The sequence below is a fragment of the Kaistia adipata DSM 17808 genome (assembly GCF_000423225.1).
GTDB lineage: Bacteria > Pseudomonadota > Alphaproteobacteria > Rhizobiales > Kaistiaceae > Kaistia > Kaistia adipata.
Genome location: NZ_AUHO01000006.1, coordinates 450794 through 901970, shown reverse-complemented (window position 1 = coordinate 901970; position 451177 = coordinate 450794). Strand labels below are relative to the sequence as shown.

Genomic DNA, 451177 nt, shown 5'->3' with positions numbered 1-451177 from the left:
GCATGGCGCCGCCGGCTGCGGCGAGCCGTCCGGCCAGCAGCTTGGCGAAGGTCGACTTGCCGTTGCCGTTGGCGCCGAGCAGGCCGATGCGGTCCTCGACATCGATGCGGATATCGAGCTTGCACAGGATCGGCTTGCCTTCCTCGTAGCCGACCGAGGCGTTGTCGAGCGCGATGATCGGCGGCGCCAGGATCTTGGCCGGTGGCGGGAAGGAGAACGGCGTGACGTGCTCGTCGACGATGCCGGCGATCGGTTGCATCTTCTCCAGCGCCTTCATGCGCGACTGCGCCTGGCGGGCCTTGGTGGCCTTGGCCCGGAAGCGGTCGACGAAGGCCTGCAGGTGCTTGCGTTGGTCGTCCTGCTTCTTCTTTAGCTTCAGCTGCAGCGCCTGCTTCTCGCGGCGCTGGCGGTCGAAGCTGTCATAGCCGCCGCGATAGGCGGTGAGCTTGCCTTGGTCGAGATGCACGATCATGTCGACGGCGCGATTGAGCAGGTCGCGGTCGTGGCTGATCAGGAACACGGTGTGCGGATAGCGCGCCACGTAGTTCTCGAGCCACATCGTGCCTTCGAGGTCGAGATAGTTGGTCGGCTCGTCGAGGAGCAGCAGGTCCGGCTCGGCGAACAGGACGGCGGCGAGCGCAACGCGCATGCGCCAGCCGCCGGAGAAGGCGGAGCAGGGGCGAAGCTGCGCCTCGGCGTCGAAGCCGAGGCCGGCGAGGATGGTGCCGGCCCGCGCCTCGGCGGCATGCGCGCCGATGTCGGTCAGGCGGATCTGGATCTCGGCGATGCGGTGCGGGTCGGTTGCGTGCTCGGCCTCGCTGAGCAGGGCGGCGCGCTCCTTGTCGGCAGCCAGCACGAATTCGATCAACGACTGTTCGGTGCCGGGCGCTTCCTGGGCCACCTGGCCGATGCGGACGCCGCGCGGCAGGCCGATCGAGCCGCTCTCCGGCGCGATCTCGCCGGTGACCAGCTTGAAGAGGGTGGTCTTGCCGGTACCGTTGCGGCCGACGAAGCCGGCCTTGACCCCGTCGGGCAGGGCAATGGTCGCCCCTTCGAGGAGCGTGCGACCGGCGATGCGATAGGTGACTTCGTTGACGTGCAGCATGACGGGCTATGTGCCGTGCCGCGCCGCCAGACGCAAGCGCGGCGCTGCCACAGTCGCTCAGCGACCGGCGATGTCGCGCAAAATCAGCTCGGCGTGGTAGCTCGCGAGCTCGTAGCAGAAGACCAGTTCGTTCTTCGCCGCGTCATAGTTGGAGGTCGCGGATCCGCAGCTCATCGCGCGGATGGTCGGCGCCGGCGACAGGGCAAAGTCGTTGGCGAGGCGGGCCGCGACCTCTTCCAGCACGCGGTTGTCGTGCAGGATCGTCACTTCCGCGATCTCGCCGCCCGTCGGCTCGTCATAGCTGACGGCAATCGTGGTGGCAGGCGTTCCCGGCGCACGGGCGAGCGGCTTCAGCGCTTCGGTCCAGAGCGCCCGCTTCTGCTGGTAGCTCGTGGCGCAGGCCGTGCGAGCCGCCGGGGTCAGCGACGCCGCCTCGGCGACATCCGCGAAATCCTTGCTGTTCGCGCCGACCATATCGCAGACGATGTTGTTGGTGCGTTCGGCGTCGAGGGCGTGCCGGTCGGAGAGGCCGATCGCCTCCGGCTGTGCCGAGGCGGTCAGATGATTCGAGAGCATCCAGCTGTCGATGGCGTCGACCAGGGTCTGGTCACCGGCGCCGGTGCGCGGCTCGAGCAGCGTCAGCACGGCGAAATCGTCCGCCGCCTGCTCGCCGCCGTCCATGCGCACGCCGTAGCGCTGCATCATCATGTGTCCGGCTTGGTGGTAGAGCGCGTAGACGGCATTGCCGACGACGAAGTCGACCACCTCGGCGAGATGCGCATCCGAGATGTCCTGCGGCGGCTCAGCCTCGATCGTCGGGGTTGCTGCGTGCGCGACCGAGGTGGAGAGCGCAAGAGAGACAAGAAGGGGACGCAGCAACATGGAGACTCGCAGAAACTGAAACCATTCGTGCCGAAACGTGCGCCTCCGGTCCGGTTGAATCAAGCGACGGCAATCACACATCGCCGATATATTTATGTGACCGGTTGCGATGCCCGGCCCGGCGCGTTCCTGGCGTGCGCTAGCTAAGCCCCAGGCCGCTTTCGCGCTGGAACAGGATCAGGTCGAGGCTGGGGCAGGCGTCGCGTCCGGCGAGGCCGGTGAGGATCGCGGAGGCCTGGCCGCGATGATGGGTCTGGTGGTTGAAGAGATGGGCGAGGGCGGCCGCGCGCGGCTGGGTGATGTCGCGCGGATTGGTGATCGGCCGATAGATGAAATTGCCGGCGATCGCCGCCTCGTCGAGGCCGTCGACGAAGGCGACCAGGCGATCGTCCTGTTCGCCGCGCAATGTCGCGAGCGCCTGCAGATCTTCCGCGACGATCTCGTTCAGCTCGGTGTGAACCGGTCCGTCGCCGGCGAGGCGGCGCAGCCAGATGCGGTCGGTGACGAGGAGATGGTTGAGCGTGCCGCAGAGCGAGCCGAAGAAGGCGCCGCGATCGGCGCGAAACTGCTCCGGAGGCAGGGCGCCGGCTGCGGCGTAGAGGCGCGCATTGGCCCAGCGATTATAGGCGGCGAACATCGCGAAATGCTGCTTCATGGCGCGGCTCCCTGATCCGTCGCGGAACTGTCGTGATCGTCGGGTCAGTATAGCTGACATTTTTGGACGAGAGCAGGCTCGCCGAAGGGCCGGCGCCCTTGCCCGTCCGGGGCAGCGAGGCTATACAGCGCCACCCAATTATCCAAACCGAAACGACAGAACAGGACCGAGAAATGGCGATTGAACGCACCTTTTCGATGATCAAGCCCGACGCCACCAAGCGCAACCTGACCGGCAAGATCACCGCCAAGCTGGAAGACGCCGGCCTGCGCGTCGTCGCCTCGAAGCGCGTCTGGATGTCCCGCGCCCAGGCCGAGGGCTTCTACGCCGTCCACAAGGAGCGTCCCTTCTTCGGCGAGCTGGTCGAGACGATGACGGCTGGCCCGACCATCGTGCAGGTCCTGGAAGGCGAGAACGCCATCCTGAAGAACCGCGAAGTCATGGGCGCCACCAACCCGGCCAACGCCGATGCCGGCACCATCCGCAAGGAATTCGCGCTGTCGATCGGCGAGAACTCGGTGCACGGTTCGGATGCCCCGGAGACCGCCGCCCAGGAGATCGCGTACTGGTTCTCGGGCGTCGAGATCGTCGGCTAATCGGCTGAACGATTTGAATTTCGAAATGGCCGGGCTCGTCCCGGCCATTTTTGTTTTGGCTCGCCTCTGCCCTTGGACGAGCAGGACATCGTCCTCAACATGCTGAGGGGCCCGAAGGGCCGTCTCGAAGCACGCACCGCGCCCAGTCTATCGATGTCTCGACGCGTGCATCTCCGCCCTGCGTCGTTCGAGACGGCTTGCTACGCAAGCCCCTCAGGATGATGGAAGCCTCAGCGCTGCATGACGGTCAGTTGGATGCGAAGCTCTCCTCGAGGCGAGGGGGAGTGCAGCCTCAGCTCAGCGGCGTGGCAACGACCTTGGCATAGGCGGGCCGGGCCTTGAGCCGCTCATACCAGGCGGCGAGATGGGGCAGGTCGGGCCGCTCGATCGGCATCGCGAACCAGGAATGGGCGAAGCAGCCGAGCGGGATGTCGCCCATGCCGAACGCGTCGCCGGAGAGATAGGGGCGCTCGGCCAGCGCCCGGTCGACCGTTGCGAGAAGCGCGCCGCATTTCTCGCGGCCGGCCTCGATCGCCGCCATGTCGCGCGCCTCGGGTGCCGTCCGCACCATGCCCCAGAACACCTCGCGGAAGGGCGCGGCGAAGCTCGACGTCGTCCAGTCCATCCAGCGGTCGGCGCTGGCGCGCTCCGCGACGTCGGGCGACCACAGCGTGCCCTCCGTATAGCGCGCGGCGAGATAGCGGACGATGGCGTTCGATTCCCAGAGCACGAAGTCGCCGTCGCGGATCGTTGGCACCAGGCCGTTCGGGTTCATGGCGCGATAGGCGGGATCGCCGGTGACGCCGAAGGCGCCGCCGGCCGGGATCGACTCGTAGGCGAGGCCGATCTCCTCGGCGCACCAGAGCACCTTCTTCACGTTGTTCGAGTTGTGGCGGCCCCAGATGGTCAGCATCGCAGTCTCCTTGCGCGCGCCGGTTCCGCCGTCGCGCCGGTGTCAGATCTCGTCGAGGAATTCGTCGTAGAAGCGGCGCAGGCGCTGCTGTCGCGTCGCGGCCAGGCGGGCGCCGGTTGCGGTCTGGAATCCGTCGGCGAGCTTGAACAGCTTGTTGTCGAAATGGTCGAGCGCGAAGCGCGCATCGGCCAGCGGTCGCGCCTCCGCCGCAGGATCGGCGGGGTCGTAGAGCGCACTGCCGAGCCGGCCGGCGACGTAGAAGCAGCGCGCGACGCCGATCATGCCGATCGCGTCGAGCCGGTCGGCATCCTGCAGGATGCGCGCCTCCAGCGTCTCGGGCGCTATACCGGCGGAAAAACTGTGCGCCTCGATCGCATGGGCGACGGCGGCGATCCGGTCGGCCGGCCAGTCGAGAACCGCGAGCACGTCCGACGCCTTGCGGGCGGCGAGGCGCGACGCCTGCGGCCGGAGCGGATCGTTCTTCTCGACCGTCACGCAGTCATGCAGCAGCACGGAAGCGGCGAGGATCGCGCTGTCGCCGCCTTCGCTAGCCTGGATCGCTGCGGCGTTGTTCCAGACGCGCTGCAGGTGGGCGATGTCGTGCGAGCCGTCATCCCCTTCCGTCGCATGTGGAAGGAGCTCAGCGGCCAGCGCTTCGTGCGGCGCGAAGGCCGGGCGGTCGGTCGTCATGTCGGGTCGGTCAATCGGCGTTGTTCCAGCGCTCTTCGGCCTCATCGTCGGAGGCCTTGGCGCCGACCCAGGCCACCGCGCCGGCGGCCGTGTGCTCCTTCTTCCAGAAGGGCGCATGGGTCTTCAGGAAATCCATGATGAACTCGGCGGATTCGAACGCGGCGTGGCGATGCTTCGAGGCGGTAACGACCAGCACGATGGTTTCGCCCGGCTTCACCTTGCCGTGCCGGTGCAGCACGGTGACGTCGGAGATTTCCCAGCGCTTGGCCGCCTGTTCGGCGATGCGCCTGACCTCGGTCTCGGCCATGCCGGGGTAGTGCTCGAGTTCCAGCGCCTCGAGCCGGCCGTCCTCGTCGCGGCAGAGACCCGTGAAGGTGACCACGGCGCCGATATCGCCCCGGCCCGCCGTCACCCGCTCGATCTCGGCCGTGATGTCGAGCGGCTCGGAAACGATGGCAACGCGGATCTGGGGCATGGCGACCTAGCCTCCGGTCATGGGGGGAAACAGGGCGACTTCGCGGACGCCGGCGATCGGCGTGTCGTGGTCGGCGTGGTCGTGGTCGAGCGCGACACGGATCGCGGCGGGCTCGGACAAGGCGTGATCATAGGCCTCGCCGCGCGTCCGCAGCCAGCCGAGCAGGTCGGTCACCGTGTCGACACCCCTAGGCGGCTCGACGACTTCCTCGGCCGTGCCGATCCGCTCGCGCACCCAGGCGAAATAGACGAGCTTCACGGCTCTTCCTCCAGGATGTGGCTGAGCCCGGCGCGGAAGTAGTCATAGCCCGTATAGAGCGTGACGAGCGCCGAGGCCCAGAGCAGGACGAGGCCAATCAGGGTCGTGTAGGGGAAGTAGACGTCGCCGGCGGGGCCGGCCAGCAGGAAGCTGATCGCCACCATCTGCAGCGCCGTCTTCCACTTGGCGAGGCGCGACACCGGCACGCTGACGCGCAGCTCCGCCAGGTATTCGCGCAGGCCCGAGACGAGGATCTCGCGCGACAGGATGATCAGCGCCGCCCAGAGCGACAGCCCGTCGATGGTGCGCTCGAAAACGAGTGCCAGCAGGCAGGCGGAAACGAGCAGCTTGTCGGCGATCGGGTCGAGCATTCGACCCAGCGAGGATTGCTGCTTCCAGATCCGCGCCAGATAGCCGTCGAGATAGTCGGTGATGCTGGCGACGATGAACAGCGCCAGCGCGATCCATCGCCAGGTGTCCTTGCCGCCGACGACGCAAAAGACGACGAGCGGGACGGCGAGAATGCGCCCGTAAGTCAGGATGTTCGGGAGCGACAGCAAAAGCGCCCGCTGTGGCCGTCTGACGCCGAAGGTGCGAAGTTCGCTCATATCAGTCCTAGAACCCTCACCCCTCATATTGCATTCAGGTCCGTTCCTGCCAAGGCATGGCGAGGCGTGCGACCATACTCGCTTGAGAAAATGACAAGACGTTGCGAGGCCGGGCCGGCATCGCGGGAATCGACGGCATGATAGCCATTCTAAACGGGGTTGCGCCATGGTATGCGGCCGGTTGCGCCAAGGTCATGCGCTTGGGGGGGAAGATGCGGGGTTGGATCGAACATTTCATCGGCGCCTGCCGTTGGTCGGCCTCGGGCGTCGCGATCCTGTTCAAGGGCGAGATGGCGGCCCGGATGGAGCTCGCCGCCGGTCTCGTCGCCCTCGCCTGGATTCTCTTTCTCGGCCGTTCGCTGGCCGAGATCGGCGTTTTCCTCATGCTCGCCTTCGCGACGCTGTCGGTCGAGGCGCTGAACACGGCGGTCGAGGAGATCGTCAATCGGGTTTCGCCGGAGCGGTCGGAGTTCGGGCGCCGGGCCAAGGACCTCGGCTCGGCCGCCGTGATGTTCATGCTGATCGCGACGGGGCTCTATGTGCTGATGCTGACGGTGGCGAGCCTGCTCGGCTCGTGACCGGCACGGGCGCCGCTTGGCAGGATGGGATCGTCCCGCTATGTGTGCCGGCGAATGCACCCGATCTGAAGGTTCGACCCATGACCGACACGCTGCCCGATCGCCTTTCCAACGACCCGAAGAGCCCTTTCCATGACGAGGCCCTGCTGGAGCGCGGCATCGGCATCCGCTTCAACGGCATCGAGAAGACGAATGTCGAGGAATATTGCGTCAGCGAGGGCTGGGTCCGCGTCGCGGCCGGCAAGGCGCGCGACCGCTTCGGCAATCCGCTGACGATCAAGCTGAAGGGCGTCGTCGAGCCCTATCTGCACGACGTCAAGGACGCCGAGTAGTCGCAAGGCGGCGCGGCCTCAGGCCGCGTCGTCCTCCGATCGCTTCGTCGTCTTGGCCCGTTCCTCGAGACCGTGGCCGAGCGCGACGCGCTCGTCGAAGACGAAGCATTCGCCCTGCCACAGGCTTTCCTCGGGCGGGATCGTCTCGAGATATTTGAGAATGCCGCCCTTCAGGTGGAATACCTCGGCGAAGCCCTGCGACAGCAGGTAGGAACTCGCCTTTTCGCAGCGTATGCCGCCGGTGCAGAACATGGCGACCTTCTTGTTGGTCGCGGGATCGAGCGAGCGGCTGACGAAATCGGGGAACTGCGAGAATTTCCGCGTCTCGGGATCGAGCGCGCCCTCGAACGTCCCCATTTTCACCTCGAAGCGGTTGCGCGTGTCCACGACGATGACGTCGGGATCGCGGATCAGCGCGTTCCAGTCTTCCGCCGCGACATAGGTGCCGACCTGCCGGGTCGGGTCGACCTGAGGCTGGGCGAGGGTGACGATCTCCTTCTTCGGCCGCACCTTGAGCCGTTTGAACGGCATTTCGACGGCGGTGGAGAACTTGAGTTCGAGATCACCGAGCCGGCCGTCGAAGAGCGGGCCGGTGGTGAGCGCCTCGATCAGCGCGTCGATCGCCTCGTCGGTTCCGGCGACGGTGCCGTTGATGCCTTCCGGCGCGAGCAGCAGCGTGCCGCGGATCCCCAGCGCTTCGCAGATCTCGAAGAGCGGAGCGCGCAGGGCCTCGTAATCGGGCAGGGCGGCGAACTGGTAGAGGGCGGCAACCTTGTATGTCATGCGGCGAGCCAATAGCACGGCGGATCGCCGCCGCAAATCTTCGAGAAAATGCGGCGGGCCCCCTCCAAATTCCTCGGAACGATTCCTATATCGGCCAGACGCGGGTCGTAGGGACCCGATTCATGCAGGGAGACGGACGGACTATGGCACTCGGCAAGCGCACACCGGCATTCTTGGCGATCCTGGGAATCGCCACGGCGATGAGCTTCGCTGTGATCGACGATGCCGATGCCCGGCGCGGTGGCAGCTTCGGCAGCCGCGGCAGCCGGACGTTCCAGTCCGCTCCGACCACACCGACGGCGCCGTCCGCGGCGCAGCCCATGCAGCGCTCGATGACGCAGCCGGGCCAGGCGACCAATGCCGCGGCCCCGGCCGCCGCGCAGGCCAAGCGTCCGGGCTTCCTCGGTGGCTTCGGCGGCGCGATGCTTGGAGGCCTGATGATGGGCGGCTTGATCGGCATGCTCATGGGCAACGGCCTCGGCGGCATGGCCGGCGCGCTCGGCTTCATCCTGCAGATCGCGCTGCTGGCGATCGCGGCGATGTTCCTCTTCCGGTTCTTCGCCAACCGCAATCGGCCGCAGACGGCTGGCGCCGGTCCGGCCGGCATGCCGCGCGGCATGACCCCGGATGCGCCGTCCCAGGCTCCGCCGCAGGCGGCACCGCGCAGTGGTCTCGGCAATCTGGGCGGCTTGGGCGCTGGCCTCGGCGGCTTCGGTGGCGGCGCCGCGAAGGCGCGCCCCGCCAATGCGATGAACGCCAATGACGAGGTCGGCATCACCGGGGACGATCTCGACAGCTTCCAGCGTCTGCTCACCGAGGTTCAGGGCGCCTTCGGCCGCGAAGATTATTCGGCGCTGCGCGAGCGCACGACGCCGGAGATCATGTCGTATCTCTCCGAGGAACTGAGCCAGAACGCCACCCAGGGCCAGCGCAACGACGTCACCGACGTGACGCTGCTGCAGGGCGATCTCGCCGAGGCCTGGAACGAGGGCGACACGGACTATGCTACCGTCGCCATGCGCTATGAGAGCCGCGACGTGATGCGCGACCGGGCGAGCGGCGCGGTTCTCTCGGGCGATGCCGATGCGCTGACCGAGACGACAGAACTGTGGACCTTCGCCCGCAAGGATGGCGGTCTCTGGAAGCTCTCCGCGATCCAGGAGATCTGATCGAATCCTGATCGCTCTTGCGATCGCGTGGAAATGTGTGGCGGGTCCGGTTAGTCTCCGGGCCCGCCATTTTCTTTTGACGGGTTGCCAATGGGTCGATCCATGTCGTTTTTGAGCTCAAACCTCACCGCCATCGGCTTCGACGCCGACGATACGCTCTGGCAGAACGAGCAGTTCTATCGGCTGACCGAGCAGCGTTTCATCGACCTCCTGGCGGAGCACGCCGATCGCGCGCTGATCGCCAGCCGGCTGAACGAGGCCGAGCGACGGAACCTCAAGCTCTACGGCTTCGGCATCAAGGGCTTCACCCTGTCGATGGTCGAGACGGCGATCGAGCTGACCGAGGGGCGCATCCCGTCCTCCGCCATCAACGAGATCCTCGCCGCCGGCCGCGATATGCTGGTGCATCCGGTCGAGACACTGCCGCATGTGCGCGAGACGCTGGAGCAGCTTGCCGGCAATTTCCGCCTGATCATGATCACCAAGGGCGATCTCTTCGACCAGGAACGCAAGCTCGCGGCCTCCGGGCTCGGTGATCTCTTCGACGCGGTCGAGATCGTCAGCGACAAGAATGCCGCCACCTACCAGCGGATCTTCAGCCGTCACGCCGACGGACCGGCCCACAGCATGATGGTCGGCAACTCGCTGAAGTCGGACATCGTGCCGGCGATCGAAGCCGGCAGTTGGGCCGTCTACGTGCCGCACGACCTGACTTGGTCGTTCGAGCATGCCGAGGCGCCGGTCGGGGCCCCGCGCTTTCGCGAGCTGCCGCATCTCGGCGAATTGCTGCCGCTGCTCGGCAAGCTCGGATAGGGCAGCAGGGAGGCGCCCCGGAAGGCGCGCCTCCGTGCCAAGCCTGGCTATTGCGGCAGCGTCGCCGGCATTTCCGCGCGGGTGACGGCGGGCGGGCCCCAGCGGCCCGTCAGGGCGGCGCTCTGCGGCGCGTAGAGGCGCATGGTCAGGTTGAACGGTCCCTTGGGGGCCGGCAGCCAGTTCGCCTCCTTGTCGGCGCCGGGGCTCGCGTTCTGGAAATAGAGGTCCAGCGAGCCATCGGCGTTCTTGGCGAAGGGCATCCAGCTCGACACCGCGAAGCGGTTGAGCGGGTTGGCGACCTGGAAGCCCTGCGGATCGTACAGCGTGATCGACCAGAAGGCGTCGACCGGTGGCAGCTGGTTGGCGTCGAAATGCAGGACATAGTCATTGGCTCCGTCGAGCGGACGTCCTTCCGAATCGCCCAGATTGAGCGGGTAGATGGCGTCCTCCGGCAGGTTGGCGCCGAGACCGAGCTGGGCGACCATGGCGCGCTTCAGATAATAGTTGCCGTAGACCCCCATCGTGCTGGTGTTCATCGACCAGCCATTCACGACGTCGGCCAGCGTTTTCACCTTCCAGGCCATCAGCTTCTGCGCGTCGACGGCGGCGTCCTTCAGTCCCGCCCGAACCTCCGGCGGCTGCTTGGCGAAGTCGAAGTCGCGGCCGGGAACGATGCCGATCTTGGCGAGGTCGGCGATCATCGGCTGGTCGGTGATGTGCGGCGGATGCAGCTTCAGCAGTTCGGCCGCCTTGGCGAAATAGGTGTCCGCCGGCATGGTGTCGACGATTGTCTTGGGTGGCGTCTTCATGTCGATCGACGGATCGATCTTCGCGGCCGGCGGCTTGGCGTTCTTGCCCCATTCGGAGAGCGGGACGATCTTGTAGCCGGCTTGCACCTTGTGCACGGCGTCATAGTCGGTGGGGCCGTCGGTCTTGGTGCGGCCAATGATCCAGACATAGGGAGTCGGCGCCTCGATCCGGCTTGTGCCCTCGGGCAGCTTGAACGCCTCGCGCCAGCGATCCCGGAGGTCCGGGCGCCAGCCGGGCGGCGTGATCAGGTAGTGGGCCGCCGCCGTCCCGGTCGTGCGCCAGCCCGGCGAGGCGAACACGTCTGTCCACATGTCGAGCATGGGCAGCAGGAAATAGCGCCCCTTCGTGTCGGGGCTGGAGACGACCACCGGTTCCTTGGTCATGTCGAGCCAGCCGCTCGAATAGAGCGTGTCGAAGTTCGGCCGGACCACGCCCTTGAAGTCGGCTGGCGGGAATTCCGGAATGTTGATGAACATGTTCGTCGGGCCGCGGCCGAGTTCCTTGCCAGCCTCGATATTCGTGCTCTGCTGCCGGGTCACGTCCATGGTCAGCAGGGGATAGAAATAGAGATAGGCGCTGACGCCGATGGCGTGCGCCTGCTCCTTCGTCAGGGGCGTTTCTGCTTGGGACGGGAGCGAAGCCGCGGCTGCCAGCGCAACCCCCAAACTCGCAGCGATCCAATGAGTACGCATCAGCCTGGCCTGCTTTCTCCGCCATCGGCGGCCCATGGGTGAGGTTTTCTGCAGGTTGTAACTATGTCGTTCGGCAACATGCCGTCGAGTAAATTAGGTTTGAACGCGATCTTGTCTTTCGCCTGTTCATGGGGAAATCGCTAGAGATAAGGAGAAAATATGTTACTGGATCCGTATTAGTTCGACGTTTGGAGGTATATGGCAGGAGAGAGCCGTTGCGATTTCGATCGGGCCGGAGGAACGAGCCGGAGGCGAACGAATTGTTCCTGGATGCTCTCCAGCAGCTGAGAGGAGCTTCATGCCATGGTGCGCGTCGTCGGGATCGACCATCTCGTTATTCGTGTCGGCGATCTGCAGCGGTCGAAGGCCTTCTATGATCGGCTCTTCACCTTCCTCGGTTTCGAGGTTCTGGGTGACTATGGCGACGCGATCGGCTGGACCAACGGAAAGACGCGCTTCTGGATCGGCGAGGCCGACGCGGAGGGGAAGAAGCACAAATACCGCATCGGCGACATCGGCTTTCATCACTATGCCTTCGAGCTGCGAAGCCGGAAGGATGTCGATGATCTGGAGGCGTTCCTGAAGCGGGAGGGCGTCGAGATCGTCGATCCCGCCGACGAGTATTACGACGACTACTATGCGGTGTTCTTCCTGGATCCGGACGGGCTGAAGCTCGAAGGCATGAAGTATGGCGAAAAGACTGCCCGCGCCGTCGAGGCGGAGGGCGGCACGGGGCAGGGGATCTGAATGGGAAACACGCTGCGGGCACCGGCAGGGCCGGGAGGTGGCCCATGAGCGCCGACGATTCCGCGCTGGTCCGGTTCCATTCCGGGGTGGCGACCGACAGCGACGGCCGCCGGATCGGCGACATCCTTGGTTGGGACGACGCCGATCTCGAGCGGGTGCACGACTATATCCAGTGGCTGTTCCCGCTCCCGGAGCGCAGCGCCTTCAATCCCGATGCGCCGGTCCTGACGCCAGCGGACATCGCGGCCTTCCGGCAGCGCGCCGAGCTCCATGCCTCGCTGCATGCCGCCTTCACGCGGTTGCTGGCCTTCTATGGCTTCGCCGAGCGGAGGAACGAGGGGCGCCTGGAGATCGTCCGCACGGCTGAGTTCTCACAGAAAGCACGGAACTGGCTCCGGCCCGGCAATCACAACCTGCTGCGCATCAGCCGCATCCTGCGCGCCCTGACGCTCCTCGGTCTGAAGGACGAGGCCCACGCCTTTCTGGCGGCGCTCGAGGCGCTGCATGCCGAAGCCGGCGATCGCTTCGGCCCCGTGGCGTTGTCCTATTGGCGCCGCGCGGTTCGGTAGTTTGCTCCGCCACACCCGTCAAGGCCGGCCGCTCGCCTCAGTCGCCGATCTCATGGAAGAAATCGTAGATCGTGCGCGCTGTCTGCTCGGAGATGCCGGGCACGCCCATCAAGTCCGGCACGCTCGCCCGGCCGACCGCCTTGGCCGTGCCGAAATGGGCGAGCAGGGCGCGCTTGCGCGTCGGGCCGATGCCGTCGATCTCGTCGAGCGGGCTCTTGGTCAGCGCCGCCTTGCGCTTGGCGCGGTGGGTGCCGATGGCGAAGCGGTGCGCCTCGTCGCGCAGGCGCTGGACGAAATAGAGCACCGGGTCGCGCGGCTGCAGCATGAAGCCCTCGCGGCCGGGAATGAAGAACTTCTCGCGGCCGGCGTCGCGGTCGGGCCCCTTGGCGATGCCGACCAGCGGCACCTGGTCGGTCAGCCCCAGCCCGTCGATGATCTCGCGTGCTGCCGAGAGCTGGCCCTGGCCGCCGTCGATGAAGACGAGGTCCGGCCAGGGGCCGAAGCCCTCCTCGTCGCGCGGCGCTTCGGCGCGCGAGCCGTGTTCCTTGACCAGCCGCGAGAAGCGCCGCGTCAGCACTTCCTTCATCATGCCGAAATCGTCGCCCGGCGTGATCTCTTCCGAACGGATGTTGAACTTGCGGTACTGGTTCTTCACGAAGCCGTTCGGCCCGGCGACGATCATGCCGCCGACGGCGTTGGTGCCCATGATGTGGCTGTTGTCGTAGACCTCGATCCGGCGCGGCGGCCCCTCGAGCCCGAAGGTCTCGCCGACGCCGTCGAGCAGGCGCGCCTGGCTCGCGGTCTCGGCGAGGTTGCGGCCGAGCGCCTCGCGCGCGTTGAGCAGCGCGTGGTCGACCAGGTCCTTCTTCTCGCCGCGCTTCGGCACGGCGATCTCGACCCTGTGTCCGGCATGCTCTGTGAGCGCCTCGGCGATCAGATCCATCTCCTCCACCTCGTGGCTGAGCAGGATCAGGCGCGGGCAGGGCTTGTCCTCGTAGAACTGCGCCAGGAAGGCGCCCAGCACCTCGGCGGCGTCGAGGCTCTTGTCGGCGCGCGGATAGAAGGCGTGGTTGCCCCAGTTCTGGCCGGTGCGGAAGAAGAACACCTGCACGCAGCTCTGGCCGCCCTCCTGGTGGACGGCGAGCACGTCGGCCTCGTCGACGGATTGCGGATTGATGCCCTGGTGCGACTGGACATGCGAGAGCGCGGCGATGCGATCGCGATAGATGGCGGCGCGCTCGAAATCGAGATCCGCGCTGGCCGCCTCCATGGCGCGTGCGAGGTCCTTCTTGATCGCTGACGACTTGCCGGTCAGGAAGCCCTTTGCCTCGCGCACGAGCTCGGCATAGTCGTCGAGCGCGATCTCGCCGGTGCAGGGGGCGGCGCAGCGCTTGATCTGGAACAAGAGGCAGGGCCGCGTGCGGCTCTCATAGACGCTGTCGGTGCAGGTGCGGATCAGAAAGGCGCGCTGCATCGCGTTCATCGTGCTGCCGACGGCGCCGGCCGAGGCGAAGGGGCCATAATAGTCGCCCTTGCGGCTACGCGCGCCCCGATGCTTCACCAGCTGCGGCGCCTCGTGGTCGGTGATCAGGATGTAGGGGAACGACTTGTCGTCCCGAAGCAGCACATTGAAGCGCGGTCGCAAGCGCTTGATCAGATTCGCTTCCAGCAGCAGCGCTTCCGTCTCGGTCCGCGTCGTGACGAACTCCATCGTCGCCGTCTGCTGGATCATCCGGATGATGCGGTTCGACTGCAGGCCGATGCGCGTATAGCTGGTGACGCGCTTCTTCAGGTTCCGCGCCTTGCCGACATAGAGCACGTTGCCGTTGCGGTCGAACATGCGGTAGACGCCCGGCGCGTTCGGCAGGCGCTTGACGAAATCGGCAATGACCTGGGCGCCCTGGCCGCGCGGCACGAGCTCGCCACCGGCCTCGAAGGCGGTTTCGGCCTCGGCCACGATCTCGTCCGCTGCTTCGCCGGCCGCAGTCGTCTCGGGCGTGCCGTTGTCGGAAATTGGGGTGGTGCTCACTCGTTGATGCCTACGACGTCGGGCGTTTCCCACGCAAGATGCTGACCGCCATCGAGCGCGATCATCTGGCCGGTGATCGAGCGCGTCTCATGGAGATAGCGGATCGTACGGCCGAACTCGCCGAGCTCCGGTCCATGCTTCAGGAGGACCGCTTCCGCCTGCTTCTGGAACTCCGCCGGATCCTGGCGCGGCGAGGGGAGCGTCGGGCCGGGTCCGATCGCATTGACCCGGATGCGTGGCGCAAGCGCTTGGGCAAGCGTCCGGGTCGCCGTCAGCAGGCCCGACTTCGACAATTGGTAAGATAGGAAATGCGGCGTGGTTTTCCAGGCGCGCTGGTCAACCATGTTGACGATCAGGCCCTCGCGGTCGGGCGGAAGCTGCGCGGCAAAGGCGTCGGCCAGGATGACGGGCGCGGCGAGGTTGACGGCCAGTTGCCGCTGGAAGCGTTCCGCGTCGAGGTCGCCAATCCCATCGGCCTCGAAGATCGAGGCGTTGTTGACGAGGAGCGTCAGCGGGCCGAGCGCGGCAGCCGCCATGCCGGGCAGGGCGCGGGCGGCGTCGAGGTCAGCGAGATCGGCGGTGACGACCGAGGCGCGGCCGCCCTGCGCATTGATGTGGGCGGCGAGTTCGTCGGCGTCGCCCACCGAATGGCGACAATGGATGGCGACCGCGAAGCCATGCGCGGCGAGATCCTCGACGATCGCGCGTCCGATTCGCCGCGCGCCGCCAGTCACCAGCGCAACGCCCATTTCTCCTGTCATCACACCGCCATTCCCGTCGATTCCATGTCGCCGCGAAGATAGGCCGACGCGGCGATTTCGGTAAGCCTTCGTTAGGCTTGGTTAAATGTGGTCAACACCTGCGTTTGCAATATGACGCGAGAACCGGAACCGCTTCGCGTCGATCGATAAAATTTGAATAAATTCAATTTCTTAGAGAGGGGTTGTGGGCTTTTTGCAACGCAACGTGAATGCCGCGAACATGCCTTATTTCCTGTCCGGTTCCGCCGCATTCGAGGGCTTAATTCAGACCATCGGATCGGGGCAGCGTTCAGGGCTCCGGATCAAGTTTTTGAGTTTCAGTTTAGTACGCATGGAGACCACGATGCTGCGTATCCGCACCCTCTCCCTGAGCGCCATGGCGCTCGCCCTGTCGGCCGCTCCGGTTCTGGCTGCGGACCTCACCTACGAGCCGGCCCCGGCTCCGGTCGAGACCTCGGTCCAGGGCTTCAGCTGGACCGGCCCGTATGTCGGCGCCATGGTCGGCTACGGCTGGTCGTCGAACGACGCGTCGAACTCGCTGGCCTTCGGCAGCATCAACGGCGACGGCTTCAAGGGCGGCCTCTACGCCGGTTACAATTTCGACCTGGGCAACCAGTGGGTGATCGGCGCGGAAATCGACGCCAACCTCGATGACGTCAGCGGCTCGAACGCCCGCGGCACTGTTCGCCAGCGTTGGGACTCGACGGCCCGCGCCCGCGTCGGCTACGCCTTCGACCGCTACCTCGCCTACGGCACGGGTGGTGCGGCCATCTCCGGCGCCAGCGCCAATAGCTACTGGGGCGGCACGGAGTCCAAGACTCACATGGGCTGGACCATCGGCGCCGGCGTCGAGGCCCAGGTCTGGAACAACGTGACGGCCCGTCTCGAGTACCAGTATGCCGACTACGGCAAGGAGCACTACAACATTGCTCCGAACGGCGGCACGGACGTCGACTTCAGCACCAACACGATCCGCGCCGGCGTCGGCGTCAAGTTCTGATCCAGCCATCCGGCTGAATTGAGAAACGCCGGTGGGGCAACCCGCCGGCGTTTTTCGTTGATCGACCGCGCAGCAATGAAACGCGTGCGACGCCCGTCAGCGGCGCGCGTATTCGGTGCCGGCGAAGAGGGCGGCGTGCAGCGCCTGCCAGCTATCGGCGTCCGGCGCGAGCAGAATCCCCCCGTCGCGATGCGCCGCCAGATAGGGGCTGCCGTCGAAGCGGGCCGAATGGCCGCCGGCCTCCTGATGGATCAGCCAGCCGGCGACATGGTCCCAGGCCGTCAGCTTGGCATAGAGCGCGAAATGGCTGTGGCCGCCGGCCAGCATCCGGTATTCGTGCGCGGCGCAGCGATAGCTCGCGGCCGACCGCGTCGCCGGCAGGTTGGCGCAGAGCTGCGAGCGCAGAGGCTCCGGCAGCAGCGCCCAGGAAGCCGTGCCCGACATCTCGTCGACCGGCTTCGCCTTCGCGACCCTGAGGTCGTTGCGATAACCGTCCGCGTTCTCCGTCCAGGCGCCTTCGCCGCGCACGGCGATCGTCCAGTCGCCGCCGATCGGGTCGAGGATGACGCCGCCGACCGTCTCGCCGCGCACCACCACGCCGGCCATGACGCCGAACAGGGTCAGCCCGGAGGCGAAATTCTTGGTGCCGTCGACGGGATCGACGACAAAGGCGAGATCGGCGCCGTCGAGGCGATCGAGCAGGGCCTCGTCGGCGGAGACGGCTTCCTCGCCGATCACCACGGCGCCCGGAAAGGCCTGCACGAGCTTGGCCGCGATCACCTTTTCCGCCGCTTCGTCGGCATCGGTGACCAAATCGTCCGCCGATGTCTTCTGGCGCACGGCACCGGATGTGAGACGGCGGAAGCGCGGCAGGATCTCCTGATCGGCGGCCTCGCGCAAGATCGCCGCGACGGTGCGGGCATCGGCGGTGGTAAAGCTCATTTCGGTCTCCAGGCAGGCGTCAGGCGGTGACGCGGGTCTTTTCGAACGAAGGGACGCGGGCGGCGAAATCGTCGAGGAAGGCGACGAGCCGGGCGTTTGTGGCGCGCCACTCGCCGGCGAAACGCAGGTCGAGATAGCCGAGCGCGCAGGCGAGCGCGATATGGCCGATATGGATGGGGCCGTCGAGGTCGATGGCCCGCGCGGCCGCGAGGCCGCGATCGACCTTGCCCTGCTGATGCGCCTCCCATTTCGCGCTTCGCAACTCCGGCGTACGCCAGCGCCCCTCATAAACCCGGAGCAGGGCGGCGTCCGCGATGCCGTCGGCGAGCGCCTGCATGACAAGGGCGGGATAGCGTTTCGCGGGATCCGCCGGGATGACGCCACCCCCGCCGGCACGATGGTCAAGATAATCGACGATGACGCGGGAATCGTAGATCACGAACCCGTCCTCGAGGATCAGCGCCGGGATCTTGCCGAGCGGATTTTGCTCGCGAAGCACCTCGGTCGGGTCGGTCGTGTCGGCGGTGACGTCCTCGATCTCGTTCGTGAGATCAAGTATTTCGGCGACGATCTTGACCTTTCGCCCGAACGGCGAGGCGGGGGAACTGCGCAGGACGAGCAAGACGGGATCCTTGGCGGGAGTTATCGGACCGGAGGCATGGTCAGCCGGTTGGTGCGGCAGGCCTTGCGATCGACCTCCGCGCAGGCGCGGAAGCGGAGGTCGCGCGTCATGCAGATGCGGACTTCCTTCACGCGGCGGGAATCGCAGCTGACGGCGATACCATCGCGCCGCAGGCCGGGATTGGCGGCGATGAAGGCTGCCTCGACCTCGCTCGGCGACACCGTCAGATAGTCCGGCACGTCGATGAACCGATCGGGGATGCGCACGGTGTCGTTCGCGGCCCGGGTCAGCGCGAAGAAGTCGGCGGCATCGAGCCCGGAGCAGGAACCGTGCGCCCGCCATTGATGCCGCACGAGGGATGGGCTCGGCATGATGTCGAGCATGCCGTCGACCAGCTTGCGAGGCAGGCCGCTGCGTGGTCCGGCATCGCAGTTGCGCGGCGAACCGCGCTCATATTGCGGCCAGAGACCATGCACGACGAAGGCGAAGGGACGGGGGCCGCCGCACTGGATGCGGTCGGAACGGCCGCGATCCTGGCAATAGGTCGGCGACCAGGATAGCGACAGCACGTAGAAGTCGAAGTCGCCGGGCGTATCGGCGATGGCCGGAGCGGTGGGCAGCGGGAGCCCGGCAAGCAAGCCGGCAGCGACGACCAAGCCCCGAAGGACTGCCCTGAGCGTCACCATCCGTACCGGTTGGGACGGACCGTCCGGCAATGGCCGTCATGGACGCGCCAGGGATCCTGGCCCGATACGCAGAAATCGACGTACCAGCCGATCGACGCGAAGCCCATGCGCTCCTCGATCAGGTAGTAGACGGCGGTCGGGCGGATGTTGTCGGCGATGAAGACGTCGGCCTTGCAAAAGCGACGATCGATCAGGCCGGGATCGCCCGGAATGAACTGGGATTCGCTGACGGCCGCGACTTCGCGGAAGGCGAGGTTGTTGCCCCAGGTATGGGTGTTGGCCCAGTGGTAGCGCTCCGCCATGTTGGAGAGGACGGCCGGTGCGTCGCAGGGCGGCACGGTACCGCGGTCCCAGCCCCGGCGCATCTCGGGCTCATAGCCGTAGCTGCCCGAATAGTCGGCGGCCTGAGCGGCAGTGCCGGCGAGCGTCGCGAGGGCGACGGCGGCGAGGAGGGAGCGGATCATGACAGCGATTCCCCAGAGCTAGCTTTCGACGACGATGCGTCCAGCCGCCGCGACGGTCAAGCGTCGCGGGGGAGCGAACGGGTGTTGCGGTGAACAGTTCGTCGCCGTGTGGGCGGCTGGCAACAGCTCTAGATCGGGCCAATATGCCGTTCAGCAAAGAATTGGAGCACGGACATGGGACTTCTCGTCGACGGCGTCTGGCAGGATCAGTGGTACGACACGCGCAATACGGGCGGTCGTTTCCAGCGCAGCACGGCCGGCTTCCGCAATTGGATCACGCCCGACGGCAGCCCCGGACCGACCGGCGAGGGCGGCTTCAAGGCCGAGCCCGGCCGCTATCATCTTTACATCGCCCGGGCCTGTCCCTGGGCGCATCGGGTCATGATCTTCCGTGCCTTGAAGGGCCTCGAGGACATGATCGACTATTCGGTTGTCAACTGGCTGATGGCCGAGAACGGCTGGACCTTCGCGCCCGGCCCGGGCGTGACGGAAGACAAGGTCAATGGTTTCGAGTTCCTGCACCAAGTCTATACCAAGGCCGATCCGAACTATTCGGGGCGCGTCACGGTGCCGGTACTCTGGGACAAGCAGACCGGGACGATCGTCAGCAATGAATCATCCGAGATCATCCGGATGTTCAATTCCGCCTTCGACGGCGTCGGCGCCAAGGCCGGGGACTATTATCCGGAGCCCCTGCGCACCGAGATCGACGCGCTCAACACGCGCATCTACGACACGATCAACAACGGCGTCTACAAGGCCGGCTTCGCGACGTCGCAGGCCGCCTATGAGGAGGCACTCCACCCGCTCTTCGCCAGCCTCGACTGGCTGGAGGGCCTGCTGTCGGAGCAGCGCTACCTGACCGGAGATCGCCTGACCGAGGCCGACTGGCGGCTCTTCACGACGCTGTTGCGCTTCGATCCGGTCTATGTCGGCCACTTCAAGTGCAATCTGCGTCGCCTGGTCGACTATCCGGCGCTGTGGTCCTACACGCGCGAGCTCTACCAGACGGCAGGCATCCGCGAGACGGTCGATTTCGACCACATCAAGCGGCACTATTACGAGAGCCACAAGACGATCAATCCGACCGGCGTCGTGCCGCTCGGGCCGATCATCGACTTTGACGCGCGTCCGGATCGCGCCTTCGCGGCCTGAAGGCCGCGGGGTGCGCGGCCAGATCAGGTCTCGCCGCGGATCCACCAGACGCGCCGGCCGGCCTTCTCCGTCTCGCCGAGGATCGGCGCCAGACCCGTCAGCAGACCGTCCAGCGTGCGGTCGATCTGCCAGGGCGGGTTGCAGATGACGAGGCCGGTGCCGTTGAAGGTGTCGGGCGTCGCCCGTTCGCGCACCCAGAGTTCGGCGCCGAGCAACTTGGTGATGCCGCTTTCCGCCAGGCGCTTGTGGAAGTTGGTCACCGCGCCGATGTCCTTGATCGGATACCAGAGCGCGTAGACGCCCGTCGGCCAGCGCTGATAGGCCTTCTCGAAGCGGTCGAACAGGGTCTTGAACTCATCCGGCTGCTCGTAGGGCGGGTCGATCAGGACGAGGCCGCGCCGCTCCTTGGGTGGCACGAAGGAGCCGAGCGCCAGCCAGCCGTCGAGCTCGATCGCCTTGACCTGGAAGTCGCCGGCGAACAGCCCGGCCAGCGTCGCATGATCTTCCGGGTGCAGCTCCACCGCCGTCATCCGGTCGGTCTTGCGCAGCAGATGGCGGATCAGCCAGGGCGAGCCGGGATAGTGCTTCAGCCCACCTTCGGGATTGGCGGCCGCGACGGCGGCGAGATAGGGCGCGAGCGCTTCCGACAGCTTGCGCGTCAGGCCCGCAGCCGGCTTGCCAGCCTCGTCGAGCAACTTGCCGATGCCGCCCTGCCACTCATTGGTCTTGCCCGCCTCGACGGCCGTCAGGTCGTAGAGGCCGATGCCGGCATGGGTGTCGATGACCCGGAACGGCTTGTCCTTGAGCTTCAGATGCTCGATGAGGATCGCGAGGATGGCGTGCTTGACGACATCCGCGAAATTTCCGGCGTGATAGGCGTGACGATAGTTCATGTCGCGGTGGTCGCATCGAAGCGCGGCCGGCGCAAGGGGCTTCGTGCCGACACGCCCACCATGTCGCGTGTGGCCTTGAATATTTCAACTTTTGAAATTTTTCAGACTAGGCATGGCGCGCCATTTGATGCATTGACTGCCAGAAGATCTGCCGTCATTCCCTTGCGTCATCTTGGCTTTGGCGTCCAGGGCCGATGGCCCCACGACGAGTCCTGCAGTTCCGGATCCATCCCCCCATGGTTCTCGACTTCCTCACCCTCTACATCGTGATCCTGCTGAACGCCCTCACGATGGCGATCATCTGGTCGCTCATCTGGTGGTCCTATCGCGGTTTCGGCGCGGCGCGGACCTGGATGGCTGCCTGCCTGGTCACGGCCTTGGGCGGGTTAGTGCTGTCGATGGAGGGGGTTGCCCACGTTGCGACCAACGTCGCCGGCAATGGCTTCGTCTTCTTCGGCTTCTGCCTCTATTGGGTCGGCGTGCGGGAGTTCTACGGCGAACCCAAGCCCTGGCGCGCCAGCTTTGCCATCACTGGCGGCGCGATGCTCGTCCTGCTGCTGTTCGCGACGATCTACCCGAGCAGCGCGGCGCGCAACGTCGTCTATGCCGCGGGCCAGTCCGTGCCGTTGTTGCTCGCGGTCTACGATCTGACGCGCAAGGGGCGGCGCTCGCCGGGCAGTCTGCTGGCGGCCTCGGCCATGGGCATAGCGGTGCTCGTGCACGCCGTTGAGACGACTGCGAACCTGGCCCGGAGCGTCGCCGTTCTGGCGCCGCTTCACTACGACATGGTCGAGACGATCGTTCTGCTTCTGGTCATCTTCAGCGGCGTGGTGTGGAACTTCGGCATGATCGTCATGGCGATCGACCATCTGCGTGGCGAGCTCGCCGTGTTGACCTATCGCGACGAACTTACCGGCGCCGCGAACCGGCGGCTGATGCAGGCGCGCCTGGCGGCGGTCGAGAAGCGCGCCGGCCGAGAGGGCAAGCCGTTCTCCCTGCTCCTGATCGACCTCGACAACTTCAAGGCGATCAACGACCGGCATGGGCACGCGGCCGGCGATGAATGCCTGCGCCATGTCGTGGCTACGGCAAAGTCATGCCTGCGCCAGCGTGACCTTCTGGCCAGGCTGGGCGGGGATGAGTTCGGCGCGCTATTGCCGGATACCGATGCGCCGACAGCCGAGCGCATCGCGGCGGCTCTGGTCGCGGCGTTCCGCGCCCATTCGCTCGTTCATGGTGATGTTCGGATTCCGCTCACGGTGAGCATCGGCGTCGCTGCCAGCACGCCCGATCGGCGTCTTCCGATTGATGAGCTGAGAGAGGCGGCCGACCAGGCGCTCTATGTGGTGAAGCGCGCCGGGCGCGACGGTCACGCGCTCGCCGGCGCGGCGTCGCCTGGCAGTGTCGCCCGCTGGCAGCCCGTGACCGAGGGCCTCCTGTCCGGTCGCCCGGCGGCGAGAACCGTCGCCATGGGGGCGCCGTCGGATCTGGAGCTGGCGGATGTCGACGCGCTACCCGACAGGTAGCGGCCCTCGTCAGGCCGCCAGCAGCCGCTCGATCTGGTCGACCGGGGAACCCGTCAGGGTCTTTGGCAGTTCGCCCGCGACGCGGTCGGCGACGAGCTTGTGCAGGTTCTGGCGCAGGATGCCGAGAATCTTGGGAGGCGCCACGATCACCAATTCGCGGAAGCTGTCCTCGAGGGCGGCGCGATAGAGCGCCTCGGCGATGGTCGTGGCGAACTTCTGCTCCTCGAGCATGTGCCAGTCCGTCTGCTCGACGGCGCTGCGCGCGAAGCCGACGCTCTGCACAGTGCGCCCCGGCCGGTCCGTTCCCTGTTCGCGCGTCGGCGGGTTGGCGCCGCCATCGAGGATGTCCTCGACGGCGAGGTCGAGCGTCTGCGGCGTGCCGCGATTGCGAAGGAAGAGCGCCTTCTGGCCGTCGCCGACAAGGATCAGGGCATTGTGGCGGATTTGAAAGTCGGGCATGGGGCTCTCCTGCCAAGGGCGTTGTGCCACGGCTGTCGGGCGCGGCATACCCGCTCTACGCGCCGCAGGGCGCGAAGTTCCCCCATTATGGATCGCGCGGCTGCGCGCCGGAAACAAAATCGCCGCGTCCTGATCAGCTTTGCGTGTGGTCCGGAGGCAAGCCCGCACCAAGGACGGATCAGTCGCGAACCGGGCTTTCGTCCCACGTCGCGGCGTAGGCCTGGATCATCGCGGGATAGGCGTCCTCGGGCGGCAGGGCCGCGAAGCTGCGGGCGGCGGGCGTGGTCGCCCAGGGGAGCTTCTCGCTCGTCCACGTCTCCATGTAGGGCACGAACCAGTCCGCATCGTCGAGCATGGTCGGGCGGAGATTGACGAAGAAGTCGATGCCGTCGGGCCGGGTGAACATCCACGTCATGCAGTGGCCGCAGAAATAGTGCTTCGACGCGCCATGCAGGCCGCCGACGACCGGCTCGCCCCGGGTGATCTCGAAGGCATCGCTCGGGATCGCGGCCGAAAGCGAATAGGCGCTGGACGACATATTCTGGCAGCCCGTGCAGTGGCAGGCCATGGTCAGGAGCGGTCGCGCCCGGATCCGGAGACGGACCGCCCCGCAGCGGCATCCTCCCTCGCGGACGAAGGCGGTGGCGATGTCTTCGGCGATCATGATCGTGCCTCGGCTCTCTGACTGCCCGGATCATGCGCGCTCGGCCACCACGGTGTCAAAGCCCTGTGGCGGATACGTCGCGCATGCCGCGGCCGCGCGCTGCGGCTAAGATGGGAGGCCGATTCCTGGCAGGAGGCCTGAGTGAGCGAGTTCGAGCCCTATTACCGATTGGCCCTGGCCGTTGCGATCGGCCTTCTGGTCGGCGTCGAGCGTCATTGGCGCGAGCGTGAGGCCGCGCCGGGACTGCGAACGGCGGGGATCCGGACATTCGCGCTGATCGGCATGCTGGGCGGCTGCACCGGCCTGATCGAAAAGGCGCTGCCGGCCGGCAGCCAGGTCGGGATCCTGACCGGTATCATCTTCCTGGCGTTCTCGGCGGTCTTTGCCTGGTACAAGCTGCGCGAGGCCGTCGTCGAGGGCGACTTCAGCGTCACGACCGTGGTCGCGGCTATGGCGACGTTTCTGTTCGGCGTGCTCGCCGTGCTCAGCGATCTGCGGCTCGCCGCGGCGGGAGGCGTCGCGCTGACCGCGATCCTGGCAAGCCGGGGGCCGCTGCATCAGTTCATCGAGCGGTTGAGCTGGGTCGAGCTGCGTTCGGCCATCATCCTGCTGGCGATGACCTTCGTGATCCTGCCGCTTCTGCCGAACACGCCCTATGGGCCCTTCGGCGGAATCTCGCTGCGCGCCGTCTGGACGCTCGCCATCCTGCTGGCCGCCATATCCTTCGTTGGCTACGTCGCCGTTCGCCTGCTCGGTTCCGGGCGCGGTGAGATGGCGGCTGGTGCGGCGGGTGGATTGGTCTCGTCGACGGCCGTGACGCTCGAGAATGCACGCCGCGCCGCGGCTGGAGGCGACGCCGACGGGCTTGCGGCGGGCGCCGCGGTCGCGGGCAGTTCGTCCTATCTGCGGACCGGGGCGCTGGTGCTCGGACTGGCGCCGTCACTCGGCTGGCTCCTGCTGCCGTCGTTCATCGTCGGCGCGCTCGTCATGGCGGCCGGCGCCGCCTGGCTGGTGCGGGGGAGGGACGGCGCGACGCATGAGGCCGGAACCATGGGCAATCCGTTCGACCTCGCCGGCGTGATCAAGATGGCGTTGTTTTTGGGCGCCGTCGGCTTCGTGGTCCGTGCGGCCTCTGCCGCCTTCGGATCTGCCGGCATCGTGCTGGCATCGGCGTTGGCGGGCATCGGCGACGTCGACGCCGTCACGGTGACGGTGGCGGGTCTGCCGAAGCTGGAGGTCGGAATCGGGGCATCGGCGATCGCGGCGGCCGTTGGAACCAACACCGTCGCCAAGGCGATCTACGCCGTCGGGGCGGGCAGCCGCCGGTATGGCTGGCGCTTCGCTTTGGTCTCCGCCGCCACGCTCCTGGTCGGAACGCTCGTGTTCTGGCTGAGCTGGACCCTGGTGGGCTGACGCATCGCGCGGCAGGGGCGCTTGTCGCCCCTATCCGCGCTGTGCCGTGCCGCTTGTGTCGGGAGCTATTGCCCGAAGGCGGGCGCCGTCAGCATGCCGCCAAGGTCCGCCGGCATGTCGGCGCGAAGCTTCAGCCGCTCATTCTCGACGGTCGCGATGCCGCTGGCGACGAGCGCGAGCGCCAGTGGATAGAGCTCGTGCTCGGCCGTCAGCACGCGCTTCGCCAGCGTTTCCGGCGTGTCGTCGAGCGCGACGGGAACCGCCGCTTGGCCGATGATCGGGCCGGAATCCATCTCGGCGCGGACGAAATGCACGGTGCAGCCCGCCAGCCGCATGCCGGCATCGATGGCGCGGGCATGGGTGTCAAGGCCGGGGAAGAGCGGCAGCAGCGACGGATGGATGTTGATCATCCGGTCGCGCCAGGCTTCGACGAAGCCGGCGGTCAGCAGCCGCATGAAGCCGGCGAGGCAGACGAGATCGATCTTCTCGGCGCGCAGTCGTTCGTCCATCGCCGCGTCGAAGGCGGCGCGATCGGGGAACTGCTTGTGCGGGATCACCGCCGTGGCGATGCCGGCTTCGGCCGCGCGCGCGAGGCCGCCCGCGTCGGCGCGGTTCGACAGGACGAGCGCGATCTCGGCCGGGAAGTCCGGATCGGCGGCGGCCTCGATCAGGGCCGTCATGTTCGAGCCGCGGCCCGAGATCAGGATCGCGACGCGTTTTCTCGCCATGATCAGAGCGCCAGGGCGCCGGAGAATTCAACGCCTTCGCCGTCGCGCGGCACCAGCGTGCCGAGGCGCATCACCGTCTCGCCCTCCGCGGCAAGCGCTGCCGTGACTGCATCCGCCGCCTCGGGAGCGACGACGACGATCATGCCGACGCCGCAGTTGAAGGTGCGCAGCATCTCGCGCTCGGCGACCCCGCCGGTGCGGGCGAGCCAGCCGAAGACCGGCGGCACGGCGACGGCGTCGAGGTCGACGGAGGCGGCGAGCGCATCCGGCAGGACGCGCGGAATGTTGTCGACGAAACCGCCGCCGGTGATGTGGGCCATCGCCTTGATCCCGCCGGTCGCGCGGATCGCTGCGAGCAGTGGCTTCACATAGATCCGCGTCGGTGCCAGCAACGCGCGGCCGAGCGTGAATTCTGGCGCGAACGGCGCCGGCGCATCGAAGCCGAGACCGGACAGCTCGACGATCTTGCGGACGAGCGAGAAGCCGTTCGAGTGCACGCCGGAGGAGGCGAGGCCGAGCAGCACGTCGCCGTCGGCGACATCCGGACGCGGCAGCAGGCCGGTGCGCTCGACGGCGCCCACCGCGAAGCCGGCGAGGTCGTAGTCGCCGGCCTTGTAGAGACCCGGCATCTCGGCCGTCTCGCCGCCGATCAGCGCGGCGCCGGCGATGCGGCAGCCCTCGGCGATGCCGGCGACGACCGTCGCGGCCTCGTTCGGATCCAGTTTTCCGGTGGCGAAGTAGTCGAGGAAGAACAGCGGCTCGGCGCCCTGGACGACTAGGTCGTTGACGCACATGGCGACAAGGTCGATGCCGACCGTGTCGTGGATGCCGGTGTCGATCGCGACCTTCAGCTTCGTGCCGACGCCGTCATTGGCGGCGACCAGCAGCGGATCGGTGTAGCCGGCCGCCTTCGGGTCGAAGATTCCCCCAAAACCGCCGATATCGGCATCCGCGCCGGGGCGGCGGGTCGCCTTCACGAACGGCTTGATCATGTCGACGAGACGGTTGCCGGCGTCGATATCGACACCAGCGTCGGCATAGCTGAGGGCGTTTTTGACGCTGGACTTTTCGGTCATCGAAGGATCCCGGTTGCTTTGGGCAGGGAGGACCACATCCACGCCGTCGTCGTCAACCCGTATTCCGGGTCGATGGCGGATCGGGGCGCATTTCACGCACGCTTCGGCGCGCCAGCCATTCCTCCTTGAGCAGGCCGAACATCACCAGGTCGACGCGTTCGTTGGAACGCGGCAGCAGCCGCTGCTGCCGCATCGTGCCCTCGTGGCGGAAGCCGAGGCGTTGGTAGTTGTACATCGAGGCGGCGTTGCGTCCGTGCACCTGGCCATAGGCGCGATGACCGCCGGCCTTGTCGAAGACGAAGTCCAGCAGCGCGGCGCGGACCTCCTGCACGACGCCCTTGCCCCACCATTCGAGATCGCCGATGGCGACGTAGAGCAGGGCGCTTCCGGGTTCGGTGAAGAAGACACCATGCGAGCCGATCAGATGGTCGCTGCCGCGCGGAAAAATGGCGAAATGGAAGACCTTGCGATTGTCCGAGCGGGTGAAGCGGCGTGTCCATTTGCGCCGCGTATAGGGCCCTGGCGGCCAGCCAAGGCCATCCAGGAACGCTTCGTTCTCGGCCCAGCGGAAGCTGTGGCGGCCGAGCCATTCGCGCGACACGCCGCGCAGGGTGAAGCGCTCGGTCTCGATCACGACCCGGGGAAGAGGCTTCAGGCGTCTCAGCAGCGACTTGAACATGGCATCACCGGGGAGCGGGCGGGCTGGGCTCAGTCTAGCAAGGCGGCGACGGACGGGACGTCGATCGCGCCGAGCATCGCGTCGGGCGGCAGCGGGCGCCCGATCGCCGCTTCGACGGCTAGGACGATCCGGACATGGCCGATGCTGTCCCATTCGGGCAGGGTTTCCATGGATCCGTCCATAGGCGCGAGATCCGTGGGCAGAGCCAGCGCTTCGGCGATGATGCGGCGGGCCTGGTCGAGCGCGTTCATTCCGCCGGCATGCTCCGTCTCGTCTGGAAGAGTTCCGCCGTGCGGCGCCGGTCGAGCTTGCCCCGCTCGTTACGCGGCAGCGCCTCGACGACGCGGATGTATTCGGGCACGGCCTCGGCGCGGATCTGGGTACGGCACCATTGCCGGAGCGCGGCCTCGTCCGCGCTCGCTTCGGCGCGGAGCACGACCGCGACGGCGATCGTCTCGCCGCTGATCGGGTCGGGATGGGCGAAGGCGCATGCCTCGACGACGTCGGGGTGGCGCTCGAGCAGGAGGTCGATCTCCTCGGCCGGGATCTTGATGCCGCCCCGGTTGATCTCGTGCTTCAGGCGCCCGACGATGCTGAGCCGCCCATCGGCGTCGATCTCGCCGGTGTCGCCGGTCAGGAACCAGCCGCCCCTTATCGCCACATCCGTGAGCGTCGGCTGGTCGAGATAGCCCTGCATCAGCCCTGGCGTCGCCACGACGACCTCGCCACGACCGCGATCGCGCAGCGCGCCGTCCTCGCCGATGACGCGGATCGCGCCGCCCCAGGCCCGTCCCACCAGGCCATCGGCCGGCGGGGCCTCGGCAGCGTCGTGGCCTCCGATCCAGTTCGCGGTCTCGGTGATGCCGTACATGTTGACGACGTGCTCCGTGCCCGCCCAGTCCATGATGGCGCGCCAGAGCTCGACGGAGAGCGGGGCCGAGCCGACATGCACGCGCTGCAGCGATCCGCGCTCCGGTTTCGGGCTTGTCTTCATGGCGACGCGCCAGAGCGACGGCACCGAGCTTAGGAAAGATATGCCCTGCGCGTCGATCAGCGGACCCAGGCGCGCCAGTCCGATCGGGCCGGGATCGGGCATCAGGTGCAGGCGCGTGCCGGCGAGGAGCGGCGTCAGGCAATTGCCGATCAGGCCATGCCCGAAATGCATCGGCAGCAGCGACAGCGTCTCCGCCAGCGCGTCTGGCGGGATATGGGCGATGTTGAGCGCGATCCGCGCGGCGAGCGAGCGGCGGCTGTGCACGACGCCCTTCGGCGTCGCCGTCGTGCCCGACGTCATCAGGATCAGCGCCGGCGCGTCCAGCGTCGCGTCGTCGAGCTCGTCGGCGGCGCTGGCGAGGCTGGCTCCGGAAGCGGGCTCCGCCGGCGGCAGATGGGGGAGGTGGCCGTCTTCCACGGGGCCGACCCAGAGCGCGGGGCGCACCGTCGCGATCACGTTGGCCCGTTCGCTGGCGGTGATGTTCTTGGAAAGCAGTACCGCCGCGGCGCCGATGCGCCAGATCGCGAACAGGTCGATAAGCATGCCGGCCGGCGATCCGTGCGCCACGGCAACGCGGTCGCCCCTGGTCGCGCCGCCGCCGCGCAGCGCCACGGCACGATCATGAATCGCGGCGGCGAGGGCGGCGCGGTCGAAGGTCTCTCCGGTGCGCGCGTCGACGACGCGGGCCGAGGCTGGAACATGCGCGAACATGGGCCGACACTGCCACAGGGCACCGCGCTTGTCTGTGGTGTCTGACACAACCGCGCCGCGCTATCCTTGACCCTGAATTGATGCAGGCCCTATCTGGAGCCTGTCGGGTCGTGCCAGGTGGTCCGACTGATCGAGGAAGAGGGGGCGGCACCGCCGTGAATCTGCAGCGTCAGATCTTGTTCTGGCTGGGCCTGTTCCTGGTCTTTGTCGCCTTCCTGGTCGTCTTCAGCAATGTGCTGCTGCCCTTCGTGGCGGGCATGGCCGTGGCCTATGGGCTCGATCCGATCGCCGACTGGCTTGAGCGGCGCGGCCTGAGCCGGTTGTCGGCCTCCCTGGTGATCCTGGTCGGTTTCGTCGTCCTGCTCGTGCTGCTTGTGCTGCTGCTGGTGCCGCTGCTGGCGAACCAACTCGCCGGATTCATCGAGAAGATCCCGATCTACGCGCAGCAATTGCAGGCGCTGATCGAGGCGATGCTGCGGACGCGAGCCGGCCAGATGCTGCAGATCGACGCCGATCAGCTGAAGAGCTCCATGGGCACGCTGATGAGCGAGGCGGCCGGCTGGCTTTCGACTCTGCTCAAGTCGATCTGGAGCGGCGGCGCGGCGCTGATGGATATCGCCGCCCTGTTCGTGGTCACGCCGGTGGTCGCCTTCTACATGCTGATCGACTGGGACCGCATGGTCGCCCGCATCGACAGCTGGGTGCCGCGCGACTATGTCGAGACGGTCCGTGGCATCGCCCGCGACATCGACCATGCCATTGCCGGTTTCGTTCGGGGGCAGGGGCTGGTCTGCATCCTGCTCGGCTGCATCTATGCCTTCGGCCTGATGCTGGTCGGCGTGAATTTCGGCCTGCTGATCGGCATCGGCGCGGGCATCCTCTCCTTCATTCCCTATGTCGGCACGACCGTCGGTTTCGTCGTCGGCGTCGGCGTCGCCATCGTGCAGTTCTGGCCGGAATGGCAGTGGATCGGCGCGACGGTCCTGGTCTTCGCCGTGGGCCAGTTCGTCGAGGGCAACATCCTGCAGCCGCGCCTGGTCGGCGGCGCCGTCGGCCTGCATCCGGTCTGGCTGATGTTCGCGTTGTTCGCCTTCGGCGCCCTGTTCGGTTTCGTGGGATTGCTGATCGCGGTGCCGGCTGCCGCGGCGGTCGCGGTCTTGATGCGCTTCGCGCTGTCGCGCTATCTGACCAGCCCGATCTATCGCGGGCGGACCGGTGGGGACGAGCCATCCGCGCGTTCCTGATCGGCCATCGTTCGAGCGTTGAGTATCATGAGTGATCCGCTGCGGCAGCTGCCGCTCTCCCTGCCGCACAGCGCCGCCATGACTCGGGCGGACTTCGTCGTCGGCAGGGCCAATGATTCGGCGGTCGCGCTGGTCGACCGTCATCCGGACTGGCCCAATCCCGTCGCCGTCCTCGTCGGGCCCGTCGGTTCGGGCAAGACGCATCTCGGCCAGATCTGGAAGGTCGCCGCTGGCGCCGGCGAGATCGCGGCGCGCGACCTCGCCACGGCGTCGCTCGACGGCGTCGTCGGCGACCGCCCCGTCCTGGTCGAGGACCTGCATGAGGATGGCGTTTCGCAGCCGGCGCTGTTTCATCTGCTCAACCTGATCCGGGAGCGCCGTGTCTCGGCGCTCCTGACCAGCCGCGTTCCCGTCTCGGCGCTCCAGTTCGACTTGCCGGACCTGGCCTCGCGCCTGCGCGCCGCCGTGCCGGCGGAATTGAGCGAGCCGGAGGATGATCTGCTCGCCCGCGTCATCTTCAAGCTGTTCGCCGACCGCCAGCTCGCCGTCGATCCGGCGGTGGTTGACTTCATCAGTCAGCGCATGGAGCGCTCGCTCGGCGCGGCCAACCGGCTGGTCGAGCTGCTCGATCGCGAGGCCCTGGCCGCCGGGCGGCCGATTTCCCGCCATCTGGCGGCGACGGTCCTGGCGCGCGAGGCCGGCGACGAGCCGGAGCTACCCTTCGACGACTAAAGATCGGGACGGGCGTCATCCATGACGCAATTGTCACAATTCGCGTGTATCCTCGGGCGGAACGCGAGTGGATTAGAGTCATGGACCAGAAGAACCCCGATGCGAAGGCGGCGCTGGCCGCGATCAAGATCGACGCCGAGGCCGTGGATCGCCTGCGCCACAGTCCGGAGCGCTTCATCAATCGCGAGCTGTCCTGGCTGGAGTTCAATCGCCGGGTGCTCGAGGAGGCCGGCAACGCCCATCACCCGCTGCTCGAGCGGCTGCGCTTCCTGTCGATTTCGGCCAATAATCTCGACGAGTTCTTCATGGTGCGCGTCGCCGGCCTGAGGGGCCAGCAGCGCGAAGGCGTCAGCATGACGAGCGATGACGGCCTGACGCCGAGCGAGCAGCTCGCCAAGATCGCCGAGGCCGTCTCGACGCTCGCCTCCGACCAGCAGACCCGCTGGGCCGAGCTGCGCAGCGAACTGGCCATCGCCGGCATCATCCTCACCGATCCGACCGAACTGAAGGAGGGCGAGCGGTCCTGGCTCGAGGGCTATTTCATGGATTCGGTCTTTCCGGTCCTGACGCCGCTCGCCATCGATCCCGCGCATCCGTTCCCGTTCATCCCCAATCTCGGCTTCTCGCTGGTCATGCAACTGGTCCGTCCGGCGACGGGCAGCCGGATGACGGCGCTGCTGCGCGTGCCGATGACACTCGATCGCTTCATCAAGCTGCCGTCCACCGAGCCCGGCGTCGACCGCTACATCAGCCTCGAGAACGCGGTGTCGCTGTTCACGCAGCGCCTGTTCCCGAGCTACGCGATCGAGGGCGTCGGCGCCTTCCGCATCATCCGTGACTCCGACATCGAGGTCGAGGAAGAGGCCGAGGATCTCGTTCGCTTCTTCGAATCAGCGCTGAAGCGCCGGCGACGCGGTTCGGTGATCCGCCTGGAGATCGAGTCGGCGACGCCCGACGCGCTGCGCAACTTCGTCGCCGGCGCGCTTGCCGTGCTGCCGGACGAGATATTCCTGGTCGACGGCATGCTGGCGCTGAACGACCTGTCGCAGCTCGTCGGCATCGATCGCCCGAACCTGAAGTTCCCGCCCTACCAGGCACGGTTCCCGGAGCGGATCCGCGAGAATGGCGGCGACTGCTTCGCCGCGATCCGGGCCAAGGACCTCATCGTCCATCACCCCTACGAGTCGTTCGACGTCGTGGTGCAGTATCTGCGCCAGGCGGCGCTCGATCCGGATGTCGTCGCCATCAAACAGACCCTCTACCGTACCTCGAAGGACAGCCCGATCGTCAAGGCGCTGACCGAGGCCGCCGAGGCCGGCAAGTCCGTGACCGCGCTGGTCGAGCTGAAGGCGCGCTTCGACGAGGAGGCGAACATCAAGTGGGCGCGCGATCTCGAGCGCGCCGGCGTGCAGGTGGTCTACGGCTTCATCGAGCTGAAGACCCACGCCAAGCTGTCGCTGGTCGTGCGCCGCGAGAATGGCCAGCTCGTCAGCTACGTCCATATCGGGACGGGCAACTATCATCCGATCACGGCGCGCGTTTACACGGACCTGTCCTATTTCTCGGACGATCCGGCGATCGCCCGCGACGTCGCCCGCATCTTCAACTACATCACCGGCTACACGGAGCCGGTCGAGATCGAGCGCCTGTCGACCTCGCCGCATTTCCTGCGCAAGCGCATCCTCGACCTGATCTACGCCGAGATCGACCATGTGAAGGCCGGCAAGCCGGGCGCGATCTGGATGAAGATGAACTCGCTCGTCGATCCACAGATCATCGACGCGCTCTACGACGCCAGCCGTGCTGGCGTCGATGTCGAGCTGGTGATCCGCGGCATCTGCTGCCTGCGGCCGGGCGTGCCGGGTCTTTCGGACCGCATCCGCGCCCGGTCGATCGTCGGCCGCTTCCTGGAGCATGCCCGGATTCTCTGCTTCGGCAATGGCCACGGGTTGCCCTCGCCGGAAGCGATCGTTTATATCGGGTCAGCCGACATGATGCCTCGTAACCTCGATCGTCGCGTGGAAGCGATGATCCCGATGCTGAATCCGACCGTGCACGAGCAGGTGCTCGATCAGATCATGGTTGCCAACCTGAAGGACAACCAGCAGAGCTGGGAGATCCAGCCGGATGGATCGTCGCAAAGGATCGTGCCGCGGAAGGGCGAAGAGATCTTCAACGCCCAGTCCTATTTCATGACAAACCCGAGTCTCTCTGGCCGTGGAAAATCGCTCAAGAACAGCTCGCCCCGATCGATCGGGAATCGACCTGCCAAGCATTGAGGCCGAAGCATGCCTTGCGGAGGATGGAGAGACGCATGAGTATGCGCCGGGACGGCTGAGCGGCGTCGGTCCCGTCGCGATCATCGACATCGGCTCCAACTCGGTGCGCCTCGTGGTCTATGAGCGCCTGAGCCGGTCGCCGATGGCGCTGTTCAACGAGAAGGAGCTGGCCGGGCTCGGGCGCGGCATCGCCGGAACCGGGCGGCTCAACGAACAGGCCGTGGAGGCGTCCCTCGCCGCGATCCGCCGCTTCATGGGGCTCTGCCAGCAGATGCAGGTCCGCTCCGTGCACGTGCTGGCTACCGCCGCGGCGCGTGAAGCCTCGAACGGGGCCGACTTCCTGTCCGAGGTCGAGGAGATCACCGGCGTCGAGGTTTCGCTTCTGAGCGGTCCGGAAGAGGCGCGCCTGTCCGCCATGGGCGTGATCTCGGGCATCCATGAGCCGGACGGCATTTCCGGCGACCTGGGCGGCGGCAGCCTCGAGGTCGTCGATATCCGGGGCCGCGAGATCGGCACCGGCGAAACGTTTCCGCTCGGCGGCCTGCGTCTCGAGGAAACCTCGGACAAGACGCTGAAGAAGGCCGAGAAGATCGCCGCCGACGCGCTTTCCCGGTCGGCGGTTCTCGCCAAGGGGCAGGGCAAACCCTTCTACGCCATCGGCGGCACCTGGCGGTCCCTGGCGCGCCTGCACATGCGCCAGAAGGGCTATCCGCTCCACATCATGCATGAATATGCGATACCGGCGGACGAAGCGCTCGACTTCTGCCGCATGGTGGCGCGGCGCGACGCGGAATCGCTCGATTCGATCGAGGCGGTGTCGAAGAGCCGGCGTCTCCTGCTCCCCTATGGCGCCATCGTGTTGGAGCAGGTCATCCGCGCCATGAAGCCGTCTGTGATCATCCTCTCGGCGCTCGGCGTGCGCGAGGGCTTGCTCTACGACCTGCTCGATCCCGAGACCCAGGCGCTCGATCCGCTGATCGCCGCCGCCGACGAACTGGCGGTGCTGCGCTCGCGCTCGCCGGGCCATGTGCGCGAGCTCGGACCCTGGACCGGGCAGGCGCTGGCCGCGATCGGCATCGACGAGACGCCGGAAGAGGCCCGCCTGCGCACGGCCGCCTGCCTGCTGGCCGATGTCGGCTGGCGCGCGCATCCGGACTATCGCGGCGAGCAGAGCCTCAACCTGATTGCGCATGGCTCCTTCGTCGGCATCGATCATCCCGGCCGCGCCTATCTCGCGCTCGCCAACTACTATCGCCACGAGGGACTGGTCGACGAGCATTTGTCGTCGCGCATTCGCGAGTTGGTGACGACCCGTCTGATCGAGCGCTCCCGCGCTCTGGGGGCGGCGCTGCGGGTCGCCTATCTCGTCTCCGGATCCATGGCTGGGGTCATTCCGCGCACGCGGATCGAGGCGCGCGGCGACCAGCTGACGCTGGTCCTGCCGCCGGATCGCGGCATGCTGGCCGGCAGCCGCCTGCAGCGGCGCGTCGCGCAGCTCGCCAAGCTCGGCGGGTTCAGGCCGGCGATCGTCGTCGAAGACATCGACTGAGGCACAAAAAAAGCGCCGGCCTCAGGCCGGCGCCTCGACTTCCAATCCGATCGCGAACCGATCAGGCCGCTTCGATGGCTGGCTTCGGTGCGTTGTCGACGATCGTGACGCGCCGGCCGTCGAGCCGCAGCGAGATGTCGCCGCTCTTCAGCTTCAGTGCCTGCTCGCCGAACAGGTCGCGCCGCCAGCCATGCAGCGGCGGGACGTCGGCATTGCTGTCGCCTGCGATCGCCTCGAGGTCGTCGACCGTCGCGATCACGCGGGCGGCGACGCCATGCTCCTCGCTGGTCATCTTCAGCAGGACCTTGAGCAGGTCGACGGCGGCGCCGTTGCCATCGGAGGCGGGCTTCACCTTCGGCACCTTGGGCAGCTTGTCCTTCGGCAGGTCGACCGCGCGCTTGACGGCGGCGAGGATGTCCTCGGCCGTGCGCGAGCGCTCGAAACCGCGCGGAATGGTACGCAGCCGGGCGAGCGCCTCGGCGGTCGTGGGATGCTGTTCGGCGATCTCGTAGATCGCGTCATCCTTCAGGATGCGGCCGCGCGGCACGTCGCGGGCCTGCGCCTCGCGCTCGCGCCAGGCGGCGATTTCCATCAGGACGGCGAGCTGCAGCGGCTTCTTGATCCGCATCTTGAGCCGCTTCCAGACATTCGCCGGATCGATCTGGTAGGTATCGACCGAGGTGAGCACGCTCATCTCCTCGGCGACCCACTCATGCCGATTGCCCTTGTCGAGCTTCTGCTTCAGCGCCTTGTAGACGTCACGCAGATGCGTGACGTCGGCGATCGCATAGTCGACCTGCTGCGGCGTCAGCGGCCGGCGGCTCCAGTCGGTGAAGCGCGACGACTTGTCGATCGAGTGGCCGGTGATGCGTCCCACCAGCTGGTCATAGCTGATCGATTCGCCGAAGCCGCAGACCATGGCCGCGACCTGGGTATCGAAGATCGGATGGGGGATGATGCCACCGAGATGCCAGACGATCTCGATGTCCTGGCGGGCTGCGTGGAAGACCTTCACGACCTTCTCGTTCGCCATCAGCGCGAAGAAGGGAGCGAGATCGAGCCCGGGGACCTCGGCGTCGATGATCACCGCTTCGTCCGTGCTCGCGACCTGGATGATGCAGAGCTTCGGCCAATAGGTGGTTTCGCGCATGAACTCGGTGTCGACAGTGACGAATTCGAACCGGGAGAGGCGATCGCAGGCGGCGGCGAGGTCTTCAGTTGTCGTAATGATATCGGTCATGAAGCTTCTAATAGCGCAGGCGGCGCGGCTTGTCGCGGGGGAGTGCGGCGGCGCTGGCCCGGCAAAATAAAGGAAGCCCAGGCTCCGGCGACGCCGGGCGCCAGGAGAATAGCGCCTCATGTGTCGACTGCGGGCCTGGGCAATCCGATGGTCCCGCCAGTGGTGCGCGACGACTAGTCAGTCGCCCACCATCCGAACGGGCCGGAGTACATCCGTCCTGACCCGATCGTTCGAACCGCTGCGCCTTTCGGCGCGCCGTCCGTATGGAATGGCTGGGATGAACCCTAGATAGGGACCAATCTTGCCATTTCAAGGCCTCGCCATTCGGCCTCGTCCTTGACAAAGATGGACCCCCATGCGCTCTTCCGCGCGCGTAGATCATGTCCTTGCCCGTGCGGGGACCTGTTCGTTCGTCCAGTTGACGCCAGACCTAATCCGGATCCAGCACCATGCATCGCTATCGCACCCATACCTGCGGACAGCTCCGCGAGACCCATGCGGGCGAGACAGTCCGTCTCTCGGGCTGGGTCAATCGCGTGCGAGATCATGGCGGCGTCCTGTTCATCGACCTGCGTGACCATTACGGCCTGACCCAGGTCGTGGCCGATCCCGATTCGCCCGCCTTCAAGACCGCCGAGACCGTGCGTTCGGAGTGGTGCATCAAGATCGACGGCTTCGTGAAGAAGCGCACCCCCGAGACGGTCAACCCGAACCTGCCGACCGGCGCGGTCGAGGTGTTCGTGGAGGGCATCGAGGTTCTGGGCGCGGCCAAGGAACTGCCGCTGCCGGTGTTCGGCGAGCCGGACTATCCGGAAGACACGCGCCTCAAGTACCGCTTCCTCGACCTGCGCCGCGAGACGCTGCACGCCAACATCGTGAAGCGCACCAAGATCATCGCCTCCATGCGCCAGCGCATGACCGAGATCGGTTTCAACGAGTATACGACGCCGATCCTGACGGCTTCGTCGCCCGAGGGCGCGCGCGACTTCCTCGTGCCGTCGCGCATTCATCCCGGCAAGTTCTACGCGCTGCCGCAGGCGCCGCAGCAGTTCAAGCAGCTCCTGATGATGGCCGGCTTTGACCGCTACTTCCAGATCGCGCCCTGCTTCCGCGACGAGGATCCGCGCGCCGACCGCCTGCCGGGCGAGTTCTACCAGCTCGACCTGGAGATGAGCTTCGTTACCCAGGAAGAGATCTGGGACACGATGGAGCCGGTGCTGCGCGGCATTTTCGAAGAGTTCGCCGATGGCAAGCCGGTGACGCAGAAGTTCCGCCGCATCCCCTATGATACGGCGATCCGCACCTATGGCTCCGACAAGCCGGACCTGCGTAACCCGATCGAGATCCAGGCCGTCACTGAGCATTTCGCCGGCTCCGGCTTCAAGGTGTTCGCGCGCATGATCGAGGCCGATCCGAAGGCCGAGGTCTGGGCGATCCCGGCCAGGACCGGTGGTAGCCGTGCCTTCTGCGACCGCATGAACTCCTGGGCCCAGCAGCAGGGCCAGCCTGGCCTCGGCTACATCTTCTGGCGCACCGAGAACGATGTGCTCGAGGGGGCCGGCCCGGTCGCCAAGAACATCGGCCCGGAGCGTACCGAGGCGATCCGCGTCCAGCTCGGCCTGGAAGATGGCGACGCCGTCTTCTTCGTCGCCGGCGAGCCGTCGAAGTTCTACAAGTTCGCCGGCGAGGCGCGCACGCGCGTCGGCACCGACCTGAACCTCATCGACAAGGACCGCTTCGAGCTCTGCTGGATCGTCGACTTCCCGTTCTACGAATGGGACGACGAGACGAAGACGCTCGACTTCGCGCACAACCCCTTCTCGATGCCGCAGGGCGGCATCCATGCGCTCAGCCATCAGGATCCGCTGACGATCAAGGCGTATCAGTATGACGCCGTCTGCAACGGCTTCGAGATCGCGTCCGGTTCGATCCGCAACCAGCTGCCGGAGACCATGGTCAAGGCGTTCGAGCTGGTCGGCCGGTCGAAGGAGGACGTCGAGCGCGATTTCGGCGGTCTCTATCGCGCCTTCCAGTATGGCGCGCCGCCGCATGGCGGCATGGCGGCCGGCATCGACCGCGTCGTCATGCTGCTCTGCGGGGCGCAGAACCTGCGCGAGATCACGCTGTTCCCGATGAACCAGCAGGCGGAAGACCTGCTGATGGGCGCGCCGAGTGATCCGACGCCGAAGGCGCTGCGCGAACTGCACATCCGCCTCAACCTGCCGAACTGAGGCGTGCGTCCGGTCCCGGCCGATGGCTGTGGACGACGGGCGGAAAGTGCTTAGCCGGGCTTCTCATCGCGAGGGGTACCGTCTATATCACCACTGCGCGACGTCGACAGGCGACGCGCTTGACGCGGGGTGGAGCAGCCCGGTAGCTCGTCAGGCTCATAACCTGAAGGTCATCAGTTCAAATCTGGTCCCCGCAACCAGCATGGAAAAAGCCCCGGATCGCAAGATCCGGGGCTTTTTCTTTGTCGTGGCGCCGCAGGGCCCCGCCAGCGGCTGGCCGCCGGCGGGGAGGGCGGGCGTCCGCGCACCGACACGCGCGCGCGGCGGTGAAGGAGTGGAACTTCCCCGACCCCGACGTGCTGCTCTGGCGCTTCGGCGCGCGGACGACCGCCGAAGAGGCGCGCTCCCTGTTCGAGCTGCGCCGGGCGATCGAGCCGGCGCCCGCGAGGCTGGCGCGATCGCGCGGCGCTACTTCGATGCCGGCGACAGCATCCGCGCCATGGAGAAGGGCACGCACGATCTGGTCACGCAGGCCGATCTCGAAATCGACCGCTTCCTCGTCGAGCGGTTGCGACAAGCCTTTCCGGACGACGGCATCCTGACCGAAGAGTCCGGCGGCGATGGCGCGGACAGTCTCTGGGTGATCGATCCGATCGACGGGACGACGAACTTCGCGCGCCGGATCCCGCATTTCGCCATCTCGATCGCTTTCCACGCCAAGGGGCGCACCGAAAGCGGCGTCGTCTACAATCCGGTTCGCGACGAGATGTTCGCCGCCCGGCGCGGTTTCGGCGCCACCTGCAATGGGCAACCGATCCGGGTGCGGCCGACCCGAGGCGCGACCGACGCGGTCGTCGACGCCGGCTATTCGTTGAAGCGCCCGGTCGCCGACTATGTCGCATTGGTCGGCCGGCTGCTCGACAGCGATTTCGCCTTCGTTCAGAACGGCTCTGCCGCGATCGGGCTCGCCCATGTCGCCTGCGGCCGGATCGACGGCTATTGCGAGCTCTTCCTGCACAGCTGGGATGTGCTCGCCGGCCTGCTGCTGGTCGAGGAGGCGGGGGGATGGGTGAGCGACTTCGCCGCCGGAGGCGGCATCCTCAGCGGCAATGCGGTCCTCGCCGGCACGCCGGCCATTCGCGCGGCGCTCGAGCGCATCCTGCCGCTTGGAACCGCCATCTAGGCGCGGCAGGCGTGCCGGATCGGGTGGTTTTCAGTCGCGGCGCAGGCGACGCGGCTGCGGCAGGGCGAAGAAGCGGCCGAGCAGGCCCTGCGGGAACAGGACGACGACGGCGATGAAGGCGATGCCCGTCACCAGCAGCCAGTAATTGCCGATCGTCTCCGACAGGTAGCTTTCCATGTACTTGACGATGATGGCGCCGACGAAGGCCGCCAGCAGCACGGCCTTGCCGCCCACCGCCGCCCAGATCAGGATCTCGGTCGAGAGCGCCAGGCCGATCACGGCCGGCGAGACGAAGCTGAATTGGGTCGCGAACAGGCCGCCGGCGAGACCGGCGACGCCGCCCGAGATGGCGAGCGCCAGCACTTTCCAGAGCGGGACGAAGAAGCCGAGGCTCATGATGCGGCGTTCGTCGCAGCGGATCCCGCGCAGCACGGTGCCGTAGGGCGACCGCTCCACGGCGAGCAGGAACAGGAAGGCGAGGAGCGCGAAGCCGAGCACCAGCAGGTAGCCGGCGAAAGGATCGGCGCTGTCGAGGCCGCCGGGCAGCGGCAGCGGCGGCACGTCGAGAAGGCCGTTGAAGCCGCCGATATAGCGCCAGTTGGTCGTCACGCGTTCGGCGATGACGGCGGCGGCGATGGTGATGATGCCGAAATAGGCGGTGCGCAGTCCCTTGCCGAAGAACAGCGCCGCGCCGATGAGCCCGCCGAACACGGCGCCGGCGACGACCGCGAGCAGCAGGCCGAGCCAGGGCGAATCCGGGATGCCCGGCAGCATGCCTTTGGAGGTCAGCGACATCGCATAGGCGCCGGCACCGAAGAACAGCGCCTGGCCGAAGCTGACGAGGCCGCCCTGGCCCCAGATGAAAGCCAGGCTCATCGCGGCGATGCCGTAGATCAGCAGCTGGCCGAACATGGCCAGTTCCCACGGGCCGAGCAGCATCGGCAGGACGGCGAGAACGGCCCAGACCGCCAGGGTCGGAAGAAGACGAAGGGTCATTTGCTGCGCAGTCCCGACAGGCCGGAAGGAAGGAAGCGGATGGTCACGATCGCTAGCAGGAACACGACGATCTGCGCGATCACGGGCGTCCACCAGGCGGAGACCAGCGTGGTCGAGCTGCCGATGACGACGGAGCCCCAGATGGCGCCGGCCGGGCTGCCGACGCCGCCGACCAGGATCGACAGGAAGGCGGGCAGGACGAAGCCCATGCCCATCTGCGGATCGACGCTCATCAGCGGCGCCATCACCGCGCCGGAGAGGCCGGCGAGGCCGGCGCCGACGCTGAAGGTGGAGCGGTCGAGCCGGCGCATGTTGATGCCGAGGCACTGCGCCATCTGGCGGTTGGCCATCGCGGCGCGGGCCGCAAGGCCGATGGAGGTGCGGTAGAGCACCAGGAAGACCGCGAGCGCCACCAGGATGGCGATCAGGATCACGACCAGGCGATAGGACGAATAGGCGACGCCAAACAGCTGCACCGGCTCCGTCAACGGCGCGGCGACCTGCTGCGACTGCGGGCCGAAGACGATGACGATCGCCTGCCGGATGGCGAGCGACAGGCCCCAGGTGGCGAGGATCGTGTCGACCGGCCTGTCATAGATGAAGCGCAGGATCGCCGCGTCGCAGAGGAGGCCGACCAGGCCGACCGTGACGAAGGCGAGCGGCACGCAGAGCCAGAACGGCACGCCGACACCCTGCGCAACCAGTACCGTATAGGCGCCGAGCAGGAAGAACTCGCCATGGGCGAGGTTGATGACCTGCATCAGGCCGAAGATGACGACCAGTCCCACGCATACCAGCAGCAGGACGGAGGTGTAGTTCAGGGCATCCAGGGCCAGTCCGAAGAAGGACACCATCGCCTCAAAGTCCCATGTTCTGCGTGATGAGCTCGGGCTCGGCGATCAGCCGTGCCGTCGGGCTCTCGCCGGTGATCAGGCCGTTCTCGAGGAAGGCCACGCGCTCGGCGAGGATCTCGACCATTTCGAAGTTCTGCTCGATGACGATCACGGTCAGCCCCTCGGTGGCGCTGATCGCGGCGAGTTTCTCGGCGATCTCGTGCACGATGTTGGGCTGGATGCCCTCGGACGGCTCGTCGAGCAGCAAGAGCTTCGGCCGGCCGATCAGGGCGCGCGCGATGGCGAGCTGCTGCATCTGGCCGCCCGACAGTGTGCCGGCGCGTTGGGCGTGGCGTTCGCGCAGGATCGGGAACCAGTCGTAGATCTGGTCGAGACGCTCCATCCCGAGCCCCGGCTTGCCGATCACGCCCATGCGCAGGTTCTCGAGGATGGTGAAATCACCGAAGATCTCGCGTCCCTGCGGGACATAGGCGACGCCCAGATTGCTGATCCGGTGCGCGGGCAGGCCGCCGATCGGCTTGCCTTCCAGCCGGATCTCGCCGGCGGAGGGCTTGATAAGGCCGATCAGGGTCTTCGCCAGCAGGGTCTTGCCCATGCCGTTGCGGCCCATGATCGCGAGGCGTTCGCCGGCCGAAACCTTGAGGTCGATGCCTTTGAGCACGTCGGCGCCGCGGGCATAGCCGGACCGGAGCGCTTTGATCTCAAGCATGGCGGTCTCCGAGATAGGCGGCCCGGACCTGCGGGTCGGCGCGCACTTCGTCGTAGCTTCCCTCGCGCAGCACTTCGCCGCGCATCATCACGATCAGCGGGCAGGCGAGGTCGCGGACGAAGGTCATGTCGTGTTCGATCACGAGGATGGCCGTGTCGGTCGTCTCGTTGATCCGGCGGATCAGCTCGATGGTGGCCTGCGTCTCGGTCGCGGTCATGCCGGCCGTCGGCTCGTCGAGCAGCAGCAGCTTCATGCCGCGCGCGACCAGCATCAGGATCTCGAGGCGCTGCTTGATGCCGTGTGGCAGCTGCGAGGCGACCTTGTCGCCATATTCGGCGAGACCGGCCTCCTCAAGCATGCGGATCGCTTCGGCGCGATTGCCGCGCCAGAGCAACGTCTTCAGGACCTTGCCGCCCGTGGCGCGGGCGGCAAGGGCGATCTCCATGTGCTCCATGACCGTGAGGTCCGAGAGCACGCCGGGCACCTGGAACTTGCGCCCGACGCCCATGCGGCTGACCTTGTGGGCGGCGAGCCCGGAGATCCGGCGTCCTGCCAGAGTCGCCGTGCCGGCGCTCGGGGGCAGGACGCCCGTGAGGATGTTGAACAGGGTGCTCTTTCCGCAACCGTTCGGCCCGACGATGCACTTGATCCCGGCGGCATCGAGCGAAAAGCTCACCCCTCGCAGGGCATGGATGCCGCCAAAGCTCTTGCGTATATCGTCAATTTTCAGGAAGTCGGCGGTCACGGACGAAACCATCAGAGGCTGCACTGATCCGGTGCGTTGACCTTGCCGATGTACTCTTCCATGGCGAGCTGGCCACCCTTGACCGAAGCGATCAGGATGTTCAGGTCGACGTGACGATCGGACGGGCGGAGCGTGACTTCTCCGTTTCCGGACAGGATCGACTGGTTGGGCAGGGCGGCCATGATGGCGGCCTTGTCGTCCGTGTCGGCCTTGCGGACCGCGTTGATATAGAACTTAGTCAGCCCGTAGTGGGAGTCGGCGTAGTAGGTCACGACGGCGTCGTCGCCGAACATCTTGCGCTGGCGCGCGACGAAGTCCTTGGCCTCGGGCCGGTCGAGCGACTGCATGAACGGCAGGGGGGCGATGATGCCTTCGGCCTCTTCGCCGCTGAAGCCCGGCAGGTAGTTCTCGTTGAAGCCGAGGAACGAGATGCCGACCTTGCCCTTGAGGCCGGAGGCGGCGAACTGCTTGACGAAGGTGACACCGTCGGCGCCCGGCAGCGTCAGGATGACGAAGTCGGCGCCGGATTCCTCGATCTTGCGCAGCGTCGGCGCGAAGTCCTTCATGCCGAACGGCGTGTATTCCTCGCCGGCGATCTTGGCGCCGCTAGCCTCGGCCTTGGCGCGGATGGCGGCATTCATCTTCTGCGGCCAGGTGTAGTCGGCGCCGAACAGGTAGAAGCTCTTGGCGCCGCGGCCTGCGAGGAACGGGATCAGCGGCTCGACGAAATGCGCCGGAACCGGGCTGTAGCAGGCCATCCACGGGCTGCAGACGCCGCCTTCATAGTCGGTGGCGTAGAGCAGCGGGGTCTTGCCGCGCTCGATAGTCGACTTGATCGCATCGCGGTTGGCGCTGGTGACGGGACCGACGATCGCGTTGACGGCATCGCGGCGGATCAGCTGGGTCGCGCGTTCCACGGCGGTGCGCGGATCGGTCTTGTCGTCGGCCTGGACGATCTCGATCTGGCGACCGAGCACGCCGCCGGCGGCATTGGCCTCGTCGACGGCCATCTTCACGCCCTGGATGCCCTGCTGGGCGAAGAGCTCGAGGCCGCCCGAGAAGGGCAGCAGCACGCCAAGCTTGAACGGCTCGGCCTGGGCACGCGCCAGGCTCGGCATTCCCAGCGGCAGCGTCAGCGCCGCGGAGCCAGCCAGGAAGCTACGACGGCTCAGGCGGCCGCCGAGGATTTTGTTGTTGTCGCGTTTCGTCATGTTCCCCTCACTTTTTATACGCCTTGGCCAATTTGGACCCGGCAAAGCTGAGCGGATAATTTCATATGTCTACAAACAGTCAATACATTTTGAGAACAGTGTGCCGTGGATTGTGCCTAACCAACAGTCAGGCTGACTAAAATTAGGAGTCCGAAGGGAAAAATCAGCCGGATGACACAAGCGGAGTGTCGTCAGGTGGCGCCGAAATATCGTTGCTCATCATATGACTTTTCCGCTCCGCTTGACGTACTGGGTCGGCCCAGTCCGCATCGGGAGGTCGGTCTGCGGTCAATCCGGCTGCTGTTAAAAGAGGCTGCATTGGGTGGGCGTGATTCGTCCGGCGCTGGACGGGCGGCGCCTCGGATTTGCCTCCCGCAGGGGCTTAGAGGGGGGCGGGGCGCGAGCGGCGGCCAAGGGTTCTGCGCCAAGCCGCTACAGGTCTCGCCGTGTGCGCGGTTCAGGCGCCGGATCGCGACTGCCGTTGCTTCCATTCGGAATAGAGGCCCGGTCCGGTCGTGGCGAGCCGGACGTGCCGGATCGGCATCGACTGTTCCGCCAGCGGCTTTGCCAGCTCCGCATAGAGTGCGGCCGTGGAGAGGCCGTAGGGTTCCCCATCCTCGTTGGACTGGGCGTAGAACACCTGGCTGACGCCGGCGAGCCGCATCGCGGCCAGGCACATGGGGCAGGGGTGGCCGCTCGCATAGACGACGCAGCCGGCGAGATTGGGAGAGGCGAGCTTCTGGCTCGCGACACGAAGCGCCGTGAGCTCGGCATGGGCCGTCGGGTCGTTGCTGGCGAGGATCTCGTTGACGCCCGTGGCGATCACGGTGCCGTCCTTGACGACGACGGCGCCGAAGGGGCGGCCGCCCTGTTCCATATTGGCGCGGGCGAGGGCAACGGCCTCGCCGAGGTAGCGCTCGGTATCGTCCATGGTCTGCCTCCTACTTCGCGCCGGCTCGCGTCAGGATCGTCTCGATCTCCGTGTAGCCGCGCTTGCGTGCATGCTGGAGCGGCGTGACGCCGTCGCGATCGGCCAGGTCTGTGTCCGCCCCGGCGTCGACGAGGATCTGGACAATGCGCTGGTGCCGCTCGCCACCGTCACCGAGGATGACGGCCTCGATCAGCGCGGTCCAGCCGAGATCATTGACATGGTCGACGTCGACGCCGGCCGCGATCAGCGTCTTGACCGTCTCGACATGGCCCCGCTCGGCGGCCGGAATGAGCGCCGTGCCGCCGAAGCGGTTGGTGCTCTTCAGATCGGCGCCATGCGCCAGCGTCATCTTCAGGATCTCGAGATGGCCGCGCGCGCCGGCATAGAGATAGGGGCTGTCGTTGATCCGGTCCTTGGCGTTGACATCCGCGCCAGCCTCGATCAGGGCGCGCGCGGCCGCGACATGGTCGGCATGGGTCGCGACCAGCAGCGCCGTTTGCCCCTTCGCGTCACGGGCGTCGATCGGGGCGCCCTCGGCGAGGAGAGCCTTGATGGCGGCGGCGTCGCCCTTGGCGGCTGCCTGATGCAGGGGAGTGTCGGTCATGGTCTGTCCGAATGCGGTCGGCGGGAATAGCAGCGTCGTCGCCAGCATAAGCAGGGCGAGCAGGGTGAAAGGTCTGGTCATGAGGCTCCCTGATGCAATGGCGTTCTCGTCGATCCTAGCACGGGGGTGGCGGGAGGGGGCTGCGCGCTGCGCGTGGTGGGATGCGGCCGCGGAGTCTTCGGCGAGGGCGGTGCATAACCCGCATTTAATTCGCCGGGTGGGGTTCCAAACGGCGGAGAGACCTCCTATATGACCACTGCGCGACGGCGATGGCCATCGCGCTTGACGCGGGGTGGAGCAGCCCGGTAGCTCGTCAGGCTCATAACCTGAAGGTCATCAGTTCAAATCTGGTCCCCGCAACCAATCGACGAAGAGCCCGCTTTCGAGCGGGCTCTTTTCGTTTGGGTCTTCCGATCCCGACAGTGAGAACGCGATCGAGGTCAAGCGCCGCCTGCCGGTTTGGAGGATGTGCTGGCCCGTTGATCCGTCCGCGCGGCGCGTCGAGCCGCGGCGCGCATCACCCGTTCGGGTGATGTGGCGTGTCGCTGCATGGGTAAGTTCTGGCTCCAGGTTTGGGCGAGCCTAGGTGTGGACGTGTAGCCGCGCCTGTGCTGCCACGTCTGTTCCATCGGCCCGCCAATCCGGAACGAGCCCATGAAAGCCAGCTATTTCGCAGCGGATTCCATAGACAGAAGCAGCCTCGACGGCATCACGGCCGATTTCGTCGAAGGTGGTCCGGACCTTCTCGCGCGGTGGGGGCAACACTACGGCTGGACTGAGCGTCGCCTCGCGAACAATGTCGAATCCTATGGGCGAGCGACCGTCGGACGGATCAGTCCGGATGCCAGAACGCTTCTTCGCAACGGAGCTAGCTACTCCGGCGTCAACTTCGCCTCACAGGACTACCTCAATCTGTCGGCGCATCCCTCGGTGCATGCCGCCGCCAAGGAGGCGATCGACGCCTATGGGGTGCATAGCGCCGGCTCAGTGGCGCTGATGGGCAGCACGGAGCTTTCGATTGCGCTCGAAGGCCGCCTCGCGACATTTCTGGGCTATCGCGACTGCACGGTTTTCCCGACTGGCTGGGGCGCCGGCTACGGCGTGGTCAAGACGCTGGTGCGTCGCGGCGATCATGTCGTGATCGACGTGCTGGCCCATGCCTGCCTGCAGGAAGGGGCGCGCAATGCGACGCTCAACGTGCACAGTGTCCCGCACTGTTCCAACATCGCGGTGGAGCGTCGGTTGGAGCGCATTCGCGCCGGCGACGCCCGCTGCGGCATCCTCGTCGTCACCGAGGGCGTCTTCTCGATGGATAGCGACGTGCCCGATCTCGCCGAGCTGCAGGCGATCTGCCGGCGTCACGATGCGACGCTGATGGTCGATGTTGCGCATGATCTCGGCGCGCTGGGGGCGACGGGGCGGGGCGTGCTCGAGTTGCAGGACATGGCCGGCAAGGTCGACCTCGTCATGGGGAGCTTCTCCAAGGCCTTCGCGTCGAATGGGGGATTCGTGGCGACCAACGAGCCCGCTCTCAAGCCGGCATTGCGTTACAATTGCGGGCCGTTGACCTTCACCAATGCCCTTTCGCCCGTACAGGCGGCGATCGTGCTGGCGGCGCTGGACATCGTGGATGGCGAGGAAGGGGCCGCGCTCCGAGCCCGATTGATGAACAACGTTCTGCGGCTGCGGGCCGGGCTCGATGCGAATGGCTTCCAGGTGCTCGGGCAGCCGAGCGCGATCGTGCCGGTGGTGCTCGGCGGCAGCCCCGTCTCCCGCCTCGCCACCCGCTACGCACTCGAAAACGGCGCCATCGTGAACCTGGTCGAGTATCCCGCCGTCTCGCGGAACAGCTGCCGCTGGCGGCTGCAGGTGATGGCTCAGCACACGGCGAGCCACATCGACACACTCGTCGAAATCGCCATGGCGGCGCAGGTGGCGGCTCGTCGATATGAGAGCGATTCGGAGGTGGCAGAGGCGCTCGTGGCGCTCTGAGGCCAAGGCCGACGGCACGCCACTCCGTCTGTGCTAGGGGAGCGAGGGGGCGCGGGCGAACAGGGCGAGCAGATCGGCCTGTCGTGACAGGCCCGTCTTGGCGAAGACCGCCTTGATCTGGGCGCGCACCGTCTCCGGGCTCAGTCCCAGCCGCGTGGCGACTCCCGCGATGGTCGCGCCGGCGGCGAGGGCGCGGGCAATCCGCGCTTCGGCGGGAGACAGGTCGAAACAGTCCGGCGATCAGCCCGGCCGACGGGCCCCCTCGCTCGCTTCTTCTCGACCGAGAAAACGAGATTGTCGCCGCTTGGCGCCAGGATCGCGGTCGCCGCGCCAAATCCATAGCCGCAGGGCTGCATCAGCTCCGTATAGATCGGGAGGCTGTTGTATTCCTCGTCGCTGAACTCCTCGGCCTCGTCCTGGAAGCCATGGTGCTGCGTAGCCAGCAGGCGCGCAGCCCGTGGATTGCGACTGGTCCAGTCTTCCGCGACGATGCGGTCGATCAGATCCATGATACCGTCCGATGCCAGCCAGCGCGTGGAGGCGGCCCTCGAATTGAAGAGCACGGTGCCTTCGGCGCCGATGTCCCGGGCCATCGGGTCGAGGACCTTGCTCCAGTTCTCCGGAACGAACGCCGCCTCATAGATCAGATCGATGCTGCCAGAATGATCTTGCACCACCCGAGCCCCCAGCCACGCGGCTGGATGTCGACCGAAACGGGCAGGGGCGGAGTGGGAGCTCCGGCGCGTCCAATTCACGATCTGCGTCTGCCGCGACAATCCTAGGGGCAGGCTCGTTCGGTTGTCCATGCCGGAGTGGCAACTCTGGGGCGAAAGCGGTTTCCCGTCTTCGAGCGGGCGATCGTCGGCGCGTTGGGGGCCTCTCGCGCCGTGGGCCGGGTCCTGCCGCTAGTCGAGTTCCTGAACGCCGCCGCCGGACACGGTCAGGATCTGGCCGCTGACCCAGGCGGCTGCCGGCGAGCAGAGAAACAGCGCGGCGTTGGCAATGTCCTGGACTTCGCCCAGACGGCCGAGCGGGGTGTGCTTCAGCATGGTCTTCTCGATATCGGGCGTCAGGACCTTCATCAGGGCGTCGGTCTTGGTGGCTCCCGGCGCGATGGCATTGACGCGAATGCCCATCGGACCGAGGTCGAAGGCGATGTTGCGGGTGAGGTGATTGACCGCCGCCTTCGACGAGCCATAGGACGCCATGCGGACATTCTTGTTCTCGCCGGCCATCGACGAGATGTTCAGAACGGCGCCGCCGCCGGCGTCCCGCATGTGCGGCGCGGCGAGCTGCGTCAGGCGGAACAGGGCGAAAACGTTGAGGTCGAAGGCCCATTCGAAGTCGCGCATCGGCATGTCGAAGGGCTTGGGTCCGCCGCCGCCGGCATTGTTGACCAGGATGGTGATCCTGCCGAACGACTTGAGCGCCGCGTCGATCACCGCCTCGCGGTGCTTCTCATCCGTGACATTGCACTCGAGCCCGATCGCCTTGCCGCCGGAGGCCGCGATGCCACGCGCGACTTCGTCGGCGCCGGCCTGCTTCAGATCGGTGACGACGACCGAGGCGCCCGCTTTGGCGAAAGTCTCGGCGATGCCGCGGCCGATGCCGGCGGCGGCGCCTGTCACGATGGCGACATCGCCATCGAGGCGGAAGGGGTTCGCTGTCGGCATGGAGCCTCTCTGACGATCGGGCTGGCGATGCGAAAAGGCAAGTCGTGATCCCCACTAGGTAGTGGGCGGCCCCTTGCTGTCAACTTTGACGTTCGGACGCAGGATGATTGGGTGGCTGCGTTTCATGGCGCTGGATCGGAACCATCAGCGGGTTCGCCAGTTGATCCGTGCGAGTTCAACAGGAAGGAAAATACGATGAGCAGCACGACCGACAAGATCAAGGGTGTCGCCAACGAGGCCATCGGCAACGTCAAGCAGGGCATCGGCAAGGCGACGGACAATGATCGCCTTCGTGCCGAAGGAAAGGCCCAGGAAATCAAGGGCGAAGCGCAGCAGGCGGTCGGCAAGGCCAAGGATGCCGTGAAGAATATCGTCGACAAGGCCTAGCTTCATCTGGCCCTGATGCAAAACAGCCCCGGCAATGCCGGGGCTGTTTCTGTTTGCACGGAGATGGGGTTCAAGCCGGAACGGCGTTGCGCTCGGCCACCTGCCGCGGCGCAAGGCCGACGAGTTTCTCGTAAAGCGCCGGATCGGTCGCACCCTCGGTGTTGATGAGGAACACGCGCGCGTCGGGCCCGAGAGCGATCTTGGCGCGGACATCCGGGTCGGACGCAGCGCTGATCAGGCCCGCGAGGCCGGCGCCGCCGCTCTCGCCCGCGACGATGGCGGGATCGTCGCCGGCCGGTCTCGCGAGGCGGTTCATGACGGATATGGCTTCGTCTTCCGAAACGGTCATGAAGGCATCGCCGAGGCGCGACAGGATGCGCCAGGCGACCATGGACGGCTCGTAGCACTCCAGCATCGCCATCACGGTCGGCTCATCATGCGCGACCTTGACGATGTGGCCGGCGCGCGCGCTTTCGAACAGGCAGGCGGCGCGGGCAGGGTCAACTACCGTGATGAACGGGCGTTCCGCGCCGAGCTCCGCCGCGAAATAGCCGGCGATCGCAGCCGCGATGCCGCCGACTCCGGCCTGGATGAAGACGTGGGTTGGCGGCTCCGGCAGTTCCCGCAGCGCCTCGCGGAACAGCGCGGTATAGCCCTGCATGACGAGGCCGGGGATGCGCTCGTAGCCTGGCCACGACGTGTCGGAGACGACGGTCCAGCCGTTCCGCTCCGCCGTGCGGGTCGCCTCGGCGACCGAGTCGTCGTAATTGCCGTCGACCCGGATCATCTCGGCGCCGAAACGCGCGATGGCCGCGATGCGCTCGTCGCTCACCCCGGCATGCACGAAGATCGCCGCCTTGGCGCCGACCAGCTGCGCGCCCTGGGCAACGGAGCGGCCGTGATTGCCATCCGTGGCGCAGGCGACCGTCATGGTCGCGGTAACCGCGCGAACCTCGGGGCTCTGCAGTTCGGCGACATCGACGGTCCGGCCCAGGCGGCGCGACGCTTCCTCCAGCACGAGCCGGATCACGGCATAGGAGCCGCCGAGGGCCTTGAAGCTGCCGAGGCCGAGCCGGTGCCCCTCATCCTTGATGTGGATGGCGCCGACCCCGAGTTCGCGCGCCAGGGCCGGCAGGCCCACCAGCGGCGTCGGCCGATGGCCATCGCGGAAGGAGAGGTAGCGCTCGACTTCCCGGGCTGCGGGGACGCCCAGCGTCTCCGCGTCGACGGGATCGAGCGGCTTCTTGTAGTCGGGATGCGCGTTCAGAATGAGCAAGGGTTACTCCCGAAGCTGAAGGCATGATGAAATCTCAAGCTCGAGATTGAGAATATCTTATTGGGGCCGAGTTAATTCCGCGATCTTGCGCCTGTCGATGCAATTTTGTTTCATCTGGTCAGGTGTGGATGCAACGATTCCTTGTTGCGACCCAGTCGGGGCGCGGGGTGGCATCGGTGCTGAAGATCTGTTTCGGCGGGCGCTCTCCATGCCGGTCGGGCCTGCTCCCTCGGAAAGGCGGACGAGCGCTTTCGGCTTGAAAAAGCTCGGCGTTTCGGGGCCGGGCGTCATCGAGGCCGTTGTGGTCGAGCTGGCAGGCGAGCGGGGCGGGGGCAAGCCTTCGTCGGGCCTATTCGTTGCCTGATTGCGGCGATGGGCGAGCGTGGCGGCGCAGCATCCGCTGTCGAAACGGCCGCTAGACTGAGGCCAGCCTCAATGTCATACTAATAATGAGATGATAGGAAGAGTTGCCGATCGCAGGGAGAGCGTGGGGCTTCCTTCCAATCTCAAGATGTCGCCGGGAAGCGTTGGGGAACGGCTTCAGGGCGTCGTCCAGGTGTGCTGCCAGGCAGCAGTGGAGGGCGATGGTAATGGCTGACTTTACGTAGGGCGATGGCGCCGAGACGGCGCGGCTAGATCGTCATTTCAACCCGGTGCGCGATGCGCGGGCCGGGAACCCGTTGTGTTGTCTTGTCGATCCTCCTGGCGAGGGCGCCGGCGGGCCCGCATCGGAAGCCATGATCTGATTGCCATTAGGGTGAGGACCAGTCTTGGATCAGCTATTTCAGCATCTCGTCAATGCGCTCATCATGGGTGGCACCTATGCCTTGTTGGGCATAGGGCTGACCCTGATCTTCGGCATCATGCGGATCGTCAATTTCACGCATGGCGAGTTGTATGCGCTTGGCGCGTACATGATGTATTTCTTCGCGACCGTGCTCGGGTTGAACTTCTTCGTCGCGATCGCCTTCGCGATCGTGGCCGGCATGGCCATGGGCTCGGTGATCGAATTCACCCTGCTCAGGCCGAAGCGCGGCGCCGACATCGACACGACCATGCTGCTGATGATCGGCGCCTGGATCGTGATGCAGAATGCCGAGCACCTGATCTGGGGCGGCATCGCCAAATCCATTCCCTCGCCGCTGCCGGAGGCGCCGCTCGTCATCGGGCCGGTCTCGATCTCCTGGCTGCGCGTGATGGTGCTCGTCGTCTCCGTCGTGCTGATCGCCGCTACCTACTTCCTCATCAACCGCACCAAGCTCGGCAAGGCGATGCGGGCGACCTTCCAGGACGGCGGCACCGCCGCGCTGATGGGCGTCAACGTCAACGCCATCTACACCACCACCTTCGCGCTCGGTTCCGGCCTCGGCGCCGCGGCCGGCGCACTGCTCGGACCGGTGTTCGTCGTCACGCCGACGATGGGCGATCTCGCCTCGCTGAAGGCCTTCGCGATCGTCATCCTCGGCGGTCTCGGCAACATCACGGGCGCGGCGATCGGTGGCTTCATGCTCGCCGTCGCGGAGGAGATCGGTGCTGGCTACATCTCGTCGGGCTACCGCGACGCCATGGGCTTCCTGATCATCATCATCGTTCTTCTCTTCAAGCCCACGGGCCTGTTCGCACGTTCGGAGCGCATCGGATGAAACGACTGCTTCCCTACATCGCCGTTGCGTTCTTTGCCTCGGTGCCGCTTTGGCTGCAGGACCAGTATTTCCTGCACACCCTGGTCGTGACCGGCATCTTCGTGATCGCCGCCATGAGCCTCAACCTGCTGCTCGGCTATACCGGGCAGCTCAGCCTCGGCCATGTCGCCTTCTTCGGCATCGGCGCCTATGTCAGCGCGCTGACCTCGCTTGGCTTCAGCGTCGAGATCTTCGGTCTCCAGATCACGCATGAGCCCTGGCCGGCGGTGATCGGCGTCCTGTTCGGAACGATCGTGGCCGGCCTCTGTGGCTATGTGATCGGCAAGCTCGCCTTCCGCGTCCGCGGCGCCTATTTCGTGATCGTCACGATCTCGTTCGCCGAGGTGGTGCGTCTCGTCTCGCTGAACTGGGTCGAGCTCACCAACGGCCCGCTGGCTCTGCCCGGCATCCCGCCGCTGACGCTCGGCTTCGAGTGGACCGGCTATGCCACCCTCTGGGGCAAGGCGCAGAACTACTATGTCGTGCTGGCGACGATCGTGCTCGCCTACATCCTGATCAAGCGGCTGGTCAATTCGCCCTATGGCCGGGCGATGATCGCGCTGCGCGAGAACGAGACGCTCGCCGTCTCGGTCGGCATCAGCGTGACCAAGTATCTGGTGCTGGCCGCCGTTCTGTCGGGCGCCATGGCAGGTGTCGCGGGCGGCCTCTATGCCCACTACATCCAGATCATCGACCCGATGATCTTCATGTTCCTGAACACCGTCACGATGGTGATCATGGTCATCACCGGCGGCAAGGGCACGCTCGCCGGACCGCTGGTCGGCGGCCTGATCTTCGGCATCGCGCCGGTGGTCCTGCGCTCCTATGTCGGTCCCGAGGTGCAGTGGATCCTCTACGGCCTCCTGATGATCCTGATCGTCTTCGTCCTGCCGCAGGGCATCGTTCCGGCGATCGAGCGCTGGTTCACCCGCAAGGGCGGCAGCGCCTCGGCCAGCAAGCCGGCCGGCCTCGTCCTCGAATCGAGCAAGGGAGCGCGTTCATGACCGTCGCTGCAACGGGGGCGCCGCGGCCGATCCTCGCCATCGAGCACGTCGCGGTGCATTTCGGCGGCCTGATCGCCATCTCCGACATGAACTTCGTCGTCAACGAGGGCGAGCTGGTCAGCCTCATCGGGCCGAACGGCGCCGGCAAGACCACGGCGTTCAACGTCATCACCGGCTTCCTGAAGCCGACAAAGGGGCAGGTGACCTTCAAGGGGCAGTCGCTGAATGGGCTGAAGCCGCACGAGGTCACCTCGCTCGGCCTGGTCCGCACCTTCCAGCGCACCAGCGTGTTCGAGAAGATCTCGGTCTTCGACAACGTGCTGATCGGCCTGCATCGGCGCACCAGCGCCAGCCTCTTCGGTACGATCTTCGGCCTGCCGCGCGAGCGCAGGCAGGAGAAGGCGCTGCGCGAGGAGGCCTGGGAAATCCTGCGCCTCGTCGGCATCGAGCACCAGGCCGACGAGCTCGGCGGCAGCCTGCCCTATGGTGACCAGCGCCTGCTCGGCGTGGCGCTGGCGCTTGCCGCCAATCCATCGGCTCTGCTCCTGGACGAGCCGGTTTCGGGCATGAACGCGTCCGAGACGGGGCGCTTCGTCGCCCTGCTCAACAAGCTGCGGGCCAACGGCAAGACGATCCTGCTCGTCGAGCACGACATGCCGATGGTGATGGGCATCTCCGATCGCATCGTGGTGCTGAACTACGGCCGCATCATCGCCAACGGCACGCCGAAGGAGATCCAGAACGATCCGGACGTCATCCAGGCTTATCTGGGGCAGGGAGTGAAGCATGCTTGAGATCTCGAACCTGGTCTGCCGATACGGCAAGGTCACCGCGCTCAAGGGCATTTCGCTGAAGGTTCCGGCCAAGCAGTTGGTGGTGCTGGTCGGTGCGAACGGCGCCGGCAAGAGCACGACCCTGCGCGCGATCTCCGGCCTCGTGCCGGCGGCGAGCGGCAAGATCACCTTCGACGGCGAGGACATCACTGGCATGTCGGCGGGGCGCATCCTCTCGCTTGGCATCGCCCACTGTCCCGAGGGGCGGCGCGTCTTCAGCCAGATGACCGTGCTCGAAAACCTCGAGATGGGCTGCTACCTGCGCTCCGACAGCAAGGGGATCGCCTCCGACCTCGACCACATCTTCAGCCTGTTTCCACGTCTGGCGGAGCGGCGCCGGCAGGTCGCGGGCACGCTGTCGGGCGGCGAGCAGCAGATGCTGGCCATTGGCCGTGCCATGATGTCGAGGCCGAAGCTGATCATGTTCGACGAACCGTCGCTCGGCCTCGCGCCGAACATCGTCGCGCAGACCTTCGACATCATCCAGGGCATCCGCGAATCCGGCACCACCGTGCTGATGGTGGAGCAGAACGCCTATGCCGCGCTCGACATGTGCAACTACGCCTATCTGCTCGAGGCCGGCACGATGGCGCTGGAAGGGCCGGGCGAGAAGCTGATCAACGATCCGCATGTGCGCGAGGCCTATCTCGGCGCGGGCCTTGCTCACGCCTGACGCGCGGCCGCTTGCCGTTTTGCTTAATCCCGAAGCCGGTCGCGCCTAGCGCGGCCGGCTTCGTCGTTTTCGGCTTCGGCTGGCACTTTTGCCCGGCTGCGGGCGCGCGCGAATGATATTGTCTTATCTTTCTATTGATAGTATGACTCTCTCATGGTGAAAGCCAAACGGGGGTGGGTGAGGGGCTCGTGAGCGAGCCGGTCAGACTCCGCAGGCAGCCTCAACACGAGCAATTCAGGCAGGGATCACATGTCCGATACGTCGAAGCCGGTCATTGGCATCATCGGGGGAACCGGCGACCTCGGTTCGGGGCTGGCCAAGTGCTGGGCCACCGCCGGCTATCGGGTGCTGATCGGTTCGCGCTCGCGCGACAAGGCCGTGGCGATGGCGCCCGAACTCGGCGCCGGCGTCGAGGGCCAGGACAATGTCGGCGCCGCGCGCGAGGCCGATATCGTCATCCTCGCCGTGCCGTTCGCCAGCCATGACGCCACGCTGAACGAGATCCGCGACGTCGTGCAGGGCAAGATCGTCGTCGACGCCGCCGTGCCGCTGGTGCCGCCCAAGGTGTCGACCGTGCAGCTGCCGGCCGAAGGTTCGGCTGCCCAGATCGCGCAGAAGATCCTCGGCGAGAACGTCCGCGTCGTCTCTGCCTTCCACAATGTCGGCGCCACCAAGCTGCATGCCGGCGGCAAGATCGACTGCGACGTGCTGGTGTTCAGCGACGACAAGGAAGCCCGCAACGCCGTGATCGAGCTGGCCGGCGCGGTCGCCAATCGTGGTGTCGGCGGCGGCGTGCTCGCGAATTCCGCGGCGGCCGAGGCGCTGACCTCGGTGCTCATCTTCATCAACCGCACCTACAAGGTGCCGGGCGCCGGCATCGCCATCACCGGTCTCGAAGACGCCGTCCGGGCCTGATCCCCATGTGCGCGGCGTCCGTTTCCCTTCATCCGCTCGCGGGCGTTCCGCTCGTCGAGCCGGGCGACGATCTGGCGGAGATCCTGATCGGGGTGCTCCGCGACAACGGCCTCGAGCTGGTCGACGGCGACATCCTCGTCGTCGCCCAGAAGATCGTCTCGAAGGCGGACGGCCTCTATGTCGATCTCGACAGCGTCGAGCCCTCGGACGAGGCGCGGGCGCTGGCGGAAAAGGTCGGCAAGGACCCGCGTCATGTCGAAGTGGTGCTCCGGGAATCGGACGAGATCGTCAAGGTCGGTCCGCATGTGATCGTCACCGCGCATCGCCTCGGCTTTGTCATGGCCAATTCGGGCATCGACGAGTCGAACATCAGCCATGACAGGGGCAGCCGCGTGCTGCTCCTGCCGCGCGATCCCGACGGTTCGGCGGCGCTCTTGAAGCAGCGCCTCGACACGGCCTTCGGCGCGAAGGTCGGCGTCGTCATCAACGACAGCTTCGGCCGACCCTGGCGCAACGGCGTCGTCGGCGTCGCGATCGGCGCGGCCGGTGTCTCATCGCTGGTCGATCGCGTCGGCGGCTCCGATCTGTTCGGCCGCAAGCTGAAGGTCACCGAGATCGCCATGGCCGACGAACTGGCCTCCGCCGCCTCACTGCTGATGGGGCAGGGCGACGAAGGCATCCCCGCCGTGCTCGTCCGCGGCGTCCGTTCGCCGGCGCCGGAAACGCCGGCCAAGTCTCTGATCCGCAGTCGCGAGAGGGATATGTTCCGATGAGTGGCCAGTCTTCAGGATCGGGCAGCGGCCGTGTCGTCGCGCTCTGCGGCGGTGTCGGCGGCGCCAAGCTGGCGCTGGGCCTTGCCCGTCAGGTCGGTTCCGACCTGACGCTCGTCGTGAATACGGGCGACGATTTCGAGCATCTCGGCCTCGCCATCTCGCCGGATCTCGATACCGTCCTCTATACGCTCGGCGGCATCGCCAACAAGGAGCTTGGCTGGGGGCGCGCCGACGAGAGCTGGAACTTCATGCAGGCGCTCGGCCATCTCGGCGGCGAGGCCTGGTTCCAGCTCGGTGACCGGGACCTCGCTCTGCATGTCGAGCGCACGCACCAGCTTCGCGCCGGCCAGTCCCTGACGGATTTCATGGCCAAGGCGGCGCGGTCGCACGGCATCGAGGCAACGCTCCTGCCGATGTCGGACGATCCGATCCGCACGACGCTCGCCACCTCCGAGGGCCAGCTGCCGTTCCAGCGCTATTTCGTCGAGCGCCGCTGCGCGCCTGAGGTATTCGGCATCGCCTTCGAGGGCGCCGCCAGCGCGCGTCCGTCGGGGCCGGTTGCCGCCGCGCTCTCCGATCCGGACCTGCGCGCCATCGTCATCTGCCCCTCCAATCCTTTCCTCAGCATCGATCCGATCCTCGCGGCGCCGGGTATCCGCACGCTTCTGGAGCAGGCCAAGGCGCCGGTTGTCGCAGTGTCGCCGATCATCGGCGGGAAAGCGGTGAAGGGGCCGACGGCGAAGATCATGGCCGAGCTCGGCGTTCCCGCCACGTCGCGCGCCATCGCGCAGCATTATGACGGCCTGCTCGACGGCCTCGTCATCGACACGGTCGACGCCGGCGAGCGCGACGAGATCGGCCTGCCGGTCCATGTCACCCCGACGCTGATGAAGAGCGACGCCGACCGCGAGCATCTCGCCGCCGCGGTGCTCGCCTTCGCTGACACGCTCGCGCGCACAATCGCTGCTCCAGCCCGGGTGGCAGCGCGATGACACCGATCCTGGCTGGTCCGGATATCTGGGCGCTGGTTCCCGTCAAGCGGCTCGATCGTGCCAAGTCGCGCCTGGCCGATGTTCTCGATCCGGCCGATCGCCAGCAGCTGGCCAAGGCTATGCTGTCCGACGTGCTCGGGACATTGTCCCGTGTCGAAGGCCTCGGGGGTATCCTCGTCGTCACCAGCGACGTCGAGGTCGCCGCGCTCGCGACCGAGTTCGAGGCCGCTGTGCTGGCCGACCCGCCGGAGACCGGCTTCAACGAAGCCGTGCTGCACGGCATGCATTGGCTCGACGACCGCTATCATGCGGGCGCCGTCGTGGTCCCCGGCGACATTCCCTTCGTCACCGTGCCGGAATTCGAGGCCGTGCTCGACGCGACCCGCCGCAGCCCGATCGTCGTGGTCCCCGCGACGCGCGACGGCGGCACCAACATGCTGGCGGTCGCGCCGCCGCTGCTGATGCCGCCGGCCTTCGGGCCCGACAGCTTCGCGCGCCACGTCGCCGCCGCGCATGCGCTCGGCATCACGCCGCAGATCCTGCGGCTCGAGGGCGCCGGCCACGACATCGACGTTGCGGCCGATCTGTTCATCGATGCCGGAAGCAACGCCGCGCCATGCACGCGCGCGCTCATCCGTCAGCTTCGCGGCTCCCCCGTTCCCGCCGTCGCCGGTTCCTTCAAGGAGGCAGTTTCACCATGAGCATCCAGACGCTTCTCGCCGACTTTGCCCATGACCGCCGGCTGACGCGCGCCGAGGCCCTCGGCCTCGTCGATATGGACGACCTGTCGCCGCTGCTTGGCGCCGCCTCGGCGCGGCGCGACTTCGCGCATGGCGACCAGGTCTCGTATTCGCGAAAAGTCTTCATTCCGCTGACGCAGCTCTGCCGCGACGTCTGCCACTACTGCACCTTCGCCCATCCGCCCCGGAAGGGGGAGCGCGCCTTCCTGACGCGCGAGGAGGTTCTGGCGATCGCCGAGGCCGGCAAGAAGGCGGGCTGCAAGGAGGCGCTGTTCACCCTCGGCGACAAGCCGGAGCTTCGCTACAAGGCGGCCCGCGATGAACTGGCGGCGCTCGGCCACGAGACGACGATTTCCTATCTTGTCGAAATGGCGGCAATGGTGCTGAAGGAGACCGGCCTGCTGCCGCACGCCAATCCCGGCCTGCTGACCGACGCCGATCTCGACGCCCTGCGTGGGGTCTCGATCTCGCAGGGCATCATGGTCGAGAGCACGTCGGAGCGGCTCTGCGCCAAGGGCGGCGCGCATTACGGTTCGCCGGACAAGCTGCCGGCGGCCCGCCTCGACACCATCCGCCGCGCCGGCGAGCGTGCCGTGCCGTTTACGTCGGGCATCCTGATCGGCATCGGCGAGACGCGCGAGGAACGGATCGACTCGCTGCTGGCGCTGCGCGAGCTGAACGATGCGCACGGCCATATCCAGGAGATCATCGTCCAGAACTTCCGGCCGAAGCCCGGCACCAAGATGGCGGATATCGAGGCGCCGTCTGAGGAAGACCATCTCTGGACCATCGCCATCGCCCGGCTGCTGTTCGAGCCGGAGATGAACATCCAGGCGCCGCCCAATCTGAGCCCCGGCGCGCTGACACAGCTGGTCGCCGCCGGCATCAACGACTGGGGCGGCGTGTCGCCGGTGACGCCGGATCACGTCAATCCCGAGGCACCCTGGCCGCATGTGCGCGAGCTCGCCGCTGCAACCGCCGAAGCCGGCAAGGAGCTGACCGAGCGCCTCGCCATCTATCCGGCGCACGCCCGCAATCCCTATCGCTGGGTCGATCCGGCGCTCCGCACCGCGCTGTTCAATCTGGTCGATGGCGACGGCTGGCCGCGTGCCGACAGCTGGTGCCCCGGTCGCGCCGATCCGCTGCCGGCTCGCGACGTTTCTCTGCTCACCGCGGGCGCTCCGGCGCGGATCGATGTCGGCCTCGAGATCATCCTCGACAAGGCGATGGCCGCGCAGAGACTGTCGGAAAGCGAGATCGTGCGGCTGTTCCGGGCGCGGGGCGACGCCTTCACGGCGGTCTGCCAGGCGGCCGACGATCTCCGCCGTCGCGTCAACGGCGACATCGTCAGCTATGTCGTCACGCGCAACATCAACTACACCAATGTCTGCTACTACAAGTGCCAGTTCTGCGCCTTCTCGAAGGGGAAGATGAGCGAGAACCTGCGCGGACGCCCCTATGATCTGGAGATGGCGGAAGTGGCGCAGCGGGTGCGTGAGGCGGCCGAACGCGGCGCCTCCGAGGTCTGCATGCAGGGCGGCATCCACCCGTCCTATACGGGCCAGAAATATCTCGATCTCTGCGCCACCGTGAAATCAGCCGTGCCGAACATGCACATGCACGCCTTCTCGCCGCTCGAGGTTTCGCAGGGCGCCAAGACGCTCGGCGTCCCGGTCGGCGAGTTCCTGCAGCGGCTGAAGGAGGCGGGTCTCAACACGCTGCCGGGCACGGCCGCCGAGATCCTCGACGACGAGGTGCGGGCGCTGCTCTGCGCCGACAAGGTCAAGACCGACGAGTGGCTCGACGTCATGCGCACCGCGCACGGCCTCGGCTTCCGCTCGACCGCGACGATCATGTTCGGCCACATCGAGCGCTACGAGCATTGGGCCCGCCACCTAATCCGCGTCCGCGACCTGCAGGCCGAGACCGGTGGTTTCACCGAGTTCGTGCCGCTGCCCTTCGTCCACATGGAGGCGCCGATCTACCTGAAGGGCAAGTCCCGGCCGGGACCGACCTTCCGCGAGACCGTGCTGATGCACGCCGTCGCCCGGCTCGCGCTGCATCCCCACATCACCAACATCCAGACCTCCTGGGTGAAGCTGGGTCCGGAGGGGGCGCGCCATGTCCTCAACGCCGGCGTCAACGACCTCGGCGGCACGCTGATGGACGAGAGCATCTCGCGCTCGGCCGGCGCCAGCCATGGCCAGGAGATGACGCCGCAGCGGATGGAAGAGATCATCCGCGCCGCCGGGCGCCTGCCGCGCCAGCGCACGACCCTCTACGGCAACGCGCCGGCGACATTGCTGGAACGCTCTTTCGCCGCCTGCCAGCCGGCCCAGGACGCTCCGCAGCCCGCCTACGCCGGCTGAAACGCCGCCATTCCACCGCGCTTCCCGCGCGGTGGAATATTCACGTCATGGGATAGTAGTACTAACATTAGTATGATAGCCTCTTTTAACCGTCGGGCATGACGGTGAAACGGGGACGGGAGCTTTCGGAAATGGCGGATGTCGTGACGGGTCTCGTCGCCAGGCCAGAAATCGCGGATGGGGAAGGGCGCCGCGCCGCCATCGAGCGGGCGCGCAGCCGGGGCATCGTGCTGCCGACCTTCGCCCAGCTCTCCGGTCAGGAACCGATTCCCGCCCATATCGAGGCGCGCCTCGCCGAGATCGATCCCGACGCGCCCGAGGCCGAAAATCTCTGGCGCGTGCACTGGTACAACGCGGCCGACCGTCGTGGCCGCGTCGAGGTGCCGGCCCATGTCGTTCTGCCGCCGGCGCTGACCGGCGTCGCGGCGCCGATTGTCGTGCTGCTCGGCTCGCGCTTCCCGATGATCGGCGCGCACAAGGTGCTGCCGGCCTATGCCGGGCTGGTGACGCGCCTCGTGACGGGCCAGTTCGATCCCGACCGCAACCGCGCCGTCTGGCCCTCGACCGGCAATTATTGCCGCGGCGGCGTCGCCGTCTCGCGCATCCTCGGCTGCGACGGCATCGCCGTGCTGCCGGAGGGTATGAGCCGCGAGCGCTATGACTGGCTGGAGCGCTGGGTCGCCGATCCCACGCACATCATCCGCACACCCGGCACCGAGAGCAACGTCAAGGAAATCTATGACAAGTGCCACGAACTGGCGGCGAAGGATGAGAACGTCATCCTCAACCAGTTCTCGGCCTTCTCGAACTACATGGCGCACTACGCCTGCACCGGCATCGCCTGCGAGCGCGTCTTCGCCGACGTGCAGGCGAAGCGCGGCGACGCGCGGCTTGCGGCCTTCGTTTCGGCGACCGGCTCGGCCGGCACCATCGCGGCCGGCGACCATCTGAAGGAAGTCTTCGGCACCCGGATCGCCGCCGTCGAGGCGCTCGAATGCCCGACCATGCTCGAGAACGGCTATGGCGAGCACAACATCCAGGGCATCGGCGACAAGCACATCCCGCTGATCCACAACGTGATGAACTCGGATTTCGTCATCGCCGTCTCCGACCGGGTCAGCGACAAGCTCAACCTGCTGTTCAACACCGAGGCGGGCCAGGCCTATCTGGCGTCGCGGCCGGACCTCGACGGCGATCTCGTCGCCGCCTTCGCCGAGATCGGCATCTCCGGCCTCGCCAACATCGCCGCCTCGATCAAGCTGGCGCGCTACATGGATTACGGCCCCGACGACGTCGTCATGACGATCGCGACCGACAGCGCGCGGCTCTACGGCACCGAACTCGGCGGCGCCGAGCGCAAGTTCTACCCCGCCGGCTTTTCGACGGCGGATGCGGGCGGGATCTTCGCATCCTGCCTCACCGAACTCTCGGATGAGAACGTCCTTGAGCTCGGCCAGCCGGGGCGGCGGCGCGTTTTCAACCTCGGCTACTACACCTGGGTCGAGCAGCAGGGCGTCTCGGTCGAGGATTTCGACAGCCGCCGGAGCCAGTCCTTCTGGAAGGACATCGCCGCGTCCGTGCCCGCCTGGGACCGGCTCATCACCGAATTCAACGCCGAAGTCGGCCTGAACTAGCAGAAGCGGCGTTTGCCGCCAGCCTAAGGAGGAGCGTGTGCTGAACGCCCAGGTAGAGCCCTATCAGAGGCTCAGGGAGAATCTGTCCCAGCGCGACCGCAGTCTGCGCGAGAAGGTCATGACCTTGGAGGAGGCCGCCTCCTTCGTGCAGGACGGCATGAAGGTCGGCATCGGCGGCTCCACCATGTCGCGCACGCCGATGGCGATGATCTGGGAGCTGGTGCGCCAGCGCCGCAAGAACCTGTCCTGCTCGCGGGCCATCACCTCGACGGATGGCGACATCCTGTTCGGATCCGGCGTCTCCGACCACATCATCACCAGCTGGTTCGCGCAGGGGATCCTCTGGGGCCTGTCGAAGGTCATGCGCCGCCACGTCGAGCAGGGCCTCGCCCGCTACGAGGAATGGAGCCACATGGCGGTCGGCATGCGCTTCCGCGCCGGTGGCATGGGCGTACCGTTCCTGCCGATCCGCTCGATGCTCGGCTCTGACGTCATGGACCAGCGGCCGGAGGCCAAGCAGATCGATTGCCCGTTCACGGGCGAGAAGCTGCTGCTGGTGCCGGCCCTGAACCCCGACGTTGCGCTGATCCACGTCCAGCGCTGCGATGCCTATGGCAACGCCCAGATCGACGGCCTGCAGTTCATGGACATCGACCTGGCGCTCGCCGCCAACCGCGTGATCCTGACGACGGAGCGGATCGTCTCCAACGACCAGATCCGCCGCGCGCCCGACCAGACCAAGATCCCGTTCTTCTGTGTCGATGCGGTCGTCGAGGTTCCCTACGGCTCCGCGCCGCATGAGTGCTTCGGCATCTACGAGCCGATGCTGAACCACATGGAAGCCTATGTCGCCAAGGTCAATTCGGACCCGGTCGAGGGCATGCGCGAATATCTCGAGCGCTACTTCTACGAGCCGAAATCCTGGAACGAATACCTCGCCCTGATCGGCATGGAGGAAGTTCTGGACGCGAGCCAGAAGGGGCGGAGCATCTACAATGACTGACACGACGCGCTACACCGCCGCCGAGATCCTGGCGATCCTCAGTGCCCGGCAGCTGAAGGACGGGCAGGTCGTCTTCGCCGGCGTCGGCACGCCGCTGCTCGCCGCGACGCTGGCCCAGCGCCTGCGCTGCCCGGGTCTCACCATCCTGTTCGAGGGCGGCGTCGTCGGCGCCTTCGTCGAGCCGGGCAAGCTGCCGCCCTCGACCAACGACCAGCGCTGCACCAAGCGCGCCAACATGGTGCTCGGCAGCGCCGACGTGCTGCTGCTCCTGCAGCGCGGCTATGTCGACATCGGCTTCATGGGCGGCGCCCAGATCGACCAGTTCGGCAACCTGAACTCGTCCTTCATCGGCGATCCGGCCGCGCCGAAGACGCGCCTCCCGGGAACCGGCGGCGGCAACGACATCTCGAGCCTCACCAACATGATCGTGGCGATGAAGCACGAGAAGCGCCGCTTCGTCGAGAAGGTCGACTTCATCACCAGCCCGGGCTTCATCCGGGGCGGCACCAGCCGCGCCGAGAGCGGCCTGCCGGCCGGCGGCATGTTCCGGGTCATCACCGAGCTTGCCATCTTCGGCTTCGACGAGAAGACCCGCCGCATGAAGGTGCTGGCGCTCAATCCCGGCGTCAGCCGCGAGAACGTGCAGGACAATACCGGCTTCGACCTCGTCTTCGACGAGCAGATCGCGATCACCGAGCCGCCGACCGAGCATGAACTGGAAACGCTCCGGTCCATCGACCCTGAGCGGATGTTCATCTGATTTTTCATTGGGAGGAATTCTATGACTATGCTGTCCAAGACGTTCGGCATCGCCGCGCGCAACTTCGTCGCGTATCCGAATATGCCCGATGCCCGCGCTCTGGTTGACTATGGCGTCCGCGTCGAGGAGCTCGGCTACGACTCGGTGTGGGTCTGGGACCACATGCTGCTCGGCGTCGACCCGAACTTCCCGATCATCGACTCGCTGACCGCGCTGACCGGCATCGCCGCCCGCACGACCCGCATCAAGATGGGCACCGGCATCCTGGTGCTGCCGCTGCGCAACCCGGTGGCGCTCGCCAAGCAGCTCTCGTCGATGGACCAGCTGTCGAACGGCCGCATGGTCATGGGCATGGCCGCCGGCTGGTACAAGCGCGAGTTCGACGCCATGAGCCTGCCGTTCACCAAGCGCGGCAAGATCATGGATCAGAACCTCGAGATCATGCGCCGCCTGTGGACCGAGGATCTCGTCACCGGCGACTACAAGATCGACGACGAGGCCACCGGCGTGCAGCTGAACTACAAGCTGTCGAAGGCGGTGATGTATCCGAAGCCGGCGCAGCCGCAGCTTCCGATCCTGATCGGCGGCTATGCCGACGCGGCGCTGAAGCGCGCCGGCACCACCGGCGATGGCTGGCTGACCTATTTCTACCGCGCCGAGGACTTCAAGAAGTCGTGGGACAAGGTGCTCGGTTTCGCCAAGGAAGCCGGCAAGGACCCGTCGAAGGTCATGAACGCCTCGCAGCTGCCGATCATGGTCGGCCCGTCCAAGGACGCGGTGCGCGACGACATGATGGACTGGCTCAACAAGGAATGGGACTTCCCGGAGCATAGCGACTGCACCCGCGAAAGCGCCATCATGGGCTCGGTCGACGAGTGCGTCGAGCAGCTGCGCGAGCACATCGACGCCGGCGTCCAGAAGATCATCTTCGTTCCCTACAAGTACCAGACGGATCAGATCGAGACGATCGCTCGCGAGATCATCCCCCGTCTGAAGGCGCTCTGAGCCACTGAGCCTGGGCCGCGCCGTCTCCCGGAGGGGGAGGCGGCGCGGCCTCTCGCCGCCAAAACACCATCCAGAAGCAATCCGGAACGTCTCATGACCGATCCCAACCGCCAGAAAATCATCGATGCGATCGACGCCAACCGCGACCAGGCGATCCGCTTCCTGCAGGACATGGTCGCCATTCCGAGCGTCACCGGCGACGAGGCCGCGATCCAGGAATTCGTTTCCGGCTACATGACCGGCATCGGCCTGGACGTCGACATGTGGGAGACGGACTGGGAGGAGCTGAAGAAGCATCCGGGCTATCGTCCCGTCGATCGCGGCTATGAGGGCCGGCCGAACATCGTCGCCACCCGCAAGGGTTCCGGCGGCGGCCGTTCGCTGCTCCTGAATGGTCACACGGACGTCATCCCGGTCGGTAATGGCGAGGGCTGGAGCGACAATCCGTGGTCGGCGGCGATCAAGGACGGCCGCATCTATGGCCGCGGCTCCTGCGACATGAAGAGCGGCGTCGCCAGCCACATCCTTGCGGTGCAGTACCTCAAGGAAGCCGGCATCGACCTGAAGGGCGACGTCTACATCAACGTCGTCATCGACGAGGAGGTCTCCGGCCACGGCACGCTCGACACGGTGATCCGCGGCTACACCGCCGACGCCGGCATCTCGGGCGAGACCAGCGATCTCGCCGTGCAGCCGGCCTGCATCGGCCGCATCTGGTTCCAGATCGACGTGCAGGGGAAGCCGGCCGGCATCCAGCAGCGCTACATGGGCATCAGCGCCATCGAGCTCGGCAACAAGGTCGTCAAGGCCGTGCAGGAGCTGGAGGACCACCGCGTCGCGACGGTCAAGCATCCGCTCTATCCGAACGCGCTCGACTCGCTCCCCTGCATCATCGGCTCCTTCCAGGCCGGCAATTATCCGAGCGCCTTCCCGGCGAGCGCCGTTCTGAAGGGCAGCATCGGCACCGTGCCGGGCGAGGACCACGAGGGCGTCAAGCAGAGCCTGGTCGACAAGATCGCCGAGATGGCGAAGAACGACCCCTGGATGAAGGATCATCCGCCGGTCGTGCGCTTCGTCGGCTACGACGCGCAGGCGTCCGAGATCCCGCGCGACCACGGCATCGTCGAGACGGTGTGCCGGACCTATACCGAGATTACGGGCAAGACGCCGGTGATCAGCGGCCGCCAGGGCGCGGCGGACACGCGCTTCCTGAACGAATACGGCCATACCCCGACCGTGATCTTCGGACCGGGCTCGACCGCCGTCATGCACGCCAATGACGAGTATGTCTCGATCGACGACTACATGACCTCGATCAAGGTGATGGCGCTCAGCATCTACGACTGGTGCAACGCCGAGCCGATCGCCAAGAGCTAGGCCCGGTCGACAGAAACATCCGGCCGTGGCCGCAAGCGGCCGGACGGAGGGGAGGGAGGCATCGCCCGCGATGCCTCCCTTTTTTCATGTCTGCTTTTCGCGAGGCTGCGCCAGACCCGGTTTTCCGCAGAAATCGGCGATTTAATTCACCCTCAATAGTTTCTATCTTACTATAAATAGGTTGATTTAGCGACGCCTTGGGCGCAATGTGAACGCGACGTCAGGGCGGGCGACCACAGGGGGGAGCCACTGGCCTTGCGGTCCATCGCTTTCAGGAGATGTGGTCATGCATATTGCGGTTCTGTCCGACACGATGACCGACACGCGGGTGGCAGCCACCCCGGAGACGGTCAAGAAATACGAGACTCTGGGCGGAAAGGTCCTGGTCCAGGGCGGCGCCGGGGACGGCGCCGGCTTCTCCGACCAGGAGTTTGAGCGCGCTGGCGCCCGCGTCGCGCCCGACGCCGCCACGACGGTCCGTCACGCCGACATCGTGCTGTCGGTCAACCGGCCTTCGGCCGAGGTGATCCGCGCCTGCAAGCCGGGCGCCATCGTCATCGCCACCATGGATCCGCATCGTCCGGCCGATTCGCTCGACATCATGGCGAGCGCCGGCGTCTCCGCCTTCGCCATGGAGCTGATGCCGCGCATCACCCGCGCGCAGAGCATGGATGTGCTGTCGAGCCAGGCCAATCTCGCCGGCTACCGCGCCGTGATCGACGCCTCGGCCGCCTATACGCGATCGCTGCCGATGATGATGACGGCGGCGGGCACCGTCCCGGCCGCGCAGATCTTCGTCATGGGCGCCGGCGTCGCCGGTCTTCAGGCGATCGCGACGGCGCGCCGTCTCGGCGCCGTGGTCACGGCGACCGACGTCCGTCCGGCCGCGCGCGAGCAGGTCGAGTCGCTCGGCGCCAAGTTCATCGCCGTCGAGGACGAGGAGTTCAAGAAGGCGGAGGCCGCGGGCGGCTACGCCAAGGAGATGTCGAAGGCCTACCAGGCCAAGCAGGCGGAGCTCGTCAGCGAGCATCTGCGTCGCCAGGACATCGTCATCACCACGGCGCTGATCCCCGGCCGCACCGCGCCGATCCTGATCACCTCGGCGATGATCGAGCCCATGCGCGCCGGATCGGTGATCGTCGATCTCGCCGTCGAGCGCGGCGGCAATGTCGAGGGCGCCAGGGCGGGCGAGGTCGTCACCACGGCGAACGGCGTCAAGATCCTCGGCAATTCCAGCGTCCTGAAGGTCGCGGCCACCGCGTCCAACCTCTATGCGCGAAACCTCTATTCGTTCGTCTCGACGCTGGTTGACCAGCGTACCGCCGATCTCGCGGTCAACTGGGAAGACGACCTGATCAAGAGCACCAACCTGACGCGGGGAGGGCAGATCGTTCATCCGGCCTTCGCCAACGCGCTGGCGAGCTGACGCGCCGCGCGGCGCTGTCATCTAGCCGATCTTTCTTCATCCCGCTCCGGGCGTCATCGCCCGGCGCAACCCTCGCGGTTCGCCGCGGGGGAATGCCTGCCCTTGCGCCGCTGTCGCCGACGGCGAGCCGTCTCTCCGGAGGATCATCATGACGTCCACGGCCGTCATCCAGCTTTTCGTTTTCGTCCTGGCCGGCTTTGTCGGCTTCCAGGCCATCACCCGCGTGCCGCCGCTGCTGCACACGCCGCTGATGGCCGCGACCAATGCCATTTCCGGCATCTCGCTCGTCGCCTCGATCGTGCTCGCCGGCGCCAACCAGAGCGTGCTCAGCACGGTGCTCGGCACCATCGCTGTCGGCTGCGCCATGGCCAACGTCGTCGGCGGCTTCCTGATCACCGATCGCATGCTCGCCATGTTCGACAAGGCCAAGGCCGCCAAGCAGGAGGAGCGCGCGAGCGCTAAGGTCCATTGATCGACATCTTCATCCAGCTGGCCTATCTGCTGGCCTCGGTCCTCTTCATCTTCGCGCTGCGCTCGCTGAGCCGTCCCGATACGGCGCGGCGCGGCATGCAGCTTGCCGCCTTCGGCATGTTGATCGCCGTCGCGGCGACCCTGCTCCACACCCGCATCGTCACCTATGAGTGGATCCTGATCGGTGCCGCCGTCGGCGCGCTGATCGGCTATCCGCTCGGCATGTGGGTGCCGATGACCGCGATGCCGCAGCGCATCGCCTTCAGTCATGCCTTCGGCGCTCTGGCCGCGACCCTCGTCGGCATCGGCGAATACGCGCATCTCTACCACGAGCAGAGCCTGACCCGCGGCGTCATGACGGCGCTCGGCTTCGAGGTGCTGCTCGGCGCGCTGACCGTGACGGGAAGTCTGATGGCCTTCGGCAAGCTGCAGGAGCTGCTGCCCGGCCGGCCGATCACCTTCCCCTTCCAGAATTTCTTCAACCTGGCTCTGTTCGGGCTCGGCGTTGCCGGTCTCATCTGGGTCGTGCTCTTCCCCTATGACGTCTGGGTCTTCGGCCTCATCTGCGTCATCGGTCTTCTCGTCGGCATCCTGATCGTCATGCCGATCGGCGGCGCCGACATGCCGGTGGTGGTGTCGCTGCTCAACGCCTATGCCGGCCTCGCCGCCGTGGCGACGGGCTTCGCCCTCGACAACAACGTGCTGATCGTCGTCGGCGCGCTGGACGGCGCCAGCGGCTTCATCCTCTCGGTCGCCATGAGCAAGGCGATGAACCGCTCCTTCGCCAACGTGCTGTTCGGCGCCTTTGGTTCGGCAGGCGGCGCCGACGAGGCGGCGGCTTCCGGAGCCTCTGGCGAGATGACGGCGATCCAGGTCGATGACGCGGCGCTGCGCCTCGCCTTCGCCAACCGCGTCATCATCGTGCCGGGCTACGGCCTCGCCGTCGCGCAGGCCCAGCATCAGGCGCGCGAGCTGGTGGATCTCCTGGAGAAGCGCGGCGTCGATGTCCGCTTCGCCATCCACCCGGTCGCCGGCCGCATGCCGGGGCACATGAACGTGCTGCTGGCCGAGGCGGGCATTTCCTACGACAAGCTGATCGACATGGAGGACATCAACGAGCGCTTCGCCGGCACCGATGTCGCGCTCGTCGTCGGCGCCAACGACGTCGTCAATCCGGCGGCGCGCACCAACAAGAGCTCGCCGATCTACGGCATGCCGATCCTGAACGTCTCCGAGGCGACCAGCGTCATTGTGCTGAAGCGCGGCAAGGGCGCCGGCTTCTCCGGCGTCGAGAATGATCTCTTCGTTGCGCCGAAGACGTCTATGCTGTTCGGTGATGCGAAGCAGTCGCTGATGCAGCTCGGGGCCGAGGTCAAGCTCGCCTGATGCGTCGCCCCGGCGCGGCCCGACCGCGCCGGGGCTTCCCATGCCTGGGTTGCCGGGGATGCCGGTCGACCGGTGTGGGCACAATATTCTTGCTATCATTCCAAAAATAAGATGATCTAGCGATTGCAGAAGGCTGCAGGGAGGCGTTTCGGCGGAAGAGGGAACCGCCGGTGCCGAAAGTCCCTGCATCGGGAGGATCGAGATGAAGAATCAGGGTGTCGGCGCGTCCATGCTCCGCAAGGAGGACGACCGTTTCCTCCGCGGGCGCGGCCAGTATGTCGCCGACCTTCGGCTGCCGGGAATGAAGGACGTCGCCTTCGTCCGCTCGCCGCTCGCTCATGCCCGTATCGCGGGCGTCCGCATCCCGGACGAGATGCGCGACCGGGTCTATGTCGCGGGCGACCTCAAGGGCGTGAAGCCGATCGTCGCCGTGTCAGGCCTCGCCGGTTTCAAGGTTTCCGAGCAGCCCGTCCTCGCCTTCGAGAAGGTGCGCCAGGTCGGCGAGCTGATCGCCGTCTGTGTCGGCACCAGCCGGGCCGAGGCGGAGGATATTGCCGCGACCGTCGAACTCGACCTCGACGAACTGCCGGCCCTGCACGACATGATCGAGGCCCGGAAGCCGGGCGCCGCGCTGGTGCATGAGCACTGGGGCGACAACGTCTTTCTCGAGACCTTCGTCGACGTCAACATGGAGGCGGCCTACGACGCCCCGATCAAGGTGACGCGCGAGATCTCGACCGCTCGCCAGTCGATGGCGCCGATGGAAGGGCGCGGCACCGTCGCCTATTGGGACAAGCGGCTTGAGCAGCTGGTGCTCCATACCGGCAGCCAGATGCCGCACATCGTCCGCACCGGCCTCGCCGAATGCCTCGGCCTTGGCCAGGAGCAGGTCCGCATCGTCTCGCCGGATGTCGGCGGCGGCTTCGGCTACAAGGGCATCCTGCTGCCCGAGGACATTTGCCTCGCCTTCCTCGCCATGAAGCTCGACCATCCCGTGCGCTGGATCGAGGATCGCCGCGAGCATCTGACGGCCGGCGCGAACTGCCGCGAGCACCACTACATCATCACCGGCTATGCCGATCGCGACGGCAAGCTGCGCGGCATCGAGTGCGAGGCGACCGTCGATTCCGGCGCCTACTCCTCCTATCCGTTCTCGGCGTGCCTGGAGGCGGCGCAGATCGCCAGCATCCTGCCGGGGCCCTATGATTTCCCGTCCTATCGCTGCCGGACCTGGTCGGTCTCGACCAACAAATGCCCGATCCTGCCCTATCGCGGCGTGGCGCGGACGGGCGTCTGCTACGCGCTCGAACTGGTGCTCGACGCCATTGCCCGCGAGGCGGGGATAGAGCCGCACGAGGTGCGGCTGAAGAACCTCGTCCAGCCCGAGCAGATGCCGTTCGACAACATCACCCGCAAGCATTTCGACTCCGGCGACTATCCCGAGGCGCTGCATCGCGCCATGGCGGCGATCGACCTCGCCGGCATCCGCGCGCGCCAGCAGCAGGGTGAGCCGGACGGTCGCCTGATCGGCATCGGCCACTCGATCTATTGCGAGCAGGGCGCGCACGGAACCTCGGTCTATGCCGGCTGGGGCATCCCCATGGTGCCGGGCCACGAGCAGGCGACGGCGCGGATGACGCCGGACGGCGGCCTCGAGATCCGCGTCGGCGTGCATTCGCACGGCCAGAGCATGGAGACGACGCTGCCGCAGGTCGCGAACGAGATCCTCGGCATTGACACCGCCAAGATCAAGCTCGTGCATGGCGACACCGAATACACGCCGTACTCGACGGGAAGCTGGGGCTCGCGTTGCGCGGTGATGGCCGGCGGCGCGGTCGCGACCGCCGCCCGCGAGGTCGCCGGCCTCGCCAAGGGCATCGGCGCGCATCTGTTGCAGGCCGACGTCGCCGACGTGAAGCTGGTCGACGGCCACGTCGTCGGTCCCCATGGCAGCGTCAGCCTCGAGACGGTGGCCTTCACCTGGTATCGCCGTCCGCAGGATCTTCCGGCCTCGGTCGATCCCCGCGGGCTCGAATCGACCATCGGCTACAAGCCGGTGCGCGATTCCGGCACGTTCAGCTATGCCGCGCATGCCGTGGTCGTCGCCGTCGATCCCGAGATGGGCGACATCGAGATCCTCGACTACGTCATCGTCGAGGACGGCGGCAAGCTGATCAACCCGATGGTCGTCGACGGCCAGATCTATGGCGGCTTGGCGCAGGGCATCGGCACGGCGCTCTACGAGGAGATGAATTTCGACGCCTCCGGCCAGCCGCTCGCCTCGACCTTCGCCGACTATCTGTTGCCGGGGCCGACCGAGGTGCCGGCGCCGCGGGTCGATCACATGGAGACGCTCGCGCCCTATACCGAGTTCGGCGTCAAGGGCATCGGCGAGGGCGGCGCGATCGCGCCGCCGGCCGCGATCGGCAACGCCGTCAATGACGCGCTCCGCCGGTTCGGTGCCGAACTGCTGCATTCGCCGATGACGCCGCGCCGCGTGCTCGAGGCGATCCAGGCGGCGAAGACGGCCAGTGCGGCGAGCCAGGTCAAGCAGGGGGAATTCGCGTGAAGCCGGTCAATTTCGACTATGCGCGGCCGGCCGATGTCGGCGCGGTGCTCGCGCTTCTGGCCGAGGACGGGCCGAGCGTGAAGCTGATGGCGGGCGGCCAGTCGCTCGGCCCGATGCTCAACATGCGGCTGGTGCAGCCGGACCTCCTCGTCGACATCGCGGCGATCGACGAATTGAAGCAGGTCACCGACAAGGGCGACGCGATCGTCTTCGGCGCCTGCATCACGCACGCCGATATCGAGGACAGGCGCGTGCCCGACGTGACGCACGGCGCGCTGCCCCGCGTCGCCAACGGCATCGCCTATCGTGCCGTGCGCAATCGCGGCACGGTCGGCGGCAGCCTGACCCATGCGGATCCTTCCGCCGACTGGATCTCGATGCTCTCGGCGGTCGGCGCCCGCGTCACGCTGCGCGGCCCGTCCGGCGAGCGCACCATCGCCGTCGAGGACTACATGCTCGGCGCGTTGGAGGCCGACCTCCGGCCCGGCGAGATGCTGGTCTCGGCGACGGTCCCGAAGCTCGGGCGCTCGGCGCGCTGGGGCTACTACAAGAGCTGCCGCAAGACGGGAGAGTTCGCCCATGCGATCGGCGCCTTCCTGGCCGATCCCGACCGGGGCGTCTGTCGTGTCGTCATCGGCGCCACGGAAAGCCGGCCCATCGTCGTGGCCGACGCAAGCCGGCTTCTCGGCGACGGCACCGCCGCCAGGCTCGAACAGGTCTTTGACAGCGCCGCCGCCGACGAAATCGTCGCCGCCGCCGGCATGGAAGACCCGCTCGACCGCCAGACCCATGTCGTCGCGCTCCGTCGCGCCATCGAACGAGCCCACTCAGCATGAATACGGTCACGCTCACGGTAAACGGCAAGCCGGCGCGCGCCGACATCGAGCCGCGCACGCATCTCGCGGACTTCCTGCGCGATACCCAGAACCTCACCGGCACGCATATCGGCTGCGAGCACGGCGTCTGCGGCGCCTGCACCATTCTCGTGGACGGCGTGCCGACGCGCTCCTGCATCACCTTCGCGGTCGCCTGCGAGCAGGCCGACGTCACCACCGTCGAAGGGCTCGACAACGACGAAGTCGCGACGGAGCTCCGCGCCGCCTTCACCAGCGAGCACGGGCTGCAATGCGGCTATTGCACGCCGGGCATGATCGTCTCGGCGCGCGACGTCGTGCTGCGCATGGACGACCCGTCCGAGCATGAGATCCGCGTCGCGATGAGCGGCAATCTCTGCCGCTGCACCGGCTATGTCGGCATCGTCCGCGCCATCCAGGGCGTCATCGCGGCCCGCCGCGCCCGCGGCATCGCGGCGATTCCGGGCGGCGAGCACCGCACCGCGCTGGGGCCGGCGGGTTCCGGCCATGCCGTCGCGGCGACGCAGTTTGGCACCGCCTCGTCGGGCGCCAGGAAGCCGACCCTGACGGTCGCGAAATCCGACTCAAGGCCGGACGCGAAGGCGGCCGCGCCGGCGCGGCAGGATGCCGACTGGAAGCCGCAGACCACCTTCACCGAAAGCTTCACGGTCGGCCATCCGGTCGATGAAGTCTGGGCGTTCTTCGACCGCATCGGCGAGGTCGCGTCCTGCTTGCCCGGTGCCTCGCTCGCCGGCGAACCCGTCGACGGCCATGTCGAGGGCCAGATCCGCATCAAGGTCGGCCCGATCTCGGCCGAGTTCCAGGGCGTCGCCGACGTCAGCCGTGACGACGCGACCAAGACCGGCACCATCAACGGGGCCGGCAAGGACAAACGCAGCAACTCCGCGACACGCGGCCTGATCGGCTATGCCGTGAAGCCGGGCGACAAGCCGGGCGAGACGCGAGTTGACGTCAGCATCGGCTATACGCTGACCGGCGTTCTCGCGCAGTTCGGCCGCTCGGGCCTGGTGCAGGATGTCGCCGGGCGCTTGATCGCGGCCTTCGTCCAGAATCTGGAAGCGAAGCTGGCGCACCAGGCCGGCGGGGGGGAGCCGGGAGCCTCGGCGCCGCCGGTGGTTACGGAACTCGATGCCGGGTCGCTGGTTTCCTCCGTAGTGTTCGGGCGTATCAAGCGCTTCTTTGCGGCATTGTTCGGCCGCCGCTAGGCGGCTGGAAGCCCGTCGGACCGCTGGTCGGGCGGGTTGCCGCAGCGGTGGGCTTGCTGCAGCGAGTTGCAGATGCGCCCCGGTTCGCGTCAAAGTGCGAACCGGCAGTTCCTCGGTGCGGACGTCGTCCGTTCCGGGGGGCAGGCGCGCATGCTGGTAAATTGGGCTCATCTGCTGTATGTTGGTATTATGAATAAACTGACATCCATCTACGACCGCAGCCGTGTTCCGCTCTACATCCAGGTGGCCTCCGTCATGCGCCAGCGCATCGATTCGGGCCATTGGGTCGAAGGCGACAAGATCTCGACGCTGGAGGAACTGGAGCAGGAGTTCGCCGTCGCCCGCGTGACCATTCGCCAGGCGATCGAGCTTCTGCGCGAGGAAGGGCTTCTCAACGCACAGCAGGGTCGCGGCACCTTCGTGTCCGGCAAGCCCAAGCACAATCGCTGGCTGAACCTCGCCAACGACTTCGATGCGATGGTCTCCTCGATCAAGGACAACGTGCTAAAGCGCGTCCACATCGAGGAAGACGCGCCGAGCCCGGATCTTAGCGAAGGCGAGGGCAGTCCGGCCGAGGGCTACGTGTTCCTGCGCAGCGTGCAGTACAATGGCGGCGAGCCGTTCTCCGTCGTCAACCTGCACCTGGCCCGGCACATCTTCGACAAGGGCGGCAAGAAGTTCATGCATGCGGCGGCCCTGCCCAGGATCGTCGAGATGCCGGACGTGACCATCAATCACGCGCATCAGACGCTGACGATCGGCGTCGCCAGCCCGGAGACCGCCGATCTGCTCGGAATCGGCCTCGGCGAACCGACGGCGGATTGCCGGCTCGTGCTGGTCGACGACAAGGACGTCGCGATCTACGTGGCCGACATCCACTACCACAAGAGCTGTTTCGCGCTCCGGATCGACCTCCTCGAGCGCAGCGGCCCGCACCGGGGTGGCGGCGCCTAGGCGTCGTTCCATCGTCGACGGGCCGGCGCGGCGCCTCGCGGTACATCTCGTGGCGCCGCCTCGCGAAAGTTTCTGCAGCGCGAGCCGATTGTGCGGGGCCATTCGCCTGCCCTGACGCAATATCGTTGCAGATGCGGCGGGTTCTGCGATCTAATCTCACCATTGCCTGAAAGAATCCCGGGGGAGTTGGACCTTGTACGAAGAGTCCACCGACGGCCATTCCGGCCTCGACCGCTTCGACCGCGCCATCCTCGAGATCCTGCAGAAGGACAACACGACGCCGCAGCGACTGATCGGCGAGCAGGTGCACCTCTCCGCCGCGGCCGTGCATCGCCGCATTCGCCGCATGGAGGCCGATGGCGTCATCGCGGCCAACATCGCCAGCGTCGACCCGGCGCGGGTCGGCCGGCCGATCACGATCGTGGTGGAGGTGCATGTCGAGAGCGAGCGCATGGGGCTGCTCGACGACGCGAAGAAGGCCTTCGCGGAGGCGCCCGAGGTGCAGCAGTGCTACTACGTCACCGGCGACGCGGATTTCGTCCTGATCATCACGGTCGCGAGCATGGGCGAGTATGAGGCGCTGACCCGCCGCCTGTTCTTCCAGAACCACAATGTGAAGCGGTTCCGCACGCTGGTCGTCATGGACCGGATCAAGGCAGGCCTAGCGGTTCCGACCGGGACCGGGCGCCCGGCATGAGAAAAGCCCCGGAGCTTGTCCGGGGCTTTCCATCTTCCGATCCGATCGGTCAGTGCGCCAGCGTGACCTTGCCGTCGACGATCTTGATCAGCGTGCCGTTGGCCATGTATTGGCCGCTCTCGCGGCCTTCCGGGCCGTCCTTGACGAAGGTGACGGTGCCGTTCAGCGTCGGCACGGAAATCTGCCAGAACGCGTCGCGGATCGCCTTCGGCTCGGCGACGCCGGCCTTCTCGATCGCTGCCTTGATGACGTAGATGCCGTCATAGCCGCGATAGCTCTCCGTCAGGCCGGCGCTGCCATGGCCTTCCTTCGCCCAGGCGTCGATGAAGGCCTTGGCCTGGTCCGGATGCGGCGTCTTTTCCGGTTCCCACGGCGCGAAGAACACCATGTGCATGGTGTTGTTGGCGGCGGAGCCGGCCTGCTCGATCAGCTGGTCCGGATTCTGCGAGCCGCCCGTCGTGATGATGCGCTTGTTGATGCCGAGGGCCGCCGCCTGCTTCAGCACCAGCGTCAGCTGCTCGACGGCGGTGGTGACGATGATCGTGTCGGAATCGGACGCCTTGATCTTGGCGAGCTGGGCGCTCATGTCCTGCGCCGCCTGGTCCATGATCTCCGACAGTCCGACCTCGACGCCGTTCTCCTTGAACATGGCGGTGAAGTCGGTGATCGTGCCACGGCCCCAGTCGTTGTTGATCGCCAGGAAGTCGACCTTCTTGATGCCGAGATCCGGCAGCAGCGTCTTGAACAGCGCTGCCTCGACGAAGGAGGGCGGCGAGATGCGGAAGATGTAGGGGTTGCCCTGCTTGGTGATCTTGCTCGACGAGGAGGTCTCGACCAGCATCGGCACCTCGTACTGCATCAGCTTCGGCATCGCGGCGAGCGTCAGGCTCGAGCCCCAGGCGCCCATCATCACCGGCACCTTGTCGCGCTCGATCAGCTTTTCGGCGACGGCAGCGGCTTCGGTCGGATTGCTCTTGTTGTCCTCGATCACCAGCTCGATCTGGTTGCCGAGCACGCCGCCGGCGGCGTTGATCTGCTCGGCCGCGATCTTGGCGCCGTCGACGATATAGGTGCCCGAAGCGGCGAACGGGCCCGTCAGGGGCTGGTTCACGCCGATCTTGATCGTGTCGGCGGTCGAAAGGCCGGTGGTCGCCATGAGTAGCGCCACGGCCAGCGTCGGGATCGAAATCTTGCTCATCGGCATCGTTCTCCTCTGGTCTGGATGGGCCGCAAGTATCTGCGTGCCCACGACGACGCCGTGCGACCGGAGGCGGTCGTGGATGGCGCTCTTCATCGTCGTTGGAACAGGACGCGCTTCGTCTTCGCTCAGTTCGCGGCCTGACGCATTGATACTATGGTGCTATTTTTAGGATGTTCTAGCAAGGGAAATATAGCGAGGATCTTCAGCGCCTTGGAGCGCGGAAGCAGGCGCGTTGCATCGTGTCGATCCAGCATGAAGAGACGTACAATATCAACGGCTTGTAGAATGTATCTACAGTCGAGGATGCGGTCTTGGCGTCGGAGCCGAGGGGAGCATCAAGGCAGTGCGACCCAGGACGCAGCCGGTCGAGTCCGGCTGCGTCCTGGCCTGAATGTCGCCTTGCCAGCGCCGTCAGGCGACGTCGAACTTGACGCCCTGGGCCAGCGGCAGGGTCTTGCCGTAATTGATGGTGTTGGTCGCGCGGCGCATATAGGCCTTCCAGGAGTCGGAGCCGGATTCCCGGCCGCCGCCGGTTTCCTTCTCGCCGCCGAACGCGCCGCCGATCTCGGCGCCGGACGGGCCGATATTGACGTTGGCGATGCCGCAATCCGAGCCGCGCGCCGACAGGAAAGTTTCCGCCTCGCGCAGGTCGTTGGTGAAGATCGAGGAGGAAAGCCCCTGCGGCACGGCGTTGTGCAGGCGGATGGCCTCGTCGAAATCGCTGTAGCGCATGATGTAGAGGATCGGCGCGAAGGTTTCCTGCTCGACCGGGCCGTTCTGCTCCGGCATCTCGACGATGGCCGGGCGGACGTAGTAGGCGGCGCTCGCGGCCGTCTCGACGCGCTCGCCGCCCGTCACCGTGCCGCCGGCCGCCTTGGCGCTGGCGAGCGCCTTCTGCATGCCGTCATAGGCGCGGGCGTCGATCAGCGGCCCGACCAGCGTGCCGCTCTCGAGCGGATTGCCGATCGTCACCGAGCCATAGGCCTGCTTCAGGCGGGGCACCAGGGTGTCGTAGACGCTGTCATGCACGAACAGGCGGCGCAGCGAGGTGCAGCGCTGGCCGGCCGTGCCCATGGCGGCGAAGGCGACGCCCCGGAGCGTCAGGTCGAGATCGGCCGAGGGACATACGATCGCGGCGTTGTTGCCGCCGAGCTCCAGGATCGCCCGGGCGAAGCGGCCGGCGAGGCGAGGGCCGACGGCTCGACCCATGGCGGTCGAGCCGGTCGCCGAGACCAGCGGCACGCGCGGATGGTCGACGAGCACCTCGCCGATGGCGCGGCCGCCGATCAGCACGGTGGCGAGATGGGCCGGCAGCGCACCGCCGGCGGCGGCGAAGCGCGCAGCGGCGCGGTCGAACAGGGCCGCGGTCGCCAGGGCTGTCAGCGGCGTCTTCTCCGACGGTTTCCACACCACGCTGTTGCCGCAGACGAGCGCCAGAGCGGCGTTCCACGACCACACCGCGACGGGGAAGTTGAAAGCCGAGATCACGCCGGTGACGCCGAGCGGGTGCCAGCTCTCCATCATGCGGTGATCGCCGCGCTCGGTGGCGATGGTCAGGCCATAGAGCTGGCGCGACAGGCCGACGGCGAAGTCGCAGATGTCGATCATCTCCTGCACCTCGCCGAGGCCCTCGGAGACGATCTTGCCCGCCTCGATCGAGACGAGGCGGCCCAGCGCATTCTTGTTGGCGCGCAATTCCTCGCCGAGCAGCCGGATCAGCTCGCCTCGCTTCGGCGCCGGCACGTTGCGCCAGGCGAGAAACGCCTCATGCGCGGCTTCGACCGTGCGTTTGGCACCGGCTTCGTCCGCCTCGACGAGACGCGCCAGTTCCTCGCCGGTGATCGGCGAATGGACGGCGAGCGTGCCGCCGGTCCGGGCCGCCGCGGGCACGCCCATTCCGGCGAGAAGGGTGTCGACCTCGGCGGCGAGGCTGCTCTTGATGGCGATCGTCATGACATCTGTCCTCAATGAACCCGGCTTGGCTGCGGCCCGTCAGAGCCGCGCATCGGCGAAGTGGGCGAACTGCGCGCCCCATTCGTAATAGGCCTCCTTGAGCCGGCGCAAGCGGGCCTCGACCGGCGGCGTCAGCGGCAACGGCAGGTCGGCCTCTCGGATCCTTCCGGCGACATGCGCCGCGAGCTGGCGGCCGAACACGGTGCCCGGCGCGATGCCGCGCCCATTGTAGCCGGAGAAGGCGATGACGTTCGGCGCCAGCTTGTGGAAGCGCGGCAGGCTGTCGTCGGTCATGCCGATTTGGCCATACCATTCGGCCTCGAAGGCGACGTCGCCGATCTCCGGGAAGATCCGCGCCAGCGCCCGGCGCGCCCAGGCGCGATGGATCGGCGCGCCGGTGCCGCGCAGCGCGCCGACGCTGCCGAAGACGAGCCGCCCGGCCCGGTCGAAGCGGAACGAACTCAGGATCTCGCGCGTGTCCCAGGCACCCTGGCGCTCCGGCAGGATGGAGCGCCGGAGGTCGTCGCCGAGCGGCGCGGTGGCGAAATTGAAGTAGGGCAGGTGAACCTGCTCCGCCCGGATCTCCGGCCAGGGCGTGCTGCCATAGGCGTCGGTCGAGACCACGACCCAGTCGGCGGTCACGGCGCCGCCCGCCGTCGCGACGCGCCAGCCGGCGCCGGCTCGTTCGGTCGCCAGAGCAGGGCTCCGCGTGTGGATGCGGGCGCCGTGGCGGAGCGCGGCCTGTGCGAGGCCGCGGACATAGGCGAGCGGCTGGATGGTGCCGGCGCGGCGGTCGAGCAGGGCGCCGGCATAGGCGCGGCTTCCGACCTTCGCGGCGGTCTCCTCGGCGTCGAGCAGGTGGACATCGGCGCCGCGCGCCTGCCACTGCGCCGCCCGCCGCGCGATCTCGTCGAGGCCGGCCGCGCCGACCGCGCAATGCAGCGTGCCCTGGGTCTCCGGCTCGCAGGCGATCGCGTGTTCCCGGACGAGCTCGAACACCGCGCGCGGCGCCTCGCCGAGGAGCGCTAGCAATCGCTCGCCATAATCGGCGCCGAGCGCCGCGGGCACGGCGTCTGGCATGACCCACATGCCGGCATTGACCAGCCCGACATTGCGGCCCGAGCCGCCGAAGCCGATCTCGACGCCCTCGAGCACGGCGACGTTCATGCCGTCGCGGGCTGCGTGCAGCGCGGTCGAGAGTCCGGTGAAGCCGCCGCCGATCACGACGACGTCGGCCTTGATGTCGCCGGCCAAGGGTTGCGTCGGCGGCGCGGACGGCGCCGTCCGCTCCCAGAGCCCGTGCGATCGCGGGTCGTTCTGCATGTCCTGTCCACCTCTGCCCCGCGTGCCGGATCTTGTGTCCGGTCATGTCGAGGGCGGCTGCGATCATGGCCGGGAAGGGCGTTTCCGACAATGGATTTCGTCGTCCGCGGAGGCTCGTCGCTGCGGTGTCATCGTTCTGTCATGTGCTGTGTCGCAAGTGATCGGGCCGCGTGCCGGCATGTGGAAGGTCGTCTCGACCGGCAGCTGATGGGGATCGATCCGGCCATGCAGTCTGAATGGGGGCCGCCGGCGAGGCCGGCCTCGGGCCTGATCTGGGCCTATCGCTTCGGGGATGGCAGCCGACCCGAGGCCATCGCGCTCGACGCGCCGCTCGTTCCCAACCCGCCCGGCGCCGGCTTCGTCTGGGTGCATATCGACTTCGTCGATCGCCTCGCGCGCGACTGGGTGGCCGGCCTGCCATGGCTTTGCGGCGAGGCGCGCCGCCTTCTTCTCTCCGCCGACGACTACCCGACGCTCGATTTCGACGCCACGGCGGTCTGGGGCCGTTTTTCCGACACGCTGCAGGATCATCCCGGCGAGGATACCGACCGGATGGTGCCGATGCGCTTCGCCTTCGGTCCCGGCTATCTCGTCTCGGGCCGCCGCCATCCCGTCCGCGCCGCCGCGCTGGTGCGCAGCCGCATCGAGGCGGGGCAGGGCGTCGGAACTCCGGTCGCGCTGTTCGAACTGATGATCGAGCAGGTGTTGCGGGCGATCGCCGAGACGCTGCGGGCGCTCCGGACGGAGGCGGATTCGATCGAGGACCGCGTGCTCGACGAAAGGCTCAGCGACGAGGCGCGGCGGCTCGGCCCGCTGCGGCGCACGGCGGTGAAGCTGCACCGCCAGCTGGCCGGCTTTCGCAGCATCCTGCGTGAGTTCCCGGAGGATGACGACGACGCGGCCGACAGCGCCCATGCGGCGTCCTGCGCCGCTGCCGAGCGGCTGCTGCGCCGCATCGAGACGCTCGACCAGGAGGTTCAGGAAGTGCAGGACCGGGCGCGCTTCCTGCAGGACGAGATCGCCGCCAAGCTCGCCAACATCAGCAACCGCCATCTCTATGTGCTGTCGATCATGACGGCGCTGCTGATGCCGCCGACGCTGGTCACCGGCTTCTTCGGCATGAACACGGGCGGCCTGCCCTTTCTCGAGGGCGTGCATGGCTGGATCGGCGCCACCGTGATCGGCGGGGCCGCGTCCGGCGCGACCCTGCTCCTGCTGCGCCGACTCGGCTTCTTCGACTGACGGTCGCCCAAAATGAAACGACCGCCCGGACGGATTCGTCGGGCGGTCGTTCTGGTCTTGGCGCCGGGGCGCGGTGCCGGGATCAGCGATCCTTGGCGGGGGTGATCCCCGTCCGGCCCTTCAGCCGGTCGTCACGCAGCTCGTACCACATGGCGTTGAGGATGCCGAAGGCGCAGGCGAGGCTGAGGCCGAGGATCCAGGAGAAATACCACATCGCGAGTTCCTCCGCTCAATAGGCGTTCGGGTTCTTGTCCATGCTCACCGTCGTCACCTTGCCGCGCATCACGCGGTAGATGAACGCCGTGTAGGCCAGGACGATGGGCAGGAAGAAGCAGGTCGCCAGCAGCATCACCCACAGCGTCAGCTTCGACGAGGACGCGTCCCAGAGCGTCAGGCCGGTTCCCGGATTGATCGAGGACGGCAGCAGGAACGGGAACAGCGACACGCCGGCGGTGGAGATGATGCCGAAGATGGCCACCGCCGAGGCGAGGAAGGTGAAGGCCGGCCGGCGGATGACGAAGCCGACCAGCGCCAGCAGCGCGCCCGCGAAGCCGAGGATCGGGGCCGCCATCATCCAGGGGTAGGTCTGGTAGTTGTTGAGCCAGGCGCCGGTGGCGAGCGTCACCGTCTTGCCGAGCGGGTTGGACGGACCGGTCGTGTTGACCGCGCTGGTCAGCACGTGGCCCTCGATGCCGTAGGCGGTCCAGGCGCCGGCGACGGCGAACAGGACGAGGGTGGCGATCGCGGCCTGTCGTCCGAAGCCACGGGCACGCTCGGCGATGACGCCGTCGGTCTTCCACATCAGGACGGCGGCGCCGTGCATGACCAGCATGGCGAGGCTGACCAGGCCGGCCAGCAGCGCATAGGGCGTCAGCAGCTGGAAGAAGTTGCCGCGGTAGAACGTCCGGAGCGTGTCGTCGAGCTCGAACGGCAGGCCGAGCAGCACGTTGCCGACGGCGACGCCGAGGATCAGGGCCGGCACCAGGCCGGCGATGCAGAGCACGATGTCCCAGGTGGAGCGCCAGCCGGGATCGCCGATCTTCGAGCGGTACTTGAAGCCGACAGGGCGCAGGATCAGGGCGATGAGGATCACCATCATCGCCAGATAGAGCCCGGAGAACGACACGGCGTAGAGCATCGGGAAGGCGGCGAAGATGGCGCCGCCGCCGAGGATCAGCCAGACCTGGTTTCCTTCCCAGACCGGGCCGACGACGTTGATCACGACGCGGCGTTCCTCATCCGTCTTGGCGACGAAGGGCAGGAGCGCGCCGATGCCGAGATCGAAGCCGTCCATGATGGCGAAGCCGATAAGCAGCACGCCGAGAAGCAGCCACCAGATCAGGCGGAGCGTTTCGTAGTCGACTGGTACAATGTCACCCATTTGAACCCCCGCGGATCAGAGCTTGGGACCGGCGGCCGCCGTGGCCGGCAGCACAGCGGAGCCTGCTTCGGCCTGCTGGAGCGGATCGTGCTCCGGCGGACCCTTCTTGATCGTCTTGACCATCAGGATCACCTCGATCACCGCCAGCACGCTGTAGATCACGAGGAAGATCGTCAGGCTGATGATGAGGTCGACGAAGGTCAGTCCCGACGCCGCATAGAAGGTCGGCAGCACGCCTTCGATGGCCCAGGGCTGGCGGCCATACTCGGCCAGAAGCCATCCTGCCTCGATCGCGACCCAGGGCAGCGGCAGGCTGAACAGCGCCAGCCACAGCGTCCAGCGCTGCTCGCCGAGCTTGTGCCGCGAGGCGACCCAGAAGGCGGCGGCGAAGAAGCCGATGAAGTAGAAGCCGAGGCCGACCATCAGTCGGAAGCTCCAGAAGATCACCGGTACGTTCGGAATGGTCGATTTCGCGGCCTGGGTGATCTCGGCCTCGGTCGCGTTCTGGATGTCGGGACGGATCTGCTTGACCAGCAGGCCGTAGCCGAGATTGGGCCACTTCTCGCTGAACACTTCGCGAGCCGCCGTGTCGCCGGGATTGGCCCGGACGACCTGCAGCGCCTTGTAGGCCTCGATGCCGTCACGGACGCGGGTCTCGGCGGACTGGACCAGGTTGACGATGCCGGGCAGTTCGGTGGTCAGCGACCGCGTGCCGATGATGCCGAGCAGGTAGGGGACGCTGATGGCGAAGCTGTTCTCCTGCTTCTCCATGTTCGGGAAGGCGATGACGTTGAGCGCGGCCGGAGCGGGCTCCGTGTGCCACATCGCTTCCATCGCGGCGACCTTCATCTTCTGGTTCTCGGTCGTCACATAGCCGCTTTCGTCACCCAGCACGACGACGGACAGCGCGGCGGCGAGGCCGAAGCTCGCCGCGACCGCCATGGAGCGCTTGGCGAACTCGGTGTGGCGGCCCCGGAGCAGGTACCAGGCGCTGACCGACATCACGAACATCGCGCCCGTGACGTAGCCGGCGCTGACCGTGTGCACGAACTTCGCCTGCGCGACCGGGTTGAACACCACCGACATGAAGTCGGTGATCTCCATGCGCATCGTGTCGGGATTGAAGACGGCGCCGACAGGATGCTGCATCCAGCCATTCGCGACCAGGATCCAGAGCGCCGAGAAGTTGGCGCCGAAGGCGACCAGCCAGGTGACGCAGAGATGCCCGACCTTGGACATGCGGTCCCAGCCGAAGAAGAACAGGCCGATGAAAGAGGCTTCGAGGAAGAACGCCATCAGGCCTTCGATGGCCAGCGGCGCGCCGAAGATGTCGCCGACGTAATGGCTGTAATACGACCAGTTCATGCCGAACTGGAACTCCATGACCACGCCGGTGGCCACGCCCATGGCAAAATTGATGCCGAAGCAGGTGCCCCAGAAGAGCGTCATGCGGCGCCAGATCTCGCGCCCGGTCATAACATAGACGCTCTCCATGATCGCCATCAGGAAGGAGAGCCCGAGCGTCAGGGGGACGAAGAGGAAATGATACATAGCCGTGGCTGCGAATTGCAGCCTCGACAGCGTAACGACATCGATATCAATCATGGCCTATACCTTCTGAGTCGCCAGGCTTTCACAGCTAGGGTGGCAGTAGGCTCTCATCATTGAGCGAAATCAATGCATCGAGATTACACGTGCGGTTGATTGGCACAGGAGGCCCTCAAATTGCTTCCGACACGGTAAATTCCACCTCATGAGCATCATCGATTCCACGCCGGCGGCGCCCAAGGCTGCGCCGTCACGCGAGATCAAGTGGCTGAGGCGTCAGGGGCGCGTCGGGCGCGGCGCGCTTGGGCTGGCCGTGATGGTCCCGCTCGTCAGCGCCTGTCTGACCGTCACGCAGGCCTATTGGCTGGCGATGATCCTGCACCGGGCGATCGTCGATCAGGTGCCGGCCGCGAGCCAGGTCCCCGCCATCACCGCGCTCGGCGGCATGATTCTCGCGCGCGCCGTCCTGGCCTGGATCGGCGAGGCGGCGGGAATCCGGGCGGCCGAGGATGTCAAGCAGGCGGTGCGGCGCCAGCTCTTCGCCGACCTGATGCGCCGAGGGCCGGACTGGATGCGCCAGCGCGCCTCCGGCGAGCTCGCGAGCCAGATCCTGGACCAGGTCGAGGCGCTGGACGGCTATTTCGCGCGTTTCGTGCCGGCGATGATCGCCGCCGGGCTGGTGCCGGTCGCCTTCGCCGTCGTGCTGATGCCGGTCGATCTGGTGGTCGGCCTGCTGCTGCTTCTCACCGCGCCGCTCATTCCCGTCTTCATGGCGCTGGCTGGGTGGGGCGCCGAGGCGGCGAGCCGCCAGCACCTGACGGCGCTGGCGCGGCTGTCCGGCCTGTTCGCGGACCGGATTCGCGGCCTCGTCGTCCTGAAACTGTTCGGCCGGGCCGAGGACGAGATCGCCCGCGTGCGCGGCGCCAGCGACGAGTTCGCCGTCCGCACCCTGGCCGTGCTGCGCATCGCCTTCCTCTCGTCGGCGGTGCTGGAGTTCTTCGCCGCCCTCGGCGTCGCCGGCGTCGCGCTCTATGTCGGTCTCACCTATCTCGACATGATCGATCTCCGGGGCAGCGCGCTCGGCTTGCAGGCGGGCCTGTTCTGCCTGCTGATGGCGCCCGAGGTTTATCTGCCGCTGCGGACGCTCGCCGCCCACTATCACGACCGCGCCAACGCCAAGGCGGCCGTCGCCAACATCGAGGCCGCCTTCGGCGCGCTGCCAGAGGCCGCGCCGTCCCCCGCGACCTCCGCGCCAGTCGGCGCGCGGCTGGCGGGCCGTCGCGCACTCGCCGTGGCGGCGGTCGATCTGACGGTCGAGACGCCGGAACGCGGCACGATTCTCTCCAGCGCGACCTTCGAGATCGGCGCCGGCGAGACCGTCGCGCTGCTCGGGCCGAGCGGCATTGGCAAATCGACGCTGATCGAGGTTCTGGCCCGACTGCGCGGCCATTCCGGCCGGGTCGAGATCGACGGCATCGCGCTCGATGCGATCGAGGAGGGCGCGCTGCGCCGCAAGGTCGCCGTCCTCGGCCAGCGACCGCGCCTGTTCCACGGCACGATCGCGAGCAACATCCGGCTCGGCCGCCCGCATGCGAGCGACCGGGAAGTGCGCGAGGCGGCGGAGCGCGCCTGCGTGCTCGATTTCGCCGACCGCCTGCCGGAGGGACTGGACACGCCCGTCGGCGAGCGGGGCAGTGGCCTATCGGGCGGCGAGGCCCAGCGCGTCGCGCTCGCCCGCATCTTCCTGCGGGATCCCGGCCTGATCCTGCTCGACGAGCCGACGGCCCATCTCGATGCCGAAACCGAGGCGCGTGTCGTGCAGGCGATCCTTGCCTTCGCCTGGGGCCGCTCGCTGCTGGTGGCGACTCATTCCATGGCCGTGGCCGAGCAGATGGGACGGATCTGCGTCATCGATGGTGCAGGCCAGATCGTGCCCTTTGAGGCGGCCGCCGCGCTCGAACTCGACGGAGCAGCGTGATGCGTCTGCTGTTCAGCCTTTACCGCGCCCGCGCCGCCGGCCTCCTGCTGGCGCTGGCGCTCTCCTGCCTCACGCTCGTCGCCGGCGTCGCGCTGTTCGGCGTCTCGGGCTGGTTCCTGACCGGCGCGGCGCTGGCCGTCTCGGCCATGAGCTTCGACCTGTTCGCGCCCTCGGCGATGGTGCGCGGCTTCTCGTTCCTGCGCATCGCCTCGCGCTATGGCGAGCGCCTCGCCGGCCACGCCACGACGTTCAAGATCCTGTCGGATATCCGCGTCCGGGTCTTCTCGCGGCTGATCCCGCTCGTGCCGTTCAAGGCGGCGGCCCACCGCACCGGCGATTTCGTCGCCCGCCTGACCGCGGATGTCGAGGCGCTGGACATGATGTTCCTGCAGCTGGTGGCGCCGGTCGCGACCGCGATCCTCGGCGCGGTCGGCCTCGGCCTGTTCCTCGGCTTCGTGCTGCCGGACGCGCTCGTGGCGGCGCTGGTCGGCTTCGCGCTGACCGCGTTGCTGCTGCCGATTCTCATCGTGCTTGCGGGCCGTCGCAGCGGCGCGGAGACCGTGCGGACGGCGGCGGAGTTGCGCGTCGCCGTCCTGGACGGCATCGACGGCCACGCGGATCTCGTCACGCTCGGCGCGACGCGGGAGGCCATCGAGGCGATCGATCGCGCCACGGCTTCGGTGCGCACGGCGCGGCTGCGCCAGTCCTGGCGCATCGCCTGCGGCCCGGCCTTCGTCGTGCTCGGCGCCGGAGCGACCCTGATCGCGACCCTCTGGGCCGGGCTCGGCACGCTGGAAGCCGGCGGTGTCAGCGGGCCGCTGCTGGTGGCGGCGCTGCTGGCCGTGACCGCGATCTTCGAGGTGGCGGGATCGATCCTGCGCGGCGCCGGCCGGCTCGGCGCGACGAGCGCGGCGGCGCGGCGCGTGCAGGCGCTGGTCGACACCGAGCCGACGATCCGGGACCGCGCCGATCCCGTGGCGCTGCCGGCGACGGGGCCGGTCCGCTTCGAGAATATCGGCTTCTCCTATGGGCGCGATCGCTCGATCCTCGCGGGCCTCGATCTCGACATCGGCTTTGGCGAGCGCATCGCCATCATCGGCGAGAGCGGCAGCGGCAAGTCGACCCTGCTCGCCCTGCTGCTGCGGCTCGCGGATGCCGACCAGGGCCGGATCCGGATCGGCGGCGTCGACATCCGCGATGTCCGCCAGGCCGATCTGCACGCCCATGTCGCGCTGCTGTCGCAGGACGCGCCGGTCTTCATCGGCACGATCCGGGACAATCTCAGGATCGCCGATCCGGCCGCCGACGATGCGGCGCTGTTTCAGGCGCTCGAGCGGGCCCGTCTGGCGGAGTTCGTGCGCGGGTTGCCGCAGGGGCTCGGCACGTGGCTCGGGGAATCGGGACAGACGCTTTCCGCTGGCCAGGCGCGCCGCCTCTGCCTGGCGCGGACGCTGCTCTCGCCGGCGAAAGTGGTGCTGCTCGACGAGCCGACCGCCGGTCTCGACCGGCCGACCGAGGCGGCCTTCCTCGCCGATCTGCTGGCGGTGACGGCCGGGCGTACGGTCGTCCTCGCGACCCACGCCGCCCTGCCGGAAGGGGCTGTCGACACGGTCTACCGGCTCGAGAACGGGGCGTTGCGCCGGAACGGCTGATCAGCGCCGGTGCGAGGCGATGATGCCGGCGGCGAGCGTAGCCAGCGCGGCGCCGGGGTGGTCGTCGCCGACCGTCTGCCAGGTGGCGCGGGAGCCTTCGACGAGCAGGAAGAGCTGATCGGCGAGTTGCTCGGGCTCCGCGAGGCCGGAGGCGCGGCAGAGCTGGATCAGCTTGTCGCGATGCTGGCGCGTATGCGCCTCGATCACCTTGCGGCCGGGATGGGCGGGATCGGTGATCTGCATCGAGGCGCTGGCGAGCGCGCAGCCGCTTTCGTTGCCATGCTCGGCATGGTGGGCGATGCGGCAGAGCCAGGCGTTGATCTGGGCCAGCGGATCATCGGGATGCGCCGTCTCGAGCTCGCACCAGATCGCCGAGGTCTCGACGGTCAGGCCGCGCAGATATTCCGCGACCAGCAGGTCTTTCGATTCGAAATGGCGGTAGAGCGTCATCTTGTTGGTGCCGGCCGCTTCGGCGATCGCGTCGACGCCGATGCCATGCACGCCATGGCGGGCGAACAGGGCGCGGGCGGCCAGCAGGATGCGCTCGCGCGGCGGCAGGCCGCGCTCGCTTGCGTTCCGGTGAACAGACTGTTCAGCGCTTTTCGCATCCATCCCGTTTGACTCGATGTTACCCAGTAGTAACATTTAATAATGTTACTCTACGGTATCGACGCATTCCTCCCGGATTTGGGCCGGTTTCCGTAACATAGTGAAGGGAAGACCGATGACCAACATCCTTTTCGTGACCTCCAGCCCGCGCGGTGGCGCGTCGCATTCGAGCAAGGTGGCCGAGCGCGTGCTGGCCGATCTCGTCGCCAGCCATCAGGACGCCACCGTGGTGCGCCGCGATCTGGCCGCCAACCCGCTGCCGCATGTCGACGAGGCCTATCTCGGTGCGATGTTCACGCCGCCGGAAGCGCGCACCGACGCGCAGAAGGCCATGGTGGCGCTGTCCGACACGCTGGTCGATGAGCTGGTGGCCGCCGACATCATCGTCGTCGCCTCGGCGATGATCAACTTCACCATCACCTCGACGCTGAAGTCCTGGCTCGATTATGTCGCGCGGGCAGGACGGACCTTCGCCTATGTCGATGGCAAGCCGGTGGGCCTGCTGACCGGCAAGCGGGTCGTGCTGGTCGAGTCGAAGGGCGGCATTTACTCGGAAGGGCCGATGAAGCCGAGCGACTTCCAGCTGCCCTATCTGCGCTACATGCTGGCCTTCCTCGGCCTGACCGATGTCGAGGTGGTCACGGTCGAGGGCGTGAACATCGGGCCGGAGCAGGCGGCGAAGGCGCTGGCCTCGGCCGAGCAGCAGGCGGCCGAGGCGGTGCGCGCCGTCGTGTCCGAGGCGGTCGCCGCCTGATCTCGGGCCCACGCCGGATAGAGGCACGGCCGGATCTCGCGATCCGGCCGTTTCCGTTTTCAGGGGGTGGTCGTCTTGACCTCGACCTGCAGCAGGTCGGGCAGCTTCTGCGGCGCCGTCTCCGCCGTGTCGATCAGCTCCAGCACCGGCACCGGCGTCGCCGGGGCGGCGGTGATGGTCATCGTGCCCGGCGCCTTGATGAAGGCCTGCAGGGCCGGGGCCAGCTTCGCCTGGAAGCCCGGGTTCTTCAGCGCCATCAGGAACAGCGGCAGCGCGCCGGCGATCTGCTGGCGGAACTTGTCCGGCTCGACCTTCATCTTCTTCGCCTGCATGCCGACGGCGCGCTCGACGATGGACTTGTCCTCGATCGCGATCTGGCCCGCGGTGAAGCGCAGCGCGGCGAGCGCCGATTCCAGCTGCTCCGGCGCCTCGATCGCCTGGCGCGTCAGCCCGACCAGCGTCGCGTCCATGGTCAGCGTGGCGAGGTCCTTCACCGCCAGGCGGAAGCCGTCGACCTTCACGCTCTCGTCCGCTTCCCGCCAGGTGACCGCAAAGCCGTAATCCGCTGCCAGCCGATCATAGCCGAGCTCCTTCAGCATCTCGCGCGCGCGGCGGTCGCTCACCTGCGACAGGTCGAGATCCAGGCCGCGGATGTCGGTGGCGATCTTGGTCGGCACCGGGCCGATATAGGCGCCGAGGTCGAGCCGAGCGCGATCGACGGCGCCGAGCCTCTTGCCGGCCTGGACGACGTCGAGATTGACCGCCTCGGCGAAGCCCAGGGTCGGCATCAGAGGCAGCGGATCGAAATCGGTGTCGGTCTCGCTCGCCTGCATCGCCCTGGCCAGATGCTCGAGATCCCCGAAGCGGATGTCGCCGATCGCCAGTCGCTCGGCGCCCAGCGACGACTTGTCCTGCGCGGCGGCGTCGAGGTCGTTGACGCCGATCTCGCCGATGCCGTCGCTCGACAGGTCGTTGATGTGGAAGTCGCCCAGATGGAAGCGCTCGATCTCGGGCGCCGTGACGTCGAGATCATTCAGGCGCATGGCGCCGACGCCGGCGAAACCGAACAGGCCGGCGAGATTGTCGCCGACGAGCCGCGCCATTTCCTCTTCCGGCATGTCCGGCCTGGCGATGAGCGTGTCGAGGAAGTCGCTGACATTGCGCTTCGGCTGGCGCATGCGCAGGTTCTCGACCTCGAACGAGCCGATCCGGACCACGGCGCCGGGCATGTTGATCGTGAAGTTCTTGTAGACCTCGAGCGCCAGCACGTCGCGCCACTTGCCGTCGCCGACGCCGCCGACATAGCGGTCCGGGTCGAACACGGCGATCACCGCGTCGAGGTCGTATTTGCGCGCCTCGATCCGGTCGATGCCGAAGGTCAGCAGCCCGTCGGGCGAGGGCATCTCCTGCTTGACGGGGCCAACCGCGATCTGGTCGATCCTGCCATCCGCCATGCCCTTCAGTTCGTAGCTGCCATAGTCGGCCCGCGACGTTTGGCCCTCGGCGGTCTGGGTCGACTGGATGTTGCCGATGCGGATGCCGTCGATCGAGGTCTTGGCGGCGATCGCCAGCGCCTTCACGCCGGAGGTGAAGGCGCGGTTCGGGTCGAATATGAAATTGGCGAAGCTCGGCACGGCGAGATTGTCGACGCGGATGTCGCGCATCGTCACGTCGCCAAGGTCGCCGATGACGAATTTGCCGTCGTCGGCGCTGAGTTCGAGCGCCTTGAAGCCGCCATTGGCGGTCTCGGCGTAGCCAATGACGCCGAGCGTGCCGAAGCTGATCTCGACCTTGGTCGAAAGCGTCTCGCTGCGGATGGTCAGGTTGCGGAGGGTCGCGGCGCGACGACTCTCGTCATAGCTGAGCTCGGCGAAGCCGGCGACCCAGTTCGGCGAGGCGTCGAGAGCGGCGACCCAGCCACGGATCGCCGTCTCGACCGGCTCCTCGGCATGGGCGGGCAGCGCGGCAGCCATGGCGAGGGCGCTGGTGCCGGCGGCGAGAAGTCGGAGGCGTAGCGAGGGGCGGCTCATCGATGGCTCCATGACAGTCGGGCAAACGGTGCGGTCGGCCCTGGAAATTGCGCCGCGCGGGAGGCATTCGTCCCACGCGGGAAAGAAAAACCGGGCGGTCTGCACCGCCCGGATCCATATCGTTGCGCTTCGGGCGCAGGCGCGAGGCGTGACGCCTCGGATCAGTTGTTCGCCTGGATGTCGACGGCGAGCACGTCCGGCAGCGTCTGCGGCGCGGTCGAGGCGGCGCCGAAGATCTGCATGACCGGGACCGGGTTGCCCGGCGCGGCGGTGATCGTCAGCGACTTCGGGTCCTTCAGGAAGGCGGTCGCGGCGGTGGCGATGCGATCCTGGAAGCCCTGGTTGCCGACCACCGAGAGCAGCAGCGGCAGCGCGCCGGAGATCTGCTCGACGAACTGGTCCGGCGTCGCGCCCATGGCCTTGGCCTGCATGTCGATGATGCGCTGGACGATGCCGGCATTGTCGAAGCGGATGGTGGCGGCGTCGACGGTGGCGGTGGCGGCGAGCTCCGAGAGCTTGTCCGGATCCTGCAGCTTCTCGCGCGGCAGGCCGCCGAAGGTGCCGGTGATCGCCAGCTTGCCGACGTCCTGGCCGTCGAAGCTGATCGAGCGGAAGGTGAAGGTCTTGTTGGCGCCGTCATAGCCGCCGTCGACCGCGACGTCGAAGTTCAGCTTGTCGTAGCCGAGCTGCTCGACCCAGTCCTTGGTCTGCTCGTCCGACTTCAGCACTTCGCCGGGCACGTTGATGCCCTTGATGTTGAGCTGGCCGTCGTTCGGCGCGCCCTCGATGACGTTGCCGAGCGCGACGGTGAAGCTGTCGATGGCGATCGGCGCGGGCGTCTCGGTCGCGGTGACGCTGATCGTCGACACTTCGAGGTTGGAGAACGGCGTGATCTTGGCCTGGGAGTTGATCTCCTTCGGCGCCGGAACGACGGCGTCCTTCACCAGGCCCTTGGCCCAGGTGATGGTCGTCTCTTCGTCGGCGATCTTGCCCGAATCGAAGCTGATGCTCGCCGCGGTGAAGCCGCCGGCGGTGCGCTCCAGCGGGCTCTCGATGACGACCAGCGGGATCGTCACGTCGCCACCGTCCTTCGCCTTGATCAGCACGTTCGACAACGTGACGTTGTCGCCGTCGGCCTTGGCGGCCTCGAACGTGACCTTGGCCTCGTCGCGGGTCTGCGCCGCGGCGACGAAGGCGTCGGCGATCTTCTGGGCATCGGGGGCGGCGAAGGCCGCCGTCGACAGCATCAGCGCCGAGGTAAGCGTGAGGCTGCGCACCGCGAAGCCGGAAACCGACAGGTTCATTATGTCCTCCAAGGAACGAATCGAATGTGCCCGGCAGCTCAGCCAGGCTATGACCGGGAATTATTCTGGACGGAGTTCATGGCGAGAGCAAGAACGCCAACGGCCTCTGTGACCGTGTTCACGCGCGGCGAATAGGCCGATTGCAGGCGTGCGAATCCGGCGCGCCCGTCCGGCCGCTGACAGCGGCGAGGCCAACCCAAGGTGGTTTCAGCGCCGGCTGCTGGAGCAGGCGTTGATGTCCTTCGTGCCGCCCGGGCCGCAGGCGTTGACCGGCTCCATCGCGCGGATGGCCGGCGAGTTCGGATCGCTCGTGCAGCCGGCGGGGGCAAGCACACTGCCGAGCAAGAGGAGGACTGCCAGATAGCGCATGATGATCCGATCGCTTGTTGTCCGACATCAGATAGCGCGCAAGCTCCGCACGGCCAGCCTGGCCGTCCGTATCGGCGGATCTCCCGGATCCGTGTCGTGGCGCGCGGTTCTGTTTGGCAGGGCCCCGATCCGGATCGATGCCCTCGACCGCCTCGTCGTGTCAGCGACGGCTGCTCGGGCAGTCTTCGGCGTCGGAGCTGCCGCCCGGTCCGCAGGCGTTGACCGGTTCCATCGCCTGGATGCCGGGAGCATTCGGGTTGCTCGTGCAGCCGGCGAGGCCGGCGAGCGAGGTACTGATCGCAAGAATGGCCAGGAAAGCGCGCATGGATCTTCTCCTCCGGCGAGGACGCCGATGTCGCCAATATAGCGCACGCGGCTGCCGTGAGGGTAGCGCTTCGAGCAATCGGCGGTGCCCCCCGGTACGAGTGCTACATCACGATCAGGCCGATGCCCTTCAGGAGCTCCGTCGCCTGCGATTTCGAGATGATCGCCTTGCGGAAAAGGCTGGCATCGGCAAGCGTGATCGCCCCGAGGTCGCAGCCGCGCAGGTCGGCGCTTTCGAACTTCGTTGCCCGCAGATTGGCGGAGCGGATCGACGAATCGACGAAGATCGCATGGCGGAAATCCGACCCCGCGAGATCCGCGTCGGCAAAATCCACGCCGTCGATCGTTTCCTTGCGGAAGGAGACGTTGCGCAGCATCGCACCGTTGAGGCGCGAGCGCCGAAACGAAATGCCGATTAGCGCCGCGCCCTGGAAATCGCCTCCAGTCAGCTTGCAGTCCTCGAAGGCGGTGTTGGTCAGGCGCGCCCGCGAAAACTCGGCATTGCTGAAATTGCAGTGGGTGAAGCGCGCCTCCGACAGTTCGGCCCCGGACAGATTGGCCTTCAGGCCGCGGGTGTTGGACCACCGGGAATTGCTGGCGTCGGTGCCGCGGAAGTCGCTGCCGCCGAGGTCGCAATGCTCGAACACGGCCTCCGAGAGATTGAGGCCGGCGAGGTCGCAATCGATCAGGCGGCAATTGACGAAGCGCGCGCCGGCAAGTTGCGTCGCGCCGTCCAGAAGTTTCGTCAGCCGACTGTCGGTGGCGACCAGGTTCTCGATCAGGCGCGGGGATTTGGGCATGGAATCGGACCTCGCTGGCTGGAACATCATTTTACCGTCGCGGTCGGTCTTCCGCCATGCGGGTCGCTTTTCCAATCGGCCCGGCGGCGCGGGAATATCCTTTCGCGGCGGGGAAATGCGGTCGCCAAGCGCGCCGTTTTCCCCTAAGCGGGAGGCGGTCGGCGGTTAGCGAGCGAGAGTTTTCTCCAAGCCGATCAGGATGTTCTGGCCTGTTCTGCCACCGATCGTGCAGCGGGCCGGCGGAACGCGCAGGATGGAGCCACCGATGATCGTCGACGAGCGGACCTACGCCATTCACCCGGCGCATGTGCGGGAATATCTCGATCTCTATGTGCGGGAAGGCATGGAGCTGCAGGTCAGCCATCTCGGCAACCTGATCGGCTGGTTCACCACCGATGTCGGCACGGTGAACGAGGTCGTGCACATGTGGGGTTATGAGGGGCTTGGCGATCGCGAGCGCCGTCGCGCGGCGATGGAGGCCGATCCCGAATGGCAGAAGTTCCGCGCCAAGACCTCGGGCTTCGTCCAGAGCATGCGCAGCCGCATCCTGCGGCCGACCGCCTTCTCGCCGCTGCGCTAGGGATACGCGCCTTGCCGCAGAGCGAAGCCCTCCCGGAACGGGCGCCCGCTTTCGGGCCGGCCGTGGCCGCGCGCCTGTTGCGCCGGCTCGAGACGGTTCTCGGCGCGCTCTGCGTCCTGCTGCTCGTCGCCCTGCTCGGCGTGGTGAGCGTCTCGGTCGTTCTCCGCTACGGCCTGGGCGGCGGCTTCCTCGGCTCGGATGAGCTGGCGGTCTGGCTGAACGTGGCGCTGGTCGCGGCCGGCGCGCCGCTCGCCGTCAACAGCGCGCTGGCGATGCGGCTCGACGTCTTCACGCGGCGGCTGCCGGTCTGGGGGCAGGGCGTCGCGGCGATGCTGGCGGACGCTTTCGTGCTGGTCGCCGGCCTGGTCCTCGTGCTCGGCGGCGTCGAGATCGGCGCGCGGCTCGGCGGCGTCTCGCCGATGCTCGGCCTGCCGGAGTGGATCCGCTTCGCCCTTCTCGGCGCCGGCGGCGGACTGACGCTCGTCACGCTCGGGCTGCAGCGGCTCGCGGAGCGGCGCGGCCCGGGGCTCGTCGTCTCGCTCGCTGTCGCGGTCCTCGTCCATGCCGTGGCGGCGGAACTGCAATTCGCCTCGGCGCTGCCGCCGAGCCTCGTCCTCGGCCTGATCGCGTTTCTCGGCCTCGTCGTGGCGGCGCCGTTGCCGCATGCCTTCCTGGCGGCCGCCTATCTCGCCATTCCCTTCGGCAGCTCGATGCCGGAGCCGGCCATGGTCGCCTCCGTCGTTTCGGGCATGTCGAAATACCTGCTTCTCGCCATTCCCTTTTTCCTTCTCGCCGGAAGCCTGCTGACCACGTCCGGCGTCGCCGGGCGCTTCGTCCGCTTCGCCGCCGCGATGGTCGGCCACCGGCGTGGCGGGCTGGCACAGACGACATTGCTCACCAGCGTGCTGTTCTCCGGCGCGTCGGGCTCCTCGGTCGCTAATGCCGCCTTCGGCGCCACCACCTTCCAGCCCGAACTCGCCAAACGCGGCTATCCGCCGGCCCAGGCCAGTGCGATCGTCGCCGCCACATCGGTGCTCGACAATGTCATTCCGCCCTCGATCGCCTTCCTGATCCTGGCGGCGGCGACCAATCTGTCGGTCGGCAAGCTTCTGGTCGGCGGTTTCGTCGCCGGCGCCGTCATGGCCGTGGCGCTCGCGGTCGCGATCCACCTGACGGCGCGAGCCGAGGGACTTGCGGCGCCCGCGACCGCGCGCGAACGCTGGCGCGCCGCCGCCGGCGCCATCCCGGCCTTCGGCCTGGGCGTCATCGTTGTCGTCGGCATCCGCTTCGGCATCGTCACGACCACCGAGGCCGCCGCGCTGGCGGCGCTCTACACCCTGGGGCTGGGCCTGTTCGGCCGACTTGGCGCGGCAAGCCTCTACGAGGCCTTCCGCCAGGCCGGCACCGAGGCGGCGGCGATCGGCCTGCTGATCGGCACGGCCGCCCCCTTCGCCTTCCTGCTCGCCGTCGACGACATTTCCGGCCTGGTGGCGAACCTCGCCGCGGCTTTCGGCAACGGCCCGCTCGCCGTCCTGCTCTTCGCCAATCTGCTCCTGATCGTCGCGGGGCTGGTGCTCGACATCGGTGCCGCCATCCTGCTTTTCGGGCCGCTCCTGATGCCGATCGCCGTCGCCGCCGGCATCGACCCGATCCATTTCGGCGTCATCCTCGTCGTCAACCTGATGATCGGCGGCCTGACGCCGCCGGTCGGCATGCTGATCTATGTCGTCAGCGGCGTCACGCGGCTGCCCGCCACCGCGCTGTTCCGCGCCGTCCTGCCCTATCTCGCCGCGCTCCTGGTCGCGCTCGCCGTGCTTTCCGCCGGCGCGATCGCCAGCACGCTCCTCGCCCCCCACTAGGAGATTCCGCCATGTTCCGTCTCGGCCGCCGCCAGTTCCTCCGCTCCGCGACCGCGCTCGGCGCCGTGGCGCTTGCAGCGCCGGCGCTGATCGGCCGCGCCGAGGCGGCGCGCACGCTCACCGTCGCCTCGCTGCTCGGCCCCGACAAGCCGGAGACGCTGATCTGGCAGAACATCCGCGATCGCGTCGAGCAGGCGTTGCCGGGCCGGTTCCGCTTCAACATCGTCCAGAACGCGGCGCTGGGCGGCGAGAAGGAGGTGGCCGAGGGGCTGCGGCTCGGCTCGATCCAGGCGTCGCTCTCGACCGTCTCGGCGCTGTCCGGCTGGGTGCCGGAGGCGCAGATCCTGGACCTGCCCTTCGTGTTCCGCGACGGCGCGCATCTGCGCAAGGTGCTCGACGGCGATCTCGGCGCCGAGCTGAAGCGGAAATTCGCCGCCGAGCAGTTCATCGTCGCCGACTACATCAACTACGGCGCCCGCCATCTCCTCGCCAAGGAGGAGATCACCACGCCGGACGAGCTCGCCGGCAAGCGCATCCGCGTCATCCAGAGCCCGCTGCACACCAAGCTGTGGTCCGCCTTCGGCGCCAATCCGACGGCGATCCCGATCCCCGAGACCTACAATGCGCTCTCGACCGGCGTCGTCGACGCGATGGACCTGACCAAGTCGGCCTATGCCGGCTTCAAGCTCTACGAGGTGGTGCCCTGGCTGACCGAGACGGGACATATCTGGGCCTCGGGTGTGGTGATGTTCGCGGCGCCGTTCTGGAATCCGCTTAGCGACGATGAAAAGTCCGTGTTCCAGGCTGCGGCAGCGGCGGGAGCCGCCTATTTCGACGCGCTGATCATCGCCGACGAGGCCGCCTCGATGGAGATCGCGGCGGAGAATGGCGGCCATGTCGTGCAGCCGGAAGACCGCGACGCCTGGGTAGCGGGCGCGCGCGGCGTCTGGCAGGAGGTCGCCGATACAGTCGGCGGCATGGACAGGATCGAGGCGATCCGCGCCGTCACCTGACGACTCCGGTCGGCGGTCCCCGCGGCGAACGAAGTCCTCTTGCTGATCAAAGACTTGGTGTTCTTCTCTGGATCAGGTCGAGAGGCTGAGTTCTGCCTGTCCCGGTGGAAACAGACGTCAACCGGGGCGCACGGCGGGCAACGAGGAGCGCCTCCCGCGAGGCGGGAGGGGCGTTGGTGCATGTCGATCCGGCGCGAGTGTGAACTAACGGCAACCACATGCCGCCGGTCTGCCATTTCGGGCTGGCCGATATTCGTTCGTCCAACTCCGCGGGCTGCAGGTCATGAAGCATGCCTGGGAGGGCGATGAGTTGCGAAACGCCCAACGCACTTCGACCAGGGAACCATCGTTCGAATCTGATCCGCGCGATCCGCCGCGGCGACTCACGCCCAGGCAGTCACATTCGGAGCCGCGACCTGGATTGGTCCGCCAGTTCCCGTCCCATTTCCCACCCGCGCCGCCGCAAACCTTTGGGCAGACGTTCTGGGCTTGCTGGTTGGCAAAGATGTTTCCGGCTGGAACAGACGTTACCCCCTCCGCGAGGCTCGGCGCCGTTGACGACAACAGGCCGAGAACGAAGACGGCAATTAACCAGATTGTCCGTGACATGGTTCAGCCTCCCCATTTGCAAATGCGCCTCTACCGCTCGAACAGAAAATGGTCTGCCCAGCTGTCGGTATTCTTGTCATTGCAGGCGAGATCGAAGTTGTTAGCCCACTATCGCTAACGCGCCGATAGAAGTGCAGATTGCTCTCTTCTGTCAACCGACGGGTCGATGGCGGCGTTCAGTGATCGCCGGCTTGCCAGAGCCGCTCGTCGAAGCGGAACGGCCGCGTACTGGCGATGGCGAGCGTCGCCGCGTCGGGATGAGCCGGGTTCAGCAGCAGGTTGCGGCTTTCCGGCACGATGATGGACGGCACGCTCAGGATCGGCGTGCGCGCCGCGGCGAGCCAGTCATCGCCCAGGGCCTGCGGGTCGTCGGGCAGGGCGGCGAGCGTCTCGATGGCGAGGTCGCCGCATTCGATCGCCGAAAGCACGTAGTCGTCCGGCAGCAGGTCCGGCGTCAGGTCGAGATGCACGCGCACCTCGAGCACGGCGAGCGCCGCCGTCTCGGCCGCGTAGACCATCGCCCGGCCGGGTGAATTCCAGCGACCGCCATAGAGGCGGGCGCCCGTGCCGGAGAGGTCGGCGAAAGGGGCGCGGCTGATCCGCCAGGCGATCATGCCGGGGCCGCTCAGGCGGCGATGCCGTGGCCGATGCGGCCGAGCAGCGTCTCGACCTGCAGCGCGCCTTCCGACGTGTCGAGCAGCGACAAGGGCGTCTCGCCGTCGAGCGCGGCAGTCGGCCGGCGCAGCCAGGTAGCCGCCTTCTGCTGGCTGCCGAAGGTCTCCTCCGCCGCCGCGATGACGCGGGCGGCGCGCATCAACCGGTCGGATTGCTCTGATGTCAGCGTGCCGATCTTCTTCCGGTGCGACAGCGTCTTGCGCGGCAGCACGACCAGGTCGATCTCCGAGAGCGTCATCCGACCCGTGGCGATCACGTGCTCGACCGCCTTCACCGGCAGCCCGCCGCGCACGGCGGCGATCAGGTCCCGGCCGCTGCGCATCGGGATCCCGAGCGCCGCGCCGCCGACGATGTCGAGTGCATGGGTATGGCTCATCACGACCTCCGTCGCTCTCTGGCGATATGCCCGTAAGATAGGTGCATGTGGCCAGGGTGGCAAGGGTGGGATCTAGAACTGGAGCGGGAGCTGTATAGGTTGAGCAAGCGACGGTTTGCCTCTTCCATCTATGATTTTCATGACTTCTTCTCGAGAAGAGGCCAATCGGAACAGTCGATATGAGGCAGTTCTAGGATTAGCTGAAACAAATTGCTGCACTACCGACATAGCTTCCGGAACCAGGCCAATCGCTGATGCGGTGTCTGTCAGTGACGCTCCTCGTCTCCTTAGTAGTTCTCCCACAGCGAAAAGTACGTGAAAGTGGCCCTCAATTATCCACGTCTCCTCAAAGGAGTTCTTCGCCACTGAGCTCTGCCATGCCAGTGCAATTTGCCGCCTCTGTTCAATCTGCTCGTAGCATTTGAACGCTGAAATAATCAGTTCGGCAGTGACTGCATGAGGATTGAATGCATCCGTGTATAAGTTTCCAAATATCTCATTCGACTCTGTCTTGCTTTTTGTCGGCTCTCCACACCAGTAGGAGAGTAGAAGTTGCCCGGCTCTCGCTGAATCAATAATACCTTTCGAAGAAGGAGGCTCGGCTTCGCCCCTTTTTCGTCGATAGAAGTATCCGATTGCTTGAATGCTCTGAGCTAGTCGCAGCTGTATCGGATCGTTAGCGCGTAGGTCTCGCGCAAAGATCCGGCTCTGAGTGTTGCTGGCAAGCGCTATCCGCTCGATAAATTGGTTGTCGGTTGTTTCAATAATCTTGACGGAGAGAGAGCCATCAAGATTAGTAAGTAAGGCGTTTTTGTTTACGTCATGCAAGACGGATGCTGTCTGGCAACCGTTGACAATTTGAGGGTTTACCAACGTTATCGGGTGATGGCCGTTTTGGATAGTGATGATCTGATCGCAAACAATAGTCAGGCCAGAATTCAGGAACCAGAAATCCCCGGCTGATTCTGACAAGAGAGTCGCTTTGATCTCTCTGTTTACGTCATTGTCCAGGCCCAGGAATAGGCGGACATTCTGCCATACAAGGCGCTCGTCAAACTGCTCAGTCTCAGGTGCGGTCAGGAAGGTAGTTATGTCCTTCAAATTTGCGCGTATCAACAGGCCGTGATGGCCATTCTCGTCGATAGAAAGTGCGCCCGCGATAGGCAAAAGCTTTTTGCGAAATCGCGGCTTGGCGGCCCTAACAACCCCGTGTGCCAATTCATATAGCCCATGCTCCATCAAATCGATATTGTGGCGGGCTAAGCTATCTCTCAACCTCTCTCGTTCAGCTTTAGAAAGTGTTGCCTGATTTGAGAATAGGTGAACCTGAATACGGAATATTTCCTCTGAGAGAATTTCCCAGATCTGACGTATCTTTGCGGACAGCCGCCCATTTACGTCTCTGAAAATCTCCTCTCGATGGTACATGAGATCATCGACAAACGAGATGATCTTGTCGATCTCTTCCCCGGGAAATGATTTTCGAGAATTCTTATAGGACTGAACCGTTTTGCATGATCCGAGATGGATAATTCTATTATCAATGTCGATGAAGACGATATCAATCCCACGGTCAGCACCGCCGTCGACGATATGATCAGAAACTTCTGAGGCGGTGATTTGAAACACCGTCTCTGTTACAAGGCGTACAAAGGCCAATCCGCGAGATACATAGTCGCCTTCTCGCTCGCGAATGCCGCTTTCAATCAGTCCGAAGTCGAGAATACTCGACTTCGGCTCATGAACAGCTAGCGAAGCTCCCAATCGTTACCCCTTAGCTACACCCGCTCGTATTTCCACACGTGTCGCACTTCAGGCAGGTGCCGTTGCGCACCATCGTGAAGTTACCGCATTCGGTGCAGCTTTCGCCCTCATAGCCCTTCATCCGCGCGATCGCGACCTGCTCGGCCGCCTTCGGCTTCGGCTGGGCGGCGGCCGGCGTCGCGACCGGCTCGGCCTGGCCGACGGAAAGCTCCGTCTCGCTCGCCACGTCGCGCTTGAAGGCGGTGGCGGCCGCGCCGCCGATCGAGGTGGTGCGCAGCGTCGTCACGGTCGAGCCGGTGGTCGCCGGGGCCGTTGCGGCGCCCTTCGATTCCCCCATGCGGTCGACGAGCTTGAAGCGCTCGGTCTTGCCGCGGACGAGGCCATGGCTGACCGGGGCCGGCTTCGACGTCGGCTGGTCGCCGCCGCCGAGCGTCGTCGCATTGTTGTCCTCGGGCAGAACGTGGGCGAGGTCGTTGCGGCCGAGATAGGACACGGCGAGCTCGCGGAACACGTAGTCGAGGATCGAGGTGGCGTTCTTGATCGCCTCGTTGCCGGTGACCATGCCGGCCGGCTCGAAGCGGGTGAACACGAAGGCCTCGACATACTCTTCCAGCGGCACGCCGTATTGCAGGCCGAGCGAGATGGCGATGGCGAAGTTGTTCATCATCGCGCGGAAGGCGGCGCCTTCCTTGTGCATGTCGATGAAGATCTCGCCGAGGCGACCGTCGCGATATTCGCCGGTATGGATATAGACCTTGTGGCCGCCGACATTCGCCTTCTGGGTGTAGCCGGTGCGACGGTCGGGCATGCGCTCGCGCTTGCGGACCTCGCGCTCGATGATCCGCTCGACGATGCGCTCGGCGATCTGTTCGGCGCGCGCCGCGGCGGGCTTCGCCACCAGAGCCTCGACCGCGTCCTCGGCGTCGTCCTCGTCATCGGCGAGGAGCTGCGAATTGAGCGGCTGCGACAGCTTCGAGCCGTCGCGATAGAGCGCGTTCGCCTTCAGCGCCAGCTTCCACGACAGCATGTAGGCGTTCTTCGCGTCCTCGACGGTCGCGTCGTTCGGCATGTTGATCGTCTTGGAGATGGCGCCCGAGATGAAGGGCTGCGCCGCCGCCATCATGCGGATGTGGCTCTCGACCGAGAGATAGCGCTTGCCGAGCTTGCCGCAGGGGTTGGCGCAATCGAACACGGCGTAGTGCTCGGTCTTCAGGTGCGGAGCGCCCTCGAGGGTCATCGCGCCGCAGACATGGATGTTGGCGGCCTCGATGTCCTTCTTGGCGAAGCCGAGCGCCGGCAGCAGCTCGAAGGCCGGGTCGTTCAGCTGTGCGTCGGTGAAGCCGAGCCCCTTCAGGAAGTCCTCGCCGAGCGACCACTTGTTGAAGACGAACTTGATGTCGAAGGCCGAGGCGAGCGAGCCTTCGAGCTTCTCCAGAACCTCGTCGGTGAAGCCCTTGGCCTTGAGCGAGGTGTGGTTGACGCCCGGCGCCTGGCGGAGCGACGCGTGGCCGACCGCATAGGCCTCGATCTCGGCGATCTGGTGCTCGGCATAGCCGAGCGTCTGGAGCGCTTCCGGCACGGCGCGGTTGATGATCTTGAAGTAGCCGCCGCCGGCGAGCTTCTTGAACTTCACCAGCGCGAAGTCCGGCTCGATGCCCGTCGTGTCGCAATCCATGACGAGGCCGATCGTGCCGGTCGGCGCGATCACGGTCGCCTGCGCATTGCGGTAGCCGTGCTGCTCGCCGAGCGCCAGCGCCTTGTCCCAGGCCGCCTTGGCGTGCTCGCCGAGGCGGGCATCCTTCAACGAGGCGTGGTCGAGCGGCACTGGCAGGACCGACAGGCCCTCATAGCCCGTGGCCTCGGCATACGCCGCGCGGCGATGGTTGCGGATGACGCGGAGCATCGGCTCGCGGTTCTTGGCGAAGCCGGGGAAGGGGCCGAGCTCCTTGGCCATCTCGGCCGAGGTGGCGTAGGCGGTGCCGGTCATGATCGCGGTCAGCGCGCCGCAGATGGCGCGGCCCTCGGCCGAGTCATACGGAATGCCGGCGGTCATCAGCAGGCCGCCGATATTGGCGTAGCCGAGGCCGAGCGTGCGGAACTCGTAGGAGAGTTCGGCGATCTCCTTGGACGGGAACTGCGCCATCAGCACGGAGATCTCGAGCACCACCGTCCAGAGCCGGCAGGCATGCTCGTAGCGGTCGACGTCGAAGCTCTTGTCCTCGTTGCGGAACTGCAGAAGGTTCAGCGAGGCGAGGTTGCAGGCGGTGTCATCGAGGAACATGTACTCCGAGCACGGATTGGACGCGTTGATGCGACCGGATGCCGGGCTGGTGTGCCACTCGTTCATCGTGGTGTTGAAGTGCAGGCCCGGATCGGCGGAAGCCCAGGCGGCGTGGCCGATCTGCTCCCAGAGGTCGCGCGCCTTCAGCGTCTTGGCGATCTTGCCGTCGGTGCGGCGGATCAGCTTCCAGTCGCCGTCATTCTCGACCGCGCGGAGGAAGTCGTCCGAGATCGAGACGGAGTTGTTCGAGTTCTGGCCGGAGACGGTCAGGTAGGCTTCCGAATCCCAGTCGGTGTTGTAGGTCGGGAACTCGATGTCGGTGTAGCCCTGCTTGGCGAACTGGATGACGCGCAGGACGTAGTTCTGCGGCACCAGCGCCTTCTTGGCGGCGCGGATCTCGCGCTTCAGCGCCGGATTCTTGGCCGGGTCGTAGCAATCGTCGCCCGAGCCCTCGCAGTTCACGCAGGCCTTCATGATGGCCTTGAGGTGCTGCGCGTTGATCTTCGAGCCGGTGACGAGGGCGGCGACCTTCTGCTCCTCGTGCACCTTCCAGTTGATGTACTTCTCGATGTCGGGATGGTCGGCGTCGACGACGACCATCTTGGCGGCGCGGCGCGTCGTGCCGCCCGACTTGATGGCGCCCGCCGCGCGGTCGCCGATCTTCAGGAAGCTCATCAGGCCGGACGACTTGCCGCCGCCGGAAAGCTTTTCGCCCTCGCCGCGCAGGGCGGAGAAGTTGGAGCCGGTGCCGGAACCGTACTTGAACAGGCGCGCCTCGCGGACCCAGAGGTCCATGATGCCGCCCTCGTTCACCAGGTCGTCGGAGACGGACTGGATGAAGCAGGCATGTGGCTGCGGATGCTCATAGGCGGTCTTCGACTTGACCAGCTTGCCGGTCTTGAAGTCGACGTAGAAATGGCCCTGGCTCGGACCGTCGATGCCATAGGCCCAGTGCAGGCCGGTGTTGAACCACTGCGGGGAGTTCGGCGCCACCTTCTGGGTCGCCAGCATGTAGCGGTGCTCGTCGAAGAAGGCCTGGGCGTCCTCCTCCGTGTCGAAATAGCCGCCCTTCCAGCCCCAATAGGTCCAGGTGCCGGCGAGACGATCGAACACCTGGCGCGAATCGGTCTCGCCGCTGAAGCGTTCCTTCTCGGGCAGCGCCGCGAGCGCCTTCTCGTCGGCGACCGAGCGCCAGATGAAGGACGGGACGTCGTTCTCCTCGACGCGTTTCAGGCGCGCCGGCACACCGGCCTTGCGGAAATATTTCTGGGCGATGATGTCGCTCGCGACCTGGCTCCAGGTGGCCGGCACGGCGATGTTCTCGAGGCTGAAGACGATCGAGCCGTCGGGATTGCGGATCTCGCTCTTGGTGGTTCGGAACTCGATCCCGGCATAGGCAGACTGGCCCGCTGTCGTGTAGCGCCGTTCGATCCGCATCGTCTCAAGCCCCTTGTGTGCAAGCGGCGCACCCAGTCGCGCCGCCGGCCGGACCTCAAGCCCGGCTCTGTCCCTTGTTCAACGCATTCCACGCGGATGGAGGTTCTAGCCGTCCATCATCTTGTGCTCAAGATACGCTGAAGCTCTAAATATAGTGTCTACACACGGAATGTCACGTCGCCGCGAACGCCCGATCCGCAACACAATAGGGCGCCGGCACGGCGAAGGGAGTCTACCCGTCCGCCGTTTGCCGAAGCCGCTATCGATGTTTCTGGAAATCCGGGCCGAGCGGCCCAGGGCGCATTCCAACTCTAGGCGGAAATTAGTCCGAGTCCGACAAAAGCGTCAAGGAATAGTGGCGGTGGATAGTTTGCTGGCTAGATCTGGACATCGCGCCGCCGATCGGCATCGCCGGGGCCCCGTCGTCGGCGCTGGAGCGGGAGTTGCAGGATTAACAAAGCCTTACTCGATGGGTGTGGCCGCTCGACCACCCCGAGGGGCCGCCTGGGCGCCCCGCGCCTTATCCTCAATCTCCACAGACCGAGCGAATCGCGTCGACTGTGGCCGGCGCGATCTTGAAAATCGGAAACCGCAGGAACCGGCCAAGATGGCGCGGAAGAGGGGCGGGAACGGGTCGCGGCGGGCGGAGCGCCGCGCCGCGAATCGCCGCGCCGGGATGTCCCTGTGGCCTGAAAAGCAGAAAGCCCTCCGCGGGGAGGGCTCTCGAAAACGTGATGCTGCGCCGGTTGGCGGGGCGGGCGCGCTATTGCGGCGTCCAGGCCTCGTAGTCGCCGGTCGAGCGCGGACGCTGGTCGGCGCCGACGATCGATCCCTTGGGGCGGTAGGCGGCGGCCGAGCCGGTCAGGTTGGCGACATGCGGCTTCTGCCAGGCGCGGGGCGTGTAGCTGGTCTTGGTCGGCGGGTTCTCGACGCGGTGATGCATCCAGCCGTGCCAGCCGGGGGGGATCGCCGACGCCTCGGCATAGCCGTGGTAGACGACCCAGCGCCGCTCGGGGAAACCGCCGGCGGTGCAGGCCTTGTCCGGCGTGCGGTAATAGGTGTTGCCGAGTTCGTCCGTGCCGACCTTCTCGCCCTTGCGGCGGGTGAACCAGCGCGTGCCCATGGTCTGGCCGTTCCACCAGGTGAACAGCTCGGTCAGGAACCAGCCCATTTGTGACCCTCATCTCGACAATTCGTTGCCCTGCTTATGCAGCCGCGGCGCCGGCAAGTCAAAGGCTACGGCGGATTTCGCGGGGGCTTCGCACCCTTCTTGCGCGCATCCGTCGCGGCTGCGCCGAGGCCTCCGGCGGCGAAACGGCGGCTGGGGCGCCAACGGAAAAGGCCCGGCAGGTGCCGGGCCTCTTCTTGTCTCGTGATCGCCGTGCGCGTTCTCAGAAGAACGAGCGGCGCTGCCACCAGCCGCCACGCTTCGGGCGGTCGTCCTCGGGCTGGGACTCGACGACCGGAGCGGGCGCCGGCGCCGCCTCGACGGGTTCCGCCGTCGCGGCCTCTTCGGCCACGCCGGTGTCCTCGGCGGCGATCGCCTCTTCCGAGACGACCGTCAGGTCGGGCCGCTCGTCGGCCGGGGCGTCGTCCTCGTTGTCGCCGAGCTCCGGCATGTCGAGCGCCGGCTCGTCGCCGATCTCGTCCAGGAAAGGCTGGCTCATGTCGCCGATGTCGGCGACCGGGATGTCGGCGGCGATCAGGCGCTCGCCGGCATCTTCCGGCTCGACATCGCGAATGCCGTGCTCCTCGACCTCGACGAAGCCCTCGGAGATGACCTCGCCGGTTTCGTCGAGCTCCAGCGCATGGCCTTCGGCCGCGCCTTCACCCTCGCCCTCGGCGCTCTCGCCTTCACCCTCGGCACCACGACGACCGCGACGACCACCGCGGCGGCCGCGACGACGGCGACGGCGGGGCTCGCCGTTCTCGTCGTGATCCTGGCCTTCACCGTCGCCATCGGCTTCGGCGCCTTCGTCGGAAGCTTCGTGAGCGGATTCGTCACCGGCGGTGTCCGCCGACTCGCCATCCTCATCCTCGTCGCCCGCTTCGCCGGCCGAGGCATCCTGGCTCGAGCCAGCCTCGCCGCCGCGACGGCGGCGACGGCGACGGCGCTTGCGGCGACCGCCTTCATCGGCGCGCGCGGCCTCTTCCTCACCAGCTGCCTCGACCTCGGTCTCGTCGGCGGCGATCTCCTCGATCTCTTCCTCGACCGGATGGACCGTGTCGGGATGGACGATCGGCGAGGGCAGGGCAGCCGGCGCGCTATCGCGCGGCGCGACGGCCTCGCCCCGCTCGAGCACATAGTGCTGGGCGGAGTTGACGTTCTCGTCGGCGAGCACGGTGATGGCGATGCCGAAGCGCGCCTCGATCTCGGCCAGGTGGTTGCGCTTCTGGTTCAGGATGTAGAGCGCGACGACGGTCTTGGTGCGGATCGTCAGGTTGTGCGTGGCGCTCTTGAGGAGGTTGTCCTCGAGCGAACGCAGCACATGCAGCGCCACCGAAGCCGGCGCGCGGACATAGCCGGTGCCGTGGCAGTGCGGGCAGGTCTCGACCGAGCTCTCGACGACGCCGGTGCGCAGGCGCTGGCGCGACATCTCGAGCAGGCCGAAATGCGAGATCCGGCCGACCTGGATGCGGGCGCGGTCGTTCTTCAGCGCGTCCTTGAGCTTGCGCTCGACCGCCCGGTTGTTGCGCTTCTCCTCCATGTCGATGAAGTCGACGACGATCAGGCCGGCGAGGTCGCGCAGGCGGAGCTGGCGCGCCACCTCCTCGGCGGCCTCCAGGTTCGTCTGGTAGGCGGTGTCCTCGATGTTGTGCTCGCGCGTCGAGCGGCCCGAGTTGACGTCGATCGCGACGAGCGCCTCGGTCTGGTTGATGACGATGTAGCCGCCGGACTTCAGCGTCACCTGCGGCGAGAACATCGCGTCGAGCTGCGCCTCGATGCCGGTGCGGGCAAAGATCGGCTGGCTCTCGCGGTAGGGCTGGACGTTCTTGGCATGGCTCGGCATGAGCATGCGCATGAAGTCCTTGGCCTCGCGATAGCCTTCGTCGCCGGCGACGAGAACCTCGTCGATGTCCTTGTTGTAGAGATCGCGGATCGACCGCTTGATCAGGCTGCCTTCCTCGTAGACGAGCGTCGGTGCGGCCGAGCGCAGGGTCAGCTCGCGGACGTTCTCCCAGAGGCGCAGCAGATATTCGAAGTCGCGCTTCACCTCGGCCTTGGTGCGGCTGGCGCCGGCGGTGCGGAGGATGACGCCCATGCCTTCCGGCACCTCGAGGTCGGCGGCTACCTCCTTCAGGCGCTTGCGGTCGGCGGTGTTGGTGATCTTGCGCGAGATGCCGCCGCCCCGCGCCGTGTTCGGCATCAGGACCGAGTAGCGGCCGGCGAGCGACAGATAGGTGGTGAGCGCGGCGCCCTTGTTGCCACGCTCTTCCTTGACGACCTGGACGAGCAGCACCTGGCGGCGCTTGATCACTTCCTGGATCTTGTACTGGCGGGCGCGGGCACGGCGCCGTTCCGGCAGCTCCTCGAGCGCGTCCTCGGCGCCGACCGTGTCGACGGCGTCCTCGTCATGCTCTTCGTCGCCGCCGATCTCCTCGACGCTGTGGTCGGAAGCGGGCGCGTCCAGCTCGGAGTGGTGGTCGTCGTGATGCTCGTCCGACACGGCCTCGGCGTCCGAAGCGGAAGCCTCGGCCGGGGCGTTGTCCTCGCCATGCGCGGCGTCGTCGTGCGACGCCTCGACGGCATGGTCGTCGTGGTGATCGTCGCCATGCGAGCCGGCATCCTGCGCCTCGACGTCATGGTGATCGTCGTGATGCGCTTCGCCGTCGTCGTGATGCTCGCCGTCGTGCGCCTCTGCGGTCTCGCCGTCGGCCTGGACCTCGCCCGAGCGCATCTCGTCGGCCGCCTTGGCGGCGGCGGAGCGGCTGCGCCGGCGTCCGTTCTTCGCCTTGGCGGCGGCGCGCTCCTCGGCCTCGCGCTCTTCCTGCTCCTCGGCCTCGATCAGCGCCTGACGGTCGGCGACCGGAATCTGGTAGTAATCGGGGTGGATTTCGGAGAAGGCGAGGAAGCCGTGGCGGTTGCCACCATATTCGACGAAGGCCGCCTGCAGCGAAGGTTCGACGCGGGTGACCTTGGCGAGGTAGATGTTACCGCGCAGCTGCTTGCGGCTGGCGGACTCGAAGTCGAACTCCTCGACCCGGCTGCCGCGCACCACCACGACCCGGGTCTCCTCCGGGTGGGTGGCATCGATGAGCATCTTGTTGGCCATATTGGAAAGTCTCCATGGCCCGCCCGCGCAAGACTCCGGCCGGCGCAAGGCGCCGATGCCGTGATGATCGCGAGCGAACCGTAATGGGGGAAAATGAACCTGCGCGTGCCAGCGCCAGCACCGTCGACACCACGCGGCCGGCGAGGGCCGGTCCTGGTTTGGCGTGACGGTCGGGGGTCGGCAGAAACATGGGTACGCGCTTTGAGCCTCTTGAAGAACTGACCGCCGGGGCGAACCCCGACGGGAACTCGGCCGCGAACGCTTCCGCGCCACCGCCGCCGGACCGCAGGCTCCTGCATCGTGCGCTCTGATGAAGAGAAGAGCTGCACGAACCGGATCCCTGTCCCCATCCCCTGGCCGTGCACCAAAGTGACCAGAACACCCTCGATCGGCGCGGCCAGATAACGTGGCCGGTCAACTCCGCGTGCTCCTCGGTACGTGCCGATCACGCAACGTAAGGCGGCAAACCGGCCGGAGGATGAATTCCGTAGTCTCCTTTTATGGAAGGCGGCGATTCTTGGCAAGGATATTGGGCGGGCCCCGCCCTCGGCCGGCCATGTCGCGGCGAGGCCGGGGTGGCCTCGCATTGTGGACGAGCGGCATTCGATCCGTTCTGGTTATCGCCCCTTAACCATTGCATCCTAATCGTCTAGAGAACCGGATATCGGGGCGAGGTGGGGCTGGCACCGGACGACACGAGCAGATGCAGGCAGCAAGAAGCGTAGCCGTCGATCGCAGGATCAGGCGTGGGATGGGGCTGGGAGCCGGCAGGCTGCTCGCCACGGGAATTGTCTTGCTGTCTATCGCCTGGCCGGCGTCGGCGCAGTCGCCGTCGCCGCGGCTCGCCCTGAACGAGGATGTCGCCGAGGTCGGCGTCGCCGCCGCCGAGGGCTCGGCGCTTTCCGGCGATGTCTCGCTTAAGGAGGGCATCGCGCCTGAGGCGGGGGAGGGCGCCCCGGCCGTCGCCGGCCCGATCGTCGCCCGCGAGGCGCGGGTCGTCGGCGACGGCGCGCGCACCCGCTTCATCATGGACCTTTCGGGGCCGGCCGCCGTCTCTGTCTTCATGCTCGACGAGCCCTATCGCGTCGTCGTCGACCTGCCGGAAATGCACTTCGAGCTGCCGGCCGAGACCGGCAAGAGCGGCAAGGGGCTCGTCTCCGCCTTTCGCTACGGCCTGATCTCCGCCGGCAAGTCGCGCATCGTGCTCGATGCCACGGGGCCGGTCGCGGTCGACAAGGCGTTCGTGCTGCCGGCCGAGAAGGGCCAGCCGGCGCGGGTCGTCGTCGACCTGGTGCGCAGCACGCGCACCGCCTTCCTCGAGACGCTGCGCGTGTCGCGCGACCGGATGAACGAGGCGCAGAAGGCGGAGGCCCTGCCGGGCCCGGCGCCGAATGACGGCAAGCTGCGCATCGTGCTCGACCCCGGCCATGGCGGCATCGATTCCGGCGCCATCGCCAAGTCCGGCACGCTCGAGAAGCACATCGTTCTCGCCTTCGCCAACCAGCTGAAGGAGAAGCTCGCCGCCAATCCGCGCTATGAAGTGACCATGACGCGGACGGACGACAGCTTCATGCCGCTGCGCGGCCGGGTACAATTCGCGCGTCAGAAGCACGCCGACCTGTTCGTCTCGATCCACGCCGATTCGTTCTCCGGCGCCGATATTCGCGGCGCCACGGTCTACACGCTGTCGGAGCGCGCCTCCGACCGGATGGCGGCATCGATCGCCGAATCCGAGAACAAGTCCGACATCCTCGCCGGCGTCGACGTGCCGGAGGATACCGACGAGGTCTCCGACATCCTGATCGACCTGGCGCGGCGCGAGACCAAGAATTTCGCCGTCGTCTTCGCCCGCAACGTGATCAAGGAACTGAAGCCCGACGTGCGCCTGTTCAAGCGGCCGCACCAGCAGGCCGGCTTCATGGTGCTGAAGGCGCCGGACGTGCCGTCCGCCCTCGTCGAGCTCGGCTATCTGTCGAATCCGGACGATGAGAAGCTGCTGACCTCGGCCGAATGGCGCGACAAGACGGCGGTGGCGATCAGTCGGGCCATCGACGAATTTTTTCGGTCCAGGGTTGCAGACATGGCCGCTTCGGGGCCGGTGACGCCCCAGGTCGGAGAGCCGTGATGCGACTGTTGCCCGAAGAGCACGGGGCGGTCCGGCGGTGCGCAAACGGTGAGAGCGCCCAAGTTTCTCCACAAATCGACTGGAAGAAACGACTTGTTGGGTCTATCGAAGCCAGACGAACCGGCATTTCGCCCAGGGTCAACGGTCGGTTGTGTCCGGAGCCCGTCGTCGGCCGCGCGAGAAGCGCGAGCGGCGTGGTGCGACATTCGGGGCCCGCGAGGCGACGGATGTCGGACGGGTCAACCAATTTCGAACCGGGGTTCGTCTCGTCGGCCTGAGCTTGTCGCCGGCAAGGCGATCCATCGGGGAACGCGAGCGATATGTTTCTGCGACTGATCGGCTATTTATTCGGGATTGGCGCCGTGTTTTTCTTGGCTGTTGCTGCGGGTGTGGCTTGGTACGTCTCCGGCTTGACGGGCGGTCTGCCGTCGGTCGAGGTGCTGGCGAAGTACGAGCCGCCGGTGATGACGCGCATCCATGCGTCGGACGGCCAGCTGGTCGGCGAATATGCCCGCGAGCGTCGCCTCTACCTGCCGATCCAGGCGATTCCGGACCGGGTGAAGGCCGCCTTCATCTCGGCCGAGGACAAGAATTTCTACCAGCATTCCGGCATCGACTATTACGGCATCGCCCGCGCCGCGCTGCAGAACGTCTCGGCGCTGTCGTCCGACCGCCGCCTGATCGGCGCGTCGACGATCACCCAGCAGGTCGCCAAGAACTTCCTTCTGACCAACGAGCGCTCGCTCGACCGCAAGATCAAGGAAGCGATCCTGTCGCTCCGCATCGAGCAGGCGAACTCCAAGGACAAGATCCTCGAGCTCTACCTGAACGAGATCTTCCTCGGCCTCGGCTCCTATGGCGTCGCCGCCGCCTCGCTCGCCTATTTCGACAAGTCGGTGCACGAGCTGACGCTCGCCGAGGCGGCCTATCTGGCGGCGCTGCCCAAGGGCCCGAACAACTACAACCCGTTCCGCTATGCCGACCGGGCCATCGAGCGCCGCAACTGGGTGCTCGAGCGCATGGTCGACAATGGCTTCGCCACCGCCGACGAGGCCGAGGCCGCCAAGGCGCAGCCGCTCGGCGTCAAGACGCGCGTCACCAGCCCGCACATCTTCGCCGCCGACTACTATGTCGAGGAAGTGCGCCGGCAGCTGATGCAGATGTATGGCGAGAAGGCGCTCTATGACGGCGGCCTCTCGGTCCGCACCTCGCTCGATCCCGGCCTCCAGGTCATGGCGCGCCAGGCGCTGATGAACGGCCTCGTCGCCTTCGACGAGCAGCGCGGCTGGCGCGGCCCGGTGAAGAACGTCGCGATCGAGGGCGACTGGGGCGTCGCGGTGGGCGCGGTTCCAGCTCTGAGCGACATCATCGAATGGCGCCTCGCGATCGTCACCGCCGTCGACAAGGACGAGGCACAGATCGGCCTGCAGCCCGGCCGCGACGGCTCGGGCAAGCTGCTCGCCGACCGCGAGACCGGCGTCATCCCGTTCGCCGAGATGAAGTGGGCCAAGCCCGCCGGCAAGAAGCTGACCGGCGCGAGCGACGCGCTCGCCGTTGGCGACGTGGTCTATGTCGAGCCCGCCGACGGCAAGCCCAACGCCTACCGGCTGCGCCAGGTGCCGGCGATCGGCGGCGCCATGGTCGTGATGGATCCGCATACCGGCCGCGTGCTGGCGCTCGACGGCGGCTTCTCCTATGCGGAGAGCCAGTTCAACCGCGCCACCCAGGCCCAGCGCCAGCCGGGCTCCTCGTTCAAGCCCTTCGTCTATGCGGCGGCGCTCGACAATGGCTACACGCCGTCCTCGGTCGTGCTCGACGCGCCGATCGAGATCGATCCGGGCTATGGTCAGCCGATCTGGCGGCCGGAAAACTACGCCCAGAAGTTCTATGGCCCGTCGACGCTGCGGGTCGGCATCGAGCAGTCGCGTAACGTCATGACCGTGCGTCTGGCGCAGGACATGGGCATGCCGCTCGTGGCCGAGTATGCCAAGCGCTTCGGCGTCTATGACAAGCTCGGCCCGTATCTGCCGAACTCGCTCGGCGCCGCCGAGACGACGGTCCTGAGGATGGTCTCGGGCTATGCCGTGTTCGCCAATGGCGGACGCCAGGTGAAGCCGACGCTGATCGACCGCATCCAGGACCGCTTCGGCAAGACGATCTTCAAGCATGAGGAACGCGTCTGCGAGACCTGCGCCGCCGACCAGTGGACCCACCAGGACGAGCCGGTCATCGAGGATAATCGTGAGCAGGTGCTCGACCCGATGACCGCCTACCAGGTCACCTCGATGCTCGAGGGCGTGGTGCAGCGCGGCACGGCGACCGTCCTGAAGCAGGTCGGCAAGCCGCTCGCCGGCAAGACCGGCACCTCGAACGACTACAAGGACGCCTGGTTCATCGGCTATTCGCCCGATCTCGTCGTCGGCGTCTTCATCGGCTACGACAACCCGCGCCCGATGGGCCGCGGCATGACGGGCGGCGAGATGGCCGCGCCGATCGCCGGCGATTTCTTCAAGCTGGCGCTCGCCGACAAGGCCGCCGTGCCGTTCCGCGTTCCGGAAGGGCTGACGCTGATCCCGATCGACCGCAAGACGGGCATGCGCGCCAATGCCGGCGCGCCGGGCACGATCCTCGAGGCCTTCAAGCCGGGCACCGGTCCGCCGGACACCTATTCGATCATCGGCCAGAGCGACTCCTATGGCGATCCGGCCCCGCCCGACGCCGGAGCGGCGATGTCCGGCACAGGCGGATTGTACTGATCAAAACGGGCCGCGGCTTCCCTCCGCGGCCCGCTCTCTTTTGCAGTGAGTGTTGAGTGAGATGACGAGTGGCTGGCGGCCGATGCGGCCGGACGATCTGGCGGCGGTCGAGGCGATCGCGGACCGCGTGCACGAGGCCTATCCCGAGGATCCGGCGGTGTTCGCCGAACGACTCCGCCTCTGGCCCGAGGGCTGCCTGATCTACGAGCGCGACGGCGTTCCGATCGCCTATGTGCTGAGCCATCCCGGCCGCGCCTTCGCGCCGCCGGCGCTGAACGCTCAGCTCGGCGCGCTGCCGCAGCCGCCGACGACCTACTACATCCACGATCTCGCCCTGCTGCCCGAGACGCGCGGGCAGGGCGCCGGTTCGGCCGTCGTCGGACGCCTGCTCGACATCGCGCGTCGGGCCGGCTGTCCCGAGATCTCGCTCGTCGCCGTCAACGACTCGGTCGGGTTCTGGGGCCGGCACGGCTTCCGGCCCGTCGACGTGCCGACCCTGGCCGAGAAGCTGCGCAGCTATGACGAGAACGCGCGCTACATGGTGCGGCCACTCGGCTAGCCAGACCGGCTGCTTCGTTGTCGCCGCTCCCTTGGCGTCCAAAATCCGTGAATGGCGTCGCCCCGGCGGAGGCCGGGGCCCATAAGCACCGGCCCGTCAGGCGGTGGCTCAGCCATCTGGTCGCGGGCTGGAGTGTCTGGATCCCGGCCTCCGCCGGGATGACGGCGGAGGCAGCTGGATCGCGCCCAGGTCTCTCGCGGGAGAGGGGACGCGGCTGGTATGTCGGCCTAGCGGTCGATGCGCGCGGCCTGCGCCGGCGAATAGCGCTCGCCCTGGATGTCGATCGGCGCGATGGCCGCCTCGATCGCCTGCAAATCTGCCTCGCTTAGTTCGATGGCCGCCGCGCCGAGGTTCTCGTCGAGACGGTGCAGCTTGGTGGTGCCGGGGATCGGCACGATCCAGGGCTTCCGCGCCAGTAGCCAGGCGAGCGCGATCTGGGCCGGCGTCGCCTTCCTGGCCGTAGCGATGCGGACGAGTTCGTCGACGATTGCCTGATTGGCCTTGCGCGCCTCGGTCGAGAAGCGCGGCACGGTGTTGCGGAAGTCCGTGCCGACGAAGGTGGTGCTGGCGTCGATGGCGCCGGTGAGAAAGCCCTTGCCGAGCGGGCTGAACGGCACGAAGCCGATGCCGAGCTCCTCGAGCGTCGGCAAGATCGCCTCTTCCGGCTCCCGCCACCATAGCGAATATTCGCTCTGCAGCGCGGCGACCGGCTGCACCGCATGGGCGCGGCGGATGTTCTTCACCCCGGCCTCCGACAGGCCGAAATGTTTCACCTTGCCCTCGCGGATCAGTTCCTTGACCGTGCCTGCGACGTCTTCCATCGGCACGTTCGGATCGACCCGGTGCTGGTAGAACAGGTCGATCCGGTCGGTCCGGAGCCGCTTCAGCGAGGCCTCGGCGACGGCGCGGATATGTTCCGGCCGGCTGTCCATGCCGCTCGTGCCACTGCCGTCGATGTCGATGCCGAACTTGGTGGCGATGACGACCTGGTCGCGGATCGGCGCCAGCGCCTCGCCGACGACCTCCTCGTTCTTATACGGGCCATAGACTTCGGCGGTATCGAAGAAGGTGACGCCATGGTCGAAGGCGGCGCGGATCAGGCGGACGCCGTCGGCGGTGGGAAGCGGCTCGCCGTAGGACATGCTGATGCCCATGCAGCCGAGGCCGATGGCGGAGACCTCGAGGCCGCCACCTCCGAGCTTGCGCTTCTGCATTGTTGGCTTCCTTTCGGGATGTGCCCGCGCCGCGTCGGCGGCGGGCGTGGGGATTCAGTCGGGATAGTCCTCGTCGCGGACCTGTTCGAGCCAGTCGACGGACTTGCCGTCGAGCGCCTCGGCGATCGCGATATGCGTCATCGCGGTGGACGCGGTGGCGCCGTGCCAGTGCTTCTCGCCGGGCGGGAACCAGACGATGTCGCCCGGCGCGATCGCCTCGACGGGACCGCCCTCGCGCTGCGCCCAGCCCCGGCCGGAGACGACGATCAGCGTCTGGCCGAGCGGGTGGGTGTGCCAGGCCGTGCGGGCGCCGGGATCGAAGGTCACGGTGGCGCCACCGACGCGGGCGGGCGCGGTCGTGCTGAACGGTGCATCGATGCGCACCGTCCCGGTGAAATAGTCCGCGGACCCCCGGGCGGAGGGCTGCGAGCCGTTTCGCTTGATGTCCATGCGATGTCCCTTCCTGTCGATGCGGCCGGACAGGCACGCTAGCGCCTTCATGCCGGCGCGATAAGTTGGCATAATGAGCATGTCCCTATGAGGAAGGTTCATGAATGCTGCGTGAGAACGCCAATGACCTCGTCGCCTTTCTCGAAGTGGCGCGCGAACGCAGCTTCACCAGGGCCGCGGCCAGGCTCGGCGTGTCGCAATCGGCGCTCAGCCACGCGATGCGAGGGCTGGAGACCCGGCTTGGCATGCGCCTGCTCGCCCGCACGACGCGGAGCGTCGGGCTGACCGAGGCGGGAGAGCGGCTGCTGCGCGCCGACGCGCCGGCCTTCGAGGACATCGACGCCGAGCTGCTGGCGCTCGGCGCGCTCCGCGACAGGCCGGCCGGCAGCTTCCGCATCACCGCCGGCCAGCACGCCGTCGACACCATCCTCTGGCCGGTGCTCGAGCGATTGCTACCCGACTATCCCGACATCAAGGTCGAGCTCTCCATCGACGCCGCGCTGACCGACATCGTCAGTGAGCGCTTCGATGCCGGCGTGCGGCTCGGTGAGTCGCTCGAGAAGGACATGATCGCCGTGCGCATCAGCCCCGACATGCGCATGGTGCTGCTCGCTGCGCCGTCCTATCTGGCGAAGCACAGGCCGCCCGAGGCGCCGCGCGACGTGACGGCGCACAATTGCATCAATCTCCGCCTGCCGACCTATGGCGGCCTCTATGCCTGGGAGTTCGAGAAGGACGGGCAGGAGCTGCGCGTCCGCGTCGAGGGGCAGCTGACCTTCAACACGCCGTCCAACGTGCTCAAGGCGGCGGCGGCCGGCATGGGGCTCGCCTTCATGCTCGAGGATGCGGCGCGGGACTATCTCGCCGACGGCCGCCTCGTCCGCCTGCTCGAGGACTGGTGCCCGCCATTCCCCGGCTACCACCTCTATTATCCGAGCCGCCGGCAGCCTTCTCCGGCCTTCACGCTGCTGGTCGAGGCGCTGCGCTATCGCGGCTGAGCGTGGCCGCCGCGCGCCGTTGCGCCCCGGACCGGGTTCTGCGACGGTCCTGTCAGGGCGGGCGGCGAAAGGCGCGGTGAGGACCATGTTGGCAAGCTGGCAATTCTGGGCGGTGCTCTCGGCCGTCTTCGCGGCGCTGACCGCGATCTTCGCCAAGATCGGCATCACAGGCGTCGGTTCGGACTTCGCCACCTTCATCCGCACCATCGTCATCCTGGTCACCATCGCCTTCATCCTGACGGTGACGGGCCAGTGGCAGCCCTTCGGCTCGGTGTCGTCGAAGAGCTATGCCTTCCTCGTCCTCTCGGGGCTCGCGACGGGCGCTTCCTGGCTCTGCTATTTCCGCGCCCTGCATCTCGGCGACGCCGCCCGCGTCGCCCCGGTCGACAAGCTCAGCGTCGTCCTGGTCGCCCTTTTCGGCGTCGCCTTCCTCGGCGAGACTCTCTCCTGGCGCAACTGGTTCGGCGTGCTTCTGATCGCCTCCGGGGCGGTTCTGGTGGCCATGCGCGCCTGACGCTGGATGGGTGGCGGATCTCTTTCGTCGGCTTCCTGAGGTCATTCTCGCCGGATGGAGGGCATCCGGCCCTCCGATCGCGGCCTTTTTCGGCGTGCGGCATGAAACTTCATCGATTGGGGGTTGACGCAGCGCCGGCATTGGCGCACCTGACAAGCGTCAAGCCGGCGTCCGCATGCGGACCGGCCCCCACTTGGAACCCCCGCTTCATGTCGAGCGACAGTAGCAGTCGAATAAAGGCGCCGCCCAGGGCCACGATGAACTGATCGCTCGATCGGCTCACTCGGTCTGCCGGCGGCCGATCGGAGTAGAGCCATGGAAGATATCGTCCGCCAGGACGAGGCGACCCTGCGCGCCGAGGCATCGCGCCTCGATCACGAGCACGTCGCCGACGTCGTCGAACGCCTCAACCAGCATGATCCCGAGACCAACGCGGCGCTTCTCGCCGGGCTGTCGGACGAGCGCGTGGTCGAGATCCTCGACCTGCCCGAGTTCGAGGATTCGGGCGAGGTCATCGCCAACCTGCCGCGGGAACGCGTCGCGCGCATCATCGCCGGCATGTCGGCCGACCGGGCGACCGACCTTCTCGCCGAGATCGACGAGCCGCTGCGCTCGCAGCTGATCGCCCGCCTCGACCCGGAGACCCGCAGCGCCGTCTCGCGCCTCGCCGCTTATCCCGAGGGCAGCGCCGGCAGCATCATGACGACCGAGTTCGTCAGCGTGCCGTCCGACTGGACGGTGGCGCAGACGCTTCGGCACATCCGTGCCGTCGAGAAAAGCCGCGAGACGATCTACACGATCTGCGTGCTCGATCCGGCGACGCATGCGCTCGTGCAGGCGGTATCGCTGCGCCGGCTGATCGCCGCCGAGCTCGACGCCAACGTGCTGTCGGCGGGACGCCATCGCCGGCCGATCACCGTCGAGCCGCGCACCGACCGGGAGGAGGTGGCGCAGCTCTTCTCGAAATACGACCTTCTGGCCGTCCCGGTGGTGGATGAGCGTTTCCATGTCGTCGGGATCGTCACGGTTGACGACGTCATCGATACGATCTTCGCGGAAAGCACGGAGGACGTGCAGAAATTCGGCGGCATGGAGGCGCTCGACGAGCCCTACATGGACATCAGCTTCACGAAGATGATGCGGAAGCGGGCCGGCTGGCTCTGCGCGCTGTTCATCGGCGAGATGCTGACGGCGACCGCCATGCAGCATTTCGAGCATGAGCTGGAGCGCGCCATCGTGCTCACCCTGTTCATTCCGCTGATCATGAGCTCCGGCGGCAATTCCGGCTCGCAGGCGACCTCGCTGATCATCCGCGCGCTGGCGCTCGGCCAGATCAAGCTCCGGGACTGGTGGCGCGTCGCGCTGCGCGAGATGCCGAGCGGCCTGACGCTTGGCGCGATCCTTGGCACGCTCGGCATCATCCGCATCAGCGTCTGGCAGCTGCTCGGCTTCTATGACTATGGCGAGCACTGGATGCTGGTGGCGGCGACGGTCGGCGCCGGCCTGCTCGGCATCGTCACCTTCGGCTCGATGGCGGGCTCGATGCTGCCCTTCATCCTGCAGCGGCTGAAGTTCGATCCGGCCAGCGCCTCGGCGCCCTTCGTCGCCACGCTCGTCGACGTGACGGGCCTAGTGATCTATTTCAGCGTCGCCCTGGTCATCCTGAGCGGCACGCTGCTGTAGTCCGCCTGACCGCTAGACCGGGCGCGCGACCGGACGTGGCTTGCCACGGCCGAGGCGCCCGGTCATGCGGAGGCCGCCGCGCATGTTGAGGCCGAGCAGCGCGAGGTTGACCACGCCCGCTGCGATTTCGGCGACCTGCACGGCCCAGAAGGTTGGATCGAACGCGCCGTGCTGGGCCTTCCAGTTCAGGAACAGCGCCGCCGGAACGAGGATCAGAAGGCCGTTGGCCGCGACGATCTTCATGCGACCGAGCTTCGTCACGGCCAGCCCCTTGGGACGCGGTCCCGAGAGCTTGATGCCGCTCCCACCCGTCGCCGCGAGGGCAGGGACCAGAACCAGGAGACCGGTAGCGATCGCGAATTTCACGCTGGCGATCAGGGTGTGGTCGCCGAGGAGCTCGCTGGTGATCGTAGCCGTCTGGAACAGAAGGATGGTGAGAAGGGCGATCGATCCGGCGACCGCGTGCAGGGTACGAAAGGCGATTCTGCGTTTCATGGCGTCATTCCCGCTTGCAGTGGGGAGGCTGTCGCGAGATAGATAGCATACGATGTATTTGGATAGCAAGCTATGCAAGTGACGCTGCAGCGCAGCCGGTCGGCCGGCTACATGACCAATTGGGCAGCGCGCCTCTTCGCCCGTGCCATCGATCGCCGCCTGAAGCCGCTCGGCATTTCGTCTGGGCAGCTGCCAGTATTCTTTGCCCTTGGCGGTGGCGCGGCGCTGTCGCAGAAGGCGCTGGCGGAGCTGGCGGCGATCGAGCAGCCGACGATGGCGGCGACCCTGTCCCGCATGGAGCGCGACGGCCTGATCGAGAAGAGCCCGGATCCGGATGACCGGCGCAGCTCGCTGATTTCGCTGACGCCTGTCGCGTTGGAGAAGGCGCAGGAGGTGCGTGAAGTGATCGCAAGCGTCAATGCGGCCGCCCTTTCCGCGCTCAGTCCCGGCGAGCAGGAGGCCTATCTCGGATCGCTCGCAAAGATCACAGCGGCGCTGGACAGCCTCGAGGACTGAGGCGTCGAAAGGCTCTGGCTCGATCCCGCTGGATCCCGATTGGCGGCGGGACGAGGCGATCGGCGTGCCTACGCCTTGTCCACCCAGACCATGGGGATGATGATGCACACTAGGATCTGCAGGAGCAGATAACCGAAGAAGGCCCCGATGCCGCCGAAGATGCCGGCGACCACGGCGGTCGGCAGCGTGAAGAGGGCGCCGGTCCCGACGCGGAACAGGGTCAGCCATCCGGAGCCGCCGGTCGTCTTCCCGCCGGCCTCGCTCAGCCCGATGAAGATCGTGAAGGCGATGGAGAGGGCGACCATGATGCGGGCGGGGTTGATCAGCAGCCAGTCCAGTATGTCGTGCATGTCGTGATTTCGTCTGAGCCGGCGCAGCGTCGTGCGCGTTCTGGATGCGTCGTCGCCGGACAGGGCGCCTCTGGCGCCCGGCGACCCGGCCTCACTTCCGCTCCAGCTCTATCACGTCGAACTTCGATTCGAAGCGCGGCAGCGGGAGTTCCAGCCGGTAGCTCCTCGGGCCGGTCTTGAAGAAGTAGCCGACCTGGTCGCGATCCGCGTCATAGCCGTAGGAAACCGGCCGTTCGCTGATCGTGTGCGTGGCGCCGTAATAGATCAGCCGCGTCTCGCTCTCGTCGATGAAATGGCCGGTGAAGCGCTGCGAGCCCGTGGTCTTGACCAGGCGGTAGCCCCGCTCGTCGAGGTCGATCTTGCAGGAGAACCAGCCATAGACGGTGAGCGGCAGGCTGCCGCCCATCTTGATGGTGCGGCAGCGATAGAGCCCGAGCAGGTCGTCGCCGAGGATCCTGCGCGGCGCGCCGGCGAGCGCCCGATTCGCCTCGCGGAGGTCGCCGGCGGCGCCATGGTCGCGGGCGGCGAGAATCGCCGCCTTCGAAACGGAGTCATATTGCGCGAGGCGGGCGCGGTCGGCCCGGGTCAGCGTGCGCGCCGCCAGCGTGCCGCTGGCCAGGGCGGTCGCGTCGGAAAGGGAGAGGACGGCGGTCGCGAGCAGCGCGACGACGGTCAGTTTCCGCTTCATGAGGGTATCCAGCATGGTCCCTGTTCGGTTTACAGAGGGGGAGGGCGACACTATGGTGCGCCACCCTGACGGCTTCGGCCGTCGCGCCTGATTTGACGGACACCTAGCATATGAGAGCCGAGATCCAGACGGTCGTCGACGAAATCAAGCAGGGCATCACCCTGCTGAGGAGGCATCTTTGACTGGGATCGTGCCCAGAGACGCCTGCTTGAACTGAACGCCCTCTCCGAGACGCAGAACTTCTGGGACGATCCCCAGAAGGCGCAGAAGCTGATGCGCGAGCGCCAGGGTCTCGAGGACGGCATCAACGCCGTTCTGACCAGCGAGCGCGAGCTTGCCGACAATATCGAGCTGATCGAACTCGGCGAGATGGAGGGCGATGCCTCGATCATCGCCGACGCCGAGGCCGCGATCTTCGCGCTGAAGGGCGACGTCCGCAAGCGCCAGGTCAATTCGATGCTGTCCGGCGAGGCCGACGGCAACGACACCTATGTCGAAATCCATGCCGGCGCCGGCGGCACGGAGAGCCAGGACTGGGCCAACATCCTGCTGCGCATGTACACGCGCTGGTCGGAGAAGAGCGGCCGCAAGGTCGAGGTGATGGAAGTCCATGACGGCGAAGAGGCGGGCATCAAGTCGGCCACGATCCTCGTCAAGGGCGAGCAGTCCTATGGCTGGCTGAAGACCGAATCGGGCGTGCACCGCCTCGTGCGCATCTCGCCCTATGACAGCGCCGCGCGCCGCCATACGAGCTTCGCGTCGGTCTGGGTCTATCCGGTCGTCGACGATTCGATCGAGATCGAGATCAACGAGAGCGACTGCCGCATCGACACCTACCGCGCCCAGGGCGCCGGCGGCCAGCACATCAACACGACCGACTCGGCCGTGCGCATCACGCACATCCCGTCGGGCATCGTCGTGCAGTGCCAGAGCGAACGCTCGCAGCACAAGAACCGGGCCGCCGCCTGGGACATGCTGCGTTCGCGCCTCTACGAGGCCGAGCTGGAGCGCCGCGAGGCCGCCGCCAACGCCACCGAGGCCAGCAAGACGGACATCGGCTGGGGGCACCAGATCCGCTCCTACGTCATGCAGCCGTACCAGCTGGTGAAGGACCTGCGCACGGGTGTCGAGAGCACCAGCCCGCAGGACGTGCTGAACGGCGACCTGAACGAGTTCATGGAAGCGGCGCTGGCGCAGCGCCTCGGCGGCCCGTCCGTCGACGTCCAGGACATCGACTGACGCGACAGGCGCCCGCTTGGCGACAAGCGTCCGCGTCCGACGAAAGGGCGGAGCCCGGCTCCGCCCTTTTCCGATTTATGGGCCCGGCCGCCGCGGGCCTCCGATCGCGCCCGTCGCCCCGGTGCGATCCTGTCGGCGGTGGTGGCCTGAAGGCGCAACTCGTCGTATGAGGCCAGTGGAGGAAGAGGGCGCGCAACCCGCCATTCGCAATCCCCGTTGAGAGGAAGCTCGCCGCGATGGAAATCAACCCGAACAAGGTCAGCCGGCAGGGGCTCCCGTCCCAGGTCGCCGCCTTTGTGCGCTTCGAGATCCTGCGCGGGACCCTCAAGCCCGGCGACAAGCTGCCGACCGAGCAGGAATTCGCGACGCAGCACGGTGTCAGCCGCGCGGTGATCCGCGAGGCGATCGCCAAGCTTCGGCACGAGGGGCTGGTCGTGTCGCGCCAGGGCATCGGCGCCTTCGTCGCCTCGCCCGAGGCGGCGAACTCGCTGATGCTGGAGCCGAACAGCCTCGCCGTGCCGGAGGACTACCGGCATCTCTACGAGCTGCGGCTGATGCTGGAGACCGGGGCGGCCGAGCTGGCGGCCCTCAACCGGACCGAGGACGACCTCGCCGAGATGGTCCGCTGCATGGACAACATGGCGGCGGTGCGGGACCTGCACAGCCCCTATGTCGAGACCGACATCAGCTTCCACCGCGCGGTCGCCGGCGCGACCAAGAACCCGTTCGTGTCGATGTTCATCGCCTTCGTCGACGTGAAGCTGCAGGAGAGCATCCTGGTCGCTCTGCGCTCGCTCGATTTCGCCAGCGCGCAGGCGAAGGCGCATGGCGAGCACCAGAAGATCTACGCGGCGATCCGCGCTCAGGACCCGGCAGCCGCCGCCGCCGCGATGCGCGAGCATCTCTCGAACTCGGCCCGCCGCCTCGGTCTCTAGCGCGTCTTCGGGCGAAGTATCAGGCCGTCTTCGGACGCGCCATGACCGCGCGGCCGCTGGTGAGGTCGGCGACCAGCGCCTCGACCGCGTCGACCTCCGTCCTGTGGATCGCGACCACGATGTCGCTGCCGGTTTCGCCATAGCGCTGGGCGAGGATCTGCGTCGAGGGCAGCGTCGCGAGGCGGGCCTGGACGAGCGCCAGATCGCCGAACGGGACGGTGATGGTCGCCTCCTCGGTCGCGATCAGCGGTAGGGCTTCCGCCGCGCGCAGGCAGGCGGCCGCCGTCCCGCCATAGGCGCGCACCAGCCCGCCGCTGCCGAGCAGGATGCCGCCGAACCAGCGGGTGACGACGACGGCGACGCCGTCCAGCTGTTGTCCGTCGATCGCCTGCAGGATCGGCTTGCCGGCGGTGCCGCTCGGTTCGCCATCGTCCTGGAAGCGATAGTGCTGGCCGATGCGCCAGGCCCAGCAATTGTGGTTCGCCGCCGGGTCGGAATGGGCGGCGATGAAGGCCTTCGCGGCCGCCTCGTCCGACACCGGTCCGGCAACGGCCTGGAACCGGCTCTTCTTGATCTCCTGCGCGTGGCTCTCGATTCCCTTGAGGGTGAACATCAGCGTCCCTGTCGCACCGTCCTGAATGGCACCGATCCCGGGTTGTCGCCCGCATGCCGCCGGCGGGCCCGTCCGAATCCCGACAGGAGTGATGCCCCATTTCGCGGGGCGAGCGCCAGTCGGTCCGCGCGGGCGCGGCTGGCGCTGCCGGGATCAGCCGGTAGGCTCCGCCAGGCCGCTGTCGACGATCCCGAGCGCTGTCTCGATCGCCAGCACTTCGGCATTCGTCCGCGCGCCGGTGCGTTCGAGCTCGATGAACATCTGCTCGAAGCCACCGGGCGTGACGATGGCGAGCATCCGGCCGGGCGCGTCGCTGATGTTCTGCCAGCGATGCGGCACATGCGGCGGCAGGGTGATCGTGGCGCCGGGGCCGGCCTCCAGCACCGCGTCGCCACACCAGAACCGGTAGCGACCGGCGATCACGCGAAAAGCTTCCGTCTCCCGCGTGTGGGTGTGCCAGTGCGGGCCGGTGCCCGGGGCGGAGAACGTTTCCCACATGCCGAGCGCGCCGGCTGTCTCGGCGGCGGTGGCGTGGATGAAGACCTGCCCGCCATGCGAATTCCGGACGATGCGCTCCTGCCCGGGCAATGAGGCGAGCGGCCTGTCGAAGACGGGCATTCCGAACCTCCGAGCGTCGGTGACATTGCGTCGCCACTCTACAGGAGGTTCGGGCCGGGACCGGTATCAATTCGGCGGGGAGAATGGCGGTAGGCGCCACCTTCCCCCTTCGTCAGAGCCAGGCGCTGATTTCCTGGCCGGCGCGCAGATAGTTCATCGGGTCGATGGCCTTGCCGTTGATGCGGATCTCGTAGTGGAGATGCGGGCCGGTCGAGCGTCCGGTCGAGCCGACATTGCCGACGCGGCGGCCGGCGACGACCTTCTCGCCGACCTTGACGGCGATCTTGCTGAGATGGCCATAGCGCGTCACCACGCCGTTGCCGTGGTCGACGTCGACCATGTTGCCGTAGCCGCCATTGTAGCCGGCGGCGATCACCGTGCCGTCGGCGACCGACTTGGCGGGCAGGCCGGTCGGGGCGCGGAAGTCGATGCCGGTATGCATGGCGGCGCGGCCGAGGAACGGGTCCTTGCGGGCGCCGAAGCGGCTCGAGATGTCCGCGTTGCCGATCGGGCGCTTCAGCGGCAGGCCCTGCGCGATCGAGCGCAGCTTGGCGAATCGGTCGAATTCCTGAGTCAGCGAGGCGACCTCGCTCTTGAAGTCGAGATCCTCGGCCGTCGCCGGCACGAAGGGGCCGCCGACATCCTGGTTGCGACCCTTCGGCACGCGCTGGCCGAGGCCCTTCAGCACGGTTTCGATCTTGCGCGACCGGGTCGTGATCTTGCCGGACATCGCCATTACCACGGCGTCCTGGTCCGCCTTCATCGTCGCGATCTGCTTCTCGATCGGCGCGAGGCGCGGATCGGGCGGCATCGGGACGATCTCGGCGGCCTGGCCCTTGCCGCGGGCGCGAAGCCCCATGTCGGCGAAGCGCGCGACCGGCTTGGCGACGGTCGGGCTGATCGAGCCGGTGACGGTCGAATCGAGGTCGAGCTTGGAGGAGCGGTTCTTGCCGTTGCGGGCCTTGGTCGATCCCGGCGCGGGCACGTCGATGCCGGCGCGGCGGGCTGCCTCGGTCAGCTTGTTGAGCGCCTTCTGCCGGGCCTCGAGCTCCTTCTGGCGATCGAGCAGGTTGCGGACCTTCTGGTCGGTGGTCGACTGCTCCTGCGTGCGCGCGTGGTTGAGCTCGTCGATCTCGCTGGTCAGGCTGCCGATCTTGTCCTTCAGCGCGGCGATCTGGCCTTCATAGATGGCGCTGGCCTCGAGCTCGCGGGCCTCGCGGACATTCTGGGTGTCGAGGATCGCCTGCTGCTGCGCCGCCGCCGCGCTCAGCAGGTCGTCGCGATAGACGAGATAGGCGGTCGCGCCGAAATAGGCGGTCGAGAGCAGGAACAGGCCGACGCCACCCAGGAGGATGGTGCGGGGCCGCAGATGGATGGTCTTGTGGGGCGCGTGCGGAGCGGCCGCGGCGACGGAGCGCGCGGTCTTATCCGCCTTCGCCTGCTTCCGGCGCGACTGCCGAACCGGGGCGGGTTCGGGCAGCGGCGGCTCGGGCAGCAGGTGGACGAGGTCCACGCGAAGAGGGTGATGGGATTCCGGGTAAGCACTCGGCATTGACGTTCCAACCATGGCGACGGTTGTCTGATGGCCGAGGACACGACCGCTTCGCCACGATTAAAATCGGTTAGGGTTAAGGCTTGGTTGACGGTGCGGCGTCAGGCGTCCGCGCGTGGTGCAAGCGGGCGGTAGAAGCCCGGCGTCATGCCGGCCTCGGCGCGGGCGGAATCGTTGAAAGGCGGCTTCAGCGGGCCGCGGAAATGCTTGATTACCAGCTGGCGGAAGGTCGGTTCGGGCGCCAGACGGTGGCGGTCGCACATGAAGCGGAACCACTTGGCGCCGAAGGCGACATGGCGCTTTTCGTCGCGGTAGATGATCGACAGGATGTTGGCGCTGGCGGCGTCGCCGACCTCGTTCATCTTGTCGATCAGAGGCGGCGTCACGTCGAGGCCGCGCGCCTCGAGCACCAGCGGCAGGATGGCGAGCCGGGCGGTCAGGTCGTGGCCGGTCTCCTGCGTCGCCTGCCACAGCCCGTCATGCGCCGGCAGGTCGCCATAGGCGGCGCCGAGATCCTTGAGCCGGTCGGCGAGGAGGGCGTAGTGCTTGGCCTCTTCCAGGCCCACCTGCACCCAGTTGTCGAAGAAGGAGCGCGGCAGCGGCACGCGCACGAAGCGACCGACCAGGTCCCAGGTCAAGTCGACCGCGTTCAGCTCGATATGGGCGAGCGAGTGGATCATGGCGATGCGGCCCGTCGGCGAGACGACCGAGCGCTTCGGCAGGTCGCGCGGCGGCACCAGGACGAGGTTGGCGGGACGCCCGGGCCGGTCCGGCATGGGGCCGTCGAGCGCGCCGGCGGAGAGCGACAGGCGCCGGCCGAACCAGGCCTTGGCGGTGGCGAAGGCGAGTTCCACCTTCTCGTCGAGGTCGGCGGTCGCGACGATGCGGGCCGCGGCGGCGGCGAGGCTGCGAGGTTCCATCGACATCGGCGCGCTCAGAGGTCCCGCGCGGCGGCGAGGACTTCCTCGACATGGCCCGGCACCTTTACCTTCTCCCAGACCCGCGCGGCCTTGCCGGCCGTGTCGATCAGGTAGGTGGTGCGGACGATGCCCATGAAGCTGCGGCCATACATCTGCTTCTCGGCCCAGACGCCATAGGCCTCCAGCATGGTCTTGTCCTCGTCCGAGGCGAGGCGGATCGCGAGATCGTGCTTCTTCTTGAAGCGGTCATGCGACTTCACCGAATCCGCCGAAACGCCGATCACGGTCGCGCCGGCGGCCTCGAAGGCCGCGGCCTGGGCCGAGAAGTCGATCGCTTCCAATGTACATCCAGCCGTATTGTCCTTCGGGTAGAAATAGAGGACGAGCTTGCGGCCCCGGAGATCGGCGAGGCTGATTCTGCCGCCACCATCGGTCGGCAGGTCGAAATCGGGGGCGGGGGAGCCTGGGGTCAGGGCGGGCATATGCCTTCCTTTCGTCGCACTTCTCTGGCGTGACAAGCAGAATTGACGGGGATTTTGCAAGAGGGGCTTGGCTCTGTTCGCAAATCCGGTTGTGATCCCCGTCGGATGCCCGGCCGACGCGATGGTGCCGATCGGCGGGCTGGACGACGCTTCCGGATCGGCGGCGAATGACAAGGGGTTGGACGGCTGACACTTCGCCTCGACGAGTTTCCATCGGCACGTGCGCATCGGCCCCGTCGTCAACGTCCGCCCAGGCGGCGAGGCGGCTGGCCGCGGCTGCTGCTGCGGCTGCTCGGGGCCTTCCTGCTCGCCGTCATGATCATCGTCGGCATGCTCGCGGCCATCATCGTGGTCGGGCCGCTCGAGCTCGACATGGTGCGCGACCGCGTCATCGCCACGCTGTCGCAGCGGCTCGGGCCCGACTACGGCGTCAAGGTCGGCCGCGCGACGGTCGATGTCGATCCGGTGCTCGGCCTGGTGGTGGCGATCGACGAGATCACGGTGCGCGACCGCGACGAGGCCGTCGTCGCCCAGGTTCCCTCGACCCGGCTGGCGCTCGATCCGCTGTCGCTGCTGCGCCTGCGCATGGATGTCCGCACCGTCGAGGTCTCGGATGCCGACGTCTCCGTCGTGCGTAGCCAATCCGGCCGGGTCTATCTCGGCACCTCCAACACGCTCCACCGGGCGGAGCCCGTGAACCCGGCCATGGGCCAGCCGGAAGCGCCGCCATCCACGCCGCCGGCCAGCCAGGTCGAGCCGGCCGGCGAGATCGACGGCGGCTTCCCCGACATCCTGACGGCGCTCCGCACCGTGAACAGCGCGCTCGATCCGTCGATCGAGTTCGCGCTCGACCGCGGCTTCGAGCGCCTGTCGATCGACGCCTCCACCATCCAGGTCTGGGATGCGCGCCGCCTGCAGCAGCGCACCTTCGGCCACACCGACATCGCCCTCACCGTCGATTCCGACACCGGCACGGTGAAGGCCAACTTCGATACCTCCGGCTATGCCGGGCGCTGGGGCATCATCGCCGAGCGCTCGGTCGAGGCGGAGTCGGGCGACCGCGTGCTGTCGCTGATCTTCTCCCAGCTCGCGCTGGCCGATCTCAATCCGGATCTCGGCCGGCCGGAAAGCCTGCTGCAATCCGACGTGCCGCTGTTCGGCCGCGCCACGGTGCGCCTCAACGGCAAGGGCGAGGTCGAGGCCGCCAGTGTCCGCCTCGATCTCGGCGCCGGCACCATCGTCTCCGGCCTCGGCAAGGACCAGATCCAGCTCGACGAGGCGACGGTGCGGCTGCGCTGGGACGTGCCCCGCCGCACCATCGTCGTCGAGCCGTCCTCGTTCTTCTTCGGCGACACGCGCGCCGTCGTCGCCGGCGAGGTCAAGCCGCTCTCCGACACGGCGGATGGCCGCTACGGCTTCCAGCTCGAGAGCCGCAACGCGATGCTGTATTCGCCGGACGCCAACGCGCCGCCGATCGTCGCCGACCGGATGGCTGTCGTCGGCACCGTCGACGTTCCGGCCAAGCGGGTCGATTTCACCGACGCCGTCATCACCACGTCGGGCGGCTCGATCGCCGCCGCCGGCTCGCTCGGCTTTGACGGGCCGACGCCCTCGCTCGCCATGGCGGCCTCCTTCACCCCGATGGCGATCTCGACGTTGAAGCAGATGTGGCCGCCGGTGCTCGCCGGCGCGGCGCGGCGCTGGGTGTTCCAGCACATCCGCGGCGGCACGCTGGAGGCGGGTCGGTTCGAGGCGTCGGTGCCCGCCGGCATGCTGTGGACCGGCGAGCGCGTGGTCCTGCCCGAGGACGCCATGCGTCTCGACATGCGGCTCGAGGACGTCACCTTCACCACCTTCGGCGACGTTCCGGCGATCTCCGGCGCCAGCGGCAATGCCGTCCTGGCCGGCTCGACCTTCGGCGTCGACATGGAGAAGGGCCGCATCAGCACGCCGTCCGGCAAGACGGTCGACGTGACGGCGGGCGCCTTCGCCATCTCCAACACGGCGCAACGCTTCCCCGACGGCCAGGTCGAGGTGCAGATCGAGGGCGATGTCGGCGCCCTGGCCGAGATCGCGGACAGCGAGCCGATCCGCGCCATGCAGCGCCGCAACATCAATCCCGCCAGCCTGTCGGGCGAGGGCCGGGCCACGCTCTCCATCAAGCTGCCGCTGAAGCCGGGCCTGACGCCGAGCGAGGTGGACTGGCGCGTCGGGCTGAAGACGACCGGCTTCGCCAGCGCCGATCCGATCGACGGGCGCAGCATCAAGGATGGCGCGCTGACCATGACGGTGACGCCGGCCGAGGTCTCGATCCACGGCAAGGCGGCGATCAACGGCGTGACGGCGGCGATCGACCTGGCGCAGCCGCTCGGCGACGCGGATGGCGACGGCGACACGGAGGAAGGCCGGCGCAAGATCACGCTCAGCCTCGACGAGAAGGCGCGCAAGAAGCTCGGCATCGGCCTCGACAACGTCATCGGCGGCACGGTCGGTGCCACCGTCTCCGATCTCGGCGACGGCTCCAAGGGCCAGCACTACGAGCTCGACCTGAAGCAGGCGCGCCTCGTTCTGCAGGCGGTCGGCTGGTCGAAGGGCATCGGCGTCCCGGCCAAGCTCAGCTTCGACCTGCGGCCCGGCAAGAACGGCTTCAACGTCGACAACATGGTCGCGACGGGCGACGGCTTCGGCTTCCGCGGCCGCGCCGTGCTCGATTCGAAGTTCGGCCTCGTCTCCGCCGATCTCGACAATCTGGCGCTGCGCAAGGGCGACCAGATCTCCGTCGATCTCCGCCGCAAGGGCAATGGCTATTCGATTGTCGCGCGCGGCAGTTCCTTCGATGTGCGCGGCCTGATCGCGCAGTACAAGTCGTCCGCCACCGGCCCCAGCGAGGACGCGGCCGACCTGACCGTCGACGCCAAGGTGAAGACGCTGATCGGCTTCAACCAGGCGACGCTTTCCGACGCGTCGGTCGGCGTGCAGTCGCGCGGCGGCACGATCGGCAAGGCGACGCTGGAAGGCGTGCTCGACACCGGCGGCATCTCGCTCTCCTACGCCGATGGTGGCGAGCAGGCGGAACTGCGGATCAATTCCGGCGACGCCGGCAGCGTCTTCCGCTTCGTCGATCTCTACAACCGCATCGCCGGCGGCCGCCTGACCGTGACGGGCCGGCGCGCCGGCGCCAGGGCGCCGTTCTCCGGCATCTTCGACGTGCTGGACTTCCGCATCGTCGGCGAGCCGTCCATGGCGCGCCTGGTCTCGGCGACGACGGGCACCGGCCCGCAGGCGACCCGCACCGGCGTCGACCCCGGCAACGTCCCGTTCGACCGCATGCGGCTCGACTACACCAAGCGCGGTTCGGTGGTGGTCATCGACGACGCCATCCTGCGCGGCGCCTCCGTCGGCGCCACCTTCAACGGCACGCTCGACCTCGCCAAGCAGACGATCTCGCTGGCCGGCACCTATCTGCCGGCCTATGCCTTCAACAATCTGTTCGGCAAGCTTCCCATCATCGGCCTGGCGCTCGGCGGCGGCAGCAAGGGCGGCCTGATCGGCGTCACCTTCAAGGTCGACGGCCCGATGAGCGGCCCGAGCCTGATGATCAATCCGCTCTCGGCCATCACCCCCGGAATCTTCCGCAAGATCTTCGAGTTTCCGATCAACTGACGCGGGAACGAGGACGAGTGTCGTCGTGCCTCGAAGGACGGCCCTGCCTCCGCGTAGGCCTGCTCCGCTGGCGCCTCCTTCGAGGCTTCGCCGCGCGAAGCGCATCCGGATCAGGACGGAGGAGCAGGCCCGCCCCTCATCCAGAGTTGCCCGGCGAAGCCGGGCCTCGAGGGAGGGGCCTGGGGATCCCCGAGGCGGCGTCGTCCCGTGGCGTCTCGGCGACCTGAATCCAGATACGAAAAAAGCGGCGCAGGTGCCTGCGCCGCTTCGTTGATTCCGACGATGCCGGCCGGATCAGACCGGGCGCACCAGGATGTGCTTCTTGCGGCCGAGCGAGAGCTTGACCACGCCCTCCGCCGTCAGCGCGTCGGGGCCGACCAGCACCTTCTCGTCGGTGATGGCCTGGTCGTTGACGCGCAGGCCGCCGCCCTTGATCTGGCGGCGCGCCTCGCCGTTGGAGGCGACGAGGCCGGCCTGGACGAACAGCGACAGCACGCCGAGACCGGCGGCGAAGTCGGAGGCGCCGACCTCGATCGTCGGCAGATTCTCGGCCAGCGCGCCTTCCTCGAAGGTGCGGCGCGCCGTCTCGGCCGCCCGCTCGGCCTGGGCGCGGCCATGCGCCAGCGCCGTCACCTCGGTGGCGAGGATCTTCTTGGCCTCGTTGATCTCCGAGCCGGCGAGCGCGGCGATGCGGCGGACCTCGTCGAGCGGCAGCACGGTGAACAGCTTCAGGAAGCGCTCGACGTCGCCATCCTCGGTGTTGCGCCAGAACTGCCAGAACTCGTAGGGGCTCAGGAGGTCGGCGTTGAGCCAGACCGCGCCGCTCGCCGTCTTGCCCATCTTGGCGCCGGAGGAAGTCGTCAGCAGCGGCGTCGTCAGCGCGTAGAATTGCTTGTCGAGCATGCGGTGGCCGAGCTCGATGCCGTTGACGATGTTGCCCCACTGGTCGGAGCCGCCCATCTGCAGGGTGACGCCGTGGCGCTGGTTGAGCTCCACGAAGTCGTAGGCCTGCAGGATCATGTAGTTGAATTCGAGGAAGGACAGCGACTGCTCGCGGTCGAGGCGCAGCTTGACCGAGTCGAAGGACAGCATGCGGTTGACCGAGAAATGGCGGCCGACGTCGCGCAGGAAGTCGATGTAGTGCAGGCCGTTCAGCCAGTCGGCGTTGTTGGCCATGATCGCCGGCTTCTCGGCGCGGTCGAAGTCCAAGTATTTCTCGAACGTGCCGCGGATGCCGGCGAGGTTCTCGGCGATGATCTCGTCGGTCAGGAGCTTGCGCGCCTCGTCCTTGAACGAGGGGTCGCCGATGCGCGTCGTGCCGCCGCCCATCAGCGCGACGGGGCGATGGCCGGTCTTCTGCATCCAGTGCAGCATCATGATCGAGACGAGATGGCCGACATGCAGGCTGGAGGCCGTGGCGTCGAAGCCGATATAGCCGGTGACGGGTCCCGCCGCGAAGTGGCTGTCGAGCCCCTCGCTATCCGAGCATTGGTGGACGAAGCCACGCTCGGTCAGGATCTGCATCAACTCGGACTTGAAGGCGCTCATGACGGCCGGACCTTTGGACTTTGTTTCAGGAGTTGGGCCGCTTTCTAGCAGCCGGGGCGGGAAATTTCACCGTTGGCGGCGAAATTTCCCGATGCTCGCGCGTTTTCGCGCGAAGCGGGTTGTTGTCGGGATCGGGAACGCTTCGCCGTCTCCGCGGAAACGGCGAAGCGAGCGCGGGCTCAGGCGGCGCGGCGGTTGGCCGTGCGGCGGGTTTCGACGGCGGCGGCGAGGCGCTCCAGCACGTCGACGGTGGTGTCCCAGTCGATGCAGCCATCGGTGATGCTCTGGCCGTAGACGAGGGGCTGACCTTCGACCAGGTCCTGCCGGCCGGCGACGAGGTTGCTCTCCACCATCACGCCCATGATGCGGTTGTCGCCATGCTCGAGCTGGCGGGCGATGTCCTCGACGACGAGCGGCTGGTTCTCCGGCTTCTTCGACGAGTTGGCGTGGCTGGCGTCGATCATGATGCGCGGCGTGATGCCGGCCTTCTCCGAGGCCTTGGCGGCGTCGTCGACGCTGGCCGCGTCATAGTTCGTCGTCTTGCCGCCGCGCAGGATGATGTGGCAGTCCTCGTTGCCCGCCGTGGTGGCGATCGCCGAGCGGCCGGTCTTGGTGACGGCCAGGAAATGATGCGGCTGCGAGGCGGACAGCACCGCGTCGAGCGCGATCTTGACGTTGCCGTCGGTGCCGTTCTTGAAGCCGACCGCGCAGGAGAGGCCGGAGGCGAGTTCGCGATGCACCTGGCTCTCGGTCGTGCGCGCGCCGATCGCGCCCCAGCTGACCAGGTCGGCGAAGTACTGCGGCGTCGTCATGTCGAGGAATTCGGAGCCGGCGGCCAGGCCGAGGTCGTTGATGTCGACCAGCAGGTTGCGGGCGATGCGCAGGCCCTTGTCGATCTCGAAGCTGCCGTCGAGGTCGGGATCGTTGATCAGGCCCTTCCAGCCGACCGTGGTGCGCGGCTTCTCGAAGTAGACGCGCATGATGATCTCGAGCCGGTCCGCGAGGTAGGGCCGGATCTCCGCCAGGCGCTTGGCGTAGTCCATGGCGGCGACCGGGTCATGGATCGAGCAGGGGCCGATCACGACGACCAGGCGGTCGTCCTCGCCCTTCAGGATGTTGTGCACGGCGCGGCGCGCGGCGGTCACGGTCTCGGACGCCGTCTCGGTGCGCGGGAACTCCCGCATCACCTGCTCGGGCGTGCTCAGCTCTTTCAGGTCGCGAATACGGAGGTCGTCGGTCATCAGCACGGTGTGGCTCCTTGGGATTGGAAGCACCCGGCGGCGGCATAAAAAAAGCCGCCAGGTGTCTGGCGGCTTCGGGACATTCTGCGGTTTTTAGACCGCGCGCACCCCTACCTCCGCCATGGCGAGCGGATAGCTAAAGTACCAAGCATAGGTGGTGGCGGCGAAAGTCATGACAGCCCCTATAGATCAGCCAATTCGATTTGTCACGTGGCCGGCCGCATGTTTGTGCGAAAGGATCCGACTGTTGCCGATCTGCTCTTTGCCTCTGTCCTTTCCGGGGGTATCCCGGATTCTGGAACCATTCCGGGGGGAACCCATGCGCAGAACCGTCGTTGTCGGCCTCATGAGCGGTACATCCATGGACGGCGTCGACGCGGCCCTGATCGCAACGGACGGCGAGGAGGTCGAGGCGTTCGGCCCCACCCATTTCCGGCCCTATTCGCCGGACGAGCGCGCCGTTCTGCGCGCGGCGCTTGCGGCCGCCACGCGGCTGGACCGGCGTGACGCGCGCCCCGGCGTGCTGGCCGAGGCCGAGCGCATCGTCACCGAGGCGCATGCCGAGGCGGTCGAGGCGCTGCTTGCGCGCGACGACGTCGACGCGCCCCGCGTCACCCTCGTCGGCTTCCACGGCCAGACCGTGTTTCACGCGCCGGACCGGCGGCTGACGGTCCAGATCGGCGACGGCGCCGCGCTGTCGCGCCGGCTCGGCCTGCCGGTCGTCTATGATTTCCGCGCCGCCGACGTGGCGGCGGGCGGGCAGGGGGCGCCGCTGGTACCGGTCTTCCACGCCGCGCTGGTGCGCGCCGCCAGGCTTTCGGGCGATGTCGCGGTGGTGAATATCGGCGGCGTCGGCAACGTCACCCGTATCGGCGCCGACGACTCGATCGTCGCCTTCGACACCGGCCCCGGCAATGCGCTGATCGACGATCTGGTGCGTGAGCGCACCGGCGCGTCCATGGATGCCGGCGGCGTGCTGTCGTCGGCCGGCACGGTGCAGCTGCAATCGCTGGCCGAGCTGATGGACGATCCCTGGTTCGACCTGCCGCCGCCGAAATCGCTCGACCGCGACGCGTTTTCGCGGGCGCCTGTGGCGCGGCTTTCGACCGCCGACGCCGCGGCGACGCTCGCCGCCTTCACGGCCGAGACGATTGCCCGCGCCGTGTCGCTCGCCGGCGGCGCCGGGCAGATCATCGTCTGCGGCGGCGGCGCGCATAACCCGGCCATCCTCAAGCTTCTCGCCGAGGCCAGCGGCGCGCGCGTGCGGACCGCCGACGCGCTCGGCTGGTCCGGCGATTTCCTCGAGGCGCAGGCCTTCGCCTATCTCGCGGCGCGCAGCGTCGCCGGATTGCCGCTGAGCCTGCCGGAGACGACGGGGGTGCCGTACCCGATGCCGGGTGGCATCCTGGCCGAGCCGGCGGCGCCGGTGGCCTGAACTGCGAACGGGCGGCTCTGGCCGCCGGATTGGACGAATCGTGTCGCCTGCGGCAAGCAAGGCGGCCGCCTGATGACTGGGGAGATGCGCATGCCGAGCCGCCTGAAGAAGTTCTGTTTCATGCTGATGGTCGGCGCCCTCCTGGCCGCGCCGCTCGCCTCCGCCACTGTGGCGGCGCCGGCCCAGTCGCCGCCGGCGCAGTCGGACCCGGCCAAGCCGGAGCCCGCCAAGCCGGCGCGGGTGGCGAAGAAAGCCAAGCCCGCCAAGGCGGCGCGCGATCCGCAGGTCTACCTGTTCCGTGGCCTCGCCAACGTGTTCTCCCTCGGCATGGACGACATGTCGAAGGAGCTGGCCTCGCGCGGCATTCCCAACAAGGTTCTCAACCACGCCAACTGGCCGCGGGTCGCCGCCGACATCACGGCGAAGTACAAGGCCAATCCGAAGCAGACCCGGCCGGTCGTCCTCGTCGGCCATTCGCTCGGCGCCAATGCCGTCCTGGTCATGAGCCAGCAGCTGGTGCGCAACGGCGTTCCCGTCGATCTCGTCGTCACCTTCGATCCGACGACTTCCGGTCCGGTCGGCCCCGGCGTGCGGCGCTACCTGAACCTCTATCAGTCGAACAATGGCTGGAGCTCGGCGCTCGAAGTGCCGCCCGGCGCCGGCAAGCGCGTCGTCAATTCCGACGTGCGCAAGCGCGACGACATCAAGGCGCAGCTGTCCCATTTCGACATCGAAAAGAACCGCGTCCTGCATCAGCAGGTCGTGACGGACATCGCCCGCCTCGTCGGCGCCAGGCCGAAGCCGCAGGGCAAGGGCGGCAAGCCGGACGCCTGAGGCGGGCTGTCGCGTTCCGCGGCTCCGCCCACGCCGCGGCTTCCCTTCCTGAGGCGGGCGGCTGGGCGGTCATGACTGCGCCCGGCTGCGGTCCCGCCAGCGGCGCCCCTAGCCCTCCCGACGGGCTGGCGCTGCTACCGGCATCCTCGAACGGCTCCGCCTGGCGGGGCCGTTTTCGTTTGTACAGCCGGCTTGGCGCGCAGCTGATTCGCGTCCGGTGTGGCGGCCAGCAGCCCGAAACTGGGCCGCGCGTTCCGGTGGCTGCGTCGATCGTGCCCGTCCGTCGTCATTCCGGCGCTGGAATGGATCGCGGCGCGCCCTGGCTCGATCCGAGCCGAATTGCTTCGATTTTAGAACTACAATCGGAAATATTGCCAATGGCATCAATAGGTTGTGCTCGCGCCGGGCGGGGTGCTTCCCGGTATATACTGAAAGAGTCCGGAAACCCTACGTCAATTGCGCATGGCTGGTGCATTTTGGCAACAGCGCTCCGTGTGTCGATTCGCTAGCTTCCAGCAATCAGAGCGATCTTGGGTTGTAATGGATCGCCCGGAGTATCTTTGACCGATGGGGCTGAGCATGAAGGCAATCCTGCGTGGAATGACGATGGTTTCGGTTCTTGCCCTGGGTGCCGCGGGCGCCCAGGCGGCGGACTTGGTCGAGGCGCCCGTCGTGGTGGCGCCGGAAATGTTCAACTGGACCGGCTTCTATGTCGGCGTCCATGGCGGTCTGGCCGCCGGCAAGAACGACTACTCGCTGAGTGGATTTTAGGACCGGTGGGCTGGCAACGGCTGGCAGTACACGGACTTCGCTAGCAGCAGTGACGAGAACGCCAATGGCGGTTTTGGCGGCGTGCAGGTTGGCTACAACTACCAGTTTGGCCCGAACTTCCTGGTCGGCGTAGAGGCGGACATCGCAGCGGCGAGCATCAAGAGCGATTCATCCTCGCATTTCGATCTTCCGAGTTGGGGCAATAGTACTCGACCGCTCGACATCGGCGTCGAGACCAAAGTGGATTGGTTCGGCACCATCCGTGGTCGCCTCGGCTTCACGGCGGACAACTTGCTGTTCTACGGCACGGGTGGCGCGGCCTACGGCAACGTGAAGACATCGTATAATATCAACTACGACGATGGGAGCAATGTGCTCAGCGGCTCAAGCTCTGACACTCGCTGGGGCTGGGCGGCGGGTGCCGGTTTTGAGTATGGCATCACCAAGAATATCACGCTGAAGGCCGAGTACCTCTATGTCGATCTCGGTAGCTCCGACGTCGCGGGCGAAACGGTGATTCGTGACACCGGTTGGCGCTATATCGAGGCGAGTTCCGCCGACGTCGATACCAACTTCCACACGATCAAGGCCGGCCTGAACTACAAGTTCTGATCGTCGGAGCGTGGGGCGAGCCCGGCTCGTCTCCTCGCCTGTCCTTGGCCGGTTCTCCCATCCGGGGCGCGGAAAACGCGCCCCGGATGTTTTGTTTTCGGCGGTCGGCGATCCGTTCGCTTCGCGCGGAGGCGGATCTTTCCGTTCCCGGCCGGGCTCGGCGGCCCGTCTGGGTGGGATGATTCGGTCGAGCGACGGCTGACGGATGTCCCAGGGGAAGGGGCGCCTTCGGAAGGGCGTGATCCCGAGGCTTGGCGCAAGAATTGTCGCGGGATGTCGCGAGCGGGGGCGCGCCAGCCGCAGGGGTGAGACTACCTGCAATTGCGGGTCGGATTTCGATCCATCTCAAGGGCTTGACCGGAAATCCATAAGGTTAGTCATTGATATGCCTTATGAATTTACTGATTCCGCTGCGTCAACTCGCGGCTGTGTGTAACATTTTCGTCACAGACAATCCGTTGAAACGCTGGCTATCCTTGCAATCTAGGCGGGTGACGTGCCGTTTCGGCAAGCTGGAATTCGTCGCCCGGTCCGTTCAACTGGATGCAAAGGGCCCCCTCATGAACCATCTGCTTCGCACTGCAACCATGGCGTCTGTCATCGCGCTCGGCGCCGCGACGGCCCAGGCTGCCGACCTGACCTACGAACCGGTTCCCGCCGCGCCGGAGGTCTTCAACTGGACCGGCTTCTATGTCGGCGTCCATGCTGGCATCGGCGGCGGCAACTTCGATACGAGCTTCCGTGAATACGAATATGAAGAGGGCCCCGCTGATTTCGCGTTCTCCGGATATGGCTACGACTTCAGTGACAATGCCTTTGGCGCCTTCGGCGGCGCGCAGATTGGCTATAACTATCAGTTCGCGACCAATTGGGTGGTCGGTGCCGAGGCGGACATCGCGGCGTCCGGCATCAAGGCCGAGCACAATGAGACCTATTCCGATGGTTGGTTCGAGAACAACGAGGCGAAGATCGATTGGTTCGGAACCCTGCGTGGACGCCTCGGCTATGCGTGGGACAACGTCCTGTTCTACGGCACCGGCGGTGCGGCCTATGGCAAGGTCAAGCTGTCGGGATCGTATGGTTACAATGACGACGACACTTGGGGCAGCTTCTCTGAGTCCGATACCAAATGGGGTTGGACGATTGGCGCCGGTGTCGAATACGGCATCACCAAGAACATCACGCTGAAGACCGAATATCTCTACGTCGATCTGGGAAGTGTGACGGCGAACAACGCCGATTTCAACTGGGACTACGACAACGGCGATGTGAGTGTCGACACCGCCTTCCATACGCTCAAGGTCGGCCTGAATTACAAGTTCTGATCGCATTTGGCGCGGCGCTCGGTCGGTCCGGGCGCCGCGTCGCCTTTTAGCTTTTCCTCTCCCCTGGAAACGGGCGAGGGCGAAACCGGGATGTTTGAATCATCCCGCAAGATTCCGGTGGCCCTGCGGCGGATTGCCTACTCCTGGGTGTGAGTGCGGCGGTCGGTGCATCCGAGGATTGGTGTGCTGCGTGGCGGAATCCGGTGTCGATATGTGGCGATGCAAAATAATCGCCCGCCGAAATTTGGGGGGCGCTGGCGCCGTTTCTGTCGGATCAGCGCCGAATCCATGTTTCTGGAGAAGTGTTTGGCTGGGAATTGATAGGCGAGGTCATTCTTCGTACTTACGAAGCGTTTCCTTCCCCAGCGTCATCTTTGGTTTTCGTGGTGCGATTCGGCAACACTCAATTCCGCTCCGCCGCGCTATCGTGATGCCCTGAGGCGCCCGATCCCCCGGATCTCCCCATCGGGTGCCCGATCATCCGCGAAGGGGCATATGATGGCGTTCATTCTCCGTACTGCGACAATGGCTTCCGTCCTGGCGCTTGGTGTCGCCGGCGCGCAGGCCGCTGACTTGACCTATGAGCCCGCCCCCGTGGCGGCGCCCGTCGCCTTCAACTGGACCGGCTTCTATGTCGGCGTCCATGGCGGCATCGGCGGTGGCGAATTCGATACGACCTTCACCGAAGAGTTCGACGACTACAGCGTCGACTACAACGACAATGCCTTCGGCGCCTTCGGTGGTGCCCAGATCGGCTATAACTGGCAGTTCTCGCCCAACTGGGTCGCCGGCGTCGAGGCCGACATCGCCTATTCCGGCATCGAGTCGAACTTCGACTGGAACTATGCGGGCGGCTCTTCCTACAACATCAGCACGAATGTCGACTGGTTCGGCACATTGCGCGGCCGTATCGGCTATGCATGGGACAATCTGCTCGTCTACGGCACGGGTGGCGCGGCCTATGGCGACGTGGAAGTCTCGACCAACTATTCCGATCCCAACGAATCCTATGGCTCTTCCTTCTCTGATACGCGCTGGGGCTGGACGATCGGCGCCGGTGTCGAATATGGCATCACGCAGAACATCACGCTCAAGACCGAATATCTCTATGTCGACCTCGGCAGCATTCACCAGAATGCCTACAACGCCGCCGAGGATGACTATGGTCAGTTCGACACGGATGTCGCCTTCCATACCCTCAAGGTCGGCCTGAACTACAAGTTCTGATCCCGAACGGGAGAGGGGCTTCGCGGCGCGAAGCCCCTTTTCACATGCGGATTTGCCGGCGGGGACGCGGACTTCCCACCACGACCTGCGAGCTTCGCGTGCCGAGGTGTCTCGCGCATTCCGGTCTCCGTCGACCGGCTGGCGTGATCCGTTGTCCGCGATTGCATCTGGCCTACCCCTGTCCCTGAGAGGCTCCCATGACCCGATCGATGCTGCGCGGTGCGACGATGGCTTCCGTCCTGGTGCTCGGCGTGGGGGGCGCGCGGGCCGCCGACCTCACCTACGAGCCGGCGCCCGTGGTGGAGGCTCCTGCGGCGTTCAACTGGACCGGCTTCTATGTCGGCGTCCATGGCGGCATCGGCGGTGGCGATTTCGACACCAGCTTCGTCAATGATGCCGGCGACTACGCGGTCGACTGGAGTGACAATGCCTTTGGCGGCTTCGGTGGCGCGCAGGTCGGCTACAACTGGCAGTTCGCGCCGAACTGGGTGGTCGGCGCCGAGGCCGACCTCGCGGCCTCCGGCATCAAGGCGAGCTTCGAGGAGCGCCAGGGCGACTTCAGCTATGGCCTCGAGGCCAAGATCGACTGGTTCGGAACGCTGCGCGGCCGCCTCGGCTATGCCTTCGACAATCTGCTTGTCTATGGCACCGGCGGCGCGGCCTATGGCGACGTCAAGGCGAGCGTCTACAAATCCGGTGAGCCCGACAATGGCCACTCGATCTCGGATACGCGCTGGGGGCTGGACGGCCGGCGCTGGTGTTGAATATGGCGTGACAAAGAACATCACGCTGAAGGCCGAGTATCTCTATGTCGATCTCGGTAGTCTCGAGCATGATGGCTACAATGTCCTGCCCGAGCAGAATGGGCATACCGGCGTCGATGCGGCCTTCCACACCCTCAAGGCGGGCCTGAACTACAAGTTCTGATCGTCGCCGCGGATCGGGCAATCGTCCGAGGCGTCCGCTTGCGGCCTCTCTTGTCGGGAAGGGTGGCTCCCGATGTGGTGGGGCCGTCCGCCGCGCGCAGGCCGTCGCGAGGGCTGCGGCCTCATCTGCATGAGACGATATATAATATGATCACCTTAGAAATTTGATCTGGTCGGAGTTGTGGCTTCCGCTTGGAGATCTATGTCTTTTTGCTTTCTGTGCGATGAGTCTGCAACAGTTTGTTTGGATCTATGCTGATACAGTACCAGCGATGGATGGGAATTCGCATTCTCAAGTGCACCGTCGTGACGAGGGGCCGATGATGAAATACGCATTCGCGACCATGACCGCCGCTTCCGTGCTGGCCCTGGGCCTCGGTGCGGCGAATGCCGCCGACCTGGCGCCCGTGCCGGTGATCGAGGCACCGCCACCCTTCAGCTGGACCGGCTTCTATGCCGGTGTCCATGCCGGCTACGCCTGGGGCAATCAGGACGACAACCAGAGCAATCTGTTCGATTGCGAAGGTAGCTTCGAGTGTACGCCGGGCGACAGCTTCAACATGGACGGCTTCATCGGCGGCGTACATGGCGGCTACAACTGGCAGATGGACCAGTTCGTCTTCGGCATCGAGGGCGACATCGACTACACCAACATCTCCGGCAGCGAAGGCTAAGCTGGTTACGTGCCGGGCCTGGACGACTACCTCGTGGGCTCTCTGGAGCTCGAAAGCAACTGGCAGGCGTCGCTGCGGCTGCGCGCCGGCTATGCCGTCGACAACTTCCTGATGTACGCCACCGGCGGTGTCGCCTTTGCCGACGCCAAGATGACGTCGAGCGGTGTCGGTGATTGGGAAGGATCCTACAGCTCCGACGACAGTAACACGCATGTCGGCTGGACGATCGGCATCGGCGCCGAATACGCCTTCACGCCGAACTGGATCGCCCGCGCCGAGATCCGCTACACCGATTTCGGCAGCAAGACCTATGAGCTCTGGGAAGGTCCGGTGGATTCGAGCTGGGACCAGACCGCCGTCACGGTCGGTCTGAGCTACAAGTTCTGACGACGGGGCGCGGGGCGCGCCTTCGACGCGGCTGCCGGGTCGCGCCGCGCGGGGCTGAATGGAGACGGGGGAAAGGGCTCCGCTTCGGCGGGGCCCTTTTTTGTCTGCGTGTCTTGTCTTCGTGCCTGCTTGCCGGGTGGCGCAGGTCCGCCGGCGCGGGTGCCCTCCGCTGCGCGGGTCGGCCGGCGTTGGGGTGCGTCCGCGGCATGGCGGCGGGGAGCTTCCAGGTCGGTTGGAAAAGGAAACGGCCCGGGCGCGAGCGCGACCGGGCCGTCTTTCGTTCGGTCGGCCGGGCTCGATGCGGCGCTATCGGGCGTCGCGGTCGAGCGCCGGCATCAGCCGGCCTGGATCGCCGCCAGGCGCTTGTCGACGTAATTGCCGCAGATATCGATCAGCGGCTCGACCTGGCCCTCGAAGAAGTGGTTCGCGCCCGGCATGATCTGCTGCTCGACGACGATGCCCTTCTGGGTCTTGAGCTTGTCGACCAGCGTCTGCACGTCCTTCGGCGGCGCCACCTTGTCCTGGTCGCCATGCACGATCAGGCCGGAGGAGGGGCAGGGCGCCAGGAACGAGAAATCGTAGAGGTTCGCCTGCGGCGCGATCGAGATGAAGCCCTCGATCTCCGGGCGGCGCATCAGGAGCTGCATGCCGATCCAGGCGCCGAACGAGAAGCCGGCGACCCAGCAGGCGCGCGCGTCGGGATGGATGGTCTGCACCCAGTCGAGCGCCGACGCGGCATCCGACAGTTCGCCCTCGCCATGGTCGAAATCGCCCTGGCTGCGGCCGACGCCGCGGAAATTGAAGCGCAGCACCGCGAAGCCGCGCTTCGCGAACATGTAGAACAGCTGGTAGGTGATCGCGTTGTTCATCGTGCCGCCGAACTGCGGGTGCGGGTGCAGGATGATGGCGATCGGGCCGTTCTTTTCCTTCGACGGCTGGAAACGGCCTTCGATGCGGCCTGCGGGGCCGGTGAAAATAACCTCGGGCATTTTGGCCTCGGACCTTTCGATCTGTTCAGAACCCCACGAGCGACCTATATCAGAGCCAAATGCTAACTTGACTCTGAGGCTCAGGGTTTCTAGAACACATTAGAATTCTTCGAAATTGGCGCTGGATGTCGATCCTGCCTTGTAGCGGGCCTTGTAGCATGAGGCAGGGTCCGGATTTCAAGCATAATGCGACATCCGGGGTGTGAAGGGAGACTGCCAGCCGTGGCCGCGCCGCGCCTCTACCTCGATTACAACGCCGGAGCCCCGCTTCGTGCCGAGGTGCGCGTGGCGATGATCGAGGCGCTCGGCGCGACCGGCAATGCCTCGTCCGTGCATGGCGAGGGCCGCGCGGCCCGCGCCCGCATCGAGCGGGCACGGCGTCAGGTGGCGGCGCTGGTCGGCGCGGATCCGACGCGGGTGATCTTCACCTCGGGCGGCACGGAGGCGAACGTCACGGCGCTCTCGCCGCTGATGCGGGTCGGCGCGGCCGAGATTGCGATCGATGCGCTGCTGGTCGGCGCGACGGAACATCCTTCCGTGCTCGCCGGTGGCCGCTTCGGCGCCGATCGCGTGCAGAAGGTCGCCGTCGACGGCGCCGGCCGGCTCGACCTCATCGACCTCGAGGCGAAGCTCGCGGCGCTGGCCGGTGAGGGCAAGCGCGCGCTGGTCTCCGTCATGCTGGCGAACAACGAGACCGGTACGATCCAGCCGGTGGCGGCGGTCGCGGCGCTGGCGCGGCGCTTCGGCGCGCTGGTCCATACCGACGCGATCCAGGCGGCGGGCCGCATCCCGGTCGATGTCGCGGCGCTCGGCGTCGATCTCCTGACGCTGTCGGCGCACAAGCTGGGCGGGCCGCAGGGCGCCGGCGCGCTGGTGCTGGGTGGCGACCTTGTGTCGCCCCGGCCGCTGGTCGTCGGCGGCGGACAGGAAAAATACAGCCGCGCCGGCACGGAGAACGTGGCGGCGATCACCGGCTTCGGCGTGGCGGCGGAACTCGCCCGCGCCGATCTCGGCCGGCGGCAGGAATGGGCGGGCTGGCGTGACCAGATCGCCGAAGCGGCCGGTCCGGCCGTGCTCTTGAGCGGGGAGGCCGAGCGGCTCCCCCAGACGCTGTCGCTCAGCGTCGACGGTCTCGCTGCGGAAACGCTGGTGATCGCGCTCGATCTCGAAGGTGTCGCGGTTTCGGCCGGTTCGGCGTGTTCTTCGGGAAAAGTCGGTGTTTCGCATGTGATGCGGGCCATGAACGTGCCCGAATCGCAGGCGAAGGCCGCGATCCGCGTCAGTTTCGGATGGGAAACCACCGAAGCCGACATACGTAGATTTACGGAGGTCTGGGGACGTGTCATGAGACGGCTCGCGCCGGGCGTGACACGCGCCGCATGACAACGCACTCAACCCGCGGTCCTTGAAACCGCTGTGGATGGAGTAGGGAATGGTTGCAGTTCAGGAGACCGTCGATCAGGTCCGCCAGATCGACGTCGATCAGTACAAGTACGGCTTCGTCACCGATATCGAGACCGAGCTCGCCCCCAAGGGCCTGTCGGAGGATATCGTCCGCTTCATTTCGGCCAAGAAGAACGAGCCGGAATGGATGCTCGAATGGCGGCTCGACGCCTATCGGCGCTGGCTGACCATGACGGAGCCGACCTGGTCGCGCGTCCACTACCCGAAGATCGATTTCGAGGACCTGCATTATTACGCGGCGCCGAAGAGCACCGCCGGTCCGAAGTCGCTCGACGAAGTCGATCCCGAGCTGCTCGCCACCTATGAGAAGCTGGGCATCCCGCTGCGCGAGCGCGAGATCCTGGCCGGCGTCGAGGGCGCGGGTTCGCGCGTCGCCGTCGACGCGGTGTTCGACTCCGTCTCGGTCGTCACGACCTTCAAGGACGAGCTGAAGAAGGCCGGCGTCATCTTCTGTTCGATCTCCGAGGCGATCCGCGAATATCCGGAGATCGTGAAGAAGTATCTCGGCTCCGTCGTGCCGGTGACCGACAATTTCTACGCGACGCTGAATTCGGCCGTCTTCTCGGACGGATCGTTCGTCTACGTGCCGGAGGGCGTCCGCTGCCCGATGGAGCTGTCGACCTATTTCCGCATCAACGAGCGGAATACGGGCCAGTTCGAGCGTACGCTGATCATCGCCGAGAAGGGGGCCTACGTCTCCTATCTCGAGGGCTGCACGGCGCCGATGCGCGACGAGAACCAGCTGCATGCGGCGGTGGTCGAGCTGATCGCGCTGGACGATGCCGAGATCAAGTACTCCACCGTCCAGAACTGGTATCCGGGCGACAAGGAAGGCAAGGGCGGCATCTACAACTTCGTGACCAAGCGCGGCGATTGCCGTGGCGACCGCTCGAAGATCTCGTGGACGCAGGTCGAGACCGGCTCGGCGATCACCTGGAAGTATCCGTCCTGCATCCTGCGCGGCGACGACAGCCAGGGCGAGTTCTATTCGATCGCGGTTTCGAACGGCTACCAGCAGGTCGACAGCGGCACCAAGATGCTGCATCTCGGCAAGAACACGAAGAGCCGGATCATCTCGAAGGGCATCGCCGCCGGCCGCTCCGACAACACCTATCGCGGCCTCGTCTCGGCGCACCGCAAGGCGTCGGGCGCGCGCAATTTCACCAATTGCGACAGCTTGCTGATCGGCGACCAGTGCGGCGCGCACACCGTGCCCTACATCGAGTCGAAGAACGCCAGCGCGGTGTTCGAGCATGAGGCGACGACGTCGAAGATCGCCGACGACCAGCTGTTCTATTGCCTCCAGCGCGGACTTTCGTCCGAGGAGGCCGTGGCGCTGATCGTCAACGGCTTCGTCAAGGACGTCATCCAGCAGCTGCCGATGGAATTCGCGGTCGAGGCCCAGAAGCTGATCTCGATCAGCCTCGAAGGGTCGGTCGGCTAACGCCCCAGTCTTGTCGAACCCTCCCCGGGAGCGGGGAGGGTCGGGATGCCACAGGCGTTTCCGGCCGGTCGCGGCCCGTCCGCTGCTTGGACCATCACCCGGAAATGCGCGCGTCCCGATCGCCCTGGCGGCGGTTCGGAAACACGAATTGAACGGAACAAAACTATGCTCGAGATCAAGAACCTGCACGCTTCCATCGACGGCAAGGAGATCCTGCGCGGCGTCGATCTGGTCGTCCCGACCGGCGAGGTCCACGCGATCATGGGGCCGAACGGCTCCGGCAAGTCGACGCTTTCCTACGTGCTGGCCGGCCGCGATGGCTATGACGTCACCGACGGCGAGATCATCTTCGACGGCGAGAACATCGTCGAGACGGCGCCGGAAGAGCGCGCCTCGGCGGGCGTCTTCCTCGCCTTCCAGTATCCGCTGGAGATCCCCGGCGTCGCCACCATGACCTTCCTGAAGGCCGCTCTCAACGCGCAGCGCAAGGCGCGCGGCGAGGACGAGCTGACGACGCCGGACTTCATGCGCCGCGTGAAGGCCGCCTCGGAAAAGCTGAACGTGACTCAGGAAATGCTCCGTCGTCCGCTCAATGTCGGCTTCTCCGGCGGCGAGAAGAAGCGGAACGAGATCCTGCAGATGGCGCTGCTCGAGCCGAAGCTGGCGATCCTCGACGAAACCGATTCCGGCCTCGACATCGACGCGCTGCGCGTCGTCTCCGAGGGCGTCAACGCGCTCCGTTCGCCGGATCGCTCGATGCTGGTCATCACCCATTATCAGCGCCTGCTCGACCACATCGTGCCCGACAAGGTGCATGTGATGTCGGCCGGCCGCATCGTCCGCACCGGTGGTCCGGAGCTGGCGCTCGAACTGGAAGCCAAGGGTTACGCCGACTACGCCGGCGAGCCGGCCTGAGCGGGGAGGGTTATTCATGAACGCCGAACCGCGCATCCTGCGCACCCAGGCTGAAGACACGCTGGCGCTCGAATTCGCCGCGGCCCGGACCCGCCTGCCGGGCTCGCCGTCGGTCGCCGCCGCGCGCGAGGTCGCCTTCGCCGATTTCCAGAAGGCCGGCCTGCCGCATCGCCGCACCGAGCCCTGGCGCTACACCGACCTGCGCGCCCTGCTTCGGACCGTGCCGCCGCTCGTCAGCGAGCGCGCCGAGCTGCCCGCCATCGTCGATCCGCTGGCCGGCCTCGACCGCGCCCGCCTCGTCGTCGTCGACGGCGCCTACCGGCCGGAGCTTTCGGACCTTTCGGGCATCGACGGCGTGACGGTCCGGCCGCTCGCCGAGCTGCTGCGCGAGGGCGACGAACGGATCGGCCGAGAGATCGCCACGCTCGACGACGCCGTGGTGTCGCTCAACGCGGCGCTGATGACCGGTGGCGTCGCGATCGATGTTCCGGCGGGCGCGAAGATCGCGCGCGCCATCGAGATCGCGCATGTCACCACCGGCCTGCTGCAGACCCACACCCGCAACCTCGTGACGATCGGCGCCGATGCCTCGGCGCGTATCCTCGAGACGCATGTCGGCCCGGCCGACAGCGCCTACCAGGCGAACATCGTCACCGAGGCGACCGTCGGCGACCGCGCCAAGGTGATCTGGGCCAAGCTGCAGCTCGAGGGCGCCGCCGCCGTGCATCTCGGCACCTTCTCGGTGTCGATCGGCGAGGAGACCGAGTTCGATCATCTGACGCTGATGACCGGTGCCTCGATCTCGCGTTCGCAGACCTTCCTGGCGTTTGCCGGCGAGAATGCGCGCGCGGGGCTCTTCGGCGCCACCATGGTGCGCGGTAAGCAGCACGCCGACATCGCGCTCACCGTCGACCACGCCGTGCCGAACTGCGCCAGCCGCGAGCTGTTCAAGGCGGTCATGGACGAGCGTTCGGAAGGCGTCTTCCAGGGTCGCATCAACGTGCGTCCCGCCGCGCAGAAGACCGATGGCCGGATGATGACGCAGGGCCTCCTGCTGTCGGAGGACGCCTCGTTCTTCGTCAAGCCGGAGCTCGAGATCTTCGCCGACGACGTCCAGTGCGCGCATGGCGCCACCAGCGGCGAGATCGACGAGGACATCCTGTTCTACCTGCTGTCGCGCGGCATCTCGCGACCCGAGGCCGAGACGCTGCTCGTGACGGCGTTCCTGGCCGAGGCGATCGAGGGGCTGGGCGACGAGGCCATCGGCGACGCCTTCGAGGCGATCGCCCGTGATTGGCTCGCGAACCGTGGGCAAGAGGCAAAATGAGCGAACTGGGTGCCTATGACGTTCAGGCGATACGGCGCGATTTTCCGATCCTTTCGAGGACGGTCTATGGCAAGCCGCTCGTCTATCTCGACAATGGCGCCTCCGCGCAGAAGCCGCAGGCGATGCTGGACGCGGTGACCAAGGCGTATTCGGAAGACTACGCCAACGTCCATCGTGGCCTGCATTACCTGTCCAATGTCGCGACCGACGCCTATGAGGCGTCGCGCGAAACCGTGCGCCGCTTCCTGAACGCGGGCTCGGTGGACGAGATCCTCTTCACGCGCTCGTCGACGGAGGCGATCAACCTGGTCGCCTCCTCGTTCGGCGCGATGGAGATCGGCGAGGGTGACGAGATCATCCTCTCCATTCTCGAGCACCACTCCAACATCGTGCCCTGGCACTTCCTCCGCGAGCGCAAGGGCGCGGTGATCAAGTGGGCGCCGATCGCCGACGACGGCACCTTCCTGCTCGACGAGTTCGAGAAGCTGATCACGCCGAGGACCAAGATCGTCGCGATCACCCACATGTCGAACGTCACCGGGACGATCGTCCCGATCAAGGATGTGATCCGCATCGCCCACGCCCACGGCGTCAAGGTGCTGGTCGACGGCAGCCAGGGCGCCGTGCACCTGCCGGTCGACGTCCGCGATCTCGACGTCGATTTCTACTGCGTCACCGGCCACAAGCTCTACGGCCCGACCGGCATCGGCGTGCTCTATGGCAAGAAGGCGCTGCTCGAGGTGATGCCGCCCTTCCTCGGCGGCGGCGAGATGATCCGCGACGTCACCGAGGACAATGTTACCTATGGCGTGCCGCCGCATCGCTTCGAGGCGGGCACGCCGCCGATCGTCCAGGCGATCGGCCTCGGCGCGTCGCTCGACTACATGGAGCGGATCGGTCGCGATCGCATCCTCGCCCATGAGGAGCGGCTGCGCGACTATGCGCATGAGCGGCTCTCGGCGATCAACAGCCTGAAGATCTTCGGCACCACGAAGGACAAGGGCGCGATCGTCTCGTTCGAGATGGCGGGCGCGCACGCGCATGACGTCTCGACCATCATCGACCGCGAGGGCGTCGCCGTCCGCGCCGGAACCCACTGCGCCCAGCCGCTCTTGCAGCGCTTCGGCGTCACCTCCACATGTCGGGCGTCCTTCGGTCTCTACAACACCACCGAAGAGGTCGACCGCCTTGCCGATGCGCTGATCAAGGCGCATGCTTTCTTCGCATGAGGACCTGAAATGGACGACGCCACGCTGATCAGCGAAGAGAAGACCGAGGCGGTCGCGGAGAGCGCGGCCGCGCCGGCGTCCGCCATTCCGGCCGACGAGCTGGAGCGCCTTTCCGGCGACATCGTCGCGGCGCTGAAGACGGTCTACGACCCGGAGATCCCGGCCGACATCTACGAGCTCGGCCTTATCTACAAGATCGACATCGACGACGACCGCAATGTCGCGATCGAGATGACGCTGACCGCGCCGGGCTGCCCGGTGGCGGGCGAGATGCCGGGCTGGGTCGAGAACGCCGTCGGCGCCGTCCCCGGCGTCGGCCGCGTCGACGTCACCATGACCTTCGATCCGCCGTGGTCGCAGGACCGCATGTCGGACGAGGCGCGCGTCGCGCTCGACTGGTACTGAGGCCTCGCCATGGGCAAGGCGCCGCCGATCACCGGGGTGCTGGAGACGGCGATCTATGTCGACGACATCGCGCGCGCCGCGGCCTTCTACCGCGACATCCTCGGCCTGCGCGCCCTGATCGAGGACGACCGGCTGGTCGCCTTCGACGCGGGGCCGGCGAGCGTGCTGCTCCTGTTCCGGCGCGGCGCCACGCTGAAGGACGTCGTCCTGCCCGGCGGCACGATACCCGCGCATGACGGCTCGGGGCCGTATCACTTCGCGCTCCGCATTCCGAAGGCGGCTCTCGCGCCCTGGCGCGAGCACCTGAAGGCGAAGGGCGTCGCCATCACCGCCGAGATGGCGTGGCCGGCCGGCGGCGAGAGCCTCTATTTCAACGATCCCGACGGCCATGTGGTCGAGCTCGCCACGCCGGGCATATGGTCGAACGATTCCGAACTGCCGGCCGGCGCCTTGCAGAACGGGATCTAAGGGCCGATCTTAAGGGCCGGAAGAGGCGCTTCGCGCCGCGAACTGGAGAATTGCCATGGGCGTCCGTTCACGCTTCGCCGTGATGACCCTGACCGAAGCCGCCGCCGAGCGGATCCGCGAGATCGTCGAGGATTCCGACGAGCCCGTGCAGGGCCTGCGCATCGGCGTCAAGAAGGGTGGCTGCGCCGGCATGGAATACACCATGAAGGCGGTCGCGGATCCCGACCCCAAGGACGAGCGCATCGAGGCGCATGGCGCGACCGTGTTCGTCGATCCGGCCGCTGTGCTCTACCTGCTCGGCAGCGTCATGGATTTCGAGACGACCAAGCTCCGCTCCGGCTTCGTGTTCAAGAACCCGAACGAGGTCTCGGCCTGCGGTTGCGGCGAGTCCGTCATGCTGAAGCCAGCCGATCCCGCCGACGCGTCGGCCACGGCCGGCTGAGCGCTACCATTCCGCTACCGGAACGCTAACAGGCGGTGCGCTGTTAACCGCCCGATTCCGGTCGCGCCGATTTTCCCCGCGTCCAATATGGAGATTGGTTTGTCGAGCCTCTTCGAGCGTCTGAAGTCCGATGCCGCCGCCGATTGGCAGGCCTATGTCCGCCATCCCTTCGTCCTCGGCCTCGGCGACGGCACGCTGCCGAAGGCGAGCTTTCAGCACTATCTGGTGCAGGACTATCTGTTCCTGATCGAGTTTGCCCGCGCCTATGCGATCGGCGTTTACAAGGCGCCGAACCCGCAAGAGATGCGCAAGGCCTCGGAAGGGATGCACTCCATCCTGAACGAGACCAATCTGCATCTGAAGCTCTGCGCCGAGTGGGGCCTTTCGCGCGAAGCCGTTGAAAAGACGAAGGAAGCGCGCGCCACTGTGGCCTATACGCGCTTCGTCCAGGAGGCGGGGCTGCGCGGCGACATGCTCGATCTCGTGGTTGCGCTGTCGCCCTGTGTCGTCGGCTATGCCGAGATCGGCACGGCGCTGGCCGCCTCCGGCACGGGGCTCGATGGCGAGAATCCCTACACCGCCTGGATCCGCGAATATGAAGGCGAGGGCTTTCAATCGGTCGCCCGCGCGAGCCTTGAACAGATCGATCGTCTCGCGGCATTGTCGCTGACCGAGGCCCGCTATCCGCGCCTGCTCGAAATCTTCCGCCAGGCCACGCGGCTGGAGGCCGATTTCTGGCAGATGGGGCTCACCATCGCCGACTGAGGACGCCCATGACGGCCGATCTCGACTATCTCTCCGAGTTGTTCGAGCCGGTCGGCCGGGTATCCATCCGGCGGATGTTCGGCGGTCTCGGCTTCTTTCGGGACGGGCTGATGTTCGGCATCTGGCAGGATGGGACGATCTACCTGAAGGCGGATGACGCGACGCGTCCCGCCTTCGAGACGGAGGGCTGCACGCCCTTCGTCTACGGTTCGAAGAACGGTCGCGAGACGTCGCTCGGCTACTATCGTCTGCCCGAGCGCCTGCTCGACGACACCGACGAACTGCGCGATTGGGCGCTGGCGGCGATCGAGGTCGCCGTCCGTGCCAACGCCGCCAAGCCCTTGAAAAAGAGGAAATAAGGCTCTCTCCGGCGCGGGCGGGAGAGGGCCTTGCCGTTGGTTCGCCGCCTCCAGGCCGGATCGGCCGCTAGTCGCCGACGCCCGCCCGGATCCCGCTCGCCGCCTGCGCAGGCGCGGCCGGGGCAGCGGGTCTCGCCTGCAGCGCCAACTGCGTCACGGCCGCGTTGTCGACCTTGCCGGAGCCGAGCAGCGGCAGCTTCTCGACGAAGAGCACGGCCCGCGGCAGCATGATCTCCGACAGGCCCCGGCCCCGGATGAAGCGCTGGAACTCAGCCAGGTTGGCGTCGGGACGTTCCGTCACCAGAACGATCTCCTCGCCCTTGCGCTCATGCGGAACGGCGGCCGCCGCCGTCGCGTGATGCGGCCAGAATTCGCCGGCCAGAGCCTCGATCGACGCGAGCGAGACCATCTCGCCGCCGACCTTGGCGAAGCGCTTGGCGCGGCCGGATATCGTGATGAAACCATCGTCGATGGTGACGATGTCGCCCGTGTCGTACCAGCCGTCGACCGGCGGTTCCAGCACGCCGGGCGCCTCGGCGCGATAGTAGCCGCGCATGACATTGGCGCCGCGCACCAGCAGCCTGCCGCCTTCCTCGATGCCGGCGACCGGCTCCAGCTTCGTCTCGATGCCGGGCAGCGCCCGCCCGACCGAACCGGGGCGGTTCGCCATCGGCGTGTTGATCGCGATAACCGGCGCGGTCTCCGTCGTGCCGTAGCCTTCGAGCAGGCGGATGCCGAACTTCTCCGACCAGACGCGGCGGGTCTCCGGCTTCACCCGCTCGGCGCCGGCGAAGACATAGCGGATCGAATAGAAGTCATAAGGGTGAGCCATGCGGGCATAGCCGGCGAGGAAGGTGTCGGTGCCGAACAGGATCGTGGCGTTCACGTCATAGGCCATCTCCGGAACGATCCGGTAATGCAGCGGCGAGGGGTAGAGCATCTGCCGGACGCCGGAGAAGAGTGGCAGCAGGCAGCCCGCCGTCAGGCCGAAGGCATGGAACAGCGGCAGCGCGTTCAGGACGATGTCCTCGCCGGAAAAGTCGATCACGCTCGCAATCTGCTGGCGATTCGCCTGAATGGCGCGGTGGCTGAGCGAGACCCCCTTCGGCGTGCCCTCGGAGCCCGAGGTGAAGAGCACGACGGCTTCCGCTTCCGGATCCGTCGGGCGCTGGAAGGCGACGCGGCTCAGGAAGCGCGGCGCGACACCGCCGACCATCGCAAACAGCTTGCGGCCGAGACCGATCTCGTCGCGGAGATCCTCCAGGTAGACGATGCGGGCGCGCGCGCCGAGCGCGTCGACGAGCGGCTGCAGGCGACCCTTCTCGATGAACTGGCGCGAGGTCAGCACGAGTTTCACTTCCGCCGTGCGGCAGGCTGCCTCGACCGAGGCCGGCCCGGCGGAGAAGTTGAGCATGGCCGGGATGCGGCCGATGACCTGCAGCGCGAAGAAGGTGACGACGGCGGCGGTCGTGTTCGGGAGCAGCACGCCGACCCGCTCGCCGGGCACGCTCATCGCGGCGAAGGTTTTGCCGAGCGCGAAGGCGCCGCGGAGGATGTCGGTGTAGCCTACGGGGTTCCGCGTGACGTCCTCGATCAGCGCCCGCTGGCCGTTGATGTGGCGGGCGCGCAGCAGTCCGTCGAAAAGCGTCTCGGCGGCGGGGCTGGTCTCGTAGACCATGTCGGTCATGATCGCCTGCAGGTGGTGGCCGGCCTCGTGCCGGCGCTTGCGGCCGACCAGGCCCGGCGTCAGCTCGATCCGGCGCGGCGGCAGCACCGTCATCGCGATTTCGGGGAACAGGCGTCGCCGCACCTTGCCCTTCAGTCGCGAGAAGATCGTGTACTGGGCGCCGTCGATGCGGACGGGGATGATCGGTACGTCGGAAAGGGCGGCGATCATCGCCGGGCCGTCATAGACCTTCATCAGCGCGCCGGTGACGGTGATGCGGCCCTCCGGGAAGATCACCAGCCGGCGACCTTCCTTCACCAGGTTCACCATCTTGCGGACGGTGAAGGGGCTGGTCGGATCGACCGGCACGAGGTCGAAGAACAGGAAGGCCGGTTTCACCCACCAGCGGGTGGCGATGTATTTGTTGATCGCGAAGACGGGCTTGCCCGGCAGCATGCAGCCGATCAGCACCGCGTCGATGAACGAGGTGTGGTTGACGACTACGACGGCCGCGTCGCGGCCCTCGCCATAGTGCTCCAGCCCCTTCACGCGGGCGCGGAACAGGATCTGCATCAGGCGGAGGCCGATCGCCTTGATCAGTTCGTCCGGCACGAACTTGAGGCAGATGCCGGCGGCCACGACATTGGCGAGGCCGAGCCAGAACAGGAGCTGCAGCGTGGTGACGCCGGCCGCGAGCAGGCCGGCGGCGAGGCCGGTGCCGATCACCATCAGCGCCGCGTTCATGATGTTGTTGCCGGCGATCGCGGCCGAACGTTCGCGCTCGTCCGCGCGCGACTGCAGCAGCGCGTAGAGCGGAACGGTGAAGAGGCCGCCGCCAAAGGCGACGCCGACGAGATCGACCAGAACCCGGATGCCGGGCCAGGAAGTGATGAAGGCGCCGAGATCGAGCGCGCCGCCGGCGCCGACCGCGCCGAGCGCCGTCGCGGCATGGGAAAGGTCGACCATGAAGGCGGCCATGATCAGGGCGCCGATCGGCGTATGCCGGGCCGAAATGCGGCCGGCGAGCAGTTTTGACGTCGCGGCCGAGCCGAGCGCGATGCCGACGACGAAGGCGGCGACCAGGAGGTTGGCGACGATCTCGTCGACCTTCAGCGTCGACTTCGCGAAATCGGGGAAGACCGACATCACGATCAGGCCGATCATCCAGAACCACGAGATGCCGGAGACGGCCAGGAAGAGGGTGCGCTTGCGGCGGATGGCGGCGAAGGAGGCGCGGCTCGCCCCGATCAGCGAGAAGCGGAAGCGCCCGGCATCCGGCGCCGGCGGCGCGGACGGCACGAAGAAGGCGGCGACCGCGCCGACGAGCGCGACGGAGACGAGGCCGACGATCGCGATCCACTTTCCGCCGAGGCCGACGGTCAATCCGCCGAACAGCGTGCCGAGCAGGATGGCGACGAAGGTCGAGCCCTCGAACAGCGCGTTGGCCGCGACGAGGCGCTCGCGACTGACGAGCTGTGGCAGCATCGAGTATTTGGCCGGTCCGAAGATCGTCGACTGCACGGCGTAGAAGAACATGCCGAGCAGGGCGAGCGGCGCCGAATGGATCATGATGGCGTAGGCGGAGAGGAGGGCGAGCCCGACCTCGGCCAGCCGCGTCCAGCGCACGACCAGATTCTTGTCGACCGTGTCGGAGAGCCGGCCGGAGACGCCCGAGAACAGGAAGAAGGGCAGCATGAACACCGCGCCGCCCAGCGTGACCGCCACCTGCGGCGACAGACCGAACAGATCGGCGCCGCCATAGGCGACCATGAAGCCGAACGCGCTCTTCAGCGCGTTGTCGGCGAAGGCACCAAACCACTGCACGACGAAGAGCGGCAGGAAGCCGGGCGTTTTCAGGAGCGGCGGCGCGCCGGTTCCTGGCGCGTCGGCGGCCGTGACAGGCGCGGTTGAAGTCTGGGGAGATGCATCCATGGCGTCAAACCTCAGCCTGTTCGCGGCGTCTCGCAAGCCGCTTTAATTGAACGTTGTTCAATTTGATATCAGCGTTTTGAACGATGTTCAATACATGCTAGGAGCTAGTCTGCATGGCAGGCGGCAACGAGGAATGGAATGGCACGGCGCAGCGATCACGCCCCGGAGGAATTGAAGCGCCTGGCGCTCGACGCCGCGCGCGCGATCGCGGCGGAAGAGGGGCTGCGCGGGATCACGGTGCGCCGCGTCGCCGAGCGGATCGGCTATGCCCCCGGCACGATCTACAATCTGTTCGCCAATCTCGACGACCTGATCGTCCATCTCAACGGCATGACCCTGGACGCGCTGGCGGATGCCTTGCGGGCAGCGGCGGACGCTCCGGTCGAGACGCGCGCTGCGCAACTAGTCGATGCCTATTTCGATTTCGTCGAGCGCTGGCCGATGCTCTGGAGCCTGCTCTTCGAGCATCGCCTGCCCGAGGGAGTCGACCTGCCGGATTGGTACCGCCCGAAGCTCGCGGCGCTGATCGCGCTGGTCGCCGAGGCGCTGGCGCCGCTGATGCCGGACCTCGCCAGTGACGAGCGGCGGGCGACGACGGCGACCATGTGGGCGGGGCTGCACGGCATCTCGACGCTGGCCGTCTCGAGCAAGCTGGCGCTGGTCGTCGAGGCGGAGCCGCGCCGCCTCGGTCATCTTCTCGTGGCGCGGATGCTGGGAGGCTGAGTCGCCTCAGGCCTCGATGGTGGACGCGGCGCTAACGATGCCGAGCGCCTCATCGAAGGCGGCTGCGATCCTATGGGGATCGCTGCCGGCATCGAGCTGGAAGGTCGGGGTGGTCGAGACCAGCGTCGTCAGCAGGCGGAACAGTTCCCGCTGCGCCCGCGGCACGCCGTCGGAGAAGACGCCGATATTGTCGGTCAGGATGACGGAAAGCGCTTCGGCCTTGCTGATCGGGCGCACGCGGGCAGGGCCCTCGGAGCGCGGGCCGACGACCACGATGGCCGCCGTCTGGTAGCTCTTTGCCGGATCGGGCAGGGGCATCATCGCGGCAAGCGCGTCCCGCGTCAGCGGCGCCTCGTCCTCGTCGCCGCCGAACGCGCCGAGATGCGGCAGGATCTCGGGAAACATCGCGGCCGTGCGGCGCTGCACCTTCAGCGTGCGCGGCATGCCCCAGGCGAGGATGCCCTCCGCTTCCTTGCGCAGTACCACCATGTCGTCGCCGAGATGGGCATAGCCGGAGAGCGCCAGGGCCAGCGAGGTCGTCGTCTTGCCAAAGCCGCTCGGCGCGAAGAGCAGCACGAGGTCGTCGCGCCCCGGCGGCATCAGAGAGCCGGCATGGATGGTCAACAGGCCATGGTCGCGGATCACCGTGTCCAGCAGGACGGCTGCCGCCATGCCGCGGAACGGTCTATCCGTACCGGCCGCCACTTCGACCCACGTCACGGGCTCGCCACGCGTCTCGACGATCGAGATCTGGCCGGGGATGCGGAACTGCTGGTGGTCGCCGTCGCGGCTGACCTCGGCGTAGGTGCCGTCGATCAGCGCACCGCTCCATATGAGGGAACCGATCGTCGCCGCGTCGTCGCCGGGCGCGGTCGTCACGAGGATCTCGTGGTCGACCGGATGTGTCTCGTCGCCCTCGAACTGCGCGAGTTGCGGCAGCGCCGTCTCCCCATGCGTGCCCGGCTCGGCGGTGAGGCGAAAGGCAAGGCCCGGAATGACGTATCGCTTGCGCAGCATCAGGCGGTTCCGACGCGGTTCTTCTCGGTGAAGATGGTCACCATGGTGGGCTCGGGCGGGTTGAGGACCGGCATGTCGTCGGCCGAGACCCAGCAATGGGCGGCGAGCTTCGCCTTGCCGATGCTGGTGCGGTCGACGCCGAAATGGATCGTCGCCGGTACGCCGGCGAGCGTGAGGAAGCGATAGGCGAGGATGCCCTCGCGCAGGCAGCGGCGGTCGCGCATCACCCAGGGTCGGCGGCCCGCCTTCTTGGCGCGCCTGGCGACATAGGCGGCCGCGAGACCGGCATAGCGGCGGCTCGCGCCGGCATCGGCGATGTGCAGGATGTCGGCGAAGTCCCGCGACTTCCGGCAGCGGAGCGGCAGGGTCTTGGCCCAGAACCACATCTCGGCCCGGAATTTAAGCCGCAGGAGCAGGTCCGGCGTCACGGCTCGACGCGAATGATCAGGCCTTCGGCGGCCAGTTGGCTCGCAAGCTCGGTCATGTCGTCCCGGAGGATCGACGCCTCGACGTCGAACACCTTCTCGAGCTCGCCGAGGATGCCGGCGAAGTCGCGCGCGCCGTCGACCGCCGAGAGGAAGGCCGCCGTCGTGTCGTTGCAGGTGAAGAGCTGGCCGGAATTGGTGTCCAGCAACACGCCGCCCTCGCCATCGCCGAGCGGCTGAAAGCTGGTGTTCTCATGCAGGGCCCAGATGGTGCCCGTTTCGATGCTCGGCATATCATGTTCCCCCACGGGCAATCCGCCTTCGATAGCGGAACGCGGCGTCAGGCGGAAGGGGCCATCGACGCGGACTGTGACGCGGTTCACTTGCCAGTCCGCGCGGGGCGCCCGCCGGCGACCGGAGGCGTTGACCCGGGGGGCGGATTCGGTTGTATTCCGCTGGGGCAGGTGAATGTCATCCTGTTGATTTGTGAGCTGACAATGAAGAAGACTTACGAGCAGCCCGCGCTTCTGAAGCGCGAGCGTGTGGCCATGATCGTCGCGTCGATGTCGGGCGGGCCGTATCTGCCGCGCTGATCCCTGCCTTTGGCATAGGCCGGTTTGTTGGCGGAGCTGCAGCGATGCGGCTCCGCTTCTTGCATTTGAGCCTCATGACAGGGCGCCCGACTCGGTGAACATTGTGCGTCGCTTCACCCAGCATCGAGACTTCCAGCCAGAGTAGCCCCATGTCCGCCAGCGAGACCGACGGCACGATCCCTTCAGCCTCCGAGACGCCGCGTCGGCTTTCGGGCGCCGATTCGCGCCTGCTCATCGCGCTCGCCGACCCCGAGGGCAGCATGGCGCCGCCGCCGCTTGCCGCCGCGCGCGCGCAGCGGCTGCTGTCGCAGGCCGAGCGGCACGGCGTGCTCCCGGCCGTCCTCAGGAAGGTGCGGCCCGGGCTGTCCACGCCGGACCTGGTGCCGATTCGCGATCATTTCGCCATGCGCTACCAGGCTGGCGTCGCCTTCAACATGCAGCTTCGGGCGCAGGCGAAGCAGCTCCAGGCGGCGCTCGTAGCGGCCGGCGCGCCGGCCCTGCTGATCAAGGGGCAGGATTTCGCCGAGAACCTTTATCCCGATCCCGTGCTCCGGCCGACCAGTGACATCGACATCATCGTCCCCCTCGATCGGCTGGACGAGGTCGAGGCTGTCGCGGCGCGGTCGGATTTCGCGCTGCATCCGAGCCAACGCGATGACGAGCAGCTAGAACGCAAGTGGATCCATGTCCGCCATCCCATGCTGATGCTGGAAATCCAGGGCAATCTGGTGCATGCGCCCGGCTTGCGGTCGGTCCTGTCGCTCGGCTTCGACGAACTCTGCCCGGATGGCGATCCCGCCTCAGCGGCACGTCCGTCGGCGCGCCTCGCCATCGCCGGCGTCCATGCCGCCAGTTCTCATCATTTCGAGCTGCTGCGTCTGGTCGTCGACGTCCTGCAGGCGGCGCGGCGGCTCGACGGCGCCGCCGAGGAGCAGGCGCTCGACGATCTGGTCAACCGTTCTGGCATCCGCCTCGCGCTGGTCGCGGCGCTCGACCTGGCGGACAGGCTCTATGACGACGCGCGATGCCGCAGCATCGCCGACGCGCTTTCGCCCGTCCGTTTCCGGCGCGCCGCGCGGCTCCTGATCGACGGCCGCGTCGTGATGGCGATGGAGACGGAGGAGCGGGCGCTGCAATCCTGGCGCCGGTCGGTGTTCCGCGAGCTCCTGAAGCGCGGCGGGCAAGCCCCTCGCTCGTCATGAAGCCATTTGAATGCTATCGGTTGCAGGGCGCAGGGACAGCGCGTGGCCGACGGAGGGCAGGGTGCAGATCTCGGAAATCGTGACCTGGCTCGGTCGCACGAGCTTTTTTAACGGCCTGGACAATGACGACATCACGCGACTGGCGCAGATCGCCCGCGTGTCGACCGTCCCGGCCGAAACGCTGCTGTTCTCGCAGGGCGACGAGTCGGACGGGCTCTACTCGGTCGTCGACGGCATCGTCCGCATCTTCCTGACGGCCGACGACAGCCGTGAGCTCACCATCCAGCTCTTCGAGGAAGGCGAGGTCATCGGCGAGATCGCGCTGATCGACGGCCTGCCGCGCAGCGCCGGCGCCGCGACGCTGACGGACGCCCGCCTGATCTTCATTCCGCGCCAGTCGTTCCTGACCCTGCTCGACAATTCGAGCCGGCTGCAGCGTCAGATCATCCTCAGTCTCTGCGAACGGCTGCGGCACACCAATGAACAGGTCAATCGCGCCGTCTTCTCCGACCTGCGTCATCGTCTGCTGGTGCTGTTGCGTCAGCTCGCCCTCATCCATGGCCGCATCGAGCGCGATGTCGCCGTGGTCGAGCTCGACCTGACGCAGGGCACGCTGGCGCAGATGCTGGGTGCCAGCCGCGAGGCCGTGAACAAGCAGATCCGCGCTCTGGTGAAGGAGCGCCGCCTGTCCGTGGATGGCCACCGGATCGTGGTGCATCGGTCGGCGCGGGAAACCTGAGGCAGGCCGCACCGGTTCTCCCGGGTATCGAGCCGGCGCGGGGCCGGCTCTTCATTGCGTGTTACTTCAGCTGCGCGGCTGCCTTGATCAGGCCCGCGGTCGACGAGTCGCGGCTGTCGGCGGAGGCCTTGCCTTCCACCATCGGCATCAGCTGCAGCGCGAGCTGCTTGCCGAGCTCGACGCCCCACTGGTCGTAGGAATCGATACCCCAGATCGCGCCTTGGACGAAGACCTGGTGCTCGTAGAGCGCGATCAGGCGGCCGAGTGTGTAGGGATCCAGCGTCTTGTAGAGGAGGGTGTTCGACGGACGGTTGCCTGGGAAGGTCTTGTGCGGCGCCAGCCGCTCGACCTCGGTCGGCACCTTGCCCTCGGATGCCAGCTCGGCACGGGCCTCGTCGGTGGTGCGGCCGCGCATCAGCGCCTCGGTCTGCGCGAAGCAGTTGGCGAGCAGCAGCGCATGGTGGACGCCATCGGTCTCGTGCGCCTTCGCCGCGATCAGGAAATCGCAGGGGATGACGTCCGTGCCCTGGTGGATCAGCTGGTAGAAGGCGTGCTGGCCGTTGGTGCCCGGCTCGCCCCAGACGAGCGGCCCGGTCGCGAGCGTAACCGGAGCGCCCTCGAGGGTGACGCGCTTGCCGTTCGATTCCATGTCGAGCTGCTGCAGATAGGCGGCGAAGCGCTCAAGGCGCTGGTCATAGGGCAGCACCGCCTTGGCCGGGAAGCCGAGCACGTTGCGGTTCCAGATGCCCACCAGCGCCAGGATGACCGGCAGGTTGCGGTCGAGCGGCGCGGTCCGGAAATGCTGGTCCATCGCATGGGCGCCGGCCAGGAAGTCGCGGAAATTCTTCGAGCCGATGGCGATCATCACCGGCAGGCCGATCGCCGACCAGACGGAATAGCGACCGCCGACCCAGTCCCAGAAGCCGAAGGCGCGGGCCGTGTCGATGCCGAAGGCGTTGACCTTGTCGAGCGCCGTCGACATGGCGGCGAAATGCGCGCCGACGGCCGCTTCGCCGAGCGCCTCGACGATCCAACGGCGGGCGGTGCCGGCGTTGGTCATGGTCTCGATCGTGGTGAAGGTCTTCGACGCGACTAGGAACAGCGTCGTCGCCGGGTTGAGGCCGGTCAGCGTGTCGTGGATGTGGGCGCCGTCGACGTTGGAGACGAAGTGCAGGCGCGGGCCGTCATGATAGGGGCTGAGCGCGCGCGTCACCATGGCGGGGCCGAGGTCCGAGCCGCCGATTCCGATATTGACGACGTCGGTGAAGCGACCGCCGACACCGGCGATCGAGCCGTTGCGCACGCCCTCGGCGAAGGCCGTCATGGCGTCGAGCACGGCGTGGACATCCTCGACGACGTTCTTGCCGTCGACCAGATAGGTCTCGCCGGCCTCGGCGCGCAGCGCGACATGCAGCACGGCGCGGTTCTCGGTGACGTTGATCTTCTCGCCGGCGAACATCGCGTCGCGACGCTCCTGGACACCGGCGATGCGCGCCAGGTCGAGCAGGCCGACGATCGCGGCCGCGTCCAGGCGGTTCTTCGAATAGTCGAGCAGCAGGCCGTCGACGGAGAGCGAAAGGCGGCTGAATCGCGCCGGATCGGCCGCGAACATCTCGCGCATCGTCTGGGCCTCGACCCGGTCGCGGTGACCGCGAAGCGTCGAGAATGCGCTGGTGATGGCAGCCGCCGTAGCGGCGGTTCGGGCGACGGTCATGGATGGACGTCCTTCGAAGCGATGAGCCTACGGGGCCGTGAGGACATACGATGCCGTCGCCGTCGCGGCAAGGCCGGTCGCGGGGCGTCGATGGTGGTAACGAAAACATGGCCCCGCCACCTTTCGGTACTATACTAGATTTGACCGGTCGTCCCGCCGTCGAATAGTCCTTGGAAATCAATTATCGATACCGCATCCTGCGGCGCGGAGAGGGAATCGTGCAGAGCAAAGCCGACACAGAACTCGTGCGTCGCCAGAATCGCGGCCTCGTTCTCAGTGCCGTACGGCGCGCCGGGCCGTTGGCCAGAGTCGAACTCGGTCGAGAGACGGGACTGAGTCCGGCGACGATTTCAGCGATCACGGGAGACCTGCTCGCCGAGCATATCCTGGTGACGGCCAATATCGACGAGCGCAGCGAACGGCCGCTCGGACGGGGCCGCCCGCGCGTCGCGCTGACGCTGAACGCCGAGGCCGCCTTCGTCCTGGGCGTCAAGATCTCGCTCAACACGGTGACGTTGCTGCTTAGCGACTATGCCGGGCACCTGCGCGACCGCAGTCGCTACGCGATCGCCACCATGGGGCGGGATTCCGCAGCCTTCGTACCGCAGCTGATCGAGATCATCCGTGGCTATTTCGCCGATCGTGGCATCGAGACGTCGCGGGTTTCCGAGATTTCGATCGCGATCCCCGGCACCACGGACGAGACGACCGGCACGCTGCTCTGGAGCCCGACCGTTTCCGTCGATGTCGGCCCGATCCCGGGGCCCGTCGGCGACGCGCTCGGCATCCGCACCTCGATGACCAACGACGTGAACATGATGGCGCAGGCGCTGAATTCGCGCGATCCGGTTCGCTTCGGCGGCACCTTCGCCGCGATCTTCATGGCCTATGGCGTCGGCATGGGGCTCTACATCAACGGCAAGCTGTTCACCGGCGCCTTCGGTTCCGGCGCCGAGTTCGGCCACGCCAATCACATGCCCGGCGGCGCGCTCTGCCGCTGTGGCCGGCGTGGCTGCGTCGAGGCCTATGTCGCCGACTACGCCATCTATCGCGCCGTAGAGAACCTGCCGCCGGACGAACCGCCGACCGAGATCGATCCGGACGCCGAGACGATGCACGCGCTCGAGGAGCGGGGCAGGGCCGGCGAGGATCGCGTGCGCATGGCCTATCACCAGGCCGGGCTGGCGCTCGGCTTCGGCCTGTCGCGCCTGATCGCGCTGATCAATCCGCAGCGTGTCGCCATCACCGGGCGCGGCGTCGCGGCCTTCGACCTGATGGAAGCCGGCTTCAGGGCCGGCCTCGAAGAGGGCCTGGTGAGCGAACTGGCCCGCATGACCGAGATCGAGGTGTTCTCGGCCGAGGACGACCTCGTCGACGTCGGCATCCTGGCCGGTGCCATGCAGCGTCTCGATCGCGAGATCTTCGCAAGCTCCGACCACGAGCCGGTGATGCTGCCGAAGCCGGTCGCCAAGGTCGAGCCGCGGCTCGGCGTCAAGGCCTGACGCCGGCTCAGCCGAGCCAGCGCTGCATGCGCTCCGCCGCTTCCGCCATCTCTCCGGTCGCGCCGGCGAAGGAGAAGCGGATATGGCTGTGGCCGTGGATGCGGTCGAAGTCCGCGCCCGGCGTCGCCGAGATGCCGGCCTCGGCGAGCATCTTCTGCGCGAACTCGGCCGAATCGTTCGAGAAGCGGCGCACCGAGGCGTAGATGTAGAAGGCGCCGTCGACCGGGAAATAGTCGTCGAAGCCGATCTTCGGCAGCGTATCGAGCAGCAGCCGGCGATTCGCCGCATAGCCGGCCTTGATGATCTCCAGCGCCTCGGTCGCGTCGAAGGCGGCGATCGCGGCGCGCTGCGACAGGTCGGGCGCGGAGATGTAGAGGCTCTGCGCAATCCGTTCGACCGGACGCACGAGGATCTCCGGCAGCACCATCCAGCCGATGCGCCAGCCGGTCATGCAGTAATATTTCGAGAACGAGTTGATGACGATGGCGCGGTCGCTGGTCTTCAGGGCCGTCTCCGCCACGCCCTCATAGACGAGGCCGTGATAGATCTCGTCCGAGATGAAGCGGATGCCGAGATCGTCGGCGGCGCGGACGAGCGCGGCGAGCGCTTCCGGCGTCATCATCGTGCCGGTCGGATTGCCGGGGCTCGCGATCAGGATGCCGGCGAGCGGCTTTTCGGCGTGGACCTTCTCGAGCATCGCCGGCGTGATGGCGTGGCGGGTGTCGGCGCTGGTCTCGATCTCGACGACTTCCAGACCGAGCGCGCCGAGGATGTTGCGATAGGCCGGGTAGCCGGGCGAGGCGATGGCGACCCGCTCGCCGGGGTCGAACGCCGCCAGGAAGGCGAGGTTGAAGCCGGCCGACGAGCCCGTGGTGATCGCGATCCGCGACGGCGGGACGTCGACGCCGTGCGTATCGGCATAGTATTGCGCGATGCGCTGCCGGAGCGCCCGCGAGCCGAGTGCCTCCGTGTAGCCGATCCGGCCCTCGTCGAGCGCGGCGCGGGCGGCGTCGAGCACCGCCTTCGGCGCCGTGGCGCCCGGCTCGCCGATTTCCATGCGGATGATCCGCTCGCCCTTGGCGATCCGGTCGAAGGCGGCCGACATGACGTCCATGGCGATGAACGGCGCGACAGCGCTGCGGCGCGACGGCGGACGATCTTGGGCTGTCATGGCGAGGGGTTCCATCCTGGCGGGAAAAGTCTTGCTATCGCCCCAATTTCTGCGCATCCGTCCAAGGAGGGGGCGGTTGGCGACACGGCGAGCGGCTTCATACAATTCGTCGGCCGCGAGCGAAAGGCCAGAGCAGGAGGGGACGGGTGTTCATTTCAGCGCAGCGGGTGATGCGTGGTCTTCTCGGCGGCGTCGTGGCGGCCGCGCTCTTGGCGAGCTCAGGCGGCGCGCCGGCCGTCGCGCAGTCGCGCCCGTCGCTGGTCCGCGATGCCGAGACCGAGGCGCTGATCCAGGATTATCTGCGCCCGATCTTCAAGGCGGCGGGCCTGCGCGCTTCCTCGGTGGAGCTCTATCTGGTCAACAGCCCGGACTTCAACGCCTTCGTCGCCTCGGGCGAGAAGATCTTCGTCAACACCGGCGCGATCATCGATTCGAAGACGCCGAACGAGCTGATCGGCGTGCTGGCGCATGAGACGGGGCATCTCGCCGGCAATCACCAGATCCAGCTGCGCCAGCAGCTCGAGACCGCGCGCACCATGGCCATGATCGGTAGCGTCGTCGGCATGGGCGCCGCGATCGCCGGCGCCGCCAGCGGATCGGGCGACGCGGCGCGCGCCGGTGGCGGCATCGCCATGGGCTCGGGCGAACTCGTCCGTCGCGGCCTGCTCGCCTACCAGCGGTCCGAGGAGATGGCGGCCGACCGCTCGGCGCTGACCTATCTGGACAAGACGGGCCAGTCGGCGAAGGGCATGATCACCACCTTCGAGCGCTTCGCGGACAACACGCTGTTCTCCAGCCGCGGCTCCAATCCCTATCTCCGCAGCCACCCGCTTCCTACCGAGCGCATCGATCTGATCCAGCGCGACGCGAGGAAGAGCAAGTTCTACAACGCCAAGGATTCGGCGGAGCTGCAGGCGCGGCACGACATGGTGCGCGCCAAGCTCTCGGCCTTCTCCGAGGATCCCATGCTGGTGATGCGGCGCTATCCGCCGAGCGATACGTCGATGCCGGCTCGCTATGCGCGCGCCATCCTCGCCTACCGGACGGGCAACTCCCGCAATGCGCTCGACCAGACCGCGGCGTTGGTTCGCTCGCGCCCGAACTATCCCTATTTCCATGAGCTCCAGGGGCAGGTGCTGCTCGAGAGCGGCCGCGCCAAGGAGGCCGTCGCGCCGCTGCGCAAGGCCGTCGCGGCCGCGCCGAAATCGGGCCTGCTTCGCATCATGCTGGGCCAGGCGCTGGTCGAGGTCGGCGACAAGAAGTCGATCGACGAGGCGGTCAAGAACCTGACGATCGGCCTGCAGTCCGACCCGGACATGCCGATCGGCTACCGCAGCCTGGCGCGCGCCTATGCGCTGCGCGGCGACGTCGCGATGGCCGATCTCGCCACCGCGCAGGGCGAGTTCGCCGAGGGCAAGTTCGCCTCGGCCAAGTCGCGCGCCAAGCGCGCGCAGAGCCAGTTCAAGACGGGGTCGCCGGCATGGCTTCGCGCCGACGACATCGTATCCTATACACCGCCACCGAAGAGCCGATGAGCGACTCGCCAAGTTGCTGTTCGTGCGAACCGTCAAAGGGTCCAGACAGGTGATTGCAATGCCGAGATTTTTCCACGCTGCGGGGATTGCCGCCCTGGCTTTGATGACGACGGCGCCCGCCCAGGCGGCCGAGTTTTCCGACAGCCAGCGCTCCGAAATCGGAGCGGTCGTGAAGGAATATCTGATGCAGCATCCGGAGGTGATCCGCGATGCGATGCAGGAGCTCCAGCGTAAGCAGGAGGTCGCGGAAGCGGAGGCGCGCCGTGACGGCGTCGCCAAATACGCCGACCAGCTGTTCAATTCGAAGCGCCACGTCGTGCTCGGCAATCCCGAGGGCGACGTCACGCTGGTCGAGTTCTTCGACTACAATTGCGGCTACTGCAAGCGCGCCCATGCCGACATGGAGCGCCTGCTCGAGGAGGACAAGGGGCTGCGGGTCATCCTCAAGGAGTTCCCGGTTCTCGGCCAGGGCTCGGAAGAGGCGGCCCAGGTCGCCGTCGTCGTCAGCAAGATCGCGCCGGACAAGTTCCGCGCCTTCTTCGACGAGCTGCTGATGAGCCGCGGGGCCGTCGATGGCGCCCGCGCGCTGGCGGTCGCGGCCGGTCTCGGTCTCGACAAGGCCGCAATCCAGGCGCAGCTGAAGGACCCGGAGGTGGGCGCGACCATCAATGAGTCGTACGCGCTCGCCCAGGCGCTCGGCATCAACGGCACGCCGTCCTATGTTCTGCAGAACGACGTCGTCGTCGGGGCCGTCGGCTACGACACGCTGAAGGAAAAGATCAAGTCCGTGCGCGAATGCGGCTCGACGAGCTGCTGATCGCGCGGAGGAGATTCATGCGGCACTACCCCCGGAGCGAGGGCCCCGGGGCTTTTCCTTTATTCCGCGACCCCCTATAACCGGCCAACCTCGCCGCAAGGGCCAGTCCTTGCGCCGCCATTGGTAGAAAATCATCGATGACAGTCTCAATCCTGGTTCTCAACGGCCCCAACCTCAACATGCTCGGCAAGCGCGAGCCTGGTGTCTACGGGGCGAAGACCCTGGGCGAGATCGAGGCTGAGACGAAGGCCGCGGGCGAGCGTCTCGGCATGGCCGTGGACTTCCGGCAGTCGAATCACGAGGGCACCCTCGTCGACTGGATCCATGAGGCGCTCGGGCGCTTCCGGGGCATCGTGATCAATCCCGGCGCCTATACGCATACTTCGATCGCCCTGCACGACGCCATCCGCGCGGTCGGCCTCCCCACGATCGAGCTGCATCTTTCCAATGTCTTCGCGCGTGAAGACTTCCGGCATCATTCCTATGTCTCTCCCGTCGCCGCCGGCGTGATCTGTGGTTTTGGAGCCGCCGGCTATGGCCTGGCGCTTCAGGCGCTGCAGCCGCTGGTCGAGTAGGCGCGTGAGAGCGGGCTCAACGAAAGAACAAGAAGGCATGACGAGCAAAAATTCGACGATCGACCAGGATCTGATCCGCCAGCTGGCGCTGCTCCTGACCGAGACCGACCTCTCCGAGATCGAGGTCGAGCACGAGGATCTGCGGATCCGCGTGGCGCGCAACGTGACGGTCGCCCCCGCCGCCTATCAGGTGGCAGCGCCCGTGGCGGCCGCCGCTCCGGCCCCCGTGGCCGCCGCCGCCGCGCCGGCCGAAGCCAATCTGGCCAGCCATCCGGGCGTCGTGCCGTCGCCGATGGTCGGCACCGCCTACCGTTCGCCGGAGCCGGGCGCCAAGTCGTTCGTCGAGATCGGCGATTCGGTCCGCGAGGGCCAGACGCTCCTCATCGTCGAGGCCATGAAGACGATGAACCAGATTCCCGCCCCGCGCGCCGGCGTGGTGAAGGCGATCATGGTCGATGACGGTCAGCCTGTTGAGTATGGCGAACCGTTGCTGATCATCGAATGAGCGGCGTGGCGCCGATGTTCAACAAGATCCTGATCGCCAATCGCGGCGAAATCGCCCTCCGGATTCTCCGGGCCTGCAAGGAACTGGGGATTCAGACGGTCGCCGCGCATTCGACGGCCGACGCGGATGCGATGCATGTCCGGCTCGCCGACGAGAGTGTCTGCATCGGCCCGCCGCCCGCCCGCGACAGCTACCTCAACATCCCGTCGCTGCTCGCCGCCTGCGAGATCACCGGCGCCGACGCGATCCATCCCGGCTACGGCTTCCTGTCGGAAAATGCCCGCTTCGCCGAGATCCTCGAGGCGCACAACCTCACCTTCATCGGTCCGAAGTCCGAGCACATTCGTGTGATGGGCGACAAGATCGAGGCGAAGCGCACGGCGAAGCGCCTTGGCATTCCGGTCGTTCCCGGCTCCGAGGGCGCGCTCAAGGACGAGGCGGACGCCATCCGCACCGGCCATGAGATCGGCTATCCGGTCCTGATCAAGGCTTCGGCCGGCGGCGGTGGTCGCGGCATGAAGGTCGCGCGCTCGGCCGACGAGGTCGCCATTGCGTTCGCGACGGCCCGTTCCGAGGCGAAGGCGGCCTTCGGCGACGACGCCGTCTACATGGAAAAGTACCTCGAGAAGCCGCGTCACATCGAGATCCAGATCCTCGGCGACGGCAAGGGCTATGCCGTGCATCTCGGCGAGCGTGACTGCTCGCTGCAGCGCCGCCACCAGAAGGTCTGGGAAGAGGCGGGTTCGCCGGCGCTGAACGCCGACGAGCGCGACAAGATCGGCGCCATCTGCGCCAAGGCCGTGGCCGATCTCGGCTATTCGGGCGCCGGCACGATCGAGTTCCTGTACGAGAACGGCGAGTTCTACTTCATCGAGATGAATACCCGCCTGCAGGTGGAGCATCCCGTGACGGAGGCGGTCACCGGCATCGATCTGGTGAACGAACAGATCCGCATCGCCGCCGGCAGCGGCCTGTCCTTCCGCCAGGAGGACGTGACCTTCGAGGGCCATGCCATCGAATGCCGCATCAATGCCGAGGACCCGCGCACCTTCGCGCCGTCGCCCGGCAAGATCACCTACTACCACCCGCCGGGCGGCCTCGGCGTGCGCGTCGATTCCGGCGTCTATCAGGGCTACAAGATCCCGCCCTACTACGACAGCCTGATCGGCAAGCTCATCGTGCACGGCCGCAACCGCGTCGAATGCATGATGCGCCTGCGCCGCGCGCTCGACGAGTTCGTCGTCGACGGTGTCTCCACGACGATCCCGCTGTTCCGTCAGCTGGTCGACGACCATGACATCGCCGACGGCAACTACGACATCCACTGGCTGGAAAAGAAGCTGGCTGTGGAACGCTGAGGCGTCGGCCCGATCCGTCTTCCGGGAGCCACGGGAACATGACAATGTTCTCGTGCGCTTCGGGGGAGGGGTGCACAATGCACGGGATTCGATTAGTCATTGCCGTCGGGGACCATTTCGGTCCGGCTCGCTTGGCTTTCGGTCTCTGTGTCGCGTGATCCCATGGCCCGCCAGTCTGATCACATGCCGGAAATAACGCCTCAGGTTCTCCTCAAGGCGTATGCCTGCGGCATCTTTCCGATGTCCGATTCGGCCGAGGATCCCGGCCTCTACTGGATCGAGCCCGAAAGCCGGGGCATCTTCCCGCTCGACGCTTTCCATGTGCCGCGCCGCCTGGCCCGCACGATGCGGCACCAGCCCTATGAGATCCGGATCGATTCGGACTTCGACGGCGTGATCGCCGGCTGCGCCGGCAACGCGACTTCCGCTTATCGCGACAAGACCTGGATCAATGCGAGGATCCGGTCGCTCTACCATGAGCTTTTCACGCTCGGGCATTGCCACACCGTCGAGGCGTGGCAGGACGGCAAGCTCGTGGGCGGGCTTTACGGGGTTCGGCTGCGCGGGGCGTTTTTCGGCGAGAGCATGTTCAGCCATGCCCGCGACGCCTCGAAAATCGCGCTCGTCTATCTGGTCGCGCGATTGAAGGCCGGCGGCTTCAGCCTGCTCGACGCGCAATTCACCACCGAGCACCTGTCGCAGTTCGGCGCGATCGAGGTCGACCGCGACGAGTATCATGCGCGCCTGGAGATCGCCCTCCAGGGCGAAGGCGACTTCTACGGCTTGGACGGCTGCGCCACCGTGGACGAGGTCTTGCAGTTGGCGAGCCAGACGTCATAGACGGCGTGGTCGACGGCGTGCAGGCCCGGGCTGTCGGCGAACATCCAGCCCGAGAAGATGCGCCGCACCTTGCGGTTGAGCGTGATCTCGTCGACCTCGACGAAGGCGTCGGTCTGCGGCTGCTCCGTGGCCGGGCGCGAATAGCAGGCGCGCGGCGTCACCTGAAGGGCGCCGAACTGCACCGTCTCGTCCATGTAGACGTCGAAGGTGATGATCCGGCCGGTGATCTTGTCCAGCCCGGCGAATTCGGCGACCGGATTGGTGATCCGTTCCGCGTGGGCCGACGTGCCGGCGAGGAGAGAGGCGAGGGCTGCTGCGACGAGTGCGGGGCCGCGGCGCCGGGAGATGAAACGTGTCATGGGTTTCCGATGATGACTCTGCACCTTCAACCGGCTGCTTAACATGCGATTCCGGCGGGGAAAAGGCGTCCGGCGCTGGACGGCTGGCCGGCTTGCCGCCGATCGGCGCACCGGATGGTGATGGCGGCCCGATTTGGCGCTTGCGGGCGGCGTTAGCGGTTGCGCCGCGCGATGGCGGGGTCCTATGATCCATGGAACCACGGCCCGATGGCCGGGTCCGTGTGGGCCGCCCGTCAGGGCGGCGGCATCTTCTGGCGATGATCGATCGAGGAGGCGGCCCGGCAAGGGTCGGATCGGCATGAACGAAGCGTCCCCCGTTGGCGATGCGGCGCCCCGCAAGTTCGGCATGGGTGCGGCCGTCAGGCGCAAGGAAGATCCGGCTCTGATCGTCGGACGCGGGCGCTATACCGACGACTACACGCCGGAAGGGACGCTGCGCGCCTTTGTGTTGCGTTCGGCGATGGCGCATGCCCGCATCGTGCTGAACGGGCTGGATGCGGCGCGCGAGGCGCCGGGCGTCCATCTTGTCCTGACGGGCGCCGACGTCGCCCAGTTCAGCGGACCGCCGGCCAAGGAATTTCCGGCCATCGTCGCCGGGACGGAGAGGCATTTTCCACGCCGGCCGCTGCTCGCGGCGGATGTGGTCCGGCATGTCGGCGATCCCGTCGCCTTCGTCGTGGCCGACACGATCGAGGCGGCGCAGGCCGCCGCCGAACTGATCGACATCGACTATGACCCGCTGCCCACCGTGACGGACGCCCGCGCCGCGCTCGCCGCCGATGCGGCGCTCGTCTATCCGGAATTCGGCACCAACGTCGCCTATACGCATCATCGCGGCAGCAAGAGCGCCACCGACGCGGCCTTCGCCAGGGCTGCGCGCGTCGTCAAGATCGACGTCGTCAACCAGCGCCTCGTCGCCAACTACATGGAGGCGCGCGGCGTCGTCGCGGAATATGACGGCGGCGCGGATCGCTTTACGCTGACGCTCGGCACCCAGGGCGGCCACAAGCTGCGCGATATCATCGCCCGCGACATCCTCGGCATCGACCCGAAGAAGATCCGGGTCATCACCCCGGATGTCGGCGGTGGCTTCGGCACGAAGTCGTTCGTCTATCACGAATACCCGCTGGCGGCGCTGGCATCGAAGGCGACAGGCCGGCCGGTGAAGTGGATCCAGGATCGGGGCGACCACTTCCAGATCGACGCCCACGGCCGCGACAACCTCACGACGGCGGAAATCGCGCTCGACGCCGATGGCCGCTTCCTGGCGCTGCGCGTCGACCTGCTCTCCAATCTCGGCGCCTATGTCTCGCAGTACGGCGCAGACATCGCCTGCGGCGGCATCACCATGTCGACCGGGCTCTACGATATTCCGGCCATGGACGTGACCGTGCGCGGCATCCTCACCACGACGACGCCGACGGATGCCTATCGTGGCGCCGGCCGTCCCGAGGCCGCCTATCTGATCGAGCGGCTCGTCGACCTCTGCGGCCGCGAGACCGGCCTCGGCCCGATCGAGATCCGCAAGCGCAACTTCATCCGCCCCGACCAGCTTCCCTATTTGACCCAGGGCGGCCGCAAATACGACACCGGCGATTTCACCGGCCACCTCGACCGCAACCTCGCGATCATGGACTTTGCCGGCTTCGAGGCGCGCGCCGCGGCCTCGAAGCGAAACGGCAAGCTGCGCGGCTTCGGCATCGCCACCTATGTCGAGGCCTGCGCCTTCCCGGGCTCCGAGCCGGCGACGGTGACGCTGAACGCCGACGGCACGCTGACGCTGCTGATCGGCACCCAGACCAATGGGCAGGGCCACGCGACCGCCTATTCGCAGTTCATCGCGCAGCATCTCGGCGTCGGGCTCGACAAGATCGAGGTGATCCAGGGCGATACGGACAAGGTGCCGACCGGCGAGGGCACGGGCGGCTCGCGCTCGATCCCGCTTGGCGCCGTCTCCGTCGATCGTGCCTCCGTCACGCTGGTGAAGCAGCTGAAGGAGATCGCCTCGGACGAGCTCGAGGCCGGCGTCGAGGATCTCGAGCTGGCGGATGGCACCGTCCGCGTCGCCGGCACGGACCAGGCGATCGCCCTTGCCGACCTCGCCAAGCGCGCGAAAAATCCGGCGCTGCTGACGGCGGTCGGCGAGTTCGTGCAGGACGAGTGCACCTATCCGAACGGCACCCACATCGCCGAGGTCGAGATCGACCCGGAGACCGGCGTCACCCAGGTCGTCGATTTCTCGATCTGCGACGATTTCGGCGTCACGGTGAATCCGATCCTGCTGGCCGGCCAGGTGCATGGCGGCGTCGTGCAGGGCATCGGCCAGGCTCTTTACGAGCGCACGGTCTATGACGAGGACGGCCAACTCCTCACCGCCAGCCTGCTCGACTACTGCCTGCCCAAGGCCGACCACTTGCCGAGCCTGCGTTTCGCCACGCACAACGTGCCGTCCACGACCAATGCGATGGGCATCAAGGGCGCGGGTGAGGCGGGAACGATCGGCGCGACCCCGGCCGTGATGAACGCCGTGGTCGATGCCCTCGCGCGGGCCAAGGGCATCACTCATATCGACATGCCGGCGACGCCCGCGCGGGTCTGGGAGGCGCTGCATGCGAGCTAGCCGGGCGGCACCGCGACGACGGCCGGCTTTCGAGGACTGAGCCAGAAACGAAGCCGGGTCGCGTCCTCCGCGACCCATGAAGAAACGGACCGCCCCCCGGTCCGACGGGATCATGGAAACGCCTGAGAAGGGGCAGCCGCTGCTCGGCGTGCTGCTCAAGGTCATCTCGACTATCGCCTTCACGGCGATGGCGACGCTGATCAAGTATATTTCGGACAGCTACCCGCCCGGCGAGGTCGCCTTCTTCCGGTCGGCCTTCGCCCTCGTCCCGGTGCTGATCTGGGTGGCGTGGAATGGCGGCCTGCCGACCGTCTTCATCACGCCACGCATCGGTGGTCACGTCCTGCGCTCGGTCGCCGGAGCGACGTCGATGTTCTTCGGCTTCTCGGCGCTGGCCCGCCTGCCGCTTCAGGACGCCACCGCCATCGGCTATGCCTCGCCGCTGCTGACGGTGGTGCTCGCCGCCGTGCTGCTCAAGGAGGTGATCCGCGTCTATCGCTGGACGGCGGTGGTGATCGGCCTGATCGGCGTGCTGGTGATCCTCTCCGACTATGTCGGCCCGGACAAAGGCCCCGACCGCAGCGCGCTCGGCGCCATGTTCTCCATCCTCGCTGCCTTCTTCGGTGCGCTCGCGGCGACGCAGACCCGCCGCCTCACCTGGTTCGAGACGCCCGGAACCATCGTCGTCTATTTCTCGCTGTTCACGGCGCTGTTCATGCTGCTGACCGCGCCGTTCGGCTGGGCGATGCCGCGGCTGGAGCATCTTCCCTATCTGATCGGCTGCGGCATCTTCGGCGGCATCGGTCAGGTGTTGCTGACGCAGAGCTACCGCTATGGCGAGGCGTCGCTGATCGCGCCGTTCGAATATATCTCGATGCTGTGGGCGATCATCGTCGGCTACCTGCTGTTCAATTCGACCCCGAGCACCACCATGCTGGTCGGATCCGCCATCGTCGTTGCATCTGGCCTGTTCGTGATCTATCGCGAGCATCGACTGGGCCTCAAGCGAAGCCGCGAACGCGCGGCGAAGACTCCGGCGGGGCCGGGGACGTGACCATAAAGGACTGTTGGGTATGACCGCGATCGCAGTGACCATTGCCGGCTCGGATTCGGGCGGCGGCGCCGGGATCCAGGCCGATCTGAAGACGTTCTCCGCCCTCGGAGTCTATGGCGCCTCGGTGATCGCGGCGCTGACGGCGCAGAACACGCTGGGCGTCACGGCGATTCACGACGTGCCCGCCGATTTCGTGACCGCGCAGATCGATGCCGTCTTCTCAGACCTCAAGGTCGACGCGGTGAAGATCGGCATGCTGTCGCAGCCTTCCGTCATCCGCGCCGTGGCGGCGGGCCTCGACCGGTACCGGCAGTCCCATGTCGTGCTGGATCCCGTCATGGTGGCGACGAGCGGCGACATGCTGCTGCGCGACGAGGCCGTCGCGGTCCTCATCGAGGATCTCCTGCCGCGCGCGGCGCTGATCACGCCGAACCTGCGCGAGGCGGCGCGCCTGATCGGTACGGATGTCGCAACCGGGCGGGCCGAGATGGAGGCGCAGGCAGAGGCGCTGCTGCGACTCGGCGCGCGCGCCGTCCTGCTGAAGGGCGGCCACGGCACCGGGCCGGAGAGCGACGATCTCCTCCTGTCGCCGTCGGAGCGACGCTGGTTCACCGCGCCGCGCATCGCCACCGAGAACACGCATGGCACGGGCTGCACGCTTTCCTCGGCCATTGCCGCCGGTCTCGCCAAGGGGCTCGGCATGGACGCCGCGATCGACGCGGCCAAGCGCTACATCACCGAGGCGATCGGTCATGCCGACACGCTCGAGATCGGGCGCGGCCACGGGCCTGTGCATCATTTCTGCGCCTGGTGGTAAGCGCAGCTAGTTGCTGAGGAAGATCGACCGGACCAGGTCCCGGTAGAGCAGGATCTGCCGGGGCAGGATCGTGCCGTCGTGCAGCGCGCGGCCGAGGATCAGGCCGCCTTCCACCAGCGTCGAGATCATGTCGGCCAATGCCTCGACGTCGACTTCATGGCGAGGCGGGTAGCGGGTCGCGATCAGGCGCAGCCGCTCTTCGAACCGGCTGCGCCAGGCCAGCATGCCGGCTGCGTTCAACTCGCGGATTTCCCGGTCGAACAGCTGGTCCTGGTAACAGTAGGACGCCGCGATGCAGCCCGGATGCTGCTCCGGCAGGTCGGCCAGCATCTCAGCGAACAACTTCAGGCCGACGAGGAAGCCGTGCAGCGGGTCGTCGTGAAGCTCGTCGCCGCGCCGGAAGATATCCTCCAGCACGGCGCGATCCTGCTCGAGGTAGCGGAGCAGCAGCGCGCGGGCGAGCTCGTTCTTGTCGCGGAAATGATAGAAGAAGCCGCTCTTGGTGATGCCGACGCCGGCGATCAGCTCGTCGATCGAGGTCGCCGAGAAGCCCTTGGCCAGCACACGCTGTTCCGCGAGGCTCAGTAGCCTTTCGCGCGTGTCGGTCCGAGGGTGAGGCGCGGCGTTCGACATGCCTTACTTTACCATAGGTCAAGTCCGGCTTCCTCTCCTCCATCGCCCGATTGAATCGAGTTCGAAAGTCTTCTTCCTATCCATCTGACAAATATAGTCTTTGCGCATTCCGGGCGGACTGGACCACGCGCTTTCTAGCCGTGGGACGGGGGAGGGATAGAGTCCGTCGCCATCCGAAACCCCAAGGAGGGATGGACGAGATGGCCCGCTACCGAAATGCCCTGCCGCAGCTGACGGATGATCGACTGTTCACCACAGATGGTGGCCTGGAGACGACCCTGATCTTTCACCAGGGGATCGAGCTGCCCGCCTTCGCCGCTTTCGACCTTTTCTGGCGGCCGGACGGGCTCGCCCGCCTGCGGGCCTACTACGACCGCTATGCCGCGCTCGCCCATGCCCGCCGGCTCGGCTTCATCTTGGAGAGCCCGACATGGCGGGCCAACCGCGATTGGGGCGCGCAGATCGGCTATGACGCGGCCGCCCTCGCGTCCAGCAACCGCGCTGCGATCGAGCTGATGTGCGAATTCCGCGATCGCTACGACGGCCCCGAAACGCCGATGGTGATCAGCGGCGACATTGGCCCGCGCGGCGACGGCTACCAGATCGGCCAGAAGATGAGCGCGGACGAGGCGGCCGACTATCACGGCGAGCAGATCCGCACCTTCGCCGCCACCGAAGCGGATTTCGTCAGCGCGATGACGATCAACTATGTCGAGGAGGCGATCGGGCTCGTCCGCGCCGCCGCGGACGCCGAGATGCCGATCGTCATCTCCTTCACGGTCGAGACAGACGGGCGGTTGCCGAGCGGGCAGGAGCTCCGCGATGCGATCGAGACGGTCGAGGGGACGGCAAGCGTCGCACCGGTCTACTTCATGATCAACTGCGCGCACCCGACCCATTTCGAGCGCCTGTTCGGGACGGGCGAGGCCTGGACCAAGCGGATCAAGGGGATCCGGGCCAACGCCTCGAAGCGCAGTCATGCCGAACTCGACAATGCGCCGGATCTCGACGATGGCGACCCGGCCGAGCTCGGCCGCCAGTTCGCGGCGCTTCGGCGGGCATGCCCGGGCCTGAATGTGCTCGGCGGCTGCTGCGGCACCGACTTCCGGCATGTGCAGGCGATCTGCTTCGCCTGCCAGGCGGCTGACCTGGCGGCGTAGCCATGAGCGCGGCGGTCGGTAGATCCCTCGCGGATTGGCCGCTCGCCGTGGCGCGTCAGGCGTCGGCGGTCGCCAAGGGGCGGGGGCTCCGCCGGAGGGGGGGTGCGAGCGACTTCAGGTCCTGTCCGCTTGGATTCTGGAACACGCGCAGGTCGAACTCCGGCAGGATGGCATAGAGGTGATCGAAGATATCCGACTGGATGCCTTCGTAGCGTGCCCAGACGATCGTGTTGGTGAAGGCGTAGATCTCGATCGGCAGGCCGTCCGGACCGGGCGGCATCTGGCGCACGAGGATCGTCATGTCCTGGCGCAGGTCTGGATGGTTCCTGAGGTAGCTTTCCACATAGGCGCGGAAGGTGCCGATATTGGTGGAGCGCCGCCGGTTGGCGGCGAACTTCGCCCGCTCGCCGAGCTTGCCGTTCCAATCCTCCAGTTCGGTCCGCTTTTTGGCCAGATAGGCTTCCAGATGTCCGAACTGCGCCAGCCGGCCGAAATCCTCATCGGTCAGGAAGCGGATGCTGGTCTGGTCGAGATAGAGCGAGCGCTTGATCCGTCGCCCGCCGCTCTCCTGCATGCCGCGCCAGTTCTTGAACGGCTCGGTGACGAGCTTGCGGATCGGCACGGTGGTGATCGTCTTGTCCCAGTTCTGCACCTTCACCGTATGCAGCGCGATCTCGATGACGTCGCCATCGGCGTTCTGGCCGGGCATCTCGATCCAGTCGCCGACGCGGACCATGTCGGTCGAAGAGATCTGGATGCCGGCGACCAGCGACAGCAGCGTGTCCTGGAAGACGAGGATCAGCACGGCGGCCATGGCGCCGAGACCGGAGAGCAAGATGACGGGCGAGCGGTCGATCAGTGTCGCGATGATCAAGAGCGCCGCGATCACATAGACGGCGATCTTCACCACCTGCACATAGCCCTTGATCGGCTTGAGCCGCGCCGACGGCCTGCGATGGTAGAGCGTGTCGACGATGTTGAGCGCGGCGCTGATCGACATCGCCAACGACAGGATGATGAAGGCGTTGGCGACGTTCTTGATGACCGTGACCAGCACCGGCGGCAGCTCCGGCACCAGGTCGATGCCCGCGGAGATTACCAGAGCCGGCATGATGTTGGCGAACCGCTCGATGGCGGCGTGGCGCCTGAGCTCCTCGTCGCGACCGAAGCTCGTCCAGCCGAGCGCCCGGTTGAGCAGCTTCAGGAGCAGCGCCTTGACGACGTAGTTCGCGAAGAGCGCGGCGACGGCAAGAGCGGCCAGCGTCAGCAGGATGTTCAGCCAGTGATGCTGCGTCAGGTACTGTTCGATGCTGCTCAACGGAACTCCTCGCGGGGTGGAGAGGCGGCCAGGGCGCCAGGGTGTCGGTCCCGGTCGGGACGGGAAGCCCGCGCCGTCAGGCGCCCGGCGGGGGCAGGGCGAGGTCGCGGCCCGGAGCGGATGGCTGGACGCCACGAAGCCGCATGTCGCGGCGCGCCGAAAGTGACGAAGGCGATCGCGCCCGTCAACACCGGATGGCCATGCGCAAACGAAAACGGCCGGCGCTGGGCGCCGGCCGTTCGTATTCTCAGCAGCTTCGATCAGCCCTTGTAGGCGACGAATTCCTGCTCCTGGTCGCCCAGGCCCTGGATGCCGAGGCGGACCTTGTCGCCGGCCTTCAGGAAGCGCGGCGGCTTCATGCCCATGCCGACGCCCGGCGGGGTACCCGTCGTGATGACGTCGCCGGGATCGAGTTGCAGGAACTGACTGATGTAGCTGACCAGATGCGCAACGCCGAAGATCATCGTCTTGGTGTTGCCGGTCTGCACGCGCTCGCCATTGAGGTCGAGATACATGTCGAGGTTCTGGATGTCGGCGACCTCGTCCGGCGTGACCAGGTAGGGGCCGAGCGGACCGAAGGTCGGCGAACCCTTGCCCTTCATCCACTGGCCGCCGCGCTCGGTCTGGAACGCGCGCTCCGAGACGTCGTGGCAGACGGCGTAGCCGGCGACGTAGTTGATCGCGTCGGCTTCCGACACATAGCTCGCGGTCTTGCCGATGACGATCGCCAGCTCGACTTCCCAGTCGGTCTTTTCCGAACCCTTGGGGATCGTGACGTTGTCGTTCGGGCCGACGATGCAGTTCGGGGCCTTGTTGAACAGGATCGGCTCGGCCGGGATCGGCATGTTGGTTTCATGCGCGTGGTCGACATAGTTCAGGCCGACGGCGATGAAGTTGCGCGTTCCGTTGACAACCGGGCCAAGGCGCGTGCCGGCCGGCACGACCGGCAGCGAAGCCGGGTCGACCTTGGCGATCTCGGCGATGGCGCCGTTCTTGAGCGTCTCGGGGGTGATGTCGGAGATGACGCCCGACAGGTCGCGAATCGTGCCGTCCTTGGCGAGGAGGCCGGGCTTCTCCGCGCCAGCGGCACCGAAGCGAAGGAGTTTCATTGGTAATTTCTCCGTGTTGGCGGGCCGGATCATGGTCGAGGGGACGCTGGCATGCAAGCCCAGATGTCTGATGACTGGAGCAATGCAGTTTGGCCCACAGGGAACAGCTGCGACGTCGGCCGGGCCGGGCTATAAACGTCAGCAATATTGACCTATTAGACCCGGTGTGCCACGAGTGGGACACGCGGGGGAAACATCGTGGATCAGGTTCTGGCAATTCTGGGTTTTGCCCTGGTGACGGCGTTCACGCCGGGGCCGAACAACACCATGCTGATGATTTCCGGCGCCAACTGGGGCATGGTCCCCAGCGTTCCGCACATGCTCGGGATCACCTTCGGCTTTCCCGTCATGGTATTCGCCGTCGGCATGGGCCTCGGTGGCGTATTCGAGGCCTATCCGCTCCTCCACGACATCCTGAAATACGGCTCCTTCCTCTATCTCGTCTATCTCGCCTGGAAGCTGGCGCGGGCCGGTCGGCACGATGCGAGCGGCGCGCGGCAGGGGCGTCCAATGAGCTTTCTCGCCGCCGCCCTGTTCCAGTGGATCAATCCGAAGGCCTGGATCATGGCGATCAGCGCCATGGCCCTGTTCGTGCCGGCGGGCAGCGCCATGCTGCCGGCCGTGTTGCTGCTCGCGGCCATCTTCGCGCTGACGTCGCTGCCCTCGGCCGCGACCTGGTGCCTGTTCGGGACGGCGATCGCCCGTTTCCTCGACAATGACCGGCGTGTCGCGATCTTCAACGGCGCGATGGCCATTCTGCTCGTCTTGTCGATGGTGCCGACGCTCTTCTGACCGCTGTCACAAATCTGTGGTTCGTGTCGGCTAAGCAATCGGCAACGGTTTCTTGGACGAGGACGAATCAAGACCATGCCGAGCCGTGCCGCGCCCCGCCACATGCGCACGCTTTTCCTGTCCGATATCCATCTCGGAACTCGGGGAAGCCAGGCTGATCTATTGCTCGACTTCCTGAAATGGCATGACGCCGAGACGATCTATCTCGTCGGCGACATCATCGACGGCTGGAGACTGAAGAAGGGCTGGTACTGGCCGCAGCCCCACAATGACGTCGTCCAGAAGTTGCTGCGCAAGGCGCGCAAGGGCGCGCGGCTGGTCTACATCCCTGGCAATCACGACGAGTTCCTGCGCGACTATCTCGGCACGCATCTCGGCGGCGTCGAGCTCGTTGACCGCGCCATCCACGAGACGGCGGACGGCAAGCGCCTGCTGGTGATCCACGGCGACCAGTTCGACGTCGTGGTGCGGCATGCCAAATGGCTCGCCTTCCTCGGCGACCATGCCTACAACCTCGCCCTGGCGCTCAACACCGTGGTCGGCAAGGTCCGGCGCAAGCTCGGCTTCGAATACTGGTCGCTCTCCGCCTGGGCCAAGCTCAAGGTCAAGAATGCCGTCAGCTTCATCGGCGCCTTCGAGCAGGCGCTCTTGACCGAGGCGCGGCGCGTCGGCGCCGATGGCGTCGTCTGCGGCCACATCCATCACGCCGCCATCCGCGATGATCGCGACATCCGCTACATCAACACGGGCGACTGGGTCGAGAGCTGCACGGCGATCGTCGAGCACCATGACGGCCGGATCGAGATGGTGCGCTGGGCCGACCTTGCGCCGCTCTATGCCGGCGCGCGGCAGGATGAACCGGAGATCGACAAGGTCGCCGCATGAGCCGCATCCTGATCGCGAGCGACGCCTGGCATCCGCAGATCAACGGTGTCGTGCGGACGCTGGAGCGATTGGCCCGGCAGCTGCCGGAATTCGGCGCGACGCCGATCCTCCTGACGCCCGAGGGCTACCGGACGGTTCCGTGCCCGACCTATCCGGAGATCCGCCTCACCATCGCCCCGCCGGGTGCGATCGGCCGGCGTCTCGATGCGATCGCGCCCGACCACGTCCATATCGCTACCGAGGGGCCGATCGGCCATGCCGTCCGTCGCTGGTGCCTGAAGCGCCGGCGCATCTTCACGACCAGCTACCACACCCGCTTTCCGGAATATCTGGCCGCAAGGCTGCCAGTGCCGGTCGACTGGACCTATGCGGTCCTGCGACGCTTCCATAATGCCGGCGCCGGCTGCATGGTCGCGACCGCCTCGCTCGAGGCCGAACTCGCGAGCCGAGGCTTCCGGCACCTGATGCGCTGGTCGCGCGGAGTCGACGCGGATCTCTTCCGGCCGGATCGCCACTCGGCCGAAATCGCGGACCTGCCGCGCCCGATCCATCTCTATGTCGGCCGGGTCGCCGTGGAGAAGAATATCGGCGCCTTCCTCGACCTGAAGCTTCCGGGCAGCAAGGTCGTCGTCGGCGATGGTCCGGCGCTCGAGGCGCTTCGGCGCGCGCATCCCGAGGTGACGTTTCTCGGCGCCCGGGTCGGCGAGGCGCTGGCCGATATCTATGCGACCTCCGATTGCTTCGTGTTTCCGAGCCGCACCGACACGTTCGGCGTCGTCATGCTGGAGGCGATGGCCTCGGGCGTGCCCGTTGCGGCCTATCCGGTCGCGGGACCGCGCGATGTCGTCGGCGATACCGGCGCCGGGGTGCTGGACGAGGATCTCGGTCGCGCCGTCGAGGCCGCGCTCGCGATTTCGCGCGAGCACTGTCGGGCGGTCGCGCTGCGCCATTCCTGGCAGGCGGCGACGCGGCAGTTTCTCGACAATGTCGTCGCCGCGCAAAAGGGCTGCGCGACGCCCGTCTTGGTGTAAGCTCGGGCCCTCGCGCAGGCTGACCCGGACAGGCTGATGACCCCCGACATCGAAGACATTCGCATCGCGGCCCGGCGTATCGCGGCTGAGGCCGTTCGCACGCCACTGCTTTCCAACGCCGCCCTCGACCAGCTGGTGGGCGGCCGCGTCTACCTGAAGTGCGAAAATCTGCAGCGCACCGGGTCGTTCAAGTTCCGCGGCGCCTACAACGCGATCGCCTCGCTCGGCGACGACGTGCGCGCCCGGGGCATCGTCGCTTCCTCGTCCGGCAATCACGCGCAGGGCATCGCCGAGGCCGCGCGGCTGTTCGGCGCCTCCGCTACCATCGTCATGCCGGCCGATGCGCCGGCCTCGAAGCGCGAAGGCACGGCGCGGCGCGGTGCGACGATCGTCGCCTACGACCGCGCCAGAGACGACCGGGATGCCATCACGGCAGGGATTGTGGCGGAGCGGGGCGCCGAACTGATCCACGCCTACAATGATCGCCGCGTCATCGCGGGGCAGGGGACGATCGGCCTGGAGATATCCGACGAACTCGCGGCGCGCGGCGAGCGGGCCGACGTCGTCATCGTTCCGTGCGGCGGTGGCGGCTTGTCTGCCGGCGTGGGGGTCGCCCTCGCGGCGACGAGCCCGGGCACGCAGGTCTATCTCGCCGAGCCGGAAGGGTTCGATGACTATGGCCGCTCGCTGGCGTCCGGGGCGATCGAGCGCAATGCCCGCACCGGCGGCTCCGTCTGCGATGCGTTGCTCGCGCCGCAGCCCGGCGCGCTCGGCTTCGCCGTCAATCGCGAGACTGGTGCGCGAGGCGTGACCGTGTCGGATGCCGAGGCGCTCGCAGCTGTGGCCTTCGCCTTCCGGACGCTGAAGCTGGTCGTCGAGCCGGGTGGGGCCGTCGCTTTGGCGAGCCTGCTCAGCCGGCGCGTCGACGCCAGGGACCGCACCACCGTCATCGTTCTGTCCGGCGGCAATATGGATCCGGATATCCTGGGACGCGCGCTCGCCGCCTGAATTTCGAGCCTCCCGTTTGCGTGCGCGTCCGGCTATCTTGCAGGTCACGCCGCGCGGCTCCGATCGAAAAGCGCGGTGCCCCCCTTCCGCCGCGGATCCGCGCCGGCATTTTCAGATCGGCAGGATTTCCATGGTCGCCGCGCCGCGCCACTTCGGCCCTCGCATTTCGCTCTTCTATATCGGCTTCTTCGTCGTCGGCGGGCTGATGACGCCGTTCTTCCCGGCCTGGCTCAAGCTGCGCGGGCTGACGCCGGAGCAGATCGGCGTCTGCCTCGCCTTTCCGCTGGCGCTCCGGCTTTTGATCATGCCGGCCGCGAGCGCCTTCGTCGACCGCGCCCCCAACCGGCGCTTCGCCATCGTGCTGTTCACCATCCTGGCGCTGCTGAGCTTCGTTCCGGCAACGCTCGTCGAGGGATACTGGCCGATCCTGCTGCTGACGGGTGTCGCCACCGCCATTTTCGGCCTGGCCATGCCGGCGATCGACGCGCTGGCGCTGACCGGGGTGCGCCGCTTCGCGCTCGACTACGGCAAGATGCGCGTCTGGGGCTCGATCAGCTTCATCGTCGTCAGCCTGGGGGGCGGGCTCGTCTTTGGCCAGTTCGGCGGATCGGCGCTGTCGTTGATGCTGATCGGCGGCTATGCGATCGCGGTCGCGTCGGCCTTCCTGCTGCCGGTCACGCCGCCAGACATCCGCGCCGCTGATGACGCGGCGAAGCCTCCCGAGGAATCGGCCCGCGCGATCCTGACCCGCCGCCCGTTCCTGATCGTCGTCGGTGCCACGTCGCTCATCAATGCGAGCCACGCGGTCCTCTATTCCTTCGGGACGATCTACTGGGAGGAGCTGGGGTTCAGCGGCAGCGAGATCGGCCTGCTATGGGCCATCGGCGTCGTGGCCGAGATCGGTATGTTCGCGCTGTCGGGACGGGCTTTGCGCCGCATGTCGGCCGAGCGTCTGATCCTGATCGGCGCGATCGCCTCGATCGTCCGCTGGCTGCTGTTTCCGTTCGCTACCGGGCTCGCGACGTCGCTGGCCCTGCAGCTGCTGCATGCGCTGACCTTCGCGGCCGCCTATGCCGGCATGCAGCTCGCCATCGCGCGCGACGTGCCGGAGCGGATGATGGCTTCGGCCCAGGGCATTTCCCAGACGGCGGCGGGCGTGGTCCTCGCCCTGACGACCATCCTGTCGGGGCCGCTCTATGGCCATCTTGGCGCGATGGCTTTCCCGACCATGGCGGTCGGCGGCGTTCTCGCCGTGATCGTCCTGCTGTTGCCGCGCGGCGGTATCAGCCCCACAGCGCCGGAGGCGGAGGGCTGACAAGGCTGCCCTCATAGGCGAGGCCGGGCTCGCGGTCGCGCGCCAGCAGCAGCGGGCCGTCGAGATCGACGAAATCGGCCTGCTGCGCCAGCAGCACGGCGGGCGCCATGGCGAGCGAGGTGCCGACCATGCAGCCGACCATGATGGCGAAGTCCCGTGCGCGCGCCGCCTCGGCGAGCCGGAGCGCCTCGGTGAGGCCGCCGGTCTTGTCCAGCTTGATGTTGACCGCGTCATAGCGCCCGGCCAGATGGCCGAGGTCGCCGGAGACATGCAGGCTCTCGTCGGCGCAAACCGGCACGAGGCGTTCGACGTCCGCCAGCAACGCGTCGTTGTCGGCGGGCAGGGGCTGTTCGATCAGCTCGACGGCCGCTTCCACGCAGGCCCGCATGTTGGCGTCGAAATCCGCTGCCGACCAGGCCTCGTTGGCATCGACGATGAGGCGGCTCTGCGGTGCGCCCCGTCGCACCGCCGCGATGCGATCGGCGTCACCCGCGCCGCCGAGCTTGACCTTGAGCAATGACCGGTGCGCCGCATTGCGTGCGGCTTCCTCCATGCGCTCCGGCGTTCCGAGGCTCAGCGTATAGGCGGTCAGCAGCGCGTGCGGTGCTTCGAGGCCGAGGCGCTGCGCGACCGGCCGGCCGCTCGCCTTCGCTTCGAGGTCCCAGAGCGCGCAGTCGATCGCGTTGCGCGCCGCTCCGGGCAGCATGGCCGATTGCAGGTTGGCGCGATCGGGCACGCCGCCCGGCCGGACGCCGACGGCGTCGATCGCCGCCACGACGCCTTCGACGGTCTCGCCATAGCGGGCGTAGGGCACGCATTCACCACGCCCGACGAACCGGCCATCCGTCACCGCCACGGTGACGACGGTCGCCTCGGTGCGGGACCCGCGCGAGATGACGAAGCTGCCGGCGATCGGCCAGCGTTCGACGGCGACGGTAAGCGAAAGGGTCATGGAGCGGGGAATTCCTGCAGGATGCGGTCGACGATCGGCCCGACTCCGGTGCGGATCGGATCGACGGCCGGAATATCATGCGCGGTCGTCGTTTCGTCCAGCAGCCGAAGCGCGTCGTCCTCGTCCAGCGCCTGCGTGTTGATGGCGATGCCGACGCAGCGGATCGCCGGGTTGGTGAGGCTGCCGCAGATGCGCGTCAGATCGATCACCTGGCGGATCGTCGGCAGCGCATGACGGACGCCGCGCATGGTCCTGCGGGTTGGCTCGTGACAGACGACGAAGGCGTCGGGCTGCGCGCCATGCAGAAGTCCGAGCGACACGCCGGCGAAGGAGGGATGGTAGAGCGAGCCCTGTCCCTCGATCAGGTCCCAGTGGCTGGGCTCGGCGTCGGGCGAGAGCCATTCGACCGCGCCTGAAATGAAGTCGGCGACCACCGCGTCGATGGCGACGCCGCGTCCCGATATGAACACGCCGGTTTGCCCCGTCGCCCGGAAGTCGGCGTCGAGGCCCGCCGCGCGCATGCCGCGCTCCAGCGCCAGCGCCGTGTATTTCTTGCCCACCGAGCAATCCGTCCCGACGGTCAGCAGGCGCAGGCCTGACCGCTTCGTGCCCTTGCCGGTGTCGAAACGCTGGGTGGCGTGCCGGACGTCGTAGAGGCGCCGGCCCCAGCGGGCGGCGGCGGCGCGGATGGCCGGATGGTCGCCGAGCCGCGAATGCAGGCCCGAGGCGACGTCATAGCCGGCATCGAGCGCCGCGACGATCGTGTCGACCCAGTGGCCGGGCAGGACGCCGCCGGCATTGACGGCGCCGACGATCAGTGTTTTCGCCCCGGCCGCCCTGCCTTCCTGCAGCGTCATGTCGGGAAGGCCGGCATCGGCGCCGCAGCCTTCGAATCGCAACTGCCCGACGCACCATTCCGGTCGCCAGTCGACGATCCCCAGCGCGGTCTTGGCCGCCAGCGGGTCCGGAACGTCACCCAAAAACAACAGGTATGGTGTTGCGATCTCCATCCCGACTTCCTTTCCCGCCAAGGGCTTGCCCGGACTTCCGTGCTCGTGCGATCACCAACAGGACGTGGAAGCTTAGGAGGCGCTCCTCGGCGTCACAAGGGCCACGAGCCCCCGTGGCCGCCCGGATCGAGGCGTCGAACGCGGAGCAGACGTGGCGACGGCGACAACAACAGCACCGCAACTCGAACGCTCGGAACAGGCCGGGCAGGTTCGCCTGCGTGCCGTCGGTCCCTGGACGGTTCGGAGCGCCGGCGGGCTGGAGCCGGAAATCGATGCCGCCGTCGCTTCGATCACCGGCGCGACGCAGCTCGATCTCTCCGGCATCGAGCAGATCGATACCGCGGGCGCCTGGCTGATCACGCGGCTGGAGCGGGGCCTGCGGGCGAAGCATGCGGACATCACCGTCGAGGGCGCCTCGAGCAACACCCAGCGCCTGCTCGACGCGCTGGATCCCGCCGAACGCGAGATTCCTCCGTCTCCCGTCCAGATCGGCGTGGCGCAGGAGCTGATCGAGAGCATCGGCCGGGCTATCTATCTGTCGTGGAAGGATCTTCGTTCCGGTCTCACCATCCTCGGCGGCGTGACGCGCGGCTTCGTCAAGGCGATCCGCCACCCGGCACGCTTTCGCGTGACCTCGATCGTTGCGCATGTCGACCGCATGGGCCTGCGCGCCGTGCCGATCATCGCGCTGATGTCGCTCCTGATCGGCGCGATCATCGCGCAGCAGGGAGCCTTCCAGCTGCGGGCCTTCGGCGCCTCCATTTTCGTCGTCGACCTGGTCGGCATTCTGGTGCTGCGCGAGATCGGCGTGCTGCTGACCGCGATCATGATCGCCGGCCGATCCGGAAGCGCGATCACGGCCGAGATCGGCGCGATGAAGATGCGCGAGGAGGTCGACGCCCTGAGCGTCATCGGCCTCGACCCTGTCGAAGTGCTGATCCTGCCCCGGATCCTGGGGCTGATCATCGCCCTGCCGATGCTCGCCTTCATCGCCGACATCATGGCGCTGGTCGGAGCGGGTCTCGTGAGCTGGGTCTATATCGGCCTGCCGCCCGAGGCGTTCATCGACCGGCTGCGCGACGCCGTTGCGCTCAACACGCTGTTTGTCGGGCTGATCAAGGCGCCCTTCATGGCGCTGATCATCGGCATCGTCGCAGCGTCGGAAGGCCTGAACACGCGCGGCAGCGCCGCCTCGCTCGGCCAGCAGACCACGGCCGCCGTCGTCAAGGCGATCTTCATGGTCATCGTCGTCGACGGCCTCTTCGCGATGTATTTCGCCGCGGTGAACTATTGATGGCTCAGCAATCCGATCCGCATGGCAACGAGAAGGAGGTGGTGATCCGCGGCACGGGGATCACGGTCGGATTCGGCGAACGCCTGATCCTCGAGAACCTCGACATCGACGTCTATCGCGGCGAGATCCTCGGCGTCGTCGGCGCGTCCGGCACGGGCAAGTCCGTGCTGCTGCGGACGATCCTGGGGTTGCAGGCGAAGCGGGCCGGATCGGTCGAGATCTTCGGAACGCCCTATGACGACGCCGATCCGGAAACGCGCTCCGCCATCGACCGCCGGCTTGGCGTCCTGTTCCAGCAGGGCGCGCTGTTCTCGTCCTTGACCGTGCTGCAGAACATCCAGTTTCCCATGCGGGAGCATCTCGATCTCTCGCCGCGCCTGATGGACGAACTGGCGCGCCTCAAGATCGAGCTGGTGGGGCTGGCGCCCGAGGCGGCCGACCGGATGCCGTCGGAGCTGTCGGGGGGCATGATCAAGCGCGCGAGCCTCGCGCGCGCCCTGGCGCTCGATCCCGACATCGTCTTTCTCGACGAGCCGACCTCCGGGCTCGATCCGATCGGCGCGGCCGAGTTCGACGAGCTGATCGCGACCCTGCGCGATACTTTGGGGCTGACGGTGTTCATGGTAACGCATGACCTCGACAGCCTGTACACGGTCTGCGACCGAATCGCGGTATTGGGTGACCGCCATGTTCTGATCGAGGGGACGATTCACGAGCTTCTCGCTTTCGATCATCCCTGGGTCCAGAGATATTTCCGCGGCGCGCGCGCGCGTCGCCTGGAGAGTTCAGTTTAATGGAAACACGCGCCAATTATGCGACCATCGGCCTGTTCACGATTGGCGTGATCGTCGCGTGTTTCGTGTTTGTCTACTGGCTTGCCCGCTATGACGAGAGCGGCATCCGCAAACCGATGCGCATCCTCATTCCGGGTTCCGTCACCGGGCTCGCGCCGGGCAGTCAGGTCCTGTTCAACGGCATTCGTGTCGGCGAAGTCCGCACGCTCCGGATCAATCCGGCCGATCCGAACGAGGTCGAGGCCATGGTCGGCGTGGATCCGAACCAGCCGATCAAGGCCGATACCAGGGCGACCCTCGGCATTCAGGGCCTGACCGGCATCGCCTTCATCGAACTGAAGGGCGGCTCCGGCAAGCTGCCGAACCTGCTCGACCAGCCCGGCATCCCGACGCTCGAGGCCCAGGGCTCCGGCCTGCAGGACCTGATCGCCAGCGCCCAGGAGCTGGTCACCAAGGTCAACACGGCCGTCGACCGGGTCAACGGCTTCATCGACACCGCCGAACCGTCGCTGACGACCTCGATCAAGAACGTCCAGACCTTCACCGACGCGTTGGCCGAGAATTCGGCGGGCGTGAAGGAGTTCATGAGCAATTTCGGCGACCTCTCGACCAAGCTCGGGTCGCTTTCCGAGAGTCTGGGCGGGGCCGTCGCCAAGGCCGACAAGATCATCTCCGCCGTCGATCCGTCCAAGGTCGCCGAGACGATCGACAATGTCGGCAAGGTCACGAAGCGGCTGTCCGACTCGTCCGACGCCTTCCCGGAAATCATCGCCAATGTGAAGCAGATTTCCGAGCAGCTGGAGACGGCGCTCCAGGGCGCCCAGCAGATCATCACCGCCATCCAGGTCGAGAAGGTGAAGAGCACGATCAACGACATCGCCACGATCGCGCGCCGGGTTCAGGATGCCACGGTCGATGTCAACAAGATCGTCTCCGACGCCGGCAAGACAGTTGCCGACGCGAAGGATTTCGTCGCCAACGTGAAGAACAAGCAGGCGGACATCAACCTGATCGTCGATAACACCCGCGACATGGTCCAGAAGCTGAACGCCGCCTCGACCCGTATCGACGGCATTCTCGGCAAAGTTCAAGACCTCGTGACTGATCCGAACGGCAAGAACTTCTTCGCCGAGGCGACGGCCGCCGCCGCGTCGATCCGCAAGGTGGCGGAGGCGTTCCAGGGCCGGGCCAGCCAGATCGCCGATAACCTCGCGAACTTCACCGGCCAGGGCCTGCGCAACGTCGACGGCTTGGTTGATCAGCTGCGGCGCACGACGACGCAGTTCGATCGGACGCTGAACTCCATCCAGAGCAATCCACAGCGCCTGATCTTTGGAAATCCCACGGTACAGGACTACAACCGGAAATGACGCAGACCGGGGCACGGCCAACCATGCATTTCCTGAACCGAGCGAAGTCCGTCGGGGTGCTTTCGACCGCGCTCTGCGCGGTGCTGCTTTCCGGCTGCGTCAGCAAGCTGCTGACCAGTCCGCCGCCGGCGACCTACGATCTCACCGGCGTGCAGTCGGCGCCGGCCGTGAAGGGGCGGGCGTCGTCGCAGGTTCTCGTCCCGGAGCCGTTTGCCCTGCAGACGCTGGCGAGCCAGCGCATCGTCGTCACGCGTGGCGCGCTCGTCGCCTATTACCCGAACGCGCAATATCCCGACACGCTGCCCCGCGTGGTTCAGAGCCGGATCATCCAGGCCTTCGAGAAGTCGAAGGGCGTGCGCGCGATCGGTCGGCCGGGCGAGGGGTTGTCGATCGACTACCAGCTCCTGACCAACATCCGCAGCTTCGCCTTCAACGTCACGCCCTCGGGGCGCTTCGCCGAGATCGAGATCTTCGCGCAGATCATGAACGACCGGAACGGCAAGGTGGTGGAGGCGAAGCTCTTCCAGGCATCCGTACCGGTTGCCGAGGATACGGCGCCGGCGGCCGTCAACGGCCTCAACGCGGCGCTGGACGAGGTGCTGCAGCAGCTCGTGACCTGGGCGGTCCCGCGGCTCTAGGCGCCTTCAAGGCCACGCGGACAGCGATCCGGGCGAGAATGCGGTGTGGGCGCGCCGGAGGGCGGCGCGCTCCCTGATCGCTGAGCAAGCGCCAAATAGGCACGGACGCACACATGCCCCCGGGGGCTGCAACGTCTGGCCGATTGTCTTCGAAATTTGAGCGATTGAGCGACTTGGGCCAGCCGTCCGGTGCGTTGGCCGATGTCCATAAAAAACCAATCCCGCGCGAGGCGGGACAGGCAGGACATCGTCGATATCGGCAGTTCGGGACGCCGCAGGCGCGGCACCCCGTCAGGTCACGAGGAAGGCGGGCGAACCGGGCGCAGCAGGAACTGCGGCACGTGATCGCCGAGGCCGATCACCTTCTCGTCGTTGTCGCCATTGCGGTCGCGACGGTCCGAGCGGGCAGGGCGCTCGCGATGCTGGTCGCGATCACGGCGCGGAGCCTCCTGCGGGCGCGGCGCGGGCTCGGCCTTGCGCGGCTGCGGGGCTGTCTCCGCCGCCTTCGGAGCATCGATGACCTCGGCCGGCACTTCTACCTTCGCCTTCTCGGTGCTGCGCGACGACGAACGGCCGGAACGCGGCTTGCGCTCGCGCTCGCCACGCTCGTCGCTTTTGCGACCACGACCGCGGCTGGAGGACGCGCCCTCGTCGGACGAGACGACGTCCTTCACGTCATTCGTCCAGGTGACGTTGTCACCTGTCAGCTTCTCGATCGCGGCCAGGTACTTCTGGTCGGCCGGCGCGACGAGCGTGACGGCCGTGCCGGAGCGACCGGCGCGGCCGGTGCGGCCGATGCGATGGACATAGTCGTCCGCATGGGTCGGGATGTCGAAGTTGAAGACGTGGCTGACATCCGGGATGTCGAGGCCGCGCGCGGCGACATCGCTCGCGACGAGCAGCGTCAGGCGATTGTTCTTGAACGCGTCGAGTGTCGCCATGCGGGCGCGCTGATCCATGTCGCCATGCAGGGCGCCGACCGAGAAGCCGTGCTTCTCCAGCGAGCGGGCAAGGATGGCGACGTCACGCTTGCGGTTGCAGAAGATGATCGCGTTCTTCAGGTCCGTCGCGCCGCGGATCAGCTCGCGCAGGGACTCGCGCTTGTCGAAGGCCTCCCGGCCGGTATGGACGAAGAGCTGCGTCACCGTCTTCGCGGTGGTGGCGGGCTTCGCGACCTCGATGCGGACGGGATTCGACAGGAAGGTGTCGGCGAGGCGCTGGATCTCGGCCGGCATGGTGGCCGAGAAGAAGAGCGTCTGGCGGGTGAACGGAATGAGCTTGGCGATGCGCTCGATATCGGGGATGAAGCCCATGTCGAGCATGCGGTCGGCCTCGTCGATGACGAGGATCTCGACGCCGGTCATCAGTAGTTTGCCGCGTTCGCAATGGTCGAGCAGGCGGCCCGGCGTGGCGATCAGGACGTCGACGCCACGATCCAGCTTCTTCTCCTGGTCGGCGAAGGAGACGCCGCCGATCAGCAGGGCAACGTTGAGCTTGTGGTTCTGGCCGTATTTCTGGAAGTTCTCCTCGACCTGAGCCGCCAGTTCGCGGGTCGGCTCCAGGATCAGCGTGCGCGGCATGCGCGCGCGGGCGCGGCCCTGCTCGAGCAGCGTGATCATCGGAAGAGTGAACGAGGCGGTCTTGCCCGTGCCGGTCTGGGCGATGCCAAGGACATCGCGCCGCGAGAGCACATGCGGAATGGCCTCGGCCTGAATCGGCGTCGGCGTCGTATATCCGCTTGCCTCGACGGCAGACAACACTTTGGGGCTCAGTCCGAGCGTGGAGAAGGTCATGTTTTGAAAAGGGGCCCAAAGCCCGATGGGACGGCAAACCTCACGTCGCCATCGATGAAAGATGCACGCAAATACGAGGTTTTGCGTCGCCTTGTCAAATGTTTCGGTGAATCGCGGCGATTTGCGTAGCCGCCGGCGGGGTGCGGCTAGTTGCTGGCCGGGCCGAAACGATAGGCCTCGTCGTCACCAATGAACAGCTCGTAGCTATCCTTGGCGCCATCGGTGGCCGGATCGATCACTTCGAAAAACAGGCTGAGCCCGTCTTCGTCCGTCTCGATCACGACGTCGCCGATATTGCGCTTGAGCTCGACCATTTCCTTGATGTCGACCGTGCGGTCGATGGTGATCGTGCCATCCTCGGCGACGGCCAGCCACTGGATGAACAGCCGCGCGGTCGGCTCGGGGCCGCTGCGCACGATGACGACGCGATAGAGGCCCTTCTTGTCGTCCTTCTCCCAGGTGCCGACGGTGCGGACATCCTGCACCGTGCCGGAAAGCGCCGCGACGCCGTCCGAAATGGCATCGGCGCGCAGGGGAGCGACCGTGGCGACGGTCAGGAGGCAAGCCGTCAAGGCTGCGCGAACGATCATTTCATATCCTCCTGGAGCTCGGACGACGAAGCGCCCGCATCGCGGAAGCGCGAACCGCCCGAGGCCCGGCCAAATGGGCAGTCCGTGCCGCTTGTGCGACGATCAGATGTCGAGCGCGCCGACGAATTCGGCCCGATCCTGAATGAAGCGGAAACGCTCCTCGGGCTTGTTGCCCATCAACTGCTCGACGACATCCTGAGTGAGCGATACCTCGCCGTCAACGATGCCGATGCGCAGCAGCGTGCGCTTGTCGGGATCCATCGTCGTTTCCTTCAGCTGTCCTGGCAGCATCTCGCCAAGGCCCTTGAAGCGACCGATCTCGACCTTCGCCTTGCCCTTGAACTCCGTCGAAAGCAGCTCTTCCTTGTGCGCGTCGTCGCGCGCGTAGAGCGTCTTGCCGCCCTGGCTGAGGCGGTAGAGCGGCGGCACGGCCAGGTAGAGATGCCCCTTGTCGATGAGCATAGGCATCTCGCGATAGAAGAAGGTGATCAGCAACGACGCGATATGCGCGCCGTCGACGTCGGCGTCGGTCATGATGATGACCTTGTCGTAGCGCAGATCGTCCTCGCGATAATGGCTGCGCGCACCGACGCCCAGCGCCTGCATCAGGTCGGCGAGCTGCTGGTTCTGCGCCATCTTCTCGCGGCCGGCATTGGCGACGTTGAGGATCTTGCCGCGCAGCGGCAGCACGGCCTGGTTGGCGCGGTTGCGGGCCTGCTTGGCGGAGCCGCCTGCCGAATCGCCCTCGACGATGAAGATCTCGCTCCCCTGCGCCGCGCTCTGGCTGCAATCCGCCAGCTTGCCCGGCAGGCGCAGCTTGCGCACGGCTGTCTTGCGGTTGACTTCCTTCTCCTGGCGCCGGCGAAGGCGCTCCTCGGCACGCTCGATCACCCAGTCGAGCAGGCGGGAAGCCTCCTGCGGGGCGGCGGCGAGCCAGTGATCGAAGGGATCGCCGATCGCCTTCTCGACGATGCGGGTCGCCTCGGTCGTGGAGAGCTTGTCCTTGGTCTGGCCGACGAACTCCGGCTCGCGCACGAAGACCGAAAGCATCGCGGCGCAGGACGTCATCACGTCCTCGGCGGTGATCGCCGAGGCGCGCTTGTTGCCGGAGAGCTCGGCATAGGACTTGAGGCCACGCAGCAGCGCCATGCGCAGGCCCTGTTCGTGCGTGCCGCCCTCGGCCGTCGGGATGGTGTTGCAGTAGGAGCGGACGAAGCCGTCGCCGGGATACCAGGCGATGGCCCATTCGGCCGCGCCGTGGCCGCTCGCCTTTTCGGTGCGTCCCGCGAAGATCTGCGACGTGACCAGCTTCTCGTTGTCGAGCTCGGCCGCGAGGAAGTCCTTGAGGCCGGACGGAAAATGGAACACGGCCGAAGGCGGCGTCGCCGCATCGGGCTCGAGCAGTTCCGGCGCGCAGTTCCAGCGAATCTCGACGCCGCCGAACAGATACGCCTTCGAGCGCGTCATGGCGAAGAGGCGCGCCGGCTTGAAATGGGCACCGACACCGAAGATCTGCGGGTCGGGCCGGAACTTCGTCCGCGTGCCGCGCCGATTGTGGACCTCGCCGACGGTTTCGAGCGTCGAGGTCGGCAGGCCGCGCGAGAAGGTCTGGCGATAGAGGCGCTTGCCGCGCGCCACCTCGACCTCCAGCAGCTCCGACAGCGCGTTGACGACCGAGACGCCGACGCCGTGCAGGCCGCCCGAGGTCTCGTAAACCTTCGAGTCGAACTTACCGCCCGAGTGTAGCGTCGTCATGATGACTTCGAGGGCCGACTTGTCCTGGAAGCGGGGATGCGGATCGACCGGAATGCCGCGGCCATTGTCGGTGACGGTCACGCAGCCATCGGCCGAGAGCTCGACATCGATGAAGGTGGCGTGGCCGGCGACGGCCTCGTCCATCGAGTTGTCGATCACCTCCGCGAAGAGGTGGTGCAGCGCCTTCTCGTCGGTGCCGCCGATATACATGCCGGGCCGACGGCGCACCGGCTCGAGTCCCTCGAGGACTTCGATGTCGGCGGCCGAGTAGCTTCCCTCGGCCGAAGCGGCGGCGGTTGGCCGCCGGGCCGTGTCCTCGCGGGGGGGCTCCGCCGGCTTGACTGCACGCGCGGTTCCACCGGCTCCGAATAGATCGTCGATCTCTGCCATGGTCATCCGTTTTTGTGTGGTCTGTGCAATGGCGTGGCTGATGCGGCGAATCAAGACGGAATTTTGCCACGCCTGCGGGACTGGCGCGAGTGTGTTCCATTTTTGTTCCGGTTTGTCGACGCCGCCCGTCCATCGTCGCGCGAACCGGCGTCGAAGGGGTTGCTTGAATGCCGAAGGGGAGGCGCTACGATTCCATGTTGCGGTGGGGCAACACTACAATTGCAACTCGCCGGCAGGCTCCAGGGGCGGCCTCATTTGCCGCCTTTCAGCCATAAAGTGGAACGACCGTCGCTTTCATCCGGGGGCGGATAGGACAAACCTTGCGTATTGTCGGCAGAAAATTTCGTTGGTCTTCAAGGGTACACGGAGCTGTGATGGCGCGCGTAGTAGTTCGCGCCTGCAACCGCCTCGGATTCGCCCGAAACGAAGGCCATCTTCTGAACAACCCTGAATTCCGCGCTTTCGCGGACCTGTTAGAGATCCCCGCAACGGCGACCCTGAAGGCCATCCGGCCGACGGCGGGCGCGAGCGGCAAGAATGGTATGGCGTGCAATGCGATTCTGTAACGCGTTCGGCGGCGTCGCCCTTTATGGCATCACCGTTCTGGCCAGCCTCGGCGCATGGTCGGGCCCGGTCCTGGCGCTCGACGCCCGAACGCTGGACCGCAACGCCACACCGGGCGAGGCTTTCCGGTTCGGCTTCAACGCCTACAAGCAGGGTGACAAGTCCACAGCGGTGGAGGCGCTGACCTACGCGGCCGACAAGGGGCACGCGGTGGCGCAGTGGAAGCTCGGCCGCATGTATGCCGAAGGCGACGGCCTCACCAAGGACGACATGAAGGCGTTCGAGCTGTTCAGCGAGATCGCCGACGCCCATGCCGACGACAATCCGGACGCGCCTTCCGCCCGCTTCGTTTCCAATGCCTTCGTCGCGCTCGGCTCCTATTATCGCGACGGGATTCCGAACAGCAACATCCGTCCCGACTTCAGTCGCGCCCGGCAGATGTTCTCCTATGCCGCCTCCTATTTCGGCGACTCGGACGCGCAGCTCAGCCTGGCCCGCATGTATTATGATGGCGAGGGCGGCGATCGCGATCCGCGCCAGGCGGCGCGCTGGGCCAAGCTCTCCGCCGACAAGGGCAATGTCGGCGCCCAGGCCCTGCTCGGGCACATGCTGTTCGAGGGCGACGGCGTCACTCGCCAGCCCGTCGTCGGACTGATGTTCCTGACCATCGCGCGGGACCGCGCCCGGGCCGAGGACGCCTGGATCCAGAAGCTGCAGGAGCAGGCCTTCTCGGTCGCCACCGAGACGGAACGGCGCACGGCGCTCGCCATGGCCGACGACTGGATCGGCAAGAATCCGCAAAGCGTCCAATAGGCGCGCGTCGCGCCTGACATTCGCGCAACACCTTTCGATTGCATGATGTTCCGGGCAAGCTTGCCGGGGATGACGGCCTGCGCGCGCTTGCGGCGCTTCGACCAATTCGGCGAGGATTGCCCCTGTCACTCGTCTGCCGGACTCGGAGCCCTTTGGGCCGTTCCGTTCCGGAGATCGGGAGGGAGGCGATATGAAGAGCTGCTCGATTCAACGGGCCGTACAGGGCTGGTTGTCGAGGCTGCGTCATGCCGGTGAGTGCCTGCCACCCGGAGCCGTGCCGCGATGAACGCATGGCGTCGCTGTCTTGTCCCCGGACTCGTCGTCATCACGCTCCTGACGGTCGTCGCGCTTGGCATGACGTCGGGTCGGATCGGGCGTGACATCGGCGAACGGGTCGACGCGCAACTCGCGATCGATGGTCAGCCCTGGGCTACGGCCAATGTCAGCGGCCGCTCGGTGACCGTGATGGGAACGTCGCCGACCCTTCTCGCGCAGCGGCTGGCGGTCGAATCGGCCGAGCGGGTCTGGGGCGTTTCGCGCGTCGTCGACGGCAGCGGCGTGATCCCCCTCCAGTCTCCCTATCGATGGTCCGCCAAGCGGGACGGCGACGGCATCGTCATCGAGGGCTATGCGCCCTCGGACGAAGCGCGGCTCGCGATACTGGCTTCCGCCAAGCGGAATTGGCCGACGGCCCCGATCACCGAGACGCTGGAACTGGCGCGGGGGCAGCCGATCGGCTTCCTCGTGCTGACCGATTTTGCGATGCAGCGGCTGGCGGAGCTCGCCGAGGGCAGCGTGTCGCTGGTGGGGGCGGCGCTCTCGGTCGACGGCACCGCGCTCGACGAGACGCGCTTCACCGAGGCGGCGCAGGCCTTGTCGACGGGCCCCCCCGGGGGCGGGCAGCTGCGGAACGTGCGCGTCCTGCCGCCGCGCAGCGAACAGTTCGCCTGGCGTCTCGCCTATGACGGCAAGACCATCAGCATGTCGGGCTTCGTTCCGTCCGTCGCCGTCCGCCGCGACATCATTGACGCGCTGGCGACGTCGCTTCCCGGCACGCCGGTGGAGGACACGACCCAGCTTGCCTCCGGCGTGCCGGACGGATTCGCCTTCGCGTCGGTCTTCGCCGCCTACCAGATGGCGCGCCTCAGCACTGGCGAGATCCGCATCGATGGCGCGTCGCTCTCGGTCGAGGGCAAGGCGAAGACGGTTGCTGATTATGAAATGGCGCTCGCCGAGATCGAGGCGCGCAAGAGCAAGCGCGTCGCCGGCGTCGGCGTCGGCACCATCGACCTGCTGCCCGCCGCCGTCGATCCCTATGTCTGGCGCGCCGACCATGCCGGCGACTCCGTCGTCCTCACGGGCTATGTGCCGTCGATCGTCGCGCATGACGAGGTCGTGGCGACGGCGCGGCGCCTGTTCCCTGAGCATTCGATCAGCGACCATGTCCGCGTCGCGGATGGCGATCCGAAGATGGACTGGATCGGCGCGCTCAAATACGCCCTCGATCAACTGGTGCTGCTGGAGAAGGGCTCGGTTTCGCTCACCGGGCGCAAATACGACATCGTCGGCGAGGCCGCGTCCTCGGCCGCCTATTCGAGCCTGACCGAGGCGTTGAAGAAGACGCTTCCCGCCAGCATGGAGCTGCGCCGGTCGGCGGTGTCGCCAGGCGCGGTGTCGCCCTTCGTCTTCGCGGCGGCGAGAAGTCCCGATGCGCTGACGCTGAGCGGCTATGTGCCGACCGACGAGGTCGTGCAGAAGATCGTCGCCTCGGCGCGACCGAAGTTCGGTTCCGACCGCATCGAACTGCGGCTTCTCCTCGCCGGCGGGGTTCCCGATGGATTCGTCGATGCCGTCGACGTCGCCCTCCAGGCCGTCAGCCGGCTGCATGGCGGACGCTTTGATCTCGTTGATACGCGGTTGTCGCTGTCCGGCGTCGCGGTTTCCGAGGGCGCGCGGCAGGCGATCGAGGCCGCGTTGAAGGCCGATCTGCCGGAGAATTTCGAGCTGACGGCGTCCCTGATGGTCGCGGTCGGAGGCGATCCGCTGACCGGTCCGCAGTGCCAGCTTGCCCTGCGGAACGAGACCGAGCGCGAGAAGGTGCAGTTCGACGGCTCGACCGCGCGCATCCTGCCGGCGAGCTTCGGCCTGCTTGATCGGGTCGCCGCCATCGTCCAGCGCTGCCCGATCGCGACGGTTGAAATCGGCAGCCATACGGATTCGCAGGGCGGCACGCGCAAGAACCAGGCCCTCAGCGTCGATCGCGCCAATGCCGTCGTCGATCATCTCGTCGCCGATGGCTTGCGTCGCGAGCGCCTCAAGCCGGTGGGCTACGGCAGCAGCCGGCCGATAGCGTCGAATTCCAAGGCCGCCGGACGGGCGCAGAACCGGCGCATCGAGTTCGGGATCGTGGGGCAGTAGGGGGCGGCATGGCCTATGTGATCGTGAACTACTGGCCGTTCCTGGCTGTCGCGGCGGGCCTGGGTGTCCTCGTCGGATGGTGGGCGACGGGATCGCGTCGCGGTCTGCCTGCGGCCGATGCGGCGGGGGAGGATGCGGGCCGATGATCTGGCATGCGGCGGAAGTCTGGGCTGCGCTGGCGGTCTGCTTCATCTTCGGGGCCCTGGTCGGGTCCCTGTTTCATCGGACCGTGGCCCTGACGGGGGCTCGGCGGGCACAAGCGAACGTCATCCAGGCCCTCGATGGCGTCGTACGATCGCTCGAGCGCATTCTGATGCCCTGGCGCGGCTCGGTGCCGGCGACCCTGCCGCAGACCGTTCCCATCCCGCCGCCGGACTTTCGGCCTGTCGCGGACATTCCGGAGGTCATCCCGCCGGTGGAGCCGGCACGACATTGGGACGCGTTGCCGACCGTCGTTGCGGATTCAGCCGAAACCGCACAGGCTTCGCCTGCCGCAGCGGGGAGCGTCCCGCCTGCACACAGCGATGGGGCGGGGGGCGCGGATCCCGCGCTTGGCTTCCAGCCGCTGCCGTTGCCGGCACCGCGTAACGGCAGCGCGGATCCCCTGCATCTCATCCATGGTCTGACGAAGCGGCATGCGGGCCGGCTCGCCAGGGTCGGCATCTTCCACTTCAGCCAGATCGCATCCTGGACCCCGCAGGAGGTGGCGTGGGTCGCGGTCTATCTCAAGGCCGGAGACGCCATTGTCGACAAGGACTGGGTCGGGCAGGCGATGCATTTCGCCAGTTCCGACGAGCCAGTCCTGGAGCCGGAACCCAAGCCCAAACCAGGGCCCAAGTCAGGGCCCAAGTCGACGCCAAAGTCGAAACCCAAGGCGAAGCCGAAGCGCGTGGCGACGGCAGGGAAGGCTGGAAAAGAAGCCCCGGCAAAGGCCGCGTCGGTCAGCGGCGCGGTCGAGGCGGAGGGGAGCGCTTCGGCAGATTCCGTGGAGGCGAAGCCGGCCAAGCGAAAGCGGTCGGCCGTCTCGAAAGGTTCGGCTCCGAAGCGGGCGGCAACTGCCCGGCAGGCAAAGCCGTCGGGCATGGACGTAGGGAGCGACACGTCTGTCGCCGCCGGAGCGCCGTCCGGGCCAGGCCCTGTCGGTCAGCCCACGACGCCTGCCGAGGACTGAAGCGCATCATCGCGACGGCACGCCGTCGTGAGGTCGCAACGCCGGCGGCGGCGCGATGATCCGCATCGCGGGAGCGGGATGGGGCCCCGCCCTGTGGAACGACGCGCGTACTAGCTGCGGCCGCCGCGGTTGAGGTCGCGGTTGATGACCAGGGCCGGCTCGCCGAGGCGCGCGCGATAGACCTGCAGGTTTTCCATGCAGCGCATCACGTAGTTGCGCGTCTCGCTGAACGGGATCCGCTCGATCCAGTCGATGGCGTCGACGTTCGGATCCCGCGGGTCGCCATACTGCTCCACCCAGCTCATCACGCGGCTGCGGCCAGCGTTGTAGGCGGCGAACGACATGATGTACGAGCCGTTGAAGCCGTCGACGAGCTTGGCCAGGTGCGCCGCGCCGAGCGTGGCGTTGTAGCTGGCGTCGCTGGTCAACCGGTCGAGCGAATAGGGCAGGCCGGCCGACTTGGCGACTACCTTTGCCGTCGCCGGCATCAGCTGCAACAGGCCGCGCGCGCCGGCATGGCTGACGGCGCCGGGATTGAAGGCGCTTTCCTGCCGCGCGATCGCGTAGACGATCGACTTCTCGATGGCCGTGGTCTTGACCGAGCGCGGGATGGCCGCCGTCGGGAAGGCGAGCGTCTCGACCGGCAGGCCGCGCGTATAGGCCTTCTTGCCGATCTGCAGCGCGAGCTGGTGCTGGCCGCGCTTCTCCGCCAGCTGGGCGAGCAGCGCCATCTCGGCCGGGTTGGTCAGCGTCTCCGAAAGGCGGATATAGAACGCACGGGAGCGATCATTGTAGCCGGCGGCGGCGAAGCGCTGCGCGGCCTGAACCATCGGGCGGCTGTTGAAGCGCTTCTGCACGGCGCTGTCGGCCGCCGGCGGCGCGGACAGCTTCAATTGCTTGACGCCCAGCTTGCCGGCCGCGAGCTGGCCGTAGAACGTCGTCGGATAGGCGGCGGCCAGGCGGTACTGTGCCGTCGCCTCGGCCTTGTCGCCCATCGCCTCGGCCGCGCGGCCGAGCCAGTACTCGGCGCGCGACTGGCTGAGCGGCATGCTGGAGACGGACTGGATCGCCTGGAAATGGCGCCGTGCGGTCGCCGGATCTTTCAGGAAGCGAAGCGCGTACCAGCCGGCGTGGAACTCGGCGTCCGCCTGGTTCGAGCTCGATTCCGCCGCATGCTCGGCGACCAGCTTGTAGGCGAGCTTCGGGTGGCCGAGGTCGAGCAGTTCGCGCGACAGCACGCGGCGCTCGATCCACCAGGCGTCCGGGTCGACCAGGGCGGCGCCGTCGCGCGGTGCCGTCAGCATCAGCGCGGCGGCGTCGCGATAGTTCTCGCCACGACGCAGGAACTGGACTTTCGAATAGATGTAGCCGGGATCCTTGCGCAGTCGCGCCGGGACCTTGTTGAGCAGGGCGCCGGCATTCTTGTCCTTGCGGATGACGGCGGCGCGCGCCGCGGCCAGGTGCACATAGTCGCCACCGAGCAGCTTGCTCATGGCGACGCCTTCGGCCGCGTCATTGTCGTAGAAGAACCGGTCCATCCGCGCCTTGTGATCGGCGGTGGTCAACAGCGATCCGAACTCCTTGAGGATCGCCGCTTCCGTGGCCTGCGAGAACGAGTCCTTGCGCCACTTCGGCCGCAGCAGCGCGGCCGCGTCCTTCGTCCGGCCCGCGCTGGCATAGGCGCGCAGCAGCAGCAGTGTGCCCTCGTCGGAGCCCGGCGCCGTGCCGCCAAAGGCGTTGATGACGGTCGCCGGATCGGCCTTCATGCGGGTCAGGGCCTGCTCGGCGCGCCGGCGCAGCAGCGCCTGGTTGGGCCAGTCCGGCAGTTCCTGGGTGACCTGGGTGATCTGCTGAACGCTGACGTCCGGGCTGCCGCTCTGGGCGACCAGCCAGGCGATGATGTCGCGATTGGTCTTGTCGGGCATCATGCGGCCAAGCGCCTGGGCCTTGCCGACCTGGCCGCTCTCGATGAGCTTCAGCGCCGCATCCAGCCCGAGCTGGCTCGGTGACAGGCGCTCGACCAGATCGTTGGCCTGCGAGGCGGCGTCGGCGCGGGCGGGCCGCGCCGGTTTCGCGACGGGCGTGATGCCGGACGTGACGATCTCGCCGGAGTCACGACTCGGATTGGCGCGGGGGCGCGGCGCGTCGGACGCGACGGCTTCGCCAAGAACAGCCAGGCTGATCAGCGCGCAACCCGCCGCCTGCGTCAGCATCCACCCGCGCCGCCGCCCGTTGCGATCCGCTTTCACGACCATGACATCCCCTCTCCGTTCCTCGCCGCCTCCGTCGCGCAGGGCGACACGGAAACCTTCCGTGCGCGGTGCGCGCGGCGCAGTACTCGATCAACTCGTACCAGTCGTCCCAATCCTAAGCCGCCATGGTGAACAAAGGCTTGACGGAGGCGGTCTTCCAATGCGGAGGTGTTGCCCTGCCAAGGGGCAGCGACTATGTTCGCCGCCCAAGATTGGGCACAAAAATTCAGCATGTTGGACCGATCCGCCTTCGGTCAAGATCCGGGCGGAATTCGGCCAATTCACGGCAAAAGGTGGAAGCGCGCGATGTTCAAGGGTTCGATCACGGCCATGGTCACCCCGATGCGAGAGGATTCGGTCGACGAAGACGCGCTGCGTTCCTTCATCGACTGGCAGATCGCCGAGGGTACCCACGGCCTCGTCCCCGTCGGCACGACCGGCGAGAGCCCGACCCTGTCGCATGCCGAGCACAAGCGCGTCGTCGAGATCACGATCGAGGTCGCGGGCGGCCGCGTGCCGGTGATCGCCGGCGCCGGCTCGAACAACACCGCCGAGGCGATCGATCTCGCGCGCCATGCCGAGAAGGCCGGCGCCGATGCCGTTCTGGTGGTGACGCCCTACTACAACAAGCCCAACCAGGAAGGGCTCTACCAGCACTATAAGGCGATCAACGACGCCATCGGCATTCCGATCATCATCTATAACATCCCGCCGCGCTCGATCATCGACATGTCGGTGGAGACGATGGCGCGGCTCTTCGAGCTGAACAACATCATCGGCGTCAAGGATGCGACGGCGAAGCTCGATCGCGTCAGCCTGCAGCGTCACGCCATGGGACCGGAGTTCCTGCAGCTTTCGGGCGAGGATGGCACGGCGCTCGGCTTCATGGCGCATGGCGGTCATGGCTGCATCTCGGTCGCGTCGAATGTCGCGCCGCGTCTCTGCGCCGAGTTCCAGGAAGCCTGCATGGCCGGCGATTTCGCCCACGCGCTGACCTATCAGGATCGGCTGATGCCGCTGCATCACGCGATCTTCATCGAGCCGAACCCGACGGGCGTGAAGTACGCGCTGTCGCTGCTCGGCCGGATGGAGGATCGCGTCCGCCTGCCGCTGGTCGGCATCACCGACACCACCAAGACGGCCATCCGCGGCGCCCTCGCGCATGCCGGCCTGATCAACTGAAGGCGATACACTCATGAGCAGCGGCACCGGCGATCCGCGTTATCGGCTTGCCGCCGACAACCGTCGCGCCCGCTTTGACTACGAGATCGGCCAGACCTACGAGGCCGGCATCATGCTGACCGGCACGGAGATCAAGTCGCTCCGTGGCGGGCGCAGCACGATCGGAGATTCCTACGCCGCCGAGAAGGGCGGCGAGGTCTGGCTGTTCAACGCCTATATCCCGGAATATCTCGAGGCGAACCGCTTCAACCACGAGACGCGCCGGCCGCGAAAGCTGCTGCTGCACAAGAAGGAGATTGCCCGCCTGTCCCAGGCGGTGCAGCGCGAGGGTATGACCATCGTGCCGCTGAAAATCTACTTCAACGACCGCGGCCGGGCGAAGGTCGAGATCGCGCTGGCGCGCGGCAAGAAGTTGCATGACAAGCGCCAGACCGAGAAGGCGCGTGACTGGAACCGCGAGAAGGGTCGGCTGCTGCGCGACAAGGGCTGAGGCTCCCGCGCTGACCTATGTAAAGCTGAAAGGTCCGGATGCTCGCTGCATCCGGGCCTTTTTTGCGTGTCTGCCAGGTGGACGGGAGAGACTTGAGGCGGTGGGGCCCAAAAGCAAAACACCCCGCCGGAAACCGGCGGGGTGCTCTGTACCAAGCATCCGGTGAAGCGACCCACCGGATGCGATATCGCCGAGGCGACCTGGATTACCAGGAGCGCTTCAGGAAGAGGTTGGCGGTCCAGGAGTCGCTGGAACCGGTGGCCAGGACGTCATTGAACGGGGAGTCCTTGACGTCGAGGTCGGTGTAGAAGACGTCCGCGACGAGCTCGAGGCCGTTGACCGGAGCATAGGCGGTGTTGAAGCCAACGCGCCAGGCGTCGATCTTCATGCCGTCCAGGCTGTCCGAGCCGTCGAAGCTGGCATAGCCACCCGAGAGCGACGACCAGATCTGCGGGGTCCAGACGTGCTTGTACGAAGCGAGCGCGCTCCAGCTCGAGCCCGACGCAGCCGAGAACAGCTGATCGTCGATGCCGAGCGCGCCGACGACCGACGTGCCGCCCGAGATGCCGGTGAACGAGTTGGCGTTGTCGCCATAGGCAGCCGACACGAAGAAGCGGTCGCCGGCCGAGAAGTTGTCGAGAGCGATCTCGAGGCCGCCACCGATGGCCCAGCCGTCCTTGCCCTCGTACGTGTCGTAGTCGACGGCCGAGTTGGTGTAGGCGGCGGCGACCTTCGCAGCGAAGATGCCCGACGAGTAGGTGACGGCGCCGATGATGTCCGGAACGTTATCATTGCCGCGGACGTCGTCGATGTAGCCGAACGAACCGCGATCGCGCTGGTCTTCGATCGACAGGGCGAGACCGAAGCCGTTGACGGCGTAGGTCAGCTGGATGTGATCGGTGGTCGAATCCGAGCCGAACATGCCGGTGTCGTCATAGCCGCGGCCGAAGTCGAACAGCGAGGTGAAGTAACCGGCCTTGAGCGGGCCGAGCTCGAGGTAGGCGCTGTCGACGTAGGCGGAGTTGGTCGACTCGTTGATGTAGTCGGCCAGATCGCTGCCGGTGCCGGCCTTGTTGCCGGTCTTGGCGCGCATGTCGATGAAGCCGGTCAGGTTACCATACTCGGTGACCGACGAAGCCGTCAGCTGGATCGAAACTTCCGTGTAGAAGTTGCCCCAGTTGTTGTTCGAGCTGTTCAGGCCGCCGAAGTCGCCGCCGCCGAACGAGGTGCCGAACTCGACGTAGCCGCCGACCTTGATGCAGGTGTCGGTGCCGGGGGAGTAGAAGAATCCGGCGCCGAAGGCGTCGCAGACCTTCACGTAGTCAACCGGCTCGGCGACCGTGAGATCGGCAGCCTGGGCGCCGCCTGCGAGCACGATTGCTGCGGCCGAGCCGAGCAGAAGAGTCTTAAAGTTCATAACCTGACCTCTGGTTGTCAGGGGATCAGAAAGCTGCCCCGGTGCCAGTCGCTTTCCGCGCAAGAGCGCGGTTCGCAACGGCGGCCTCGGACACGTCCCCCAGCCAATGAGCTGTCCGAAACCCCCCATGGGCCCCGGACAGGACTTTCTCCAAATCACTCGTCGAAAGTCAGGTGAACTTAGCCGGGAAGGTGATTCACGTAACTCAAAAACAGCTTGGCTTCCGATATGTATGGGTGATTGTAAGCTTTAGTTGCTAATTTGCAGCACCGCCCGATTTGGAGTGCGCCCCGGGGCGCGGATCGGGCGCGAATGCGGCGGCGTGGCTGGATTTGCGCGGGTTTGCGGGTCCGGCGGCGGTCCGGCGAGGCGCGCGTGGTGCGACGGAACTCGGCCGGAATGGCGCTCTGCTGCATATGGTGGATGCGGACGCGGCGTTCGCCGTTCCGTGTGGGGCGCGCCTGGTGGGGCGTCGCTCAGCCGGACGATGCGTCGAGATGGGCGCGGACGCTCGCGAACACGGTGCGGAACATTTCCGGCGTCAGGACGCCGGTATTCGTGTTGTAGCGAGAGCAGTGGTAGCTGTCGAAGACGGTAAGTGCGCCGATCTTATGCTGCGCACCATGGCCGAATTTGTGACGCGCCATCTTTTCTCCGAGCGCGACAATGACGCTGTCATGGGCGATCTTGCCGAGCGCGATGACGGCGGCAAGCCGCGGCATGCCGGCGAGCGTGGCGGCGAGGAAGGGGCGGCAGGTCCGGATCTCGTCGGTGGTCGGCTTGTTCTCCGGCGGCACGCAGCGCACCGCATTGGTGACGGCCGTGTCGATCGGCGTCAGGCTGTCGTCGGGCCTCGCCTCGAACACGCCGCGGGCGAACCCGAAATCGATCATCGACTGGTAGAGCAGGTCGCCGGCATAGTCGCCGGTGAACGGGCGTCCGGTCCGGTTGGCGCCGCGCAGTCCCGGCGCGAGCCCGACGATCAGCAGGCGACCGTCATCCGCGCCGAAGGAGGGGACGGGCGCGTTGCTCCAGTCCGGCTGCTTGCCGCGCCATTCCTCGCGGAAGGCGACGAGCCGGGGGCAGAGCGGGCAGTCGCGGCCCGGATCCGAGGAGGACAAGGTCACCGGCGCTCGGTCTCAGATCTCTTCGTCGAAATCGTCTTCGAAGCTGGTGGCCGCGTGCTGGCGCTCGGCGCTGCGGTGAAGGCGCTCGGACGGGTCGCGGCCGATGCGGCCCTGCAGGCTGGTCAGGTCGATGAAGTGGTCGGCCTGGCGGCGAAGCTCGTCGGCGATCATCGGCGGCTGGGTCGCGAGCGTTGAGACGACGGAGACTTTGCGGCCCTTGCGCTGCACGGCCTCGACCAGCGAGCGGAAGTCACCATCGCCGGAGAACAGCACGACATGGTCGACATACTCGGCCACTTCCATGACGTGGACGGCGAGCTCGATGTCCATGTTGCCCTTCACCTTGCGGCGTCCGGCGGCGTCGAAGAATTCCTTCGTCGGCTTGGTCACGACCGTGTAGCCGTTGTAGTCGAGCCAGTCGATCAGCGGTCGGATCGACGAGTATTCCTGGTCCTCGGACAGCGCCGTGTAATAATACGCGCGCATCAGGTAGCCCTTGGACTGGAATTCGGCCAAAAGCTTCTTGTAGTCGATATCGAAGGCGAGGGCCTTGGCGGCCGCGTAGAGGTTGGCGCCGTCGATAAAGAGGGCGATCTTCTCGCGTGAATCGAACATGTCGGGACCCAGGAACCGGAACTATGAATAGGGCAGTATGAATTGCAGGAGCCGGCGAGGGGCTCCTCCGACTCGAATAATCAATGCTCCATCAATATAGCGTGCGGACGATCCCGGCAAACGGCGTGTGCGCCCGATTTGTGGGTAGATCCGGCTGGCTGGCGTCGCTGCGACACGGTGGCCGCAGCCGATAAACTCTTGCAATTCAACGGCCGCGCACTTATTCATGCGCGCTTGAACCCCGGATTTTCCCGAACAGGAGACCTGACATGGCGCGCGTCACCGTGGAAGATTGCGTCGACAAGGTCGAGAACCGCTTCGAGCTGGTGCTCCTTGCCGGCCACCGTGCCCGCATGATCGCGAGCGGTTCGCCGCTGACGATCGATCGCGACAACGACAAGAACCCCGTCGTCGCCCTGCGCGAGATCGCCGACGAGACCGTCCATCCGGACGATCTCAAGGAGGATCTGATCCATTCGCTGCAGAAATATGTCGAGGTCGACGAGCCGGAGCAGGATCTGCCGCTGCTGGCGGACGATTCGGCCGACGAGGACAACGGCGTCGCCTTCGATCGCATGTCCGAGGAGGACCTGCTGCGCGGCCTCGAGAACATGGTCCCGCCGGACAAGCAGGACGATTTCTGAGGCGTCTCGACGCTTTAGGGCCGAGCGGCTTGTCGTTTGGCCACATTCGCTATCCTATATGAAAGGATAGCCTTTTGGCCGGGTCTTGCCCGGCCTATTCGTGTGTCTTCGGAAATTGCGCCATGATGCGCCAGTACGAACTCCTCGAGCGTGTCCAGCGGTACAATCCGCAGGCCGATGAGGGGCTTTTGAACAAGGCCTATGTGTATGCCATGCAGAAGCATGGTGCGCAGCGGCGCGCCAACGGCGATCCGTATTTCTCGCATCCGCTCGAAGTCGCGGGCATCCTCACCGACCTGAAGCTCGACGACGCCACCATCGCGGTGGCTTTGCTGCATGACACCATCGAGGACACGGACGCGACGCGTTCGGAAATCGACGGCATGTTCGGCGAGGATATCGGCCGCCTGGTCGAGGGTCTGACCAAGATCAAGCGCCTCGACCTGGTGACGAAGAAGGCCGCGCAGGCGGAGAATTTCCGCAAGCTCCTGCTCGCCATCTCCGAGGATGTGCGCGTGCTCTTGGTGAAGCTGGCCGACCGGCTTCACAACATGCGCACGCTGCATTTCATGCCGGAGGAAAAGCGCGGCCGCATCGCCGAGGAGACGCTGGAGATCTATGCGCCGCTGGCCGGCCGCATGGGCATGCACGACATGCGCGAGGAGCTCGAAGAGCTGGCCTTCGCGGTCGTCAATCCCGAGGCGCATCTCGCGGTCACCAACCGTCTGGCCGAAGTGCGCAGCCGCAACGAGACTCTGATCGAGGAAATCGAGAAGGACCTGCGCGAGAAGCTCGAAAAGCACGGCATGCAGGCCAAGGTCTTCGGCCGGACCAAGCGGCCCTATTCGATCTTCCGCAAGATGGAGCGGAAGGCCGTCTCGTTCGAGCAGCTCTCCGACATCATCGGTTTCCGCGTCATCGTCGGTTCGACGGCCGAGTGCTATGCCGCGCTCGGCATCGTGCATACGACCTGGCCGACCGTGCCGGGCCGCTTCAAGGACTATATCTCGACGCCGAAGCAGAACGACTACCGCTCGATCCACACCACCGTGGTCGGCCCCGGCCGGCAGCGCGTCGAGCTGCAGATCCGCACCCGCGAGATGAACGACGTCGCCGAATACGGCATCGCCGCGCACGCCCTCTACAAGGACAAGGGCAACGGCAATCTCTCCGACGAGAGTCGCGCCTATACCTGGCTGCGGCGTACGGTCGAGATGCTGGCCGAGGGCGACACGCCGGAAGAGTTCCTCGAAAATACCAAGCTCGAGCTGTTCCACGACCAGGTGTTCTGCTTCACGCCGAAGGGCCGTCTGATCGCGCTGCCGCGCGGCGCGACGCCGATCGATTTCGCCTATGCGGTGCACACCGACATCGGCGACACCTGCGTCGGCTGCAAGATCAACGGCCGGATGATGCCGCTGACCACCGAGCTGCACAATGGTGACGAGGTCGAGATCATCTGCTCCAAGGCGCAGGTGCCGCCGCCGGCCTGGGAATCGATCGCCATCACCGGCAAGGCGCGCGCCTCGATCCGCCGCGCCGCCCGTACGGCGATCCGCAAGCAATATGCCGGCCTCGGCCGCAAGATCATCGAGCGCGCGTTCGAGCGGGCCGGTCGCGACTTCTCGGACGATCGCCTCAAGGCAGCGCTGCCGCGCCTGGCGCAGCAGAACATCGAGGACATGCTGGCCTCGGTCGGACGCGGCGAGATCCCGTCGGTGAATGTCCTGAAGGCTGTCTACCCGGATCACAAGGAAGAGCGCGCGGCCGTGCCGAAGGGCGGCAACGGCACGGGCGGCGAGCCCGGCTGGTTCGGGCTCAAGAAGGGCTCGGGCATGGTGTTCCGGGTTCCGAACGGCGAGACGCAGGCGGAGTTGCCGTCGATCCCGATCCGCGGCCTGCATGGAGACATGCCCGTCCGCTTCGCGCCCGAGGCGGGTGCGGTGCCGGGCGACCGCATCGTCGGTATCATGACCCCGGGCGAGGGGATCACGATCTACCCGATCCAGTCGCCGGCGCTGAAGGAATTCGACGACGAGCCGGATCGCTGGCTCGACGTGCGCTGGGACATCGACGCCGCCAACCGCGAGCGGTTCCCCGCCCGCATCGAGGTGACTGCGATCAACGAGCCCGGCACTTTGGCGCAGATCGCCCAGATCATCGCCGACAATGACGGCAACATCTCCAATCTCCGGATCGTCAAGAGCGCGCCCGATTTCTCGGAGCTGCTGATCGATCTCGAGGTCTGGGACCTGAAGCACCTCAACCGCCTTCTGAGCGACCTGCGCGAACGCCACGTCGTCAGCGCCGCCAACCGCGTCAACGCCTGAGGGCCGCGACGGCAAGATCTGGACAGGACAGAGAATGAACCAAGCCGAAATCCTCGACGTCTTCCGCGCGTCCGGCGCTCTTCTCGAGGGGCATTTCATCCTGAGTTCCGGCCTGCGCAGCCCGATCTTCCTGCAGAAGGCGCGCGTCTTCATGTATCCGGAGCGGACCGAGCGGCTGTGCAAGGCGCTCGCCGAGCGCATCCGTGCCGAGGGCATCGAGTTCGACCTGATCGTGTCGCCGGCTCTGGGCGGCCTGATCCCCGGCTACGAGACGGCCCGCCATCTCGGCGTTCCCGCCATGTGGGTCGAGCGCGAGCAGGGTGAGTTCCGCCTGCGCCGCTTCGAGCTGCCGCAGAACGCCCGCATCATCGTCGTCGAGGACATCGTCAGCACGGGCCTGTCGATCCGCGAGACGATCAGCGCGATCCGCGGCATCGGCGGCAATGTCGTGGCCGCCGCCTGCCTGATCGACCGCTCCGACGGCGAGGCCGAGGTCGGCGTTCCGCTGATCTCGCTCACGCGCTACAAGGTGCCGGCCTATCCGGCCGACCAGCTGCCGCCCGAGCTGGCCGCCATTCCCCCCGTCAAGCCGGGCAGCCGCAGCCTCTGAGGGAACCGCGCCCCGAGCGCCGTCGCAAGCGGACATGCTTTTTCGTCGCCGCCGTCCCCTGAAGCCGCACCAGAAGCTGGTCCAGTTGGTCTGGCCAAGGGGAGGGTGGGCGCGAACGTCGCGCTACTACCAGAAGCGGCTGATGCGGCTTTCGGGCTCGCCGCACTCGATCGCGGCGGGCTTCTCGGCGGGCGTCGCGCTGGCGATGACGCCGTTCCTCGGTTTCCACTACCTGCTCTGCTTCGTCGTCGCATTCCTCGTGCGCGGCAACGTGCTGGCGGCCGTGCTCGGCACCTCTCTGGGCAACCCGCTCACCTTCCCGTTCATCTGGCTGGGCACGTTCGAAACCGGGAGCCTCATTCTCGGCTGGTTCGGGCGACGTCCCGATCCGATCGATCTCGATCACCTCGCGCACAAGCTGCTGACCGAGTCCTGGCGCGAGATCTGGCCGATCCTCGAGCCAATGCTGGTCGGCGCCGTTCCGATCGCCCTGCTGCTGGGTGCGATCTCCTATGTTCTGGTCTATATCGCGGCGCAGGGTTTCCAGACGTCGCGGCGGCAGCGATTCGCCTCGCGCCGCGGCGCGCTGCACGATCGCAGCCAGAATTGAGGGAAAGGATCACGTCGTGATTGTCCGCAACGAACTCCGTCTCGGTGTCAATGTCGACCACGTCGCGACCGTGCGGAATGCGCGCGGCGGCTTCCACCCGGATCCGGTCCGCGCCGCTCACCTCGCGGCTGTCGCCGGCGCCGACGGGATCACGGCGCATCTGCGCGAGGATCGCCGCCACATCATCGACAGCGACATCGAGCGCCTGCGCGCCGAGATCGCGCTGCCGCTCAATTTCGAGATGGCCGCGACGCGCGAGATGGTGGAGATCGCGCTCCGGCATCGGCCGCATGCGGCCTGCATCGTGCCGGAGCGGCGCGAGGAGCGCACCACGGAGGGCGGCCTCGACGCCGCCGGACAGATGGAGCACCTCCGTCCGATGGTGGCGGAGCTGGGTGCGGCGGGCATCCGCGTCTCGCTGTTCATTGCCGCCGACCGGGCCCAGCTCGACGCGGCCGCCGCGCTCGGCGCGCCTGTGGTCGAGCTGCACACCGGCACCTATTGCGAGGCGATCGACGAGGGGCCGGAGGCGTTCGAGCGCGAGCGTGCCCGCATCGAGGATGCCGCTCGCTATGGCGCGGGCCTGGGGCTCGAGATCCATGCCGGCCACGGCCTCACCTTCGATACCGTGAAGCCGATCGCGGCGCTGCCGCAGATCCGCGAGCTCAACATCGGCCATTTCCTCGTCGGCGAGGCGATCTTCGTCGGGCTCGAGCAATCGATCCGCACCATGCGCCGGTTGATGGACGAGGCGCGGGCGGCGACGGAAGCGCTGGCATGATCCTCGGCCTCGGCAGCGACCTGATCGATATCCGCCGCGTCGAGAAGACGCTGGAGCGCTTCGGCAGCCGCTTCACCGAGCGCGTGTTCACCGAGATCGAGCAGAAGAAGTCCGACCGCCGCGCTGAGCGCGCCGCCTCCTATGCCAAGCGCTTCGCCGCCAAGGAGGCCTGTGCCAAGGCGCTTGGCACGGGCCTCAATCATGGCGTGTTCTGGCGGGACATGGGCGTGGTCAACCTGCCGAGCGGCAAACCGACCATGGCGCTGACCGGCGGGGCGGCGGATTGGCTTGCGAAGATGCTGCCGCCGAACCATCATGCTGCCATCCATTTGACGATCACAGACGACTATCCGCTGGCGCAGGCCTTCGTGATCATCGAGGCGTTGCCGGATCCGGCCTGATCGGATGTTCCGCCGCCATCGTCGCCTGGCTGTGTCGGCGGTCACGGCTGTTTCCAGTGTAGACCGGCCGGCGTTGCGCGGGACCCGGCGAGTCGATATGAACCAACCTTCGCCGTATGGCGGGGCCCATGAAGGACGGATCGGAAGGACGCATGAGCGTGGCGGGCGAGAAATACAAGGCCGAGCGCGGCGGCATGGGCGAGACCGTCAAGATCGTCATCAATGCGCTCATTCTGGCGCTGATCGTCCGGACCTTCCTGTTCCAGCCCTTCAACATTCCGTCCGGGTCGATGAAGTCGACCCTCTTGGTCGGCGACTATCTGTTCGTCTCGAAATACGCCTACGGCTACAGCAAATATTCGATCCCCTTCGCACCGGACCTGTTCTCGGGCCGCATCTGGGCGACGCCGCCCGAGCGCGGCGACGTCGCCGTGTTCAAGCTGCCGCGCGACCCGTCGGTCGACTACATCAAGCGGGTGATCGGGCTGCCGGGCGACAAGATCCAGATGATCGGCGGCGTGCTGCACATCAACGGCACGGCCGTGCCGAAGGAAAAGATCGACGACTACGTTACGACCGACGAGTTCGGCACCCAGACGCATGTGCCGCGTTATCGCGAGACGCTGCCGAACGGCGTCAGCTATACGGTGCTCGATCTCGATCCGCGCAGCTTCTCCGACGACACGCCGGTCTACGAGGTGCCCGCCGATCACTATTTTATGATGGGCGACAACCGGGACAATTCCACCGATAGCCGCGTTCTCGGTGCGGTGGGCTATGTGCCCTTCGAGAATTTCGTTGGCCGCGCCGGCATGGTGTTCTTCTCGATCGAGGAGGGCGCGAAGGCCTGGCAGTTCTGGACATGGCCGTGGACCGTTCGCTTCGACCGACTTTTCAAGGTGATATGAGCTTGGCTTCCGAGGAACCTCTGCAGCGTCTCGAGGAGAGGATCGGACATCGGTTTTCGAGTCGCGGTCATCTGGTGCGTGCGCTCACCCATGCGAGCGCCGTGGCCGAGAGCCATATGGCGCAGGGCGAGAGCTATCAGCGCCTGGAGTTTCTCGGCGACCGTGTGCTGGCGCTCGTCATCGCCGACATGCTGCTCGAGGCCTTCCCGAAGGCCGACGAGGGCGAACTGGCGCGTCGATTGACCGGCCTCGTTCGCAACGAGAGCTGCGCCGAGGTCGCGACCGACATCGATCTCGGTAGCTGGATCCGTCTCGGCGGCGGCGAGGTGCAGTCCGGCGGACGCCGCAAGGCGGCGATCCTCGGCGACGTCTGCGAGGCGGTGATCGGCGCCATTTTCGTCGATGGCGGCCTGGACGCCGCGCGCGCCTTCATCGACCGTAACTGGCGCAAGCGCATGCTGAACTGGACCGGCCCGCTGCGCGATGCCAAGACGACGCTGCAGGAATGGGTCCAGGGCAGGGGTCTCGCTACCCCGAAATACGAGATTGCCGAGCGGAGCGGGCCTGACCACGCGCCGCATTTTACCGTTGAAGTGAAGATCGAGGGCATGCCCGCAGTCCTCGGTACGGGCCGTTCGCGGCGCGAGGCGGAGCAGAAGGCGGCGACTGCCGTGCTGCGCGCCCAGGGCGTATGGAGAGAAGAAACGAATGTCGTCTGAGTTGCCGCCCGAGTCGCCGTCCGACATCGAGCCCGCCGTGGAGGGGCCCACCCGCTGCGGTTTCGTGGCGCTGATCGGCGCGCCGAATGCCGGCAAGTCGACGCTGCTCAACCAGCTCGTCGGGACGAAGATCTCGATCGTCACGCACAAGGTGCAGACGACGCGCGCCATCATGCGCGGCATCGCGCTCGAAGGGTCGTCGCAGATCATTTTCGTCGACACGCCGGGCATCTTCCAGCCGAAGCGCCGGTTGGACCGCGCGATGGTCGAGACGGCCTGGGGCGGCGCCAAGGATGCCGATCTCGTTTGCGTCCTGATCGACGCCGAGCGCTTCCAGAAGAGCGAGACGGCGCAGATCCTCGACAAGGTGGCGGCCGTCGGTCAGCCGAAGATCCTTGTTATCAACAAGATCGACACGGTGCCGCACACGGCGCTGCTGGAAATGGCGGCCAAGGCCAACCAGACCGTTAAGTTCGAGCAGACTTTCATGATCTCGGCGCTCCGGGGTCATGGCTGCGCCGATCTGATGTCCTATCTGGCGAAGCGCATTCCGGAAGGGCCGTGGCTCTATCCCGAGGACCAGATCTCGGATCTGCCGATGCGCAACCTCGCCGCCGAGATCACGCGCGAGAAGATGTTCCTGCGCCTGCACGACGAACTGCCCTACCAGTCGACGGTCGAGACCGAGCTCTGGAAGGATCTGCCGGACGGGTCGACCCGCATCGAGCAGACCATCTATGTCGAGCGCGAGGGGCAGAAGAAGATCGTCATCGGCCATCGCGGCGAGACCATCAAGGCGATCTCGATGGCGGCGCGTACCGAGATCCAGGAGATGGCCGAGCGGCCGGTGCACCTGTTCCTGTTCGTCAAGGTTCGCGAGAACTGGGGCGACGATCCCGAACGCTACCGCGAGATGGGGATCGAGTTCCCGCGCTAGTACCACCTTCGGCCGTCAGCGCAGCGCGCAGGCGGCCCTTGACCGTCGCGTCCACGGCCCGCATCGGGATGCCTTGCAGCGCGGCATGGAGGCACCAGAGCGCGTTGAGGCTGATGCTGCGCGGATCGCGGTGCTTGAGCCGCCAATAGGCATCGACCGCCCCGAGTTCGCGGAGCGTGCCCTCCCGCCGGATGTCGACCGCCTCGAGCCAGTCGGCCATCTTCGGGCCGATGCCGGGCAATTGCCGGATCGGGCGATCGGTCATGGCGCGGGCCGCTGAGCGGCGCGCTCCTCCCGGAGACGCCGCATGTAGTCGGCCAGTGTCCGGCCCTTTTCCGGCCGGAAGATCTCGTCCAGAAGTGCCGCCCCGATCACGCGATCGAGCCGGAACATGCGGAAGTCCTCCCGGAGTTCGCACCAGGCCGTCGCCGTCCAGGCGTGGCCCCAGGCTTCGATGGCCAGCGGCCGGATTGTTCGCTCCGTCTCGGCCTCGGCGGCGCTGCGATAGCTGAGCCGCATCTTGCGGCGCTGGCGGATCGCCTTTCGGAACAGCGCGAGCTGCGCGTTCGCCGCGGCGATCAGCCTGGGCGAATTAACCTGGACCGAGTCGCGCCAGATTTCGCCGCGATGCGCATCGGGCAGGACGGCGTCGATCTTGACCAGCGCCTCGCGCGCCGCCGCCGCCAGCTCCGGATCGGCCCACGCCTCGACGAAGCGCGCGCCGAGCGCCAGCCCCTCGAGCTCCGCCTGCGAGAAGGCGAGCGGCGGCAGCAACAGGGTGCCGCGCAGCACATAGCCGACGCCGCGTTCGCCCTCGATCGGCACGCCGGTCGCCACCAGCGCGTCGATATCGCGATAGACCGTCCGGACGGAGACCTCCAGCCGATCGGCGATCTCCTGCGCCGTCCTGAGGCGGGCGCCACGCAGGATCTGGACGATGTCGAACAGGCGGTCGGCGCGCCGCATCTTCTAGCCGGAATAGGCGACGGGATAATAGTCCCGCCGCAGCGACGGCGGGTCGATCAGCGCGGAGAAGGCGGCCGCGTCCGGGCTTGCTGCCAGCCGCGCCTTGGCGGTCTGGGCCGATGCCCGGTCTAGCCAGTGTACGATTTCCGTGAAGCGGCCGTCCTCGGCCTTGGCGATGCTGCGGGCCAGGAAGCCGCGCTGCCGGCGCATGGCGCCCATGGCTTCGTCGGCGGCCCTGACGAAGGCGCGCTCATCGATGCCGGGGACGAGCTGATAGGAGCTGATTTCGAGCACGTTGCCGTTCATGACGCGACCCTCGCGAACAGATTTCATGCTGACAATCTAGTCCTAGCCTACTGACAGCGTTGTGTCAGTTGGATGCAGGATCCTGACAGAATTGTTCTTGATATGTTCGGTTCGCCTCAGCCGATCGTCCAGTCAACGAAGCGGCCATGGAAATCGGCGCGGCCGATCTCGCGTTCGTCGCCGCCCGGCCACGTCGTGAGGCGGACGCTGGCGCTGCCGCGCTGGCCGTCGGCTTCCATGCGCAGCCACGCGGAGGGCGCGTCTGGCGTCGCCTGTTTCGCGGCACAGTCGATGTTGGCGCGGATGGCGCCACGCGTCGGCTCGGGCAGATACTGCCACATCACGGAATGGGCGAGGACGCGGGTTCGGCCGGTTTGCGGTGGCGCCGTCAGGTGCAGCGCGGTCCAGGCGGCGGCATCCGCCCGCTCCACCCGCCAGGTCGCGGCCGCCGCCATGTCGAGGGCCGCCTCGGCCCGGGCGAGGCGCTCGCTTTGATCGGCCCAGATATAGGCGAGCAGGCGTTCCCGGTCGTCCCGCGAGCCCGGATCGAGCGGGGTGATGTCGCATCCGGCGCGGCGGTCGACCTGGACCGGCGCGGCGAGGTTCGGGCCTTTGCCGTGCCATTCCGAGCGGATCGGGACGCTGGAGTTCGGATCGCCCCAGCGGCCGGCGCCGAGATCGTAGCGATAGCGATCGAAGCCGAGATTGAGGCCCATGCTGGCGCCGATCTCGTGCCAGTCCAAGGGTAGCCCGAACTGCTCGCCGAGCCGCAGCGCGCCGCCGAGCATCACCGACGAGCGGGCGACCTCATTCGTCTGGGGCGGGCTGTCGAGCCAGTCGTGCAGGAAATCATCTTCGGCCGCGATGGCTGCTGCGATGGCGTCGCCGAGCGCGTCGGTGTCGTTCGAGACGGGCGGATAGACGGCGAGCAGGGCCGGCACGCGGCCGGCGCGTTTCAGGGCGTGGAACCCGGAGGCGGCGCGAAGCGCCAGCGCGTCGGCGAAGGGATCGCCCGGCCAGTCGAGAATGCGACGGCCGAAGCGGCTCGTGCCGTCGAGCCGTTCGGCGAGGATCGCGCAGACTTCGGCCGTGAACGGCGAGCCGAGTTCGCGGCACGCGGTGGCCTGGAACCGGAACGCATTCAGAAGCGTGGCGCTCATCCCGGTCATGCCGCGATCCTCAGCCGGTCGGTTCGTCCAGATGCGAGGGCAGCGTGGCGTCGAAGCCCTTGCTCGCGGCACGGCGACTGCCGACCCAGATGTTGTGCTGGACGGCAAAGCGGTCGGGCTCGTCGAGCGAGGCCAGCGTCACGTCGATCTTCTGCGGCTCGTCCGTGGTCGTCATCATCAGTGGTGTGCCGCAATCGGCGCAGAAGTGCCGCCGGCCGGTCGCCGAGGATTCGTGGATCGTCGGCGTGCCCGCGGTCAGGGTGAACGCGGCCGCGTCGAAGGTCGCCCATGTCAGGAACAGCGCGCCGCTCGCCAGCTGGCATAGCCGGCAATGGCAGTGGCAGACGATCTGCGGCGGCCGGTCGATCGTGTAGTGGATGCGGCCGCACAGGCATCCGCCCGTGATCGGCGCCGCGCTCATCACCTGGCTCAAATCGAAAGCTCCACATGGACCGGCACGTGATCCGAAGGCTTGTCCCAGCCCCGGACATGCTTGTCGATGCCGGCGGAGACGAGCCGGTCGGCCGCCTGCGGCGACAGCAGCAGGTGGTCGATGCGGATGCCGTTGTTCTTCTGGAAGGCGCCGGCCTGATAATCCCAGAAGGTGTAGAGGTCGTCGTCGTCGCTGCTGGCCCGCACCGCGTCGGTCAGGCCGAGCGTTTCGATGGCGCGGAAGGCGCGGCGCGTCTCCGGCTGGAACAGCGCGTCCTCCACCCAGAGCGACGGGTTCCTGGCGTCGCGCGGCTCGGCGATGACGTTGTAGTCGCCGGCGAGCACGAGCGGCTCTTCATAGGTCAGCCGTTCGGAAGCCCAGTTCCGAAGCCGCTCCATCCAGGCCAGCTTGTAGGAGAATTTCTCCGTGCCGATCGGGTTGCCGTTCGGCAGGTAGAGCGACACCACGCGCAGCACGCCGCTCGGCACCGAGAACACGCCCTCGATGAAGCGGGCGTGGGCGTCGTTGTCGTCGCCGGGCAGGCCGCGATTGACCTCGTCGAACGGCAGCTTGGAGAGCAGGGCGACGCCGTTGAAGCCCTTCTGTCCATGGGTGGCGACGTTGTAGCCGAGATCCTCGAAGGCCGAGGTCGGGAAGCCCTCGTCGACCGACTTGATCTCCTGCAGGCAGGCGATGTCGGGCGAGGCTTCCTTGAGCCAGGCGAGGGCGGTGTCGATGCGGGCTTTGACGCCGTTGATGTTCCAGGTCGCGATCTTCATGCGGAGCAGACTAGCCGATCCGCATCGCGTTGCCAGCGCCAAGGCTCGGCGCGCGAGCGTCTTGCACATCTGGTGCGCGACTTCGGTCACACGGCGCGTGCGGCGCCCGCTGCCCCTTGGAGATCGACCCTGCGCGGCCTAACTCTAGGGTCTCCGGCGCCGCCGGAGCATCAACCCTTACAAGGAGGCTCGAATGCCGGTCAGGACATCGGACGCGAAGTGGGAAGGGGATCTCAAGAGCGGCAAGGGAACCCTTCACGTCGGCAACGGAGTCTGGGAAGGGCAATACAATTTCTCGTCGCGCTTCGAGGAGGGCAAGGGCACCAATCCGGAGGAGCTGATCGCCGCGGCGCACGCCGCCTGCTACTCCATGGCGCTGTCCGGAAGTCTCTCTGGCGCCGGCTTCACGGTCGAATCCGTCTCGACCACCGCCAAGGTCAAGGTCGAGCCCGTCGAGGGTGGTTTCGGGATCACGAAGATCGATCTCATTACCGAGGCGAAGGTGCCCGGCATCGACAAAGCGACCTTCGACAAGATCGCCGCCGCCACCAAGGAAGGCTGCCCCGTCTCCAAGGCGCTGAAGGCCGTTCCGATCGCGCTCGAGGCCAAGCTCGTCTGATCGCACCGAGACCGCTTCGCAATCGGCCGGCGCACGGCTTGACCGCATGCGCCGGCTGGTCGACAGTCGCGCCCGAAAGTGGGGTGCCATGCCGATCGATGCCGTTCCGTTCGACCTCCCGAAGCCCATTGCCAGCGAGACGTTCACCGATCCCGATCTGGCGATCGCGCGGCTCGAGGAGATCTATGACCTCCACACGGCGCATCTGCGCGAACGCTTCGACGCGCTCCTGAAGGGCCATCCGCCCGTCGGCCGCGTCCGCGCCACCTATCCCGAGATCCGCTTCACCACCACGAGCTACGCGAAGATCGATTCGCGCCTGGCCTATGGTCATGTATCGGGCCCCGGCGTCTACGCGACGACGGTGACGCAGCCGGGCCTGTTCCGGAATTATCTGAAGGAACAGATCAAGCTGCTCGTTCGCAATCACGGCCTGCCGGTCACGGTGGGGCCGTCGAACCTGCCGATCCCGCTGCATTTCGCCTTTCCGAACGGCGTCCATGTCGAGGGGCAGCTGGCCGAGCGGATCGAGCGGCCGCTGCGCGACATGTTCGACGTGCCGGACCTGGCTGTCACCGACGACGCGATCGTCAACGGCACCTACGAGCCGCAGCCCGACGTGCCGCTGCCGCTGGCGCCCTTCACGGCGCCGCGCATCGATTATTCGCTGTTCCGCCTGGCGCATTACACGGCGACGCATGCCGAGCACTTCCAGAATTTCGTGCTGTTCACCAACTACCAATTCTACATCGACGAGTTCTGCGTCCGCGCCCGCAAGCTGATGGCCGAGGGCGGCGGTGGCTACGAGGCGTTCGTCGAGCCCGGCAATGTCATCACTCCGGCGGGCGCCACCGAGCCGGTCGCGGGCACAGCGCCGCCGCGCCTGCCGCAGATGCCGGCCTATCACCTGAAATTCGCCGGCAATGCCGGCCTGACGATGGTCAATATCGGCGTCGGCCCGTCCAACGCCAAGACGATCACCGACCACATCGCCGTGCTGCGGCCGCATGCCTGGCTGATGCTCGGCCACTGCGCCGGCCTGCGCAACACGCAGGCGCTCGGCGACTATGTGCTGGCGCATGGCTATGTCCGCGAGGACCACGTGCTCGACGCCGACCTGCCGAGCTGGATCCCGATCCCGCCGCTCGCCGAGGTGCAGGTGGCGCTCGAGGACGCCGTCGAGGCCGTCACCGGCCTCGAAGGCTATGACCTGAAGCGGATCATGCGCACGGGCACGGTGGCGACGATCGACAACCGCAACTGGGAGCTGCGCGACCACCGCGAGCCGGTGCAGCGCTTCTCGCAGTCGCGTGCCATCGCGCTCGACATGGAATCGGCGACGATCGCCGCCAACGGCTTCCGCTTCCGCGTGCCCTATGGAACGCTGCTCTGCGTCTCCGACAAGCCGCTGCACGGCGAACTGAAGCTGCCTGGCATGGCCTCGGACTTCTACCGCCGCCAGGTTGGCCAGCATCTCGAGATCGGCATCCGCGCGATGGAGATGCTGCGCGACATGGCGCCCGAGCGCCTGCATTCCCGCAAGCTCAGGAGCTTCACGGAAACCGCGTTCCAGTAAAGGCGGATCGGTTGGCGCAGGCGGCTTCCGTGTGGAAGCCGCGTCGGCTACATCGCGAAGCTGGTGCCGCAGCCGCAGGACGCGGTGGCGTGCGGGTTCCGGATCTGGAACGACTGGCCGATCAGGTCGTCGACGAAGTCGATCTCGGAACCGTCCATGTAGGGCAGGGAGATCTGGTCGATCAGCACGAGCGCCCCGTCCTTCTGGATCACGAGGTCGTCCTCGGCGCGGGTCGCATCGAGATCGAAGCCGTACTGGAAGCCCGAGCAGCCGCCGCCCGAAACGCTGACGCGCAGCGCCGTGCCGCTCGGCTCCTTGGACAGGATGCGGGCGATGCGCTTGGCGGCGCGGTCGGACAGGGTTACTTGGAGGGTCTCGGTGGTCATGGGCAGCTTTCGGTAAGAAGGGCGCCTTGCGGACGGCCGCTACCGATAGTTAGGAATGCGATCGGCGGTGTCAATCGCCGCGGCGAGGCGGGTGAGTGGGGGAGCGGCGCATGAAGGGCGAGATCGGGTTCGGAATCGGGCCGCATGCCGTCTTCGCGGTCGATCCTGCGACGAGCCGCGGACGGCTCTATCCAGAGCCGGAAAGCCCGACCCGCACGCCCTATCAGCGAGACCGCGACCGCATCGTCCATTCGACGGCTTTTCGCAGGCTGAAGGACAAGACGCAGGTCTTCCTGTTCGACGAGGGCGACCACTACCGCACCCGCCTGACCCACACGATCGAGGTGGCGCAGATCGCCCGCGCCCTGGCGCGCGCCCTCCGTCTCGACGAGGACCTCGCCGAAGCGATCGCGCTCTCGCACGATCTCGGCCACACGCCCTTCGGCCATGCCGGCGAGAGGGCGCTCGACCGTGTCATGCGCGACCATGGCGGTTTCGACCACAACGCGCAGAGCCTGCGGGTCGTTACCAAGCTCGAGCGGCGCTATCCGCAGTTCGATGGTCTCAATCTCTCCTGGGAAGCGCTGGAAGGTCTGGTCAAGCACAATGGACCGCTGCTCAACGACGAGGGCAGGGGCGTCGGTTCCTATGCGGGCAAGACATTGCCGGCTGCGATCCTCGACTATGTCGCGGAGCAGGACCTGCAACTCGCGACATACGCCTCGGCCGAGGCCCAGGCGGCCGCGATTGCCGACGATATCGCCTATGACGCGCACGACATCGACGACGGCCTGCGGGCCGGGCTGCTGCATGTCGACGGCCTGCGCGAGGTTGATTTCCTGAAGGAGATCATCGACGAGATCGACGCGCGCCATCCGGGCCTGGAAAAGCCGCGCCTCGTCAACGAGGTGGTCCGGCGCGTGATCACGCGGATGATCGAGGACGTCATCGGCGAGGCTCTGAGGCGGCTCGACGCCGCGCGGCCCGCTTCGGCCGACGCGCTCCGTCATGCCGGCGAGCCGATGATCGCCTTTTCCGAGGAACTCGCCGTCGCCGACAAGGCGATCAAGACGCATCTCTGGTACAACGTCTACAGGCATCCCCGCGTGATGCAGGTGATGACGGCGGCCGAGGGTGTGGTGGAGCGCCTGTTCGAACGATACTGGCGGGATCCCGACGCGCTGCCTACGGAATGGCGGCGTGGGCTCGATTTCTCCGATTCCCACCGCCGGGCCCGTCGCATCGCCGATTTTCTGGCGGGGATGACGGACCGCTATGCACTGCGCGAGCACCGCCGCCTGTTTGACGCTTCGCCCGATTTGGGTTAGGCGCGCACAAGAGTTTTCTAATCAGCCCGAAGGGCGCCATCCCGTCATGAATATTTTCCGCGACTTCACCGCACGCGTCACATCCGCCGTCGAGGTCATCCTGGCCGCGCGCGAGAGCGCCCCGGTCGATCTCTCGCGCATCGTCGTCGAGCCCCCGCGCGACGCCACCCACGGCGATCTCGCCACCAACGCCGCCATGGTCCTCGCCAAGCCGCTCGGCCTGAAGCCGCGCGATCTCGCCGAGGCGATTGCCGGCCGGCTGCGCGACGACGAGGACGTCGCCTCGGTGGACGTCGCCGGTCCCGGCTTCATCAATCTCACGCTCGCCGCGCCCTATCGCGCCCACGCGCTGAAGGCGCTGGTGGAAGCGGGCCAGGATTATGGCCGCAGCCGGCACGGCGGCGGCCGCAAGGTCAATGTCGAGTATGTTTCGGCCAATCCGACCGGCCCGATGCATGTCGGCCATTGCCGTGGCGCCGTGGTCGGCGACGCGCTCGCCAACCTGCTCGACTGGGCCGGCTATTCCGTCACCAAGGAATACTACATCAACGATGCCGGCGGTCAGGTCGACGTCCTCGCCCGTTCCGCCTTCCTGCGCTATCGCGAGGCGCTCGGGGAGACGATCGGCGCGATCCCGGAAGGGCTCTATCCCGGCGACTACTTGATGCCGGTCGGCGCCGCGCTGGCCGACGTGCATGGTCGCAAGCTTCTCGACATGCCGGAGTCGGAGTGGCTGCCGATCGTCCGCGACGCCGCGATCAGCGCCATGATGGTGATGATCCGCGACGACCTGGCGCTGCTCAACGTGCATCACGACGTCTTCTTCTCCGAGCGCTCGCTGAACGGGCCGGATGGCGACAAGATCGCCGCGACGATCGCCGACATGGAAAGGAAGGGCTTCGTCTATCGCGGCACGCTGCCGCCGCCGAAGGGCCAGCTTCCCGAGGATTGGGAAGATCGCGAGCAGCTGCTGTTCCGCGCCACCGATGTCGGCGACGACATCGATCGGCCGCTGATGAAGTCGGATGGCAGCTACACCTACTTCGCCGGCGACGTCGCCTACTTCAAGGACAAGTTCGACCGCGGCTTCCAGCAGATGATCTACGTGCTGGGCGCGGACCATGGTGGCTATGTGAAGCGCCTCCAGGCGGTCGGTCGCGCGATCTCGGGCGGCACGGCTTCGGTCGATGTCCTGCTCTGCCAGCTGGTGAAGCTGTTCCGCGCCGGCGAGCCGGTCCGCATGTCGAAGCGCTCTGGTGACTTCATCACCCTGCGCGAAGTGGTCGAGGAAGTCGGTCGCGACGCCGTCCGCTTCATGATGCTCTATCGCAAGAGCGATGCGCCGCTCGACTTCGATTTCCAGAAGGTGACGGAGCAGTCGAAGGACAACCCGGTCTTCTACGTCCAGTACGGCCACGCCCGCGCGGCTTCGATCCTGCGCAATGCCGCGCAGGAGCTGCCCGCGCTCGATCTGTCGGCCTCGGCGCTGGCCGCCGCGGACCTGACGCTGCTCGAGGATCAGGGTGAATTGGGCCTGCAGCGGCGCCTGGCGGAGTTCCCGCGAATCATCGAATCGGCGGCGGATGCGCACGAACCGCATCGCATCGCCTTCTACCTCCATGAACTTGCAGCAGAGTTCCATCAACAGTGGAACCGGGGTAAGGATCTGCCGCAATTACGCTTTATTAACTCTGAAGAACCACAGTTGACTGCGGCTCGGCTTGCCCTTGTTCACGCCACAAAGCTGGTGCTGTCATCCGGTTTGCTGGTTCTCGGCGTGAATGCGCCCGAAGAGATGCGGTGACGGCTCTCTCGGAGCTTGGCATCCGAAAGACGAACCGCATCGGGTAAGACGGAAAGTGGAGCGCGATGGCAGATCGCTACGATAACTCGTTCTCGAGTCGGGCCCCCGCCGACGGGAATACGGGGCGACGCAACGAGCAGTCGTCCGCCGCGGAAGACGACCCCCTGGTCGAGTTGGCGCGGATCGTGTCGGGCAAGTCGAGTTTTGATGACATCGTCGGCAGCCGCGCCCCCATGGCCGCGCCGACCGTGCGGCCGAGCCAGGCCGGCCATGCCGGCGATATGTCGTTCGATCTCGAGTCCGAGTTGATGAACGACCTGCAGTCGTCGTTTGATCCGTCGGTCCGGGCGTCGTCCGGGCGGCCGGCCCAGGTCGAGCCGCAGCCGCCGCGCGCCGTGCCGCCGCGGGATTCCGGCTTCGATCATATCGGGCTGCGTCCCGGCGGTCCCGTCACGCCGCCGCAATGGCAGCCGGTGCAGCCGCCACGGCAGGCGGAGCCCCGATATCAGTCCGAGCCGCGCCAGCCGGCGGCGGCCCGCCCGCAGCAGGCAGCCTTCGCTCAGCCTGCCTATGAGGACGAGGATCCCTATGCCGGAACCGCCTATGCGGCCGCGCCGGACCAGGGACGCGGGGGGCAGCAGCCCCAATATGCCGACAGCTACTATTCCGGGCAGGAAAACGGCGCCGACGATCGTTCGACCGGATATGGCGACGCGTATGGCGACGATCCGAACGTCGGCTACGACGATGACGGCTATGACGACCAGCAGGTCTATGGCCGCGGCGGCGACTATGACGAGCCGCGCCGCTCCCGCAAGGGACTGGTGATCGCGGCAGGCGCCCTGGCGGTCATCCTCGCCGGAGGCCTTGGCGCCCTGGCGTTGAAGGGCGGCGGCGACACTACCGACAGCGGCGCGCCGCGCGTGATCGCGGCCGAGGAGGGCCCGACCAAGGTCCAGCCGGCGGCCCAGCCGGCCGAGACCGAGGTGGCGCAGAACAAGCTCATCTATGACCGCGCCAGCCCGGAGCTTGCCGGCGACGAACAGCTCGTGCTGCCCGACGATGGTCCGATCGACGAGCGCCCCGCGAGCAGCGAATCCGAAGCGAGCCGCGAGATCTCGCGCATCATTCTCCCCGGCGCGCCGGGCGAGGGCGGCACGCCGCAGTCGATCGACGATCTCGCCGGTTCGGCTCCGGCCGCGCCGGCCACCGATCTCGATTCGGGTCCGCGCAAGGTCCGCACCGTGGTGGTGAAGCCGGACGGGACGATCATTTCCAGCGAGGCGCAGCCGCGCGGTGGCGCGGCGTCCGCCGACAACGCGCCGTCGCAGCCGGCCGCTCCCGCCGCCAGCGCACCGGCCCAGCCGGACCCCGTCGCCGCAGCGCCGGAGCCGGAGGCCCCGCCGGTCGCTCGCGCCCCGGAACCTGCCCCGGCGCCTGCCAAGCCGCGTCCGCAGCAGACCGCATCGGCTCCCGAGCCCGCCGCGGCGGCGCCGCGCGCCAGCGCGCCGGCATCCGATGGTTTCGTCGTCCAGGTGTCGTCGCAGCGCTCGGAAGAGCAGGCCGTGGCCGCCTATCGCGCCATGCAGCGCAAGTTCCCCGGCATCCTCGGTGGCCAGGAGCCCAACATCGTGCGCGCCGATCTCGGCGCCAAGGGCGTCTACTACCGAACTCGCGTGGGGCCGATGGCGACGCGCGACCAAGCCGTGTCGCTCTGCGAAAGCCTGCGTGCCGCCGGCGGTGACTGCATCGTCCAGAAGAACTGACCGCGACGGAACGCAGGCGGCGGGATCGCCGCCGCTTGCGGTCCTGACGGCAAGCGGCTAAGGCCGAAGAATGACCGCCAAAGCATTCATTTCGGGCTGCGCCGGTCGCAGCCTCACCGACGACGAGATCGCGTTCTTCCGCGACGAGCGGCCCTGGGCGCTGATCCTGTTCAAGCGCAACATCGGCTCGCCGGAAGAAGTCTGCGACCTCGTCGCGACCTTCCGCGATGTCCTCGGCGATCCGGACCGCCCGGTTCTGATCGACCAGGAGGGGGGGCGCGTCCAGCGCATCGCGCCGCCACATTGGCGCAATCGCCCGGCGGCCCGCTTCGCCGGCGATCTCTATGCCGAGGATCAGGCCGCCGGTCGCCGGATGGCCTGGCTGCATGGCCGGCTGATCGCCTCCGACCTGATCGATCTCGGCATCACCGTCGATTGCCTTCCCGTGCTCGACGTCGGCACGCCGCAGACGCATGCGGCGATCGGCAATCGCGCCTATGCGGAGGCTGCGGACGTGGTTTCAGTCCTCGGTCGGGCGACCACGGAAGGCCTCGCCGCTGGTGGCGTGCTGCCGGTGATGAAGCACATGCCCGGCCATGGCAGGGCCACCGTCGACAGCCATTTGAGCCTGCCGGTCGTGGACGCCAGCCTGTCTACGCTGAAGGCGTCGGATTTCGTGCCGTTCCGGGCGCTCAACGATCTGCCAATGGCGATGACGGCGCATATCGTCTTCACCGCCGTCGATCCGGACCGGCCGGCGACGACCTCGCCCGTCGTCGTCGAGGAGGTCATTCGCGGCGCGATCGGTTTCGACGGTCTCCTGATGAGCGACGATCTGTCGATGAACGCGCTGGGCGGCGATTTCGCCAGCCGCGCCGCCGCGGTGCTCGGGGCCGGTTGCGACATGGTCCTGCACTGCAACGGCGTGATGGACGAGATGCGGGACGTTGCCCGCGCCGTGCCCGAACTGTCCGGCAGAGCGGCGGAGCGAGCGGAGGCGGCCCGCGCCGCGCGCAAGCCGCCGCACACGCTCGACCGCGAGGCGGCGGAGGCCGAATATGCCACCCTCGCCGAGCGTGCCGGCTGGCCGCCGGCGGTAGCCTGAGCGGACGTGACGGGAATGGCCGGGACCAGTGACCAGAACGGCCAGAGCGATCTCTGGGAGATGGAGGGGCGCGGCGACCGCGCCGAGGCCGGGGCGGCGCTTGTCGTCGATGTCGACGGCTTCGAAGGCCCGCTCGACCTGCTGCTGGCCCTCGCGCGCACCCAGAAGGTCGATCTCGCCAAGGTCTCGATCCTGGCGCTGGCCGAGCAGTATCTCGCCTATATCGAGCATCTGCGGCAGCTGCGGCTGGAGCTCGCGGCGGACTATCTCGTCATGGCGGCGTGGCTCGCCTATCTGAAATCGCGCCTGCTGCTGCCGGCGCCGGCCCCGGACGAGGAGCCGAGCGGCGAGGAGATGGCCGCTGCGCTGGCCTTCCGGCTGCGGCGCCTCGAGGCGATGCGTGACGCGTCGGCCAAGCTCGTCAATCGCGACAGGCTGGGCCGCGAGGTGTTCGCCCGCGGCATGCCGGAACCGATCGAGGTCATCGACCACAGCGTCTATGGCGCCACGCTCTACGACCTGCTGAGCGCCTATGCCGGCCAGCGGCAGCGCCAGATGGTCTCGGTCGTACATGTGCGCCGCCGGCAGGTGTGGTCGCTGGCGGAGGCGCGCGAGGTGCTGACGCGGATGATCGGCAGCATCGCGGACTGGACGCCGGTCGACGTCTTCCTGTCGCCCTATGTGCTGACGCCGGAAATGCGGGCGACGGTGCTGGCGAGTTCGTTCAGCGCCAGCCTCGAGCTGGTGCGCGAGGGCAGGGTGGAGCTGCGCCAGACGGCGCCGTTCGCCTCGCTCTACATGCGCGATCGCGATGGCGGCCGCGCGGAGACCGATCATGACTGACCGATTGAACACCGAGGCCGGAAACCTGACGCTGCTCGCGTCGGCCGAGCAGCGCATGGCGCTGCGCATGGTCGAGGCCATGCTGTTCGCCAGTGCCCAGCCCCTGTCGAAGGCGGAGCTTGCGGCACGTCTGCCGGAGGGTAGCGACGTCGACGCGTTGCTGCGCGAGATCGAGCACGCCTATTCGGGGCGCGGCGTGAACCTCGTGAAGGTGGCCGGCAAGTACATGTTCCGCACGGCGAGCGATCTCGCCTTCCTGCTGCAGCGCGACGCGCACGAGCAGAAGAAGCTGTCGCGCGCGGCGCTGGAGACGCTGGCGATCATCGCCTATCACCAGCCGGTCACGCGTGCCGAGATCGAGGAGATCCGCGGCGTTTCCATCTCCAAGGGCACGATCGACGTGCTGATGGAGGCGGGTTGGATCCGTATGCGCGGCCGCCGGCGCTCGCCGGGCCGCCCGGTCACCTATGGCACCACGGAGGCCTTCCTCGTGCATTTCGGCCTCGAGGCGATCGGCGACCTGCCGGGCCTCGACGAGCTCAAGGGGGCAGGGCTGCTCGACGGGCGTATCCCGCCCGGGTTCACCGTGCCGGAGCCGCGCGACGGCGACGCCCTGACCGACGACGAGGACCCGCTCGATCCGGCCGATCTTCTGGCCGCCGGCCTGACCGATCACGACTAGGCTCTGCCGCCTCCACGACGCGGCATGGCCCCCCGGCGCGATGACAAACTCGACGGCGGCGCGTTCACCCGCTAAACCGCAGGCATGAGCGCAAGCACCCAATGGATTGAACGCACCGCCTGGGGACGTCGCGGCACCGCCGGTGTCGCCATCGCCGCCAAGCTCGGCTTTGACGGCGTCACGCATCACTACGGCGACGCGCCGTCGTTGCGCGGCATCAAGCTGGACATCGAGCCGGGCGAGGTGATCTGCCTGCTCGGCCGGTCGGGCTGCGGCAAGACGACCCTGTTGCGCGTCACCGCCGGGCTCGAGCGCCCGTCGGGCGGGCGCATCACGGTGAACGGTCGAGAGATGGCCGGACCCACGACCTTCGTGCCGCCGGAAAAGCGTGGCGTCGGCCTGATGTTCCAGGACTACGCGCTGTTTCCGCACATGACGATCCTGAAGAACGTCACCTACGGCCTCGACGACTTGCCGCGCGCCGAGGCTGAGCGACAGGGGCGCCTGGTGCTCCAGCGCGTCGGCCTCGACGGCTATGCCGCGGCGCATCCGCATGCGCTTTCGGGCGGCGAGCAGCAGCGCGTGGCGCTGGCGCGCGCCATAGCGCCGCGTCCCTCCATGCTGCTGATGGACGAGCCCTTCTCGGGTCTCGACAAACGCCTGCGCGATCATGTGCGGGAAGAGACCATGGCGATCATCCGCGAGACGCGCGCCACCTGCATCATCGTCACCCATGATCCGGAGGAGGCGATGCGGATGGGCGACCGCATCGCGCTGATGCGGCATGGAAGGCTGCTTCAGGTCGGCACGGCGCGGCAGCTCTACGAAAAGCCTGTCGATCTCTACGCGGCGCGCTTCTTCTCCGAGCTCAACGAGTTCGAGGCGACGGTGAAGAACGGTCGCGCCGAGACCGCGATGGGCACGTTCAGCGCGCATGGCCATGCCGACGGCGCCGCCGTCGTGGTGGGCGTCCGTCCGCAGGGCGTCGGCTTCGCCATCGCCGGCGACGGCGTGCCCGGCCGGATCGTCGGCCACCAATTCCTCGGTGAGGTCGATCTCCTCAGCGTGGCGATTGACGGCACCGACCGGCCGGTCCGGATCCGGACGCGGGAAAACATCATGCCGTTCACGGTTGGCAGCACGGTATGGCTGACCGCGGATCCGCGTGACGTTCTCGTGTTTGCCAAAGAGTCGGAATAACCCTACATGCGGGTCAAGAGGTTGGTTGCGGCCGCTGGGTCCGTCTGCGATAGTCGCGCACCATACGCGCGCTGCGTTCTTTTTGTGGAGATGAGTTGATGGGTTCTTTCAGCATCTGGCACTGGCTGATCGTGCTGGTGATCGTTCTCCTGCTGTTCGGCAAGGGGAAGATTTCGGATGTGATGGGTGACATGGCGAAGGGCGTCAAGAGCTTCAAGAAGGGGCTCGCCGATGACGACGACAGCGCCGAGAAGCCGACGATCGACCATAAGCCCGCCGACGTCGTCTCGCCGAAGTCCGACGAGAAGACCCGCGCCAGCTAAGGCCTGAAGAAGGGCCGCGACGCTCGTCCGGATCCGCGCTCTGTGCGGGTCCAGGTAGGCCGGTCGGTGTGAGACTATGCTGGATATCGGCTGGAGCGAACTGCTCGTCATCGCTGTCGTTGCGATCGTCGTGGTGGGTCCGAAGGATCTGCCACCAATGATGCGTGCGCTGGGGCGCACGCTCTCGAAGATGCGTAAGATGGCGGGTGAGTTTCAGGGGCAGTTCAACGAGGCGCTCAAGGAGGCGGAGCTCGACGACGTCAAGAAGTCGTTCGACGAGTTGCGTGGCCTGAACCCCATCAACGACATCAAGGACAGCCTGAACCCGCTTTCGGGCCCTGTCGCGAAGCCGGCTCCGGCCCCGGTGCCGCCGCCGATCGACCAGCCACTACAACCCGCGACGGCCGCCGATATCGAGCCGTCTGCGGCGGCACCGAGTCCCGCCGCAGTGGCAGCAGCGCCGGTCGCGGCCGCTCCGGAACCGGCCGATAAGCCGGCGTCGAAGCCACGGGCGCCGCCGCGCACGTCGGCGGCAACGGATGGCGACGCACCGGCCAAGCCGCGGGCACCGCGCACCAAGGCCGCCGAAGGCGAGGCCGCGCCGGCCCGCAAGCCGCGCAAGTCGACGAAGTCCGCTGAGGCAGACGCCTCGCCGGCCGTGGCGCCTGCGCAGTCGGTCGCCGTGCCCGCGACCGAAGAGTCCAAGACATGAGCGACAAACCGACGACCGAAGAAGACGAGATTGAAGCGAGCCGCATGCCGCTGATGGAGCATCTGATCGAGCTGCGCTCGCGGCTGATCAAGACGCTGGTGGCGGTGCTGCTCGCCTTTCTGGTCTGCTTCTATTTCGCCGGCACGATCTACAACATCCTCGTGCTTCCCTATGAGTGGGCGGTGGGGCCGGCGCAGGACGTCAAGCTGATCTACACGGCGCCGCAGGAGTATTTCCTGACGCAGATGAAGCTGGCGCTGTACGGGGCGGTGTTCATCGCCTTCCCGGTGATCGCCATGCAGATCTACAAGTTCGCGGCGCCCGGCCTCTACAAGCATGAGAAGCAGGCCTTCGTGCCCTATCTCATCGCGACGCCGGTGCTGTTCATCATCGGCGCGGCGCTCGTCTATTTCCTCGTCCTGCCGATGGCGCTGCACTTCTTCCTGTCGTTCCAGCAGACCGGCGGCGAGCATAAGGCGCAGATCGAGGCGCTGTTCAAGGTCAACGAGTATCTCGGCCTAATCATGACGCTGACGCTGGCCTTCGGCATCGTGTTCCAGCTGCCGGTGGTGCTGACGCTGCTGGGTAGGGCCGGCGTCGTCTCGAGCCAGATGCTCCGGGACAAGCGCCGCTACGCGATCGTCATCGCCTTCGTCGTCGCCGCGGTCCTGACGCCGCCGGACATCATCAGCCAGATCTCGCTGGCGATCCCCGCCATGCTGCTCTACGAGGCGTCGATCTTCTCCGTGCGCATGGTCGAGCGGAAGCGTTCCGAGGCCGCGTCGGAGGACACGGACGAGGAAAGCGCCGGCGCCTGAGCCGTCGCCTGACTGGACCCATCTCGAAGCCGCGTCGCCCCGGGCGGCGCGGCTTTTTGCTGCGCGGCGTGTGGCGGCGGCGCTTTCTGGCTCCCGCGCCTCGCTCCCGGGTTGATCCGCCGCGCCACTCACACTATCCGTCATGCGGCGATATCTTCGCTCTTCTGCGGCCGGGATGACGGCCGCCTTCTGCTCGAGGCTTGATCATGCTCGATATCAAATGGATCCGCGAAAACCCCGAGGCGCTGGACCGCGCGCTTGCCAGTCGTGGGGCCGAGCCGATCTCGTCGACGCTGATCGCCCTGGATGAGGCGCGCCGCGCCCACATCGTCAAGGTCCAGGCCGCGCAGGAGCGCCGCAACGCTGCCTCCAAGGAGATCGGCAAGGCGAAGGGCGCCAAGGACGAAGAGACGGCCCAGCGGCTGATGGCCGAGGTGGCGACGCTGAAGGAATTCCTGGCCCATGCCGAGGACGAGGAGCGACGCCTCAACAAGGAGCTCGACGACGCGCTGGCGGTGATCCCGAACGCGCCGCTCGAGGATGTGCCTCTCGGCAAGGACGAGGCCGACAACGTCCCGTATTTCGGTCGCAACCTGACCGAAGAGCAGGCCGCCGCCGCTCGCCCGAAGAAGCGCGTGCACAGCTTTGAATCGAAAGAGCATTTCGATATCGGCGAGGCGCTCGGCCAGATGGATTTCGAGGCCGCGGCGCGAATCTCGGGCAGTCGCTTCGTCGTGCTGAAGGGCCAACTGGCCCGGCTGGAGCGCGCCATCGGCCAGTTCATGCTCGATCTGCACACGACCGAGCACGGCTATACCGAGGTGCAGCCGCCGCTGCTGGTCAAGGATGACGCGCTTTATGGCACGGCCCAGCTGCCGAAATTCGCCGAGGACCTGTTCAAGGCCGGCGAGCAGCATTGGCTGATCCCGACCGCCGAGGTGCCGCTGACCAACCTGGTGCGCGAGAGCATTCTCGACGAGAAGGAGCTGCCGCTCCGCTTCACGGCGCTGACGCCCTGCTTCCGCTCGGAGGCGGGTTCCGCCGGCCGCGATACGCGCGGCATGCTGCGCCAGCATCAGTTCAACAAGGTCGAGCTGGTCTCGATCACCACGCCCGAGACGTCGATCGACGAGCACGAGCGCATGCTCGCCTGCGCCGAGGCCGTGCTGAAGAAGCTCGACCTGCACTATCGCGTCGTGACGCTCTGCACCGGCGATATGGGCTTCGGCTCGCGCAAGACCTACGACATCGAGGTCTGGCTTCCAGGGCAGAACACCTATCGCGAGATCTCGTCCGTGTCGGTCTGCGACGATTTCCAGGCGCGCCGGATGAATGCTCGCTATCGCCAGGGCGGCGAGAAGGGCACGCGCTTCGTGCACACGCTGAACGGCTCGGGCACGGCCGTCGGCCGCGCGCTGATCGCCGTGATGGAGACCTATCAGAACGAGGACGGCAGCGTCACGGTCCCGTCAGCGCTCAAGCCCTATATGGGCGGGCTGGAGACTCTCGCCGCGTCCTGACGGTTCCGGCCCAGCGACCATTCCACATATCGACCCGACGAAAAGCGAAAGCGGATCCGACATGCGCATCCTGATCACCAATGACGACGGCATCCATGCTCCCGGCCTTGCGGTCCTGGAGCGCATCGCGCGGACGCTGTCGGACGATGTCTGGGTGGTCGCGCCGGAAACCGACCAGTCGGGCCTGGCGCATTCGCTGACGCTGAACGATCCGTTGCGCCTGCGTCAGGTCTCCGAGCAGACCTACGCGGTGCGCGGCACGCCGACGGACTGCGTGATCATGGCCGTGCGCAAGGTCATGGACCGCGCGCCCGACCTCGTCCTCTCCGGCGTCAATTCCGGGCAGAATGCCGCCGACGACGTGACCTATTCGGGCACGGTCGCCGGCGCCATCGAGGGCACGCTGCTCGGCATTCCGTCGATCGCGCTCAGTCAGGCCTACGATTTCGCCGATGGGCGTCGGGTGATTCCGTGGGAGACCGTCGAGGCGCATGCGCCGCGCATCCTGAAGAAGCTGATCGCGCATGGCTGCCCGCGCGGCGTGCTCTACAACCTGAACTTCCCCAACCGCGCGCCGGGCCTGATCGCCGGCGTCGAGGTAACTTCGCAGGGCGTCGTCTCGCACGGCCTCACAGTCGACGAGCGCAATGACGGCCGCGGCAATCCGTATTTCTGGCTGAAGCATCGCCGCATCGACGAGGAGCATGCCGCCGGCACCGACGTCGACGCGCTCCGGCGCGGCGTCATTTCCGTCACGCCGCTCCGGCTCGACATGACGGCCTATGACCAGGCGCACGAGCTGAACGCCCTGTTCGACTGAACGCGCGAAATCGACGATCGCTCGAGCTGCAATAAGACGGCGTTTACCACCTCTGCCGCATGACTAGCGTCAAGTAGGCGAGGGCGCGTAGCGTATGGCACTCGGGGCGGTTCAGTTCCATGCTGTGGACGAGGAAGCGGTCGACGACGGGTTCGTCCCGATCGCGGCCTTTCTTTTGCGCATGCGGCAGTTCGGCATCATGGATCGCCGAATGGTCGACGCGTTCGAGTCGGTCCCGCGCGAGCAGTTCATGTCGTCCGATGGCAGGCGAGCGCCGCTCTTCGCCGAGCGACCGCAGCCGATCGATTGCGGCCAGCTCAACACCCCGCCCATTGTCGCCGCCCGCATGATCGAGGCGCTGGCGCCGACGACGCGTTGCCGCGTGTTCGAGATCGGGACGGGAACCGGCTACCTGACGGCGGTGCTCTCGCGCCTGTCGCGCCGGGTCTACACGATCGACCGTTTCCGCACCCTGGTGGCGGCGGCGCAGAACCGGTTCGAGATGCTCCGGATCGGCAATATCAGCTCCAGCTTCGGCGATGGCCTGATCGGCTGGCCGGACAAGGGGCCGTTCGACCGGATCATCTGCTCGGCCTCGGCGCCAGCGGTGCCGCAGGCCTTCATCGAATCGCTGACGACCAGCGGCACACTGGTGATGCCGATCGGCCCCGACGACGGCATCCAGACCATGACCCGCTTCATGCGGGTCGATCGCCAGCTGGTGGCGACGCCGATCTGCCCGGTGCGCATGGTGCCGCTGATCCGGGGCAGGGCGGCTGCCCTCTGATCATCCCCCAGCCTGTCGAAGGTGGCGTGATTCGGCGTCGGGTCGCGTCGGTCTCTCATGGCCGGCCGTGAGAGGGCCTGCCTTAACCGTATCGGCGCGCGTTCCGTCGTGGCGATTTCCTGAAAACGGCCGGAATTGCGGCGACGCGGCACGGGTTGCGTCGCCGGCGGATCAAATTCGGTTTCGTGTTTAAGCCTTTATAAACGTTACCGGCGTTTAGTGGCGTCATGTGTGGTGTGGCGTTGCGAGTAGGCTCGATGTGCAGAAATGTCTCCTCTTTTCGGTCTCGGACTCTCTCCCAGGTTGCGTTCGTCGCGCTGCTCGCTGGCCTGACGGCGGCCTGTAGCTCAGACGGCTCGCGCTACGGTTCGATCTTCACCGGCAGCACGGCCAACCAGAAGCAGATCATCGGCGGCAATCAGCCGATGCCCGCGCCGGTCGACTACAGCTACAGCAACGACGTCGTCACGGCGCCGGCACCGTCGCGCTCGGTGGCGCGTTCCGATCTGCCGCCGATGCTCCCGGGCGTGCAGCAGGCGCCCGTCGCCGCCGCGCCGTCCTATGGCGCGCCGCAGACCTACGGCCAGCCGGGCGCCTATACGCCGCCGGCCCAGTCCGTCGCGCCCACCCAGGTCGCCTCCGCCGCCCAGCCGCCGCGCAGCAGCGCCGGCTGGTCGACGGAAAACGCTACCGTGGTGACGCTCGGCCCCGGCGAGACGATGTCGTCGGTGTCGCGCCGCTATGGCGTTCCGATCAAGGAACTCGCCCGCGTCAACAACATCGCCAATCCCTCGCAGGTCGGGGCGGGCACGCGCCTGACCATTCCGACTTACGGCTTGGCGGGTGGCGCCGCTCCGGCGCCGGCAGCGCAGAACGCCCAGCTCGTCGCCAGCGCCCCGGCGGCCGAGCGCAAGCCCGCCGTCTCGCCCGAGAGCGGCTCGCTCAATGGCCTGCACACGGTTTCGCCGGGCCAGACGCTGTCCTCGATCGCGCGGCTCTACGGCATCAGCGCCAAGGATATCGCGAGCGCCAACAACCTGACCTCGACCAACCAGCTCAGGTCGGGCCAGACGCTCCGCATTCCGGGCAAGGGCGAGAATCCGCAGGCGGTGGCGCTGCGTTCCGATCCGGCCCGTCGCGAGGAGAAGCCGCGCGGCGACGATCCGAACGCCAAGCCGGTTGCCGCCAACGCGCCGCAGAAGGCGGTCGATCCGGCGACGACGGCCGCTGTCGCCAAGCCCGACTCGGGTCTCGCCGAGGCGGCCTCGATCACCAAGCCGGCCGCGAACGCGCCGGTCGCCTATGCGCCGCCGTCGTCCGACAAGGCCGACGCCACCAATGCGAGCCTGGATCCGGGCTCGGCCAATGGCACGACCTTCCGCTGGCCGGTGCGCGGGCGGATCATCACGGGCTTCGGTGCCTCGGCGACGGGCGAGAAGAACGACGGCATCAATCTCGCCGTGCCGGAAGGAACGTCGGTCAAGGCGGCCGAGGCCGGCACCGTGATCTATGCCGGCAGCGAACTGGAAGGCTACGGCAACCTGGTGCTGGTGCGCCATGCCGACGGCTGGGTCTCCGCCTACGCCCACAACAGCAAGATCCTGGTCAAGCGCGGCGATACCGTGCGTCGCGGCCAGATCATCTCGCAGGCCGGCTCGTCGGGCTCGGTCAATGCGCCGCAGCTGCATTTCGAGCTTCGCCGCGGCTCGAAGCCGGTCAACCCGCTGGATTACCTCCAGAGCTGACCGACTGATCCTTGGCCGACCGACCTCGTCTCGTGAGGGTCGGTCGGTCACTAAGCTGGTGGGGCGGCTTCAGCCCTTCAGAGCGACCCCAAGTCGCCCCGCCAGATCCTGCACATACTGCCAGGCCACGCGACCGGAACGCGCCCCGCGCGTCGTCGCCCACTCCAGCGCCTCGGCGCGCAGGACCTCCGGCTCCACCTTCAGCCCGTAGTGCTCGGCATAGCCGTTGACCATGGCGAGATAGTCGTCCTGGCTGCACTTGTGGAAGCCGAGCCACAGGCCGAACCGATCCGACAGCGACACCTTCTCCTCGACCGCCTCGCCGGGATTGATCGCCGTCGAGCGCTCATTCTCCATCATGTCGCGCGGCAGCAGGTGGCGGCGGTTCGACGTCGCGTAGAACACGACGTTCTCAGGGCGACCCTCGACGCCGCCGTCCAGCGCCGCCTTGAGCGACTTGTAGGACGTGTCGTCATTGTCGAAGGAAAGGTCGTCGCAGAACAGGATGAAACGGCGATCGAGGCCGCGCACCAGCGTCATCAGCTCGGGCAGGCTGTCGATATCCTCGCGATGGATCTCGATCAGCTTCATCGGGTGGCCGCCGGGCAGCTTGGCGAGGTCGCTGTTGATCGTGGCGTGGGCCGCCTTGACCAGCGAGCTCTTGCCCATGCCGCGGGCGCCCCAGAGCAGGACGTTGTTGGCCGGCAGGCCGCGCGCGAAGCGGTCGGTGTTGTCGACCAGGATGTCGCGAACGCGGTCGACGCCCTTCAGCAGCACCATCTCGACGCGGTTGACCCTCGGCACCGGCTGCAGCGTGCCGGTCGAGGCCTGCCAGACGAAGGCGTCGGCGGTGTCGGGATCGAATTTCGGGCGTGCCGGCGGCACGGCCCGCTCGATCAGCGCGATGAGCCGGTCGAGACGATCGGCGACGGACTTCAAGGGATCTTCTGTCACAGTGCATTTCCTCGCGCCGCACCTTACCTCACGCGGGTCGCGAGGCCTGCGGGCGGCGCCGGCAGCTTGGGGTGGAAGCGTACGAACGATGGCAAGGGCCCCGTTCGGCCGTCCGGATGATCGCTTCCTGCCCTCGGGCGGAGGCTTCGGGCGACATTCGCCACTATCATGCGGGCGCGGCCATTTGCAAAGGCTTGCCGCGTCGTTATATTCCGCGCCGTTTCGCGAACCGCTGTCCCTCCCTAAGTGATGGTCGGAGCAAACGACGCATCCAGACCTGACGGGCCATCAGCGGACCCGCCAAAGCCCAAAGGGAGAATCCTTTTTCATGTTCATCACCCCCGCCTTCGCCCAGGCAGCCGGTGCCGCGCCCGGTGGCGCCGATCTGCTGATCCAGTTCGTCCCGTTCATCTTCGTCTTCGCGATCATGTGGTTCCTGATGATTCGCCCGCAGCGGCAGAAGCAGAAGGCGCACCAGGAGATGATCAAGAACGCGCGCCGGGGCGATACCGTCGTTCTGTCGGGCGGTCTGATCGGCAAGATCAACAAGGTGGTGGATGACTCCGAAATCCTGCTGGAGATCGCCGAGGGCGTCCGCGTCCGCGTTTCGCGCGCCGCGATCGCCGACGTGCGCGCCAAGGGCGAGCCGGCCAAGGACGGCGAGTAAGCCTTCCGCGCTCCCCTGATGTAACGGCTCGCCTGAGGGCCGCACTCGACTGGAACGGTTTCCATGCTGCATTTCACACGCTGGAAGATGATTTCGATCCTGACGGTAGTCATCGTCGGGTTCCTGATCGCTCTTCCCAATCTGTTCTCCAAGGAAACCGTCGAATCCTGGCCGAGCTGGGTGCCGAAGCGGCAGCTGGTGCTCGGCCTCGACCTTCAGGGGGGCGCCTATCTGCTCTACCAGGTCGACAAGCAGGACTATGTGCAGAAGCGCCTGCGCACGCTTGTCGGCGATATCCGCAAGGCGATGCTCGACGAGCCGCGCATCGGCTATTCGGGTCTCGGCGTGCAGGGTCAGGGCGTGCAGTTCCGCGTCCGCGACCTGTCGCAGCTGCCGGAGGTCCGGAAGCGGCTTGAACCGCTCCAGAATCCGCTCGGCACCTCGGCGCTGGGCGGCCCGGGCGTCAACGAATTCAACCTCGACGTCGGCAGCGACGGCGTGGTGCGGATGAGCTATTCCGAGGCCGGCCTCGACCAGCGCGTGCGCCAGATCGTCGACCAGTCGATCGAGGTCATCGGCCGTCGTATCGACCAGCTCGGCACGGTCGAGCCGTCGATCCAGCGCCAGGGCTCCGACCGCATCCTCGTCGAGGCCCCGGGCCTCGGCGATCCCGAGCGGCTGAAGTCCCTGGTCGGCCAGACCGCCCAGCTGACCTTCCACCTCGTCGACACGGGCGCCTCGCCCGAAGGCGCCCGCAAGCCCGGCACCGTCGTGCTCAATTCGACCGACACGCCGCCGGTCCCCTATGTGCTCGAGGAAGCGCCGCTTCTGACGGGCGAGGACCTGGCCGACGCGCAGGCGACCTTCGACTCGCGTACCAACGAGCCCGTCGTCTCGTTCCGCCTGTCGAGCACCGGCGCCCGCATCTTCGGCGAGGTCACGCAGAAGAACGTCAACCGGCCCTTCGCCATCGTCCTCGACGACAAGGTGATCTCCGCGCCGGTCATCCGCGAGCCCATTCTCGGCGGTTCCGGCCAGATCAGCGGCAATTTCTCGATCCAGTCCGCCAACGACCTTGCGATCCTGCTGCGCGCCGGCTCGCTGCCGGCGAAGCTGACCATCGTCGAGGAGCGCAATATCGGTCCCGGCCTCGGCGCCGACTCGATCGCCGCCGGCAAGCTCGCCTCGATCATCGCCACCGTCGCCGTCTGCGCCTTCATGGTGCTGACCTATGGCTTCCTGGGATGGATCGCCAACATCGCGGTGATCGTGAACATCGTCCTGATCTTCGCGGTCATGACGCTGCTCGGGGCGACCCTGTCTCTGCCCGGCATCGCGGGCGTCATCATCACGGTGGGCACGGCGGTGGACGCCAACGTGCTGATCTACGAGCGCATACGCGAGGAGTTCAAGGCGGGGAGATCGGCGATCGCGTCGATCGATGCCGGCTTCCAGAAGGCGCTCGGCACCATTCTTGACGCGAACGTGACGACCCTGATCGCGGCACTTGTGCTGTTCTATCTCGGCTCCGGCCCGATCCGCGGCTTCGCCGTTACCCACGCCATCGGCGTCGCGACGACCATCTTCACGGCGTTCACCTTCACGCGCCTGATGGTTGCGCTGTGGGTGCGCTGGCAGCGTCCGACCAAGATCACGCTCTGAGGACGAATCCCATGGCACATTTTCGTATCGTCCCGGACCAGACCAACATCCCGTTCATGCGGATGCGGAAGTGGACGTTCCCGCTCGCCGCGTTCCTGTCGATCATGTCGGTGGTGCTGTTCTTCGCGGTCGGCCCGAACTACGGCATCGACTTCCTCGGTGGCACCGTCATCGAGATCCAGACCAAGGAAGAGCATCCCGACATGGGGGCCCTGCGCTCGAAGCTGAACGGCCTCGGCCTTGGCGACGTGCAGGTGCAGACCATCGGCGCCGAAGACTCGATCCTCATCCGCATCGGCCAGCAGGACGGTGGCGAAGAGGCGCAGCAGGCGGCGATCGGCAAGATCCGCACGGCGCTCGCCGACGAGGCCGAGTTCCGGCGCACCGAGATCGTCGGCCCGCGCGTCTCGGGCGAGCTCGCCTTCAACGGCTCCATGGCGCTGCTCGCGACATTCGCGGCGATCGCCGTCTATGTGTGGTTCCGCTTCGAGTGGCAGTTCGCCGTCGGATCGTTCATCTCGGCCGCGAACGTCGTGGTGATGACCTTCGGCTTCTACGTGGTCACGCAGCACGAGTTCAACCTGACCTCGCTCGCCGCGGTGCTGACCACCATCGGCTACTCTCTGAACGACACGGTCGTGGTCTATGACCGTATTCGAGAGACGCTCCGCAAGTACAAGAAGATCGCGATCGGCGACCTGATCGACCGCGCCATCAACGACATGCTCGGCCGTACTGTGATCACCACGGTGACGACCCTGATCGCGCTGTTCTCGCTCTACTTCTTCGGCGGCGAGGTCATCCAGTCGTTCACGGCGGCCATGATCTTCGGCGTGCTGGCGGCGATCTTCTCATCGGTCTGCGTCGCGGCGCCGATCCTGATCTATTTCGGCCTGCGTCCGGACAGCCTGACCAAGAAGCCGCAAACGGAGGCGGCCGGAAAGGCCTGAGCGGCATGGCGCTTTTCACGCGGCCCTCGAAGTCGCTGCGGCCGCAGCACTTTCCCGGCCAGGCCCCGATCGACGTCTATGGCGACGGGGTCTTCCGCTTCGCGGAGATGTCGCATGATGGCTCGCTGCTCTGCGTGCCGAGCGGCGTCTATGGCTGGCCTGTGACCCAGGTCTCGGAGATCACCGAGGATCTGCTCGCCGAGGTCTTCGCCGAGGCGGCCGACATCGACATCCTGGTGCTCGGTTGCGGCCGCGATATCGCGGCCGTGCCGAAGGGGCTGCGCGAGCGTCTCCGCGAGGTCGGCATCGCGCTCGAGGTGATGGCGACCGGACCGGCGGTCCGGACCTACAATATCCTTCTGTCCGAGGGCCGCCCGGTGGCGGCGGCGCTCATCGTTCTCTGATCGGCTCTGTCATGGATGTGTTCGCCCTTTGCGCCGATGAAGTGCGCGCGCATGACCGCGATCGCTTTCTGGCCGATCTCTTCGCGCCGGAGGCCAAGCGGCGCTATCTGTTCGCGCTGCACGCCTTCAACATCGAGATCGCGCGGGTGCGCGAGGCGATCAGCGGACCCATGCCGGGCGAGATCCGCCTGCAGTGGTGGCGCGACGTGCTCTCGGGCGAGGCGCGGGGCGAGGTGGCGGGCCACCCGGTCGCCGCGGCGCTGCTCGAGACCATCGGCCTGCACGACCTGCCGCGCGCCGCCTTCGACAATCTCATCGCCGCGCGCATCTTCGACCTCTACAACGATCCGATGCCGAGCCTGACCGACCTCGAAGGCTATGCCGGCGAGACGGCTTCGGCGTTGCTGCAACTCGCGGCGCTCATCCTTTCGGAAGGAAAGGATCCCGGCACGGCCGATGCGGCCGGCCATGCCGGCGTCGCGCAGGCCCTGACCGGGCTCATGCGCGCACTGCCGCAGCATGCCAGCCGCCAGCAGCTCTTCATGCCGGCCGACCTGATGGAGCGCCACGGCGTCCGCGCCGAGGACATCTTCGCCGGCCGCACGACGCCCGAACTGCTGCGCATGCTGGCGGATCTTCGCGCCACCGCGCGCCGCCATCTCGGGGCCGCTCGCGCGGCGCTCGCGGGCGCCGATCGCGCCGTCCTGCCGGCGTTCCTGCCGGTCGCGCTCGTCGAGCCGGTGCTGGCCCTCATGGACCGTCCCGACTACGACCCCTTCAAGACCCCGGTCGACCCGCCACAATGGAAGCGGCAATGGTGGCTGTGGCGCGCCGCGCGAAAGGGCGCGTTTTAGGCTCCGCGCGCAGCTCCGCGGCTACCACACCCTCCGCCGTCATCCCTGCGAAAGCAGGGATCCATGCCTCCGCGCCTCAGGAGCCGGGCGTCCGTTGCTGCGTGCCAATTCCGCGTCCATCGGTGCTCGACACCGCGTCAGCTCACGACCGTCCCGCGCTGCGGATGGGTGGATCCCGGATCTCCGCTTCGCTGCGTCCGGGATGACGGCGAGCGGATGGCGAGGAGGCAGTGCCTCATGAGGTGGCCCACCGGATCCTCCCGGAGCGAAAAGTGAATAGGGCGCTTGTCGAGGCTCAATAGGCTGCCACAGCCACCGCCGTCATCCCTGCGGAAGCAGGGATCCATGCCTCCGGCGGCGAGCGGGTGGCGAGAGCGCCGACCTCACGCCGTGCCGTGCGTCAGCACGTCGATGTGCTGGGCGTGGCGGACGGCGCCGCGCGCCGCTTCGCTCTGGTTGAAGATCTCCAGCGTCTCCGTCTCGTCGCCGGCTACCGGCATCAGCGCCGCGTCCATATACGCCTTCCTGGCCGGGTCCTTCTCGATGCGGCGGCGCTGCCACTCAAGCTTGCCGAGCAGCCAGAGCAGCTTCGCGCTCTTCGCCACCGTCTCGGCGGCGTGGCGGGGATAGAAGCGCCAGGCCGGCTCGATCGGCAGCCCCGGGCGGCGGTCGAGGCGATCCTTGAAGCGGATGACGCCGCCCTGCAGCGGGTGCACGTGCTCGACGTCGACGGAAGTCGAGAACCACATCAGGAGCTTCATGATGCTGGTGGTCTTCACGCCGGTGGCCGCCGCGCGGCGCAGGATCGTCACCATGTGCTCGGGCGAATAGAACAGCCGCCACGCTTCGCGATAGATGCCTTCCCACTCGGCCTGGCTCATGCGCGAGTGCGCGGTGACGGCGTGTTCCAGGTCGTACTTGTTGAGGTCGCCATCCATCGCGATGCCCTTGCGATGCAGGGTCTGGTGGTCCTCGGAGCCCGGCAGCGGCGTCAGGAAGAAGAATTCGAGGATGTCGAGCGGCAGCTCGCGTTGGATGATGCCGATGTCGCGGCGGATGCTCTCCGGCGTGTCGTTCGGGAAGCCGAGGATGTAGCCGGCATAGGTGATGATGCCCTCGTGCTTCCAGTCGAGCAGCATCTTGCGGTACTCGGTGATCTTGTTCTGCCGCTTCTTCGCGGCCATCAGGTTGTCGGGATTGATGTTCTCAAGCCCGATGAAAACGCGGCTGACGCCGGCCCGCTTGCACTTCGCAATGAAGTTCGGGATCTTGTGGCAGAGCGTGTCGACCTGGATCATCAGGCCGATCTTCAAGCCTTCGCGTTCCCGCAATGCGATGATCCGGTCGAGGATGACCTCCCAGTCCTTGTTGCGAGCGAAATTGTCGTCGGTGATGAAGTAGTTGTGGATCCCCTGCGCCAGGTTTTCGCGGATCAGCTTCTCGACATCGTCCGGCGAGCGGCGGCGCGACTTGCGGCCCTGCACGTTGATGATGGTGCAGAACGAGCACTGGAAGGGACAGCCGCGGCCAGCGTCGAAAGAGGTGTTGCCGCCGAGCGTGCGGGCGACGTAGCCGGCCGGCAGGAAGGGCGGCGGCGTGCCTTCGACGCTCGGTAGTTCGTTCATGTAGTTGTAGAGCGGCTGCAGCGTTCCGGCGGCGGCGTCCTGCAAGACGCGGTCGAGTCGCTCCTCCGCCTCGCCGGCGAATAGGCTGATGCCGAGATCGAGCGCCAGCTGCAGGTCGACCTGCAGGTCGGGCAGCATGGCGAGGCAGCCGGAGACGTGGAAGCCGCCCATCGCGACGGGGACGCCTGCGGCGCGCAGCGGCCGGGCGAGGTCGAGGGCGCGGGGATACTGGTTCGACTGTACACCGACCAGTCCGACCAGCCCGAACTGGCCGTTCTGCCGGAATTCCTCGATGATCTCGCCGACGCGGACGCGCGTATTGGTCTCGTCGATGGCGCGGATGTCGAGGGTGACGTCGGCGCCGAGCACATTGCGCGCGTCGCAATCCGCCGCCAGGCCGTAGAGGCTGGCGAGCGAGTTGGACGGGATCATGGATCGGCGCCAGCGGATCACATAGCCGTCGTCGTCATAGTGGGACGGCTTGATCAGGACGAGAAGGAAGCGCCGCGTCATGGGCGGCGCTCCGGATGCTCTGCGGACGGCATGGCGGCTTCCCCCTGCGGGCATGGCACATGCGAAACCCCGAATGCGGGATGTGCCTTACCTTACGGAGTGGCGGCGCGTTCGGCAATGCCGTGCGCCGCCTGCCGGTTGAGGGCCTATTCGGCCGCTACCGAGGCCGGGCCGTTCAGCCAGGCGGCAGCGTCGGCGCGGGCGCGGGCGGTGAGCGCCTTCTTCTTGGCGATCGCCTTGTCGTTGCCGCGCAGCTTGACGCCCGGCTCCTTCGGGATCTCGACCGGCGGGAACAGGCCGAAATTGACGTTCATTGGCTGGAACGAACGGCTGCCGGCTTCCTCGTCGACGAGATGGCCGCCGGTGATGTGGCCGAGCAGGGCGCCGAAGGCGGTCGTGGCCGGCGGCGGCACCGGCACCTCGCCGAGGCGCTCGGCGGCGGCGAAGCGGCCGGCGAGCAAGCCGATCGAGGCCGACTCGACATAGCCCTCGCAGCCGGTGATCTGGCCGGCGAAGCGCAGGCGCGACTCCGCCTTCAGGCGGAGCAGCGGGTCGAGCAGCTTCGGTGAATTGAGGAAGGTGTTGCGGTGCAGGCCGCCGAGGCGGGCGAACTGGGCGTTCTCCAGGCCCGGAATCATGCGGAGCACGTCGGTCTGGGCGCCGTATTTCAGCTTCGTCTGGAAGCCGACCATGTTGTAGAGCGTGCCGAGCGCATTGTCCTGGCGGAGCTGGACGATGGCGTGCGGCTTGACGGTCGGATTGCGCGGATTGGTCAGGCCGACGGGCTTCATCGGGCCGAAGCGCAGCGTCTCGCGGCCGCGCTCGGCCATGATCTCGATCGGCAGGCAGCCGTCGAAATAGGGCGTCGAGGCTTCCCAGTCCTTGAAATCGGTCTTGTCGCCGGCGATCAGCGCGTCGAGGAAGGCGTTGTACTGCGCCTCGTCCATCGGGCAGTTGATGTAGTCGGCGCCGTTGCCGCCGGGGCCGACCTTGTCGTAGCGCGACTGGAACCAGGCGACGTCCATGTTGATAGAGTCGAAATAGATGATCGGCGCAATGGCGTCGAAGAAGGCGAGCGAATCGGCGCCGGTCAGGCCGCGGATCGCCTCGGAAAGGCCGGGCGAGGTGAGGGGGCCGGTTGCGATGATGACGTTGTCCCACTCGGCCGGCGGCAGGCCGTCGATCTCGCGACGGTCGATGGTGACGAGCGGGTGATCCTCGAGCGCCTTGGTGACGGCCTGCGAGAAGCCCTCGCGGTCGACGGCGAGCGCGCCGCCGGCGGGCACCTGGTTGCTGTCGCCCATGCGCATGATCAGCGAATTCGCCATGCGCAGTTCGGCGTGCAGCAGGCCGACGGCATTGGTCTCGGCATCGTCCGAACGGAACGAGTTGGAGCAGACGAGCTCGGCCAGGCCGTCCGTCTTGTGCGCGTCCGTGCCGCGGACGGGGCGCATCTCGTGCAGGACGACGGGAATGCCGCGATTGACGATCTGCCAGGCGGCTTCGGATCCGGCGAGACCGCCGCCGATGATGTGAATGGGGTCTGTTTTCATGGCGCGGAGATTATTGCGCCGCAGCCGTTCCGACAACCGCGCAAAAGGCGAAGCCGAGCGGACAAAAGAAAAACGCCCGTCGGGGAGGAGGTCGACGGGCGTTCTCTTTGGGTGGCGCTTCGCGAGGGAGGAGGTTCGCTGGCGCCGTATCGCGGGGACGAGGGAGGAGGTTCGTCCCGTGCGAATTCCGTTCTGGATCAGTAACCGGCGGTCTGCTTGGCGATCTGCGAGATGTCGGCGCGGTTGATGCCGAGATCATTCAGCTCGCGATTGGTCAAGCGCATCAACTCACCGTAGGTCTCGCGATACTTGCGCCAGGTCTTGTAGGAGGCGAGGACGTTCATGGCCATTTTTCTTTTCCCTTCGGACAATCGGACTACTGCGTCATCGACGGCGATCTGTTTGGGTGGCGCCGTCCTTGTTGATCCGAATATAGGGGAAGCCGCCGAAAACGAGCACTGCGAGAAAGCGCATGGCTGGCTTGCATATGATGCAGAGCAGCAATCGATTCTGCATAATTGTTGCACTGCAATATTGCCCAATCGGGCAGCATGCCGTCAGGATGCAGAGGCGATCGGGCCTTCGCGGTCAGGTTGATCCGCAACGATCCGCACGGGGAAATCGGAATGCTGAAGAAGCACAGGCTCGGCGGTCTCGCCGCCACCGGGCTGCTCCTGGCGTCGGCCGGGCTCGACGCCGCGATGGCGCTGTCGCCGGTCAAGATCCGCTACTGCCATGGCTATGGCTGCCGCATGAAGTCGCCGGTGACCTTCTCCGTCGGCGACCTGATGGCGCTGAAGCGGATCATGGATGGCGGACGTGCCAGCCCCGCCGCGGAGCGCGCCGCCATCTCGCGCGCCAGCCAGTGGTACGAGCGCAAGGCCGGCGCGCAGACGGGAACCACGGGCGACGGCGCCAAAGGGGAGTTCGGGATCTACACGCCGCTGTCGCAGCTCGACTGCATCGACGAGATGACCAACACGACGACGCTATTGAAGCTGATCGCGCGCGAGGGCTGGCTGAGCCACCACACGGTCGGCCCCTCGGCCAGCCGCGGCATCCTTCTCGACGGCCGCTATCCGCACAACACCGCCACCATCATCGAGAAGGCGGGCGGCAAGCGCTGGGTGGTCGACAGCTGGGTGCGCGCCAATGCCCAGCCGCCCGATATCAAGCCGCTCGATGTCTGGAAGCGCGAAGGCGGCCGGCGCGGGTAGCGCGCCGGTCCGCCCTGGATTGTCGGGCCGCGTCCGAAGAAGCCGCTAGACGACGACCTTGCGGTACAGATGCCAGGTCGCGTGGCCGAGCACCGGCAGGACGACGGCGAGGCCGAAGAACAACGGGATCGTGCCGAGCACCAGGCTGACGGCGACGATCAGGCCCCAGAGCGCCATCGGTCCGGGATTGGCCAGCACGGCGCGGATCGAGGTCAGGATCGCGGGGGCGAGGCCGACATCGCGGTCGAGCAGCAGCGGGAACGATACGACGCTGATCGTCAGCACCAGCAGGGCGAACAGGAAGCCGACGCCGTTGCCGACGAGGATCAGCGCCCATCCGGCCGGGGTGGTCAGCACCTTGCCGAGGAAGTCGGGGATCGAGGCCGCCGGCGCGTAGCCGAAATTGGCGACATAGATCGCCTGCGCGATGGCGATCCAGACGAAGAAGATCACCATCAGCCCGATGCCGAGCATCAGGATCGCGCCCATCGAGGGCGAATGCCGCGCCTCGAGGATCTTGGGCAGCGACACGTCGAGCCCCTGTTCGCGCCGCCGCGACAATTCGTAGAGGCCGAGCGCCGCGAACGGGCCGAGCAGGGCGAAGCCCGCCATCAGCGGGAAGAGCAGCGGCAGGATGTCGGAGCCGAGCACTGCCCGGCCGATCAGCAAGCCGACGATCGGATAGATCACGACGAGGAAGATCGCGTGGGTCGGGAAGGCGGAGAAATCGTCCCAGCCTTCGCGCAGCGCGTCCTTGATGTCGGCAACCGTTATCTTTCGCACCACCGGCATGGTGTCTGGCGAGACCGACCCGGTGATCAGGTGCGAATGGGTGAAAGACTCACTCATATGCGCGGCCATGAGCGTGCTCTCCTGATGTGCCCCCCAGTTGAGCGAACTTCGGTGCAGGCCCGGACGCGCCGATGGGCCGGCCGTGCCGTATCCCCGATATGCGACAGATTAGCGCGGATGCGGCCGGGATGCGATCACGATTTTCGGCGCCGACCCGAGCCGGCCCGGCCGGCGCTTCGGCGTGACGTGAAAGTGGAAGGATCCGCCGTCACCACCCATATGATGTGCAGGAGTTCCGAGCGTGAAACCCGTGCGAGTCGCCTTGCTCGCGGCGCTCATCGCCGCCTTCCTGGTCCCGCTTCTGGCTGGATGGTCGCCGGATGCGGGCGCGGCGGCTCGCACCGCGTTGCGGATCGACATCGACGGCGCCATCGGCCCGGCGGCCGCGCGGGCGGTCAAGGAAGGGCTGGCGACGGCGGCGGCGCGGCGGGACGAGGTGGTGATCCTCCGCCTCGATACGCCCGGCGGACTCGAGTCCAGCATGCGCGAGATCCTTGCCGACCTGATGGCGTCGCCGGTTCCCGTCATCGGCTATGTCGCGCCATCGGGGGCGCATGCCGCCAGCGCCGGCACCTATATCCTCTACGGCACCCATGTCGCGGCGATGGCGCCCGGCACCAATATCGGCGCCGCGACGCCGGTCGAGCTCGGCGCGCCGGTTCCGGGCCTGCCGGGCGACGGAGCGGGGGACGGGCAGAAGCAGGCCGGCGCGAAGACCGAGGCCGATGTCCACGCGGCCAAGGCGACGAACGACGCCGTCGCGCTCATCCGCAGCCTGGCGGAGCTGCGCGGGCGCAACGCCGACTGGGGCGAGAAGGCCGTGCGCGAGGCGGCCAGCCTCTCCGCCAATGCCGCGCTCGCCGCGGGCGCGATCGATCTCGTGGCGCGGGACGAGGCGGAGCTGCTGGCCCGGATTGACGGCCGGACGGTCGAGGTCGCCGGCGGGGGACATCGCACGCTCGCGACCCGAGACGTCGCGGTCGAAGCCTATGATCCCGGCTGGCTGATCCGTCTGCTTTCCATCATCACCGATCCCAACATCGCGATCCTGCTCATGCTGGCCGGCGTCTACGGCCTGCTCTTCGAGCTGATGAGCCCCGGCGTGCTGGCGCCGGGCGTCGTCGGCGCGACCTGCCTTCTGCTCGGCTTCTACGGGCTCAACCTGCTGCCGATCGACTATGCCGGCCTCGCCCTGATGCTGCTCGGCCTGCTGTTCCTCGCCATCGAGGTCTTCAACCCGACCGTCGTGCTGGGGCTCGGCGGGCTGATCGCCTTCCTGCTCGGGACGGCGATGCTGCTCCGCGTCGACGCGCCGGGCTTCACCCTGTCGCGCCCGATCCTCGCCGTCGTCGCCATCCTCGTCTTCGGCCTGTCGTTCCTGATCGCCCGCGTGCTCTGGCGCATCCGCGCCCGCCCGGCGCTGGTCGGTGGCGAGGCGATGCCGGGCACGACGGCGGAGGTGATCGACTGGCGCGGGGCGGAAGGACATGTTTTCGCCCAGGGCGAGCGCTGGCGCGCGCAGGGAGCGGACGCGCTCGCTCCCGGCGAGCTGGTCGAGGTGGTGGCGGTCGACGGCCTGGGCCTGTCGGTCCGGCGCAGGGCCGGACTCCGGGCCGAACGCGATGGAGAACGACCATGACGCTGATCTTCGTCCCTTATCTCTTCGTCCTGGTGCTGCTGGTCATCGTCCTGCTGGCGGCCATCCGGATCCTGCGGGAATACGAGCGTGGCGTCGTCTTCACGCTCGGCCGATTCACCGGTGTGAAGGGGCCGGGGCTGATCCTGCTCATCCCGTTCGCGCAGCAGATGGTGCGCGTCGATCTCCGCGTCATCGTCCACAACGTGCCGCCGCAGGACGTCATCTCGCGCGACAACGTGCCGGTCCGGGTCAATGCGGTGCTCTATTTCCGCGTCGTCGACGCCGAGCGCGCGATCATCCGCGTCGAGGACTTCATGGCCGCCACCAGCCAGCTGGCGCAGACGACGCTGCGCTCCGTGCTGGGCAAGCATGAGCTCGACGAGATGCTGGTCGAGCGCGACCGGCTCAACGCGGACATCCAGTCGATCCTCGACCGGCAGACCGACACCTGGGGCATCAAGGTCGCCAATATCGAGATCAAGGACATCGACCTGAACGACAACATGGTGCGCGCCATCGCCAAGCAGGCGGAGGCGGAGCGCCTGCGCCGCGCCAAGGTGATCAACGCCGAGGGCGAGCACCAGGCGGCGGAGAAGCTGGTCGAGGCGGGGCGAATCCTGGCGCTGGAACCGCAGGCGATGCAGCTTCGTTACTTCGCCGCGCTGCATGACATTGCCGGCGAACGCAGCTCCACCATCGTCTTTCCGCTGCCGACCGATCTGCTGTCGCATCTCCAGCGTGCGACCCCCGTGCCTGAAACGTCGGGTTGATCTAGATTGCCGGTCATCGTGGGAGGGAGTGCAGCATGATCGCGATCGACCATCTGGATCATCTGGTTCTGACCGTCGCCAGCATCGAGAGGACCTGCGACTTCTACTCGCGGGCCCTTGGCATGAGCGTCGAGGCCTTCGCCGAGGACAGGGTGGCGCTGCGTTTCGGCCGACAGAAGATCAACCTGCACAAGGTCGGGCAGGAGTTCGAGCCGAGGGCGCGGTTCGCCGTCGCGGGTTCCGCCGATTTCTGCTTCGTCACGGCGACGCCCGTCGAGGCCGTTGCGGCCCATCTCGCCGCGCAGGGCGTCCCCGTCGAGCTCGGCCCGGTGCCGCGCATCGGCGCCGAGGGGCCGCTGCTCTCGGTCTATCTCCGGGATCCCGACGGCAATCTCGTGGAGATCGCCAATGCCGGCCGCGGCGAGGGCGCGACCGGCTGAGGCGGGCGGGTCGGCCGTTCAGGCCCTGGGCCCGACCAGCGCGAACATGGCGCCCTGCGGATCCTGGCCCTGCACGATCCAGGCGCCGCCCGGCACCTCCATCGGCCCGTTCAGCACCTTGCCGCCGCCGGCCTCGACCCGCCGCACCGCGGCGTCGATGTCGTCGACGTTGAAATAGTAGAGCCAGAAGGTGACGGGTACCTCGGCCGGACGGTTGAACATGCCGCCGATCGGATCGCCGCCGCCGGCGGTGGAGAACAGCTGGTAGGTGCCCATCTCGCCCATGTCGATCGCGTCGGCCTTCTGCCAGCCGAACATCGCGCCATAGAAGGCGAGGGCCTTCTCCCAGTCGTCGGCATAGAGTTCGTGCCAGCCGATATGGCCCGGCGTGCCCATCGGCGGCCGGTCCGGCTGCACGCCCTGCATCGGCAGCGGCTTGAACAGGATGAACGCCGCCTTCTGCGGATCCGAGACGACGGCGAAGCGGCCGACATCGGGAATGTCGGTCGGCGGGACATGCGTGGCGCCACCGAGGCTTGCCACCTTGGCCGTCGCGGCGTCGACGTCCGGCACCGACACATAGCCGATCCAGCTCGGCGGCGCGCCCATCTGCCGGGCCTGCTCCGGCAGGTCCATCAGCCCGGCGACCGGAACGTCGCCGACGGTGAACAGCGTATAGGCCATTCCCGGCTGGGAGGCGTCGCGCGTGCCCCAGCCGACGACCGAGCCGTAGAACTGGCGGGCGGCGTCGGTGCTGGTGGTCATGAGCTCGTACCAGACGAAACGGCTTGCATCCTCGGTCATTCCGGCCTCCTTCCGCTAGGGAATATCTTCATACACGAGATGGCGCGGCGGTGGTATCGCGAGAGTAGAACGATCGAAGGACGACCGGTGGCCTTGCGGCTGTTGCATCCTGCCGCTTGGTAAGTCTATGGAAGCTTATTCGACAGGACCCGGTGCGAATCCGGGTGGCTCTTCCGGCCGCCGATCCGCCGGACCACGCAGATGACAGCGATGGAACTCCGCACCGCCGCAAAGGCCGTGTCGACATGTCCCGTCTGCTGCTCAGTCAGAAATCCCATGAACAGGCTTGCCACCGTCCAGCGCGACTGGTTTTCCAACATGCGCCGCGATTTCCTCGCCGGCCTCGTCGTCGCCCTCGCGCTCATCCCCGAGGCGATCGGCTTCTCGGTCATCGCCGGCGTCGATCCCAAGATCGGCCTCTATGCCTCGGTGGTGATCGCCATCGTCATCGCCTTCACCGGTGGCCGTCCGGCGATGATCTCGGCCGCCACCGCCGCGACCGCCGTGCTGATGAGCGGTCTCGTCCGCGACCACGGCATCCAGTATCTCTTCGCCGCGACCATCCTGATGGGCGTGTTCCAGATCGTCGCGGCGCTGCTGAAACTCGGGCGGCTGATGCGCTTCGTCTCGCAGTCGGTGATGACCGGCTTCGTCAATGCGCTGGCCATCCTGATCTTCATGGCGCAACTGCCGGAACTGGTGAACGTGCCGCCGGCCACCTACGGGCTGATCGCGCTCGGCCTCGCCATTATCTACGGCCTGCCGCGCTTCACCCGTGCCGTGCCGTCGCCGCTGGTGGCGATCATCGTCGTCACGATCGTCGCCGTCTCGCTCGGCCTCGACGTCCGCACTGTCGCCCATCTCGGCGAACTTCCCTCGGCGCTGCCGAGCTTCGCGCTGCCGGACGTGCCGTTCAATCTCGACACGCTGCGCATCATCGCGCCGGTCGCGCTGACGCTCGCCGCCGTCGGCCTGCTCGAGTCGCTCCTGACCGCGCAGATCCTCGACGACATGACCGACACGCCGAGCAACAAGAACCGCGAATGCGCGGGGCAGGGCGCCGCCAACATCGCCTCGGCGCTGTTCGGTGGCATGGGCGGCTGCGCCATGATTGGTCAGTCGGTGATCAACGTCTCCTCCGGCGCGCGTGGGCGGCTCTCGACGCTGACCGCCGGCGTCTTCCTGCTGGTGCTGCTGGTGGCGTTGCAGGATCTGCTGGCGGTGGTGCCCGTCGCCGCCCTGACGGCGGTGATGGTCATGGTCTCGATCAACACCTTCCAGTGGCGCTCGATCGCGCGGCTCCGCAGCAACCCGGTGCCCAGCTCCATCGTCATGCTGGCGACGGTCGGCACGGTGGTCGCGACGCACGACCTCGCCAAGGGCGTTCTGGTCGGTGTCCTCCTCTCGGGCGTGTTCTTTGCCGGCAAGGTGGCGCGCCTGAGCCGCGTGACCTCGGTGCTGTCGGCGGACGGCAAGACCCGGACCTATCGCGTCGAGGGCCAGGTCTTCTTCGCCTCCGCCGGAACGCTGTCGGAGTCCGTCGACCTGCAGGAGCCGGTCGAGCGCGTCGTCTTCGACGTCGGCGCGGCGCATTTCTGGGACATTTCGGCGATCGCCGCGCTCGACAAGGTGGTGCTGAAGGCGCGGGCCCGCGGCCTGACGGTGGAGGTGGTCGGCCTCAACGCGGCGAGCGCCACCATGGTCGAGCGCTTCGGCACGCACGACAAGGACGGAACGGCCGCGGCGCCAAGTCATTGAGGCAGCGGGGGAACCCGGAAGGGCCGCGCCAATCGGTCGCAAACCCGTCACAACTCTGTTACGCTATTGCGTCCGTGTATCCGTCGCGTCCGGTGCGTGCCCCCGAACGAAACGTCTTGAACAGAGAAATCTCCCCGATGAATCATTTGAACTCCGCAGTGGTCGCAGTGCTCGCTGCCATCACCTTGGCTGGCTGCGTTTCGTCGCGCCCGGCTCCGGTTGCGCCGTCCAATGTCGCGCCGGTTTCCGAGGCCCTCACCTGGGTACGCAAGGACGGCCAGAGCGGCCGCGCCAATCCGGCCCTCGCCGACCAGTTCGCGGCCGACCGCGCCACCTGCGTCCAGGCGCCGGGCGACAACGCCGCGCTGCGCGCCGCCGAGGCCTGCATGGGCCAGCGCGGCTACGCGCTGGTGCCGGCGTCGCAGGCGGCCGCCCGCGCGGCCGAATATCGCCGCATGGCCGGCTACTGATCCAGCCCCTCGGGAAGACATGAACGTCGACGCGCCTAGCGCGCGTCGACGAAATGGATGTCGCGTGCTGGCGCGTCCGGCTCGTGGAAGGCGAGGAGGGCCTCCGCTTCCTCCGCCAGCGCCTCGCGCTCGCGCCGCTGAAGCGCGACCAGCGGCGTGATCGCGAGCCGCGCGCCGCTCTTGTCGCGATCGAGCAGCCAGCAGCCTGCGACCCTGCCGTCGACCAGGAAGGCCGGCAGCAGGCCATTCACCTTCTTGAAATGCAGCCGGTGTGCGTCGTCGATGACGCGGCGGCGATCATCATGTCCGAGCAGCGCGTTGTCGTAGTCCGGCAGGAAGCGTGGCGGCGCCGCGGTCTCCGCGTCGGGCCGCGGCGCATCCGGTAGGTCGTAGAGCACGTGGCCGTCCTCGTCGCGGAACTCGACCAGCTGCGGCCGCAGGCGAGCGACGGCGCCGGCGAGCCGCGTCAGCCCCGACCAGGCCTGCATGTCGGCGACCGAGGCGGGGCCGAACGCCGCGAGATAGCGCAGCAGCGTCGCGTCCGGCGTGTCGTTTTCCGCGAGCCCTACGCCGGTCCAGCTTTCCAGCGTGGTCGAGATGGCGAGGCCGCCGCGTCGCCAGAGCCCGCGCGGCGTGACCTGGACGAGCGGCAGCGCGGCGCGCACCGCCTGCGACAGCGCATGGCCGTCGCGATCCGGAAACATGGGTTCAAGGATCGCTTCCAACGCCTTGTTGGATCGCGGTTTTTCTTCAATCGCCTGTCGTCCGGCGCGTATCAGCGCCTCCATGTCGATGTCGGTCAGTGCCTTCCCGTAGACGCTGCCCGCCGTCATGTTGCGCTCGAACACCTTCTGCATCACGGGGCGCAGCGCTACCGCGTCCCGCACGCTGACGAGATGCAGCGTGCCGCGCATCAGCGCGATCCGGACGAGCTTTCTCTGTTCGGTCAGGGCCGAAAGCGCGTGCGGGTCGAAGCCGTCCAGCCGCGACCAGAGCGCGACATAGGGATTGTCGGGGATCTGCGACTGAAGCCCGAGCAGGTGCTCGACGGCCTGCTCGGCATCCAGCGATGTCCGCCGAAGCAGCATCTGGCGCGCCAGCAGGGCCCGGTTCAGGGCGCGCCGGGTGAGGGTTTCCGGCGCCCTTGTCATCCGCGTGCTTCGAGGATGAGGCGGATGCCGAGCGCGCCGATCACGGCGCCCGCCGTGCGGTCGAGCCAGGTCTTGGCGCCGAGATAGAGCGCGCGGGGACGCGTCGCCGAGAAGGCGAGCGCCACCAGCGCGTACCAGGCCGTCTCCTGCACGAAGATCAGCGCCGGCAGCGACAGGTCGAGCCAGAGCGGGCGCGAGGCCGGCAGCAGGGCGGCGAAGACGGCGCCGAACACGGCGATGATCTTGGGATTGCTCATCTGGGTGGCGAGCGCCATCCCGAAGGCGCGGCCGAGGCTGGACACGCCGGTCGCGCCGCCCTGCGCGACCGAGATCGGCTCCCTGGCGCCGCGCCAGATCCGGATCGCGAGATAGACCAGGTAGAGCCCGCCGACGATCTTCAGGACCATGTAGAGGCCGGCGGCCTCGGTCATCAGCGTGCGCAGGCCGAGCAGAGCGAGCAGGCCGAAGATCATGGCGCCGACGCCCATGCCGAACGCCGAGGCGATGCCCTCGGCGCGCGATTGCGCCACGGCGGTGCGGACGACGAAGACGAAGCTGGGGCCGGGGCTGATCGCGCCGATCAGCAGCGCTCCCAGGATGGCGAGGAGCGCGGCGAAGGGCGTGATCGTTGATATCATCAGGGGCCTCGGGCGGCGCGGACGGCGGTTTCAAGAAGCTAGCCGCGGCGCGAGGCTGCGGCTAGCGGCGGCGGTCAGGCGTCGCCGGCCTGCTCGCCCTCGTGCAGGCCGATGCCGGCCGCCGAGAGCTTTTGCCAGACTTCCTCCGCCGTCTCGGCGAAGTCGAACAGCTCGAGATCCTTCCGGGCGATCATGCCTTCCTCGACCAGGGCGTCGAAATTGACGACCTTGGTCCAGTAGGCGCGATCGAACAGCACGATCGGGATCGCCGGCGCCTTGCCGGTCTGGCGCAGCGTCAGCAGCTCGAACAGCTCGTCGAACGTGCCGAAGCCGCCGGGAAACACGACCAGCGCGTTGGCGCGCATGGCGAGATGCATCTTGCGCATCGCGAAATAGTGGAAGCGGAAGGTGAGCTCCGGCGTCGAGAAGGAGTTCGGCGCCTGCTCGTGCGGCAGCGTGATGTTGAAGCCGATCGAAGGCGCGCCGGCGTCGGCCGCGCCGCGATTGGCGGCCGCCATGATGCCCGGGCCGCCGCCCGTGGCGATGACGTTGTCGCGGAACGTGCCGTTCGAGACGAGCGCGCCGCCGCGTTCCGAGACGATGCGGCCGACGGCGCGCGCCTCCTCGTACCAGCGGGCGTGCTGGCCGACGCCGTCCTCGTGGATGCGGGCGCTGCCGAACACGACGATGGTCGAGCGCACGCCCCAGCGGCGCAGGATCTCCTCGGCCTTGGCGTATTCGAGCAGGAAGCGCACGCCGCGCATCGAGTCGCCGAGCAGGAAGTCGGCGTCGAGCGCCGGCAGGCGGTAGGATGGCGAATCCATCTGGGGTGTATTGGGTTTGTTTTCAGTCATCTCATTTTCGCATCATGAATCGTTCTTGGAGTATGCCGCGCCGGTTCCGCGCGAGATAGCGCGGGAGGCGCCGATGCAGCCCGGGAGCCAGGAAAGGGACCGCATGCCGCAGGTCGGTCAGCCATTCGAACCCTATCTGCGACGCTGGCGGCTCGTGCCTGACGGCGCGCCGATTGACACCTATGGAGTCGCCTGTTGCCGGTGCGGCGCGACGGCGAGGCCATGATGCTGAAGCTCTCCCATGCCGAGGAGGAGCGCTTCGGCGGCCTGCTGCTCGTCTGGTGGGATGGCGACGGCGCCGTGCGGGTCATCGACCATGATGGCGACGCGCTGCTGATGGAGCGCGCCGAAGGGCCGCGCTCGCTGGCCGGGATGGCGCGGAGCGGCGCGGACGATACGGCAAGCCGCATCCTCTGCGAGGTCGCGGCCCGGCTGCATGCGCCGCGCGCCACGCCGCCGCCCGAGCTCATCCCGCTGGAGCGCCGGTTCCGATCGCTCATCGTCGCGGCGGGGCAGGGCGGCCATTTCGCCGATGCCGCCGCGCTGGCGAGAATCCTGCTCGACGATCCACGCGACGTGCGCGTGCTGCATGGCGATCTGCACCACGGCAACGTTCTCGACGCCGGCCCGCGCGGGTTCCTGGCGATCGATCCGAAGCGGCTCCATGGCGAGCGCGGTTTCGACTTCGCCAACCTCTTCTGCAACCCCGATGCCGGCGTGGCGCTGGCGCCCGGCCGCCTCGCCCGCCAGCTCCGCGTCGTGAGCGAAGCGGCCAACCTCGAGCCGCGCCGATTGCTGCAATGGATCGTGGCCTATGCCGGCCTGTCGGCTGCCTGGCACGTCGAGGATGGCGGCGATCCGGCGCTCACGCTTGCCGTCGGCGCGCTGGCGCAGGCGGAGCTGGACCGATGAACGCACAGAACGGTTGCGCGGTTCAGGGATGCCCGTATCGCGCCATGCAATGCCAGACCCATTTCGCCGTCTGGTAGTCGAGCCGGCGATCGCGGGCGCGCCATAGGATCTCCGGCGTCACGATCTCGTTCTCTGCGATCCGCGCGATGGCGCTGGCGGCGTCCGGTCCCCGAAACTGTTCGCAGTCATCGACCCGCTCGAGCGGCAGGCGGAAGCCGTCATGCCATTCCACCCGGCAGCCGAGCGAACTCGCGACGTCCTCGATCATCGTTCCGCGAAACGAGGGATCGAGGACGAGAGCGTCGACATCCTCGCCGATATGCAGGGGGCCGTGGACGTGGGCCTCGATGTAGTTGTCGAGCCACGGGTCGAGGTCTCTGCTATTCGCCTTGGCCATGGCGATGAGCGGGCCGGCATCGCCGACGGCGAAATCGCTCGGCTGCCAATGGCTGTCCGGATAGCAGAACGACGCGCGGGAACGGACGTGTGACGCGAGGCGAAAGTGGGAAGAGCCGAAGCGGCGTGATCCGCCGACAGGGTCGTCCCGATAGTTCAGCGCGCCATATTTCGGTCGCAGCGAGGGATCGCCGTCGTCATAGGCGCCTCCGAAGATCCGGCTCTCCCAATTCCAGCGATCGCCGCCCCGATAGGCTGTCAGGCCGCCGCTGCTGGTGCCGGTCTCGAACTGGGAGCGATAGGTGCCATGCCGGGCGAGCAGCTGGATGACCGTGCTGCCTGCAACGCCGATGTCCGGGTGGAAGTTCAGCGTGATCGGATGCGCCGCGCCGTCCCGCGCCGGTGCGGAGAACTGGCGGAGATGGGTGAGAGCGCGTTCGACGAAGGCGTTCATGGCCCTGCGTGCATAGCAAGGGCGAGATGGAAGATCCACTGACACGCCGCCCATCACCGACGGGGACGGATGCGCCGCTTCGACCCAATGCCGGCTCGCATCTGCCGTAGAGGCGCCCGAGTGGCCGGGCAGGGTGAGCCGGCGGGTGGAGCGGCGTTTACTTGTGCAGTGCGAGATGTTTCTGCCCTGATTTTGCACAGCGCGTGCAAAGTTCAGAATTCCGTTTGAATGATGGCTCGACCTGCGGCATTCTCTTCTTCAGCCCCGGATAAGAGAGGGCATGGGAGGAAGTAAAATGTCGAATATTGCAAGGTCGGTCCTTGCTGCCGGCGCGATCGCGCTCGCGGCCATGTCGACGGCGCCGGCGCCTGCCGTCGCCCAGGACAAGATCGAGATCCTGACCTCGGTTCCCGGCCTGACCTTTCCGTTCTTCGTGCACATGATGAACGCCTTCAAGGCCGAGGCCGAGAAGCAGGGCGTCACCGCGATCGAGAGCGACGGCCAGGTTTCCTCGCCGAAGCAGACGGCCGACGTCGAGGCGGCGATCGCCCGCGGCGTGAAGGGCATCGTCATCAGCCCGAACGAAGTCGACGCCATGGCGCCGGCGCTGGCCCAGGCCGTCGAGGCCGGCATCCCGGTCGTCACCGTTGACCGTCGCGTCGCCCAGGTCGAGGGCATCCTCGCCCATATCGGCGCCGACAACGTCAAGGGCGGCGAGGCTCAGGCCGAGCTGATCATGAAGCTCTATCCCGATGGCGCCACCATCGTGAACCTGCAGGGCCAGTCGGGCGCCTCGCCGGCGATCGACCGCAACAAGGGCCTGCACAACGTCCTCGACAAGGCCGCCGACAAGTACAAGATCGTGTTCGAGCAGACGGCCGGCTTCGACCGCGCCAAGGGCCTGTCGGTCACGGAAGCGGCGCTCGCCGCCCTGCCGGAAGCGCCCAAGGTCATCGTCGCCGCCAATGACGACATGGCGCTCGGCGCGATGGAAGCGGTCAAGGCCCGCAACCTGTCGGGCATCGCCATCATCGGCTTCGACGCGCTGCCGGAGGCCCTCGGCCAGGTTCGTGACGGCGGCCTGACCGCCACGATCGAGCAGTTCCCGGGCAAGCAGAGCGCGATGGGCGTCGACACGCTGGTCGCCTTCATCAAGGACGGCAAGAAGCCGGCCGAGGCCGTGACCCTGCTGACGCCGGTCGCGATCACCAAGGACAACCTCAACATCGCCGAACGTCTCGGCGAGCTGAAGTAAGTCCATACGGAGCAAGGGGGCGTTTCGCGCGCGGCGCGGGACGCCCCTGCCGTCTCCGGCGGGCGGGCTCGCCCGTCTGGCGTTGCGACGCCCGCAGGATCGAACCGTGCCGACCGGGCCAGATGCGTCGCCGGTTCCCAACTTGATATGAATTGTCGTCTCGCCCCGCCGCCAGCGGCGCGGCAGGGCGCCCCCGTGCTCCATCGTAAGCGAAGTCCGATGACCGATCCGCAACCCCTTCTGAAGATGACCGGCATCGCCAAGAGCTTTCCCGGCGTCAAGGCGCTCGATGGCGTCGACCTCGAGGTCGCGCCGGCCGAGATCCACGCCCTGCTCGGCGAAAACGGCGCCGGCAAGTCGACGCTCCTGAAGATCCTCGCCGGCGCGCAATCGCCCGATCGCGGCACCATCGCCTTCGACGGCCAGAACGTGGTGCTGTCGAACCCGCAGGACGCGCAGAAGCTCGGCATCGTCACGATCTACCAGGAATTCACTCTCGCGCCCGACATGACGATCGCCGAGAACGTCTTCATCGGCCGCGAGCCGGGCAACCGCTTCTTCATGAACTGGGCGAAGATGGCGGCCGAGACGCAGAAGCTGACGCGCCGCATCGGCCTCGAGCGCAGTCCGATGACGCTGGTGCGCGACCTTTCCGTCGCCGAGCAGCAGATGGTCGAGATCGCCCGGGCGCTGTCGATGCAGTCGCGCGTCATCATCATGGACGAGCCGACCTCCGCGCTCAGCCTGGCCGAGGTGGAAAAGCTGTTCCGCATCGTCCGCCAGCTCAAGTCCGAGGGCATCGCGATCATCTTCGTGACGCACCGCCTGGAGGAGGTGATGGAGATCTGCGATCGCTACACGGTGCTGCGCGACGGCCGCAATGTCGGCGCCGGCAAGGTCAGCGAGACCACGATCGAGGGCATCATCCGCCTGATGGTCGGGCGCGAGGTCAACGCGCTTTTCGCCCATCGCGAGGATAGCGGCGCCGGCGAAGTGGCGCTGGCGGTCGAGGGGCTGACCCGCCGCCGCAGCGCGCACGACCCGCACGCGACCGAGCTGCAGGACGTGTCGCTCAGCGTGCGGCGCGGCGAGATCCTCGGAATCGCCGGTCTCGTCGGCGCCGGCCGCACCGAGACGGCGCGGGCGATCTTCGGCGCCGACCCCTTCGATTCCGGCCGCGTTCTGATCGACGGCCAGCCCGTCGACATCCGCTCGCCGCGCGACGCGATCAAGCATGGCGTCGGCCTGGTGCCGGAGGATCGCAAGCAGCAGGCGCTGTTCCTGAGCCAGGCGATCCGCACCAACCTCTCCATCGCCGCGCTCGACCGGATCGACCGCTTCGGCGTCTTCGTCGACGAGCGCAAGGAGCGCGACCTGGTCGAGGAATACCGCAAGCTGCTCAACATCCGCATGGCGAGCCCGGACCAGGCCGTCGGCAATCTCTCCGGCGGCAACCAGCAGAAGGTCGTGCTGGCGCGCTGGCTGGCGCTGCGGCCGAAGGTGCTGATCGTCGACGAGCCGACCCGCGGCATCGATATCGGCGCCAAGGTCGAGGTGCACAATCTTCTCTTCGAGATGGCGCGCAAGGGCATCGCCGTGATCGCCATCTCCTCCGAACTCCCCGAGGTTCTCGCGGTGTCCGACCGGATCGTCACCATGCGCGAGGGGCGCGTGACGGGCGAGGTCATGCGCGCCGACGCGACCCAAGAAAAGCTGATGACCATGATGACGCTCAGCGCCGCCGGCCGAGCTGCGTGACAAGACAAGGAATACGGGAATGACGGACGTCAAACGAGAAACGGCGGAAAGCGCGGGCTTCGATCTGTTCGGAGTGCTGGCGCGGTTCGCGCCGCTGATCTTCCTGATCGCGCTGATGATCATTTTCGCGGTGCTCGAGCCGCGCTTCATGTCGTCGATCAACCTGTTCAACGTGATGCGGCAGGTGTCGATCACCGGTCTGCTGGCGATCGGCATGACCTTCGTCATCCTGACCGCCGGCATCGATCTGTCGATCGGCTCGCTGCTGGCCTTCGCCGGCCTCGTCGCCGCCGCCGTCGCCAAGGGCGGCATGCAGGACCGCTTCACGGTGGGCGAGGGCGTCGTCGGCTGGGGCTGGGAACTGGCGGCGCTCGCCGCCATCGCGGTCGGCGTCTGCGGCGGCCTGCTGCAGGGCCTCGCCATCACCCGCCTGAAGGTTCCGCCCTTCGTGGTGACGCTGGGCGGCATGTCGGTCTTCCGCGGCGCGGCGCTGCTGTTCGCCGCCGGCGGCCCGATCTCCGGCTTCCAGCCCGATTTCACCTGGTGGGGCCAGGGCAAGATCGGCCCGGTGCCGGTTCCGGTCATCATCTTCCTGGTCGCGGCGCTGCTCGCCCATATCGCGCTCCGCTACATGCGCTACGGGAGGCAGGTCTACGCGGTCGGCGGCAATCCGGAGGCGGCGCGATTGTCCGGCCTCAACGTCAACTGGGTGATCTGCAGCGTCTACGTGATCATGGGCTTCTTCGCGGGGCTCGGCGCCTTCGTGCTGTCGGCCCGCCTGAACTCGGCCGAGGCCGTCGCCGGCACGGGCTATGAGCTGACCGTGATCGCCTCGGTCGTCATCGGCGGCACGTCGCTGTTTGGCGGCGTCGGCACGATCTTCGGCACGGTGATCGGCTCGATCCTGATCGGCGTGCTGCTGAACGGCCTCGTGCTGATGAACGTGTCGTCCTACATCCAGCAGATCATCATCGGCGTGATCATCGTGCTGGCGGTCGCCTTCGACACCTTCGCCAAGTCGCGTCGCCGCAAGGCCTGACGAGACCGTCGCTTCCGCCTTGGAAATGGCCGCGCCTTGCGCGGCCATTTTCGTTTGGGGCGCCGTCCTGGCCGATGACGCTCCGCTCACGGCATCGCGAACGTCGGGTTGCGAACGGGCGTGATAGCGTGCGGCCTCGGCCGATCCAGGGATCGCGCCGGAGCAGGGGGAAGGCCGGTTGTCGTCATAGAGGAGGTAGCGATGTCCAGGCATGCAGGAGGAAGGGCCGGCGTCTCGCGCCGCTCCGCTCGCGCGGTGCTGGTAGCCGCCGTGCTCGTCGCCGGGTTCGGCGCGGGCGCCGCCCGGGCGCAGGACGGAACGGGGGATGCCCCGCCGCCGGGGCAGGATGCGACGCCGCGCCCGGACGCCGGAGCTGGCCCGCTTCCTCCCGGAGCCGGCCAGCCGATGCCGCGCGGCATGCGGTTCGTCATGCCGCCCGACTCGGCCCATGACGCGGTCGCGATCGTCCGCGAGATGGCGGACTATGTGGGCCAGCAGCAGAACATCCGCTTCGCCTATGACAGCGATATCGAGATCGTCACCCCGGACATGGAGAAGGTGCAGTTCACCAGTTCCGGCACGGCGTCGATCAGCCGGCCCGACAAGTTCCGCGTCACGCGCACCGGCGGCTATTCCGATGTCGAACTGCTCGCGGACGGCAGCAACCTCACCGTCTATGGCAAGAACCTGCAGCTTTACGGGCAGGCCGAGGCGCGCGGGTCGCTCGAGGTGGTGGTCGATCGGCTGCGCAACGAGTTCCAGCTCGACATTCCCGCCGCCGACCTGCTGGGCGGCGACGCCTTCGCCGCGCTGATGGACGGAGTCATCGAGGCCAAGCATATCGGCCGCGGCGTCGTCGGCGGCGTCGAATGCGACCATCTCGCCTTCCGCAATCACGATACCGACTGGCAGCTCTGGGTCCGGGTCGGCGATCAGCCCGTTCCGTGCCGGATGGTGATCACCAGCAAGACCGTCGGCATGGCCCCGCAATACACGCTGGAGTTCCATGACTGGGAGGATGGCGTCGCCTTTGCGCCGGACGCCTTCACCTTCGTTCCGCCGCGCGGGGCGCGGAAGGTCGATTTCGCCGGTCTGGCCGGCCTGGACGAGGTTCCGGCGAGCAGCGCCACGCCGTCCGACCAGATGCCGGGCGGTCCGATGCATGGCGGACGGATGCCGCCCGGCATGATGATGATGTCGCCCAACATGATGATGCCTAACATGATGTCGCCCGAGATGATGTCGCCGGAGATGATGTCCCCCGGCGGCATGGACTCCGGTGGCATGGACTCCGATGGCATGGGGGCGCGTCGCATGGGACCCGGCGGCATGCGGATGATGCGGGACAGGTCGCAGGGGGAAGCGCCCGCGCAAGGCCAGGGAGATAGGCCATGAACCGCTTCACATTCCGTCTGCGGGCTCGTCACGGGCTGCGCCTGGTCGCCATCGGGATCGGTCTGGCCGCCCTGTTCGTGTCCGACGCGCCGACGCAGGGCCCGGCATGGCCGAGCCTGGTCAGCCGGGCCGAGGCCATCATCGGCCGTCCTCTGACGCCGTTGAGCTATGCCGGCGTCGCCCGCCGGACGACGCGCCGGGACTATGGCGCCTACGCGGCGCCCTATGTCGCGGCTCCCTATGTGGCAGCGCCGCGCGCCGGCTGCGTTCGGGTGGTCGATGCCTATGGTCGCGTGACCTGGCGCTGCGTGTAGGAGCGCCGAGGGGACTGGCCTGCCAGTCTCCCCGCCCGCGGCGCGATCCGCCGTGGGTTTGTCCTGAACCCACCCTCGAGGCCCGGTTTCGCCGGGCCCGAGGGAGGGGCGCATCTCGCGAATGCCGGGGCGGCGTGTCCGCCTATTCCGCCGCCACCGCCTTGCGCTTGCGGGCCGCGAGCTTGGCCTTGTCGAGCACCGGCTTCAGGAAGCGGCCGGTATAGCTGCGCTCTTCCTTGACGATATCCTCCGGCCGGCCGACCGCGACGATCTCGCCGCCGCCGTCGCCGCCCTCGGGGCCGAGGTCGATGATCCAGTCGGCGGTCTTGATGACCTCGAGATTGTGCTCGATGACCACCACCGTGTTGCCCTGGTCGACCAGCGAATGCAGCACTTCCATCAGCTTGGCGACGTCGTGGAAATGCAGGCCCGTCGTCGGCTCGTCGAGGATGTAGAGCGTCTTGCCGGTGGCGCGGCGCGACAGCTCCTTGGCCAGCTTGACGCGCTGCGCCTCGCCGCCGGAGAGCGTCGTCGCCGGCTGGCCGACCTTGACGTAACCGAGCCCGACCTCCTCCAGCGTCGCCATCTTGTCGCGAATGCCGGGCACGGCCTGGAAGAACTCGCGCGCCTCCTCGACCGTCATGTCGAGCACGTCCGAGATCGACTTGTTCTTGAACTTCACGTCCAGCGTTTCGCGGCTGTAGCGCTTGCCCTTGCAGACTTCGCAGGTGACGTAGACGTCGGGCAGGAAGTGCATCTCGATCTTGATGACGCCGTCGCCCTGGCAGGCCTCGCAGCGGCCGCCCTTGACGTTGAACGAGAAGCGGCCCGGGCCGTAGCCTCGCACCTTGGCTTCCGGCAGGCCGGCGAACCATTCGCGGATCGGCGTGAAGGCGCCGGTATAGGTCGCCGGGTTGGAGCGCGGCGTGCGGCCGATCGGCGACTGGTCGATGTCGATGATCTTGTCGATCAGCTCCAGCCCGTCGATGCGGTCATGCGGCGCCGGATGGATGTGCGCGCCGTTCAGTCGCCTGGCCACCGCGGCGTAGAGCGTGTCGATCAGGAAGGTCGACTTGCCGCCGCCCGAGACGCCGGTGACGCAGGTGAACGTGCCAAGCGGGATGTCGGCCGAGACGTTCTTCAGATTGTTGCCGCGCGCGCCGACGACGCTGATCTTGCGCTTCTTGTCGATGGCGCGCCGCTTTTCCGGCACCTCGACGGAGAGCTCGCCGGAGAGATACTTGCCGGTCAGCGAGTTTGGATTGGCCATGATCTCGGCCGGCGTGCCCTTGGCGATGATCTGGCCGCCATGCACGCCCGCCTCCGGGCCGACGTCGACGACGTAGTCCGCCGTCATGATGGCGTCCTCGTCATGCTCGACGACGAGCACGGTGTTGCCGATGTCGCGCAGGTGCCTGAGCGTCTCCAGCAGCCGGTCATTGTCGCGCTGATGCAGGCCGATCGACGGCTCGTCGAGCACGTAGAGCACGCCGGTCAGGCCGGAGCCGATCTGCGAGGCGAGGCGGATGCGCTGGCTCTCGCCGCCCGACAGCGTGCCGGAATTGCGCGACAGCATCAGGTAGTCGAGGCCGACATCGACGAGGAAGGAGAGGCGCTCGCGGATCTCCTTCAGGATCCGGACCGCGATCTCGTTCTGCTTCTCGTTGAGCTCGGCCGGCAGCGCCTCGAACCAGCGCGCGGCGTTGCGGATCGAAAGCTCCGTGACCTGGGAGATGTTGCGGCCGGCGATCTTCACCGCCAGCGCCTCGGGCTTCAGCCGCGCGCCATTGCAGGCCTTGCACGGCGTCGAGCCCTGGTAGCGCTCGATCTCCTCGCGCGCCCAGTTCGATTCCGTCTCGCGCCAGCGCCGCTCGAGATTGGTGACGACGCCCTCAAAACTCTTTTGCGTGCGGTAGGCGCGGGTGCCGTCATTGTAGATGAACTCGATCTCGCCCTTGCCGGTGCCGAACAGGATGGCGTTCTGCGCCGCCTCGGGGATCTCGTCCCACGGCTTCGTCATGGCGAAATCGTAGTGGCGGGCGATCGCCTCCAGCGTCTGCGCGTAATAGGGCGAGGAGGATTTCGCCCACGGCGCCACCGCACCCTGTTTCAGCGACAGCGAGCCGTCCGGGACGACCAGGTCCGGGTCGATCTTCTTCTCCGAGCCGAGGCCGTCGCATTCCGGGCAGGCGCCGAACGGATTGTTGAACGAGAACAGCCGTGGCTCGATCTCGGCGATGGTGAAGCCGGAGACGGGGCAGGCGAACTTCTCCGAGAAGATGACGCGGCGCTCATTGCCCTTGTCGTCCTTCTCGTCGGCGAATTCGGCGACCGCGATGCCGTCGGCGAGCTCCAGCGCGGTCTGGAACGAATCCGCCAGCCGTGCCGTGATGTCGCCGCGCACGACGATGCGGTCGATCACGACGTCGATGTCGTGCTTCAGCTTCTTGTCGAGGACCGGCGCCTCGTCGATCTCGAAGAAGACGCCGTCCAGCTTGATGCGCTGGAAGCCCTTCTTCTGCAGCTCCGCCAGCTCCTTCTTGTACTCGCCCTTGCGGCCGCGGATCATCGGCGCCAGCAAATAGAGGCGGGTGCCCTCGGGCAGCGCCATGACGCGGTCGACCATCTGGCTGACCGTCTGGCTCTCGATCGGCAGCCCGGTCGCCGGCGAATAGGGAATGCCGACGCGCGCGAACAAGAGGCGCATGTAGTCGTAGATCTCGGTGACGGTGCCGACCGTCGAGCGCGGGTTCTTCGAGGTCGTCTTCTGCTCGATCGAGATGGCGGGCGACAGGCCGTCGATCTGGTCGACGTCCGGCTTCTGCATCATCTCCAGGAACTGGCGCGCATAGGCCGAGAGGCTCTCGACATAGCGGCGCTGGCCCTCGGCATAGATGGTGTCGAAGGCGAGCGACGACTTGCCCGAGCCGGAGAGGCCGGTCAGCACCACCAGCTTGTCGCGCGGGATGTCGATGTCGATGTTCTTGAGGTTGTGCTCGCGCGCCCCGCGGACGGAAATAAACTTGCCGGAGGTCGCGCCGGATGACCGCGCGTCAGCATGCTGAGCCATGTGTCGTCTGTCCAAGTGGAGGGGCGGGTGCGGAGCACCAAGGCCCAAATTTAGGCTTTCGGCCTTTCCATACAAGGATCGGGGCCGGATTGTCGCGGCATCAGGGTGATTCACCTGACGAGATCTTGCCAGCTCGGCCGGAATTGTCTAGAACAAAAAGAGAACAGGCCGGTCTGATGTGGACAAGGCCCGATTGTCGCGGGCGGGCCGTGTCATTTCGGGATAGTTTGGGGCCAGCAATGAGACAAGAAGGAACGGATCATGGCCGGTAGCGTCAACAAGGTCATTCTGGTCGGCAATCTCGGGCGCGACCCCGAGGTGCGGCGGATGAATTCGGGCGAGTCGGTCGTCAATCTGAACATCGCGACGTCGGAGAGCTGGCGCGACAAGCAGAGCGGCGAGCGCAAGGAAAAGACCGAGTGGCATCGCGTGGTGATCTTCAACGAGAACCTCGCCAAGATCGCCGAGCAGTACCTGAAGAAGGGCTCGAAGGTCTATGTCGAGGGTCAGTTGCAGACCCGCAAGTGGACCGACCAGCAGGGCGCCGAGAAGTTCACCACCGAGATCGTGCTGCAGCGTTTCCGCGGCGAGCTGACGCTGCTCGACGGTCGTTCGGGCGGCGGCGAGCAGTCGGATTACCAGGGCGGCGGCAGCGACTTCGGCCGCTCCAGCCCGCTCGAGGCGCCGCGCGGCGGCGGCCAGTCGCGCCAGCCGGCCGCGTCCTCGTCCTACGCGGCGGATCTCGACGACGACATCCCGTTCTAGGATCGGGCGCGAGGCAGGGTATCCTTCGCCTCCCTCGGGAGAGATGAGGAAGCCCGCTCGCAAGACCCCTCGCATGGAACATGGAAAGACCCGGGAAGCGGCCGCTTCCCGGGTTTTCGTTTGTCGTTTGTTCCGCGATGACCACCCTTTCAGGCCCATCGACCCACTCCGCCATCATCCTGAGGTGCTTCGCGTCAGCGAAGCCTCGAAGGAGGATCCAGCAGGTACCCAGGCCCGCGATCCGGAAAGGGTGTTCCCTGGACCCTCCTTCTAGGCCCGGCGTCGCCGGGCAACTCGGGATGATGGCCGAGCTCGAGAGTTCTGCTGTCAGACCATCACGCCGTCGAGGATGGCGCGGAACTCCTCCGCCGTCGCGGCGCGCGGGTTGGTGGCGTAGGAGTGGTCTGCGAGCGCCCGCTCCACCACCCAGGGCAGCTGGTCGTCGGTGACGCCGAGCGTCCGCAGGCCGGCGGGGATGCCGAGCCGGCGGTTGAGCGCGTCAAGCTCGTCGGCGAGGTCGGCCGTCTCGGGAAGGCCCATGGCGGCCGAGAGCCGGCGGATCTTGTCCGGAACGGTCTCCTGGTTGAAGCGCAGGATCGGAGGCATCAGGATGGCGTTCAGCGTGCCGTGATGCAGGCTCGGGCTCTTCAAGCCGCCGAGCGCGTGGCTGAGAGCATGCACGGCGCCGAGGCCCTTCTGGAAGGCGAGGCCGCCCTGCAGTGCGCCCATCATCATCTCGCTGCGCGCCTCGAGATCGCTGCCGTCGTTGAAGGCGCGCTCGAGGTGGTCCCAGATCCGCCGCGCGCCGTCGAGGCCGATGGCGTCGGCGACCGGATTCACGCGGGGCGACAGGAAGGTCTCGATGCAGTGCGACAGACCGTCGAGGCCGGTCGCGGCGGTGAGCCCGCGCGGCAGGCCGAGCGTCAGCTCGGGGTCGCAGATGGCGCGCTTCGGGATCAGATGCGGGCTGATGAAGCCGAGCTTGCGGCCGTCGTTCAGCGTCAGCAGCGCGGCGCGGCCGACCTCGGCGCCGGTGCCGGCGGTGGTCGGCACGGCGAGGATCGGCGCCACCTTGGCGCTGATGCGGGCGACGCCGCCGAAGATCGCCGCATAGGGCTCCAGCGGCCCCTCATGGGTGGCGAGCAGGGCGACGCCCTTGGCGAGGTCGATCGGCGAGCCGCCGCCGACCGCGACGACGCCGTCGCAGCCTTCGGCCTTGTAGATCTCCAGCGCCGCGAGGACGGCCGCCTCGGTCGGATTGGTCGGGATCTCGAGAAACACCGGTGCGCCGGCGGGAATAAGGGCGGCGACGCGGCCGAGCAGCCCGGAAGCCTGCAGCCCGCGATCGCTGACGATGAGCGGCTTCGTCACGCCGAGCGCGGCGAGGGCGTTCGGCAGTTCCGAAACGACGCCGGCTCCGAACTCGATCTGCGTCAGGTAGTTTATCGTACTCATCCGTCTCTCTTCCCGTATGGTCGCGCGGGCCGGTGGCCGGGCGGGAGAGTGGCAGGTCTGGCCGGCGAGCGACAGATGGTTTTTGCCGGCTCTGTGCATTAGCGATTCCCCGCGACGGGCCGAAGCTGTCGTCGTGGCGGAACGAGAGGGATATTCGATCGATGCCGATCCTGCCGGATGTCCTGCAGCCGGGCCTGCGCGTCGTGTTCTGCGGCACCGGCGCGGGCACCTACTCGGCACGGGCCGGCGCTTATTATGCCAATCCCGGCAACAAGTTCTGGCCGACCCTTCACGCCATCGGCCTGACCCCTCATCGCATCGCGCCGGCGGATTTCCGCCAGGTCCTCGATCACGGCATCGGCCTGACGGACGTCGCCAAGGAGCATGTCGGCCAGGATACGGTGATCGATCTCGCGCTCGTCGACGCGGGCGCGCTCGGCGCCAAGATTGCGCTCCATCGCCCCGCCATCCTGGCCTTCACCTCGAAGCGGGCGGCGAGCCTCTATCTCGACCACCCAACGGCCGCGATTCCCTACGGACCGCAGGACGTGTCGATCGGCCCGACGCGCATCCATGTCCTGACCTCGCCCTCCGGCCAGGCGGGACCGCACTGGTCGATCGAGCCGTGGCGGGATCTTGCGCGCGCGCTATCGGGATAGCTGGACAAGACGGCCTCGTCTGTTCGATCAAGGAACCGATGAGCCGCCGGTGACGCGGCCGGGACAGGAGGCCGGATGCCCGAGATCGCTTCGCTCTACCGCTACCCCGTGAAGGGCTTTTCGCCAGAGGCGCTGGACGCGGCGGAGCTGCGTCCCTTTCACCGTTTCGACGGCGACCGCGTCTATGCGATCGAGAACGGTCCCTCGGGCTTCGATCCGGATGCGCCGGGCTATCTGCCCAAGGCGAAGTTCCTCTGCCTGATGAAGAACGAGCGTCTCGCCGCGCTGGATACCCGTTTCGACCATGCCACCCATGTCTGGACGATCGACGGCCATGGCGACCGCTTCTCCGCCGATCTGTCGGATCCGGCCGGCCGCGCCGCGACGGCCGAGTTTCTTGCCGACTTCATGGGCGAGGAGCGGCGCGGGCCGCTCAAGGTGCTGTCGGCGCCGGGGCATGCCTTCACTGATGTCGGCAAGCCCTATGTGTCGTTCATCAATCTCGCCTCCGTCGAGGCGATCGGCGGCATGGTCGGCAAGTCGATCGATCCCCTGCGCTTTCGCGGCAACATCAACCTTTCGGGCCTGGAGGCCTGGCGGGAGCTGGAGCTCGTCGGCCGCGAGGCGCGGATCGGGAGTGCGCGGGTCCGCTTCACCAAGCGCATTCAGCGCTGCGCGGCGACCAATGTCGATCTCGCCACGGCGACCCGCGACCTCGACATTCCGAAGACGCTGCTGCGCGAGCTCGACCACATGGATTGCGGCATCTATGCCGACGTGATCGAAGGCGGCGGCATTCGCGTCGGCGACGGATTGAAGCTGGAAGGCTAGGGGCGCCGCGCGCGGCCGGGCCCGCTATTCCATCGGCACGACGCGCAGGATGCTCCAGCGCGAAGTCCCGGAGACGACGAAGGGCTCGAGCTTCTTGCCCCAGGCCATGTGCTCCGGGATGGTGGCGATGGTCTCGAAGAAGCGTTCGAGCTCGGCGAGGCTGTCGACCGTCATGTTGTTCTCGATCGTCGCCTCCTTGAGGCCGATCGAGCCGGTGAGGATCGACGTCCGGCTCGGGTCCAGCCCGGCTTTCCGGCCGATCTCCTTCTCCCATTCCCGCATCAGGTCGAGGGCAGCCTGCTTGTGCCCGAAACGCGCGTCGATCTGCCAGCGTGCGATGAACATGGCCTGTTCTCCCGGACGCCGGAAACCCTCCCGTCCGGGGTGCGGCGCCCTGGGCAAAATCCTAGCATGGGCCGGCCCGCGCGGACTTCACGTCTTGGTGGCAGCCGGCCGGGCGCGTGTTACCAGAACGGCTTGGCGGAGCGGACCTCGCGCCAGATCGGCGCGAGGGCGGCGAGTTGCTCGCGCTTTTCATGCGCCGCCGCGCCCAGCACCGCGCCGATCGCCCGCTGCAGGCCGGGCGCGGGCATCGAGCTGAACCGTTCCAGCAGGGCGCGGGTGGTCTCGATGTCGTTCAGGGCGCCGAGTGCCTGTTGCAGCGCCTTCACCCTGCCGCGGTACAGGGTCTGCTTGCGGGGCTTGCTCCAGAGCGGCGCCAGCATGTCCATCGCGTAGCTGTGGCGCTTGACGCTGATGCGCAGCCGGTGGCGTTCGCGATCGGAAAGCTGGAGCAGGCGCTTGCCGCGCCGCAGCTGCCGCCGCTGCATGCGGGCGAGCGCCTTGGCCGCGCGCGGTTTGACGGGACCCGCGAGGCGCTTGCGCAGGTCGCCGTGCGGGCCACGCCAGGGCGTGTCCGAGACCAGCAGCGCCAGGCCGAGCAGCAGCTTCTGCGGCAGCGGCCCGTCGAGCCGCGCCAGCATCTGCCGGCCCTGCGCGTCGCGAGCCGACTGCGCCGCCTCCGCCAGCGGCGAAAGATCGACGAGGCCGGCGAGGGTCTCCGCGTGGCGCGGCAGCGTCTCGGCGACGAACACGTCCCAGTTGCGCGCCTCGCCGAGCGTGTCGGCCAGCTCGCGGGCATCCGCCTCGGCGGTGCCGAAGCAGTCGCTGCCGCTCCAGTCGCGGCAGAGATCGAGCGCCGTCCGCAGCCGGCGCAGGGTGACGCGGAGCGCGTGGATCTCGTCCGGCCCCGGCCGGTCGAGCGTGGCGCGGACGGTCGCGACCAGCTCGGTCTGGCTGGCGGACAGGAGCGCGAGGATCGCCGCGTCGGTGGACGGGTGGGTCGCGAGGGGCATCGGGGTGCGGGATGGGCTCTGGTCTAGCATGTCGGTCCCTCAAGCGGCGGCATACGAGGCGGGCATTATACATCCGGCGCGGCGGATTGCGCCGGGCGGCGTGCGGCGCGGACGAGGGGCCTCACCCGATGCCGCGGACGATTTCGGTGATGCCGTCGGCCACGAACTGGACGGCGAGGGCGGCGAGCAGCACGCCGAGCAGTCGCGTCAGCACGATGCGGCCGGTATTGCCGAGCATCCGGTCGAGCGGGTCGGCGAGCAGGAACACCGCCAGGCAGGATCCGAGCAGCGCGGCGATGATGATCAAGAGGCCGATCATGCCCAGCGTGCTCGGCGCCGAGGCGGCGATCAGGATGGTCGCGGAAATGGCGCCCGGCCCGGCCATCAGCGGGATGGCGAGCGGAAAGATGGCGAGGTGGTGGATGTCGGCGGGATCGTGCGTGCGATCTTCCTCGATCGCCTTGGTGGCGCTCGCGAGCTTGCGCTGGTCGCGCCGCTCGAACACCATCTCGAAGCCGATCCAGAACAGCATCAGGCCGCCGGCGATGCGGAAGGCGGCGAGCGAGATGCCGAGGAAGCCGAGCAGGCCCTCGCCGACCAGCGCGAAGGCGTAGAGGATGATCGCGGCCGTGATCGTGGCGCGGAGCGCCGTCTGGCGGCGCTGCGCGCGCGACAGGCCACGCGTCAGGCCGACGAAGATCGGCGCGAGACCGAGCGGGTCGATCGTGACGAAGAGCGTGACCAGGGCGTTGAGGAAATAGTCGAGCACGTCGTCCCATCCGGTGGATCCAGCCGGTCATAGCAGCGCGCACGGGTCGTTGTCATCTCGGGCGGTGGTCCGTACCCGGTTTGCCATCCCCATGATTGCACGGGTGGCCGGTTTCAACCTGGCTTGTCTTGCCAGGGGCGAGGTGTCAGTGTGCCGCCGTTTTCCTGAGTGAAGCCAACTTTCAGAGAAGGCACGAACCGATGAGACGCATTCCATCCGTGGCCAAGCCGTCCTGGCGCGCGCTGACGCGGGCCACGCTCGCCCTGCTGGTGACGACGACGCTCGTCGCGCCGCACGTGGCGGAGGCCTGCACGAGCTTCCTGCTGCCGACGAAGGATGGCGGCAGCGTCTATGGCCGCACGATGGAGTTCGCCTTCGATCTCGAATCCCAGGCGATCGTCATTCCGCGCAACTTCGCGCTGGCGGCGAGCGGGCCCGACAACAAGCCCGGCAAGACGTGGAACAGCAAATATGCCGCCGTCGGCATGAATGCGCTGGGCATCGGCGTGCTGATCGACGGGCTGAACGAGAAGGGCCTCGCCGGCGGCATCCTCTATTTCCCGGAGAACGCCGCCTATGCCGATCCGGCCAAGGCGGATCCGGCGAAGGCGCTGGCGCCGTGGGACTTCCTGACCTGGGCGCTGACCAGCTTCGCGACGGTCGAGGAGGTCAAGGCGGCGCTCGGCGATGTCGTCGTCATCGACCTCGTGCAGGAGCAGATGAAGATCACCCCGCCGGTGCACTACACGCTGCACGATGCCACCGGCGCGTCGATCGTCATCGAACCGATCGACGGCGTGCTCAAGGTCTACGACAATCCGACCACGGTGATGACCAACTCGCCGCCGTTCGACTGGCACCTGACCAATTTGCGCAACTATGTGAAGCTGTCCGTGCATGAGCCGGATCCGCTGAAGGTGCGCGGCATGACGATCAAGCCGCCCGCCGGAGTGGGCGCCGGCATGCTCGGCGTTCCGGGTGACCCGACGGCGCCCTCGCGCTTCGTCCGCGCCTTCGCCTATCTGAAGTCGGCCGCCCCCGTGGCGGACGGCATCGAGAGCGTCCGCCTGGCCGAGCATATCCTCAACAATTTCGACCTGCCGAAGGGCTATATCCGCGAGGAGGACAAGGGTCGGCCGGACATGCTGGACTATACCCAGTGGAGCACCATCGCCGACCTCGGGAACGGCCAGTACTACGTCAAGACCTATGAGGATCCGACGCTGCGCTCCGTCAGCCTTGGGGATTTCGACCTCGACGCGAAGACGATCATGGCGGCGCCCATGCATGCGCCCGTCACGCCGCCGGCGCTGGAGTTCCCGAAGCCCTGAGGCAGAGCTGGTTCGCCGGGGCATCTTCTGTGTCCCGGCGAGGCCCCGGCGTTGACGCCGGTTCCAGTCGAGAGCAGCTTGTACGAAATCGGCACCATTCGGGGGAATCGAGCGATGCAGCAGTCGCGCAGGATCAAGGCGCCTGGCGTTCGGGGCGTGGCCGCGGCCGCGGCCTTCGTGCTTTCCGCGGCGACCGCCGCTCCCGCCGTCGCCGCCGATCTCGGCGCGCCACCAGCCGAATCCCCGCCGGAGCCCGCCCGGAGCGAGTGGTCGGTCATCGTCAGCCCGTATCTCTGGGCGGCGTCGCTCAGCGGCGAGGGCGCGCTGCGCGGCCGTTCGGTCAATGTCGAGGCGCCGTTCAGCGACATCGTCAAGGATCTCGACCTCGGCCTGATGGGCGCCGTCGAGATCACCAACGGCACGTTCGGCGCCTTCTTCAACGCGGAATATGTCGATGTCTCCAACAGCGACGTGCTGCAGCTCCAGCACCCCTCGGTGGGAGAGGTGACGGTCGGCGCCAGCATGACGACGACGATCATCGGCGCCGGCGCCTACTACAAGGTCTTTGAGACCGCGCTCGGCGGCGATACCGCCTTTGGCGCGCCGCGCGTCTTCAGCATCTCGCCCCTGGCCGGTGTGCGCTGGACCCGGCTCGAGGGCGATCTGAAGGCAACGGACGGCAATATGAGCCGCAACGTTTCCGACAGCCAGGAGTGGCTCGACCCGTTCGTCGGCGCGCGCGCCGACATCGACCTCTCGTCGCGCTGGAATCTCTTGATCGAGGGTGACGTCGGCGGCTTCGACGTCGGTTCCAAGATCGCCCTGAACGGCCAGGCCTATCTCGGCTACCGGACCCATTTCCTCGGCCACGAGACCATTCTTCGCCTCGGCTACCGGGCGCTCTACCAGGACTACAGCTCGGGCGGCTTCGCCTGGGACGTCACTCAGCACGGGCCCGTGCTCGGCGCTTCGGTGAAGTTCTAGCCGGCGCCGCCGGTCCGTTCCGCGCGTCAGATTGGAACCGTTGCCGGGTAACGGATCGAGGCTGCGTCGAAATGCAGGGGAATCCGGCATTTCGGCGCGATTCCTTGATGCCGCCACACGCGGGCTCTATGATGTCGGCAATCGAAACTGATTCCGGAAAATAACTTGTCCGATATCAATGAGCCGCCGCGCCCCGACGAGCCGGGTGATGGCCGGCCTTCCGACTTTGAAACGATCTCGATCACCGATGAGATGAAGCGGAGCTATCTCGATTACGCGATGAGCGTGATCGTGAGCCGCGCGCTTCCGGACGCGCGTGACGGCCTGAAGCCGGTGCACCGCCGCATCCTCTATTCGATGAACGAGAACGGCTACGACTGGAACAAGTCGTACCGCAAGTCGGCCCGCGTCGTCGGTGACGTGATCGGTAAGTACCATCCGCATGGCGACCAGTCGGTCTACATGGCGCTGGTCCGCATGGCGCAGGATTTCTCCATGCGCGTCATGCTGGCCGACGGTCAGGGCAATTTCGGCTCGGTCGACGGCGATAGCCCGGCGGCCATGCGTTACACCGAGGTCCGCCTCGCCAAGCCGGCCCATTCCCTGCTCGAGGATCTCGACAAGGACACGGTCGACTTCCAGGACAACTACGATAATTCGGAGCGCGAGCCCGTCGTCCTGCCGGCGCGCTTCCCGAACCTGCTCGTCAACGGCGCCGGCGGCATCGCCGTCGGCATGGCGACCAACATCCCCTCGCACAATCTCGGCGAGGTGATCGACACCTGCATCGCCTATCTCGAGAACCCGGCCATCACCATCGACGAGATGATGGAGATCATGCCGGGTCCGGATTTCCCCACCGCCGGCCTGATCATGGGCCGCGCCGGCATCCGCGCCGCCTATCACGAGGGCCGTGGCTCGATCCTGATGCGCGGCCGCGTGACCACCGAGACGGTTCGCAAGGAGCGCGAGGCTCTCGTCATCCACGAGATCCCGTACCAGGTGAACAAGGCGTCGATGATCGAGAAGATCGCCGAGCTCGTGCGCGACAAGCGCATCGAGGGCATCTCCGACATCCGTGACGAGTCCGACCGCCTGGGTATGCGGGTGGTGATCGAGCTGAAGCGTGACGCCGTCGCCGACGTCGTGCTGAACCAGGTCTATCGCTATTCGCCGCTGCAGACGTCGTTCGGCGTCAACATGGTGGCGCTGACCGGCGGCAAGCCGCAGTTGATGAACCTGAAGGACCTGATCCAGGCCTTCGTGTCGTTCCGCGAAGAGGTCGTCACTCGCCGCACGCGCTTCCTGCTCGCCAAGGCGCGTGACCGGGCGCACATCTTGCTCGGCCTCGGCATCGCCGTCGCCAATATCGACGAAGTCATCCACCTGATCCGCACCGCGCCCGATCCGTCGACGGCGCGCGAGCAGTTGATGGCGCGCCACTGGCCGGCGGGCGATATCGCGCCGCTGATCGCGCTGATCGCCGACCCGCGCTACAACCTGTCCGAGGACGGCACCTACCAGCTGTCCGAGGCGCAGGCCCGCGCCATCCTCGATCTGCGCCTGCAGCGCCTGACCGCGCTCGGCCGCGACGAGATCGCCGACGAGCTGGCCAAGCTCGGCGCCGAGATCGCCGACTACCTCGACATCCTGCGTTCGCGCGCCCGCATCATCGGCATCGTCCGCGACGAGCTCATCGCGGTCCGCGACGAATTCGCCACGCCGCGCAAGACCGAGATCGTCGAGGGTGGCGCCGATTTCGAGGACGAGGACCTCATCCAGCGCGAGGACATGGTCGTCACGGTCAGCCACGAGGGCTACATCAAGCGCGTGCCGCTGGTGACCTACCGGGCCCAGCATCGCGGCGGCAAGGGCCGTTCGGGCATGGCGACCAAGGACGAGGATTTCGTCACCCGCCTGTTCGTGACCAATACCCACACGCCGGTGGTGTTCTTCTCGTCGCGCGGCATCGCCTACAAGATGAAGGTCTGGCGCCTGCCGCTGGCCGCTCCGCAGGCTCGCGGCAAGTTCCTGAACAACCTCCTGCCGCTGCAGGACGGCGAGCGCATCACCTCGATCCTGCTTTTGCCGGAGGACGAGGAGAGCTGGTCGACGCTCGACGTCATGTTCGCGACGACGCGCGGCACGGTTCGCCGCAACAAGCTGTCCGACTTCGTCCAGGTGAACCGCAATGGCAAGATCGCCATGAAGTTCGACGACGAGGACGATGCGATCGTCGATGTCCAGCTCTGCTCCGAGCATGACGACGTGCTGCTGACGACCGCCGACGGCCAGTGCATCCGCTTCGCGGTCACCGACGTCCGCGTCTTCAAGGGCCGTGACTCGACCGGCGTGCGCGGCATCGCGCTGGCCGAGGGCGACCGCATCATCTCGATGGCGATCCTGCATCACTTCGACGCCAATGGCGACGAGCGCGCCGCCTATCTGAAGATGAGCCGCGCGGTGCGCGGCGAGGTCGAGGATGCGACGGTCATCGAGCACGATGCGGACGAAGTCGTTGGCAGCGATACGCTGCCGCAGACGCGCTACGCCGAAATGAGCGCGGCCGAGCAGTTCGTCCTCACCATTTCCGAGAACGGCTATGGCAAGCGGACGTCGTCCTTCGAGTACCGCATCACCGGCCGCGGCGGTAAGGGAATCGTCGCCATGGCGGTGAACGAGCGCAACGGCAAGCTGATCGCCTCGTTCCCGGTCGAGGACAGCGACCAGATCATGCTGGTGACCGATGGTGGCCAGATGATCCGCATGCCGGTCGGCGGCGACAAGCCGATCCGCATCGTCGGCCGCGGCTCGCAGGGCGTCATCGTGTTCAACACGAACGAGAGCGAGAAGGTCGTCTCGGTCGATCGCCTGTCCGATGTCGAGGAAGACGAGGAAGAGGCGCCGCCGGCGGCCTGAGCACGGAAAACGAGAACGCCGGCCTCGGGGTAAAGGCCGGCGTTTTCACGAGAAGGGTTTGGAAGGTCAGGGGTGAGGGGAAACCCTCAGTTCGCGTCCGAGACGGGAACGCGGGTGATGACGGACATGCCCTGCTGGCTGTCGACGACAGTGATGGTGCGGGCATCCGGGGTCGCCGGCGCCGTGACCAGGCGGTCTGTCTTCTTCGCAGCCGGGATATCCCTGTCCGTGTAGACGGCGGCGCTGGCGAAGCCGACCGCGATGGTGGCAGCGGCGCAGGTCGCGAGAATGGTGGTGTGGAACCACGTCGTCATGGATCGGCTCCCTCTGTCTTGTTGCGCCGGAACTTGAACGCAACATGCCCTACTGCCTATGAACGGCATCACAAGGCGCGGTTCATTTGCTGTTCATCTGGGGAGGCAATGCCGGTTTGGGAAGTTGGTTCCCCGAACTTGTTCGCTTCCCTTTTGTAAACCTTGCGTGAGAATCCGAGACCGGTCCGGGAGCAAGTTGTGATCATGGCGCGCATAGCCTTCTATCCGGGGTCGTTCGACCCGCCGACCAACGGCCATCGCGACATGCTGGAGGCCGGCCTCGCGCTGGCCGACCGGCTGGTGGTCGCGATCGGCGTCCATCCGGGCAAGACACCGCTGTTCTCCTTCGACGAGCGGGTCGCGCTGATCCGCGAGATCGTCGGCGAAATCGGCGAGGACGCGGGTCGGGTCGAGGTCATCGCCTTTGACGGGCTGACGGTCGACGCGGCGCGCGACGCCGGCGCGTCGCTGATGATCCGCGGCCTGCGCGACGGCACCGATCTCGACTACGAGATGCAACTCACCGGCATGAACGGCGCGATGGCGCCGGCGATCCGGACGGTTTTCCTTCCCGCCACGCCCGCAACCCGTCACATCACCGCGACATTGGTGCGGCAGATCGCGAAAATGGGTGGCGATGTCGCGCCGTTCGTACCACCTTGCGTTGCCCGAAAGCTGACACAAAAATTCAGTTCCTGATGCCGCCGCGACCGGCGGCAGCGTTCCCACACCGGAGAACCTCGTGACCCGTTTCCTTGGCCTGATGGCGGCTCTTGTCGCCGCCTTCCTGTTCATCGCCGCGCCCGCCCAGGCCGCGAGCGAGAAGCTCGATCCCGAGAACACGATCTATCTCGACCTCAAGGATGGTCGCGTGGTGATCAAGCTGCGCCCCGACCTCGCGCCGAAGCACGTCGCCCAGATCAAGAAGCTGACGCGCGAGGGCTTCTATGACGGCATCGTCTTCCACCGCGTGATCGACGGCTTCATGGCCCAGACGGGCGATCCGACCGGCACCGGCATGGGCGGCTCGAAGGAGTCCGACCTGAAGGCCGAGTTCTCGAAGGCGCATTTCGCCCGCGGCACGCTCGGCATGGCGCGCTCGCAGAACCCCGATTCCGCCAATTCGCAGTTCTTCATCATGTTCGCCGATGGCGGCTTCCTCGACGGCCAGTACACCGCCTGGGGCGAGGTCGTCGACGGCATGCAGTTCGTCGACAAGATCGCCAAGGGCGAGCCGCCGGCGAACCCCGACAAGATCGTGAAGATGCAGGTCGCCGCCGACGCCAAGTAGGCGCCGGCGCGATCATCGCCGCCGACGCAGCGCCGTCGGCACTTTGCCGCGCCGCCCCAAGGCGCGGCTCCTCAGAAGGAGACGACCCGTGGCCGACATCAAGGACCCGGAGAACACCCTCATCCTCGAGACCACCCAGGGCACGGCGATCATCGCGCTGCGTCCGGACCTCGCGCCGAACCACGTCGCGCGCATCAAGGAACTGGCCCGAGAGGGCTTTTATGACGGCATCGTCTTCCATCGCGTGATCGACGGCTTCATGGCCCAGACGGGCGATCCGACCGGCACCGGCATGGGCGGTTCGGGCAAGAAGCTGAAGGCCGAGTTCTCGCGCGAGCCGCACGTCCGCGGCACCGCGTCGATGGCCCGCGCCCAGAACCCGGATTCGGGCGACAGCCAGTTCTTCCTCTGCTTCGGCGACGCCCGCTTCCTCGACGGCCAGTACACCGTCTGGGGCCAGGTCATCGAGGGCATGGACAACATCGACAAGATCAAGCGCGGCGAGCCGGTCCAGAACCCGGACAAGATCGTCTCGATGAAGGTCGCCGCCGACGCGGCGTGACGACCCGTCCGGCAGGCTGCGGCGCCAAGCCGTTTGCAATGCCGGGCCCGGCTGATTAGGAGAGGGACGCCGTCCATGACGGCGTCCCTCTTTGTTTGAGCATCATGCGCGTCGACCTTTTCGATTTCGATCTCCCCGAGGAGAACATCGCCCTGCGTCCGGCCCGGCCGCGCGATAGCGCGCGCCTGCTCGTCGTCCGGCAGGGCGAGCCCCTCGAGGACCGCATCGTGCGCGAGCTGCCGGACCTGCTGCGGCCCGGCGACGCGCTCGTCTTCAACGACACCAAGGTGATCCCGGCCCAGCTCTTCGGCGAGCGCGTGCGCGACGGCGTTTCGGCCCGCATCGCCGTGACGCTGCACATGCGCGAGGCGGGCGACCGCTGGCGCGCCTTCGTGCGCCCGGCGAAGAAGCTGCAGCTCGGCGACCGCATCCAGTTCGGCGAGACGGAAGATCGCGCCTGCCTGATCGCCGGCCTCGCCGCCACCGTGGCCGAGAAGGGCGACGCCGGCGAAGTCGTGCTCGCCTTCGACCTCTCGGGTCCGATCCTCGACGAAGCGATCGCCTCGGTCGGCCACATCCCGCTGCCGCCCTACATCGCCTCCAAGCGCCATGAGGACGACGAGGACCGGCGCGACTACCAGACCATCTATGCCCGCGAGGAGGGCGCCGTCGCGGCGCCGACCGCCGGCCTGCATTTCACGCCCGATCTTTTCGCGCGCCTTGATGCGCTCGGGGTCGAGCGGCATTTCGTGACGCTGCATGTCGGCGCCGGCACCTTCCTGCCCGTGAAGGCCGACGATACGGCCGAGCACAAGATGCATGCCGAGCGCGGCGAGGTTTCCGCCGCGACCGCCGACGCGCTGAACGCGGTGCGGGCACGTGGCAACCGCGTCATCGCCGTCGGCACCACGTCGCTCCGCCTGCTCGAGAGCGCGGCCGGCGAGGACAAGGTCATCCGGCCGTTCAACGGCCCGACCTCGATCTTCATCACGCCCGGCTATCGCTTCCGCGCGATCGACCTCTTGATGACCAATTTCCACCTGCCGCGCTCGACGCTGTTCATGCTCGTTTCCGCCTTCGCCGGACTGGAGACGATGCAGGCGGCCTATGCCCACGCGATCGAGACCGGCTACCGCTTCTATTCCTACGGCGACGCGTCGCTGCTTTTCCCGAGCGAGACCTGATGACCGAGCGCTTCACCTTCACCCTGCTCGCCAAGGACGGCATGGCGCGTCGCGGCGAGATCTCGATGCCGCGCGGAACGATCCGCACGCCCGCCTTCATGCCGGTCGGCACGGCCGGCACGGTGAAGGCGATGTATCCGGGCCAGGTGCGCGAGCTCGGCGCCGACATCATCCTCGGCAACACCTATCACCTGATGCTGCGGCCGGGCGCCGAGCGGGTCGCCAAGCTCGGCGGCCTGCACACCTTCGCCAACTGGCCGCATCCGATCCTGACGGATTCCGGCGGCTTCCAGGTCATGTCGCTGGCGCAGCTCCGCAAGCTCAATGAGCACGGCGTCACCTTCCAGAGCCACATCGACGGCCGCCGCTACGAGCTGACGCCGGAGCGCTCCGTCGAGATCCAGGGCCTGCTCGACAGCGATATCCAGATGCAGCTCGACGAGTGCGTCGGCCTGCCGACGACCGAGAAGGAAATCGAGCGCGCGATGAACCTGTCGCTGCGCTGGGCCGAGCGCTCCAAGGCCGCCTTTGGCGACCAGCCCGGCAAGGCGATCTTCGGCATCGTCCAGGGTGGCGACAGCCCGCGCCTGCGCGTCGAGAGCGCCCAGGCGCTGAAGGCGATGGATTTCAAGGGCTATTCGATCGGCGGTCTCGCCGTCGGCGAGCCGCAGCATGTCATGCTCGAGATGCTGATGGTGACGACGCCGGAGCTGCCCGAGGAGAAGCCGCGCTACCTGATGGGCGTCGGCACGCCGGACGACATCCTCGAATCCGTCGCGCGCGGCGTCGACATGTTCGACTGCGTGATGCCGACCCGCGCCGGCCGGCACGGCCTCGCCTTCACGCGCTTCGGCAAGGTGAACCTGAAGAACGCCCGCCACGCCGAGGATCACCGTCCTCTCGACGAGGCGTCCGACTGTCCGGCGAGCCGCGACTATTCCCGCGCCTACCTGCATCACCTGTTCAAGGCGAACGAGACGCTGGCGGCGATGCTCCTGACCTGGAACAACCTCGCCTATTACCAGACGCTCATGGCCGGCATCCGCGCCTCGATCGACGAGCAGCGCTTCGAAGCCTTCCGCCTCGCCACCAAGGAAGGCTGGGCGAGGGGCGACATCCCGGCGCTGTAGGAGCCGAGGCCCGGCGTCCGTCGGCGCGGAGCCTCATCCTTCACGGCGTGCGTGCAGGGTTCGATCTCAACATCCTGAGGAGCCTTGCGAAGCAAGGCGTCTCGAAGGACGCACGGCGTGAGGGCAGTCGACCTATCGATGGTACGGGGGCTCTGCGTGCTTCGAGACGGCCCTTCGGGGCCCCTCAGCATGTTGACGACGGTGGGTCGCGCGCCGAATTCGCAGAAAATCTCCGCCGTCATCCCTGCGCAAGCAGGGATTCACCTTTCCCTCGCGCTGGGCGCGGACGGATCCGGTGGTGCTTGCTCCGCTGTGCCCGAGCCTCGTCGCTGCGTGGATCCCTGCTTGCGCAGGGATGACGGCGCGGGTGGTGAGAGGCTGAGCCTACATAGGCGAGGCGCGGCGTGCCTCAGCTCGCCCAGCCCGGGAACAGCGCGGTCAGGCTCGCGACCAGCATCTCCATGGCGATCGCCGCGAGGATCATGCCCATCAGCCGCTTGGTCACGGTCATGATCGTCGGCGAGACGACGCGACCGATGAAGGGGCCGCTGATCAGCACGGCGCCGAGCAAGGCGACGAAGGCGATGACGCCGGCCGAGAAGGCGACGACGTCGCCGCCCGCCTTCGCCTCATGCGCATAGACGACGAGGGCCGAGATGGTGCCCGGGCCGAGCAGGATCGGGATGCTCAGCGGATAGAAGGCGACGTTGCTGGCGCTCTTGAAGCTCTTCTGCTCCTCGGGCGATCCGGCATGGGACGGGCTGTCCGCGCCGTTCAGCATGTTGAGCGCGATGAGCAGCACGATCAGGCCGCCGGCGAGACGGAAATGGTTCACGTCGAGGCCGAAGAAGCCGAGGATGGCGGTCCCGGCGACGGCGGAGATCAGGCTGCCGATGGCGACCGTGATGGTGACGAGGATCGCCGTGCGCCGCTGCTCGCCCTCGGTCATCCCGGTGGTCAGCGAGAGGAAGATCGGCAGGTTGGCGATCGGATTCATGATCGCGAACAACGCAGAGAAGATCTTGATCGCGAACGCGAAATCCATGTGCCCCGGCCCCCGTGCCATCGAATGAGTTGCGTTGCATCCTTTCCATCGCCTCGGGGTAGGTCAAGCGGATCCTCGCCCGCGATTGGGCGCAAAAGCGCGCGCTTGGCCGAGGGGCAGGGCGGCGGCGAGGCGATGCCTAGATCGTTGGAGCGGTGTCCTTGATCAGCGTGCAGCCGGCGATCTTCCAGCTGCCGTCGGGTTGCTGCTCGAAGCGGTAGACGGCGATCCAGTTGCTGCCGTCCGGACCGGTGACATAGACCTTCTGCAACAGGCCGATCGGGCTGTCGGCGATCTCGCCATAGGCGACGCTGCGCGGCCGGTAGATCGGCGGATAGGCCTGGCGCACCATGCCGAGGAAGATGTCGGGCGACGGGAACAGGCGCTGGATGCCGGGCGCGGCATAGCCATAGGCTGCGACGCCGTCGTCGCGCTGGAAGGCGTCGAGCTGGCCCTGCACGATCTGCTTGAGCGCGCCCCGCTCGGCGGCGCTCGGCTCGGCGGCGGGCGCCATGCCGGGGAAGAGGGCCGCGAGCAGCAGGCCGGTCGCGAGGATGAAGCGGATCATGGCGGAACTCCTCTCCGGGCCGTGAGCGACGGCCCTTTCGGTTCCAACTAGCTACGCCGGCCCGCGCGGCAAGGTTTCGCGACGCGATGGCGGATCGGCCGCGCCGGCGCGGCCCCACATTGCGGGGAGGGGATCAGACCTGTTATCCCGGGCTCACGTCACGCCCTGCCGGAGGCCCCCGATGCGAGCTCTTTTCGTCCAGATCAAATGCCATCTCGGCCGCGCCTATGAGGTGGCCAACGCCATCGCGGATGCCGAGATCGCCTCGGAGATCTATTCGACCGCCGGCGAGTTCGACCTGCTCGTCAAGTTCTACCTGCCGGACGATGCCGATCCCGGCCATTTCGTCACCGAATCGGTGCAGCGCTTCGACGGCATTCGCGACACCCGTACGATCATGACCTTCCGGGCCTTCTAGTCGCCCGCTGTACCATTTCTATCGCAAGGGCCGGTTGATCTATCGTCGCTTGCGCGGCAGTGAGGCAATCCCCGTGAATCGGCGGCCCGCCCGCTTGATCATGACGGGTTTGCCACCGAGAGATGAAGTATCCGGCGGCTTGCACGCCGAAAGTGCCGAGACGTGGAGATTGCTGGTGGACTCGACCTCGAATGCTGCGGAACCCGTCGTGCAGACCCCGAAGCATCCGGCCTTGCGGCGCACGCTGCTGATCGCCGGACCGGTCGCCGCCATCGGAATCGGCCTCTGGCTCTATCTCTCCGGCGGTCAGTTCGTCTCCGAGGACGATTCGTATGTCGGCACGTCGAATGTCGCGATCACGCCGCAGGTGACGGGCCAGGTGATCAAGGTCGGCGTGATGCCGAACCAGATCGTCAACGAGGGCGATCTCCTGTTCGAGATCGATCCCCAGCCGTTCCAGATCGCGCTCGATCAGGCGCGCGCCGAGCTCGAGCAGGCGACCGAGAAGCTGCAGGGCCTGGTGCTGACCTATCGCCAGCAGCAGGCGAGCGTCGTCCAGGCGACCGCCGACCTCACCTTCGCGCAGCAGGAATTCGATCGCGTCAACGCGCTGGTGAAGGATAGCGTCGAGACGCGCGCCGCCTTCGATCAGGCGCAGAAGAACCTGCGCGTCGCCCAGCAGGCGAAGCTGGCGGCCGAATCCGGCGCCGCCGCGACGCTCGCCGAACTCGGCGGCAACATCGACAAGCCGCTGGAGCAGCACGCCGTCTATCTCGCCGCCAAGGCCCAGGTCGAGCTGGCCGAGCGCAATGTCCGCCTGACGCGGATCCTGGCACCGTTCGCCGGCACCGTCACGCAGGTCGAGAACGTCCAGCCCGGCAGCTTCCTGTCGACCGGCCAGACGGCCTTCAGCCTGATCGGCGCCGACAGCTGGGTCGACGCCAACATCAAGGAAACCGATCTCACGCACATCAAGATCGGCGATCCCGCGACGGTCGTGCTCGATTCCTATCCTGACGTGACGCTGCACGCGGTGGTCCAGAGCATCTCGCCGGCCAGCGGCTCGGTCTTCGCCCTCCTGCCGGCCCAGAATGCTTCCGGCAACTGGGTCAAGGTGGTGCAGCGCATGCCGGTGCGGCTGCGGATCTCCAATCCGGAGCCTGAGGTCGTCATGCGCGACGGCGCCAGCGCGACCGTTTCCATCAACACCGGCTATCACCGCACGCTCGAGACGCTCTGGAGCGATCTCAAGGGCATGGTGGGGATCGACTGATGTCGGACATCGCCGCGACGCCGGTGAGCGGTTCGAGGCGCGCTGCCGTCACGGCCTGCGTCATGATCGCGACGCTGATGCAGGCGCTGGATTCGACCATCGCCAACGTGGCGCTGCCCTACATGCAGGGCAGCCTCGCGACGACCAGCACGCAGGTCAACTGGGTGCTGACCTCCTATATCGTCGCCGCGGCGATCCTGACGCCGGCGACCGGCTGGCTCGAGGCGCGCTTTGGCCGGCGCCAGCTCTTCATCGTCTGCGTCACCGGCTTCGTCGTCGCGTCGATGCTGTGCGGCACGGCGACCAGCATCGAGCAGATGGTGATCTATCGGCTGATCCAGGGCGCCTTCGGCGCGCCGGTGGTGCCGCTGTCGCAGGCCGTCCTGCTCGACAGCTATCCGCTGCGCCAGCGCGGCCAGGCGATGGCGATCTTCGGCCTCGGCGTGATGCTCGGGCCGATCCTCGGCCCCACCCTCGGCGGCTGGCTGACGCAGTATTACGACTGGCGCTGGGTGTTCTACGTCAACGTGCCGCTCGGCATCCTGACGCTGGTGCTCGCCTTCGGCTTCCTCGAAGGGCGGACGGGCTCGGTCAAGGCGCGGCTCGACTGGTTCGGCTTCGCCACGCTCGGCCTCGCCATCGCGGCGCTGCAGTTGTTCCTCGATCGCGGCGAGCAGCTGAACTGGTTCCAGTCGACCGAGATCCAGGTCGAGTTCGCGCTGGCGGTCCTCGGCCTCTATCTCTTCGTCGTCCACACCATGACGGCGCGCCAGCCCTTCCTCGACGGGCGGCTTTTCGCCGACCGCAACTTCGTCATGGGCCAGGTGCTGATCTTCGTCGTCGGCGCCGTGCTGCTGGCGACTTTGTCGCTGCTCTCGCCCTATCTCGAGCGACTGATGGGCTATCCCGTGTTGACGGCGGGCCTCGTGCTGGCGCCGCGCGGCATCGGCACCATGGCGGCGATGCTGCTGGTCGGGCGGCTGATGAGCGTCGTCGACACGAAATACCTGCTTTGGGTCGGCCTCGGCCTGACGGCGGTGGCGCTCTACCAGATGAGCCAGTTCACGCCGGACATCTCGGAGGCGACGATCATCAAGACCGGCCTGATCCAGGGCTTCGGCCTCGGCTTCGTCTTCGTGCCGCTGAGCACCGTTACCTTCGCGACGCTGGACGCCTCGCTCCGCACGCAGGGAACCGGCTTCTACAGCCTGATCCGCAATGTCGGCTCCAGCGTCGGCATCTCGGTCACCACCTTCCTGCTGACGCGCAACACGGCGACCATGCATGCCGATCTCGCCGCGCATGTCTCGCCCTATAGCCGCGCCGTGCAGGAGCTGGGGCCGGTGCTGGCGCTCGACACGCTGGGCGGCAAGGCGAGCGTCAACGAGCTGATCGACGTGCAGGCGACGACCATCGCCTATGCCGACAATTTCCTGCTGATGATGTACATCACCATCCTGATCATGCCGCTCGTCTTCCTGCTCAAGAACACGCGGCCGTTGCGCGCCGCGCCATCGTCGCCCTAGGGAGCCGAAACTCCCTCGGGATGCCACAATTCTCCGGATGCTCGCCCCATCAACAGACCGGATTCGCAGCGAGACGACATGATGAAGAAGCTGAGCCTGATCGCGACCGCCCTGACGCTGGCCCTGCCGGCCGCCGGCCACGCCCAGGGCAAGACCCCGCCGCCGCCGCCCGTGATGGTGAGCGCCGGCAAGTGCTCCAAGCTGGTCGTCTCCGGCAAGGACGTCACCAAGCAGTGCAAGAACGAGGTGGCGAGCGCGCCGCTGCCGGGCGGCGTGGTGATGTTCATCTTCACCCAGGGCAAGCAGCTCGTCGGCTTCACCGGTGACGTGACCAAGATGGCGGGCGACAAGAAGACCGGCGTTGCCGGCGTGCCGGTGACGGAAGTCAGCGTCCGCGCGCCGGGCAAGGAGCCGAAGGTCATTCAGGTGAAGGACGGCCTCTGCAAGTTCAGCGATCCCTATTCGGGCAAGCCGTCCGTCGTCACCTGCAGCGCCGAGACCGCGCAGGGCACCTTCACCGGCTGGTTCAAGTCGAACGGCAAGCCGCCCAGGGCGCAGTAGTCAGCGAGGCGGGAATCAGCCGCGCGGCGCGAACAGGATGATCGCCGCGCCGCCCAGGCAGACGAGGGCACCGGCGACATCGAAGCGGTCGGGCCGGACGCCCTCGGCGAGCCAGAGCCAGACCAGCGACAGCATGATGTAGATGCCGCCATAGGCGGCATAGGCGCGTCCGGCCGCCGCGGTCGGCACCAGCGTCAAAAGGGCCGCGAACAGCACCAGCGACAGCGTGCCCGGCAGCAGCCACCAAGCCGAGCGGCCGAGCCGCAGCCAGGCCCAGAAGGCGAAGCAGCCGGCGATCTCGGCCAGCGCGGCGGCGACGTAGAGGGCGATCGTGGTCATGAAGCGGGTTCCGTCGCAGGAGCGCTGCCGGCGCGCCGCGAAGGTCGGAACATCAGGGGAGTGGTGAGCCCGTCGGGATTCGAACCCGAGACCCCATGATTAAAAGTCACGTGCTCTACCGGCTGAGCTACGGGCTCGTCGAGGCGTCGCCTCGAATTGGGGCGGAACCTAGTCGCCGCGCGGGGGCGGGTCAAGACGTTGGCGCGACCCGTCCGGAGAATGGTCCACGGTTTTATCCGGCCGGAGCCCCTCATGGACCGATTCCTGCGAGAAACCGATCCCGATTGGGGTTATGACGCGGCCACAATCCTCGGCTAGTATCGGCCGATGTTCCCATCCAAGAAGAAAACGAAGGCGTCAACATGCGCATCGCGATGATCGGTTCTGGTTATGTCGGGCTCGTGTCCGGCGCTTGTCTCGCTGATTTCGGCCATGACGTCACCTGCATCGACAAGGATGCGGCGAAGATCGACGCGCTGAAGCGCAACCAGATCCCGATCTACGAGCCTGGCCTCGAGGAGCTGGTCGCGAGCAACGTCCGCGCCGGGCGCCTTTCCTTTACCACCGAGCTGGCCGAGCCGGTCGCCGCCGCCGACGTCGTGTTCATCGCCGTCGGCACACCGTCGCGGCGCGGCGATGGCCATGCCGATCTCTCCTATGTCTATGCCGCGGCGCGCGAAATCGCCCAGGCGGCGCGCGGCTTCACCGTCGTGGTCACCAAGTCGACCGTGCCGGTCGGCACCGGCGACGAGGTCGAGCGCGTCATCCGAGAGGCCAATCCGGACGCCGACGTCGCCGTCGTCTCCAATCCGGAGTTCCTGCGCGAGGGCGCTGCGATCGACGACTTCAAGCGACCCGACCGCATCGTCGTCGGCCTCGAGGGCGAGCGCGGCAGGGCGGAGATGGCGGAGGTCTACCGGCCGCTCTACCTGAACCAGGCGCCGATCCTGTTCACGTCGCGCCGTTCCTCGGAGCTGATCAAATACGCCGCCAACGCCTTCCTCGCCATGAAGATCACCTTCATCAACGAGATGGCGGATCTGTGCGAGAGCGTCGGCGCCGACGTGCAGGCGGTGTCGCGCGGCATCGGCCTCGACAACCGCATCGGCCCGAAATTCCTGCACGCCGGTCCCGGCTATGGAGGCTCCTGCTTCCCGAAGGATACGCTCGCCCTCGTCAAGACGGCGCAGGACCACGGCACGCCGCTGCGGCTGATCGAGACGACCGTCTCTATCAACGACCAGCGCAAGCGCGCCATGGCGCGCAAGGTGATCCAGGCGAGCGACGGCGACATCCGCGGCAAGAAGGTCGCGGTGCTGGGCCTGACCTTCAAGCCGAACACCGACGACATGCGCGAGGCGCCGTCGCTGTCGATCATCCAGGCGCTGCAGGACGCCGGCGCGACCATCGCGGCCTATGACCCCGAGGGCATGGAGCCCGCGCGCCAGCTGCTCAGCGACGTCACCTACGCCACCGACGCCTATGACGCGGCGACCGACGCCGACGCGCTCGTCATCGTGACGGAGTGGAATACCTTCCGCGCGCTCGACCTGAAGCGGCTGCATGGTGTGATGCGGACGCCGCTGCTGGTCGACCTGCGCAACATCTATCGTCGCGACGACGTGGTGCGCGAGGGATTCCGCTATGTGAGCGTCGGTCGGCCGGGCGATGACGGCTCGTTCCAGCTGGATGTCGCCGCAGAGTAACCGCTGTATCCCGCAACGGGATCACTGGACTTCTTGACGGTTCCCTTCGAGAAGTACTGGTGATTCCGTAGGGGAATTTGCATGATAACCCCGGTTTCTGGATGGAATCGGGGTGGAATGCCAATGCTGTCTGGTCGGGGTGCGAAGGTTCTGGCTGCGGTTTTGCTTGCCGGGGGCTTTGGCCTGCCGCTCGCCGGCTGCTCCGAGGAAAAGCCGGCGCCGCTGCCTCCGCGGGTCGTGCACACGGTCGTGGTCGACCCCAAGCCGCTGAAGCTCGAAGGGCAGGGCAGCGGCACGGTCGAGGCGCGCTATATCAACAATATCGGCTTCCTGGTCAGCGGGCGGCTGCTGAGCCGCAATGTCGACATCGGCAATTCGGTGAAGGAAGGCGACATCCTCGCCACCATCGATCCGGTCGACTACGAATCGAAGCTGACTTCGGCCCAGTCCGGCGTGAACAACGCGCAGGCCGCGCTCGACCAGGCGAGCGGCGAGGAAAGCCGCTTCAAGCAGCTGCTCGCGAACGGGTTCACCTCGCAGGCGCGCTACGACCAGGCGCTGAAGGACCTGCAGGCGGCGCGGGCAGGCCTGATGGGGGCGCAGGCCGACCTGAAGCTGGCCAAGGATCAGCTGGCCTACACGACGCTGAACGCCCCCACGGACGGCGTGGTCACCCAGGTTGGCGCCAATGTCGGTCAGGTTGTTCAGGCGGGCGAGATGGTCGTGCAGCTGTCGAGCTTCGACGCGCGCGACGGCGTCTTCTCCATCTCGGTCCTCAACATCGCGCTCGCCAGGGTGGGCATGAACGTCAAGGTCTGGCTGCAGGCGAAGCCTGACGTCCAGACCACCGGCCAGGTGCGCGAGATCGCGCCGAACGCGGATCCGATCACCGGCACCTACACGGTGAAGGTGACGCTGGACAATCCGCCGCCGGAAATGTTCATCGGCGCGGTCGTGGTCGGCGAGGTCAATTTCCAGGGCGACATCGTCGTCACTCTGCCGGCGACCGCCATCCTGCAGACCGGCGACAGTCCGGCGGTGTGGATCGTTTCCGAGCCCGACAGCACGGTCAAGAAGGTGCCGGTGACGATCGGCCAGTATGACGCCAAGACCGTGACGGTGAAGGGCGGCCTCGAGACCGGGGAACGGGTCGTCGTCGCGGGGGTCAATTCGCTCGCCGAAGGTCAGAAGGTCGCCATCGAGCAGGCCGGGGCGAAGTGATGGGTGGCGTCAATCTCTCGGAATGGGCGATCAACCACAAGACGCTCGTCACCTTCTTCATGGTGCTCTGCCTGCTGGCGGGCGTGAAGTCCTACATGAGCCTCGGACGCGAGGAGGATCCCGACTTCGCCGTCCAGACCATGCTGGTGCAGGTCAACTGGCCCGGCGCGACGACCGAAGACACGATCGCCCAGATCACCGAGCGGCTCGAGAAGAAGCTGCGCGAGACGCCGAACATCGACTACATCAATTCCTATACGACGCCCGGCCAGGCGGTCATCTATGTGAATCTGCTGCAGTCGACCCCGCCGGAACAGATCCCGTTCATCTGGTACGAGGTGCGCAAGAAGGTCTACGACATCCGGCAGAACTTCCCGCAGGGCATCCAGGGGCCGTTCTTCAACGACGAGTTCGGCGACGTCTTCGGCGTGGTCTACGGCCTCACCTATGACGGCTTCACGCAACGCCAGGTGCGCGATTTCGCCGAGCAGGCGAAGGTGGCCTTCCAGAACGGCAGCGACGTCGCCAAGGTGACGATGTTCGGCCAGCAGGACCAGACATTCTACCTGTCCTTCGCGCCGCAGAAGCTCGCCGCCCTCGGCCTCAGCCTGAACAGCGTTCTGGAATCCGTCGCCGACCAGAACGCGCTGGTGCCGTCCGGCGTGGTTAACACGCAGGACGAAAACATCCTCGTCAACGTCACCGGCGGCTTTCTCACCAAGGAGAGCCTGGAAGCGGTCAATCTCTTCATCAACGACCGCTTCTTCAAGCTGACGACGATCGCGACGGTCGAGGAGGGCTATGTCGATCCGCCGACCAAGATGTTCCGCGTCAACGGCAAGCCGGCGATCGGGCTCGGCATGTCGATGAAATCTGGCGGCAACAACCTGGAATTCGGCGAGGGACTGGCCAGGATCGCGGCGCAACTGCAGCAGGAATTTCCGATCGGCATCGACGTGGTGCTCGTCTCGGATCAGCCCCAGGTCGTCAAGCATTCCATCGCCGGCTTCACCGATGCGCTGCTCGAGGCGCTGATCATCGTGCTCGCGGTCAGCTTCCTCAGCCTCGGCCTGCGCGCCGGCCTCGTCGTCGCCCTGTCGATCCCGCTCGTTCTCTCGATCGTCTTCATCGGCATGGAGCTTGCCGGGATCAGCCTGCAGCGCATCTCGCTCGGCGCGCTGATCATCGCGCTCGGGCTTCTGGTCGATGACGCCATGATCACCATCGAGATGATGATCTCGAAGATCGAGGAAGGCTACGCGAAGGCGAAGGCGGCGACCTTCGCCTATGTCACGACGGCGTTTCCGATGCTGACCGGCACGCTGGTCACGATCCTCGGCTTCTTCCCGATCGGCTTCGCCGAGAGCAATACCGGCCAGTACTGCTTCTCGCTGTTCGCCGTCATCGCGATGGCGCTGACCTCGTCCTGGTTCGTGGCCGTCGTCTTCGCCCCGGTCATCGGCGTCGCGGTGCTGCCCGACAAGATCGTCAAGAAGCACAAGGAAGGCGCCCGCGAATATGGCTGGGTGACCACGATCTACAAGCATCTGCTGCTGGCCTGCATGCGGCTGCGATACGTCACCATCGCCGTTGCGGTCGGCCTGCTGGTGCTGGCGCTCTATGGCCAGCAATTCGTGCAGCGGCAGTTCTTCCCGTCGTCCGACCGGCCGGAGCTGCTCGTGACGGTCAACATGCCGACATCATCCTCGATCTTCGCCACCGAGGCCGTCATCACCCGCATCCAGACCCTGCTTGACGGCGACCCCGACGTCGAGCGCTACTCGAACTACATCGGTGGCGGCGCGATCCGCTTCTATCTGCCGCTCGCCGTGCTGAGCGACAATCCCTTCGTCGGCCAGTTCGTCATTGTCAACAAGGGGCTGGAGGAGCGCGAGCGGGTCAAGGCGAAGCTGGTGGCGGCCTTGCCGACGACGGCGCCGGAGGCGACCACCTTCGTGCAGGACCTGGAGCTTGGACCGCCGGTCGGCTGGCCGATCCAGTACCGCGTCACCGGCCGCACGCCGGACGAGGCGCGCAAGTTCGCGGACGAGCTCGTCGCCGTGATGAACGCGTCCGGCCTGGCGCGCGACATCAACTTCGACTGGAGCGTCAAGAACAAGACGCTGCGGATCGTTGTTGACCAGGACGCCGCCCGGCGGGTCGGGCTGAGCTCCAAGACCATGTCGCAGGCGCTGCAGACGGTCCTCTCCGGCACCACCATCACGCAGCTCCGCGACTCGATCTACCTGATCGACGTGGTGGCGCGCGCCGATGACGGCACCCGCGCCTCGCTCGACGGCGTGCGCAACCTGCAGATCAGCCTGCCCAGCGGTCATTCCGTGCCGCTGCGCGAGGTCGCCTCGATCGACTATGTGCTCGACGAGGGCTATGTCGGCCTACGCGACGGCGTGCCGACCATGACCGTGCAGGCCAACATGATGCCCGGATTGCAGGCGGCGACCGTGTATCAGCGGCTGCAGCCGGAAGTCGACAAGATCCGCGGTTCGCTTCCGTTCGGCGCGGCGATCGTCGATGGCGGCACGGTCGAGAAGAGCGCGCAGAGCAACGCCGCGCTGATGGCGCAGGTGCCGATCATGGTCGGCATGATGCTGATCGTGCTGATGGTGCAGCTCCAGAGCGTGTCGCGGCTGCTGATGGTGATCAGCGTCGCGCCGCTCGGCCTGATCGGCGTGGTGGCGGCGCTGCTGCTCACTGACACGCCGATGGGCTTCGTCGCGACGCTCGGCATCATCGCGCTGGCCGGCATGATCATCCGCAACTCGGTGATCCTGATCGACCAGATCGAGCACACGCGCAAGGGGGGCGAGGACGCCTGGGAGGCGGTGATCGAGGCGGCGCAGCACCGCTTCCGGCCGATCATGCTGACCGCCTCGGCGGCGATCCTCGGCATGATCCCGATCATGAGCGACGTGTTCTGGGGGCCGATGGCCTATGCCATCGTCGGCGGCCTGGCCGGCGCGACGCTGCTGACGCTTCTGTTCCTGCCGGCGCTCTATGTCGCCTGCTTCCGCATCCGAGAGCCGGCCTCGCGCGACCCCGGCTCCGCGCGGCCGAGCGAGGCGGAGGCGGTTCCGGCCGGCTGATCGCGAGCTTGTGCCCTTGAAGGCAAGGGGCGCAGGGGGGATAAGGAGGCCCAAGCATCAGCAGGTAGGGACAAGATGGACGTTCTGGAACTTCTCGGCGGGCTGCACAACGCCCTGCAGCCGGGCGCGACGGCCGGCGACACGGAAACCTGGCGCGAAACCTTCGCCGTCATCCGCCGCGAGGTCGAGGTCGACCCCGCCATGGACAAGTATGATCGCGAGACGCTGGAGGTGATCGCCGCCAAGCTCGACGTGCTCATCGCCGAGCTGGAGGCGGGCAAGGCGGAACCCGACTTCAAGCCGGCGCGCACCTGGGTCGCGGCGCTCGGCACGGCGATTCACCGTCGCCGCAGCTGAGGGCAGGGGCTCGGGAACTCTCGGAATATCTGCACATTGGGCAAAGGGTGAATTGCCTTGGCCCGCTTCCCCGCTACTGTGGGAATCATGAAGAGCGTCCGCATCCTCTCCTACAACGTCCACGCCTGCGTCGGCATCGACAAGCAGATGTCGCCAGAGCGCATCGCCAATGTGATTGAACGCTGCGAGCCGGACATTGTCGCGTTGCAGGAAATCGACGTCGGCCGCCCGCGCAGCGGCCGCATCGACCAGGCGCGCATGCTGGCCGACCTGCTCGGCATGGACGTGCATTTCCACCCGTCGACCCGGATCGGTCCGGACGAGCATTATGGCGACGCCATCCTGACGGCGCTGCCCTACTCGATGCGCAAGACGGGGGTGCTGCCGGGCTTCCACGACCGCATCAAGGTGGAGCCGCGGGGCGCGCTCTGGGCCTCGGTCGATGTCGGAGGCGGCGTCGCCGTGCAGGTGGTCAACACCCATCTCGGCGTCTGGCCGCACGAGCAGATGCTGCAGCTCTCGACGCTGCTGGGGCCCGACTGGCTCGGCCATCCCGACTGCCGTGATCCGGTTGTCTTCCTCGGCGACTTCAACGCGCCGCCGGGACTGGCGCCCTATCGCCGGCTCGCCTCCGAATTCGTCGATGTGCAGAAGGCCTGGGGCGAGCGCAAGGCCAAGCCGACCTTCCCGGGCCGTCTGCCGGCGCTGCGGATCGACCATGTCTGGCTGCGGGGCCAGGCGCGGATCCACAATGTCGAGGTGGTCCGGACGCCGCTCGCCCGCGTCGCCTCCGACCATCTGCCGCTGGTTGTCGACCTCGATTTCGGCGCGCACGCGGCGACGGGCGCCCACAAGACGGAACGCGTCGGGGCGAGGGATACCGGCATGTTGACAAATGGCTAACGCGCCGGCGCGCCGTTAACCCTTGCTGTTGTCCCTGCGGGCGCTCTGGCGCAGCCACCGCCGGCGGGCCGCCAGCTGCGACTCGACGGCATCCTCGCTCCGGAGGCCCGACACGCGCAGGCAGCAGAGATCGGCGACGAGGTCGTCGAAGCGCGAAAGTTCGGATCGATTCATGCGCGAGAGCATCATCGCTCCCGCCGCAAAGCTCGACCCGAAATCGAGCGTGCGCGTGCCGAGGGACGGCTTGGCAACCGACTTACCCATTGGAACACCTCCCCGCGGCTCGATGCGCTCTGGAGTAACAGGGGTTACCGGGCGCAGTTCCTTAGCCGAGGACCTTGACGGCCGCATCTTAAATCAGATTTCGATCTTGTGAAGAATCAACTCTTGATTCGGATCGAGAATTTTCTATTTCGATCCCCGAATCATCCTCAGGGCAGACGCAGGATCCGGCAGGCCGCGCCTGCGGGCGCGGCTTCGGCATGCGGCGGCCGCACGATCAGGCAGATCGCCTGCGCGAAGGTCGACAGCATCGAGCTGTCCTGGCGCGGCAGCGGCGTCGCGATCCGCCGCCCATTGGGGAGATCGACGAGGCTGGCGCGGACATAGTCCTGGCGGCGGTCGTTCTCGCGCAGGGGCCCGCCCAGTTCCGCCGCTTCGGTCTCGTCGACCAGCTCCAGCCCGAGCAGGGAACGGAGTAGCGGCTTCAGGAAGAGCAGGGCACAGACGAGGCTCGACACCGGATTGCCCGGCAGGCCGAGCACTCGCATCGCGCCGATGCGGCCGAACATCAGGGGCTTTCCGGGCCGCATGGCGATCTTCCAGAAATCCAGCGCCATGCCGCGGGAGATCAGAACCTCGCGCGCGATGTCGTGCTCTCCGACCGAGGCGCCGCCGAGCGTCACCAGCACGTCGACCTCCGCCGCGACGGCGCGATCGATCGCGGCGGCGAGCGCGTCGCGGGCGTCTGGCACGATGCCGAGATCGATGGCCTGGCCGCCCAGCTGCTCGACCAGCGCGGCGACGCCAAAGCTGTTCGATGCGACGATCTGGTTGGGGCCGAGCGCGGACCCGGGCGGGACCAGTTCGTCACCGGTCGCGATGATGGCGACGCGCGGCCGCGCCCGCACCGGGACCGAGGCATGGTTCAACGCCGCGGCGAGCGAGAGCTGCCGCATGCCGAGAGTCATGCCGGCGGCCAGGAGTGCCTGCCCCTCGACGAAATCCAGCCCGCGCAGCCGCACATGCTGGCCCGGCTTCACCGCCTCCGTGGCGGCGATCAGGCCATCCGGCTCGACACGCGCATCCTCCTGCAGCAGGACGGAATCCGTGCCCTCCGGCAGTGGCGCGCCGGTAAAGATGCGCACCGTCTCGCCGGCGCCGACCGAGCCTTCGAAGGCATGGCCGGCCGGCACGGCGCCGATCTGCTTCAGGCGGGCCGGCAGGCGCGCCACGTCGGCGGCGCGGACCGCGTAGCCGTCCATCGCCGAGACGTCGAAAGGCGGCTGCGTGCGCAGCGCGGCGAGTGGCGCCGCCAGCACGCGGTTCAGGGCGCCCGCCAGCAGCACCATTTCCGAGGTGGTCGGTCGCACGTCCTCGACGATGCGACGGATGGCGTCCCCGACCGGGAGCAGCGTGTCCGCCATCAGTCGACCTTCCAGTCGCCGGAGCGGCCGCCGGTCTTTTCGAGGAGGCGGATATCGCCGATCGTCATGCCGCGATCGACGGCCTTTGCCATGTCGTAGATGGTCAGGCAGGCGACCGAGACGGCCGTCAGCGCTTCCATCTCGACGCCGGTGCGTTCCGCCACCTTGGTGGTCGCGCGGATCCGCAGGCCCGGCAGGGCGGTGTCGAATTCGATGTCGATGGTCACTTTGGACAGCATGATCGGATGGCAGAGCGGGATCAGCTCATGCGTCTTCTTGGCTGCCATGATGCCGGCGATGCGCGCGGTCGCCACGACGTCGCCCTTGGCGGCGCTGCCCGTCCGGATCAGCTCGAGCGTCGCCGCCTTCATGGTCACGGTGCCCTCGGCGACGGCCGTCCGCGTGGTGATGTCCTTTGCGGAGACATCGACCATGTGCGCGGAGCCGGTCTCGTCGAGATGGGTGAGGCGAGGGGACATCAGGAAATCTCCTTGCGCATGAACACGCGCCGTTCGACCGGAAGGCCCGAGAGCCGCTCGGCCGCATGCAGCAGATGAAAGGCCGGCGTCCAGTCGTCGGGCAAGACCTCGACGAAGCCGAGCCTCTCATAATAGGGCCGATTCCACGGGACATCGCGGAAAGTCGCGAGCGTCAGGGATGGCGCTCCCCGTTCGCGCGCTTCCTCGGCGATCGCCGCAATCAACCGTTTGCCGATGCCGCGTCCGCCCCAGGCGGTGGCAACCGACAGCTCGTAGACATGGAAGGCCTCGTCCAGCCTGCCGGCCAGCAGGAAACCGACCGGACGATCCGCTTCGTCGACCGCGCAGAGCGCGATGCCATGCTTGGAGATCGCGGCAAGGAAGGCCTCGCTGGTCGGTTCGTTGTCGGCGATCTCCGCGAGCCCGACCGAGCGAAAGCGTTCGCCGGCGTCACGCTCGACGGCGCGTAGCTGTTCGGCTTCATCCGGTCGTACGAATCGAATCCCGACCTCCATGGTCAGGCGACGACGCGACCCAGAAGATGCGCGGTCGCGGCCGCGACGTCTTCCTGCCGCATCAGGCTCTCGCCGACAAGATAAGTGTCGATCCGAACGTCGCGCAGGCGAGCGATGTCGGCCGGCGTGAAGATGCCGCTCTCTCCCACCAGAATGCGATCCGCCGGCACCATCGGAGCCAGGCGTTCGGACGTTTCCAGCGAGACCTCGAAGGTGCGCAGGTTACGGTTGTTGATGCCGACGAGCGGGGACTTGAGCTTCAGCGCGCGCTCCAGCTCTGCCTCGTCATGCACCTCGATCAGGACGTCCATGCCCAGCTCGAGCGCGACACCCTCAAGCGACACCGCGACCTCGTCCGAGACGCCGGCCATGATGATCAGGATACAGTCGGCGCCCCAGGCGCGCGCCTCGTAGACCTGGTAGTCCTCATAGAGGAAGTCCTTGCGCAGCGCCGGCAGATCGACGGCCTCGCGGGCGGCGACCAGGTAGTCGGGCGAGCCCTGGAAATAGGGCGTGTCCGTCAAGACGGAGAGGCAGGCGGCGCCGCCGGCCTTGTAGGCGCGGGCGAGCGCCGGCGGATCGAAATCCGGACGGATCAGGCCCTTGGAGGGGCTGGCCTTCTTGATTTCGGCGATGAGCGCCGGTTCGCCGGCGGCCAGCTTGCGGCGGATCGCATCCGCGAAGCCACGCGCGGGCGCCGCGTCGCGCGCGCGGGCCATGATTTCGGCCGGTGGCACGTGGATCTTGGCGGCGGCGATCTCCTCGCGCTTGGTCGCTTCGATCTTCTTCAGGATATCGGTCATCGGTCTACCCGTTCGTGATCGCGACGAGGCGATCGAGCCGTTCATGCGCGCGGCCCTCGTCGATCGAGGCGGCGGCGAGCGCGACGCCTTCCACGAGCGACGCCGCCTTGCCGGCGACGATCAGCGCCGCGCCGGCATTGAGCAGCACGGTATCGCGATAGGCGCCCTCGGCGCCCTCGAGCAGGGCGCGGAGCGCATTGGCGTTGAATTCGGCGTCGCCGCCGCGGATTGCCTCGACCGGCGAGATCGGCACGCCGACCGAGCCGGGCTCGATGGTGAAGGTCTCGACAGTGCCATTCTTCAGCGCCGCCACCTTGGTCGGGCCGGCCGTGGTGATCTCGTCGACGCCGCCGGCGCCGTGCACGATCCAGGCTTGCTCGGAACCGAGCGTCGCCAGCACATGCGCCAGGGGCTCGAGCCATTCTTCCGAATAGACGCCGATCAGCTGGCGCTTGACGCCGCCGGGATTGGCAAGCGGGCCGAGGATATTGAAGATCGTGCGCGTGCCCAGTTCGACTCGTGCCGGGCCGACATGCTTCATCGCCGAGTGGTGGGCCGGCGCGAACATGAAGCCGATGCCAGCCTCGCGGATGGCGCGGCCGATGGTCTCCGGCGGAATATCGACGTTGACGCCGAGCGCCATCAGCACGTCGGCGGCGCCCGATTTCGACGACACGGCTCGGTTGCCGTGCTTGGCGACGGGCACGCCCGCGCCGGCCACGACGAAGGCCGAGGCGGTCGAGATATTGTAGGTATGCGCACCGTCGCCGCCGGTGCCGACGATGTCGATGGCGTCGGCCGGAGCGTCGACCGGCGTCATCTTCGCGCGCATCGTCGCCACGGCGCCGGCGATCTCGTCGACGGTCTCACCGCGGACGCGCAGGCCCATCAGGAAGCCGCCGATCTGGGCCGGCGTCGCCGACCCGGACATGATCACGTCGAAGGCGGCCTCCGCTTCGGCGCGGTTCAGTGCCTTGCCGGAGGCGACCTTGGCGATGTGGAATTTCAGGTCGTTCATGCTGCTTGCCTCATGCGACCGAACGGGGAACGCGGTTGGCCGCGTTCCACTCGGCCGCGAGATCGAGGAAGTTCTTCAGCATGAGATGGCCATGCTCCGAGGCGATGCTCTCGGGATGGAACTGCACGCCGTGCATCGGATAGGTCTTGTGCATGGCGCCCATGACCACGCCATCCTCAGATTCAGCGGTGATCTCGAGCGTGGCCGGCATGGTCTCGCGCTTCACGGTCAGCGAGTGGTAGCGCGTTGCCTTGAACGGGCCGTTGATGCCCCGGAACACGCTCTTGCCGGTATGGTGGATGGTCGAGATCTTGCCGTGCATCTGGCTCGGCGCCCGAATCACGTCGCCGCCCATGGCCTGGCCGATGGCCTGGTGGCCGAGGCAGACGCCGAAGATCGGGATGGTCGCGCCGACGCGCTCGATCAGGTCCAGGCAGACGCCGGCTTCATTCGGCGTGCACGGTCCCGGCGACAGCACGATGCCCTCGGGATCGAGTGAAACCACCTCTTCCACGCTGATCTTGTCGTTGCGCTTGATGATCAGCTTGGCACCAAGCTCCCCCAGATAATGGACGAGATTGTAGGTGAAGCTGTCGTAGTTATCGATGACGAGAAAAGTCATGATGCTGCGTCCCTCCGCTTCGTCTACTGCCCGCGTCCAGCCTGAGAAGCGAACTTTACCGCTTCCTCGGCTGCACGGAAGAGCGCACGGGCCTTGGCGATGCACTCCTGATGTTCGCTCTCGGGGACCGAGTCGGCGACGATGCCGGCGCCGGCCTGCGCATACATCTTGCCGTCCTTGACGATCGAGGTACGGAGCACGATGCAGGTGTCCATCGCGCCGTCGGCGGAAAAATAGCCGACGCAGCCGGCATAGATGCCGCGCTTCTCGCCTTCCAGCTCGTCGATGATCTGCATCGCGCGCACCTTCGGGGCGCCCGAGACGGTGCCGGCCGGGAAGCCGGCGGCGAGCGCATCGAGCATGTCGTAGTCGGACGAGAGCCGGCCGATCACGTTCGAGACGATGTGCATCACCTGGCTGTAGTACTCGAGGAAGAACTTGTCGGTGACCTTGACCGTGCCGATCTCGGCGACGCGGCCGACATCATTGCGGCCGAGGTCGAGCAGCATCAGGTGCTCGGCCAGCTCCTTCGGATCGGCGAGCAGCTCGGCGGCGAGCTTCTTGTCCTCTTCCGGCGTGGCGCCCCGGCGACGGGTGCCGGCGATCGGCCGGATGGTCACCTCGCCATCGCGGACGCGGACCAGGATTTCCGGGCTCGAGCCGGCGACCGCGAAGTCGCCGAAATCGAGGAAATACAGGAACGGCGACGGGTTGGTGCGCCGCAGCGCGCGGTAGAGCGCGAAGGGTGGCAGGCTGAACGGCGCCTCGAAGCGCTGCGACAGCACGACCTGGAAGATGTCGCCGGCGGCGATGTATTCCTTCGCCTTGCCGACCATCTCCAGATAGCGGTCATGCGTCGTGTTGGAGACGACCGGCACCGAGAGGTCGATGTCGTCGGGATTGGCGCTCCGGTGGAGGGGGCCTTCCAGGCAGTCGACCGCCGCCGTCAGCCGCTCGACGGCGCGGTTGTAGGCCTGGGCCGCCGTGACGCCCGTGGCCGGGCGGATCGGCGTCACCAGCGTGATCTCGTCCTTGATCGAATCGAAGATGACCATGACGGTCGGGCGCATCATGATGGCGTCCGGCAGGCCGAGCGCATCCGGGTTGGGTGCGCCCAATTCCTCCATCTGCCGCACCATATCGTAGCCGAGATAGCCGAAGATGCCGGCCGACATCGGCGGCAGGCCCTCGGGCAGGTCGATATGCGAGGCGGCGATCACCTGACGCAGCGCGTCGAGCGAGCGGCCCTCGAGCGGCGTGAAGGCATCGGGATCGCGGGCAGGGGTCTCGTTGATTTCGGCGCGATCGCCGAAGGCGCGGAAGATCAGGTCGGGCTCGATTCCGATCATCGAATAGCGGCCGCGCACGGCGCCGCCTTCGACGGATTCGAGCAGGAAGGTCTTGGCGCGTCCGGCCGAGAGCTTCAGCATGGCGGAGACTGGCGTCTCCAGATCTGCGACCATTCGTGTCCAGACGACCTGCGCGCGGCCCTCATCATAAGCAGGCGCAATCGTCTCCAGCGACGGCTCGATCAGCATGGTTCAGTCCATCAGGTTGGGGAGGCTCCCGGAGCCTCGATATGGTGGCGCGACGCAGTCGCGGCTATGGCGTGTCCATCGTCTTCCCGGCAGGGCCGGATGCGATGGTCAACGCCATCGCCAGGTCTGTGTGCGCCGCCAGCATGCCGCCCGCTGCCCATTTCCCGTGGACGGCCACCAACCGGCCCCACGCGGGGCCGGCGTGCCGTCGAAGGCGACGAGGCCGACGCGCTTGGTGCGCGACGAGCCCTCTCGCGGATCGGGTGTATGGCGTGGCGACATGACTTCCAACCAACCCTCAGATAGCGCCGATGATCTGCTGCATCGCGGTCTGGTTGACCGTGGCGCCGAGCTGGCGCTGCAGCTCGGAGACATATTGCTGCAGAAGATCGTTCTGCATGGAATCGGCCAGCTGCTGGGTGAGCGGATTGCTGTCCGAGCTCGCAGTGTACGGGGCCTCGACGACCTCCGCCACCTGCAGCACGACCTGCTCGCCATCCTGCGCGCCGGGGGCGACCGCCGCGGAGCCCTTCGGGCCGGCGAAGGCCGCCTTCAGGGCCTCGGTCGACAGGCCGTCGCCAGGCTGCGACGAGCGGGTCTGCTGGGTGCGCGACTGCACGGTCAGGCCCAGCGAAGCGGCGACGTCGTCGAGCGTTTCGCCCTTGCCGAGCCGGTCCTTGGCCTCGTTCGCCTTGGCGACCAGCTTGTCGTCCGCGGTCTGCTTCTTCCAGGCCTCGACGACCTTGTCCTTCACCTCGTCGAGCGGCCGGTCATGCGCCGGGTTGATGTCGACGATCGAGTACCAGACATAGCCGCCGTCCTCGGTCGGGATCGCGGCATTGTCGATGCCGACGTCGCTCTCGAAGGCGTCCTTGAGCAGCTGGGCCTGCGCCGGAATGCCGGCGACGGCGTTGCCCTCGGCATCCTTGCCCTGCTGGTCGACGACGACCTTCTTGACGCTCAGCTTGTTCTTGGTCGCGATCTCGTCGAGCGTGGCGCCACCGGCGCGGGCGTCCTCGATCGAATCGCGCAGCACGTTGATGTCGGCCCGGGCGTTGCCGAGGGCGATCGTCTTCTTCAACTCGTCCTTGACGTCGGCGAACGGCTTGACGGCCTCCGGCACGACGTCGGTGACGCGGACGATGACCGGGCCGAAGCTGCCCTTGACCACGTCGCTAGCGCTGTTCGGCGCGAGGGCGAAGGCGGCCTCCGCGACGGCGGGGTCGATCAGCTTGTCGCGCGTGACGACGCCGAGGTCGACGTCGGACAGCTTCTTGCCGGCGCCTTCCAGCACCGTCTCGAAGGCCTCTCCGGCCTTCAGGCGATCGGACGCCGCCTGGGCCGAGCTCTCGTCGGCGAAGACGATCTGGAAGACGTGGCGCGTCTCGGGCGTCGTGAAACGGGCCTTGTCGGCGTCATACGCCTTCTGCGCGTCCTCGTCGCTGACGTCCTCGGGGCGGGCGACCTCTTCGGGGCCGACCTTCACCAGCGCGATCGTGCGGGCTTCCGGCGCGCGCCAATCGGCCTTGTTGTCATTGTAGTAGGCGGTGAGCTCGTCGGCGTTCGGCGCGGCGATCTCGCCGACCACCGAGGCCGGCAACACGATGTAGCGGATGTCGCGCTGCTCGGTCTGGTACTCGTGCAGCGCCTTGGAGAACGCGTCCGGCGCGGTGGCGCCGCCGGAGATCGATTCGGCGATCTGCTGGCGCTTCTCCTGGGCGCGGCGCTCGACGACATAGGCGTCCTCGGACATGCCGTTGTTGCGCAGCAGCGAGACGAAATAGTTGCGGTCGAAGGTGCCGCCGGGGCCCTTGAAGGCCGGATCCTCGGCGATCTCGCGGATCAGCATGTCCTTCGACACGCCGATGTGGAGGTTCTTCGCCTGGTCGTCGAGGGCCGCCTCGGTGACCAGCCGGCCCAAGACCTGGTTCGGGATGCCGAGCATGCGGGCCTGGTCGGGGGTGATCTGCTGGCCGACGCGCTGGCTCATCGCCTGCAATTCGCGGCGATAGGCGCGATCGAAACTGACCGAGGAAATATCGGTGTTGCCGACGCGCGCGACGGAATGGTTGCCGACTCCGGTGAAGACATCGGCGATGCCCCAGACGGCGAAGCTCAACACGAGCAGTCCGAGTAGAATCTGCGCCACCCAGCCGGTGGCGTATTTGCGCATCGTATTGAGCATCGACGTCCTCTAACGCGCGGGGGCTTCTCCGGCCCCGCATCGGGCGCGCGATCATAGAAAGGACCCTTCGCTGGGGCAAGGCGCACGGCAAGTATGCTGTTTCCGAAGCGCCAAACGGCCGGCCGACCGGCTCGGCCGCTTGACTTGTCGCCGCCGGGCCGGTGCAAAGGGGCTACGAGATTCTCCGCAACCCGATGTCAGGAAGCCCATGTCCAGCACTCACACGTCGCGCCCCAAGCCGCTCGTCGCCGGCAACTGGAAGATGAACGGCCTGAAGGTCTCGGCTGCCGAGCTGGGCCAGATCATCGCCGGCTACGGCGCGGACCTGCGCGACAAGGTCGATCTCGCGATCTGCCCGCCGGCGACGCAGCTGATCCCGTTCGCGGTCGTGGCGCTGGGCAGCCGCGTGGCGATCGGCGGGCAGGATTGCCACGCCAAGGCAAGTGGCGCCCATACGGGCGATCTCTCGGCCGAGATGATTGCCGACACCGGCGCGACGCATGTGATCGTCGGCCACTCCGAGCGCCGGACCGACCATGCTGAAACCGACGCGATGGTCCGCGCCAAGGCCGAGGCGGCGTGGCGGGCCGGGCTGGTGGCGATTCTCTGCATCGGCGAGACGGAGGCGGAGCGCCGCGGCGGCACGACGCTCTCGGTGGTGGATAAGCAGCTGGCCGGATCGGTGCCCGACGCGGCGACGGCCGATAATCTCGTCATCGCCTACGAGCCCGTCTGGGCCATCGGCACGGGCCTGACGCCGTCCAACGCCGATATCGCGGAAGTCCATGCCCACATCCGCCAGCGACTCGTCGCGCGCTTCGGCAAGCCGGGTGAGGGGATGCGCATTCTCTATGGCGGCTCGGTCAAGCCTTCCAATGCCGGCGAAATTCTTCAGATCGCCGATGTCGACGGCGCGCTCGTCGGCGGCGCCAGCCTGAAGGCCGTGGACTTTCTCGGCATCGCGAAGGCCTATGCCTGAACGTCGCGGCCGTCTTGTCATGCGGTCGGCGCTCGCCATATCAGGCCCACGGCACTGGAAACGGTGAAACCGATCGTGTACAAGGCCGCCAGCTTTTATGAATTCTGATCAGAGACATCGATGCAGACAGTCATCATCGTGATCCACCTGATGGTGGTCGTCGCGCTCGTCGCCGTTGTGTTGCTGCAGCGGTCCGAGGGCGGCGCGCTTGGAATTGGTGGCGGCGGCGGGTTCATGTCGGCGCGCGGCTCGGCCAACGTGCTGACGCGGACGACGGCGATCCTGGCGACCATCTTTTTCCTGACGTCGCTGGGCCTCACCCTGCTCACCCGCTACGGCGAGCGGCCGTCCTCGATCCTCGATCAGATCCAGAGCCAGTCGCCCGCGCCGGGCGCTGCGGGTGGCTCGGGTCAGGGTATCCTGGACCAGCTTCCTGCTCGTCAGGCGCCCGCGGCTCCCGCCGCAGGTGAGCCGGCTCCGGCAGGTCAGGCTGCGCCCGCTGGCGAGGCCGCTCCGGCCGCGACGCCCGCGCCCGCCGAGCCGGCGGCGCCCGCGGTTCCCAGCTCGCAGTAGCCGCGTCAAGCCTTTCTCCTTACGCGTCGCCGCGCGGTTCCGTGCGGCGACGTTTTATTTGGAGGAAGGCAAATTGCTGAATGGTGGTCGAGTCGTCAGTCTGTGCGGCGGCTTGATCTTGTCGTAACGAATCGGTCGATCGGAAACTGAGGTAGAGGCCCATGGCGCGGTACATTTTCATCACCGGCGGTGTGGTTTCCTCGCTTGGCAAGGGCATCGCCTCGGCGGCGCTCGGAGCAATGCTCCAGTCGCGAGGCTACAAGGTCCGTCTGAGGAAGCTCGATCCCTATCTGAACGTCGATCCGGGCACGATGAGCCCGTATCAGCACGGCGAGGTGTTCGTCACCGACGACGGCGCCGAGACGGATCTGGACCTCGGTCACTATGAGCGCTTCACCGGGCGCCCGGCTTCGAAGGCCGATTCGGTCACCACCGGCCGGATCTACCAGGAGATCATCGCCAAGGAGCGTCGCGGCGATTATCTCGGCGGCACGGTGCAGGTGATCCCGCATGTGACCGACGCCATCAAGGCGTTCGTGCTTTCCGGCAATGACGACGTCGATTTCGTGCTCTGCGAGATCGGCGGCACCGTCGGCGATATCGAGGCGATGCCGTTCCTCGAGGCGATCCGCCAGATCGGCAACGACCTGCCGCGCGGCCAGGTGGTCTACATTCACCTGACGCTGCTGCCCTATATCCCGAGCGCGGGTGAGCTGAAGACCAAGCCGACCCAGCACTCGGTCAAGGAGCTGCGTTCGATCGGCATTCAGCCCGACATCCTGCTCTGCCGCAGCGACCGTCCGATCCCGAAGGAGGAGCGCCGCAAGCTGTCGCTTTTCTGCAATGTCCACGAAACGGCCGTGATCCAGGCGCTCGACGTCGCGCATATCTACGACGTTCCGACGAGCTATCATGCCGAGGGCCTCGACGACGAGGTGCTGGCGGCATTCGGAATCACCGACTCGGCGCCGCCCGTCCTCGACAAGTGGAAGGCGCTGACCAACAAGCTGCGCAGCCCCGAGGGCGAGGTCACGATCGCCGTCGTCGGCAAGTACACGGGCCTCAAGGACGCCTACAAGTCGCTGATCGAGGCGCTGCAGCACGGCGGCATCGCCAACACGGTCAAGGTCAACATCGACTGGATCGAGAGCGAGATCTTCGAGAAGGAAGATCCGGCGCCGTATCTGGAGCGCGTCAACGGCATCCTCGTGCCGGGCGGCTTCGGCGAGCGTGGCTCGGAAGGCAAGATCAAGGCGGCCGGTTTCGCGCGTCGCCACAACGTGCCCTATTTCGGCATTTGCTTCGGTATGCAGATGGCGGTGATCGAGGCGGCGCGCAGCCTCGCCGGCATCGAGAAGGCGAGCTCGACCGAGTTCGGCCCGACCGAGGAGCCCGTCGTCGGCATCATGACCGAATGGCTGAAGGGCAACATGCTCGAGAAGCGGCATTCGGCCGGCGATCTCGGCGGCACCATGCGGCTCGGCGCCTATGAGGGCCATCTCGCCCCCGGTTCGAAGATCGCCGAGATCTATGGCTCGACGACGATTTCCGAGCGCCATCGCCACCGCTACGAGGTCAACATCGACTATCGCGAGCGGCTGGAGAATTGCGGCCTGATCTTCGCTGGCATGTCGCCCGACGGCGTCCTGCCGGAGACGGTCGAGCTCAAGGACCACCCCTGGTTCATCGGCGTGCAGTATCACCCCGAGCTCAAGTCCCGCCCGCTGGACCCGCATCCGCTGTTCGCGTCGTTCATCGCCGCCGCGATCGAGAAGGCCCGCCTCGTCTGAGGCGCGCGACCGCGCGCTTCGCGTCGCGCGGAGCGCTCCTGGCCGCTTGTCCACAATCCGCCTCAGTCATGCGGAAAGTGCGCTTGTGAGGGTTTCCCACGCGCCTGGGTCGCGCCGCCGCCTGTGACGTTGTAAGGGTCTGGCGACGCGCCCATGGCCTCTAGCTTCGGTGAAAGATGACGACTGTCCCCAATGCGCATGTAACGGCCGGAACGGCGACTTTCGGCAACGACCTGCCGCTGACGCTCATCGCCGGTCCCTGCCAGCTCGAAAGCCGGCAGCATGCCTTCGACATGGCCGGCCGGCTCAAGGAGATGACCGCCGCGCTCGGCATCGGACTTGTCTACAAATCGTCCTTCGACAAGGCCAACCGCACCAGCCTTTCCGGCCAGCGCGGCGCGGGGCTCGACGCGGCACTGCCGATCTTCGCCGATATCAAGAAGGAATTCGGGCTGCCGATCCTGACCGACATCCATGAGCGCGAGCAGTGCGCCGTGGTGGCCGAAGTGGTCGATATCCTCCAGATCCCCGCCTTCCTGTCGCGCCAGACCGATCTTCTGATCGCCGCCGCCGAGACGGGCAGGGTGATCAACGTCAAGAAGGGGCAGTTCCTCGCGCCCTGGGACATGAAGAACGTCCTGGCCAAGCTCGTCGAAAGCGGCAATCCGAACGTGCTTTTGACCGAGCGCGGCGCCTCCTTCGGCTACAACACGCTGGTTTCCGACATGCGCGCGCTGCCGATCATGGCGGCCATGGGCGCGCCGGTGATCTTTGACGCAACGCATTCCGTCCAGCAGCCGGGCGGGCAGGGCACCTCCTCCGGCGGCCAGCGCGAATTCGTCTCGGTCCTTGCCCGCGCGGCGGTCGCCGTCGGCGTGGCGGGCGTCTTCATCGAAACCCATCAGGACCCCGACAACGCACCGTCGGACGGTCCCAACATGATTCAGATCGATCAGCTTCCCGCGCTTCTGGAGCAGCTGGTGGCCTTCGACAAGCTCGCAAAGGCCTGACCGGTCGCGTTCGCGACGGAAGTGACTTGTGGGATGATGTGAAACAATCGCAGGATGCCAACCTGCGTCATGTGAGAAGAAGCAGCCGTCGCGATGGACCCGAACGAACTCGTCGTCATTCTCGAACGGGCGATTGCAAATCTTCCCGATCCATCGGCGGATGGCCGCCGGCGCGTCTATGAGCGCGTCGAGAAGACGATTCGCAACACGTGCACGTCGGCCGACGGCGTGCTCGACAACGAGCGATATCGGGAACTCCGTCGCGATCTCGGCACGGCCATCGCCACCATCGAGAAGCAGGCGCGGGTTTCGGCCCGAACCAACATCCATCCTCAAGCCGTCGCGGCTCCGGCCCCACCGCCGCCGGCGCCGGCGTTGGAGCCCTCGGTCGAGATCCCGCCGCCGCTGGAATATTCCGTGGAGGCGCCCGCGCGGCGCTGGGTGAAACCCGTCGGCATCGGTGTTCTCGTCCTCGCGCTTCTGCTCGGCGGCGCCTATGCCGTGCTGCCAGGCGGGCCGCTAGGCGGACTGGTCGGCGGCGACAGCGCGCCCGCCCAGCCGGAGCCGAAGGCGGATTCCGTCGCCGGCGCGGCACCCGATCCGGCGACGCCGCCGGCTCCTTCGCCGGCGCCCGAAATTGCCGCCAACACGACGGCCCCGCAGCCGGAGCCCGCAAACCCAGAACCGGCGCCGGAGGCCTCTGCCTTCGCGCCCGCCCCCGCCGAGCCGGGCGTGCCGCGCGTCACCGACGTCAAGGTCGCTATCCTGAACGGCGCGTCGGCCTGGCGCGTCGAGCCGCTCTCCGGCTTCGACGCCGACCCTGACGGCGCGCCGGTGATGGCGGTCGCGCAGGACAAGAGTTCGCCGCTTCTGGTTTCGCTCTATTGCGACACGCCGGAGCTGATGGTGTTCCGTGTCGCGTTCGGCGCGGATCCGGACACGTTGCGGCGCGAGCTCGCGGAGCGCGGGCAGCTCGACGGCGTCCAGCGCCAGAGGATCCAGGTCAAGACGGACCGCAACGAGGGCTTCGCCGGCGATTTCCTGGCGCTGACGCAGCACAGCTGGGGCATCCGGCTGGCGCCCGACAACATCGAGACGCTGCGCGCCGGCAAGGAGATCGAGATCTCGGTCAACGATTCGCCGACGGGCACCGTGTCGCTGAGCGGTGCGACGCCGGCGATCGACGAGGCGCTCGCGGGCGCTTCCTGCCGGTAGCCGCTTTCAGCCGCGGCCGCGATAGGGCGCGACGCCCTGGTCCGGCAGCCAGACATGCTCCGGAACCGGACCGGTCTGCCAGAACACGTCGATCGGGATGCCGCCGCGCGGATACCAGTAGCCGCCGATTCTCAGCCAGTGCGGGTCCAGCAGCGCGGTGAGCCGCTTGGCGATGTCGATCGTGCAGCCTTCATGGAAGGCACCGTGGTTGCGGAACGACTGCAGGTAGAGCTTCAGCGACTTGGATTCGACCAGCCAGTCGCGCGGCACGTAGTCGATCACCAGATGCGCGAAATCCGGCTGCCCGGTGACGGGACAGAGCGACGTGAACTCCGGCGCCGTGAAGCGCGCGACATAGAGCGTGTCGGGATGCGGATTGGGCACGCGATCCAGGACGGCCTGGTCGGGGCTCTCCGCGACCTTCACGTCACGGCCCAGTTGCAGCGTGTCGTCGGTCATGGCTGACCTCCTTCAGCGGGGTTCGAGCAGCGTCTGGCTCCTTCTGTCGAACCGCCAGCTGGCAAAGCCTTTCAGTTCCGTGCCGCCCCACCAGCGGTCGATGCCGTTGGTGGCGACGTGGTCCTGCGCGCCGGACAGGATGTCCTCGCCCATGTCGGTGAGGCTGAGCGGCGCCATCACATATTCTGCATGAACTTCGGAATCGGCGTGCGAGTAGCGTGCATGCAGGCCGCTGACCAGCGGGAAGTCGCAGAACGCGAGCGAATCGATGATGGCATAGAACGGCCAGGTGCCCATGAAGGGCGCGTCCTCGGCCTCGCGCGCCTGGCGGAACAGCGCCGCCGGCGACAGCTCGTCCATGCCGACGGCGTCGAGCAGCCGCATCTCGGTGCGGTTCAGTCCCGTGCCGGGTTGCGGCAGCTCCTCCAGGAACCGGGCGAGGGCGTCCTGCAGGAACGGGAACCCCTTGATCGGCTTGGCGGCGCGGCGGGCGATCGGCTCGGGCGTCGGGGCGGTCAGCTCGCTCCAGATCGTCGAGGCGGTCTGGAGCAGGGCCGGGCTCACGCGCACGCCGTCGATGGCGAAGCGCATCACCGTATCCGGGCGCTCCTGCTCGAAGAAGCTGTCCGCCTGCACGAGGACGATGCCCTTGCTGCGCTCCTCGCGGGCAAAGAAGTCAAGCACCTGAACGAGTTGCAGCTGATCGTAGAGATCGTGCTCGAACCAGAGCTCGATGCGGTCGAACTCTGCGTGGCGGCGCATCACGGCGTCCCGCTCGGCGAAGGTGGCCGCGATCGTGTCCTGATCGAACTGGAACTGCGCGGCGAGATGCGCGGCCCGCACGGCCGACACCGCCTCGAGCGTATCGAGCGCCGGCAGCGGACCGTCATGCAGCACGTCACGCCACGGCAGGATGATGGCGCGGCTGCCCGCGGCGGCAAGCAGGTCGGCGGTCTGGTCGCCGTTGGTGATGAGGAGTGTCGTCATGCCGTCTTCATCTTCCGATGCGAGACGGAACGCAACAGGCGTCTCGCCGTCGCGGGCCGCACGGGGCCGCCGTCTCCGCCATTGCCCAGAGTTTCTCGCGCATCCCCTTCCGCCTTGCCGCGCGGCAGGCTAGAAGCTGCCAGAGTTGAGCCGAACCGTCCGAAAACAAGGATTTCCGCATGACCGCCATCATCGATATCACCGCCCGCCAGATCCTCGACAGCCGCGGCAATCCGACGGTCGAGGTCGACGTCCTGCTGGAGGATGGTTCGCTCGGCCGCGCCGCGGTTCCGTCGGGCGCCTCGACCGGCGCGCATGAGGCGGTGGAACTGCGCGACGGCGACAAGTCCCGCTATCAGGGCAAGGGCGTGCTGAAGGCGGTCGAGGCCGTCAATGGCGAGATCTTCGACGCGATCGGCGGCATGGAAGCCGAGGATCAGGCGATGATCGACGGCACGATGATCGATCTCGACGGCACGCCGAACAAGGCGCGCCTCGGCGCCAATGCCATTCTCGGCGTCTCGCTGGCGCTGTCCAAGGCCGCGGCCGAAGCCGCCGGCCAGCCGCTCTACCGCTATGTCGGCGGCGTCAATGCCAAGGTCCTGCCGGTGCCGATGATGAACATCATCAATGGCGGCGCCCATGCCGACAACCCGATCGATTTCCAGGAGTTCATGATCCTGCCGGTCGGCGCGCCGACGCTGGCCGAGGCCGTGCGCTGGGGCTCGGAAGTGTTCCACACGCTGAAGAAGGCACTGAAGGACGCTGGCCACAACACCAATGTCGGCGACGAAGGCGGCTTCGCCCCGAACCTGCCGTCGGCGACGGCCGCGCTCGATTTCGTCGCCAAGTCGATCGAGAAGGCCGGTTTCCGCCTCGGCGAGGACATCTATCTGGGCCTCGATTGCGCCGCGACGGAGTTCTTCAAGGACGGCAAGTACCACTACGAGGGCGAGGGCGTCGTCCGCACCATCGAGCAGCAGATCGACTATCTCGCCGATCTCGCCTCGAAGTTCCCGATCATCTCGATCGAGGATGGCATGAGCGAGGACGACTGGGCCGGCTGGAAGGGCCTGACCGACAAGATCGGCAACAAGGTGCAACTGGTTGGCGACGATCTCTTCGTCACCAACACCAAGCGCCTGTCGCAGGGTATCAAGAGCGGCACCGCCAACTCGATCCTGGTCAAGGTCAACCAGATCGGCTCGCTGACCGAGACGCTCGATGCGGTCTCGATGGCGCACCGCGCCGGCTACACCGCCGTCATGTCGCATCGTTCGGGCGAGACCGAGGACTCGACCATCGCCGATCTCGCCGTCGCGACGAACTGCGGTCAGATCAAGACCGGCTCGCTCGCCCGCTCGGACCGGACCGCCAAGTACAACCAGCTGATCCGTATCGAGGAGCAGCTCGGCACGCAGGCGGAATACGCCGGCCGCAGCATCCTCAAGGGCTGAGGCGGATCCCCGCCTGCGCCGCGTGCGCAGGCGGGCTCCATTCAGGCCTCCGGCGCACGTCCCGCGCCGGAGGCCTTTTCTTTGCGGGTGCCTCGCCCTATGCCGGCCGGCCCGCCGGCTGCTGCTGCGTGATGCAGTGGATGTTGCCGCCGCCGAGCAGGATCTCGCGGGCGGCGATGCCGACGACGCCGCGATCCGGATGCAGCCGGCCAAGGATTTCAAGGGCCTCGCCATCCGTCCTCGGGTCGAGCAGCGGCATCACGACGAGTCCGTTGGCAATGTAGTAGTTGGCGTAGGACGCCGCGAGCCGGCCGCCGCCCCGCCGCTCGGCGCTGCCCTCGACGGCGTCGATGCCGCTCGCTTCCTCATCGGTCATGAAGAGCGGCCCCGGCATCGGGAGTCTGACGATATCGAGCGGCCGGCCACGCGCATCCGTCGTCGCCGTGAGGCGCGCATGGGCATCGCGCGAGATCTTGTATTGCGGATCGCTCGGGTCATCGCACCAGGTCAGCGCCACGACGCCGGGCCGGGCGAAGCAGGCGAGATTGTCGATATGTCCGTCCGTCTCGTCGTTGAACAGGCCGGAGCTCAGCCAGATCGTCTTCTCGACGCCGAGTCGTGCCCCGAGTTCGGCCTCGATCTCGGATCGCGACAGGCCGGGATTGCGGTTCGGGTTGAGCAGGCATTCTTCAGTCGTCAGCAGCGTGCCTTCGCCGTCGACATGGATGGCGCCGCCTTCGAGGATGAATGGCGCGCGGTAGCGTGGTGTCCGCTCGATCTCCAGGATCTTGGCGGCGACGCGGTCGTCCTGGTCCCAGGGCGAATAGAGCCCGCCCTCGAACCCGCCCCAGGCGTTGAAGCGCCAGTCATTGCCACGTAGCCGGCCATCGGCGTCGACGACGAAGCTCGGGCCGGTGTCGCGGCACCAGGCGTCGTTGGTGGTGGCCTCGACCAGGCGGACGGTCGCGGGCAGCCGCTGGCGGGCGTTCTCCCACTGGCCGGCCGAAACCAGCATGGTCACCGGCTCGGCCTCGGCGATCGCGGACGCGACGGCGGCGAAGGCGGCCTGCGCCGGCTTGGCGCCGAGGCGCCAATTGTCGGGCCGCTCCGGCCAGATCATCCAGGTTTCGGCATGCGGCTCCCACTCGGCCGGCATGCGGAATCCGTCGTCGCGGGGCAGGGTCGTCAGCGTCAATGCCATGGTAGCGTCTTGTTAACCTCGTGGGCCCGCGGCAGGGCGGGAATGCCTCGCCGACGCGGCTGTGCTACACCCACGCTACCAAGGACCTTCGACGGATCAAGCCATGCCGCTGCGCGCCCTCCTGTTCGACAAGGACGGGACGTTTCTCGACTTCGCCAAGACCTGGAACACCGCGACCGGCGCGGTGATCGCGACGCTGGCCGAAGGCGATTCCATCGTCGCCGGACGGCTTGCCGAGATCGTCGGCTACGACCTCGACGCCGGATCGCTGATCCCGACTTCGCCCTTCGTCGGCAGCTCGGTCGCGGACCTCAGCCCGCTCTGGGCCGTGGCGCTCGGACTGCCGGCCGAGGATGCCGGGTTCGACGCGCGTCTGCGCGGGCTGTTGCACGAGGCGACGCTGCACGCGGCGGCGCCGATCGGCGCGCCCGGCCTGATCTTCGAGAGCCTGAAGGCGGAGGGCTACGAGCTCGGCGTCATCACCAATGATTCCGAGACCGGCGCCCGCGCGCAATGCGAGCGCCTCGGCCTCGCGCACTGGTTCGAGGCGATCATCGGCTATGATTCCGGCCATGGCCGCAAGCCGGAGGCGGGCCAGATCGTCGCCTATATGGAGCGCTTCGGCCACAAGCCGGAGGAGACCGTCCTGATCGGCGACACGCTGCACGACATGCATGCGGCGCGCGCCGCCGGCGTCATGGGCATCGCGGTCGAGAGCGGACTGCTGTCGGCGGATTCGCTGGGCCCTCACGCCGATCATGTCATCAGCGATATCAGCTACTTGCCGGATCTTCTCAAGGCGATCAACTAGCCGATCGACGCGTGCCGGTGGCGGCCGTCCAGGGTCGTGAGGGCACCATAGAGCTCCGGCCTGCGGTCGCGGAACACGCCCCAGGAGCGGCGCTGATGGGCGATCGCGTCGAGGTCGAAGGTGGCGGTGAGCACCGTCTCGCTGCTGCGATCCGCCTCCGCGACCTTGGCGCCGGTCGGATCGGCGATGAAGGAGGAGCCGTAGAAGGTGATCTCGGTGCCGCTGAGGCCGCGTTCGGTGCCGATCCGGTTGGAGGCGACCAGCGGCATCAAATTGGCGCCGGCGTGGCCTTGCATGACGCGCTGCCAGTGCGCCGCCGAATCGAGCGAGGCGTCCTGCGGCTCCGAGCCGATCGCGGTCGGGTAGAAGAGGATCTCGGCGCCGGCGAGCGCCATCGCCCGCGCGCTTTCCGGGAACCACTGGTCCCAGCAGATGCCGACGCCGATGTTGCCGAAGCGCGTCGGCCAGACCCGGAAGCCGGTGTCGCCGGGGGAGAAATAGAATTTCTCCGTATAGCCCGGCCCGTCCGGAATGTGGCTCTTGCGATAATTGCCGAGCACGCCGCCATCGGCGTCGACGATGGCGATGCTGTTATAGGCGGTCTGGCCGGCGCGCTCGAAATAGCTGACCGGCAGCACGACGCCGAGCTCGGCCGCCAGCCCGGCGAAATGGGCGATCAGCGGGTTGCCGTCGAAGGGCAGCGCCAGGTTGAAATGGTCGTGGAACTGGTCCTGGCAGAAATAGGGGGTCTCGAACAGTTCCTGGACCAGGATGATGTTGGCGCCATCGGCGGCGGCCCGCCGGACGAGCCTTTCGGCGCGGGCGATGTTGCCGCGGCGATCCCAGTCGCATTCCATCTGCGTCGCGGCGACGGTGACCTGGCGCATGATCGATCCTTCTCCGGGGCGGTGAGGCGAATGAGGACGATCCGATAGGGCGCGATCCACCGCCGATCGTCAAGTCGGCCATGGCCCGGACCCTGGCGTTGCGCCCGCCGAGCCGCGCGGCCGGCGTTGAGGCGGCGTACAACCATGGATTTACCACCCTGCGTCACAGTTGCATGGGTTGCGAGATAATGCTGGCGCCTGTCGAATGCGCGAGGCTACTCTCAGCGCACAAGTTTCGTCGGCCCGTCCCAGGGGCCATTGGAAGAAAGCTCCGTCAGGGGCGGGGGATTATCGCTTTGTGCACATCGCTTCTCTATCGTGACGCAGCCGATCGCGCCTATCTGGGCCGCACGCTGGAACTCAGCATCGAGCTGCCCTACCTGATCTCGCTGTTCCCGCGCGATTTCGCCTTGTCGTCGACCGTCGAGGGCCATCCCGCGCTCGAGTGGACAATGCGCCACGCCGTCGTGGCCGTCACCATGCCGTCGGTGCCGCCGGCTCCGGGCAAGGGCTTCGCCCCCGGCGACCTCAAGGTCATCGAGGGTCTCAATGACGCCGGCCTGACCTTCTCGGTCCAGTCCTATCCGAAGGCCGCCGGTCCGCAGGCGCCGGTCGACGCGAGCGAGGCCGCTCTGGCGGCGGAGGATCTCGGCGCCTGGGTGCTCGGCCAGTTCGCCACCGTCGCCGAAGTGAAGGCAGCGCTCGACAAGCAGGCTGTGCTGCTCGCGCCGGTGCCGATCCTCGGCAACATCCCGATGCCCTTCCACTATTCGGTCCATGACACGACCGGCGCCAGCCTGGTGATCGAATTCCACGAGGGCGTCCGCACCGTCTACGACAACCCCGTCGGCGTGATGACCAACGCGCCGCAGTTCTCGTGGCACCTGACCAATCTCAACAACTACGCCTTCCTGAACAACGTCGATCACTCGACGGGCCAGTTCAACGGCTTTGACGTGGCGCAGCCCGGCTCGGGCATCGCCAAGGCGGGCCTGCCCGGCACGGACACGTCGGTCGATCGCTTCATCCGTGCCGCCTACTACGCGCAGTTCGCCGAGAAGCAGACCGATGCCGACAAGGCCGTTCAGATGGTCGCGCACATCATGAACAATTTCGATCGTCCGCGCGGCATCACGATCGATCCGCCCAATCAGGGCAGCGGCCACCTCCATGTCGAGGGCCACGAGATCACCACGATCCCGACGGAATCGACCAGCTGGACCAGCCTGACCGACCTGGAACGCCGTCGCTTCTACATCCGCGACAGCGGCGGCATGAACTATGCCTGCTTCGACCTGCAGGCGCTCGGTTCCGTGACTGCCTTCCAGACGAAGCCGATGGCCAAGCTCGCGCCGGCCGTGACGGACGCCAGCGCAGCCCTGACGGCCGCGGCCTGAGCCTACTTCTGATCGAAGCATCGCCGCCCGTTGGCTCCCGAAGGGGGCAGCAGGGCGGCGATGTCTTTTCCGGCTGCGCCGGCCTGAACGCTTCCGGTCAGCCCTCGTCCGGCTCGGCGAGGCGCTGGAGGATGGCCCGATAGGGCGTCATCAGGCGCTCGTCGTCGAGCGCATCGTCGTCGTTCCAGCTCGCCACCACGCAGTGCACGCGACCGTCGTGCCCGACCAGTCGGGTGGAGAGGTTCAACACCCCGATCTCGGATCCGCCCTTGTAGGCGACGCGCCGACAGCGCGGGGCATCCGCCACGCCGGGATTGATCGAGACCGCCGGCAGCGCCGCCGTTCGGTCGAGCAGGGCGCAAAGCTCGCGGGCGGTCAGGAACCACTCCACTGAGTGGGTCGCGTTCGGGCTGATCGCGGTCGGCAGCAGCGCGCCGGCAATCTGCTTCACGGTCGCGCGCCGGGCCTCGGTGTCGGCCGTCTTCCAAGTCTCCCGCAACTTTGCATTCGTTTCGGTCTTCAGCGTGAAGAACTCGCGCGTCGTCAGGAACGGCGCGTCGGTGGCTGTCACGTCTTCGACCGCGTCGCGGCCGACCAGCGCGATCAGCGCGTCCGTCGCGGTGTTGTCGCTGATCGAGATCATCAGATTGGCGAGCGTCGCGACGGTGACGGGCGTTCCGGCCGGCCAGTCCTGCAACTGTCCGGTCGGCAGCGATTTCCATGCCGCGTCGAGCGGCACGACGGTGTCCCAGGCGAGCCGGCCCGCCGAAATGGCCTCGTCCAGCGCGGCGAGGATCGCGAGCTTGGCCGCGGACCCGACGGCGAACGGCGTGTCGGCATTGCGGGCGATGACCTCGCGGCCATCGCTCAGGACCAGCAGCGCCGTCTCTCCCGGTAGCGCACGGATGGTCGCGGCATGGTCGTTGATCTCGCCCGCGATCTCCGGCGCGCCGAACCAGAGGCCGGCGATGCGGCCCGTGCCGTCGAGCGTGATGCTGGCGGGGATGGCGGCGCGCTCCAGGCGGATCCGGAAGCCGCCATCGGCTTTCGGCTCGATCGCCTGGAGGGCGCCGTATTGCGCGCGCAGCCCGGCGATCAGGCGCCCCACTTCTGCGGCCGGCACGGCGGCGAGGAAGCTCGACGTGAAGCGGTCCGGAGCCGGTTGATCCGTCTTCAGCAAATGCTCGAGCGTGGCCGCCGGCGTTTCGGCCCTCGCGCTGACGGGAGCGAACCCGGCCAGCAGGCCGACACAGGCGACCATCGTGAAGAGGCGTCCCAACAGGCCCATCATGCTCCCCTCCCGGTATTGGACACCGGCAGGGTGCGCCGATCCGTCCGTCGTTGCCTGGCAGCCGTCCATGGCGGCGGCGCGCCGCCCGCGCTATCCTCGATCGAAGGGAACGGCGCCTCGGCTCCGCCGTTGGCTGGAATGCAAGGGAGTAGCGCCATGGACACGTCGACCGTCAAGACCCTGAGGCTCATCGATCCGAGTCTGGTGAAGGGCCAATGCTATGTCGACGGCGCCTGGGTGGGCGAGGGATCGATCCCCGTCACCAACCCCGCGACGGGCGATGTCATCGGCATGGTGCCGAATTTCGGCGCTGACGAGACGACGAAGGCGGTCGAGGCCGCCGCCGCGGCCTTCAAGAGCTGGTCCGCCAAGACGGCGAAGGAGCGTTCGAAGCTGGTCCGCCAGTGGTTCGAGCGGATCCGCGCCCATCACGACGACCTCGCCATGATCGTGACGTCGGAGCAGGGCAAGCCGCTCGCCGAGGCGAAGGGCGAGATCGACTACGCCGCGGCTTACGTCGAGTTCTACGCCGAGGAGGCGAAGCGGATCGCCGGCGAGACGCTGCCGAGCCATCGCGCCGATGCTCGCATTCTGGTGCTGCGCCAGCCGACCGGCGTGGTCGCGGCGATCACGCCCTGGAACTTTCCGGCCGCGATGATCACCCGCAAGGTGGCGCCGGCGTTGGCGGCGGGCTGCACGGTGGTGCTGAAGCCGGCGGGCGAGACGCCGCTGACCGCCCTGGCGCTGGCCGAGCTCGCAGACCGGGCCGGCATTCCGCCTGGCGTCTTCAACGTCGTCACCGGCAGCGCCAGCCAGATCGGCGGCGTGCTGACGTCGCATCCGGCGATCCGCCTCGTCAACTTCACGGGCTCGACCGAGATCGGCAAGCTCCTGATGCGGCAGGCGTCGACGACGGTGAAGAAGGTCGCGCTGGAGCTCGGCGGCAATGCGCCGTTCATCGTCTTCGACGACGCGGATCTCGATGCCGCTGTCGAGGGCGCGATGATCTCCAAGTTCCGCAACATGGGCCAGACCTGCGTCTGCGCCAACCGCATCTATGCCCAGGCCGGCATCCATGACGCCTTCGTCGCGAAGCTGACGGCGGCCGTCGAGAAGCTCCGGGTCGGCAATGGCGCGGAGCCGGATATCACGCAGGGGCCGCTGATCAACGACAAGGCGGTGGCCAAGGTCGAGGAACACCTCAAGGACGCGACCGCCAAGGGGGCGACGATCGCGGTTGGCGGCCATCGCCACGAGCGGGGCGGCACTTTCTTCGAGCCGACCGTTCTGACCGGGGCGACGCGCGACATGCAGATCGCGCGCGAGGAGACGTTTGGGCCGATCGCGGCGGTGTTCAGGTTCGAGACGGAGGAGGAAGTCGTGAAGGCGGCCAACGATACCGAGTTCGGCCTTGCCGCCTATTTCTATTCGCGCGACATCGGCCGCATCTTTCGGGTCGGCGAGGGGCTCGAATACGGCATCGTCGGCATCAATTCCGGCGTGATCTCGACCGAGCTGGCGCCGTTCGGCGGCGTCAAGGAGAGCGGCAACGGCCGCGAAGGCTCGCATCACGGCATCGATGAATTCGTCGAGAAGAAATATCTTCTCGTCGCCGGCCTCGATCGGTAGCCGCCATGTCGAAAGCGGTCCGCTGGCAGAGCTGGGATGGCGAGGGCCTCGAGCACATGGTGTTCAGCGACCGGCCGACCGGCGCGGTCGCCGAGGGCGCGCTGATTTCGGGCGGCGACGCACGTTTCGCCGCCCGCTACGAACTGACCTGTCATCCGAACGGGTTGGTGGCTCAGGCGCGCGTCGCCGTCGTCGGCGGGCCGTCGATCTCCCTGCAATCGGACGGCGACGGGCTCTGGCGCAACAGCGAGGGCAAGCGCGTGCCGGCGCTGGTCGGCGCGCTCGACGTCGATCTCTCGGCCAGCCCCGTCACCAACGCGCTGACCATCCGAAGGCTGCGCCTGGAGGAGGGCGAGGCGCGCGAGATCACCGCCGTCTATGTGCGCTTCCCCGATCTCGAGATCGGGCTCGACCATCAGCGCTACACCTGCCTCGAGGCGGGCCGCCGCTATCTCTACGAGGCGGTCGACGGCACGTTCCGCGCCGAGATCGAGACGGAGGAGAGCGGGCTGGTGACGCTCTATGACGGGCTGTTCCGCCGGGTGCCGTGAAAGCCGTGCACGACGACATCGTGGCTCCCTCTTCACCTCTCCCATGGGGAGGTCGGAACGAAGCTCCGGGTGAGGGGCAGGGAACCCGCCGGAGAGGATTTTGCCCCTCACCCGCCGGCCTCCGGCCGTCGATCTCACCCTCGGGGAGAGGTGAACAGGAGCGGTCCTAGGTCGGGCGCCAGGCGCGGCCCAAGAGCCTCGCCATCAGCGCCCTCGAGGCGTCGCGCGGGGCGAAGGCGAGCATGGCCATGCGCGGCTCGGCGACCGCCGTCCGCTCCGGCATCGGTCCCGCCGAGCTCCTTGCGTTTCGAGCCTGAAAATTTCGCTGCCGTTTCATCGCGCCTCTCATGGCGCGGATCCTAGGCCGGCTCCGTCTCAGCGGGATGACAGGGCGCGCAGGTGGACCTAGGCGTCGGCCACCTTGCCGTCCTCGCCGAGCGGGTCGTAGGTGCCGAAGGTCCATTCATAGCCCTCGAGGTCGCGGCAGGAATATTGCCGCGATCCATAGTCCGTATCCTCCAGCGGGCGCGTCACCTTGGCGCCGCCGGCAATCGCCTTGTCGTGATGGCCATCGACGAAACGGACGGAGAGATAGAGGCCGCCGGCGCCGCCGCTCGCCGTGCGGCCGCTCGCCACGATCTCCGGGCTGAAGCCGCCGACCATCACCATGTCGACGCCGAAACGGAGCTCGGCATGCAGGAGCTCGCCGTCCGGCAGCTCGTGCATCGTCGTCAGCTCGAAACCGAAAGCCTTGACGAGAAAGCCGATTGCCGCGCGCGGATCGCGATAACGCAGCACCGGGAAGATGTGGGAAGAATGGACCATGCCGAAATTTCAGCCTCCTGCTTAGGCGCGGATCTGGGGGGCGGCCGCCTGGGCGAGAGCCTGCTCGAAGACATCCTCCGGCTGGCAGCCGGAGAGGGCGGAGCGCCGGTTGAACACGAAGAACGGCACGCCGCTGATGCCGCCCTGCGCCGCGTCGAGCGCCAGCTGGCGGGTGATCGCCAGTTCCTCGGCGTCGGTCGCGAGCTGGCGCGCTTCCTCGGTGGTGAAGCCGTGCCGGGCGGCGATGGCGGCGAGAATCTCGGGGTCGGCGACGTTCCGCGCGTCCATGAAATGCGCCCGGAACAGCGCCATGGCGAGCGCCTCCTGAGTGCCCTTCTCGAGCGCGTGGCGGATCAGCGTGTGCGCCGCCGCCGTCGGGCGCTGGCGCGGCTGCTTCGAGAGGTCGAGCGCGATGCCGGTCTTGCGCGCCTCGGCCTCGACGCGCGCGAACATGGCGGAGGGATCGCCGCCGAAGCGCTTGCTGAGCTTCTCGGCGACGTCGATGCCTTCCGGCGGCACGTCGGGGTCGAGGAAGAACGGGTGGTGGACGATGCGGGCGGCGGCGCCGGTCCTGGCGAGCACCTTCTCCAGCCGGGCGACGCCGATGAAGCACCAGGGGCACACGATGTCGGTCACGACGTCGATCTGGAGGTCCGGCATTTACATTCTCCCACTGCGTGGTAAGGCCGCGTCAACCAATCGGAAATGAACGTCAGCTATACCAAGACTGCGTGACCGAGGACACAGGCGCGGCAACGCATCGGTGCTATGGCTCCCCGGCGATTTGATTCCATTCTCAGGATAAAACCATGCGTATCGCTTTCGCGGCGTTCTTCGGTCTGATCTTCGGCGGCATTGTCGGCGTCGGTACCGGCGTCGGAATCGGCATGCTGCTGCAGCGCATCGTCAATGTCGGTTGCAGCGGCGGCGACTGCGCCTATTTCGTCATGTTCTGGGCCGGCATCGGCCTGGTGATCTGCGCGCTGCTCGGCGCCATCCTCGCCGGCATCATGAGCCGCGACAACATCCGCGCCAGCCTGCCGCGCCACTCCTGAGCCCGCTTCGGCGCCTCAGGCGTCGTCGAAGGCGGGATGATACTGGACCGCGCCCGCGGGAATCGCGGGCGTTTTGCCGTCCTGCGGTGCCAGCGCTAGCGCCATGAAATATTCCGGCGGCACGCCCGCATAGGTCAGGCGCGGATCGGCGCGGAAGCCGAAGCGCCCGTAGAACGCCGGATCTCCGACCAGCACGCAGCCGCCTGCACCGAGCGCCGCCAGCCGTGCCAGGCCCGCCTCGATCAGGGCGCGCCCGATGCCGCGTCCCTGCAGCCCCGGCTGCACCGCGACCGGCCCCAGCCCGTACCAGCCTTGCTCCTTGCCATCGACCTCGACGGGGGAGAAGGCGATGTGGCCCACCAGCTTGCCGTCTGCCTCCGCTACCAGCGAGAGCGTCAGCGCTCCGGCGTCGCGCAGGGCGCCGACCAGCCTTGCCTCGCCCTGATTGCTGTGCGGATGGCCGAGGAACGCGGCGTCAACCAGGGCTTTGATCGCGGCATAGTCGGCTGTGGTTTCGTCTCTGATGATCATTTGGGCAAACTAGCAAGTCTTTGCCTATGGCAACAAGTCTATTTCGTTTTCAATTTTGAAACAATGAACTCGAATATTGGCAATTAATATTTGAGTAAATACTTGTTGTGCGCTGCAAAAGGCAGCGTTAGTAATTGTCGAAGCTGAAGAGAAAGCGAATTCGTCTGATCGTATTGGGTGCGGTTATGACTGGATTGCTGTGCATGAACGGACGCTGCGACGTGAACAAACCTATCAAGAGCCAGCTCGAGCCGGTTTTTCCCACGCAAACCAAAGCGACACTCCGAATGGTGCTGGGTGGCGCCAGCGATCGCGCCGTTCTTGCTGCCGGGCCGCTGGCGCATCTCGTCACCTTCACCGACGAGCTGTTCTGCAGCGATGGCACGATCCGCGACGTCTATCCCGTGATCGCTGTCGCGGCCTCCGCCGCGGCCAATGCCGAAGTCGAGGCGGCGATCGCCGCGCTGGCGAAGTTCGCGACGATTCCCGCGCCGCCGGTGATCCGCATCGAGCGCGACCAGGACGGCATTGCCGCGCTCATCCAGACGGTGCTCCAATCCGGGCTCGGACGGATCTCGAACCATGCGCGCACGATGGCGGCCGAGCTCGTCATGCTCCGGCGCGAGCGCGAGACCCTGTTCGAGAATTTCCGCGTGCTGGAGGACGCCTTCCGGGCCCGCAACTGGGAGCCGGCCAGCGAGATCTTCGCGCATGACGCCTTCGTCGATCCGAAGGACGAGGGCATCGGCCGCCTGATGCGCGAAAGCTGGGTGGAGCAGCTTCTTCCCGTCTCGAGCTTCGGCGTCTCCGGCTTCGCGCTGCATTTCCGTGATGTCGCCAAGGGGGCCGGCGAGGTCATCGTCACGCTCGACTATGTCGAGAGCGGCGAGGGCGTCGCCGAATGGCTGGTGCCCTTCTCCGATCTCTCCGCCGGTTGGAACTTCTTCTCGCTGCCCAAGGCCTGCGACGGCAGCCCGCGCACGCTGCGGCTGCGCGTCTCGGCCAATGGCGCCGAGCCGCCATCGCCGTCGCTCGGCCATCCGATCGCCAGCCATCGCTATGCCGCGCGCTCGCGCTCGCTGCACGGCGATCTCGATCACCGGCCGCTGGCGATGAAGATCTATGCCGGCGTGCCCGGCGTACGGCCGACGGCGCTGCCGAACTCGATCGCGCCGAGCGCGCTGATGAGCGGGCGACGGATCGAGGATTACCGCCTGCCGCTCGACGCGCTGCGCGCCGTCGCCGACGTCTCGGTCAGCCCGATCGTGCCCGATTTCCAGACCATCCGTTTCCTCGAGCACGAGGATGCGATCGTCTGCCACCCGCTGCCGGCCGGAATCTCGGCCGGCGCCATCGCCAATGTCGTCGCGCCCGGCACGGTGCGCTTCGCGGCGCGCGCCACGATCGACCATCCCGATGGCAAGCCGGCGCGGGTCGGCTTCCTGCTGGCGCCGAGCGCCGCCAATCTGCGTTCCGAGATCGCCGTGCTGGAGCGCGAGGGCGCCGCGCGCCGCTCCGCCTATTTCAGCGGCTGGCGCGACGTGGTGGCCGGTGAATCGGCCAGCATCAACATCATGCTCGACAGCCCGATCCAGCGGACGATGAACCTCGTCGTGCTGAGCCGCGCCAAGGAGGATTCGGTCGATTTCTCCTGGCTCAAGGTGTTCGACTTCCGCCTGGTCCGCCACTTCGACGTCGAGGCGCGCGGGGAGGCGGTCCATGCATAGCGTGGTCCTGGATCGCGAGGGCACCGATCTCGTCGGCGGCGAAGCGGCGGATCTCGTCGTCATCGCCATGCCCCTCTATGGCCATGCGGCGCTGGCGATCGAGGCGCTCGAAACCGCCTTCGCCTCGCAGACGAGCTGCCGGATCGAAGTCGTCGTCTCCGTCGATGGCGATCCGCGTCGCGAGGTCTTCGACGCGCTGACGCTCTACGCGGCGACGCGGCCGGAGCTGCATGTCATCTTCGGGCCGAATGCCGGTCCCGGCGGTGCTCGCAACCGGGCGATCGACTTCATCGTCGGGAACCTGCCGGATGCGAAGGCCGTCTATTTCCTCGATGCCGACAACCGCGTGCTGCCGACCACGATCGAGACGCTGTATCAGCGCCTTGTCGAGGCGCAGTGCGGCTGGGTCTACACCAACATCGACACGTTCTCGGTGCGCTGGGGCGCGCATTACGGCGACCGTTACTCGCGGCTGACGCATTGCGTCTCCGACAATATTTGCGACACCGGCTCGATGATCTCGATCGACGTCTTTCGCGCCGGCGTGCGCTTCGACGCCGATCGCCAGAACGGCTTCGAGGACTGGGAGTTCTGGCTTTCCTGCATCGAGGCGGGCTTCGTCGGCGCGCCTTGCCACGATACGGCGTTCGAATACCGCCTCCGGGCCGAGAGCCGCTTCAAGGAGGCGAACCGCGACCGCGCCGCCTCGGTCAGCTTCCTGCGCCGTCGGCACAAGGCGCTGTTCCGCCGGTCGACCCTCGTCGACTTCGAGCACGAGGAATGCCCGCGCTATGCTTTCCTGAGGACCGGCGACGGCGCCATCGGCTGCTTCACCGATCCGACCAAGCCGGCGTCCGAACTCGACTTTGACGAGGCGATCCGGGCTTTCTGGGGCAGCGCCGCCGAGCCGGACAACGTCCATTTCCCGCCCTTCCTGGCGGCGGCGAGCGGCGAGACGCTGAAGCTTCTGAAGCAGTCGCGGCTCTGGCCGAACCTGCTCATGCATCTCGAGCGCGCGACGGAGGCGGCGAATGTCGTCTTCGTGCAGATCGGCAACGCGACCGCCGAGCGCGGCATCGACATCGAGGTGCAGCCTTCCGGCTATGTCCGCAAGGGACGGGCCGACCTGGTCTTCGTGTCGTCGACGATCGTGCGCGACGCGATCCAGAACGACGCGCTGGGCTGGCTCGGCTCGATCGCCTCGGACCAGATCTGGCCGACCGTCGCCGTGGTGAAGGTCCGCTTTCCCTTCCCCGGCGCAGCCCCCAAGCGTTCCTCCGCGACGCCGGAGCAGTCGCTGATTAACCTCGTGCAGACGATCGCCACCAGCCCGCTGAAGTCGATGGCGGATCGGCGCTGGACCTGGCGCGGCGCGCGGCTGCCGGCCTTGTCCGAGCTCTACAAGCAGTTGCGCACCGAGGTCGGTGGCGCGCCCGTGCTGCCGCTCGGCCAGGCCCGCGACGGCAAGCGCACGCTGGCGCTGCTGGTGCCGAACGCCTCGTTCGGCGGCGCCGAGAAGGTCGCCTTCGCGGCGGCGCGCGAACTCAAGGCGGAGGGATACGAGACCCATCTCTTCGTGCTCGGCTCGGCCCGCATGGACGTGCTCGACGAGTTCGACGGCGCGTTCGACCACATCCATTTCTGGAAGGCGGGCATCCCGGCCTGGGGTGGCTCCAACCGCTTCCTCGGCCAGGACTTCATCGCCGAGCATCACGACATCGACTGGAACGCGCTGAAGGGTCTGCTTTCCGGCTTCGACCTCATCATCAACAACCACGTCATGGCGGTGCATCCGCTGATGGCGCGGTTGCGATCCGAGGGGGCAAGGACCGCCTGCTACCTGCACGTCGTCGACGAGACGCCGCTGCGGCGCCCGGCCGGCCAGCCCTTCGCGGCGATCGCGCACGAGCATTGCTACGACGCGTTCCTGGCCTGCTCGGAGCAGCTCAAGGTCTATCTGCACAGCTATGGCGTGCCGCTGGAGAAGATCTTCGCGGTCGCCAACGCGCCCAGCATCTCGGTGAAACCGAAGATGATGGCGGAGATCGCCGAGCACCGGCAGCAGCGGGCGCCCGACGCGCCGCTGAAAGTCCTCTATATGGGCCGCTTCGAGCCGCAGAAGGGCATCGACCGCATCCATGCAGCGCTGCAGGACCTGCGCGCCCGCGGCGTGCCGTTCGAGGCGCTCGCGGTCGGCGGCGAGATCCTGGCCGAGCAGCCGAGCTCCTGGACCGGCAAGCTCAAGGAAATCGGCGTCGCCGTCCGTCCGCCCGTTTTCGGCGGGCGCGAAATCGCCAGCGTGCTCGCCTGGGGCGACATCCTGATCATGCCGTCGCGCTGGGAAGGCGCGCCGCTGATGATCGCGGAGGCGCAGCTGGTCGGCTGCGTGCCGGTCGCGACCGCCGTGGGCGCCGTGGACGAGCTCGTCACGGACGGCCGCGACGGCATCCTGATCGAGGGGGAGGCGGATCTGAAGATCGTCGCCGACCTCGCCGCAGCGGTCGAGGCGCTCGCCCGCGATCGCGGCCTGCTCGGTCGTCTGCGCGACGGCGGCCTGTTCACGGCGTCGGGTCGTTCCTGGGCGGCATCGTTCGGCGCCTTTGTCGAATGGTGCGACCAGGCGGTGACACCCACCCCGCGGATCGTCGCCCGCGCACCGCGCCGGGCGGCGCAGACAACCAACAACGAGATTGAGGTTTCGGCCGTCGCCTGACGACGCCGGGACAAGAGGAGAGGTGCGTCTATATGCGTTCGCGGATCCTGGTCACGGGCATTCCCGGCCACTACACGAGGCTCGTTCGGAGCGCCAAGGGCGCGACGGTGCACTATGGCGAGCAGCAGCTGCAGCCGGAGAGCAAGGAAGCCTTCCTGCGCGAGCTGACCAACATCAGCAATACCGGCAACTACCTGATCGGCGAGGGCGCGCTGCGCGCCATGCCGTCGAACGCCACCCAGGTGCCGTTCTGGCACCTGCACAATGCCTGCACCAACGGCACCGGCCTCGACGAGATCAATTCCAATTTCGACATCTGCGTCTTCACGTGCGCCAACCTGCTGCGCAAGGGCCTCTCGGCGGATGCCGAGGCGCTCGTGCTGAAGAACCTCAACATGCCGATCGTCATGCTCGGCATCGGCATCCAGAACCGCGCCGACCTCGAGGAAGGGCTGCCCGAGGGCACGCAGAAGCTGCTCGACGTGCTGAAGGGCAAGGAACACTATTTCCTCACCCGCGGCCACGAGACGGCCGAGTTCCTGAAGTCGCGCGGCTTCTCCTTCGTGCGCCCGACGGGCTGTCCTTCGGTCTATTTCCTACCCGACAACATGCGCGCGGCGCTGAAGCGCCTTCCGGAGGTCAAGGTCGGCAGCGGCCGGACGGTGTTCTCGGGCTATCTGGGCGCGACCGAGGAAGCAGTCCGCGACGTCAATATGCTGAGCAAGCCGGAGAGCGAATCCTTCTACGTCGTGCAGGACGAGTTCCTGCATTTCGACATGAAGGTCGAGCCGAACCAGGACGGCCGGGTGTTCGATTCCACCTCGGGCCAGATGATCGGCGATCTCAAATACAAGGCGCAGGACCAGCTGCAGCGGAAGCTGAAGCTGCACACCTTCTTCGACACCAACCAGTGGCGCGCATGGACCTCGTCGATGGATTTCTCCATCGGCCGCCGCTTCCACGGCAACATCATCGCCCTGCAGTCGGGCGTGCCCGGCCTGATGGTGGCCGTCGATGACCGCATGCGCGAGATGTTGCGCTTCACCGGCCTGCCGTCGGTCGAAGCCTCGGCGCTCGAGGCGGCCAATGACCGGGCCGAGTTCGTCGCCGACCATCTCGCCGACCTCAACGTTCCGCAGGTGGTCGAGAAGTACAACGATCGCGAGAGCAATTTCCGCGCGACCTTGCGCGACATCGGCCTGAACTAGCCTTTCACGCCCGCCCGTTCCGACAGACCGGAGCGGGCAGGGCCGTTCTCAGCCCCTGGCCTTCCCCGCATTCAGAGGACGAGCGTCATGCGCATCTTGCTGACCGGCATCCCTTCCTATCTCCAGCGCACCGTCTCCGGCGTTTCCGGCGCCGCGGTCCGTCATCGGCCCTATTTCGACGACATCCTGACCAAGAAGAACGTCATCGATCAGGTCAAGAAGATCGCCAATACTGGCAATTACTTGATCGGCGAGGGCGCCGGCCATGCCTTGCAGGGCCACGACGTCACCTATGTGCCGTTCTGGCATCTCGCCAACAGCCTGTCGTCGCAGGACGTCTATGACGAGCTGGCGCGGACCTTCGACATCTGCGTCTTCGCCTCGGCGAACCTGCTGCGGCCGGGCCTCTCGGCCGATCTCGAGGCGCAGGTGTTCGAGAAGCTGAATCTGCCGGTCGTCGTAATGGGCATCGGCATCCAGAAAAAGGCGAACCTCCGCGACGACTTGCCGGCCGGCACGCAGAAATTCCTCGACGTGCTGCGCGCCAAGGAGAGCTATTTCCTGACGCGCGGCTACTTCACCTCGGAGTTCCTCAAGGAGCAGGGGATGAAGTTCGTGCGGCCGACCGGCTGCCCGTCGCTCTATTTCAACCCGAACGGCATGCGCCAGGCGCTGACCAAGATCGCCAATCCCGAGCTGGTGGAAGCGCAGAAGATCGCCTTCGGTGGCTATCTCGGCAGCGTCGCCGACACGATCGTCGACGCGCATGTGCTGCTGAAGCCCGACAGCACCGCGCACTACGTCATCCAGGACGAGGTGACCGTCTACAACATGAACATCGTCGGCGACGACCAGACGCTCGCCTACGACCCGCCGTCCGGCCGCCTGATCGCGCCGATGGAGTACAAGCACCAGGAGAAGTGGCAGCGCAAGAACGAACTGCACGTCTTCTTCGACACCAATCGCTGGCGCACTTGGGCCTCGCAGCTGGATCTGTCCTTCGGCCGCCGCTTCCACGGCTGCATCATCACCATGCAGGCCGGAATTCCCTCGCTGATGATCGCCGTCGACGACCGCATGCGTGAAATGCTGGAATTCATCGGCTTCCCGCATCTCGAGGCCGGCGTCTGGAACCGCGAGACGCAGAAGAAGGCGTATCTCAAGGAGTTCCTGTCGACGATCGACGCGCAGGCGTCGCTCGACCGCTACAATGCCTGCGAGTTGAATTTCCGCACCGCGCTGAACGACATCGGCATCAAGCAGGCCGCGCTCGCGCAGCCGGCGAAGGTCGCGCCGCCGGCGCCGACCCTCGCAGCCGCGGCACGGGCGCATGAGCCTGCGTAGCCGGACGCGCGCGCGCATCGCCCCGGCGCTCGTCGCCGGGGCGATGGTCCTGCTGACGGCGGGCTCCGGCGCCTCTGCCGCCGAGCTCGGCTTCAACCGGGTCAATCTCGGCTGGAAGAAGCCGGACGAGCGGCAGGACGTCATCGACGCGATGAAGCGGAGCGGCGTCGCCTCCGTGCGGCTGTCGCTGAGCGCGCCGGTCGAACCGAGCCTCGACGCCGTCCGCGCCGCGCATGCGGCCGGCTTGCGCGTGCTGCTGGAAATCTCGCTCAACAACCGCGCCTTCTATCCCGACGGCACCTCGCGGCGCTCGGCCAAGGGCAAGAGTTTCGACGTCTACCGCCTCTCCGACCTCGATCCCGAGCGCTATCGCACCGTGCTGCGCCAGACATTGGCAGAGCTGGACCGCCTCGGCGTCGAACTGGTCGGCATCGAACCCGGCAACGAGATCAACTGGGCCGGCTACAATGGCGACCTCGCGGTCAGCGCGGATGCCAAGGCGGCGCCGACCAAGAGTGATCCGACCAAGAGTGATCCGGCCAAGGTGGTGGAAGGGCTTGCGCGCTATGTCGACATCGTGCGGGTGACGCGCGAGGAGATGGCGGCGAGCCGACTGAACAAGAATGCCAAGCTGATCTCGGCCGGCCTTTCCGACATGCCGGTGCCGTTCTCGCGCCGCATCGGGCTGGAGATCGTGCCGGCGCCGGACTGGACCGCCCGCATGCAGGCGCTCGGGCTCGATGCGCTGGTCGATGCCTACGGCATCCATGTCTATCCCGGCAGCACCGGCACGCGCGCCCGCCGCGACGGCCTCGTTCGCGAGGCGTTGTCGTTCTGCGGGCCGGACGGCGCGGGCAAGCCGTGCTGGATCACGGAATGGGGCGTCGCCAACACCTCGCCGCGTTGCCCCATCGACGACAAGGTCCGCGCCGCGCAGGTGGAGCAGGTGCGCGCGATCATCGACGCCGATATCGCCGCCGGCCGCGTCGAGGCCGCCTACTATTTCGATTGGGACAGCGAGACGCCCTACAGCGTCTGGCGCTGCGGCAGCCTGTCTTCGGCCGGCCGCGCCGCCATCCGGCCGATGGCCGACTGATGTCCCGGTCCCCGGCATAACCTTCAGGGAGGACGGCGCATATGGCGCTCCGCACTATCGTCATCGGCGGCTCGAACACGGTCATGCAGCCGGGCTACTGGCCGAGCCTCCTGACCAGCATGGCGCGGCGCGGGCACGCGCTCGACGTCGTCGCCGATCTCTCGGTCGGCGGCACGACGTCGGGCTTCGGCCTGTTCCAGCTGAAGTCGCATCCGGGCCTCGCCGAGGCCGACCTGCTGATCATCGAGTACGCGCTGAACGACGCCTTCGTCTATGGCGACGAGCGGCGGCCGTTTCGCCACTGGGCCCGCTTCTACGAGGGCATCATCCGCCATGCGCTGGAGCTGAACCCGTCGCTGCGCGTCGTCTCGCTCGTGTTCGGCGCCCGCGGCGGCACCTATGTCAGCGCGGTGCCGTCGATCGACGCCGGCATGCACTACATCTCCGATTGGTACGAGACGTCGGTGATCAACGTCTCGCGCAGCCTGATGCGCCGCTTCGGACGCGAGGTCGTGACCGATCCCGCCTTCTATTCCGACCAGGGCCACTATGCGCGCCCGATCGCCACCTCCATCGTTTCCGACATCGTGGCGGATGAGCTGGAGCGGGTTCTGAGCCTGCCGGTACGGCCGCGCGCCCTGCCGGTGGCGGTCGATCCGCATCATTTCGCCGGCGCCAGCATCATCGACGCGAAGACGCTGGTCGAGACCTGCGGCCTGCCGGCGCGCGAATACAAGAACCGCCGCTTCGCCGCCACGACCGCCGATCTCGGCGGCCACCGGCTGAAGCTCCAGTTCGAGAAGGGCAGGCCGCTCGCCTTCTCCTATGTCTGCTCGCCCGAGATCGGCGCGCTGCAGGTGACGATGGGGGGCGAGACGGTCGAGGCGGCGATGCTGAAGGGCGGCGTGCGCGACGGAAATTTCAAGTTCCTGCTCTCGATGCTGAGCTGCGAATTCCTCTATCCCGGCCCCGCGCTGCTGCAGGAGCCCGCGAGCCTCGCCTGCACGATCGAGGTCGCGCGCGGCGCGCCGCGTCCCAACCGGCACTTGCCGAAGGATAATGTCACGCATGGCGCATGGGACCCGGCCGCGCAGACCGCGCTGCCGTTGCTCGGCATGCTCTATACGGGAACGTTGAAATCCTGCGTCGCCGAGGCGGTCGAGAGAGACAGGCCTCAGCCGGTGGCGGCGAGCGTCGAGCGGGTTGCGGCAGCCCCCAGCATCTGAGCCATGATCGCGCGCTGGCGCGCCAGGCAGCGGTCGAGCGCGTAGCGCTCGATGATCGTCTGGCGCGCCTGAATGCGCATGTCGACGAAGGATTGCGGGCGCGCGAGAACGTCGAGGATGGTGTCGGCGAGGGCGTCCGGCTCGAAGAATGGCACCAGAAGCCCGTTCTGCCCGTGGCTGATGACTTCCTCGACCGGCGCCGTGGCCGAGCCGATCACCAGCGCGCCGCAGGACATCGCCTCCAGCACCGACCAGGACAGCACGAACGGGTAGGTGAGATAGACGTGGGCGGCCGAGATCTGGAAAAGCCGCGTCAGCGTCTCATGCGGCACCTGGCCGGGGAAGAAGGCGCGCGCCGGATCGAGCGGCGTCTCTTCGAGGATTGCCTCCTTCCAGGAGCGTCCGTCGCTGCGCGCCGCGCCATAGCTGTTTGAATCACCGCCAACGAAGACGAAGACCGCGTTCGGGTTGCGCTCGAGGACGCGCGCCGCCGCCTTCACCGCCTGTGGAAAGCCGCGATAGGGTTCGAGATCGCGCGCCGCGAAGGTCACGACCGGATCGCCGGCGCGGATGACCCGGCCGTCTGGCAGGGTAAGGCCACGGCTGCGATCGGGGCGGAACCGCCTGACGTCGATGCCGTCGTGGCAGGTGGCGATCCGCCGGCGGGCGCCTTCGGGATAGCGGCTGCGCTGCCATCCGGTCGGGCTGATGCCGGCCTCGATCGCGTCGAGCGTCACCAGCTGGGCGGCGTTGCGCAGACGCAGGCGCTGGCGGACGCCGAGATTGATCACGTCGGCCGGGTCGAAACCGACATCGGCGCCTTCGGCGTGGTAGTAGAACTCGCAATAGCCGAGGGCAGGCACCTTCGGCACGACATCCTTCACGAACATCATGCTGCCCCAGCCGATATGGCCGAGCACGATGTCGGGTGGCCCTTCGTTCCTCACCAGCGCGTCGAGCGTCTCGGCCACGCGCAGGCCGAGGCGGACATGATGCTCGGTGGTGGCGAGCGGGCTGCTGCGAATGGCGTGTGGCTGCGCCGGGGGCTCGGCCCTGTGGCGGAGGATGCGCACGCCCGGAAGGCGGCGATCCACGCTTTCGGTGATCAGCGTCACCTCGCCGCCGGCGGCAGCGAGATTGGCGGCCAGGTGCTCGAACTGGCCAACGCCGCGTCTGTGGATGAAGAGGACCTTCATGCGGTCAGGGCGCCCCGGCAATGGCGGGGCTGCCGTCCGTTACGCGCCGTAGCGCGTTGCATTGGTCCAAACCAGCTCCAGCTTCTGGAGCAGGCGATAGGCGTTGTCGAGCTCGCGCGATTCCCCTTCGTCCCGCACCAGCAGGCGGTGATAGGTGTCGTCGGTGGCGCGCAGCGCCTGGCAGAGGTCATGCCCCTTCTGCGACAGGCTGATCCGGGCCGAGCGACGGTCGCGCTGCGAGGCGACGCGGTCGATATAGCCGAGATCGACCAGCTGCTTCAGGTAGTAGGAGACGTTCGAGCCGAGATAGTGGCCCTTGTCCAGGAGGTCGCGGACCGAGAGGTCGCCATTGCCGATGGTGAACAACACCATCACCTGGGCCGGGCCGATATCGCCGACGCCGAGCTTGCCCATCTCGATTCGGAGCAGGTCGGTGAAGCGCCGATTGACGCGCTCGATGGTCCTGGCCAGCTCGAAATGAGTGACATGTCCCCCGTCATTGTCGATTGCCGCCGTGGGAATGCTCGCATTTGCGAGATTGCTACCAGCCGCAGTCTTGATATTCGACTCTTCGACTTCTACCGCCGCTTGCAGAAGTTCTCGTGTCATTTTGGCCCCGCATTGCTAAGTTAGTTCAACTTTTGAAGCATTGTTATAAGTAGTCGTCTAAATTCGGTAATGCTTCAACCTATAGACGTCTTAGAATCAAGCATTAGTTAGGATTGCCAGAAAATTCGATTAAATGTATCTTCTGGACACCCTTGAAGATGAACGATAAAGTTCAGAAATGACAATTTCAAGGCAATCCAATATTATGCCGAAAATTGAAATAACGTCGTCGCATGTTGCAGGTGCGAAGACGCGGGGAGACGTCGATGTTCCCCAGGCTGTCATCATCGAGGCTCGTCGCTCCTTCCTCGGTGGTCTCGGCTATGCCGCCATGTTGAGTGCGTTCATCAATGTCCTGCAGCTCACGACTCCCCTCTATATGCTTCAGGTGCACGATCGGGTGCTGAACAGCCGCAGCATGGATACGCTTGCCATGCTGTCTATATTGGCAGCAGGCGCGCTCGCGCTCTACGGCATTCTTGAGTTTATCCGCTCCCAGATTTTCCAGGTGATGGGCGGCCGGCTTGTGCGCAAGCTGAACGGCCCGGTCCTGACCGCCTCGATCCGCGCCTCGGCGCGCGAGGGAACCAGCCGCGCGGCGCAGGCCCTGCGCGATCTCGCCGAACTCAGGTCGTTTCTCACCAGTCATGCCGTCAGCGCTCCGCTCGAGGCGGTGTGGAGCCCGATCTTCCTGGCCGTGCTGTTCCTGCTGCATCCCGGTTTCGGCATCGTCGGAATCGTCTCCATCCTCATCCTGATCATATCAAGCATCGCGCTGGACATCTCGACCCGAGGCCTTCTGTCCGAAGCCAACAAGGCCAATATCGAAGCGATCGGCGGGGTGGCCGGCCATGTCCGCCATGCCGAGGTGATCGAGAGCATGGGCATGCTGCCCGCGCTCGCGGCGCGCTGGCGCCTCGCCCAGTTCAGCGCGCTGGAAATGCTCGAGGCCGGCAATCGCCGCGGCAAGATCATCGCGACCGTCACGCGCACCATCCGGTACGGCATGCAGCTCTTCGTGCTGGCGCTCGGCTGCATCCTGGCGATCCGCCAGGAAATCTCCAGCGGCGCGATGATCGCCTCGACCATCGTCATGGGCCGGCTGCTGATGCCCTTCGACAGCGTCGTGGAAAACGGCCGCCAGTGGGTGGCGGCATCAGGCGCCTGGAAGCGGGTGCGCGAGCTGATCGAATCCGAGGGATCGGACCGGCAGACCATGCCGACCGCCGTCTGCGAGGGCGATCTCGTCGTCGACCGGCTGATCTATGCGGCGGCCGGGCAGGACGTTCCGATCATCAAGGGCGTCTCGTTCAGCCTGTCGCCAGGCGAGGTGCTCGGCGTGATCGGTCCCTCCGCGGCCGGCAAGTCGACCCTCGCTCGGCTCCTCGTCGGCATCATCAAGCCGACGGCCGGCGGCGTCTATCTGGATGGCAACAGCGTCTATCTCTGGGAGCGCGGCTCCTTCGGCCAGTTCGTCGGCTACCTGCCGCAATCGGTTTCGCTGCTCGACGGCACCATCCGCGACAACATCGCCCGCATGGACGATGGCGACCCGCGCGCCGTCATCGAGGCGGCGCGCATGGCGGATGTGCACGAGATGATCGGCCGGCTGCCGCTCGGCTACGACACGCCGGTCGGCGACGCGCGGCTGACACTCTCCGGTGGCCAGCGACAGCGTGTCGCACTCGCGCGCTGCCTCTACGGCCACCCGCGCCTGATCGTGCTCGACGAGCCCAATGCCAATCTCGATGCAACCGGAGAGGCGGCGCTGATCCGCGCCATCCGGGCCGCCAAGGCCGACGGCGCGATCGTCGTGATCATCGCGCATCGGCCGGCGATCATGGAGGTCGCCGACAAGCTGCTCGTGCTCGAAAACGGCCGGGTGTCCCAGTTCGGTCCGCGGACCGACATCGTCTCGCCGATGCATGGCGACCGGTCGCCAGCCAAGCCCACGCCGGCGATCGCCAAGGCCGGAGACCGCCGATGAACGATCTGACCAGGCAGTCCCGGGCCGACATCGACAAGGTCCGGCGCGAAGCCGTGCCGGCGGTCGTCTACGCGACGGCCATCCGAGGCAGCCGCAACGACGTCATCGACCGCGAGCCGAGCCTCAAGGTGCCGGTGATCGCGGGGCTGGTGGCCATCGTCGTCGGCTTCGGCGGTTTCATGAGCTGGGCGTTCTCCGCCAATCTCGACAGCGCGGCGGTCGCCAGCGGCTCGGTCGTCGCCGATACCAAGCGCAAGACCGTCAGCCATTTCGAGGGCGGCATCCTGAAGCGCCTGCTCGTCCGGGAAGGCGACGTCGTCCAACCGGGCCAGCCGCTGATCCTGCTCGACGACACGCGCGCCCGCTCCGAGCTGCAGCAATTGACCGCCCGGCGCTTCGCCTTGACGGCGAAGCTGGCGCGGCTCCGCAGCGAGCAGGCAGAAGCGGCCGCGATCACTTTTCCAGCCGAGCTGCTCGAGGCGACAGAGCAGGCGGCCCGCGACGCTATCGCGGCGGAAACGAAATTCTTCACCAGCCGGCTGGCCGCCAAGGGCGGGCGCCTCGACGTGCAGCGCAAGTCCATCGAGCAGCACGAGGCGGAGGCGCAGGCGCTTTCCGCGCAGGCCGAGGCGACGCAGCGCCAGATCGCGCTGCTGCAGGAGCAGCGCGGCGCCATCGCCGGCCTGGTCGAGAAGGGGTTCGCGCGGCGCTCGCAGCTGCTGGAGATCGACTCGAAGCTCAGCGAGCTGCAGGGCGATTCCGGCGAGTTCACCGCCAACCGCGCCAAGGCCGAGCAGGCCAAGGCGGGCGCGAAGCTGGAACTGCTGGCGCTGACCCAGGACTGGCAGCAGCAGGTGGCCGGCGACATCGCCATCGCGCAGAGCGAACTCGCCGATGTCGACGAGCGCATCGTCGCGGCGCGCGACGTGCTGCAGCGGCTCGAGGTTCGCTCGCCGCAGGCGGGCGTCATCGTCAATGCTCAGGTCCGCACGGTCGGCGGCGCCATCTCGGCCGGCGCGCCGCTGATGGACATCGTTCCCGAGGACGAGCCCCTGGTGATCGAGGCGCATGTCAGTCCGACCGACATCGACAGCATCCGGGTCGGCTCGCCGGTGCGGGTCCGCCTTACCGCCTACAACCAGCGCCGCCACGCGCCGCTCGAGGGCAGGCTGACCTATGTCGCCGCCGACCACGTCGTCGACGAGCGCACCAACCAGACCTATTTCGTCGTCCGCGCCGAGGTGCTGCCGGAGTCGCTCGCGGCGGCGCCGGGCATCAAGCTCTATCCCGGCATGCCGGCCGACGTGTTGATCATCAACAAGCCGCGGCTGGCGATCGACTACCTGCTGTCGCCGATCACCGACAGCCTCAACGCCGCCTTCCACGAAGAATAATCGCGCTACGGATCGCCTGTTCGGGGCCTCCGGTCGCATGGCGCGGCCGGAGGCTTCCGGCGTTGTCGCGTGGTCGGCTCATGCTGCATTGCAGCAATTTCATATCGAAACTATTTCATATTTCGCGGCAATTTAGTTTCATCGATGTGCGTATTGATATGTAATTCATCGAATTAATCCAATAATTGTGACAGTTTTCGGAAGTTATAATTGATCGAGGCGTAGATAAATTCGTTGAAGTAATCGACCGGTCGACTATAGTGCAGTGCGTCATGCCTTGCCGGGTGCCCCTTGGGGTGGGGCAGGGCGTAGCGGCCGCCGGGATCTTCGATCTGGGTGGCGAGAAGCGACTGTCATAGGAGACTTCAATGGCCACACTAGAAGGCGGGGCGTACGACGACGTCCTCTTCGGCTCGCGATTCAGCGACATCATTTTCGCCCATGGTGGCGCCGACACGGTGTTCGGCGGCAACGGCGACGATTCGATCTTCGGTGGCGCGGGCAACGACACCCTCTTCGGCGAGAACGGCAACGATCAGCTGTTCGGCGGAATTGGCGACGACGCGCTGTTCGGCGGCAACGGGACCGACTTCCTGTTCGGCGGCGACGGCAACGACCAGCTCTTCGGCGAGAACGGCGATGACGTCCTCGACGGCGGCAACGGCAACGACATCCTCGATGGCGGCAACGGCAACGACATCCTGCTCGGCGGCCTCGGCGATGACGTTCTCTTTGGCGGCCATGGCAGCGACATCCTGAATGGCGGCGCCGGCAACGACATCCTCGACGGCGGCAAGGGCAACGACATCCTGACTGGCGGCGCCGGCAATGATGTCTTCGTCTTCTCCGGCGGCGGCGGCAACGACGTCGTGCTCGACTTCCAGGCGGGCGAGGATCTGCTGCAGATCGCCAAGAACATCAACGGCTCCGACATCACGTCGGCCGATGATCTTGCCGCGCGCGCGACGCAGGTCGGCACCAGCACTGTGATTGATCTTGGCCATGGTGACTCGATCACCTTGGTGAACGTCAACGCCGAAGACGTCCACAACAATCCCAACAGCTATTTCGTGATCGGCTGATCCCCCGTCAGCTGATGACCTGCGGCGCCCGGCCCCTCCCATCGGGCGCCGCAGATGTTCTCCGAGTAAGCGACATCGAGGTGCCGGCATGCTGGAAATCGTCCCGCTCTCGCCCGCCGACGGGCGCGCCGAGGCGATACGAAGCCTGAAGCTGGCTGCGGATGTGTCGGTGGTCGCCTGGGATGTTCCAGGCAGTCTGTCGGTGCCGCCGCGTTGCGAACGGCTGGACGGCGAAGGGCTGGCGCCGCTGGCGAGCCTGCGGCTTGGCCTCGTGGAAGGCGGCACGCGCGTTCTCTGGGCGATGCGCCCCCGCAAGCCGGTCCGGCTGTCGGTATCGGCCGGCACGCTCGGGCCCTCCGACGTCGTCGAGGTCGATCCCGGCGATCCCTTCATCGCTTCCGAGATCGCGTCCCTGGTCGAGGATCTCGACGGCCGCGGCCGCGTCTCCCTGCTGACGGCGCTGCTCACTTCCTGGTGCGGCGCCTTCCGCCTGGCGCGCTCCTCCGCCTATGCCGAGGCGATCCGGGCCCTGGCGCGGGAACTGCAGCCGGGCGACGCCCAGGCCGCCATCGCCTGCCAGCCGACGCGCGAAACCACGCTGATCGAGTTCGTGACGAGCGCGGATCTTGGCGACGTCGCCTCCGCCCATCTGGTCACGGCGCAGGGCGTTCGCCGCCTGACCCTCGAAATTCACCGCCGCAAGGCCGATCGCCAGGGGCGGCGCGGGTTGATCCTGCTGGCCGATGGCGACCTCGCGGCGCTGGGCGCCGGCACGCTCGTCCTGATCGGCGAGCATGGCACCGCGATCCGCGCGCTGACGCCCGCCAGGAAGCCGCAGCCGGGCTTCCTGCGCTGGTGGGGCGCCCGCCGCAATGACGGTGCGCTGACCGAGTTCCTCGTGCGCGCCCTGTCGGCCAAGTCGGAAGAGGCGCGCCTCGCCGTGATCGACATGCAGGCGCGCGCCGCCGTCCCGGCCCGCGTGGCCGAACTGGCCCCGTTCCAGCCCGGCGCCGAGGTCGACCTCGCCCTGTCGCTCGACGGAGGCTTGCTGGCCGGCGGCTGGTTTCGCGATCCGCAGCGCCTCGTCGCCGGCATCGATCATGTTGGCGGCGACGGCGCCCGCGCCCTCGATGCCGTCTGGCATCGCTTTCCCGGCCGCGTCGCGACGGCGGAAGGCCATGCGCCCGACGACGCCACGGGCTTCATCGCCTATCTGCCGCAGGATCGGCCGACGGGGCCGCTTCTTCAGCCGCGTTTTCGCCTGCGCCTGAAGACCGGCGGCGAGATTCCGCTCGTCCCGAAGCCCCAGCCGGTCGACGCGGCGACGATGCGGGCGGGCGCGCTGCGCTCCGTGCCGATGCACCATGCAAGCGGCGAATTGCTCGCCACCACGCTCGGGCCAGCGTTGGCCGAGATCCAGAGACGCCTCGTCGATCAGGTTTCCGTGGCGCGGACGGAACAGTTTGGGACGCCTCCGACCGAGCCGCTGTTCTCGATCATCGTGCCGCTCTACCGGGTGCTCGATTTCCTCCGCTTCCAGGTGGCGGCCTTCGCCACCGATCCCGGCCTGCGCGACGTGACCGAGATCATCTTCGTCCTGGATTCACCCGAGCAGGCCGACGACGTCAGCCATATGCTGGGCGGGCTCTACCGCCTCTATCGCATGCCGATGATGCTCGCCGTGATGAGCTCCAATGGCGGCTACGCGCGGGCCAACAATGCCGGCGTGACGCTGGCGCGCGGCCTGGTGGTCAATCTCCTGAATTCGGACGTGATCCCGACCTCGACGGACTGGCTGTCGCGCCTCGCCGACCGGCTGGGCGGCGGCGAGCGGATCGGCGCGATCGGGCCGAAGCTCCTGTTCGAGGACGGTTCGCTGCAGCATGCGGGGCTCTATTTCCAGCGCGACGCGCGCGGGACCTGGCTCAACCATCATTTCCACAAGGGCATGCCGGGCGGCCATCGGCCGGCCAATGCCGCGCGGCTGGTGCCGGCGGTGACGGGCGCCTGCCTGGTGATGATGCGCGACACGTTCCGCGACGTCGGCGGCTTCTCGGAGGATTATGTGATCGGCGATTACGAGGATAGCGACATCTGCCTGAAGATCCGGTCGGTCGGGCAGGAGATCGCCTATGAACCGTCCGTTGCGCTCTATCATCTCGAGCGCCGCTCGATGCGTCGCAATGGCGACTACATGCGTGGAATCGCGTCGCGCTACAATTCCTGGCTGCACACCCGGCGCTGGGATGCCGACATCGCCGCGCTGATGGGCGAGGAGGCGCCGCCGGTCCGCGATCCCGAGCCTCCCGTCGAGGAGGCCGCCGGCCGCCGGAGGAACGCGGCATGACGGCGGCTGTGGCGCTGAAGGCCGTGGCGGAGACGCCGGCGCGACCGGATTTCGACGAGGCGCGGCTCGCCTGGCTACAGCAGAGCGTGCAGGCCAATCGCTTCCTGCCCGAGCCGACGATCGACAGCATCTTTGTCGGTGACGGCGACTATCGCGCGATCGGGGCCGAGTTTCTCGGCCATCTGGTGCGGCTGGGCGGCATCCTGCCGGATGACCGCGTGCTCGACATCGGCAGCGGCATCGGCCGCATCGCGGTGCCGCTGACGCAGTATCTGACGCCGGCCGGCGCCTATTGGGGTGTCGATCCCGTGGCGCAGGGTGTGGCGTGGTGTCGGGAGCACATCACCCCGGCCTACGACAATTTCCGCTTTGACGCGATCGACGTCGCCCATCACATCTACAATCCGAAGGGCACGATCAAGGGCGAGGCGTTGCGGCTGGCGTTCGAGCCGGAGAGCTTCGACTTCATCTTCATGGTCTCGGTGGCGACGCATCTGCCGCCGCGCGAGATCGCCGCCTATGTGCGCGAGGCGCGCCGTTTGCTGGCGCCGGGCGGCAGGCTGTTCATCACCGCCTTCGTGCTCGACGAGGCGGCGCAGCGCGCGCTGCCGCAGCGCGATCCGCGCCTGCAGTTCAAGCGCGAGGGCGAGGGGCCGGCCTGGCTCGTCGACCGCACCGCGCCGCTCGGCGCGGTCGGTTACGACGACGGCTTCTTCGAGCGCCTGATCCAGGGCTTCGGCCTGTCGCTCTCCCTGAAAAGCCTTGGCCACTGGCGCGGCCAGCCGGCGGCGCACTACCAGGACATCCTGGTCGCCGAGAAGGCGGGGTGAGCATGGCCGAACGCATCCTCGTCGTCGCGCACAACCATCCCGACCTCCACCCCGGTGGTACCGAGATCTTCGCGCACGACCTGTTCCGTGCCTATCAGCGGCGTGGCGCAGAGGCGCTGTTCCTCGGCGCCACCAACCGTCTGCACCGCGACGAGAAACCCGGCACCAGCTTCCAGGGCATCGGCAACGGCCACGACGAGATCCTGCTCTGGGCCGGCCATTTCGACCGCTTCTTCATGAGCCAGGTCGATCTCTACGGCGTCATCCCGGACCTCGAGGAACTGCTGACCGAGTTCCGGCCGGATGTCGTGCACATCCACCACCTGCTTTTGATCGGCGCGGAATTCCCGGCTCTGGTGCGGCGCGTGCTGCCCAAGGCGCGCATCGTGATGACGCTGCACGACTACTATCTCATTTGCGCCCATGACGGCCTGATGATGCGCACCAGCGGCCGCGAGCGCTGTCATGGCGCCTCGCCGGATCGCTGCCACGGCTGCTTTCCCGAGGTCGGCGCCGACCAGTTCCTGCTGCGCGAGCGCTATCTGAAGACGCTGCTCTCGACCGTCGACCGCTTCGTATCGCCGAGCCAGTTCCTGAGGGATCGCTTCATCGCCTGGGGCCTCGACGCGGACCGGATCGACGTCATCGCCAATGGCCAGCCCGCGCCGGGCGCGATCCCTTCGCGGCCGCGCGGAGCCGACGGACCGCGCAACGTCTTCGGCTATTTCGGCAATCTGAACCCGTGGAAGGGCGGCACCGTTCTGCTCGACGCGGCGGAGCGCCTGATCGAATCCTGCGTCGATTTCGAGCTGCGGGTGCATGGCGGGACGCCGTTCCAGGCCGATGCCTTCAAGACCGAGCTCGACGAACGTTTCCAGCGCACCAATTCGCATGTGGTTCGGCGCGGCGCCTATCGGCGCGAGGACGTGCCGCGCCTGATGGCGGCGGTCGACTGGGTCGTCGTACCGTCGATCTGGTGGGAGAACGCGCCGCTGGTCATCCAGGAAGCGCAGCAGCAGGGTCGGCCTGTCATCGTCTCGGGCATCGGCGGCATGGCCGAAATGGTCGAGCACGGCGTCAACGGCCTGACGGTCGCGCCCGACGATCCGATCGATCTCGCCCGCGCCATGCGCCAGGCCGCCGGCGATCCCGAACTCTGGCAGCGCCTGGCCGAGGCGGCGCGACCTCCGCCGACGATCGACGACGTTGCCGGAGACTATCTGGCGCTCTTCGAAGCGCTCGCGCGTCAACCCGTCCAAGCCTGAGGGAGGTTGCCATGTCAGCCGCCGAAGCCATTCCCCTGCCGCAGAAGCCCGACGCCGGAGACGCGCCGCTCGGCGTGACCGGCCGTGTCGACGCGATCGACGATGGCCGCCTCTATGGCTGGGCCTTCGACCGCAGCCACCCGAACGCCCGCATGCAGGTCATCGTTTCGCTTGGGGCACAGAAGATCGCCGAGGTGACGGCCGACAAGCTGCGCTCGGATCTCCGCCGCAACGGCGTCGGGGACGGCCAGCACGCCTTCGACATCCCGCTGCCGGAGAGCGTGGCGGCGCGCCAGCGCGACCTGTCGATCGTCGCTGTCTCGCCGACCGGCGAGGAGCGCATCCTCTACGCGCCGACGCTGGACGAACAGGCCGCCGAGGCGCTGATCGCGGCGCCGCTGACCCGCGTGCTGGAAAAGCTCGAGATCCTGATGGCGGCGCAGCGCCAGCTGCAACTGAACCAGCGCGGCGTGCAGCGCGCCGCGACTGACGGCGATGGCGCACCGCGCGGGGCCGATGCCTCGCCGGCCCAGATCGACCAGATCGAGACGACCCAGTCCGAGATCGTCAATCGCCTGTCGGAACTCGAAATCTTCCTGATGCGCTTCGACGGCATCGTGGCGGGCCTGGAGGGCCGCATCGACGCGCTCTCCAAGCGCGGGCGCGGCGAGCTGAAGCCGCTGATGCTGGTGATGGCGACCCTGGTCGGCATCGTCGTCGGCGCGGGCGCGACGCTCGCCGCCTTTCTGAACTGACCGGAGCGAGACGGTATGTTCCAGGACGGTGAGACGGGGCACGAGACGAAGGCGGGGCGCACGCCCAGGCCACCGTCGCGGTCGGATGGCGGCGCTGCTGTGTCCGTCACCGAGGGCCTGATCGCCTGTCCGATCAACGAAAGCTTCGTCCTGGTGCTGGGCGCCGGTGCGCCGATGAGCGGCACCCAGGCGATAATGCTGAACGGCGATCCGGCGTTGCCCGGCAAGGCGCCTGTGGTCAGCTGGCCGCTTGGCGATGCCAAGGGCCGGGGCTCGCACGGTTTCGTCGCTCTGGTTTTTGCCGGCCCGCTCAAGGGCGAGCGGCTCAGCGCCCTGGCGTTCCGGGCGCAGGGCAGGGGCGCATCCTATCGCGTCGCGCCGGAGTTCATGCGTCCCGCCGCCTTAGCTACGACCTTGGCGAGCCTGGCCGGCGCGCACCTGCCGGCGGTGATCGATGCCATCGTGGCGATGCTGAGCCAGGGCCCGATGAGCCGTCGCAAGCTTGCTGCGATGACGACCTTCGTCGAGGCGAGCGCCAAGCCGGACGGCTTCATCGAGATCATCGGCGCGTTCGAGGACGGCGACGTCTATGTCCAGGGCTGGTCCTCCGACGTTCGCGCCGGGGTCAGCCGCGTCCTGATCTCAGGTGCGACCGCGCAGATCGCCGAATGCACGGGCGCCGCCTTCGACCGGCAGGATCTGAACAGCAAGGGCAAGGGCTTCGCCGCGCTGCTGGTGGCCCCGGAGCCGATCGACCCCTTCGGCATGCAGCGGGTCTATTTTCGTGGCCGCGACGGCTGGCGCTATTCCGATGTCTACGAGCAGCGCCTGCTGGCGCCGCCGCGCGATACGCCGGGCTTCGCTCGCGCCATCCTGCCCAAGATCCGCGGTTCGGCCGAGGTGGTGGGCCGGCTGCGCGACGCTGCCTACCGCTATGAGGGTCTCGACACGGTCTCCGGGCTGGCTCTGCCGGTCCGCATGGCGATCGACCATGCGCTTCGCGTCGAGCAGGGCGGGCTCCTCCTCTCCGGCTGGTTCCTCGACCCCGACCGGCGCGTCGAGGGCATCAAGCTCAAGCGTCGCCAGGTGGCGATCGAGTTGTCGGAAGTCTGGAGCCGGGTCGACCGGCCGGATGTGTCGGCGGCGTTCGACGGCAAGCCGCCCTTCCAGGCTCGCTTCGACCACGCCCATCATGGTCACGGCTTCACCGTCTTCATCCCGGATTTCGACGCGGACGGCAGCGCGCCGATCTATGTCGAGCTGTCCATTCCGCATGCGCCGCCGGCCTATCTGCCGATCGTGCCGAAGCGCGTCACCTATCGCGAGGCGGTGTCGCGCCAGCTGCGCTCGATCAGCGCCCGCGCTGCCGCGGCGTCCGAGATCGTCGAGCGGCACCTGATCCCGATGGTGGCGGCCGCGGCCACCCGGCCAGCCGGCGTCGAGAAGCTCGAGCATGTCGGCGGCGCCTCCGTCGCTTCGGGTGACACGACGCTGGTGATCGGGGTCGACGAGCACGCCGCCGATGTCGGGCAACTCCTGGCGCTTCTCGCGCTCGACCCGGAAGTTCGTGCCGCGCCGGTGATTCTGGCGGGGCCGGAGGTGGCGATCGCCGGCCTGCGCGGCGAGGCGCGGCGGCTCGCGGATTTCTATGGCCTGTCGCTCCATCTCGTCGCCGTCGGCGGCTGCAACGACGTCTTCGACGCCTTGACCGTCGGAGCGGGCGCCGCGCGCACGGATCGCGTCGTGCTGCTGTCGGGCGCGCTGGTGCCGGCCGGCAAGGGCTGGTTCGGCCAGCTCTGCGCCGCGCATCGCGAGACGGACTCCTCCGTCATCATCTCGCCAGCGCTGCTCTACGAGGACGACTCGATCCGCTGGGCCGGCTACCGGCTGGGCGGCGAGGGCGGCGGCCTTTCCGAGAATTATGTCGGCTATCCGGTCGCGACGCTCGACGACGTCGCGCCGGCCGTGACGCCGATGGCCAATCTGGAGTGCTGCGTGCTGGCGAAATCAGCGATCGTGCCCCTGACGCAGGGCGGGCAGGGTTATCTCGGCAATCGCGCCAAGGGCATGGACCTGGCGCTCCGCCTCTCCAAGGTCGGCACTCGCGCCTACTGGCTGCCGGCCGTCCGCATGCTCGGCGCCGAAGGGCAGGCCGACCGCGACGCCTGGGACGTGCATGCCCGCACCATCGACCGGGCCGTCTTCGAGACACGCTGGTCCGAGACGATCGCGACCATGGTCCGGGCGGTGGCGGCATGAGCGAGGAATTGCGCGTCCTCGTCGTCAGCCACGGTCATCCGAGCCTCTCGCTCGGCGGGGCCGAGATCGCCTCGCACAATCTGCACAAGGGGCTGAACGCGCTGGCCGGCACTCGCTCGGTCTATCTGGCGCGGGTGGGCTCGCCGACGCCCCGCCACGCCGGCACTGCGCTGATGAGCCTGCGCCAGAGCGCGTCCGACATCCTGTTCCACAGCGACGACTACGATCACTTCTTCCTGTCGAACCGGAACACCGACGACATCCAGCGCGATCTCGTGCGCTTCGTTCGCGATCTCCGGCCGCATGTGGTGCATTTCCATCATGTGCTGGGGCTCGGGCTGGAGGCGCTCTATGCCGTGCGCGAGGCGCTACCGGACGCGGCGCTGGTGGTCACCTTCCACGAGTTCCTGTCGGTCTGCCACCATCACGGCCAGATGGTGAAGACGAAGGGATCGCAGCTCTGCCGCCGCGCCTCGCCGACGGATTGCCACGCCTGCTTCCCCGACATCGCTCCGTCGCGCTTCCTGAAGCGCGAGCGCTTCGTGCGCGCGATGCTGGAGCTGGCCGACGCCTACGTCTCGCCGAGCGCCTTCCTGGCGCAGCGCTATGCCGATTGGGGACTGTCGCCCGACCGCCTGTTCGTCATCGAGAACGGGCTGGCGGTGGACCAGCCGGCGCCGCCGCGCACGCTTCCGGGCAGCGAGCAGCGCCGCAGCCGCTTCGCCTATTTCGGCCAGATGACGCCCTTCAAGGGTGTCGATGTGCTGATCGACGCGGTGGCGCGCGTGCCGGAGAGGATCTGGGGCGAGGATTCCAGGCTGATGATCTTCGGCGCCAACCTCGAATTCCAGCCGCCCGAATTCCAGGCGCGGATGCGGCGGCTGATCGAGGACGCCGGCAGTCGCGTCCGCTTCTACGGTTCCTACCAGAACGCGGAGATGCCCGAGCTCATGCAGACGGTCGACTGGGTCGTCGTGCCCTCGATCTGGTGGGAGAACTCGCCGGTCGTGATCGAGGAGGCGCTGTTCCACGGGCGGCCGCTGCTCTGCAGCAATATCGGCGGCATGGCGGAGAAGGTGCGCAACGGCCAGGACGGGCTGCACTTCCGCGTCGGCAGTCCAGAGGATCTCGCCGACCGCTTCGTCGACGTGCTGTCGGACGGCTCCATGTGGGAGGGACTGCGCCAGACCATGCGCCGGCCCATCGGCCATGTCGACAGTGCCGAGCAACATCTCGCGCTTTACCGCGCCATTCTCGACGGCCACCAGCCGCGGGGCGAAAGCCCCGCCTCACGGCACGAACTCGCGTGACGACAAGCGCGCAAGCAGCCCGCAAAGGGGCGCATCCCTGGGGGGAGAAGGAGACCGGTATGGCACGTTTGCTGGTGATGATTCCGTCAGGCGAAATCTACGATCACGATTGCGTACGCTGGTACCAGTACCAGAACATCCAGCGCTCGATCGGCAACTACCACAATATCGGCGACGCGTTCGTCTTCGATTCCTCGTTGAAGTTGCTGAACTTCGAGAAGATCGGCGTCCTCGAGATCAACAATCCCGACTGGGATTCGCTCGATCGCCTGCGCGAGGAATACGACTACGTCATGCTGCGCGGCTCCAACTACGTGCATGGCGAGATGCAGTGGCACGACACGGCCGCGGTGCTCCGGAAGCTGGGCCTGCCGGTGCTCGCCTTCGGCATCGGCGCGCAGGCGCCGGTGCGCGGGAAGCTCGAACTCTCCGATCAGACCGTCGAGGTGCTGCGTACGATGGCCGATCTCAGCACGTCGATCGGCGTGCGCGGCGCCTTCTCGGCGCAGGTGCTTTCCGATCTCGGCATCGACAATGTGCGGATCATCGGTTGCCCGACCGCGTTCCGGAAACTCGATCCCGACCTCCGGATCACGCTGCCACCGCTCGCCGACGTCGAGAAGGTCGGGCTGACGATCCGGCGCGAGGTGTCGCCAACCTATGCGCAGGACATCCAGCGCTACCTGACCTTCCACCGCGATTTCGTGAAGACGCTCGCCAACCGCTTCGACACCACGCTGATGGCGCAGGGCGAGGTGGAGGAGAAGAAGATCGTCCTCGGCACCGACGCGCAGAAGGAGGAGGCGATCGCGGCGCTGCGCGCCAATGGCTGGGCCGCGCAGTGGTATTTCGACGACGCCATGGAAGCGCTCTACCGCGAGCGGCTGTTCTATTCCGACGTCGTCGCCGATTACGAGGCGCTGGTGCGGCGCATGGACCTCGTGCTCGGCTATCGCCTGCACGGCAACCTGATGGCGCTCGCGAATGGCGTGCCGTCGATCTACGTCACCTATGACAGCCGCACGGCGGAGTTCGCCGAGACCTACCGCATCCCCAGCTACGACCTGTTCGGCGATGCCGCCTTCGTGCTGGAGGACTACTGGGACCAGGGCCGCTTCGATGCCTTCAACGCGGCCTGGCGCGGCGTCTATGACGAAACCCGCGCCTTCCTTCTCGAGAACAACGTGGATACCCGGCTTGTCGCGCGCTCTGGCGAGACCAGGCGGGCCGACATGCTGCAAGTGGCCTGAACCAGTCGCTGGGGAGACGCGCGATAATGGTCGACGTGAATGGGACGCCTGGGAACGACACGCTCTATGGCACACCCGGGGCCGACAATCTCTATGGCGGGGCGGGGGATGACAGCATCCGCCCCTATCTCGGCGCGGACCTCGTCGAAGGGGGCGACGGCGTCGATCTGGTCAACTACATCGACAGCGCCCAGGCGATCGACATCGACCTGACGCGGGCGACCCAGCTCGGCGGCGATGCGGAGGGCGACACGCTGCTCTCGATCGAAAGCATCTGGGGCTCGCGCTTCGACGACTGGATCGCCGGCACGGCGGGCAATGAGATCATGAAGGGAGACGCCGGCGACGACGTCTTGATCGGCCGCGGCGGTCTCGACCGCATCAATGGCGGCGCCGGCGACGACCGGGTCGAGGTGTCGAGCGTCTCGATCCTCGAAGGCGGCACGGGCACCGACACGCTGGTCGTCGACGTCAGCGGTTTCCGCGCCGGCGAGACGGGGGGCACCGGCTTCTTTGTCTGGCATCAGCCGAACGGCGACCTGTCGCTGATCGATGACGGCGACTACCTGTCGCCGCATGGCAAGCTGGCGACGGGCTTCGAGCGGCTCGAATTCCATGGCTCGGAGCACAACGATATCGGCTTCGGCACCAGCGGCGACGACATCCTGTATGGCGGCGCCGGCAACGACGATCTCGGCGGCTTCGGCGGGGCGGACTGGATGGATGGCGGCGATGGCGACGATCATCTCTGGCAGGAGCTGACCAACAACACCTCACCGCCGGCCAATCCGGACGTGGTGATGCTGGGCGGCGCCGGCGACGATACGTTCTCGGCGCGGGGCGACTTCGGCTGGATCGACGGCGGCGACGGCTTCGACACCGTGTCAATCGATGCGGTGGATTCCGACGGCGACGTGACGATCGATATCCGCCCCTGGGGCGCGATCGGCAGCAAGATCGTCAATGTCGAGAGCTTCCAGGTCGCCGGCGCGTCGGGCAACGACCTGCTGCTCGGCGGCAATGGGGACGACACCTTCCGCGGCTATGGCGGCAACGACGTCATCCATGGCGGCAAGGGCAATGACTGGCTGATGGGGCTCGATGGCGACGACGTGCTCGATGGCGGCGCCGGCGCCGACCGCATCGACGGCGGGACGGGCCGCGACCGGGTCGACTATGCCGGCTCCATCGCCGGCGTCGACGTCAACCTGACCCGCGGCACGCAAGTCGGCGGCTTCGCCCAGGGAGATACGCTGACCTCGATCGAGGACATCTGGGGCTCCAGCCACAACGACGTCCTCATCGGCGATGCGCTCAGCAACGTCATTCATGGCGGCGCCGGCGACGACAGGATCAATGGCGGTGGCGGCTTCGACCGCATCAATGCCGGCGCCGGCAACGACACGATCTTCATGAGCAATTTCGACCCGGACTGGATCGATGGCGGCGACGGCATCGACACGCTGCAGATCCAGGCGACGTCGAGCGGCTCGTTCCGGATCGACATGGAGGCAGGAACGTCGTCCACCGGAGGCCTGTTCCAGAACATCGAGAAGCTGACGCTGTTCGGGCCGCTGATCGGGACGGGCGGCGTGTACCAGCCGGTCGATTTCGACGTCGTCGGCGCGAGCGGCGACGACTACATCCAGCTGTTGAACACCGGCGGCGTGGTGAACGCGCGCGGCGGCACGGGCAACGACACGATCTTCGGCGGCAAGGCCAATGACACGCTGCTCGGCGAAGACGGCGACGACCGCCTGCGCGGCTCGCGCGGCGACGACACGCTGACCGGCGGTGCCGGCGCCGACACCTTCATCTTCGACGGTCAGTACAATGAAGGCTTCGACCGCATCACCGACTTCAACGTCGACGAGGGCGACCATCTCTATTTCCAGCCGGTCTCGGGCCGCGCCTTCGCCAACTATGAGGGCTTCCTGGCGCATGCCGTCGACACGCCGGACGGCATCCGCGTCGATTTCGGCTTCGGCAGCGGCTTCCTGATCGAGAACGTGACGCTCGCCGAACTCGGCCCGGAGCATATGAGCTTCTACTGAGGATCGCCCCGGCGATCTCCCTGAAACCAGAAAGCAGGAACACGGAATGACCGTTCTCGTCACGGGTGGGGCAGGCTATATCGGCAGCCACATGGTGCTGGCGCTCTCCGATGCGCGGCGCGAGGTCGTCGTGCTCGACGATCTCTCGACCGGCTTTGTCGGACAGGTTCCGGCCGGTGTGCCGCTGGTCAAGGGCGATTGCGGCGACCAGGCGCTGGTGGCGCGGTTGATCCGCGAGTTCGGCATCACCTCGATCGTGCATTTCGCCGGTTCGATCGTGGTGCCGGATTCGGTCAGGGATCCGCTCGGCTACTACTTCGACAACACGGTGAAATCGCGCGCGCTGATCGCGGCGGCCGTGGCCGGTGGCGTGCGCAACTTCATCTTCTCCTCGACCGCCGCGGTCTATGGCGAGCCGGAGCAGAGCCCGATTGCCGAGACGGCGGCGATGCAGCCGATTTCGCCTTATGGCTCGTCCAAGCTAATGACCGAATGGATGCTGCGTGACACGGTGGCGGCGCATGACATCAACGCCGTCGTGCTGCGCTACTTCAACGTCGCCGGCGCCGATCCGGCCGGCCGCTCCGGCCAGTCCTTCCCGCGCGCGACGCATCTGATCAAGCTCGCCTGCCAAGCGGCGCTCGGCCAGCGTTCACATCTCGATGTCTTCGGGCAGGACTATCCGACGCCGGACGGCACCTGCGTGCGCGACTACATCCACGTCAGCGACCTGGCGCGGGCGCATGTCCTCGCGCTCGACCATCTGGAGCGGGGCGGCGAGAGCCTGACCATGAACTGCGGCTATGGCCGCGGTTTCTCGGTACTGGAGGTGATCGAGGCGGTGAAGCGCGTCTCGGGCGTCGACTTCGACGTGCGTGTCGCGCCGCGCCGCGCCGGCGATCCGCCGTCGCTGGTGGCGGCGACCGGACAGATCCGCGATCGTCTCGGCTTCCGGCCGGAGCGCGACGACCTCGATCTCATCGTCGCCGACGCGCTCGCCTGGGAACTGGCGCTGCGCGAGCGGGCGGAGGCAGCGAAGCCCGCGCTCGAAGCCGTCTGATCGCCGATCGGGGCGGTGGCAGGCGAAGGTTCGCCTGGTCACCGCCTGGAACCGGTAGGGGAACGTCGGGGGAGGCAATGCATTCTCCCAGCGTGGCAGCCCGGTTGGACGGCGGAGGTGATGCGCCTTACGTTGCGGGATGTCGTTCAGTTCCGAACCGAGAGGGCTCAGCGATGGCGATTGCCAAGAACACGATCTGCGTATGGTACGAAAAGGACGCCGAAGCGGCGGCCCGCTTCTATGCGGAGACCTTTCCTGACAGCGCCGTGAACGCGGTCCACCGCGCGCCGAGCGACTATCCGTCCGGCAAGCAGGGCGACGTGCTGACGGTCGATTTCGTCGTCGCCGGCATTCCCTGCATCGGTCTGAACGGCGGGCCCGTGTTCCAGCAGAGCGAAGCCTTCTCGTTCCAGATCGCCACTGACGACCAGGAAGAGACCGACCGCTACTGGAACGCCATTGTCGGCAATGGCGGGCAGGAGAGCATGTGCGGCTGGTGCAAGGATAAATGGGGCGTCTCCTGGCAGATCACCCCGCGCGCGCTGACGGACGCGATGGCGGCCGGCGGTGACGAGGCGAAACGCGCCTTCGATGCAATGATGACGATGCAGAAGATCGACGTTGCCGCGATCGAGAAGGCCCGGCGCGGCTGAACGACGATCCGTCATTGATTCTTCGCGTCGGCGCGTCCCGGCGCCGCATCGGCCGCGCGGCCCTTGCGGCGACGCGCGTTCTTGAACTCTTCCGGCGTGCTCGGTATGGAGCGGGACGATCCTCTGCCCGACCGCGGCCATCGCCGCGCGGAGCGGGGACGGGTGCGCAGCTAGAAATCGGAGAGCCGAACGGTGCAAGGGCCCGAAAGCCAGGGAAAATCGACCTATTTCAAGGCTCCGGTCCTGGCCGTTGCGCCGATGCTCGACTGGACGGATCGGCATTGTCGGACCTTCCATCGGGAGCTGAGCCGGCACGCCTTGCTCTATAGCGAGATGGTCGTCGCCGAGGCGGTGATCCATGGCGACCGGCAGCGCCTGCTCGGCTTCGATCCGTTCGAGCAGCCGGTGGCGCTGCAGATCGGCGGCTCCGATCCGGCCAAGGTGGCGATCGCCGCGCGGGCTGGCGCCGAGTTCGGCTATGACGAGATCAACCTGAATGTCGGCTGTCCCTCGGACCGCGTGCAGTCCGGCACCTTCGGCGCCTGCCTGATGCGCGAGCCGCAGCGCGTCGCGGACTGCGTCGCCGCGATGAAGGACGCGGTGTCGATCCCGGTCACGGTGAAGTGCCGCATCGGCGTCGATGACCAGGATCCCGAAATCGCGCTCGACGAACTGGCCGACGCGGTCGTCGCAGCCGGCGTCGACGCGCTCTGGGTGCATGCGCGCAAGGCCTGGCTGCAGGGCCTGTCGCCGAAGGAGAACCGCGATATCCCGCCGCTCGACTATGACCGGGTCTACCGGCTGAAGGCGCGGCTGCCGGATCTCTTCATCGGCATCAATGGCGGCATCAAGTCGCTCGACGAGGCGGAAGCGCACCTCGCCCAAGTCGACGGCGTCATGATCGGCCGCGCCGCCTATCAGGAGCCGGAGATGCTCGCCGCCGTCGACCGGCGCGTCTATGGCGTCGCCGCACCCGAGCGGGAGCCGCGCGAGATCATCGAGGCCATGCTGCCCTATATCGAGGCGCAGCTGGCGGCGGGAACGCCGCTCAACCACATCGCCCGCCACATGCTCGGCCTCTATCACGGTCGCCCCGGGGCGCGGCGCTTCCGCCAGATCCTCACGGTGGAGGGTGCGGCGCGCGGCGCGGGTATCGAGGTCTTCCACCGGGCGCTCGCCAGCGTCGAGGAGATCGCGGCGTCGGTCGCCGCCGCCTGAGGCGCAAAGGTCCTTTGTCGGTCTGCGCCTTTATCGGCGCCGGCCGCATCGCTATGGATAAGGCTCCAGCGTCGCTGGCCGACCGCCCGCCTGCAATGAGAGTTCCCCTGACATGACGATCCGCGGTTTCACGATCGACGGCTTCCTGATTGCGCTCGTTCTCGTGGTCCTCGCCGCGATCGCCCTGCCGGGCCCCGGCGCCACCGGGGGCATCCTGCACATGGACGCCATCGCCACCTATGGCGTGGCGGTGATCTTCTTCCTCTACGGCCTGACGCTGGCGCCGGAACGCATGCATGCCGGCATCCGCCACTGGCGGGTCCACGTCGCCGTGCAGCTCTGCACCTTCGTGCTGTTCCCGATCGTCGTGCTGGTGCTCGGAACGCCGTTCAAGAGCTTCATCCCGAGCGAGGTCTGGATCGGCTTCTTCTATCTCGCGGCTCTGCCCTCGACGGTCTCGTCGTCGGTGGCGATGACGTCGCTCGCCCATGGCAACGTGCCGGTCGCGATCTTCAACGCCACGCTGTCGAGCCTGATCGGCGTGTTCGCGACGCCGCTGCTGATGGCCTGGTTCCTGTCATCCTCCGGCGTCGGCATGCCGCTGCTGCCGGTGATCGGCAAGATCGTGCTCCTGGTTCTGCTGCCGATCATCGTCGGCCAGATCGCGCGCCACTGGCTCTATGCCTGGGCCGCGCGCCACATCAGGGCGATCCGCCTCGCCGATCGCGCCATCATCCTGGCGATCGTCTACAACTCCTTCGCCGATTCCATCATGGAAGGAGTCTGGGCCGGGCACGATGTCAGCATCATCGTCTCGATCGTCGTCGGCACCATCGTGCTGTTCTTCATCATCTACTGGCTGATGATGATCCCGTGCCGGCTGATGGGGCTGAACCGCGCCGATACCATCGCCTGCCTGTTCTGCGCCTCGAAGAAGTCGCTGGCGACCGGCGTGCCGCTCGCGAAGCTGATGTTCGGCGCGTCGCCGGCGCTCGGCCTGATCATCGCGCCGATCATGCTCTACCACTTCTTCCAGCTGGTGATCGTCAGTGTCATCGCCAATCGCGAGGGCCGGCGCGCCGTGGCGGAGGGCCGCTAGCCGGGCTCAGGCGAGGGCGGCGTCGCGCTCCTGGCGGCGCGCCTTCAGCTCGGCCATGACGGCGCTGCGCTCGTCCGCCGTCATGCGCGACCAGTTGCTGATCTCGTCCAGCGTCCGGCCGCAGCCCTCGCAGAGCTCCGTTTCGGCATCGATCACGCAGATGCTGATGCAGGGCGTGATCATGCCGAGGCGACGATCGCCATCAGGAAGGTGACGAGCGCGATCTGCTGCGCGGCGCCGAGCGTATCGCCGGTCTGGCCGGCGATCTGCCAGGCGCAGGCGAGCTGGAAGGCATAGCTCGCGAGCCCTGCCACGATCAGCGCGACCACGGCATCGAAGAAGCCGGTTCCGAGGCTGCCCGCGATCAGCGCCGCGATGACGGCGATGCCGATCGCCGTCCAGCGCGTCTCGCTGCTGGGGCGGCCGGTCTCGCTGGCGAGACCCTCGAAGCGCGCCGGCGGCAGCGCCGTCCAGAGCTGCACCATCGCCGCGCGGCTGACGATCTCGGCGGCGATCAGCGCCATGGCGACCGGCATGGCGCCATAGGGCAGCAGGGCGGCGATCAGGCTGGCGCGGAGCAGCAGCGACAGGATCAGCGCGATGCCGCCGAACGTGCCGATCCGGCTGTCGCGCATGATTTCGAGCTTGCGGGTCGCCGTCGCGCCGCCGCCGAAGCCGTCAGCGGTATCGGCCAGGCCGTCCTCGTGCAGGGCGCCGGTCAGCGCGATCGTCGCCGTGAGCGACAGGATGGCGGCCGCGAGCGGCGGCAGGTTCAGCCCGGAGGCGATCAGCGCGACGATGGCGCCGACGATTCCGACGAGCAGCCCGACCAGCGGGAAAGTGCGCGCCGCCACTCGAAAATCCGGGCGGTGCCGGGGATCGACGCCGAGCCAGGCGGCGGGCAGGCGCGTCAGGAACGCCGTCGACGCGGCCAGCTCGGATGCGGATGTGCGGAACATGGTACGGACCTGCTCGTCAGTCATGTGAATCGCCCCGTTCGGCGGAACGCCGCACCGACTCACCGTCATCCGTGCTTTGCGGTGGGGCGGCAGGAGGGTTATAGATCGCCGCGCCCCGGCCGCAAAGCGCGGCGCGTCCACCCACCCCGCAGCAATCCGAGATACCCCATGGCCCGCTCCGCTACCGGACTTCCCTTCGACGACATTCGCGCCCTCTTCGAGCAGTTGCCGGCGCACGACGAAGCGGCGGTCCTGGCGATCCGGGCGCGCGACGCGGAGCTGACCAAGCCGGCCGGTTCGCTCGGCCGCCTCGAGGAACTGGCGGAATGGCTCGGCGCCTGGCAGGGCCGGGCCCGGCCCGCCATCACCCGACCGCTGGTCGCGATCTTCGCCGGCAATCACGGCGTCGCCGCGCGCGGCGTTTCCGCCTATCCGGCCAGCGTGACGCAGCAGATGGTCGAGAATTTCGCCGCCGGCGGCGCGGCGATCAACCAGATCTGCATCACCTATGACCTCGGCCTCAAGGTGTTCGACCTCGCGCTCGACATCCCGACCGGCGATATCACGGTCGAACCGGCGCTCGACGAGGCCGGTTGCGCCGCCACCATGGCCTTCGGCATGGAGGCGACCGCCGGCGGCATCGACCTGCTCGCGATCGGCGAGATGGGCATCGCCAACACGACGATCGCCGGCGCAGTCGCGGCCGGACTGTTCGGCGGCACGGGGCGCGACTGGGTCGGCCCGGGCACCGGCGTCGACGAAGCCGGGCTGGCGCGCAAGGCCGAGGCGATCGACGCGGCGCTGGCGCTGCACGCCGCCCATCTCCAGGATCCGCTCGAAGTGCTGCGTCGCCTCGGCGGTCGCGAACTGGCCGCGATGGCCGGCGCGATCCTCGCGGCCCGCATGAGCCGCATTCCCGTGATCGTCGACGGCTATGTCGCGACGGCGGCGGCGGCGGTTCTCTACAAGATCGATCCGGGCGCACTCGACCATTGTCAGTTTGGCCATGTCTCGGCCGAGCCACCGCATGCGCGCCTGCTCGAGGCCATGGGCAAGAAGCCGCTGCTCGATCTCGGCATGCGTCTCGGCGAGGGCACCGGTGCGGCGATGGCGGCAGGTTTGATCAAGGCGGCGGCGGAGATCCACACCGGCATGGCGACTTTCGCCCAGGCCGGCGTCGCGACGAAGGACGCCTAACGCGTCGTTCAGCCCGTCGAGCGCAGCGGCACGACCTCCGCGCCCGACGTGGCAGCCGGCTCGGCGATGATCGGGCTCACGATGCGGATATCCGCGCGCGGCAAAGCGACGGCGCGCGGCTCCATCACCCGCTCGCGCGGGAAGCACAGCGTCGCCTCGGTGCCGCGCCCCACGGTCGAGCACAGTTCAAAGGCGGCGGCGTGCAGCCGGGCAATGGCCTTGACGATGGCGAGACCCATGCCGCTGCCCTGTTCCGCCCGGCGGATGCTGCTTTCGTTCGCCTCGAAGGCGGAGATCAGGCCGCGCAATTCGTCGGCTGGGATGCCCCGGCCGCTGTCGCGCACCGAGACATACTGACCGCCGCCCGCCGTCCAGCCGACGAGGATCTCGACCTCGCCACCCGGCTGGGTGAACTTGATGGCGTTGGAGAGCAGGTTGATCACCGCCTGGCGTGTCGCGCGCGCGTCGGCCAACAGCGGCGGCAGGTCGGGTTCGGCGGCGAGGGTCAGCTGCAAGGCACGGCTCTCGGCACGGGAGCGGACAAAGGCCTCGCAATCCTGCGCCAGCCGGGTCAGCTGCACCGGCTCCTCGCGCAGCTCGTATCGCCCCGCCTCGAAGCCCGACAGCTCCAGGATTTCGGTGACGAGTGACAGCAGGTGGCCGCCGCTCGCATGGATGTCGCTGGCATAGTCGCGATAGGTGCGGTTGCCCATCGGGCCGAGCACTTCGTCCTTCATCACCTCGGAGAAGCCGAGGATGGCGTTGAGCGGCGTGCGGAGCTCGTGGTTCATCGTCGCCAGGAAGCGGGAGCGGGCGAGGTTGGCCTCTTCCGCCGCGCGCAACGCCTTCGTCGTCTTCGCCCGGGCGGCGTCGAGATCGGTCGTCAGCCGGTCGTTGGTCCGGTCGGACGAAAGCAGCGCGCGTCGGGTGGCGTGAAGGCGCGAGGCGTGGGCGAGGCAGCCGATGCCGCTGGCAAGACAAAGCGCGGCGAGCGCCAGGTCGACGGGCGCGCCGCGCATGGCGAACAGCGTGACCGCCGTCAGGGTGATCGGCGCTCCGGCGGCGAACGACGCCGCAGGCAGGCTCGCGGCGCGGGAGGTGCCATAGGCGGCGGCGACCAGCGCGATGGCGAGCAGGGGGATCGCGGGATCGACATTGGCGCGAGTGGCGAGGAGCCCCAGCAGGATGGCCCAGGCCAGCCCGCAGGCGGCCTCCAGCGCGACGAGCCCGATCCGCGCCGGCGGCGCCGAAGCGGTGGATGTGGCGGCCATTGCGCAGAGGGCGGCGAGGCCGCCATGCAGGAGAAGGGCAGGCGCGATCCAGAGGGCGACCAGCAGCGGCGGCATGACGAACGTCGCGGCGATGCCGGCCGAGAGCAGCATGGCCACCGTGACGGCGATGCCGCGCAGCCGGGTGCGGGCATAGTCCTGGAGGAGTGCCGCTTCGAGTGCGGCGCTTCCCGACGTCGCCGTCAGTGCCTTGAGGCCGCGAACGCCATCGGCTGCCGCAGGGCGCTGCTCGGCGCCGGCATCGGACATCGCTCTCGACTGGTCGTCGCCCACCGGGACGTCTAGGCTCTGCATGTCGCGGCTTCCGTGAGGAAGTACAGGAGTTCCCGGGAAACTTGCGGTTCGAATGCTTAATGCCGACTTGAGCGATATGGTTAAGTCGCAGCTAAATCTGCCGGAAGACGGCCTCGACGCTCTGTTCGCGGAGATCCGGGATTGCCGGGTCTGCGTCGACCGCCCTATCGGCAAGCCGCTTCCCCATGCGCCGCGTCCGGTGATCCGTGGCGCCGCGACCGCACGGATCCTCATTGCCGGCCAGGCGCCGGGCACGCGTGTGCATGCATCCGGCAAGCCCTTCACCGACCCTTCCGGCGATCGCCTTCGGAGTTGGATGGGGATCGACGAGGATACGTTCTATGACGAGGCGCGGATCGCGATCGTGCCGATGGGGTTCTGCTTTCCGGGTCTCGATGCCAAGGGCGGCGACCTGCCGCCGCGCCGCGAATGCGCGCCTCTATGGCGGGCGCGGGTGATGGCCGAATTGCCGGCGGTGCGCCTGGTCCTGGCGGTCGGTCTCTATGCGCAGAACTGGCATCTCGGCGGGAAAGCCCGATCGGGGCTGACGGAGACAGTTTCGAACTGGCGCGCGATCCTCGACGGCGGCAACACGCCCGCCGTCATCCCGTTGCCGCATCCGTCGTGGCGGAACTCCGGTTGGCTCAAGCGCACTCCGTGGTTCGAGGCGGAGCTGCTGCCAGTGCTGCGGGCGCGCGTGGCGGCCGAATTGGCCGGTCCGATTGACAAAACGACCCGAGTTGATCATTCATCTTCAGAATAATTTTCTCAATCGAGTGTCTCCTGATGTCGTCGTTGGAAAATGATGCCCCAGGCGGATGGGTTCCAAAGTAGAGGTTTCCCGAATGATCGACCGGCTCGACCGAAAAATTCTGCAGATCCTGCAGGAAGACGCCACCATCCCCGTCGCCGAGATCGGGCGGCGAGTCGGCCTGTCGACGACGCCGTGCTGGCGGCGCATCCAGAAGCTCGAGGAAGACGGCGTCATCACCAAGCGCGTCGCTGTGCTCGACCCGAAGAAGGTCAACGCCAAGGTGACGGTGTTCGTCTCGATCACCACCAGCCAGCACAATGAGGAATGGCTGAAGCGCTTCGCCGAGGTGATCCGGGATGTGCCGGAAGTGGTCGAGTTCTACCGCATGAGCGGGCAGGTCGATTACCTGCTGCGTGTCGTGGTGCCGGATATCGAGGCCTATGACCTGTTCTACAAGCGGCTGATCTCGCGCATCGACATCGCCGACGTGTCGTCGGCCTTCGCGATGGAGCAGATCAAGTACGCGACGGCGCTGCCGCTCAACTACATCCCGCTGGAAAAGGACAAGGGCATGGCCTGAGGCCTTCGTCCCGCGATCCCGAGAGATGAGAACACCCGGCCTTGCGCCGGGTGTTTAGCTTTCAGGCGTGCCGGAGATGGCGCGTCAGGTAGTGCTCGAGCTTGTCCCAGACCCGCCGGATCGTCTCGACGACGATCAGGTAGAGCACGGCGGCCCACAGATAGACCTGGAAGTCGAAGGTGCGCGAATAGGCGAGGCGGGTGACGCCCATCAGGTCGAACACCGTCACGATGGCCGCGACCGACGAGCCCTTGATCATCAGGATGACCTCGTTGCCGAGCGGGCGCAGCGCGATGAGCAACGCCTGCGGCACGATGATCTTGCGGAAGATCTGCCGCGAATTGAGGCCCAGCGACATCGCCGCCTCGCTCTGGCCGATCGGCACGGCGCGGATGGCCCCGCGAAGGATTTCAGCCTGATAGGCGGCGGTGTTCAACGTGAAGGTGAGCACGCAGCAGAAGAAGGCGTCGCGAAACAGCCACCAGAGCCCGACCGCTTCCAGCTGCGGCCGGAACTGGCCGGCGCCGTAGTAGACCAGGAAGGTCTGCGCCAGCAGCGGCGTGCCGCGGAAGAAATACATGTAGCCGAACGAGATGCCGCGCAGGATGCGGCTGCGGCTCATCCGCGCCAGCGCGACGGGCCAGGCCAAAAGCGCGCCGAGCGTGATCGAGATGACGACCAGCTGCAGCGTGACGACGAGCCCCTGCAGCATGCGCGGGCCGTAGGTGGCGAGCGCGTCCCAGTTCATGACGCTCTCCTGACGCCGCGATTGGCCCAGCGCTCGATCGCCACGATGCCGATCGACGACACCATCGACAGCACGAGGTAGATCAGGCAGGCGACGCCGAAGAACAGGAACGGCTCCTTGGTGACGCGGACGGCGATCTGCGTCTTGCGCAGGAGGTCCTCGAGCGCGATCACCGAAACGAGCGCCGTGTCCTTCAGCAGGATCAGCCAGAGATTGGCGAGGCCGGGCAGGGCGAGGCGCACGAGCTGCGGCACGATGACGAGGCGCAGCGTTGCCCATGGCCGCAGCCCGAGCGCATAGGCGGCTTCGTACTGGCCGCGGGTGATGTTGTTGAAGGCGCCGAGGAAGACCTCCGACGCATAGGCGGAAAACACGACGCCGAGCGCCACCATGCCGGCGACGAAGCCGTTGATCTCGACCGGCGCGTCGCTGAACAGGCTGACGAACTTCTGCAGGACGATCTGGCCGCCGAAATAGACGATGAAGATGGTCAGGAGCTCGGGCAGGCCGCGAAAGATCGTCGTGTAGGCATTGCCGAAGGCGCGCCACCAACGATTCCGGCTGCGCTTGGCGAGTGCCATCAGCAGGCCGAGCAACAGTCCGAAGGGCAGCGTCGCGAGGGCGAGGCGGATGGTGAGCCACGTGCCGGCAAGCAGCTGGTTGCCCCAACCATTGGGCCCGAAACTAAGCAACTCTAGCAGGTGCACGCGGCCCGTCCCCCAAGGGTGCAGCGAAAGGTGCGCCGCCGCCGGGCCTCAACGAGGCCCGGCGGGGCGTATGGTTCAATCCTTCCAGATCGAGAAGGGGAAGTACTTGGCGTTGATCTTGTCGTAGGTGCCGTCGGCCTTGATCGCGACGATCGCTTCCGAGATCTGGTCGCGCAGGTCGGTGTCGGACTGGCGCACGCCGGCGCCGACGCCATCGGTCGGCAGGTCGGTGCCGACGAACTCGAAATTGCCGCCGTCCGCCGTCTTCAGCCAGTCGAGGCCGGGCAGCTTGTCGACGAAGAGCATGTCGATTCGGCCGGCGACCAGGTCGAGATTGACCTCATCCTGGGTCGGATAGAGCTTGATGTCGGAATCCTTGTACTTCTGCTCGAGCTCGGCCGCCTGGACGGTCGAGGACTGCGCGCCGATCGTCTTGCCCTTCAGGGCCTCGGGCGACGTGTCCTTGATGCCGGCGCTCTTCGGCGCGATGAAGGAGGAGGGCGACTGGTAGTAGGGGCGCGAGAAGTCGATGACCTTCTTGCGTTCGTCCGTGATCGACATGGACGAGATGATGGTATCGAACTTGCCCGCCTGAAGCGCCGGGATCAGCCCGTCCCAGTCCTGCACGGCGAAGGTGCATTCCGCCTTCATCTTCTCGCAGATCGCCTTGGCGATATCGACGTCGAAGCCGCCGAGCTGGTTGTCGGCGCCGACGAAGTTGAACGGCGGGAAGGCGCCTTCGACGGCGACGCGGATGTTCTTCCATTCCTTGGCCTGAACGGCGCCGGTGACGGCCATCAGGGCCAGGGCTGCGATGGCAGCCTGCTTGACGATGCGCATGTGCATTCCCTCTGAGGTACGCTTTTCTACTGCGTCCGGTTTGCCCGCCAGAGGCGAGCGTCCGTCCTCAGGGTATATCCCACCATTTGAGGGCGGGCCGCAACTCCCGGCAGTTCCGCCCTAGGCCGGCGACAGCCAGCGGGCGGCCCGCTCGAGTTCGGCCGGCGTATTGGCGTTGAGGAACGGGTCCGGGCGATCGGGCGCGAAGTCGAAACCGACCACGGCGTAGCCGCTCGCCGCCAGGAAGGCGCGCACGCCCTGGCTCTTCGCGGTCCGGCGCCACTCGGCCAGCGTATCGGCAAGGGTCACCGGCCATAGGCCGAATACGGGGTGGTCGCGATCGCCTGACGCCGCGATGGCGATCAGCGGCTGTCCGGCTCGGCCGGCTTCGAGGCGCGCCACCAGATCGCGCGGCAGGAAGGGCGAATCGATCGGAACGGTGGCGACAAAGGCGGGTTGGTCCGGAAGCGTCGCGGCCCAGCGCATGCCGGCCAGGATACCGCCGAGGGGGCCGGTGTCCGGCTCGTCGTCGGCGAGCACGGGGAGGGCGTAGGGCGCGAAGCGGGCGGGATCGCCATTGGCATTGATGGCAAGCGGCGCTACCTGCGGTGCGAAGCGCTCGATCACATGTTCGATCAACGGCTTCTCGCCCAGTCGCGCGAAGGCCTTTTCTCGGCCCATGCGGAGCGAATTGCCTCCCGCCAGAATGACACCTGCGACGCTCATCGGCTCCATTTCCGGTTGAGGAGCATGAAGGCTCCGCCCGCGATCAGGCCCCAGAATGCCGCACCGATGCCCAGGAAGGAAAGTCCGGAAGCGGCGGTCACGAAGGTCACCATGGCCGCATCCCGATGGGCGGGCACGGCGGTGGCGCCGGCCAGCGCGCCGCCGAAGGCGCCGAGCAGGGCCAGCCCCGTCGCCGCCTGGATCAGGACCGGCGGGGCAACGGCGATGAGCGCGGCGGCGAGGGTGGCGCCGAGGCCGAGCACGAAATAGGCCGGCCCGGTCGTGAACGACGCGATCCAGCGCCGCGACGGGTCGGGATGGGCGTCCGGTCCGGCGCACATCGCGGCGGTGATCGCGGCGAAGTTGAGCGTGTGGCCGCCGAAGGGCGCGACGAGGATGCTGCCGATCCCGGTCGAGACGAACACGGTCGCTACCGGCGGCTCGTAGCCGTTCGCCTTCATGACGGCGATGCCGGGCAGGTTCTGCGACGCCATGGTGACGATGAACAGCGGGATCGCCAGCGACACGAGGCCCTGCAGCGTGAACACAGGCCAGACGAAGGTGATGTCTGGCGTCATGTGGTCGATCGACCATCCGGTGGCCGGCGCCGTCCAGATGATCATCGCGACGGCGGTCACGACGGCCGCCGGCACGGCCCAGATCTTCTGGATGCGGCCGACGATGGCCCAGGCGAGGATGACGGGGATCGCGAGCGTCGGCTCGAGGGCGACCGCCTTGGCCGGGGCGAGGCAGAGGCCGAGCAGGATGCCGGCGAGCATGGCGCTCGCCAGCACGGGCGGGATGGCCGAGACCAGGCGGCCGAACGGCTTGAACAGGCCGGCCGCGATGATTAGCGCGCCGGCCATCGCGAAGGCGCCGACCGCGGCCGGGAAGCCGCCCTCGATTATGCCGGTGGCGGCGAAGAGCACGGAGCCCGGCGTCGACCAGGCGATGGCGATGGGAATGCGGTAGCGCCAGCTGAGCAGAAGGGACAACAGCCCCTGGCCGAAGCAGATGGCGAGCAGGCCGGAGGCTGCCTGCGTCGGCGTCGCGCCGACGGCGATGAAGCCCTGCAGCACGACCGTGAAGACGCCGGCGAAGCCCACGAACGCCGCGACGATGCCGGCGATGATCGGTTGTGTCAGCCCGACGGAGCGCCCGGGCTGTCCGTCCGTGTCGTAGTCGCTCGCGCGCGGCGCCGTTCGCATGTCCATCGCACTGGCCCTGATTGCAATCGCTTTCGAGATTGTTAGATTGGATCCAATCGACAGGCAAGGCAGGATTGCGGCGGGCCTGTCGCGATCTGGGCGGCGGAGGGAAGGCCATGTCAGGACTCTTGGACGTGATCCAGTCGGCCGGGACGCGCTACCGGACAGCGACCGAGTTCGTCGAGGCGACGTTGCGCGAGGCGATCCTTTCCGGCGCCATCGCGCCAGGCACGCCATTGCGGCAGGAAGAACTGGCGACAAGCTTCAAGGTGAGCCGCATGCCGATCCGCGAGGCCTTGCGTCAGCTCGAGGCGCAGGCGCTCGTCGATTTCGAGCCGCATCGCGGCGCCGTGGTCGTCCAGATCACCCTGCTCGACGCGATGGACAACTACGCGATCCGCGCGGCGCTGGAGCCGCAGGCGCTGCGTCTGTCGATCCCCAACCTCACGGCTGAGGATTTCGAGATCGCCGAGGACCTGATCGCCGAGATCGACCATGAGCAGGATCCCGGCCGTATGGGGGAGCTCAACCGCCGCTTCCACATGACGCTCTACGCGCAAGCGGGCCTGCCACGGCTGATCGCGCTGACGGAGCAGCATCTTGCCTCCGCCGATCGCTATCTGCGCTTCCATCTCGCCGCCGTCGGCGGCGACATGGGGCAGGACGAGCATCGCGAGATGCTGGCGGCCTGCCGGATCGGCGACGTCGAACGCGCCGTCGCGACGCTCGCGCGGCATCATGGCCGGGCGAGCGAGGCGATGCAGGCCTTCTTTCGGGCGCGCGACGTCTCGCGGGACTAGGGCCACCGCCGGCTTCCTTCCGAGGCCTCGGTTCCTGCGTGGACGACGAGGTCTGCCGGGCCCCTTTCGGAACCGCCCCGCCATCCGTGACGGTCCTTGATTGCCACGCGCTGCCATGTGGAGACGGGCCGGGCCGAGCAAGCTCTGTCGTGTAACGGATTCGTGTCAATCCGTGTCGAGGCGGCATTTGAGCGTTCTGCCTGGCGTCTGTATGTTGCCCTCTTTGCATATCGGCGGCCGTATACTCCCCGCCTTGGTTTCTGGGAGCTGACCTGTCGACCCAGTGAAAGAAATACCGCTTCGGAAGCATCTGATCTTTTTGGAGATTTGTGATGATATCGGCGCGATACCTTTCCCTTTTGATGTTGTCCTCCGGGCTCTGTATCACGGGCGCCAATGCGCAGACGATTACCGGCACGCCGGGATCGCCGACTGCGACGCAAACGATCGACGGGCGTTACATCCCGGCGCCGCCTCTGCCCTTCGGCGGCGTCATCAATCTCGACGCCGCGAGTTCGAAACCGTTCTGGCCTCCGACGATCGTCCCGCCGGCGGGCGCGCCCAACATCCTGCTGATCATGACGGATGATGCCGGTTACGGCGTCTCCGGCACCTTTGGCGGTGTCATCCCGACACCCGCGCTCGACCGGGTCGCCCAGGCGGGGCTCCGCTACACGCAGTTCCATTCGACCGCGCTCTGTTCGCCGACCCGCGCCGCCCTGATCACCGGCCGCAACCACCATTCGGTCGGCTTCGGCGTCGTCACCGAGCAGTCGACCGGCTTTCCCGGCTATGATTCCGTCATCGGGCCGGAAAACGCGACGATCGGGGAGATCCTGAAGGAGAACGGCTACAAGACCTCGTGGTTCGGCAAGGAGCACAACACACCGAGCTTCCAGTACAGCCTGTCCGGGCCCTTCGACCAATGGCCAGTCGGCATGGGTTTCGAGTATTTCTATGGCTTCATGGGCGGCGAGACCAACCAGTGGACGCCCTATCTGTTCCAGAACACGACCCAGGTTTTCCCCTGGATCGGCAAGCCTGGCTATAATCTGACGACGGATCTCGCCGACAACGCGATCGACTATCTCCGGCAGACCAACGCCGCGGCGCCGGACAAGCCGTTCTTCCTGTATTTCGTTCCCGGCGGCACGCATGCGCCACATCAGCCGACGCCGGAATGGATTGCGAAGTTCAAGGGCAAGTTCGACGGCGGCTGGAACGCCATGCGCGACGAGATCTTCGCCAACCAGAAGCGGCTCGGCGTCATTCCGGCGAACACCGCCCTGACGCCGTGGCCGGACGACCTGCCGAAATGGGAGACGCTGTCCGCCGACGAGAAGAAGATGTTCGCTCGGCAGGCGGAGGTCTATGCCGGCTATGTCGCGTATACGGACCACGAGATCGGTCGGGTGATCCAGGAGGTCGAGGATCAGGGCAAGCTCGACAACACGCTGATCATCTATATCGAGGGCGACAACGGCACGAGTGCCGAGGGGACGACGCTCGGCACCCCGTTCGACCTCGCCGCCCTGCAGGGCATCGAGGTTCCGGTCAAGGAACAGCTGAAGTTCTATGACGCGTGGGGTTCCGACCAGACGTCGCCGCACATGTCGGTCGCCTGGTCCTGGGCCTTCGATACGCCGTTCAAGTGGACCAAGCAGGTCGCCTCGCATTTCGGCGGGACGCGGCAGGGCATGGCGATGGCCTGGCCCGCCCGCATCCGCGACGCCGGCGGCGTCCGCAGCCAGTTCCATCACATGATCGACATCGTGCCGACGATCCTGGAGGCGACCGGGATCCCGGCGCCGGTCGCCGTCAACGGCATCGCCCAGCGCCCGATCGAGGGCGTCAGCATGAGCTACACCTGGGGCAAGGCCAGCAAGGACGCGCCTTCGGCCCGCACCACCCAGTATTTCGAGATGTTCGGCAACCGGGCGATCTATCACGACGGCTGGATCGCCTCGACGACGCCGCCCCAGCCGCCCTGGCTGGTCGGGCTCGCCCAGATGCCGGATGTGATCGACGGCTATCAATGGGAACTCTACAACCTCGCCGATGATTTTTCGCAGAACAACGACGTCGCCGCGAAGAACCCCGAGAAGCTGCGGCAGATGAAGGAACTGTTCCTGGTCGAGGCGGCCAAGTACAACGTCTTCCCGCTCGACAACTCGATTATCCAGCGCGCGGTGGCTCCGCGCCCGAGTGCCACTGCCGGCCGGAACAGCTTCAGCTATTCCGGTCGGGTTGCCGGCACACCGGCCAGCGCCGCGCCGGATCTGCTGGCCAAGTCCTACACCATCTCGGCCGAGGTCGAAATACCGCAGGGCGGCGCCGAGGGCATGCTGGCGACGATGGGAGGACGCTTCGGCGGCTATGGCCTCTATCTGGTGAAGGGCAAGCCGGTCTTCCTCTACAATCTGCTGGCGCTCGAGCGCTTCCGCTGGGCCGGTGAAGACGCCCTCGCGCCCGGCAAGCACACGGTCGTCTTCGACTTCACCTATAACGGTCCCGGGCCCGGCAAGGGTGGCACGGGCGTGCTGAAGGTCGATGACAAGGAGGTCGCCCGGCAGGTGATCCCGCACTCGACGCCCTTCCTGATGACGATCGACGAGACCTTCGACGTCGGCGTCGACACGCGCAGTGGCGTCGACGACAGCGACTACCAGCTGCCATTCGCCTTCACCGGCAAGCTGGACAGCATCACCTTCAAGCTCGGCCCCACCCAGCTCGGGGCTGCCGACCAGGCGCGGGCCAGGACCCAGTTGGCGCGGACGCAGCAATAGGGCCCGACAAGCGAGCTTGCGCGCCGCGTCCGGCTCGGATGGCGACGTGCGCGTCAGGCGAGATATTTGTTGAACCAGTCGATCGTGCGTCGCCACGCGAGTTCGGCCGCAGCCTTGTCGTATCGGGGCGTCGTGTCGTTGTGGAAGCCGTGATTGGCGCCCGGATAGATATAGGCCTCGTAGATCTTGCCGTTCGCCTTCAACGCCGCCTCAAAGGCCGGCCAGCCCTCGTTGATGCGGGTGTCGAGCTCGCCATAGTGGAGCAGGATCGGCGCCTGGATCTTCGGCACGTCCTCGATCCTGGCCTGGCGGCCGTAGAACGACACCGCGGCGCCGAGATCCGGAAAGGCGACGGCGGCCGCGTTGGCGACGCCGCCGCCATAGCAGAAGCCGACAATGCCGACCCTGCCGGTGGTGGCGTCGCTCTTCATCAGGAATTCGACCGCGGCGAAGAAGTCGTTCATCAGCTTCTCGGGATCGACCTGCTGCTGCAGTTCGCGGCCCTTGTCGTCATTGCCCGGATAGCCGCCCTTCGAGGTGAGGCCGTCCGGGGCCAGCGCGATGAAGCCGGCCTTGGCGACCCGGCGCGCGACATCCTCGATATAGGGGTTGAGCCCACGGTTCTCGTGCACGACGACGACGGCCGGCAGCTTGCCCTCTGCCTTGGCGGGACGGACATAATAGGCGCGTACTTCGCCGTGTCCGTCGGGCGAAGGGTAGGTGATGTATTCGGCGACGATGTCGTGATCGTCGGTCGCGACCTGGTTGGCCAGCGCATAATCGGGGCTCATGCTCGACAGGATCGCGGCGGCGGTGACGCCGCCGATGGCGAATTTCGCGGCGCGGTCGAGGAACTCACGTTTCGTGATCTTGCCATGCGCGTAATAGTCGTAGAGCTCGAGCAGCTCCTGCGGGAAGTCCTTGGCGGTCAGGCGGGTCATGGGAGGCCTCTCTGCTGGATGTGGCAGGATGATCGGTCACCATGGAAAGGATGATAGCAACTGACCGTTCCGTGTCGACCGCCCGGTCGCGGATCGCGCTCGATCGAGCGCGAGATCCGCGCGTGTGGCTCCGAAACTTTACAAATTCTTATAATCGTGTGAAGTTAGGCGATCTCATGAAGAAGGCCGCCGCCGTGTCCCATTTGCGCTTCGCCACTCGCCTGAACTCGTTTGCCTCGCGCGCCGAGGCCGAATGGCCGGGGCAGAAGGGCAAGCCGAGCGTGCTGCAGATGGCGGCGCGCGCTGCGCGGGTGGATGGCCTGACCGACCTCGATCTCAACTATCCCGATCACGTCGGCGAGGATCCGCGCGAACTGGCGCGGAAGCTCGGCGACCTTGGGCTTTCGATCAATGGCTTCGCCATGCGCTACTACACCAATCCGGCATTCAAGCTGGGGGCCTTTACCCATCCGGACGAAGCCGTGCGCCGCGAGGCGATCGATCTGACCAAGCGCGGCATCGACGCCGCCCGCGCCGCCGGCTCGAATCTGATGACCATCTGGCTCGGCCAGGACGGTTTCGATTACGCATTCCAGGCGGACTATGACCGCCTCTGGGATCATGAAGTTTCCGGGATCCGTGAAGTTTGCGCGCATGACCCCGATTGTTTGATCAGCATCGAATACAAGCCCAACGAGCCCCGCGCGTTCAGCCTGATGCCGGATTGCGCCACGACGCTGCTCGCCATCAAGGAGGCTGGCGCGCCCAATCTCGGCGTCACGCTGGATTTCGCCCATGTGCTCTACGCCGACGAGCAGCCGGCCTTCGCGGCGGCGCTGATCGCCCGCCACAGCCGCCTGCTCGGGGTGCATTTGAACGACGGCTATGCCAAGCGCGACGACGGATTGATGGTCGGCGCGGTGCATTCGGTGCAGACAATCGAGCTGCTGCGCCAGATCCGGCGCGACGGCTATGACGGCGCCATCTATTTCGACACCTTCCCGGACATGACCGGCCTCGACCCCGTGCAGGAATGCGAGGTCAACATCCGCACCGTGAAGCGCATGCTCGACGTCGTCGACCGGCTCGATCGCGACAACCGCCTCGGCGGCGCGATTGAGCGCCAGGACGCAGTCGCGGCGCAGGCGATCCTGCAGGAAGCCATGCTCGCACCGGGCGCTTGAGGGGGGGCGACCGCCATGCATCCGGACGATTCCGATCCGCGCTCGGTCGGCCCGCGCATCCGCATGATGATGCCGCTGCTGACCCCGCGCGAGGCCCATGTCGTCGAGGCCATCCTCGGCATGCATGATTTCGATGCATCGACGCCGCTGAAGACGATCGCCGAGGCGACGGACGTCTCCGAGGCCATGGTCGTCAAGATCACCAAGAAGCTCGGCTTCGACGGCTATCGCGGCTTTCGCGCGGCGCTTGCCGAATATAACCGCCTGCCGGCCGCCGGCATGCATCAGGATCTCTCGCCCGACGACACCTCTCGCGACATCGTCCAGAAGGTGTTTCGCACGTCGATCCACGCCTTGGAGGAGACGCTGGCGATCCTCGATCTCGCCGCCTTCGACCGGGCGGTCGACGCCATCCACGGCGCGCGCCAGAGGGACCTCTACGGCGTCGGCGGTTCGGCCCAGATCGCGCGCGACGTCGGCCACAAGTTCCTGCGCATCGGCGTGCGCGCCAGCGTGTTCGACGATGCGCACATGATGCTGATGTCGGCGTCGCTTCTCGGGCCGGGAGACGTCGCGATCGGCTTCTCGCATTCCGGCAACACGACGGCGGTGGTCGAGGCGATCGAGCGTGCGGGCCGCAACGGCGCCCGGACGCTGGCGATCACCAATTACGGCCGATCGCCGCTGGCGCGGCAGGCCGAGATCGTCCTCTGCTCGACGGCGCAGGGATCGCCCCTGATGGGCGAGAACGCGGCGGCGCGCATCGCCCAGCTCAACATCCTCGATGCCATCTTCGTCGCGGTGGCGCAGCGCGACTATGCCCGCGCCGAACGGAACCTCGAAAAGACGATGCACGCCGTCGCGGCGAAGCGGAAGGACAGATCCCCATGAGCGAAGCCTCGCCCACCGTCATCGTCTTCGGCAGCCTGCACTACGACATCGTCGTCGAGGACGCGGCGCGCCCGCGCAAGGGCGAGACGGTTACGGGCAAGGCCTGGTGGCCGAAATGCGGCGGCAAGGGCGGCAATCAGGCCGTCGCGGTCGCGGAGGCCGGCGTCCTGAGCGCGATGATCGGTGCCGTCGCGGATGACGATTTCGGCCGGACCCTGCTCGCCAATCTCGACGCGAATGCCGTCGACCGCCGCCATGTCCGCGTCGCCCCTGGACGCGGCACGGGCATGAGCGTCGCGCTGTTCGACGGCGATGGCGATTATGGCGCGGTGATCGTCTCCGGCGCCAATCTGACGCTCGACGCCGACGACATCGCCGCCGCCGCGGATCTCTTCGCCGTGTCGCGCGTGCTGGTGCTGCAGAACGAGGTGCCCGACGCCGCCAACGCAGCCGCCGCTTCCGCCATGCGCGCTGCCGGCGGCCGGGTGATCCTGAACGCCGCGCCGGCCCGCATTCCGTCGCCCGAACTGGCGGCGAAGGTCGACGTCCTCGTCGTCAACGCGATCGAGGCGGAGCTTCTGGCCGGGGTTCCCGTCGTGGAGGGGCTGGACGGGGCGCTCGCGGCCGCGCGCATCCTGGCGCAGACCTATCCTGCAGCCATCGTCACGGCGGGTGGTGCCGGCGTCGCCTGTGCGACCGCCTCCGGCGAACTCAGCCGGATCGAAGCGATCCCCGTGAAGCTCGTCAGCACCCACGGCGCGGGCGACGCCTTCATCGGCATGCTGGCGGCCAGCCTCGCGCGCGGCGCGACCTTGCGCGAGGCGCTCGAGCGGGCCAACCGGTCCGCGGCGGAGTTCGTCAGCCGCCCACGCGCGGGGACGACGCCTGGCTAGCGCGTGTCGGCGCGTCCCGGAGTCGCTTGTGGATCCTCTCCGGGCATTCTATCTGGACAGGCCTCCTGCGCTGACCCGCGGAGGCGCGCCGCCGTCATCGGCCGCGCGGGAGTTGGCCGGCCCGATACCGGCGGGGTCGATCGCCGGAGGCTCGTCGATGATGCCGCAACAACGTGACGGAGCCCGCTACCGCTCCGCTCTCCATGTTGGGCGGCGCGCCGGCTACATCGTGCTCGGCTTCATCTTTCTCGCGCTCGGCTTCATCGGCGCCTTCTTGCCGGTCATGCCGACGACGATCTTCCTGATCCTGGCAGCGTGGAGTTTCGGTCGCTCGTCGCCCGGGCTCGAGGCCTGGATGCTCGATCATCCGAAATTCGGCGGCGTGTTACGCGCCTGGCGGGCGCATGGCGCCATCCCGCGCCGGGCCAAGTGGATGGCCTGCATCGGCATTCTGCTCGGCTATGTCCTGTTCTGGGTCTCGGCGGCGCCGTCGGTGCTGCTCGCCGTGGTCGTCGCGCTCGCGATGCTCGCCTGCGCGCTCTGGATCGTGACGCGGCCCGAGGGGCCGGAGACGGAGCCGGCCGCTCCGGAATAGCCGGGATGGCAGGCGGGCCGTTTCTTATCGGCCCGCCCATGCTTTCGGCCTCAGGCGGCGAGGCCCTTGGCGAGGTCGAGCGCCTGCCGCTCGAACAATCTGCGGTAGATGCCGTTGTCGACGCGCACGAGCTGCTCGTGCGTGCCTTCCTCGGCGATCCGGCCGCGATCGAAGACCAGCAGCCGGTCGAGCGACCGCACCGTCGACAGTCGGTGGGCGATGACGATCGCCGTGCGGCCGACCATCAGTCGCTCCATCGCCTCCTGGATCAGCGCCTCCGATTCCGAATCGAGGCTCGACGTCGCCTCGTCGAGGATCAGGATCGGCGCGTCGGCCAGGAAGGCCCGGGCGAGCGCCACGCGTTGGCGCTCACCGCCCGAGAGCTTGACGCCGCGCTCGCCGACCAGCGTCTGGTAACCCTGCGGCAGCCGCTCGATGAAATCATGCGCGTTGGCGAGCTTTGCCGACGCGATGATGTCGGCCATCGACGCGCCAGGCCGGGCATAGGCGATGTTCTCCGCCAGCGAGCGGTGGAACAGGATCGGCTCCTGCTGCACGATCGCGATCTCGCCCCGGAGCGACGACTGCGTGACATGGGCGATGTCCTGCCCGTCGATGACGATGCGCCCGTCCGTGACGTCGTAGAGCCGCTGGATCAGCTTGACGAAGGTCGTCTTGCCGGAGCCGGAATGGCCGACCAGGCCGATCTTCTCGCCCGCTTGAATCGTGACGTCGAAGTCCTTGTAGAGCGGCTTCTCATGGCCGGCATAATGGAACGTGACGTCGTCGAAGCGGATCTCGCCGGCGCCGATGCGCATCGGCCTGGCGTCGGGGCGATCCTCGATGCCGAGCGGCTGCGCGTGCAGGGCAACCAGCTCCTCCATGTCGTTCACCGAGCGCTGCAGGTTGCGGATATGCACGCCGACGTCGCGCAGATAGCCCTGCAGCAGGAAGTAGGAGGTCAGCACGAAGGTGACGTCGCCCGCCGTGGCCTGTCCATGCCACCAGAGGATCAGAACCGTGCCGATGATGGCGCCGCGCAGCAGCACGAGCAGGATGCCCTGCGCCGTGCCGTTGTTGGTGCCGCGGACCCAGGTGCGCGACGTGCGCGAGCGCCATTTGGCGACGACGCGGGAGAGCCGCGCGTCCTCGCGCTCCTCGGCGCCGAACGCCTTGACGACGGCGTTGCAGGAAACCGCGTCGGCGAGCGCGCCGCCAAGCTTGGTGTCCCACTGGTTGGCGAGGCTCGCCGCCGGCGCGACATAGCCGAGCGACAGCGCCACCGTCATGGCGATGTAGAGCACCGAACCGATCGCCACGATCAACCCCATCACCGGCCAGTACGAGCCGAGCAGGATGGTCGTGCCGACCAGCATGACGAGCGAGGGCAGCAGCGCCAGCAGCAGCGTGTCGTTCAGGAGGTCGAGCGCCCACATGCCGCGCGTGATCTTGCGCACGGTCGAGCCGGCGAATGCGTTGGCGTGCCAGTTGGTGGAGAAGCGCTGCACGCGATGGAAGGCGTCGCCCGCGATGTCCGTCATCATGTTCAGCGTCAGCCGGATGATGCCGAGGAAGGCGACGTGCCGTAGCGCCATCATGCCGATGCCGAGCGCCATCAGCATGCCGAAGGCGGCGAGGGCGGCCGAAAGCGCCGCGTCGCGGTCGACATTGCCGTTGGCGATCGCGTCGACCAGGCGGCCGGCATAGAGCGGCAGCAGCACATCCGCCAGCGTCGAGACCAGGACGGTGGTGGTCATGCCGAAGATCAGCAGCGGCTGGCGCCGCCAATGCGCGAAGGTGAAGCCCAGAACGTCGGCGAAGGCGCCGGTGCGCCATCGGATGCGAAAGCGCGGGAATCTGAATCGAGTCATGATGGCTGTCCGGACGCGTGTCGAACGCGGATCCGGTCCTGAAAAAGAGATGAAGGCTGCGAGCGACGCACGGATGGCGCGAGCGCTCACGGATGAAGATTTGAAGTATCGGGTCTGCGGGTGCTGGAGGGCCGCGGTTGTGAACCGGAGCGAGGCTGCCCGCTAAACGTCCGAACTACGCTCGGGGAAAGCCCGGGAACGGTGCGGCCGGGGCGATTTCGACGTGCAATGATGCCATGTTGATCTCCCCGCGTTCGGAGTTGAAGGAGGAAGCCTTATAGCTGCCTCTGCGTGAGCTGCCAAGGTGCCGATGGCGTTTGGCGCTGCTCGGGCCTCGATGTGGCCGCCATGCAACAGAATGTTGCGGTGGGCCGGAAATGCAATCGGCCCGGGCGAAGGCCGGGCCGATGCTGGATGTTCGGGCTGAAGCGGATCAGCCGATCTTCTTGCCCCGGGCGACGTCCTGGTCGAAGCAGAGATCTAGGATGCGCTGGATTTCGGCGGCGCGGCGGAAGCTCGGGTCGCCGTTGATGCCGGAGTTGCAGGCCTTGATGAAGCGCTCATAGGTCGTCGGCACGGGCGGGCAGTCGACCGTCTTCCAGGTCTGCGTGTCGATGTCGGCGCCGGCGCAGATCTTCAGCGACGACGCCTTGCCGTCGGTCTTGACCTCGAGCGCGCCCTCGGTGCCGTAGAGCGTCAGCGACAGATCATTGGCGTGGCCGGTGGCGAAGCGCGTCGCGGTGATCACGCCGAGCGCGCCATTGGCGAACTCGGTCATCATCACCACCGAGTCGTTGGCGTCGAGCTTGTACTCGCCGATCTGGTCGTCCTTTGCCTTGTGGAAGGTCTTCAGCCGGCTCTCTACGGTCTGGATGGCGCTGTCGGCGCCGAAGCTCGCGAAGTCGACGATGTGGACGCCGACGTCGCCGAGCACGCCCTTCGAGCCATGCTCCTCCGACAGGCGCCACAGCCAGCGCGACTCGGTGCGCCAGTCGCCCCACTGCTTGCCGACCAGCCAGCTCTGCAGATAGGAGGCCTCGACGTGGCGGATCGCGCCGATCTTGCCGGCGCTGACCAATTCGCGCGCCTTCTGCAGCGCGGGCGAGTTGCGATAGGTCAGGTTGACCATGTTGATGACGCCCTTCGCCTCGGCCGTCTCGGCCATCTCGAGGGCGTGCGGGTAGTCGGTCGCCAGCGGCTTCTCGCAGAAGACGTGCTTGCCGGCGGCGAGCAGCTTCATCGTCGTGTCGTAGTGGACGGCATCGGGCGTGACGTTGGCGGCGGCGTCGAACTGGCCCCAGGCGATCGCCTCTTCGAGGCTGCCGAACAGGTTGGTGATGCCGTGTTCCTTGCCGAAGGCGGCGCGGCGGGCGGGGTCGATCTCGACGGCGGCGACGAGGGTGACGCCCGGAATGGCCTTGAAGGCGGTCGCATGGCTGTTGGCCATGTTGCCGGTCCCGAGGATGAGAAGCTTGACCATTGTGAACGCTCTTGGCTGGCGGGACGTCGTCCCGGAAGGCGGTTGTGGGGGAGGCGGGGGCAGGAACCGCGCGGACGCCAGGGCGCCCGCGCGGACGGGATCAGGACGGCGGCGCCGTCAGGCGATCAGTGGAAGCCTTCCTCGCCGCGCTTGTGCAGGGTCTCGCCCTTGATCGTCAGCGGGCCGTTCGGGGCCTTGTCGGCCGGCGTGTTCGGCGCCTTCTCGATGCCGGCCCAGGCCGGAGCGGGGTTGTAGGCCCACTTGGCGGCGTTCTTCAGCACCTGCTTGACGTCGGTGTTGTAGTAGATCGGGTAGGTCTCGTGGCCGGGCGAGAAATAGAAGATCTTGCCGCCGCCGCGCTGCCAGGTCAGGCCCGAGCGGAACACCTCGCCGCCCTCGTACCAGGTGACGAAGACCGTCTCCTGCGGCTCCGGAACGGTGAAGGGCTCGCCATACATCTCGGTCTGCTCGATCTCGAAATAGTCGGACAGGCCCTGGGCGATCTGGTGATTGCGGTTGATCACCCAGACGCGCTCGAGCTCGCCGGCCTCGCGCCACTTGAGCGAGCAGGGGGTGCCCATCAGGCGCTTGAAGATCTTCGAGAAGTGGCCGGAATGCAGGACGATCAGGCCCATGCCTTCCCAGACGCGCTTGGCGACGCGCTCGACGACGGCATCGGAGACCTCGCCATGCGCCTTGTGGCCCCACCAGAACAGGACGTCGGTCTCGGCCAGGCGCTCCTCTGTCAGGCCGTGCTCGGGCTCCTGCAGCGTGGCAGTGGAGACCTTGATGACCGGATCCTCGGCAAGGCCCTTGGCGATCGTAGTGTGCATGCCTTCCGGATAGATCTTCCGGACGACTTCGTTCTCCTGCTCGTGGACGTTTTCGCCCCAGACAACAACGCGGATCGTCATGACCATGGTCTCCCTAGACGTTTCCTGATCACAGATGGCAGTTCCGCGCGGGCGCGGAGTTCGGTGGGTTCAGTGCTCGACGAATGCGACGGGCGCGTGACCAGCCCTCGTTCAAAGCGCTTTGGATGGTAGCCCGGCACACTCTATCGTGCATCTCCGATCACGCAATATCCCCTGAATGACGTGCTTGTCGCAGGGGCGGGGCAGTCCTTAGTGCGCGGCGTCCCGCGGGGCTGCGCGACCGGCGAGGTCGTCGCCGGCGTCGCGCGGCAGGCGGGCGCACAGGAAGGCGGCGAGCAGCGCGATGCTGGTCACCGTCAGGAAGGCGGCGGAGAAATCCGCCATCACCGGGGTCTCGCGGCCGGAGACGGCGACGGAAACCTGCAGCACGGCCGCCGAGACGCAGATGCCGAGCGACAGCATCATCTGCTGCATCGTCGTGTAGAAGCTGGTCGCCGCGCTCATCCGCTCGCGCTCGACATCGGCATAGGCGATCGTGTTGTAGGCGGTGAACTGCAGTGACTGCGAGAAGCCGCCGATGAGCAGCAGCGCGTAGATGGCGAGCAGTGGCCAGTCGGGGCGGAAGGCGGCGTAGATCGCCAGGAAGCAGCTGGTGAAGACGCTGTTCCAGATCAGCGTGTTGCGGAAGCCGAAGCGGCGCAGGATCGGGCCGGCCGAGGCTTTCATCGCCATCGCGCCGGCGGCGGAGGCGAAGGTGACAAGGCCGCTATGCACGGCCGACATGCCGAAACCGAGCTGCATCATCAGCGGCAGCAGGAACGGCATGGCGCCGGCGCTGATGCGGGCGAGGCCGCCGGCCACGACCGAGAGGCGGAAGGTCAGCAGCCGCATCAGCGTCAGGTCGAGGATCGGGGCGGCATGGTGCCGGGCGTGGCGGATGTAGAGCCAACCCGACACGATGCCGACGACCAGCAGGGTGAGCGTGACGGCGGGTGGCGCCTCGCCGCGACCGCCGGCCTCGAAGGCGAACAGCAGCGACCCGAGCGCGACGCCGGAATAGAGAAGGCCGAGCATGTCGAATGGGCGGCGCGTCTCCTCGCGCACGTTCTCGATATGCCGGCTCGCCAGCAGGATGCCGACGATGCCGAGCGGAATGTTGATGTAGAAGATCCAGCGCCAGTCGAAATAGGTGACGATGAAGCCGCCGACCATCGGGCCGAGCACCGGGCCGATCAGGGCCGGAACCATGACCCAGGCCATCGCCGAGACGAACTGCGCCCGTGGCACGGTCTTGAGGATGACCAGCCGCCCGACCGGCACCATCATGGCGCCGCCCAGCCCTTGCAGGATGCGGGCGATGACGAGGACAGTGAGGCTTGGCGCCTGCGCGCACAGGAGCGAGCCGGCCATGAAGATGGCGATCGCGGCGCAGAACACGTTTCGGGCGCCGAAGCGGTCGGCGATCCAGCCGCTCATCGGGATGAACACGGCGAGACTGAGCAGATAGCCGGTGAGCGCGACGCTCATGTCGAGCGGCGAAACGCCGAAGCTCCTCGCCATCGTCGGCAGCGCCGTCGCCAGGATGGTCGAATCGAGCTGCTCCATGAACAGCGCGCTGGCCACGATCAGGGCGGTGATGCGGTAGGAAGAGGGGGCAGGGACAGACGAAGGAGAGCCTGCGCCGAGAACGGTATCGCTTGGCATCGGGGGCATTTCGTAAGGTGAGCGTCCTATCTCACCGATAGGACCGATCGTGACAATTCACAATAGCGTGGCATAACCGGTCGCCTCCGCTTGACTTGGTCGGTCGCGGCACTCTATATCCCGGCCACCTTCTCCGGAGCGCCTCGCTTCGGCCGGACGGGCGGTTAGCTCAGCGGGAGAGCATTCGCTTCACACGCGAAGGGTCACTGGTTCAATCCCAGTACCGCCCACCATTTTCCTTTCATCATCATCGTCATCGTTAGCACCCCAGCGGGCGCGGTGGTTCGCCGCATGCCCACTGCATCGTGGCGCTATCGCGAGGCGAGCTTGGTGTCGCTGCGTCGAGGTCGAATCGGACCCGCGCCGCTTTGCGCGTTGGCAGATTCCCGGCCGGTTGCTCTCGGTTGTAATCTTTGCGTTCCGTCCTGCTGGATGCCAAGAAATACCGTCTCAATCAATGCGATTATATGGTTGCATCGAATTATGCGGTGCCAGTCTAACGTATTTTCGATTTTTTGATCGGATTTCTCTTGTTTGATTTTCTTGAATACAACCGGGAATCTCTAGGGATTCCAAGCGATTTTGGCTTCTTTTGGCCGTACGGGTGGCGAACGGTTACTGCGAAAAAGCCTTTTAGACTCAATCATGTTGTATTTTCGCAATGGCATTTAACGCAAAGGTTGTGCTACGAAATCGGGCAGATTGATTGATTGGGGAGCTTTTCAATGAAACTTCGCCTTGCCGCTGTCGCGCTGGTCCTGAGTGGGTCGACCGCTCTCGCGGCGGATCTGACCTACGAGCCCGCTCCGGTTGTGGCGGCGCCGGAGGTGTTCAACTGGACCGGCTTTTATGCGGGTGTCCATGGTGGCTATGGCTGGGGTGACACGCGCGACGTGAACAACTCGAGTGCGGCCGGGCAGGACATCGACGGCTGGTTCGGCGGTGCGCAGGTCGGCTATAACTGGCAGCTCCAGAACAATGTCGTTCTCGGCCTCGAGGCCGATGTCGCCTTTGGCAATATCGGCGAGAGCTGGGACAGCACGAAGGTTCACGACCCCTACTATGGCGAAGACAAGATCGAGGCCTTCGGTACGGTCCGCGCCCGTGTCGGCTATGCGGTTGACCGCTTCCTGCCTTACCTGACCGGTGGTCTGGCCTGGGCCAAGCAGGATCATTCGCTCGGCTGCAGCCCGGCGAGCGCCATCGGCGGTACCAATGGCTGCGGCGTGATGAACAGCGGCTCCGGTGGAGCGCAGTTTGATACCTCTGACTCGTCGACCTCGGTCGGTTGGGTTGTCGGCGCGGGTGTCGAATACGCGCTCACCAACAACTGGACGGTGAAGGGCGAGTATCTCTACACCGATCTCGGCAAGGAGACCGTCTCGCTCTTCGACCCGAACTGGCCCGGCAGCACCGAGCGCAACTTCGACACGTCGTTCAGCACGGTCAAGCTCGGTGTGAACTACAAGTTCTGATCTTCGACGATCACGCGTCATCGATGCGACGGAAGCCCCGCCCTTGTGGCGGGGCTTTTTGCTTTTGAGCTCCCCTTTTCTTCGGCGATCTGCGCCTCGGGACGGCAGCCTGACGGTCCGCCATACGCGCTGTCGCTCGCCAAGATGTATCGGCGTCGACTGTTTTCCGATCGTGTGTCGTCATCTGGTTGATCTATCTCATATCTCCTGCCAGGCCGCCGATACGGATAGCTATATTACCCATATATGCTTATAGAAGTCAGATAATTGCTTTCGCGGGGGGCGATTGGTCTTGCGGAATTGGTAAGTCTTGCTATCGGTGCAAATTATACTATATAAACAGTTGCAGTCTGGTGATTGACCGTCATTCGCCGGACTGGCGGCGCGACTTAGATTGGCGCGGAAGCTGCATTTGCTTCATCCTGGCAGCGGCATGTTCGCTGGACGCTGGCGGAGGGTTTGTCTGTACCGGCCTCCAGCGCTTCCTGTCGCCGAACTGGCCCCGGTGTTCGCTTCAAGGCTAGAGCCGCGTGCGCGCGTGATGCCGGCAGCGTCGCGGGGCAGGCTCAGTTCTGCGGGCGCGACGCCTCGCCGGGCCCTGGCGCCGGAGGTTCCCTCTGAATGGCAACGTCAGCGGCTCCGTGCAGGGCCGGTCATCTGGCTCGTCGTGCCGCCAGGGTGAGGCCGCGAGGTCGTCGGGCTGGCCGCCGTCCAGAAGTGTCAACCTCGTCGCCATGAACCGGGCCGCACGGCTGGCCTGTGCAGGCGCCCACGGCAACTCCCTTGGGCCGAAGCATCCGGCCCCTCAAAAAACAACCCCTAGGCGGCCTCCAGGCCGGGAAAGGTCGTTCGAGCCTATTGTCCATTTCCATCAATCTCGCCGTCGCTCTCGTCTGTGGCATGCTCATCGGGCTGGAGCGGCATTGGCTGCAGCGGCACACCGGTCTCACCACCCATGCGCTCGTGGCGCTCGGCGCGGCCACCTTCACGTCCCTGGCGGGCCTGTATGGCGGCGATGTCGACATCCGCATGGGCGCGCAGGTCGTCAGCGGCATCGGTTTCCTTGGCGCCGGCCTGATCATGCGCGACGGGCTGAGCGTTCGCGGCCTGCGCGGCGCGGCGACGATCTGGGCGACAGGCGCGGTGGGGACGCTGGCGGGCTACGGATTCCTGGCCGAAGCGGTCACGGCGACAGGCTTCGTGATCCTCATCAACATGGCGCTGCCGCGGCTCAGTCGTCTGGTCGAGCGGTTCACACCGGAGCAGGAGCTGGTCGAGCGCTTCTATGTCATCAAGCTGCGCTGCGCGGCCGGAGACGAGGCCTGGACGCGCGCGCGGATGCTGCAGGCCGTGAGGGTGCAGAACCTGCGCCTGCACGGCCTGGAGAGCCGCGCCATGGCCGACAGCGGCAGCGTCGAGGTCGAGGCGATGGTCTACAGCACGAAGCAGGAAGACCGCCTGGTGGAGCGGCTGGTCGGTGAGCTCAGCCTGTCGCCGCTCATCAATGCCACGAGCTGGACGTCGACCGCGCCGCCGGAGTAGCGGTCGCGGCCGCCTCAGATCACGGTGACGTCGGGCTGCGCCGCCGCACGCTTGCGCGGGACGATCGAGACCGTCATCCGCTTGATCTCCTCATAGCGGCGGATCTCGCGCGAATAGGGGCGCCAGTCGTAGAGAAGCAGCTCCGCCGGCCGCCACAGACCAACCCAGCCGGCGATGATGAAGCCTTCGCCGAACAGGCGTCCGAGCACGTTGCTCCTGAAGACCAGCTCTTCGAACAGCAGCGAAAGCGCCAGGCAAATCGCCCAGAACACGAGGCCGATGCGGAGCGCCTTGCGGCCCTCGAGCCAGATCTCGCGCTTCTTCTGCGCCGCCAGGCGGATCTGGGCGTTGCAGTAATTGCCGATCGCCATCTTCATCCGGGCCGGGAGCCCGGGTTCGATCATCGCCGGCGGCAGGTGGATGGCGATGGCCGAGATCGGCTTCTGGTTGCCCGGGCGGGCGTTCATCGTGTCGATCAGCTGGTCGATCCCGGACGCCTCGATGTTCTCGTCGAGGAACGGATCCACCTCCGGCGTCTGGAACATGTTGTGCATGTCGCTGAGGTGGAGGTCGACCGTCTCGTCGGCTTGGCTGGTCATCGGCTGTGCGTGTCCGCGAATGAGAAATGGCCGGGCCATGCCGGACCGGCCACTTCTCTTAACGTGTGGGAACGCGAGGAAACAATGCCCGCGTGCCAGCTTCGAGGCGTCAGCCGTTCTGTGCCTCGACGGCGGCCAGCGCCGTCATGTTGACGATGCCGCGCGAGGTCACCGACGGCGTCAGGATATGCGCGGGCTTGGCGGCGCCGAGCAGGATCGGGCCGACATGCAGCGCGTCGGTCATCACCTTGACGACGTTCATCGTGATGTTGGCGGAATCTAGGTTCGGGAACACCAGAAGATTGGCCTCGCCGGTCAGCTTCGACTTCGGCATGACGCGGGCGCGCAGCGTTTCCGAAAGCGCGGAATCGCCGTGCATTTCGCCGTCGACCTCGAGATCGGGCGCGGTCGCCCAGAGGATTTCCGTCGCGCGGCGCATCTTGGCGCTCGAGACGTTGTCGCGCGAGCCGAAGTTGGAGTGCGACAGCAGCGCCGCCTTCGGCGTGATGCCGAAACGGCGGATGTGGTCGGCGGCGAGCCGGGTCACTTCCGCGATTTCCTCGGCCGTCGGGTTCTCGTTGACATAGGTGTCGGTCAGGAACGTCGTCGCGCCGGAGCTGATGAGAAGGCTCATCGCGGAATACGCGTGGCTTTCGGGGCGCAGGCCGATGACGTCGCGAATGACGCGGAAATTGGTGCGGAACTGGCCTTCGAGACCGCAGAGCAGGGCGTCGGCGTCGTTGCGGATCAGCGCCAGCGCGCCGATGACCGTGGTGTTGGTGCGGACGATCGTCCGCGCCGCTTCCGGCGTGATGCCGTGGCGGCCCATCTTGTCGAGATAGAGCTCGACGTAGTCGCGATAGCGCTTGTCGTCCTCGGGGTTGATGATCTCGCAATCGACGCCCGGATTGAAGCGCAGGCCGAAGCGCTTGATGCGGGTCTCGATCACGGAGGGGCGGCCGATCAGGATCGGCTGGGCGAGGCCGTCCTCGAGCGCCACCTGGGCGGCCCGGAGGACGCGCTCATCCTCGCCATCGGCGTAGATCACGCGCTTCACGTCGGTCTTCGCCGCCGCGACCATCGGCTTCATGATCAGGCCGGACTTGAAGACGAAGCGGGTCAGCCGGTCCATATAGGCGTCGAAATCGGCGATCGGCCGCGTGGCGACGCCGGATTCCATCGCCGCCCTGGCGACGGCCGGCGCGATCCGCAGGATCAGGCGCTGATCAAACGGCGAGGGGATCAGGTAGTCGGGGCCGAAGGTCAGCTGCACGCCGCCATAGGCCTGCGCGGCGATATCGGACGGCTCCTCCTGCGCGAGGGCCGCGATCGCATGCACCGCCGCCTGCTTCATTTCCTCGTTGATCGTCGTGGCGCCAACGTCGAGGGCGCCGCGGAAGATGTGAGGAAAGCAGAGGACGTTATTGACCTGATTGGGGAAATCCGACCGGCCGGTGCAGATCATCACGTCGTCGCGCACGGCGCGCGCCGCCTCCGGCATGATCTCCGGCTTCGGGTTGGCGAGCGCCAGGATGAGTGGGCGCGCGGCCATGCGGGCGACCATGTCGGGCTTCAGCACGCCGGCGGCGGAAAGGCCGAGGAACACGTCGGCGCCATCGATGATGTCGCCCAGCGTGCGCTTGTCGGTCTTCTGGGCGAAGACGGACTTCCACTGGTCCATCAGCGCCTCGCGGCCCTCATAGACGACGCCTTCGATGTCGGCGACCCAGATATTCTCGCGCTTGGCGCCGAGGGCGACCATCTGGTTGAGGCAGGCGAGCGCCGCCGCGCCGGCGCCCGAACAGACGATCTTTGCCTCGGCGATCGGCTTGTCCTTGAGCTTCAGCCCGTTGACGACGGCGGCGCCGACGATGATCGCGGTGCCGTGCTGGTCGTCATGAAAGACCGGGATCGCCATCCGCTCGCGCAGCTTGCGTTCGATCTCGAAGCACTCGGGCGCCTTGATGTCCTCGAGGTTGATGCCGCCGAAGGTCGGCTCCAGCGCGGCCACCACATCGACGAACTTGTCGATGTCGCGCTCGTCCACCTCGATGTCGAAGACGTCGATGCCGGCGAATTTCTTGAAGAGGACGGCCTTGCCTTCCATCACCGGCTTCGAGGCGAGGGCGCCGATGGCACCGAGGCCGAGCACGGCGGTTCCGTTCGAGATGACGGCGACCAGATTGCCGCGCGACGTGTAGTCGAAGGCCTTGGCGGGGTCGGCTTCAATGGCGAGGCAGGGGGCGGCAACGCCCGGAGAATAGGCGAGCGCCAGATCGCGCTGATTGCCGAGCGGCTTGGTCGCCCGGATCTCCAGCTTTCCCGGCTGCGGGAAGCGATGAAAGAAAAGCGCGCTCTCGTCGAGATCGGCGCCCACCGTGCTGTTTTCGGTCATGACCCTGCCTGCGGATTATTCGAGTTGACGGCTGCTTCCGCTGCCGTGAACCGTCCTAACCGATCAGAGCAGGCGACGCGAGCGAAGCGGTATCAGAAAGCGGCGTAGCCCGAACGTGTCGCACCGCAGGCGATGCCCTTGGTCATGCACAGGCTGACGGCGGATGCGCGGGCGTCGCGGATTTCCGAATGGGACGGGCGCTGGACGAGTTCGGCGAGGCCGATGCCGACGAGTGTGGCAAAGAAGGTGACGGCGAAGAACGAACGAGTGGCCATGACGCGGTACTCCAAAAGGCCCAAATCGACGGCGGGATCCTGCGCCCCCACAGCTGAACCCGACCTGAAACCTGCGTTCAGATATCGTTCGGAATTCTTGCGAATTGATTAAAATTGTCCCGATCTTAGCGGTTTGGTCACCGTATCGGCGCGCCGCCGCCATCTTCCCGCCTTGACGCTACGGCCGAATTCCGTCATCACGCTCGCATGACGGCTTTTCCGCATTTCAACGGCATTTACTGCTGCGGGATTATTACCGGCTAGCACGCGCTGGCTGAGGCCGTTCCTCTGTTCCATTCCGATAGAGACGAACGCCCCGGCCGGCGGGGTTTTGTTCATCGGGATCGATCAATGACGCTGCGCCTCTACAATACGCTGACGAAGGAAAAGGACGAGCTCAACCCGCTCTTCCACGATCCTGCGACGGGCAAGCCGCATGTCCGCATGTATGTCTGCGGGCCGACGGTCTACGACTTCGCCCATATCGGCAATGCGCGGCCCGTCATCGCCTTCGACGTGCTCTATCGCCTGCTGCGCCATGTCTACGGGCCGGACCACGTCACCTATGTCCGCAACATCACGGACGTCGACGACAAGATCAACGCGCGCGCCGCCGTCGACCATCCCGATCTGCCGCTGAACGAGGCGATCCGCCTCGTCACGGAGAAGACCGATGCCCAGTTCCAGGCGGATGTGGCAGCGCTCGGCTGCCTGCCGCCGACCGAACAGCCGCGGGCCACCGAACATATCGACGGCATGAAGGCGATGATCGAGCGCCTCGTCGCTCGCGGCGTCGCCTATGTCGCCGAGGGCCATGTGCTCTTCTCGCCATCCGCGATGGACGCGCTGAACGGCAAGCTGCCGCGCTATGGCGCGCTGGCGCGCCGCTCGCTCGACGAGATGCTGGCCGGGGCACGAGTTGACGTAGCGCCTTACAAGAAAGAGCCGATGGACTTCGTGCTCTGGAAGCCGTCGGCCGACAACGAGCCGGGCTGGCCGTCGCCGGCCGGCATCGAAGGCCGCGGCCGTCCGGGCTGGCACATCGAGTGCTCGGCCATGTCGATGGCGAAGCTGCTGGAGCCGTTCGGCGGCGGGCTTTCCTGCGACGATCCGCAGAAGAATACGTTCGACATCCATGGCGGCGGCATCGACTTGGTCTTCCCGCACCACGAGAACGAGATCGCGCAGTCCTGCTGCGCCTTCGGTTCGTCGCGCATGGCCAACATCTGGATGCACAACGGCTTCCTGCAGGTCGAAGGCGAGAAGATGTCGAAGAGCCTCGGCAACTTCGTCACCATCCGCGAGTTGCTGGACGAATGGCCGGGCGATGTGCTGCGGATGGTCATGCTCCAAACGCACTACCGGGAGCCTATCGATTGGACGTACTCAAAGTGCATTGCTGCGTCGGCCGAATTGTATGAATGGTCCTCGCTGATTGGCGCTGAGTTCGCCTTGATGGGCGAGGAACCCGACTTCCCGCATGATTCTGCGCTTATTCGGGCGTTGTCCGAGGACATTAATACTCCCGCGGCATTGGCTGAGCTCCGGGCGTACTACAAGAGCGCGAAAGGTGGATCGTTAGAGAGTCGCGCGCTATTGGCTGCTTCGTTGAAGCTAATAGGCTTCAGAAAGCTGGATCAGCCTGGCTTGTTCAGACGGGAGCTCTCGTCGTTGAACGCCGAGAGCTACGGCGTCGTAGAGGCCGTTGAAACAGCGAACAAACTTCGTGCCGCGATTGCCAACACAGCCCCACAGACTGCTATCAGCCAATTGACGTCGATGCTTGAGGCCCCGGGATTTCGGCTTGAGATTGGTCCCGGATCTCGGTTGCTCATTGTGCCAGCGTCGGGTGACCCTGAGATAGTGATCAAGCAAAAGATCGCCGCCCGCCTCGAGGCGCGTCGCGCCAAGAACTTCGCCGAGGCCGACCGCATCCGCGCCGAGCTCGACGGCATGGGCATCGCGCTCAAGGACGCCAAGGACCCGGCGACCGGCGAGATCGTCACGACATGGGAAGTGAAGCGGTGAGGGCGGTCATCGTCTCTGCCTTTTCCGACGCCGTTGCGGTTGGCTCCGGCGCAGGCACCACGCTCGCCGTCATCCCTGCGAAAGCAGGGATCCATGCCGCCGGGTTCGTCGAGGTTGGCAAGGTACTGACTTCAATACCCAAGGCTCCAGCTGAATGGATCCCGGCCTTCGCCGGGATGACGACCGGGGGTGTTCGTCGCGACCGCCCCACTGCCCCGCGCCAGAGTTCACGCGCGCGTTGAAGCGCGCTGCCAACAGAAAGACACCACGATGACCAGCATTCCGCTCGACGAAGACCTGATCGAACAGTTGATCGCCGACCGCATCGCCGCGCGCGAGGCCAAGGACTTCGCCAAGGCCGACGCGATCCGCAAGCAGCTCGACGCGATGGGGCTGGTCATCATCGACGGCAAGGACGAGGTCACCGGCGAGTTCTGGACGACCTGGGATCGCAAGGCCGCACCGGAAGAAGACGCAGAATGACGAAAGAGCGACTTTACCTCTTCGACACGACCCTGCGCGACGGGGCGCAGACCAACGGCGTCGACTTCTCGGTCGAGGACAAGGTGCTGATTGCCGGGCTGCTCGACCAGCTCGGTGTCGACTATGTCGAGGGCGGCTATCCCGGCGCCAATCCGACCGACACCCGCTTCTTCACCGAGAAGCGGACGAGCCGGGCGAAGTTCACCGCCTTCGGCATGACCAAGCGGGCAGGGGTCAGCCTCTCCAACGATCCCGGCATCAACACGCTGCTCGCCTCGGCTTCGGACGCGATCTGCTTCGTCGCCAAGAGCTGGGACTACCAGGTCAAGGTGGCGCTCGGGGCGACCGAGGAGGAAAACCTCGAGGGCATCCGCCAATCGGTCGAGGCCGCCGTGAAGGCGGGCAAGGAAGCGCTCGTCGATTGCGAGCACTTCTTCGACGGCTACAAGGCCAACCCGACCTATGCGCTGGCCTGCGCCAAGGCCGCCTATGACGCCGGCGCGCGCTGGGTCGTGCTCTGCGAGACCAATGGCGGCACGCTGCCGGAGGAAGTCGAGGCGATCGTCCGCGAGGTCGCGAAGACGATCCCTGGCGATCATCTCGGCGTGCATGCGCACAACGACACCGAGCAGGCGGTTGCCAATTCGCTGGCCGCGATCCGGGGCGGCGCGCGCCAGATCCAGGGCACGCTGAACGGTATCGGCGAGCGCTGCGGCAACGCCAACCTGACCTCGATCATCCCGACGCTGAGGCTGAAGCCGGCCTATGCCGACCGCTTCGAGATCGGCGTGACGGCCGAGGGCCTGAAGGGGCTCACCGCGCTGTCGCATCGCTTCGACGAGATCGTCAATCGCGCCCCCAACCGGCAGGCGCCCTATGTCGGCGCCTCCGCCTTCGCGACCAAGGCCGGCATCCATGCTTCGGCGATCGTCAAGGATCCCAGCACCTACGAGCATGTGAAGCCGGAGCTGGTCGGCAATCACCGCCGCGTGCTCGTCTCCGACCAGGCCGGCCGTTCCAACCTGCTGGCGGAGCTGTCGCGCCTCGGCATCACGGTCGACAAGGCCGATCGTCGCCTCGACGCGCTGCTGGCCGAGGTCAAGGAGCGTGAGGCGGTCGGCTATTCCTACGAGGGCGCCGACGCGTCCTTCGAGCTCCTGGCTCGCCGCACGCTCGGCAGCGTTCCGGACTATTTCACCGTCGAGAGCTTCCATGTGACTGTCGAGCGCCGCTTCAACGCGGTCGGCAAGCAGATCTCGGTCTCGGAGGCCGTGGTGAAGCTGATCGTCGGCGGCGCGCGGCTTTTGACGGTCGAGGAGGGCAATGGCCCCGTCAACGCGCTCGACCGCGCGCTGCGCAAGGACCTCGGTGTCTACCAGGACATCATCTCGGACCTCGAGCTGATCGACTACAAGGTCCGCATCCTGAACGGCGGTACCGAGGCGGTCACCCGCGTCCTGATCGAGACGCGCGACGGCGCCGGCGAGAGCTGGATGACGATCGGCGTATCGGAAAACGTGGTCGACGCCTCGTTCGAGGCGCTGCACGACTCGATCATCTACAAGCTGATCAAGTCGGGCGCCAAGCCGGCGCACGGCTGACAGGAAGGCTCACGCCGGGCGGAGGCGGAAAGTCGACCCGCCCGGTGTCCAGCCTCAGAGATCGGCGATCGGCATTGGCTCGACTTCGAGCGCCCGGGTGACGCGTTCCGTGGTGGCCTTGCGTAGCTTCGGCAGGATGTCGGTGGCGCTGTCGGCGACGAGATAATTGACCTCGAAGCCGCTGCGGATGAAGCCGGCCGATGCCATGTGGCGAAGCAGGGCGATCAGCGGGTCCCAGAAGCCGTTGATGTTGGCGATCAGGACCGGCTTCCGGTGCCGGCCGAGCTGCGCCCAGGTCATCATCTCGACCAGTTCCTCGAGCGTGCCGATGCCGCCGGGCAGGGCGACGAACGCGTCGGACTGCTCGAACATCAGCCGCTTGCGCTCGTGCATATCGTTGGTGACGACGAGCTCATGCGCCGTTTCCAGCATCACTTCGCGTTCCTTCAGGAACTGCGGGATGATTCCGGTGACGTGGCCGCCTGCCGCCATGACCGAGCGGGCGGTGATGCCCATCAGTCCGATGGCGCCGCCGCCATAGACGAGACCGATGCCGGCCTCGCCCATTGCCGTGCCAAGTTGCTCGGCGGACGCCGCGTAGATCGGATCGTCGCCTGCGGAAGAGCCACAATAGACGCAAATCGAAGAAAGCTCGGTCATGACGCCTTCCTCGCATCCGGGGCGGGCGACCGTCAAGCTGCGGCCAATCTGCCGCAGTGCCTTGGAAACTGCGGTTTCCTCGCCTTGTGGCGTCCTTGAAAGCGGGTATAACAAGGCGGAGAATAGGCCGGGAATACCGAGGAGTCGGCAACCGGCAGGGGAAACAGGCCCGCGGGCGCGGAACGCGCAACGACGTTCCGTTTTGAGCGACAGGTTTGAGCATTCATGGCTGAACAGACACCTCCCGGACCCAAGACATCTGGTCGCGTCGCCGGCATCGTCGCCGTCGCCGCGATCCTGGTCGGGGGGTATTATGGCCTGATCGCCAAACCGACGGCCGAGAAGACGCGCACGCCCGAGCAGGAGGCCAGCGCGCCTCCGGCCGATGCCAAGGCGCCGGCCGCGAACGCCGAGAAGGCGCCGGAGCCCGCGAAGGCCGCCGAGGCCGGCAAGACCTCGGAAGGCGAGGGCGCCGCTGCCAAGTCCGGCGCCGGTACGGAGCAGAAGGCCGAGGTGCCGGCCGAGGGCGCGGTTCCGAGCTTTGATATCGTCCGCGTCGAGCCGACCGGAGAGACGGTAGTCGCCGGCCTGGCCGCGCCGAAGTCCAAGGTTGAGTTGCTCGATGGCTCATCGACGGTCGCCACCGCCGAGGCGAATGAGCGGGGCGAGTGGGCCGTCGCGATCGAGAAGCCGCTGGCGCCCGGCACGCACGACCTCTCGATCCGCACGACGTCGCCCGACAAGAAGGTCGAGACTCTCTCCGAGCAGAGCGTGGCTGTGCAGGTGCAGGAGCCCGGCAAGGGTGAGGCGCTAGTGGTGTTGAACACGCCGGATTCGGCAAGCAAGGTGCTGCAGAAGCCGGTCGCGTCGGCCGAGCAGCAGGTGGCCTCAGCGACGCAGCAGCCATCCGCATCCGAGCCGCCCAAGGCCGGGTCGAACGGCGATGCAAGCGCGGCCGGGACCGCTCCGGCAGCGGAGGCGCCCGCCGCCGCGGCGGCGCAGCCCGATGCCTCGCAGCCGGCAGGCAGCGCGACCGTGGACGCGGCCGCGCCGAAGGCTGGCGAAGCGCCGCAGCAGCAGGCCGATGCCGGCCCGGCGGCAGGTGAGCCGGCTGCAGGCGCGACCGAAAAGACGATCGCCGCCCCGGAGGGCAAGGACGGCGCCAGCGCGACGGCCGACGCCTCCAAGGCGGCTGCCGAGCCGAAGGTCACCGTCGACGCGGTCGAGGTCGAGGACGGCAAGCTCTTCGTCGCCGGATCGGCCAAGTCCAAGGCGCCGGTGCGCGTCTACATGGACGACAAGCTGGTTGGCGAGGCGAAGCCGGAAGAGAACGGCCGCTGGCTGCTGGAGACCAAGCGCACGGTCGAGCCTGGCCGTCGTATCGTTCGCGCCGACCAGGTCGAGGCCGACGGGTCCGGCAAGGTCGTCGAGCGCGCCGAGGTTCCGTTCGAGCGGACCGAGGACGTCGCGATGCTGGCGCCGGTCGTGGCGACGGGCGGCGGCGGCAGCGGCGCGTCGGCGGATGGCAACGTCCCTGCGCCGCAGAGCGTCATCATCCGTCGTGGCGACAATCTCTGGACGATCTCGCGCCGGCTCTACGGCCGCGGCATCCGCTATTCCACGATCTATGAAGCCAATCACGATCAGATCCGCAGCCCGCATCTGATCTACCCGGGCCAGACCTTCGTCCTGCCGGCCGGGGACGCCAACTGGACGAACTGAACCACCGCCACCACATGTGTCGGGACGTGTCGCCGCACGTCCCGTGAAATCCGCGCCCGGGAAAGCCTCCCGGCGCGGATTTGACGTTGCGCGGATGCGCGACCGCAGTCAATCTGGAGAGACGTCCAATGAGCGCGACCAACAGCGCCGAGCCGAAGGCGGGCAAGAACCCGCCGGTCGAGGAGCGAGACGCCACCGCGTTCTCCACCATCGCCGCCCTTTGGCCCTATATCTGGCCGAAGGACCGTGCCGACCTCAAGATTCGTGTTGCTGGCGCCCTGGTCATCCTGGTGCTTGCCAAGGTTCTGACCGTCTGCATCCCCTTCCTCTACAAATGGGCGACGGACGCACTCGTCTCACCCGCGAATGCCGCCGGCGACAAGTCGGGCCTCTCCCTGATTATCGCCGCGCCGATCATGCTGGTCATCGCCTATGGCGTCGGCCGCATCCTGCTCAACGCCTTCAACCAGCTCCGCGATGCGCTGTTTGCGCGCGTCAGCGAGAACGCGATCCGCAAGCTGGGCCACCGCGCCTTCGTGCACATGCACCGCCTGTCGCTGCGCTTCCATCTGCAGCGCCGCACCGGCGGCCTGTCGCGGACCATGGACCACGGGATGAAGGGCATCGACTCGATCGTCGACCACATCATCCTGAACACGTTCCCGACCCTGCTCGAGTTCCTGCTGGCGGCGGTCGTCATCGCCTGGCAGTTCAATTTCTCCTATGTCGTCGTCATCTCGCTGACCATTGTCGCCTATGTCTGGTTCACGGTGGTCGCCTCCAACTGGCGCATCGCCATTCGTCGCGAGATGAACGCCTCCGACACAGAGGCCAACTCGAAGGCGGTGGACTCGCTGCTCAACTACGAGACGGTGAAGTATTTCGGCAACGAGGCGATGGAGGCGGCGCGCTACGACAAGTCGCTGGCGCGCTACGAGGCCGCCTCGATCAAGACCTGGACGTCGCTCGCCTGGCTGAACTTCGGCCAGACGGTGATCTTCACGACGGGCATGACGATCTGCATGGCGCTCAGCGGCATGGCGATCATGCGCGGCGAGCAGACGATCGGCGATTTCGTCATGATCAACGCGCTGCTCATCCAGCTGTCCTTCCCGTTGAACTTCATCGGCACCGTCTATCGCGAGCTGAAGCAGGGTCTGGCCGACGTCGAGGCCATGTTCCGCCTGCTCGACATGCCGGAAGAGGTGCAGGACAAGCCGGGCGCGCCGGCGCTCGCCGTCTCGGAGGGCACGGTCCGCTTCGAGAACGTTTCGTTCCACTACGATCCGGCGCGCGAGATCCTGAAGGGCGTCAGCTTCGAGGTTCCGGCCGGCAAGACGGTCGCCATCGTCGGCCCCTCGGGCGCCGGCAAGTCGACGATCTCGCGCCTGCTGTTCCGCTTCTACGATGTCTCCGCCGGTCGCATCACCATCGACGGCGTCGACATCCGCGACGTCCAGCAGGCGAGCGTGCGGGCCGTGATCGGCATGGTTCCGCAGGATACGGTGCTGTTCAACGACACGATCGCCTACAACATTCGCTATGGCCGGCCGAGCGCCAGCATGGAGGAAGTCTACGAGGCGGCGCGGATGGCGCAGATCGCCAACTTCATCGAGGCACTGCCGGATGGCTATGATTCGGAAGTCGGCGAGCGCGGCCTGAAGCTCTCGGGCGGCGAGAAGCAGCGCGTGGCGATCGCCCGCACGATTCTGAAGGCGCCGCCGATCCTCGTGCTGGACGAGGCGACCTCGGCGCTCGACACGCATACCGAGCGGGAAATCCAGGGCGCACTCGACCGGGTGTCGTCGGGACGCACCACGCTCGTCATCGCGCATCGTCTTTCCACAGTTGTGACAGCCGACGAAATCATCGTGCTCGAAGCCGGCCAGATCCTGGAGCGCGGCAACCACGACACGCTGATGCGCCTCGGCGGACTCTATGCCTCCATGTGGGATCGCCAGCGTGAAGCCGACGAGGCGGCCGAGCGGCTGCGGCAGGTTCAGGAGACCGATACGATGGGTGTCGTGCTGCGCGGACCGAAGGCGGGATTGGAGACGGTTGGATAGTCCGGCTTCACACTTCGGCCTATCCGTGATTTACCGAACCGCTGCTTATTCTGGGAGACAGGGCAAGGCATGGATTCTGTGCTGAAATCGATCCGGGCGAACCTCGTGCCGATCCACCGCGAGGGCTATCCCTTCATTGCGATCTTCGCCTTCGTCACGTTGTTCCTGGGTTGGCTGTGGGGGCCGCTGTTCTGGCTCGGCCTGGTCCTGACCGCATGGTGCACCTATTTCTTCCGCGATCCGTCGCGGGTGACGCCCATCGATCCGGATCTGGTGATCAGCCCCGCCGACGGCCGGGTCTCGGCTGTCGGCCCCGTCGTGCCGCCGCCGGAGCTCGAGCTGGGAACGGCGCCGCGCGTGCGGATCTCCGTCTTCATGAACGTCTTCAACTGCCACGTGAACCGCGCGCCGGTCGCCGGCAGTGTCCGTCGCATCGCCTACAAGCCCGGCAAGTTCCTGAATGCTGAACTGGACAAGGCGAGCGAGGACAATGAGCGCAACGGCCTCGTCATCGACGGCGTCCATGGCAAGCTGGGCGTCGTGCAGATCGCCGGCCTAGTGGCGCGCCGCATCGTCTGCTTTACCCGCGAGGGGGCCGAACTGGCCGCCGGCGAGCGCTTCGGCCTGATCCGCTTCGGCTCGCGTCTCGACGTCTACCTGCCCGAAGGCGCGGTGCCGCTCGTGGCCGAGGGGCAGACCGCCGTCGCCGGCGAGACGGTGCTGGCCCGCTTTGGCCAGGGTGGTGCGATCAGTGGCGTCCGGGTCGACTGACATGGAGACGATCTTTCCGCCCTTCGATCCGGACGACGAGGGCGGTCATCGTCCACGCCTGCGCCAGGTGCGGCAGATTCCGATCCGGATGATCCTGCCCAACCTCGTGACGCTCCTGGCGCTCTGCGCCGGACTGACCGCGATCCGCATGGCGATCGAGGCGCGCTATGGCGAGGCGATCTCGATGATCGTCATCGCGGCGGTGCTCGACGGCATCGACGGGCGGGTGGCGCGTCTGCTGCGCTCGACGTCGCGCTTCGGGGCGGAGCTCGATTCGCTGACGGATTTCGTCAATTTCGGCGTCGCGCCGGCGATCCTGCTCTATGTCTGGACGCTGGACGAGGTGCGTTCGCTCGGCTGGATCGCGGCGCTCGTCTTCGCCATCTGCGCTGCGTTGCGCCTGGCGCGGTTCAATGTCTCGATCGACAACCCGAACAAACCGGACTGGCAGGCGAATTTCTTCGTCGGCGTGCCGGCGCCGGCGGGTGCCTTGATCGTCCTGCTTCCGGTCTATCTCGAATATCTCGACCTGCCGCACAACAGCTTCACGGCTCCGCTGGTGCTCGTCTACACCATCGCGGTCGGGCTGCTGATGGTCAGCCGGCTGCCGACCTGGTCTGGCAAGAAGTTCGGCGCCCGCGTGCCGCGCGAGGCCGTCCTGCCGCTTTTCGTGCTGGTGGTGGTTCTGGCCGCTTCTCTGTTGAGCTACCCGTGGCATCTGCTGGCGGCGGGCGCCTTCATCTATCTGGCGGCCTTGCCGATCGGCTGGCGCGCCTGGAAGAAGCATCGACGCGAGGATCAGGCGGCGGCTGCCGGATCGACCGAGACCGAAATCGGCGACAGCATCTAGCAAAAGAAAAGCCGGTGGGCCCGCCCACCGGCTTCTTCAATTGGGAAAGGGTTGGCGTCAGCCGTGGCTGGCGACGGCCTGCATGCGCTCGTCATAGGGAACGTGGGCGAAGGCGCCATCGATGGCGTCGGCAGCGTTCGGAGCCATCAGTTCGAGAACGCGGCGCATCTGCGCGATCTGCAGGTCGAGGGCCGCCATGAAGCGCGGGTCGTCGGCGGGGAGGCTGGTGGCCTGGAACTGCGGGTGCGCGATCTGCATTCGGTCCTCCTTCGGACGGGCGGCAGCAGGCGTCGCTACCAATTGTTTAGATTCTGGGCCATGTAGGTTAACGCCGCGTGAATCGGCGGGGCGCGTTAACGCTGTGAATCCAGTTTTCCAGCCACGAGCCGCCGTCGCCGCTTCGCGGGCGATAACCATTCGCCAAGGGGCGGGACCAGCATGACGACATCCTATCCGCGTGACCTGATCGGTTATGGCCGCAACCCGCCCGATCCGAAGTGGCCGGGCGGCGCCAATGCCGCGGTGCAGTTCGTCGTCAACTACGAGGAGGGCGGCGAGAGCAACATCCTCGATGGCGACAAGGCGTCGGAATCGCTACTCTCGGAGATCGTCGGCGCCCAGCCCTGGGTCGGCCAGCGCAACCTCAACATGGAATCGATCTACGAGTATGGCTCCCGCGCCGGCTTCTGGCGGCTCTGGCGGATGTTCACCAGCCGCCGCGTGCCGGTCACTTGCTATGGCGTCACGCTGGCGATGGCGCGTAATCCGGAAGCCGTCGCCGCCATGAAGGAGGCGGACTGGGAACTGGCCAGCCACGGCCTGCGCTGGCTCGAATACAAGGACTTCTCCGAGGAGGAGGAGCGGCGCCACATCCACGAGGCGATCCGCCTGCACACCGAGGTCGCGGGCTCCCGGCCGCTCGGCTTCTACCAGGGCAAGCCGTCCGACAATACACTCAAGATCCTGATGGAGGAGGGAGGTTTCCTCTATACGTCAGACAGTTACGCCGACGACCTGCCATACTGGATCAAGGGTCCGAACGGCCCGCACCTGATCATTCCCTACACGCTCGAGACCAACGACATGCGGTTTGCGACGCCGCAGGGTTTCAACGCCGGCGACCAATTCTTCACCTATCTGAAGGACACTTTCGACGTGCTCTACGAGGAGGGCGAGCAGGGTTCGCCGAAGATGATGAGCGTCGGGCTGCATTGCCGCCTCGTCGGCCGGCCTGGCCGCGCCGCGGCGCTGGCGCGCTTCGTCGACTACGTGCTGGCCAAGGAGAAGGTCTGGATCCCGCGTCGTATCGACATCGCCTGGCACTGGCACGCCCACCACAGGCCTGCGTGAAATGGCGGCAGTCCGCCGCTTTTCCTTGAATCGGAGATGCGCAGCGGATACTCCCATCAAGCATGGGAAAAGCGCTGATTCCGCCGACGGGCGGCCATGTCGAAAGCATCAATCTCCGCGAGGCGCTTGAAGAGCGCTATCTCGCCTATGCTCTCTCCACGATCATGGGGCGAGCGCTGCCGGACGCGCGGGACGGGCTGAAGCCGGTCCACCGCCGCATCCTCTACGGCATGCACCTGCTGCGCCTCGATCCGAACTCCGCCTTCAAGAAGTCGGCCAAGATCGTCGGCGACGTGATGGGCTCGTTCCATCCGCATGGCGACCAGTCGATCTACGACGCGCTCGTGCGCCTCGCCCAGGATTTCTCGTCGCGCTATCCGCTCGTCGACGGTCAGGGCAATTTCGGCAACATCGACGGCGACGGTGCGGCGGCCTACCGCTATACCGAAGCGCGCATGACCGAAGTCGCGCAGATGCTGCTCGAAGGCATCGACGAAGACGCGATCGATTTCCGCGAGAACTATTCCGGTGACCTCAAGGAGCCGGTGGTCTTGCCGGCGAGCATTCCGAACCTGCTCGCCAACGGTACCTCGGGCATCGCGGTCGGCATGGCGACGTCGGTGCCCCCGCACAACATCGCGGAACTGTGCGACGCCGCGCTCGTGCTGATCAAGAACCCCGACGCTCCGGTCGAGGAGCTCGTGCAGCACGTCCAGGGACCGGACCTGCCGACGGGCGGCATCATCGTCGACAACCGCGCCCAGATCACCGAGGCTTACCGGACCGGCAAGGGCGGCTTCCGCGTCCGCGCGCGGTGGCATGTCGAGGACCAGGGCCGCGGCACGTACCAGATCGTCGTCACCGAGATCCCCTATCAGGTGCAGAAGTCGCGCCTGATCGAGAAGATCGCCGAGCTGATCCAGACGCGGAAGGTGCCGCTGCTGGCGGACGTGCGCGACGAGTCGGCCGAGGACATCCGCGTCGTGCTCGAACCGCGGGCGCGCACCGTCGACGCCGCGCTCCTGATGGAGTCGCTCTTCAAGCTGACGGAGCTCGAGAGCCGCATCTCGCTCAACATGAACGTCCTCTCCAAGGGCGTCGTGCCGAAGGTGATGAACCTCGCCGAGGTGCTGAAGGAGTGGCTGGAGCATCGCCGCGAGGTGTTGGTGCGGCGCTCCGCCTACCGGCTGGCGCAGATCAAGCACCGCCTGGAAGTGCTGGACGGCTATCTCGTCGCCTATCTGAACCTCGACGAGGTGATCCGGATCATCCGCTATGAGGATGAGCCGAAGCAGGAACTGATGCGGACCTTCTCGCTCACCGAGCTGCAGGCCGACTCGATCCTGAACATGCGGTTGCGTTCGCTGCGCAAGCTCGAGGAATTCGAGATCCGCAAGGAGCACGATTCGCTGAGCGCCGAGATGGAGCAGATCGAGGCGCTGCTCGGCTCTGAGGAAAAGCAGTGGCAGACGGTGGCCTGGCAGGTGAAGGAGGTCCGCAAGACCTTCGGTCCCGACACGCCGCTCGGCAAGCGCCGCACCGGCTTCGCTGACGCGCCGGAGCACGATGTCGAGGATATCCAGCAGTCGATGATCGAGCGCGAGCCGATCACGGTGGTGGTTTCCGAGAAGGGCTGGATCCGGGCGCTCAAGGGGCACGTCACGGATACCTCGACGCTGACCTTCAAGACCGACGACTCGCTGAAGCTCGCGCTGCATGCCGAGACGACGGACAAGTTGCTGGTCTTCTCGACCGGCGGCAAGTTCTACACGCTCGGCGCCGACAAGCTGCCGGGGGGCCGCGGCCATGGCGAGCCGATACGGCTCATGGTCGACATGGACAACGCGCAGGACATCGTCACCGTGTTCGTGCACAAGCCCGGCCGCAAGCTGCTGCTGGCCTCGACGGACGGGCGCGGCTTCGTCGTGCCGGAAACCGAGGTCATCGCCAATACCCGCAAGGGCAAGCAGGTGCTGAACGTCGACGGCACCGAGGAGGCGCGGATCTGCGTCGAGGCGGGTGGCGATTTCGTCGCCATCATCGGCCAGAACCGCAAGTTCCTGATCTTCCCGGCCGAGCAGCTGCCGGAGATGACGCGCGGCAAGGGCGTTCGCCTGCAGCGCTACAAGGATGGCGGACCGTCCGACGTCAGGACCTTCTCGGCGGCGGAGGGGCTGACCTGGATGGATTCTTCCGGGCGGAGCTATACGCGGACGGCCGAGGAGCTGAAGCCCTGGGTCGCCGAGCGTGGCCAAGCAGGCCGACTGCCGCCCGACAAGTTCCCGAAGACCAACAGCTTCGGCACGCCGCAGCTGCGCTGACAGATTACTCTTGGGCCGCCGGTTCCCAGCCGCGCGGCCCGAGATGCTCCTGCGGCTTGAATCGGGCCTTGTAGGCCATCTTGCGCGATCCCTCGACCCAGTAGCCGAGATAGACGTAGGGCAGCCCCATCCGCCGCGCGCGGCGGATGTGGTCGAGGATCATCAGCGTACCGAGCGAGCGGTCGGTGTAGTCCGGCTCGTAGAACGAATAGACCATCGACAGGCCGTCGGAGAGCAGGTCGGTCAGCGCCGTGGCGATGAGCGGACCCTCGCCCTGGCCGGTCAGCGCCGTGTCCGGTCCGCGGAAGCGATACTCGACCAGCATCGTGTCGACATGCGTGTCCTCGACCATCATCGCGTAGTCGAGCACGGTCATGTCGGCCATGCCGCCCTGGGCATGGCGAGCGTCGAGATAGGCGCGGAACAGCGAGTACTGTTCCGAGGTGGGAGCGGCGTCGACCCGGGTGCCGACCAGGTCCTGGTTCTTGTCGAGGACGCGCCGGAAGCTCTTCGTCATGGCGAAGCCCTCCACGGGAACGCGCACGGACACGCACGCCTTGCAGGCCTCGCAGGCCGGCCGGTAGGCGATGTTTTGGCTGCGCCGGAAGCCGCCCTGGGTCAGGATCTCGTTGAGCGCGGAAGCCTTCTCGCCAACCAGGTGCGTGAACACCTTCCGTTCCATCTGACCGGGGAGGTAGGGGCAGGGAGATGGCGCCGTCAGGAAGAACTGCGGCGTTTCAGTGGAGTGCTGGGTCATGGCGCGAAGGGCCCGGACGATATGCTTCGACGGACGATAATACGTTGTCCGTCGAAGCCAAGTATGAAATGCGCGCGATCAGCGCCGGGTGCGGGCCAGCGGGTCGACATTCATGATCACGGTGCCGAGCAGCATGTCGTGCAGCAGGCGCTTGCGGTTCGAGAACAGCCCGACCAGAAGCACGAGCGGCGTCAGGATCGAGACGGAGAACCAGAAGAGCAGCGCATGCGCCGAGGCGATGATGGCGCCAATGCGCTCGCCATCCGTCGAGCGAATGGTGACGCCGGCAAGCCGCATCCCTGGCGTCGCCGCCTTGGGGCCGCCCAGCGTCAGGGCGACATAGAGCAGGGCGACGATCGCGAAGAGCGGCAGCGCGAACAGGAACCAGGCGACGCCGAGCGTGACCACGCCCATCGCCAGGATGACGACCGACGCCAGCAGCAGGAAGAAGCCGATCAGGATCGCGTCGACGATGAACGCGAAGAAACGCTTCGTCAGCACGCCGTCGAAGAGCTCGGGCTCCCGCACCGGGTCGAATACCTGACCGGCGGCACGATAGGCGTCATCATAGTGCGTCATGGAAGTTCCTGGTTGAGTGACTTGTGAATCAGATGGGAAAGGATTCCCGATCCTACAAGAATGCGGGATCCATGCCTGCCTGGTCAGGGCGGCGCCATCCGTTCGACGGTATAGCCGCGCGTCGCGAGTGCCGTGACGATCTCGCCGGCATGCTCCGGCCCGTGGGTCTCGATCGTCACGTCGACGCTGGCGCCCTTGGCCGGAACGGTGAGCAGGTTCCGATGGTGGAACACCTCCAGGATGTTGCCGCCACACGTCCCGATGGTCGCGGCGATGTCGGCGAGGACACCGGGCTGGTCGGGGATGATGACGCGCACGGCGATGATCCGCTCGGAACGCGCCAGGTCGCGGACCATGATCGAGGCCGCGAGCCTTGGATCGATGTTCCCGCCGCAGAGCACGAGCCCGACGCGCCGGCCGCGGAAGTGCCTGGGATTATCGAGCATGGCCGCCAGGCCCGCCGCGCCAGCCCCTTCCGCCATGGTCTTCTGCAGGGTCAGGTAGGCATTGACGGCGCGCTCGATCGCCGCTTCCGGCACCAGCACGACGTCGTCGACGAAGCGACGCGCAATTTCCAGCGTCAGGGTGCCGACATTCTTGACCGCGATGCCCTCGGCGAGCGAGTTGCCCCCGCAGACGCCCTCGACGCCATCGAGCGCCGCGCGCATGGACGGGTAGAGTTCCGTCTCCACGCCGATGATCTCGGTCTGGGGGGCGAGCGCCTTGGTGGCGATGGCTATGCCGCCGATGAGGCCGCCGCCGCCGACCGGCACGAGCAGGCAGTCCAGCGGCGGGCCGTCCTCGAACATCTCGAGCGCGACCGTGCCCTGTCCGCGGATCACATGCGGGTCGTCATAGGGATGGACCCATACCGCGCCCGTCTCGTCGGCGATGGCGCCTGCCAGCGCCTGGCAGATGGCCAGCGTCTCGCCCTCGACGACGACGCGCGCCCCGAAGTCCCGCGTGGCCTCGACCTTCACGAACGGCGTCGTCTTCGGCATGACGATGGTGGCCGGAATGCCGAGGCGCTGCGCATGATAGGCGACGGCCTGCGCGTGGTTTCCGGCCGACATCGCCACGACGCCGCGCCGGCGCTCCTCCGGCGACAGCGACAGCAGCTTCACCAGCGCTCCGCGTTCCTTGAAGGACGAGGTCACCTGCAGGTTCTCGTATTTGACGTGGACCTCGGCGCCGGTCAGGCGGGAGAGACGCGGCGCCGGCAGAAACGGCGTGCGGATCAGGACGCCGTCGATCTGGCTCGCCGCGTCGCGAATGTCCTGCAGGGTCGGGATGGACGGAAGCTTGGGATCGGGCATGGCGGCTCCGGTGTCTAGAACAGGCGGACGGCCCGCCCTTCCTCGATCGCGCTGCCACGACCGATAAGCCCGTTCGGACGCAACAGGAAGAGCAAGGTCAAAAGGACGAGCACGACGATGTCACGCGAACTGGAATCGAAATAGGCCGTCCAGAGGATTTCGACCATCGCAATCAGGAGGCCACCGAGTGCCGCGCCGAGCAGCGAGCCGGCGCCGCCGATGAGGCTGGCGAGAAGCGCCTTCAGGCCGACCATCAATCCCATGGAGTAGCTGATGGTGCCGTAGCTGAGCGCGAGGACGGCGCCGCCGCCGGCGGCGAGCGCCGAGGCGAGCAGAAGCGTCAGGCCCGTGATGGCGGCTGGGTCGATGCCGTTCAGGCGCGCCATCACGCCGTCGTCCGCGACGGCCCGCCAGGCGCGCCCGAAGGCGGAATGGCGCATTAGCGCGAGAACGGCGGGGATGATCACCAGGGCGGCGACGATGACCAGCAGGCGCATCTCGGTGATCACGACCGGAAATGGCCCCTGCGTCAGGATGATCGGCGTGTCCAGAATCGGCTGCACCCAGATTTCCCGCGCCCCTTGCGTCAGCCGCAGCATTTCGGAGAGGGCGATGCCGAGGCCGATGGTGGCGATGATGAAGGCGCGGTCGGGCCCCGACGACAGCGGCTGGACGACGGTCCGACCGACGAGCCAGCCCCAGAGCGCGGCGAGCCCCCCGGCCAGGGCGAGCACGATGCCGACCGAGGCCGCTAGCCCGAGGGAGGGCATGCTGGCGACGATGACCAGGCCGATGATCGCGCCATAGCCGCCGATGATGGCGATTTGGCCGAACGCCATGTGGATCCGCCGGATCAGGCCATAGATGAGGGCGAAGGCGAGGGCCAGCGGCGCATAGAGAGCCGCCAGATTGAGAATATTGAGGATCTGCTGCAGCGCGAAGCCGATCGGCTTCGGGAGGGAGATCGAGGAAACCTCGATGCTGGGCGACCTCCAGTCGGTCTCCGCGATGGCGCGCGAGACGGCGTCGTCCTGGCCAAGGAACCAGCGGTGCAGCGTCAGAAGCTCGCGCTCGGAGAGGGCGCCGGAATAGCCCCGCACCCCGATCACCTCGCTTCGCCCCATCTCGAGCGGACCGCCGCTGAAGGCGCAGTCCACATAGAGGGGCAGGTGCATGTCCGGAACAGTGTAGTTCACGCGGACGGCGTGGCTCACGCCCTCGAGCGGGATCACCGACTGGACGGAAACCTTCTGGCCGGCCGGGGCGACGGCGGTGGCGACCGCCACGCAGACACGCGCCTGCTGGCGGTCGACGGAACTGCACGCGGCCAGCAGCGTGGCCACGCAGAAGAGGAGCGCCATGATTGCGGCCGGTCTCGCGGCCCCCATCATCGGCGCGCTCCGATCAACGGGGGAGGAGCGGCGCGACGAGCGGCGCGAAGTAGGTGAGGATGCCGTCCGCGCCGGCTCGCTTGAAGGCCCAGAGGCTCTCGAGGAAGGCGCGGTCGCCGTCGATCCAGCCATTGCGCGCGGCCGCCTGCAGCATCGCGTATTCACCCGACACCTGGTAGGCGAAGGTCGGCATGGCGAAGGTCTCCTTCACCCGCTGCACCACGTCGAGATAGGGCAGGCCGGGCTTGACCATGATCATGTCGGCGCCCTCCTGGATGTCGAGCTCCACCTCGCGCAGCGCCTCGTCGGTGTTGGCGAAGTCCATCTGGTAGGTGCGCTTGTCGCCGACCAGGGTCTTCGAGGTGCCGATCGCGTCGCGGAACGGGCCATAGAAGGCCGACGCGTACTTGGCCGAGTAGGCCATGATCTGCACGTCCAGGAAGCCGGCCTCGTCGAGGACCTCGCGAATGGCGGCGACGCGGCCGTCCATCATGTCCGACGGCGCGATGACGTCGGCGCCGGCCTCGGCCTGGGCGAGCGCCTGCCGGACGAGCAGTGCGACGCTTTCGTCGTTCAGAATGCGGTCGCCGTCCATGACGCCGTCATGGCCGTGGCTGGTATAGGGGTCGAGCGCCACGTCGGCGATCAGGCCAACCTCCGGAACCGCCGCCTTGATGGCGCGCAGCGCCCGGCAGACCAGGTTCTGGGGATTGACGGATTCGCTGCCGACCGGATCGCGGAGCGCGGGATCGGTGAAGGGGAAGAGAGCGATCGCCGGGATCCCGAGCGCGGCGGCCTTTTCCGCCTCGACGACGGCCTGATCGACCGAAAGACGCTGGACGCCCGGCATCGAGGCAACATCCTGGCGGACGTTCGTGCCCTCGATCAGGAAGATCGGCCAGATCAGGTCACTGACCGTCAGCACGGTCTCGCGCACCAGCCGTCGCGACCAGTCCGCCTTGCGGTTGCGACGCAGGCGGCGGCCGCCCAGGATCGCATTCATGTCGGGCGGGGTGGGAAGCTGGCGAGTCATCTTCGGTTCCTTGAGCGGCGTGACGGCCGGACGTTACCACCAGAAGTTCCAGCGGCAAGCGCAGCGCTGTCGCGCCTTCGGGTAGGCGAGCGGGCTAGGAGTCGCCCTTGCGGGCGAGAACCTTGTCGATCCGGCGGCCGTCGAGGTCAACCACTTCGAAGATCCAGCCCTCGTGGTGGAAGAACTCGCCGGGCACCGGGATGTGGCCGAGGTGGTGCAGCATGAAGCCGGCGAGGGTAGCGAAGTCGCCATCGCTGCCCAGCGCCTTCAGCGCCAGCGTCCGTTCCACCGTGTCGATGGCGGCGCTGCCGTCGATCAGCCAGGACCCATCGGCGCGCTGGACGGCCTCCGGAAGTTCATCGCCTTCATGTTCCGGCATGTCGCCGGCGATGGCGATCAGGATATCCATCGGTGTGACCACGCCCTGGAAGCTCCCATATTCGTCCAGCACGATGGCCATGTGCACGTTCGACGACTTGAAGCGGTCGAGCACCTTGAGGATCGGCATGCGCTCGTCGACATAGAGCGGTTCGCGGATGACCGGAGCGAGGTCGACCGTCTGGCCGCTGTAGATCTGCTCCAGCAGATCCTTGGCGTGGACGATGCCGATCACGGCGTCGATCTCGTCGCGGCTGACCGGGAAGCGCGAATGGCCGGAATGGATGACGGCGTCGCGGATATCGGCTGGCGGGTCCTCTATGTCGAGCCACACCACATCCGGCCGCGCCACCATGATCGAGCGGACCGAACGATCGGCGACGCGGATCACCGCCTCGATCATCTCCCGCTCGGCCTGATGGAACACACCGGCCTCGGTGCCCTCGGCGATCATCGTCTTGACCTCCTCCTCGGTCACCGACCGGTCGTCCTTGTCCTTCTGGCCGAGCACGCGCAGGACGGTCTCAGTGGAAAGACGCAGGAACCAGACGATCGGCAAGGCGACGCGGGCGAGAACTCCCACGGGGCCGGCGACGAAGCAGGCGAGACGCTCGGGATTGGTCAGCGCGAGGCGCTTCGGCACGAGTTCGCCCATGATGAGCGAGCAATAGGCGAGCCCGACCACCACGACGACCGTGGAGATCGTCGAGGCCTTGTTGCCGAGGCTGGGAAACTGCCCGAGCAGGAAGTCGTTTAGCGGGGTGGCCAACGCCGCTTCGCCATAGGCGCCGGAGAGAATGGCGACCAGGGTGATGCCGATCTGGACGGCGGAGAGGAATCCGGTCGGGTCCTCGGCAAGCCGCAGGGCGGCGGTCGCGCCGCGGGCGCCTTCGCTGGCCAACAGTTGCAACCGGGCCGGGCGCGAGGAGACAACGGCAATCTCCGACAGCGCGAAGAAGCCGTTGAACATGATCAACACAGCGATGATCAGGATGTCTTGCCAGGGCATGGATCGTCTAGCGGGTGGCGATCATCGGGGGAGGCATCATGACGGACCGGCCACGTAAATGAAGCCGGCAGGCACGGCCACGCGGCCCTGCCCCGGAATGCTGCTTCGCTGCTGCTGTCGACATGCGGGCGATCATACCGAAGCCGGCGGGTTCCCGCCAGCGGAGAGATGATGGTTCCTTCCGGCAGGCAATCAGGTGGGGACGACGGCCGATCGCGCTTGTCGCGCCGCGGCCACCGCTTACTGTCGGCGGCATCATGGCGGAGACGATTATGGCCGAGCCCGAGATCCGTTTCGAGCGTCAGGGACATGCGGGCATTGCCACCCTCAGTCGTCCGGGCGCGCTGAACGCCCTGTCGCATGGGATGGTGTCCGCATTGGCGACGACGCTCGCGGAGTGGCACGACGACCCGGCGATCCGTGTCGTGATCGTTCGGGGCGAGGGGCGGGCCTTCTGTGCCGGCGGCGATATCCGCGCCGTCTGCGAGGCGGGCAGGGGGGCTCCGGAACAGAAGGCCTTCTTTCACGACGAGTATCGACTCAACGCCGCCATCAAGGCGTTTCCGAAACCCTATGTCGCCCTGGTCGACGGCTACATCATGGGGGGAGGCGCGGGGATTGCGGTTCACGGCTCGCATCGCGCCTTCGCCGAGAACGCCGTGTTCGCCATGCCCGAGACGGGCATCGGCTTCTTTCCCGATGTCGGATCGAGCTTCTTCCTCGCGCGCATGCCGGGCGAAACCGGCGTCTATTGCGCGCTCGCGGCGGCGCGGCTTCGCCGCGGTGATGCGATCTTGTCGGGCATCGCGACCCACGCCGTTCCGGCGGCGCGCTTCGACGCTATCGTCGCGCATCTCGCCGAGACGAGCGATGTCGACGCCGTGCTGGCGGAGCATGCCGAGGTCGTGGAGCCGGAGACGTTGCCCGGTCTGCGAGGCGACATCGACGCCCTCTTCGCGACCGGTTCCGTCGAATCGATCGTCACTCGCCTTGAGGCGCTGGCGGGAGCGAATGCCGAATGGGCGCGGCGGATCGCGGAGGCCATCCGGGCGAAGTCGCCGACCAGCCTGCGCGTCGCCCTGCGGCAGATTCGCGCCGCGCGGGCGCTTTCCTTCGAGGACTGCATCCGGCTGGACTGGCGGATTGCCTGTGCAATTCTGGACGGGCATGACTTTTATGAAGGCGTGCGCGCGGTGCTGATCGACAAGGATCAGGCGCCGGTCTGGAAACCGGCGACACTCGCGGATGTTGACCCCGAGGCCGTCGATAGGCACTTCGTGGTGCCGCCCGAAGGAGATCTGCCGCTACCATGATCGACAATGAAGTCACCCAGCTCCCGAGCGAGCCCGACAATCCCTACGATCTGGCGCTGACGATCTATCTTCGCGGCGTTGCGGCGATGCTTCTGCTGCTGGGGCTGCGGCACTGGCTCTATATCGCCGGCGTCTTCCAGGATCCGGGCTGGAGCTTCGAGACGATGTCGACGCCCTGGCGGGCGGTGACTATTCAGCTCGCGGTCGTCGACCTCGTCGCGGCCGTCGGGCTCTGGATGCGCGTCGCCTGGGGCAATGTGATCTGGATCTACGTGGCGCTGTTCGAAATCGCCATGCACACGGTGTTTGCCGAGACCTTTGGCCTGGACCTGCTCATCGTCGCCTTCCACATCATAACGCTGCTCGTCTTCGTCGCGCTCCTGGTCATGAGCAAGCGGCACGAAGCCGCCTCGGCTTGACGGTCGTCTGCGCGCCGCTTCCCGGCGGCGTAGCAGCTTTTTTAACGATAAGCGCCGGTTTGCGGCAGGTCGACCCGGGTAAGCCTGCGTTAAGCGTGATATTTAAGATCATATTCAAATGGTCGCTCTAAGGTCCGGTCTCATCAGGCGAGAGGAATACTTGCCACGCAACAGAGAGGCCGGAAAGATGATCAGCGCGTCGCGAGCAGTTGAACCAGTCATCCAGCAGAACAATACGCCGGATCTGAAGCCGCTTTACATGGAAGCGCTGACGCTGGTGGAAAGGCTGCATCGCCGCCTGCTCGATGTCATCAAGGACGAGTTCGAGCGCTCCGGCCGGTCCGACGTCAACAGCGTCCAGGCGCTGCTTCTGTTCAACATCGGCGACGCCGAGCTGACCGCCGGCGAGCTTCGCAGCCGCGGCTACTATCTGGGTTCGAACGTCTCCTACAATCTCAAGAAGCTGGTCGAGATGGGCTTCATCCATCACCAGCGTTCGCGGATGGACCGGCGCTCGGTGCGGGTCAGCCTGACCGAGCAGGGCCAGGAAATCGCCAGCATCGTGGCGGGCGTCTACGAGCGCCACATGAAGTCCATCGAGCAGGTGGGCGGTATCGCCGCCGACGACTTCCAGATGCTCAACCGCGCCATGCAGCGGCTCGATCGCTTCTGGACCGACCAGATCCTCTACCGCCTCTGATCGGTGGTAACGGTTCTCTGAAAAACCCCGGCCCGAGGCCGGGGTTTTTGTTTGCCGTCATGCTGGAGAAAGAGTCCGGTAACCATGATGGCCTCAATCTTGCGACGAGTGCTGCGCAGGGGTGCGACATCAAAGCGCCATACTGGCGTGGAAACGAAACATGCCGGCTCAGCTATGTTGCCAGTCGGGGACGTTTGTGTTTTCCACGCGCCGGAGTTGCGTGTCCGTTACGTCGTGCGGTTGCCGATGTCGCGGGCCGGGCCTGCCAGCAGTTCGATTACGGGTTCGCGGCGCGTGCCAGCCGCAGGGACAATCCGGGCGGCGACGGTTTCGTTGTGCCCATCTACAGCGAGCTTCCAGAAGTAGTGTCATGAGCGGATCAAAGAAGACTTTCCTCCTCCCGGCACCGGCGATGACCCGTCGCGGCGCCCTGCGTTCGATCGCCGGCGCCATGGCCGCTTCGGTCGCGCTGCCGCTTTCGGCGCTCGCCCAGGATGCGGATCCGATCAACCAGGTTCTGCAGAATCGGAGCAACGACTGGTCCGACGGTTTCGACGCCGCCTCGAGCGGCGCGGCTTCGGTTCGGACCTCTGCCCCGATCCTGTCGCCGGACACGGCGACCACGACCGAATACGCCATCCAGAACTACACGGACATCGTCGCGCGCGGCGGCTGGCCCGTGGTTCCCGGCGACAAGAAGCTCAGCCTCGGCAACAAGGATCCGAACGTTGTTATCCTGCGCCAGCGCCTGACGGTGACGGGTGACCTGGCGGCCGGCGCTGGCAATTCGCAGACATTCGATTCCTATGTCGATGCGGCGCTGCGTCGTTTCCAGGCTCGCCACGGCCTGCCGGCCGATGGCGTCGCGGGTCCCTCGACCATCAACATGATGAACGTGCCGGCGGCGGTCCGTCTCGCGCAGCTGCAGACCAACCTGGTTCGCCTGCGCTCGATGTCGGGCTTCCTCGGCGATCGCTACGTGATGATCAACATTCCAGCCGCCGCGATCGAGGTGGTGGAGGGCGGCCGGGTCATCTCGCGCCACACCGCCGTCGTCGGCAAGGTCGATCGTCCGACGCCGATCCTGGCGACCAAGATCTATCGCGTCAGCTTCAACCCCTATTGGACGGTTCCTGCGTCGATCATCCGCAAGGACCTCATCCCGCTGATGCAGAAGTCGCCCGACTATCTGACCAAGAAGCAGATTCGCATCTACGATTCGGCCGGCGTCGAGGTGCCACCCGAGTCGATCGACTGGAACACCGACCAGGCGACCAAGGGCTATCTGTTCCGGCAGGATCCGGGCGATTTCAATTCGCTCGGCAGCGTGCGCATCTCGTTCCACAACGACGAGCAGGTCTACATGCACGACACGCCGCAGAAGGACATCTTCGGTCGCGTCGAGCGGTTTGACTCCTCCGGTTGCATCCGCGTGCAGAACATCCGCCAGGTCATTGGCTGGCTGCTGCGCGACAATCCCGACTTCCCGCGCGAGCGGATCGACCAGATCTTCAAGTCGGGCGAGCAGGTTCATGTGAACCCGAAGCCCGAAGTGCCGCTCTACCTGCAATATATCAGCGCCTGGGCGATGGACGACGGCGTTACCCATTTCCGCGATGACATCTACAATCGCGACGGGATCGGCCAGCTGGCGCTGCAATAGGCGGCGGCCGGTTTGAAAATGGCCGTTCGGGGGCAGTTTTCCCGGACGGCCCCGTGATCGAAGGGCCGATGAGGCCCTTTTTCTTGGCCTCTACCCCCACATATGGTACGTGGCCCGAGTTCCGGACGCGCCGACTCTCTGGCTCGATCCGGTGCCGACAACAGGATGGACCGCCCCATGTCTCTGACGGATCGCGCCGACAGCCTTTCCTCGACTTCCGCCTTCTTCAACCGGACCCTCGCCGAGGCCGATCCGGAAATCGCCGATGCCATCGGCAAGGAGCTCGGTCGCCAGCAGCATGAAATCGAATTGATCGCATCGGAGAACATCGTTTCGCGCGCTGTGCTCGAGGCGCAGGGTTCGGTGCTGACGAACAAGTATGCGGAGGGCTATCCGGGCAAGCGCTATTACGGCGGCTGCGAGTTCGTCGACATCGTCGAGACGCTCGCCATCGAGCGCGCCAAGAAGCTGTTCGGCTGCGAGTTCGTCAACGTCCAGCCGAATTCCGGCAGCCAGATGAACCAGGCCGTCTTCCTCGCGCTGCTGCAGCCGGGCGACACCTTCATGGGCCTCGACCTCGCCGCGGGCGGTCACCTGACCCACGGCTCGCAGGTCAACATGTCGGGCAAGTGGTTCAACGTGGCGCCGTATGGCGTGCGTCGCGAGGACCAGCTCCTCGACTATGAAGAGATCCAGCGCATCGCCGAGGAGAAGAAGCCGAAGCTGATCATCGCCGGCGGCACCGCCTATTCCCGCATCTGGGATTTCAAGCGTTTCCGCGAGATCGCGGATTCGGTCGGCGCCTACCTGATGGTCGACATGGCGCACTTCGCCGGTCTCGTCGCCGGTGGCGCGCATCCGTCACCGCTGCCGCATGCGCATGTCGTCACGACGACGACGCACAAGTCGCTGCGCGGCCCGCGCGGCGGCATGATCCTGACCAATGACGAGGCGATCGCCAAGAAGATCAACTCGGCCGTGTTCCCCGGCCTGCAGGGCGGTCCGCTGATGCACGTGATCGCGGCCAAGGCGGTTGCCTTTGCCGAGGCGCTGCGCCCCGACTTCAAGCTGTACGCGAATAACGTCGTCGAAAATGCTCGCGCGCTTGCGGAAACCCTCAAGAGCACCGGCTTCGACATCGTTTCTGGCGGCACCGACAACCACCTGATGCTCGTCGACCTGCGTCCCAAGCAGGTGAAGGGCAACGTGTCGGAGAAGGCGCTCGTCCGCGCCGGCCTGACCTGCAACAAGAACGGCATTCCGTATGATCCGGAGAAGCCCTTCGTCACGTCCGGCATCCGCCTCGGTACGCCGGCCGCCACGACGCGCGGTTTCGGTGTCGCGGAGTTCCAGGAGGTCGGCCGCCTGATCGCCGAGGTCCTGAGCGCGGTTTCGCAGTCGGAAGACGGCTCGGCCCCGCTCGTCGAGGCCTCGGTCAAGGAACGCGTCCACGCGCTGACCGCGCGCTTCCCGATTTATTCCTGATCGGAACAGGCCATGCGTTGTCCCTATTGCGGCAGCGATGATACGCAGGTGAAGGACTCCCGCCCGTCGGAGGACAATACGTCCATCCGGCGGCGTCGGGTCTGTGCGGATTGTGGCGGTCGGTTCACGACTTTCGAGCGCATCCAGTTGCGCGAGTTGACCGTCGTGAAGAAGAGCGGACGGCGGGTTCCCTTCGATCGGGACAAGCTGATGCGGTCGGTCCAGGTCGCGCTGCGCAAGCGCCCGGTCGATCCCGACCGCGTCGAGCGGATGGTCAACGGGGTCGTGCGCCAGCTCGAAAGCAGCGGCGAGAGCGAGATCAACGCCGAGCAGATCGGCGTGTACGTCATGGAGGCCCTGAAGGGGCTCGATGACGTGGCCTATGTCCGCTTTGCTTCCGTCTATCGAAACTTCCGCGAGGCCAAGGACTTCTCGACCGTGCTCGATGAGCTTTCGGCTCAGGACGTGGCCGAGGTCGACACACGCGATTGAAGTCGTGACGCGGCGTTTCCGCGCCGCGTCACCGGATCTGCGGGGGTTCGGATGGCGACAGCACCGACTGCGAGCGTCGATTCGGAGATGGACCGTCGTCTGATGGCGGTCGCCCTGCGCTATGGTCGACGCAATCTCGGCTCGACCGCGCCGGCTCCCTCCGTCGGAACGCTCGTCGTTCGCGACACCGTCGACGGGCCGATCGTCCTCGGACGGGGCGTGACGGCCGTGGGCGGTTCGCCGCATGCGGAGTTGGTCGCCCTCCAGTCGGCGAAGGACGAAGCCCGCAGCGCGACCGTGTTCACCACGATGGAGCCCTCGCCGGAATCGGCCCTGGCGCTGATCGCAGCCGGCGTTGCGCGTGTCGTGAGCGCCATGGACAATCCGGATCCGCGCCTGCAGGGGCGGGGACACGCCCTGCTGCGCGACGCGGGCATCACCGTTACGAACGGCGTGCTGGGCGACGAGGCGCGACGCCAGCACGCGGGCCATGTCACCGTCCTGGCGAAGGGACGGCCGCATGTGACGCTGAAACTCGCCGTTTCGGCCGATGGCATGATCGGCCGGGTGACGGGCGAGCGGATGCTGGTTTCGGGGCGCGAGGCCTTCGCGCGCCTGCAGACCATGCGCATCGAGGCCGACGCGACCCTGATCGGCATCGGCACCGCGCTCGTCGACGACCCAAGCCTCACCGTCCGGGTTCCCGGGCTTCGGGCGCATTCACCCATTCGCATCGTGCTGGATACGCAAGCGCGTCTGTCGCCAGCATCTTCCTTGGTCAAGGGCGCCGGAGACACCGCGCTCTGGGTGGTCTCCGCGACGGAAGCGCCCCTCGTCAACCGCGAGAAGCTTCTCGCCTGCGGTGTCGACGTCCTGACAGTCGGGACGGGTTCGGGCGGCGTCGACATCGAGGCGGCGCTGCGCGTCCTGGCGGAACGGGGCGTGACACGCCTTCTCGTCGAGGGCGGCGCCAAGGTCGCCGCGTCGCTGCTGCATCGCGGCCTGCTTGACGAGGTGGTTCTGTTTCACGCGCCGGTCGTGGTCGGGCCGGACGGCGTGCGGGCACTCGCCGGCGGGGCCCTGTCCGCGATCGAGCGCAGTCCGCGATTCCGTCGCGTCGAGGAAGCGCGCCTCGGCGAGGACCGCATGGTTCGTTACGAAAGGTCAGTCTGAGCATGTTCACGGGCATCATCACCGACGTCGGCAAGGTCACGGCGGTGGAGCGTCGCAACGACGTCAACAAGATCACGATCGACAGCCGCTATGACGCCGAAACGATCGCCATCGGCGCATCGATCGCCTGCGCCGGCGTCTGCCTGACGGTCATCGCGCTCGATCCGCAGCCCGACGGCCGCACGCGCTTCGACGTCGAGGCGGCGCCCGAGACGCTGGCTCTCACGGAAGTCGGCAACTGGCAGGCCGGCACGGCAATCAACCTCGAGCGCGCCCTCAAGATCGGCGACGAGCTCGGAGGGCACATGGTGTCCGGTCATGTCGATGGTCTCGCGACGGTCGTCAGTCGCGAGGACCTCGGCGAGACGACCCGCTTCGTGTTCGAGGCGCCGAAAAGCCTCTCGCGGTTCATCGCCACCAAGGGCTCGGTCGCGCTCGACGGCACGTCGCTGACGGTGAACTGGGTCGAAGGCGACCGGTTTTCGGTCCTGCTGATCCCGCACACCCTGGCTGAGGGCATCACGACCTGGGGCGCGCGCAAGGTGGGAGACCGTATCCACCTCGAAGTCGACCAGATGGCGCGCTATGTGGCACGGCTGACCGAAGCCGCGTAAGCTGCGGCGTTCTTTTCCCTTTACACCACCTGGGCCGCATGGTTCACCTGCCGCCCAATCCGATCGGGTGACCGGTCAAAGAGAGAGCTTCACCATGTCCGACACGGCGCCCCATCTTCTCGTCATCGACGCACGCTTCTACGAGGACATCTCGGACGAGCTCTTCAACGGCGCCAAGGGCGCCATCGAGGCCGCCGGCGCGACCTACGAGCGGATCTCGGTGCCGGGCGTGCTGGAGATTCCCGCCGCGCTCTCCATGGCGCTCGCGGCGATGGACGAGGACGAGGTCAACTATGACGGCTTCGTCGTGCTCGGCTGCGTGATCCGCGGCGAGACCTCGCATTACGACATCGTCGCGAACGAGTCGGCGCGCGCGATCATGGACATGGCCGTCATCGAATCGTTGGCGATCGGCAACGGCATCCTCACCGTCGAGAACGACGCGCAGGCTTATGCGCGCGCTCGCGTCAGCGAGAAGAACAAGGGCGGCGCCGCCGCGGAGGCCGCGCTCGCCATGATCGCGCTTCGCAACAAGTTCGGTCTCTGAGATGGCCGCTACCGACAAAGCGCCTCCGTCAGCGCGAACGTTCCGTCCCGCCAACCAGCGCGGAGCGGCCCGCCTCGCGGCCGTGCAGGCCCTCTACCAGCTCGACGTCGGCGGTGCCTCGCTGACCGAAGTCGTCGCCGAGTTCGAGAATTTCCGCCTCGGCAAGGAACTCGATGGCGAGCAGTATCGCGACGCCGACGCGGCTTTCTTCCGCGACATCATCGCCGGCGTGGTGCGCGAGCAGCGCAATCTCGATCCGGCGATTCACGTCTCGCTGGCGGCCGACTGGCCGCTGAAGCGCATCGACGTGACCCTGCGCGCGATCCTGCGTTGTGGCGCCTACGAGCTGATGGGGCGTCGCGACGTTCCGGCCAAGGTCGTCATCACGGAGTATGTCGATATCGCCAGCGCCTTCTTCTCCGGCGGTGACGAGCCGCGCGTCGTCAACGGCGTGCTGGACACGATCGCCCGCAGGCTGCGCAGCGAGGAGTTCGGCTCGGCGCCGACCGGCGATAAGGACTGACATGGCGGAGCGGCGTGAACGGCCCGGCGAGTTCGGGATGATCGCCCGCTATCTGCGGCCATTGGCGGATGATCCCGGTGCGTTCGGTCTCACGGACGATGCCGCGTCGCTGAGCCCCGAGCCGGGCTTCGACCTCGTCTTCACCAAGGACATGGTCGCGGCCGGGGTTCATTTCTTCGCGCAGGATCCGCCGGCCTCGATCGCGCGGAAGGCGCTGCGCGTCAACCTCTCCGACTTGGCGGCCAAGGGCGCCACGCCTGTCGGCTATCTGCTGGGGCTGGCGCTGCCGGCCGACTGGACCGAGGACTGGATGGCCGAGTTCTCGGCCGGACTGGCCGAGGATCAGAAGCGCTACGGCATTCCGCTGCTTGGCGGCGATACCGTCAAGTCGCCGGATGGACTGATGCTGTCGGTGACGGCAATCGGACAGGTGCCGAGCGGGACCATCGTGCGACGCGCAGGGGCGCGGGCAGGCGACCTCATCGTCGTCTCGGGCACGATCGGCGACGCGGCGCTCGGCCTGCGCCTTCGCCTGGGAACGCTCGCCGCCGAGGCCGCAGGCGGAGAGGCGGAGCATCTGCTCGACCGCTATCTGCATCCCCGGCCGCGACTCGGCCTCGCCGAAGCGGTGCGGGACTTCGCGCATGCCTCGCTCGACATTTCCGATGGTCTCGTCGGCGATCTTGGCCACGTCACGCGCACGTCGGGTGTCTCGGCCATCGTCGAGGCGGCCCGGCTCCCGCTTTCGAGCGCTGCCCGTTCCGTCCTCGAAACCGATCCGGCGGCTCTCGCGACCGTCCTGACCGGCGGCGACGACTACGAGATCCTGGTGACGCTGCCGCCCGAAGCCCTGGATGGCTACGAGGCGGCCGCGCGCGAGGCCGGCATACCGGTGACGGTCATTGGTCGCATCGTGGCGGGGGAGGGAGCGCCAGTGGTGCTGGGCCTCGACGGGAAACCGGTCGCGCTGGGTCGTGCTTCCCACGATCACTTCTGATCGGAGCAAATTTTTCTGCTAACCATGCCTCTGCATGCGGATCGCCGAGTCTGGCCGGCCGCAGGAGGATGATCTTGGACAGCGAGAACTCGTTCGAACTCGACCGGCAGGTACGGCGCAACGCCGTCGTGCTGATGTCGGCCAACGCGATCAACGGCTCGATCCTGCCGATCGCCGTGACGCTGGGCGGCCTGGCGGGCGCCTACCTGCTTGGTCCCGACAAGTCGCTTGCGACGCTGCCGGTGACCGCGTCGACGGTCGGATCGGCGCTGACCACGATCCCCGCGGCGATCCTGATGAGCCGTATCGGTCGCCGAAAGGGTTTCGTTGTCGGCGCGGCGCCGGCGATTGCGGGCGGCCTTCTGGCCGCCTTCGCGCTCATGCAGGGGCTGTTCTGGCTGTTCGCCGTCTCGCTGTTCCTCATCGGCATGTCCGGCGCCTTCAACCAGCAATATCGCTTTGCCGCGATCGACGCCGGCAGCCTGCCGGTGCGCACCAAGGCGATGTCGCTCGTCATGGCAGGCGGAATCTTCTCGGCCATCATCGGTCCGCAGACGGTCATCCTGACGAATGGCTGGCTGAGCCCGATCGCCTTCGCGGGCACCTTCCTGGCGGCCGCCGGGCTCGGCTGCCTCGGGCTTGTGATCGCCAGCCTCGTGCGCGACGTCGCGCCGCCCCGTCCGGTCGAGACGGATCAGCAGGCGGCGAAGGGGCGGCCGCTCGGCGTCATCGCGCGCCAGCCCCGCTTCATCGCGGCGGTGATCTGCGGCATCGCCGCCTATGCGATGATGACGCTCGTGATGACGGCGGCGCCGCTCGCCATGGTCGGATGCGGGCTCAGCCAGAGCGACGCCGCGCTCGGCATCCAGTGGCACGTGCTGGCGATGTTCGGACCGAGCTTCTTCACAGGGCGGCTGATTGTTCGATTCGGCAAGGAACGAATCGTCATCGCGGGTCTGGCTCTGCTGACGGGTTGCGCGCTTGTCGGGCTCTCCGGTCTTTCGCTGGCGCATTTCTGGATCACGCTGATCCTGCTCGGCCTCGGCTGGAACCTGGCCTTCATCGGCGCCACCGCCATGCTGGGCGACACCTATCGTCCCGAGGAGCGGGGCAGGGTGCAGGGTCTCAATGATTTCCTCGTCTTAGGGGCGGCGGCTGTCGCGTCCCTGCTCTCCGGCAAGCTGATCGGCGGGCCCGGCTGGGCGTTCATCAACATGATCGTCTTCCCCGTCGTCATCGTCGCCCTGCTGGCGCTCGCATGGGCCTTCCTGATGCGCCGGAGCCCGCGCGGGGAGGAGGCTTGACCCGCGCGTAAAGCCGTTCTCAACTCGTCCTGACGGGGGGGAATTGCTGGGAGGAACGTTGCTCTTTCCCGCCGCACGGTTCAGCCGGCGCGGCGTCCTCGGGCGGCCGTAACACAAGGCCGGCCAGAGGAGGAATGTGGACGTGATCTATCTCATAATTCTATGTGCGTTGCTTGCGCTCGCCTATGGCGTATGGGCGACGCGGTCGGTCCTCGCGGCCGATGCGGGCACCGCGCGCATGCAGGAAATCGCCGCGGCGGTACGAGAGGGCGCTAGTGCCTATCTCAAGCGGCAATACACCACCATCGCCATCGTCGGCGTGGTCATCTTCGTCATCGTCGCCTGGCTCCTGTCGCTCGCGGTCGCGATCGGCTTTGCCATCGGTGCCATCCTTTCGGGGCTCGCCGGCTTCATCGGCATGAACGTGTCGGTCCGCGCCAATGTGCGCACCGCGCAGGCGGCGACCAAGAGCCTGGGGGAGGGCCTCGAGATCGCGTTCAAGTCGGGTGCCATCACCGGCATGCTCGTGGCGGGCCTCGCCCTGCTCGGCGTCGCCGGCTACTACCTGATCCTGACGCATTTCGTCGGCTTCTCGCCGGAGGATCGCGTCGTCGTCAACGCGCTCGTGGCGCTTGGCTTCGGCGCGTCGCTGATCTCGATCTTCGCGCGTCTCGGCGGCGGCATCTTCACCAAGGGCGCCGACGTCGGCGGCGACCTGGTCGGCAAGGTCGAGGCGGGCATTCCCGAGGATGACCCGCGCAACCCGGCCACCATCGCCGACAACGTCGGCGACAATGTCGGCGATTGCGCCGGCATGGCGGCCGACCTGTTCGAAACCTATGTCGTGACCGTGGTGGCGACCATGGTGCTGGCGGCGATCTTCTTCGCGGCGTCGCCGGCCTTCGGCAGCATCATGCTCTATCCGCTCGGCATCGGCGCGGCCTGCATCCTGACCTCGATCGCCGGCACGTTCTTCGTCAAGCTCGGCGCCAACCAGTCGATCATGGGGGCCCTCTACAAGGGCTTCATCGCCTCGGCGGTCCTGTCGGTGGTGGGCCTCGCGGTCGCGACGCAGCTGCTGATTGGCTGGGGTGAGATCGGAACCGTGGCCGGCACCGCGATCACCGGGACGAGCCTCTTCTTCTGCGGCGTCATCGGCCTCGTCGTGACCGGGCTGATCGTCTGGATCACCGAGTACTACACCGGCATCGGCTATCGGCCCGTCCGGTCGATTTCCCAGGCTTCAGTCACCGGCCACGGTACCAACGTGATCCAGGGCTTGGCCGTCTCGCTCGAGGCGACCGCCCTGCCGACCCTCGTCATCGTGGTGGGCATTATCTCGACCTACGCGCTCGCCGGCCTGTTCGGCACGGCGGTGGCGGTTTCGACGATGCTCGGCCTCGCCGGCATGGTGGTGGCGCTCGACGCCTTCGGCCCGGTGACGGACAACGCCGGCGGCATTGCCGAGATGGCGGGCCTGCCCAAGGAAGTCCGCAAGTCGACCGACGCGCTGGACGCAGTCGGCAACACGACCAAGGCGGTCACCAAGGGCTATGCGATCGGTTCGGCCGGCCTCGGCGCGCTCGTCCTGTTCGCTGCCTACAACTATGACCTCACCCACTTCATCGCGGAGGCGAACAAGGAAGGGGCGACGGCATTCCAGTACTTCAAGGGCGTCGTACCCGATTTCACCCTCTCCAATCCCTATGTCGTGGTCGGACTTCTGCTCGGCGGCCTCATTCCCTACCTCTTCGGCGGCATCACCATGACCGCCGTCGGACGGGCGGCAGGCTCGATCGTCGAGGAGGTGCGGCGGCAGTTCCGCGAGAAGCCAGGAATCATGCAGGGCACCGACAAGCCGGACTATGGCCGGGCCGTCGACATCCTGACGAAGGCGGCGATCAAGGAGATGGTGGTTCCGTCGCTGCTGCCGGTGCTGGCGCCGATCGTCGTCTATTTCCTGATCTACTGGATCGCGGGCAAGAGCGAGGCCTTCTCGGCCGTTGGCGCCATGCTGCTTGGCGTCATCGTCACCGGCCTCTTCGTGGCGATTTCGATGACCTCGGGCGGCGGCGCCTGGGACAACGCCAAGAAGTCGTTCGAGGACGGGTTCACCGACGCCAGCGGCCAGACCCATCACAAGGGCTCCGACGCGCACAAGGCATCGGTGACCGGCGACACCGTCGGCGACCCCTACAAGGATACGGCCGGTCCGGCCGTCAATCCGGCGATCAAGATCACCAACATCGTCGCGCTGCTGCTGCTCGCGGTGCTGGCTCAGTAGGCGCGAGCCTAACGAGCCCAAAGAAGAAGGCCCTCCCGGCATGCCGCCGGGAGGGCCTTCTGATTCACGCTATCGGCTGCCGACTCAGGAGCCGAACGGATTGGTGCCCATGCCGACCGTGCCGGTCAGGACCTGCTCGAGGAAGCCCTGATCCTTGCCGCCCGTCGGCGTTGTCTGCGAGACATAGTCGAAGATCTTGCCGTCCTGGATGCCGTAGTTGGCAACCTTGTCGACTTCGTTCTTCTTGTTGAAATAGATGGCCAGGATCTTCTGGTCGACGACCTTGCGGTTCATGAAGGCGACCGGCCGCTTCCGCGTCTGGCTGATGTAGTAATAGACCTCGCCATCATACTCGGCGGTCGTCGACGGCGAGCCGAGCACGATCTGCACCTGGTCGCGGCTGGCGCCGATGGGAACCTGCTCGACGGCGTTGGGCGGAGGGACATAGCCGGAATTATAGGTCTCGTTCAGGCCGCCCAGCCCGCCATCGCCGGTGACCTTGCTGCAACCTGCCATCGAAACAATTGCGAGCGCGGCCAGCATGCCGACACTGGCGCGCCGAACGATTGGGCTGCATGCCAAGCGCCGATCTCTCATGCCGAACTCCATTCCATTCTCCTCGCCCAGTCACTGGGTTGGCAATCTCCCTAGCCTGCGCTAGGGCTCGTGGCAATCGTCCTTGCATGGACAGCAAGCGGCACCATTTCAGGCAGGAGCACTGCTGCCTGCGTGTTCGCGCTGACCAACCTTATCTGGAGACCGGTCGAATGTTCCGCCGCCTGTTCAATCGAAACCGCAGGAACGAGGCCATAGCATATTCGCTTTACGGCGCCATCGTGGCACAGGCGAGGCAACCCGCGCTCTACACGGAGTTCGGTGTTTCCGACACGCTTGATGGCCGCTACGACATGGTGGTGCTGCACGGATTCCTGCTTTTCCATCGCCTGAAGACGGAGACGGAACAGAATCGCGCGATCGGCCAGGAGGTGTTCGACATCTTCCTGAAGGACATGGACGGCACGCTGCGCGAGATGGGCGTCGGCGACCTCACGGTCCCGAAAAAGCTGAAGAAGATGGCCGAGGTGTTCTTCGGTCGTGTCCGTGCCTATGACGAGGCGCTGACGGCCGGCGATCACGCGGCGCTCGTCGCGGCGATCGAGCGCAACGTGTTTCCCGAGGGTGCGCCGGAAGGGGCGGCGGAGCAACTCGCGCTCTATGCCGAATCATCCGTTGCATCGCTCGCCGCGCAGTCGCTCGACGAGATCCTCTCCGCCGAACTCGCTTATTCGAAACTTCCCTCCTCGCCCGCGGCAGCATGATGACCCAAGAAACCTTCACCCGCAGCTTCGATGTCTCACATCTCGGCAGCACCGCACAGACCCGGCATGTCACGGCCGACGCCGCCGAGTTGCAGGCACTCAAGAAGGCATTCGACCTTCTGGATCTGACGAGCTTCGAGGCCGATCTCACCATCGAACCCTGGGGGCAGCACGGCGTCAAGGTCGATGGCCGGTTGAAGGCCGATCTCGCGCAGGCCTGCGTCGTCACGCTCCAGCCGGTGCCGTCGCACATGGACCAGCGTTTCTCGCTGAGCTTCCTGCCGGCCGATGTCATCGCGGCGGATCCGAAGACCGTGGCCGAGGCCGAAGTCATCGTCGTCTACGACGAAGAGGACCCGCCGGAGCCGCTCGAGGGCGGCGTCATCGACCTCGGCGCCATCCTGACGGAACAGTTCGCCCTGGCGCTCGATCCCTATCCGCGGGCGCCGGGCGCCACCCTCGACGGATTGGCCGAAGAGGACGTTGATAAACCGACCTCGCCATTTGCCGCGCTTTCTAAACTGCGCGACAAATGATAGCGAAGGGCCATGAATCGGCCACATGGGCATTGAAAGAGTGTTGCCTCACCGGCCGGTATAGTTATTTTCCAGCGCCGTCGTCGCCGGGCCTTCGCTCTGAGCGGCCGCGTCGAACAGGGGCGGAATGGTTCAAGCGATAAAGATAGCGATCGACGCGATGGGCGGCGACAATGGCCCCGCGACAGTGCTCGCGGGGGCGGACATTGCCCTCGTCCGTCGTCCTGAGCTGCGCTACCAGCTTTTTGGCGAGGAGAAGGCGGTTCTGCCGCTCCTCGAATCGTATCCCAGGGTCAAGGCTGTCTCGACGTTCACGCATTGCGACGTGACCGTCCAGATGGACGACAAGCCCAGCCAAGCCCTGCGCAAGGGCCGCTGGAAATCGTCGATGTGGCGCGCCCTCGAGGCGGTCAAGAAGGGTGAGGCGGACGCCGCGCTCTCGGCCGGCAATACCGGCGCGCTGATGGCGATGTCCAAGTTCTGCCTGCGCACCATGGCCGGAATTGAGCGCCCGGCTCTTGCGGCGATCTGGCCGACCTTGCGCGGTGAGAGCATCGTTCTCGACGTCGGCGCCACCATCAACGCGGATGCGCAGCAACTGATCGATTTCGCCATGATGGGCGGCGCCATGGCGCGCGCCATCCTGGACATCGAGAAGCCGACCGTCGGCCTGCTCAATATCGGCGTCGAGGAGATGAAGGGTCTCGAGGAGGTCCGCGTCGCGGGCCAGCTCCTGCGCGAGGCCGATCTCAAGCGGCTGCGCTACATGGGCTTCGTCGAGGGCGACGATATCGGCAAGGGCACGGTCGACGTGGTGGTCACCGAGGCGTTCGCCGGCAACATCGCGCTGAAGACGGCAGAGGGCACGGCGCGCCAGATCGCCGCGCATCTGCGCGACGCGATGAGCCGGACGCTGATGGGCAAGATCGGCTACCTGTTCGCCAAAGGCGCCTTCCAGCAGCTCCGTCAGAAGCTCGATCCGCGCGCGTCCAATGGCGCCGTTCTGCTCGGGCTCAACGGCATTGTGATCAAGAGCCATGGCGGAACCGATGGCGTCGGCTTCGCCAATGCCATCGAAGTCGGCTACAGCATGGCCAAGAACGACTTCCTGTCGAAGATCAATCAGGATCTCGCCGACTATCACCGCGCCGGCTTCGCGCGGGGCGTCGCCGAGATCGTCGATGAAGGTGTGATGTGAGTTTCATCCGTTCGGTCGTCCTTGGCTGCGGCAGCTATCTGCCCGAGAAGACCCTCACCAATGCCCAGCTCGCGGAGATGGTCGAGACCTCGGACGACTGGATCGTCCAGCGGACGGGCATTCGGGAGCGCCATATCGCGGCCGAGGGTGAGCTGACGTCCGATCTGGCGACCGCCGCGGCGAAGGTCGCGCTCGCCGACGCGGGCCTGAGCATCGGCGAGATCGACATGATCATCGTCGCCACCGCGACGCCGGACGATACCTTCCCGGCGACCGCCGTCACGGTGCAGCGCAAGCTCGGCATGGAGCATGGCGCCGCCTTCGACATGCAGGCCGTCTGCTCGGGTTTCGTCTTCGCGCTGTCGACGGCCGATGCCTTCATCCGGGCGAGCCAGGCGAAGCGCATCCTGGTCATCGGCGCCGAGACCTTCTCCCGCATCCTCGACTGGACCGACCGCACCACCTGCGTGCTCTTTGGCGACGGTGCCGGCGCGGTCATTCTCGGCGCCTCGGTGCAGGATGGCACGCGCGAGGACCGCGGCGTGCTGACGACGCACCTCCGGTCAGACGGCCGGCATCGCGACAAACTCTATGTCGACGGCGGCCCGTCCTCGACGGGCACGGTCGGCCATCTGCGCATGGAGGGCCGCGAGGTCTTCAAGCATGCGGTGGGCATGATCACCGACGTGATCGAGGATGCGTTCCGCGCCACGGGCTACGAGGCCGCTGACGTCGACTGGTTCGTGCCGCACCAGGCGAACCTTCGCATCATCGATGGCAGCGCCAAGAAGCTCGGCATCGAGAGCGACAAGGTGGTTCGCACCGTGTCGGCGCATGGCAACACTTCCGCGGCGTCGATTCCGCTGGCGCTTTCCGTCGCGCGCGACGACGGGCGCATCAAGCGCGGCGATCTGGTGTTGCTCGAAGCCATGGGCGGCGGCTTCACCTGGGGCTCCGTTCTGCTGCGCTGGTAGGAATAAACCAGAGATACCCGCATCTTAGGATCAAGGACGTTGACCGGTCACCGCTCTGGCAATAGGCTTGCCGGCGGGGAAATGTCGTTGGTCGCCAAGCAGAACATCGGGAAACGAGACCATGTCAGGCAAGACGGTGACGCGTGCCGACCTTTGTGAGGCGGTTTATCAAAAGGTCGGTCTTTCGCGGACGGAGTCCGCGGATCTGGTCGAACTGGTTCTCGACGAGATCAGTGCGTGCATTGTCCGGGGCGAATCTGTCAAACTGTCGTCGTTCGGATCGTTTCTGGTCCGCTCCAAGGGCGAGCGGGTAGGGCGCAATCCCAAGACGGGTGAAGAGGTTCCCATCGCGCCGCGTCGCGTGATGGTTTTCAAGCCCAGCAATGTCCTCAAGCAGAGGATCAATGGCTCGCTCGTTCCCAACGGTCACGATACATCCGAGGACGAGTGACCGCCACAGCCGACCGAGGCGAGCGTCAAAGCGTGAGAGTTGATGTCCAAGGGTCCTGATGCCTTCCGGACGATCAGTGAGGTGGCCGAGGAACTCGACCTGCCACAGCACGTCCTGCGGTTCTGGGAAACGCGGTTCACGCAGATCAAGCCGATGAAGCGCGGCGGCGGTCGGCGTTACTACCGGCCCGACGATGTCGACCTGCTGCGGGGCATCCGGCGTCTCCTCTATGGTGAAGGCTACACGATCAAGGGCGTCCAGCGCATCCTGAAGGAGCAGGGCGCGCGTCACGTCATCGGCGCGGGCCAGGGCATCGGACTGGATCCGGCGCCCGAAGGCGACGAGCTCGAGGACTACGGCGACGATATCCTTCAGGATCCGGGCTACGATCCGCCGGATACGGGCGAGGATTTCGACGAACCGCCGCATGGCGAGATCGGCATGGGTGGTCGGCGCGAGCCCAGCTTCAGCGTTCCTGCGGATCTATCCGATGACGGCCTTGAAGCCTCCGTTCGCGCCGCTGTCGAGCGTCAGCCCCGCCATTATCCGGACGGTCGCGTCGATCCGCCGAACGGACCGTCGCGCATTCCGGTCGCGCCGCCTGACCTCGAGACATCGGCCGAGGACTATCGTCCGAGGTCGGAGGCCGCTCCCGCGCGGTCATGGCAGCCGCCCGCCGCCACGCCGCATTTCCAACACGACGTCGAACCGGAAGGCGGTCCGTCAGGATTCGCTCCCGCGGCGCAGCCGCGCCAGCCGGCGGACCCGGGAAGACCGTCTCCGCACGAGCGGGGAGGGCAGGTGCTGTCGGGCTCCGACCGCGAGCAGCTCCGCGCCACCTTGATGGAACTGCTCGAGTGCAAGCGCATCCTGGACAATGTGCGCTAGCGTGTTCTGAGCAATCCACCGAAATGCGCGCGCGGTTCGCCGCGAACGGCAAAATGCCGGTGACAAGCGCGATCGAACCATGCTAACAGCGGCGCATCGGTTGCCGACCCCCATCGGCACCGCGTGGCAAAGGCCACGCCAGAGCCAAGTCTCTGGGAAGAAATGCGGATTTTCCGCTGGTGACGGAGCGTAGCGCAGCCTGGTAGCGCACTTGTCTGGGGGACAAGGGGTCGCAGGTTCAAATCCTGCCGTTCCGACCACTCATTCTAATTCCAGCCTTGATGGTTCCATCCAGCGCAGCGGTGCTGTGCGCCGGATTCGTTTCCTTTGACGTGACCGTGGGCGCGATGACCGCCTCGCGCCTTGATGGGGCGCTGCTGGCATCGTCGGGCGGCAGGATCGTTCTACTCTTACGGTGCTTGGGCGGGCACGTGGCCGGCGCAGCTCGGTCCAGCCAGCTTGGCAATCGATGATTACCTTGGCCGATGCTCTCATGGCTTCCAAAGACCTTGCGTTCTTCTTGTTGTCCCGGATTGGCTGGTGATGGACTTCCTTGTCGCTCCGAAACTCAAGTCATGAGAGCTTGTGACGGTCTTCACAGTTCCCTACAATCCACCTTAATTCAGTCAGAATCATGCGCTATGAAGTCGAGCATGGCTAGAATGACTTATCCCTCGGGCTCAAGGCGCTCCGGAAAAACGCGCGTTTTTTCCGGAGGTGGATTAAATGTGAACTGAGGTCTGCACAGTTCTTTCCACTCCGGCTCCCTCGATCCTCGATTTGCAGGCAGTTGGTCGTGTCGGGTACTGACACGTCACCGGAGCTTTCGATGTTTGTTGCATTTTCCTTCTCAACGCCGGGATCTCGAGAACCTCAATTGCCGAGGGCCTCTTTCGTTTCGTCAGGGCAAGGGCGGGCCGCGCCCGCACGCGGGATCGCGCGCCATTTGTGGCGGGCGAAGGAGCGTGCCTATGGATGAGTTGATCCTGGAGCGTCCGTCGCGCCACCGCTTTGTCGAGGCGAGCGACACCTATCAGCAGTATGGCGCCCTGCCGTGGCGGCGGAATCGTAGTGGAGAGGTCCGCATTCTGCTCGTCACCTCGCGGGAGCGCGGCCGTTGGCTGTGCCCCAAGGGCTGGATCGTCGAAGGCCGGACGGCCGCGGATAGCGCCGCGCAGGAGGCCTTCGAGGAGGCTGGCGTTTTTGGCGACGTCAGCGCCGACCCGTTTGGCTCGTACAGCTACGACAAGATCCTGCGCGACCAGTCGACGATCGATTGCCGTGTCACGATGTTCGGGCTGCGGGTTCGTGGCACGCTGCTGCAGTGGCGCGAACGCGACGTGCGCAAGCGCCGTTGGTGCGGCCTGCCTGAGGCGATCGAACTCGTTTCCGATGTGGGTCTGGGCGATCTGCTGCGTCAGGTTCAGGCCGAGCCTCAGCTCCTCGGCTGATCGCCCGCGCCTCGCCGCCGACCGGAAGCCGGTTCGAAGGGACTGCTATTCCCGCTGCTTGGCGGTCCGGGCCAATGGGCCCGGATCCGTCGAGGGGGTGGGGATGGCGATGCCGATGCTGGCAACCGTATAGCGGACGCGCCGCAGGGCCTCCCGGCCCTTGCTGCCGAGCTTCACCGCAACGCCTGCGGCGATCGTGTCGATCACGGCCATGTGGGCGTAGCGCGACGGCGTCGGCAGCAGAACATTCTCGTCCTCGGCGATCACGCTCGGAATCAGGATTTGCGCGGCCTCCGCCAGCGGCGTATCGGGTCGGGTGAGGGCGACGGTGATCGCTCCGAAGGAACCGGCGATCTCGACGGCTTCGGTGACGGCGCGGGACCGGCCGCTGTTGGAAATCGCGAAGACGGCGTCACCCGGCTGCAGCGTGGCAGCCGACATCCGCATCTGGTGGCTGTCGGCATAGGCGGAGACGGGAATTCCGAGCCGGAACAGGCGAAGCCTGGCGTCGTCGGCGAGCGCGGCGGAGCCGCCGCCCTGCCCATAGATGTCGATGCGGCGCGCCTTGGCGAAGGCGTCGATCGCCGTCCCGACCGCGACTGTGTCCAGTTGGTCCAGCGTCTCGCGCACCGTCGTCGCCGCCCGCATCATGATCGTCTGCGCCAGCTGGCCGACGTCGTCGCTGAAGACGCGATCCGACCGAAGATAGACGGCGGCGACCGTGAGCGTCGTCGCCAGCCCCAGCTTGAAATCGTTGAACGACGAGCAGCCCACCGAACGGCAGAACCGCGTCACGGTCGGCTGGCTCACGCCAGCCTTGGTCGAAAGTTCCGAAATCGTCAGTCGGGTGGCAGCCTCGAAATCCTGGCGGACGACCTCGGCCACCCGGCGCTCCGCGGGGGAGAGTTCTCCCTCGACCCGCTCGATGCGGGAGACGATGTCGATGGCGGCATTTGACTGCGTGGGGTTGCGCTTGGTCATCTCGTTCAAGTTCCTGGCCCGGTCTGCGAGGCTCGCGATGATCCCGAACGCGGATTGTTGCGGCTGTTGACGTAAGTGAATTACACGAATCTCAGACTCCGGCAAGCGAACAGGCGGTCGTTGCGGCGCCGAAAATAGAAGATCGTCAGCCGAAATTCCTCATACGAATGAAATTTATGTATTTTAAAACAGGTGGTTAGAAGAGTTCGGTAATTTCCCGGCCGGATGCTGTTTTGCCCTTGCGTCAGGTTCGATTGTGTAACATGCTTTCAGGAATGAGCCGTCGCTAAAGGCGGTTGGGGAACAAGCTGCGGATGCGCCTCAAGGGCCGGCGTGGCATCGGGGAAGATGGAGGGCGCTGGCGTGAACGCTAACGGGGCTCTCGATTCATCGCGCGGCGATGCATCGAAGATGGCGACCAAGATGGTCGTCGAGGGGGCGAGCAAGTTCTACCAGGCTCGCAGTGGCGTCGTGCATGCACTCGACAACGTGTCGCTGGAGGTACGCGAGGGCGAGTTCCTCTGCATCCTCGGGCCGTCGGGATGCGGCAAGTCGACCTTGCTGTGGTCGATGGCGGGCCTGCATGGGTTGAGCGGCGGGCGCATCCGCCTCGGTCAGGAACCGATCCTCAAGCCGCATCCGGAGATCGCGATGATCTTCCAGGAGGCCAACCTGCTGCCCTGGCGCAATCTCGAAAAGAACATCGCGCTTCCCTTCGAGCTGAAGAAGGTTCCGCCCGACACGGCGCGGATCAGGTCCCTGTTGGAGCGGGTCGGCCTCAAGGGGTTCGAGACCAAGATGCCGCGCGAGCTCTCCGGTGGCATGCAGCAACGCGCATCTATCGTGCGCAGTCTCGCCGTCAATCCTTCGGTGCTGCTGATGGACGAGCCGTTCGGCGCGCTCGACGCCTTCACGCGCGACGAGATGAACCTGCTCATCCAGGAAATCTGGATGGAGACGAAGAAGACGATCATCTTCATCACCCATTCGATCGTCGAGGCGCTGTTCCTCGCCGACCGGATCGTCGTGATGTCGGCCCGGCCGGGGCGCATCCAGGAGATCGTCGACGTCGACCTGCCGCGCCCGCGAGGCGTCGATCTGCAGTCGACGCCCGAGTTCATCGAACGCGTGAATGCCATCAAGGCGATGATCGATCACCGCAGGCCCTGACGGTCGCGACCAAGTTCAAGGATAGCTCACGTGGACAGTCAACTTCGCGACCAGATTCCGACGTTCGGCGCCAAGCAGGAGAGCGGGGGCGCGTCCGGCCTGACCGGCGGTTTCTCCGCCCTTGCCTCGGGCGGTGGCCGCAGCGCCTTCGAGACCTTCGTCATCATACTCGTTGCCGTCGTCATTATCGGCGGCGCCGAGATCCTGCTCGGCATCTTCAACGTGCCGCAATACATCATGCCCAAGCCGAGTCAGATCGGCATGGCGCTGATCACGGAGTGGCCGTTCATCTGGCCGCATCTGATCGTCACCATTTGCGAGCTCTTGATCGGCTTCTCGATCGGCGCCTCGATTGGCTTCGTCCTTGCCGCGGTGATCACCCAGTTCCCCTTCGTCGAGAAGATCGTCACGCCCTACATCCTGCTGCTCGTGACGACTCCGATGCTGGCGCTCGTGCCGCTCCTGGTGCTGCGCTTCGGCTTCGGCTGGGAGCCGCGCATCATCGCCGTGGCGCTCGCGTCAGGACCGATGGTGATGATCAATTCGGCGACCGGATTCCGGCGCGTCGACCTCGCCAAGCTCGCGCTGGCCCGCTCCTTCGGCGCGTCGACCTTCCAGATCTTCACCAAGATCCGCATTCCGATGGCCATGCCGATGATCATCGTCGGCCTCATGGTCGGCTCGATCTTCGGCCTGCTGACGACGGTGGGCGCCGAGATGGTCGGCGGCGCGGAGGGGCTTGGGAACCGCCTCAACTACTACTCGTCGATGATCCGCATGCCGCAATTCTTCGCGGTCATCACCCTGCTCGCGATCATTGGCATCTCGATCTACGTCTTCTTCTTCTGGGTCGGAAAGAAATGGGCCAATTGGGAAGCCTGACACCGGCCGTTGCCTGACAGAAAACGAGGGAACTGCAATGACGAAACTTTGCAACATGATGATCAATCGTCGCCGTCTGCTCCAGGTTACGGCGGCCGGTATCTCGGTCTCGGCGCTCGGCATCGGCGCCGCCGGCTCGGCGCTCGCCGAGGAGGAGATCACGGTGCGCTGGGTGTCGCCGCGCGGCACGCTCGAGGTCGTCGACGACTTCGCCTACTGGGTGGCCAAGAAGTACGGCTATTTCGGCGATCTGCAGACGACGATCGAAGCCGGCCCGCAGGACGGCACCGCGACAGTCAAGCTCGTCGACCAGAACCAGTCCGACTTCGGCTATCCGTCGCCGGGCATCCTGTCGCTCGGCCTCGAGCAGGGCATGGATCTGGTCTCGATCTATCACGTGATGGCCGGCGACGTGTTCGACTTCGCCTTCCCGAAGGGCAAGGCGCCGGCGGACCTAAAGGGCCTCGAAGGCAAGACCATCGCGCTCGGCTCGGCCGGCTGGCAGGCGATCACCAATCCGATGCTGGCCGCCGCCGGCGTCGACACCAGCAAGGTCAAGTATGTCGAGGTCAGCGCCTGGGGCCAGGCTCTGGCGCAGGGACAGGCCGACGCGGCGCTCTCCTGGGAGGGTCTCCGCGCCCAGTGGCGCGGGCAGGGACTCGACTTCGACTACCTGCTCGGCAAGAACGTCTCCAAATTCCCGGCCAATTCCTTCATCATCCGCAAGGCCGATCTCGCCGATCCGGCCAAGGTCGCGGCGTATGAGAAGTATCTGCGCGGTTGGGCCATGGGCCTCGAATTCGCATGGCAGAACCCGCGCGCCGCGACGCAGATCACCATGGAGCAGTTCCCGGGTCTCGCCAGCCAGATGAACCCGACGGTGGCGACGGAATCGCTGATGCAGCAGACGGCGTTGATGCGGGCCAACTGGGACAATCGCAAGGCCTGGGGCTTCCACGACCCGGAGAGCTGGCAGAACTATTTCGATGCCATCGCCGAGATCGGCCAGGTGTCGAAGGTGTTCAAGGCGGAGGACGTCACGTCCAACCAGCTGATCCCGGCTGCGAACGATTTCGACCATGCCAAGGTCAAGGCCGATGCAGACGCGTTCCAGCTTTCGGACGACTACAAGGCGGTCGATGTCGCCGCGATCGAGGCCGTTCTCTGAGTGAACCAGCGGAGGCGATGCCAAGTGGCACCGCCTCTGCGTTCGACTCTGACAGGAGAAACAGATGTTCGTCTTCGACCATGTTGGGATCACGACGACGGAGAAGCAGCCGGACGAGAACTGGGTCGAGCAGAGCCGGCTCTGGGTCACCAATCCGCGCCATCATCCCGAGCATATCGAGTTCCTTCGCTACGAAGCGGACAGCGCCGTGCCGGAGATTATCAAGGCGAACCCGCATGTCGCCTATCGCGTCAAGGAGTTCGAGCCACACCTGAAGGATGTCGAGATCCTGATCCCGCCCTTCGTGGTCGGAGATTTTCTCGAGGTCGTCTTCGTGCTCAAGCACGGCATGGTGTTCGAATACATGCGCTATCTGAAGGATGGCTGGTTCGACGATTGAGCCGGCCCGCGGCGCGGACGGCCGCGCTTCCATCTCCCGCCGATCATGGGTGCCGCGCGATCGTCGCGGCCAGTCCTGCCTCCCGGGCGGATCCGTAGCTTTCAAGGATGGGGTTTCAGATGACTGGAGGATTCTCCGGCAAGAAGGTTGCCATCACCGGCGCCGCCGGCGGCATCGGGCGGATGCTGGGCCGTGTCTTCGGTGAGGAAGGCGCGACGATCCTGGCGCTCGACAAGAGCGACAAGGTCCATGCCTTCGTCGACGAACTGACGGCATCCGGCATTCCCGCCGAGGCGGCCCGCGTGGACATCAGCCAGGCGGAGGCCGTCGCCAAGGCGTTCGAACTGCTCGGCGAGGTGGACGTCCTCGTCAACAACGCAGGCTATTCATTTCATCCGACGCTCGCCGCGACCGACCCGGCCGGCTGGCAGTCGGACATGCAGGGTAATCTGGGCGGCGCCTATGCCTGCGCCCATGCCGTCCTGCCGGGCATGGTCGCCCGCCGCTCCGGCTCGATCGTCAATGTCGGCTCGGTCAATGCGCTCCATGCCTTGGGCGATCCCGCCTACAGCGCCGCCAAGGCCGGCATGATCGCCATGACCAAGGCGATCGCCATGGAATATGGCCGCTATGGCATCCGCGCCAACATCGTCCTCCCGGGCACGGTTCGCACGCCGCTCTGGGAGCAGCGTGCGGCGAAGGACCCGAAGGTGCTGGAAACCTTGCAGCGCTGGTATCCGCTCGGCCGCATCGTCGATCCGATCGAGGTGGCCCGCGTCGTGCTGTTCCTCGCGTCGGATGCCGCCAGCGCCGTCACCGGCGTGGCCCTGCCGGTCGATTGCGGGCTGACGGCCGGAAACATTGTCATGTCACGCGAGCTGACGCTCGAGCCGTTCTAGAGGGGGGAAGAATGGACAGACTGCGCATCGGGGTGATCGGCCTCGGCTGGTTCGGCGAGATCCACTGCGAGACGATCATCGGGGTTCCGAATCTCGAGCTCGCGGCGCTCTGCACGCGGCAACCGGATCGGCTGGCGGCGATGGGGGCCAAGTTCGGCGTCGCCAAGACCTATACCGACTACAACGACATGCTCGCCGACCCCGACATCGACGCGGTGTCGATCTGCACCATGTGGGACCAGCATGTCGGCCCGGCCGTCGCCGCGCTCAAGGCAGGCAAGCATGTCTTCCTCGAAAAGCCGATCGCTTCGACGGTCGAGGATGCGCGGACCATCGTCGAGGCCTCGAAGGGATCCAAGGGCATCCTGTTCGTCGGCCACATCGTCCGCTTCAACCCGCGCTATCGCATGGCCAAGCAGGCGATCGACGCCGGCAAGATTGGCAAGATCGTCGCGCTCTCGTCGCGCCGCAACATTCCGGCGGCCTGGACCCCGACCATCCTCAACAAGATCGGTCCGATCGTCGGCGATGCCATCCACGATACCGACGTGATGCTCTGGTTCACCGGCGAGAAGATCGTCTCCGCCTATGCGCAGACGATTTCGGTCCGCAACCTGAAGCATCCCGATATCGGCCAGACCATGTACCGCTTCGCCAGCGGCGCCACGGCGACGCTCGAGACGGTATGGTGCATGCCGGAGAAGACGCCGTTCGACATCGACGAGCGGATGTCGATCATCGGCACGGAGGGCATCATCCACGTCCAGGACACCTTCCCGAATCTCGGGATCGTCTCGGACGACAAGCTGCACAGCCCGGACACGACCTATTGGCCGGAGTTCAACGGCGTGCGCGGCGGGGCGCTCCGGGACGAGTTCTCCTATTTCGCGAACTGCGCGCTCGCCGGCGAGACGCCGAAGATGGGCGTGCCCACGGATGCCGCGGCGGCGCTTGAGGCGACGCTGGCAGCCGAGGAATCCGCCCGCACGGGCAATGTCATCAGGATTGGATAGGGAGCACGCTTATGGCCAAGCAAAGGGTTCTCGTCGTCGGCCTCGGCAACATGGGAATGAGCCATGCGCTCGCCTATGCGAAGATCGAAGGATACGAGCTGGTCGGTCTGTGCACGCGCAACATCGACAAGGTGAAGCTGCCGCCGGAGCTGGAGGGCGTCGCGAAGTTCAACAATTTCGAGACGGCGCTGGCAGAGTTGAAGCCCGATGTGGTCTCGATCAATACGATGCCGGACACCCACGCCGACTTCGCGATCAAGGCGATGGAAGCGGGCGCGCATGTCTTCGTCGAGAAGCCGATGGCGCTGACGGTGGAGGATGCCGAACGGGTCGTCGAGCTTGCCAAGCGGACCAAGCGCAAGCTCGTCATCGGCTACATCCTGCGCCAGCATCCGAGCTGGGTGAAGTTCATCGAGATCGCGCGCGAACTCGGCACCCCGCTTGTCTTCCGCATGAACCTGAACCAGCAGTCGAATGGCGAAACCTGGGAATGGCACAAGCGCCTGATGCAGAGCTTCCCGCCCATCGTTGATTGCGGCGTCCACTATGTCGACGTCATGTGCCAGATGACCTCGGCCAAGCCGGTGCGCGTCCACGCCATCGGCGCGCGGCTGACCGATGAGGTGCCGATCAACAATTACGGCCAGCTTCAGGTCATGTTCGAGGATGGCTCGGTCGGCTGGTACGAAGCCGGTTGGGGCCCGATGGTGTCGGAACAGGCCTTCTTCGTGAAGGACGTCTTCGGTCCCAAGGGCTCGGCCTCGATCGTCATGGCCGAGAACAACGCCGGCGTGAAATCCGACGACATCAACGCGCACACCAAGACGAGCCAGATCCTTCGCCACTATGCCGACATGAGCAAGCCGGACGAGCGGATCGACGTTTCGGACGAGCCGGATCACAATGCCTTGTGCGAGCGCGAGCAGCTTTATCTCCTGAAGGCGATCGAGGAGGACCTCGACCTCACCGATCACATGAACGACGGCGTGAAGAGCCTTCAGATCGTGCTGGCGGCCGACAAGTCGATCCACACCCAGCAGGTGGTCACGCTCTAGCGAGACAATCGGAGCGGCCGCCGGACCCGGCGGCCGCTCTCCCGACGAACGCGCCGGCCGGACATGCTAGGCTTCCTGCCGCTGTCGTCCCGGTGCAATGTGTTCGCAGCGCCGAATATCCTGCGCCGCATCGGGCTCCAGCCGGAGGCCGATCATGGTGCTGTCTGCCCGATCCGCGGCGCCGTCCGGTCGCGCCGGCCTGCCCACGCAGCAGATCTTCCAGCGTGACTGGCAGATCTACCGCAAGATGATCGACAACAACTATCTCTTCCATCGCGAGGCCTATGCATGCCTGCATCAGGTTCTCGCAAGCGAGATCGATCATCCCTTTTCGTTTCTCGACATTGCCTGTGGCGACGCCAGCGCCAGCATCTCGGCTTTGCGAGGGACGGCGGTTGCGCGCTACGAGGGCATCGACCTCTCCCGCGTGGCGCTCGACATGGCGGACCAGCTGCTGCCGGCGCTCGGCACGCCCTATGTGCTCAACGAAGGCGATTTCGCCGAATTGCTGCCGACGCGGCGCGACCCGCTCGATGTGGTCTGGATCGGCTTGTCGCTGCATCACTTCCAGACACGCGAAAAGCTTCGGCTCATGCAGGCGGTTCGTCTGCTGCTGGGCGAGGGCGGCCGCTTCCTGATCTACGAGAACTCCAGCCCGGACGGCGAGGATCGGGACGGATGGATGCGGCGCCTGGAAGCCCAGCGTCCTTTCTGGAGCGCCTATGACGACGCCGAATGGAAGGTCGTCTGGGAGCATATTTCGCGGGCCGACTATCCGGAGACCCCGTCGACTTGGGCGCGTCTCGGCCACGAGGCCGGATTTGACCGCATCCGCGAGCTCTTTGTCGCGCCGAGCGATCTCATGCGGCTGTACAGCTTCGAATGACCGTCCGGTACCGGGCGCGCGGCAGCGCGACGGGACCGAAGACGAGCGGTGCAGGCAGCGGCGCCGCGATGACGGGTCGGCGTGCCTTCCATTCGAGCGCATGGGCTCCCCAAATCAGGCCGTAGATCAGGAAGAGATGCCGCCAGTGGTCGTTGTCGATCACGTTGTGCACGACGAGATGGCCGATATAGACGGCAAAAAGACACTGGACGAACGGCGTCCAGGGGCGCGCCCTGAACAGCAGGGGCACGGCGATCACGAGCGTCCACGCGACGAGTGCGATATAGGAGAAACCGCCGATCCAGCCATAGGCGGTGAAGCCCTTGAGCCACATGTTGTGCTCGTCCTCGCCCATCATCTTGCCGAACTCGAACGGTCCGAGGCCGAACGGAAGCTCCTGGATCATGAAGAAGCCGATGATGTGCCGTTCGAACCGGCCGAGGCGTCCGCCATCATAGGACTGCACCAGCTTGAAGCGCTGGGCGAACAGCTCCTGCACCTCCGGAATGGACAACAGGATGGCGAGGAGGAAGGCGACCGCCAGGAGCCCGCCCGCGATATAGGCGACCATGCGCAGCCGCCGGCTCTGGCGCGGTTCGGAAACGAAGGCGAGCAGCGTGACGATCAGGAGCGCGACAATCGCCATGCCCCAGGCTGCACGCGAGAAGGAGAGGAAAACGCCGGCCAGCAGCACAGCGATGCCGACCAGGCGCCAGCCCGAGTTCAGCAGCCGGTCGGTCAGCACCGCGCGGGTCATCACGACCAGGGGCAGGACGAGGAAAGGCCCGAAGACGTTGGGGTCCTTGAAGGCGCCCTTGGCGCGATCATAGAGCGTGAAGATCTCGCCATAGGGAATGGCGCCGAAATAGCCGAGGATGCCGAGCAGGGCGCAGACGATCGCCGAGGCGATGTAGCTCCGCTCGATCACCTTGAAACGTCGTTCCGTATCCGTCTGGATGACGGCCGCGAAGAAGATCGACGAGATGATGAGGAAGGCCGTCGTTGCCATGTAGATGGCAGGCCTGGTGAAGGCGTCGAGCTGCGAGAACGACAGCAGGCCGCCTACCATGTAGAGCAGCATCAACACGATCATCGGCAGCATTGGCCGGCTGAGCGAGAGGCCGGCGAAGGACCAGAACGCGACGACGACGCAGAGCAGCAGGTCCGACGGTGCCGGCTCGAACAGCACGAAGCCGCTGAGGAAGACCAGCACGCCGATGACCGCGTTGCCGATCATGCGTGCTGGGATTGCCTGCGGCCTCGTCACGATCCGGATCAATAGGCATTCTCGCTGTTGATCAGGCAGAACGGCGTCATCACGAGGATGTACAGATCGAACAGGGGAGACCAACGCTCGATATAGTCGAGGTCGTACTCGACGCGGCGATGGATCTTCTCAGGCGTGTCGACCTCGCCGCGCCAGCCGTTGATCTGGGCCCAGCCGGTGACGCCCGGCTTGACCTTGTGGCGGGCGAAATAGCCGTCGACCACGTCGTCCCAGAGCTGGTTTTCGGTGTGGGCGTTGACGGCGTGCGGACGCGGGCCGACCAGGGACAGCTCGCCGCGCAGGACGTTCACCAGCTGCGGCAGTTCGTCGATCGAGCTCTTGCGGATGAACCGGCCGACGCGGGTGACGCGCGGATCGCCCTTCGTGACCACGACCTTGGCGCTAGGGTCGCTCAGATGGTGGTACATCGAGCGGAACTTGAAGACGTCGATGACCTCGTTGTTGAAGCCATAGCGCTTCTGCCGGAAGAAGATCGGTCCGGGGCTGTCGAGCCGGATCGCGATCGCCGTGGCAAGGAAGACGGGCGACAGCAGGATCAGCGCGATGCTGGCGATCACGACGTCGAAGATCCGCTTCATGATCGAATCCCAGCCGGCGATCGGCCGGTCGAACAGGTCCAGCAGCGGAACCGGCCCGATATAGGAATAGGAGCGCGGCGTGAAGCGGAGCTTGCTGTTGAGCGCCGAGATGCGGATGTCGACGGGCAGCACCCAGAGCTTCTTGAGGAGCTGGAGCACGCGGTTCTCTGCCGTGAGCGGCAGGGCGACGATCAGCAGGTCGATATGGGCAAGACGGGCGAACTCGACCAGTTCCGCGACCGTGCCGAGCTTCGGCACGCCGGCGACCTCGTCGGGCGAGCGATCGCGGCCGCGATCGTCGAAGATGCCGTAGACACGAACGTCCGTCTTGGTCGGATCGCCGAATGCCTCCAGCAGCTGGGCCGCATATTCGCCGCCACCGACGATCACCGCGCGGCGCTCGAGACGGCCCGCGCGGGTCCAGCGCCGGATCAGCGAGGTCAGGATGGCGCGTTCGATGATGAAGAACGCAGCTCCGAAGAGGAACATGGCGACCAGCCAGCCGCGCTTGCCGCCGGTCTCGACTTCCAGGAAGAAGCTGCCAGCCGCGACAATGGCGATGGTCAAGATCCAGCAGATGAGGATTCGCGGCAGGGTCGACAGGTAGTCGCGCAAGGCCGTCAGCTTGTAGCCGCCAAGGGAGCGGATCGAGATGATGACCAGGAGAGGCGCCACGACGATAAGAACCGCCTGGCTCCAGCCATAGGCGCCGCCGGGCGTATGGGCCACGACGAAAGAGAGGATGAGGCCGATCAGCGCCAGCGCGGCGGCCTCCACCGCCTGCACTGCCGTTGCGAGGAAGCGCGATGACATCGCGTCGTTCGAGAGCGACTCGGCGACGCGGCGCGCGTGCTCGTTGAGGACGGGACGGCTCGAGGCGGTATCAATGCTTGCGGAGGTATCGATCGTCATGGCCTGCCGGAATGCTGCTTTGATTGCGGCATGCTAGCCCCGGCAGGCTAACAAACCTTTGCCGCTTGGAAGTCGGAGCGGCGCTAGAGCAGCGGTTCGCCGCGACGGCGAGGGGCGGGGTGGTCGGCCAGGCAATCGCGATAGACCGCGCCGACGACCTCGGTCATGTGCTCGACGGAGAAATGCGGGCGCACGACGGCAAGCAGTCGTTCCGCCGAGAGCACGGCGGCGGTTGGGTCGTCATGCTGCACGGCCATGGCATCCGCAAGGGCGTCAACGTCGCCGGGCACCACCAGCCGACCACTCTCCGGACCGAAGATCTCGGGAATGCCGCCGACCTTCGTGCAGACCAGGGGGCGCCGGGCCGCGGCAGCCTCGAGCACAACATAGGGCATGGATTCCGCGCGCGACGGCACCACGACGATCCGGGCCATGCCAAATGCCGTCCGTGTCGCCATGGCGGCATGGAACTGCGTCGTCGCATCGAGGTCGAGGGCCCGGACATGGGCCTCGTAGAGCGCCTTCGAGGGCCCGTCGCCGACGATGTGCGCCGACGGCGCCACGCCGCGCAATTCCCGAATGCGCGCCAGAGCGTTGATGAAAACATCCGTGCCCTTCAGGTCGCGCAGCATGCCGATGAAGAGAAAATCGGCAGCATCGGCGCGCGTCTCTACCGGCGCGAACTCGTCGTCGCGGAGGCCGTTCGGCACGACGCGCCAGGGCTTGCGTGGCGGCCCTACCTTGCGCGTATAGGTCTCCGCCTCGTAGCGGCTCACGAACACCAGCGCGTCCGTCAGCCGCTCCATGAAGCGCTCGATGCGGAAGAATATCCGCCCCGAGCGCGTCGCGGGATCGTAGTGCAGGCTGCCGCCGTGCGGACAGTAGATGCGAGCCACGCTGGAACCAAAGACCCGCAAGAGCGTGCCGATGATCCGGCCATACACGCCGCCTTTGGCGCCATGGGTATGGAGGACATCGGGATTGAGTGCCCGGATGCGGCGGAAGAGCCGCAGGAAGGCGAAGATGTCGGAGGGCGAGACCTGACGTTGCATCGGGGTCCGATGCAGCCCAAGCGCCAGATGCGGCCTCAGTTCGTCAAACAATTCCTCTTCGCGCGCGCCGCCCGTCGAGGAATCACAGACGATTCCAACGCTGTGGCCCTCGGCGGCCTGCGCCGCGGCGAGGTCGCGCACATGCCGAAAGATCCCTCCGACCGGCGATCGAAAGCAGTGAACGATCCTGAGCCTGCCGTGGGCCGGCGCATGAGGGGCACTCCGATCGATCATCGTGTCAGAAGAAGCGCTCGCGTACGTTGACCGTGTCGCCCGGGAAGATCGGCTGGGTCGGCAGCAGCCGGACCGTGGTGACCTTTCCGTTGACCTGCCGCGTAACGTCGACGTCGGTGCGCTGGGCGCGCGGCGTGAAGCCGCCGGCGATCGCCACGGCAGTCTGCGCCGTCATGCCGTTCACATAGGGATACTGCCCGGCGCTCGTGACCTCGCCCATGATGAAGAAGGGGCGATAGCGATCGACCTCCACCGAAACGTCGGGATTGCGAACGAAACCCTTGCGCAGCTTGGCGGCGATCTCGGCTTCCATCTCCTGCGGGGTGCGGCCGCGCGCGGCGACACCGCCAACCAGCGGCAACGAGATATAGCCGGCCTGATCGATCGTGTAGGTGTTGCTGAGATCCGACTGGCCGAAGACCACGACGCGCAGTCGGTCGCCGCTGTCCAGGCGATAGGGCGCGACGAGGGCCTTGTAGGTTTCCGGATCCGGCGGCGGATACGACGTCGCGCAGCCGGCAAGCAGGCTGGCGCCGATCAAGGCTGCGACGAGGGTGGGGAATCGCATGGGCAGGCGTCCGGATCGCTGAAGAATCTCTAGGTCGGACTGTCGCCCGCCATGGTTAATGCGACGTAAATTCTGCCTCCCTGATGACAGCCTCCAGGCGTCGATGCCCAGGGATCCGATCGGCGGGAAGTTAACGCCGTGGTTACCCTGAATTCACATGATCCGGCATCGACTGAAGGAATCATGCGTTACCATGGCGGACGGGCGTTTCGGGCAAATCGATGATGTCGAACTCGACATGCGCGCGCTGTTTGGCGCGCTGCTGCGGGCTTCGCCGTGGCTTGTCCTGTTTGGTGTGCTGTTCGCCAGTGCTCTCTATGTCGGCCTGAACTTCGTGACGCCACGCTATCAGGCGGAGACGAAGATCCTGATCGAGAACGGCGAATCGGAGATCACCCGCGCCGGGGCCAATGGCCAGGAAGCGCGGACGCTGCTCGACTCCGAGGCGATCGCCAGCCAGGTGCAACTGATCGGCTCCCGCGACCTGGCGACCACCGTCATCAACGACCTGGGCCTTTCGTCGCTCCGCGAGCTCAACAAGCCCCGTCTGATGCCGACCCTTGACCAGATGCTCGTGGGCATCGGCCTTGGTCGGCCGGCGCCGCAGCCGACACCGGAAAGCCGCGTGTTGCAGCGTTTCGCGGAGCGTCTCGATGTGTTCGAGATCGACAAGTCGCGGGTCATCGCGGTCAATTTCACCTCGACCAATCCCGAAATCGCCGCCCAGGTCGCGAACGCGGTCGCCGACGAGTATCTAGCGCTTGAGCGGGCGGCGCGGCGCTCGAACGATGCCGAAGCGACGCGCTGGCTGGAGGCGCAGATCGCCGGACTGCGCACCAGGGTCACCGATGCTGAGGCCAAGGTCGAGGCGTTCCGGACCGAGCATGGCCTGTTCTCCGGCGGTCAGAACAACAGCTCGCTTGCGCAGCAGAAGCTGAACGATCTGAACGCCGAGCTGGCGCGCCTCGTGGCCGCGCGCTCCGCCGCGGAGGCGAGGGCCGCGTTCGTCCGCAAAAGCCTGGCCAAGGGCGAGACGCCCGACGTCGTCGACGTGCGGGATTCGCAGCTGATCCAGCGCCTCCGGGAGCAGCAGGTGGCGCTTCGCGCGCAGGTCGCTCAACTCTCGGCGTCGCTGCTTTCGGGCCACCCTCGCATCAAGGAGCAGAACGCGCAGCTGGCAGACCTCGACGTGCAGGTGCGGCGCGAGATCACACGCATCTTGCGCAGCATCGAGGATGAGGCGGCCACCGCCCGCGCCCAGGAATCCGACATCGGCCAGGACATCACCCGCGCCAGGGCGGCCACGGGCGAGACCAATGACGCCGAGGTCCAGCTCCGGGCGCTGGAGCGCGAGGCGACGGCGCAGCGCGACCTGCTCGAGAGCTATCTGCGGCGCTATCGCGAGGCGACGTCGCGGCAGGACGGCAACTACTTGCCAGCCGACGCCCGCATCATCTCTCGCGCCGCCGTGCCGCTGGAGCCGATCTTCCCGAAGAAGTTGCCGCTCACGGCGGCCGCGACGGTCGCGCTTTTGCTGCTGGCGATTGCCATCATCACGATCCGCGAGCTGACCTCTGGCAGGGCCCTGCGCCGCATCACGCTGCAGGCGCCGCCGCCGGCTGCATCCGCCGTGCCCGTGGAGGGGCGGATGCGCTGGGACGAGGAGCCGACGACCCTGCCACCGCTGCAGCCGGCCCTTCCGCCGCTTTCGCGCGGGCTGTCGGCCGAGGTGCAGGATTCGCTCAACACGATCGTCGACCAGATCGTCGAGGGCGGGGTACGCCGGGTCCTGATTGCAATGGCCGATACTGGCGACCAAGCCGGTCGTCCACTCGCCGCCGTCTCGCTCGCCCGGGCGCTTTCGCGTCGCGGCAACCGCGTGCTGCTGCTCGATCTCCACGCCGATGGCGCCGATAGTCGAGCCATGGCCGTGGAAGGCAGCGCTCCCGGGCTGACGGATCTCTTCGCCGGACATGCATCGTTCACGGAAGTCATCTTCAGGGACCGCCGGTCGCGCGCTCATCTCATTTCGCACGGGCTGCTCGAATTCGCTCCGGCGGCGGCGCAGGGCGAGCAGTTCGTCACCATCCTCGACGCACTCGACCAGACCTACGACCAAATCCTGCTCGATGCCGACGGGGATCTGGCGCTGCAGCTCGCCCCCAAGGCCAGCGCCGTGATCCTGGTGTCCGATGGCAGCGAGAGCGATCCCCACACGCTTCGGGCGTTCGAGGCGATGCAGGCTGCAACCTCCGCCAAGGTGATGCTGCTCATCGCCGAGGCTCCGCTTTCGGCAACGGAGCACCATCAGGCGGCGGAGCTCGCCTGATCAGTCGGCGTCGGCCGGCGGTCCGTTCTCGGCGCGGCGGCGCCAGCGACGCAGTCGCTTCAGGGCCTGCCAGAGCTTCGGATTGTCGCGCGCAGCGCGTTCGATACGGTCGGAGGCGCGGAACAATGCCGCCGCGAGGGTTCCCATCAGGGTCACCGGAATGATCGCGCGAACATGCGGTTCGATCTCGTCGAGCCAGGATGCCTTGTAGCGCTCGTCGCCGCGACCCAGGTCGAGAGATGTGAGGCCGCGTTCGCAGCTCGCGGAGATCACTTCGAAGAGCATGAGTTCGCCGGGGCTGACGCGACGCCATTCGTCGTTGGCGACCGACATGAAATAGCCGCTCAGCCTTCCCGCATGGGTGCCGCTGCCGAGGATGGCGCGCACCTTTCCGTCGATTTCGACCGCGTCGAGATCGAGCACCGTCGAGCCTGTCCCGGTCCAGCGGCGCGCGACCAGGGCGCGGAAGAAGTCGGCGACGCCCGGTTCGGCGAAGCTGTCCGCGATGCCATTGCCGCGGAACCATTCCGCCTTCTGGGCAAAATACGCCTCGAGAATGGCTTCCGCCTCGGCCTGCGCTCCGGCTCGGATCAGGCGCGAACCACCGACCGGGGCAAGCGTATTGGCCTGCCAGCGCCGCTTCTTGCTCTTCTTGGCGCCGCGATGGGCGGCCAGCACGGTCGAAAAATCCGGCGCGAGCCGCATCATCCCGACATCGCACCGGGCCTGGGAGGCCATTGGCACCGCGGCAAGCGGATTGATCTCGCCATGGAAGCGGACGGGTTGGGCATCAAGGTCAAAGAGGTCGACGTGCCCGATCGCCTTGCCAACGCGGTCGAGCAGTGCGGTGGTTCGCGCCGGGGTCAGCCAGGCCGCGAATTCGGGATCGAGCAGTCCCATCCGGATGTTGGCATGTTCGCCGCCGAGGAAACGCGCGATCCGGAAAGGACCGAGGCGCTCGACGCCGAGCGGCAGGATGGCCACCAGCGTGCCATCGGCGTATCGCACCGAAACGATGGCTGGACGGATCTTCTGCGGGCCCGTGGCCCTCGCGACCCAGCAATCGATCCAGTCGAAGCTCTGGTAGACGGATGCGGCCGCGCACTTTTCCAGACGTCGCCAATCGGTTTCCAGCGTGGCGGCGGAGGCCGAGACCTCCAGTTGAAGCTGGGAAGCCGAAAGGTCCTGCCGGTGTAGTTCTGGCGTTGATCCGTCCATCGAGGGTGAGCCTGTGACCTTGAGCCTGCTTCCGGCGTGGCTATCAACCTATCGTAAATATCGGGTTCGTATGAGCGTGTTGCGGTTGCTCGCCTTGGAATGTCTGGGTCGCGGATGCAGGGTCTCAAGATTGCCGGCTACAAGGCGGGACTGAACGCTCTCTACCTGAGCGGCGCGCATCGCTATGTCTCGCCAAGAACCCAGGGCCGGGGCGCCATCCTGATGTTTCATCAGGTGCGGGCTCGTCCGCCGGGGCGCTTCCATCCGAACGCGCATCTCGAAGTGACGCCGCAGTTCCTGGACGTCGTCGTCCGGCGCGTGCGCGCCGCCGGGATGGAGATCGTCGACCTGGACGAGGCCGCTCGGCGCATGGCCGGTCCCGACGATGGCGGGCGTTTCGTCGTCCTGACCTTCGACGACGGCTATCGGAACAATCTCACGGAAGCCTATCCCTTGCTGCGGGAACTCGGTGCGCCCTTCACCGTCTATCTGGCGAGCGGCTTTGCCGATCGGACCGCCGTTCCGTGGTGGGATCTTCTGGTCGCCCTCGTCCGGCACGTTTCGCAGCTCAGCATGCAGGTCGGCGATCAGGCGATCGAGCTGCCTTCGCGGTCATTGGGACAGAAGCGCGCGGCCTGCCGCATAGCAGCGACAGCGCTGTGCCGGGTCGACGAGGATGAGCAGCGCCGGGCCATTGAATCCGTGGCGCGGGCACATGGCATCGATCCGGTCGAACTGGTCGCGCGCGAGATGATGGGCTGGGGTGAAGTCCGCACCCTGGCACAGGATCCGCTCGTCACCATCGGGGCCCATACCGTGGGACACTATGCGCTGGCCCGCCTCGATGCGGCTCGAGCGCGCCGCGAAATGGCGGAAAGCCGGGACCGGATTGCCGAGATGACGGGCAGCCGACCGCGCCATCTCGCTTATCCCTATGGCTCGCAGCGTTCAGCGTCGGAGCGCGAGTTCGCGCTCGCGGCGGAGCTCGGTTTCACCACGGCGGTGACGACCCGTCGCGGCGTGCTCACACCGGACAGCCGGATACTGGCCTTGCCACGCATCTCCATGAACGGGCATTTCCAGCATGCGCGCTATGTCGACCTGCTGCTCTCCGGCGTGCCGCTGGCTCTGGAGGGGCCATTGCGGCGCCTGTTGCGCGGCTCCCTCAGCCCTTCGGGGACTCGGGCTTCTGCATCCACTTGATGATGACGCCGGCCGGGAACACCCAGGCGAGACCGACCACCACGTAGTAGATCATCTGCACCAGCTTGGACGCGTCGACCAGCTTCAGCTGCGCGATCACCATGGCGATGAAGGAGTATACGACCACCAACGCGACGAGCGCGATCATGCCGATGAATTTGCGGAGCCGGATGGGCATGTCGTGCCTTTCGTGATTGTCTTCGCGCTGGCATAGCGCGTTCGGCGAGTGACTTCAAAGCCAGACCGGCGGCAATGTCCTATGGCGGGCCGCGACAAGGGCCTGACGTTGCGCGACCGGATGTCGCGCGGCCGATTGGCGTGAGGGCGACGGGGTCTGTTGTCCGTGCCCGCGCGAGCCGCTAATCGGTCCGCTGGACGATCTTGAGGTGCAAAATGACGACGGATGGTGTGGTGACGACTGGCCAGCTGCGCGGGGCGCCGCCGCGCGACCGGACGCGCGATCGCTCGTTGATCCGTCTCTGGCTGGGGGCCGTGATCCTTCTGGTCATTGGCATGATCGTCGTCGGCGGCGCGACGCGCCTCACCGGGTCCGGCCTCTCGATCACCGAATGGAAGCCCATTCATGGCGTGATCCCGCCGATCGGCGACGTTGAGTGGCACGAGGAATTCGACAAGTACAAGCAGATCCCCCAGTACGAGATCGTCAACAAGGGCATGACCCTCGACGAGTTCAAGAACATCTTCTGGTGGGAATGGGGGCATCGTCTGCTGGGCCGCATGATCGGCGTGGTGTTCTTCGTGCCCTTCGTCCTACTGTGGATGACGGGGCGCATCGAGCGGCCGCTGATCCCGCGCCTGCTCGGTCTCTTCGCGCTCGGAGGCCTGCAGGGCGGCATCGGCTGGTGGATGGTGACGAGCGGCCTTGCAGACCGCATCAGCGTCAGCCAGTACCGGTTGGCGACCCACCTCACCATCGCCTGCCTGATCCTCGCCGTCGCCGTCTGGATCAGCCGTGGGCTCGATCCGGACAAGGGTGAGGACCGCGCCGCGTCCGTTCCGCTCAAGGGCATGGCGAGCTTCATCGTCGCCATCGTGCTGGTACAGATCTTCCTCGGAGGCCTTGTCGCCGGCCTGAAGGCGGGCATGACCTACAACACCTGGCCGCTCATGGACGGCAGCTTCATTCCGGCCGGTGTCTACGACTATGACCCGGCCTGGCTCAGCGTGTTCGAGGACGTGATGACGGTCCAGTTCGACCACCGCATCGTCGCCTATCTTCTCGTCATCGCTGCCCTGGTCCACGCCTTCCAGGCCTGGAAGCTGGTTCCGGGATCGCATGCGGCCCGACGGGCCCGTCATCTCGCTGTACTGGTCCTGGCCCAGGCCGGAATCGGCATCGCCACGCTCATCGCCGTCGTCCCGCTCGACCTCGCCCTGCTGCACCAGTTCGGCGCGGCGGTCGTGCTCTGGGCCGCGGTATCGCATCGGCGGGCGCTCAACCCGCCGACGCCGGTGACCGCCTGATTTCTCGGGCGGCCACCATGCGGCTGGATCAGTCCTCCAGCGGTGCGACGTAGACGCCGCGCGGCAGGCGGCTGACGATGCGCGGGCCGTCCGCCTCGAGGATGACGATCTCCTCCAGCCGGATACCGAACTTGCCGGGCAGGTAGATGCCCGGCTCGATCGAGAACACCATGCCCTCCTCGAGGATGGTCTCGCTGGTCGAGGTCAGGTAGGGCGGTTCATGCCCCTCCAGCCCCAGTCCGTGACCCGTGCGGTGCGTGAAGTAGGGGCCATAGCCGGCCGCGGTGATGACGCCGCGCGCTGCCGCGTCGACATCCTTGGCCGCCACGCCGGGCTTGGCCGCGGCGCAAGCTGCCTGCACGGCCGCCTCGACGACGGCGTGGACCTTCCTGTATTCCTCGCTCGGTGTCCCGACATAGGCCATGCGGGTCAGGTCGCTGGAGAAGGCGCCGGAGCGAGCGCCGATGTCGATGACGATGGCGTCACCTTCCGCCACCGGCTGGTCGCCGGTCGCATAGTGCGGGAAGGCGCCATTGCCACCGGCGCCGACGATCGCGAACAGGGTCGTGGCGCCGGCTTCCTCGAACACCGCGCGCACCGCGTCGGCGATTTCGCGTTCCGTCACGCCGGGGCGAATGGCGGCGAAGGCCGCCTCCATTGCGCGGTCGTCGATCTCGGCGTTGCGCAGGATCTCGGCCTTCTCGGCCTCGTCCTTCGAGAGACGCATGCGACCGACGCTCTCGGCCGCGAAGGCTGCCTTCGGCGATCCCATCGCCTCGATGACGAGCAGCGCGAAATCGGCCCGCATCGTCTCGTCGACCTGGACGAGCTTGGTGCCCTTTTCGATTCCGAGCGACTTGAGGAGCTCGGCGAGCGCGGCCTGGGGGCCCGTTGCGTCCGACCAGGTGAAGAACGGCAGGTCGGTCTGGCGCCGCATCTCGTCGGCGTTCAGCTCCGGCATCAGGACGGCGGCGCCAGTCGGCGTCGCGATCAGCAGGCAGGGGCGCTCGTCGGCATGCGGGTGCACGTCGGCGATGTAGGCCATGTGCGGGCCTGGTCCGAGCGCGACGGCGTCCACGCCGTTCTGCCGAAGCATGGATTGAAGGGTCGCTAGCCGCGTCATGAAAGCCTCCTGTAAGAATTTCACTATTGGTAAAAACAAGCGGCGGGGCGGTCAACCACGAAGCCGGCGGAGACGTCTTGCGGACGAGGGACAATTGCTGCATTCCCAAGCCATTGCCGATCACGCCACAGGCCCTTCATGCGCGTCCTCCTGATCAAACTCTCGTCGCTGGGCGATCTGGTGCACACCTATCCGGCGCTGACCGACGCGGCGCGGGTCGTGCCGGGCCTCGAAATCGACTGGGTCGCGGATGAGGCCTTCGCGCCGCTGGCGCGCCTGCACCCGGCCGTTCGCAACGTGATCGCCCTGCCGATCCGGCGGATGAAGAAGCAGCCGCGCGAGACGATGGCCGAGATGAAGGAGGCGGTCTCGGCGTTGCGTGGCGGCGGCTATGATCTGCTCATCGACGCGCAGGGCCTGATGAAGAGCGCGCTTGTCGGTGTGTTCTCGGGCGTCAAGCCGCGGCACGGATTTGCCCGTGGCAGTGCAAGGGAGAGCATGGCGACCTGGTTCTATCAGGTCGGGCATGAGATTCCCGAGACCGAGCACATGGTGACGCGAATCCGAAAGCTGTTCGCCGCGTCGCTGGGCTATCCGATGCCGGAGACGGCGCCGGATGCAGGTCTCGTTCCGGATTTCGCGAACCAAGGCATCCGCACGCGTACGGGAGACGGCGTCGTCCTGATCCACGGCACCAGTTGGGCCACCAAGACCTGGACGGTCGAAGGCTGGCGCGGCGTGGCGGAGCGTTGCGGGACGGCCGGCCTCAAGGCCAAGCTGTTCGCCCATGGCGCGACGGAGACCGAGCGAGCCGCCCGGATCGCGGAGGGCCTCGCCAATGTCGAGCGCGTACCGGCGGGCGGGCTCGACAGCATCATTCCGGTGATCGCCAACGCCGCCGGCGTCGTTACGGTGGACACGGGTCTCGGCCACCTCGCGGCGGCCTTCGGCATTCCGACCATCGGCCTCTACGGCCCGACCAATCCGGGCCTGACCGGACTGGTCGGACCGGATGTCGAGGAGTTCGTGGCGACGCGCGACTGCGCGCCCTGCGAAAAGGCGACGTGCCGCATCAAGCCGGATTTTGGCGAAGGGCCGCCCTGTCTGGCCGATCAGACGCCAGGGCGTGTCTGGCAGGCGCTGGCCAGCCGGCTGCGACTTCCGTCAGGCGCCGCCCTCTGACCGATCCAGTTTCTCGGCTTCGAACAGCGCGCCCATGACGTGATAGAGCGTCGAGGCCGGCATATGGTCGACCAGCGGCGTGCCGTCGACGTCGAAGCGGTCGAGCCAGCCGCCCTCATAGGTTTCCGGCGCGAAGGTGATCAGGCTGGCGAGCAGGTGATCCGCCATCTTTGCCGCGTCGGGTTGGCCGGCCTGCGCCGCTGTGACGAGTGCCTTGACGCCTTCGGCGTGCGGCCAGGCGCGGTAGCTCGGGATCATGACGCTACCGTCTTCGGTCACCGCGTCGACGATCAGGCCCGTTTCCGCGTTGAGGCCATGCTCCAGTCCGAAGAACAGCAGCTTGTCCGTGACGGCCTCCGGGACCGAACCGCCCAAGCGTCGATATTCGCCGAGCAGCCAGACCCATTCGAACAGATGGCCGGGCTCGACCCGGTTCTTGCCGCGTGGGTTAAGAGGCTGCCAATCGAGCGTGAAATCCTCCAGCAACGCGCCGTTCTCGCGGTCGATGAAGCGCGCGAGGGCCAACTCGATCAGCGCGGTTGCCCGCGCGAGGTCGCGTTCGCGGCCCGTCGCCTCGTAGAGCGCCAGAACGGCCTCGACCAGATGCATGTGCGGGTTCTGACGCCGGGTCGGGTCATCGGTCGGCGCCGCGTCGAAATGGCCGCCATGGGGCGCGGCAAGCACGACGTCGATCTCGGCCAGCGTCTCGTCGGCGAGGCGGATCGCGTGCGGGTCGCCGGTCAGGCGGTGGCTCCAGGCGAGCGCGTAGATGATGAACGCATGCGCGTAGAGATCGCGGACGCGGTTCGCGGGCTTGCCATCCGGATCGATCGAGAAGATCCAGCCGGGATGCCCGTCGGCACGATGATAGAGGCGCTCCACGTGGGCGAGGCAGGAGGCGACCTTGTCGTCAGCGCCGGAATGCCAGCCGGCGAGGCTGGCACGGGAATAGGTAGCGATCTGGCGGGCCTGCACCATCAGGCGCGAGGCGGAGAGCTCAATCGGATGGCGGTCGAAGTCGAGCCGCTCGTGAAACAGGCCGCGGCGCTCGTCGAAGCCGTTGCTGCACCAGAGGGGCAGGGCGAGGTCCTGCGCCCAGGCTCTTGCAAACGCGAAGCTTTTCACGAGCGTGCTGCCGCGACGAGGGCGCTTGTCGAGCGGCCGGGGACGATATTGGCAAGCACCAGCCGGCCGCCATTGGCCTTGACGAAGTCCGCTCCGACGACTTGGTCCTCGCGATAGTCGGCGCCCTTGACGAGCACGTCCGGCTTCAGCGCCTGGATCGCCTCCAGCGGGGTATCTTCGTCGAACAGGATGACGAGATCGACGGCGCGGAGCGCGCCCATCACGCGGGCGCGGGCCTGCTCGTCCTGAAGCGGGCGGGCCGGCCCCTTCAGGCGCTGCACCGAGGCGTCGGTGTTGAGGGCGACGACGAGGCGGTCGCCTTCGCGCGCGGCCGCCTCGATCAGGGCGATATGGCCGGGATGCAGCAGGTCGAAGCAGCCATTGGTGAAGACGACGCGCGAACCGCGCGCCTGCCAGCGGGCGACGATCCTCGCCGCCTCCTCTCGCGATACCAACACGCCGGCGCGATCCTCGGCGTGGCTGGCCTGGTCGAGTGCCGCTACCAACTCGGCGCGGGTGACGACCGCTGTGCCCAGCTTGCTGACGGCGATCGCGGCCGCCGTATTCGCGATGACAATGCTGGTCTCGAGCGACTGGCGGTTGGCGAGCGCCACGGCCAGCGCCGCGACGACGGTATCGCCGGCGCCGGAGACGTCGAAGACTTCGCGCGCCTCGGCCGCGACATGGGTGATCTCGCCGTTCTGACGCCAGAGCGTCATGCCCTTCTCGGCGCGCGTGACCAGGACGTCGCCGCCGAACTGGCGGCTCGCCTCGGCGGCGGCGCGGACGGTCTCGGCGTCATCGTTCCCGGCGATGCCGGTGGCCTCGAACAGCTCCTTGCGGTTCGGAGTGACCAAAGTCGCGCCTCGATAGACCTCGAAGGTGCGGCGCTTCGGGTCGACGATGACCGGAATGCTGCGCGCGTTCGCCTCGGAGATGAGGGCGCTGATGACAGCATCGGACAGGACGCCCTTGGCGTAGTCCGAAAGCACGACGACATCGGCCTCGGCAATAGCCCGCTTGCCGGCCGTGATCAGCGCCCCTTCGGCTTCGGCGCCAGGCGCCGCGGGATCCTCTGCATCGATGCGAACAATCTGCTGACGGCCGCTCATCACGCGCGTCTTGGTGACCGTCGGGCGTGTCGCATCGACGACGAGCTTGTCGAGGTCGACGCGCGGATGGGCGGCAAGCGCGCTGCGCAGCTCACCGGCCTCGACGTCGGCGCCGACATAGCCGACCAGCGTGACATCGGCGCCGAGGCCCGCCACGTTGGCCGCGACGTTGGCAGCGCCGCCCGCGACGATGCGCACATTGCCGTGCAGCAGGACGGGCACGGGCGCTTCCGGCGAAATCCGGCTGACCGATCCGGTGATGTAGCGGTCGACCATCAGGTCGCCGATCACCGCGACGCGTCCGGAGTGCAGTTCGTCGAGCATGAGAGTTCCTATGTCGGCCTGTTGGCGGCGCTCGCCTGTAGGAGCACCCCCGCGACGAAATCGTCAAGATCCCCGCCGGGAAAGCGGTGGCCGGCGACACCAGCACCGGCGGCCGCCGCCATGTCGCTCGGCAGGTCGCCGATCATGAACGAACGGCCGGCATCGATCGGCAATTGCCGCAGCGCCCGCAGGATCATGCCCGGTCCCGGCTTCCGGTCGGGATGATCGACCCGATAGGCCGGTACGATGCCCTCGGCGTGGTAGGGACAGCTGTAGAAGGCATCGATGCGAGCGGTCACGCGCCTGAGTTCCCGCTGCATGTGGGCATGGAAGCGCGCCACGTCATCCTCGCCATAGTAGCCGCGCGCCACGCCGGATTGGTTGGTGACGACGACCACCATGTAGCCGGCCTCGTTCAGACGGCGGATGGCAGCCGGCGCGCCGGACACGAACTCGAGATCCTGGGGCCTGTGGGTATAGCCGTGGTCGATGTTGATGACGCCATCGCGATCGAGGAACGCGGCCGGACGCAGGATTCGGTTCAAAGTGCGATGCCCTTGGCGAGGTAGTCGCCAACATAGCTGCCGATGCCGGTCTCCAACGAACGGAAATCGGCGTTGTAGCCGGCCCGGCGCAGCTTCGAGACGTCCGCCTCGGTGAAGTACTGGTAGGCGTTGCGGATCCGTTCAGGCATGTCGACATAGTCGATCCGCGCCTCCTGGCCGGCCGCGGCGAAGACGGCCCGGGCGAGATCGGCGAAGCTGCGTGCCTTGCCGGTTCCGACATTGAAGATGCCGCTGACGCCGGGGCTCGCGATCAGCCAGCGCATGACGTCG

Annotated in this window: 421 protein-coding genes, 5 tRNA genes, 2 pseudogenes and 1 other annotated feature (2 of these 429 cut by a window edge); of the genes and pseudogenes, 258 read left to right on the top strand and 170 right to left on the bottom strand. The window is 66.8% G+C overall.

What is annotated here, in order from left to right:
• The 3 genes from G539_RS0104535 to G539_RS0104525 form a co-directional block, all read right to left on the bottom strand.
• Positions 1 to 1105, bottom strand: the 5' portion of a protein-coding gene (locus G539_RS0104535) for an ABC-F family ATP-binding cassette domain-containing protein (protein ID WP_029074147.1). 785 nt of this gene lie to the left of the window's left edge; 1105 of the gene's 1890 nt are visible here — the first part of the coding sequence; it begins with the start codon at positions 1103 to 1105; its stop codon lies beyond the left edge, outside the window.
• Between the two features lie 57 nt (positions 1106 to 1162).
• Positions 1163 to 1987 carry a DUF4344 domain-containing metallopeptidase gene (locus G539_RS0104530; protein WP_029074146.1) on the bottom strand — a complete coding sequence of 275 codons (825 nt, stop codon included), beginning with the start codon at positions 1985 to 1987 and terminating at the stop codon, positions 1163 to 1165.
• A gap of 139 nt (positions 1988 to 2126) precedes the next feature.
• Positions 2127 to 2642: a DinB family protein gene (locus G539_RS0104525; RefSeq protein WP_029074145.1), complete on the bottom strand. Its 516-nt coding sequence runs from the start codon at positions 2640 to 2642 to the stop codon at positions 2127 to 2129.
• A gap of 173 nt (positions 2643 to 2815) precedes the next feature.
• On the opposite strand from G539_RS0104525, the gene ndk reads away from it, so the two are divergent.
• Positions 2816 to 3238 carry a nucleoside-diphosphate kinase gene (gene ndk / locus G539_RS0104520; protein ID WP_029074144.1) on the top strand — a complete coding sequence of 141 codons (423 nt, stop codon included), beginning with the start codon at positions 2816 to 2818 and terminating at the stop codon, positions 3236 to 3238.
• Between the two features lie 292 nt (positions 3239 to 3530).
• On the opposite strand, the gene G539_RS0104515 is transcribed toward ndk, so the two are convergent.
• The 5 genes from G539_RS0104515 to pgsA are packed head-to-tail and all read right to left on the bottom strand — an operon-like array spanning position 3531 to position 6182.
• Complete coding sequence (locus G539_RS0104515; RefSeq protein ID WP_029074143.1) at positions 3531 to 4151, bottom strand: glutathione S-transferase family protein; 621 nt, start codon at positions 4149 to 4151, stop codon at positions 3531 to 3533.
• 42 nt (positions 4152 to 4193) lie between these two features.
• Positions 4194 to 4841: an HD domain-containing protein gene (locus G539_RS0104510; protein WP_029074142.1), complete on the bottom strand. Its 648-nt coding sequence runs from the start codon at positions 4839 to 4841 to the stop codon at positions 4194 to 4196.
• A 10-nt stretch (positions 4842 to 4851) separates the two neighbouring features.
• The gene (locus G539_RS0104505; protein ID WP_029074141.1) at positions 4852 to 5316 is read right to left on the bottom strand and encodes a molybdenum cofactor biosynthesis protein MoaE; all 465 of its coding nucleotides are present in this window, start codon (positions 5314 to 5316) and stop codon (positions 4852 to 4854) included.
• 6 nt (positions 5317 to 5322) lie between these two features.
• A complete protein-coding gene (gene moaD / locus G539_RS0104500; RefSeq protein ID WP_029074140.1) occupies positions 5323 to 5574 on the bottom strand; it encodes a molybdopterin converting factor subunit 1 in 252 nt (83 codons plus the stop codon).
• Positions 5571 to 6182 carry a CDP-diacylglycerol--glycerol-3-phosphate 3-phosphatidyltransferase gene (pgsA, locus tag G539_RS0104495; RefSeq protein WP_051231074.1) on the bottom strand — a complete coding sequence of 204 codons (612 nt, stop codon included), beginning with the start codon at positions 6180 to 6182 and terminating at the stop codon, positions 5571 to 5573. Before pgsA ends, moaD begins: the two co-directional genes overlap by 4 nt.
• Positions 6183 to 6394: 212 nt before the next feature.
• Between pgsA and G539_RS0104490 the strand changes: the two genes are divergently transcribed.
• Positions 6395 to 6760, top strand: a complete 366-nt coding sequence (locus G539_RS0104490; protein WP_051231073.1) for a diacylglycerol kinase — start codon at positions 6395 to 6397, stop codon at positions 6758 to 6760.
• An 80-nt stretch (positions 6761 to 6840) separates the two neighbouring features.
• Positions 6841 to 7092 carry a DUF3297 family protein gene (locus G539_RS0104485; protein WP_029074137.1) on the top strand — a complete coding sequence of 84 codons (252 nt, stop codon included), beginning with the start codon at positions 6841 to 6843 and terminating at the stop codon, positions 7090 to 7092.
• A gap of 18 nt (positions 7093 to 7110) precedes the next feature.
• Here G539_RS0104485 and trhO read toward each other — a convergent pair whose 3' ends face one another.
• Entirely contained in the window at positions 7111 to 7875 is a 765-nt protein-coding gene (gene trhO, locus G539_RS23665) for an oxygen-dependent tRNA uridine(34) hydroxylase TrhO (RefSeq protein ID WP_035829983.1), read from the bottom strand.
• 143 nt (positions 7876 to 8018) lie between these two features.
• Between trhO and G539_RS0104475 the strand changes: the two genes are divergently transcribed.
• Positions 8019 to 9044 carry a Tim44 domain-containing protein gene (locus tag G539_RS0104475; protein ID WP_029074136.1) on the top strand — a complete coding sequence of 342 codons (1026 nt, stop codon included), beginning with the start codon at positions 8019 to 8021 and terminating at the stop codon, positions 9042 to 9044.
• A 102-nt stretch (positions 9045 to 9146) separates the two neighbouring features.
• Positions 9147 to 9857 (top strand): HAD family hydrolase, encoded by a 711-nt coding sequence (locus G539_RS0104470; protein ID WP_245576791.1) that lies wholly within the window; start codon positions 9147 to 9149, stop codon positions 9855 to 9857.
• A gap of 47 nt (positions 9858 to 9904) precedes the next feature.
• Here G539_RS0104470 and G539_RS0104465 read toward each other — a convergent pair whose 3' ends face one another.
• The gene (locus tag G539_RS0104465; RefSeq protein WP_035829980.1) at positions 9905 to 11359 is read right to left on the bottom strand and encodes a DUF1254 domain-containing protein; all 1455 of its coding nucleotides are present in this window, start codon (positions 11357 to 11359) and stop codon (positions 9905 to 9907) included.
• A 303-nt stretch (positions 11360 to 11662) separates the two neighbouring features.
• Here G539_RS0104465 and G539_RS0104460 point away from each other — a divergent pair, with 303 nt between their 5' ends.
• Complete coding sequence (locus G539_RS0104460; RefSeq protein ID WP_035829977.1) at positions 11663 to 12106, top strand: VOC family protein; 444 nt, start codon at positions 11663 to 11665, stop codon at positions 12104 to 12106.
• Between the two features lie 44 nt (positions 12107 to 12150).
• Positions 12151 to 12675, top strand: a complete 525-nt coding sequence (locus G539_RS0104455) for an opioid growth factor receptor-related protein (protein WP_029074132.1) — start codon at positions 12151 to 12153, stop codon at positions 12673 to 12675.
• A gap of 37 nt (positions 12676 to 12712) precedes the next feature.
• Here the strand turns inward: G539_RS0104455 and uvrC are convergent, their stop codons facing one another.
• The gene (uvrC, locus tag G539_RS0104450) at positions 12713 to 14590 is read right to left on the bottom strand and encodes an excinuclease ABC subunit UvrC (protein ID WP_245576802.1); all 1878 of its coding nucleotides are present in this window, start codon (positions 14588 to 14590) and stop codon (positions 12713 to 12715) included.
• A gap of 110 nt (positions 14591 to 14700) precedes the next feature.
• Positions 14701 to 15465, bottom strand: a complete 765-nt coding sequence (locus G539_RS0104445; protein ID WP_029074130.1) for an SDR family oxidoreductase — start codon at positions 15463 to 15465, stop codon at positions 14701 to 14703.
• Between the two features lie 343 nt (positions 15466 to 15808).
• Here G539_RS0104445 and G539_RS0104440 point away from each other — a divergent pair, with 343 nt between their 5' ends.
• Entirely contained in the window at positions 15809 to 16465 is a 657-nt protein-coding gene (locus tag G539_RS0104440; protein ID WP_051231112.1) for an outer membrane protein, read from the top strand.
• A gap of 96 nt (positions 16466 to 16561) precedes the next feature.
• On the opposite strand, the gene G539_RS0104435 is transcribed toward G539_RS0104440, so the two are convergent.
• Genes G539_RS0104435 through G539_RS26035 form a run of 4 tightly spaced genes read right to left on the bottom strand, consistent with a single transcriptional unit; the run spans position 16562 to position 19179 of the window.
• Positions 16562 to 17407: an inositol monophosphatase family protein gene (locus G539_RS0104435; RefSeq protein WP_029074128.1), complete on the bottom strand. Its 846-nt coding sequence runs from the start codon at positions 17405 to 17407 to the stop codon at positions 16562 to 16564.
• Between the two features lie 19 nt (positions 17408 to 17426).
• A complete protein-coding gene (locus G539_RS0104430) occupies positions 17427 to 18029 on the bottom strand; it encodes a glutathione S-transferase family protein (protein ID WP_029074127.1) in 603 nt (200 codons plus the stop codon).
• 20 nt (positions 18030 to 18049) lie between these two features.
• Positions 18050 to 18685 (bottom strand): ribonuclease T2 family protein, encoded by a 636-nt coding sequence (locus tag G539_RS0104425; protein ID WP_029074126.1) that lies wholly within the window; start codon positions 18683 to 18685, stop codon positions 18050 to 18052.
• 23 nt (positions 18686 to 18708) lie between these two features.
• Positions 18709 to 19179, bottom strand: coding sequence for a hypothetical protein (locus tag G539_RS26035; protein ID WP_051231072.1), 471 nt, complete (start codon positions 19177 to 19179; stop codon positions 18709 to 18711).
• Positions 19180 to 19353: 174 nt separating this feature from the next.
• Here G539_RS26035 and G539_RS0104415 point away from each other — a divergent pair, with 174 nt between their 5' ends.
• The gene (locus G539_RS0104415) at positions 19354 to 20334 is read left to right on the top strand and encodes a glutathione S-transferase family protein (protein ID WP_029074125.1); all 981 of its coding nucleotides are present in this window, start codon (positions 19354 to 19356) and stop codon (positions 20332 to 20334) included.
• A 23-nt stretch (positions 20335 to 20357) separates the two neighbouring features.
• Here G539_RS0104415 and G539_RS0104410 read toward each other — a convergent pair whose 3' ends face one another.
• Positions 20358 to 21227 (bottom strand): 23S rRNA (adenine(2030)-N(6))-methyltransferase RlmJ, encoded by an 870-nt coding sequence (locus tag G539_RS0104410; RefSeq protein ID WP_029074124.1) that lies wholly within the window; start codon positions 21225 to 21227, stop codon positions 20358 to 20360.
• Between the two features lie 236 nt (positions 21228 to 21463).
• On the opposite strand from G539_RS0104410, the gene G539_RS23655 reads away from it, so the two are divergent.
• Complete coding sequence (locus tag G539_RS23655) at positions 21464 to 22753, top strand: GGDEF domain-containing protein (RefSeq protein ID WP_051231071.1); 1290 nt, start codon at positions 21464 to 21466, stop codon at positions 22751 to 22753.
• A 9-nt stretch (positions 22754 to 22762) separates the two neighbouring features.
• On the opposite strand, the gene G539_RS0104400 is transcribed toward G539_RS23655, so the two are convergent.
• Positions 22763 to 23212, bottom strand: coding sequence for a baeRF12 domain-containing protein (locus G539_RS0104400; protein ID WP_029074123.1), 450 nt, complete (start codon positions 23210 to 23212; stop codon positions 22763 to 22765).
• Between the two features lie 178 nt (positions 23213 to 23390).
• A complete protein-coding gene (locus tag G539_RS0104395; protein ID WP_051231070.1) occupies positions 23391 to 23876 on the bottom strand; it encodes a GFA family protein in 486 nt (161 codons plus the stop codon).
• Positions 23877 to 24017: 141 nt separating this feature from the next.
• Between G539_RS0104395 and G539_RS0104390 the strand changes: the two genes are divergently transcribed.
• The gene (locus G539_RS0104390; protein ID WP_029074121.1) at positions 24018 to 25289 is read left to right on the top strand and encodes an MgtC/SapB family protein; all 1272 of its coding nucleotides are present in this window, start codon (positions 24018 to 24020) and stop codon (positions 25287 to 25289) included.
• Positions 25290 to 25354: 65 nt separating this feature from the next.
• On the opposite strand, the gene purN is transcribed toward G539_RS0104390, so the two are convergent.
• The 5 genes from purN to G539_RS0104365 are packed head-to-tail and all read right to left on the bottom strand — an operon-like array spanning position 25355 to position 29477.
• Positions 25355 to 26017, bottom strand: coding sequence for a phosphoribosylglycinamide formyltransferase (gene purN, locus G539_RS0104385; RefSeq protein ID WP_035829972.1), 663 nt, complete (start codon positions 26015 to 26017; stop codon positions 25355 to 25357).
• Between the two features lie 2 nt (positions 26018 to 26019).
• Positions 26020 to 27093: a phosphoribosylformylglycinamidine cyclo-ligase gene (gene purM, locus G539_RS0104380; RefSeq protein ID WP_029074119.1), complete on the bottom strand. Its 1074-nt coding sequence runs from the start codon at positions 27091 to 27093 to the stop codon at positions 26020 to 26022.
• Between the two features lie 52 nt (positions 27094 to 27145).
• Positions 27146 to 27772 carry a GNAT family N-acetyltransferase gene (locus G539_RS0104375; RefSeq protein WP_029074118.1) on the bottom strand — a complete coding sequence of 209 codons (627 nt, stop codon included), beginning with the start codon at positions 27770 to 27772 and terminating at the stop codon, positions 27146 to 27148.
• A 29-nt stretch (positions 27773 to 27801) separates the two neighbouring features.
• Positions 27802 to 28023: an acyl carrier protein gene (locus G539_RS27275; RefSeq protein ID WP_035829969.1), complete on the bottom strand. Its 222-nt coding sequence runs from the start codon at positions 28021 to 28023 to the stop codon at positions 27802 to 27804.
• On the bottom strand, positions 28020 to 29477 hold the full coding sequence (locus G539_RS0104365; RefSeq protein WP_029074117.1) for a class I adenylate-forming enzyme family protein: 1458 nt from the start codon (positions 29475 to 29477) through the stop codon (positions 28020 to 28022). Before G539_RS0104365 ends, G539_RS27275 begins: the two co-directional genes overlap by 4 nt.
• A gap of 155 nt (positions 29478 to 29632) precedes the next feature.
• On the opposite strand from G539_RS0104365, the gene G539_RS0104360 reads away from it, so the two are divergent.
• The 4 genes from G539_RS0104360 to ppx all read left to right on the top strand — a co-directional run bounded on the left by G539_RS0104360 (position 29633) and on the right by ppx (position 35281).
• Positions 29633 to 30721 (top strand): AI-2E family transporter, encoded by a 1089-nt coding sequence (locus G539_RS0104360; protein WP_051231069.1) that lies wholly within the window; start codon positions 29633 to 29635, stop codon positions 30719 to 30721.
• A gap of 27 nt (positions 30722 to 30748) precedes the next feature.
• Positions 30749 to 31453 carry a P-loop NTPase family protein gene (locus G539_RS0104355; RefSeq protein ID WP_029074115.1) on the top strand — a complete coding sequence of 235 codons (705 nt, stop codon included), beginning with the start codon at positions 30749 to 30751 and terminating at the stop codon, positions 31451 to 31453.
• Positions 31454 to 31533: 80 nt separating this feature from the next.
• Entirely contained in the window at positions 31534 to 33732 is a 2199-nt protein-coding gene (locus G539_RS23645) for an RNA degradosome polyphosphate kinase (protein ID WP_035829966.1), read from the top strand.
• Complete coding sequence (ppx, locus tag G539_RS0104345) at positions 33728 to 35281, top strand: exopolyphosphatase (RefSeq protein WP_051231111.1); 1554 nt, start codon at positions 33728 to 33730, stop codon at positions 35279 to 35281. Before G539_RS23645 ends, ppx begins: the two co-directional genes overlap by 5 nt.
• Before the next feature lie 61 nt (positions 35282 to 35342).
• Here the strand turns inward: ppx and rnd are convergent, their stop codons facing one another.
• The gene (gene rnd, locus G539_RS0104340) at positions 35343 to 36521 is read right to left on the bottom strand and encodes a ribonuclease D (protein WP_029074113.1); all 1179 of its coding nucleotides are present in this window, start codon (positions 36519 to 36521) and stop codon (positions 35343 to 35345) included.
• Positions 36522 to 36970: 449 nt separating this feature from the next.
• Between rnd and aspS the strand changes: the two genes are divergently transcribed.
• The 3 genes from aspS to G539_RS23640 all read left to right on the top strand — a co-directional run bounded on the left by aspS (position 36971) and on the right by G539_RS23640 (position 39935).
• Positions 36971 to 38752, top strand: a complete 1782-nt coding sequence (gene aspS, locus G539_RS0104335; protein WP_029074112.1) for an aspartate--tRNA ligase — start codon at positions 36971 to 36973, stop codon at positions 38750 to 38752.
• 123 nt (positions 38753 to 38875) lie between these two features.
• A tRNA-Met gene (locus G539_RS0104330) sits at positions 38876 to 38952 on the top strand.
• A gap of 2 nt (positions 38953 to 38954) precedes the next feature.
• Positions 38955 to 39935: an inositol monophosphatase family protein gene (locus G539_RS23640; RefSeq protein ID WP_084639805.1), complete on the top strand. Its 981-nt coding sequence runs from the start codon at positions 38955 to 38957 to the stop codon at positions 39933 to 39935.
• 30 nt (positions 39936 to 39965) lie between these two features.
• Here G539_RS23640 and G539_RS23635 read toward each other — a convergent pair whose 3' ends face one another.
• The 7 genes from G539_RS23635 to G539_RS0104290 form a co-directional block, all read right to left on the bottom strand.
• Entirely contained in the window at positions 39966 to 40931 is a 966-nt protein-coding gene (locus G539_RS23635) for a branched-chain amino acid ABC transporter permease (RefSeq protein ID WP_035830313.1), read from the bottom strand.
• Entirely contained in the window at positions 40928 to 41785 is an 858-nt protein-coding gene (locus G539_RS0104315; protein ID WP_029074111.1) for a branched-chain amino acid ABC transporter permease, read from the bottom strand. Before G539_RS0104315 ends, G539_RS23635 begins: the two co-directional genes overlap by 4 nt.
• Positions 41786 to 41789: 4 nt before the next feature.
• The gene (locus G539_RS0104310) at positions 41790 to 42494 is read right to left on the bottom strand and encodes an ABC transporter ATP-binding protein (protein ID WP_029074110.1); all 705 of its coding nucleotides are present in this window, start codon (positions 42492 to 42494) and stop codon (positions 41790 to 41792) included.
• Positions 42487 to 43239: an ABC transporter ATP-binding protein gene (locus tag G539_RS0104305; protein ID WP_029074109.1), complete on the bottom strand. Its 753-nt coding sequence runs from the start codon at positions 43237 to 43239 to the stop codon at positions 42487 to 42489. Before G539_RS0104305 ends, G539_RS0104310 begins: the two co-directional genes overlap by 8 nt.
• 11 nt (positions 43240 to 43250) lie before the next feature.
• Positions 43251 to 44450, bottom strand: coding sequence for a substrate-binding protein (locus tag G539_RS0104300; RefSeq protein WP_029074108.1), 1200 nt, complete (start codon positions 44448 to 44450; stop codon positions 43251 to 43253).
• Positions 44451 to 44907: 457 nt separating this feature from the next.
• On the bottom strand, positions 44908 to 45381 hold the full coding sequence (locus tag G539_RS0104295) for a nucleoside deaminase (protein ID WP_029074107.1): 474 nt from the start codon (positions 45379 to 45381) through the stop codon (positions 44908 to 44910).
• A 10-nt stretch (positions 45382 to 45391) separates the two neighbouring features.
• Positions 45392 to 46066 (bottom strand): ankyrin repeat domain-containing protein, encoded by a 675-nt coding sequence (locus G539_RS0104290; protein WP_029074106.1) that lies wholly within the window; start codon positions 46064 to 46066, stop codon positions 45392 to 45394.
• Positions 46067 to 46271: 205 nt separating this feature from the next.
• Here G539_RS0104290 and G539_RS0104285 point away from each other — a divergent pair.
• Positions 46272 to 46348: transfer RNA gene (locus tag G539_RS0104285), tRNA-Met, on the top strand.
• A 291-nt stretch (positions 46349 to 46639) separates the two neighbouring features.
• Entirely contained in the window at positions 46640 to 47977 is a 1338-nt protein-coding gene (locus G539_RS0104280) for an aminotransferase class I/II-fold pyridoxal phosphate-dependent enzyme (protein ID WP_051231068.1), read from the top strand.
• Between the two features lie 33 nt (positions 47978 to 48010).
• Here G539_RS0104280 and G539_RS26535 read toward each other — a convergent pair whose 3' ends face one another.
• The 3 genes from G539_RS26535 to hdhA form a co-directional block, all read right to left on the bottom strand.
• The gene (locus G539_RS26535; protein WP_245576801.1) at positions 48011 to 48148 is read right to left on the bottom strand and encodes a helix-turn-helix transcriptional regulator; all 138 of its coding nucleotides are present in this window, start codon (positions 48146 to 48148) and stop codon (positions 48011 to 48013) included.
• A complete protein-coding gene (locus G539_RS0104275; RefSeq protein WP_029074104.1) occupies positions 48118 to 48654 on the bottom strand; it encodes a hypothetical protein in 537 nt (178 codons plus the stop codon). Before G539_RS0104275 ends, G539_RS26535 begins: the two co-directional genes overlap by 31 nt.
• A 228-nt stretch (positions 48655 to 48882) precedes the next feature.
• Positions 48883 to 49650, bottom strand: coding sequence for a 7-alpha-hydroxysteroid dehydrogenase (hdhA, locus tag G539_RS0104270; protein ID WP_029074103.1), 768 nt, complete (start codon positions 49648 to 49650; stop codon positions 48883 to 48885).
• Between the two features lie 195 nt (positions 49651 to 49845).
• Here hdhA and G539_RS0104265 point away from each other — a divergent pair, with 195 nt between their 5' ends.
• Entirely contained in the window at positions 49846 to 50037 is a 192-nt protein-coding gene (locus tag G539_RS0104265) for a CsbD family protein (RefSeq protein WP_029074102.1), read from the top strand.
• A 70-nt stretch (positions 50038 to 50107) separates the two neighbouring features.
• Here G539_RS0104265 and G539_RS0104260 read toward each other — a convergent pair whose 3' ends face one another.
• Entirely contained in the window at positions 50108 to 51313 is a 1206-nt protein-coding gene (locus G539_RS0104260) for a diaminopropionate ammonia-lyase (protein WP_029074101.1), read from the bottom strand.
• Between the two features lie 770 nt (positions 51314 to 52083).
• Here G539_RS0104260 and G539_RS0104250 point away from each other — a divergent pair.
• The 22 genes from G539_RS0104250 to G539_RS0104145 all read left to right on the top strand — a co-directional run bounded on the left by G539_RS0104250 (position 52084) and on the right by G539_RS0104145 (position 76656).
• The gene (locus G539_RS0104250) at positions 52084 to 52956 is read left to right on the top strand and encodes a branched-chain amino acid ABC transporter permease (protein WP_029074100.1); all 873 of its coding nucleotides are present in this window, start codon (positions 52084 to 52086) and stop codon (positions 52954 to 52956) included.
• On the top strand, positions 52953 to 53999 hold the full coding sequence (locus tag G539_RS0104245) for a branched-chain amino acid ABC transporter permease (RefSeq protein ID WP_029074099.1): 1047 nt from the start codon (positions 52953 to 52955) through the stop codon (positions 53997 to 53999). The genes G539_RS0104250 and G539_RS0104245 overlap by 4 nt, the downstream gene beginning before the upstream one ends.
• Positions 53996 to 54793 (top strand): ABC transporter ATP-binding protein, encoded by a 798-nt coding sequence (locus G539_RS0104240; RefSeq protein ID WP_029074098.1) that lies wholly within the window; start codon positions 53996 to 53998, stop codon positions 54791 to 54793. The genes G539_RS0104245 and G539_RS0104240 overlap by 4 nt, the downstream gene beginning before the upstream one ends.
• On the top strand, positions 54786 to 55505 hold the full coding sequence (locus G539_RS0104235; protein WP_029074097.1) for an ABC transporter ATP-binding protein: 720 nt from the start codon (positions 54786 to 54788) through the stop codon (positions 55503 to 55505). The genes G539_RS0104240 and G539_RS0104235 overlap by 8 nt, the downstream gene beginning before the upstream one ends.
• 249 nt (positions 55506 to 55754) lie before the next feature.
• On the top strand, positions 55755 to 56420 hold the full coding sequence (gene npdG / locus G539_RS0104230) for an NADPH-dependent F420 reductase (RefSeq protein WP_029074096.1): 666 nt from the start codon (positions 55755 to 55757) through the stop codon (positions 56418 to 56420).
• Between the two features lie 5 nt (positions 56421 to 56425).
• On the top strand, positions 56426 to 57193 hold the full coding sequence (gene cofE, locus G539_RS0104225) for a coenzyme F420-0:L-glutamate ligase (protein WP_029074095.1): 768 nt from the start codon (positions 56426 to 56428) through the stop codon (positions 57191 to 57193).
• Entirely contained in the window at positions 57190 to 58185 is a 996-nt protein-coding gene (cofD, locus tag G539_RS0104220) for a 2-phospho-L-lactate transferase (protein ID WP_029074094.1), read from the top strand. Before cofE ends, cofD begins: the two co-directional genes overlap by 4 nt.
• A complete protein-coding gene (gene cofC / locus G539_RS0104215; RefSeq protein WP_035829961.1) occupies positions 58182 to 58886 on the top strand; it encodes a 2-phospho-L-lactate guanylyltransferase in 705 nt (234 codons plus the stop codon). The genes cofD and cofC overlap by 4 nt, the downstream gene beginning before the upstream one ends.
• Complete coding sequence (gene cofH, locus G539_RS0104210) at positions 58883 to 61294, top strand: 5-amino-6-(D-ribitylamino)uracil--L-tyrosine 4-hydroxyphenyl transferase CofH (RefSeq protein ID WP_029074092.1); 2412 nt, start codon at positions 58883 to 58885, stop codon at positions 61292 to 61294. Before cofC ends, cofH begins: the two co-directional genes overlap by 4 nt.
• Before the next feature lie 131 nt (positions 61295 to 61425).
• On the top strand, positions 61426 to 62928 hold the full coding sequence (locus G539_RS0104205; RefSeq protein ID WP_029074091.1) for a pyridoxal-phosphate dependent enzyme: 1503 nt from the start codon (positions 61426 to 61428) through the stop codon (positions 62926 to 62928).
• 37 nt (positions 62929 to 62965) lie between these two features.
• Complete coding sequence (locus G539_RS0104200) at positions 62966 to 63931, top strand: CoA transferase subunit A (protein ID WP_029074090.1); 966 nt, start codon at positions 62966 to 62968, stop codon at positions 63929 to 63931.
• The gene (locus G539_RS0104195; protein WP_029074089.1) at positions 63924 to 64691 is read left to right on the top strand and encodes a CoA-transferase subunit beta; all 768 of its coding nucleotides are present in this window, start codon (positions 63924 to 63926) and stop codon (positions 64689 to 64691) included. Before G539_RS0104200 ends, G539_RS0104195 begins: the two co-directional genes overlap by 8 nt.
• Before the next feature lie 21 nt (positions 64692 to 64712).
• Positions 64713 to 65696, top strand: coding sequence for an LLM class flavin-dependent oxidoreductase (locus tag G539_RS0104190; protein WP_029074088.1), 984 nt, complete (start codon positions 64713 to 64715; stop codon positions 65694 to 65696).
• 93 nt (positions 65697 to 65789) lie between these two features.
• Positions 65790 to 67073 (top strand): ArgE/DapE family deacylase, encoded by a 1284-nt coding sequence (locus G539_RS0104185; RefSeq protein ID WP_029074087.1) that lies wholly within the window; start codon positions 65790 to 65792, stop codon positions 67071 to 67073.
• A gap of 286 nt (positions 67074 to 67359) precedes the next feature.
• On the top strand, positions 67360 to 68499 hold the full coding sequence (locus tag G539_RS0104180; protein WP_029074086.1) for a Re/Si-specific NAD(P)(+) transhydrogenase subunit alpha: 1140 nt from the start codon (positions 67360 to 67362) through the stop codon (positions 68497 to 68499).
• Positions 68500 to 68647: 148 nt separating this feature from the next.
• On the top strand, positions 68648 to 68971 hold the full coding sequence (locus tag G539_RS0104175; protein WP_029074085.1) for an NAD(P) transhydrogenase subunit alpha part 2: 324 nt from the start codon (positions 68648 to 68650) through the stop codon (positions 68969 to 68971).
• On the top strand, positions 68968 to 70356 hold the full coding sequence (locus G539_RS0104170; protein WP_029074084.1) for an NAD(P)(+) transhydrogenase (Re/Si-specific) subunit beta: 1389 nt from the start codon (positions 68968 to 68970) through the stop codon (positions 70354 to 70356). The genes G539_RS0104175 and G539_RS0104170 overlap by 4 nt, the downstream gene beginning before the upstream one ends.
• A 202-nt stretch (positions 70357 to 70558) precedes the next feature.
• Positions 70559 to 72925 (top strand): xanthine dehydrogenase family protein molybdopterin-binding subunit, encoded by a 2367-nt coding sequence (locus G539_RS0104165; RefSeq protein WP_051231067.1) that lies wholly within the window; start codon positions 70559 to 70561, stop codon positions 72923 to 72925.
• Positions 72922 to 73761, top strand: a complete 840-nt coding sequence (locus G539_RS0104160; RefSeq protein ID WP_029074082.1) for an FAD binding domain-containing protein — start codon at positions 72922 to 72924, stop codon at positions 73759 to 73761. Before G539_RS0104165 ends, G539_RS0104160 begins: the two co-directional genes overlap by 4 nt.
• Positions 73758 to 75005, top strand: coding sequence for a xanthine dehydrogenase family Fe-S subunit (locus G539_RS0104155; RefSeq protein WP_029074081.1), 1248 nt, complete (start codon positions 73758 to 73760; stop codon positions 75003 to 75005). Before G539_RS0104160 ends, G539_RS0104155 begins: the two co-directional genes overlap by 4 nt.
• 189 nt (positions 75006 to 75194) lie before the next feature.
• Positions 75195 to 75959, top strand: a complete 765-nt coding sequence (locus G539_RS0104150) for a GntR family transcriptional regulator (RefSeq protein ID WP_029074080.1) — start codon at positions 75195 to 75197, stop codon at positions 75957 to 75959.
• Positions 75960 to 76152: 193 nt separating this feature from the next.
• Positions 76153 to 76656 carry an Lrp/AsnC family transcriptional regulator gene (locus G539_RS0104145; RefSeq protein ID WP_029074079.1) on the top strand — a complete coding sequence of 168 codons (504 nt, stop codon included), beginning with the start codon at positions 76153 to 76155 and terminating at the stop codon, positions 76654 to 76656.
• 49 nt (positions 76657 to 76705) lie between these two features.
• Here G539_RS0104145 and G539_RS0104140 read toward each other — a convergent pair whose 3' ends face one another.
• The 3 genes from G539_RS0104140 to G539_RS0104125 all read right to left on the bottom strand — a co-directional run bounded on the left by G539_RS0104140 (position 76706) and on the right by G539_RS0104125 (position 81133).
• Positions 76706 to 77854 (bottom strand): ABC transporter substrate-binding protein, encoded by a 1149-nt coding sequence (locus G539_RS0104140; protein WP_029074078.1) that lies wholly within the window; start codon positions 77852 to 77854, stop codon positions 76706 to 76708.
• A 414-nt stretch (positions 77855 to 78268) separates the two neighbouring features.
• Positions 78269 to 79810: an L-piperidine-6-carboxylate dehydrogenase gene (gene amaB / locus G539_RS0104130; RefSeq protein WP_029074077.1), complete on the bottom strand. Its 1542-nt coding sequence runs from the start codon at positions 79808 to 79810 to the stop codon at positions 78269 to 78271.
• Between the two features lie 39 nt (positions 79811 to 79849).
• Entirely contained in the window at positions 79850 to 81133 is a 1284-nt protein-coding gene (locus G539_RS0104125; protein WP_029074076.1) for an NAD(P)/FAD-dependent oxidoreductase, read from the bottom strand.
• Positions 81134 to 81358: 225 nt separating this feature from the next.
• Here G539_RS0104125 and G539_RS26030 point away from each other — a divergent pair, with 225 nt between their 5' ends.
• Positions 81359 to 82375 (top strand): CorA family divalent cation transporter, encoded by a 1017-nt coding sequence (locus G539_RS26030; protein WP_169516607.1) that lies wholly within the window; start codon positions 81359 to 81361, stop codon positions 82373 to 82375.
• A gap of 82 nt (positions 82376 to 82457) precedes the next feature.
• Here G539_RS26030 and cydX read toward each other — a convergent pair whose 3' ends face one another.
• Genes cydX through G539_RS0104105 form a run of 3 tightly spaced genes read right to left on the bottom strand, consistent with a single transcriptional unit; the run spans position 82458 to position 85358 of the window.
• Complete coding sequence (cydX, locus tag G539_RS26530) at positions 82458 to 82589, bottom strand: cytochrome bd-I oxidase subunit CydX (protein WP_029074075.1); 132 nt, start codon at positions 82587 to 82589, stop codon at positions 82458 to 82460.
• A 15-nt stretch (positions 82590 to 82604) separates the two neighbouring features.
• On the bottom strand, positions 82605 to 83756 hold the full coding sequence (gene cydB, locus G539_RS0104110; protein WP_029074074.1) for a cytochrome d ubiquinol oxidase subunit II: 1152 nt from the start codon (positions 83754 to 83756) through the stop codon (positions 82605 to 82607).
• Between the two features lie 15 nt (positions 83757 to 83771).
• Positions 83772 to 85358, bottom strand: coding sequence for a cytochrome ubiquinol oxidase subunit I (locus G539_RS0104105; RefSeq protein WP_210162789.1), 1587 nt, complete (start codon positions 85356 to 85358; stop codon positions 83772 to 83774).
• Between the two features lie 151 nt (positions 85359 to 85509).
• Here G539_RS0104105 and cydD point away from each other — a divergent pair, with 151 nt between their 5' ends.
• Both cydD and cydC read left to right on the top strand, forming a co-directional pair.
• A complete protein-coding gene (gene cydD / locus G539_RS23625) occupies positions 85510 to 87282 on the top strand; it encodes a thiol reductant ABC exporter subunit CydD (protein WP_051231065.1) in 1773 nt (590 codons plus the stop codon).
• Positions 87282 to 88934 (top strand): thiol reductant ABC exporter subunit CydC, encoded by a 1653-nt coding sequence (cydC, locus tag G539_RS0104095; RefSeq protein ID WP_029074072.1) that lies wholly within the window; start codon positions 87282 to 87284, stop codon positions 88932 to 88934. Before cydD ends, cydC begins: the two co-directional genes overlap by 1 nt.
• On the opposite strand, the gene G539_RS0104090 is transcribed toward cydC, so the two are convergent.
• Positions 88935 to 89546 carry a TetR/AcrR family transcriptional regulator gene (locus G539_RS0104090; RefSeq protein ID WP_029074071.1) on the bottom strand — a complete coding sequence of 204 codons (612 nt, stop codon included), beginning with the start codon at positions 89544 to 89546 and terminating at the stop codon, positions 88935 to 88937.
• Between the two features lie 112 nt (positions 89547 to 89658).
• On the opposite strand from G539_RS0104090, the gene G539_RS0104085 reads away from it, so the two are divergent.
• Entirely contained in the window at positions 89659 to 90297 is a 639-nt protein-coding gene (locus tag G539_RS0104085; protein ID WP_029074070.1) for an FMN-dependent NADH-azoreductase, read from the top strand.
• Positions 90298 to 90356: 59 nt separating this feature from the next.
• Here G539_RS0104085 and G539_RS0104080 read toward each other — a convergent pair whose 3' ends face one another.
• The 5 genes from G539_RS0104080 to G539_RS0104060 all read right to left on the bottom strand — a co-directional run bounded on the left by G539_RS0104080 (position 90357) and on the right by G539_RS0104060 (position 95124).
• Positions 90357 to 92327, bottom strand: a complete 1971-nt coding sequence (locus G539_RS0104080; protein WP_156911789.1) for a hypothetical protein — start codon at positions 92325 to 92327, stop codon at positions 90357 to 90359.
• Between the two features lie 161 nt (positions 92328 to 92488).
• Positions 92489 to 93631, bottom strand: a complete 1143-nt coding sequence (locus G539_RS0104075; RefSeq protein WP_029074068.1) for a hypothetical protein — start codon at positions 93629 to 93631, stop codon at positions 92489 to 92491.
• Positions 93632 to 93838: 207 nt separating this feature from the next.
• Positions 93839 to 94000, bottom strand: coding sequence for a hypothetical protein (locus G539_RS26930; protein ID WP_156911787.1), 162 nt, complete (start codon positions 93998 to 94000; stop codon positions 93839 to 93841).
• A 160-nt stretch (positions 94001 to 94160) separates the two neighbouring features.
• The gene (locus G539_RS26925; protein ID WP_156911785.1) at positions 94161 to 94325 is read right to left on the bottom strand and encodes a hypothetical protein; all 165 of its coding nucleotides are present in this window, start codon (positions 94323 to 94325) and stop codon (positions 94161 to 94163) included.
• Between the two features lie 103 nt (positions 94326 to 94428).
• Positions 94429 to 95124, bottom strand: coding sequence for a pentapeptide repeat-containing protein (locus tag G539_RS0104060; RefSeq protein ID WP_051231064.1), 696 nt, complete (start codon positions 95122 to 95124; stop codon positions 94429 to 94431).
• A gap of 265 nt (positions 95125 to 95389) precedes the next feature.
• On the opposite strand from G539_RS0104060, the gene G539_RS0104055 reads away from it, so the two are divergent.
• Genes G539_RS0104055 through G539_RS0104045 form a run of 3 tightly spaced genes read left to right on the top strand, consistent with a single transcriptional unit; the run spans position 95390 to position 98576 of the window.
• Positions 95390 to 95704 (top strand): NIPSNAP family protein, encoded by a 315-nt coding sequence (locus tag G539_RS0104055; RefSeq protein WP_029074066.1) that lies wholly within the window; start codon positions 95390 to 95392, stop codon positions 95702 to 95704.
• 11 nt (positions 95705 to 95715) lie between these two features.
• Entirely contained in the window at positions 95716 to 97563 is a 1848-nt protein-coding gene (locus G539_RS0104050) for a TRAP transporter large permease subunit (protein ID WP_029074065.1), read from the top strand.
• An 11-nt stretch (positions 97564 to 97574) separates the two neighbouring features.
• Positions 97575 to 98576: a TRAP transporter substrate-binding protein gene (locus G539_RS0104045; RefSeq protein ID WP_029074064.1), complete on the top strand. Its 1002-nt coding sequence runs from the start codon at positions 97575 to 97577 to the stop codon at positions 98574 to 98576.
• 204 nt (positions 98577 to 98780) lie between these two features.
• Here G539_RS0104045 and G539_RS27730 read toward each other — a convergent pair whose 3' ends face one another.
• The 7 genes from G539_RS27730 to G539_RS0104015 all read right to left on the bottom strand — a co-directional run bounded on the left by G539_RS27730 (position 98781) and on the right by G539_RS0104015 (position 109992).
• The gene (locus tag G539_RS27730) at positions 98781 to 99185 is read right to left on the bottom strand and encodes a mannan-binding protein (protein ID WP_084639796.1); all 405 of its coding nucleotides are present in this window, start codon (positions 99183 to 99185) and stop codon (positions 98781 to 98783) included.
• Between the two features lie 176 nt (positions 99186 to 99361).
• On the bottom strand, positions 99362 to 99799 hold the full coding sequence (locus G539_RS0104040) for an RES family NAD+ phosphorylase (RefSeq protein ID WP_029074063.1): 438 nt from the start codon (positions 99797 to 99799) through the stop codon (positions 99362 to 99364).
• A gap of 11 nt (positions 99800 to 99810) precedes the next feature.
• The gene (gene parS / locus G539_RS0104035; RefSeq protein WP_029074062.1) at positions 99811 to 100236 is read right to left on the bottom strand and encodes a type II RES/Xre toxin-antitoxin system antitoxin; all 426 of its coding nucleotides are present in this window, start codon (positions 100234 to 100236) and stop codon (positions 99811 to 99813) included.
• A 72-nt stretch (positions 100237 to 100308) separates the two neighbouring features.
• Entirely contained in the window at positions 100309 to 102000 is a 1692-nt protein-coding gene (locus tag G539_RS26520; RefSeq protein ID WP_156911783.1) for an AIPR family protein, read from the bottom strand.
• A gap of 10 nt (positions 102001 to 102010) precedes the next feature.
• Positions 102011 to 105718: a vitamin B12-dependent ribonucleotide reductase gene (locus G539_RS0104025; protein WP_029074061.1), complete on the bottom strand. Its 3708-nt coding sequence runs from the start codon at positions 105716 to 105718 to the stop codon at positions 102011 to 102013.
• A 763-nt stretch (positions 105719 to 106481) separates the two neighbouring features.
• A complete protein-coding gene (locus G539_RS0104020) occupies positions 106482 to 106889 on the bottom strand; it encodes an NADH:ubiquinone oxidoreductase subunit NDUFA12 (RefSeq protein ID WP_029074060.1) in 408 nt (135 codons plus the stop codon).
• Between the two features lie 220 nt (positions 106890 to 107109).
• Positions 107110 to 109992 carry an Rne/Rng family ribonuclease gene (locus tag G539_RS0104015; RefSeq protein ID WP_029074059.1) on the bottom strand — a complete coding sequence of 961 codons (2883 nt, stop codon included), beginning with the start codon at positions 109990 to 109992 and terminating at the stop codon, positions 107110 to 107112.
• Between the two features lie 793 nt (positions 109993 to 110785).
• Between G539_RS0104015 and G539_RS0104010 the strand changes: the two genes are divergently transcribed.
• From G539_RS0104010 to G539_RS0104000, 3 genes are all read left to right on the top strand, one after another.
• Complete coding sequence (locus tag G539_RS0104010; protein WP_245576790.1) at positions 110786 to 112117, top strand: N-acetylmuramoyl-L-alanine amidase; 1332 nt, start codon at positions 110786 to 110788, stop codon at positions 112115 to 112117.
• Positions 112118 to 112437: 320 nt separating this feature from the next.
• Positions 112438 to 114873 carry a penicillin-binding protein 1A gene (locus G539_RS0104005; protein ID WP_029074057.1) on the top strand — a complete coding sequence of 812 codons (2436 nt, stop codon included), beginning with the start codon at positions 112438 to 112440 and terminating at the stop codon, positions 114871 to 114873.
• 61 nt (positions 114874 to 114934) lie between these two features.
• Positions 114935 to 115432, top strand: coding sequence for a GNAT family N-acetyltransferase (locus G539_RS0104000; protein ID WP_245576789.1), 498 nt, complete (start codon positions 114935 to 114937; stop codon positions 115430 to 115432).
• 227 nt (positions 115433 to 115659) lie between these two features.
• Here G539_RS0104000 and G539_RS0103995 read toward each other — a convergent pair whose 3' ends face one another.
• Both G539_RS0103995 and G539_RS0103990 read right to left on the bottom strand, forming a co-directional pair.
• Positions 115660 to 116646, bottom strand: a complete 987-nt coding sequence (locus G539_RS0103995; RefSeq protein ID WP_029074055.1) for an aldo/keto reductase — start codon at positions 116644 to 116646, stop codon at positions 115660 to 115662.
• A gap of 54 nt (positions 116647 to 116700) precedes the next feature.
• Complete coding sequence (locus G539_RS0103990) at positions 116701 to 117096, bottom strand: (R)-mandelonitrile lyase (RefSeq protein ID WP_029074054.1); 396 nt, start codon at positions 117094 to 117096, stop codon at positions 116701 to 116703.
• 104 nt (positions 117097 to 117200) lie between these two features.
• Here G539_RS0103990 and G539_RS0103985 point away from each other — a divergent pair, with 104 nt between their 5' ends.
• The 3 genes from G539_RS0103985 to mgtE all read left to right on the top strand — a co-directional run bounded on the left by G539_RS0103985 (position 117201) and on the right by mgtE (position 120291).
• Positions 117201 to 118094: a LysR family transcriptional regulator gene (locus tag G539_RS0103985; protein WP_029074053.1), complete on the top strand. Its 894-nt coding sequence runs from the start codon at positions 117201 to 117203 to the stop codon at positions 118092 to 118094.
• 85 nt (positions 118095 to 118179) lie between these two features.
• On the top strand, positions 118180 to 118608 hold the full coding sequence (locus tag G539_RS0103980; RefSeq protein ID WP_029074052.1) for an EamA family transporter: 429 nt from the start codon (positions 118180 to 118182) through the stop codon (positions 118606 to 118608).
• 315 nt (positions 118609 to 118923) lie between these two features.
• Positions 118924 to 120291: a magnesium transporter gene (mgtE, locus tag G539_RS0103975; protein ID WP_029074051.1), complete on the top strand. Its 1368-nt coding sequence runs from the start codon at positions 118924 to 118926 to the stop codon at positions 120289 to 120291.
• A gap of 12 nt (positions 120292 to 120303) precedes the next feature.
• On the opposite strand, the gene G539_RS0103970 is transcribed toward mgtE, so the two are convergent.
• Positions 120304 to 120786: a hypothetical protein gene (locus G539_RS0103970; RefSeq protein ID WP_029074050.1), complete on the bottom strand. Its 483-nt coding sequence runs from the start codon at positions 120784 to 120786 to the stop codon at positions 120304 to 120306.
• Between the two features lie 72 nt (positions 120787 to 120858).
• Between G539_RS0103970 and G539_RS0103965 the strand changes: the two genes are divergently transcribed.
• Complete coding sequence (locus G539_RS0103965; RefSeq protein ID WP_035829953.1) at positions 120859 to 121302, top strand: MarR family winged helix-turn-helix transcriptional regulator; 444 nt, start codon at positions 120859 to 120861, stop codon at positions 121300 to 121302.
• A 68-nt stretch (positions 121303 to 121370) separates the two neighbouring features.
• Here the strand turns inward: G539_RS0103965 and G539_RS0103960 are convergent, their stop codons facing one another.
• Together G539_RS0103960 and G539_RS0103955 are read right to left on the bottom strand one after the other, a co-directional pair.
• On the bottom strand, positions 121371 to 121652 hold the full coding sequence (locus tag G539_RS0103960) for a hypothetical protein (RefSeq protein ID WP_029074048.1): 282 nt from the start codon (positions 121650 to 121652) through the stop codon (positions 121371 to 121373).
• A gap of 91 nt (positions 121653 to 121743) precedes the next feature.
• Entirely contained in the window at positions 121744 to 122355 is a 612-nt protein-coding gene (locus G539_RS0103955) for a DUF4893 domain-containing protein (protein WP_084639790.1), read from the bottom strand.
• Between the two features lie 95 nt (positions 122356 to 122450).
• Between G539_RS0103955 and prfB the strand changes: the two genes are divergently transcribed.
• Together prfB and G539_RS23620 are read left to right on the top strand one after the other, a co-directional pair.
• Positions 122451 to 123579, top strand: a protein-coding gene (prfB, locus tag G539_RS0103950) for a peptide chain release factor 2 (RefSeq protein ID WP_156911781.1) whose coding sequence is annotated in 2 segments (ribosomal slippage) — positions 122451 to 122519 and positions 122521 to 123579 — 1128 coding nt in all. Because the reading frame shifts where the segments join, the coding sequence is not laid out codon by codon here.
• 236 nt (positions 123580 to 123815) lie between these two features.
• Entirely contained in the window at positions 123816 to 124514 is a 699-nt protein-coding gene (locus G539_RS23620) for a FadR/GntR family transcriptional regulator (RefSeq protein WP_035829948.1), read from the top strand.
• Positions 124515 to 124533: 19 nt separating this feature from the next.
• Here G539_RS23620 and G539_RS0103940 read toward each other — a convergent pair whose 3' ends face one another.
• From G539_RS0103940 to G539_RS0103920, 5 genes are all read right to left on the bottom strand, one after another.
• Entirely contained in the window at positions 124534 to 125127 is a 594-nt protein-coding gene (locus G539_RS0103940) for an IMPACT family protein (RefSeq protein ID WP_029074045.1), read from the bottom strand.
• Positions 125128 to 125280: 153 nt separating this feature from the next.
• The gene (locus G539_RS0103935) at positions 125281 to 125745 is read right to left on the bottom strand and encodes a cupin domain-containing protein (protein WP_029074044.1); all 465 of its coding nucleotides are present in this window, start codon (positions 125743 to 125745) and stop codon (positions 125281 to 125283) included.
• Positions 125746 to 125857: 112 nt separating this feature from the next.
• The gene (locus G539_RS27650; protein ID WP_156911779.1) at positions 125858 to 127297 is read right to left on the bottom strand and encodes a M23 family metallopeptidase; all 1440 of its coding nucleotides are present in this window, start codon (positions 127295 to 127297) and stop codon (positions 125858 to 125860) included.
• Positions 127298 to 127398: 101 nt separating this feature from the next.
• Positions 127399 to 128223 carry a ferritin-like domain-containing protein gene (locus G539_RS0103925; protein ID WP_035829946.1) on the bottom strand — a complete coding sequence of 275 codons (825 nt, stop codon included), beginning with the start codon at positions 128221 to 128223 and terminating at the stop codon, positions 127399 to 127401.
• 8 nt (positions 128224 to 128231) lie between these two features.
• Positions 128232 to 128699: a peroxiredoxin gene (locus G539_RS0103920; RefSeq protein ID WP_029074042.1), complete on the bottom strand. Its 468-nt coding sequence runs from the start codon at positions 128697 to 128699 to the stop codon at positions 128232 to 128234.
• A 315-nt stretch (positions 128700 to 129014) separates the two neighbouring features.
• On the opposite strand from G539_RS0103920, the gene G539_RS0103915 reads away from it, so the two are divergent.
• Positions 129015 to 132362, top strand: coding sequence for a YhdP family protein (locus G539_RS0103915; protein ID WP_029074041.1), 3348 nt, complete (start codon positions 129015 to 129017; stop codon positions 132360 to 132362).
• A gap of 294 nt (positions 132363 to 132656) precedes the next feature.
• Here the strand turns inward: G539_RS0103915 and tyrS are convergent, their stop codons facing one another.
• Both tyrS and G539_RS0103905 read right to left on the bottom strand, forming a co-directional pair.
• Positions 132657 to 133910: a tyrosine--tRNA ligase gene (gene tyrS / locus G539_RS0103910; protein WP_029074040.1), complete on the bottom strand. Its 1254-nt coding sequence runs from the start codon at positions 133908 to 133910 to the stop codon at positions 132657 to 132659.
• A gap of 179 nt (positions 133911 to 134089) precedes the next feature.
• Complete coding sequence (locus tag G539_RS0103905) at positions 134090 to 135151, bottom strand: 3-deoxy-7-phosphoheptulonate synthase (protein WP_029074039.1); 1062 nt, start codon at positions 135149 to 135151, stop codon at positions 134090 to 134092.
• A 319-nt stretch (positions 135152 to 135470) separates the two neighbouring features.
• On the opposite strand from G539_RS0103905, the gene G539_RS0103895 reads away from it, so the two are divergent.
• The 10 genes and pseudogenes from G539_RS0103895 to G539_RS27480 all read left to right on the top strand — a co-directional run bounded on the left by G539_RS0103895 (position 135471) and on the right by G539_RS27480 (position 143342).
• Positions 135471 to 136586, top strand: coding sequence for an anhydro-N-acetylmuramic acid kinase (locus G539_RS0103895; RefSeq protein ID WP_035829943.1), 1116 nt, complete (start codon positions 135471 to 135473; stop codon positions 136584 to 136586).
• 90 nt (positions 136587 to 136676) lie between these two features.
• A complete protein-coding gene (locus G539_RS0103890) occupies positions 136677 to 137420 on the top strand; it encodes an RBBP9/YdeN family alpha/beta hydrolase (protein ID WP_156911777.1) in 744 nt (247 codons plus the stop codon).
• Between the two features lie 579 nt (positions 137421 to 137999).
• Positions 138000 to 138191, top strand: coding sequence for a hypothetical protein (locus tag G539_RS27495; RefSeq protein WP_245576788.1), 192 nt, complete (start codon positions 138000 to 138002; stop codon positions 138189 to 138191).
• Between the two features lie 69 nt (positions 138192 to 138260).
• Positions 138261 to 138803: pseudogene (locus G539_RS23610) on the top strand (outer membrane protein); the annotation flags it as partial.
• A 392-nt stretch (positions 138804 to 139195) separates the two neighbouring features.
• On the top strand, positions 139196 to 140128 hold the full coding sequence (locus G539_RS0103880; RefSeq protein ID WP_342665048.1) for an outer membrane protein: 933 nt from the start codon (positions 139196 to 139198) through the stop codon (positions 140126 to 140128).
• A gap of 498 nt (positions 140129 to 140626) precedes the next feature.
• Entirely contained in the window at positions 140627 to 141355 is a 729-nt protein-coding gene (locus tag G539_RS0103875) for an outer membrane protein (protein WP_029074035.1), read from the top strand.
• A 197-nt stretch (positions 141356 to 141552) separates the two neighbouring features.
• The gene (locus tag G539_RS23605) at positions 141553 to 142119 is read left to right on the top strand and encodes an outer membrane protein (RefSeq protein WP_245576787.1); all 567 of its coding nucleotides are present in this window, start codon (positions 141553 to 141555) and stop codon (positions 142117 to 142119) included.
• Positions 142120 to 142126: 7 nt separating this feature from the next.
• Entirely contained in the window at positions 142127 to 142282 is a 156-nt protein-coding gene (locus G539_RS27490) for an outer membrane protein (RefSeq protein ID WP_245576786.1), read from the top strand.
• Between the two features lie 319 nt (positions 142283 to 142601).
• Positions 142602 to 142955 (top strand): outer membrane protein, encoded by a 354-nt coding sequence (locus G539_RS27485; RefSeq protein WP_051231062.1) that lies wholly within the window; start codon positions 142602 to 142604, stop codon positions 142953 to 142955.
• A gap of 9 nt (positions 142956 to 142964) precedes the next feature.
• A complete protein-coding gene (locus G539_RS27480) occupies positions 142965 to 143342 on the top strand; it encodes an outer membrane protein (RefSeq protein WP_051231061.1) in 378 nt (125 codons plus the stop codon).
• Between the two features lie 335 nt (positions 143343 to 143677).
• Here G539_RS27480 and G539_RS0103860 read toward each other — a convergent pair whose 3' ends face one another.
• Complete coding sequence (locus G539_RS0103860) at positions 143678 to 144331, bottom strand: alpha/beta hydrolase (protein WP_029074034.1); 654 nt, start codon at positions 144329 to 144331, stop codon at positions 143678 to 143680.
• A gap of 222 nt (positions 144332 to 144553) precedes the next feature.
• Between G539_RS0103860 and G539_RS0103855 the strand changes: the two genes are divergently transcribed.
• The 10 genes from G539_RS0103855 to G539_RS0103810 all read left to right on the top strand — a co-directional run bounded on the left by G539_RS0103855 (position 144554) and on the right by G539_RS0103810 (position 153149).
• Positions 144554 to 145714, top strand: coding sequence for a cysteine desulfurase family protein (locus G539_RS0103855; RefSeq protein WP_029074033.1), 1161 nt, complete (start codon positions 144554 to 144556; stop codon positions 145712 to 145714).
• Positions 145715 to 145763: 49 nt separating this feature from the next.
• A complete protein-coding gene (gene sufB / locus G539_RS0103850) occupies positions 145764 to 147239 on the top strand; it encodes a Fe-S cluster assembly protein SufB (RefSeq protein WP_029074032.1) in 1476 nt (491 codons plus the stop codon).
• 165 nt (positions 147240 to 147404) lie between these two features.
• The gene (gene sufC / locus G539_RS0103845; protein ID WP_029074031.1) at positions 147405 to 148154 is read left to right on the top strand and encodes a Fe-S cluster assembly ATPase SufC; all 750 of its coding nucleotides are present in this window, start codon (positions 147405 to 147407) and stop codon (positions 148152 to 148154) included.
• A 16-nt stretch (positions 148155 to 148170) separates the two neighbouring features.
• Positions 148171 to 149481 carry a Fe-S cluster assembly protein SufD gene (sufD, locus tag G539_RS0103840; RefSeq protein WP_029074030.1) on the top strand — a complete coding sequence of 437 codons (1311 nt, stop codon included), beginning with the start codon at positions 148171 to 148173 and terminating at the stop codon, positions 149479 to 149481.
• Positions 149478 to 150710, top strand: coding sequence for a cysteine desulfurase (locus tag G539_RS0103835; protein ID WP_029074029.1), 1233 nt, complete (start codon positions 149478 to 149480; stop codon positions 150708 to 150710). Before sufD ends, G539_RS0103835 begins: the two co-directional genes overlap by 4 nt.
• A 9-nt stretch (positions 150711 to 150719) precedes the next feature.
• On the top strand, positions 150720 to 151115 hold the full coding sequence (locus G539_RS0103830; RefSeq protein WP_029074028.1) for an SUF system Fe-S cluster assembly protein: 396 nt from the start codon (positions 150720 to 150722) through the stop codon (positions 151113 to 151115).
• 9 nt (positions 151116 to 151124) lie between these two features.
• The gene (locus tag G539_RS0103825) at positions 151125 to 151583 is read left to right on the top strand and encodes a VOC family protein (RefSeq protein WP_029074027.1); all 459 of its coding nucleotides are present in this window, start codon (positions 151125 to 151127) and stop codon (positions 151581 to 151583) included.
• A 55-nt stretch (positions 151584 to 151638) separates the two neighbouring features.
• A complete protein-coding gene (sufA, locus tag G539_RS0103820) occupies positions 151639 to 152025 on the top strand; it encodes a Fe-S cluster assembly scaffold SufA (protein ID WP_029074026.1) in 387 nt (128 codons plus the stop codon).
• Between the two features lie 99 nt (positions 152026 to 152124).
• Positions 152125 to 152790: a thiaminase II gene (gene tenA / locus G539_RS0103815; protein ID WP_029074025.1), complete on the top strand. Its 666-nt coding sequence runs from the start codon at positions 152125 to 152127 to the stop codon at positions 152788 to 152790.
• 8 nt (positions 152791 to 152798) lie between these two features.
• Complete coding sequence (locus G539_RS0103810; protein WP_029074024.1) at positions 152799 to 153149, top strand: TfoX/Sxy family protein; 351 nt, start codon at positions 152799 to 152801, stop codon at positions 153147 to 153149.
• A 67-nt stretch (positions 153150 to 153216) separates the two neighbouring features.
• Here G539_RS0103810 and G539_RS23595 read toward each other — a convergent pair whose 3' ends face one another.
• The gene (locus G539_RS23595) at positions 153217 to 156747 is read right to left on the bottom strand and encodes an acyl-[ACP]--phospholipid O-acyltransferase (protein ID WP_084639786.1); all 3531 of its coding nucleotides are present in this window, start codon (positions 156745 to 156747) and stop codon (positions 153217 to 153219) included.
• A gap of 138 nt (positions 156748 to 156885) precedes the next feature.
• On the opposite strand from G539_RS23595, the gene G539_RS0103800 reads away from it, so the two are divergent.
• Complete coding sequence (locus G539_RS0103800; RefSeq protein ID WP_084639784.1) at positions 156886 to 157470, top strand: TetR/AcrR family transcriptional regulator; 585 nt, start codon at positions 156886 to 156888, stop codon at positions 157468 to 157470.
• Between the two features lie 6 nt (positions 157471 to 157476).
• On the opposite strand, the gene G539_RS0103795 is transcribed toward G539_RS0103800, so the two are convergent.
• Genes G539_RS0103795 through G539_RS0103785 form a run of 3 tightly spaced genes read right to left on the bottom strand, consistent with a single transcriptional unit; the run spans position 157477 to position 159205 of the window.
• The gene (locus G539_RS0103795; RefSeq protein ID WP_029074022.1) at positions 157477 to 158487 is read right to left on the bottom strand and encodes a phosphoenolpyruvate carboxykinase (ATP); all 1011 of its coding nucleotides are present in this window, start codon (positions 158485 to 158487) and stop codon (positions 157477 to 157479) included.
• Complete coding sequence (locus G539_RS0103790) at positions 158487 to 158915, bottom strand: lasso peptide biosynthesis B2 protein (protein ID WP_029074021.1); 429 nt, start codon at positions 158913 to 158915, stop codon at positions 158487 to 158489. The genes G539_RS0103795 and G539_RS0103790 overlap by 1 nt, the downstream gene beginning before the upstream one ends.
• A complete protein-coding gene (locus G539_RS0103785) occupies positions 158912 to 159205 on the bottom strand; it encodes a PqqD family protein (protein WP_029074020.1) in 294 nt (97 codons plus the stop codon). Before G539_RS0103785 ends, G539_RS0103790 begins: the two co-directional genes overlap by 4 nt.
• Positions 159206 to 159654: 449 nt before the next feature.
• Between G539_RS0103785 and G539_RS0103775 the strand changes: the two genes are divergently transcribed.
• Entirely contained in the window at positions 159655 to 160707 is a 1053-nt protein-coding gene (locus tag G539_RS0103775) for a nucleotidyltransferase family protein (protein ID WP_029074018.1), read from the top strand.
• A 61-nt stretch (positions 160708 to 160768) separates the two neighbouring features.
• Positions 160769 to 161446, top strand: coding sequence for a Crp/Fnr family transcriptional regulator (locus G539_RS23590; RefSeq protein ID WP_051231058.1), 678 nt, complete (start codon positions 160769 to 160771; stop codon positions 161444 to 161446).
• Positions 161447 to 161507: 61 nt separating this feature from the next.
• Here the strand turns inward: G539_RS23590 and pgi are convergent, their stop codons facing one another.
• Positions 161508 to 163124 (bottom strand): glucose-6-phosphate isomerase, encoded by a 1617-nt coding sequence (pgi, locus tag G539_RS0103765; RefSeq protein WP_029074017.1) that lies wholly within the window; start codon positions 163122 to 163124, stop codon positions 161508 to 161510.
• Between the two features lie 335 nt (positions 163125 to 163459).
• Between pgi and G539_RS23585 the strand changes: the two genes are divergently transcribed.
• Complete coding sequence (locus tag G539_RS23585) at positions 163460 to 164662, top strand: ROK family protein (protein ID WP_156911775.1); 1203 nt, start codon at positions 163460 to 163462, stop codon at positions 164660 to 164662.
• A gap of 7 nt (positions 164663 to 164669) precedes the next feature.
• On the opposite strand, the gene G539_RS0103755 is transcribed toward G539_RS23585, so the two are convergent.
• A complete protein-coding gene (locus tag G539_RS0103755) occupies positions 164670 to 165833 on the bottom strand; it encodes a pyridoxal phosphate-dependent aminotransferase (protein ID WP_029074016.1) in 1164 nt (387 codons plus the stop codon).
• Between the two features lie 146 nt (positions 165834 to 165979).
• On the opposite strand from G539_RS0103755, the gene G539_RS0103750 reads away from it, so the two are divergent.
• From G539_RS0103750 to aat, 6 genes are all read left to right on the top strand, one after another.
• Positions 165980 to 167368, top strand: a complete 1389-nt coding sequence (locus G539_RS0103750) for a M48 family metalloprotease (RefSeq protein WP_029074015.1) — start codon at positions 165980 to 165982, stop codon at positions 167366 to 167368.
• Positions 167369 to 167426: 58 nt separating this feature from the next.
• The gene (locus G539_RS0103745; RefSeq protein ID WP_029074014.1) at positions 167427 to 168185 is read left to right on the top strand and encodes a DsbA family protein; all 759 of its coding nucleotides are present in this window, start codon (positions 167427 to 167429) and stop codon (positions 168183 to 168185) included.
• 137 nt (positions 168186 to 168322) lie between these two features.
• Positions 168323 to 168760: a type II 3-dehydroquinate dehydratase gene (gene aroQ / locus G539_RS0103740; protein WP_029074013.1), complete on the top strand. Its 438-nt coding sequence runs from the start codon at positions 168323 to 168325 to the stop codon at positions 168758 to 168760.
• A 37-nt stretch (positions 168761 to 168797) separates the two neighbouring features.
• Positions 168798 to 169265 carry an acetyl-CoA carboxylase biotin carboxyl carrier protein gene (accB, locus tag G539_RS0103735; RefSeq protein WP_029074012.1) on the top strand — a complete coding sequence of 156 codons (468 nt, stop codon included), beginning with the start codon at positions 168798 to 168800 and terminating at the stop codon, positions 169263 to 169265.
• Between the two features lie 14 nt (positions 169266 to 169279).
• Positions 169280 to 170623, top strand: coding sequence for an acetyl-CoA carboxylase biotin carboxylase subunit (accC, locus tag G539_RS0103730; RefSeq protein WP_035830290.1), 1344 nt, complete (start codon positions 169280 to 169282; stop codon positions 170621 to 170623).
• A 162-nt stretch (positions 170624 to 170785) separates the two neighbouring features.
• Positions 170786 to 171463, top strand: a complete 678-nt coding sequence (gene aat / locus G539_RS0103725) for a leucyl/phenylalanyl-tRNA--protein transferase (RefSeq protein WP_029074010.1) — start codon at positions 170786 to 170788, stop codon at positions 171461 to 171463.
• Here the strand turns inward: aat and G539_RS0103720 are convergent.
• Entirely contained in the window at positions 171400 to 171822 is a 423-nt protein-coding gene (locus tag G539_RS0103720) for a DUF2155 domain-containing protein (protein ID WP_029074009.1), read from the bottom strand. The genes aat and G539_RS0103720 overlap by 64 nt on opposite strands.
• Before the next feature lie 298 nt (positions 171823 to 172120).
• Here G539_RS0103720 and G539_RS0103715 point away from each other — a divergent pair, with 298 nt between their 5' ends.
• From G539_RS0103715 to thiD, 3 genes are all read left to right on the top strand, one after another.
• Positions 172121 to 174442 (top strand): xanthine dehydrogenase family protein molybdopterin-binding subunit, encoded by a 2322-nt coding sequence (locus G539_RS0103715; protein WP_051231056.1) that lies wholly within the window; start codon positions 172121 to 172123, stop codon positions 174440 to 174442.
• A gap of 112 nt (positions 174443 to 174554) precedes the next feature.
• On the top strand, positions 174555 to 175496 hold the full coding sequence (locus tag G539_RS0103710; protein WP_029074007.1) for a DMT family transporter: 942 nt from the start codon (positions 174555 to 174557) through the stop codon (positions 175494 to 175496).
• 19 nt (positions 175497 to 175515) lie between these two features.
• Positions 175516 to 176313 (top strand): bifunctional hydroxymethylpyrimidine kinase/phosphomethylpyrimidine kinase, encoded by a 798-nt coding sequence (thiD, locus tag G539_RS0103705; protein ID WP_029074006.1) that lies wholly within the window; start codon positions 175516 to 175518, stop codon positions 176311 to 176313.
• 6 nt (positions 176314 to 176319) lie between these two features.
• On the opposite strand, the gene G539_RS0103700 is transcribed toward thiD, so the two are convergent.
• On the bottom strand, positions 176320 to 176946 hold the full coding sequence (locus tag G539_RS0103700) for a TetR/AcrR family transcriptional regulator (protein WP_029074005.1): 627 nt from the start codon (positions 176944 to 176946) through the stop codon (positions 176320 to 176322).
• Between the two features lie 200 nt (positions 176947 to 177146).
• On the opposite strand from G539_RS0103700, the gene G539_RS0103695 reads away from it, so the two are divergent.
• Entirely contained in the window at positions 177147 to 178106 is a 960-nt protein-coding gene (locus G539_RS0103695; RefSeq protein ID WP_029074004.1) for a homocysteine S-methyltransferase family protein, read from the top strand.
• Between the two features lie 55 nt (positions 178107 to 178161).
• On the opposite strand, the gene G539_RS23580 is transcribed toward G539_RS0103695, so the two are convergent.
• Together G539_RS23580 and G539_RS0103685 are read right to left on the bottom strand one after the other, a co-directional pair.
• Positions 178162 to 179415 carry a mechanosensitive ion channel family protein gene (locus G539_RS23580; RefSeq protein WP_051231110.1) on the bottom strand — a complete coding sequence of 418 codons (1254 nt, stop codon included), beginning with the start codon at positions 179413 to 179415 and terminating at the stop codon, positions 178162 to 178164.
• A gap of 269 nt (positions 179416 to 179684) precedes the next feature.
• Positions 179685 to 180533 (bottom strand): fumarylacetoacetate hydrolase family protein, encoded by an 849-nt coding sequence (locus tag G539_RS0103685; protein WP_029074003.1) that lies wholly within the window; start codon positions 180531 to 180533, stop codon positions 179685 to 179687.
• A 198-nt stretch (positions 180534 to 180731) separates the two neighbouring features.
• Between G539_RS0103685 and G539_RS0103680 the strand changes: the two genes are divergently transcribed.
• The 5 genes from G539_RS0103680 to G539_RS0103660 all read left to right on the top strand — a co-directional run bounded on the left by G539_RS0103680 (position 180732) and on the right by G539_RS0103660 (position 185564).
• Positions 180732 to 181325, top strand: coding sequence for a LysE family translocator (locus G539_RS0103680; protein WP_029074002.1), 594 nt, complete (start codon positions 180732 to 180734; stop codon positions 181323 to 181325).
• Between the two features lie 75 nt (positions 181326 to 181400).
• Positions 181401 to 182210, top strand: coding sequence for a UDP-2,3-diacylglucosamine diphosphatase (locus tag G539_RS23575; RefSeq protein WP_051231055.1), 810 nt, complete (start codon positions 181401 to 181403; stop codon positions 182208 to 182210).
• Positions 182207 to 183241 (top strand): glycosyltransferase family 4 protein, encoded by a 1035-nt coding sequence (locus G539_RS0103670; protein ID WP_029074001.1) that lies wholly within the window; start codon positions 182207 to 182209, stop codon positions 183239 to 183241. The genes G539_RS23575 and G539_RS0103670 overlap by 4 nt, the downstream gene beginning before the upstream one ends.
• Positions 183242 to 183277: 36 nt before the next feature.
• Positions 183278 to 184249 (top strand): threonine ammonia-lyase, encoded by a 972-nt coding sequence (locus tag G539_RS0103665; RefSeq protein WP_029074000.1) that lies wholly within the window; start codon positions 183278 to 183280, stop codon positions 184247 to 184249.
• 130 nt (positions 184250 to 184379) lie between these two features.
• A complete protein-coding gene (locus tag G539_RS0103660) occupies positions 184380 to 185564 on the top strand; it encodes an MFS transporter (RefSeq protein WP_029073999.1) in 1185 nt (394 codons plus the stop codon).
• Here the strand turns inward: G539_RS0103660 and dgcA are convergent.
• Positions 185533 to 186516, bottom strand: a complete 984-nt coding sequence (gene dgcA / locus G539_RS0103655) for an N-acetyl-D-Glu racemase DgcA (RefSeq protein WP_029073998.1) — start codon at positions 186514 to 186516, stop codon at positions 185533 to 185535. The genes G539_RS0103660 and dgcA overlap by 32 nt on opposite strands.
• A complete protein-coding gene (dgcN, locus tag G539_RS0103650) occupies positions 186513 to 187526 on the bottom strand; it encodes an N-acetyltransferase DgcN (protein ID WP_029073997.1) in 1014 nt (337 codons plus the stop codon). The genes dgcA and dgcN overlap by 4 nt, the downstream gene beginning before the upstream one ends.
• Before the next feature lie 151 nt (positions 187527 to 187677).
• Between dgcN and G539_RS0103645 the strand changes: the two genes are divergently transcribed.
• The 4 genes from G539_RS0103645 to G539_RS23570 are packed head-to-tail and all read left to right on the top strand — an operon-like array spanning position 187678 to position 191622.
• Entirely contained in the window at positions 187678 to 188820 is a 1143-nt protein-coding gene (locus G539_RS0103645) for an ABC transporter permease (RefSeq protein WP_029073996.1), read from the top strand.
• Positions 188820 to 189614, top strand: coding sequence for an ABC transporter ATP-binding protein (locus G539_RS0103640; RefSeq protein ID WP_029073995.1), 795 nt, complete (start codon positions 188820 to 188822; stop codon positions 189612 to 189614). The genes G539_RS0103645 and G539_RS0103640 overlap by 1 nt, the downstream gene beginning before the upstream one ends.
• Positions 189614 to 190984, top strand: a complete 1371-nt coding sequence (locus G539_RS0103635) for an MlaD family protein (RefSeq protein WP_029073994.1) — start codon at positions 189614 to 189616, stop codon at positions 190982 to 190984. Before G539_RS0103640 ends, G539_RS0103635 begins: the two co-directional genes overlap by 1 nt.
• A 23-nt stretch (positions 190985 to 191007) precedes the next feature.
• A complete protein-coding gene (locus tag G539_RS23570) occupies positions 191008 to 191622 on the top strand; it encodes an ABC-type transport auxiliary lipoprotein family protein (protein WP_029073993.1) in 615 nt (204 codons plus the stop codon).
• A 296-nt stretch (positions 191623 to 191918) separates the two neighbouring features.
• Here the strand turns inward: G539_RS23570 and G539_RS0103625 are convergent, their stop codons facing one another.
• From G539_RS0103625 to parE, 3 genes are all read right to left on the bottom strand, one after another.
• Positions 191919 to 193415 (bottom strand): DEAD/DEAH box helicase, encoded by a 1497-nt coding sequence (locus G539_RS0103625; protein WP_029073992.1) that lies wholly within the window; start codon positions 193413 to 193415, stop codon positions 191919 to 191921.
• 146 nt (positions 193416 to 193561) lie between these two features.
• Positions 193562 to 194005, bottom strand: a complete 444-nt coding sequence (locus tag G539_RS0103620; protein ID WP_029073991.1) for a hypothetical protein — start codon at positions 194003 to 194005, stop codon at positions 193562 to 193564.
• A 102-nt stretch (positions 194006 to 194107) separates the two neighbouring features.
• Positions 194108 to 196150, bottom strand: coding sequence for a DNA topoisomerase IV subunit B (parE, locus tag G539_RS0103615; protein WP_029073990.1), 2043 nt, complete (start codon positions 196148 to 196150; stop codon positions 194108 to 194110).
• A 374-nt stretch (positions 196151 to 196524) separates the two neighbouring features.
• On the opposite strand from parE, the gene G539_RS26920 reads away from it, so the two are divergent.
• The 5 genes from G539_RS26920 (at position 196525) to G539_RS0103595 (ending at position 201116) form a co-directional block, all read left to right on the top strand.
• Positions 196525 to 196716: a hypothetical protein gene (locus G539_RS26920; RefSeq protein ID WP_156911773.1), complete on the top strand. Its 192-nt coding sequence runs from the start codon at positions 196525 to 196527 to the stop codon at positions 196714 to 196716.
• Complete coding sequence (locus G539_RS0103610) at positions 196703 to 197527, top strand: tetratricopeptide repeat protein (RefSeq protein WP_029073989.1); 825 nt, start codon at positions 196703 to 196705, stop codon at positions 197525 to 197527. The genes G539_RS26920 and G539_RS0103610 overlap by 14 nt, the downstream gene beginning before the upstream one ends.
• A 282-nt stretch (positions 197528 to 197809) precedes the next feature.
• Positions 197810 to 199945: an OmpA family protein gene (locus G539_RS0103605; RefSeq protein WP_029073988.1), complete on the top strand. Its 2136-nt coding sequence runs from the start codon at positions 197810 to 197812 to the stop codon at positions 199943 to 199945.
• An 8-nt stretch (positions 199946 to 199953) separates the two neighbouring features.
• Entirely contained in the window at positions 199954 to 200091 is a 138-nt protein-coding gene (locus G539_RS26915) for a hypothetical protein (RefSeq protein ID WP_156911771.1), read from the top strand.
• On the top strand, positions 200088 to 201116 hold the full coding sequence (locus tag G539_RS0103595) for an NADH-quinone oxidoreductase subunit E (protein ID WP_029073987.1): 1029 nt from the start codon (positions 200088 to 200090) through the stop codon (positions 201114 to 201116). Before G539_RS26915 ends, G539_RS0103595 begins: the two co-directional genes overlap by 4 nt.
• 110 nt (positions 201117 to 201226) lie before the next feature.
• On the opposite strand, the gene G539_RS0103590 is transcribed toward G539_RS0103595, so the two are convergent.
• Complete coding sequence (locus G539_RS0103590) at positions 201227 to 203371, bottom strand: lytic transglycosylase domain-containing protein (protein ID WP_084639776.1); 2145 nt, start codon at positions 203369 to 203371, stop codon at positions 201227 to 201229.
• A gap of 303 nt (positions 203372 to 203674) precedes the next feature.
• On the opposite strand from G539_RS0103590, the gene dapA reads away from it, so the two are divergent.
• Positions 203675 to 204550: a 4-hydroxy-tetrahydrodipicolinate synthase gene (dapA, locus tag G539_RS0103585; protein WP_029073985.1), complete on the top strand. Its 876-nt coding sequence runs from the start codon at positions 203675 to 203677 to the stop codon at positions 204548 to 204550.
• Between the two features lie 13 nt (positions 204551 to 204563).
• Positions 204564 to 205040, top strand: coding sequence for an SsrA-binding protein SmpB (gene smpB / locus G539_RS0103580; RefSeq protein WP_029073984.1), 477 nt, complete (start codon positions 204564 to 204566; stop codon positions 205038 to 205040).
• 205 nt (positions 205041 to 205245) lie between these two features.
• Here the strand turns inward: smpB and G539_RS0103575 are convergent, their stop codons facing one another.
• From G539_RS0103575 to G539_RS0103565, 3 genes are all read right to left on the bottom strand, one after another.
• On the bottom strand, positions 205246 to 206457 hold the full coding sequence (locus G539_RS0103575; protein WP_029073983.1) for a porin: 1212 nt from the start codon (positions 206455 to 206457) through the stop codon (positions 205246 to 205248).
• 476 nt (positions 206458 to 206933) lie between these two features.
• On the bottom strand, positions 206934 to 207584 hold the full coding sequence (locus G539_RS0103570) for a uracil-DNA glycosylase (RefSeq protein ID WP_029073982.1): 651 nt from the start codon (positions 207582 to 207584) through the stop codon (positions 206934 to 206936).
• Positions 207585 to 207596: 12 nt separating this feature from the next.
• Positions 207597 to 208199: a LabA-like NYN domain-containing protein gene (locus G539_RS0103565; RefSeq protein WP_029073981.1), complete on the bottom strand. Its 603-nt coding sequence runs from the start codon at positions 208197 to 208199 to the stop codon at positions 207597 to 207599.
• A 269-nt stretch (positions 208200 to 208468) separates the two neighbouring features.
• On the opposite strand from G539_RS0103565, the gene rpoZ reads away from it, so the two are divergent.
• From rpoZ to era, 9 genes are all read left to right on the top strand, one after another.
• The gene (gene rpoZ, locus G539_RS0103560) at positions 208469 to 208843 is read left to right on the top strand and encodes a DNA-directed RNA polymerase subunit omega (RefSeq protein ID WP_029073980.1); all 375 of its coding nucleotides are present in this window, start codon (positions 208469 to 208471) and stop codon (positions 208841 to 208843) included.
• Between the two features lie 122 nt (positions 208844 to 208965).
• On the top strand, positions 208966 to 211173 hold the full coding sequence (locus tag G539_RS0103555; protein ID WP_029073979.1) for a RelA/SpoT family protein: 2208 nt from the start codon (positions 208966 to 208968) through the stop codon (positions 211171 to 211173).
• A 34-nt stretch (positions 211174 to 211207) separates the two neighbouring features.
• Complete coding sequence (gene pyrE / locus G539_RS0103550; protein ID WP_029073978.1) at positions 211208 to 211783, top strand: orotate phosphoribosyltransferase; 576 nt, start codon at positions 211208 to 211210, stop codon at positions 211781 to 211783.
• A 34-nt stretch (positions 211784 to 211817) separates the two neighbouring features.
• Complete coding sequence (locus tag G539_RS0103545; RefSeq protein WP_029073977.1) at positions 211818 to 212393, top strand: DUF2062 domain-containing protein; 576 nt, start codon at positions 211818 to 211820, stop codon at positions 212391 to 212393.
• A gap of 16 nt (positions 212394 to 212409) precedes the next feature.
• Positions 212410 to 213174, top strand: a complete 765-nt coding sequence (locus tag G539_RS0103540; protein WP_029073976.1) for a pyridoxine 5'-phosphate synthase — start codon at positions 212410 to 212412, stop codon at positions 213172 to 213174.
• On the top strand, positions 213171 to 213575 hold the full coding sequence (acpS, locus tag G539_RS0103535; protein WP_029073975.1) for a holo-ACP synthase: 405 nt from the start codon (positions 213171 to 213173) through the stop codon (positions 213573 to 213575). Before G539_RS0103540 ends, acpS begins: the two co-directional genes overlap by 4 nt.
• 152 nt (positions 213576 to 213727) lie before the next feature.
• Complete coding sequence (lepB, locus tag G539_RS0103530) at positions 213728 to 214483, top strand: signal peptidase I (protein WP_029073974.1); 756 nt, start codon at positions 213728 to 213730, stop codon at positions 214481 to 214483.
• Positions 214480 to 215202, top strand: a complete 723-nt coding sequence (rnc, locus tag G539_RS0103525) for a ribonuclease III (protein ID WP_029073973.1) — start codon at positions 214480 to 214482, stop codon at positions 215200 to 215202. The genes lepB and rnc overlap by 4 nt, the downstream gene beginning before the upstream one ends.
• Positions 215192 to 216139: a GTPase Era gene (gene era / locus G539_RS0103520; protein WP_051231053.1), complete on the top strand. Its 948-nt coding sequence runs from the start codon at positions 215192 to 215194 to the stop codon at positions 216137 to 216139. The genes rnc and era overlap by 11 nt, the downstream gene beginning before the upstream one ends.
• Here the strand turns inward: era and G539_RS26505 are convergent.
• The 6 genes from G539_RS26505 to xth form a co-directional block, all read right to left on the bottom strand.
• Positions 216069 to 216404: a TfoX/Sxy family DNA transformation protein gene (locus G539_RS26505; protein WP_084639772.1), complete on the bottom strand. Its 336-nt coding sequence runs from the start codon at positions 216402 to 216404 to the stop codon at positions 216069 to 216071. The two genes, era and G539_RS26505, sit on opposite strands and share 71 nt — an antisense overlap.
• Positions 216401 to 217105 carry a helix-turn-helix transcriptional regulator gene (locus G539_RS0103510; protein ID WP_029073970.1) on the bottom strand — a complete coding sequence of 235 codons (705 nt, stop codon included), beginning with the start codon at positions 217103 to 217105 and terminating at the stop codon, positions 216401 to 216403. The genes G539_RS26505 and G539_RS0103510 overlap by 4 nt, the downstream gene beginning before the upstream one ends.
• A gap of 3 nt (positions 217106 to 217108) precedes the next feature.
• A complete protein-coding gene (locus tag G539_RS0103505) occupies positions 217109 to 217438 on the bottom strand; it encodes a hypothetical protein (protein ID WP_156911769.1) in 330 nt (109 codons plus the stop codon).
• Between the two features lie 89 nt (positions 217439 to 217527).
• Positions 217528 to 218580 (bottom strand): DUF2332 domain-containing protein, encoded by a 1053-nt coding sequence (locus tag G539_RS0103500; RefSeq protein ID WP_029073968.1) that lies wholly within the window; start codon positions 218578 to 218580, stop codon positions 217528 to 217530.
• A 10-nt stretch (positions 218581 to 218590) separates the two neighbouring features.
• The gene (locus G539_RS23565; protein WP_245576799.1) at positions 218591 to 219004 is read right to left on the bottom strand and encodes a GFA family protein; all 414 of its coding nucleotides are present in this window, start codon (positions 219002 to 219004) and stop codon (positions 218591 to 218593) included.
• A 5-nt stretch (positions 219005 to 219009) separates the two neighbouring features.
• Positions 219010 to 219792 (bottom strand): exodeoxyribonuclease III, encoded by a 783-nt coding sequence (gene xth / locus G539_RS0103490; RefSeq protein WP_029073967.1) that lies wholly within the window; start codon positions 219790 to 219792, stop codon positions 219010 to 219012.
• 193 nt (positions 219793 to 219985) lie between these two features.
• Between xth and G539_RS0103485 the strand changes: the two genes are divergently transcribed.
• Together G539_RS0103485 and G539_RS0103480 are read left to right on the top strand one after the other, a co-directional pair.
• The gene (locus G539_RS0103485; RefSeq protein ID WP_029073966.1) at positions 219986 to 220411 is read left to right on the top strand and encodes an OsmC family protein; all 426 of its coding nucleotides are present in this window, start codon (positions 219986 to 219988) and stop codon (positions 220409 to 220411) included.
• 88 nt (positions 220412 to 220499) lie between these two features.
• A complete protein-coding gene (locus G539_RS0103480) occupies positions 220500 to 221987 on the top strand; it encodes an AMP nucleosidase (RefSeq protein ID WP_035830278.1) in 1488 nt (495 codons plus the stop codon).
• A gap of 47 nt (positions 221988 to 222034) precedes the next feature.
• Here G539_RS0103480 and erpA read toward each other — a convergent pair whose 3' ends face one another.
• A complete protein-coding gene (gene erpA, locus G539_RS0103475) occupies positions 222035 to 222373 on the bottom strand; it encodes an iron-sulfur cluster insertion protein ErpA (protein WP_029073964.1) in 339 nt (112 codons plus the stop codon).
• A gap of 110 nt (positions 222374 to 222483) precedes the next feature.
• Here erpA and G539_RS0103470 point away from each other — a divergent pair, with 110 nt between their 5' ends.
• The 14 genes from G539_RS0103470 (at position 222484) to G539_RS0103405 (ending at position 237826) form a co-directional block, all read left to right on the top strand.
• On the top strand, positions 222484 to 223701 hold the full coding sequence (locus tag G539_RS0103470) for a deoxyguanosinetriphosphate triphosphohydrolase (protein WP_029073963.1): 1218 nt from the start codon (positions 222484 to 222486) through the stop codon (positions 223699 to 223701).
• 46 nt (positions 223702 to 223747) lie between these two features.
• Positions 223748 to 225505 (top strand): arginine--tRNA ligase, encoded by a 1758-nt coding sequence (gene argS, locus G539_RS0103465; RefSeq protein ID WP_029073962.1) that lies wholly within the window; start codon positions 223748 to 223750, stop codon positions 225503 to 225505.
• Positions 225506 to 225570: 65 nt separating this feature from the next.
• Positions 225571 to 227271 carry an SPOR domain-containing protein gene (locus G539_RS0103460; protein WP_156911767.1) on the top strand — a complete coding sequence of 567 codons (1701 nt, stop codon included), beginning with the start codon at positions 225571 to 225573 and terminating at the stop codon, positions 227269 to 227271.
• Between the two features lie 70 nt (positions 227272 to 227341).
• Positions 227342 to 228376: a beta-N-acetylhexosaminidase gene (gene nagZ, locus G539_RS0103455; RefSeq protein ID WP_029073960.1), complete on the top strand. Its 1035-nt coding sequence runs from the start codon at positions 227342 to 227344 to the stop codon at positions 228374 to 228376.
• A gap of 15 nt (positions 228377 to 228391) precedes the next feature.
• Positions 228392 to 229219, top strand: coding sequence for a segregation and condensation protein A (locus tag G539_RS23560; protein ID WP_035829924.1), 828 nt, complete (start codon positions 228392 to 228394; stop codon positions 229217 to 229219).
• Positions 229212 to 229901 (top strand): SMC-Scp complex subunit ScpB, encoded by a 690-nt coding sequence (gene scpB, locus G539_RS0103445; protein ID WP_051231109.1) that lies wholly within the window; start codon positions 229212 to 229214, stop codon positions 229899 to 229901. The genes G539_RS23560 and scpB overlap by 8 nt, the downstream gene beginning before the upstream one ends.
• 84 nt (positions 229902 to 229985) lie before the next feature.
• Positions 229986 to 231101: an ABC transporter ATP-binding protein gene (locus G539_RS0103440; protein WP_035829922.1), complete on the top strand. Its 1116-nt coding sequence runs from the start codon at positions 229986 to 229988 to the stop codon at positions 231099 to 231101.
• Positions 231102 to 231199: 98 nt separating this feature from the next.
• Positions 231200 to 231424: a twin-arginine translocase TatA/TatE family subunit gene (locus G539_RS0103435; RefSeq protein WP_029073957.1), complete on the top strand. Its 225-nt coding sequence runs from the start codon at positions 231200 to 231202 to the stop codon at positions 231422 to 231424.
• A gap of 76 nt (positions 231425 to 231500) precedes the next feature.
• On the top strand, positions 231501 to 232136 hold the full coding sequence (gene tatB, locus G539_RS23555) for a Sec-independent protein translocase protein TatB (protein WP_035829919.1): 636 nt from the start codon (positions 231501 to 231503) through the stop codon (positions 232134 to 232136).
• Entirely contained in the window at positions 232133 to 232954 is an 822-nt protein-coding gene (gene tatC / locus G539_RS0103425) for a twin-arginine translocase subunit TatC (RefSeq protein WP_029073956.1), read from the top strand. The genes tatB and tatC overlap by 4 nt, the downstream gene beginning before the upstream one ends.
• A 206-nt stretch (positions 232955 to 233160) precedes the next feature.
• A complete protein-coding gene (gene serS, locus G539_RS0103420; RefSeq protein WP_029073955.1) occupies positions 233161 to 234474 on the top strand; it encodes a serine--tRNA ligase in 1314 nt (437 codons plus the stop codon).
• Positions 234475 to 234535: 61 nt separating this feature from the next.
• Positions 234536 to 235294, top strand: a complete 759-nt coding sequence (surE, locus tag G539_RS0103415) for a 5'/3'-nucleotidase SurE (RefSeq protein WP_029073954.1) — start codon at positions 234536 to 234538, stop codon at positions 235292 to 235294.
• A gap of 94 nt (positions 235295 to 235388) precedes the next feature.
• A complete protein-coding gene (locus G539_RS0103410; RefSeq protein WP_084639770.1) occupies positions 235389 to 236081 on the top strand; it encodes a protein-L-isoaspartate(D-aspartate) O-methyltransferase in 693 nt (230 codons plus the stop codon).
• Positions 236082 to 236338: 257 nt separating this feature from the next.
• Positions 236339 to 237826 carry a peptidoglycan DD-metalloendopeptidase family protein gene (locus G539_RS0103405; protein WP_029073952.1) on the top strand — a complete coding sequence of 496 codons (1488 nt, stop codon included), beginning with the start codon at positions 236339 to 236341 and terminating at the stop codon, positions 237824 to 237826.
• A gap of 69 nt (positions 237827 to 237895) precedes the next feature.
• On the opposite strand, the gene G539_RS0103400 is transcribed toward G539_RS0103405, so the two are convergent.
• Positions 237896 to 238780, bottom strand: coding sequence for an ATP-binding protein (locus tag G539_RS0103400; RefSeq protein ID WP_029073951.1), 885 nt, complete (start codon positions 238778 to 238780; stop codon positions 237896 to 237898).
• Positions 238781 to 239108: 328 nt separating this feature from the next.
• On the opposite strand from G539_RS0103400, the gene yajC reads away from it, so the two are divergent.
• From yajC to G539_RS0103375, 5 genes are all read left to right on the top strand, one after another.
• Complete coding sequence (gene yajC / locus G539_RS0103395; RefSeq protein ID WP_029073950.1) at positions 239109 to 239447, top strand: preprotein translocase subunit YajC; 339 nt, start codon at positions 239109 to 239111, stop codon at positions 239445 to 239447.
• Between the two features lie 63 nt (positions 239448 to 239510).
• Positions 239511 to 241109, top strand: a complete 1599-nt coding sequence (gene secD / locus G539_RS27470; RefSeq protein WP_029073949.1) for a protein translocase subunit SecD — start codon at positions 239511 to 239513, stop codon at positions 241107 to 241109.
• A gap of 11 nt (positions 241110 to 241120) precedes the next feature.
• Complete coding sequence (gene secF, locus G539_RS27465) at positions 241121 to 242059, top strand: protein translocase subunit SecF (protein ID WP_029073948.1); 939 nt, start codon at positions 241121 to 241123, stop codon at positions 242057 to 242059.
• Positions 242060 to 242064: 5 nt separating this feature from the next.
• Entirely contained in the window at positions 242065 to 242463 is a 399-nt protein-coding gene (locus G539_RS0103380) for an Mth938-like domain-containing protein (RefSeq protein WP_029073947.1), read from the top strand.
• A gap of 11 nt (positions 242464 to 242474) precedes the next feature.
• Entirely contained in the window at positions 242475 to 243317 is an 843-nt protein-coding gene (locus G539_RS0103375; RefSeq protein WP_029073946.1) for a phytoene/squalene synthase family protein, read from the top strand.
• A gap of 383 nt (positions 243318 to 243700) precedes the next feature.
• On the opposite strand, the gene G539_RS0103370 is transcribed toward G539_RS0103375, so the two are convergent.
• The 3 genes from G539_RS0103370 to G539_RS26500 all read right to left on the bottom strand — a co-directional run bounded on the left by G539_RS0103370 (position 243701) and on the right by G539_RS26500 (position 247352).
• The gene (locus tag G539_RS0103370; RefSeq protein ID WP_029073945.1) at positions 243701 to 245455 is read right to left on the bottom strand and encodes a B12-binding domain-containing radical SAM protein; all 1755 of its coding nucleotides are present in this window, start codon (positions 245453 to 245455) and stop codon (positions 243701 to 243703) included.
• Between the two features lie 146 nt (positions 245456 to 245601).
• The gene (gene trmFO / locus G539_RS0103365; RefSeq protein ID WP_035830265.1) at positions 245602 to 247008 is read right to left on the bottom strand and encodes a methylenetetrahydrofolate--tRNA-(uracil(54)-C(5))-methyltransferase (FADH(2)-oxidizing) TrmFO; all 1407 of its coding nucleotides are present in this window, start codon (positions 247006 to 247008) and stop codon (positions 245602 to 245604) included.
• 197 nt (positions 247009 to 247205) lie between these two features.
• Positions 247206 to 247352, bottom strand: a complete 147-nt coding sequence (locus G539_RS26500; protein ID WP_084639832.1) for a DUF1127 domain-containing protein — start codon at positions 247350 to 247352, stop codon at positions 247206 to 247208.
• Positions 247353 to 247634: 282 nt separating this feature from the next.
• On the opposite strand from G539_RS26500, the gene G539_RS23550 reads away from it, so the two are divergent.
• Positions 247635 to 248225 (top strand): hypothetical protein, encoded by a 591-nt coding sequence (locus G539_RS23550; protein ID WP_156911765.1) that lies wholly within the window; start codon positions 247635 to 247637, stop codon positions 248223 to 248225.
• Between the two features lie 45 nt (positions 248226 to 248270).
• Here G539_RS23550 and G539_RS0103350 read toward each other — a convergent pair whose 3' ends face one another.
• Complete coding sequence (locus tag G539_RS0103350; RefSeq protein WP_425402340.1) at positions 248271 to 249074, bottom strand: DUF2189 domain-containing protein; 804 nt, start codon at positions 249072 to 249074, stop codon at positions 248271 to 248273.
• A gap of 244 nt (positions 249075 to 249318) precedes the next feature.
• Here G539_RS0103350 and G539_RS0103345 point away from each other — a divergent pair, with 244 nt between their 5' ends.
• From G539_RS0103345 to G539_RS0103335, 3 genes are read left to right on the top strand one after another with little or no spacing between them, the layout of a single operon-like run.
• Positions 249319 to 250716 (top strand): NfeD family protein, encoded by a 1398-nt coding sequence (locus G539_RS0103345; RefSeq protein WP_029073942.1) that lies wholly within the window; start codon positions 249319 to 249321, stop codon positions 250714 to 250716.
• A complete protein-coding gene (locus G539_RS0103340; RefSeq protein ID WP_029073941.1) occupies positions 250713 to 251486 on the top strand; it encodes a slipin family protein in 774 nt (257 codons plus the stop codon). Before G539_RS0103345 ends, G539_RS0103340 begins: the two co-directional genes overlap by 4 nt.
• A 35-nt stretch (positions 251487 to 251521) precedes the next feature.
• Complete coding sequence (locus G539_RS0103335; RefSeq protein ID WP_029073940.1) at positions 251522 to 251926, top strand: VOC family protein; 405 nt, start codon at positions 251522 to 251524, stop codon at positions 251924 to 251926.
• A gap of 18 nt (positions 251927 to 251944) precedes the next feature.
• On the opposite strand, the gene G539_RS0103330 is transcribed toward G539_RS0103335, so the two are convergent.
• Positions 251945 to 252730 (bottom strand): VOC family protein, encoded by a 786-nt coding sequence (locus G539_RS0103330; RefSeq protein ID WP_029073939.1) that lies wholly within the window; start codon positions 252728 to 252730, stop codon positions 251945 to 251947.
• Positions 252731 to 252872: 142 nt separating this feature from the next.
• Positions 252873 to 252928 (top strand) — a sequence feature (sul1 is cis-regulatory element that is thought to sense ions involved in sulfur or methionine metabolism; They are found in Alphaproteobacteria).
• A gap of 78 nt (positions 252929 to 253006) precedes the next feature.
• Between G539_RS0103330 and G539_RS0103325 the strand changes: the two genes are divergently transcribed.
• Positions 253007 to 254488, top strand: a complete 1482-nt coding sequence (locus G539_RS0103325; RefSeq protein WP_029073938.1) for a SulP family inorganic anion transporter — start codon at positions 253007 to 253009, stop codon at positions 254486 to 254488.
• 137 nt (positions 254489 to 254625) lie between these two features.
• Positions 254626 to 254958 (top strand): hypothetical protein, encoded by a 333-nt coding sequence (locus tag G539_RS0103320; RefSeq protein WP_029073937.1) that lies wholly within the window; start codon positions 254626 to 254628, stop codon positions 254956 to 254958.
• 35 nt (positions 254959 to 254993) lie between these two features.
• Here the strand turns inward: G539_RS0103320 and G539_RS0103315 are convergent, their stop codons facing one another.
• From G539_RS0103315 to G539_RS0103305, 3 genes are all read right to left on the bottom strand, one after another.
• Positions 254994 to 256109, bottom strand: a complete 1116-nt coding sequence (locus G539_RS0103315; RefSeq protein WP_029073936.1) for a winged helix DNA-binding domain-containing protein — start codon at positions 256107 to 256109, stop codon at positions 254994 to 254996.
• Positions 256106 to 256747: a LysE family translocator gene (locus G539_RS0103310; RefSeq protein ID WP_084639766.1), complete on the bottom strand. Its 642-nt coding sequence runs from the start codon at positions 256745 to 256747 to the stop codon at positions 256106 to 256108. The genes G539_RS0103315 and G539_RS0103310 overlap by 4 nt, the downstream gene beginning before the upstream one ends.
• Positions 256748 to 256821: 74 nt before the next feature.
• The gene (locus tag G539_RS0103305; RefSeq protein ID WP_029073934.1) at positions 256822 to 257601 is read right to left on the bottom strand and encodes an LOG family protein; all 780 of its coding nucleotides are present in this window, start codon (positions 257599 to 257601) and stop codon (positions 256822 to 256824) included.
• Positions 257602 to 257704: 103 nt separating this feature from the next.
• On the opposite strand from G539_RS0103305, the pseudogene G539_RS23545 reads away from it, so the two are divergent.
• A pseudogene (locus G539_RS23545) lies at positions 257705 to 258513 on the top strand (aminoglycoside phosphotransferase family protein).
• Between the two features lie 22 nt (positions 258514 to 258535).
• On the opposite strand, the gene G539_RS0103295 reads toward G539_RS23545, so the two are convergent.
• The gene (locus tag G539_RS0103295; protein ID WP_245576784.1) at positions 258536 to 259561 is read right to left on the bottom strand and encodes a DUF3626 domain-containing protein; all 1026 of its coding nucleotides are present in this window, start codon (positions 259559 to 259561) and stop codon (positions 258536 to 258538) included.
• Positions 259562 to 259658: 97 nt separating this feature from the next.
• Here G539_RS0103295 and G539_RS0103290 point away from each other — a divergent pair, with 97 nt between their 5' ends.
• The 5 genes from G539_RS0103290 (at position 259659) to G539_RS0103270 (ending at position 265124) form a co-directional block, all read left to right on the top strand.
• On the top strand, positions 259659 to 260618 hold the full coding sequence (locus G539_RS0103290) for a substrate-binding domain-containing protein (RefSeq protein WP_029073932.1): 960 nt from the start codon (positions 259659 to 259661) through the stop codon (positions 260616 to 260618).
• A 219-nt stretch (positions 260619 to 260837) separates the two neighbouring features.
• A complete protein-coding gene (locus tag G539_RS0103285; protein WP_029073931.1) occupies positions 260838 to 262376 on the top strand; it encodes a sugar ABC transporter ATP-binding protein in 1539 nt (512 codons plus the stop codon).
• Between the two features lie 19 nt (positions 262377 to 262395).
• Positions 262396 to 263415 (top strand): ABC transporter permease, encoded by a 1020-nt coding sequence (locus G539_RS0103280; protein WP_029073930.1) that lies wholly within the window; start codon positions 262396 to 262398, stop codon positions 263413 to 263415.
• A gap of 201 nt (positions 263416 to 263616) precedes the next feature.
• Complete coding sequence (locus G539_RS26910; RefSeq protein WP_156911763.1) at positions 263617 to 264810, top strand: DUF2092 domain-containing protein; 1194 nt, start codon at positions 263617 to 263619, stop codon at positions 264808 to 264810.
• A complete protein-coding gene (locus G539_RS0103270; protein ID WP_156911761.1) occupies positions 264807 to 265124 on the top strand; it encodes a hypothetical protein in 318 nt (105 codons plus the stop codon). The genes G539_RS26910 and G539_RS0103270 overlap by 4 nt, the downstream gene beginning before the upstream one ends.
• Positions 265125 to 265266: 142 nt before the next feature.
• Here the strand turns inward: G539_RS0103270 and uvrA are convergent, their stop codons facing one another.
• Positions 265267 to 268194, bottom strand: a complete 2928-nt coding sequence (gene uvrA / locus G539_RS0103265) for an excinuclease ABC subunit UvrA (RefSeq protein WP_029073928.1) — start codon at positions 268192 to 268194, stop codon at positions 265267 to 265269.
• Between the two features lie 261 nt (positions 268195 to 268455).
• On the opposite strand from uvrA, the gene G539_RS0103260 reads away from it, so the two are divergent.
• Entirely contained in the window at positions 268456 to 268959 is a 504-nt protein-coding gene (locus G539_RS0103260; RefSeq protein WP_029073927.1) for a single-stranded DNA-binding protein, read from the top strand.
• A 327-nt stretch (positions 268960 to 269286) separates the two neighbouring features.
• Here G539_RS0103260 and G539_RS0103255 read toward each other — a convergent pair whose 3' ends face one another.
• On the bottom strand, positions 269287 to 270414 hold the full coding sequence (locus tag G539_RS0103255; RefSeq protein WP_029073926.1) for an iron-containing alcohol dehydrogenase: 1128 nt from the start codon (positions 270412 to 270414) through the stop codon (positions 269287 to 269289).
• A gap of 161 nt (positions 270415 to 270575) precedes the next feature.
• Here G539_RS0103255 and G539_RS0103250 point away from each other — a divergent pair, with 161 nt between their 5' ends.
• Positions 270576 to 271073 (top strand): mismatch-specific DNA-glycosylase, encoded by a 498-nt coding sequence (locus tag G539_RS0103250; RefSeq protein ID WP_029073925.1) that lies wholly within the window; start codon positions 270576 to 270578, stop codon positions 271071 to 271073.
• A gap of 75 nt (positions 271074 to 271148) precedes the next feature.
• Positions 271149 to 271904, top strand: coding sequence for an MOSC domain-containing protein (locus G539_RS0103245; RefSeq protein WP_029073924.1), 756 nt, complete (start codon positions 271149 to 271151; stop codon positions 271902 to 271904).
• Between the two features lie 24 nt (positions 271905 to 271928).
• Here G539_RS0103245 and G539_RS0103240 read toward each other — a convergent pair whose 3' ends face one another.
• The 3 genes from G539_RS0103240 to G539_RS0103230 form a co-directional block, all read right to left on the bottom strand.
• On the bottom strand, positions 271929 to 272249 hold the full coding sequence (locus tag G539_RS0103240) for a hypothetical protein (RefSeq protein WP_029073923.1): 321 nt from the start codon (positions 272247 to 272249) through the stop codon (positions 271929 to 271931).
• Between the two features lie 119 nt (positions 272250 to 272368).
• Positions 272369 to 273289, bottom strand: coding sequence for a CHAD domain-containing protein (locus tag G539_RS0103235; RefSeq protein WP_084639764.1), 921 nt, complete (start codon positions 273287 to 273289; stop codon positions 272369 to 272371).
• A 91-nt stretch (positions 273290 to 273380) separates the two neighbouring features.
• Positions 273381 to 274028 carry a MarC family protein gene (locus tag G539_RS0103230; RefSeq protein ID WP_029073921.1) on the bottom strand — a complete coding sequence of 216 codons (648 nt, stop codon included), beginning with the start codon at positions 274026 to 274028 and terminating at the stop codon, positions 273381 to 273383.
• 200 nt (positions 274029 to 274228) lie between these two features.
• Between G539_RS0103230 and G539_RS0103225 the strand changes: the two genes are divergently transcribed.
• The 3 genes from G539_RS0103225 (at position 274229) to gyrA (ending at position 279262) form a co-directional block, all read left to right on the top strand.
• Positions 274229 to 275359, top strand: a complete 1131-nt coding sequence (locus G539_RS0103225; RefSeq protein WP_029073920.1) for a linear amide C-N hydrolase — start codon at positions 274229 to 274231, stop codon at positions 275357 to 275359.
• Between the two features lie 114 nt (positions 275360 to 275473).
• The gene (locus tag G539_RS0103220) at positions 275474 to 276343 is read left to right on the top strand and encodes a hypothetical protein (protein ID WP_029073919.1); all 870 of its coding nucleotides are present in this window, start codon (positions 275474 to 275476) and stop codon (positions 276341 to 276343) included.
• 252 nt (positions 276344 to 276595) lie between these two features.
• Positions 276596 to 279262 carry a DNA gyrase subunit A gene (gyrA, locus tag G539_RS23535; RefSeq protein ID WP_245576796.1) on the top strand — a complete coding sequence of 889 codons (2667 nt, stop codon included), beginning with the start codon at positions 276596 to 276598 and terminating at the stop codon, positions 279260 to 279262.
• 86 nt (positions 279263 to 279348) lie between these two features.
• On the opposite strand, the gene G539_RS0103210 is transcribed toward gyrA, so the two are convergent.
• Positions 279349 to 279576, bottom strand: coding sequence for a hypothetical protein (locus tag G539_RS0103210; RefSeq protein ID WP_029073918.1), 228 nt, complete (start codon positions 279574 to 279576; stop codon positions 279349 to 279351).
• A gap of 204 nt (positions 279577 to 279780) precedes the next feature.
• On the opposite strand from G539_RS0103210, the gene coaD reads away from it, so the two are divergent.
• From coaD to tgt, 5 genes are all read left to right on the top strand, one after another.
• On the top strand, positions 279781 to 280275 hold the full coding sequence (gene coaD / locus G539_RS0103205) for a pantetheine-phosphate adenylyltransferase (protein WP_029073917.1): 495 nt from the start codon (positions 279781 to 279783) through the stop codon (positions 280273 to 280275).
• Positions 280276 to 280339: 64 nt separating this feature from the next.
• Entirely contained in the window at positions 280340 to 280867 is a 528-nt protein-coding gene (locus tag G539_RS0103200) for a peptidylprolyl isomerase (protein WP_035830252.1), read from the top strand.
• Positions 280868 to 280955: 88 nt separating this feature from the next.
• Positions 280956 to 281429: a peptidylprolyl isomerase gene (locus G539_RS0103195; RefSeq protein WP_029073915.1), complete on the top strand. Its 474-nt coding sequence runs from the start codon at positions 280956 to 280958 to the stop codon at positions 281427 to 281429.
• 104 nt (positions 281430 to 281533) lie between these two features.
• Positions 281534 to 282613 (top strand): tRNA preQ1(34) S-adenosylmethionine ribosyltransferase-isomerase QueA, encoded by a 1080-nt coding sequence (queA, locus tag G539_RS0103190; protein WP_029073914.1) that lies wholly within the window; start codon positions 281534 to 281536, stop codon positions 282611 to 282613.
• Entirely contained in the window at positions 282610 to 283743 is a 1134-nt protein-coding gene (gene tgt / locus G539_RS0103185) for a tRNA guanosine(34) transglycosylase Tgt (RefSeq protein ID WP_029073913.1), read from the top strand. Before queA ends, tgt begins: the two co-directional genes overlap by 4 nt.
• Before the next feature lie 409 nt (positions 283744 to 284152).
• Here tgt and G539_RS0103180 read toward each other — a convergent pair whose 3' ends face one another.
• Together G539_RS0103180 and G539_RS0103175 are read right to left on the bottom strand one after the other, a co-directional pair.
• Positions 284153 to 284788, bottom strand: a complete 636-nt coding sequence (locus G539_RS0103180; RefSeq protein WP_029073912.1) for a MarC family protein — start codon at positions 284786 to 284788, stop codon at positions 284153 to 284155.
• A gap of 139 nt (positions 284789 to 284927) precedes the next feature.
• Positions 284928 to 285356 (bottom strand): DUF4864 domain-containing protein, encoded by a 429-nt coding sequence (locus tag G539_RS0103175; RefSeq protein ID WP_029073911.1) that lies wholly within the window; start codon positions 285354 to 285356, stop codon positions 284928 to 284930.
• Positions 285357 to 285537: 181 nt separating this feature from the next.
• Here G539_RS0103175 and G539_RS0103170 point away from each other — a divergent pair, with 181 nt between their 5' ends.
• The 4 genes from G539_RS0103170 (at position 285538) to G539_RS0103155 (ending at position 289134) form a co-directional block, all read left to right on the top strand.
• Positions 285538 to 285774, top strand: coding sequence for an Lrp/AsnC ligand binding domain-containing protein (locus G539_RS0103170; RefSeq protein ID WP_018184528.1), 237 nt, complete (start codon positions 285538 to 285540; stop codon positions 285772 to 285774).
• 208 nt (positions 285775 to 285982) lie between these two features.
• Positions 285983 to 287047 (top strand): HlyD family secretion protein, encoded by a 1065-nt coding sequence (locus G539_RS0103165; RefSeq protein ID WP_425402339.1) that lies wholly within the window; start codon positions 285983 to 285985, stop codon positions 287045 to 287047.
• Positions 287047 to 288573, top strand: a complete 1527-nt coding sequence (locus tag G539_RS0103160; protein WP_029073909.1) for a DHA2 family efflux MFS transporter permease subunit — start codon at positions 287047 to 287049, stop codon at positions 288571 to 288573. Before G539_RS0103165 ends, G539_RS0103160 begins: the two co-directional genes overlap by 1 nt.
• A 78-nt stretch (positions 288574 to 288651) precedes the next feature.
• Entirely contained in the window at positions 288652 to 289134 is a 483-nt protein-coding gene (locus G539_RS0103155) for a hypothetical protein (protein WP_029073908.1), read from the top strand.
• 15 nt (positions 289135 to 289149) lie between these two features.
• Here the strand turns inward: G539_RS0103155 and G539_RS0103150 are convergent, their stop codons facing one another.
• Both G539_RS0103150 and G539_RS0103145 read right to left on the bottom strand, forming a co-directional pair.
• Positions 289150 to 289473 (bottom strand): YnfA family protein, encoded by a 324-nt coding sequence (locus tag G539_RS0103150; RefSeq protein ID WP_029073907.1) that lies wholly within the window; start codon positions 289471 to 289473, stop codon positions 289150 to 289152.
• Positions 289474 to 289534: 61 nt separating this feature from the next.
• A tRNA-Lys gene (locus G539_RS0103145) sits at positions 289535 to 289610 on the bottom strand.
• Positions 289611 to 289835: 225 nt separating this feature from the next.
• Between G539_RS0103145 and G539_RS0103140 the strand changes: the two genes are divergently transcribed.
• The 5 genes from G539_RS0103140 to G539_RS0103120 all read left to right on the top strand — a co-directional run bounded on the left by G539_RS0103140 (position 289836) and on the right by G539_RS0103120 (position 296764).
• Entirely contained in the window at positions 289836 to 291179 is a 1344-nt protein-coding gene (locus tag G539_RS0103140) for a UDP-glucose dehydrogenase family protein (protein WP_029073906.1), read from the top strand.
• Positions 291180 to 291296: 117 nt separating this feature from the next.
• Positions 291297 to 292400 (top strand): efflux RND transporter periplasmic adaptor subunit, encoded by a 1104-nt coding sequence (locus G539_RS0103135; RefSeq protein ID WP_035829911.1) that lies wholly within the window; start codon positions 291297 to 291299, stop codon positions 292398 to 292400.
• On the top strand, positions 292400 to 295504 hold the full coding sequence (locus tag G539_RS23530; RefSeq protein ID WP_084639762.1) for an efflux RND transporter permease subunit: 3105 nt from the start codon (positions 292400 to 292402) through the stop codon (positions 295502 to 295504). The genes G539_RS0103135 and G539_RS23530 overlap by 1 nt, the downstream gene beginning before the upstream one ends.
• A gap of 75 nt (positions 295505 to 295579) precedes the next feature.
• On the top strand, positions 295580 to 295861 hold the full coding sequence (locus G539_RS0103125) for a hypothetical protein (RefSeq protein ID WP_029073904.1): 282 nt from the start codon (positions 295580 to 295582) through the stop codon (positions 295859 to 295861).
• Between the two features lie 87 nt (positions 295862 to 295948).
• On the top strand, positions 295949 to 296764 hold the full coding sequence (locus G539_RS0103120; RefSeq protein ID WP_029073903.1) for an endonuclease/exonuclease/phosphatase family protein: 816 nt from the start codon (positions 295949 to 295951) through the stop codon (positions 296762 to 296764).
• A gap of 15 nt (positions 296765 to 296779) precedes the next feature.
• Here G539_RS0103120 and G539_RS0103115 read toward each other — a convergent pair whose 3' ends face one another.
• The 9 genes from G539_RS0103115 to G539_RS0103070 all read right to left on the bottom strand — a co-directional run bounded on the left by G539_RS0103115 (position 296780) and on the right by G539_RS0103070 (position 305570).
• Positions 296780 to 297028 carry a hypothetical protein gene (locus G539_RS0103115; RefSeq protein WP_029073902.1) on the bottom strand — a complete coding sequence of 83 codons (249 nt, stop codon included), beginning with the start codon at positions 297026 to 297028 and terminating at the stop codon, positions 296780 to 296782.
• Between the two features lie 167 nt (positions 297029 to 297195).
• Complete coding sequence (locus G539_RS0103110) at positions 297196 to 298410, bottom strand: molybdopterin molybdotransferase MoeA (protein ID WP_029073901.1); 1215 nt, start codon at positions 298408 to 298410, stop codon at positions 297196 to 297198.
• Positions 298410 to 298889, bottom strand: a complete 480-nt coding sequence (gene moaC / locus G539_RS0103105; RefSeq protein ID WP_029073900.1) for a cyclic pyranopterin monophosphate synthase MoaC — start codon at positions 298887 to 298889, stop codon at positions 298410 to 298412. Before moaC ends, G539_RS0103110 begins: the two co-directional genes overlap by 1 nt.
• On the bottom strand, positions 298889 to 299404 hold the full coding sequence (locus G539_RS23525; RefSeq protein ID WP_051231047.1) for a GNAT family N-acetyltransferase: 516 nt from the start codon (positions 299402 to 299404) through the stop codon (positions 298889 to 298891). The genes moaC and G539_RS23525 overlap by 1 nt, the downstream gene beginning before the upstream one ends.
• Positions 299405 to 299406: 2 nt before the next feature.
• Positions 299407 to 300207 (bottom strand): indole-3-glycerol phosphate synthase TrpC, encoded by an 801-nt coding sequence (gene trpC, locus G539_RS0103095; protein ID WP_029073899.1) that lies wholly within the window; start codon positions 300205 to 300207, stop codon positions 299407 to 299409.
• A gap of 4 nt (positions 300208 to 300211) precedes the next feature.
• Complete coding sequence (trpD, locus tag G539_RS0103090) at positions 300212 to 301225, bottom strand: anthranilate phosphoribosyltransferase (protein ID WP_029073898.1); 1014 nt, start codon at positions 301223 to 301225, stop codon at positions 300212 to 300214.
• A 10-nt stretch (positions 301226 to 301235) separates the two neighbouring features.
• A complete protein-coding gene (locus G539_RS0103085; RefSeq protein ID WP_029073897.1) occupies positions 301236 to 301847 on the bottom strand; it encodes an anthranilate synthase component II in 612 nt (203 codons plus the stop codon).
• A 23-nt stretch (positions 301848 to 301870) separates the two neighbouring features.
• On the bottom strand, positions 301871 to 303385 hold the full coding sequence (trpE, locus tag G539_RS0103080) for an anthranilate synthase component I (RefSeq protein ID WP_029073896.1): 1515 nt from the start codon (positions 303383 to 303385) through the stop codon (positions 301871 to 301873).
• A gap of 298 nt (positions 303386 to 303683) precedes the next feature.
• Entirely contained in the window at positions 303684 to 305570 is a 1887-nt protein-coding gene (locus G539_RS0103070; protein ID WP_029073895.1) for a SurA N-terminal domain-containing protein, read from the bottom strand.
• A 208-nt stretch (positions 305571 to 305778) separates the two neighbouring features.
• On the opposite strand from G539_RS0103070, the gene tpiA reads away from it, so the two are divergent.
• The 5 genes from tpiA (at position 305779) to G539_RS0103045 (ending at position 311137) form a co-directional block, all read left to right on the top strand.
• Entirely contained in the window at positions 305779 to 306549 is a 771-nt protein-coding gene (gene tpiA / locus G539_RS0103065) for a triose-phosphate isomerase (RefSeq protein WP_029073894.1), read from the top strand.
• Positions 306550 to 306669: 120 nt separating this feature from the next.
• On the top strand, positions 306670 to 307122 hold the full coding sequence (secG, locus tag G539_RS0103060) for a preprotein translocase subunit SecG (protein ID WP_029073893.1): 453 nt from the start codon (positions 306670 to 306672) through the stop codon (positions 307120 to 307122).
• 161 nt (positions 307123 to 307283) lie between these two features.
• A complete protein-coding gene (locus tag G539_RS0103055; protein WP_029073892.1) occupies positions 307284 to 308912 on the top strand; it encodes a CTP synthase in 1629 nt (542 codons plus the stop codon).
• A 176-nt stretch (positions 308913 to 309088) separates the two neighbouring features.
• Entirely contained in the window at positions 309089 to 309922 is an 834-nt protein-coding gene (kdsA, locus tag G539_RS0103050; RefSeq protein WP_029073891.1) for a 3-deoxy-8-phosphooctulonate synthase, read from the top strand.
• 93 nt (positions 309923 to 310015) lie between these two features.
• Positions 310016 to 311137 (top strand): hypothetical protein, encoded by a 1122-nt coding sequence (locus G539_RS0103045; RefSeq protein ID WP_029073890.1) that lies wholly within the window; start codon positions 310016 to 310018, stop codon positions 311135 to 311137.
• A 6-nt stretch (positions 311138 to 311143) separates the two neighbouring features.
• Here the strand turns inward: G539_RS0103045 and queF are convergent, their stop codons facing one another.
• On the bottom strand, positions 311144 to 311596 hold the full coding sequence (gene queF, locus G539_RS0103040; RefSeq protein WP_029073889.1) for a preQ(1) synthase: 453 nt from the start codon (positions 311594 to 311596) through the stop codon (positions 311144 to 311146).
• A 12-nt stretch (positions 311597 to 311608) separates the two neighbouring features.
• A complete protein-coding gene (locus tag G539_RS23520; RefSeq protein WP_051231046.1) occupies positions 311609 to 312583 on the bottom strand; it encodes a hypothetical protein in 975 nt (324 codons plus the stop codon).
• A gap of 179 nt (positions 312584 to 312762) precedes the next feature.
• On the opposite strand from G539_RS23520, the gene eno reads away from it, so the two are divergent.
• Complete coding sequence (gene eno, locus G539_RS0103030; protein ID WP_029073888.1) at positions 312763 to 314040, top strand: phosphopyruvate hydratase; 1278 nt, start codon at positions 312763 to 312765, stop codon at positions 314038 to 314040.
• 97 nt (positions 314041 to 314137) lie between these two features.
• Here the strand turns inward: eno and aguA are convergent, their stop codons facing one another.
• Positions 314138 to 315241: an agmatine deiminase gene (aguA, locus tag G539_RS0103025; protein ID WP_029073887.1), complete on the bottom strand. Its 1104-nt coding sequence runs from the start codon at positions 315239 to 315241 to the stop codon at positions 314138 to 314140.
• Positions 315242 to 315344: 103 nt separating this feature from the next.
• Between aguA and G539_RS0103020 the strand changes: the two genes are divergently transcribed.
• Positions 315345 to 316052: an HAD family hydrolase gene (locus G539_RS0103020; protein ID WP_029073886.1), complete on the top strand. Its 708-nt coding sequence runs from the start codon at positions 315345 to 315347 to the stop codon at positions 316050 to 316052.
• On the opposite strand, the gene aguB is transcribed toward G539_RS0103020, so the two are convergent.
• On the bottom strand, positions 316049 to 316939 hold the full coding sequence (gene aguB / locus G539_RS0103015) for an N-carbamoylputrescine amidase (protein WP_035829904.1): 891 nt from the start codon (positions 316937 to 316939) through the stop codon (positions 316049 to 316051). The genes G539_RS0103020 and aguB overlap by 4 nt on opposite strands.
• Positions 316940 to 317235: 296 nt before the next feature.
• Between aguB and G539_RS0103010 the strand changes: the two genes are divergently transcribed.
• Positions 317236 to 318336, top strand: a complete 1101-nt coding sequence (locus G539_RS0103010; protein ID WP_029073884.1) for a linear amide C-N hydrolase — start codon at positions 317236 to 317238, stop codon at positions 318334 to 318336.
• A gap of 97 nt (positions 318337 to 318433) precedes the next feature.
• On the opposite strand, the gene G539_RS0103005 is transcribed toward G539_RS0103010, so the two are convergent.
• Positions 318434 to 319627, bottom strand: a complete 1194-nt coding sequence (locus tag G539_RS0103005; RefSeq protein ID WP_169516606.1) for a serine hydrolase — start codon at positions 319625 to 319627, stop codon at positions 318434 to 318436.
• Between the two features lie 156 nt (positions 319628 to 319783).
• On the opposite strand from G539_RS0103005, the gene G539_RS0103000 reads away from it, so the two are divergent.
• Both G539_RS0103000 and G539_RS0102995 read left to right on the top strand, forming a co-directional pair.
• Positions 319784 to 321256, top strand: coding sequence for an NAD-dependent succinate-semialdehyde dehydrogenase (locus G539_RS0103000; protein WP_051231044.1), 1473 nt, complete (start codon positions 319784 to 319786; stop codon positions 321254 to 321256).
• A gap of 5 nt (positions 321257 to 321261) precedes the next feature.
• A complete protein-coding gene (locus tag G539_RS0102995) occupies positions 321262 to 321807 on the top strand; it encodes a putative glycolipid-binding domain-containing protein (RefSeq protein ID WP_029073881.1) in 546 nt (181 codons plus the stop codon).
• A 405-nt stretch (positions 321808 to 322212) separates the two neighbouring features.
• On the opposite strand, the gene G539_RS0102985 is transcribed toward G539_RS0102995, so the two are convergent.
• Positions 322213 to 322632, bottom strand: coding sequence for a VOC family protein (locus tag G539_RS0102985; protein ID WP_029073880.1), 420 nt, complete (start codon positions 322630 to 322632; stop codon positions 322213 to 322215).
• 21 nt (positions 322633 to 322653) lie between these two features.
• Positions 322654 to 323292 (bottom strand): DsbA family oxidoreductase, encoded by a 639-nt coding sequence (locus tag G539_RS0102980; RefSeq protein ID WP_029073879.1) that lies wholly within the window; start codon positions 323290 to 323292, stop codon positions 322654 to 322656.
• Positions 323293 to 323441: 149 nt separating this feature from the next.
• Between G539_RS0102980 and G539_RS0102975 the strand changes: the two genes are divergently transcribed.
• Positions 323442 to 323687, top strand: coding sequence for a hypothetical protein (locus G539_RS0102975; RefSeq protein WP_029073878.1), 246 nt, complete (start codon positions 323442 to 323444; stop codon positions 323685 to 323687).
• Between the two features lie 15 nt (positions 323688 to 323702).
• On the opposite strand, the gene G539_RS0102970 is transcribed toward G539_RS0102975, so the two are convergent.
• A complete protein-coding gene (locus tag G539_RS0102970) occupies positions 323703 to 324218 on the bottom strand; it encodes a GNAT family N-acetyltransferase (RefSeq protein WP_029073877.1) in 516 nt (171 codons plus the stop codon).
• A gap of 287 nt (positions 324219 to 324505) precedes the next feature.
• Between G539_RS0102970 and G539_RS0102965 the strand changes: the two genes are divergently transcribed.
• From G539_RS0102965 to G539_RS0102940, 6 genes are all read left to right on the top strand, one after another.
• Complete coding sequence (locus G539_RS0102965; protein WP_029073876.1) at positions 324506 to 325945, top strand: DUF6212 domain-containing protein; 1440 nt, start codon at positions 324506 to 324508, stop codon at positions 325943 to 325945.
• Positions 325938 to 328658: a glycosyltransferase gene (locus tag G539_RS0102960; RefSeq protein WP_051231043.1), complete on the top strand. Its 2721-nt coding sequence runs from the start codon at positions 325938 to 325940 to the stop codon at positions 328656 to 328658. The genes G539_RS0102965 and G539_RS0102960 overlap by 8 nt, the downstream gene beginning before the upstream one ends.
• A 32-nt stretch (positions 328659 to 328690) precedes the next feature.
• Positions 328691 to 329866: a polysaccharide pyruvyl transferase family protein gene (locus G539_RS0102955; protein WP_029073874.1), complete on the top strand. Its 1176-nt coding sequence runs from the start codon at positions 328691 to 328693 to the stop codon at positions 329864 to 329866.
• An 87-nt stretch (positions 329867 to 329953) separates the two neighbouring features.
• Positions 329954 to 331210 (top strand): polysaccharide pyruvyl transferase family protein, encoded by a 1257-nt coding sequence (locus tag G539_RS0102950; RefSeq protein ID WP_029073873.1) that lies wholly within the window; start codon positions 329954 to 329956, stop codon positions 331208 to 331210.
• A complete protein-coding gene (locus G539_RS0102945; RefSeq protein ID WP_245576783.1) occupies positions 331197 to 332306 on the top strand; it encodes a glycoside hydrolase in 1110 nt (369 codons plus the stop codon). Before G539_RS0102950 ends, G539_RS0102945 begins: the two co-directional genes overlap by 14 nt.
• Positions 332307 to 332347: 41 nt before the next feature.
• Positions 332348 to 333532, top strand: coding sequence for an SGNH/GDSL hydrolase family protein (locus G539_RS0102940; RefSeq protein ID WP_029073871.1), 1185 nt, complete (start codon positions 332348 to 332350; stop codon positions 333530 to 333532).
• Here G539_RS0102940 and G539_RS0102935 read toward each other — a convergent pair.
• Together G539_RS0102935 and G539_RS0102930 are read right to left on the bottom strand one after the other, a co-directional pair.
• Positions 333481 to 334728 carry a glycosyltransferase family 4 protein gene (locus G539_RS0102935; protein WP_029073870.1) on the bottom strand — a complete coding sequence of 416 codons (1248 nt, stop codon included), beginning with the start codon at positions 334726 to 334728 and terminating at the stop codon, positions 333481 to 333483. The two genes, G539_RS0102940 and G539_RS0102935, sit on opposite strands and share 52 nt — an antisense overlap.
• A gap of 39 nt (positions 334729 to 334767) precedes the next feature.
• Positions 334768 to 335337 carry a MarR family transcriptional regulator gene (locus G539_RS0102930; protein ID WP_084639758.1) on the bottom strand — a complete coding sequence of 190 codons (570 nt, stop codon included), beginning with the start codon at positions 335335 to 335337 and terminating at the stop codon, positions 334768 to 334770.
• A 205-nt stretch (positions 335338 to 335542) separates the two neighbouring features.
• Here G539_RS0102930 and G539_RS23515 point away from each other — a divergent pair, with 205 nt between their 5' ends.
• The 15 genes from G539_RS23515 to G539_RS0102855 all read left to right on the top strand — a co-directional run bounded on the left by G539_RS23515 (position 335543) and on the right by G539_RS0102855 (position 355900).
• Positions 335543 to 337324, top strand: coding sequence for a type I secretion system permease/ATPase (locus G539_RS23515; RefSeq protein ID WP_084639756.1), 1782 nt, complete (start codon positions 335543 to 335545; stop codon positions 337322 to 337324).
• A complete protein-coding gene (locus G539_RS0102920) occupies positions 337321 to 338718 on the top strand; it encodes an HlyD family type I secretion periplasmic adaptor subunit (RefSeq protein ID WP_029073868.1) in 1398 nt (465 codons plus the stop codon). Before G539_RS23515 ends, G539_RS0102920 begins: the two co-directional genes overlap by 4 nt.
• A gap of 368 nt (positions 338719 to 339086) precedes the next feature.
• On the top strand, positions 339087 to 339800 hold the full coding sequence (locus G539_RS0102915) for a calcium-binding protein (protein WP_029073867.1): 714 nt from the start codon (positions 339087 to 339089) through the stop codon (positions 339798 to 339800).
• Positions 339801 to 339888: 88 nt separating this feature from the next.
• Positions 339889 to 342147 (top strand): glycosyltransferase, encoded by a 2259-nt coding sequence (locus G539_RS23510; RefSeq protein ID WP_051231041.1) that lies wholly within the window; start codon positions 339889 to 339891, stop codon positions 342145 to 342147.
• Positions 342144 to 342977: a class I SAM-dependent methyltransferase gene (locus G539_RS0102905; protein ID WP_029073866.1), complete on the top strand. Its 834-nt coding sequence runs from the start codon at positions 342144 to 342146 to the stop codon at positions 342975 to 342977. The genes G539_RS23510 and G539_RS0102905 overlap by 4 nt, the downstream gene beginning before the upstream one ends.
• Positions 342978 to 342979: 2 nt before the next feature.
• Positions 342980 to 344242: a glycosyltransferase family 4 protein gene (locus G539_RS0102900; protein ID WP_029073865.1), complete on the top strand. Its 1263-nt coding sequence runs from the start codon at positions 342980 to 342982 to the stop codon at positions 344240 to 344242.
• A gap of 11 nt (positions 344243 to 344253) precedes the next feature.
• Positions 344254 to 344997 carry a hypothetical protein gene (locus tag G539_RS0102895; RefSeq protein ID WP_084639754.1) on the top strand — a complete coding sequence of 248 codons (744 nt, stop codon included), beginning with the start codon at positions 344254 to 344256 and terminating at the stop codon, positions 344995 to 344997.
• Positions 344998 to 345012: 15 nt separating this feature from the next.
• Complete coding sequence (locus tag G539_RS0102890; protein ID WP_035829900.1) at positions 345013 to 347256, top strand: hypothetical protein; 2244 nt, start codon at positions 345013 to 345015, stop codon at positions 347254 to 347256.
• On the top strand, positions 347253 to 348566 hold the full coding sequence (locus G539_RS0102885; RefSeq protein WP_029073862.1) for a glycosyltransferase family 4 protein: 1314 nt from the start codon (positions 347253 to 347255) through the stop codon (positions 348564 to 348566). The genes G539_RS0102890 and G539_RS0102885 overlap by 4 nt, the downstream gene beginning before the upstream one ends.
• A gap of 59 nt (positions 348567 to 348625) precedes the next feature.
• On the top strand, positions 348626 to 349816 hold the full coding sequence (locus G539_RS0102880) for a polysaccharide pyruvyl transferase family protein (protein ID WP_029073861.1): 1191 nt from the start codon (positions 348626 to 348628) through the stop codon (positions 349814 to 349816).
• Between the two features lie 26 nt (positions 349817 to 349842).
• On the top strand, positions 349843 to 351870 hold the full coding sequence (locus tag G539_RS0102875; protein ID WP_029073860.1) for a calcium-binding protein: 2028 nt from the start codon (positions 349843 to 349845) through the stop codon (positions 351868 to 351870).
• Between the two features lie 46 nt (positions 351871 to 351916).
• Positions 351917 to 352930, top strand: a complete 1014-nt coding sequence (galE, locus tag G539_RS0102870) for a UDP-glucose 4-epimerase GalE (RefSeq protein ID WP_029073859.1) — start codon at positions 351917 to 351919, stop codon at positions 352928 to 352930.
• 179 nt (positions 352931 to 353109) lie between these two features.
• On the top strand, positions 353110 to 353583 hold the full coding sequence (locus G539_RS0102865; RefSeq protein WP_029073858.1) for a VOC family protein: 474 nt from the start codon (positions 353110 to 353112) through the stop codon (positions 353581 to 353583).
• Between the two features lie 192 nt (positions 353584 to 353775).
• Positions 353776 to 354801, top strand: a complete 1026-nt coding sequence (gene dusA / locus G539_RS0102860) for a tRNA dihydrouridine(20/20a) synthase DusA (RefSeq protein WP_029073857.1) — start codon at positions 353776 to 353778, stop codon at positions 354799 to 354801.
• A 112-nt stretch (positions 354802 to 354913) separates the two neighbouring features.
• Positions 354914 to 355900 (top strand): bile acid:sodium symporter family protein, encoded by a 987-nt coding sequence (locus tag G539_RS0102855; RefSeq protein ID WP_029073856.1) that lies wholly within the window; start codon positions 354914 to 354916, stop codon positions 355898 to 355900.
• A gap of 6 nt (positions 355901 to 355906) precedes the next feature.
• Here the strand turns inward: G539_RS0102855 and G539_RS23505 are convergent, their stop codons facing one another.
• Positions 355907 to 356083, bottom strand: coding sequence for a DUF1289 domain-containing protein (locus tag G539_RS23505; protein WP_035829896.1), 177 nt, complete (start codon positions 356081 to 356083; stop codon positions 355907 to 355909).
• A complete protein-coding gene (gene cobS / locus G539_RS0102845) occupies positions 356080 to 356883 on the bottom strand; it encodes an adenosylcobinamide-GDP ribazoletransferase (RefSeq protein ID WP_051231040.1) in 804 nt (267 codons plus the stop codon). Before cobS ends, G539_RS23505 begins: the two co-directional genes overlap by 4 nt.
• Before the next feature lie 144 nt (positions 356884 to 357027).
• Here cobS and cobT point away from each other — a divergent pair, with 144 nt between their 5' ends.
• A complete protein-coding gene (cobT, locus tag G539_RS0102840) occupies positions 357028 to 358056 on the top strand; it encodes a nicotinate-nucleotide--dimethylbenzimidazole phosphoribosyltransferase (RefSeq protein ID WP_029073854.1) in 1029 nt (342 codons plus the stop codon).
• A gap of 8 nt (positions 358057 to 358064) precedes the next feature.
• On the opposite strand, the gene G539_RS23500 is transcribed toward cobT, so the two are convergent.
• On the bottom strand, positions 358065 to 359639 hold the full coding sequence (locus G539_RS23500; RefSeq protein WP_156911758.1) for a sensor histidine kinase: 1575 nt from the start codon (positions 359637 to 359639) through the stop codon (positions 358065 to 358067).
• 52 nt (positions 359640 to 359691) lie between these two features.
• Between G539_RS23500 and G539_RS23495 the strand changes: the two genes are divergently transcribed.
• Complete coding sequence (locus G539_RS23495) at positions 359692 to 360402, top strand: uracil-DNA glycosylase family protein (protein ID WP_084639749.1); 711 nt, start codon at positions 359692 to 359694, stop codon at positions 360400 to 360402.
• An 85-nt stretch (positions 360403 to 360487) separates the two neighbouring features.
• Positions 360488 to 360973 (top strand): Lrp/AsnC family transcriptional regulator, encoded by a 486-nt coding sequence (locus G539_RS0102825; RefSeq protein ID WP_210162787.1) that lies wholly within the window; start codon positions 360488 to 360490, stop codon positions 360971 to 360973.
• Between the two features lie 61 nt (positions 360974 to 361034).
• On the opposite strand, the gene G539_RS0102820 is transcribed toward G539_RS0102825, so the two are convergent.
• The 5 genes from G539_RS0102820 to G539_RS0102800 form a co-directional block, all read right to left on the bottom strand.
• Positions 361035 to 361721 (bottom strand): ABC transporter permease, encoded by a 687-nt coding sequence (locus tag G539_RS0102820; RefSeq protein WP_029073852.1) that lies wholly within the window; start codon positions 361719 to 361721, stop codon positions 361035 to 361037.
• Complete coding sequence (locus G539_RS0102815) at positions 361718 to 362428, bottom strand: ABC transporter permease (RefSeq protein ID WP_035829893.1); 711 nt, start codon at positions 362426 to 362428, stop codon at positions 361718 to 361720. The genes G539_RS0102820 and G539_RS0102815 overlap by 4 nt, the downstream gene beginning before the upstream one ends.
• Before the next feature lie 75 nt (positions 362429 to 362503).
• The gene (locus tag G539_RS0102810; protein WP_029073850.1) at positions 362504 to 363268 is read right to left on the bottom strand and encodes an ABC transporter substrate-binding protein; all 765 of its coding nucleotides are present in this window, start codon (positions 363266 to 363268) and stop codon (positions 362504 to 362506) included.
• 120 nt (positions 363269 to 363388) lie between these two features.
• Positions 363389 to 363994, bottom strand: coding sequence for a molybdenum cofactor guanylyltransferase MobA (gene mobA, locus G539_RS0102805; protein ID WP_051231105.1), 606 nt, complete (start codon positions 363992 to 363994; stop codon positions 363389 to 363391).
• A complete protein-coding gene (locus G539_RS0102800) occupies positions 363991 to 365208 on the bottom strand; it encodes a benzoate/H(+) symporter BenE family transporter (RefSeq protein WP_029073848.1) in 1218 nt (405 codons plus the stop codon). Before G539_RS0102800 ends, mobA begins: the two co-directional genes overlap by 4 nt.
• A 110-nt stretch (positions 365209 to 365318) precedes the next feature.
• Between G539_RS0102800 and G539_RS0102795 the strand changes: the two genes are divergently transcribed.
• Both G539_RS0102795 and G539_RS0102790 read left to right on the top strand, forming a co-directional pair.
• Positions 365319 to 366002 (top strand): GntR family transcriptional regulator, encoded by a 684-nt coding sequence (locus tag G539_RS0102795; RefSeq protein ID WP_029073847.1) that lies wholly within the window; start codon positions 365319 to 365321, stop codon positions 366000 to 366002.
• A 332-nt stretch (positions 366003 to 366334) separates the two neighbouring features.
• The gene (locus tag G539_RS0102790) at positions 366335 to 368788 is read left to right on the top strand and encodes an arylsulfatase (protein WP_029073846.1); all 2454 of its coding nucleotides are present in this window, start codon (positions 366335 to 366337) and stop codon (positions 368786 to 368788) included.
• 53 nt (positions 368789 to 368841) lie between these two features.
• Here G539_RS0102790 and yghX read toward each other — a convergent pair whose 3' ends face one another.
• Positions 368842 to 369729 (bottom strand): YghX family hydrolase, encoded by an 888-nt coding sequence (yghX, locus tag G539_RS0102785; protein ID WP_029073845.1) that lies wholly within the window; start codon positions 369727 to 369729, stop codon positions 368842 to 368844.
• Between the two features lie 176 nt (positions 369730 to 369905).
• Here yghX and G539_RS0102780 point away from each other — a divergent pair, with 176 nt between their 5' ends.
• From G539_RS0102780 to G539_RS0102765, 4 genes are all read left to right on the top strand, one after another.
• Positions 369906 to 370913, top strand: a complete 1008-nt coding sequence (locus G539_RS0102780; RefSeq protein WP_210162777.1) for a TIM barrel protein — start codon at positions 369906 to 369908, stop codon at positions 370911 to 370913.
• Positions 370914 to 370928: 15 nt separating this feature from the next.
• A complete protein-coding gene (locus G539_RS0102775) occupies positions 370929 to 371804 on the top strand; it encodes a MurR/RpiR family transcriptional regulator (RefSeq protein ID WP_029073843.1) in 876 nt (291 codons plus the stop codon).
• Positions 371801 to 372697: a ribokinase gene (locus G539_RS0102770; protein ID WP_029073842.1), complete on the top strand. Its 897-nt coding sequence runs from the start codon at positions 371801 to 371803 to the stop codon at positions 372695 to 372697. Before G539_RS0102775 ends, G539_RS0102770 begins: the two co-directional genes overlap by 4 nt.
• A gap of 157 nt (positions 372698 to 372854) precedes the next feature.
• Entirely contained in the window at positions 372855 to 373292 is a 438-nt protein-coding gene (locus G539_RS0102765; protein WP_029073841.1) for a YbaN family protein, read from the top strand.
• Between the two features lie 50 nt (positions 373293 to 373342).
• Here the strand turns inward: G539_RS0102765 and G539_RS0102760 are convergent, their stop codons facing one another.
• From G539_RS0102760 to G539_RS0102745, 4 genes are all read right to left on the bottom strand, one after another.
• Positions 373343 to 375163, bottom strand: a complete 1821-nt coding sequence (locus G539_RS0102760; RefSeq protein WP_029073840.1) for an ABC transporter ATP-binding protein — start codon at positions 375161 to 375163, stop codon at positions 373343 to 373345.
• Between the two features lie 433 nt (positions 375164 to 375596).
• Positions 375597 to 376643 carry a Gfo/Idh/MocA family protein gene (locus tag G539_RS0102755; protein ID WP_029073839.1) on the bottom strand — a complete coding sequence of 349 codons (1047 nt, stop codon included), beginning with the start codon at positions 376641 to 376643 and terminating at the stop codon, positions 375597 to 375599.
• Positions 376644 to 376768: 125 nt separating this feature from the next.
• On the bottom strand, positions 376769 to 377557 hold the full coding sequence (locus tag G539_RS0102750; RefSeq protein ID WP_029073838.1) for a ThuA domain-containing protein: 789 nt from the start codon (positions 377555 to 377557) through the stop codon (positions 376769 to 376771).
• 210 nt (positions 377558 to 377767) lie between these two features.
• The gene (locus G539_RS0102745) at positions 377768 to 379222 is read right to left on the bottom strand and encodes a DHA2 family efflux MFS transporter permease subunit (protein WP_035830226.1); all 1455 of its coding nucleotides are present in this window, start codon (positions 379220 to 379222) and stop codon (positions 377768 to 377770) included.
• Between the two features lie 158 nt (positions 379223 to 379380).
• Between G539_RS0102745 and G539_RS0102740 the strand changes: the two genes are divergently transcribed.
• The 3 genes from G539_RS0102740 to G539_RS0102730 all read left to right on the top strand — a co-directional run bounded on the left by G539_RS0102740 (position 379381) and on the right by G539_RS0102730 (position 382239).
• Positions 379381 to 379455: transfer RNA gene (locus G539_RS0102740), tRNA-Val, on the top strand.
• A 492-nt stretch (positions 379456 to 379947) separates the two neighbouring features.
• Positions 379948 to 380697 carry an outer membrane protein gene (locus G539_RS0102735; protein ID WP_029073836.1) on the top strand — a complete coding sequence of 250 codons (750 nt, stop codon included), beginning with the start codon at positions 379948 to 379950 and terminating at the stop codon, positions 380695 to 380697.
• 858 nt (positions 380698 to 381555) lie between these two features.
• Positions 381556 to 382239 carry an MgtC/SapB family protein gene (locus G539_RS0102730; protein WP_029073835.1) on the top strand — a complete coding sequence of 228 codons (684 nt, stop codon included), beginning with the start codon at positions 381556 to 381558 and terminating at the stop codon, positions 382237 to 382239.
• A gap of 14 nt (positions 382240 to 382253) precedes the next feature.
• On the opposite strand, the gene G539_RS26010 is transcribed toward G539_RS0102730, so the two are convergent.
• The 3 genes from G539_RS26010 to G539_RS0102715 form a co-directional block, all read right to left on the bottom strand.
• Positions 382254 to 382838: a hypothetical protein gene (locus G539_RS26010; RefSeq protein ID WP_051231037.1), complete on the bottom strand. Its 585-nt coding sequence runs from the start codon at positions 382836 to 382838 to the stop codon at positions 382254 to 382256.
• Positions 382839 to 382947: 109 nt separating this feature from the next.
• The gene (locus tag G539_RS0102720) at positions 382948 to 385233 is read right to left on the bottom strand and encodes an NADP-dependent malic enzyme (protein WP_029073834.1); all 2286 of its coding nucleotides are present in this window, start codon (positions 385231 to 385233) and stop codon (positions 382948 to 382950) included.
• A 92-nt stretch (positions 385234 to 385325) separates the two neighbouring features.
• Positions 385326 to 385508, bottom strand: a complete 183-nt coding sequence (locus tag G539_RS0102715; protein ID WP_035829889.1) for a hypothetical protein — start codon at positions 385506 to 385508, stop codon at positions 385326 to 385328.
• A gap of 351 nt (positions 385509 to 385859) precedes the next feature.
• Between G539_RS0102715 and cysS the strand changes: the two genes are divergently transcribed.
• From cysS to cimA, 3 genes are all read left to right on the top strand, one after another.
• The gene (gene cysS, locus G539_RS0102710) at positions 385860 to 387536 is read left to right on the top strand and encodes a cysteine--tRNA ligase (protein WP_029073832.1); all 1677 of its coding nucleotides are present in this window, start codon (positions 385860 to 385862) and stop codon (positions 387534 to 387536) included.
• Positions 387537 to 387725: 189 nt separating this feature from the next.
• Complete coding sequence (locus G539_RS0102705) at positions 387726 to 388019, top strand: CysS/YqeB C-terminal domain-containing protein (protein ID WP_156911756.1); 294 nt, start codon at positions 387726 to 387728, stop codon at positions 388017 to 388019.
• Entirely contained in the window at positions 388016 to 389620 is a 1605-nt protein-coding gene (cimA, locus tag G539_RS0102700) for a citramalate synthase (protein WP_029073830.1), read from the top strand. The genes G539_RS0102705 and cimA overlap by 4 nt, the downstream gene beginning before the upstream one ends.
• A gap of 54 nt (positions 389621 to 389674) precedes the next feature.
• Here cimA and G539_RS0102695 read toward each other — a convergent pair whose 3' ends face one another.
• Positions 389675 to 390280 (bottom strand): LOG family protein, encoded by a 606-nt coding sequence (locus tag G539_RS0102695; protein ID WP_029073829.1) that lies wholly within the window; start codon positions 390278 to 390280, stop codon positions 389675 to 389677.
• 225 nt (positions 390281 to 390505) lie between these two features.
• On the opposite strand from G539_RS0102695, the gene G539_RS23485 reads away from it, so the two are divergent.
• The 4 genes from G539_RS23485 (at position 390506) to pssA (ending at position 395689) form a co-directional block, all read left to right on the top strand.
• On the top strand, positions 390506 to 392002 hold the full coding sequence (locus G539_RS23485) for a LysM peptidoglycan-binding domain-containing protein (RefSeq protein ID WP_051231036.1): 1497 nt from the start codon (positions 390506 to 390508) through the stop codon (positions 392000 to 392002).
• Between the two features lie 128 nt (positions 392003 to 392130).
• Positions 392131 to 394068, top strand: a complete 1938-nt coding sequence (locus G539_RS0102685; RefSeq protein WP_029073828.1) for an ABCB family ABC transporter ATP-binding protein/permease — start codon at positions 392131 to 392133, stop codon at positions 394066 to 394068.
• A 69-nt stretch (positions 394069 to 394137) separates the two neighbouring features.
• On the top strand, positions 394138 to 394839 hold the full coding sequence (locus G539_RS0102680; protein WP_029073827.1) for a phosphatidylserine decarboxylase: 702 nt from the start codon (positions 394138 to 394140) through the stop codon (positions 394837 to 394839).
• A gap of 1 nt (position 394840) precedes the next feature.
• Positions 394841 to 395689, top strand: coding sequence for a CDP-diacylglycerol--serine O-phosphatidyltransferase (pssA, locus tag G539_RS23480; RefSeq protein ID WP_051231035.1), 849 nt, complete (start codon positions 394841 to 394843; stop codon positions 395687 to 395689).
• A gap of 57 nt (positions 395690 to 395746) precedes the next feature.
• On the opposite strand, the gene G539_RS0102670 is transcribed toward pssA, so the two are convergent.
• Complete coding sequence (locus tag G539_RS0102670) at positions 395747 to 395947, bottom strand: hypothetical protein (RefSeq protein WP_029073826.1); 201 nt, start codon at positions 395945 to 395947, stop codon at positions 395747 to 395749.
• Between the two features lie 180 nt (positions 395948 to 396127).
• On the opposite strand from G539_RS0102670, the gene puuE reads away from it, so the two are divergent.
• Together puuE and parC are read left to right on the top strand one after the other, a co-directional pair.
• The gene (gene puuE / locus G539_RS0102665; RefSeq protein WP_029073825.1) at positions 396128 to 397039 is read left to right on the top strand and encodes an allantoinase PuuE; all 912 of its coding nucleotides are present in this window, start codon (positions 396128 to 396130) and stop codon (positions 397037 to 397039) included.
• 62 nt (positions 397040 to 397101) lie between these two features.
• Entirely contained in the window at positions 397102 to 399360 is a 2259-nt protein-coding gene (gene parC / locus G539_RS0102660) for a DNA topoisomerase IV subunit A (RefSeq protein ID WP_029073824.1), read from the top strand.
• Positions 399361 to 399364: 4 nt separating this feature from the next.
• Here parC and G539_RS0102655 read toward each other — a convergent pair whose 3' ends face one another.
• The 6 genes from G539_RS0102655 to G539_RS0102630 all read right to left on the bottom strand — a co-directional run bounded on the left by G539_RS0102655 (position 399365) and on the right by G539_RS0102630 (position 405823).
• The gene (locus G539_RS0102655; protein ID WP_029073823.1) at positions 399365 to 400117 is read right to left on the bottom strand and encodes an arginyltransferase; all 753 of its coding nucleotides are present in this window, start codon (positions 400115 to 400117) and stop codon (positions 399365 to 399367) included.
• Positions 400118 to 400195: 78 nt separating this feature from the next.
• On the bottom strand, positions 400196 to 400696 hold the full coding sequence (locus G539_RS0102650; RefSeq protein ID WP_029073822.1) for an RDD family protein: 501 nt from the start codon (positions 400694 to 400696) through the stop codon (positions 400196 to 400198).
• 83 nt (positions 400697 to 400779) lie between these two features.
• Complete coding sequence (locus tag G539_RS0102645) at positions 400780 to 402012, bottom strand: threonine ammonia-lyase (RefSeq protein ID WP_029073821.1); 1233 nt, start codon at positions 402010 to 402012, stop codon at positions 400780 to 400782.
• 14 nt (positions 402013 to 402026) lie between these two features.
• Positions 402027 to 403373: an ABC transporter permease subunit gene (locus G539_RS0102640; RefSeq protein ID WP_029073820.1), complete on the bottom strand. Its 1347-nt coding sequence runs from the start codon at positions 403371 to 403373 to the stop codon at positions 402027 to 402029.
• A gap of 43 nt (positions 403374 to 403416) precedes the next feature.
• A complete protein-coding gene (hemB, locus tag G539_RS23475; RefSeq protein WP_035829885.1) occupies positions 403417 to 404436 on the bottom strand; it encodes a porphobilinogen synthase in 1020 nt (339 codons plus the stop codon).
• A 94-nt stretch (positions 404437 to 404530) separates the two neighbouring features.
• A complete protein-coding gene (locus tag G539_RS0102630; protein WP_029073819.1) occupies positions 404531 to 405823 on the bottom strand; it encodes a hemolysin family protein in 1293 nt (430 codons plus the stop codon).
• 272 nt (positions 405824 to 406095) lie between these two features.
• Between G539_RS0102630 and G539_RS0102625 the strand changes: the two genes are divergently transcribed.
• The 13 genes from G539_RS0102625 (at position 406096) to G539_RS0102565 (ending at position 419337) form a co-directional block, all read left to right on the top strand.
• Positions 406096 to 407136 (top strand): enoyl-CoA hydratase/isomerase family protein, encoded by a 1041-nt coding sequence (locus tag G539_RS0102625; protein WP_029073818.1) that lies wholly within the window; start codon positions 406096 to 406098, stop codon positions 407134 to 407136.
• Positions 407133 to 407555, top strand: a complete 423-nt coding sequence (locus G539_RS0102620) for a DUF6163 family protein (protein ID WP_029073817.1) — start codon at positions 407133 to 407135, stop codon at positions 407553 to 407555. The genes G539_RS0102625 and G539_RS0102620 overlap by 4 nt, the downstream gene beginning before the upstream one ends.
• A gap of 187 nt (positions 407556 to 407742) precedes the next feature.
• On the top strand, positions 407743 to 408255 hold the full coding sequence (gene ldtR / locus G539_RS0102615; RefSeq protein WP_029073816.1) for a transcriptional regulator LdtR: 513 nt from the start codon (positions 407743 to 407745) through the stop codon (positions 408253 to 408255).
• Positions 408256 to 408667: 412 nt separating this feature from the next.
• On the top strand, positions 408668 to 409918 hold the full coding sequence (locus G539_RS0102610) for a L,D-transpeptidase family protein (protein ID WP_035829882.1): 1251 nt from the start codon (positions 408668 to 408670) through the stop codon (positions 409916 to 409918).
• Between the two features lie 177 nt (positions 409919 to 410095).
• On the top strand, positions 410096 to 411403 hold the full coding sequence (gene glyA / locus G539_RS0102605) for a serine hydroxymethyltransferase (protein ID WP_035830216.1): 1308 nt from the start codon (positions 410096 to 410098) through the stop codon (positions 411401 to 411403).
• Positions 411404 to 411415: 12 nt separating this feature from the next.
• Complete coding sequence (gene nrdR, locus G539_RS0102600) at positions 411416 to 411895, top strand: transcriptional regulator NrdR (protein ID WP_029073813.1); 480 nt, start codon at positions 411416 to 411418, stop codon at positions 411893 to 411895.
• An 87-nt stretch (positions 411896 to 411982) separates the two neighbouring features.
• On the top strand, positions 411983 to 413068 hold the full coding sequence (gene ribD / locus G539_RS0102595) for a bifunctional diaminohydroxyphosphoribosylaminopyrimidine deaminase/5-amino-6-(5-phosphoribosylamino)uracil reductase RibD (RefSeq protein ID WP_029073812.1): 1086 nt from the start codon (positions 411983 to 411985) through the stop codon (positions 413066 to 413068).
• Positions 413069 to 413070: 2 nt separating this feature from the next.
• A complete protein-coding gene (locus G539_RS0102590) occupies positions 413071 to 413682 on the top strand; it encodes a riboflavin synthase (protein ID WP_029073811.1) in 612 nt (203 codons plus the stop codon).
• Between the two features lie 94 nt (positions 413683 to 413776).
• Positions 413777 to 414229, top strand: a complete 453-nt coding sequence (ribH, locus tag G539_RS0102585; RefSeq protein ID WP_029073810.1) for a 6,7-dimethyl-8-ribityllumazine synthase — start codon at positions 413777 to 413779, stop codon at positions 414227 to 414229.
• Position 414230: 1 nt separating this feature from the next.
• Positions 414231 to 414752 (top strand): transcription antitermination factor NusB, encoded by a 522-nt coding sequence (nusB, locus tag G539_RS0102580; RefSeq protein ID WP_029073809.1) that lies wholly within the window; start codon positions 414231 to 414233, stop codon positions 414750 to 414752.
• A gap of 1 nt (position 414753) precedes the next feature.
• Complete coding sequence (gene thiL, locus G539_RS0102575; protein WP_035829877.1) at positions 414754 to 415749, top strand: thiamine-phosphate kinase; 996 nt, start codon at positions 414754 to 414756, stop codon at positions 415747 to 415749.
• 68 nt (positions 415750 to 415817) lie between these two features.
• Positions 415818 to 417053, top strand: coding sequence for an MFS transporter (locus G539_RS0102570; protein ID WP_029073807.1), 1236 nt, complete (start codon positions 415818 to 415820; stop codon positions 417051 to 417053).
• A 136-nt stretch (positions 417054 to 417189) separates the two neighbouring features.
• Positions 417190 to 419337 (top strand): sodium-translocating pyrophosphatase, encoded by a 2148-nt coding sequence (locus G539_RS0102565; protein WP_029073806.1) that lies wholly within the window; start codon positions 417190 to 417192, stop codon positions 419335 to 419337.
• Positions 419338 to 419421: 84 nt separating this feature from the next.
• On the opposite strand, the gene G539_RS23470 is transcribed toward G539_RS0102565, so the two are convergent.
• Positions 419422 to 419853, bottom strand: coding sequence for an outer membrane protein assembly factor BamE (locus tag G539_RS23470; protein WP_245576782.1), 432 nt, complete (start codon positions 419851 to 419853; stop codon positions 419422 to 419424).
• A gap of 251 nt (positions 419854 to 420104) precedes the next feature.
• On the opposite strand from G539_RS23470, the gene G539_RS0102555 reads away from it, so the two are divergent.
• The 8 genes from G539_RS0102555 to G539_RS23460 all read left to right on the top strand — a co-directional run bounded on the left by G539_RS0102555 (position 420105) and on the right by G539_RS23460 (position 426154).
• Positions 420105 to 420656, top strand: a complete 552-nt coding sequence (locus tag G539_RS0102555; protein WP_029073805.1) for a ubiquinol-cytochrome C chaperone family protein — start codon at positions 420105 to 420107, stop codon at positions 420654 to 420656.
• Positions 420656 to 421192 carry a YceD family protein gene (locus tag G539_RS0102550; RefSeq protein ID WP_029073804.1) on the top strand — a complete coding sequence of 179 codons (537 nt, stop codon included), beginning with the start codon at positions 420656 to 420658 and terminating at the stop codon, positions 421190 to 421192. Before G539_RS0102555 ends, G539_RS0102550 begins: the two co-directional genes overlap by 1 nt.
• A gap of 127 nt (positions 421193 to 421319) precedes the next feature.
• Positions 421320 to 422390: a phosphate acyltransferase PlsX gene (gene plsX, locus G539_RS0102545; RefSeq protein WP_035829872.1), complete on the top strand. Its 1071-nt coding sequence runs from the start codon at positions 421320 to 421322 to the stop codon at positions 422388 to 422390.
• Positions 422387 to 423364, top strand: a complete 978-nt coding sequence (locus tag G539_RS0102540; RefSeq protein ID WP_029073802.1) for a beta-ketoacyl-ACP synthase III — start codon at positions 422387 to 422389, stop codon at positions 423362 to 423364. The genes plsX and G539_RS0102540 overlap by 4 nt, the downstream gene beginning before the upstream one ends.
• Positions 423365 to 423485: 121 nt before the next feature.
• Positions 423486 to 423815: an integration host factor subunit alpha gene (locus G539_RS0102535; RefSeq protein WP_018181779.1), complete on the top strand. Its 330-nt coding sequence runs from the start codon at positions 423486 to 423488 to the stop codon at positions 423813 to 423815.
• A gap of 42 nt (positions 423816 to 423857) precedes the next feature.
• On the top strand, positions 423858 to 424703 hold the full coding sequence (locus G539_RS26490; protein WP_029073801.1) for a MerR family transcriptional regulator: 846 nt from the start codon (positions 423858 to 423860) through the stop codon (positions 424701 to 424703).
• A 183-nt stretch (positions 424704 to 424886) separates the two neighbouring features.
• Positions 424887 to 424963, top strand: a tRNA-Pro gene (locus G539_RS0102525).
• Between the two features lie 711 nt (positions 424964 to 425674).
• Positions 425675 to 426154: an NUDIX hydrolase gene (locus G539_RS23460; protein ID WP_084639741.1), complete on the top strand. Its 480-nt coding sequence runs from the start codon at positions 425675 to 425677 to the stop codon at positions 426152 to 426154.
• A 45-nt stretch (positions 426155 to 426199) separates the two neighbouring features.
• On the opposite strand, the gene G539_RS23455 is transcribed toward G539_RS23460, so the two are convergent.
• Positions 426200 to 427135 carry a MurR/RpiR family transcriptional regulator gene (locus tag G539_RS23455; RefSeq protein ID WP_156911752.1) on the bottom strand — a complete coding sequence of 312 codons (936 nt, stop codon included), beginning with the start codon at positions 427133 to 427135 and terminating at the stop codon, positions 426200 to 426202.
• Between the two features lie 411 nt (positions 427136 to 427546).
• On the opposite strand from G539_RS23455, the gene G539_RS0102510 reads away from it, so the two are divergent.
• From G539_RS0102510 to G539_RS0102475, 8 genes are all read left to right on the top strand, one after another.
• Positions 427547 to 428305, top strand: coding sequence for an ABC transporter ATP-binding protein (locus G539_RS0102510; RefSeq protein WP_029073800.1), 759 nt, complete (start codon positions 427547 to 427549; stop codon positions 428303 to 428305).
• 30 nt (positions 428306 to 428335) lie between these two features.
• Positions 428336 to 429187: an ABC transporter permease gene (locus G539_RS0102505; protein WP_029073799.1), complete on the top strand. Its 852-nt coding sequence runs from the start codon at positions 428336 to 428338 to the stop codon at positions 429185 to 429187.
• Positions 429188 to 429224: 37 nt separating this feature from the next.
• Positions 429225 to 430355, top strand: coding sequence for an ABC transporter substrate-binding protein (locus tag G539_RS0102500; protein ID WP_029073798.1), 1131 nt, complete (start codon positions 429225 to 429227; stop codon positions 430353 to 430355).
• A 64-nt stretch (positions 430356 to 430419) separates the two neighbouring features.
• Positions 430420 to 430755: a hypothetical protein gene (locus tag G539_RS0102495; RefSeq protein ID WP_029073797.1), complete on the top strand. Its 336-nt coding sequence runs from the start codon at positions 430420 to 430422 to the stop codon at positions 430753 to 430755.
• Between the two features lie 119 nt (positions 430756 to 430874).
• Positions 430875 to 431654 (top strand): SDR family oxidoreductase, encoded by a 780-nt coding sequence (locus G539_RS0102490; RefSeq protein WP_029073796.1) that lies wholly within the window; start codon positions 430875 to 430877, stop codon positions 431652 to 431654.
• Between the two features lie 11 nt (positions 431655 to 431665).
• Positions 431666 to 432667, top strand: coding sequence for a Gfo/Idh/MocA family protein (locus tag G539_RS0102485; protein WP_029073795.1), 1002 nt, complete (start codon positions 431666 to 431668; stop codon positions 432665 to 432667).
• Positions 432668 to 432678: 11 nt separating this feature from the next.
• Positions 432679 to 433722, top strand: a complete 1044-nt coding sequence (locus G539_RS0102480; RefSeq protein ID WP_029073794.1) for a Gfo/Idh/MocA family protein — start codon at positions 432679 to 432681, stop codon at positions 433720 to 433722.
• A gap of 154 nt (positions 433723 to 433876) precedes the next feature.
• Positions 433877 to 434608, top strand: coding sequence for a class I SAM-dependent methyltransferase (locus tag G539_RS0102475; protein ID WP_029073793.1), 732 nt, complete (start codon positions 433877 to 433879; stop codon positions 434606 to 434608).
• Here G539_RS0102475 and G539_RS23450 read toward each other — a convergent pair.
• The 4 genes from G539_RS23450 to G539_RS0102455 all read right to left on the bottom strand — a co-directional run bounded on the left by G539_RS23450 (position 434583) and on the right by G539_RS0102455 (position 439240).
• A complete protein-coding gene (locus G539_RS23450) occupies positions 434583 to 435845 on the bottom strand; it encodes an O-antigen ligase family protein (protein WP_051231032.1) in 1263 nt (420 codons plus the stop codon). The two genes, G539_RS0102475 and G539_RS23450, sit on opposite strands and share 26 nt — an antisense overlap.
• A gap of 38 nt (positions 435846 to 435883) precedes the next feature.
• Positions 435884 to 437386 carry an undecaprenyl-phosphate glucose phosphotransferase gene (locus tag G539_RS0102465; protein WP_029073792.1) on the bottom strand — a complete coding sequence of 501 codons (1503 nt, stop codon included), beginning with the start codon at positions 437384 to 437386 and terminating at the stop codon, positions 435884 to 435886.
• 83 nt (positions 437387 to 437469) lie between these two features.
• Entirely contained in the window at positions 437470 to 438579 is a 1110-nt protein-coding gene (locus G539_RS23445) for a glycosyltransferase (RefSeq protein WP_245576781.1), read from the bottom strand.
• A 97-nt stretch (positions 438580 to 438676) separates the two neighbouring features.
• Positions 438677 to 439240, bottom strand: coding sequence for a polysaccharide biosynthesis/export family protein (locus G539_RS0102455; protein ID WP_029073791.1), 564 nt, complete (start codon positions 439238 to 439240; stop codon positions 438677 to 438679).
• Positions 439241 to 439433: 193 nt separating this feature from the next.
• Between G539_RS0102455 and G539_RS23440 the strand changes: the two genes are divergently transcribed.
• Positions 439434 to 441569 carry a GumC family protein gene (locus G539_RS23440; protein WP_051231030.1) on the top strand — a complete coding sequence of 712 codons (2136 nt, stop codon included), beginning with the start codon at positions 439434 to 439436 and terminating at the stop codon, positions 441567 to 441569.
• On the opposite strand, the gene G539_RS0102445 is transcribed toward G539_RS23440, so the two are convergent.
• Positions 441570 to 442787: a GNAT family N-acetyltransferase gene (locus G539_RS0102445; RefSeq protein WP_084639735.1), complete on the bottom strand. Its 1218-nt coding sequence runs from the start codon at positions 442785 to 442787 to the stop codon at positions 441570 to 441572.
• 114 nt (positions 442788 to 442901) lie between these two features.
• Between G539_RS0102445 and G539_RS23435 the strand changes: the two genes are divergently transcribed.
• Complete coding sequence (locus G539_RS23435; RefSeq protein ID WP_051231029.1) at positions 442902 to 443990, top strand: polysaccharide deacetylase family protein; 1089 nt, start codon at positions 442902 to 442904, stop codon at positions 443988 to 443990.
• Here the strand turns inward: G539_RS23435 and G539_RS0102435 are convergent.
• Positions 443953 to 444168, bottom strand: coding sequence for a DUF2842 domain-containing protein (locus G539_RS0102435; RefSeq protein ID WP_029073789.1), 216 nt, complete (start codon positions 444166 to 444168; stop codon positions 443953 to 443955). The genes G539_RS23435 and G539_RS0102435 overlap by 38 nt on opposite strands.
• Before the next feature lie 215 nt (positions 444169 to 444383).
• Here G539_RS0102435 and G539_RS0102430 point away from each other — a divergent pair, with 215 nt between their 5' ends.
• Entirely contained in the window at positions 444384 to 445475 is a 1092-nt protein-coding gene (locus tag G539_RS0102430) for a COX15/CtaA family protein (RefSeq protein ID WP_084639731.1), read from the top strand.
• 28 nt (positions 445476 to 445503) lie between these two features.
• Here the strand turns inward: G539_RS0102430 and G539_RS0102425 are convergent, their stop codons facing one another.
• A complete protein-coding gene (locus G539_RS0102425) occupies positions 445504 to 446598 on the bottom strand; it encodes a M24 family metallopeptidase (protein ID WP_029073787.1) in 1095 nt (364 codons plus the stop codon).
• Between the two features lie 138 nt (positions 446599 to 446736).
• On the opposite strand from G539_RS0102425, the gene waaC reads away from it, so the two are divergent.
• Complete coding sequence (gene waaC / locus G539_RS0102420; protein WP_029073786.1) at positions 446737 to 447780, top strand: lipopolysaccharide heptosyltransferase I; 1044 nt, start codon at positions 446737 to 446739, stop codon at positions 447778 to 447780.
• Here the strand turns inward: waaC and G539_RS23430 are convergent.
• The 4 genes in view from G539_RS23430 to rfaD are tightly spaced (at most 8 nt apart) and all read right to left on the bottom strand, a layout consistent with a single transcriptional unit that may run on beyond the window.
• Entirely contained in the window at positions 447763 to 448905 is a 1143-nt protein-coding gene (locus G539_RS23430) for an AGE family epimerase/isomerase (RefSeq protein ID WP_035829868.1), read from the bottom strand. The two genes, waaC and G539_RS23430, sit on opposite strands and share 18 nt — an antisense overlap.
• The gene (rfaE1, locus tag G539_RS0102410) at positions 448902 to 450341 is read right to left on the bottom strand and encodes a D-glycero-beta-D-manno-heptose-7-phosphate kinase (protein WP_029073785.1); all 1440 of its coding nucleotides are present in this window, start codon (positions 450339 to 450341) and stop codon (positions 448902 to 448904) included. Before rfaE1 ends, G539_RS23430 begins: the two co-directional genes overlap by 4 nt.
• Before the next feature lie 8 nt (positions 450342 to 450349).
• On the bottom strand, positions 450350 to 450886 hold the full coding sequence (locus G539_RS0102405; protein ID WP_029073784.1) for a D-glycero-alpha-D-manno-heptose-1,7-bisphosphate 7-phosphatase: 537 nt from the start codon (positions 450884 to 450886) through the stop codon (positions 450350 to 450352).
• Positions 450883 to 451177: the final stretch of an ADP-glyceromanno-heptose 6-epimerase gene (gene rfaD, locus G539_RS0102400; RefSeq protein ID WP_029073783.1), read on the bottom strand. 716 nt of this gene lie beyond the right edge of the window; 295 of the gene's 1011 nt are visible here — the last part of the coding sequence; its start codon lies off the right edge, out of view; its stop codon occupies positions 450883 to 450885. Before rfaD ends, G539_RS0102405 begins: the two co-directional genes overlap by 4 nt.

What these genes read in the sequence shown, in the direction of transcription:
- aguB (WP_035829904.1), bottom strand. Translation starts at nt 316,939, where the DNA reads ATGCGCCAGGTCACCGTCGCCGCGACGCAGATGGAATGCGACTGGGAT.
- G539_RS0102500 (WP_029073798.1), top strand. Translation starts at nt 429,225, where the DNA reads ATGACGAAACTTTGCAACATGATGATCAATCGTCGCCGTCTGCTCCAG.
- G539_RS0102455 (WP_029073791.1), bottom strand. Translation starts at nt 439,240, where the DNA reads ATGCGATTCCCCACCCTCGTCGCAGCCTTGATCGGCGCCAGCCTGCTT.
- G539_RS0103915 (WP_029074041.1), top strand. Translation starts at nt 129,015, where the DNA reads ATGATCATCGTCGGCATGCTCGCGGCCATCATCGTGGTCGGGCCGCTC.
- aspS (WP_029074112.1), top strand. Translation starts at nt 36,971, where the DNA reads ATGCATCGCTATCGCACCCATACCTGCGGACAGCTCCGCGAGACCCAT.
- ribH (WP_029073810.1), top strand. Translation starts at nt 413,777, where the DNA reads ATGTCCGACACGGCGCCCCATCTTCTCGTCATCGACGCACGCTTCTAC.
- G539_RS26030 (WP_169516607.1), top strand. Translation starts at nt 81,359, where the DNA reads ATGCAGTCTGAATGGGGGCCGCCGGCGAGGCCGGCCTCGGGCCTGATC.
- G539_RS0102960 (WP_051231043.1), top strand. Translation starts at nt 325,938, where the DNA reads ATGCATAGCGTGGTCCTGGATCGCGAGGGCACCGATCTCGTCGGCGGC.
- G539_RS0102550 (WP_029073804.1), top strand. Translation starts at nt 420,656, where the DNA reads ATGACCCAAGAAACCTTCACCCGCAGCTTCGATGTCTCACATCTCGGC.
- G539_RS0103955 (WP_084639790.1), bottom strand. Translation starts at nt 122,355, where the DNA reads ATGCTGGATACCCTCATGAAGCGGAAACTGACCGTCGTCGCGCTGCTC.
- G539_RS0102715 (WP_035829889.1), bottom strand. Translation starts at nt 385,508, where the DNA reads ATGGCCACTCGTTCGTTCTTCGCCGTCACCTTCTTTGCCACACTCGTC.
- queA (WP_029073914.1), top strand. Translation starts at nt 281,534, where the DNA reads ATGCGCGTCGACCTTTTCGATTTCGATCTCCCCGAGGAGAACATCGCC.
- G539_RS0102980 (WP_029073879.1), bottom strand. Translation starts at nt 323,292, where the DNA reads ATGCCGGACCTCCAGATCGACGTCGTGACCGACATCGTGTGCCCCTGG.
- G539_RS0102920 (WP_029073868.1), top strand. Translation starts at nt 337,321, where the DNA reads ATGAACGATCTGACCAGGCAGTCCCGGGCCGACATCGACAAGGTCCGG.
- G539_RS0103875 (WP_029074035.1), top strand. Translation starts at nt 140,627, where the DNA reads ATGGCGTTCATTCTCCGTACTGCGACAATGGCTTCCGTCCTGGCGCTT.
- G539_RS0102930 (WP_084639758.1), bottom strand. Translation starts at nt 335,337, where the DNA reads ATGACACGAGAACTTCTGCAAGCGGCGGTAGAAGTCGAAGAGTCGAAT.
- tatB (WP_035829919.1), top strand. Translation starts at nt 231,501, where the DNA reads ATGCTGGATATCGGCTGGAGCGAACTGCTCGTCATCGCTGTCGTTGCG.
- G539_RS0104155 (WP_029074081.1), top strand. Translation starts at nt 73,758, where the DNA reads ATGAATACGGTCACGCTCACGGTAAACGGCAAGCCGGCGCGCGCCGAC.
- pssA (WP_051231035.1), top strand. Translation starts at nt 394,841, where the DNA reads ATGGAGACGATCTTTCCGCCCTTCGATCCGGACGACGAGGGCGGTCAT.
- G539_RS0104475 (WP_029074136.1), top strand. Translation starts at nt 8,019, where the DNA reads ATGGCACTCGGCAAGCGCACACCGGCATTCTTGGCGATCCTGGGAATC.
- G539_RS0102435 (WP_029073789.1), bottom strand. Translation starts at nt 444,168, where the DNA reads ATGCCCATCCGGCTCCGCAAATTCATCGGCATGATCGCGCTCGTCGCG.
- G539_RS0104175 (WP_029074085.1), top strand. Translation starts at nt 68,648, where the DNA reads ATGACGTCCACGGCCGTCATCCAGCTTTTCGTTTTCGTCCTGGCCGGC.
- G539_RS0103835 (WP_029074029.1), top strand. Translation starts at nt 149,478, where the DNA reads ATGAGCGAACTGGGTGCCTATGACGTTCAGGCGATACGGCGCGATTTT.
- G539_RS0102720 (WP_029073834.1), bottom strand. Translation starts at nt 385,233, where the DNA reads ATGACCGAAAACAGCACGGTGGGCGCCGATCTCGACGAGAGCGCGCTT.
- rnc (WP_029073973.1), top strand. Translation starts at nt 214,480, where the DNA reads ATGAGCTTGGCTTCCGAGGAACCTCTGCAGCGTCTCGAGGAGAGGATC.
- accC (WP_035830290.1), top strand. Translation starts at nt 169,280, where the DNA reads ATGTTCAACAAGATCCTGATCGCCAATCGCGGCGAAATCGCCCTCCGG.
- G539_RS0103575 (WP_029073983.1), bottom strand. Translation starts at nt 206,457, where the DNA reads ATGAACTTTAAGACTCTTCTGCTCGGCTCGGCCGCAGCAATCGTGCTC.
- G539_RS0103320 (WP_029073937.1), top strand. Translation starts at nt 254,626, where the DNA reads ATGAATCATTTGAACTCCGCAGTGGTCGCAGTGCTCGCTGCCATCACC.
- sufB (WP_029074032.1), top strand. Translation starts at nt 145,764, where the DNA reads ATGGTTGCAGTTCAGGAGACCGTCGATCAGGTCCGCCAGATCGACGTC.
- G539_RS0102490 (WP_029073796.1), top strand. Translation starts at nt 430,875, where the DNA reads ATGACTGGAGGATTCTCCGGCAAGAAGGTTGCCATCACCGGCGCCGCC.
- G539_RS0104180 (WP_029074086.1), top strand. Translation starts at nt 67,360, where the DNA reads ATGCATATTGCGGTTCTGTCCGACACGATGACCGACACGCGGGTGGCA.
- G539_RS23645 (WP_035829966.1), top strand. Translation starts at nt 31,534, where the DNA reads ATGGACCAGAAGAACCCCGATGCGAAGGCGGCGCTGGCCGCGATCAAG.
- G539_RS0104025 (WP_029074061.1), bottom strand. Translation starts at nt 105,718, where the DNA reads ATGCGGATCGAACGGCGCTACACGACAGCGGGCCAGTCTGCCTATGCC.
- G539_RS0102940 (WP_029073871.1), top strand. Translation starts at nt 332,348, where the DNA reads ATGGCGCTCCGCACTATCGTCATCGGCGGCTCGAACACGGTCATGCAG.
- G539_RS0103715 (WP_051231056.1), top strand. Translation starts at nt 172,121, where the DNA reads ATGAACGAAGCGTCCCCCGTTGGCGATGCGGCGCCCCGCAAGTTCGGC.
- kdsA (WP_029073891.1), top strand. Translation starts at nt 309,089, where the DNA reads ATGACGACTGTCCCCAATGCGCATGTAACGGCCGGAACGGCGACTTTC.
- G539_RS0104395 (WP_051231070.1), bottom strand. Translation starts at nt 23,876, where the DNA reads ATGATCGCCGAAGACATCGCCACCGCCTTCGTCCGCGAGGGAGGATGC.
- G539_RS0103940 (WP_029074045.1), bottom strand. Translation starts at nt 125,127, where the DNA reads ATGTTCACCCTCAAGGGAATCGAGAGCCACGCGCAGGAGATCAAGAAG.
- G539_RS0103795 (WP_029074022.1), bottom strand. Translation starts at nt 158,487, where the DNA reads ATGCTGCGCAAGCGATACGTCATTCCGGGCCTTGCCTTTCGCCTCACC.
- purM (WP_029074119.1), bottom strand. Translation starts at nt 27,093, where the DNA reads ATGACCGAAAAGTCCAGCGTCAAAAACGCCCTCAGCTATGCCGACGCT.
- G539_RS0102750 (WP_029073838.1), bottom strand. Translation starts at nt 377,557, where the DNA reads ATGACGATCCGCGTTGTTGTCTGGGGCGAAAACGTCCACGAGCAGGAG.
- G539_RS0102685 (WP_029073828.1), top strand. Translation starts at nt 392,131, where the DNA reads ATGAGCGCGACCAACAGCGCCGAGCCGAAGGCGGGCAAGAACCCGCCG.
- G539_RS0103565 (WP_029073981.1), bottom strand. Translation starts at nt 208,199, where the DNA reads ATGTTCGATTCACGCGAGAAGATCGCCCTCTTTATCGACGGCGCCAAC.
- G539_RS0103150 (WP_029073907.1), bottom strand. Translation starts at nt 289,473, where the DNA reads ATGACCACGATCGCCCTCTACGTCGCCGCCGCGCTGGCCGAGATCGCC.
- nrdR (WP_029073813.1), top strand. Translation starts at nt 411,416, where the DNA reads ATGCGTTGTCCCTATTGCGGCAGCGATGATACGCAGGTGAAGGACTCC.
- G539_RS0104190 (WP_029074088.1), top strand. Translation starts at nt 64,713, where the DNA reads ATGACTATGCTGTCCAAGACGTTCGGCATCGCCGCGCGCAACTTCGTC.
- G539_RS0103210 (WP_029073918.1), bottom strand. Translation starts at nt 279,576, where the DNA reads ATGACGACGTGGTTCCACACCACCATTCTCGCGACCTGCGCCGCTGCC.
- cofC (WP_035829961.1), top strand. Translation starts at nt 58,182, where the DNA reads ATGACACCGATCCTGGCTGGTCCGGATATCTGGGCGCTGGTTCCCGTC.
- G539_RS0104355 (WP_029074115.1), top strand. Translation starts at nt 30,749, where the DNA reads ATGAGTGATCCGCTGCGGCAGCTGCCGCTCTCCCTGCCGCACAGCGCC.
- G539_RS0102655 (WP_029073823.1), bottom strand. Translation starts at nt 400,117, where the DNA reads ATGACCCAGCACTCCACTGAAACGCCGCAGTTCTTCCTGACGGCGCCA.
- parS (WP_029074062.1), bottom strand. Translation starts at nt 100,236, where the DNA reads ATGAGCCATACCCATGCACTCGACATCGTCGGCGGCGCGGCGCTCGGG.
- G539_RS0102650 (WP_029073822.1), bottom strand. Translation starts at nt 400,696, where the DNA reads ATGACGCACTATGATGACGCCTATCGTGCCGCCGGTCAGGTATTCGAC.
- G539_RS0103270 (WP_156911761.1), top strand. Translation starts at nt 264,807, where the DNA reads ATGAACCGCTTCACATTCCGTCTGCGGGCTCGTCACGGGCTGCGCCTG.
- G539_RS26915 (WP_156911771.1), top strand. Translation starts at nt 199,954, where the DNA reads ATGGCCTATGTGATCGTGAACTACTGGCCGTTCCTGGCTGTCGCGGCG.
- G539_RS0104165 (WP_051231067.1), top strand. Translation starts at nt 70,559, where the DNA reads ATGAAGAATCAGGGTGTCGGCGCGTCCATGCTCCGCAAGGAGGACGAC.
- parC (WP_029073824.1), top strand. Translation starts at nt 397,102, where the DNA reads ATGGGAAAAGCGCTGATTCCGCCGACGGGCGGCCATGTCGAAAGCATC.
- G539_RS0104510 (WP_029074142.1), bottom strand. Translation starts at nt 4,841, where the DNA reads ATGACGACCGACCGCCCGGCCTTCGCGCCGCACGAAGCGCTGGCCGCT.
- G539_RS0104060 (WP_051231064.1), bottom strand. Translation starts at nt 95,124, where the DNA reads ATGCCCAAATCCCCGCGCCTGATCGAGAACCTGGTCGCCACCGACAGT.
- G539_RS23440 (WP_051231030.1), top strand. Translation starts at nt 439,434, where the DNA reads ATGGCGGACGGGCGTTTCGGGCAAATCGATGATGTCGAACTCGACATG.
- G539_RS0103120 (WP_029073903.1), top strand. Translation starts at nt 295,949, where the DNA reads ATGAAGAGCGTCCGCATCCTCTCCTACAACGTCCACGCCTGCGTCGGC.
- G539_RS0102465 (WP_029073792.1), bottom strand. Translation starts at nt 437,386, where the DNA reads ATGACGATCGATACCTCCGCAAGCATTGATACCGCCTCGAGCCGTCCC.
- G539_RS23575 (WP_051231055.1), top strand. Translation starts at nt 181,401, where the DNA reads ATGCCGAGCCGTGCCGCGCCCCGCCACATGCGCACGCTTTTCCTGTCC.
- G539_RS23515 (WP_084639756.1), top strand. Translation starts at nt 335,543, where the DNA reads ATGCCGAAAATTGAAATAACGTCGTCGCATGTTGCAGGTGCGAAGACG.
- G539_RS0102945 (WP_245576783.1), top strand. Translation starts at nt 331,197, where the DNA reads ATGAGCCTGCGTAGCCGGACGCGCGCGCGCATCGCCCCGGCGCTCGTC.
- lepB (WP_029073974.1), top strand. Translation starts at nt 213,728, where the DNA reads ATGAGCGTGGCGGGCGAGAAATACAAGGCCGAGCGCGGCGGCATGGGC.
- galE (WP_029073859.1), top strand. Translation starts at nt 351,917, where the DNA reads ATGACCGTTCTCGTCACGGGTGGGGCAGGCTATATCGGCAGCCACATG.
- G539_RS0103255 (WP_029073926.1), bottom strand. Translation starts at nt 270,414, where the DNA reads ATGAGTACGATAAACTACCTGACGCAGATCGAGTTCGGAGCCGGCGTC.
- G539_RS0103670 (WP_029074001.1), top strand. Translation starts at nt 182,207, where the DNA reads ATGAGCCGCATCCTGATCGCGAGCGACGCCTGGCATCCGCAGATCAAC.
- G539_RS26910 (WP_156911763.1), top strand. Translation starts at nt 263,617, where the DNA reads ATGTCCAGGCATGCAGGAGGAAGGGCCGGCGTCTCGCGCCGCTCCGCT.
- puuE (WP_029073825.1), top strand. Translation starts at nt 396,128, where the DNA reads ATGACGACATCCTATCCGCGTGACCTGATCGGTTATGGCCGCAACCCG.
- G539_RS0102425 (WP_029073787.1), bottom strand. Translation starts at nt 446,598, where the DNA reads ATGACGCGGCTAGCGACCCTTCAATCCATGCTTCGGCAGAACGGCGTG.
- G539_RS0104265 (WP_029074102.1), top strand. Translation starts at nt 49,846, where the DNA reads ATGAGCAGCACGACCGACAAGATCAAGGGTGTCGCCAACGAGGCCATC.
- G539_RS0104015 (WP_029074059.1), bottom strand. Translation starts at nt 109,992, where the DNA reads ATGGCCAACAAGATGCTCATCGATGCCACCCACCCGGAGGAGACCCGG.
- G539_RS0104435 (WP_029074128.1), bottom strand. Translation starts at nt 17,407, where the DNA reads ATGAGCTTTACCACCGCCGATGCCCGCACCGTCGCGGCGATCTTGCGC.
- G539_RS0102970 (WP_029073877.1), bottom strand. Translation starts at nt 324,218, where the DNA reads ATGATCATCAGAGACGAAACCACAGCCGACTATGCCGCGATCAAAGCC.
- G539_RS23495 (WP_084639749.1), top strand. Translation starts at nt 359,692, where the DNA reads ATGCTTAATGCCGACTTGAGCGATATGGTTAAGTCGCAGCTAAATCTG.
- G539_RS0104150 (WP_029074080.1), top strand. Translation starts at nt 75,195, where the DNA reads ATGAATAAACTGACATCCATCTACGACCGCAGCCGTGTTCCGCTCTAC.
- queF (WP_029073889.1), bottom strand. Translation starts at nt 311,596, where the DNA reads ATGACCGACGACACGCTGCAACTGGGCCGTGACGTGAAGGTCGCGGAG.
- G539_RS0104375 (WP_029074118.1), bottom strand. Translation starts at nt 27,772, where the DNA reads ATGTTCAAGTCGCTGCTGAGACGCCTGAAGCCTCTTCCCCGGGTCGTG.
- G539_RS0102895 (WP_084639754.1), top strand. Translation starts at nt 344,254, where the DNA reads ATGTCAGCCGCCGAAGCCATTCCCCTGCCGCAGAAGCCCGACGCCGGA.
- G539_RS0103555 (WP_029073979.1), top strand. Translation starts at nt 208,966, where the DNA reads ATGATGCGCCAGTACGAACTCCTCGAGCGTGTCCAGCGGTACAATCCG.
- G539_RS0102630 (WP_029073819.1), bottom strand. Translation starts at nt 405,823, where the DNA reads ATGCCCTGGCAAGACATCCTGATCATCGCTGTGTTGATCATGTTCAAC.
- sufD (WP_029074030.1), top strand. Translation starts at nt 148,171, where the DNA reads ATGAACGCCGAACCGCGCATCCTGCGCACCCAGGCTGAAGACACGCTG.
- nagZ (WP_029073960.1), top strand. Translation starts at nt 227,342, where the DNA reads ATGACCGCCAAAGCATTCATTTCGGGCTGCGCCGGTCGCAGCCTCACC.
- uvrA (WP_029073928.1), bottom strand. Translation starts at nt 268,194, where the DNA reads ATGGCTCAGCATGCTGACGCGCGGTCATCCGGCGCGACCTCCGGCAAG.
- G539_RS0104490 (WP_051231073.1), top strand. Translation starts at nt 6,395, where the DNA reads ATGCGGGGTTGGATCGAACATTTCATCGGCGCCTGCCGTTGGTCGGCC.
- G539_RS0102915 (WP_029073867.1), top strand. Translation starts at nt 339,087, where the DNA reads ATGGCCACACTAGAAGGCGGGGCGTACGACGACGTCCTCTTCGGCTCG.
- G539_RS0103890 (WP_156911777.1), top strand. Translation starts at nt 136,677, where the DNA reads ATGCCGAGCCGCCTGAAGAAGTTCTGTTTCATGCTGATGGTCGGCGCC.
- G539_RS0103905 (WP_029074039.1), bottom strand. Translation starts at nt 135,151, where the DNA reads ATGACCGACGACCTCCGTATTCGCGACCTGAAAGAGCTGAGCACGCCC.
- G539_RS0102905 (WP_029073866.1), top strand. Translation starts at nt 342,144, where the DNA reads ATGACGGCGGCTGTGGCGCTGAAGGCCGTGGCGGAGACGCCGGCGCGA.
- G539_RS0103280 (WP_029073930.1), top strand. Translation starts at nt 262,396, where the DNA reads ATGACGGACGTCAAACGAGAAACGGCGGAAAGCGCGGGCTTCGATCTG.
- G539_RS0102780 (WP_210162777.1), top strand. Translation starts at nt 369,906, where the DNA reads ATGAAGAAGGCCGCCGCCGTGTCCCATTTGCGCTTCGCCACTCGCCTG.
- G539_RS0104185 (WP_029074087.1), top strand. Translation starts at nt 65,790, where the DNA reads ATGACCGATCCCAACCGCCAGAAAATCATCGATGCGATCGACGCCAAC.
- G539_RS23510 (WP_051231041.1), top strand. Translation starts at nt 339,889, where the DNA reads ATGCTGGAAATCGTCCCGCTCTCGCCCGCCGACGGGCGCGCCGAGGCG.
- ndk (WP_029074144.1), top strand. Translation starts at nt 2,816, where the DNA reads ATGGCGATTGAACGCACCTTTTCGATGATCAAGCCCGACGCCACCAAG.
- G539_RS0103310 (WP_084639766.1), bottom strand. Translation starts at nt 256,747, where the DNA reads ATGATATCAACGATCACGCCCTTCGCCGCGCTCCTCGCCATCCTGGGA.
- G539_RS0104055 (WP_029074066.1), top strand. Translation starts at nt 95,390, where the DNA reads ATGATCGTCGACGAGCGGACCTACGCCATTCACCCGGCGCATGTGCGG.
- trhO (WP_035829983.1), bottom strand. Translation starts at nt 7,875, where the DNA reads ATGACATACAAGGTTGCCGCCCTCTACCAGTTCGCCGCCCTGCCCGAT.
- G539_RS0103055 (WP_029073892.1), top strand. Translation starts at nt 307,284, where the DNA reads ATGGCGCGGTACATTTTCATCACCGGCGGTGTGGTTTCCTCGCTTGGC.
- G539_RS0103825 (WP_029074027.1), top strand. Translation starts at nt 151,125, where the DNA reads ATGGGCAAGGCGCCGCCGATCACCGGGGTGCTGGAGACGGCGATCTAT.
- G539_RS0102855 (WP_029073856.1), top strand. Translation starts at nt 354,914, where the DNA reads ATGACGATCCGCGGTTTCACGATCGACGGCTTCCTGATTGCGCTCGTT.
- G539_RS0102555 (WP_029073805.1), top strand. Translation starts at nt 420,105, where the DNA reads ATGTTCCGCCGCCTGTTCAATCGAAACCGCAGGAACGAGGCCATAGCA.
- cydB (WP_029074074.1), bottom strand. Translation starts at nt 83,756, where the DNA reads ATGGGTGACATTGTACCAGTCGACTACGAAACGCTCCGCCTGATCTGG.
- G539_RS0103175 (WP_029073911.1), bottom strand. Translation starts at nt 285,356, where the DNA reads ATGATCCGCTTCATCCTCGCGACCGGCCTGCTGCTCGCGGCCCTCTTC.
- parE (WP_029073990.1), bottom strand. Translation starts at nt 196,150, where the DNA reads ATGGCAGAGATCGACGATCTATTCGGAGCCGGTGGAACCGCGCGTGCA.
- nusB (WP_029073809.1), top strand. Translation starts at nt 414,231, where the DNA reads ATGGCCGCTACCGACAAAGCGCCTCCGTCAGCGCGAACGTTCCGTCCC.
- G539_RS0103995 (WP_029074055.1), bottom strand. Translation starts at nt 116,646, where the DNA reads ATGCAGAAGCGCAAGCTCGGAGGTGGCGGCCTCGAGGTCTCCGCCATC.
- sufA (WP_029074026.1), top strand. Translation starts at nt 151,639, where the DNA reads ATGGGCGTCCGTTCACGCTTCGCCGTGATGACCCTGACCGAAGCCGCC.
- cofH (WP_029074092.1), top strand. Translation starts at nt 58,883, where the DNA reads ATGAGCATCCAGACGCTTCTCGCCGACTTTGCCCATGACCGCCGGCTG.
- era (WP_051231053.1), top strand. Translation starts at nt 215,192, where the DNA reads ATGTCGTCTGAGTTGCCGCCCGAGTCGCCGTCCGACATCGAGCCCGCC.
- cobS (WP_051231040.1), bottom strand. Translation starts at nt 356,883, where the DNA reads ATGACTGACGAGCAGGTCCGTACCATGTTCCGCACATCCGCATCCGAG.
- amaB (WP_029074077.1), bottom strand. Translation starts at nt 79,810, where the DNA reads ATGACGATCGCCATCAAGAGCAGCCTCGCCGCCGAGGTCGACACCCTT.
- G539_RS0103605 (WP_029073988.1), top strand. Translation starts at nt 197,810, where the DNA reads ATGAACGCATGGCGTCGCTGTCTTGTCCCCGGACTCGTCGTCATCACG.
- mobA (WP_051231105.1), bottom strand. Translation starts at nt 363,994, where the DNA reads ATGAGCGTCGCAGGTGTCATTCTGGCGGGAGGCAATTCGCTCCGCATG.
- yghX (WP_029073845.1), bottom strand. Translation starts at nt 369,729, where the DNA reads ATGACCCGCCTGACCGCCAAGGACTTCCCGCAGGAGCTGCTCGAGCTC.
- yajC (WP_029073950.1), top strand. Translation starts at nt 239,109, where the DNA reads ATGTTCATCACCCCCGCCTTCGCCCAGGCAGCCGGTGCCGCGCCCGGT.
- G539_RS0104440 (WP_051231112.1), top strand. Translation starts at nt 15,809, where the DNA reads ATGCTGCGTATCCGCACCCTCTCCCTGAGCGCCATGGCGCTCGCCCTG.
- sufC (WP_029074031.1), top strand. Translation starts at nt 147,405, where the DNA reads ATGCTCGAGATCAAGAACCTGCACGCTTCCATCGACGGCAAGGAGATC.
- G539_RS0102890 (WP_035829900.1), top strand. Translation starts at nt 345,013, where the DNA reads ATGTTCCAGGACGGTGAGACGGGGCACGAGACGAAGGCGGGGCGCACG.
- G539_RS0104045 (WP_029074064.1), top strand. Translation starts at nt 97,575, where the DNA reads ATGTTCCGTCTCGGCCGCCGCCAGTTCCTCCGCTCCGCGACCGCGCTC.
- G539_RS23620 (WP_035829948.1), top strand. Translation starts at nt 123,816, where the DNA reads ATGGAAATCAACCCGAACAAGGTCAGCCGGCAGGGGCTCCCGTCCCAG.
- thiL (WP_035829877.1), top strand. Translation starts at nt 414,754, where the DNA reads ATGGCGGAGCGGCGTGAACGGCCCGGCGAGTTCGGGATGATCGCCCGC.
- G539_RS0103880 (WP_342665048.1), top strand. Translation starts at nt 139,196, where the DNA reads ATGAATTTACTGATTCCGCTGCGTCAACTCGCGGCTGTGTGTAACATT.
- erpA (WP_029073964.1), bottom strand. Translation starts at nt 222,373, where the DNA reads ATGACCACCGAGACCCTCCAAGTAACCCTGTCCGACCGCGCCGCCAAG.
- G539_RS23605 (WP_245576787.1), top strand. Translation starts at nt 141,553, where the DNA reads ATGACCCGATCGATGCTGCGCGGTGCGACGATGGCTTCCGTCCTGGTG.
- aat (WP_029074010.1), top strand. Translation starts at nt 170,786, where the DNA reads ATGGCCCGCCAGTCTGATCACATGCCGGAAATAACGCCTCAGGTTCTC.
- G539_RS0104485 (WP_029074137.1), top strand. Translation starts at nt 6,841, where the DNA reads ATGACCGACACGCTGCCCGATCGCCTTTCCAACGACCCGAAGAGCCCT.
- G539_RS0102885 (WP_029073862.1), top strand. Translation starts at nt 347,253, where the DNA reads ATGAGCGAGGAATTGCGCGTCCTCGTCGTCAGCCACGGTCATCCGAGC.
- G539_RS26010 (WP_051231037.1), bottom strand. Translation starts at nt 382,838, where the DNA reads ATGACCAGCCAAGCCGACGAGACGGTCGACCTCCACCTCAGCGACATG.
- G539_RS27495 (WP_245576788.1), top strand. Translation starts at nt 138,000, where the DNA reads ATGAAGGCAATCCTGCGTGGAATGACGATGGTTTCGGTTCTTGCCCTG.
- G539_RS23570 (WP_029073993.1), top strand. Translation starts at nt 191,008, where the DNA reads ATGCATTTCCTGAACCGAGCGAAGTCCGTCGGGGTGCTTTCGACCGCG.
- G539_RS0104530 (WP_029074146.1), bottom strand. Translation starts at nt 1,987, where the DNA reads ATGTTGCTGCGTCCCCTTCTTGTCTCTCTTGCGCTCTCCACCTCGGTC.
- G539_RS0103330 (WP_029073939.1), bottom strand. Translation starts at nt 252,730, where the DNA reads ATGACCGAGGATGCAAGCCGTTTCGTCTGGTACGAGCTCATGACCACC.
- G539_RS0104310 (WP_029074110.1), bottom strand. Translation starts at nt 42,494, where the DNA reads ATGCTTGAGATCAAAGCGCTCCGGTCCGGCTATGCCCGCGGCGCCGAC.
- G539_RS0102695 (WP_029073829.1), bottom strand. Translation starts at nt 390,280, where the DNA reads ATGACCGAGCTTTCTTCGATTTGCGTCTATTGTGGCTCTTCCGCAGGC.
- G539_RS23435 (WP_051231029.1), top strand. Translation starts at nt 442,902, where the DNA reads ATGCAGGGTCTCAAGATTGCCGGCTACAAGGCGGGACTGAACGCTCTC.
- xth (WP_029073967.1), bottom strand. Translation starts at nt 219,792, where the DNA reads ATGAAGATCGCGACCTGGAACATCAACGGCGTCAAAGCCCGCATCGAC.
- G539_RS0103485 (WP_029073966.1), top strand. Translation starts at nt 219,986, where the DNA reads ATGCCGGTCAGGACATCGGACGCGAAGTGGGAAGGGGATCTCAAGAGC.
- G539_RS0103470 (WP_029073963.1), top strand. Translation starts at nt 222,484, where the DNA reads ATGAAGGGCGAGATCGGGTTCGGAATCGGGCCGCATGCCGTCTTCGCG.
- G539_RS27485 (WP_051231062.1), top strand. Translation starts at nt 142,602, where the DNA reads ATGATGAAATACGCATTCGCGACCATGACCGCCGCTTCCGTGCTGGCC.
- G539_RS23640 (WP_084639805.1), top strand. Translation starts at nt 38,955, where the DNA reads ATGGAAAAAGCCCCGGATCGCAAGATCCGGGGCTTTTTCTTTGTCGTG.
- G539_RS26035 (WP_051231072.1), bottom strand. Translation starts at nt 19,179, where the DNA reads ATGATCCGCTCCCTCCTCGCCGCCGTCGCCCTCGCGACGCTCGCCGGC.
- ribD (WP_029073812.1), top strand. Translation starts at nt 411,983, where the DNA reads ATGGACCGTCGTCTGATGGCGGTCGCCCTGCGCTATGGTCGACGCAAT.
- G539_RS0103115 (WP_029073902.1), bottom strand. Translation starts at nt 297,028, where the DNA reads ATGGGTAAGTCGGTTGCCAAGCCGTCCCTCGGCACGCGCACGCTCGAT.
- waaC (WP_029073786.1), top strand. Translation starts at nt 446,737, where the DNA reads ATGCGCGTCCTCCTGATCAAACTCTCGTCGCTGGGCGATCTGGTGCAC.
- G539_RS0103250 (WP_029073925.1), top strand. Translation starts at nt 270,576, where the DNA reads ATGCCGATCCTGCCGGATGTCCTGCAGCCGGGCCTGCGCGTCGTGTTC.
- G539_RS0103610 (WP_029073989.1), top strand. Translation starts at nt 196,703, where the DNA reads ATGCGATTCTGTAACGCGTTCGGCGGCGTCGCCCTTTATGGCATCACC.
- npdG (WP_029074096.1), top strand. Translation starts at nt 55,755, where the DNA reads ATGTCCGATACGTCGAAGCCGGTCATTGGCATCATCGGGGGAACCGGC.
- trmFO (WP_035830265.1), bottom strand. Translation starts at nt 247,008, where the DNA reads ATGAAAACAGACCCCATTCACATCATCGGCGGCGGTCTCGCCGGATCC.
- G539_RS0103135 (WP_035829911.1), top strand. Translation starts at nt 291,297, where the DNA reads ATGCCAATGCTGTCTGGTCGGGGTGCGAAGGTTCTGGCTGCGGTTTTG.
- G539_RS0102935 (WP_029073870.1), bottom strand. Translation starts at nt 334,728, where the DNA reads ATGAAGGTCCTCTTCATCCACAGACGCGGCGTTGGCCAGTTCGAGCAC.
- G539_RS0104235 (WP_029074097.1), top strand. Translation starts at nt 54,786, where the DNA reads ATGCTTGAGATCTCGAACCTGGTCTGCCGATACGGCAAGGTCACCGCG.
- dgcA (WP_029073998.1), bottom strand. Translation starts at nt 186,516, where the DNA reads ATGACCCTTTCGCTTACCGTCGCCGTCGAACGCTGGCCGATCGCCGGC.
- G539_RS0104455 (WP_029074132.1), top strand. Translation starts at nt 12,151, where the DNA reads ATGAGCGCCGACGATTCCGCGCTGGTCCGGTTCCATTCCGGGGTGGCG.
- G539_RS0103005 (WP_169516606.1), bottom strand. Translation starts at nt 319,627, where the DNA reads ATGATGGGCCTGTTGGGACGCCTCTTCACGATGGTCGCCTGTGTCGGC.
- secF (WP_029073948.1), top strand. Translation starts at nt 241,121, where the DNA reads ATGGCACATTTTCGTATCGTCCCGGACCAGACCAACATCCCGTTCATG.
- G539_RS0103180 (WP_029073912.1), bottom strand. Translation starts at nt 284,788, where the DNA reads ATGGATTTCGCGTTCGCGATCAAGATCTTCTCTGCGTTGTTCGCGATC.
- G539_RS0103980 (WP_029074052.1), top strand. Translation starts at nt 118,180, where the DNA reads ATGTTGGCAAGCTGGCAATTCTGGGCGGTGCTCTCGGCCGTCTTCGCG.
- G539_RS23455 (WP_156911752.1), bottom strand. Translation starts at nt 427,135, where the DNA reads ATGACCAAGCGCAACCCCACGCAGTCAAATGCCGCCATCGACATCGTC.
- G539_RS0103405 (WP_029073952.1), top strand. Translation starts at nt 236,339, where the DNA reads ATGTGCAGAAATGTCTCCTCTTTTCGGTCTCGGACTCTCTCCCAGGTT.
- G539_RS0104315 (WP_029074111.1), bottom strand. Translation starts at nt 41,785, where the DNA reads ATGGTGTCCTTCTTCGGACTGGCCCTGGATGCCCTGAACTACACCTCC.
- G539_RS0103660 (WP_029073999.1), top strand. Translation starts at nt 184,380, where the DNA reads ATGGTCGCCGCGCCGCGCCACTTCGGCCCTCGCATTTCGCTCTTCTAT.
- G539_RS0102535 (WP_018181779.1), top strand. Translation starts at nt 423,486, where the DNA reads ATGTCAGGCAAGACGGTGACGCGTGCCGACCTTTGTGAGGCGGTTTAT.
- G539_RS0102510 (WP_029073800.1), top strand. Translation starts at nt 427,547, where the DNA reads ATGGCGACCAAGATGGTCGTCGAGGGGGCGAGCAAGTTCTACCAGGCT.
- secG (WP_029073893.1), top strand. Translation starts at nt 306,670, where the DNA reads ATGCAGACAGTCATCATCGTGATCCACCTGATGGTGGTCGTCGCGCTC.
- G539_RS0102570 (WP_029073807.1), top strand. Translation starts at nt 415,818, where the DNA reads ATGATCTTGGACAGCGAGAACTCGTTCGAACTCGACCGGCAGGTACGG.
- G539_RS0102640 (WP_029073820.1), bottom strand. Translation starts at nt 403,373, where the DNA reads ATGGCGCTCCTCTTCTGCGTGGCCACGCTGCTGGCCGCGTGCAGTTCC.
- G539_RS0102900 (WP_029073865.1), top strand. Translation starts at nt 342,980, where the DNA reads ATGGCCGAACGCATCCTCGTCGTCGCGCACAACCATCCCGACCTCCAC.
- G539_RS23525 (WP_051231047.1), bottom strand. Translation starts at nt 299,404, where the DNA reads ATGGAGGTCGGGATTCGATTCGTACGACCGGATGAAGCCGAACAGCTA.
- dapA (WP_029073985.1), top strand. Translation starts at nt 203,675, where the DNA reads ATGTTCAAGGGTTCGATCACGGCCATGGTCACCCCGATGCGAGAGGAT.
- G539_RS0102735 (WP_029073836.1), top strand. Translation starts at nt 379,948, where the DNA reads ATGAAACTTCGCCTTGCCGCTGTCGCGCTGGTCCTGAGTGGGTCGACC.
- mgtE (WP_029074051.1), top strand. Translation starts at nt 118,924, where the DNA reads ATGGAAGATATCGTCCGCCAGGACGAGGCGACCCTGCGCGCCGAGGCA.
- G539_RS0102820 (WP_029073852.1), bottom strand. Translation starts at nt 361,721, where the DNA reads ATGAACTGGGACGCGCTCGCCACCTACGGCCCGCGCATGCTGCAGGGG.
- G539_RS0103895 (WP_035829943.1), top strand. Translation starts at nt 135,471, where the DNA reads ATGCGCAGAACCGTCGTTGTCGGCCTCATGAGCGGTACATCCATGGAC.
- G539_RS0103710 (WP_029074007.1), top strand. Translation starts at nt 174,555, where the DNA reads ATGGAAACGCCTGAGAAGGGGCAGCCGCTGCTCGGCGTGCTGCTCAAG.
- G539_RS0103225 (WP_029073920.1), top strand. Translation starts at nt 274,229, where the DNA reads ATGAGACGCATTCCATCCGTGGCCAAGCCGTCCTGGCGCGCGCTGACG.
- G539_RS0102745 (WP_035830226.1), bottom strand. Translation starts at nt 379,222, where the DNA reads ATGCCAAGCGATACCGTTCTCGGCGCAGGCTCTCCTTCGTCTGTCCCT.
- G539_RS23450 (WP_051231032.1), bottom strand. Translation starts at nt 435,845, where the DNA reads ATGATCGGCAACGCGGTCATCGGCGTGCTGGTCTTCCTCAGCGGCTTC.
- G539_RS26930 (WP_156911787.1), bottom strand. Translation starts at nt 94,000, where the DNA reads ATGCGCTATCTGGCAGTCCTCCTCTTGCTCGGCAGTGTGCTTGCCCCC.
- G539_RS0104505 (WP_029074141.1), bottom strand. Translation starts at nt 5,316, where the DNA reads ATGCCCCAGATCCGCGTTGCCATCGTTTCCGAGCCGCTCGACATCACG.
- dgcN (WP_029073997.1), bottom strand. Translation starts at nt 187,526, where the DNA reads ATGGAGATCGCAACACCATACCTGTTGTTTTTGGGTGACGTTCCGGAC.
- G539_RS0103070 (WP_029073895.1), bottom strand. Translation starts at nt 305,570, where the DNA reads ATGCTCAATACGATGCGCAAATACGCCACCGGCTGGGTGGCGCAGATT.
- G539_RS0104000 (WP_245576789.1), top strand. Translation starts at nt 114,935, where the DNA reads ATGACGAGTGGCTGGCGGCCGATGCGGCCGGACGATCTGGCGGCGGTC.
- G539_RS0104460 (WP_035829977.1), top strand. Translation starts at nt 11,663, where the DNA reads ATGGTGCGCGTCGTCGGGATCGACCATCTCGTTATTCGTGTCGGCGAT.
- cydC (WP_029074072.1), top strand. Translation starts at nt 87,282, where the DNA reads ATGCGTCTGCTGTTCAGCCTTTACCGCGCCCGCGCCGCCGGCCTCCTG.
- G539_RS0102625 (WP_029073818.1), top strand. Translation starts at nt 406,096, where the DNA reads ATGGCCGAGCCCGAGATCCGTTTCGAGCGTCAGGGACATGCGGGCATT.
- aroQ (WP_029074013.1), top strand. Translation starts at nt 168,323, where the DNA reads ATGACAGTCTCAATCCTGGTTCTCAACGGCCCCAACCTCAACATGCTC.
- G539_RS23655 (WP_051231071.1), top strand. Translation starts at nt 21,464, where the DNA reads ATGGTTCTCGACTTCCTCACCCTCTACATCGTGATCCTGCTGAACGCC.
- G539_RS0102645 (WP_029073821.1), bottom strand. Translation starts at nt 402,012, where the DNA reads ATGCCCGATCCCAAGCTTCCGTCCATCCCGACCCTGCAGGACATTCGC.
- G539_RS0103285 (WP_029073931.1), top strand. Translation starts at nt 260,838, where the DNA reads ATGACCGATCCGCAACCCCTTCTGAAGATGACCGGCATCGCCAAGAGC.
- hemB (WP_035829885.1), bottom strand. Translation starts at nt 404,436, where the DNA reads ATGACTCGCCAGCTTCCCACCCCGCCCGACATGAATGCGATCCTGGGC.
- G539_RS0102810 (WP_029073850.1), bottom strand. Translation starts at nt 363,268, where the DNA reads ATGCGCATCGTCAAGCAGGCTGCCATCGCAGCCCTGGCCCTGATGGCC.
- G539_RS0103440 (WP_035829922.1), top strand. Translation starts at nt 229,986, where the DNA reads ATGAGCGCAAGCACCCAATGGATTGAACGCACCGCCTGGGGACGTCGC.
- G539_RS26505 (WP_084639772.1), bottom strand. Translation starts at nt 216,404, where the DNA reads ATGACCGATCGCCCGATCCGGCAATTGCCCGGCATCGGCCCGAAGATG.
- cofE (WP_029074095.1), top strand. Translation starts at nt 56,426, where the DNA reads ATGTGCGCGGCGTCCGTTTCCCTTCATCCGCTCGCGGGCGTTCCGCTC.
- G539_RS0103370 (WP_029073945.1), bottom strand. Translation starts at nt 245,455, where the DNA reads ATGACGCGGCGCTTCCTTCTCGTCCTGATCAAGCCGTCCCACTATGAC.
- G539_RS0102955 (WP_029073874.1), top strand. Translation starts at nt 328,691, where the DNA reads ATGCGTTCGCGGATCCTGGTCACGGGCATTCCCGGCCACTACACGAGG.
- G539_RS0103960 (WP_029074048.1), bottom strand. Translation starts at nt 121,652, where the DNA reads ATGCACGACATACTGGACTGGCTGCTGATCAACCCCGCCCGCATCATG.
- G539_RS0102965 (WP_029073876.1), top strand. Translation starts at nt 324,506, where the DNA reads ATGGTGCTGGGTGGCGCCAGCGATCGCGCCGTTCTTGCTGCCGGGCCG.
- tyrS (WP_029074040.1), bottom strand. Translation starts at nt 133,910, where the DNA reads ATGAGCGCCTTCAAGTCCGAGTTGATGCAGATCCTGACCGAGCGTGGC.
- G539_RS0104470 (WP_245576791.1), top strand. Translation starts at nt 9,147, where the DNA reads ATGTCGTTTTTGAGCTCAAACCTCACCGCCATCGGCTTCGACGCCGAC.
- rfaE1 (WP_029073785.1), bottom strand. Translation starts at nt 450,341, where the DNA reads ATGCTCGACGAACTGCACTCCGGACGCGTCGCGGTGATCGGCGACCTG.
- G539_RS0102430 (WP_084639731.1), top strand. Translation starts at nt 444,384, where the DNA reads ATGACGACGGATGGTGTGGTGACGACTGGCCAGCTGCGCGGGGCGCCG.
- cimA (WP_029073830.1), top strand. Translation starts at nt 388,016, where the DNA reads ATGACGAAAGAGCGACTTTACCTCTTCGACACGACCCTGCGCGACGGG.
- G539_RS0102755 (WP_029073839.1), bottom strand. Translation starts at nt 376,643, where the DNA reads ATGGTCAAGCTTCTCATCCTCGGGACCGGCAACATGGCCAACAGCCAT.
- G539_RS0103665 (WP_029074000.1), top strand. Translation starts at nt 183,278, where the DNA reads ATGACCCCCGACATCGAAGACATTCGCATCGCGGCCCGGCGTATCGCG.
- G539_RS0103985 (WP_029074053.1), top strand. Translation starts at nt 117,201, where the DNA reads ATGCTGCGTGAGAACGCCAATGACCTCGTCGCCTTTCTCGAAGTGGCG.
- G539_RS0102610 (WP_035829882.1), top strand. Translation starts at nt 408,668, where the DNA reads ATGACCCGTCGCGGCGCCCTGCGTTCGATCGCCGGCGCCATGGCCGCT.
- G539_RS0103260 (WP_029073927.1), top strand. Translation starts at nt 268,456, where the DNA reads ATGGCCGGTAGCGTCAACAAGGTCATTCTGGTCGGCAATCTCGGGCGC.
- rpoZ (WP_029073980.1), top strand. Translation starts at nt 208,469, where the DNA reads ATGGCGCGCGTCACCGTGGAAGATTGCGTCGACAAGGTCGAGAACCGC.
- G539_RS0104125 (WP_029074076.1), bottom strand. Translation starts at nt 81,133, where the DNA reads ATGCAGAACGACCCGCGATCGCACGGGCTCTGGGAGCGGACGGCGCCG.
- G539_RS0103970 (WP_029074050.1), bottom strand. Translation starts at nt 120,786, where the DNA reads ATGAAACGCAGAATCGCCTTTCGTACCCTGCACGCGGTCGCCGGATCG.
- G539_RS27650 (WP_156911779.1), bottom strand. Translation starts at nt 127,297, where the DNA reads ATGCCGAGTGCTTACCCGGAATCCCATCACCCTCTTCGCGTGGACCTC.
- G539_RS0104410 (WP_029074124.1), bottom strand. Translation starts at nt 21,227, where the DNA reads ATGAACTATCGTCACGCCTATCACGCCGGAAATTTCGCGGATGTCGTC.
- G539_RS26500 (WP_084639832.1), bottom strand. Translation starts at nt 247,352, where the DNA reads ATGAACGTCCTCGCCTCCTACAAGACCTGGCGCAAGTATCGCGAGACC.
- G539_RS0103935 (WP_029074044.1), bottom strand. Translation starts at nt 125,745, where the DNA reads ATGCCCGTCTTCGACAGGCCGCTCGCCTCATTGCCCGGGCAGGAGCGC.
- G539_RS0103380 (WP_029073947.1), top strand. Translation starts at nt 242,065, where the DNA reads ATGGCGCTTTTCACGCGGCCCTCGAAGTCGCTGCGGCCGCAGCACTTT.
- G539_RS0103480 (WP_035830278.1), top strand. Translation starts at nt 220,500, where the DNA reads ATGCCGATCGATGCCGTTCCGTTCGACCTCCCGAAGCCCATTGCCAGC.
- G539_RS0102950 (WP_029073873.1), top strand. Translation starts at nt 329,954, where the DNA reads ATGCGCATCTTGCTGACCGGCATCCCTTCCTATCTCCAGCGCACCGTC.
- G539_RS0103640 (WP_029073995.1), top strand. Translation starts at nt 188,820, where the DNA reads ATGGCTCAGCAATCCGATCCGCATGGCAACGAGAAGGAGGTGGTGATC.
- G539_RS0103620 (WP_029073991.1), bottom strand. Translation starts at nt 194,005, where the DNA reads ATGATCGTTCGCGCAGCCTTGACGGCTTGCCTCCTGACCGTCGCCACG.
- G539_RS0103460 (WP_156911767.1), top strand. Translation starts at nt 225,571, where the DNA reads ATGGCAGATCGCTACGATAACTCGTTCTCGAGTCGGGCCCCCGCCGAC.
- moaC (WP_029073900.1), bottom strand. Translation starts at nt 298,889, where the DNA reads ATGTCCCCTCGCCTCACCCATCTCGACGAGACCGGCTCCGCGCACATG.
- cofD (WP_029074094.1), top strand. Translation starts at nt 57,190, where the DNA reads ATGAGTGGCCAGTCTTCAGGATCGGGCAGCGGCCGTGTCGTCGCGCTC.
- pgsA (WP_051231074.1), bottom strand. Translation starts at nt 6,182, where the DNA reads ATGAGCGAACTTCGCACCTTCGGCGTCAGACGGCCACAGCGGGCGCTT.
- eno (WP_029073888.1), top strand. Translation starts at nt 312,763, where the DNA reads ATGACCGCCATCATCGATATCACCGCCCGCCAGATCCTCGACAGCCGC.
- G539_RS0104085 (WP_029074070.1), top strand. Translation starts at nt 89,659, where the DNA reads ATGACCAACATCCTTTTCGTGACCTCCAGCCCGCGCGGTGGCGCGTCG.
- G539_RS0103860 (WP_029074034.1), bottom strand. Translation starts at nt 144,331, where the DNA reads ATGCCCGAGGTTATTTTCACCGGCCCCGCAGGCCGCATCGAAGGCCGT.
- G539_RS0102495 (WP_029073797.1), top strand. Translation starts at nt 430,420, where the DNA reads ATGTTCGTCTTCGACCATGTTGGGATCACGACGACGGAGAAGCAGCCG.
- G539_RS0103755 (WP_029074016.1), bottom strand. Translation starts at nt 165,833, where the DNA reads ATGACAGCCCAAGATCGTCCGCCGTCGCGCCGCAGCGCTGTCGCGCCG.
- G539_RS0102765 (WP_029073841.1), top strand. Translation starts at nt 372,855, where the DNA reads ATGATGCCGCAACAACGTGACGGAGCCCGCTACCGCTCCGCTCTCCAT.
- G539_RS0103435 (WP_029073957.1), top strand. Translation starts at nt 231,200, where the DNA reads ATGGGTTCTTTCAGCATCTGGCACTGGCTGATCGTGCTGGTGATCGTT.
- G539_RS0104290 (WP_029074106.1), bottom strand. Translation starts at nt 46,066, where the DNA reads ATGACCAGACCTTTCACCCTGCTCGCCCTGCTTATGCTGGCGACGACG.
- G539_RS0103695 (WP_029074004.1), top strand. Translation starts at nt 177,147, where the DNA reads ATGGCCCGCTACCGAAATGCCCTGCCGCAGCTGACGGATGATCGACTG.
- G539_RS0103125 (WP_029073904.1), top strand. Translation starts at nt 295,580, where the DNA reads ATGGACGTTCTGGAACTTCTCGGCGGGCTGCACAACGCCCTGCAGCCG.
- G539_RS23560 (WP_035829924.1), top strand. Translation starts at nt 228,392, where the DNA reads ATGGCCGGGACCAGTGACCAGAACGGCCAGAGCGATCTCTGGGAGATG.
- G539_RS0103595 (WP_029073987.1), top strand. Translation starts at nt 200,088, where the DNA reads ATGATCTGGCATGCGGCGGAAGTCTGGGCTGCGCTGGCGGTCTGCTTC.
- G539_RS0102875 (WP_029073860.1), top strand. Translation starts at nt 349,843, where the DNA reads ATGGTCGACGTGAATGGGACGCCTGGGAACGACACGCTCTATGGCACA.
- G539_RS0102620 (WP_029073817.1), top strand. Translation starts at nt 407,133, where the DNA reads ATGATCGACAATGAAGTCACCCAGCTCCCGAGCGAGCCCGACAATCCC.
- G539_RS0103325 (WP_029073938.1), top strand. Translation starts at nt 253,007, where the DNA reads ATGAACAGGCTTGCCACCGTCCAGCGCGACTGGTTTTCCAACATGCGC.
- G539_RS0103140 (WP_029073906.1), top strand. Translation starts at nt 289,836, where the DNA reads ATGCGCATCGCGATGATCGGTTCTGGTTATGTCGGGCTCGTGTCCGGC.
- G539_RS23485 (WP_051231036.1), top strand. Translation starts at nt 390,506, where the DNA reads ATGGCTGAACAGACACCTCCCGGACCCAAGACATCTGGTCGCGTCGCC.
- hdhA (WP_029074103.1), bottom strand. Translation starts at nt 49,650, where the DNA reads ATGCCGACAGCGAACCCCTTCCGCCTCGATGGCGATGTCGCCATCGTG.
- G539_RS0104205 (WP_029074091.1), top strand. Translation starts at nt 61,426, where the DNA reads ATGGCGGATGTCGTGACGGGTCTCGTCGCCAGGCCAGAAATCGCGGAT.
- G539_RS0103350 (WP_425402340.1), bottom strand. Translation starts at nt 249,074, where the DNA reads ATGAGTGAGTCTTTCACCCATTCGCACCTGATCACCGGGTCGGTCTCG.
- G539_RS0104245 (WP_029074099.1), top strand. Translation starts at nt 52,953, where the DNA reads ATGAAACGACTGCTTCCCTACATCGCCGTTGCGTTCTTTGCCTCGGTG.
- thiD (WP_029074006.1), top strand. Translation starts at nt 175,516, where the DNA reads ATGACCGCGATCGCAGTGACCATTGCCGGCTCGGATTCGGGCGGCGGC.
- G539_RS0102485 (WP_029073795.1), top strand. Translation starts at nt 431,666, where the DNA reads ATGGACAGACTGCGCATCGGGGTGATCGGCCTCGGCTGGTTCGGCGAG.
- accB (WP_029074012.1), top strand. Translation starts at nt 168,798, where the DNA reads ATGACGAGCAAAAATTCGACGATCGACCAGGATCTGATCCGCCAGCTG.
- G539_RS0103410 (WP_084639770.1), top strand. Translation starts at nt 235,389, where the DNA reads ATGGCACTCGGGGCGGTTCAGTTCCATGCTGTGGACGAGGAAGCGGTC.
- G539_RS0103245 (WP_029073924.1), top strand. Translation starts at nt 271,149, where the DNA reads ATGCCCGAGATCGCTTCGCTCTACCGCTACCCCGTGAAGGGCTTTTCG.
- serS (WP_029073955.1), top strand. Translation starts at nt 233,161, where the DNA reads ATGCTCGATATCAAATGGATCCGCGAAAACCCCGAGGCGCTGGACCGC.
- scpB (WP_051231109.1), top strand. Translation starts at nt 229,212, where the DNA reads ATGACTGACCGATTGAACACCGAGGCCGGAAACCTGACGCTGCTCGCG.
- G539_RS0103000 (WP_051231044.1), top strand. Translation starts at nt 319,784, where the DNA reads ATGGACACGTCGACCGTCAAGACCCTGAGGCTCATCGATCCGAGTCTG.
- G539_RS23635 (WP_035830313.1), bottom strand. Translation starts at nt 40,931, where the DNA reads ATGACCCTTCGTCTTCTTCCGACCCTGGCGGTCTGGGCCGTTCTCGCC.
- G539_RS0103305 (WP_029073934.1), bottom strand. Translation starts at nt 257,601, where the DNA reads ATGACTGAAAACAAACCCAATACACCCCAGATGGATTCGCCATCCTAC.
- G539_RS0103290 (WP_029073932.1), top strand. Translation starts at nt 259,659, where the DNA reads ATGTCGAATATTGCAAGGTCGGTCCTTGCTGCCGGCGCGATCGCGCTC.
- G539_RS0103375 (WP_029073946.1), top strand. Translation starts at nt 242,475, where the DNA reads ATGGATGTGTTCGCCCTTTGCGCCGATGAAGTGCGCGCGCATGACCGC.
- G539_RS0103700 (WP_029074005.1), bottom strand. Translation starts at nt 176,946, where the DNA reads ATGTCGAACGCCGCGCCTCACCCTCGGACCGACACGCGCGAAAGGCTA.
- G539_RS0102680 (WP_029073827.1), top strand. Translation starts at nt 394,138, where the DNA reads ATGGATTCTGTGCTGAAATCGATCCGGGCGAACCTCGTGCCGATCCAC.
- G539_RS0102985 (WP_029073880.1), bottom strand. Translation starts at nt 322,632, where the DNA reads ATGGTCCATTCTTCCCACATCTTCCCGGTGCTGCGTTATCGCGATCCG.
- G539_RS0104080 (WP_156911789.1), bottom strand. Translation starts at nt 92,327, where the DNA reads ATGAGCCGCCCCTCGCTACGCCTCCGACTTCTCGCCGCCGGCACCAGC.
- G539_RS0104005 (WP_029074057.1), top strand. Translation starts at nt 112,438, where the DNA reads ATGTTTCTGCGACTGATCGGCTATTTATTCGGGATTGGCGCCGTGTTT.
- G539_RS0104040 (WP_029074063.1), bottom strand. Translation starts at nt 99,799, where the DNA reads ATGATCGCCTGGCGGATCAGCCGCGCCCCTTTCGCCGACCTCTCCGGC.
- G539_RS0103500 (WP_029073968.1), bottom strand. Translation starts at nt 218,580, where the DNA reads ATGACCGGGATGAGCGCCACGCTTCTGAATGCGTTCCGGTTCCAGGCC.
- cydX (WP_029074075.1), bottom strand. Translation starts at nt 82,589, where the DNA reads ATGTGGTATTTCTCCTGGATCCTCGGCCTCAGCCTCGCCTGCGCCTTC.
- G539_RS0104525 (WP_029074145.1), bottom strand. Translation starts at nt 2,642, where the DNA reads ATGAAGCAGCATTTCGCGATGTTCGCCGCCTATAATCGCTGGGCCAAT.
- G539_RS0104020 (WP_029074060.1), bottom strand. Translation starts at nt 106,889, where the DNA reads ATGGGCTGGTTCCTGACCGAGCTGTTCACCTGGTGGAACGGCCAGACC.
- G539_RS26920 (WP_156911773.1), top strand. Translation starts at nt 196,525, where the DNA reads ATGGCGCGCGTAGTAGTTCGCGCCTGCAACCGCCTCGGATTCGCCCGA.
- purN (WP_035829972.1), bottom strand. Translation starts at nt 26,017, where the DNA reads ATGGCGAGAAAACGCGTCGCGATCCTGATCTCGGGCCGCGGCTCGAAC.
- argS (WP_029073962.1), top strand. Translation starts at nt 223,748, where the DNA reads ATGAATATTTTCCGCGACTTCACCGCACGCGTCACATCCGCCGTCGAG.
- G539_RS0103170 (WP_018184528.1), top strand. Translation starts at nt 285,538, where the DNA reads ATGCGAGCTCTTTTCGTCCAGATCAAATGCCATCTCGGCCGCGCCTAT.
- G539_RS0104140 (WP_029074078.1), bottom strand. Translation starts at nt 77,854, where the DNA reads ATGAGCAAGATTTCGATCCCGACGCTGGCCGTGGCGCTACTCATGGCG.
- smpB (WP_029073984.1), top strand. Translation starts at nt 204,564, where the DNA reads ATGAGCAGCGGCACCGGCGATCCGCGTTATCGGCTTGCCGCCGACAAC.
- G539_RS0103990 (WP_029074054.1), bottom strand. Translation starts at nt 117,096, where the DNA reads ATGGACATCAAGCGAAACGGCTCGCAGCCCTCCGCCCGGGGGTCCGCG.
- ldtR (WP_029073816.1), top strand. Translation starts at nt 407,743, where the DNA reads ATGATCAGCGCGTCGCGAGCAGTTGAACCAGTCATCCAGCAGAACAAT.
- tpiA (WP_029073894.1), top strand. Translation starts at nt 305,779, where the DNA reads ATGTCCAGCACTCACACGTCGCGCCCCAAGCCGCTCGTCGCCGGCAAC.
- G539_RS23595 (WP_084639786.1), bottom strand. Translation starts at nt 156,747, where the DNA reads ATGGATGCATCTCCCCAGACTTCAACCGCGCCTGTCACGGCCGCCGAC.
- G539_RS0103925 (WP_035829946.1), bottom strand. Translation starts at nt 128,223, where the DNA reads ATGTCGATGGAACCTCGCAGCCTCGCCGCCGCCGCGGCCCGCATCGTC.
- cobT (WP_029073854.1), top strand. Translation starts at nt 357,028, where the DNA reads ATGGCCCGCTCCGCTACCGGACTTCCCTTCGACGACATTCGCGCCCTC.
- G539_RS0104415 (WP_029074125.1), top strand. Translation starts at nt 19,354, where the DNA reads ATGGGACTTCTCGTCGACGGCGTCTGGCAGGATCAGTGGTACGACACG.
- G539_RS0104295 (WP_029074107.1), bottom strand. Translation starts at nt 45,381, where the DNA reads ATGGACGATACCGAGCGCTACCTCGGCGAGGCCGTTGCCCTCGCCCGC.
- G539_RS0103965 (WP_035829953.1), top strand. Translation starts at nt 120,859, where the DNA reads ATGCAAGTGACGCTGCAGCGCAGCCGGTCGGCCGGCTACATGACCAAT.
- G539_RS0103160 (WP_029073909.1), top strand. Translation starts at nt 287,047, where the DNA reads ATGTCGGACATCGCCGCGACGCCGGTGAGCGGTTCGAGGCGCGCTGCC.
- G539_RS0103020 (WP_029073886.1), top strand. Translation starts at nt 315,345, where the DNA reads ATGCCGCTGCGCGCCCTCCTGTTCGACAAGGACGGGACGTTTCTCGAC.
- G539_RS0103830 (WP_029074028.1), top strand. Translation starts at nt 150,720, where the DNA reads ATGGACGACGCCACGCTGATCAGCGAAGAGAAGACCGAGGCGGTCGCG.
- G539_RS0102800 (WP_029073848.1), bottom strand. Translation starts at nt 365,208, where the DNA reads ATGGACATGCGAACGGCGCCGCGCGCGAGCGACTACGACACGGACGGA.
- G539_RS0104365 (WP_029074117.1), bottom strand. Translation starts at nt 29,477, where the DNA reads ATGTTCGCGCATGTTCCAGCCTCGGCCCGCGTCGTCGACGCGCGCACC.
- G539_RS0102760 (WP_029073840.1), bottom strand. Translation starts at nt 375,163, where the DNA reads ATGACTCGATTCAGATTCCCGCGCTTTCGCATCCGATGGCGCACCGGC.
- G539_RS0104300 (WP_029074108.1), bottom strand. Translation starts at nt 44,450, where the DNA reads ATGACGAAACGCGACAACAACAAAATCCTCGGCGGCCGCCTGAGCCGT.
- plsX (WP_035829872.1), top strand. Translation starts at nt 421,320, where the DNA reads ATGGTTCAAGCGATAAAGATAGCGATCGACGCGATGGGCGGCGACAAT.
- G539_RS0103775 (WP_029074018.1), top strand. Translation starts at nt 159,655, where the DNA reads ATGTCCGCCAGCGAGACCGACGGCACGATCCCTTCAGCCTCCGAGACG.
- G539_RS0103315 (WP_029073936.1), bottom strand. Translation starts at nt 256,109, where the DNA reads ATGACAAGGGCGCCGGAAACCCTCACCCGGCGCGCCCTGAACCGGGCC.
- G539_RS0103810 (WP_029074024.1), top strand. Translation starts at nt 152,799, where the DNA reads ATGACGGCCGATCTCGACTATCTCTCCGAGTTGTTCGAGCCGGTCGGC.
- G539_RS0102975 (WP_029073878.1), top strand. Translation starts at nt 323,442, where the DNA reads ATGCGTATCGCTTTCGCGGCGTTCTTCGGTCTGATCTTCGGCGGCATT.
- G539_RS0102795 (WP_029073847.1), top strand. Translation starts at nt 365,319, where the DNA reads ATGTCAGGACTCTTGGACGTGATCCAGTCGGCCGGGACGCGCTACCGG.
- G539_RS0104465 (WP_035829980.1), bottom strand. Translation starts at nt 11,359, where the DNA reads ATGCGTACTCATTGGATCGCTGCGAGTTTGGGGGTTGCGCTGGCAGCC.
- G539_RS0104515 (WP_029074143.1), bottom strand. Translation starts at nt 4,151, where the DNA reads ATGCTGACCATCTGGGGCCGCCACAACTCGAACAACGTGAAGAAGGTG.
- G539_RS0103155 (WP_029073908.1), top strand. Translation starts at nt 288,652, where the DNA reads ATGATGAAGAAGCTGAGCCTGATCGCGACCGCCCTGACGCTGGCCCTG.
- G539_RS0104240 (WP_029074098.1), top strand. Translation starts at nt 53,996, where the DNA reads ATGACCGTCGCTGCAACGGGGGCGCCGCGGCCGATCCTCGCCATCGAG.
- G539_RS0102775 (WP_029073843.1), top strand. Translation starts at nt 370,929, where the DNA reads ATGCATCCGGACGATTCCGATCCGCGCTCGGTCGGCCCGCGCATCCGC.
- trpC (WP_029073899.1), bottom strand. Translation starts at nt 300,207, where the DNA reads ATGACCGATATCCTGAAGAAGATCGAAGCGACCAAGCGCGAGGAGATC.
- G539_RS23505 (WP_035829896.1), bottom strand. Translation starts at nt 356,083, where the DNA reads ATGATCACGCCCTGCATCAGCATCTGCGTGATCGATGCCGAAACGGAG.
- G539_RS23470 (WP_245576782.1), bottom strand. Translation starts at nt 419,853, where the DNA reads ATGGCAGGTTGCAGCAAGGTCACCGGCGATGGCGGGCTGGGCGGCCTG.
- G539_RS0103235 (WP_084639764.1), bottom strand. Translation starts at nt 273,289, where the DNA reads ATGCTAGACCAGAGCCCATCCCGCACCCCGATGCCCCTCGCGACCCAC.
- G539_RS0103920 (WP_029074042.1), bottom strand. Translation starts at nt 128,699, where the DNA reads ATGCCCGCCCTGACCCCAGGCTCCCCCGCCCCCGATTTCGACCTGCCG.
- G539_RS0104400 (WP_029074123.1), bottom strand. Translation starts at nt 23,212, where the DNA reads ATGCCCGACTTTCAAATCCGCCACAATGCCCTGATCCTTGTCGGCGAC.
- G539_RS23530 (WP_084639762.1), top strand. Translation starts at nt 292,400, where the DNA reads ATGGGTGGCGTCAATCTCTCGGAATGGGCGATCAACCACAAGACGCTC.
- trpE (WP_029073896.1), bottom strand. Translation starts at nt 303,385, where the DNA reads ATGCTGATCGAGCCGTCGCTGGAGACGATTGCGCCTGCTTATGATGAG.
- surE (WP_029073954.1), top strand. Translation starts at nt 234,536, where the DNA reads ATGCGCATCCTGATCACCAATGACGACGGCATCCATGCTCCCGGCCTT.
- gyrA (WP_245576796.1), top strand. Translation starts at nt 276,596, where the DNA reads ATGAAGCGGAGCTATCTCGATTACGCGATGAGCGTGATCGTGAGCCGC.
- G539_RS0102770 (WP_029073842.1), top strand. Translation starts at nt 371,801, where the DNA reads ATGAGCGAAGCCTCGCCCACCGTCATCGTCTTCGGCAGCCTGCACTAC.
- G539_RS0104280 (WP_051231068.1), top strand. Translation starts at nt 46,640, where the DNA reads ATGAAAGCCAGCTATTTCGCAGCGGATTCCATAGACAGAAGCAGCCTC.
- G539_RS0103800 (WP_084639784.1), top strand. Translation starts at nt 156,886, where the DNA reads ATGGCACGGCGCAGCGATCACGCCCCGGAGGAATTGAAGCGCCTGGCG.
- G539_RS0103085 (WP_029073897.1), bottom strand. Translation starts at nt 301,847, where the DNA reads ATGACTTTTCTCGTCATCGATAACTACGACAGCTTCACCTACAATCTC.
- G539_RS0104090 (WP_029074071.1), bottom strand. Translation starts at nt 89,546, where the DNA reads ATGGATGCGAAAAGCGCTGAACAGTCTGTTCACCGGAACGCAAGCGAG.
- G539_RS0102880 (WP_029073861.1), top strand. Translation starts at nt 348,626, where the DNA reads ATGGCACGTTTGCTGGTGATGATTCCGTCAGGCGAAATCTACGATCAC.
- G539_RS0103240 (WP_029073923.1), bottom strand. Translation starts at nt 272,249, where the DNA reads ATGTTCATCGCACGCTGGCAGATCGACGCGCGTTTCGGGCACAAGCAG.
- G539_RS0102670 (WP_029073826.1), bottom strand. Translation starts at nt 395,947, where the DNA reads ATGCAGATCGCGCACCCGCAGTTCCAGGCCACCAGCCTCCCCGCCGAC.
- G539_RS23500 (WP_156911758.1), bottom strand. Translation starts at nt 359,639, where the DNA reads ATGCAGAGCCTAGACGTCCCGGTGGGCGACGACCAGTCGAGAGCGATG.
- G539_RS23550 (WP_156911765.1), top strand. Translation starts at nt 247,635, where the DNA reads ATGCTGAAGAAGCACAGGCTCGGCGGTCTCGCCGCCACCGGGCTGCTC.
- pyrE (WP_029073978.1), top strand. Translation starts at nt 211,208, where the DNA reads ATGAACCAAGCCGAAATCCTCGACGTCTTCCGCGCGTCCGGCGCTCTT.
- G539_RS0103545 (WP_029073977.1), top strand. Translation starts at nt 211,818, where the DNA reads ATGCTTTTTCGTCGCCGCCGTCCCCTGAAGCCGCACCAGAAGCTGGTC.
- aguA (WP_029073887.1), bottom strand. Translation starts at nt 315,241, where the DNA reads ATGGCATTGACGCTGACGACCCTGCCCCGCGACGACGGATTCCGCATG.
- glyA (WP_035830216.1), top strand. Translation starts at nt 410,096, where the DNA reads ATGTCTCTGACGGATCGCGCCGACAGCCTTTCCTCGACTTCCGCCTTC.
- tatC (WP_029073956.1), top strand. Translation starts at nt 232,133, where the DNA reads ATGAGCGACAAACCGACGACCGAAGAAGACGAGATTGAAGCGAGCCGC.
- G539_RS0103505 (WP_156911769.1), bottom strand. Translation starts at nt 217,438, where the DNA reads ATGAAATCTGTTCGCGAGGGTCGCGTCATGAACGGCAACGTGCTCGAA.
- G539_RS23520 (WP_051231046.1), bottom strand. Translation starts at nt 312,583, where the DNA reads ATGACGACACTCCTCATCACCAACGGCGACCAGACCGCCGACCTGCTT.
- G539_RS0103590 (WP_084639776.1), bottom strand. Translation starts at nt 203,371, where the DNA reads ATGGTCGTGAAAGCGGATCGCAACGGGCGGCGGCGCGGGTGGATGCTG.
- secD (WP_029073949.1), top strand. Translation starts at nt 239,511, where the DNA reads ATGCTGCATTTCACACGCTGGAAGATGATTTCGATCCTGACGGTAGTC.
- G539_RS0103510 (WP_029073970.1), bottom strand. Translation starts at nt 217,105, where the DNA reads ATGCGGCGCGCCGACCGCCTGTTCGACATCGTCCAGATCCTGCGTGGC.
- G539_RS0102475 (WP_029073793.1), top strand. Translation starts at nt 433,877, where the DNA reads ATGGTGCTGTCTGCCCGATCCGCGGCGCCGTCCGGTCGCGCCGGCCTG.
- G539_RS0104075 (WP_029074068.1), bottom strand. Translation starts at nt 93,631, where the DNA reads ATGAACCTGTCGGTTTCCGGCTTCGCGGTGCGCAGCCTCACGCTTACC.
- G539_RS0102480 (WP_029073794.1), top strand. Translation starts at nt 432,679, where the DNA reads ATGGCCAAGCAAAGGGTTCTCGTCGTCGGCCTCGGCAACATGGGAATG.
- G539_RS0102790 (WP_029073846.1), top strand. Translation starts at nt 366,335, where the DNA reads ATGATATCGGCGCGATACCTTTCCCTTTTGATGTTGTCCTCCGGGCTC.
- trpD (WP_029073898.1), bottom strand. Translation starts at nt 301,225, where the DNA reads ATGAACGACCTGAAATTCCACATCGCCAAGGTCGCCTCCGGCAAGGCA.
- G539_RS0103635 (WP_029073994.1), top strand. Translation starts at nt 189,614, where the DNA reads ATGGAAACACGCGCCAATTATGCGACCATCGGCCTGTTCACGATTGGC.
- G539_RS0104195 (WP_029074089.1), top strand. Translation starts at nt 63,924, where the DNA reads ATGACTGACACGACGCGCTACACCGCCGCCGAGATCCTGGCGATCCTC.
- cydD (WP_051231065.1), top strand. Translation starts at nt 85,510, where the DNA reads ATGAGCATCATCGATTCCACGCCGGCGGCGCCCAAGGCTGCGCCGTCA.
- G539_RS0103340 (WP_029073941.1), top strand. Translation starts at nt 250,713, where the DNA reads ATGACGCTGATCTTCGTCCCTTATCTCTTCGTCCTGGTGCTGCTGGTC.
- G539_RS27275 (WP_035829969.1), bottom strand. Translation starts at nt 28,023, where the DNA reads ATGAACGCGCTCGACCAGGCCCGCCGCATCATCGCCGAAGCGCTGGCT.
- G539_RS0103200 (WP_035830252.1), top strand. Translation starts at nt 280,340, where the DNA reads ATGGCGGCTCTTGTCGCCGCCTTCCTGTTCATCGCCGCGCCCGCCCAG.
- G539_RS0103745 (WP_029074014.1), top strand. Translation starts at nt 167,427, where the DNA reads ATGCCGAGATTTTTCCACGCTGCGGGGATTGCCGCCCTGGCTTTGATG.
- acpS (WP_029073975.1), top strand. Translation starts at nt 213,171, where the DNA reads ATGATCCTCGGCCTCGGCAGCGACCTGATCGATATCCGCCGCGTCGAG.
- cysS (WP_029073832.1), top strand. Translation starts at nt 385,860, where the DNA reads ATGACGCTGCGCCTCTACAATACGCTGACGAAGGAAAAGGACGAGCTC.
- rnd (WP_029074113.1), bottom strand. Translation starts at nt 36,521, where the DNA reads ATGACCGATATCATTACGACAACTGAAGACCTCGCCGCCGCCTGCGAT.
- G539_RS0103785 (WP_029074020.1), bottom strand. Translation starts at nt 159,205, where the DNA reads ATGCCGAGCATCGAAACGGGCACCATCTGGGCCCTGCATGAGAACACC.
- G539_RS27730 (WP_084639796.1), bottom strand. Translation starts at nt 99,185, where the DNA reads ATGTCACGGACAATCTGGTTAATTGCCGTCTTCGTTCTCGGCCTGTTG.
- G539_RS0103625 (WP_029073992.1), bottom strand. Translation starts at nt 193,415, where the DNA reads ATGACCTTCTCCACGCTCGGACTGAGCCCCAAAGTGTTGTCTGCCGTC.
- G539_RS0102995 (WP_029073881.1), top strand. Translation starts at nt 321,262, where the DNA reads ATGTCGAAAGCGGTCCGCTGGCAGAGCTGGGATGGCGAGGGCCTCGAG.
- G539_RS0103685 (WP_029074003.1), bottom strand. Translation starts at nt 180,533, where the DNA reads ATGAAACTCCTTCGCTTCGGTGCCGCTGGCGCGGAGAAGCCCGGCCTC.
- G539_RS0102590 (WP_029073811.1), top strand. Translation starts at nt 413,071, where the DNA reads ATGTTCACGGGCATCATCACCGACGTCGGCAAGGTCACGGCGGTGGAG.
- G539_RS26490 (WP_029073801.1), top strand. Translation starts at nt 423,858, where the DNA reads ATGTCCAAGGGTCCTGATGCCTTCCGGACGATCAGTGAGGTGGCCGAG.
- G539_RS26925 (WP_156911785.1), bottom strand. Translation starts at nt 94,325, where the DNA reads ATGCGCGCTTTCCTGGCCATTCTTGCGATCAGTACCTCGCTCGCCGGC.
- G539_RS0103045 (WP_029073890.1), top strand. Translation starts at nt 310,016, where the DNA reads ATGGACCCGAACGAACTCGTCGTCATTCTCGAACGGGCGATTGCAAAT.
- G539_RS23460 (WP_084639741.1), top strand. Translation starts at nt 425,675, where the DNA reads ATGGATGAGTTGATCCTGGAGCGTCCGTCGCGCCACCGCTTTGTCGAG.
- G539_RS0103335 (WP_029073940.1), top strand. Translation starts at nt 251,522, where the DNA reads ATGATCGCGATCGACCATCTGGATCATCTGGTTCTGACCGTCGCCAGC.
- G539_RS0102445 (WP_084639735.1), bottom strand. Translation starts at nt 442,787, where the DNA reads ATGGACGGATCAACGCCAGAACTACACCGGCAGGACCTTTCGGCTTCC.
- G539_RS0104445 (WP_029074130.1), bottom strand. Translation starts at nt 15,465, where the DNA reads ATGACAGGAGAAATGGGCGTTGCGCTGGTGACTGGCGGCGCGCGGCGA.
- coaD (WP_029073917.1), top strand. Translation starts at nt 279,781, where the DNA reads ATGGCGCGCATAGCCTTCTATCCGGGGTCGTTCGACCCGCCGACCAAC.
- G539_RS0103720 (WP_029074009.1), bottom strand. Translation starts at nt 171,822, where the DNA reads ATGACACGTTTCATCTCCCGGCGCCGCGGCCCCGCACTCGTCGCAGCA.
- G539_RS0103220 (WP_029073919.1), top strand. Translation starts at nt 275,474, where the DNA reads ATGCAGCAGTCGCGCAGGATCAAGGCGCCTGGCGTTCGGGGCGTGGCC.
- G539_RS0103110 (WP_029073901.1), bottom strand. Translation starts at nt 298,410, where the DNA reads ATGGCGGACACGCTGCTCCCGGTCGGGGACGCCATCCGTCGCATCGTC.